This is a genomic window from Geofilum sp. OHC36d9, assembly GCF_052400685.1.
Lineage (GTDB): Bacteria > Bacteroidota > Bacteroidia > Bacteroidales > Marinilabiliaceae > CAZHHH01.
This window is the reverse complement of the sequence record NZ_JBQTGJ010000002.1, coordinates 173,014-536,982: the sequence shown is the minus strand read 5'-3', so window position 1 is coordinate 536,982 and position 363,969 is coordinate 173,014. Positions and strand designations below refer to the sequence as shown.

247 protein-coding genes, 9 tRNA genes, 1 pseudogene and 1 riboswitch (1 of these 258 only partly in view) are annotated in these 363,969 nt (G+C 41.2%); of the genes and pseudogenes, 139 read left to right on the top strand and 118 right to left on the bottom strand.

Annotated features, from left to right (window positions below; translation table 11 throughout):
• The first annotated feature begins 145 nt into the window (after window positions 1–145).
• The 4 genes from ACT3CD_RS04850 to ACT3CD_RS04835 all read left to right on the top strand — a co-directional run bounded on the left by ACT3CD_RS04850 (window position 146) and on the right by ACT3CD_RS04835 (window position 9,582).
• A complete protein-coding gene (locus ACT3CD_RS04850) occupies window positions 146–2,278 on the top strand; it encodes a hypothetical protein (RefSeq protein WP_444643459.1) in 2,133 nt (710 codons plus the stop codon).
• A gap of 160 nt (window positions 2,279–2,438) precedes the next feature.
• Window positions 2,439–6,242, top strand: a complete 3,804-nt coding sequence (locus tag ACT3CD_RS04845; protein WP_444643457.1) for a DUF4450 domain-containing protein — start codon at window positions 2,439–2,441, stop codon at window positions 6,240–6,242.
• 160 nt (window positions 6,243–6,402) lie between these two features.
• Window positions 6,403–7,554, top strand: a complete 1,152-nt coding sequence (locus tag ACT3CD_RS04840; RefSeq protein ID WP_444643455.1) for a glycoside hydrolase family 88/105 protein — start codon at window positions 6,403–6,405, stop codon at window positions 7,552–7,554.
• A gap of 375 nt (window positions 7,555–7,929) precedes the next feature.
• A complete protein-coding gene (locus tag ACT3CD_RS04835; RefSeq protein WP_444643453.1) occupies window positions 7,930–9,582 on the top strand; it encodes a glycoside hydrolase family 28 protein in 1,653 nt (550 codons plus the stop codon).
• A gap of 129 nt (window positions 9,583–9,711) precedes the next feature.
• On the opposite strand, the gene ACT3CD_RS04830 is transcribed toward ACT3CD_RS04835, so the two are convergent.
• The 5 genes from ACT3CD_RS04830 to ACT3CD_RS04810 form a co-directional block, all read right to left on the bottom strand.
• A complete protein-coding gene (locus tag ACT3CD_RS04830) occupies window positions 9,712–11,385 on the bottom strand; it encodes an efflux RND transporter periplasmic adaptor subunit (RefSeq protein ID WP_444643451.1) in 1,674 nt (557 codons plus the stop codon).
• Between the two features lie 46 nt (window positions 11,386–11,431).
• On the bottom strand, window positions 11,432–12,679 hold the full coding sequence (locus ACT3CD_RS04825) for a TolC family protein (RefSeq protein WP_444643449.1): 1,248 nt from the start codon (window positions 12,677–12,679) through the stop codon (window positions 11,432–11,434).
• 105 nt (window positions 12,680–12,784) lie between these two features.
• The gene (locus ACT3CD_RS04820) at window positions 12,785–16,585 is read right to left on the bottom strand and encodes an efflux RND transporter permease subunit (RefSeq protein ID WP_444643448.1); all 3,801 of its coding nucleotides are present in this window, start codon (window positions 16,583–16,585) and stop codon (window positions 12,785–12,787) included.
• Between the two features lie 232 nt (window positions 16,586–16,817).
• Window positions 16,818–17,243, bottom strand: a complete 426-nt coding sequence (locus ACT3CD_RS04815) for an HYC_CC_PP family protein (protein WP_444643446.1) — start codon at window positions 17,241–17,243, stop codon at window positions 16,818–16,820.
• A 217-nt stretch (window positions 17,244–17,460) separates the two neighbouring features.
• Complete coding sequence (locus ACT3CD_RS04810; RefSeq protein WP_444643444.1) at window positions 17,461–18,723, bottom strand: permease; 1,263 nt, start codon at window positions 18,721–18,723, stop codon at window positions 17,461–17,463.
• Window positions 18,724–19,096: 373 nt separating this feature from the next.
• Between ACT3CD_RS04810 and ACT3CD_RS04805 the strand changes: the two genes are divergently transcribed.
• Window positions 19,097–19,234, top strand: a complete 138-nt coding sequence (locus ACT3CD_RS04805; RefSeq protein WP_444643442.1) for a hypothetical protein — start codon at window positions 19,097–19,099, stop codon at window positions 19,232–19,234.
• 294 nt (window positions 19,235–19,528) lie between these two features.
• On the opposite strand, the gene ACT3CD_RS04800 is transcribed toward ACT3CD_RS04805, so the two are convergent.
• Entirely contained in the window at window positions 19,529–20,101 is a 573-nt protein-coding gene (locus tag ACT3CD_RS04800) for an AraC family transcriptional regulator (RefSeq protein WP_444643440.1), read from the bottom strand.
• Between the two features lie 588 nt (window positions 20,102–20,689).
• Here ACT3CD_RS04800 and ACT3CD_RS04795 point away from each other — a divergent pair.
• The 6 genes from ACT3CD_RS04795 to ACT3CD_RS04770 all read left to right on the top strand — a co-directional run bounded on the left by ACT3CD_RS04795 (window position 20,690) and on the right by ACT3CD_RS04770 (window position 30,023).
• On the top strand, window positions 20,690–23,110 hold the full coding sequence (locus tag ACT3CD_RS04795; RefSeq protein WP_444643438.1) for an SLBB domain-containing protein: 2,421 nt from the start codon (window positions 20,690–20,692) through the stop codon (window positions 23,108–23,110).
• 32 nt (window positions 23,111–23,142) lie between these two features.
• Window positions 23,143–24,264, top strand: a complete 1,122-nt coding sequence (locus ACT3CD_RS04790) for a Wzz/FepE/Etk N-terminal domain-containing protein (RefSeq protein ID WP_444643436.1) — start codon at window positions 23,143–23,145, stop codon at window positions 24,262–24,264.
• Between the two features lie 205 nt (window positions 24,265–24,469).
• Complete coding sequence (locus ACT3CD_RS04785; protein ID WP_444643434.1) at window positions 24,470–25,450, top strand: glycosyltransferase family 52; 981 nt, start codon at window positions 24,470–24,472, stop codon at window positions 25,448–25,450.
• Between the two features lie 226 nt (window positions 25,451–25,676).
• Entirely contained in the window at window positions 25,677–26,954 is a 1,278-nt protein-coding gene (locus ACT3CD_RS04780; RefSeq protein WP_444643432.1) for a hypothetical protein, read from the top strand.
• 339 nt (window positions 26,955–27,293) lie between these two features.
• Entirely contained in the window at window positions 27,294–28,103 is an 810-nt protein-coding gene (locus ACT3CD_RS04775) for a WecB/TagA/CpsF family glycosyltransferase (RefSeq protein ID WP_444643430.1), read from the top strand.
• An 828-nt stretch (window positions 28,104–28,931) separates the two neighbouring features.
• Window positions 28,932–30,023, top strand: coding sequence for a glycosyltransferase family 4 protein (locus ACT3CD_RS04770; RefSeq protein ID WP_444643428.1), 1,092 nt, complete (start codon window positions 28,932–28,934; stop codon window positions 30,021–30,023).
• Window positions 30,024–30,088: 65 nt separating this feature from the next.
• On the opposite strand, the gene ACT3CD_RS04765 is transcribed toward ACT3CD_RS04770, so the two are convergent.
• Together ACT3CD_RS04765 and folB are read right to left on the bottom strand one after the other, a co-directional pair.
• A tRNA-Cys gene (locus tag ACT3CD_RS04765) sits at window positions 30,089–30,159 on the bottom strand.
• A gap of 216 nt (window positions 30,160–30,375) precedes the next feature.
• On the bottom strand, window positions 30,376–30,762 hold the full coding sequence (gene folB / locus ACT3CD_RS04760) for a dihydroneopterin aldolase (RefSeq protein WP_444643426.1): 387 nt from the start codon (window positions 30,760–30,762) through the stop codon (window positions 30,376–30,378).
• 391 nt (window positions 30,763–31,153) lie between these two features.
• On the opposite strand from folB, the gene ACT3CD_RS04755 reads away from it, so the two are divergent.
• Window positions 31,154–32,413, top strand: a complete 1,260-nt coding sequence (locus tag ACT3CD_RS04755) for a phosphoglycerate kinase (protein ID WP_444643424.1) — start codon at window positions 31,154–31,156, stop codon at window positions 32,411–32,413.
• A gap of 227 nt (window positions 32,414–32,640) precedes the next feature.
• On the opposite strand, the gene cysQ is transcribed toward ACT3CD_RS04755, so the two are convergent.
• The 5 genes from cysQ to ACT3CD_RS04730 form a co-directional block, all read right to left on the bottom strand.
• Window positions 32,641–33,468 carry a 3'(2'),5'-bisphosphate nucleotidase CysQ gene (gene cysQ / locus ACT3CD_RS04750; protein ID WP_444643422.1) on the bottom strand — a complete coding sequence of 276 codons (828 nt, stop codon included), beginning with the start codon at window positions 33,466–33,468 and terminating at the stop codon, window positions 32,641–32,643.
• A 55-nt stretch (window positions 33,469–33,523) separates the two neighbouring features.
• Window positions 33,524–34,126: a hypothetical protein gene (locus ACT3CD_RS04745; RefSeq protein ID WP_444643420.1), complete on the bottom strand. Its 603-nt coding sequence runs from the start codon at window positions 34,124–34,126 to the stop codon at window positions 33,524–33,526.
• 5 nt (window positions 34,127–34,131) lie between these two features.
• The gene (locus ACT3CD_RS04740; protein ID WP_444643418.1) at window positions 34,132–34,995 is read right to left on the bottom strand and encodes a DUF4296 domain-containing protein; all 864 of its coding nucleotides are present in this window, start codon (window positions 34,993–34,995) and stop codon (window positions 34,132–34,134) included.
• A gap of 7 nt (window positions 34,996–35,002) precedes the next feature.
• Window positions 35,003–36,397 (bottom strand): sugar transferase, encoded by a 1,395-nt coding sequence (locus tag ACT3CD_RS04735; protein ID WP_444643416.1) that lies wholly within the window; start codon window positions 36,395–36,397, stop codon window positions 35,003–35,005.
• Between the two features lie 261 nt (window positions 36,398–36,658).
• Window positions 36,659–38,257: a capsule assembly Wzi family protein gene (locus tag ACT3CD_RS04730; RefSeq protein WP_444643414.1), complete on the bottom strand. Its 1,599-nt coding sequence runs from the start codon at window positions 38,255–38,257 to the stop codon at window positions 36,659–36,661.
• 765 nt (window positions 38,258–39,022) lie between these two features.
• Between ACT3CD_RS04730 and ACT3CD_RS04725 the strand changes: the two genes are divergently transcribed.
• Window positions 39,023–41,581 carry an adenosylcobalamin-dependent ribonucleoside-diphosphate reductase gene (locus tag ACT3CD_RS04725; RefSeq protein WP_444643412.1) on the top strand — a complete coding sequence of 853 codons (2,559 nt, stop codon included), beginning with the start codon at window positions 39,023–39,025 and terminating at the stop codon, window positions 41,579–41,581.
• 233 nt (window positions 41,582–41,814) lie between these two features.
• Complete coding sequence (gene gltX, locus ACT3CD_RS04720) at window positions 41,815–43,347, top strand: glutamate--tRNA ligase (RefSeq protein ID WP_444643410.1); 1,533 nt, start codon at window positions 41,815–41,817, stop codon at window positions 43,345–43,347.
• Window positions 43,348–43,563: 216 nt separating this feature from the next.
• Here the strand turns inward: gltX and ACT3CD_RS04715 are convergent, their stop codons facing one another.
• Window positions 43,564–45,873, bottom strand: coding sequence for a glycoside hydrolase family 3 N-terminal domain-containing protein (locus ACT3CD_RS04715; protein WP_444643408.1), 2,310 nt, complete (start codon window positions 45,871–45,873; stop codon window positions 43,564–43,566).
• A 257-nt stretch (window positions 45,874–46,130) separates the two neighbouring features.
• On the opposite strand from ACT3CD_RS04715, the gene ACT3CD_RS04710 reads away from it, so the two are divergent.
• Complete coding sequence (locus tag ACT3CD_RS04710; RefSeq protein WP_444643406.1) at window positions 46,131–48,980, top strand: bifunctional fucokinase/fucose-1-phosphate guanylyltransferase; 2,850 nt, start codon at window positions 46,131–46,133, stop codon at window positions 48,978–48,980.
• Window positions 48,981–49,333: 353 nt separating this feature from the next.
• On the opposite strand, the gene ACT3CD_RS04705 is transcribed toward ACT3CD_RS04710, so the two are convergent.
• Window positions 49,334–50,569, bottom strand: a complete 1,236-nt coding sequence (locus ACT3CD_RS04705; protein ID WP_444643405.1) for a 3-deoxy-D-manno-octulosonic acid transferase — start codon at window positions 50,567–50,569, stop codon at window positions 49,334–49,336.
• Window positions 50,570–50,949: 380 nt separating this feature from the next.
• On the opposite strand from ACT3CD_RS04705, the gene ACT3CD_RS04700 reads away from it, so the two are divergent.
• Window positions 50,950–52,662 carry a glutamine--tRNA ligase/YqeY domain fusion protein gene (locus tag ACT3CD_RS04700; RefSeq protein WP_444643403.1) on the top strand — a complete coding sequence of 571 codons (1,713 nt, stop codon included), beginning with the start codon at window positions 50,950–50,952 and terminating at the stop codon, window positions 52,660–52,662.
• 107 nt (window positions 52,663–52,769) lie between these two features.
• On the opposite strand, the gene ACT3CD_RS04695 is transcribed toward ACT3CD_RS04700, so the two are convergent.
• Window positions 52,770–55,253 carry a DUF5686 family protein gene (locus ACT3CD_RS04695; protein ID WP_444643401.1) on the bottom strand — a complete coding sequence of 828 codons (2,484 nt, stop codon included), beginning with the start codon at window positions 55,251–55,253 and terminating at the stop codon, window positions 52,770–52,772.
• Between the two features lie 392 nt (window positions 55,254–55,645).
• The gene (locus ACT3CD_RS04690) at window positions 55,646–58,789 is read right to left on the bottom strand and encodes a glycoside hydrolase family 2 TIM barrel-domain containing protein (protein WP_444643399.1); all 3,144 of its coding nucleotides are present in this window, start codon (window positions 58,787–58,789) and stop codon (window positions 55,646–55,648) included.
• 682 nt (window positions 58,790–59,471) lie between these two features.
• Between ACT3CD_RS04690 and ACT3CD_RS04685 the strand changes: the two genes are divergently transcribed.
• Window positions 59,472–61,265 carry a tetratricopeptide repeat protein gene (locus ACT3CD_RS04685; RefSeq protein ID WP_444643397.1) on the top strand — a complete coding sequence of 598 codons (1,794 nt, stop codon included), beginning with the start codon at window positions 59,472–59,474 and terminating at the stop codon, window positions 61,263–61,265.
• Window positions 61,266–61,267: 2 nt separating this feature from the next.
• On the opposite strand, the gene ACT3CD_RS04680 is transcribed toward ACT3CD_RS04685, so the two are convergent.
• The 8 genes from ACT3CD_RS04680 to ACT3CD_RS04645 form a co-directional block, all read right to left on the bottom strand.
• Window positions 61,268–61,885, bottom strand: a complete 618-nt coding sequence (locus tag ACT3CD_RS04680) for a ribonuclease H1 domain-containing protein (RefSeq protein WP_444643395.1) — start codon at window positions 61,883–61,885, stop codon at window positions 61,268–61,270.
• A complete protein-coding gene (locus ACT3CD_RS04675) occupies window positions 61,882–62,484 on the bottom strand; it encodes a MarC family protein (protein WP_444643393.1) in 603 nt (200 codons plus the stop codon). The genes ACT3CD_RS04680 and ACT3CD_RS04675 overlap by 4 nt, the downstream gene beginning before the upstream one ends.
• A 175-nt stretch (window positions 62,485–62,659) precedes the next feature.
• Window positions 62,660–64,810 carry a S46 family peptidase gene (locus ACT3CD_RS04670; protein ID WP_444643391.1) on the bottom strand — a complete coding sequence of 717 codons (2,151 nt, stop codon included), beginning with the start codon at window positions 64,808–64,810 and terminating at the stop codon, window positions 62,660–62,662.
• A 447-nt stretch (window positions 64,811–65,257) separates the two neighbouring features.
• A complete protein-coding gene (locus ACT3CD_RS04665) occupies window positions 65,258–65,950 on the bottom strand; it encodes an NYN domain-containing protein (protein ID WP_444643389.1) in 693 nt (230 codons plus the stop codon).
• 458 nt (window positions 65,951–66,408) lie between these two features.
• A complete protein-coding gene (locus ACT3CD_RS04660; protein ID WP_444643387.1) occupies window positions 66,409–67,275 on the bottom strand; it encodes a mechanosensitive ion channel family protein in 867 nt (288 codons plus the stop codon).
• Between the two features lie 448 nt (window positions 67,276–67,723).
• On the bottom strand, window positions 67,724–68,254 hold the full coding sequence (locus ACT3CD_RS04655; protein WP_444643385.1) for a hypothetical protein: 531 nt from the start codon (window positions 68,252–68,254) through the stop codon (window positions 67,724–67,726).
• Window positions 68,255–68,495: 241 nt separating this feature from the next.
• On the bottom strand, window positions 68,496–68,990 hold the full coding sequence (locus tag ACT3CD_RS04650) for a hypothetical protein (RefSeq protein WP_444643383.1): 495 nt from the start codon (window positions 68,988–68,990) through the stop codon (window positions 68,496–68,498).
• Between the two features lie 59 nt (window positions 68,991–69,049).
• Complete coding sequence (locus ACT3CD_RS04645) at window positions 69,050–69,334, bottom strand: TRL-like family protein (protein ID WP_444643381.1); 285 nt, start codon at window positions 69,332–69,334, stop codon at window positions 69,050–69,052.
• Window positions 69,335–70,600: 1,266 nt separating this feature from the next.
• On the opposite strand from ACT3CD_RS04645, the gene ACT3CD_RS04640 reads away from it, so the two are divergent.
• The gene (locus tag ACT3CD_RS04640) at window positions 70,601–71,848 is read left to right on the top strand and encodes an NAD(P)/FAD-dependent oxidoreductase (RefSeq protein WP_444643379.1); all 1,248 of its coding nucleotides are present in this window, start codon (window positions 70,601–70,603) and stop codon (window positions 71,846–71,848) included.
• Between the two features lie 7 nt (window positions 71,849–71,855).
• On the opposite strand, the gene ACT3CD_RS04635 is transcribed toward ACT3CD_RS04640, so the two are convergent.
• From ACT3CD_RS04635 to cysS, 3 genes are read right to left on the bottom strand one after another with little or no spacing between them, the layout of a single operon-like run.
• On the bottom strand, window positions 71,856–72,467 hold the full coding sequence (locus ACT3CD_RS04635; protein ID WP_444643377.1) for a ribonuclease HII: 612 nt from the start codon (window positions 72,465–72,467) through the stop codon (window positions 71,856–71,858).
• 29 nt (window positions 72,468–72,496) lie between these two features.
• Window positions 72,497–73,492 (bottom strand): M28 family peptidase, encoded by a 996-nt coding sequence (locus ACT3CD_RS04630; protein WP_444643375.1) that lies wholly within the window; start codon window positions 73,490–73,492, stop codon window positions 72,497–72,499.
• Window positions 73,493–73,511: 19 nt separating this feature from the next.
• Window positions 73,512–74,981 (bottom strand): cysteine--tRNA ligase, encoded by a 1,470-nt coding sequence (gene cysS, locus ACT3CD_RS04625; RefSeq protein WP_444643373.1) that lies wholly within the window; start codon window positions 74,979–74,981, stop codon window positions 73,512–73,514.
• Between the two features lie 525 nt (window positions 74,982–75,506).
• On the opposite strand from cysS, the gene rnr reads away from it, so the two are divergent.
• The 3 genes from rnr (at window position 75,507) to metA (ending at window position 79,540) form a co-directional block, all read left to right on the top strand.
• Window positions 75,507–77,678, top strand: a complete 2,172-nt coding sequence (gene rnr / locus ACT3CD_RS04620; protein WP_444643371.1) for a ribonuclease R — start codon at window positions 75,507–75,509, stop codon at window positions 77,676–77,678.
• A 222-nt stretch (window positions 77,679–77,900) separates the two neighbouring features.
• Window positions 77,901–78,512: a TetR/AcrR family transcriptional regulator gene (locus ACT3CD_RS04615; RefSeq protein WP_444643369.1), complete on the top strand. Its 612-nt coding sequence runs from the start codon at window positions 77,901–77,903 to the stop codon at window positions 78,510–78,512.
• Between the two features lie 107 nt (window positions 78,513–78,619).
• The gene (metA, locus tag ACT3CD_RS04610) at window positions 78,620–79,540 is read left to right on the top strand and encodes a homoserine O-acetyltransferase MetA (protein ID WP_444643367.1); all 921 of its coding nucleotides are present in this window, start codon (window positions 78,620–78,622) and stop codon (window positions 79,538–79,540) included.
• Between the two features lie 111 nt (window positions 79,541–79,651).
• Here the strand turns inward: metA and ACT3CD_RS04605 are convergent, their stop codons facing one another.
• Window positions 79,652–80,533: a hypothetical protein gene (locus ACT3CD_RS04605; protein ID WP_444643366.1), complete on the bottom strand. Its 882-nt coding sequence runs from the start codon at window positions 80,531–80,533 to the stop codon at window positions 79,652–79,654.
• A 212-nt stretch (window positions 80,534–80,745) separates the two neighbouring features.
• Here ACT3CD_RS04605 and ACT3CD_RS04600 point away from each other — a divergent pair, with 212 nt between their 5' ends.
• Genes ACT3CD_RS04600 through ACT3CD_RS04590 form a run of 3 tightly spaced genes read left to right on the top strand, consistent with a single transcriptional unit; the run spans window position 80,746 to window position 84,258 of the window.
• A complete protein-coding gene (locus tag ACT3CD_RS04600; protein WP_444643364.1) occupies window positions 80,746–82,578 on the top strand; it encodes an Ig-like domain-containing protein in 1,833 nt (610 codons plus the stop codon).
• Between the two features lie 32 nt (window positions 82,579–82,610).
• On the top strand, window positions 82,611–83,435 hold the full coding sequence (locus tag ACT3CD_RS04595; protein WP_444643362.1) for a DUF3108 domain-containing protein: 825 nt from the start codon (window positions 82,611–82,613) through the stop codon (window positions 83,433–83,435).
• Between the two features lie 46 nt (window positions 83,436–83,481).
• Complete coding sequence (locus tag ACT3CD_RS04590) at window positions 83,482–84,258, top strand: CHAD domain-containing protein (RefSeq protein ID WP_444643360.1); 777 nt, start codon at window positions 83,482–83,484, stop codon at window positions 84,256–84,258.
• Here ACT3CD_RS04590 and ACT3CD_RS04585 read toward each other — a convergent pair.
• From ACT3CD_RS04585 to ACT3CD_RS04570, 4 genes are all read right to left on the bottom strand, one after another.
• Entirely contained in the window at window positions 84,234–84,689 is a 456-nt protein-coding gene (locus ACT3CD_RS04585; protein ID WP_444643358.1) for a hypothetical protein, read from the bottom strand. The genes ACT3CD_RS04590 and ACT3CD_RS04585 overlap by 25 nt on opposite strands.
• A gap of 249 nt (window positions 84,690–84,938) precedes the next feature.
• Window positions 84,939–86,000: a glycosyltransferase gene (locus tag ACT3CD_RS04580; RefSeq protein WP_444643356.1), complete on the bottom strand. Its 1,062-nt coding sequence runs from the start codon at window positions 85,998–86,000 to the stop codon at window positions 84,939–84,941.
• Between the two features lie 15 nt (window positions 86,001–86,015).
• Complete coding sequence (locus ACT3CD_RS04575; protein WP_444643355.1) at window positions 86,016–86,795, bottom strand: radical SAM protein; 780 nt, start codon at window positions 86,793–86,795, stop codon at window positions 86,016–86,018.
• A gap of 39 nt (window positions 86,796–86,834) precedes the next feature.
• Window positions 86,835–88,205 (bottom strand): sensor histidine kinase, encoded by a 1,371-nt coding sequence (locus ACT3CD_RS04570; RefSeq protein ID WP_444643354.1) that lies wholly within the window; start codon window positions 88,203–88,205, stop codon window positions 86,835–86,837.
• 282 nt (window positions 88,206–88,487) lie between these two features.
• On the opposite strand from ACT3CD_RS04570, the gene ACT3CD_RS04565 reads away from it, so the two are divergent.
• The 8 genes from ACT3CD_RS04565 to gcvH all read left to right on the top strand — a co-directional run bounded on the left by ACT3CD_RS04565 (window position 88,488) and on the right by gcvH (window position 101,429).
• On the top strand, window positions 88,488–89,609 hold the full coding sequence (locus ACT3CD_RS04565) for a DNA polymerase III subunit (RefSeq protein ID WP_444643352.1): 1,122 nt from the start codon (window positions 88,488–88,490) through the stop codon (window positions 89,607–89,609).
• Between the two features lie 80 nt (window positions 89,610–89,689).
• Window positions 89,690–90,853 (top strand): PSP1 domain-containing protein, encoded by a 1,164-nt coding sequence (locus ACT3CD_RS04560; protein WP_444643351.1) that lies wholly within the window; start codon window positions 89,690–89,692, stop codon window positions 90,851–90,853.
• Window positions 90,843–91,292 (top strand): gliding motility lipoprotein GldH, encoded by a 450-nt coding sequence (locus tag ACT3CD_RS04555; protein WP_444643349.1) that lies wholly within the window; start codon window positions 90,843–90,845, stop codon window positions 91,290–91,292. The genes ACT3CD_RS04560 and ACT3CD_RS04555 overlap by 11 nt, the downstream gene beginning before the upstream one ends.
• Window positions 91,293–91,467: 175 nt before the next feature.
• The gene (gene trmB, locus ACT3CD_RS04550; RefSeq protein WP_444643348.1) at window positions 91,468–92,229 is read left to right on the top strand and encodes a tRNA (guanosine(46)-N7)-methyltransferase TrmB; all 762 of its coding nucleotides are present in this window, start codon (window positions 91,468–91,470) and stop codon (window positions 92,227–92,229) included.
• Window positions 92,213–92,578, top strand: a complete 366-nt coding sequence (locus ACT3CD_RS04545) for an MGMT family protein (protein WP_444643347.1) — start codon at window positions 92,213–92,215, stop codon at window positions 92,576–92,578. The genes trmB and ACT3CD_RS04545 overlap by 17 nt, the downstream gene beginning before the upstream one ends.
• 41 nt (window positions 92,579–92,619) lie before the next feature.
• Window positions 92,620–93,201 carry a Holliday junction branch migration protein RuvA gene (gene ruvA, locus ACT3CD_RS04540; protein WP_444643346.1) on the top strand — a complete coding sequence of 194 codons (582 nt, stop codon included), beginning with the start codon at window positions 92,620–92,622 and terminating at the stop codon, window positions 93,199–93,201.
• Window positions 93,202–93,280: 79 nt separating this feature from the next.
• Window positions 93,281–100,648 (top strand): T9SS outer membrane translocon Sov/SprA, encoded by a 7,368-nt coding sequence (sov, locus tag ACT3CD_RS04535; RefSeq protein ID WP_444643344.1) that lies wholly within the window; start codon window positions 93,281–93,283, stop codon window positions 100,646–100,648.
• Between the two features lie 403 nt (window positions 100,649–101,051).
• Window positions 101,052–101,429 carry a glycine cleavage system protein GcvH gene (gene gcvH / locus ACT3CD_RS04530; RefSeq protein ID WP_444643342.1) on the top strand — a complete coding sequence of 126 codons (378 nt, stop codon included), beginning with the start codon at window positions 101,052–101,054 and terminating at the stop codon, window positions 101,427–101,429.
• A 45-nt stretch (window positions 101,430–101,474) separates the two neighbouring features.
• Here gcvH and ACT3CD_RS04525 read toward each other — a convergent pair whose 3' ends face one another.
• Window positions 101,475–102,824 (bottom strand): sigma-54-dependent transcriptional regulator, encoded by a 1,350-nt coding sequence (locus ACT3CD_RS04525; protein ID WP_444643341.1) that lies wholly within the window; start codon window positions 102,822–102,824, stop codon window positions 101,475–101,477.
• A 413-nt stretch (window positions 102,825–103,237) separates the two neighbouring features.
• Here ACT3CD_RS04525 and porW point away from each other — a divergent pair, with 413 nt between their 5' ends.
• The 5 genes from porW (at window position 103,238) to ACT3CD_RS04500 (ending at window position 112,815) form a co-directional block, all read left to right on the top strand.
• On the top strand, window positions 103,238–106,498 hold the full coding sequence (gene porW, locus ACT3CD_RS04520) for a type IX secretion system periplasmic lipoprotein PorW/SprE (RefSeq protein ID WP_444643340.1): 3,261 nt from the start codon (window positions 103,238–103,240) through the stop codon (window positions 106,496–106,498).
• A gap of 86 nt (window positions 106,499–106,584) precedes the next feature.
• Window positions 106,585–108,141: a T9SS response regulator signal transducer PorX gene (gene porX / locus ACT3CD_RS04515; RefSeq protein WP_444643338.1), complete on the top strand. Its 1,557-nt coding sequence runs from the start codon at window positions 106,585–106,587 to the stop codon at window positions 108,139–108,141.
• Between the two features lie 279 nt (window positions 108,142–108,420).
• Complete coding sequence (gene tsaE / locus ACT3CD_RS04510; protein ID WP_444643337.1) at window positions 108,421–108,858, top strand: tRNA (adenosine(37)-N6)-threonylcarbamoyltransferase complex ATPase subunit type 1 TsaE; 438 nt, start codon at window positions 108,421–108,423, stop codon at window positions 108,856–108,858.
• A gap of 47 nt (window positions 108,859–108,905) precedes the next feature.
• The gene (locus ACT3CD_RS04505; RefSeq protein ID WP_444643336.1) at window positions 108,906–110,123 is read left to right on the top strand and encodes an alanine dehydrogenase; all 1,218 of its coding nucleotides are present in this window, start codon (window positions 108,906–108,908) and stop codon (window positions 110,121–110,123) included.
• Between the two features lie 259 nt (window positions 110,124–110,382).
• Complete coding sequence (locus ACT3CD_RS04500) at window positions 110,383–112,815, top strand: DUF4982 domain-containing protein (RefSeq protein WP_444643335.1); 2,433 nt, start codon at window positions 110,383–110,385, stop codon at window positions 112,813–112,815.
• 258 nt (window positions 112,816–113,073) lie between these two features.
• Here ACT3CD_RS04500 and ACT3CD_RS04495 read toward each other — a convergent pair whose 3' ends face one another.
• The 3 genes from ACT3CD_RS04495 to thiL form a co-directional block, all read right to left on the bottom strand.
• The gene (locus tag ACT3CD_RS04495; protein WP_444643333.1) at window positions 113,074–113,310 is read right to left on the bottom strand and encodes a NifU family protein; all 237 of its coding nucleotides are present in this window, start codon (window positions 113,308–113,310) and stop codon (window positions 113,074–113,076) included.
• Window positions 113,311–113,335: 25 nt separating this feature from the next.
• Window positions 113,336–114,445, bottom strand: a complete 1,110-nt coding sequence (locus ACT3CD_RS04490) for an Mrp/NBP35 family ATP-binding protein (RefSeq protein ID WP_444643332.1) — start codon at window positions 114,443–114,445, stop codon at window positions 113,336–113,338.
• 234 nt (window positions 114,446–114,679) lie between these two features.
• Window positions 114,680–115,717: a thiamine-phosphate kinase gene (gene thiL / locus ACT3CD_RS04485; protein WP_444643331.1), complete on the bottom strand. Its 1,038-nt coding sequence runs from the start codon at window positions 115,715–115,717 to the stop codon at window positions 114,680–114,682.
• 225 nt (window positions 115,718–115,942) lie between these two features.
• Here thiL and rimP point away from each other — a divergent pair, with 225 nt between their 5' ends.
• The 3 genes from rimP to infB all read left to right on the top strand — a co-directional run bounded on the left by rimP (window position 115,943) and on the right by infB (window position 120,784).
• Entirely contained in the window at window positions 115,943–116,401 is a 459-nt protein-coding gene (gene rimP / locus ACT3CD_RS04480) for a ribosome assembly cofactor RimP (protein ID WP_444643330.1), read from the top strand.
• Window positions 116,402–116,427: 26 nt separating this feature from the next.
• On the top strand, window positions 116,428–117,669 hold the full coding sequence (gene nusA, locus ACT3CD_RS04475) for a transcription termination factor NusA (RefSeq protein WP_444643329.1): 1,242 nt from the start codon (window positions 116,428–116,430) through the stop codon (window positions 117,667–117,669).
• Window positions 117,670–117,739: 70 nt separating this feature from the next.
• Complete coding sequence (gene infB / locus ACT3CD_RS04470; RefSeq protein ID WP_444643328.1) at window positions 117,740–120,784, top strand: translation initiation factor IF-2; 3,045 nt, start codon at window positions 117,740–117,742, stop codon at window positions 120,782–120,784.
• A gap of 520 nt (window positions 120,785–121,304) precedes the next feature.
• Here the strand turns inward: infB and ACT3CD_RS04465 are convergent.
• Both ACT3CD_RS04465 and ACT3CD_RS04460 read right to left on the bottom strand, forming a co-directional pair.
• Window positions 121,305–122,222, bottom strand: coding sequence for a putative 2-dehydropantoate 2-reductase (locus ACT3CD_RS04465; protein ID WP_444643327.1), 918 nt, complete (start codon window positions 122,220–122,222; stop codon window positions 121,305–121,307).
• A 333-nt stretch (window positions 122,223–122,555) separates the two neighbouring features.
• A tRNA-Met gene (locus ACT3CD_RS04460) sits at window positions 122,556–122,628 on the bottom strand.
• Window positions 122,629–122,889: 261 nt separating this feature from the next.
• Between ACT3CD_RS04460 and ACT3CD_RS04455 the strand changes: the two genes are divergently transcribed.
• From ACT3CD_RS04455 to pdxA, 9 genes are all read left to right on the top strand, one after another.
• Window positions 122,890–123,771: a M23 family metallopeptidase gene (locus tag ACT3CD_RS04455; protein ID WP_444643326.1), complete on the top strand. Its 882-nt coding sequence runs from the start codon at window positions 122,890–122,892 to the stop codon at window positions 123,769–123,771.
• Window positions 123,772–123,811: 40 nt separating this feature from the next.
• Entirely contained in the window at window positions 123,812–124,969 is a 1,158-nt protein-coding gene (locus ACT3CD_RS04450) for a 1-deoxy-D-xylulose-5-phosphate reductoisomerase (RefSeq protein WP_444643325.1), read from the top strand.
• A gap of 71 nt (window positions 124,970–125,040) precedes the next feature.
• On the top strand, window positions 125,041–126,360 hold the full coding sequence (rseP, locus tag ACT3CD_RS04445) for an RIP metalloprotease RseP (RefSeq protein ID WP_444643324.1): 1,320 nt from the start codon (window positions 125,041–125,043) through the stop codon (window positions 126,358–126,360).
• Window positions 126,361–126,404: 44 nt separating this feature from the next.
• Window positions 126,405–126,596, top strand: a complete 192-nt coding sequence (gene tatA / locus ACT3CD_RS04440; RefSeq protein WP_444643323.1) for a twin-arginine translocase TatA/TatE family subunit — start codon at window positions 126,405–126,407, stop codon at window positions 126,594–126,596.
• Window positions 126,597–126,689: 93 nt separating this feature from the next.
• Window positions 126,690–127,877, top strand: coding sequence for a transglycosylase SLT domain-containing protein (locus ACT3CD_RS04435; RefSeq protein ID WP_444643322.1), 1,188 nt, complete (start codon window positions 126,690–126,692; stop codon window positions 127,875–127,877).
• Window positions 127,878–127,949: 72 nt separating this feature from the next.
• Window positions 127,950–128,957 (top strand): DUF4837 family protein, encoded by a 1,008-nt coding sequence (locus tag ACT3CD_RS04430; RefSeq protein WP_444643320.1) that lies wholly within the window; start codon window positions 127,950–127,952, stop codon window positions 128,955–128,957.
• Window positions 128,954–129,322, top strand: coding sequence for a hypothetical protein (locus ACT3CD_RS04425; protein WP_444643319.1), 369 nt, complete (start codon window positions 128,954–128,956; stop codon window positions 129,320–129,322). The genes ACT3CD_RS04430 and ACT3CD_RS04425 overlap by 4 nt, the downstream gene beginning before the upstream one ends.
• A gap of 5 nt (window positions 129,323–129,327) precedes the next feature.
• Window positions 129,328–130,767, top strand: a complete 1,440-nt coding sequence (locus ACT3CD_RS04420; RefSeq protein WP_444643318.1) for a leucyl aminopeptidase family protein — start codon at window positions 129,328–129,330, stop codon at window positions 130,765–130,767.
• Between the two features lie 216 nt (window positions 130,768–130,983).
• Window positions 130,984–132,045, top strand: a complete 1,062-nt coding sequence (gene pdxA, locus ACT3CD_RS04415; protein ID WP_444643317.1) for a 4-hydroxythreonine-4-phosphate dehydrogenase PdxA — start codon at window positions 130,984–130,986, stop codon at window positions 132,043–132,045.
• Between the two features lie 112 nt (window positions 132,046–132,157).
• On the opposite strand, the gene lpxA is transcribed toward pdxA, so the two are convergent.
• From lpxA to kdsB, 20 genes are all read right to left on the bottom strand, one after another.
• Window positions 132,158–132,955, bottom strand: coding sequence for an acyl-ACP--UDP-N-acetylglucosamine O-acyltransferase (gene lpxA, locus ACT3CD_RS04410; RefSeq protein WP_444643315.1), 798 nt, complete (start codon window positions 132,953–132,955; stop codon window positions 132,158–132,160).
• Between the two features lie 17 nt (window positions 132,956–132,972).
• Window positions 132,973–134,370: a bifunctional UDP-3-O-[3-hydroxymyristoyl] N-acetylglucosamine deacetylase/3-hydroxyacyl-ACP dehydratase gene (locus ACT3CD_RS04405; protein ID WP_444643313.1), complete on the bottom strand. Its 1,398-nt coding sequence runs from the start codon at window positions 134,368–134,370 to the stop codon at window positions 132,973–132,975.
• Window positions 134,371–134,414: 44 nt separating this feature from the next.
• On the bottom strand, window positions 134,415–135,440 hold the full coding sequence (gene lpxD / locus ACT3CD_RS04400; RefSeq protein WP_444643312.1) for a UDP-3-O-(3-hydroxymyristoyl)glucosamine N-acyltransferase: 1,026 nt from the start codon (window positions 135,438–135,440) through the stop codon (window positions 134,415–134,417).
• A gap of 60 nt (window positions 135,441–135,500) precedes the next feature.
• Complete coding sequence (locus tag ACT3CD_RS04395; RefSeq protein WP_444643311.1) at window positions 135,501–136,739, bottom strand: HD domain-containing protein; 1,239 nt, start codon at window positions 136,737–136,739, stop codon at window positions 135,501–135,503.
• Between the two features lie 147 nt (window positions 136,740–136,886).
• Complete coding sequence (locus tag ACT3CD_RS04390) at window positions 136,887–137,738, bottom strand: ion transporter (protein WP_444643310.1); 852 nt, start codon at window positions 137,736–137,738, stop codon at window positions 136,887–136,889.
• Window positions 137,739–138,188: 450 nt separating this feature from the next.
• Complete coding sequence (glgP, locus tag ACT3CD_RS04385) at window positions 138,189–142,421, bottom strand: alpha-glucan family phosphorylase (RefSeq protein WP_444643309.1); 4,233 nt, start codon at window positions 142,419–142,421, stop codon at window positions 138,189–138,191.
• A gap of 84 nt (window positions 142,422–142,505) precedes the next feature.
• Window positions 142,506–143,849, bottom strand: coding sequence for a glycoside hydrolase family 57 protein (locus ACT3CD_RS04380; protein ID WP_444643308.1), 1,344 nt, complete (start codon window positions 143,847–143,849; stop codon window positions 142,506–142,508).
• Window positions 143,850–143,911: 62 nt separating this feature from the next.
• Entirely contained in the window at window positions 143,912–145,213 is a 1,302-nt protein-coding gene (locus tag ACT3CD_RS04375) for a glycosyltransferase family 4 protein (protein WP_444643306.1), read from the bottom strand.
• Between the two features lie 3 nt (window positions 145,214–145,216).
• Complete coding sequence (locus tag ACT3CD_RS04370; RefSeq protein ID WP_444643304.1) at window positions 145,217–147,151, bottom strand: amylo-alpha-1,6-glucosidase; 1,935 nt, start codon at window positions 147,149–147,151, stop codon at window positions 145,217–145,219.
• A gap of 343 nt (window positions 147,152–147,494) precedes the next feature.
• Window positions 147,495–148,496, bottom strand: a complete 1,002-nt coding sequence (locus tag ACT3CD_RS04365; protein WP_444643302.1) for a GSCFA domain-containing protein — start codon at window positions 148,494–148,496, stop codon at window positions 147,495–147,497.
• Window positions 148,497–148,506: 10 nt separating this feature from the next.
• Window positions 148,507–149,358: a lysophospholipase gene (locus ACT3CD_RS04360; protein ID WP_444643300.1), complete on the bottom strand. Its 852-nt coding sequence runs from the start codon at window positions 149,356–149,358 to the stop codon at window positions 148,507–148,509.
• 290 nt (window positions 149,359–149,648) lie between these two features.
• Window positions 149,649–150,596, bottom strand: a complete 948-nt coding sequence (gene queG / locus ACT3CD_RS04355) for a tRNA epoxyqueuosine(34) reductase QueG (protein ID WP_444643298.1) — start codon at window positions 150,594–150,596, stop codon at window positions 149,649–149,651.
• A 184-nt stretch (window positions 150,597–150,780) separates the two neighbouring features.
• Window positions 150,781–151,098: an SUF system Fe-S cluster assembly protein gene (locus tag ACT3CD_RS04350; protein ID WP_444643296.1), complete on the bottom strand. Its 318-nt coding sequence runs from the start codon at window positions 151,096–151,098 to the stop codon at window positions 150,781–150,783.
• A gap of 96 nt (window positions 151,099–151,194) precedes the next feature.
• Window positions 151,195–151,617 carry a SufE family protein gene (locus ACT3CD_RS04345; protein ID WP_444643294.1) on the bottom strand — a complete coding sequence of 141 codons (423 nt, stop codon included), beginning with the start codon at window positions 151,615–151,617 and terminating at the stop codon, window positions 151,195–151,197.
• Window positions 151,618–151,735: 118 nt separating this feature from the next.
• Window positions 151,736–152,956 carry an aminotransferase class V-fold PLP-dependent enzyme gene (locus tag ACT3CD_RS04340; RefSeq protein ID WP_444643292.1) on the bottom strand — a complete coding sequence of 407 codons (1,221 nt, stop codon included), beginning with the start codon at window positions 152,954–152,956 and terminating at the stop codon, window positions 151,736–151,738.
• Between the two features lie 63 nt (window positions 152,957–153,019).
• The gene (sufD, locus tag ACT3CD_RS04335) at window positions 153,020–154,405 is read right to left on the bottom strand and encodes a Fe-S cluster assembly protein SufD (RefSeq protein WP_444643290.1); all 1,386 of its coding nucleotides are present in this window, start codon (window positions 154,403–154,405) and stop codon (window positions 153,020–153,022) included.
• A gap of 4 nt (window positions 154,406–154,409) precedes the next feature.
• On the bottom strand, window positions 154,410–155,165 hold the full coding sequence (sufC, locus tag ACT3CD_RS04330; protein WP_444643289.1) for a Fe-S cluster assembly ATPase SufC: 756 nt from the start codon (window positions 155,163–155,165) through the stop codon (window positions 154,410–154,412).
• 63 nt (window positions 155,166–155,228) lie between these two features.
• Complete coding sequence (sufB, locus tag ACT3CD_RS04325; RefSeq protein ID WP_444643287.1) at window positions 155,229–156,677, bottom strand: Fe-S cluster assembly protein SufB; 1,449 nt, start codon at window positions 156,675–156,677, stop codon at window positions 155,229–155,231.
• 626 nt (window positions 156,678–157,303) lie between these two features.
• Window positions 157,304–159,313, bottom strand: coding sequence for an alpha-amylase family glycosyl hydrolase (locus ACT3CD_RS04320; RefSeq protein ID WP_444643285.1), 2,010 nt, complete (start codon window positions 159,311–159,313; stop codon window positions 157,304–157,306).
• 306 nt (window positions 159,314–159,619) lie between these two features.
• Window positions 159,620–160,381, bottom strand: coding sequence for a 3-deoxy-manno-octulosonate cytidylyltransferase (gene kdsB, locus ACT3CD_RS04315; protein ID WP_444643283.1), 762 nt, complete (start codon window positions 160,379–160,381; stop codon window positions 159,620–159,622).
• Between the two features lie 542 nt (window positions 160,382–160,923).
• Here kdsB and ACT3CD_RS04310 point away from each other — a divergent pair.
• The 8 genes from ACT3CD_RS04310 to ACT3CD_RS04275 all read left to right on the top strand — a co-directional run bounded on the left by ACT3CD_RS04310 (window position 160,924) and on the right by ACT3CD_RS04275 (window position 168,932).
• Window positions 160,924–162,177, top strand: a complete 1,254-nt coding sequence (locus ACT3CD_RS04310; RefSeq protein WP_444643282.1) for a sigma-54 interaction domain-containing protein — start codon at window positions 160,924–160,926, stop codon at window positions 162,175–162,177.
• Window positions 162,161–162,688 carry an LptE family protein gene (locus tag ACT3CD_RS04305; RefSeq protein ID WP_444643280.1) on the top strand — a complete coding sequence of 176 codons (528 nt, stop codon included), beginning with the start codon at window positions 162,161–162,163 and terminating at the stop codon, window positions 162,686–162,688. Before ACT3CD_RS04310 ends, ACT3CD_RS04305 begins: the two co-directional genes overlap by 17 nt.
• Window positions 162,689–162,691: 3 nt before the next feature.
• Window positions 162,692–163,654: a hypothetical protein gene (locus tag ACT3CD_RS04300; protein ID WP_444643278.1), complete on the top strand. Its 963-nt coding sequence runs from the start codon at window positions 162,692–162,694 to the stop codon at window positions 163,652–163,654.
• Window positions 163,655–163,666: 12 nt separating this feature from the next.
• Window positions 163,667–164,023, top strand: a complete 357-nt coding sequence (gene secG, locus ACT3CD_RS04295; protein ID WP_444643276.1) for a preprotein translocase subunit SecG — start codon at window positions 163,667–163,669, stop codon at window positions 164,021–164,023.
• Window positions 164,024–164,270: 247 nt separating this feature from the next.
• Window positions 164,271–164,549, top strand: coding sequence for a co-chaperone GroES (locus ACT3CD_RS04290; protein ID WP_444643274.1), 279 nt, complete (start codon window positions 164,271–164,273; stop codon window positions 164,547–164,549).
• 31 nt (window positions 164,550–164,580) lie between these two features.
• Window positions 164,581–166,218: a chaperonin GroEL gene (groL, locus tag ACT3CD_RS04285; protein WP_444643272.1), complete on the top strand. Its 1,638-nt coding sequence runs from the start codon at window positions 164,581–164,583 to the stop codon at window positions 166,216–166,218.
• A gap of 441 nt (window positions 166,219–166,659) precedes the next feature.
• Entirely contained in the window at window positions 166,660–167,520 is an 861-nt protein-coding gene (locus ACT3CD_RS04280) for a YitT family protein (protein WP_444643271.1), read from the top strand.
• Between the two features lie 92 nt (window positions 167,521–167,612).
• Entirely contained in the window at window positions 167,613–168,932 is a 1,320-nt protein-coding gene (locus ACT3CD_RS04275; RefSeq protein WP_444643269.1) for a M23 family metallopeptidase, read from the top strand.
• On the opposite strand, the gene purN is transcribed toward ACT3CD_RS04275, so the two are convergent.
• Window positions 168,904–169,473, bottom strand: a complete 570-nt coding sequence (purN, locus tag ACT3CD_RS04270) for a phosphoribosylglycinamide formyltransferase (protein WP_444643267.1) — start codon at window positions 169,471–169,473, stop codon at window positions 168,904–168,906. The genes ACT3CD_RS04275 and purN overlap by 29 nt on opposite strands.
• A gap of 173 nt (window positions 169,474–169,646) precedes the next feature.
• On the opposite strand from purN, the gene ACT3CD_RS04265 reads away from it, so the two are divergent.
• The 6 genes from ACT3CD_RS04265 (at window position 169,647) to ACT3CD_RS04240 (ending at window position 175,864) form a co-directional block, all read left to right on the top strand.
• Window positions 169,647–169,883, top strand: coding sequence for an acyl carrier protein (locus ACT3CD_RS04265; RefSeq protein WP_444643265.1), 237 nt, complete (start codon window positions 169,647–169,649; stop codon window positions 169,881–169,883).
• 32 nt (window positions 169,884–169,915) lie between these two features.
• Window positions 169,916–171,166 (top strand): beta-ketoacyl-ACP synthase II, encoded by a 1,251-nt coding sequence (gene fabF / locus ACT3CD_RS04260; protein ID WP_444643263.1) that lies wholly within the window; start codon window positions 169,916–169,918, stop codon window positions 171,164–171,166.
• A complete protein-coding gene (gene rnc / locus ACT3CD_RS04255) occupies window positions 171,135–171,908 on the top strand; it encodes a ribonuclease III (RefSeq protein WP_444643505.1) in 774 nt (257 codons plus the stop codon). The genes fabF and rnc overlap by 32 nt, the downstream gene beginning before the upstream one ends.
• 450 nt (window positions 171,909–172,358) lie before the next feature.
• Window positions 172,359–173,963 (top strand): sensor histidine kinase, encoded by a 1,605-nt coding sequence (locus tag ACT3CD_RS04250; protein ID WP_444643262.1) that lies wholly within the window; start codon window positions 172,359–172,361, stop codon window positions 173,961–173,963.
• Complete coding sequence (gene rprY, locus ACT3CD_RS04245; protein WP_444643260.1) at window positions 173,936–174,619, top strand: response regulator transcription factor RprY; 684 nt, start codon at window positions 173,936–173,938, stop codon at window positions 174,617–174,619. Before ACT3CD_RS04250 ends, rprY begins: the two co-directional genes overlap by 28 nt.
• 291 nt (window positions 174,620–174,910) lie before the next feature.
• Window positions 174,911–175,864, top strand: a complete 954-nt coding sequence (locus ACT3CD_RS04240; protein ID WP_444643258.1) for a hypothetical protein — start codon at window positions 174,911–174,913, stop codon at window positions 175,862–175,864.
• 142 nt (window positions 175,865–176,006) lie between these two features.
• Here the strand turns inward: ACT3CD_RS04240 and lepA are convergent, their stop codons facing one another.
• The 6 genes from lepA to ACT3CD_RS04210 all read right to left on the bottom strand — a co-directional run bounded on the left by lepA (window position 176,007) and on the right by ACT3CD_RS04210 (window position 183,594).
• The gene (lepA, locus tag ACT3CD_RS04235; protein WP_444643256.1) at window positions 176,007–177,794 is read right to left on the bottom strand and encodes a translation elongation factor 4; all 1,788 of its coding nucleotides are present in this window, start codon (window positions 177,792–177,794) and stop codon (window positions 176,007–176,009) included.
• Window positions 177,795–177,975: 181 nt separating this feature from the next.
• A complete protein-coding gene (locus ACT3CD_RS04230) occupies window positions 177,976–179,160 on the bottom strand; it encodes an ABC transporter permease (protein WP_444643254.1) in 1,185 nt (394 codons plus the stop codon).
• A gap of 12 nt (window positions 179,161–179,172) precedes the next feature.
• Window positions 179,173–180,357: an ABC transporter permease gene (locus tag ACT3CD_RS04225; RefSeq protein ID WP_444643252.1), complete on the bottom strand. Its 1,185-nt coding sequence runs from the start codon at window positions 180,355–180,357 to the stop codon at window positions 179,173–179,175.
• A 34-nt stretch (window positions 180,358–180,391) separates the two neighbouring features.
• Window positions 180,392–181,384 (bottom strand): HlyD family secretion protein, encoded by a 993-nt coding sequence (locus tag ACT3CD_RS04220; RefSeq protein ID WP_444643250.1) that lies wholly within the window; start codon window positions 181,382–181,384, stop codon window positions 180,392–180,394.
• Between the two features lie 4 nt (window positions 181,385–181,388).
• A complete protein-coding gene (locus ACT3CD_RS04215) occupies window positions 181,389–182,900 on the bottom strand; it encodes a TolC family protein (protein WP_444643249.1) in 1,512 nt (503 codons plus the stop codon).
• Window positions 182,901–183,012: 112 nt separating this feature from the next.
• Window positions 183,013–183,594: a TetR/AcrR family transcriptional regulator gene (locus tag ACT3CD_RS04210; protein WP_444643247.1), complete on the bottom strand. Its 582-nt coding sequence runs from the start codon at window positions 183,592–183,594 to the stop codon at window positions 183,013–183,015.
• Window positions 183,595–183,819: 225 nt separating this feature from the next.
• Here ACT3CD_RS04210 and ACT3CD_RS04205 point away from each other — a divergent pair, with 225 nt between their 5' ends.
• Window positions 183,820–186,819 (top strand): PEP/pyruvate-binding domain-containing protein, encoded by a 3,000-nt coding sequence (locus tag ACT3CD_RS04205; RefSeq protein WP_444643245.1) that lies wholly within the window; start codon window positions 183,820–183,822, stop codon window positions 186,817–186,819.
• A 146-nt stretch (window positions 186,820–186,965) separates the two neighbouring features.
• Here ACT3CD_RS04205 and ACT3CD_RS04200 read toward each other — a convergent pair whose 3' ends face one another.
• The 6 genes from ACT3CD_RS04200 to ACT3CD_RS04175 form a co-directional block, all read right to left on the bottom strand.
• Window positions 186,966–189,824 (bottom strand): glycosyl hydrolase 115 family protein, encoded by a 2,859-nt coding sequence (locus ACT3CD_RS04200; RefSeq protein WP_444643243.1) that lies wholly within the window; start codon window positions 189,822–189,824, stop codon window positions 186,966–186,968.
• A 147-nt stretch (window positions 189,825–189,971) separates the two neighbouring features.
• Window positions 189,972–190,592: a porin family protein gene (locus tag ACT3CD_RS04195; protein ID WP_444643241.1), complete on the bottom strand. Its 621-nt coding sequence runs from the start codon at window positions 190,590–190,592 to the stop codon at window positions 189,972–189,974.
• Window positions 190,593–190,885: 293 nt separating this feature from the next.
• On the bottom strand, window positions 190,886–191,509 hold the full coding sequence (gene folE, locus ACT3CD_RS04190) for a GTP cyclohydrolase I FolE (RefSeq protein ID WP_444643239.1): 624 nt from the start codon (window positions 191,507–191,509) through the stop codon (window positions 190,886–190,888).
• A gap of 240 nt (window positions 191,510–191,749) precedes the next feature.
• A complete protein-coding gene (locus ACT3CD_RS04185; protein ID WP_444643237.1) occupies window positions 191,750–192,325 on the bottom strand; it encodes a nitroreductase family protein in 576 nt (191 codons plus the stop codon).
• 594 nt (window positions 192,326–192,919) lie between these two features.
• Window positions 192,920–193,501 carry a superoxide dismutase gene (locus tag ACT3CD_RS04180; protein WP_444643235.1) on the bottom strand — a complete coding sequence of 194 codons (582 nt, stop codon included), beginning with the start codon at window positions 193,499–193,501 and terminating at the stop codon, window positions 192,920–192,922.
• 348 nt (window positions 193,502–193,849) lie between these two features.
• Window positions 193,850–194,446, bottom strand: coding sequence for a superoxide dismutase (locus ACT3CD_RS04175; RefSeq protein WP_444643233.1), 597 nt, complete (start codon window positions 194,444–194,446; stop codon window positions 193,850–193,852).
• Window positions 194,447–194,589: 143 nt separating this feature from the next.
• Between ACT3CD_RS04175 and ACT3CD_RS04170 the strand changes: the two genes are divergently transcribed.
• Window positions 194,590–195,882 carry an MATE family efflux transporter gene (locus tag ACT3CD_RS04170; RefSeq protein WP_444643231.1) on the top strand — a complete coding sequence of 431 codons (1,293 nt, stop codon included), beginning with the start codon at window positions 194,590–194,592 and terminating at the stop codon, window positions 195,880–195,882.
• 67 nt (window positions 195,883–195,949) lie between these two features.
• On the opposite strand, the gene ACT3CD_RS04165 is transcribed toward ACT3CD_RS04170, so the two are convergent.
• Together ACT3CD_RS04165 and ACT3CD_RS04160 are read right to left on the bottom strand one after the other, a co-directional pair.
• Window positions 195,950–196,381 (bottom strand): Hsp20/alpha crystallin family protein, encoded by a 432-nt coding sequence (locus tag ACT3CD_RS04165; protein ID WP_444643229.1) that lies wholly within the window; start codon window positions 196,379–196,381, stop codon window positions 195,950–195,952.
• Between the two features lie 323 nt (window positions 196,382–196,704).
• Complete coding sequence (locus ACT3CD_RS04160; protein ID WP_444643227.1) at window positions 196,705–197,136, bottom strand: Hsp20/alpha crystallin family protein; 432 nt, start codon at window positions 197,134–197,136, stop codon at window positions 196,705–196,707.
• A 150-nt stretch (window positions 197,137–197,286) separates the two neighbouring features.
• Here ACT3CD_RS04160 and ACT3CD_RS04155 point away from each other — a divergent pair, with 150 nt between their 5' ends.
• Window positions 197,287–197,484 carry a hypothetical protein gene (locus tag ACT3CD_RS04155; RefSeq protein WP_444643225.1) on the top strand — a complete coding sequence of 66 codons (198 nt, stop codon included), beginning with the start codon at window positions 197,287–197,289 and terminating at the stop codon, window positions 197,482–197,484.
• 328 nt (window positions 197,485–197,812) lie between these two features.
• On the opposite strand, the gene ACT3CD_RS04150 is transcribed toward ACT3CD_RS04155, so the two are convergent.
• From ACT3CD_RS04150 to aroB, 3 genes are all read right to left on the bottom strand, one after another.
• On the bottom strand, window positions 197,813–199,069 hold the full coding sequence (locus ACT3CD_RS04150) for a DEAD/DEAH box helicase (protein WP_444643223.1): 1,257 nt from the start codon (window positions 199,067–199,069) through the stop codon (window positions 197,813–197,815).
• A 257-nt stretch (window positions 199,070–199,326) separates the two neighbouring features.
• Window positions 199,327–200,550, bottom strand: coding sequence for a 3-phosphoshikimate 1-carboxyvinyltransferase (locus tag ACT3CD_RS04145; RefSeq protein WP_444643221.1), 1,224 nt, complete (start codon window positions 200,548–200,550; stop codon window positions 199,327–199,329).
• A gap of 17 nt (window positions 200,551–200,567) precedes the next feature.
• Complete coding sequence (aroB, locus tag ACT3CD_RS04140; RefSeq protein WP_444643219.1) at window positions 200,568–201,635, bottom strand: 3-dehydroquinate synthase; 1,068 nt, start codon at window positions 201,633–201,635, stop codon at window positions 200,568–200,570.
• Between the two features lie 535 nt (window positions 201,636–202,170).
• Between aroB and ACT3CD_RS04135 the strand changes: the two genes are divergently transcribed.
• Together ACT3CD_RS04135 and dprA are read left to right on the top strand one after the other, a co-directional pair.
• Window positions 202,171–202,620: a hypothetical protein gene (locus ACT3CD_RS04135; protein ID WP_444643217.1), complete on the top strand. Its 450-nt coding sequence runs from the start codon at window positions 202,171–202,173 to the stop codon at window positions 202,618–202,620.
• 23 nt (window positions 202,621–202,643) lie between these two features.
• Complete coding sequence (gene dprA, locus ACT3CD_RS04130; RefSeq protein ID WP_444643215.1) at window positions 202,644–203,759, top strand: DNA-processing protein DprA; 1,116 nt, start codon at window positions 202,644–202,646, stop codon at window positions 203,757–203,759.
• Between the two features lie 44 nt (window positions 203,760–203,803).
• Here dprA and ACT3CD_RS04125 read toward each other — a convergent pair whose 3' ends face one another.
• The gene (locus ACT3CD_RS04125; protein ID WP_444643213.1) at window positions 203,804–206,737 is read right to left on the bottom strand and encodes an FAD-binding and (Fe-S)-binding domain-containing protein; all 2,934 of its coding nucleotides are present in this window, start codon (window positions 206,735–206,737) and stop codon (window positions 203,804–203,806) included.
• Window positions 206,738–207,375: 638 nt separating this feature from the next.
• Window positions 207,376–207,635: riboswitch (cobalamin riboswitch) on the top strand.
• Between the two features lie 193 nt (window positions 207,636–207,828).
• On the opposite strand from ACT3CD_RS04125, the gene ACT3CD_RS04120 reads away from it, so the two are divergent.
• The 3 genes from ACT3CD_RS04120 (at window position 207,829) to ACT3CD_RS04110 (ending at window position 210,555) form a co-directional block, all read left to right on the top strand.
• On the top strand, window positions 207,829–208,650 hold the full coding sequence (locus tag ACT3CD_RS04120; protein WP_444643211.1) for an ABC transporter substrate-binding protein: 822 nt from the start codon (window positions 207,829–207,831) through the stop codon (window positions 208,648–208,650).
• A gap of 65 nt (window positions 208,651–208,715) precedes the next feature.
• Window positions 208,716–209,732 carry a FecCD family ABC transporter permease gene (locus ACT3CD_RS04115; protein WP_444643209.1) on the top strand — a complete coding sequence of 339 codons (1,017 nt, stop codon included), beginning with the start codon at window positions 208,716–208,718 and terminating at the stop codon, window positions 209,730–209,732.
• Complete coding sequence (locus ACT3CD_RS04110; RefSeq protein WP_444643207.1) at window positions 209,722–210,555, top strand: ABC transporter ATP-binding protein; 834 nt, start codon at window positions 209,722–209,724, stop codon at window positions 210,553–210,555. The genes ACT3CD_RS04115 and ACT3CD_RS04110 overlap by 11 nt, the downstream gene beginning before the upstream one ends.
• 213 nt (window positions 210,556–210,768) lie before the next feature.
• On the opposite strand, the gene hemG is transcribed toward ACT3CD_RS04110, so the two are convergent.
• Both hemG and ACT3CD_RS04100 read right to left on the bottom strand, forming a co-directional pair.
• A complete protein-coding gene (hemG, locus tag ACT3CD_RS04105; protein WP_444643205.1) occupies window positions 210,769–211,296 on the bottom strand; it encodes a menaquinone-dependent protoporphyrinogen IX dehydrogenase in 528 nt (175 codons plus the stop codon).
• A 34-nt stretch (window positions 211,297–211,330) separates the two neighbouring features.
• Window positions 211,331–211,996 (bottom strand): hypothetical protein, encoded by a 666-nt coding sequence (locus ACT3CD_RS04100; protein ID WP_444643203.1) that lies wholly within the window; start codon window positions 211,994–211,996, stop codon window positions 211,331–211,333.
• A gap of 477 nt (window positions 211,997–212,473) precedes the next feature.
• Between ACT3CD_RS04100 and ACT3CD_RS04095 the strand changes: the two genes are divergently transcribed.
• The 4 genes from ACT3CD_RS04095 to ACT3CD_RS04080 all read left to right on the top strand — a co-directional run bounded on the left by ACT3CD_RS04095 (window position 212,474) and on the right by ACT3CD_RS04080 (window position 221,072).
• Window positions 212,474–213,001, top strand: a complete 528-nt coding sequence (locus tag ACT3CD_RS04095) for a phage tail protein (RefSeq protein ID WP_444643201.1) — start codon at window positions 212,474–212,476, stop codon at window positions 212,999–213,001.
• 92 nt (window positions 213,002–213,093) lie between these two features.
• The gene (locus tag ACT3CD_RS04090; RefSeq protein WP_444643199.1) at window positions 213,094–213,618 is read left to right on the top strand and encodes a phage tail protein; all 525 of its coding nucleotides are present in this window, start codon (window positions 213,094–213,096) and stop codon (window positions 213,616–213,618) included.
• A 328-nt stretch (window positions 213,619–213,946) separates the two neighbouring features.
• A complete protein-coding gene (locus tag ACT3CD_RS04085; RefSeq protein WP_444643197.1) occupies window positions 213,947–216,838 on the top strand; it encodes a cadherin domain-containing protein in 2,892 nt (963 codons plus the stop codon).
• Window positions 216,839–217,448: 610 nt separating this feature from the next.
• A complete protein-coding gene (locus ACT3CD_RS04080; RefSeq protein ID WP_444643195.1) occupies window positions 217,449–221,072 on the top strand; it encodes a PAS domain S-box protein in 3,624 nt (1,207 codons plus the stop codon).
• A 595-nt stretch (window positions 221,073–221,667) separates the two neighbouring features.
• Here the strand turns inward: ACT3CD_RS04080 and ACT3CD_RS04075 are convergent.
• Window positions 221,668–221,739: transfer RNA gene (locus ACT3CD_RS04075), tRNA-Arg, on the bottom strand.
• A 59-nt stretch (window positions 221,740–221,798) separates the two neighbouring features.
• Window positions 221,799–222,695: a D-hexose-6-phosphate mutarotase gene (locus tag ACT3CD_RS04070; RefSeq protein ID WP_444643194.1), complete on the bottom strand. Its 897-nt coding sequence runs from the start codon at window positions 222,693–222,695 to the stop codon at window positions 221,799–221,801.
• Window positions 222,696–222,892: 197 nt separating this feature from the next.
• Between ACT3CD_RS04070 and leuS the strand changes: the two genes are divergently transcribed.
• Complete coding sequence (leuS, locus tag ACT3CD_RS04065) at window positions 222,893–225,676, top strand: leucine--tRNA ligase (RefSeq protein ID WP_444643192.1); 2,784 nt, start codon at window positions 222,893–222,895, stop codon at window positions 225,674–225,676.
• Window positions 225,677–225,774: 98 nt separating this feature from the next.
• Here leuS and ACT3CD_RS04060 read toward each other — a convergent pair whose 3' ends face one another.
• From ACT3CD_RS04060 to gdhA, 7 genes are all read right to left on the bottom strand, one after another.
• On the bottom strand, window positions 225,775–226,254 hold the full coding sequence (locus ACT3CD_RS04060; protein ID WP_444643190.1) for an ExbD/TolR family protein: 480 nt from the start codon (window positions 226,252–226,254) through the stop codon (window positions 225,775–225,777).
• A 1-nt stretch (window position 226,255) separates the two neighbouring features.
• Window positions 226,256–226,834, bottom strand: coding sequence for a biopolymer transporter ExbD (locus ACT3CD_RS04055; protein WP_444643188.1), 579 nt, complete (start codon window positions 226,832–226,834; stop codon window positions 226,256–226,258).
• A 62-nt stretch (window positions 226,835–226,896) separates the two neighbouring features.
• Entirely contained in the window at window positions 226,897–227,343 is a 447-nt protein-coding gene (locus ACT3CD_RS04050; RefSeq protein WP_444643186.1) for a hypothetical protein, read from the bottom strand.
• A 9-nt stretch (window positions 227,344–227,352) separates the two neighbouring features.
• Complete coding sequence (locus tag ACT3CD_RS04045; protein WP_444643184.1) at window positions 227,353–228,177, bottom strand: MotA/TolQ/ExbB proton channel family protein; 825 nt, start codon at window positions 228,175–228,177, stop codon at window positions 227,353–227,355.
• 360 nt (window positions 228,178–228,537) lie between these two features.
• A complete protein-coding gene (locus ACT3CD_RS04040; protein ID WP_444643182.1) occupies window positions 228,538–229,563 on the bottom strand; it encodes an asparaginase in 1,026 nt (341 codons plus the stop codon).
• 4 nt (window positions 229,564–229,567) lie between these two features.
• Window positions 229,568–230,341, bottom strand: coding sequence for a TatD family hydrolase (locus tag ACT3CD_RS04035; RefSeq protein ID WP_444643181.1), 774 nt, complete (start codon window positions 230,339–230,341; stop codon window positions 229,568–229,570).
• Window positions 230,342–230,737: 396 nt separating this feature from the next.
• Window positions 230,738–232,075: an NADP-specific glutamate dehydrogenase gene (gene gdhA, locus ACT3CD_RS04030; protein ID WP_444643179.1), complete on the bottom strand. Its 1,338-nt coding sequence runs from the start codon at window positions 232,073–232,075 to the stop codon at window positions 230,738–230,740.
• Between the two features lie 891 nt (window positions 232,076–232,966).
• Between gdhA and ACT3CD_RS04025 the strand changes: the two genes are divergently transcribed.
• From ACT3CD_RS04025 to ACT3CD_RS04010, 4 genes are all read left to right on the top strand, one after another.
• Window positions 232,967–251,857, top strand: coding sequence for a PKD domain-containing protein (locus tag ACT3CD_RS04025; RefSeq protein ID WP_444643177.1), 18,891 nt, complete (start codon window positions 232,967–232,969; stop codon window positions 251,855–251,857).
• Between the two features lie 185 nt (window positions 251,858–252,042).
• Window positions 252,043–253,089, top strand: coding sequence for a PorP/SprF family type IX secretion system membrane protein (locus tag ACT3CD_RS04020; RefSeq protein ID WP_444643175.1), 1,047 nt, complete (start codon window positions 252,043–252,045; stop codon window positions 253,087–253,089).
• Window positions 253,090–253,931: 842 nt separating this feature from the next.
• Window positions 253,932–254,534, top strand: a complete 603-nt coding sequence (locus tag ACT3CD_RS04015) for an OmpH family outer membrane protein (protein WP_444643173.1) — start codon at window positions 253,932–253,934, stop codon at window positions 254,532–254,534.
• A gap of 82 nt (window positions 254,535–254,616) precedes the next feature.
• On the top strand, window positions 254,617–255,909 hold the full coding sequence (locus tag ACT3CD_RS04010; RefSeq protein ID WP_444643171.1) for a glycosyltransferase: 1,293 nt from the start codon (window positions 254,617–254,619) through the stop codon (window positions 255,907–255,909).
• 24 nt (window positions 255,910–255,933) lie between these two features.
• Here ACT3CD_RS04010 and ACT3CD_RS04005 read toward each other — a convergent pair whose 3' ends face one another.
• Genes ACT3CD_RS04005 through ACT3CD_RS03995 form a run of 3 tightly spaced genes read right to left on the bottom strand, consistent with a single transcriptional unit; the run spans window position 255,934 to window position 257,921 of the window.
• Window positions 255,934–256,251, bottom strand: a complete 318-nt coding sequence (locus tag ACT3CD_RS04005) for a hypothetical protein (RefSeq protein ID WP_444643169.1) — start codon at window positions 256,249–256,251, stop codon at window positions 255,934–255,936.
• A gap of 46 nt (window positions 256,252–256,297) precedes the next feature.
• Window positions 256,298–256,603, bottom strand: a complete 306-nt coding sequence (locus tag ACT3CD_RS04000) for an FtsB family cell division protein (RefSeq protein ID WP_444643167.1) — start codon at window positions 256,601–256,603, stop codon at window positions 256,298–256,300.
• A gap of 55 nt (window positions 256,604–256,658) precedes the next feature.
• Window positions 256,659–257,921, bottom strand: a complete 1,263-nt coding sequence (locus tag ACT3CD_RS03995; protein WP_444643165.1) for a type IX secretion system plug protein — start codon at window positions 257,919–257,921, stop codon at window positions 256,659–256,661.
• A 185-nt stretch (window positions 257,922–258,106) separates the two neighbouring features.
• Here ACT3CD_RS03995 and ACT3CD_RS03990 point away from each other — a divergent pair, with 185 nt between their 5' ends.
• The 7 genes from ACT3CD_RS03990 (at window position 258,107) to ACT3CD_RS03960 (ending at window position 265,217) form a co-directional block, all read left to right on the top strand.
• The gene (locus ACT3CD_RS03990; protein WP_444643163.1) at window positions 258,107–259,456 is read left to right on the top strand and encodes a Na(+)-translocating NADH-quinone reductase subunit A; all 1,350 of its coding nucleotides are present in this window, start codon (window positions 258,107–258,109) and stop codon (window positions 259,454–259,456) included.
• 65 nt (window positions 259,457–259,521) lie between these two features.
• Window positions 259,522–260,688 (top strand): NADH:ubiquinone reductase (Na(+)-transporting) subunit B, encoded by a 1,167-nt coding sequence (locus ACT3CD_RS03985; protein WP_444643161.1) that lies wholly within the window; start codon window positions 259,522–259,524, stop codon window positions 260,686–260,688.
• 17 nt (window positions 260,689–260,705) lie between these two features.
• Window positions 260,706–261,419, top strand: coding sequence for an NADH:ubiquinone reductase (Na(+)-transporting) subunit C (gene nqrC / locus ACT3CD_RS03980; protein ID WP_444643159.1), 714 nt, complete (start codon window positions 260,706–260,708; stop codon window positions 261,417–261,419).
• Window positions 261,412–262,071: an NADH:ubiquinone reductase (Na(+)-transporting) subunit D gene (locus ACT3CD_RS03975; protein WP_444643157.1), complete on the top strand. Its 660-nt coding sequence runs from the start codon at window positions 261,412–261,414 to the stop codon at window positions 262,069–262,071. The genes nqrC and ACT3CD_RS03975 overlap by 8 nt, the downstream gene beginning before the upstream one ends.
• Before the next feature lie 21 nt (window positions 262,072–262,092).
• Complete coding sequence (nqrE, locus tag ACT3CD_RS03970) at window positions 262,093–262,710, top strand: NADH:ubiquinone reductase (Na(+)-transporting) subunit E (protein WP_444643155.1); 618 nt, start codon at window positions 262,093–262,095, stop codon at window positions 262,708–262,710.
• Window positions 262,711–262,735: 25 nt separating this feature from the next.
• Entirely contained in the window at window positions 262,736–263,998 is a 1,263-nt protein-coding gene (nqrF, locus tag ACT3CD_RS03965; RefSeq protein WP_444643153.1) for an NADH:ubiquinone reductase (Na(+)-transporting) subunit F, read from the top strand.
• A 178-nt stretch (window positions 263,999–264,176) separates the two neighbouring features.
• Window positions 264,177–265,217: an FAD:protein FMN transferase gene (locus tag ACT3CD_RS03960; RefSeq protein WP_444643152.1), complete on the top strand. Its 1,041-nt coding sequence runs from the start codon at window positions 264,177–264,179 to the stop codon at window positions 265,215–265,217.
• A 254-nt stretch (window positions 265,218–265,471) separates the two neighbouring features.
• Here ACT3CD_RS03960 and ACT3CD_RS03955 read toward each other — a convergent pair whose 3' ends face one another.
• Together ACT3CD_RS03955 and ACT3CD_RS03950 are read right to left on the bottom strand one after the other, a co-directional pair.
• Window positions 265,472–265,645 (bottom strand): hypothetical protein, encoded by a 174-nt coding sequence (locus ACT3CD_RS03955; protein WP_444643151.1) that lies wholly within the window; start codon window positions 265,643–265,645, stop codon window positions 265,472–265,474.
• A gap of 207 nt (window positions 265,646–265,852) precedes the next feature.
• Complete coding sequence (locus ACT3CD_RS03950) at window positions 265,853–267,295, bottom strand: sodium:solute symporter (protein ID WP_444643149.1); 1,443 nt, start codon at window positions 267,293–267,295, stop codon at window positions 265,853–265,855.
• Window positions 267,296–267,780: 485 nt separating this feature from the next.
• Between ACT3CD_RS03950 and recR the strand changes: the two genes are divergently transcribed.
• The 6 genes from recR to ACT3CD_RS03920 all read left to right on the top strand — a co-directional run bounded on the left by recR (window position 267,781) and on the right by ACT3CD_RS03920 (window position 271,258).
• Window positions 267,781–268,404 carry a recombination mediator RecR gene (recR, locus tag ACT3CD_RS03945; protein ID WP_444643147.1) on the top strand — a complete coding sequence of 208 codons (624 nt, stop codon included), beginning with the start codon at window positions 267,781–267,783 and terminating at the stop codon, window positions 268,402–268,404.
• Between the two features lie 6 nt (window positions 268,405–268,410).
• A complete protein-coding gene (locus tag ACT3CD_RS03940; protein WP_444643145.1) occupies window positions 268,411–268,881 on the top strand; it encodes a hypothetical protein in 471 nt (156 codons plus the stop codon).
• 20 nt (window positions 268,882–268,901) lie between these two features.
• Window positions 268,902–269,342, top strand: a complete 441-nt coding sequence (locus ACT3CD_RS03935) for a BT0820 family HAD-type phosphatase (protein WP_444643143.1) — start codon at window positions 268,902–268,904, stop codon at window positions 269,340–269,342.
• A 62-nt stretch (window positions 269,343–269,404) separates the two neighbouring features.
• Window positions 269,405–269,983: a LemA family protein gene (locus ACT3CD_RS03930; RefSeq protein WP_444643141.1), complete on the top strand. Its 579-nt coding sequence runs from the start codon at window positions 269,405–269,407 to the stop codon at window positions 269,981–269,983.
• A gap of 11 nt (window positions 269,984–269,994) precedes the next feature.
• Window positions 269,995–270,429 carry a TPM domain-containing protein gene (locus ACT3CD_RS03925; RefSeq protein ID WP_444643139.1) on the top strand — a complete coding sequence of 145 codons (435 nt, stop codon included), beginning with the start codon at window positions 269,995–269,997 and terminating at the stop codon, window positions 270,427–270,429.
• A 7-nt stretch (window positions 270,430–270,436) separates the two neighbouring features.
• Window positions 270,437–271,258 carry a TPM domain-containing protein gene (locus ACT3CD_RS03920; protein WP_444643137.1) on the top strand — a complete coding sequence of 274 codons (822 nt, stop codon included), beginning with the start codon at window positions 270,437–270,439 and terminating at the stop codon, window positions 271,256–271,258.
• An 80-nt stretch (window positions 271,259–271,338) separates the two neighbouring features.
• Here ACT3CD_RS03920 and ACT3CD_RS03915 read toward each other — a convergent pair whose 3' ends face one another.
• The 4 genes from ACT3CD_RS03915 to ACT3CD_RS03900 form a co-directional block, all read right to left on the bottom strand.
• Window positions 271,339–272,091: a zinc ribbon domain-containing protein gene (locus ACT3CD_RS03915; RefSeq protein WP_444643135.1), complete on the bottom strand. Its 753-nt coding sequence runs from the start codon at window positions 272,089–272,091 to the stop codon at window positions 271,339–271,341.
• Window positions 272,092–272,095: 4 nt separating this feature from the next.
• A complete protein-coding gene (locus tag ACT3CD_RS03910; RefSeq protein ID WP_444643133.1) occupies window positions 272,096–273,193 on the bottom strand; it encodes a Nif3-like dinuclear metal center hexameric protein in 1,098 nt (365 codons plus the stop codon).
• Window positions 273,194–273,298: 105 nt separating this feature from the next.
• Window positions 273,299–273,634 carry a MerR family transcriptional regulator gene (locus ACT3CD_RS03905; RefSeq protein ID WP_444643131.1) on the bottom strand — a complete coding sequence of 112 codons (336 nt, stop codon included), beginning with the start codon at window positions 273,632–273,634 and terminating at the stop codon, window positions 273,299–273,301.
• Between the two features lie 110 nt (window positions 273,635–273,744).
• A complete protein-coding gene (locus ACT3CD_RS03900; protein ID WP_444643129.1) occupies window positions 273,745–274,716 on the bottom strand; it encodes a M23 family metallopeptidase in 972 nt (323 codons plus the stop codon).
• 397 nt (window positions 274,717–275,113) lie between these two features.
• Here ACT3CD_RS03900 and alaS point away from each other — a divergent pair, with 397 nt between their 5' ends.
• Window positions 275,114–277,744, top strand: a complete 2,631-nt coding sequence (alaS, locus tag ACT3CD_RS03895) for an alanine--tRNA ligase (RefSeq protein WP_444643127.1) — start codon at window positions 275,114–275,116, stop codon at window positions 277,742–277,744.
• A 104-nt stretch (window positions 277,745–277,848) separates the two neighbouring features.
• Here the strand turns inward: alaS and ACT3CD_RS03890 are convergent, their stop codons facing one another.
• On the bottom strand, window positions 277,849–278,949 hold the full coding sequence (locus ACT3CD_RS03890; RefSeq protein ID WP_444643125.1) for a CapA family protein: 1,101 nt from the start codon (window positions 278,947–278,949) through the stop codon (window positions 277,849–277,851).
• A 483-nt stretch (window positions 278,950–279,432) separates the two neighbouring features.
• Here ACT3CD_RS03890 and ACT3CD_RS03885 point away from each other — a divergent pair, with 483 nt between their 5' ends.
• The gene (locus ACT3CD_RS03885; RefSeq protein WP_444643123.1) at window positions 279,433–281,253 is read left to right on the top strand and encodes an AMP-dependent synthetase/ligase; all 1,821 of its coding nucleotides are present in this window, start codon (window positions 279,433–279,435) and stop codon (window positions 281,251–281,253) included.
• A 145-nt stretch (window positions 281,254–281,398) separates the two neighbouring features.
• Window positions 281,399–281,590 carry a cold-shock protein gene (locus ACT3CD_RS03880; RefSeq protein ID WP_079556320.1) on the top strand — a complete coding sequence of 64 codons (192 nt, stop codon included), beginning with the start codon at window positions 281,399–281,401 and terminating at the stop codon, window positions 281,588–281,590.
• 369 nt (window positions 281,591–281,959) lie between these two features.
• On the opposite strand, the gene ACT3CD_RS03875 is transcribed toward ACT3CD_RS03880, so the two are convergent.
• From ACT3CD_RS03875 to porU, 4 genes are all read right to left on the bottom strand, one after another.
• Window positions 281,960–282,289: a thioredoxin family protein gene (locus ACT3CD_RS03875; RefSeq protein ID WP_444643121.1), complete on the bottom strand. Its 330-nt coding sequence runs from the start codon at window positions 282,287–282,289 to the stop codon at window positions 281,960–281,962.
• Window positions 282,290–282,353: 64 nt separating this feature from the next.
• Entirely contained in the window at window positions 282,354–282,836 is a 483-nt protein-coding gene (gene ispF, locus ACT3CD_RS03870; RefSeq protein WP_444643119.1) for a 2-C-methyl-D-erythritol 2,4-cyclodiphosphate synthase, read from the bottom strand.
• 11 nt (window positions 282,837–282,847) lie between these two features.
• Complete coding sequence (gene porV / locus ACT3CD_RS03865; RefSeq protein ID WP_444643117.1) at window positions 282,848–284,011, bottom strand: type IX secretion system outer membrane channel protein PorV; 1,164 nt, start codon at window positions 284,009–284,011, stop codon at window positions 282,848–282,850.
• A 66-nt stretch (window positions 284,012–284,077) separates the two neighbouring features.
• Window positions 284,078–287,491, bottom strand: coding sequence for a type IX secretion system sortase PorU (gene porU / locus ACT3CD_RS03860; RefSeq protein ID WP_444643115.1), 3,414 nt, complete (start codon window positions 287,489–287,491; stop codon window positions 284,078–284,080).
• Window positions 287,492–288,337: 846 nt separating this feature from the next.
• Here porU and gldJ point away from each other — a divergent pair.
• Both gldJ and ACT3CD_RS03850 read left to right on the top strand, forming a co-directional pair.
• Window positions 288,338–289,831 carry a gliding motility lipoprotein GldJ gene (gene gldJ, locus ACT3CD_RS03855; RefSeq protein ID WP_444643113.1) on the top strand — a complete coding sequence of 498 codons (1,494 nt, stop codon included), beginning with the start codon at window positions 288,338–288,340 and terminating at the stop codon, window positions 289,829–289,831.
• Window positions 289,832–289,914: 83 nt separating this feature from the next.
• Window positions 289,915–291,213: a UDP-N-acetylmuramoyl-tripeptide--D-alanyl-D-alanine ligase gene (locus ACT3CD_RS03850; RefSeq protein ID WP_444643111.1), complete on the top strand. Its 1,299-nt coding sequence runs from the start codon at window positions 289,915–289,917 to the stop codon at window positions 291,211–291,213.
• 6 nt (window positions 291,214–291,219) lie between these two features.
• Here ACT3CD_RS03850 and ACT3CD_RS03845 read toward each other — a convergent pair whose 3' ends face one another.
• The 5 genes from ACT3CD_RS03845 to ACT3CD_RS03825 form a co-directional block, all read right to left on the bottom strand.
• Window positions 291,220–292,248, bottom strand: coding sequence for a glycosyltransferase family 2 protein (locus ACT3CD_RS03845; RefSeq protein ID WP_444643109.1), 1,029 nt, complete (start codon window positions 292,246–292,248; stop codon window positions 291,220–291,222).
• On the bottom strand, window positions 292,245–293,171 hold the full coding sequence (locus ACT3CD_RS03840) for a lysophospholipid acyltransferase family protein (RefSeq protein WP_444643107.1): 927 nt from the start codon (window positions 293,169–293,171) through the stop codon (window positions 292,245–292,247). The genes ACT3CD_RS03845 and ACT3CD_RS03840 overlap by 4 nt, the downstream gene beginning before the upstream one ends.
• Window positions 293,168–293,968 (bottom strand): inositol monophosphatase family protein, encoded by an 801-nt coding sequence (locus tag ACT3CD_RS03835; RefSeq protein ID WP_444643105.1) that lies wholly within the window; start codon window positions 293,966–293,968, stop codon window positions 293,168–293,170. Before ACT3CD_RS03835 ends, ACT3CD_RS03840 begins: the two co-directional genes overlap by 4 nt.
• A gap of 121 nt (window positions 293,969–294,089) precedes the next feature.
• Window positions 294,090–296,150 carry a M16 family metallopeptidase gene (locus ACT3CD_RS03830; RefSeq protein ID WP_444643103.1) on the bottom strand — a complete coding sequence of 687 codons (2,061 nt, stop codon included), beginning with the start codon at window positions 296,148–296,150 and terminating at the stop codon, window positions 294,090–294,092.
• A 35-nt stretch (window positions 296,151–296,185) separates the two neighbouring features.
• Window positions 296,186–297,514: a M16 family metallopeptidase gene (locus ACT3CD_RS03825; protein WP_444643101.1), complete on the bottom strand. Its 1,329-nt coding sequence runs from the start codon at window positions 297,512–297,514 to the stop codon at window positions 296,186–296,188.
• A 317-nt stretch (window positions 297,515–297,831) separates the two neighbouring features.
• Here ACT3CD_RS03825 and ACT3CD_RS03820 point away from each other — a divergent pair, with 317 nt between their 5' ends.
• The 5 genes from ACT3CD_RS03820 (at window position 297,832) to ACT3CD_RS03800 (ending at window position 302,330) form a co-directional block, all read left to right on the top strand.
• Window positions 297,832–298,296, top strand: coding sequence for a DUF6452 family protein (locus tag ACT3CD_RS03820; RefSeq protein ID WP_444643099.1), 465 nt, complete (start codon window positions 297,832–297,834; stop codon window positions 298,294–298,296).
• The gene (locus ACT3CD_RS03815) at window positions 298,274–298,951 is read left to right on the top strand and encodes a DUF6048 family protein (RefSeq protein WP_444643097.1); all 678 of its coding nucleotides are present in this window, start codon (window positions 298,274–298,276) and stop codon (window positions 298,949–298,951) included. Before ACT3CD_RS03820 ends, ACT3CD_RS03815 begins: the two co-directional genes overlap by 23 nt.
• Window positions 298,952–298,955: 4 nt before the next feature.
• Window positions 298,956–300,296 carry a dGTP triphosphohydrolase gene (gene dgt / locus ACT3CD_RS03810; RefSeq protein ID WP_444643095.1) on the top strand — a complete coding sequence of 447 codons (1,341 nt, stop codon included), beginning with the start codon at window positions 298,956–298,958 and terminating at the stop codon, window positions 300,294–300,296.
• On the top strand, window positions 300,293–301,198 hold the full coding sequence (locus tag ACT3CD_RS03805) for an RluA family pseudouridine synthase (protein WP_444643094.1): 906 nt from the start codon (window positions 300,293–300,295) through the stop codon (window positions 301,196–301,198). Before dgt ends, ACT3CD_RS03805 begins: the two co-directional genes overlap by 4 nt.
• Before the next feature lie 430 nt (window positions 301,199–301,628).
• The gene (locus tag ACT3CD_RS03800) at window positions 301,629–302,330 is read left to right on the top strand and encodes a hypothetical protein (RefSeq protein ID WP_444643092.1); all 702 of its coding nucleotides are present in this window, start codon (window positions 301,629–301,631) and stop codon (window positions 302,328–302,330) included.
• 201 nt (window positions 302,331–302,531) lie between these two features.
• On the opposite strand, the gene ACT3CD_RS03795 is transcribed toward ACT3CD_RS03800, so the two are convergent.
• Window positions 302,532–303,872 carry a PhoH family protein gene (locus tag ACT3CD_RS03795; RefSeq protein WP_444643090.1) on the bottom strand — a complete coding sequence of 447 codons (1,341 nt, stop codon included), beginning with the start codon at window positions 303,870–303,872 and terminating at the stop codon, window positions 302,532–302,534.
• Window positions 303,873–304,028: 156 nt separating this feature from the next.
• On the opposite strand from ACT3CD_RS03795, the gene ACT3CD_RS03790 reads away from it, so the two are divergent.
• The 4 genes from ACT3CD_RS03790 (at window position 304,029) to ACT3CD_RS03775 (ending at window position 306,359) form a co-directional block, all read left to right on the top strand.
• Window positions 304,029–305,318, top strand: coding sequence for a bifunctional folylpolyglutamate synthase/dihydrofolate synthase (locus ACT3CD_RS03790; protein WP_444643088.1), 1,290 nt, complete (start codon window positions 304,029–304,031; stop codon window positions 305,316–305,318).
• Window positions 305,319–305,384: 66 nt separating this feature from the next.
• Window positions 305,385–305,459: transfer RNA gene (locus ACT3CD_RS03785), tRNA-Val, on the top strand.
• 26 nt (window positions 305,460–305,485) lie between these two features.
• Window positions 305,486–305,560, top strand: a tRNA-Val gene (locus ACT3CD_RS03780).
• A 139-nt stretch (window positions 305,561–305,699) separates the two neighbouring features.
• Complete coding sequence (locus ACT3CD_RS03775) at window positions 305,700–306,359, top strand: redox-sensing transcriptional repressor Rex (protein WP_444643086.1); 660 nt, start codon at window positions 305,700–305,702, stop codon at window positions 306,357–306,359.
• A gap of 5 nt (window positions 306,360–306,364) precedes the next feature.
• Here the strand turns inward: ACT3CD_RS03775 and ACT3CD_RS03770 are convergent, their stop codons facing one another.
• Both ACT3CD_RS03770 and ACT3CD_RS03765 read right to left on the bottom strand, forming a co-directional pair.
• Entirely contained in the window at window positions 306,365–307,729 is a 1,365-nt protein-coding gene (locus ACT3CD_RS03770) for a sensor histidine kinase (RefSeq protein WP_444643084.1), read from the bottom strand.
• Window positions 307,719–309,095, bottom strand: coding sequence for a sigma-54-dependent transcriptional regulator (locus ACT3CD_RS03765; protein ID WP_444643082.1), 1,377 nt, complete (start codon window positions 309,093–309,095; stop codon window positions 307,719–307,721). The genes ACT3CD_RS03770 and ACT3CD_RS03765 overlap by 11 nt, the downstream gene beginning before the upstream one ends.
• Before the next feature lie 423 nt (window positions 309,096–309,518).
• On the opposite strand from ACT3CD_RS03765, the gene ACT3CD_RS03760 reads away from it, so the two are divergent.
• Both ACT3CD_RS03760 and ACT3CD_RS03755 read left to right on the top strand, forming a co-directional pair.
• Entirely contained in the window at window positions 309,519–310,196 is a 678-nt protein-coding gene (locus ACT3CD_RS03760; RefSeq protein WP_444643080.1) for an ABC transporter ATP-binding protein, read from the top strand.
• Window positions 310,197–310,201: 5 nt separating this feature from the next.
• A complete protein-coding gene (locus ACT3CD_RS03755; protein WP_444643078.1) occupies window positions 310,202–312,622 on the top strand; it encodes an ABC transporter permease in 2,421 nt (806 codons plus the stop codon).
• Between the two features lie 18 nt (window positions 312,623–312,640).
• Here the strand turns inward: ACT3CD_RS03755 and ACT3CD_RS03750 are convergent, their stop codons facing one another.
• Window positions 312,641–312,775 (bottom strand): hypothetical protein, encoded by a 135-nt coding sequence (locus tag ACT3CD_RS03750; RefSeq protein ID WP_444643076.1) that lies wholly within the window; start codon window positions 312,773–312,775, stop codon window positions 312,641–312,643.
• A gap of 150 nt (window positions 312,776–312,925) precedes the next feature.
• Here ACT3CD_RS03750 and secDF point away from each other — a divergent pair, with 150 nt between their 5' ends.
• The 6 genes from secDF (at window position 312,926) to ACT3CD_RS03720 (ending at window position 319,571) form a co-directional block, all read left to right on the top strand.
• Entirely contained in the window at window positions 312,926–315,961 is a 3,036-nt protein-coding gene (gene secDF / locus ACT3CD_RS03745; protein ID WP_444643074.1) for a protein translocase subunit SecDF, read from the top strand.
• Between the two features lie 130 nt (window positions 315,962–316,091).
• Entirely contained in the window at window positions 316,092–316,484 is a 393-nt protein-coding gene (locus tag ACT3CD_RS03740) for a twin-arginine translocase TatA/TatE family subunit (protein ID WP_444643073.1), read from the top strand.
• Window positions 316,484–317,419, top strand: coding sequence for a calcium/sodium antiporter (locus ACT3CD_RS03735; protein ID WP_444643071.1), 936 nt, complete (start codon window positions 316,484–316,486; stop codon window positions 317,417–317,419). The genes ACT3CD_RS03740 and ACT3CD_RS03735 overlap by 1 nt, the downstream gene beginning before the upstream one ends.
• Window positions 317,416–318,075, top strand: a complete 660-nt coding sequence (locus ACT3CD_RS03730; RefSeq protein WP_444643069.1) for an ABC transporter ATP-binding protein — start codon at window positions 317,416–317,418, stop codon at window positions 318,073–318,075. Before ACT3CD_RS03735 ends, ACT3CD_RS03730 begins: the two co-directional genes overlap by 4 nt.
• Window positions 318,076–318,084: 9 nt before the next feature.
• Complete coding sequence (locus tag ACT3CD_RS03725) at window positions 318,085–318,840, top strand: TIGR02757 family protein (RefSeq protein ID WP_444643068.1); 756 nt, start codon at window positions 318,085–318,087, stop codon at window positions 318,838–318,840.
• 11 nt (window positions 318,841–318,851) lie between these two features.
• Window positions 318,852–319,571, top strand: a complete 720-nt coding sequence (locus tag ACT3CD_RS03720; protein WP_444643066.1) for a tRNA1(Val) (adenine(37)-N6)-methyltransferase — start codon at window positions 318,852–318,854, stop codon at window positions 319,569–319,571.
• 78 nt (window positions 319,572–319,649) lie between these two features.
• On the opposite strand, the gene ACT3CD_RS03715 is transcribed toward ACT3CD_RS03720, so the two are convergent.
• The gene (locus tag ACT3CD_RS03715; protein WP_444643064.1) at window positions 319,650–319,820 is read right to left on the bottom strand and encodes a hypothetical protein; all 171 of its coding nucleotides are present in this window, start codon (window positions 319,818–319,820) and stop codon (window positions 319,650–319,652) included.
• A gap of 275 nt (window positions 319,821–320,095) precedes the next feature.
• Between ACT3CD_RS03715 and mutS the strand changes: the two genes are divergently transcribed.
• The 4 genes from mutS to ACT3CD_RS03695 all read left to right on the top strand — a co-directional run bounded on the left by mutS (window position 320,096) and on the right by ACT3CD_RS03695 (window position 323,987).
• Window positions 320,096–322,708, top strand: coding sequence for a DNA mismatch repair protein MutS (gene mutS / locus ACT3CD_RS03710; protein WP_444643062.1), 2,613 nt, complete (start codon window positions 320,096–320,098; stop codon window positions 322,706–322,708).
• A 493-nt stretch (window positions 322,709–323,201) separates the two neighbouring features.
• Window positions 323,202–323,277: transfer RNA gene (locus ACT3CD_RS03705), tRNA-Gly, on the top strand.
• Between the two features lie 56 nt (window positions 323,278–323,333).
• Window positions 323,334–323,418: transfer RNA gene (locus ACT3CD_RS03700), tRNA-Leu, on the top strand.
• Window positions 323,419–323,714: 296 nt separating this feature from the next.
• Window positions 323,715–323,987 carry a hypothetical protein gene (locus ACT3CD_RS03695; protein ID WP_444643060.1) on the top strand — a complete coding sequence of 91 codons (273 nt, stop codon included), beginning with the start codon at window positions 323,715–323,717 and terminating at the stop codon, window positions 323,985–323,987.
• A 92-nt stretch (window positions 323,988–324,079) separates the two neighbouring features.
• Here the strand turns inward: ACT3CD_RS03695 and ACT3CD_RS03690 are convergent, their stop codons facing one another.
• From ACT3CD_RS03690 to ACT3CD_RS03680, 3 genes are read right to left on the bottom strand one after another with little or no spacing between them, the layout of a single operon-like run.
• On the bottom strand, window positions 324,080–324,577 hold the full coding sequence (locus ACT3CD_RS03690) for a flavodoxin (RefSeq protein ID WP_444643058.1): 498 nt from the start codon (window positions 324,575–324,577) through the stop codon (window positions 324,080–324,082).
• A gap of 59 nt (window positions 324,578–324,636) precedes the next feature.
• Window positions 324,637–325,269, bottom strand: a complete 633-nt coding sequence (locus tag ACT3CD_RS03685; RefSeq protein WP_444643056.1) for an O-methyltransferase — start codon at window positions 325,267–325,269, stop codon at window positions 324,637–324,639.
• Window positions 325,270–325,283: 14 nt separating this feature from the next.
• Entirely contained in the window at window positions 325,284–326,510 is a 1,227-nt protein-coding gene (locus ACT3CD_RS03680; RefSeq protein ID WP_444643054.1) for a M16 family metallopeptidase, read from the bottom strand.
• A 227-nt stretch (window positions 326,511–326,737) separates the two neighbouring features.
• On the opposite strand from ACT3CD_RS03680, the gene ACT3CD_RS03675 reads away from it, so the two are divergent.
• From ACT3CD_RS03675 to ACT3CD_RS03610, 14 genes are all read left to right on the top strand, one after another.
• Window positions 326,738–326,813, top strand: a tRNA-Phe gene (locus ACT3CD_RS03675).
• A gap of 140 nt (window positions 326,814–326,953) precedes the next feature.
• A tRNA-Phe gene (locus ACT3CD_RS03670) sits at window positions 326,954–327,026 on the top strand.
• A gap of 241 nt (window positions 327,027–327,267) precedes the next feature.
• A complete protein-coding gene (gpmI, locus tag ACT3CD_RS03665; RefSeq protein WP_444643052.1) occupies window positions 327,268–328,794 on the top strand; it encodes a 2,3-bisphosphoglycerate-independent phosphoglycerate mutase in 1,527 nt (508 codons plus the stop codon).
• Between the two features lie 348 nt (window positions 328,795–329,142).
• Window positions 329,143–330,744, top strand: a complete 1,602-nt coding sequence (locus ACT3CD_RS03660; RefSeq protein ID WP_444643050.1) for a DUF6377 domain-containing protein — start codon at window positions 329,143–329,145, stop codon at window positions 330,742–330,744.
• Window positions 330,745–331,185: 441 nt separating this feature from the next.
• Window positions 331,186–331,707, top strand: coding sequence for a DUF5004 domain-containing protein (locus ACT3CD_RS03655; protein ID WP_444643048.1), 522 nt, complete (start codon window positions 331,186–331,188; stop codon window positions 331,705–331,707).
• A gap of 13 nt (window positions 331,708–331,720) precedes the next feature.
• Window positions 331,721–332,812 (top strand): hypothetical protein, encoded by a 1,092-nt coding sequence (locus ACT3CD_RS03650; RefSeq protein ID WP_444643047.1) that lies wholly within the window; start codon window positions 331,721–331,723, stop codon window positions 332,810–332,812.
• 50 nt (window positions 332,813–332,862) lie between these two features.
• The gene (locus ACT3CD_RS03645; RefSeq protein WP_444643045.1) at window positions 332,863–335,799 is read left to right on the top strand and encodes a SusC/RagA family TonB-linked outer membrane protein; all 2,937 of its coding nucleotides are present in this window, start codon (window positions 332,863–332,865) and stop codon (window positions 335,797–335,799) included.
• A gap of 70 nt (window positions 335,800–335,869) precedes the next feature.
• On the top strand, window positions 335,870–337,372 hold the full coding sequence (locus ACT3CD_RS03640) for a RagB/SusD family nutrient uptake outer membrane protein (RefSeq protein WP_444643043.1): 1,503 nt from the start codon (window positions 335,870–335,872) through the stop codon (window positions 337,370–337,372).
• Between the two features lie 98 nt (window positions 337,373–337,470).
• Window positions 337,471–338,721, top strand: a complete 1,251-nt coding sequence (locus ACT3CD_RS03635) for a glycoside hydrolase family 71/99-like protein (RefSeq protein ID WP_444643041.1) — start codon at window positions 337,471–337,473, stop codon at window positions 338,719–338,721.
• An 89-nt stretch (window positions 338,722–338,810) separates the two neighbouring features.
• Window positions 338,811–340,826 carry a glycoside hydrolase family 97 protein gene (locus ACT3CD_RS03630; protein WP_444643039.1) on the top strand — a complete coding sequence of 672 codons (2,016 nt, stop codon included), beginning with the start codon at window positions 338,811–338,813 and terminating at the stop codon, window positions 340,824–340,826.
• A 1,006-nt stretch (window positions 340,827–341,832) separates the two neighbouring features.
• Entirely contained in the window at window positions 341,833–342,417 is a 585-nt protein-coding gene (locus ACT3CD_RS03625; RefSeq protein ID WP_444643037.1) for a DUF3109 family protein, read from the top strand.
• Between the two features lie 175 nt (window positions 342,418–342,592).
• Window positions 342,593–343,303 (top strand): YebC/PmpR family DNA-binding transcriptional regulator, encoded by a 711-nt coding sequence (locus ACT3CD_RS03620; RefSeq protein WP_444643035.1) that lies wholly within the window; start codon window positions 342,593–342,595, stop codon window positions 343,301–343,303.
• A 374-nt stretch (window positions 343,304–343,677) separates the two neighbouring features.
• On the top strand, window positions 343,678–345,036 hold the full coding sequence (locus ACT3CD_RS03615) for a dipeptidase (RefSeq protein ID WP_444643033.1): 1,359 nt from the start codon (window positions 343,678–343,680) through the stop codon (window positions 345,034–345,036).
• A 250-nt stretch (window positions 345,037–345,286) separates the two neighbouring features.
• The gene (locus ACT3CD_RS03610; protein WP_444643032.1) at window positions 345,287–345,565 is read left to right on the top strand and encodes a hypothetical protein; all 279 of its coding nucleotides are present in this window, start codon (window positions 345,287–345,289) and stop codon (window positions 345,563–345,565) included.
• A gap of 386 nt (window positions 345,566–345,951) precedes the next feature.
• Here the strand turns inward: ACT3CD_RS03610 and asnB are convergent, their stop codons facing one another.
• Window positions 345,952–347,538, bottom strand: a complete 1,587-nt coding sequence (asnB, locus tag ACT3CD_RS03605) for an asparagine synthase B (RefSeq protein WP_444643030.1) — start codon at window positions 347,536–347,538, stop codon at window positions 345,952–345,954.
• Window positions 347,539–347,960: 422 nt separating this feature from the next.
• Between asnB and gltB the strand changes: the two genes are divergently transcribed.
• From gltB to ACT3CD_RS03585, 4 genes are all read left to right on the top strand, one after another.
• The gene (gene gltB / locus ACT3CD_RS03600; protein WP_444643028.1) at window positions 347,961–352,478 is read left to right on the top strand and encodes a glutamate synthase large subunit; all 4,518 of its coding nucleotides are present in this window, start codon (window positions 347,961–347,963) and stop codon (window positions 352,476–352,478) included.
• A 157-nt stretch (window positions 352,479–352,635) separates the two neighbouring features.
• Window positions 352,636–354,051, top strand: coding sequence for a glutamate synthase subunit beta (locus ACT3CD_RS03595; protein ID WP_444643026.1), 1,416 nt, complete (start codon window positions 352,636–352,638; stop codon window positions 354,049–354,051).
• 304 nt (window positions 354,052–354,355) lie between these two features.
• Window positions 354,356–356,548, top strand: a complete 2,193-nt coding sequence (locus tag ACT3CD_RS03590) for a glutamine synthetase III family protein (RefSeq protein WP_444643024.1) — start codon at window positions 354,356–354,358, stop codon at window positions 356,546–356,548.
• Window positions 356,549–357,143: 595 nt separating this feature from the next.
• Window positions 357,144–358,487, top strand: coding sequence for an AraC family transcriptional regulator (locus ACT3CD_RS03585; protein ID WP_444643022.1), 1,344 nt, complete (start codon window positions 357,144–357,146; stop codon window positions 358,485–358,487).
• Window positions 358,488–358,688: 201 nt separating this feature from the next.
• Here ACT3CD_RS03585 and ACT3CD_RS03580 read toward each other — a convergent pair.
• Window positions 358,689–358,841: pseudogene (locus tag ACT3CD_RS03580) on the bottom strand (hypothetical protein); the annotation flags it as partial.
• Between the two features lie 544 nt (window positions 358,842–359,385).
• Here ACT3CD_RS03580 and ACT3CD_RS03575 point away from each other — a divergent pair.
• On the top strand, window positions 359,386–362,580 hold the full coding sequence (locus ACT3CD_RS03575; protein ID WP_444643020.1) for a SusC/RagA family TonB-linked outer membrane protein: 3,195 nt from the start codon (window positions 359,386–359,388) through the stop codon (window positions 362,578–362,580).
• Between the two features lie 18 nt (window positions 362,581–362,598).
• A protein-coding gene (locus ACT3CD_RS03570) for a RagB/SusD family nutrient uptake outer membrane protein (protein WP_444643019.1) crosses the window boundary here: on the top strand, window positions 362,599–363,969 show its 5' portion. The gene runs 273 nt beyond the window's last position; the window shows 1,371 of its 1,644 coding nt (coding positions 1–1,371); the start codon lies at window positions 362,599–362,601; its stop codon lies off the right edge, out of view.

Genomic DNA, 363,969 nt, shown 5'->3' with positions numbered 1-363,969 from the left:
CAAGGCTTGCGCCGCTCGAAAAATGTGAGTTTACTTTTCGTAAATGACCATTTTGAGAGCAAGCATAACGCAGAAGTCGGACTTTATAGACAAACACGATTGTAAATGAAGAACAGAACTAAATATCAACACAAATTCTAATGGTATGAAGAAAAATCTATTTTTGCTCGCAACAATGGGTCTCGCATTGTTTGCATGTAAAACCAAAGCACCTGAAAGAATTGACAGATTTGCTGTAATAGAGAGAAATAGCCCAATGATATCGCAATTTGATTCATTGAGTTCGTTATCTGTCGGAAACGGCAACTTTGCTTTTACGGTGGATGCTTCAGGTTTACAAACATTTCCTGAGGATTATAAAAATGGTGTTCCTCTGGGCACTCAGTCTCAATGGGGCTGGCACAGTTTTGCAAACCCCAATAATTATAAATTTGAGGAGACGCTTAAAACTTATGACTTTAGAGGCCATGATGAGGTTTATGCCGTTCAGTTTAAAGAGAAAGGGAGACCTCACGACGCCGCCAATTGGTATCGGGCCAATCCGCATCGTTTACATTTAGGGTATGTTGGTTTAGAGATTACGAAGAAAGACGGACAGGCTGCTGAACAAAAAGATTTTAAGGATATTCATCAGCAATTAAAATTGTGGGATGGTATTATTGAAAGTAATTATACCATTGAGGGGGACTCCGTTGTTGTGAAGACCGCCTGTGATCCGAAGCTGGATGAGATTAAAGCGGATATATCATCTCATCTTATTAATCAGGAACAATTAAAGATTAGTTTTAAATTTCCCTACCCAACAGGGAAACATACCGATTCTGCGACAGATTGGAATTCACCCGAAAAGCATAAAACGGAAATGGTTGAAAAGGGTGACGGTTATTGTGTGTTAAAGAGAACTCTGGATAAGAGTGTCTATTTTGTGAAGATTCAATGGGCTGGTAAAGCCGTTGTGGAAGAAATGGCACCTCATTATTTTATACTTAAACCAACCTCTGATCACTTTGCGTTTACTTGTGCTTTTACGGAACAAATGCCTCCGGCAAGTAAACCCGCAATGGATGATATTTTTGCTAATGCCTCTGATTATTGGCGCTCTTTTTGGCAGAAAGGGGGCGCAATTGATTTTTCCAAATGTACTGACAGCAGAGCTTTAGAGTTAGAGCGTCGTGTTATTTTATCGCAATATTTAATGGCTATTCAATGTGCGGGTGATATTCCGCCCCAGGAAACCGGCCTGACGTATAATAGTTGGTTTGGGAAATTCCATCTTGAAATGCATTGGTGGCATGCCGTTCAGTTTGCCTTGTGGAATCATATCGATTTGTTAGAGCGTAGTTTGGACTGGTATTCAAAAGCTTATCCTGTTGCAAAATCAATTGCCGAAAGGCAGGGGTTTGATGGTGTGAGATGGATGAAAATGACCGACCCTTCTGCTTTAGAGGCCCCTTCGTCAACAGGTTCTTTTTTAATTTGGCAACAACCTCATTTTATCTATATGGCCGAATTGGTGTATCGCGATCATCCTTCCGAGGAGGTTATTAAAAAATATGGGGCACTGGTTAATGCGACCGCTGAATTTATGGCTTCATTTGCAACCTACGATTTGCAGGATGGCCGATATGTGCTGAAAGGATTAATCCCTGCACAGGAAACATTAAGGGCTGCTGAAACTGTTAATCCGCCATTTGAATTGTCGTATTGGCATTATGCCATGGAAGTGGCACAACAATGGAGAGTCCGGGCCGGCGAAAAAAGAAGTGAACAATGGGACGAATTGATCGCAAAGCTGTCTCCTTTAGCCTCTAAAGATGGGTTATATCTTGCCGCAGAGGATGCTGTGGATACTTACCAGGATATCCGTTTTACCTCTGACCATCCTGCCGTTTTGGGTGCAATGGGTATGCTTCCTAAATGTAAATTGGTGAGAGTCGATTATATGAAAAATACCCTACATTGGGTTTGGGATAACTGGAACTGGGGAAAAACCTGGGGATGGGATTACCCAATGACGGCCATGTGCGCCGCTCGGTTGGGCGAACCGGATAAAGCTGTCGGGGCATTACTAATGGACAAACGAACCAATACCTATCTGGTTAATGGTCATAATTATCAGGATAGTCGCTTAAGGGTATACTTACCTGGTAATGGGGGCTTGCTAACAGCTGTTGCCATGATGTGTGCAGGTTGGGATGGCAATACCGTGGAAACTCCCGGATTTCCTAAAGACGGAACATGGAATGTGATGTGGGAAGATTTAAAAGTAATGCCTTAATTTACCGATTGTCCATAAAGTCGGGAGTTTGCTATAAAGTTCAGATTCAGGGCTTGCGCAGCTCGGGAAATATGTGTTTGCTGCTGTAAATGATTATTTTGAGAACAGGCGTAACGCAGAAGTTGAACTTTATAGACAAACTATAATAAATTGATTCTGGATGAAGATTTTAATATTTGGTGCTTGCAGAAAAACGCCTGTGCCCCACAAGGATGGCTTATTGCGGAGGCTTTTGAAAATTGAGAAACGTGTGTTTGCTGGTGTAAGTGACCATTTACCGGGTAAGCGTAACGCTGAAGTTGGGCTTTTCCTGCAAGCACTATTTATTTTTCTGTTTATTGGTTCTGTCAATGTCGCTGCGCAGCTGACGTCAATTAACAGTGAGCCTGTTGAACGAACATTACGTTACAAACCCGAGAATAACGGTTTTGTAATAATCAACGGAGATAAAAAATTTACCAGGGCTCTTTATGGCACAAATACCGCTTTTAGGCTTGAAACGAGTGATGTGCCTGAGTTTGGATTTTTTATGCCTGATATGGGTGGCAACCTTCAGTTCGGGATTGTGGCTAACCAGAAAAGTATTTGGCTTAACAAGGCTGATTTTATTAAATCAATTTATTATCCGGGAACACGGATTTATGAAATCAAAGATCCGGTTATTGGAGAAGGGACCATAAAACTGAAAGTTCTTGCTCTGGCTAATGCTGATGGAATGGTCATGCAGATTACAACGAGTAATTTGCCCGGGGGCATTGAGCTCTTTTGCATGTACGGGGGCGCCAGCAACAAGCGCTTTTCCCGAAATGGCGATTTAGGTGTCGATAAGCCCGATTGTTTTGATTTGCACACGGAGGCTTGCAAAGGAAATGCTTATACGATTGCGCAGAATCGTTTTGTGTTGAACTATGGTCAGAATACAAAACAGCCAAAAAGTATAGAGGGGATTTTCCCTGCTGGCTCGAAATTGAAAATTAGCTCTCCTTATAAATTAGATTCTCCTTTGCAGGTTTGGGCCTCGGAAGCTTTAAACGACATCCCTGTTTTAACGGCTAAAACAGTACTTAAAAGTAGTGGTGAATTATATCTTGCTTTTCAATTAAAAGGAGACGACGTATTTCATGAAAATAAGCTACAATCCTTATTTGATCGTGCTGAAGAAAAAAGAATTGAAATTGCGAATACGGTTAAAATTGAGACCCCCGATCAATATATTAATCCATTGGGAGGTGTTTTAAGTACGGCGGCTGATGCTATTTGGGATAGTTGTTGGATGCATGGGGCTATTGGCTGGCGGATGCCTTTAAATGGCTGGAGAGCCGCCTATACTGGCGATTGCCTCGGATGGCACGACCGTGCACGAATGCATTTTGATAATTATGCTGCATCACAGGTTACACAGGTTGAGCCTGTCATACCCCATCCTGCTCAGGATACGCTTAGGCATTTTGCCAGAGCAGCTAAAATATGGGGGACGCCAATGTACAGTAACGGGTATATCTGTCGTAACCCCGGACAAAATACAAAAATGCACCACTATGACATGAATCTATGTTATATTGATGAATTGTTATGGCATTTGAATTGGACAGGCGATTGGGATTATGCCAAAAAAATATGGCCGGTCATTGAACTTCATCTTAAATGGGAAAAAAGAAATTTCGATCCCGATGATGATGGATTGTACGATGCCTATGCCAGCATTTGGGCCAGCGATGCCTTGTACTATAATAGCGGTGCCGTGACTCATTCTTCTTCTTATAATTACAGAGCCAATAGGTTAGCCGCTCTTATTGCATCAAAAATTGGTGTGGATCCAAAACCTTATTCAGAGGAAGCTGAAAAAATTATTGCCGCAATCAATAGCAAATTATGGATGCCCGAAAAGGGGTGTTGGGCTGAATATATCGATTTTTTGGCACCCGGAAATATTCATCCCGATGCCGCAATATGGACCGTTTATCATGCGATAGATTCTGATGTCCCGGATATTTTTCAGGCTTATCAGGCCACCCGGTATATCGATACTGAAATTCCTCACATCCCCGTAATAGCGAAGGGGCTGAAGGATGATAATTATGAAACGATTTCTACAACCCATTGGTTCCCATATTCATGGTCTATTAATAATGTGGCTTTTGCCGAAGTGGCTCATACGGCATTGGCATATTGGCAATCCGGCAGATATGAGAAGGCCTTTAAACTTTTTAAAAGTTCGGTATTGGACGGGATGTATTTGGGTAGCAGTCCCGGAAATATTGGCCAAATAAGCTTCTATGATAAAGCAAGAGGCGAATGTTACCGCGATTTTGGCGATCCGGTTGGGATGTATTCACGCGCCATTGTTCAAGGATTATTTGGTATAAAACCCGATTTGTTGAATAATCGGTTAGTGATTCAACCTGGATTTCCTTCTCAATGGGATCATGCAAAGTTTGAAAATGCTGATATTACGTATCGGTTTAAGAGGGATAACGGCTCTTGCGTTTATACTATTATAAACAGACTCAAAGATAATATATCGGTTGACTTAATGATAAAGGCCGGGAAATCACGTGTTAAAGAGGTTCTTGTGAATGGTAAGAAGCATTCGTGGGCTTTGGTCGAAAGTGTTGGTGTGCCAATGATACGCATTACCTGCAATAAGTTGGATAGTGCTGATATTAACATTATTTGGGAAGGCGAACCCTTTTTGAAATCCGATTACGTCAGGCAAGGAGTGCCTGGAAACAGTTGGCAATTAAAATCTGTTGGTAAGATTTTAGAGATATATGATCCCCAAAATATTCTAACTGATGAATCCTTCTCAAATCACTCATTGTCGGGCCGTCTTAAGGGTGACGTTGGGCATCATACATTATTTGTTCAGTTGGAACAAGGTGATATGCGTTGGTGGGAACCAATTAATATTCAGTTAAAAGAACCATTCGAAGTCATTTACCCGGCCGAAGATGATCGGCTTAAATTTAAAATTAAGAATAATCAGAATGTTCCTTTTGTTGGCGCATTCATTCTTAACAAAGGGAGTTACCAATTAAAAAAATCAGTTGAGATACGGGGCAACGAAACAAGTGCATGGTTCGAGGTCCCTCATTCTGTCAGTCTCTTCGGAACCAATTCTTTAGAATTAATTGGTAAAGATGATAGCCTTATTTTCCGGACTAAGTTGATTAACTGGAATGTCATCAATAGGAAAGCCAGCTATACAATGGTTTCTTTAGACGCTTATTTTAATGCGTCGGTTACCGATATTTTTGATCAGGCGTATCTAACGCCCCGATCGCCATATACAACATTGCAAATTCCAACACAGGGAATAGGTGAGTGGTGTCATCCGATGCATACAGCCGTTATTGACGATGCCGGCTTCAGATCGGCGGTTAAAAATGAGGTGTATAATACGCCTTTTAAAATTCCTTTCAGAACAGTCGCCGATAGTACTAAGCCTAACATTGTTTTTACGACTCTTTGGGATAATTATCCGGATAAAGTTGAAATCCCTTTAACCGGAAATGCCGGACACGCCTATTTGTTGCTGGCAGGCAGTACAAATCATATGCAATGTCATATCCCCAATGGTAAAGTGAAAATCACTTATACCGATGGAACTGTTGACGCACTGGATTTGGTAAATCCCGATAATTGGTTGCCTGTAGAGCAGGATTTATATACTGATATGTACGCTTTTCAACTTAAACGACCAAACCCATTTCGGGTCGCGTTTAAAACAGGTAGTATTAGTCGCCATTTGGGCGAAGAACTCGGAATTGACAAAAATGAAGTGTATGGAAGAGAGATTGATGGTGGAGCTGGTATTTTAGTTGATTTACCTTTGAATCAGTTGAAAAATTTAAAATCCTTAAGTATCGAAAGTACAGCTAACGATGTAGTCGTTGGCTTAATGAGTTTAACACTGATGAAACGAGACCTGGAAATTGTTCCACACACACAAGAAGATGATTAATCCTGGCGAGTTCCATATGGCAATTGAGAAACAAATTATAATCATATGAAATTAAGGGAAAACAGAGTTGTATGTCGTGTGTAATTATTTTATGGAGACGGGTTTTTATCCGCTTCCGGAAGAATTGATCCTGAATATTAACAATAAAATCGAATAAGATATGAGAGCTGTATTGTTTGCTATATTATTTATGTTGGCGCCTTTTTTAAAGGCACAATCAACTGGTGTCCGGTTTGCTGATTCTGAAATGAAACGATTCCCGGAAGCCTGGCAATTGGATCATGGCAAAAGACTTTACTTTGGTTATTCACAAGGGTTAGGCTGTTTGGCCATGTTGAAAGTCTGGAAACATACAAATGATAATAAGTATCTCGATTATGTTGTAGAGTGGGCGGATTCATTGATTAATGAGCAGGGTGAAATATATAAGTATCAGGTTGAAGCATATAATATTGACTATATTAATTCGGGGAAGGTACTCTTCGATGTTTACAAGGTAACCGGTGACGAAAAGTATAAATTGGCAATGGATCGGTTAATTGATCAGTTGAAGCATCACCCCAGAACTCACGAAGGCGCTTTTTGGCATAAGTTAAGATATCAGCACCAGGTTTGGCTTGATGGATTGTATATGGGCGCTCCTTTTTATGCTCAATATGCCGTTACATTTAATCACCCTGAAATGTTAGACGATGCCATCAACCAATTTATGGTATGCGCTCGTCATACTTATGATGAAAAAACAGGTTTAAATTATCATGCCTGGGATGAAAGTAAAAATCAAAAATGGGCCAATAAAGTGACCGGTCAGTCCCCTAATTTCTGGGGCAGAAGTATGGGGTGGTGGTTTATGGCATTGGTTGATGTCATGGATTTTGTCCCTGAGAATCATCCTGAAAGAGATTCCTTAATTAGCATTATTAATGGTGTGGCCCGGGGTTTAGCCAAATATCAGGATAACACCGGGTTGTGGTATCAGGTTATTGATCAGGGTGATAGAGAGGGGAATTATCTTGAAGCTTCTGCGTCATCCATGTTCATGTACGCCTACGCAAAGGCTGTAAATAAGGGGTATATTCATAAACGGTATAAAAATGTGGCTCTTAAAGCTTATAAGGGACTGATGGATAACTTAATTGTGAAAAATGATGATGGTACCTTAACCCTTACCAGGTGCTGCGCTGTTGCAGGGTTAGGTGGCTCTCCCTATCGCGACGGCAGTTTTGAATATTATGTAAATGAACGGATTCGTAATAATGATGCGAAGGCTACAGGTCCCTTTATTATGGGATGTCTTGAGTTGGGAAAATAAGTGATGTTGTTTTTTTGAGGTAATTATGAATTTGAATTGAATGCCGAATGGGATATGTGCATTCAATCTAAATAGAGTCTGTCTATAAAGTCCAACTTCTGCGTTACGCTTGCTCTTAAAATGGTCATTTACGGGAGTAAACTCACATTTTTCGAGCTGCGCAAGCCTTGAATTTGAACTTTATAGCTCAAACTTCCGACTTTATGGACAGGCACTAAATAGTGCTTGTAAGAAAAGTACAACTTCGGCGTTATGCGCGGCTCCGAAATGATTTTTTACAGATGTAAATCATATTTTCCGGACTTCGTCAGCCTTGAATTTGAATTTTTCTCATCAGGTACTTGAGTTTTCTTGCTAACACTAAATTGGGCTTTTATGAATCGAGTATTAAAATATATTTGCGGGGGGATATTGCTTTGCGGTTTTGTCAATTGCAGTAATTTGCAAAAGGATGATTATAAATATGCCTATTTGTATGATGATCTTCCTTTTGAAATGGATGAGGTTTATGAACCGGTATTCCCTGATTTAAAATTAGATATTACTGAATTTGGGGGTGTTGGCGATGGTGAATTTAAAAATACGGTTGTATTTAAGGAAGCTATAAACGCCCTCGAACGCCAGGGGGGTGGCACGTTAAATGTTCCGCATGGCATTTGGCTTACAGGGCCCATCGTACTTAAAAGCAATATTAATTTGCATCTTGAAAAAGGCGCCTTGATATTGTTTAGTAGAGACTATGATGACTATCCTTTGGTCGAAACCATTTTTGAAGGATTGGACACGCGTCGGTGTCAGTCGCCTGTTTCTGGTCGGAATTTAAAAAATATTGCCATCACCGGGGAAGGATATATTGATGGATCCGGCGATTTTTGGCGGCCTGTTAAAAGACAAAAGGTGACAGAAAGTCAATGGGAAAAATTTTTAGCGCGAGGTGGTGTCTTCAAAAGGGAGGATTATTGGTTCCCTTCGGCCAAAGCTCTTAAAGGTGATACTATAAGTGATATGAATGTCCCTCGTAATCTTAAAACAGAAGAGGAATGGCTGTCGGTAAAAGATTTTTTACGCCCTGTGATGATCAGCCTTATTGAGTGCGAAAATGTGCTGCTGAGCGGCGTTTGTTTTTCTAATTCGCCGAGTTGGAACCTTCATCCTTTAATGTGTAAAAACCTGATTATTGATAATGTAAAAGTACGGAATCCTGATTTTGCTCAAAATGGAGATGGACTGGATTTAGAGTCTTGTGAAAATGCATTAGTCGTTAACAGTCACTTTGATGTGGGCGATGATGGGATTTGTATTAAATCAGGCAAGGATGAGGACGGTCGAAAAAGAGCGCGCCCTACCAAAAATGTGATCGTTGATAATTGTGTTGTGCATAGTGGTCATGGCGGTTTTGTGGTGGGCAGCGAAATGTCTGGGGGCGTTCAAAATATCAAGGTGAGTAATTGTGGCTTTTTAGGTACAGATGTCGGACTTCGTTTTAAAAGTAAAAGAGGACGTGGGGGAGTGGTTGAAAATATTTATGTATCAAATATTACGATGCAGGCTATTGCTACTGATGCTCTGTCTTTTAATTTATATTATGGCGGTCGTTCTGCTTCCGAAGAACTCCTCTCTGGCGATGGTCAAAATAATGAAGAAAGGGAGGTTGTGTCTGTGACGGATGAAACGCCGTGTTTCAGAAATCTTTTTTTTAAAGATATTGTCTCAAGCCAGTCCCGTAGATCAATGTATTTTAATGGCTTACCTGAAATGAAAATTCAGGGTATTCATCTCGAAAATATCAGTATGACATCAAGATTTGGTGCTGAGTTTTGTGAGTCTGCCAATATCACAATGAAAAAAATGAAGTTGTCTGTTGAGTCAGGGCCTGTGATTAAATTTGATAATGTTTTAGATGTTGAATTGTCGGATATTTCATACCCCGATTCTGTGAAAATAGCATTACAAATATCAGGTGGTGAATTAAGTGAAGTGAAAAATTATGAAGGTAGTTTCCCTAATGACAAAATTGAATTTAAATAGTATTTGTTAGAATTTGGGAAGTCTGAAAGTTACGAAGTCAATAAACACTTATTATCACCCGTCTCAAAAAATTATCTGTTTTTTGAGACGGGTGGTTTTTTAAAAGTTCAGTAAATCATCATATCCCATTTATCTTTCGTATTTGCAACATTCCGGCAGATTGCTGTAAACAGTCTCATCTGCGGTCATTTTATCTGTGTCGTAACCGGCTGCCGCAATTGCTGTGTGTATGTCGTCGATAGTTACTTTGTCGGGGTTGAATGACACTTCTATTTGTTTGGTTTCCATATTCCAATCGGCCGTATTTACGCCATCGAGGTTCGTGGTGGCTGTTTCGATGGTTGACTTGCACATCTCACAATTGCCGGACACCTCAAATGTTGTGTGTTTGAGGTTGGTTTGCATGGTGTGGCTTTCATATTTGGCGGCCGATGATTCTTCAGGATCTGGTTTCCCATGCATGTTCATACCGGCGTGGTCGGCTTGAGGGTCGCCAGTCATAGCGCCGTTAGTGTGGTTATGACTGTGGGGTGCCATGGTTTCTGGTGGATTCATCATACTTGTTTTGCCATGTAACTGCGCGGCCGCATCAATTTTAAACACGCCGTTTACCGCAATTTCCTCCCCTTCGTTCAAACCCTCTTTAACGATGTAAGCGTCGCCTGCTTCCGCTCCGAGGATAATCTCTCTGTATAAAAATGTGACGTCCTCCCGATTGGGGACTTTTACATAGACAACGGATTTTTTGCCCGTCCATAATACCGCCGTTTTTGGAATCAACAGCTCTTTACGGCCATTTGACAATGAAGGTTGAATTTGCCCGTTGACAAACATTTCGGGCTTTAGTTTCAGGTCGCTGTTGTCCACCTCTACCCGAACATTTGCAATTCTTGTTTTTGCATCCAGAAACGGATCGATATGTGAAATTTTACCTGAAAACACCTGACCAGGGATGGCTTCTACGGTAAATGTCACAACATCATTTTTACGAAGCCACGATAAGTCTTTTTCATAAGCTTCAAACATAACCCAAACCTTTTTGAGGTTGATGACCTGGAAAAGGGGCGTGCCTTCGTTTACATAGTCGCCGGTTGATACATGTCGTTGCGTCACCGTTCCTGTGATGGGCGATAACAGCTCAAAGTTGTATCCGGGTTCCCCTTTTGTTTCAATACCATCAATTTGAGACGCCGTTAAATTCCAAAGTTTTAATTTATTTCTGGAAGCCATGTAAAGCTCAGGGTTCGAATTTTTGTATGCCACGGATTCAATCAGTTCTTTTTGTGCTGTGACCAGATCCGGTGAATAAATGCTTGCCAGTTTTTCGCCTTTCGAAACCTCTTGTCCGGTAAAATTCACAAATAATGTTTCGATGCGTCCGCCAAAACGGGCCGATAACTCTGAGATATTTCTCTCGTCGGGTTTTATTTTGCCGAACAGCTGAATCTCTTTGTTGGGATATGCTTTTTGTACCGTTGACGTTTGAATCTGGGCCAGCTTAATGGCCGTTTCGCTCATTTGTATTTCGTTGGTGTTAATCCCGCTGTTGTTGGTTGTATTTGTTTCCAAAGGAATTAAATCCATGCCACAAATGGGACACTGGCCGGGCACTTCGCTTTTGATTTGCGGGTGCATCGAACAGGTCCATATTTCATGTGAGGATGCGTCGTCCTGACCGGCTGGCGTTTCGGTTGAAGGCGCCGACGATGAACCGGTGATCAGATAGCCGGCCAACAGGCCTGTTAAGGCAGCCGCGAAAACGATGATTAGCGTTGGTATTTTTTTATTTCTGATAGTTGTCATTTTCTGTTGGTTTTAAGATTGTTGTGTGCGTTGCTCTTCTGCGTGATTATCTGCCCATCAGATAGGTTATGAGCGCAAGGTTGGTGCCGACGTCGGCTTTGGCCTTTTCCAACGCCAGTTGGTGCGATAAAATCTGACGTTCCATTCGTAACAGTTCCGTAAAGTTTTTTCCTTCTGTAGTATATTCTGACTGTAATAGTCGCAGCGATTTTTCCGCAAGTTCCAATTGTTTGTTGTGCAGATCAATTCGTCGTTGCGAATCTGTATAACCGGCATAAGCTTTCTCGTAGATACTTTCAAGCGTTTTGATTTTACCGGTTTTCTGGTTTTGGGCTGCTTCGTGTAAAAACGAGGATTCCTTAATCATTGCCGTGTATTTTTTACGATAAATCGGGATGCTTATTCCAACCATCGGGAAGAGAATGGCATCTTTGCCTGATTCGCCGGAAGCCGGCATTGCGTTTGATGATTTTCCCACAAAGGTGTAGTCCATTCCAACTGAGAAATTTGGTTTGCCCATTTTTCTGGCCACTGTTTGCTGATATTTGTGAGATACCTGCCGGTAGTTAAGACTCAATATCTGGTGGTTGTTTTGCCTGATACTATCCAGAATTGCTTCTTTGTTAGCGATGAGTTGCAGCGGCTGAAGCTCTTCAGGAAGGTCAATATCCGCCGTTGTATCCACGTTCAACAGGTTGTTAAAGTCAACGATTTGTGTTTGTCGCTTATCAACCAGCTGTTGTAATTGGTTTTCAAGATCAAGTATTTCCATCTCTACAGCCAACTCATCAACGGCCGAAGCTTTTCCTGCTTCCATAACCACCAGCGCTAATTTTTTTAGGGTCTTAAGGAGCCGGATGTTGTTTTGTGTGACAGCAATGGCTTTGTTTGTATAATAAAGACTGTACCAGATTGATTTAACCTCGTAAAAGAGTTTTGATTTAGATTCTTCAAACAGTTCATATTTCGATTGAGCCATTTCAATGGCAACGTTTTCTTTGGCGGTGCGCATCCCAAACCAGGGAAACATCTGGGCGATGCTTACTTTGGCTTGTTGCGCTCCCACACGGGTTTCAACCGGTTGAATGAAATAACCAAATGCAACAGTCGGATCGGGCAAAGCCTTAACTTGTGGAATTTGCTCCAGAGCTGCCAGGTAGGCATTGAACTGTGCTTTTAAATCCGGATTGTTTTTAGCCGCCACCGCCAGGTAGTCGTCAATTTTTTGTTGGGCATGCAGCGCAATGTTTTGCACTGCCAATAGGCCCAATAGTATGATTATATATTTTCTCATCTGTCTGATTTTTAATAGTCTTACGGAACGCACCACCACAGTCATTTTTCTGTGTGAGAAAAGTTTTACCATGGTCGTTTTGTTACCAATTATTTCATGGTTGCTTTACGCCGGGTTTTTCTTTCCCTTTAGCTTATTTTCCTGCCACATGCTGTAAAGTACCGGAACAATAAACATTGTAAGCACTTCAATGGTCATTCCGCCAAATAAGGGAATTGCCATGGGCACCATAATGTCGGAGCCTTTACCGGTTGAAGTGAGAATGGGCAATAGTGCTATGATGGTAGTGGCAGTGGTCATGATTGCCGGTCTGACTCTTTTTGAGCCGGCTTGCAGGATGATGGCTCTCACCCCGGCAACCGAATTTGGCTTTTTCTTATTCATGAGTTGCCTGATGTAGGTACTTATAAGCACCCCATCGTCGGTGGCAACACCAAACAAGGCAATAAATCCCACCCAAACGGCCACACTTAAATGGATGGTTTTTACCTGGAATAGCTGGCGTAATTCAATGCCTCCTATGCTGCCCGACAAAAACCAGGGTTGCCCGTACAGCCAAAGCATCATAAAACCTCCCGAAAGTGCCACAATAATACCCGAAAAGATTAATGCCGTTGAGGTGACAGATTTGAATTGGAAATAGAGAATCAGAAAAATAAGAATTAATGATATTGGGATTACCAACAGCAATCGTTTCGTCGCGCGAATCTGATTTTCATAGTTTCCGGTGAAGACATAACTAACGCCTGCCGGTAGTCGAAGATCCCCGCTTTCAATTTGGGCATCAAGATATTGGATGGCGTTTTCAACCACATCAACCTCTGCAAATCTAGGTAATTTGTCAAAAATGACATAGCCCACTAAAAAGGTGTTTTCACTTTTGATCAATTGAGGGCCGCGAACGTAATTGATGGAGACTAATTCGCCCAACGGGATTTGTTGGCCCGAAGGGGTTGGTATCAGGATCTCTTTTAAAGCATCCGGATTGTCTCTGAATGCCCTGGCGTAACGCACCCTGACGGAATACCGCTCCCGTCCTTCAATGGTTGTTGTCAGCGGCATGCCGCCAACTGCCCCGTTTAATACACGCTGCAGACTGCTGATGCTTATTCCGTAGCGCGATATGGCATCCCTTTTAATATCCATTTCGAGGTAGGGTTTGCCTACTACCCGGTCGGCAAAAACAGAGGATGGTGATACTCCTTTTACATTTTTAAGCAACGCTTCGAGTTGGAGTCCTGTTTTTTCTATGGTCTCTAAATCGGGACCATAGATTTTAAGTCCCATGGGCGCTCGCATCCCTGTTTGTAACATAACCAGGCGTGTTGCTATAGGCTGTAATTTTGGAGCTGAGGTCAACCCCGGAATTTTTGCCTGGTCAATGATTTCCTGCCAGATATCATCCGGCGATGTTATTTCTTTGCGCCATTGCCGAAAATAGTTGCCGTTTCTATCGCTGATGAGGTTGTCTTTACCGATCAACCGGAAGGCTTCCTTTTGGGGGTTATAAGTGGTGCCGTCCTTTAATTCAAAGGCATTGTTGTGGTTAACTTTAAATCGCATCCGATGCCCCTTTTCGTCGAGGATGTATTCCGGCTTATAATTGATGATGTTTTCGAACATGGAGATTGGTGCGGGGTCGAGGGCTGAATTTACGCGTCCCCATTTGCCTACGATACTCTCAACTTCCGGAATGGAATTAATTCTCCTGTCCAGCAGCTGAATCACTTCGGTATTTTCAGCAACGCCTGAATGAGGCATGGTGGTGGGCATAAATAAAAAGGAGCCTTCGTTCAGCGCGGGCATAAACTCTTTCCCTATTCCGGGCATTGCTTTGCTTATGGATTTATAACCGTTGCTGTTTGTTATAAAATCCGGCATATATCCAAAAAGAGTATCGAAACCCTGCCAGACTGTGATGCCAGACAATAGAATTAAAATGGGAGTCAATAAGAATTTCCATTTATTGGCCAATGCCCATGTTAGTATTTTCTCATAAAAAAAGAGGACCAGCGACAAGGCGCCTAATACCGAACCTATGATTGCAATTACGAAAAGGTAATTGGTAAATAAGCTGTTTTGAGCGCCGAGCGGCAGCCATACCTTTGTTAAGAAATAAACAACAACAATTATTGTGATGGCGATATTGATGTAATTCATCCATCTTTTGTGTGGTTCTTTCCATCTGTCGTGGAAAAAGGCATTGGCGCCATAGGCCGTTAATGCCAGGGCAATGTAATAACCACTTGCAATGGCAATAACGATTCCGGCTGCTGCTGTAATGGCTCCTGCAATTTTTTTGTAGGTCTCGGTTTTGAATCTGATGGAGAGCATCAGGTGCGACAGTGTCGGTATTATAACTAGTCCAACCAGCAAAGCTGCAAGCATGGTGAAGGTTTTGGTATATGCCAGCGGTCTGAACAGTTTTCCTTCTTCTGCCTGCATGGCAAAAACCGGCAGGAAGCTTATGATTGTCGTTGCCAGGGCCGTTATTACCGGCGTTGCCACTTCGGTTGTTGCGGTATATACCACCTGTACCAGTTGCTTGCCTTTGGCGCCAATGTTTTCAGGCAATTCGGAATGTCGGATGATGCTTTCGGTAAAAACTATGCCAACATCAACCATCACGCCAATGGCTATTGCGATGCCCGAAAGGGCGACAATATTTGCATCAACCCCAAACTGACGCATCAAAATGAAGGTGATTAGAACTCCGATGGGTAACAGGCTTGAAATTAAAAATGAGGCACGAAGATTAAAGACAAGAACAATTACGACCAGAATGCTGATGAGCAGCTCCAGACTAATGGCTTCTTCCAGGGTGCCCAACGTTTCTTTTATCAGCCCGGTGCGGTCGTAAAACGGAACAATGGTCACTTTTGACACCGACCCGTCGGCCAGGGTTTTGGATGGCAATCCGGCTTCAATTTCCGCAATTTTAGTTTTTAAATTATCGATGGTTTGCAAAGGATTGGCCCCGTATCGCGCTACCACAACGCCACCTACGGCTTCGGAACCGCCTTTGTCAAGGCCACCTCTGCGGCCGGCCGGACCCAAATGTATGTGGGCAACGTCTTTTAATCGAACCGGAACATTATCATGCACGGACACAACACTTTGCCCGAGATCTTCAATGTTTTTGACAGATCCGATGGCTCTGATCAGGTATTCGGCACGGTTATATTCAATGGTTCTCGCACCAATATCGAGATTGCTGTTTTTAACGGCCCACATAATCTGAGCTACATTTACGCCATATGCTTTCATGGCGTTGGGGTCTATGTCAACCTGGTATTCCTTAACAAATCCACCTATCGAGGCAACTTCCGACACGCCTTTGGCAGCCGTCAGGACATATTTCACATAAAAATCCTGGATGGAACGAAGCTCCTGCGGATCCCACCCTCCCGCCGGATTACCGTGTTCATCTCTGCCTTCGAGCGTGTACCAGTATATTTGTCCCAGAGCTGTGGCATCGGGCCCCAAAGAGGGGGTGACGCCATCCGGTAATGTGCCGGAGGGCAGCGAATTTAATTTTTCTAAAATGCGGGTGCGACTCCAGTAAAAATCGATGTCATCTTCAAAAATGATATAGATGCTTGATACGCCAAAAATGGAATGACTGCGTATTGTTTTAACGCCTGCGATGCCCAGAAGCGACGTTGTTAAAGGATAGGTGATCTGGTCGTCGATGTCCTGCGGCGAATGACCGTCCCATTGGGTATATACTATTTGTTGGTTTTCACCAAGGTCGGGAATGGCGTCTACAGGAACCGGGTCGGAAGGCAGGAGCCCTGTTTCCCAGGCGAAAGGTGAATTGATAACGCCCCAGCCTATTAAAACAATTAATACCAATAGGGTGACTAATCGGTTTTCAAGACATAGTTTGATGATTCGATTCAACATATCTTATGGTTTTGACATTTGTTAGTTTCTTAAAATAGCGGTGAAAGAGTGGCCATAGGCTCAAAGTCTGAGGTCTGGACCGGCTAATCAGAGGCCGGCAATAAAGTCGGGAGCCAGAGCCGGAGAGTTCACAATCATGGCTTGCATAGGCCGGAAAACAGGGGTGTACTGCCGTAAATGGCCATATTGAGCGTAAGCATGACACAGACGTTGAGCTTTCTGAGTCAGAATGCTAACAAAGATAGGTCTGTAACAATGAACGGCAGGTCTGTCGTTCGGGCGGCGGAAATTTATAGTAGAAAACTGTCTCAGTCTTATTTTCCGTGGCAGGCCGTTGTGTGCCGATGAAAGAGACGATCGGGAAAAGAACGTTTAATACGGCAATCCGTTGGTTGTTTATTTCAACGGCCATAATATAATCGTCTTTAACCTCAAAATGGCACGTTTTATTTTCGCAACAGCCATCTTTTGTGTCACAACACGATTTTGCTTCCATATTAATGGACGCCGAAATCAATTCTTCGCCACAGTAGTGCTTAGAAATGGTTATCCCGGTGGTTGATGCCATCAGGAGTAACGCTAATATAATATGTAGTGCCTGGCCCAATACGCCGCTGACAGATACGAAAGCTCCGGTTTTGAAACTTTCGTACGTCAAAAATTTGTTTTTTATCGGTCGTATGGAGCTCATAGATCCAATTCTTATTGGTATTTGCGTTTTTTAGTAAGCAGGTTCGTTTCGCAGTTCAAAAAATGAGGGCTCACCTTTGTCCTGTCTGCAAAAAGAATATTTTCATGCTGACTCTGTATCTTGGTTTTCGGTGCATTGCGGGTGTTATAAGTTTACCCCCTTGTTTGAATAAGGGGGTAAATATTTATTTTACCGGTTTATATCCCAGCGACTCAATGGTTTTGAGCGTGGTATCCATATCAATGTTGTCGCCTTCAATTAAAACCGTTTTGTCGTTTAAATTGACCTTCGCGCTTTTAATAAAGCCTAATTTCTCGAGATTCGATTCTACATTTGTTTTGCAATGATTGCAAGTCATGCCTTCTACTTTTATCGTTTGAAATTCCATGTTATTATTGTGTTTAATTTGTGATATCTCTTTTGTGGCGCTTCTTTTTCTTTGAATATAACCATTAATGATCAGCGCCATAAGTAAAATGGCCGACCCTATTTGCCACCAGGTCATTGTTTGTCCGTGGTTATGGGCAAGATGCTCGTTGGCTACCCGGGTAAACCACTCTACCGGCATTGCATAGTCAATCAGTAAACCAAATGCCAATGCGCCAACGATAATCGTGGCCAGATAGGAAAATAAGCTTTTTTTACCCAGCACTTTGCCAATCATAGTAATGGTGGCTACGTTGGTAGCCGGCCCGGCCATTAATAGAACAAACGCAGCGCCGGGGCTGATTCCCTTGAGTAAAAGAATGGCGGCCAGCGGAATGGAGCCTGTTGCACAGATGTATAAAGGAATCGACACCACTAATATCAACAGCATTTGAAGGATGGGCGATAGTTGCAATACATTAAAAAAGTTATCGGGGATGAGGACCGATATGATGGCGGCCAACACCAATCCAATGACCAGCCATTTGGAAATGTCCTGGATAAAGTCCACAAAGCCATATCTGAACACCGCCTTAACACGTTGCATAAAACTTTTTCTATCTGTTTCGTCGTCTTGAAATGGTGTTTCCGTTATTTCCGCACGTGTAATACGACTCGTTATCAGTCCCCCGGTAATACCTGTAATCAATGCGGCCAGAGGACGTATAATTGCGAACGGTAATCCCAACAACGAAAAGGTGGCAAGGATTGAGTCTACACCTGTTTGAGGCGTAGAAATTAAAAATGAGACCGTGCCTCCTTTTGATGCCCCGTTTTTATACAGTGCCGCACCTGTGGGTATCACACCACATGAGCACAGCGGTAAAGGAACGCCAAAGATGGCGGCTAAAACTGACGATTTCAGGGGCTTGCCACTAAAATATTTTTCGATTTTCCGACGGGGCATGAAAGCATATAACATGCCGGCAAAGAAAAATCCCAGTAACAGGAACGGAGCCATTTCACTCAGGATGGTTGCAAAATCACTAAAAAATTTTTGTATATAATCCATGATGTCCATTGCGTTTATTTTTATCATACAAAATAAACCAAAAAGCAGCTTTTACCTGTTACATTATTTTGGATAAGGCTTATATTATTTTTGGATTATCAGAGCGTCTGTCTATAAAGTAAGGCGTTTGAACGATATTGTTCCGATTCAAGACTTAGGTTATTGATTGATTTGATGAATTGTCCGACCTCTTTGAGGTCGTAGGTTTGTAGCCAATGATTGGCAACCTACCTCAGGACTCCGATGGAGTCCAATAATTATGCGCACAGAATATAGAAGACACTCCACCTGGTTTTATTATACGTGTCGGGCATACCTTGTTCATTATTAAACATTCAAGGCCGTTTGGTGCAGTTAGAAGCTTATTCTCAGACTTAGAAGGATGTCTGGCACACTTAGAAGAACATTCTCAGACTTAGAAGCTTATCTGGCACAGTTAGAAGGTTATCTGGCACAGTTAGAAGGTTATCTGGCACAGTTAGAAGGTTATCTGGCACAGTTAGAAGAGTATCTGGCATAGTTAGAAGGAAATCTGGCACACTTAGAAGAACATTCTCAGACTTAGAAGCTTATCTGGCACAGTTAGAAGGATATCTGGCACAGTTAGAAGGATATCTGGCACAGTTAGAAGTGTATCTGGCACAGTTAGAAGTTCATCTGGCATACTTAGAATCTGTCCATAAACTAAGAGTTTGAAATATATAGTTCAAATACAAGGCTTGCGAAGTCATAAAAATCAAGGCGTTTGCTTTTCGTAAATGACTATTTCTATGGCAAGCATAACTAAGTCGCAGACTTTATAGACAAACACGATTTAAACCTGATCCAATGGTTTACGTTTATTGTCTTTTAGTTTTTTAAAGTGGGAAGGAGCTAAGCCCGTAATTTTTTTAAATTGATTTGAAAGATGTTGAACGCTGCTATAGCCGAGTTTGTAGGCAATTTCGCTAAGCGTTAATTCGTTGTAGACTAATAGTTCTTTTGCCTTTTCAATTTTTTGATGAATGATATATTTCTCAATGGTGACCCCTTCTACTGACGAAAACAGGTGGCTTAGGTAAGAATAGTCGTAACCAATTTTTTTTGCAATGTAGTCCGAACTAATGACGCATTCCTGTAAATCTGTTGTGTAATGGATCTTTTCAATAATCAATGTTTTAATTTTTTCAATCAGTTGGCTCTTTTTGTCGTCAATGAGTTCAAAGCCATTTTCTTTCAGCATCTCCCTGATCTGTTCTATTTGTACTTCATCGGGCGCCGAAGAAATGCGCACCTCGCCTAATTCAATTGCTTCAACGTTGAGGTTGAGTTTTGTAAATTCATCTCTTACAACTTTCAGGCAGCGGTTGCAGACCATGTTTTTTATGTGGAGTGTTGTGTTTGTCATTCTGTTATAACAAAAAATTAATTGACAGGTTTATTTATAAAGGTAATTTATTCAAATAGGAGAGTCATCATTGGAAATCAATTTCTGATATGATCGGTCGTCCGTTGTTCATATTTTAGATAAACCGTCTGTTTTGGAATTTAATTGCGACTTTTAAATGATTATCTTTGTCGCCATTATGGCCGTTTTTTGTTTATTTGGCAAATCAGATGGCTATATGTTCGGAATGAGGTGCGTTTTTCTATTTATTGAAATTGAGCCCTCATTTTATTTTAGATGTTAATGTGATGTCATTCAATAAGCTAATCAAGATGGTTTTATTATTCGCTCTAAATGGAACGAAAAATCTTAATTACGTTAACAATTTTTTAGAATTGGGTACGTTTTCATCTTTATAAAACGGATGGAACTGGACTTGAACGCGCAACGTAGGTCGCAAGATCGCATCCGTGGTTTGACGACTGATTTGCGGGTAATACCTGTGGGTGAGGCGGCGAAAGCGTGATTGGAAATGTTGGCGTATCTTGTTTTGTGTTCTGATTTATAGCTTAATAGATGTGGTTTTTTAGGTAAAACAACAAACGATATATGATAAAGAAGATTTTTGTGGCAGTTGTGATCAGTTGCCTTACTTTGGTGAGCATAGCGCAGACTATTAATCCGGCATCGGTGGATGTGTCGGCTTTGAGTGATAGTCAAATTCAACAGATTATCAGTGAAATGCAAAAGCGGGGGATGACCGAAGAGCAGGCATTGGCTTTGGCCCGGGCAAAGGGGGTGAGCGAGGAGCAAATTAGTATGTTGCGCGAACGTCTTTTATCGGTTACGGCCGACGGTTCCATATCGCGTAGTTCTGATACAGGGCTGGATCTCGATAATGGGATGTCATCCGATTTTTTGTTTGGTTCGCAAAACGAGTTTTCTGAGAAGCCATTTTTCATGACAACACCGGAAGAAGAATCTCTTTTTGGTTTTCGCTTGTTTAATAGTGAGAATCTGACATTTGAGCCCAATGCGACAAATGCCATAACTGATGACTATATCATTGGCGTTGGGGATGAGTTTCGTGTCGATATTTATGGCGCCTCACAACAAAGTTATGTTGCTATTGTAGATAAAACAGGGCAGATTTCTATCCCAAATATTGGTCCTATAGCAGTTGGCAGTCGTTCTTTTAGGGATGCAAAAAAAATATTGCGGGAAAAGTTGGCGCTTATCTATCGTGATTTGGTGGCTGCTGTGCCCGAAACGTTTGTTAATATTCATTTAGGGGCCATACAGCCTATCACGGTTAATGTTATTGGGGAAGTTTTTGCTCCTGGTACTTACACATTGCCTGGCAATGCCACGGCTTTTAATGCTTTGTATTTATCAGGCGGGCCCAATATCAGGGGCTCTTTTCGGGATATTCGTATTATCCGCAACAGTAAGATTGTTCACCGTTTAGATGTGTATGATTATTTGATTAATGGCAACGGGGCTGTTAATGTGCCGCTTAATGACGGAGATGTCGTAATGGTTCCAACTTACCATCAACGTGTCAGGGTAGGTGGTGAACTTATCAGAACCGGAATTTTTGAAACAGAAGGAACTGAAACCATTAAGCAGCTTATTGATTTTGCCGGCGGGTTTAATGAAAAGGCGTTTCGCGAGCGTGTGGAGCTGCATCGAAATAACGGACGCCAGCTGGAAGTGAAGGATGTTGCGGCGGATACCTTTGAGATGGTTACGCTACAAAATGGCGATAGCATTTATGTGGGGAAAGTTTTGGATCGGTTTGTCAACCGTGTGCGTATAGAGGGAGCTGTATTCCGTCCGGGAACCTATGAGCTGACCAAGGGCCTGAAGTTGAGTGAGCTGATTGCCCGTGCTGATGGGTTGCGTGAAGATGCCTTTATGGAACGTGGCGTGGTATCCCGTTTGAAGGAAGATTTGAGTCCCGTTTCGGTTGCGTTTAGCGTTACCGATGTGGTGAATGGCAATAGTGATATGCTGCTTTCACGTGAAGATGTGGTAACGATTCGTTCCATTGACGAGATGCGTGAAAAGCGCGTGGTGCATATTCGTGGTGAAGTTCAAACTCCCGGAGTATTTGATTATATGGAGGAAATGAGTCTTGGCGATTTAATCATGATGGCCGGAGGATTTAAAGAGGTCGCTTCAGAGAGCTATATTGAGGTGACCAGGAGATTAAGTTATGAAGAAGCTGAAAAAACAGCAGCTACAGTGGCGCAGTTGTTTCAGTTTTCCATTCCCCGTAATTTGTCCTTAAAGAACAAAGATGCGGCGTTTGAACTTATGCCATTTGATGAAGTCTATGTGCGCATGGCACCAGGTGCAATTAAAGAAGGGTCTATTCGCATCAGTGGAGAGGTAATGCATGCCGGCGAATATGCGCTGGTAAAGAAAAATGAGCGTTTGTCTGATTTGATTAATCGCAGTGGCGGTTTTACAGCCGAAGCTTATTTGCCCGGAGCCATGTTAACTCGCCCCATTGTACTGACAGCCAAAGAACGTCGTTTGCGTGAATTCGCGAAGTCGAAGAATGAAGGATTGGAGACGCCTCAGATGGAATTTGAAGTAGTAGGGGTCGATTTGGCCCGGGCGATCAAACAGCCCGGAGGCCGTGATGATATTTATCTGCGCGATGGCGATGAATTGGTCGTCCCGCGTCGAAGTCAGACCATTCAGGTTGGTGGCGGCGTCTTGAATCCACTTAGTATGCCTTATATTGAGGGGCGTGGGGTGAAGTATTATGTTAAAAGTAGTGGGGGCTTCGCCCTTCGTGCTAAGCGTAATCGTGTGTATGTGGTATATCCAAATGGGAGTGCCGGAGCAACCAGTTCTTTCCTGGGATTACGATCCTATCCCCGTGTGCTGCCGGGTAGCGAAATTGTTGTGCCACAAAAGCCGGAGAAAGATATGCCAGTAAGCGCATGGATTGCCATTGGAAGCGGTATATCAACCATCGCATTGACGTTGGCTACGTTAATAAATTTATTGAATTAGTTTCGTCGTCCTGAAGCAAAAATTGGTAAGTTATGAGTGAGAATACTGACAAAAAAGGAGATTTTCAGCCTTTGATAAAAGGTGATAGGTTGAATCTGATGGTGCTGTTTGATGTTTTGAGAAAAGGGAAGTTGGTGATTCTTTATAGTACCTTGCTGACAGCTCTACTGGCTTTATTTTTGGCGTTGGTAATTCCTGACCGCTATGAAGCGCGTGCTGTAATATTGCCCAATGCTGAATCGGAAAATAGTCTTGATAAGTTAGGCGGGCTGGCATCTCTGGCTGGCGTTAATCTGAATTCAATGATTGGACAAACATCTGGTATTTCGCCTGAAATTTATTCAACAATAATAGGGAGCTCTCCTTTTTTGAAGGAGTTATTGAATACCCCTGTTTCTTTTGAAGACGAGCCATCGAAAATGTCACTGTTTGAGAAAGCCCGAAAAGATACTGTCCCAGGATTTGGTGATAAAATTATTATGTACACGGTGCGATTACCGTGGACTATAATGGATGCATTAAAAAGCGATGACAGAGACCCGTCTGCGTTGACCAATGATACTAATTTGGTTGTTTTGGACAAACGGGTTGAATTGCTTTACGAGAAAGTACGTGCAATGATAAGCGTTGACTATGACCCTGAAACGGGTTTGGTCGATATAGCCGTTGAAGGGAAAGAGGCTTTACAAACATCCGAAATTGCATTGAGAACAACGGAGCTTTTGCAAAGGTATATCATAGCATTTGAGACCAAACAGGTTCGTCAGAATCTGGATTTTATCGAAGCGCAATATTTGAATAAAAAAGAGGAATTCGAGAAAAACAGGGCAGAATTAAATGCCTATAAAGATGCCAATCGAAATGTTGTTGGGGAGCGGGTTGATGTTGGTTATCAGTTGTTGGCTGATAATTATGATTTAACCAGAAATCTGTATATGAGTTTGGCAGAACAAAAGGAACAAGCCCTTGTGGCTGTGAAAAAACAGACGCCTGCTTTTTCAATGATTGAGCCGGTCAGAGTGCCGCTTGAACCGGTCTGGCCTAAAAAATCTTTTTTTATGATTCTGGGCTTGATATTTGGCTTTTTGGCTGGAGTGATTGGGGTGGTTGGTCGTGCCATATTAATCTCAATTCAGAAAAATTGGGCGGCTTAATAGAGCGAATAAACAAGATGCTGATTTTTTTTATGAAGAACGAATTTGTTCGGATGCTTTTTTTGAACGCAAGGCTCTTTAATAAGTCTAAAAACAGAATTTTTGGTTTTCAGTATTGAATTGGGGATACAGTGGTTGAGAGGTGTGTCGACCGTCTATTACTTTATTAAAGTGTTGTCGGGATTGATAAGAAAAGTAAGAGGTTATGAGAAGAGAAAGTGAGCAGCATGGGGTTTTTATAAATAATTCGCCATATTCACTATTGATATATGTGTTGTTAAATAAAAATTGGAGGTTTGACGATTACGTCTTTACAGACAGGATGCCTCTTGTTATACAAAAACGTTTGAAGACTTTAGGTCTTAGAGTTTTTTCTCAAAAAAATGTTGGTGGACGCAAAAACGGTTTTTTGGGAAAGATGTTATATCGGTTGTCAATTTATTTTGAGTTCCCAAGATTTCTTTTTTTTATTGCCGGTCGTAATTATTCTTCTGCTGCTGGTAATGACGAATTGGTTTTCGCCTTGCCATTTTTAAAGAAGGGCATGACTTTAATTGAAGATGGAACGATTAATTATCAAGGTAGAAGTTTCTTTGAACGGCGTAGGAAAAAGGATTTTCTTTATTTCCCTATTCGGGTTTTTTACGGAAAAAATTATTTGCCTTTTGGTTTTTCTCCGTTGATCAAAAAAATTATATTAACAGGATTACAACGAGTTGACCCGGAAATAGAACGTAAGGTGCAGTTAATTGATTTGGCTGTTTTATGGCAGCAGAAATCGGATGAGGAAAAAAAAGAGATTTTATTTTTGTTTGGTATGAAGACCGATTTTTTGTCACAACTTCAAAATTATCCGGTGTTATTAATAACTCAGCATTTGCCTATTCCTGAGAAGGATAAAGTTGCTATATATGATCGTTTGCTCGACGGAGTAGATAATAAAAAGGTCTTGATTAAGACCCATTATGCTGAAAGTACTGATTATCATCAATATTTTCAGGATTCGACAGTGTTTTGTGAACCCATTCCTCTTCAGTTGTTTGATATTTTGGGATATAGACCTCAAAAGGTTGTTACCATTAGTTCTACTGCTGCTTTGCATTATAAAGAGATGGGAGTAGAAGTGGTTTTTGCCGGCAGCAGCATAGATCCCAGGATTGAAAAGGTAGCAGGTAAAATTGGTTAGTGCTTGCTTCAGAACCTCGGGAATAAGTATGCTTTATTCTGGAGAATTTCGATGTTAAACAATGAGGATTGCTTTTGCGAATGAGCGTATTGACGGTTGTAGACACGAAATGGAATGACAGTTTCTTTCTGGTTTTATATTAAAAATGAAGATAAATTTTCAGAATGGTAAATCATAATACTTATTTTTTGGGGTATGGTGTTGATTTTAAATCGGATAGTTTTATATGAGCCTGATATTTAGCAGCCTTAATTTATTTGTAAAAAAGCAAAGGGACATTAATTATTTCTTTTTGTTTTTTTTACTGTTGTTGATTTTTGGCGTTTTTTTTTACGAGGCTATCGGTTTTGATCCGATGGATGAAATGTTTCAAATAATTCTGCTTGGAATATTTTTACTTTTTGTTCTCTGGAATCGGGATTTAGTATATAGGCGGATGGGCATTTATTGGCTTATTTCGTTTATATTTTATTCTGCTTATTCATTCGCGATTCATTCAAATGTTCCTTCTTCCATTTTTTTGGATATTTTGTTACAAGCAAAGCCTTTTTTAGGTTTTTTTTGTGTGTTTTATGCCGGGCAAGTGATGTCGGGTAAGGAAAAAAAGACTTTACGATTAGTTGTTTTGGGGTTGTTTTTTGTGAGTCTGTTGGTTTTGTTGGTTGGAGTGGTTTCAGGAAGTTTTTATCGTGTTTTAAAGTGGTTTTATATGCATCCCTCTCGATATGCAACTGCGATTGTTCTTTTGTCAATGCTTTATTTGTATGCGTCAAAGTTTAACAGGACTAATAAGTTTATTTTTTTAGTTATGCTTTCGTTTGGACTGTTGTCAGCCAAAGGGAAGTTTTATGGTTTTTATGCCTTTGCAGTGTTATTTACTATAATTTATGGTCATCGGTTTTATTTGCGGATGTCATTTCGCAATCTGATTTTTGGTGTACTGGCTTTATCAGCTGTCTTATTCGCGGCTCAAGAGAAGGTTATCTATTATTCTCAAGGGTTTTTGGCTGATAAAGCAGATACCGAAGATTTTTTAGCACGCCCTGTTTTATATTTAACGGCCGGTAAAATTCTTTACGATTATTTTCCTTTTGGAAGTGGGTTTGGCAGTTTTGCAACACATGCTTCACGTACATCGTATTCCGAGATTTATGAAGAGTATGGTATTGATAAGGTCTGGGGACTGAGTAGGGATTATCCTTATTTTATCGCTGACACACATTATCCTTCTTTAGCTCAGTTCGGTGTTGTAGGTATTTTATTGTTTATTTTATTTTGGAGAGCGATAATACAAATGGCGAATCGTTGTAAAGAGATGGACCCTGATAATCCGGCCTATTTTTTTGTAGTTTTGATTATTGTTTTTCTTGTGATAGAGATGGTTGCTGATGCCACATTCACTAATAATCGAGGCTTTATTTCTATGGTTTTTCTAGGCTATTTGTTGAATGAATACAAGCGTTCGGAGATGTCGAATAGACCGGATGTCAGTTTGGAAAGCTAATTATCATTTAAATATATTTGTAGTTGACTTGCCGATGAGAAATGGGCTTTTTCATGTTGCTAATATTTTGTTTTTTGCTAGGTAAAGGAGATATGTGGTTAATTTATTTGGGTCACATTTATCATCATTGTTGACGAGAAGATGTTTCGCTTTTGTCGTTTAAGGAATTGCAGTTACTTCTGATGTATTGAAACCTCCGGGAACTAAAGCACGTAATGTTGATTATAGTAAAACAAAATCTGTTTTAGAGAAAACTAGAGAGTCTTCGTGAAGGACTAGCAATAGAAAATAAAAAGTCACGTTTACTTTTTATGATTATGTTCTTTATATCTTTATTTTATGGAATCATATTTTAATGTCCGACTCGAGTTTAGGCATGCTTTAGTTGATGAGATTATTCTAAATGCAATAGATTCTCAATCTGCTGAATATGTTTGCGCGATAGAGAGTAATAACCTTACAGTTGCCAATACTAATGATGACTTTCTGCGAGTTGTAAATCAGGCGTTGGTAAATATTTGCGATGGATCGGTTTTGGCTACTATGATTGGTAGAATTTATAAACAACAGTTTACGTCATACATTGGGGCTGATTTGTTTATTAAGTATATTCAATTTTGTAAATATAAACAGTACTTTTTGGGTAATACACAACCAGTTCTCGAAGGGTTAAAAGAAAACCTTTCAAAAATTGATCCTGCCATATTGGGAATGCCATTTGTTGAACTGCCCTTTAGGGATGTCGATGGTTTTGATTATGAGTCTATTGCTGCTGATATTAATCGGGCGAAACCTGACATAATTTGGGTTTCTTTAGGAGCACCCAAACAGGAATTATTTATGAGCCGGCTTCTTCCTTATCTTGATAAAGGAATAATGTTTGGTCTGGGTGCTGTTTTTAACTTTTTTAGTGGTGTTGGACGTGTTAAGCGAGCTCCCGCCTTAATGAGAAAGTTGAAATTGGAATGGTTATATAGGGCTTTTGAAGAACCTCACAAGAACGTGCCTCGTTATTGGAATTTTATTAAAATATTGCCCCGCTTGATTTTTGAAGAGCGCAAAAAGTTACGCAAAGGTCGCGTTATTGTAATGGATAAAACACCGGATTATAATTACGTATCTGCAAAAACGGCTGGGCGTCGCGACTAAGTGTTGTTTTTTGTTGAAAGATTGTTTTAGAAATTCTGAGTAATTGTGATTTTTTCACCTAGTAAAATGTGCTTTATTACTAGTTAATTTATTTTTTTCAGTGCCCTTATTTTATCATCCCCTATGTTTAGAAAGTATAGGATCCTTTGATATGACTAATCCGTATCGTTTGGTTTAGAATTCTGTTATTGCTTTTGAAATAAAGGTTTTTAACGAAATTCCGGTATGGATGGCTCATTCTGAAAAACCTATGGTGGAAGTGGTAATAGCTGTTTAGATGATCCTTTTTGAAGTCAATGCGATGCAGTGATAGCTGTAGAGCAAAATTTACTCGTTGCAAATTGAATTTGAATATTTTGGTGATTATTTCTCTGCAATTAATTTGAGATGACATTAATTTTAAAGTATTTTTTGGACTTCACGATGAACTATTTCATATTTAGTCCTAATCATAGTTGTTTCCTTTGATTTATTGGGAGGAAATTTCTTGTCTTTTTCAAGATAGATTCTTTTCGGTTGTATAAATGCGGAAATTATTAAGAATGATGTTTTTATCAAAAGATTAAAAAAGAAGGTAAACGAAGTGAATCCCTGAGCCAAAGGTCGCTTGCTAAAAAAAAGATTTTGTCGTACGACTTATAAAATGGTATTAATCATATTTAAGTTGTTTTTATGCCACTATTTTTTGGTAGTGCTAGCGAGTCTTATCTCCCCGTTTTGTGGTTTCCCGATTTTTGTTTGGTGTTGGTGAATTGTTTTTGGATAATTGGACAAGGTGTGAAATAGAATAAGTATTTACGATAATGACTTTAATTTAAAAGAGTTACTATGCGAGTGTTGATATCATCACCTGACTTGGATGTTGGGAAGAATGTGAGTGGAATATCTTCTGTGGTTCGGGCTATTATGCGGGAAATGCCTGCGTTAGGTGTTGAATTATTGCATTTAAAGGAAGGGCGGTCCGATAGGGATAGGTTTGGGATTGCCGGTTATTTTAATTTACTGAAAAATTTAATCTCTTTTCCTTTTGTTAGATATGGGAAGAGAGTGAGTTTGTTTCATCAAAATGTTCCTTTTACTACTAAGGGGATTATTCGAGAGTTTCTTTTTAGTTGGTTGGCGAAGTGGTGTCATTTGCCTGTTTTGGTTCATGTGCATGGAGGAATATATATTGATGAAGCACCATCGCGTTGGTTGTATAAAATGACTTGTTCCATTTTTGATAACGCTTCGAAAATTATTGTTTTAAATGATTATGAAAAGACTCAGGTGGCTCATTTGTATGGCAAGAAAACGGAGATACTTGAAAATGTCATAGATACAGATTATTATTCATTTAAGGATAGTTTTGGAGGGAAGAAACATCCGGTATTGTTGTTTTTGGGACGGATTCATGAAGAGAAAGGTTTAAATGAGATTCTTGAAGCATTTAGTCAGCTTTATCCTTCTTTTCCATTTACTTTTGTTATGTGTGGATTTGGAACTTTTCAGGCTCGATTCCGGACCCGTTTTGAAGCGGTATTAGGAAGTGATTTTCAATTTAAAGGGGTGGTTTCAGGCGATAGCAAATTGGAGGCAATAAAAAGGGCCGATTATTTTTTGTTGCCATCATATACAGAGGGTTTGCCTATAGCTCTTTTGGAGACGATGAGTTGCGGGGTAATTCCGGTGGTTTCCGATCACGACTCAATGCGTTCTATGATTACTGATTTTGAGAATGGTATTATGGTTAAAAGGAGGTCTGCCACTCATATTGTAGAGCAAATGAAAAAGGCGTTTGCCCTGGATGCGCAACAGAGGCTAAAGATGGCTCAGAATGCACGTCAGACAATCTTGACAAACTATTCCATGGAGACTTATAATAAACGCTTAATGACGAAATATAATGAGGTTTTAGACGGCTATAAGCGAAAAGATTAAAATTAGAGAAATCATTTCAACAAAAAGGGACGAAGCTAAAATTTTAGCTTCGTCCCTTTTTGTTGAGGTCGGTGGCGGATTCGAACCGCCGTACGCGGTTTTGCAGACCGCTGCCTAGCCACTCGGCCAACCGACCGTTTTTGGGTGGTGCAAAAATACAAAATTATTTTACATCACCATGCGTCATAGGTATTTTTTGCTAATATTAGTGGGGGATTTACCTTAACGAATGCTTGCCTGAAAATATCGGTGGCCGCGCAAAACGCTTATTTTAGAGGTTTGTGCAGATTGAACAGGTAAGTTTACTATTGTGCATTTTGAGCACAAGTGTTAAGCAAATGTTGTACTTTATCTACAAACTCATATTACGTTCTCTCTCGAGAGTTATACTGACACATTTCATCTGTCCGCCCATAGGGGGATTCATCTTCGACACTTTTACACGGGCATATAAAAGCTTTGTAAAATTTTCAAACAACCGGTCAATGATTCGGCCTGTTACATGTTCCAGCAAATGTGAGGTCTGTGAAATTTCTTCTTTTGTTATTTTGTAGACATTCACATAGTTAAGAGCATCTTTTATATTGTCACTTTCCATGGGAATTGTTACGTCAGTTTTCAGTGTGATATTTACCTGAAATCGATTGCCTACAATTTGTTCTTCTTTAAAACAGCCGTGATAGGCGTAGAAAACCATTTCTTCGAGATCGATGGTGGCGATAGTACTTTGTTTCGTCATTACACTTTCTTTAGAAGGACAAAGGTAATCTTTTAATGAACCAAAACTTGATCGGTATAAGAGAGAATTATCTTTTTCTGCGATGTATGATAGAAGTATAAGGTTGTTCTGTTGTTCCATCAAGAAAATTCATGAGCTTGTTAAGAAATATTCTTAAGGCTTGTGAAGTCCTAAAGTGTGATTTTTCTATGGCAAATGACCATTTTGAGGACTAGTGTAACGCAGAAGCTGGACTTTATAGACCAGTTTTGATTACAGAAAATTATCTTAATTAACAGTGTTGAATTAAATTATTTGAATGAATTCTCCTGTCATTTTGTATCTTTACGACATTCAAAATCAACAGATCTAATTGTTTGGGTTAACAAAGAACCAATAAAAATTAATGTATATGTCAAAAATCGAAGCTTTTAACTTTGCCGGCAAGAGAGCCATTGTTCGGGTGGATTTCAATGTGCCGTTGAATGAGAAATTTGAAATTACTGACGACACTCGTATTCGTGCGGCAGTGCCTACCATTAAGAAAATTTTAAAAGATGGCGGGTCGGCTATCATTATGTCTCACTTAGGACGTCCAAAAGGAAAGGTGAATCCGGATTTTTCTTTGAAACATATTCAGGCACATTTGGCAAAAACCATAGGTACTGATGTGATTTTCGCAGGTGACTGTGTGGGACCTGAAGTTAAAGCTAAAGCTGAGGCGCTAAAACCCGGACAGGTTTTGTTGCTTGAAAATCTTCGTTTTTATCTTGAAGAAGAAGGTAAGCCTAAATTGGCAGAAGGTATTTCTGATGAGGAAGCCAAAGCTGCTAAGGCTGATATGAAGGAAAAACAAAAAGTGTTTGCTCAAGCTCTTGCCGCTTTAGCCGATGTGTATGTAAATGATGCCTTTGGTACCGCTCACCGTGCTCATGCTTCTACGGCTGTTATTGCCGACTATTTTGCGGCCGATAGCAAGATGTTTGGCTTTTTGATTGAGAGTGAAGTCAGTAGTCTCGATAAAGTCGTGAAATCGCCTAAGCGTCCTTTTACAGCTATTATGGGAGGGGCTAAAGTTTCATCTAAGATTACCATTATCGAAAATATGCTCGATAAAGTGGATAATTTGATTTTAGGTGGTGGAATGACCTTTACTTTTATGAAAGCCAGAGGCGGTAAAATTGGCGATTCTATTTGTGAAGATGAATATCTGGAGTTGGCCCGTGAATTGGAGAAAAAGGCCGCTGCTAAAGGCGTTAAGATTTATATGGCAAGCGATGTTCTTGCAGCCGATGCTTTTGACAACAATGCGAATACTAAGGTGGTTTCAGCTATGGAGATTGCTGATGGCTGGCAGGGTTTAGATGCCGGGCCTGAGTCACTGAAGCTATTTACTGAGGTCATTAAAAATTCTTCAACTATATTGTGGAATGGTCCTGTGGGTGTGTTTGAAATGGATAATTTTGCCAAAGGCTCACGTGCGGTTGGCGAAGCCATTGTTGAAGCGACCAAAAAAGGCGCATTTTCTTTAATTGGAGGTGGTGACTCCGTGGCTTGCGTTAATAAATTTGGACTGGCCGATGGCGTTAGCTATATTTCTACCGCCGGTGGTGCTTTACTCGAATATCTTGAAGGTAAAGAGCTCCCCGGAATAAAGGCTATCAGGGGTTAGATTTAAAATTTATAATATTAAAGGGTTTGGGGTTTTCCTGAACCCTTTATTTTTTTGTGATAGTTGCTGGATTATTTTATTGTTTGTTCGTGCTTGCCAGAAAACGCCAGGAGTAGAATGAAAATTCGCATTTTTGAGGCTTGCGAAATTTGAAAATATGGGTTGCTGGTGTAAATGATCATTTTGAGAGTAAGCGCAACGTAGAAGTTGGACTTTATAAACAGACTCTATTTAAAGAAGAGGGTGTCAGTGCGTCCGGGAGCCAGAGCCAGAAAGGTGGGGAACCGCATGTCATCGCTGTTGTATAGTATCGAATCGCCATCGGGCCATCTTTTTAATAGCCCGCCGGCTGCTTCAATAATGGCATGTCCGGCTGCGACATCCCATTCCATTATGGTATCCATACGTGGGTATAGGTCTGCTTCGCCTGATGCAATATGACAAAACTTCAGGGAACTTCCGGCTCTTACTATTTTTATTTCGCTTATGACTTCTGATATTCGTGCTATAAAAGCGTCTGTGGTATGTGTTTTATGACTTTTACTGCCCACAATACGGTATTCGTTATCCGCTTCCCGTGTCGGTAGTGTGATTGCTTTTTCTTGTAAGTCCTGTTTTGATAAATAATGATTGTCAATGTTTTCCCATTTCCATGCCCCAGCTCCTTTTACACCTGCATATAGCTGTCTTTGTTCGGGGATGTAAATAATGCCCCAAATTGGTTTTTTGTCTTCAATCAGGGCTATGTTAACGGTGAATTCACCGTTCCGATTGATGAATTCACGCGTCCCGTCGAGCGGATCAATCATCCAATAGCGATCGGTTTGGTGTATCTGGTTCCATAGATCAGGATTTCCTTCTTCACTTAAGACGGGGAGTTGCGTCGGAGTCAGTTGCTGGGTTATGATCTGGTGACTTTCGAGATCGGCTTCTGTAACCGGTGATTGATCTTCCTTTAAGGTTACCGTGTAGTTGTGTTTGTTGTATATCTGAGAGATGGCGGCACCTGCTTTTAGCGCAGCCTGTATGGCTAAAATGAATTGTTGATTGAACATATTGGCCTAGTCTAATGTGTGTTAGAAAAATTGTTGTTTTTGTTTCTACTTTTTATTATAAAGATGGCGTATTTAACCATTTTATTTTTGCATAATCTGTGAGTTTCATGTTTATCAGATCGATTCCCTGTAAGACTAATAAGCCTGGTTTAAAGCCCTGAGATAATTGCCCCAGTTGGTTCTTGTATGAAGTTTGGCTTGCGCTTACATAAGTTCCCAAATAGAGCTTTTCAACCAGTGACGTGGTCGTGTTGTTCTTTATTCTTGTTAACATTGGGGGGGCTGAATAGTTCGGTCGTATCATGAAGTCAGCCTGCTTTAATTGGGGCGATAAGGCTTCCGTTGTTATGGGAAATCCATTGGAATGGCAATTATGACAGCCCAGGAGTATTGTTCCTTCGGAAAAGTGGCGATTAAAATTTATTGTTGATGATTGAATATTGATGGATTTTTTTATGAATATATCGGTAAAGGCAGGGAGTAATATGCCAGGATATAATTCAAGTCCGGGTTTTTCCGTAAATGAAAGTCTGGTTTCAACATCCAAAATTTCGCCGTAACTGTTGATTGTTATAACTGGCCATTTGCCCAGATGCCCGTCGGGAAGCAGAATGAAATGAGAGGCAATCTGCCTTATGTTATTTGATGGATGGTGCATCAACCTTAGTTGCTGGTTTTACGAAATTTTATATTTTCAGGTCGTGCCGAAGGGTTTTTCTCTTTGTGACTGGTGGTGTCTTTAATATTTTCTAAAAAGATATTGCTAATTTGAACTGCAACATTAATTGTGGAATCCTGATCAAGTAAAAAACCTTCTATGCGCGAAGGAGATAGTGAGTCTTTAAGCGCCATTTCCAGTTCTACCGCTCTTTCGTTGAAGGAATGAGGGATTAGTTTTCTGATAGAGTCGGCTGTACTGTCAGTATACCATACCGACAGGAACAGTTTAGGCTGACGACTGGCGTCTTCTTTCATAAATTTATAGGTGGCTGATAACCGGAGACGTCCGTGCAATTCAAGGGTGTCGCTATTTATAAGAAAAGGAAGGCGTGAATCAATGCTGTCCTTAGCATTTAACGTAAAGTTAAGCGAGTCTTGCCATAGATTACGCAGCTGTCTTTCCATTTCTTTACGTTTGAGTTCTTTTTGTTCCATTTCTTTTTCTTGTTCCGCCTGAACTTTAGCGTTGGCTTCTTTTTTGCTTAGTTTTATAAGAACCCGATCATAAACCTTTACATATAGTTCTGGATGTTGAACATACCATTTCCTGATGGTGTCAAAGTCAGCTGTTGTATAGCCATATTTTTCAAGTACATATTTATAGTACCCCTGTTGATTGTTGTTTTGGGGGAGTTTTATTCCCGGTAAATGAGATAAAGAACTTTCGGCAATTTGCAGGTCGGCCAGAATATTGCTCATCTCTTCCACATCAGGAAAACCGTTGGGCAGGTTGTAGTGTTTACAACCTGCAAGAAAAATGATGATAACCAGGAGAATGGCAGTTTTTACAAATAGGAATTTCTTCATTTTTTAATTATTTACCGTCGCCTTTTAGCATGGTGCGAATGGTTTTGAGAAACAAAACGAAGTCTAGTTTGAGTGACCAGTTGTCGATGTATTCCAAATCCATTTTCATCCATTCTTCAAAGGGGATATTGTTGCGCCCGGAAACCTGCCAAATGCAAGTTATCCCAGGTTTCATAGAGAGGCGTCGAAGCTGCCATCGTTCATATTCTACTACTTCCTCAGGAAGTGGGGGACGAGGGCCTACAACCGACATCTCGCCCCGTATGACGTTAACAAACTGAGGTAGCTCGTCGAGACTGGTTTTTCGCAGAAATCTTCCAACACGGGTAATGCGGGGGTCGTGCGTGATTTTAAACACCGGTCCGTCCATTTCATTTTGGTCTATGAGTTGCTTTTTTAGTGCTTCCGCATTAGACACCATTGTTCGGAACTTATAAACATCGAAACGACGTCCTCTTAGACCGACTCTTTTTTGTTTGAAAAAGATGCTCCCTGGGGAGTCTATCTTTATGGCTATCGCAATTCCCAAAAGAAGAGGCGACAAGAAGATTAATACCAGACTGGAGAATATAAAATCGAAAATGTCTTTTGTTTTCAGTGCAATGTAGTCCATTGGCGCATTTGCAATGGTCAGAAAGGGCGTGGTGCCAAAAAAATGGAGTTGCGTTCGGTTTGTCAGCATGTTAAAGAATGGCGAATACATTCTGAAAACGACACCAATGTCGGCACAAATATTAATGGTTTGCTCAAGTTCTTTGTTATCGTTGGAGTCACGGCATAACACCACTTCATCAACGGTTTTATCTCTGAGAAGTTGCTCAAGATCCGTGTTCTCGGGAAGCAGCGGGACAAAGGATGAGCACGTTTGTTTCAGGCTTTCCGGGCCTATGATGGCGGTGATGCGATAGCCCCACTCGGGGTGTGAAATGACATTTCTGATGAAAGAGCGCCCGGTATTGTCGGCTATAATTACCATATTCAGATAGTTGTATCCTTTTTTTCGGGCTCTTTTCAAAAAATGATAAATGAACGATTTGCTGGTAAATGTCAGCGCCAAATCGATAACTGCAAAGACGAAAAAATGTCTAAGACCCAAATAAAACAGGTTGAAAGTCCAGGCCGATAAAATCAGTAAGCTGGTTCCTGAGAAAACGAGGCCCAGACAATTAAATAATACCATTGAGTATGGCCTCGAACGGTAGAGAATATTGGATTGAACACCTGAACTGAGTAATGTCCAGATGATAATTACCAACAGTTGTAGTATGACGCTGTCTTTACTGTATAAAAAGGTCAACTGACCAAAGTCAAAATAGAGCGCCAGATTAAAACTTATAAGTGCGAGGGCAATGTCAACCATCGTCATAATGGTGCCGATTGCTTTTGCTTTTTCTTTAAGCATTTCTTTTTCTTTGGAGGATACGAAGATAATTCTTTAGGCTGATATTTTATTCATAATTGATAAAAATCAGGTGTGGCATTTCCAAATAAATTGATTTTTATGACGCAAATACTATGCCTTTTATTATTCTCTGGAATCAGCATTGTTTTTTTTGCCTTTCATTGATTACTATGTTTTATTCATAAAGGTGAGAGATTTTATTTATGCGTCTAATTCATGCAATTTGTGGGTTGAAAAATTTCGAATATAGAATGCGGTTTTTTAAAAATTCAGGTGAAGCCCAATTCGAGCGCCATAGTTATTTAATATTTCGCCATAGTCACATCCGGTGTCTGCTGACAGGGTTAAATATTTAATATTTTTGGGTTGCCATAAAAATCCCAGTTGGGTGTATAACTGATTGACCCCGTTTTTAAAAAAGTAATTTGAAGTTTCTTGCCATGTATAACGTCCGGGATATTGCTGGTAGTAGGAGCCATAGTTATGACTGTAGGTTATCTTAACATGCCAGGCAAAATGACTGTTAAAGATTCCATTGGCACCAGCATGAATGGCTTTGTAACGGTCGTTTATGATGAGCATATCGCCTGCGTTGGTTGTGGTGTTTTTTATGCCGCTTAGCTGATATTGCGTCAAATTGAGGGGCGAGCCCATTATGTAACCTGCGTTGGTCCACCCGGCGGGGTAGGTTCCATTGTTCATATAACCATCACGACCACCGAATTGGTTGCCATGATTAAAATTATTCTGAAGGTATTGGGAGACCATTTCTTTGGTGTAGGTTTCGGGGTTTTCTACACCCAGGTTTGTCATTAGGTTTTCTCTGAATGTCGGATCGTCTAACTGGTAGGCAATTATGGTTTGCGTGACGCCGTTGTTTAGGGTGATTATAGCATCGGGCATACCATTTCCGGACTGATGGGCTGTGTTGACCCATTCTATGGTTAAATTTCTAAGGAAGCGGCTTTTGGCAGGTGTCCAACTGATACCGGCAATTTGATCTTTATTGCGTGCAAATAAGTTCATCCCCGATTTGTCGGCAAAAGGGGGCTGGTAGTATATGTGAAAAGAGCCTGCCTGGTTCTCCATATAAAACCCAAAATCATAGAGTCCCATGTGGGCGCCTGCTGCATTTGTGGCATCGCCGCCTCCAATTTTATCGGAGCTTTTAGCAAAAAACGATTTCCAGTAATCAATGGGGATTTTTGTTCCATCGGTTCGATAGCCGCCGAGTAATGCACTGTGGTTAAGTCCGGCATAGGGTTTAATGCGTCCTGCATTAAAGCGCAGATAAAAATATTTTTCATGTAAAATAACACTTTGGTGTGACCAGCTTTCGAAATGGTCATCAAGTCGTCCGTGACTAATGCCGCCTCTTATTTCAAGGTTGTTTAATCGTCCCGGGAGTGCGGTGTACTGAGGTATCCCAATCGTGATGCGGTTAATAGGTCTGGAGTTATTCCCATAAAGGTAGCTTCCACTGCCATTGTTAGGTTGGTCAAAAATGGGTGCAAAGGTGTGGCGTCCTATACTAATTTTTAGAAATTTATATTGTATGTGAAGAGTGGCACGATGAAGGCGTAAGTTATCAACATTGCGGTTGTAATTTATTTCGCCTGCGGCTGATAATAGCCAGTTGGTGTTTGGTTTATACGAGTATTTTGGACAGAAGGAGACGAGTCTTTGACTGCCGTCTTTTTGATTCCATCGGCCTTCCTCCAGACTTTGCAGCCAAAGAGGGACGCCATCGCCGCCTGAGTTAAGTGCGGCTATTTCAAGAGTGTAGTTTTGAAGAAGCTGGCTGCGCGTATATATGGTGATGAAAAATAACAGGAGGGTGGTTAATGTTCGTATGCTCATTCTGTTGCGTATTTTTGTATTGTTTTTTTTATGGCTCTTTTGCAAATGTATGACATTCGAATTCAATTCGGAAACGTTGTCGAATATACTAAGTAGCCCTTGTCCATAAACATTAAGTGTTTGAAATATATAGTTCAGATACAAGGCTTTCGCTACTCGATAAGTGAGGGTTTATACTTGTATATGGTTATTTTGAGAGAAGTAAGGAATGTTTTTATAGGCAGACACTAATATGCTCCTGTAAATGACCATTTTGAGAGCAAGCGAAACGCAGAAGTTGGACTTTATAGACAGACTCTTAAATAGTGCCTTTTTTTCGAGTTGAAATTTTCATAAATATTTGTTTGTTTAGTTTTTTGTCTCTGTCCATTGATACTTTGTTGGTTATTGTGAAAGTGCTTAATTTTATCAACACATGTTTATAACTTTCCATTATTTGGAAATTTTACTTATTCTTCTTACTCTAATTGTTAATTTTCGTTTATGCAGTCGGCTATTTTCCCCATTTACAGAGAGGTCTATATTTCCAAGAACTGGATGGTATATAATTGTTTAAAAATCATTAATTTTTATTTTTGGAAAACTTTTGAGCTTTTTGATTATTGTTAGTGTGTTGTCCCTTATTGCTTTAGTGTTTTAAAATGGAAAACTTTTCATGTCTGTTGATAAAAAATGTTTGCCATTTTTTAATTCCTTTGTAACTTGCAAACACTAAAAAATCGGAGTTAAAAAATATTAACCTTCAGCTTAACAGTAAATTAAATAATGGAAGTAGATGTAAAGAAACAAGGGGCCGCAAATATCGTTGAAAAGATGTTTACAAATGAAGAGGCTTTCAATGCTGCATTGAATTATTTTAAAGGGGATGAATTGGCAGCTCGGGTTTGGGTCAATAAATATGCGTTAAAAGATTCGGAGGGTAACTTGTATGAGTTGACACCGGATGATATGCATTGGCGATTGGCACGCGAAGTGGCTCGTATCGAAAGCCGTTATCCCAATCCAATGTCTGTTGAAAAAATATATTCACTCTTTAAGGGGTTTAATTATATTGTTCCGCAGGGCGGTCCTATGGCTGGTATTGGAAACGAATATCAGGTTGGGTCGTTATCCAACTGTTTTGTGATTGGTAATCAAGGTGAATCTGACTCCTATGGTGGTATAATGAAGGTTGATCAGGAGCAGGTACAACTGATGAAACGTCGTGGTGGAGTGGGGCATGATTTGTCCCATATTCGTCCTAAAGGTTCTCCTGTTAAGAATTCTGCCTTGACATCTACAGGCGTTGTTCCTTTCATGGAACGTTTTTCTAATTCGACACGTGAAGTGGCCCAGGATGGCCGTCGTGGTGCATTAATGTTGAGTGTTTCCATTAAGCATCCCGATTCAGAAAGATTCATTGATGCGAAGCTGGAGCAGGGGAAAGTGACAGGCGCGAATGTATCGGTTAAAATCGACGATGATTTTATGCATTCAGTTATTGAAGAACGTTCTTATGTGCAGCAATATCCTATCGATTCAAAGAATCCAAAATATAAAAAATCGGTGGAGGCTCAGGAATTATGGCATAAGATTGTTCACAATGCATGGAAGTCAGCAGAACCCGGTATTCTTTTTTGGGATACCATTATCCGAGAATCGGTACCCGATTGCTATGCCGATTTGGGTTACAAAACAGTGAGTACTAATCCTTGTGGTGAAATTCCATTGTGCCCATACGATAGTTGTCGTTTGTTGGCTGTGAATCTTTATTCTTATGTTGAGAATCCTTTTACGCCAAAAGCCCGGTTTAATTTCGAAAAATTTAGCGAACACGTAGGATATGCGCAGCGTATCATGGACGACATTATTGATCTGGAGCTTGAAAAAATCGATGCGATTCTTGATAAAATTAACAAAGATCCGGAAGAGGAAGAGATTAAAAGAGTAGAGAAAAATTTATGGTTGAATATACGGCATAAGGCTGCCGAAGGGCGTCGTACAGGTGTTGGTATAACAGGTGAAGGTGATATGTTGGCAGCCCTTGGGTTACGTTATGGCAGTGATATTGCCACAGAGTTTTCGGTGGAAGTTCATCAGAAACTGGCATTGTCTGCTTATAGTGCATCTGTGCAGATGGCTAAGGAAAGGGGCGCTTTCCCAATCTATAATTCAGAAAGAGAGAAAAATAATCCTTTTATCAATCGTATTAAGGATGCCGACCCGGCACTTTATCAGCGTATGTCTAAATATGGACGGCGTAACATCGCTTTATTGACTATTGCTCCTACCGGAACTACGAGTTTGATGACTCAGACCAGTAGTGGCATTGAACCTGTCTTTTTGCCGGTATACAAACGCAGACGAAAAGTGAATCCCAATGATCCTCAAGTGCGTGTTGATTTTGTGGATGAGGTGGGCGACAGCTGGGAGGAATATACCGTATTTCATCATAAGTTTTTAATATGGATGGATGCCAATGGTTTTGAACGTAGAAATAATTATACCCAGGAAGAGATTGATGATTTGGTGAAGCAATCGCCCTATTATAAGGCGACTTCCAACGATGTGGATTGGCTCAGTAAAGTACGTATGCAGGGGGATGTACAAAAGTGGGTGGATCATTCTATTAGTGTGACTATAAACCTGCCATCAACGGCTACCGAAGATTTGGTTGGGCAGTTGTATGTTGAAGCCTGGAAGAGTGGCTGTAAGGGGGTTACCGTTTATCGGGATGGCAGCCGGTCAGGTGTGCTGATTGCCAATAATGAGAAAAAAACCGATGAAGCCGGCAGATTTTCTAAAAAAAGGCCCCAGATATTAGAAGCTGATGTTGTGCGTTTCCAGAATAACAAAGAGAAGTGGATTGCTTTTGTTGGATTGCTTGATGATCGGCCTTACGAAATATTTACCGGACTGGCTGACGATGATGAAGGAATTCTCCTCCCTAAATCTGTGCTAAAAGGTAGCATCATTAAAAATCGGGATGAGGATGGTACCAGTCGTTACGATTTTCAATATGTGAATAAACGTGGGTATAAAACAACTATTGAAGGTTTATCATTTAAGTTTAATAAGGAGTTTTGGAATTATGCCAAATTGATTTCCGGCGTTTTGCGTCATGGGATGCCTATCGAAGACGTTATAAATTTAGTTGCAGGGCTTCAGTTGGATAATGAGAACATTAACAACTGGAAGAATGGAGTGGAAAGAGCACTTAAAAAATACATTCCCAATGGCACCAAAGCAAAGAAAGGCCATTGCGAAAATTGTAATTCGGACCACCTGGTGTATCAGGAGGGGTGTTTGATTTGTCAAAACTGCGGTTCCTCAAAATGCGGTTGATATTATTGTTAGAATACTGTTGTTAAGATTACTCTTAGGGCGAAAGGGGCGTGTCGAAAGACCGCCCTTTTCTCGTAATTGGTGTCCCTAAAGCCGGGCTTTTCAATTCAAGACATACGCAGTTCCGAAAATGTGGGCCTCCTGTCGTTAATGACCATTTTGAGGACAAGCATAACACCGAAGTTGGACTTTTCTTGCAAGTAGTAATTAACTATCTTTGCAAAAAAAATAAAATGACACAAAGTAACGTTCGGGTGCGTTTTGCTCCCAGTCCCACAGGTCCGCTGCACATCGGTGGCGTTCGTACGGCACTTTTTAATTATCTGTTTGCTAAAAAACAGGGCGGCACATTTATTTTGCGCATTGAAGATACCGATAGCACCCGATTTGTTCCCGGAGCCGAGGCATACATCAATCAATCGCTGAAATGGCTGGGGTTGCAAGTGGACGAGGGCGTTAATGAGGGCGGCGCTTATGGTCCCTATAAACAGTCGGAACGACGAGAAATATATAAAAAGTATGCACAACAGTTGATAGATACCGGTTGGGCTTACTATGCTTTTGATACGCCGACGGAGCTGGATACCCTGCGTTCTCAATATGAAGCTGAAAAGAAGATGTTTGCATATGGTGTTGCTACACGTGGCAGTCTGAATAACTCTCTTTCGCTTTCGGAAGCTGAAACAGATAGTCTGCTTTCATCGGGAGTCGATTATGTTATTAGGTTTAAAATGCCAGATAATGTGGAAGTTAGAACTACAGATCTGGTGCGTGGCGATGTTACATTTAATACCAATACCCTCGACGATAAAGTGCTTTATAAATCAGTTGATGGCTTACCTACTTATCATCTGGCCAATATTGTTGATGATTATCTGATGAAAATTTCGCACGTTATACGTGGTGAAGAGTGGTTGCCTTCTTTGCCTTTGCATGTAATGTTATACAGGGCTTTTGGGTGGGAAGACGTAATGCCTCAGTTTGCTCATTTACCGTTAATTTTAAAACCCAGTGGTAAGGGGAAGTTAAGCAAACGCGATGGAGATAAAGCAGGGTTTCCTGTGTTTCCGCTGGAATATACTTCACCTGCCGGTGATGTCTCGGTTGGCTATCGTGAGTCGGGCTATTTTCCTGAGGCTGTTAATAACCTTTTGGCGTTGCTCGGTTGGAATCCCGGTGTTGAACAGGAGTTGTTTTCATTGAAAGAGTTAACGCAGTTGTTTACTCTTGAGCGCGTGAATAAATCTGGGGCGCGCTTCGATCCAGAGAAGGCAAAATGGTTTAATCATCAGTATTTAATCAGAAAGAGTGATACTGAATTGGCTCAACTCTATCTGCCTGTTCTTAAACAGAAAGGGTTTGCGCCGGCGGTTGATGACGTTGCGGTGATTGTTGGAATGGTGAAGGAACGTGTGCATTTTGTCTCTGAGTTGTGGGAGCAGACATCGTTCTTTTTTGAGGCGCCTCAGAGCTATGATGAAAAAGTGACCAGAAAACGATGGAAAGGCAGTATCCCTTCTTTTATGGTTGACGTGACAACTTTGCTGGGCAACTTGTCTGAATGGAAGGCGGACGCGCTAAAACAGGCCGTGTCAGATTTAATAACTACCAGAGAGGCGAATTTTGGAGCCGTGATGAATGCGATGCGCTTGGCTTTGGTGGGAGGTAGTTTCGGGCCTGACTTGTTCACAATTGTCGAAGTTTTGGGCAAAAAGGAAGTGCTTCAACGACTGAATAAAGCCATAGAGATACTGCCGAAAGAATAAATTTTGAGCGAATTAAATTTAGTGCCGTCCATTTGTTTTTAAGTATTATTTGCTGGCTGGCTTTTGTCTTTGTCGCAACTTGATGAAAGTGCACGGGATTTGTTTGCCCCCATTTGGCAATATTTAAATGGATGAACCATTGCTTTTTGGCATATAATAAAAGGGGAAGAATTTTTTAATCCTTCCCCTTTGTCAATTTAAAAAGTATTTAACTCCTTATTCAACATATGTAAACCTGTCTTTAAGTCCGGCAACTTCGACTTCAAAATCACCAGGTTCGGTTACCCGTTGAAGAGCCTCATTAATAAATGACAAATCTTCTGGTTTGAGATTGAATGAGACGGTTTTGGACTCGCCGGCCTTAAGCCCGATTTTTTTAAATTTTCGCAAGCGGCGAACATCAGGCGTAATGCTGGCGTACAAATCGGATGTATATAACTGAACCACTTCTTTACCCGGTCTGCTACCTGTATTTCTAATGGTTACACCAATTTCTATTGTTCCATCACTATTAAGAGTATTTGAACTTAAGGTCAGATTACTATATTCGAATGTGGTATAGCTTAGACCAAACCCAAAAGGATATTGTATTGCAAAATCGGACTCATAATCGTAAACGCCAACCATTTTGGATTGATGTTCCGAAGGCTTATGATCGTATGTCACCAAAGAGTTGACATACAGAGGATAGGTATATGGCATTTTTCCGCTGGGGTTCACGTCGCCGAATAGTACGTCGGCAACAGCCATGCCGCCATAATTGCCCGGCAAGAAGGCATGAATAATGCCTTTCATCAGAGGCTCAATGGGACGTATGATACGCGGTCGACCTTCGTTAAGGATCAATATTATGGGCTTTCCTGTTTTGGCCAAAGCCTGTGCTAAAGCCACCTGGTTCGCAGACAATGAAAGATCATGCAAATCACCCGGCTTTTCGGTATACGAGTTCTCACCTAAGGCAAGAATAATATAGTCGACGCTGGCTGCTGCTCTAACGGCTTCTTTAATATCAACAGTCTCGTCCATCCAATATTTACCTTCGTTAATGTAACGAACCCCTTCTCGAAAAAGGACATTTTTTTTGCCCACTTTTTCCGTAACGGCATCCAGTATTGTTGAGTAGCCTTTAACAAAGGCATCGTTATTAGTCCCCTGCCAGGTGTAGGTCCATCCTCCGTTTAACGTACGCATGCTATTGGCATTTGGGCCTGCCACCAGTACCCGGGCATTCTTGGGAAGTGGTAGAACGGAATCTTTATTTTTTAATAAGGTCATTGACTCTTGTGCGGTAGCATAAGCATCATGAGCAAATTCATCGCTGCCAAATAACGGATAGTCTTTATAATGTGTCACAGGCGTTTCGAACAGATTTAGTTGCCATTTCACATTTAAGATCCGGCGAACAGCGTCGTCAATTCGTGACATGGGAACTTCTCCCTCGTTGACCAATTCAACAAGGTAATCACAGAAATCAAAATTGTAAGGAATCATCGACATGTCAATGCCAGCATTAATGGCCAGTTTCACTGCTTCTTTCTGGTCTTTGGCAACATGATCACGGTCGTGAATATTTTCAATATCTTTCCAGTCGGTTACGATAAACCCGGTAAAGCCCAATTCCCCCTTTAACAAATCGGTAAGAAGTTTTTTACTACTATGAACCGGGACACCGTTAATTAAGCCGGAATTGGCCATGACGGAACGCACACCTGCATCCACGGCAGCTTTAAATGTGGGCAGATGTCGTTCACGCAATTCGATGTCGGGGATGTAAGCCGGTGTGCGGTCTTTTCCGGACAATGGGACTGAATAACCTAAATAATGTTTAGCACAAGCGGCAATATTATTTGGATTACCTATATCATCACCTTCATAACCTGTTACGAGAGCTACACCTAATTGGCCGGCCAGATACATGTCTTCACCAAATGACTCCCATATTCGGGGAAAACGAGGATCGCGGCCAATATCCAAAACGGGCGAAAAGTCCCATGGAATAGAGGATGCGCGCGTTTCGTATGCCGTAATTTCACCGGCACGATGAACCAATGTTGGGTTCCAGGTTGCTGCCTGCCCTATTTGCTGAGGGAAAAAAGTGGCTCCGGCAGTGTAGGTGGTACCATGTATGGCATCCACACCATAAAGGATGGGGATTCCCAAGCGTGTTTCATTGATAGCCATGTCTTGAATCTGGCTAATAATAGTATGCCATTCATCAAGTGTCCGGGCTTTGTTCCCCGGTGTGTTTAATACTGAACCAATCTTGTAATCTATAAGTGCCTTACGCAGTATGGCAGTATCCAATCGAACCGGCTCGTCGGTGTGAAAGGCGTCGGCGCCTACAGTAAGGACGTCTACCGTTATCTGAGCCATTTGTCCTACTTTCTCTTCCAATGTCATCTGCGATAACAATTTTTCTATTTGAGGAATGCGCTCAACGTTGGCTGATGGGTCAATCCCCGAGGGAGAATTACAACTTAGAAATGCGGCAATTCCCGCGCATCCCAATAATAACGTTTTTTTCATTTGTCGAATATTTAGTGGGTTGATTTAAAACGAATTTAACGATATTTAGTGTAAATAGTACACTTATCTGGTTTTGTAAAGATAATAATCATTTTAAATTTGCACATCATTAGCCCAAAGGCAAAAAAATGTATTTTTTTATTTTATGCTATAAATTTATTCTTAATACTCTGTTGTAGAAAAAATATCACCTCATTTAAACCTCATCCTCCACTCATTTTTTATTCTATATTTGTAAAAAACATTACTATATAAAGATGCAAATATTGTTGTCAGTACCCGAAAATCTCGTCACAGCATTTAATGAATTATTGCCGGCCTCTCATCCTCCCTGTTTTGTAACATCGGATCCTGAGGGAAGCAAAATAGGCTCGGGTGGAGGAACCTCCTGGCTGTTAGCACAACATTTCAAAAATTGTCAGACAACAGATTTTGCCAGCTACCTGCATTCCGACCAACGAATCATTATTCATGCCGGTGGACAGAGCCGACGATTACCTGGCTATGCGCCTTCAGGCAAAGTACTGGCACCCATTCCTATATTCAGGTGGAGTCGAGGTCAGAATTTGCATCAAAATCTGATGGACATACAGATGCCTTTGTATAATCAGCTAATGAAAGCTGCGCCCCCACAAAACAGGACACTTATTGCCAGTGGTGATGTTTTGGTAATTCCAAACCAGTCGTTTCAACAACTTCCCGAAGCTGATATTATTTGCTTAGGTATATGGGTCGATCCTCATCTGGCCTCACATCATGGCGTATTCTTTACGCCTCGTGATAATGCCACCCACCTTAGCTTTATGTTACAAAAACCATCTCACGAAATCATAGAACAATTGACGAATACGCATTTGTTTATGATGGACGTTGGCATCTGGATTCTGAGCAACCGGGCCATTGAAGTGTTGATGAAAAAATGTGGCTGGACCGGCAATGATTTTATTAATAAAACACCTGATTTCTATGATCTTTACAGTACTTTTGGTACAGGTTTGGGCTCTGCTCCCACACAACCCGATCAGGAAATTTCAGCATTAAGCACCGCTATTGTACCATTGGAGCAAGGCGAGTTTTATCATTTTGGAACCAGTCTTGAGCTGATAACCTCAACAGAGGCTATTCAGAATCGGGTAAAAGACCAGCGAGCCATCTGGCACCATAAAGTAAAACCGCATCCCTCGGTATTTGTGTTAAATGCAAATTGTGGCATTCAGTTTAATTCCAACCTTCACCATATTTGGATAGAAAACAGTCATGTACCTGCGACCTGGCAGCTGTCTGATCACCATATTATTACCGGCGTTCCTGACAACAATTGGAATTTAGCTTTAAATTCCGGCATTTGTCTCGACATCGTTCCGATTGATGAGGAAACATTCTGCATACGTCCATACGGCATAAATGACACTTTTAGTGGTATGGCTGAAGACGCCGATTGGATGCATCAAAAATTGTCGCATTGGCTTTCAGTCAGAGATATTGATTTTGCGACAGCTGGCATTGACTCCACTCTCGACATACAAAACACGCCAATTTTTCCAGTGATTTCCCGCAAAAATTTATCACAGTCGTTAATTAGCTGGATGCTTTATGGCGATAATGAGATCATGAAAAATTTGTGGTTGTCAGCACCCAGACTATCAGCAAATGGCATCAGCAATAAAGCAAATCTTAAACGGTTGTTCAAACAGCGATTGGATTTTGCCCTTAATGATTTACCACTGTTAGCGTCCAATTATAAACGCAGCATTTTTTATCAGGCCGATTTAAAACAAATTGCGGCCGATTATGCATTCAACAAGCTATCGCTTCCGTCAGAGCCGGATGAAAATACATCCCCATTGGTTATTGCTTCCGATCAGATGTTTCGTTCCGAAGTTCTAAATCTTTTGGGAAAAGATGGTGAAACGCATGAAAAAAAGGCGTATGCCACTTTACAGGAATTTATAAAGAAAGCAATCCATATCCGCAGTCTGCCGCGGTTAAACGTTTTTCCCGATCAAATTGTGTGGGGCCGAAGTCCGGCGCGTCTCGACCTGGCAGGAGGCTGGTCAGATACACCTCCATACTGTTTTCACAATGGCGGCGCAGTGGTAAATATAGCTGTTGACCTCAACGGACAACCGCCGTTACAGGTTTTTATCCGTTTATCGGACGAATACAAAATTACCCTACGGAGCATCGACAATGGCGTTTCGGAAACCATTGAAACTTATGAAGAAATTGGACACTACGACAATGTCGGTTCAGCATTTTCCATTCCACGTGCCGCCTTGTGTATGGCTGGTTTTCATCCTGATTTTCAGGGACAATCTTTTGGTTCCCTAAAAGAACAATTAAAAAAATTCGGAGGAGGCATTGAAATCTCCTTGCTGGTGGCCATACCCAAAGGGAGTGGACTGGGTACCAGCTCTATTTTGGCAGCCACAATAATGGGGGCTTTGTCAGATTTTTGTGCGCTGGGCTGGGATAATCACGCGATTTGCCTCAACACGCTCATTCTTGAGCAAATGCTAACTACAGGTGGAGGGTGGCAGGATCAATATGGCGGAATTTTTCCAGGTATAAAATTATTTCAATCGCAACCGGGACTCCCCAGTAGTATAAATGTAAGTTGGTTATCCGATCGGCTGTTTAAGACACCCGAGAACAAAGATAAATGGTTACTTTATTACACTGGTATTACCCGGGTTGCTAAAAACATCCTGTCAGAGATTACACGCGGCATGTTCCTTAACGAAGGCGAGCGACTTCGGATTCTTGATGAAATAAAAGCACACGCTTTTCATCTGTTTGAAGCGATTCAAAAATGTGACTATGAAACAACTGCACGTATGATTTCCCACTCATGGCAGTTGAATAAACAATTGGACTCCGGCACAAATACGCCTGAAATTCAGTCAATTATTGATAAAATCAATAATCATGCGCTGGCCTGCAAACTTTTAGGTGCTGGTGGAGGAGGATATCTGCTAATTTGCGCAAAAGACAGTCGTGCAGCCGGGAATATTAAGCAAATTCTGCAGGATAGTCCACCCAACGACAAAGCCCGGTTCGTTGATATGACCATAAGTGATACGGGATTGCAGATATCAAGATCGTAAAGAGTGTCAGCAAGAAAACGCCATGTTTTTTCGTTATGTTTCCTTTCAGGATGATCATTAACAGGAAACCCATATTTTTCGGGCTGTGCAAGCCTTGAATTTGAACTTTATAGCTCAAACTCCCGACTTTATGGACAGCCACTAAAAAGTGTTTGTCTATAAAGTCGACGACTTCGTTATACTTGCCATAAAAACAGTCATTTACAAAAAGCAAACTCCTTAATTTTCAAAAACTTCACCAGACCTGTGTTTAAACTTTATATTTCAAACACTTAGTTTAGGGACAGGTTCTAAATGGAAATAAATAATATCAACGAAAAAAATATCGATGATAAAATTTTTATAGAGAAAAACTAAAGAAACAGATTATTCATAATCAGAGGTGTTGCGCCGCACATACTTTGAACGTAGTCGCCGGCTGCGCGGCCCGAAGCCTCTAATAAACATGTTGCCGGATCATCGTTCCACAATTCAGACATGATTATATTGAAATCATCGCGTGTATTGATATTAAAACCGCCGCCGACAGCAATAAGATCCATGGCTTCTTTAAATTTTTGGTGATTAGGACCAAAAATAACAGGAATGCCATAAGTTGCTGCTTCCAACGTATTATGAATTCCTTTTCCAAATCCGCCTCCAATATATGCGACACTACCATAACGGTAGATGGCCGACAATACGCCTATGGTATCAATAATCAAAACACGCGCTTCGGCCGGAATGGTTTCTTTAAGGTGAGAATAACGACAAACCGGCACTTCAAATTTTTGAATCAGTTCCGATATATGTCCTTCGTGCACTTCATGGGGCGCAATAATAAATTTCACATTAGAAGCAGCGCTGTTTATATAATCAGCCAAAATGGATTCGTCCGGCGGCCAGCTGCTTCCCGCCACCAGAACTCTGGCACCATGCGAAAATTCAGCCACCACGGGTAGCTCATCGGCATGTTTTGCAATGTCGGCCACACGGTCAAAACGAGTGTCGCCCGCCACAACATGGTTGTGAATACCAATCGAATTAAGCAATTTTGAAGAAGTCTCGTCCTGTACGTAAAATTGCGTTACATGGCTAAGGATTCTGCGAAACCAACCACCGTACCATTTAAAAAATATCTGCGAGGGACGAAAAATTGATGAGACGCTGTATAAAGGAATTCCGGCTTCGCTGAGTGTTTTAAAATAATGGAACCAATATTCATATTTGATGAAGAAAACTTTTTCGGGATGAATCAATTGGACAAAACGACGGGCATTACGCCGACTATCTGCAGGTAAATAAACTACCGCATCGGCCTTGTTGTAATTTTTACGCACCTCGTAGCCTGATGGAGAGAAAAACGAAAGTACAATTTTATAATCAGGTTTCGCATCCCGAATTGCTTCAATCAATGGCCGTCCCTGCTCAAACTCCCCCAACGAAGCGCAATGCACCCATATCACGGGTCCCGACAGATCGATGGCTTTCAGTTGTTTCCAGACACTGGAACGTCCTTTCACCAAAAGAGCAGCCCTCTCACTAAATAACGCCCATAGGCGAGCTCCTAAGCCAAAAACAGCAATACCCAAATTATAAAATAATTGCATACAAATTGATTCTACTATTTAATGATCACAATGTCAGCTTATCCCCGACATTTAATACTAACAACAAACTTTTTGCATTGTAACGTTTCTAAAAACAGACATCAACCTGTTTTAGAAATTTATATCGTTTCAATTGATCGTCTTTACACCTAACATCTGGCCTGCAATATCACTATTGAGACCGTTTTGTTTGACAAAGTTAATTTTAAAAAGCCACAAAAACATGCCAAAGGTTTGAAATAACAGAGTGTGACGTAGATTTCGAACATCGTTACAAAAATAGAATATACCTGTTGATGTACGTTACATTTTCGGTGGAAATACACCAAATGCCGTCAAATTCTTTTACTTTTGTAAATTGAATTTCAATCCAGAAAGATATGAATAACGACGCACCTAAACCAGAAAGTGCAGAAGTTAAAAACTTCATTTATCAGGAGATAGATAAAGATTTGGCAGAAGGAAAAAACGGAGGTAAAATACTCACCCGGTTTCCACCCGAGCCCAATGGCTATTTGCACATCGGCCACGCTAAATCAATCTGTCTCAACTTTGGTATTGCTAAACACTATAATGCAGCCTGTAATCTTCGTTTCGACGACACCAATCCCTCCAAGGAGGAAACAGAATATGTGCAGTCGATCCAGGAAGATATTAAATGGCTGGGGTTTAACTGGAAAGATGAGCCCAAATATGCCTCCGATTATTTTGATCAGCTTTACGAATGGGCTGTAAAACTTATAAAAAAGGGGAAAGCTTATGTTTGTGAGCTGACAGCAGAAGAGATCGCTGCCCAAAAAGGAACCCCTACCACGCCCGGACAGGATAGTCCATATCGCAACCGTTCTGTGGAAGAAAATCTTGATTTGTTTGAACGGATGCGTAAGGGAGAATTCAAGGATGGTGAAAAAATTCTTCGTGCCAAAATTGATATGGCTGCCTCCAACATGCAAATGCGCGATCCTATCATGTATCGTATTATGCATAAACCGCATCACCGAACCGGAACTAAGTGGTGCATTTATCCCATGTACGATTTTACGCACGGACAAAGTGATTTTATTGAAGGAATTACCCATTCTATCTGTACATTGGAATTTGAGGTACACAGACCATTGTACAACTGGTTTTTGGATCAGATTCTTGAAGACGAACCAGATGTAAAAGTACGTCCCCGACAAATTGAATTTGCACGTTTGAATCTCAACTATACGGTAATGAGCAAGCGAAAACTGCTCGAACTGGTTCAAAAAGGAATTGTTTCCGGATGGGATGACCCGCGAATGCCTACTGTTTCAGGCTTACGACGAAGAGGTTACACGCCTGAGTCAATCAGAATGTTTGCCGACCGTGTAGGTATTGCCCGGCGCGACAATGTTATCGATTTAGCCCTTTTGGAGTATTGTGTACGCGAAGACCTGAATAAGCGGGCCAAACGCGTTAATGCCGTTCTCGATCCTGTGAAATTGGTTATTACCAACTATCCAGAAGATCAGGAGGAGATGCTGGAGACCATAAATAACCCGGAGGATGAAAGTATGGGTAGCCGTACCATCCCGTTCAGTCGTGAATTATATATTGAACGGAATGATTTTATGGAAGAGCCACCTAAGAAATTTTTCCGTCTGGGACCTGGACGGGAGGTTCGTCTAAAAAGTGCCTACATAATAAAATGTGAGAGTTTTAAAAAAGATGCTGAAGGCAATATCACGGAAATAGTCTGTACATACGACCCTGAAACCCGAAGCGGAATGCCGCAAAGTGACCGAAAAGTTAAAGGAACCTTGCACTGGGTATCTGCCAAACATGCTATTGATGCCGAAGTTCGCCTGTACGATCGGTTGTTTATGGATGAAGAACCCGATGGGCATAAAGGGGTGGATTTTAAAGAATTTCTGAATCCTGACTCGTTGAAAACATTAACCGACTGTAAACTAGAACCTTCATTAGCCGGGGTAAAACCGTTGGATAGTTTTCAGTTTCAACGTATCGGCTATTTCTCGGTCGACAAAGATTCCACTGCTGAAAAAATTGTTTTTAATAAAACGGTGGGATTAAAAGACAATTGGAATAAAAAAGGAAAGAATAAATAGATCCGGGAAGGGTGACACCACTTTAGAAATAAAAAACATCCGACGCCTTAATTGGTGCCGGATGTTTTTTTGTTTTTTTGCGGTTTATGGGCGCGGAACAGGGAATCTTAAATTCTTATTTCCATGCGTCCACGAAGGCCAAAACGGGGCCCCATTTCTGATTGAGACAAACGCCAGACGGCATCGATCCGAAAAAAACGAAGAATATTCTCCACGCCAACGCCAACTTCCGAGTAGGGATCACTATTGTAGGGTGATATGGACACAGGAAAATCGAGTAATTCTTTATGTCTGTCTGAGACTTGGCCCACCATTGCTTTAACGCTTAAAACTTCACGTAATCCCAGATGTTTTATCAAGGGCAAACGTTTAAACACAAATCCATTTAAACGGTATTCAACAAACGTATGCAGATAACGGTCGTGTACAAATTCCAGGTTATTCATCATATTGAAATTATAGCTCTGGAATCCATATGTTTCGTTTGCCCTTGGAATGTCAAGCAATGGGAAGGGCACTGAGCCAACAATCCAGCCACCTTCAAAGGCATAATCCATACGCATCTGCCCCATATAAAAAAAGTGTTTCAAGCTGGCATGGATGCGTCCATAGGGCTGTTCTCCATCTATATTGGCCATTCCCCCGGCCAATGACAAATTGATGATTGGATAAGGCGTTGACATGTACATGCGACGATAACCATAATCCAAAAACTTCTCTTTCCACGACCACCTGAAGTTGAAATTTAATTCAGATACATCAAATGAAGGTACCTCAACACCACTGGTGGTGAAAGGATAAAACTCAGGCGAATACATCGTGGTGTATGAGGCGGTCGATTTGATTGTGAAGCCTGTGCGGATTTCTTTTTCTAAAGTTCCCAGAATACGACGCCTATGCATCAGCTCATCCAGCTTGTCGCGTTTAAATATGGATGAAACCAGATTGCTTTCGGATGTGTGTTGTTTGTTTTCATACAGCATAAGAATCTTTTCATTCTCACCTATCAAAACAATGTCATCCGAGTACTCTAATTTAATCAGGTTCCGTCGGGGTGTCGGTAACATATAGCCGCCTCCCAGACGTCCGAGCCACTGCTCGTTACGGGTACCGTAACCAACACCGCCCCACAGACTAAAATATTCAGAAAGTTCAGAACTGGTGCGCCCACCTATGAAAAGATGTTTTCCTTCCACCTCGTTCAGATTAAACAAATAATCATAAGGTCCTAATTCCCATTGACCCAAATCATAATAGCCACTGATTGTCATCTGGGCCACATTATCCAGTATTTTAATGACCGGCAAATTATTCACCTTTTTTATGGAAGCGCTAAATACAACGTTATCTTCATGTACACCCGCCGGACGGGCCGATAACCAATAGGTTGAATCACGTTTGTTGTACTGACGTTCTTTCACACTTTCATACGTCAATCGCGGATGGCTGAGTACAACCTCCTCTTTCCTATCCACTTCCACATCTGAAAAAATCATGCTATTAACCGCCTGTAACTCCACACGTCGATTGTTTTTCTGTAATTCAACCGGCATATAATCAATAATAGAAGTCACCTCTGATTTTGAAAAAAAAGGAATGGAGTCATTTACTAACCGGTAATCCGAAGATAATTTTAACCCTTTTATAAAATTCAAATGATTATTATTGGTGAGTTCCGCCTCTACATTGACCAAGGAAAAATAGTTGTCTTCGACCGACATTTGACCGGTAAAAGTATTGTCACCGATTCTACGTGGCGTAAACCGAACGGTGAATGTTTTTCCGGCATCGGTAACCACTGAGTCAAGCAGATAATAGTTGTAGAAAAACCAGCCATTGTCGGCCGCCGGGCTTATAAAACTATGTCCCAGTATTTGAATGGTGTTATTATAAAAATTAATACCATTATCGAGACCGGAAGTAAAACCTGCTATTTCAGTATCCTGCAGCATTCCCAGTCCATTGGTAATATCTGCTTCAATGGTCGATTTACGTCGTGGCGGGTTGTTTTGGATTTCATTGTAAACAATTTGCTCGGAGAAATAAACAGGAAGAAACCGCCTTCCGTTCTCATCATATTGAAATGCATCCTGAGCCTTATCGAATAAGCGCCAGGACTGCATTTGGTCGCCTACATTGTTAATCTGATAGTTCCAACGGTTATATCGGCGAAAGGCATAATTTTTAATGTTATCAGGATTGTTCCGGTTTTTGTGAGTCACAAAATTACGCATAAGACTTCGTACCGGACCTTCATCGGGTTTTACCTGTATTTCATTCAGGGCAAAAACAATCGGTTTTAAGGCGATATTAAAACTGTTGACTACCCCATTTTGAAGAGGAAGTGTCTTTGGCTCATATCCTACGGTCGATATTTTAAGAGAATCTATCGGTTGTTTAATTTCTATTCGAAAGCGACCTACAGTATCGGTCATCACGCCAACGGTTGTCTTGTTAAAGGTGACACTTACATAAGGCAAAGCCTCATGCGTTTCCGCATCAAAAACGACGCCGGTAGCCACGGTTGTTTGGGCAAATGATTGCACTGTCAGTAAGAAAGAGCTGAAAAATAACAAAAAGCGGTTATACATTTTTTTTGGGTTATTACCAGCATAATATGGTATTAGGAAAAAGCAAAGGTAACAATGGATGTCAGAAGGTTAAAACTAACAGGATTGTACCTGTAAAAAAACATTCTAAAACGACCAAAATTGATCGTCAAATAACAGACTCTGTTAAAAATTAGAGTCTGTTGAATAACAACAGACTCTATACATTTACAAATATAATCAATAAACAAGTGACATCATATAAAAGATAAGAATTCAGTCATCCTTACAATTAGTACGAGTCTGTCTCTAAAGTTCAACTTCTGTGTTATGCTTGCCATCAAAATGGTCATTTACATAAGTAAGTTCACATTTTTAAGCTTCACAAGCCTCAAAAAAGAGGCTTGTTTATGTGCCACAGGAGTAGGTAGACGCTAGTTCACAGGAGATATAACAAAGCCATAGCTATAGGACTTATCTGTTAAACGGTACTCATTATGTGTCCAGGCGCCCCAACTGTCATCACCGCCCACGCCCATTTGTTTAAAATCGACATCCACAGCTGTTAGATCACGTTTCTTAACATCATTAGTATGGCGCTGTACGGCGCGTTTCTCGCCTGAAGGAATACGGCCGTCAGTACGACGAGGAGATTCAAAATCTTCAATCAGGTTATGATGAGCCGACACTTCCAACAATTGATTTCCTGTGAATTTTAATCCTTTGCCTTCTGAATTGGTTATCGACATCCAACGCACATCGGTTTTATTGCCATTCTCCTGCGGACGAATATATGGCCAGTATTGATCAGCAACAGATCCGGAGTAAAGATCTACAAAAGCACCAGTCTTTCGATCTTGATAAGACTCCTGCGGACCACGTCCGAACCATGTCATTTGGTCAAATTGAGAAGGCATTATCAAAGTCATACCCATACGTGGAATTTCAGGCAGGCCGGGCTGAGTCATCACGAAAGTATTTTCAACCTCAACATTTTTATTCCCTTTAACCAGATATTGACTGGTATAAGAAGCGATCTTTGCGCCATCATTATTCAGCAAGTCAAACGTCAACACCACCTGTATCTCTCCTTCCGACAGTTGGTTGACTCCGGTGGCTGTCACTTTACGGTTCTCGCCGGCCTTGCGCCACATACGTGAACGCACGGGCATGTCATTGCCAAAATCATTATCAGTGGGTGCGCGCCACAAGGAAGGCTCCGGCCCGCTTTGCAACATTTCAATGCCGTCAGCAGCAAAACCCGTCATAACTCCTTTGACCAAATCAAATGTTACAGTAAAATTCTGACCGCTAATAATTAATGTATCACCATTTGTTTGATGCGTTAATGGGGATAATACCTCTGTTTTGGATGAACCGGGAATATCTATTGGAAGTTTAAACTGCTCGGCAGCCAGGACTGTCCCCGCAGCAAGTAGTCCGTCATTTTTCTTTAAAGCCGCCGTTACGGTCAGATAATATTCAACACCTGGTTGAACCTCAAAATTCATATCAACCTTTGCATTGGCTTTTTGATCGGGCGCTAGTGCGATATTATCAAAAGAGCCGGATTGAACCTTCTCGCCATCGCCTTTAATCACCCAACTAAAATCAAACTTATTGGTATTAATAAAACCATACTTATTTTCAATGGTAATAATACCCTTACTAAGATCTACAGGACGAAATTTGATGTACTGATAAACTTTTTTCACCTCCAACAAAGCTGGTTTAACGCCCCTATCGGGGTTCACCAATCCGTTAATACAAAAATTGCCATCAGAGGGAACCGTATCGGGACCAAAATCGCCACCATAAGCCCAATATTTTACGCCGGCAGAATCTTTGGTTAAAAGGCCTTGATCAACCCAATCCCAAATAAAGCCGCCTTGTAAAACCTCATACGATTCAATTACATCCCAATAGTCCTGAAGATTTCCAACACTATTGCCCATGGCATGAGCATATTCACATTGAATGAGCGGCTTTCGGGGATCTTTTTCGGCATATTGTACCAAATAATTAATACGCGCATACATAGGGGCATTAATATCAGTGTTACGCCCTCCGTGTGCCTGCTCATACTGAACCGGCCGACTCAATTCAACCGACTTTAGATAGTCGTAAGTGGCGTCGAAATTAATACCATTACCGGCTTCATTACCTAACGACCAGATGATCACCGAAGGTTGATTTTTATCCCGTGCAAACATATTGCGTGTCCTGAACAAATGCGACGCTTTCCAGGTCGAATCTTTAGCTAACGATTGAGCGCCATAACCCATTCCGTGCGACTCAATATTGGCTTCATCAATTAAATAAAGACCATAACGATTACAAAGCTCATACCAGCGCTCGGGTTGCGGATAGTGAGAAGTGCGTACCGCATTGATATTATGAGCTTTCATCGTTTTAATATCTTTCAGCATCGTGGCCTCATCCACAACATGACCGGTAATATCGTGATGTTCATGTAAATTGACCCCTTTCAAATAAATATATTGTCCATTAACCAAAAGCGTATTTCCTTTGATTTCTATCCTTCGAAAACCTACATCCTGCCTGATAACTTCCAGTACGGTATCATCCGCATTTTTCAAAGCAATAAGTAATTCGTAAAGATTAGGGGTTTCTGCGGTCCAACGCTTCACCTGTTCATACGTAGCAGTAAAGTTAAATTTCCCGTCTTTGATTTGTCCTGAAAATTGATCTAACAAAACGTCCCCATTTTTAAGAGATGCTTCAATGGAACCCTGCGCAGTTCCGGCAACATCAATGGAAAGCTCAAATTTTCCGGTCGTATAATCATCATCCAGACCCGCCTCAACGCGAAAATCACGAATGTGCATTTGCTCGCGGGCCATCAGGAATACGTCACGGGTGATTCCGCCCAAACGCCAGAAATCCTGATCTTCTAAATAACTTCCGTCACTCCATTTATACACCTCAACAGCCAAAGTGTTATTCCCGGGCTTTAAATATTTTGTAATATTAAACTCAGCAGGTGTCTTACTATCTTCACTGTAACCAACCTGAAGCCCATTGACCCACACATACATGGCAGAGCTTACAGCGCCGAAATGAAGATAAATATCTTTTCCTGACCAGTTATCCGGAATCGTAAAACTACGCTTGTACGAACCCACCGGATTATAATTATCCTGAATAGATGGCGGTGTTTTCGCAAAAGGATACTGAGAGTTAGTATAAATAGGATAAGTGTAACCCTCTAATTCGAAATTGGAAGGCACCTTGATGACGGACCACTTACGGGTATCATAATCATCTTTAAAAAAATAGAAAGGTCGTGATGATGGGTTATCGGAATACTTAAATAACCACTCACCATTTAATGACTGAACCAACGACGACGCCCATATATCATTGGCATCCACCTCTTCCTCTGAAGCAAAAGGCACAAACCAGGCTCTTGGGCTCTCTCTGTTTATCTCATTCACAGCCGGATTTTCCCAATCGGCCGGCACTTTTTCGTCAAACGGAACATCGGCATAATCGTTATAATTTGTGCACGAATACAACGCAAGTCCAATGATTAATCCAAATAGTTTTTGCATCATGTGTTAGTTTGAAAGAGTTTTAATATTTAAAAAACTAAGATACAAGATTTTTTTATGATAAAACGTCACCTCGTTTTTTTTATGTCGTGTTTGTCCGGGAACTTTCGCGTTATATAAAAAATCTATTTTTCGAGAATTTCATGTGTTTATAATTTGTTTCTCAGTTACCATATGGAAATTCTCTATTGGTATTTGCTCTATTCGTAAGCAGGTTCGTTTTGAAGCTCGTAAAATGTGAGTTTACTCCCGTAAATGATCATTTTGAAAGCAAGCGTAGCGCAGAAGTTGGACTTTATAGACAGGCTCTATTTAGAGTCTGTCTATAAACGAAGTGTTTAAAATATAAAGTTCAAATTCAAGGCTTGCGAAGTCATAAAAATCAAGGAGTTTACTTTTCGTAAATGACTGTTTTTACGACAAGCATAACGCAGAAATTGACTTTATAGACAAACACTATTTAGATCCGTTTGGTTGATATTCAGAAAAAATTATGGACTATATTGGCAAATAACGTTTGCTAAATTGTAACTTGAAAAAAGTCTCCCTGGTTTTAATTGCATAATATTGACGGGCGATTGTTAATTTTATCTAATTTTACCGTTCCTCGAAATAATAAAAAATGAGTTATAACCGGATTATATTTGTTTTTCTTGGTTTGTTATTGACAAACAAATTGTTTGCTATGAGCGAACAGTCTGATTCGCTTCTTGTAATTCCGAATATTGAAGAACTTGTTGCTTTAAAAGTTAATGCGGATGATCGTAGGGTTCTGGAGTTATTCCTTGATTCCATAAAGGAAGAAGTAACTCCTAGAACCATGGATTTGGTAAATGGGTTGGTGAATTTTTATGTGGCGGAGAAAGCCTACGAAGAATCGCAATGGGCCGAGGCAGACGATTTTTATCGGAAAGCTTTAAACAGTTTTGTTTTGATAAATGATTCTGCTAAACAATCCGTTATTCATAATAACATTGGATTGGTTTGTTATTATCAGGCTTTTTATGATGATGCCCTGAAGGCTTTCTCTAATTCGCTTGAAATAGATCTGTTAAGAGGCAATACATTCGGTGCCGCACAATGTTACCAGAATATGGGGTTGGTGTTGGAAACAAATGGGGAGATTGATAGGGGCATTTCAATGTATTTAAAGGCGTTGGATGTTTATGAGGAGCTACAGTCTTTAAATGAAATGGCTAGCCTTTATAACAATTTGGCGGCATGTTATGCCCGGTCCGATCGATTGGAGAATGCTGAAAAATATTATCTGAAGGCGTTGGACATCGTTCACAATCAGAGTGACGCCAAAACAGAGTCTCGTGTTCTTTATAATGTTGGGTCGTTACTGATTCGATTAAAGCGGTATGATGAAGGGAAGGATTATATCGAGAAAGCGATGGTTCTTTTTAAAAGTAATCATGATAAAGTTGGGGAGATTAATGCCTATTCCTTATTGGGTGATTTATATAAGGACCAGAAGGACTATTATCAGGCGTTGTTTATGTACCAGTTATGCGATAAACAGTCTGACAATTTGAATTATAGGGATATGAAACTCTCTAATCTTTTTTCCATTTATTCGACGTATAAACTATTGGGCGATTGGGATGATGCTTTGATTACATTTGAGAAATATGTGGCATTGAAAGATTCCATGCGTGTTGATAATCATCTTTTCGACAGCGGAATTATGGATCAACAAACGGAGCAGAAGCTTTTAGACAGAGATTTGGCGCTGGCCAAAAATCAACGTCGAACCCGTTTGTTCTCTGGTTTTATTACGGTCTTGTTTTTATTTGGCATTTTGATGTTTATTTGGGCGCTTCAATCCAATAGACGGGTTAAGAAAATAGCGGGGAATTACCGTCTGCAGGAAGGATTGCTCCGCGAAAGACTTGACCCTGATCTTTATCTGCCTTTAGTTATTGGTTATAATGAAGAAGCGTCTGAAGCATCAAAACAACGGGAACAACTGGTAAAACAGATGCTCGATCTTTCGGTGAGGCCTAATATTGTTTTAAAGCAGGAAATGGATTTGGTTCGTGTTTTTTGCGATTTTCGTGGCGCCGCACAAACAGGTTTGAAAATAAATCTGCAGATAAAAACTAATCTTGAAGGACGCTTAGATAGCACGATTGTTCCAGCACTGTTTTGTCTTAAATTTCTGAGTACTGTTTTTAAAAATAACGTTGTTCATTCAGACCAGCAGCTAAATATAAATATTGGTTTTATACAAAGGAATAATGTGATTGAGGTCATTTTTGAGGATACAGGCATGTTGTTTCCGGAGGCTGTGCGGATTGAATTGATGCAATACTACCAGGATGTTGTAAGAGGTAGTTATATTGAAACTTTTGATTTCCGAACCAGACGGGAACGAATGCGGTCCATTGCCGCGACATCGGTTGAAGAGCGAATCTGTGTGGGCGAACGATGCGGAAATCGTATTCGGTTTAAACTACCTTATATTACTGTTTAGGTTTATTTTCGACCGAAATCGGCTGGTATTTCGCCCCATTTTTTTGTATCCCATTTTAAAAGTGGCTGTGAATACTGGTTTTCACGCAGCCATTTTTCGGCTCTTCTAATCACTTCAAATAGAGACGCTGTAGATGTATCTTCAGGCAGTTTGGTGCCGCATTTCTTTTTCTTTACCCACGCTAAGGCGGTGGCTGAATCGGTGTAAACCGGCAGGTTGAGTTTTTTCTTTTTTAATTCGGCCAATCCATGCACAATAGCCAGAAATTCGCCAATATTATTAGTTCCCAAAGGAAATTTTACCAGAAACCATTGTTCCCGGGTGCCAACATGCACGCCACGATATTCCATTACGCCCGGATTACCACTGCATGCCGCATCAACCGATAAGCTATTGGCTATGATGGACGCGGTTTTGCCATTAGCTGTTTTATTATTAGTGCTGTTGTTTAGGATGTGCCAGGGATTTTGTTTAAAGGCCGCTTCGGCTTCTGCTTTGGTGGCAAATCCTTTAAATATCGCTTTCTCGAACCCGAAGACTTGTGACTGGCAGTCGGCCCAGTTGCTATAGATGCCGGGCTGACGTCCCTTCCAGACTACATAAAACTTGGTTTTACTCATATACCTTTGATTTTTGGAATTAAATCAATAAGCAATGTTGACAAATTAGATAAAAACAAGCGAATGGATATGGCGAGCAAAATTATGCCGAAGAATTTCTTCATGACGTAGACGCCACCACTTCCAATAAATCGTTCTATTTTATTGGTGTATTTCAATACAATAAATACGATAATAATATTGAGCAATAAGGAAAGAATAATGTTGATCAGGGCAAATTCGGCTCTTAGTGTAAGCAGTGTCGTGAACGAACCAGCTCCTGCCACCAGCGGAAATGCAATAGGTACAATTGAAGCCCCGGCGGGTGAGTCGTGTTTGAAGAGTTCTATGCCCAATATCATTTCTATGGCCATAATAAACAGGATAAAAGCACCCGCTATGGCGAAGGAAGATATGTCGACCTGGAATAAACCCAGAATGGCCTCTCCCAAAAATAGAAAAACGATAAGAATAACGAATGATATGGCGGCGGCCTGAAAAGCACTTACTTTACCTCCTTTATTACGTATATCGATGATTATGGGTAGTGAGCCAAAAATATCGATCACTGCAAACAGGACAATAAAGCCTGATAATATTTCCAGAAAATTTAAGTGCATATAGTTTTATTTAAAGCGGTTATTTGATGTTTTTTAATTTCGTTATCCGATCTGTCAGTAGCGCAAAAGTAGTAAAAGGCCAGCGTATTACCATCTGTTTTTTGTCATGCTTTTAAAAAATAAAAGGCCATAGGATTGAGTACCCCATGGCCTTTTTATCAGTTGTAAAAAACGATTATTCAACAATGGTCATCTCATCAATCAGACGGGTTGCTCCCGCATATTTATCGATAATGAAAAGGACATACCGAATGTCGACATTGATACATTTTTGTAATTCTGTTTCAAATGCTATATCACCACTCATGGCCTCCCAGTTACCATCGAAGGCCAGACCAAAGAGTTCGCCGTTACCATTGATAACAGGGCTGCCTGAATTACCTCCGGTAATATCATTATTGGTTGTGAAGTTAACATGCAAAAGACCGTCATTGGCAGCATAGCGGCCATAGTCGCCGGCTTTATACAGCGCTTTGAGTTTTGACGGGACGTTAAACTCAAAATTGTCGGGGTCCTCTTTTTCCATGACTCCTTTAAGTGTCGTAAAATAGTTGTAGTTGACGGCATCACGGGGTTCGTAATCGCCAACAGTACCATAGCTTAAACGCATGGTGAAGTTAGCATCGGGGTAGTATACTTTCTCGGGATGCATTTCCATCATACCTGCCATGAATAGTCTGTTTCCTTTGTCGATCAATGGTTTGGTCGAAGACATCTCTTCTCTAATCTTAGAGAAGGCGTCCAATAAAGTGTTGGCTGCGTTTAGAGCCATGTCTTTTTTTAGAATTTTAGACTTAGGGTTTGCCAGAAATGCTTCGAATGTTTCGGGAGAAGCAAAAATGGTCTTTTTGAAAACATCGGCAGCATATTTTTCTGTATTTCCTTTGTATTTACCATTTACCGTGTCGTATAATTTGGGCTGGTATTTTTTTGCGATGTTTTGCTGGTATAGGTTGAGCATGGCAACCATGACTTTTTGGTCGGTTGCTGCATCGTAATTTTTATAGAAGTCTTTTGCTGTTTCGCGAATTTCTTCAATTTGTTTGTCAATTTTTTCCTGATCTCCCGATTCTAATGTCTCGATCAGATCTTTTCCAACCAAAGAAAACAGGTAGATTTCGGTGCCATTAAGAAATGATTCCCGCAAATACATGTAGGCTTTATAAACATCTGCCCGTTGGGTGTAGCCTTTTTCAAGCATCGGTAGAACTTCTCCATAGACGGCTTTGCGACTCTCATTGGCATTCACCCACTGAGCGAATTCGCTTTCCTGTGCTTTCTTTTTGTCCATTACGTTTAGGGCTTCCAGTCCGCGGTTCATACCAATACTGTTTTTCCAGTAATTGGAGCTGCGCGAAAATTTGGAGGCATATTGAAGACGTATTTTATCGCTCTGTGCCATGGCGTCAGCCCAAATATCCTGTTTCACACCGCGAACGGTGATAAGTGTTTGGTTGAAGCTTTTCATCCTTTCTTCGATACCCCATGAAGGCAGATACCGTTCGGTGCTTCCCGGAAAACCAATGGTCATGGCAAAGTCGCCTTTCTCATAGCCTTTTATTGATATGGGCAGGTGATAGGCGGGCTGGTAAGGTACGTTTTCAACCGAGTAGTCGGCCGGTTTACCTTCGGCATCGGCATAAACCCGGAACATTGAGAAGTCGCCTGTATGACGTGGCCACATCCAGTTGTCGGTGTCAAATCCGAATTTCCCGATGGAGGATGGGGGTGCCCCTACAAAGCGGACATCGGTATATGTTTCGTATACAATAAGGAAATACTGGTTCCCTGCAAAGTAATCTTTCACCTGTACTTTGTAGTTATTGTCTTTCGAGGCGGCATCAATCAGTTCTTTTCTTTTGTCCTGAATGGCTTTGCCGCGTTCTTCTTCGGTCATATCGTTGGTTACTGCCGACATTATTTCACCGGTTACGTCTTCCATCTTTTTCAGGAATGTAACGGTCAGTCCCGGTGCCGGTATTTCTTCTTCCATTGATCCTGCCCAGAAGCCATCATCAAGGTAGTTGTGTTCAAGCGTACTAAGTTCTTGTATTTTATCGTAACCACAGTGATGGTTGGTAAGGATGAGTCCCTGATCTGAAATCAGTTCTCCGGTACACCCGCCACCAAAAATAACCACGGCATCCTTTAAACTAGAGTGGTTAACGCTGTAAATTTGTTCAGGCGTGAGCTTAAGACCCATCTCCTGCATGGTTCCGATATTTAGTTTTTGGATCAGTGGCAACAACCACATGCCTTCATCCGCCTTTACCCCGCCTGCGAAACCCATCAACAGGATGAAAGACATTGCTAAAATTTTCTTCATTATTTTAATTTCTAATTATATCAAATGGCAAATATAGCAATTATGCTAATTCTAAAGTTTGATTTTTGTTAGGATGATTCGATTATGTTAGTGTATCGTAGCTGTTTCGATGATTTTTTGGTTCAGAAGATTGGCCGTTTTCAAATTTCTTTGTTCGCATAAAATGGCAGCCCGATGCTTGCCGCCTGTGTAAAACCGCTCAAGCATGGTTATTTGCCATATAGTCTGTAAAGTTAATATAGCTTGACTTTTAAGTCCAATTTATGCGTTTTGATTGTTCTCAAAATAATCATTTGCAAAAGTAAATCACATTTTTTCGATCTGAGTAACCCTTTAATATGAGATGTATTAAACTTGCCACGATATGAACAGGAATTAAATTAAATGTCTGGTTTTAATGGAGCGGGTACGTTGTCCGGATAACACGGTTGTTAAAATTGTTGTATTTTATTCTCGGTTCTTGACGTAGATATGTTTTATATGCGTGTTTTCAACTTCTTTTTCATCAATATCAAAGTGTGTGTTTAGTGATTTTATCAGGGGGGTTAGCTTTGGGAAACCATAATTACGGGAATCAAAATCAGGTTTCTTTTTCATCAGAAGACCGCCAACTTCCGCAAGAAACGCCCAGCCATTATCGTCGGCCAAATCGTCGATGGTGCCTTTTAATAATTTTATCAGCTCTTCATTGACCGGATCTGGTGTTTGCACAGTAATATTCGGTTGGCTGGCTTGATTGTTGGTTGCGATTGTTTCTGTTGGTTTTGATTGAGTGAGTCCAATAATTTCGATATAAATAAATTTGTCGCAGGCAACAATAAAAGGATTTGGGGTCTTTTTTTCTCCTATTCCAACCACAAGCATCCCTGATTCTCTTAATCGTATTGCTAATCTTGTGAAATCGCTGTCGCTTGACACCAGGCAGAAGCCGTCTACTTTTTGGCTATGCAATATATCCATTGCATCAATAATCATTGCTGAATCTGTTGCATTTTTGCCTGTGGTATAACTGTATTGTTGAATAGGTGTTATTGCGTGTTTCAACAGGGCTGGCTTCCAACCCGAAACAGTCGGTTTTGTCCAGTCTCCATAAATTCTTTTTATTGTTGGGATTCCAAGTTTTGCAATTTCATCCAACATCCCTTTTATGTTTGAGTACGGGATATTATCTGCATCAATTAACACGGCCAGTTTTAAATCATCTTTTTGTCGCATACTTTTTTTGTTAGGTGTTTCAGCTGTTACAATTTCCTTTGTAGGTTAAAAACCGATTTAATATTTCCTTTTTTTCGTCTTGTATTAACGACTGAACAAGATATAAAAATTCGGGTAAAAACTGAATAAGTTTTGTTTTAGAAAATGGTTTTTGCATGCCAGCAGGATCCTATCTGGCTTCTGTTCTGAAAGTCGTTATTTTGAGATGAAAAGGTCATGTTCAGGGTTTGCGCAAACGTTTCATGGCAGCTACGATAGCGGCATGAGGCTCAAAAGAGGTGTTTCATCTCTGACTTCTTCTGCTTTAATAAAGTTTGAAATTATTCCTTTATTTGTTCTACAAAAACGGTTGCGTCAAACAGGCTCCTGATGGTCGGTTCGTATTATCTGTTGTTCTTGTATTTGCTTAAAGAGTCAGTCTGATTTGATTTTAAGTGTAAGTCCATTTGCGGGAACGGTATGACGATGTTGTTTTCGTTAAATTTCCTGTTAATGATTCGACGGATATCACTTTTTACTTTATTGATTCTGAATATGTTTTTGCTAAAAAATAAAACCTGAAAATCTAGCGACGAATTACCAAAATTTACCAAACGGGCTTCCGTTAACTCCCTGTCCGATATATCGGGGTGTTCAAACGCACTTTCTTCCAGTATTTGGATTACTAAATCGACATCGCTGCCATAAGCAACCCCAATATCAATTCTAAAGCGGGTCTTTTTTGTCTGATGACTCCAGTTTATTACCTTATTTGTTGTAATTAATGAGTTTGGAATTATTATGGATATATCGTCCGTATTTAAACCTTTGGATGTTCGCAATCCGATACTTTGAATTTTCACAATGTCGTCATCTATTTCTAAGACGTCATCTATTTTAATGGATTTTTCTGAAAGTAAAATGATGCCTGAAATTACGTCGTTAAATGTTTGTTGTAAGCCCAATCCTACGCCAACAAGCAGAGCTGCCGAGCCGGCTATTAATACTGTTACTTTAATGCCGATGGTTTCTAACACAAATCCCATGGCAATGACCCATATTACATATTCAATAATTTTAAATAACGCATAAGCATTTCCTTTGTCAAAGTTGTCAAATTTACCTTTCCGGAAAAGAGCTTTTTTAATTAGCCAGACTATTAACCTGGTGATCAGTAATATTATTAAAATTGAAACGAGTGTATAAACACGTATCTCGTATTTGCCAACGCTAAAGAGCTCAAATTCTAAAAAATTTATGAATGTTTCCATATCGTAATTTTTCCTCGGTAACGATAATTTTTTAAATTTAGTAATTCCCTTTAATTTTGTGCGTTAGCTTTAGTATATAATTTAATATTTCGTTGTTATAAGTTTTTTTAGGGAATGATAGTGAGAACGCATTTGGTAATTAATAAGGAAACTCAGGTGTTTGATATGGAATGTTTAAATTCAAGGCTTTCGAAGTCCTATTAGTAAGGACATACAATGATATATGGTTGTTTTGAGCTCAGGCATAATCAGAACTTGAACCCTTTTTGAAACACGGTTTTAGTTTCTTTGTTGAATTACAATTGTTTGATTATTAGTCTTTCTCTCAGTCATGCGATTTTGAAAGTCCACCAGGAGAATGGTTTGAAAATGAAACTCAAAATAGTTGGTATTGATTTTTTTTAATGGAGGTATATTCACTATAAAGGCGGCTCAACGCGGACGAGCCCTATTGTAGTAAAATAAATATGTAATTGTTAAGGAAGTCGATGGTTTTACCGGCTCTTTTTTTTGAATCGAAATGTTTTATTTGATTTTCGGAAATAATAGTTGCAGTCCATTTGTTGTTCGCGAATAGCTTTTTTAAATCCTCAGCCGGCATTCTGCCAGAGAATCTTGAAGTGAAGTTGTGTTTGTTTCGATCTAAAAACAAAAGGTGGTTGTTACAAATGTAAAGCGTGTCTGTACCATTCGAGATGAAAATTTTTTGCAGCTTATTTATTAATTGGTTTGTCTGTAATGAGTAGTTGATTGTTGCGGAGTCTTTGAGAACGGTGTTCGACGTAAATGTAATATCAATATCGATGCTTTCTTTTTTGTTTTGTAACGTAATGGGTTTTATAAAGTAACGAATACCTTCATCTCCTGCGAAAAAGGTTTTATAGAATTTTGATTGTCGTTTCGAAGTCGAATACAAATTTTGACATGATGTGATAAGCAGACAGAATACGCTTATCAATAAAAAAATATTTTTTCTCATCTGTTTATCATTTATTTCTATTGCCACATTCACGGCGTCAAAAATAATCATTTTTGTGCAGTGGCATGCGTCACTTTGCGACAACTTAATCCTTATTTATAATTACCTGGGAAATTCAGACATTTGGTGAAAAATGTTCAAATTGTAGGCTTGCGAAATCCGGTTAAGTATGAGATTATTGTGGTCAGCGACCATTTTGAAGAGAAGCATAACGCAGAAGGTGATTTTTTTTCTGCAAACTCTATTGCTTTGTGATTTTTTTTCTTAATTGACTGGGCGTAAACAGAGTATCTAGTTTTTCTTCATTTTGAGCGTAAGCACTAAAGTAAACAAACTTTTCTTCATTTATCTTGATAAGTGCTTCTGCCATGAATATGCTGTCATTTTTACTTTTCCGGTAATAGGTCGACTCATCCGAAATGATAGCTTTTGACCCGGCATGATGCGTTTTGAAGTTTGTTAGCTGACTAAACGAGGTTTTATATGGAAGTGCGATGAATAAATTATAATCCTCGTTGTTAAAGTGTTTATATAAGATTATGGTATTATCGGGATTCGGGAAAAGTGTTTTAAAAGTATTTAATGTGTTTTCTTCGATGGGATAGATGAGGTTTTCTTCAACTGGGTGAAAATAAGCGTTGTTTGTTAAAATAATAGAATTGCTTTTTTCCTGTTGGCAGCCAGTTACATTAACTAAAAGCAGACCAATAAGTAGAACCGTAATTTTCTTTAGCATAATAAAAGCATGTAAAACCTATGTGAACTGACGTGACAGTCCACATAGGTAATATTAAGTTATTCTCCGGTAACAGTCGTTTCGTAAGTTACGATGATGCCAAGAAGGCTGGTTTGTTTAAGATCAACAGTTGAAATTTTGCTGATACCTGCATTTTTAGCAGCAGTTTGGATGCTGGCGTCGGCATCAAAGAATAATACACCTAAATAACCAGTAGCTGTGGCTGTACCTACTTTTGAGCCAACAGGGTTAGAAGTTGCGTTTACTGGTAAGGTTAATGAACAGCTGGTTAACATTGCTACAGCTGCAAACAAAGCAAATGCTTTAGTTACTTTTTTTAACATGTTTTTAATCATTAAGTTTAGACCTACTCTTATGGATTTTCGGCTTACTCCCCAATTCCTATTAGATAGTAATCGGATTATGTGAAGCCAAAGATAAGTGTTGTTGTTAAAATATTAAATTTTTAAGTTTTATTATTTGACAAAGGGGGCTGAAATTGTTGGTTAATGAAAGTTTTTGTTTCTGTATTATGTCTTTGTTTTTTTTCTTTTTTGATTAATTGCCTGAGTTGTAATATTTAATGATTTTCGCCTCTCTTTAATTAGATTGTTTATAAATGAGCTTTTTTTATAAAGGGATTTGAAATATATGGGTAGCTGTTTTATGTCTGAAATCAAGTTTGATTTCAATTTTTAAATATTGGGCGGATGATGCCGATTGATTGTTTATGAATTGGCTAATAGCTTAAATGTAAAAGCTAATTTGGACTATTTTATTACAATTATGCCTTCATCTGGTTAATACTTGTTTTTTAATTAGGCTTTTTACCGGATTGAATTGTTCGGTGTTTGTTTTACATTTTTCACATTTTTTTGTGCATCTATTTCTTGTTCTATTTGTTTAGTTAGTATCTGTCCATAAATTCGGGAGTTTGACTATAAAGTTCAAATTCAAGGCTTGCACAGTCTTAAAAATCAAGGCGTTTCCTTTTCGTAAATGACTGTTTTTATGACAAGCGTAACGAAGTAGTTGACTTTATAGACAGACTCTAGTTAAATGATTGAGGCATGTCTTTAACGTGTTTATATTTTGATGTTTTCGGTAATGGCCGAAACGACCAGGCTTGACAAGGATGGTTGACTTCTGGAATATTAAACATTTTTAGACTCAGATTGATAAATCCTCATCTGCTTAAAGAATATTGTTGATAATTTCGGTTTTAGACAATATTTATTAATAGCAGATAATCGGATAATATGAAGAATTGAAACGATAAATCCGTTATGTGACTAATGAATCAGAATAAGAAGAAACCTTATTAGAATTAAACGGATTAAGAAAATGACCAGATATTGGTAAGGAATTGCATCGAAAGTCGAAGGAATACCCGAGCATCGTTAAGGAACGCAAGAGCATCGTTAAGGAACGCATGAGCATTGTTAAGGAACGCATGGGCACCGTTAAGGAATGCATGAGCATCAATAAGGAATGTTAAGGAACGCAAGATTATTGATCGGGAATGTTCAAATTCTGCGTTCCATAGACATTATATAGGTTTTGCGCGTGACATTAACTGTATCGTAATTGTTTTTTTAATAGGGGCAGGTATGAAAAAGAAAATTATTGTTGTAGGTGGAGGTTTTGCAGGTCTTCAGTTTTTATTGAATCTTAAGAAAAACCAATACGACGTGTTGTTGATTGATAAGTTAAATCACCATCAGTTTCAACCTTTGTTTTACCAGGTGGCGACTTCACAGATTGAACCATCGAGTATTTCGTTTCCTTTACGTCGGATATTTAATAAACGAACTGACATACATATCCGGCTGGCAGAGGTTTTGGAAGTTGTGAGCCAACAACATTTGTTACGTACTTCTATTGGTGATTTTTCTTACGACTATTTGGTGATTGCGACCGGGTGTAAGACCAATTTTTTTGGAAATCGGGAGATTGAGAAAAATGTTTTCACTTTGAAGACGACGCATCAGGCCATAAGAATTCGTAACAGCATTCTCGAAAGTTTCGAGAAATTATTATATGTAGACGAGAAAGAGCGAGCGTCTTTGCTTAATATTGTAATTGTAGGAGGCGGACCAACAGGCGTTGAGCTGGCAGGTGCTTTCGTCGAAATTAAACGCGATATTTTACCGGGTGACTATCCCCGTATCGACTTTTCTCATTTAAAAATTTATCTTATTGAAGGCAGTCATCATACATTAAACAGTATGAGCGCTAAGGCTCGTGCGGCGTCAGAGAAATATTTGCGCAATATGGGAGTCGACGTGCGGCTTGATCTGCTTGTTAAATCGTACGATGGTGAGATGTTAACTCTGAGCGATGGCAGTCAGATAATGAGTAAGCAGGTGATCTGGGCTGCCGGGGTAACCGGAAATCTATTGCCCGGACTGGCAAACGATGTGGTTGCAAAAGGAAATCGTATAAAGGTGAATCGGTATAATGAAGTCGTCGGATCTGACGGCATTTTTGCCATTGGAGATATCGCTTATATGGAGACGCCGAAATATCCGAATGGGCACCCGCAGGTGGCAAATGTTGCCATTAATCAGGGACGGAATCTGGCCGCTAACATCGATCGGATTGAAAACGGGGCTACACTGAAGAAATATGAATATAAGGATTTGGGTTCCATGGCAACGGTTGGTCGGAATAAAGCGGTTGTCGATTTGCCGGGCATTCGTTTTAAAGGCTATTTTGCCTGGTTCTTCTGGATGTTTTTACATCTTATGCTGATTCTTCGTGTTCGTAATAAACTAATCATATTTATCAATTGGGCCGGTAATTACATGACTCAAAACAGTTCGTTACGTTTGATATTGAAAGGAGAGAAGGAGTAACGTATTATTATAAATTGAGGGCTAATTGTTCATCAAGCAACCTGAATGTTTTTCGATGCAGTGGGGTGATGCCGTATCGGGCGATGGCCAGGCGGTGTTTTTTTGTGGGATAGCCTTTGTTTTGTTCCCAGTTGTAGCGCGGATAGGTCTGCGCCATTTCTGTCATGTATTCGTCGCGAACCGTCTTTGCCAGAACGCTGGCAGCAGCTATTGACAAGAAGCGCCCATCGCCTTTTATCATGCAATGATGCGGCAGGTCTTTGTATTTGTGAAAACGGTTGCCATCAATGAGCAATGAGGTTGGCTTTATTTTTAATTGGTCGATGGCACGATGCATGGCTGTTATAGATGCGTTGAGTATATTAATTTGATCAATCTCTTCATTATTGACCATGGCTACGGCCCAGGCTATTGCAGCCTCTTCAATAACGGGGCGAAGCTGATTGCGCTGTTTTGGTGATAACTGTTTGGAATCGTTTAAAAATGGATGCGAGAAGTCTTTGGGTAAAATGACCGCGGCGGCAACTACCGGACCGGCCAGACAGCCTCGTCCGGCTTCATCACAACCAGCTTCTGTTTCTTGTTCTGAATAGAATGGAAGGAGTGTATTGTGTTTCATGGTTAATGTCCGAAAAAAATATCTGAATTTTAATCTTCCCGGTATATCACTTCCATCACCGTTTGTCCAACGGCTTTTAGCGTTTCTTTGTCCACATTTTTCATGGTGTCATCGTGGGTGTGCCAGTAAGAACCAAAGCTGGAGTATGATGTTGGGTCGTGTTGAATAATATCAACTGCCGGAATACTCAGATGTTTATACACATAAACGTGGTCATCGGTAATCATACCGCCTTCTTCAAAGTTAAACCACGCTGAATAGCCCAGCTCTCCTGCAATATTCCATATGTAGTCTACCATTTTAGGGGCATATTCCAAACTGTTACGTTCACGATAAAATTGAGCGTTGGGCGCTCCTACCATATCCAGCAGGATGCCGAAACGGGCATAGTAATTTTTTTTATGTGGGTTTTTACCCCAAAACTGACTTCCCAGGCACCAGGTGTCTGGTTTGTAATCTGTTTGAATGTGGTCGGGCGTGCCATAGTCTTCTGCATCAAAAAAGATGATGTCAACACCCGGATAGGTCGGGTGTTGTCCCAGATGTCGCGCTATTTCCATAAGTACGCCAACACCGCTGGCGCCATCGTTGGCACCCAAAATAGGGCTGTTTCGTTTTGCCGGATCCGGGTCGTGATCGGCAAATGGCCTTGTGTCCCAATGGGCAAACAGGAGTACCCGGTCGTTTTTTTCGGGGTTAAACTGACCAATGATATTCCGGATATTCAGACGAGTGCCGTCAAACGCAGTGACCTCTCCTTTCTGCACAATTACATCTGCACCAAACTGGGTCAGCTTTTCCGCAAGATAATCAGCACATGCCAGATGTTCAGGCGTGTTTGGAACGCGTGGCCCAAAATTGACCTGCGATTCGATGTATTGATAGGCTGAATCGGCGTTAAAGGCTGGTGTGGTAAGTTTTGGCCTGATCGTTTTAGCAGTCTGGGCTTTCTGCGATGGCTGCCCACAAGAAGTTATAAGTGTGGTTAGAAATAGCAGCGATGTTTTTACGGTGATACTTATCATGATTTCAGTTGTTGGGTTATTATTTTATTTCCCAGGTCGCACCTTCTTTCCCATCTTTTACAATAATTCCAAGATGACTCAGCTCATCACGTATTTTATCGGATGTGCCCCAGTCTTTGTTGTTTTTTGCCTGTTGGCGGATGTCCAGAATTAATTGCATCAAACCGTCTAGGGTCTCCGGGTTGTTGTTTGCTTTTTTTTCGTCGGTCAGACCCAATATTTCTTCAACAAACAGATGCATCAATGATGAAAATTCGGCAAGATCATCGCTGGTTAAACTCATTTTACCGGCAGCAATCGAGTTAATCGTTTTTACGCCTTCAAATAAGTGGGCTATTAGGATCGGACTATTCAGGTCGTCGTTTAGTGCATCGTAACATTTTTGTTGGAATTCGGAGACGTTAAAATCCGAAGAGTTACCGGCTTTTAGCTTTTCGAGTTGTGACATCCCTTCCATCAGCCGTTGCAACCCTTTTTCAGCTGCCTGTAAGGCTTCATTTGAAAAGTCGACTGTGCTACGATAGTGTGCTTGCAGAATGAAAAAACGAATGGTCATGGGTGAATAGGCCTGCTGTAACGTCTTGTGGTTGCCCGTGAAAAATTCTTCTAACGTAATGAAATTCCCCAATGATTTGCCCATCTTTTGGCCGTTGATGGTAATCATGTTATTGTGCATCCAATAGCGGCAGGGGCCTTGTCCGTTAGCAATGGTGCTTTGTGCTATTTCGCATTCGTGGTGTGGAAACATTAAATCCATGCCGCCGCCGTGAATGTCGAATTGTTCGCCCAGATATTTGGCACTCATGGCTGTGCATTCCATGTGCCATCCGGGGTAACCGTCACTGTATTTTGATGGCCAGCGCATGATGTGCGAAGGACTGGCTTTTTTCCACAGGGCAAAGTCAAAACTGTTCTTTTTTTCCGATTGACCGTCGAGATTTCGGGTGGTGCTGTAAAGGTCTTCCAGAACCCGCCCCGAGAGGATGCCATATTTGTGTTTTTTGTTATAACGTTCCACATTAAAATAGACGGACCCATTACTTTCGTAACCATAGCCTTTTTTTACAATCGCATCAATAACAGCCAATTGCTCAATAATGTGGCCTGAAGCACGGGGTTCAATGGATGGGCTTTTTACGTTTAGCATCCCCATGAAATGATGGTAGCGCTCGGTATAGTATTGCACCACTTCCATGGGTTCCAGTTTATCCAAACGGGCTTTTTTAGCTATTTTGTCTTCACCTTCGTCGCCATCGTTTTCGAGATGTCCTACGTCGGTAATATTACGCACATAACGCACTTTATATCCCAAATGAGAGAGATAACGGAACAGCAAATCGAATGTGATAGCCGGCCGTGCGTGCCCCAAATGAGGATCCCCGTAAACCGTTGGACCACAAACGTAAAGACCTACATGTGGGGCCGCGATGGGTTCAAAAACTTCTTTCTGATGTGAAAGGGTATTGAATATTTTAAGTGATTGTTCCATCTTATTTTGATTTTGAACGCGCTAAGTTACAAAAAAGATATTCAAACACGACTCTATTGAGTGTCTGTCTGTGAAGTCTGGCTTCTGCATTTTGCCTGGCCTAAACAAGGGTGTTTATGGCGATGAATTTTTATTTTTAGAGCTACGCAAGCCTTGAGTTTGGCCATTTCTTCGAGCACCTGACTCTTTATGTTAATATTGGAAACGCAAAGTATTTAAAATAGTACAGGTGGAATGGAGTCGTCAAATTGGTTGTACATTTCTTTTTGTTTGGTTATTTTTGATTTTGATGATTGAAGATTCTATATATTTTTTTTTATTGATAAAGGTATTGGTTCTATAATGAGAGGTAAACAAAAACGGCGGTTTGAGTGTTTATTTGGCGGGGTCTATTTCTACAGTGTAATATCCGTTTGGTTTCACATATTCAAATTATTGACCGGTTCGTTCATCGCATGAAATTATAATTCCTTATATTTGGTTGGGGTTATCAATAGTCTTAAACCCCAACGAAAATATCAATTTATGGAACAGAAGAAAGAGAAGAAAAAGCGCCCGGGGCGTTCGGAAATGAAAGCAATGGTGCAGGAAGTGTTTTTTAACAATCCTCAAAAAACATATAATTATAAGCAAATCGCATCATTGATTGGGGCTACTAAGAAAAGTGCCCGTCAACTGGTCGAAGTGTTATTGTTTGAATTGTCAGAGAGTGGTTTTTTAAGTCAGGTGTCGACGGGACGTTTCAAGTTGCTGTCGAGAGGTTCTCAAATTACTGGAACTGTTGATATGACTGCTTCTGGTGCTGCTTATATTGTACCCGACGACGGAGGCGAGGACATCTTCGTGACTCAGTCAAACCTTAAAACGGCCTTGCATGGCGATCGGGTTAAGATATTACAGTTTGCACGCCGTAAGCGTCACCAGATGGAAGGTGAGGTTGTGGAAGTTATTAAGCGTAAACGGGAATTATTTGTTGGCGTACTCGACGTAAGTCCCAACTTTGCTTTTTTGGTATGTGATAACAAAGTCATTAATAAGGATATTTTTATTCCCAAAGATAAATTGAAAGGCGCTGCCAATGGACAGAAAGTGGTGGCTAAAATTGTAGAATGGCCTGAGAAATCAAAAAACCCGGTTGGTGAGGTCGTTGATATTTTAGGCGATACAGGAAATAACAATGCCGAGATGCACGCCATTTTGGCTGAGTTTAATCTGCCATATTCATATCCCAGTGAAGTGGTGGCGGCGGCTGAGAAAATATCTGAGGCTATTCCGAAAGAAGAGATTGCCAAGCGACGTGATTTTCGTAAAGTGGCTACTTTTACGATTGACCCGGCCGATGCCAAGGATTTTGATGACGCGTTATCCGTTAAAAAGCTCGCAAACGGTTTGTGGGAAGTTGGTATTCATATTGCCGATGTTACGCATTACGTACAACCTGATACGTTGATTGATAATGAAGGGTATGAGCGTGCCACTTCTGTATATCTGGTCGATCGAGTGGTGCCCATGCTGCCCGAACGGTTGAGTAATTATTTGTGTTCCTTGCGTCCCAACGAGGATAAGCTTTGTTTTTCGGTAGTTGTGGAAATGAACGATGCCGCTGAGGTGAAAAAATCATGGGTGGGGCGTACCATTATTAATTCCGATCGAAGGTTTTCATACGAAGAAGCACAGACCGTGATTGAAACAGGAGAAGGCGATTTGTCCGATGAAATTTTGACGCTGGATCGTTTGGCTAAGCAATTACGGGCGGCTCGTTTTAAACAAGGTGCCGTGAGTTTCGATCGCGTGGAGGTTAAATTTAATATTGATGAACAGGGCAAACCATTAGGTGTTTTCTTTAAAGAATCGAAGGATGCCAATAAGCTTATCGAAGAGTTTATGTTGTTGGCCAATAAGCGGGTGGCCGAGCTGATTGGAAAAAGTGAGCTCAGTTCCGGATTTTTGCGTCAGAAGCCCAAAACCTTTGTGTACCGTATTCATGATGTTCCCGATCCCGATAAGTTTGAGACCTTCAGTAAGTTTGTTCGGAAATTTGGTCTGGAAGCTACGCCACAGGGCAAAGAGAGCATTAGCCAGTCGTTAAACCGATTGCTCGATGCCGTTCAGGGTAAAAAGGAACAAAATATTATTGAAACATTGGCTGTGCGAACCATGGCTAAAGCGATTTATTCAACCCATAACATTGGTCACTACGGTTTGGCTTTTAAGTATTATTCTCATTTTACTTCACCCATTCGTCGCTATCCTGATATGATGGTTCACCGTTTGCTGCAGCGTTATATTGATGGTGGACGTTCGGTCTCGGCCGAGCAGTATGAAAAGATGTGCGAGCACTGTTCTGAGATGGAGCAGCGGTCAGCCGATGCCGAAAGAGCTTCCATTAAATACAAGCAGGTCGAGTTTTTGAAAGATAAAGAAGGTGAAGTATTTGAAGGGGTCATTTCGGGGGTTAGCGAATGGGGCTTATTTATCGAAATAGTGGAGAATAAATGTGAAGGTTTGGTTCCTATGCGTGATCTTGACGATGATTTTTACCAGTTTGATGAGGAGAATTATTGTCTGATAGGTCGTCGTAGCCGCCGTAAATTTCAATTGGGCGATCAGGTGAAAATACAGGTGGCCCGCGCTAATCTCGAAAAACGTCAGCTCGATTTTGTCCTGGCTAAAGACGATGACGCATGGATGCGGTAATGAAATTTTTTATATTGTACTTGCCCTAAAACTCCGGTGGCAGATAGGAAAGCTTTATTTTTGAGGCTTGCGAAGTTTGAAGAAAGTGAGTTTGCTGGTTGTAAATGACCATTTTGAAATCGAATGAGACGAAAAAATGGTATTTTATTGATGACACTATGTAATAGTGGATTAAGATCTGAAAATATTGTAAATTTGTTTTAATTCAGACTAAAATAAAAAATGATGACACTGGAAACTACATCTTTAACACCCTCCCAGGACGCTACGCGCAACACAATACTGGAGTCTTCCAGAGAGCTTTTTGCTCGCTTTGGATATAAAAAAACGACCATGGAGGATATAGCCGCTACCATGCGTAAAGGCAAAAGTTCGCTTTATTACTATTTTAAAAATAAGGAAGACATTTTTCAGGCTGTAATTGAGCTGGAGTCTGATTTATATTTTTCGCGACTGAAGGAGGTGGTGCATTCCGATCGCGACCCATCTGTTAAGTTGAAGAATTATGTTTTGACCCGTATGGAGTCGATGGCAGAACTCAAAAATTTTCAACGTGTATTGAAAGAAGGCATTTATGGTGGCTATGAGTTTTTGGGCGGTGTTAACGAAAAAGCGGAGGCTATAGAAGCGGATCTTCTTAAGTCTATTTTAGATGAGGGAGTGATACATGATCTGTTTTCAGTGAAAAACACCAGAATTGCCGCTATAGGCATCGGGACGGCGTTGCGTGGATTAGAAATCCCGATTTTTAGAGGGTTTGAAACACCTGGCATGTTTCAAGAGGAAATTGATAATATTTTATCGATTCTTTTTTACGGCGTCATGAAGCGATAAGCCGGTACTAAGGGTCTGTGCCGGGTAGAAAATGGATTTTTAGCCATTTTTCTACCCGCTTTTTTTTTATGTCGTTTATCTTTGTGAGATTTTTAAATTAATTCATTATGCCGGTTAATATAAATGATGCGCTTCCTGCCAAAGCATTGCTCGAAGCAGAGAATGTATTTGTGATGGGCGAAAGCCGCGCTGTAACACAAGATATCAGACCGCTGAAAATTTTAATTTTGAATTTGATGCCTCTTAAAATTGTGGCAGAGACTCAGCTTTTGCGTGTCTTGTCAAATTCGCCCCTGCAGGTTGAAATCGAGCTGATGATGACCAACTCGCATTTGCATCGTAACACTCCACAAGAGCATTTGCTGACTTTTTATCATACTTTTGAAGAGGTTGAATCGCTTTATTTCGATGGAATGATTATTACCGGAGCGCCAATTGAATTAATTGATTTTACCGAAGTCAATTATTGGGAGGAATTATGCAGTATTATGGAGTGGAGTAAAAAACATGTTACTTCAACATTGCATATTTGTTGGGGCGCTCAGGCTGGTTTGTATTACCATTTTGGGCTGAAGAAGTATGAGCTTCCCAAAAAAATGTTCGGGGTGTTTCGCCATGATGTCTTGTTGCCTAAGGAACCTCTGCTTAGAGGCTTTGACGATAGTTTTTTTGCACCTCATTCACGTTATACTGAAGTTCGCGAAGATGAGGTCATAAAACATCCCGGATTGCTGTTGCTGAGTCGTTCGCCAGAGGCGGGTGCTTATCTGATTATGTCGGAAGACCGCAGACAGGTGTTTGTGACCGGGCATCCTGAGTATGATCCAAATACGTTGGGTGAGGAGTATTGGCGTGACATAAACAAAGGATTGGAGATTGCTGTTCCCGAACATTATTATCCGGATAATGACCCGAAAGCCAATCCATTAGTGACCTGGCGAGGGCATGCTCATTTGTTGTATTCCAACTGGCTTAATTATTACGTTTATCAATCAACACCTTACACTTTGGGTGAGATTGATGGTTGATATGCCATCTGTTTTTAGCATTCTGATATATAAAACAGCTTGCTAAATCGTTTCATTTTGAGAGCGGGCGTAATGTAGTGGCCGCACTTTATAATACTTTATATACGAACACTATTTGAGCTTAAAAGTCATTTGTCCCACCTGAAATCCATCGGTAAAAAGATCTGCTTTGTATTCACCACTGGTTAGTTCGCCGGCATCGACGTCGTAAAAAATGCAGACATCGGTATTTTCTCCCCCATATTCGATGGTGCGTTTGGCTGAATAGTTGATTTCGGCGTCGTCGTAGGTAAACAGATCATCGCGTGAGTGCATGAGAAGTTGTCCGTCGGGGCGTTCGATACGCAGAAAAACGGTTTTCATACCAACAGGAGCCGTCAGGTTTTTTAATAAGGTAAAACAAATTTTCAGTTGAACAGCTCTTGAACTACGTTCTGTTGTCCGACCATTTGATAACAAACCTTCGGCTTTATGATTGGCTGTTTCCAGTTGACTGGCAATTGTAACTTTTTTTTCCAGCTCATCTTTTTTCTCTTCCAGCTTTTGATACGACGATTGGATGCGGGAATAACGCCGGCGTTGTTCCTGATTTTCCAGTGTTAAAGCCTGATTTATTTGGTTGAGTGAATCTATCTGTACAATATATGTGCGTAATACGCCTCGAAGAGTCGTCAATTCTTTTTGATATTCGCGAATTTTGCCCATGTTGGTCGCTTTCACGGTTTTGAGTTCTTCCACCAGATGCGCCACACGTTCGCGTTCCATCGTCAGCATCTCGTTTAGGGTATCATTGTCACTGTGAAGTGAATCGTAATTGGTCATTAAATTCTGGTATTCCTCGGTCAGAATGGTCTTTTCTTCTGTCAGGGAATCAACAATTTCATTCATTTCTTTGGTTTGAAAAATAAAGAGCAAGGACACGCCAAGCAATACCACGCCTGAAACGATTAATAGTATTTGAAGTGATCTGTTTGTGGGCTTTTTGATTTCCATTGTTTCAACTTTAAATTTCATGTTGCACAAAAGTATAATTTTTTATTGAGGCAAATCAAACTATTTGATGGGCAAAATAAAAGAGAAACGGTTTTTTGAAGAAGCATTTCAGTTTTTATCTTTATCGGAAGTTGTTTCTTTACTCATTCAATTTTCGGTTTTATTGGCTTAATTAAGTTATTTTTGTGCACAACGATATAATACTGCATTTTATGAGTAGGTTGAAAAGCTGGAAGATAGTCTCCTTTATTGTGTTTTTTGTAGTCGTATTTTTGGTAGCTCTTACGGGAGGTTGTGCCAGTACCGGATATCCTTCAGGTGGTGCAAAAGATGAAGAACCACCAGTTGTTGTGAAATCTATTCCCGAGCAAAATGCGCTGAATTTTAGAGGAGATGAAATTATTGTAGAGTTTAATGAACTCATAAAGGTGACTGATGTCCTTCAGAAATTGATGGTTTCGCCGCCTGTTAATGAGCAACCAACGGTTACAACCAATGCGCGGCGTTTGGTGGTTAAGTTTAAGGAAGATCTGCAACCTAATACGACTTACACGCTTGATTTTGCCGATGCACTCAGCGATAATAATGAAGGAAATGTGTTGGAAAATTTTAGAGTTTCATTTTCCACCGGTGAGATAATTGATAGCCTTGAGATGTCAGGTTTTTTGTTTGACGCCGAGACGTTGGCTCCTGTGGCGAGTGCCTTGGTTATGGTTTATTCAAATCAGGCTGATTCGGCCTTTAGAACGATGGTGCCTCTCAGGGTGACTAAAACGGATACCAGAGGTCATTTTTCTATAAAGAATCTGGCACCTGGAAAATATCGCGTCTATGGGTTGGAAGATGCTAACCGTAATTACAAATTTGACCAGCCAGGCGAACGTATTGCGTGGTATCCGGAATTGGTCGAACCATACATTGGTACCCGGATGCGGATCGATTCTATCTCTGCCGATTCTACTGTAATGGTCGAAGAAATGGCTTTCTTACCTGATAGTATGAAACTATTTATGTTTCAGGAAAACAACGTTGAACAATATCTTAAAGAACAAAAGAGGACAGAACGAAACAGAGTTGATTTTTTATTTAATAAGGGTTTGCAAGAGCGGTTGAAGGTGAAGGTTTTGAATCGGGATATCACTGATTGGATGGTGTATGAGCAATCTCTTAACCACGACAGTGTTACCCTTTGGATTAAAGATACGGCATTGATTCAAAGTGATTCTCTTTTTTTGGCGGTGCAATACCATATACTTGATTCTTTGAAGCAGGATGTTTTAAAATTAGATACTATTAACGCCTATTTCTTTGATTTAGGACCTTCGGATAACCGGAAAAAGAAGAAGAAAGAAGAAATTGCAGTGATCCCGACACTGAAACCCGGAGGTTTGAAATCGTCGCTGGAAATATTAGAACAATTGGCTCTTGTTTTTCCAACCCCGATTGAGCGCATCGAAGATACAGCACTTCATTTTTACCGAATGGAAGATACCATACCGGTTAAACAGGATTTTCGATTAAAGCAGGACTCAATTCGTATCCGTCGTTTTGTGGTTGATTTTGACAGAGAACCAGGGCTGTCCTATCTGTTTGAAGCTGATTCCGCAGCTTTTACCGATATTTATGGTCTTACGACAGATGCGATAAAACAGACGTTTTCAGTTAAAACCGAAGATAACTACGGGATTTTCTACGTCGGCATTGATCATCCTAAAACAAATTGGCTGCTTGAAGTCTTAAATAAACAAGAACAAATAATCAGAAAAAGCGCCGTGCCGGCTAACGGGAAAATCGGATTTCGTTTTTTGCGGCCCGGCGACTATTTGTTGCGGATTGTTGAAGATGTCGATGGCAACGGGAAATGGACTACTGGTGATTTTGGAAAAGGGATTCAGCCTGAAAAGGTGTTCTATTTTCCGGAGTTAATAAATATCCGGGCCAACTGGGAACGCATGATTCCCTGGCGTGCTGACACATTCGATATTTATGACTTTGCGGAGCGTTTCAGATTAAAAGATTCAACCCCGGATAAAAGCCGGAAATGATTTGATCGTATAACTTTTTAACAGTAACAGAGGTGAAACACCACAGTTTTAAGCTGCTCGCAGGTTTATTGATAATGATATTATCGATGTCCCTGACCTATGGGCAGTGTAGTAAGGATAAGGACGTGGTCTTTCAGCCTGGTGAAAAAATTTATTATCACGCCTTCTACAATTGGGCTTTTATCTGGTTGGATGCTGGATTAGTTTCTTTTGAAGTGGCGGCTGACAGATGGCAGGGGCTCGCGGCTTATCGACTCACAAGTATCGGGGTTACTCAGCATGGATACGACCGCTTGTTTTCGGTGCGCGATACTTTTGAGGTGTTTTTGTCGCCAACGACGCTTATGCCATACGAATTTAAACGTATTACCAACGAAGGCTCCTATTTTTCCAGACATCATTATTTGTTTAATTGGGACAAGAAGACGATTGCTGCAAGTATCTCAAAGGAGGGGGCGCCGGAGGAAAGCAAGGAGCTGAAATGGCCCGACTGCACTTTTGATGTGTTATCGATGATTTACCATGCTCGCAATATTGATTTTTTAAAATATAAGCCGGGCGATAGAATCCCTATTTCTTTATTGGTCGATGGTGAAATTTATTCGCTTTATATTCGTTATCTGGGCGAAGAAGTTGTTGAGGACCGGGAAGGTCAGAAATTTAGTTGCCTTAAGTTTAAGCCATTGCTGGTCGATGGAACTATTTTTCAAGCCGGAGAAGATATGACGGTTTGGGTGACTAATGACCAAAACCGGGTGCCTGTTATTGTTGAAGCAAAAATTTTGATTGGGGCTGTTAAGGCGGTTATGTCCGGTTACGAAGGACTGAAATTTCCGCTGTCGGCCAAGGTGAAATAATTAGTTGTGACGATTAAATCTGTAACAGTGAAATGATGGCTGGGGTATGACAACACAATATTTTATTGATAAAACGAATGAATGTTATTCTGCTTTGTACTCTGGCTTGCTAACAGCGGCACAATCGAGCGATCCTGAAGCGATTCATCGGTTTCGGGTGGATGTGAAAAATTTTGTAGGGTTGATGGTTTTTGTTTTTGAGCTTAAAAGGGATGCTCTTTGGCCTAATACGATGATTTTTCAATTGAAGCCATACTATAAATTATCCGGAAAAATTAGAAATATTAATGTTGTTAAAGATTTGTTGAGTGCTCATTTTGATGAGGTTCCCGATGGTTTTTATAACTATCTGGAGGGACAACTCCTTCGGCGGCAGAATGAATTTGAGGCACTTACTTCTGATATTGATCTTCCCAAAGCGGAGGATGTTAAAAATGAGGTGTCATTGTTGATGGCCGCTTCTACGTTTTCAAAAGAGTTGCTTGAAAGACATCTGTTCGATAATAAGGTCAAAGCATTAAGCCTCATTTCAGATAACAGTCCGGGTGAAGAGTGGCACGCGGCGCGTTCTTTTTTTAAACGTAATTATTTGTTGTCTAAATTGTTATTGGCTGAGGTGATGGATGACGTCAAGCTGAGTGAAAATCGCATACTGGAACAGGAGTTGGGATTTTGGCATGATATTGTTGTTCTTACCAAAACGTATGACAGGTACTTGTTGACAAACGACTGCTCGTCATCTCCATCTTTTAGGAAGCAGTTATGCGAATTAAAACAAAGCCGCGAAAAATTAATTTATCAATCCACACAGGAGGTTGTCTGAAGAGGGGTTGTTTCTTTATGAGTTGTGGCGGTTTCTTTCTCTGCGATTTTTGATGGTTGCTTCGGCAACTTAGGATGACTCTTAAAGGCTTTATAAAATTTCATTTGTTCGTAATAGTCCAGCTTTATTAATGTTGGTTGATTCAGAAACTGACGTACCCAAAAATTATTGCATCCATCTTTACTGAAATTCTGTAAGCCTTTTATCTTAAGAAAGTAGTCGGTTAATTCAAAGTTGGTATAGCGGTGATCTGTTATCTCATCTATTTGATCCAGAAGTCGTTGTTTTTCTTTTGGCCCGTCTTTAAAATATATTTTTTCAAGATGAGCCATGGCTCTATGAGTGACAAAATACTGAAGCATACTTTGTCCTGTCAGAAAAAGTAATGTTGCACATAGTAAAATTAAACCTATTATTATCAGCATATTCATCGTGGGGAATCTTTAAAGCCATCAGGATTAAGTCTGTTTATTGTTCCTGATTGTATCGTTCGTTTTATGAATTAAAATGTTAAAGGTTACATTTTTTTGATTAAAGGTTCATTTTTTTGATAAATCTTTAGCCACGTTATATTGAAAAGATGCGAAACCTTTTTTGTTTCAATAAAAGTAATGGACAATAAATGTGTATGCCATAGTGATTTGACAAGTGCCTTGTTATTGTTGACGAATTGAGCTAAATTAAGGATTACTGGTTGAAAGCAGATTCTCCGGATGAAGGTGGCTCCGCTCCGATAAGTTTTTTATTACGGCCATCAGTTGATTTTTAATTTCTGACTGTTCCAGAATATAAAACTTGTTTTTTAAATGTTTTGACAGATAAACCTGTTCCGGTTGTCCGGGAGTTGGAATTAAAATGGCTGTGCGATTTAGATAGGTTAAATCCATAATGGTTGAATAACCGGAACGGCTGATAATAACCGGCGTCTTGAGTAATATCGTTTTTAGTGCTGAATCAGTTAAGTGAGAAATATACGTTAAGTTGCCAGAGGTGATGTGTTGGTCTGGGATGTCAGGTCTCCCGGTCATAATCCATACGTTAAGCCGGGTTCGTTTGAGCACTTTGACGAGCTTGTTTCGGAGCACTGTTCGTTGCGGTTCGGGTCCTGACAATATGACGAGCACATCGGGGAAGGTGGCAATGTCTGTTGCCTGTTCGCATACCATGAAGCGGGATAGTGGCCCCCTGAACGAAGCGTTGGTTGGCAGTGGATAACGGTGGCTTAATTCGCCGCTTAAGTTTATGCCTTTATCATGATCAGGAATGATGCATTCGTCGAAAGGCTGGATGAGCGAACGAATGATGCAATGCACTGGGTATTCCATAAACGATAGTAACCACGGGAGCTTGATCATTAATTGATGCGTGATGATAATGCTGCGTATACCTTTCACTCTGGCCCCATATCGGTTGTCGGATACGATGCAGTGTGGCTTGTGCTTTTTTGCCAGTTGGCGTATTATCCGGCGCTCTTTCCTGGGCCATCCAATCAAATGTGGCAGCTGAAACAACATCTTAATCCATAAAGGTCCGGTTTTTTGATAACGAATTTTGGGACCGGGGAAGAATGCTGTTGTTATCCCCGGAAAAGTTATCTGAAAGAACGAGGTTACCGGTATTTCCCCCGCAATCACAATTTTAAACCCTTTTTGCTGAAGTTCATGAACAATTGGTACACAGCGGGTAGCGTGTCCCAGGCCCCAGTTTAGCGGGCAAACCAATGCTGTTTTAGTTTCGTTCATCTGTTGAGGATGTTGTCAGGCAGATACTTGTACCGCAATGCCCAATTCCCTTATTTTATCAGCGATAATGTTCAATTCTTTTTCTGAAATTTTTTCAAGTGTATCAACCGGAGTATCCCTGGCTATGGTATATACCATGACTTCACGCGGCGCTATTTTATTAATAAGTTGCAACCAGGCTGTTAATTCTTCCGGCTGGGTGTTGTCAATATTTTGCCCCTTGTAGGAGCCTTTAACAAATAAGGTCTGGATGATTACGTGTCCATTAAATTGTTTTAACTGTTCTACTGTTTTATTAAGGCTGAAATGTCCAACCGGTTGGTCTAGTAGCTGAATGGTTGATGCTAGACCTGAGTCTAGTTTTTGAATGTTATCATCTACTTTTAAAAGAGCATTAAAGACCTTTTGAGAGCCTATTCTTGTGGCGTTAGATAATACGGCGACGCGAGCGTTCGGACATAGTTGATTGCGTAATTCTATGGTGTCGTCAATAATGCCGGCAAATTCCGGATGAAGTGTTGGTTCCCCGTTTCCTGCAAAAGTAATGACGTCGGGGAGGTTTTGATCTGCCCCCATTTTAGTCAACATTTGTTGAAGCGCTTCTTTGACTTGAATTCGGGTCGGTAGTTCTGCTTTAGGTGCTGTTTTGTCAGGGTTAAATCCACATTCGCAGTATATGCAGTCAAAAGAACATAGTTTTCGATATGTCGGTAACAGGTTGATGCCCAGTGAAACGCCCAGTCTGCGGCTTTTTACAGGCCCAAATATGATTTCGTTAAAAAGAAATGTTGACATGAATTTTTTGGTAAAGGTAGCAGTTTTACATTAAAGTTATCAGGTAACGGGCAGCGTGAAGCTAAATTTGGATCCTTTGCCAGGCTCTGTTTCTACCTGTATTGTTCCTCCCAAAAGTTCAATATATCCTTTGGATATGGCCAGGCCCAATCCGGAACCTTTGGCTGCTTTGGAATCTCCCACCTGAATGAAACGTTCAAAAATGGCAGCTTTTTTATCTGTCGAGATGCCGATGCCACTGTCTTCTACGTATATAATTACCTGGTTATTCTGTACGTAGCATCCGGCTTTTATGTAACCACGTTGCGTGAATTTTAATGCATTTTTGATGAGGTTGGTCAGTATAGCATCTACTTTATTGCCATCGGTGTTTATGGTAATGTTGCATTCCTTATGGTTTACATCAAAAATTAAGTTGAGATTTTTGCTTTGTGCTTCCGGTTTAAAAAAGTGTATGATTTCGGTTATTCGCGCTGGAATGTTGATAGGCGTTTTGTTGATTGTTACCTGGTTGGCTTCAATTTTTGAGATATCGATGAGGTCATTGATGATGGCCAGCAGTCGTTCGCCGCTTTTTTCAATTATATCCAGATATTCGTCTTTTTCTGTGGTGTTGAGTTCCGGGTCCCGAAGTAATTGCGTGAATCCGACAACCCCGTTTAGCGGTGTCCTGATTTCGTGACTCATATTGGCCAGGAAGGCGCTTTTCAGACGATCACTTTCTTCGGCTTTTTCGCGTGCGTGCAGGTGTAGAGTCATTTCTTCTTTTAAACGTTGGCTGATTCTTCTGGTTCCTTGAATTTTTTTCTGTAGTGCCTTGGTTAATGAATGATTGGCCATAACCATCACGAGGTTTAGTAATAAATAGTTTAAACCTATAGTGCCTGCTGATGCCGGCTCAATGTCATACAGAGAAGTGTTGTCAAATAAATTAAAAATTGAGCCGATTACCAAGATGATGAAAACCAGTATATTGCCAAAAAAGGTGATAAGCCCGGCTTTTTTATTGATGAGTAACGATGACAGCACTGAAAAGCTTACCAGATAGATGAGTCCTGGCCCCATCCATCCCATATAACCCAAAAGGACCAGCCCCAACGAATAGAGTGTGAAAAGTATGAGTCGTTTTTTGTGACGAAAATGAATGGAATTTGTGAAGGTGATGGCATAAACCATGATAAAAGCAATGGTATCGTACACTGCAACCATGATGAGGCCTGTCTTGACCGACATAATCAGGCTTGGAATATAAACAATAAAAGCCAGTGGCAGGATATAAACCATTAGTTCGGATAAAAACACAGATTGCCATTTTTCAAGCGGCCCTTTCGACGACGAAGGTGCTTTGAATTGCTGCTTGACAAACCTACGGTAGCTTTGCAGTATGGTTAAAAATCGATTTTTTTTCACGCTTTTATTGCTCTATAATTCACTGTTGTAACGATGTGAGTTTACATAAAAATTTTCTGTTTTGCAATGACGAATCAGAGTCCGGTACATAAATAGCTTGTTGAAAGGTATTGATTATATTCATTGTTTTAGATTTATATTTAACCAACAGATGATCGAATTGTTGATAAAATCCTGTGGTAGTGATCTGATAAGCTATTGTTTGGAGGGAAACCCTTTTCGGATGAAAGTGTAGGATTAATTCCATTTTGTTATCTTTGACAGGATAAAATAAAAGTAAGGATGTTTTTCAGAGATATCGTTGGTCAGCAAGCTGTAAAGGAACATTTAATCCGAATGGTTAAAGATGGACGTGTGAGTCACGCTCAGCTTTTTACCGGAGGTGAAGGCGTTGGTACATTGCCTATGGCAATGGCTTTTGCTCAGTATTTGAATTGTTTGAACCCGGGTGAACATGATGCCTGTGGTACCTGTAGCTCATGTGTTAAGGCTGCTAAACTGATTCATCCTGATATCCATTTTGTTTTTCCTGTAATTAAGGATAGCAGTACCACTCCGGTTAGCGATAACTATTTGTCAACCTGGCGTTCTGTTGTTACCGAAGCACCTTACTTTAGTCTTGATCAGTGGTTTGGGCGTCTGTCGGATGCCAAAAAAACCGGGATGATATATTCTGAGGAGAGTGGTAATATCATCCGGAAACTGAGCATGAAAAATTTTGAAGGCCGGTATAAAGTGATGATAATCTGGCTGCCTGAAAGAATGAATGATGCGGGGGCCAATAAATTGTTAAAAGTTTTGGAAGAGCCACCTTCGGATACCGTTTTTATCATGGTTTCTGAGCGGCCGGCATCATTGCTGGCAACTATTTTATCCAGAACCCAGCAATTACATTTTCCCGGTATTGACAACAAGGAGATGGCCGCATCGTTGGTGCAGCGCTACCATGTTTCGTCGGAGCAGGCTGATTTGGCAGCCCGTTTGGCGCGGGGTAATTTCGTGAGTGCTATACGCAACATTGGTGCAGTGGAAGATAGTCAGGGGTTTTTTGATTATTTCGCTGATATGATGCGCGCTTCCTACTCGCGTAAAATTTTTGAGGTGATGAGATGGGTGGATGTCGTTTCTACATGGTCGCGGGATAAGATAAAAGCTTTTTTAGATTATGCAATTAATATGCTGCGAGAGAGCTTTATTTTTAACTTTCAGCAAAGCGAACTTAATTTTCTGACGCCTCAGGAAAATGCTTTTGTTCAGAAATTTGCCCGTTTTATTACCGATCAGAATGTGGGTCGGATGGTTGAAGAACTTGAATTGGCGTATGCGCACATCGATCAAAATGGCCATGCTAAAATGGTATTGTTTGACACATTAATTAAAATTATCCCGCTGTTTAAAGCTTAAACGTGGGATTCATTCTTCCCGTTAACGGGAAATTTCAATATATAACCAGTGCATAAAGGCACTATAAACCTTTGTTACAAATGGATATTAATACGATAGAACAGAAACCTGCCAGCAAATGCAGTACCTGTGGAGACAGGTGTGGGAAGCTGGAGGTTTTTGACTGGCTGGGCGATTTGCCGGATATGCCCAATGGTTCTGATATTGTTGAAGTGCAGTTTAAAAATACCCGAAAGGGGTTTTATCGCAATACCAGCCAAACAAAGCTGATGAAAGGTGATATTGTGGCGGTTGAGGCTTCGCCGGGACACGATATAGGCACCATTACCCTTACTGGTGATTTGGTGCTTTTGCAGATGAAAAAAAATAATCTTTCGCCTTCCAATTATGAGTTTAAAAGGGTATACCGGAAGGCTAAATCTGTGGATCTCGAAAAATGGGAGGAAGCCAAGTCGTTGGAACGTGAAACGATGCTTGAATCGCGAACATTTGCACAGCGCCTGGGGTTGAACATGAAAATTGGTGATGTTGAATATCAGGGCGATCGAACCAAGGCCATTTTTTATTATATAGCGGACGAACGCGTTGATTTTCGGGAATTGATAAAAGTGCTTGCCGACCGTTTTAAGGTGCGTATCGAGATGCGGCAGATAGGTGCCCGTCAGGAAGCTGGACGTATCGGTGGAATTGGACCATGTGGGCGTGAGTTGTGTTGCAGTACCTGGCTCACCAGTTTTAAATCGGTTACCACCAATGCTGCACGTTATCAGGAAATATCTCTCAATCCTCAAAAGCTTGCCGGTCAGTGTGGTAAGCTGAAATGTTGTCTGAATTACGAACTGGATGCCTACCTGGATGCACAACAGGATTTTCCAAGTACTTCTATCCCTCTTGAAACAGAAGACGGTACGTTTTATCATTTTAAGACCGATGTGTTTAAGCGACTGATGTGGTTTTCGTCTGGCCGCGATAGTATTGGCAAAGTGGTGATGCTGTCAGTGGATAAGGTGAAGGAAATTATTGAATTGAACAAGGCTGGTAACCGGGTTAAAAAGATTGAAGATGAAGTGGTAATGCCCGAAGCGGCCCCTGAAATAGGCTATTCAAATGTGGTTGAAGAGGGAAGTTTAACCCGTTTTGATGAAAAAAGTGGCAAGCGGCCCAGCAAGCGGAGAAAGAAACGAAAGCCTTCAAATCGTCGGGCAAATAGTGATAAATCGGAAAAGAAGAAAAATGAAAATTAGTTGGTTATTAGGTTTGGTATTGCTGTTCGCGGCCTGCGGTCCAAAAATAATTTATGAAAAGCAGATTCTTTTTGGACCCGAAGGCTGGAACATGAATCAACCGGCTGTGTTTGAGATGACCTTGAGCGATACAACAGATATTATGGACTTTGGGTTGACCTTTAATCATGGTAACAATTATCCTTACAGTAATTTATGGGTGTTTTTAACCATTCAGGGTCCAAATGGGGTACAGAAAAAAGATACCCTGGAAATGATACTGGCAACCGTTGATGGACAATGGCTGGGAGAAAAATCAGGCGGTGAATATTCACTTTCAGCAGCTTTTCAGCCTCATGTGCGGCTGGCTGAGCCTGGGTTATATCGTTTTGAAGTACAGCAAGGTATGCGTAATGAAATCCTTAACGATTTTAAATCGGTTTCTTTTTGGGTGCGTTAGGTAGTGCGTGTCCGAAAAGTGAGGGGTTGAGCCAGAAAGTTCAACGTCAAGGCTGGCGAAGTCCGAAAAATTGTACTTACTAATGTAACTGATCACTTTGAGGACTAGCATAACGCAGAAGTTGTTTTTTTGTAAGCACTAGTTCGTAATTATTTTAAAATGTAAAATTATTTTCGTGGCAAAAAATAAGTTGCAGAAATTTGCGGAAATGGATGCCTTCTCTCATGTCATTCAGGCCAGTTTTGATGAGGTATTTCGTAATGACTACAAATTAAAAGGTCTTTGGGCTAAAAATTTCTTTAAGAATGATCATCCTATAATATTAGAGTTGGGCTGCGGTAAAGGTGAGTACACCGTTGGATTGGCCGACCGTTTTAAAGAGACTAATTTTATTGGAGTAGATATAAAGGGCGCCCGGATGCACACAGGCGCTTGCCAGGCTGTCGACAAAGAGTTAAATAATGTGGCCTTTATCCGTACTCGTATTGAATTGATCGATTCTTTTTTTTCTGCCGGCGAGGTGTCAGAAATTTGGCTTACATTCCCTGATCCTCAAATGAATAAGGCTAAAAAGCGGTTGTCTGGCACTCGTTTCTTAACCATGTATGCCCATTTATTAAAGCCTGGGGGTAAAATTCATTTGAAAACAGACAGCAATTTTTTGTACAACTACACCCGTGAAATGGCCAAGGTTAATAAGTTGACGGTCTTGAGTGACTATAATGATCTGTATAATAGTGATTTTGTTAACGACATCCTTTCTATTCATACCTATTATGAAGAACGATTTATGTCTCACGGTATTCCCATTAAATATTTTAGTTTTTTGCTCGATAATGTCAATCCTTTAATTGAACCTGAGGTGGATATCCCTTTTGACGAATACCACAATGCAGGCCGCAGCGTGAAATTTTTAAATGATGGCGAAGAAAGGTAGTCGAAAGAACATCGGGTCTGATTTTTTTGAACAGGTTTATTCTGTCACACGTTGCATTCCGCATGGGAGGGTGACATCCTATGGTGCTATTGCCCGTTTCATTGGCGCACCCGGAGCAGCTCGTATGGTAGGGTGGGCGCTCAATAAATCGGGTGGACGTGAACCTTTTATTCCGGCTCACAGAGTGGTTAATCGCAATGGGCTCCTGTCGGGCAAGTCCCACTTTCCCGGTTCCGACACCATGCAGGAAATGCTTGAGTGCGAAGGTGTAAAAGTGGATGATAACTGTGTGGAGAACTTTGAAGCTTTATTTTGGGACCCGTCGAAAGAGCTGAAGCCTTTTAGTTAACTACAAATAATTTTTGTGTAAACGAATTAACAGCCATTTATATGTATGAATATGTCTCCGGTAAAATAGTTGAAAGTAGCCCTGCTCATGTGGTTATTGAAAATAATGGGTTGGGATATTTTTTGAGCATTTCGTTAACAACCTATACAGCTATCAAAGAGCTTAAGGAAACCACTCTTTTTGTTCACGAAAACATTCGGGAGGATGCTTATTTATTATTTGGATTTTATAATCAGGAAGAACGAATGTTATTTCGGCAACTGATATCAGTTTCGGGTATTGGCGCTAACACTGCGCGCATGATGCTTTCATCAATGCCACCCAGTGAGTTAAAAGTCGCTATTATAACTGGTAATGCCAATCAGTTGAAAGGCATTAAGGGAATCGGTTTAAAAACAGCTCAACGAGTGATTGTTGAGCTGAAGGATAAATTGGGAAAAGAGGGGGGTGACGAAAAATTATTTATGACGACAGACAATACTGTGCGCGAAGAAGCGTTATCTGCTTTAGTGATGTTGGGTTTTGCCCGTGCAGCATCGCAAAAGGTGGTCGATAAATTGTTGGTAGCAGAGCCAGGTAGTAAAGTGGAGCAAATTATAAAGCAGGCGCTGAAAATGCTTTAATACCTGACATTGAATTTTCCAGATATTGAGAAAAAAAATAAGACATAATTTTTTAATTGTTGCTTCAATATTTTTGTTTGTGGCAGTTGGCGCTGAACAGCATGTGCCTTCTCTGCAAACCGAACTTGTTTTGCCCGTTTTTTCTGATGTTGATTCGTTGGAAAATGAATACGATGCTTCACGTTATGCTGAACCCATAACGGATGTTCAGCAACCTTATGCAGATAATGATTCACCGGTTTCGTTGGACGACCCTTCGAACGTGGACTACAGCGCAGAGTATGATCCTCAAACAGGATTAGTTACATTGTATCGTAAAATTGGTAATGTGAAGATAATGCTGCCCTATACTATGTCACTTGACGAGTATAACAACAGCGAGATGCGCTCGTCTATGCAACGATATTGGGAAAGTAAAAATATGGATGCCGCAAACGGTGGGCAGGCCGGCCAATTTCGTGTAAATAACGAGGTGTTTGAAAGTGTGTTCGGATCCAATACCATTAATATTCGTCCTCAGGGGACTGCTGAGTTAAGGCTGGGCGTGAACCATACGGTCATTGATAATCCGACACTGCAGGAGAAAATGCGAAAGACAACCACGTTTGATTTTCAGCAGAAAATTCAAATGAATATTCGCGGTAGTATTGGCGAGAAGCTTAAGCTGGGCATTAATTATAACACGGAAGCGACTTTTGATTTTGAGAATCAGATAAAGCTTAATTATGAAGGTGGAGAGGATGATATCATCAAAAAAGTGGAAGCCGGGAACGTTTCTATGCCTTTACCGGGAACATTGATTACCGGTAGTCAAAGTTTGTTTGGGGTAAAAACCGAGATGCAGTTTGGTAAATTGACCATTTCAACCATATTGTCGCAACAGAAAGGCGAAACTTCAGTGATGAATATCCAGGGAGGTGCCCAAACGAGTGAGTTTGATATTCCTGTAAATGAGTACGATGCCAATCGTCATTTTTTCTTGTCACATTTTTTTCGCGATAATTATAACAAGGCACTGAAGAGTTTACCAGTTATAAATTCGCCGTACACCATTACTAAAATTGAAGTATGGGTGACCAATAAGTCCAGTAATTTCGATAATTCCCGTAATATTATTGGTTTTACCGATTTGGCCGAAAATAACGAGAATATTTCAAATTCAAGATGGACGGCTCAATCGGGTGTTAACCCGTATAATACCGCCAACGACCTGTATAAGCAAATGACCACGACGTACAGTGGTATTCGTGATATTAATCAGGTCTCTACATTGTTGTCGGAGTTTAAGATTGCCTCTGATTATGAGAAGATTGAAAATGCCAGATTGCTCTCTGAGTCGGAATATACGCTTAATAGTCGTTTGGGATATATCTCGCTCAATAGTGCATTGAATAATGATGAAATTTTGGCGGTGGCTTATGAGTATACCTACAATGGAAATGTTTATAAGGTGGGTGAGCTGAGTAATGCTGGTTACGATGCGCCTAATACTTTGATTACAAAGTTGATTAAAGGAACGGCACTAACACCTGCCCATCCCACCTGGGATTTGATGATGAAAAATGTTTATTCGACTGGCGCTTACCAGTTGAGCTCTGATGATTTTTCAATGCAGGTAACCTATCTGAACGATTCAACGGGTAGTTATATTAATTATTTTCCCGAAGGAACGACGGCTGAGCAGGGGGGCGTTAAGGGTGAGCTTTTTATCTCAATTCTTGGCCTTGATAATCTTAATAGTAATATGGAATATACGCCTGATGGCGTATTCGATTTTGTGGAGGGTTACACCATTATACCAGCACAAGGGCGCATCATTTTTCCGGTTTTGGAGCCGTTTGGAGAAGATTTAACAACGCACCTCCCAACTCAGGCGCTAAAGGATAAATATGGCTTTTATGAACTCTATAATTCAACACAAACGGTGGCCGGACAAACGGCTGAGAAAAATAAGTTTAGGTTGAAAGGATCCTATAAATCGGAATCAGGATCTGAAATATCACTAAATGCTTTTAATATACCGCAGGGGTCGGTTATTGTTACTGCGGGTGGTATAAAATTGACCGAAAATGTGGATTATTCCGTGAATTATACCGCTGGAACCATACAGATTCTTAATACTGGCTTGTTACAGTCGGGAAGTCCTATTCAGGTGTCACTCGAGAGCCAATCAATGTTTAATTTGCAAACTAAAACACTTATAGGTAGCCATTTTGATTATCGTTTTAGTGATAATTTTAATATAGGTGCTACGATTATGCACCTGAGCGAACGTCCCCTAACACAAAAGGTGGCGTATGGTGACGAGCCGATTTCAAACACGATATGGGGCCTGAATACTTCTTTTTATACCGAATCCAATTGGCTGACTTCGATGATAGATAAGCTGCCATTGCTTGAGACACGAACACCTTCTTCGATTTCTTTCGAAGGGGAATTTGCTCAGTTGATTCCAGGTCATCCCAGTGTTATTGATGAGTCTGGAACTTCTTATATCGATGATTTTGAAGGAACAAAAATTCCCATCGACTTAAAGCAATGGACGTCATGGAAATTGGCCAGTACGCCTCAGGGCCAAGAGGACCTGTTCCCAAATGCCAGTTATTCCAACGATCTTCGTTATGGATTTAATCGGGCTAAACTGGCCTGGTATGTCATCGATCCATTGTTTTTAAGAAATAATTCATTAACGCCTTCACATATCAGGCGTGATGCCGACGCCCAATCCAACCATTATGTGCGTGAGGTTTACGAAAGTGAACTGTTCCCTTTGCGCCAGGCAGCTACAGGCGAACCTACCAATATCTCGGTTTTGAACCTGGCTTATTATCCCAGTGAACGCGGCCCTTATAACTTTGATCCTGATTTGACATCCGATGGTCGTTTGAATTCACCAGAGAAACGATGGGGTGGAATTATGCGTAAGATTGACACGCAGGATTTTGAAGCCTCCAATATTGATCATGTTGAGTTTTGGGTGATGGATCCATTTATTTATGATGAAGGAACACATCAGGGTGGCGACCTTTACATCAATCTTGGTAATATTTCTGAAGATATATTGAAGGATTCTCGGAAGTTTTTTGAGCAAGGGTTACCTGGTCCCGACGAAGCTTTTGATGTTGATTCTACCACCTGGGGCTATGTTCCTAAAACCCAAAGTCTGGTTAATGCCTTCAGTAATGATGCAACCACGCGTTTGATGCAGGATGTTGGTCTTAACGGGATGAATTCTGATAAAGAAAAGGATTTTTATTACGATAGTTATCTTGATGTCATCAAGAGTATTGTTAGTCCACAGGCTTATCTGGAGATTGAGAGTGACCCGGCAGCCGATGATTTCCATTATTTCAGAGGCAGCGATTACGATGCCGATGAAGTGAGTATTCTTGACCGTTATAAAAAGTACAATAATCCCGAAGGAAACTCAAAGCCGTCGGATGCTTCGGGCGAATCATATGCGACGGCCGCAACTACGTTGCCCGATGTTGAAGATATCAACAGTGATAACACTTTAAGTGAATCGGAAAGTTATTTTCAGTATCATATTAATCTTCAACCCTCCGAGATGGAAGTCGGTAAAAATTATATCACCGATATGGTGTCGAGGGATGTGAAATTGGAAAATGGGAATACCGAAACCGTTAAGTGGTATCAGTTTAAGGTGCCTGTTAATTTGCCCAACGATACTATTGGCAATATTGAAGATACCCAGTCCATCCGTTTTATGCGTATGTTTCTCCGTAATTTTAGCGATACCATAATTTTACGTTTTGCTTCGTTGGATTTGGTGCGGGCTGAATGGCGTAAGTATGAGGATGAATTGCCCAGTGCCGATGACAATGCAATTATTAATCCCAATACCGAGTATACGGTGTCGGCTGTTAATATCGAGGAAAATGGTGACCGTGAGCCGGTTAATTATGTTTTACCACCAGGCGTCGACCGTGTTGTTGATCCTTCAAATCCAACCCCTCGTGAATTGAATGAACAGTCGCTTTCGATGACGGTGAATAATTTAGGAAGTAATGATGCCAAGGCTGTCTATAAGTCAATAAATATGGATTTGCGACAATATAAACGTATCAAAATGGATGTTCACGCCGAGGCGTTGTCCGGGAGCCCTTTGGCAGATGGAGAAATGCGTTTGTTTATCCGACTGGGAACCGATTATCAGAATAATTATTATGAATACGATATTCCTTTGGAGTTAACCCCCTACAGCTCTTCGTACAGTAATAGCAGCACGGCTGATCGGTACGCAGTGTGGCCTGAGAACAATGCCATTGACTTGCCATTTGAGTTATTGCAACAAACCAAATTGAAGCGAAACGACCTCATGCGTACGTCAGACGCCTCGGTTAGTTTGAATGATGTTTTCGAATGGGCCGGTGACGAAGACAATCCATCAAGTTTGGTACGAATAAAAGGTAACCCTAATCTGGCCAATGTAAAAACGTTGATGATTGGCGTACGCAATGCCACTATCACCGAGAAATCGGTGGAGGTGTGGGTGAATGAACTTCGCTTGTCCGATTTTAATGAAGATGGTGGCTGGGCTGCCAATGCGCGTCTGAATGTGAAGCTGGCTGATTTGGGTTCGGTGTCGGTAGCAGGAAGTGCTAGTACGGCCGGTTTCGGTAGTATTGATCAGAGTGTGACCGACCGTAGTCAGGAAAATTCTTATCAGTATGATGTTGCCACCAGTCTGGAACTGGGTAAGTTGCTGGGACCAAAAAGCAGACTCTCTGTTCCTTTTTATTTTGGAATAAGTGAACAGGTCTCTACGCCTGAATATTATCCTCTCGATCCCGATATCAAGTTGGATGTTGCCCTTAAAAATGCGGAGAATAAAGATGCCCGTGATAGTATCCGCAATATTTCACAAGATTATACCAAGCGAAAAAGTATTAGTTTTTCTAATGTCAGGATTCAACCTAAAGAAAATGATACAAAATTTTATTCTCCGTCAAATATCAGCGCTACCTATAGTTATAATGAAACTTATAGCCGCAATATTGACACGGAATATCTTACCGATAAAGATTATAGGGGCGTTTTGGCCTATAATTTTGTAAATCGTCCAAAACCCATTGAACCGTTTAAAAAAATTAAAGCTAAGTCGTTGGCCATCATTAGGGATTTTAATTTTTACGTGGCCCCGACTCAGGTGAGTTACCGCTGGGAAGTCACCAGAGGTTACCGCGAAGAGCAGTTACGTAATATCAGTAATCCCGGGTACAATATTCCGGTCTCTGTCGATAAGGATTTTTATTGGAATCGCTATTTCGATTTGTCGTATAATCTGACAAAGGCGCTCAAAATGAATTTTAAGTTAACCAACAATGCCTCGATAGATGAACCGGAAGGAGTGGTTAATAAGAAATTGTATGCCGATGAGTACGATTTATGGAAAGATTCTGTGATGCATAATATCCTTAATTTTGGCCGAACCACAGGCTATCAGCACAATTTGAATGCTAGTTATACTTTGCCGGTAAATAAATTGCCATTACTCGACTGGACTTCCGCCAGCGTTAATTATGGTGCTACCTATAGCTGGCAACAAGGCCCCATTACTACACTCGATTACGATTGGGGTAATACCATACGTAACTCGGCTACCTGGCAAGGCAATGCCCAGCTCAATTTTAATACGCTTTATAATAAGTCGAATTATTTGAAAGGATTGAACAGGGTTTCTTCACGTCGAAATAGCAATCAGCCCGAGACGATTCGGTTTACTCAACACAACCTCTCCATGAAACAAGGTGACGCGTTTCGGGTCAATCATAAGTTGGAAACAACGGATGTTACAATTCGTGTTTTTAACGAATCCGGGCAGCCGGTAAGAGGTCGGCAGACAGTGATCGACGCCAATACATTGACTTTTGTGCCTGAGAAGGATGTGGCCTCTGCACGCGTTATTGTTTCCGGTAAGAAGAGTACCCAACCGCAGTTGTTCGATAAGGTTAAGGAGTTTTCGGCACGACTGGTTACAAGTGTGAAGAGTATTTCGGCCACCTATAATAGAAATGGGGGAACGGTGCTGCCTGGTTATTTGCCGGAAGCCGATTTTTTGGGCAGTCAGTCGTTGGGTCGCTCTACCAGTGCGCCTGGACTTCCTTTTATCTTGGGTTGGCAGGATCGCGATTTTGCCTACAAAGCCGTCGACAATGGTTGGCTTACCACCGACACCACCCTCAATTCGGCTTATATGATGACCAATACCGAGGATTGGACCTTTCGGGCAACCATTGAACCCATCAAAGGGTTGAGGGTTGATCTTACAGGAAATCATCGTACCAATAATAATTTGTCGGAATATTATCTGTTTGACAGCAATGGATTTAAAGGAGCTTATAATACCATTGAAAATGGGAGTTTTTCCATGAGTTTTAATATTATTGGAACGGCTTTTAAAAGTGTTGATAAAACAGGAACCTATCAGTCAGATATTTTTGATCAGTTTTTGAATAATCGACAGGTGATTGCACGACGGTTAGGACAACAGCGAGTCGGGATGGTGCACCCCAGTTCCGGATTATATGCCGACCCCGATTACGCTTTCTCACCTTTGGCAGGTGTGGTTTATAATCCGGATGGTTCAGATCCTAGTTTCCCGGTAGCTAGTGGAACTGATGGTTATAGCCTTACGTCACAGGATGTTATGATTCCTGCTTTTTTAGCAGCTTATTCGGGTAAACGGGCCAGTGATATTTTTCTCGATGTGATGCCTTCTTTAGCTTATATGAGTCCTAACTGGCGGATTACTTACGACGGGTTGTCCAGAATTAAATGGTTCCAGAAATACTTTAAATCGATAGATGTGAGTCATTCTTACCGTTCTGTATATACGGTAGGTAATTACCAGACAAATACCGATTGGGAAGAGTTTCGCGATGGCTTTAGCTTTGTACGGGACGCTCAGGGTAATTTCGTTTCCAAATATCAGATTTCAGGCGTTTCTATATCAGAGCAGTTCTCCCCGCTTATTCAGGTTAATATGACCTGGAAGAATAGTCTGACCACTCGGGCTGAGATTAAGAAAAGCAGAATATTATCACTTAGTTTGAGTAATAATCAGCTGATAGAGAATTATAGCAATGAATGGGTGGTGGGATTAGGTTATCGGTTTGATAAAATGGATTTGATTATTGGCTCTAAAGATAAGGCTAAAAAGATGCCTACTGACCTGAATTTACGTGCTGATATTTCGGTACGTGATACATATTCTATTATTCGACGCATCGAAGAGCAATTGAATCAAATGACCGCAGGGCAGAAAATTGTGACGCTCAAAATGACCGCCGATTATGCCTTGAGTTCGCGTTTTAATATTCAGATGTTTTACGACCGGAATATGAGTTCTCCCTATATTTCGTCCAGTTACCCGGTAACAAATAGCAGCTTTGGAGTTAGTTTCCGGTTTTCCCTCGCGCAGTAAATCTTTTTTCTGGATTAATAATCGGTTTCCCATTGAAGAAACTGGATTATTTGAGTTCACGTTTTCCGGTTGGAAATCAGATAGGGCATAACTATTATAGTTCAATCCCAACGGCCTTGCTATTATTTTTTGGATTAGGATATGTTTCTGTCCTTTTTATAGGTTGCTCTGACTAAACTCCGTTTTTCTGGAAGCGTTACTGTAATAATTGTATACCTCTGTCCGGGTGGTTTAATTGGCTTAAAGCGTGTATTTTATAGGGGTTTATATTTGCCGGACAATCTGTTGTTTCTTCGTTTTGAGGCTTTAAGTTTTTCTTCTGATGTTTTTGTTTTTCCGTTTTACTTTCACGCTGATAAAAAATACTTAAATTTGGTGCATAATCATATTAATATTAAGGACCATGAATTTACCTGAAAATTTAAAGTACTCAAAAGATCACGAATGGGTAAAAACAGATGGCAACATTGCCATTGTCGGAATTACCGAATTTGCCCAGAGTGAATTGGGTGATATCGTATTTGTGGAGATTGAAACAGAAGATGAAGATTTAGCCAAAGAGGAAGTCTTTGGGACTATTGAAGCTGTTAAAACGGTGTCAGATCTTTATATGCCTGTTTCAGGGACTGTTATTGAAGTTAACGAGGAGCTTGATGCGCATCCCGATTTGGTAAACAAGGAACCCTACGATGGGGGCTGGATGATTAAAATTGAGATGAAAGATCCCGCTGAGCTTGATGCTTTGATGACTGTGAACCAATACAAAGAGCACATCAGTTAACAATAATTAAAGCCTCATGTAATAATTTTATTATGTGGGGCTAATCTATTTTTCAAGCTTTTTTTCTTTCTCTTGTTTAAGAAAGTTATATAGGGTTGATTTGCCGATGTCCAGCAACTCTGCTACTTTTATTACACTGCGGTATTTTTTCAGATAAAATCGGAAGATTATTTCGTTGTATTCTTTTAGGGTGTGTTCAACTCCCGATAAAAAGGTTGGCTCTTCCGAATTGGTAAATGTGAGATGCATTTCATCTACTTTGTCTCCGTTGCTTAGTACTGCTGCCAAATCTATTATTGTTTTTAGTTCTCTGATATTGCCCGGATATGAATGCTCAAGTAACTTTTTACGGGCGCGGGCTGTTAGTCCCTTCTGCGGCAGGTTGTTCTCTTTACAAAAGGATTTTAAAAAATGTTCTGCCAGTAAAATAACATCTCTTTTGCGCCTTCGTAGAGCGGGTAAATAGATGGGTAGGCCTGCTAATTGGTAAAATAAACTTTTGTTGAAATGGGTGGATTGTAAGAACCAGCCCGGTTCCATTTGCGATGATGTAATCACCCGAGCCTTAAACAAGTGTGCCTCGTAGCCATTTTTCCGATAAAAACGGTTTTCCTGTAATACCTTAAGGAGTAATAGTTGCACTTCCTGTGTTAGTTTGTCAAAATTTTCAATGTAGAGGGTTCCGTCATCAGCTTCTTCCAACTTACCATGGTGTGTAATGGGAGTTTTTTCCATGCCGTTTTTGTCCACGCCAAATAGCTCCTCCATCTGGTGATCGGGAAGCACTGTGTCGGCACTGAAGACGACAAAGGGTGAAGCTTGTCTGGAGGAGTTGTAGTGAATTGTCTTGGCGATAAATTTTTTTCCGGAGCCGGTTTCGCCATACAAGGAAACGTTAAGGTTGAAGATTTTAATGGCTTTTTCTATCAGTTGTTCAACTTCTTTAATGGCTGAGCTTTCGCCGATAAGAATGTCCTGAAAGTGAAATCGGCTGGTCACCTGATGCCGCAAATCGAAGACTTCTTTTTGTAGTTGGTGTTTTAGTTTTAAATTTTTTAAGCAATTCTGAAGGCGGTTTTGAAGTCCGTGATCTTTGGCTATATACTCGTAGGCCCCTTTTTTCAGAAGGTCTACCGCAAGATTAATGTCATCCTGTCCTGATATTATTACTATGTCAACATCCGGATTAATTGTTCTTATTCTGTCAAAAAGCTCTATTCCTCCAATGTCAGGGAGCCCCAGGTCTAACGTAATGACATCAGGATTTTGATGCAATTGGTTTAGAAGATCTTTGCCCGATGAAAATATATATACCGACAGTGAGGCGTCGAGGGTTAGAATGCGTTCTATAATCGATGAATATAGGGGATCATCTTCTACAATGAATATTTTCATGGATGATTTGTTTGTGCTGTATTTTATGAACGGCTTAAATTATTTATAAAATTTAATTTTTTGGGTGATAATATAAATGTTTTTTTGTGCGGAAGCGATCTTTTTAGTTGATGGGTTAACTTTGGGAGTGAATTAATATTTTGGAGCAGTTTTTTGGATTTTCTGAAACGACGATGGGAAATTATTCTTCTGATGCTTCAACCTCTTGTCGAGTTATTGTATCAGATTTTTTGTGCGCGAAGGCCCACTGAAGTGCTTTATTGTCGATAAAGAGGCTTCTTCATCTGTATAATTACTAAATTTAAACAGTTTATGACTTGTTTAAATGTTTGTCTCTTTTGCCGTTTTTTGTGATTGAATAAAATATTTTTGTCAAAATTCTGTTTTATTACAATACGATATCTATACATTTTATGCGAATAAAAATATTAATTATATTTTTTGCCCTGTTAGGGCTTGGTGCTTGTTCGACACAAAAGAATACGTGGCTGTCGCGTAACTATAACGCAATGACTGCACGTTATAACACGCTATATAACGGTACGCAAAGTTTTAAAAGGGGTGAACAACAATTACAACAAGGCCGGCAGGATAATTATATGGCTATTTTGCCGCTCTTTCCTTATTCAGGCTCTGCACAGGAAGGCATGGTGACAGGCGATATGGAGCGTGCCATAGCAAAAGGCTTAAAAGCTATTCAGAAGAAAGCGATTAAAGTGAGGCCAAAAAAAATGCCGGACAGAAATGATCCTCGTTACGAAGCACTGGTTAACAAGAGAGAGTTCAATCCGGCCATCGACGATGCTTATTTATTAGTTGGTAAAGCGCAGTTATATAATCATAATTTTGTAGAGGCGCAGTCTTTTTTGGATTTTGCTTTTCGCGAATTTCCAGGTGACTGGGCGCAATATGAGATTTTATTATGGCAGGCCCGGATTCGCATGGAGACCGGTGATTGGGATAATGCCAAGGTGTTGCTTGATCGTTATGATGCGATGGGGCAGGCACCACTAAAATACTATGGTGAATATGCTGCTACGTATGCCCAATGGTTTATTGGTATGAAGCAGTATAATTTAGCCATCCCGCTTTTGATGGATGCTGCGGAAATGGCACCTTCGCGTTGGGATAAAATTCGACGTTTTTATGTGCTGGGGCAGTTGTATCAAATTACAGGCCAACAGGATGCTGCAATGGTGGCTTTCCGGCAGGTGATTCGTTTGAATCCGCCATACGAAACGGCTTTAAATGCCGGTATTGCTCATGCAACAGCCATGGCTGTTGCAACACATGATTTCGCAGCTGCGCGCAGCGAATTGGAAAAAATGGTAGGGCAGGTCAAAAATGAAGATTTTCGCGATCGGCTATATTTTGCTATTGCAGAGACTTATATGAGTGAACAAGACACGGCTAACGTTGTGCTGAATTTAAAACTGGCAGCTGGATATAATAATGGTAACGAAAATGTGTTGCGTGAAACTTATTTGTTCTTGGGTGATCTGTTTTTTAGCCAGCAGCGCTATATTTCTTCTTTTGGCTATTACGACAGTACTCTCGTTATGATGCCGGTTGACGATGAGCGTTATAAGGATGTTAATTTTCGCCATCGTGGCTTGAAAGATTTAACGACACATCTGTTGGTTGTTCAGCATGAAGACAGTTTGTTGCGTCTGGCAGCATTATCTCCGGAACAACAAGTGACTTTTGTGGAAGCCATTATTGAGCGGGAGCGATTGAAACGGATTGAAAAAGAGCTTAATATGGAAAGTTCTGATTTCGGCTCGGATCAGTTTTTTAATAATTCAACAACAGGTCTTTCTAATAATACCGCAAACCAAAGTGATGGGAAATGGTATTTTTATAATACTACGACGGCGAGTATGGGAAAGATGGAGTTTGAGCGCAAATGGGGTCGGCGCTCTTTACGCGACAATTGGCGGCGATCTGATTTGGGCGCTGCTGAACCTCAGGTGCAAACAGCCGATGTTCCTGAACAACGCGAAGAAAGGGATATGGCGGGAATGCCGGAAATGCCTGGTATGGAGGAGGCTGATAGTCCTGGACAATCAGGTGGATCAGCTTTGCCCGACAAGAAAAGGTTGTTGGATGGGATTCCTTCTACACCTGAGCAGATTGGTGCTTCCAAAGAAAAAATGGCCCAGGCTTTGTTTCAAGTCGGTATGATTTTTTACGATTATTTTGAAGCCTATGATGAAGCCGGGAATTCTTTTAATCGTTTTTTGGATGAAAATAAAAGTCATGAATTGACAGAGGAGGTGCTTTTTTGGAATTATATGGCTTGCGCTAAAACGAAGAATGAAGCTTGTATGAATCAAATGCGTCAGCAATTGACGGCTTTATATCCGGAAGGGAAATATGCGGCCTATGTCAATGATCCTGAATTTGGCGACCGTCAGTTGGCTTTAATGAAAGAGATGAATGAAACATATAAGCAGGCATTTGAAGCCTATAGTAATCTGGATTTTACGACTACCCGACTGCTGACGTCGAAAGTGGCTGAGGAGGCTGAAGATCTCGCTCTTGTTCGAAAAGCTCTTCTTCTGCGGGCTATGGTAGAAGGTAAATCAGGTAACTCGCCCGGCTTTGAAAGGGAACTGATGGTTTTATCCACAGATTATTCTGAAACGGAGGAAGGTCTTTTAGCTCAGCGTTGGCTTGATATGATGCGGGAAGGACGTCAACCTGTGAAACAAACGTTTAATAAGGAAACTGATGATTCTTCGATAAATGCGAATCTATCAGATGATGAGGCAACGGATGACAATCTGTTTAAGTATGAGCCTCAAAAATTACATTTTGTTTGGTTTATGGTTGAACCGATGGCAGACATTAATCGTTTGTTGTTTAATGTGGCTGACTATAATTTTAGCCGATTCCTGGTTTCCAGTTACGATATTTCAATTGATAAAATACCATCAGGCCAGCGTGCCATTGTTATTGGGCCGTTTAACAACCGTGGGGAAGCAATGGATTACTATTTTGCTTTGAGGTCACGTACCGAAGTTTTTAAAGTTGATAGTGCCCGCCATATTTTGTTGTTGAGTGGTTCCGAAAATAATCGCAATACGTTTATGTCATCGGGCGATGTTGCAGGCTATAGTCGGTTTTTCTCTTCTTATTATCTGGAAGGTGGAAAAGGCATGAATATTGATTTAACATTTGTTGGAACGACGGTTGTAGCCGAAGATTCCATTGCTAATACGCCACTCGCTGCACCGATTTCTATATCGCCTGAGACGGCAATAATAGATGAGGCCGTTACGGATACTGAAGCTCTTCAGACATCGCCTCCTTCCTCAGATACTCGTTATAAGTCTGAAGGAATGGGTACTTTGTTGGTCCAGGTTCCACAACGTACCGACTTGCGACGTGTTGCCGGTTTTATTACCGGACAAGCCTATAATAATTTTAATATCCGTGTGTCGGTGAAGCAGTTGACTCTTTCGGGCGGCGAAACGTTTGTTTTAGTGGAGCCTTTTCCCAATGAGGAAATGCTGAGTAAGTTCGCAGACTTGTTGCGTGGAAACACTTTTTGGCAATCGCAATTGAAAGCCGCAAGTTGGCCAATGGTTCCGGTTAATGCGTTTAATCTGGATGTGATTAAGAATGAAGGTTCGATTAATAATTATTTGGATTGGATTGAGGCCCGTTAATGGTCCGGTTTTTGAACCTTATCTTTCGATTTTGCGGGGTGAGCTTCTTTTATGATCACATTTAGTAATCTGTAAAATTTTGGTTGATGGACAATAATCAGGAATACCATCTGTTGTGGGTGGATGATGAAATTGAGCATTTAAAATCACATATTTTCTTTCTTCAGGAGAAGGGGTATAAAGTAGATACCGCAACCAATGGTCGTGATGCTCTCGACATGCTCGTCGAATCTGATTATAGCCTTGTGTTTTTGGATGAGAACATGCCTGGGTTAAGTGGCTTGGAGACGCTGATGCGCATCAAAGAGAAGCTCCCGGGCTTACCTGTTGTTATGGTGACCAAAAGTGAGGAGGAGGAAATCATGGATCAGGCCATTGGCAGTAAAATTGCCGATTATCTGATTAAACCCGTCTTGCCTAATCAGGTGCTGTTAACCATCAAAAAGAATTTACGTCGGCAATCTCTTATTAATAAGAAAACAACGACCGATTATCAGTCGGTATTCTCTAAAATTGGCTTACGGCTTAACGATCGGTTGAATGTTGATGACTGGTATCAGGTATATCGTCAGCTGGTGTTTTGGGAACTGGAACTTCATCAGGCTGACAGCTCTATGAATGACGTGCTCCTGATGCAAAAGACGGAGGCCAATCTTCAATTTTCTAAATTTATTAAGGAAAACTATATCAATTGGTTGAAAAATGATGAGGGGCCACTTATGTCTCACCGTCTGATGCGTGACCGTATTGTTCCTTTACTTGATAATGGTGAGAAGGTTTTGTTTGTCGTAATTGATAATTTCAGATACGATCAGTGGGAGGTTATTCGTCATGAGTTAATCCCATTGTTTAATGTGAAACGTGATGAGTTGTATTTTAGTATCTTACCCACCGCTACGCAGTATGCCCGTAATGCCATTTTTTCGGGTCTTATGCCATTGAATATTCAAAAGATCAGACCCGATTTATGGGCGAACGATGACGATGAAGGAAGTAAAAATCAGTTTGAAGAGGCTCTTATTAACGATTATTTTGTTCGTAATAGAAAAAAGGTCAATGTTTGGTATCAAAAAATTAATGACAATGAAGGCGGCCGCAGGTTGCTGGATAATTATACGCGAATCAGGGAGCATGACTTATCGGTGGTTGTGGTAAATTTTGTGGATATGCTGTCGCATGCCCGTACCGAGATGAAAATGATAAAGGAATTGGTCGCTGATGAGGCAGCTTATAGGTCTTTAACCCGTTCATGGTTTTTGCACTCGCCATTCTATGAATTGTTGAAAAAAGTATCCGGTGAAAAGATTACACTTGTTATTACTACCGACCATGGCACTATACGAGTGCAGAATCCGCTGAAGGTAGTGGGGGATCGTAACACCAATACTAATTTGAGATTTAAACAAGGTAAAAATTTGGCTTATTCCGATAAAAGTATTTTTGAAATTCGCAAACCGGAAGAGGTTTATCTCCCACGTCCCAACGTCTCGACTTCTTATATTTTTGCGACAGGAACTGATTTTTTTGCGTATCCTAATAATTATAATTATTACGCCAGTTACTATAAAGATACTTTTCAACATGGAGGTGTTTCTATGGAGGAAATAATGGTCCCATTTGTTATTTTGAGTCCGCGCGCTTAACTTTGAATTTCTTTATCAGTCTAAGTATTTAGAGTGAAATAGTGTGTTTGACATGTTGTTCACGACTTGTGCAGCATTAAAAATGTGGATCTTTTTTTATGACCATTTTAAAAGCGGGAGTAAAGATGGAATTGCTGTTTTTGGCTGATACTGGTGAGGCATTTTATTGAAGCAATATAGAAAAATCAGGGTGAAACAGCTTTTTTTGCCTGCTGCAGTTAAGCATCACGATTGCATAAAGGCGTTTTATCTGCGAAAGAAACGACAAATTATTTATGGATGAAAGAATTTATAGCCCGTTCGCCTGATGAGTTGGAAGAAGCGGCTCAAAGTTTGGCCGAAATGTTAAACCAAATGCCGGTTGCCATTTTTTATGGCGATATGGGGGTGGGTAAGACGACTTTTATAAAAGTACTTTGTCGGAAATTGGGAATCACTGAAACAGTTAGCAGTCCCAGTTTTGCCATTATTAATGAATATTCACGTGCCGATGGGGAACCGGTTTATCATTTTGATTTATACAGGCTTAAGCAACCCGAAGAATTGTTGGAAATTGGGGGGGATGATTATTTTTACAGTGGTGATATCTGTTTGATTGAATGGCCTGATAAAGCTGGAGAGTATTTGCCTTTGGAGGCGGTTAAGATTGTTATGAACGAATTACCTGATGGCAGTCGGCAAATTCGAATGGCGCCATTTAGCCGTAATCTGAATTAATTTTGTAATTTGGTTGACTCAATTTCTGAAGAAAAATTATTTTACCAATGGACAGACATGCTTCATTTTTTGCCATGCGGCAAACAAGGTTAATGCCACAGGAGGAAATGCTTGAAACCGGTCGTCAACGCCACCATTTAACCATTGGGGTGCCTTCAGAAAATGTGAAGATGGAAAATCGGGTCCCTTTAACGCCTCAAGGTGTAGAGATTCTTGTGCAGAATGGGCATCAGGTTATTATTGAAAAAGGGGCTGGCGATGCCGCTAATTATTTTGATAATGATTTTTCTGCCGCGGGTGGTATCATCGCGCTGTCCCGTCAGGAAGTTTATAAAAACAGTGAAGTAATATTGAAAATATCACCACCTTCCGATGAGGAGATGGAGCTGATGTCGCCTAACCAGTTGATCTTTTCATTTATTTATCTGCTCGGCCAAAACAGAGAATCTTTTATTAGGTTGATGAGTCGACGTATTAATGCCGTTGGCTATGAGTTTTTAAAAGATGAAACTGGCTGCTATCCTGTTATTCGCACTATGAGTGAGATTGAAGGTTATACAGCAATACAGGTGGCTGCCGAATATCTAAGTAAAGCGCATGGTGGGAAAGGGGTTTTGTTGGGTGGAATAACTGGTGTTTCGCCATCCGAAGTGGTCATAATCGGAGCCGGGACTGCCGGGGAGTTTGCCACAAAGGCCGCTTTGGGATTGGGTTGTCAGGTAAAGGTGTTTGATAATTCGTATCAGAACCTTCGGGAGCTCGAACGGAATGTAGGACAGCGATTGTTTACCTCCATTCTTCATCCTCAGGTGTTAACCAAGGCGCTTCAATCTGCCGACGCGATTGTAGCCAGTCTTCGTTATTTTGAGGCCGATAATGGTTTTTTTATTACGAAAGAGCAAATTGGGAAAATGAAACCGGGGTCTGTCATTGTTGATTTAAGTGTTGGTAGTGGTAGTTGTTTTGAAGCGGCTGAAGCTTGCCATTCAAATCATCCCTATATTAATGAACGCGGCATTATTCATTATTCGTTGCCTAATTTGGCCTCTCGGGTCTCGCGAACGGCTTCTATTGCATTGAGTAATATTTTTACACCCATTTTGTTGAAGTTGGCCGATGCCGGTGACATCCATCGGCTGATAAAGGAAGATTCTAGTATCTGTAATGGTACTTATATTTACAAAGGCATTCTTACCAATAATCATATCGGGCAGCAGTATGCCATTCCTTCTAAAGATATTGGTTTGTTGCTAGCTGCATTTTAAATGCCTGAAAATATAATGGAAGAGCAAGATTTGCGGATTGTTTAAGGCTTAAATTTTTTTATTTTGAACGAATTATGTGTGAGTGCAGTTCGTTACATGTGTTCCCCGGAAAATTCCAATAACACATCTGAAAGCTTTATTTTAGAGGTTTTCACAAGTAAATAATTTGTTTTACAGGTGGGATGGAGTTTAGTAAGACGAATTTTTATTGGTTTTATGCGTTTGTTATTATTTTTAAATACATAAAAATAGATAGTTAATGAGATTGAGTAAATTATTTTTCCCGTTGTTGTTTATTTATAGTTTAACTTCTTTTGCGCAAACAGAAGTTAAAGAACTTGATTTGTGGAAATTTTATAAGGGGGATGAAGCAAAGGCTTCACAAATTGATTTTGATGATTCGTCTTGGGAATCCGTTTCGATACCTCATGATTGGGCCATTTATGGTCCTTTTGATAAAGGGATTGATAAACAAGTTGTAAAAATACAACAGAATAACGAGAAAGAAGCCACTGAAAAAACAGGACGAACAGGTGCTTTACCTTTTATTGGGACTGGTTGGTATCGAACCTCTCTTGATTTGCCCGACTTCAGAGACAACAAGCAAGTGCTGCTTGCTTTTGATGGTGCTATGAGTAATGCCGAGGTGTTTGTAAATGGAATAAAAGTGGGTTCCCGACCCTATGGTTACAGCTACTTTAATCTGGATATTTCAGATTATGTCCAGTCAGAAGGACCTAACGTTATTGCTGTGCGCCTCGAAAATTTGCCTTTTTCCTCCCGATGGTATCCGGGTGCCGGATTATATCGTAAAGTGAGAGTTGTTGTAAAAAATAAAGTTAGTTTCAAATATTGGGGTCATTTTGTTACGACGCCATTTATTTCCGAAAATCTGGCTAAAATAAATATTCGTTCGCAGGTACAAGGCGAAAATGTCATTATTGTTACTCAGATTAAGGATGCTGATGGAAATATCGTTGCCCGGAATACTGCATCTGAAAGATATGACGACGAGATAGAACAAAATATTGCCGTTAAAAATCCAAAATTGTGGGATACTGAACGCCCTTATTTATATACAGCTGAGTTGAAACTTTATCAGGACGATGTATTAAAAGATACGGAGGTGGTACGTTTTGGTATTCGTGAAATAAAATACACGCCAAATAAAGGTTTCGAACTCAATGGTAAAGTAACAAAATTTAAAGGGGTTTGTTTGCATCATGATTTGGGGCCCATAGGTACAGCCGTTAACCGGGCAGCTCTGAAACGACAATTAACCATTTTGAAAGATTTGGGTTGTAATGCAATTCGTTCTTCGCACAATATGCCCTCTTTTGAACAATTAGAATTGTGTGATGAAATGGGTTTCTTGTTTTTAGCTGAAAGCTTTGACGAATGGAAAAGGCCTAAAGTTAAAAATGGCTATAATCTGTATTTTGATGAATGGGCGGAAAAAGATGTAGTGAATTTGGTTCATGCTACACGAAACCATCCCTGTATTGTAATGTGGAGTGCTGGAAATGAAGTCCCTGACCAAGTGGGTAGCGATGGCGTGAAAAGGTTACGGTTTCTTCAGGATGTTTTTCACCGCGAAGATCCAACAAGGCCAGTTACCGTTGGGATGGATCGGGTAAAAAACGTGATGGAGAGTGGTTTTGGAGCTATTTTAGATATTCCCGGATTGAATTATCGTGTACACTTGTACGACGAAGCGTATAAGAAATTTCCTCAAGGGCTCCTTTTAGGTTCGGAGACAGCTTCAACTGTTAGCTCACGAGGAGTTTATAAATTTCCAGTTGTGAAAGTAGCAGGGAAAACTTATTCTGATTTACAGTGCTCTTCCTACGATTTAGAGTATTGTAGTTGGTCAAATATTCCTGAAGTGGATTTTGTTATGCAAGATGATAAACCTTGGGTGATTGGTGAATTTGTTTGGACAGGTTTTGATTATTTAGGAGAACCGACTCCTTATGATAACTTCTGGCCTTCGCGTAGTTCATACTTTGGCTTATGTGATCTTGCCGGGTTACCTAAAGATCGGTATTATTTGTATCGTAGTCGTTGGAATACGAAAGATGAAACCCTGCACATACTCCCGCATTGGAATTGGGAAGGCCGTGAAGGTGAAACAACCCCTGTTTTTGTTTATACTAATTATAATAGTGCAGAGGTATTTATTAACGGGAAAAGCCAAGGTATTCAGCGTAAAAACAATGATTCAAAGTTAAATCGGTATCGTTTGATGTGGATGGATGTAAAATATGAACCGGGAACATTAAAAGTGGTTGCATATGATGATCAGGGAAAAGCTGTTGCCGAAAAAGTTGTTGTTACGGCTGGTAAACCACATCATATTGAACTTGAGGTCGATAGAGAGACGGTTGTAGCCAATGGTGAAGATTTGTGTTATGTAACAGCAACCATTGTTGATAAAAATGGGAATCCTTGTCCTAAAGCTTCCAACAGATTATATTTTGAAGTGAAAGGGAATGGCAAATATCGGGCGGCTTGTAATGGCGATGCCACTTCGCTTGAGTTATTTCATAAACCTACAATGAAAGCGTTTAATGGTAAATTAGTCGTTTTGGTTCAGTCATCAACCCAGGCTGGAGATATTGAACTAACCGTTTCAGGGGACGAACTTAAGAAAGAAAGAATTAAAATATCATCAAAAGAATCTATTGAATAGAGACTCTTTTGATGAATTAAAAATTTTCAATAATAGAAAAGCCTGGTTGAGACGATCATTTGGGCTTTCTATACAAAATGTTCTTTTTTGATACGAAACTTGTCGTTGTTTTACGGATGAGTGAGTGGGTATCTAAAATAAAAAAGCCATAGGCAAATGTTGATGCCTATGGCTTTTTTATTTTTGGTTACCGTATGGTAAAAATTGACTCAGGTGACAGGTTTTGGATAACCTGGAATGTTTTTGAGGTCGTAAAATTTATACTGAAATTACTTCTTTAATGATAGGGACCTTTGTTTTAACAACCATCTCCACACCATTTTTTAGTGTTTGCATACTCATGGGGCAGCCTTCACAGGCGCCATTCATTTTAACTTTGACGATATAGTCATCGGTTAGTTCAATGATTGAGATATCACCACCGTCGGCATTTAAATAGGGGCGGATGGCTTCCAGTGCTTCCTGCACCTGCTTCATTATTTCATTTTTATCCATACCTTGTAGCTCTATGAGGTGAAATTTATTTCCGGGTGACTTCAACAACTTTTGTTGCCGGCATTTCTTGATTACGTTTGTTAACCGCTTCAACAACGGCTTTCCCAAGATTATTAAAAGCAATTCCGGTTACTGTCTCGGTGTTTAAAGCCGAAGGCTTTCCTTCGTCCCCGCCTTCCCGAATGCTTTGCACAATTGGTATTTGGCCCAAAAGTGGCACGTTCATTGATTCCGCTAATTTTTTACAGCCATCTTTACCAAAAATGTAATATTTATTATCGGGAAGTTCAGCCGGTGTGAACCATGCCATATTTTCTACCAAACCCAATACCGGAACATTAATTTTTTCACCCTGAAACATCGATATTCCTTTACGGGCATCGGCTAATGCTACATCCTGAGGTGTACTTACAACGACGGCTCCCGTTATTGAAAGTGTTTGTACCAGTGTTAAATGGATATCGCTGGTGCCGGGAGGTAAATCGAGTAATAAAAAGTCAAGATCGTTCCATTGTCCGTCAGTAATTAGTTGTTTGAGAGCGTTTGTGGCCATTGCACCCCGCCATACCAAAGCGTCATCGGGGTTTACAAAGTAGCCAATGCTGAGTAGTTTAACACCATATTTTTCTATGGGTATAATTTTATCCCGACCGTCAACTTTTTCGAGCATGGGTCGTGCATCTTCCGTGGCAAACATTTTCGGCACGGAGGGCCCGTAAATATCGGCGTCGAGTAAACCCACTTTATAACCCATATTTGCCAGTGCTACCGCCAAATTAGTGGTGACTGTTGATTTGCCTACGCCTCCTTTGCCTGAGGCTACAGCGATGATGTTTGAAACACCCGATAATAGTTCGTCCTGAGCTTTTACCTTTCGTTGTTTTACCTTTACATAAATGTTCCCTTCAATCTGAGCTTCTTCACCTACGTGTGTTTTTATGGCTTGAACACAGGCGCGTTTGATGGGTTTAATCATCGGATCATTGGCTCTGTCAAACAAAAGCGAAAAACTGATTCTGGTTCCTTCAATGCGAATGTCATCCTCAACCATCTCCAGTGAAACAATGTCTTTGCCTTTTTCCGGATGGACGACGTGACGCAAGGCCTCTAAAATTAATTTGGGGTAATAACTCATGTCTAATTTTATTTAAACTTCTTAAAGATAAGCGCAAAAATAATTAAAAACTAAAGAATAAGCAAAAACGGTAATGAACAAATGTTTATTTTGATGTCTTTGTTTTTTCCCTTTGACGCCTTGGCGCCTGCTTATAAAGTCGTGCGTTTGAACTTGAAAAATGTGAATTTACTGGAGTAAATATTCATTTTGGAAACTGGCATAGCGCAGAGATTGGACTTTATTGCTTAAGCTCTATTTATTTTTTTTACCCCAGCCTTGTGCTTTCAGGTCTATTTCCTGGTCAGCCATAGTGATTAAACGGCAGGCTTTGTTTGTTTCAGTTATATAGCCTATGACGGAGCCCACTGATTTTAGAGCTTCTTGTTTTTTCTCATATTCCTGTAGTGAAACAGTAAAAAGTAATTCATAATCTTCGCCACCGTTGAGAGCCGCTACCAAAGGGTTAAAGTCTATTTCGCCGGCTGCCTTGAGTGTCTTCTGATCCAGAGGGATTTTGTTTTCATAGATGCGGCACCCTGTTTTTGACGACTGACAAAGCAGGATTGAAGCTGCTGCCAATCCCTCCTTGATAGCGATCATGGAAGTGGGTTTTATAGCTAATTCTTCAAGTTGTTTCACCGTCTGTATTCTGGCTTGCGGTTTTAGTTGTCGACGCAGGATGTATTCGTTATCGCCGAATTCTGGCTGGTTGTAATTGTTGTCTTTTAACACGCGTTTTTCTCTTTCAAGAAGGTGAAGCCCTAAGAGTGCAGCACCCAGATCACCAGTGGCATACATAATATCGGTGGGCTTTGCTCCCGAACGGTATACAACAGAATTCTCAGTTGCTGTTCCAATTACTGCAATATCGATGGTCAGACCGGTTAGCGAAGATGTTGGCCTGAATCCGGTCAGATCCAATTGGTATTCCTCGCAGGCCGCCAAAATGCCGGACATAAGCAAGTCGGTCCGCTCCAGTGTCATTTTGTTGCTTAAACCAAGTGTGACCGATATTTGCGTGGCCCGTCCGTTCATGGCTATAACGTCGGTGATGGCATTTACCACAGCTTTAAAACCCAGATGTTGAAGCGGGGTATATATTAGATCAAAATGAATGCCTTCAAGCATCAGACTATTGCTTAGAAGTTGAAGATCTGAGTGATTCAATACCGAACAATCGTCACTATTTCCCATAATAGTGGTCGGTTGCACCGTCTTAATCATTTGGTTGACGTGTTCTGTTAATCCGTATATTCCCAGATCAGACAAGGAAGTTTCGTTCTGACTCATTGTGCTATCAGTTTTAGTGTGCGACAAAGGTATAAAAATGACTGTTCACAGCTCAATGATCCAACACTTTAAAGTTCTTTTTTTGTGTGACAATTATCATTATCAATATATTTGGGTGTTTAAATGTTTGGAAAATACGCGATTCATCATTACCTTTGCAGCGGTTTAAGGCCTGGGGTGGATTAGGGGACTATGTGTCCCCTATTTTATTAAATGTTTGTGAACATGATTACAAAAGATCAAATTGTTACGTTAATTGCTGATAAAGTGACTTCTGAAGGTTATTTTATAGTGGACGTAGCCGTTAAGCCTTCCAACCGAATAATGGTGCTTATTGATGGCGATAATGGAGTGCCCATTGGTTTTTGCGTGTCGGTTTCCCGGCTGATTGAACAGAGCTTCGATCGTGAAACCGAAGATTTTGAACTTGAAGTTTCTTCCCCCGGGATAGGTCAGCCTTTTAAAGTTTACCGTCAGTATCTTAAGAATATAGGACGAGAGGTGGAGGTGTTGACATCCGAAGGTTTGAAAACCAAGGGTGAGCTAGCCACTGTTTCTGAGACCGGATTTGTTGTTAAGGAAACAATAAAAGTTAAACCGGAAGGGAAAAAGAAAAAAGAGTTGCAGGTTATTGAGCACTCTTTTAAATTTGAGGAAGTGAAGTCAGTAAAAGAGATTATATAATTTTAAAACCCGACACAATCAGAGCGATGGAACATATTAACTTGATTGATACATTTTCGGAGTTCAAGGAACTGAAAAGCATTGACAGGGTTACATTAATTCGGGTGCTGGAAGATTCGTTCCGCAGTGTTTTGGTGAAACTGTTTGGCACCGACGAAAATTTTGATGTTATCATAAATACCGATAAAGGTGATTTTGAAATCTGGCGCAACCGTGAAGTGGTTGCCAATGACGAAGTTACCGACGAAAATTTGCAGATTGGTCTGTCGGAGGCAAAAAAAATTGATGCTGATTATGAGATTGGTGAAGAGGTGACGGATGAAGTCAAGTTCATTGATTTTGGCCGTCGGGCTATCTTAACTTTGCGTCAGAATTTGTCAACCCGTATCATGGAATTGCAAAAAGATGCCATCTATGGGAAGTACAAAGAAAAAATCGGTGAAATAGTCACTGGTGAGGTGTATCAAATATGGAAAAAGGAGTTGTTGGTTTTGGACGACGAAGGCAATGAATTAATTCTCCCCAAAACAGAGCAGATACCTTCTGACTTTTTTCGTAAAGGTGACAGTATCAGGGCAGTCGTTGTCAAAGTAGAGATTCGCAACAATAATCCTTTAATTATTATTTCACGTACAGCACCCGTTTTTCTTGAACGTTTGTTTGAGTTAGAGGTGCCTGAAATTAATGATGGCCTTATTACCATTAAGAAAATAGTTCGTCAACCTGGTGAGCGTGCTAAAGTGGCCGTTGAGTCGTACGACGATCGCATTGACCCTGTTGGGGCTTGTGTGGGTATGAAAGGGTCGCGGATTCATGGCATTGTGCGTGAATTGCGTAACGAAAATATTGATGTTATAAATTTTACCACCAATACGCAGCTGTTTATTCAAAGAGCGCTTAATCCTGCAAAAGTAAGTAGCATTAAGCTTTTGGAAGACACCGGCAGAGCACAGGTTTATCTCAAGCCTGAAGAAGTATCTCTGGCCATTGGTAAAGGTGGATTAAATATTCGGTTAGCCAGCCAGTTAACCGGGTATGAATTGGACGTATATAGGGAAACCGAAGGCGAAGTTGATGAAGAAGATGTTTCTTTGGACGAGTTCTCTGATGAAATTGAAGGGTGGATTCTCGAAGCTCTGAAGGCAATTGGTTGTGACACCGCAAAATCAGTACTTGATTTACCGGTTGACGACCTTGTAAAACGCACTGATCTGGAAGAAGAGACCATTACGGATGTGATTTCAATATTGAAATCTGAATTTGAATAATTCCTTTATCTTTGTCAGATAAAGAATTTTATCAAACGCGATCACCTGAATTAAATTGAAAGTTCCTTTTATGGCAGTTGGACAAAGACTTAGTAAAGTAGCAAGAGAATTAAACGTTGGTATTTCTACCATCACTGAATTCCTAAACAAAAAGGGAGTTGAGATGGATGCAAATCCCAATACAAAGGTGTCTGATGATATTGTCGGACTTCTTAAAAATGAGTTCCGTCAGGATCTTAATGTCAAAAAGGCTTCTGAAGAACTAATCGACCGTAAGGCGAAAGAGAAAAAAGAGGCTGTTACCATTGAGGATATTCAGGAAGAGCATGAAGAAGTGTCTGACGTGGAATTGACGACACGTGTACCGAAAAATGTAGATGTTAAAGTTGTTGGGAAAATTGATCTTAACAAACCGGCTCCTGGCAAGCCTGAGCCTAAGAAAGAAGCCCCTAAAACAGAGCCTGTGAAGGAAAAAATGCCTGAACCGGCTCCGGTTAAAGCTGAGAAGCCCAGGGAGGCGCCTAAGGCTGTGGAGGCTGAAAAGGTGGAAAAGGCTGAGAAGGTGGAAGAGAAAAAGGCTATTAAGCACAAGCCTAAAGTAGAACATATACCCGTACGCGTGGATAAGCCCGCGGAAGCACCTAAAGTTGTAGGTAAAATTGACTTGGATGCGGGTAAAAAAGATAAGGATAAGGAAATTAAGAAAGAAAATAAAACTGTAGCAGGCGAGAAACGTCAGGAAAAACCGGTTGCACCAAAAGTTGAGGTGCCCAAAAAAATGACTGAGACAACTGCTGAATCAAAACATCAGGAGGTGAAGGCTTCTCAACCCGAAAAAACAGCTGAACAACCTAAGGTCGTTGAAGCTAGGCAGTCAAAATCATCGGATAGCACCGACAATTTTATGCCCACCAAAGTTAAAAAATTGTCCGGTCCTACAGTGGTAGGCAAGATTGAATTGCCTGCAGATCGTATTGGTGACGATCGTAAAAATAAAAAGAAGAAACGTAAGCGGATTAAGAAAGATAAGGAGCGCGTTAATATTAATGCTGCTGCTAATAAGTCTACTCAAAACACCGGTACTGGTAATACCCCAAATAAAGCCGGTCAGCATAATGGCGATCGTTCGCAGAATCATAATAAACCCGCGCAACAGCAGCCAAATAGAAAAAGAGCACCGCTTAAGGTTAAAAAACGTCCTGTAAGAGCAGAGGTGAGTGAGGAAGATGTAGCCAAGCAGATTAAGGATACGTTGGCGCGGTTAACTTCAAAAGGTAAATCCAAAGCTTCTCGTCACCGTCGCGATAAGCGTGACTTGGCGTCGATTCGTCACCAGGAGGAACTGGACAGACAGGATGAGGAGAAGAAAATATTGCGGGTAACAGAGTTTGTTACGGCAAATGAAATGGCCAACCTGATGGAGGTTCAGGTTAACCAGATTATTGCATCATGTATGAGTCTGGGGTTGTTCGTATCTATCAATCAACGACTTGATGCAGAGACAATTACGCTGGTAGGTGAAGAGTTTGGCTACAAAGTTGAATTTATAAGTGTGGGTGTCGCTGAAGCGATCAACGAAGAGGTTGATGCGCCTGAAGATTTACTGGAAAGGCCACCTATTGTTACCGTTATGGGACACGTTGACCATGGTAAAACTTCGTTGCTTGACTACATTCGGAAATCGGATGTAACAGCAGGAGAGGCCGGTGGTATCACTCAGCACATTGGTGCTTATGGCGTGAAACTGGACAATGGTCGTCAGATTACTTTTTTAGATACTCCCGGACACGAGGCCTTTACGGCTATGAGGGCCAGAGGAGCTCAAGTTACAGATATTGCTATCATTATTATAGCGGCTAACGATAATGTGATGCCGCAAACTATTGAAGCCATTAATCACGCTTCGGCAGCAGGGGTTCCCATCGTTTTTGCCATTAGTAAAATTGATGTTCCCGGCGCTAATCCTGATAGGGTGCGTGAGTCGTTGGCAAATATGAATTATTTGGTAGAAGATTGGGGTGGAAAATATCAGTGTCAGGAAATATCGGCTAAGCATGGTACTAATGTGAAGCAACTTCTCGAAAAAGTTTTGTTGGAGGCCGACATGCTTGAATTGAAAGCCAATCCAAATAAACCTGCAATAGGTAACGTTATTGAATCTACGCTTGATAAAGGACGTGGTTATGTGGCTACTTTGTTAGTGCAGGCCGGAACTTTGAAAGTGGGGGATCTGGTATTGTCTGGTAGTCATTTTGGTCACGTTAAGGCCATGTTTAATGAAAGAAATCAACGTGTTGATTCTGTTGGTCCTTCGGAACCTGTACTGGTTCTTGGTTTGAATGGCGCACCGCAGGCCGGTGAGAAGTTCAATGTGATGGAGAATGAGCGCGAAACGAAGGATATTGCTACTAAGCGTCAGCAAATACAGCGGGAACAGGGGATGCGTGCTCAGAAACACATTACGCTGGACGAGATTGGACGACGTATTGCGATTGGAAACTTCCAGGAGTTGAATTTGATTGTTAAGGGTGATGTTGATGGTTCTATTGAAGCGTTATCAGATTCAGTAATCAAACTTTCAACGGAAGAAATTCAGGTCAATGTGATTCACAAAGCTGTGGGAGGTATTTCTGAGTCCGATATCATGCTGGCTGCAGCATCCAATGCGATTGTCATTGGATTCCAGGTTCGACCTTCAATTTCTGCCCGTCGATTAGCCGAAAGAGAAGAAATTGATATTCGTTTGTATTCTATTATTTATGATGCCATTGAAGAGATAAAGGCCGCAATGGAAGGTATGTTATCGCCTGAAATTAAAGAGCAAATTGTTTCTACTGTGGAAGTTCGTGAAACCTTTAAGATTACCAAGGTTGGTACTATTGCCGGTTGTATGGTGAAGGAAGGTAAGATTAAGCGAAGTTCAAAAGTTCGTGTGATTCGCGATGGCATTGTGATCTATTCCGGAGATCTCGGGTCTTTAAAGCGTTTTAAAGATGATGTTAAAGAAGTTGCTTCGGGATTTGAATGTGGTTTGAACATTAATAATTTTAATGACATCAAAGTGGGCGATTTAGTTGAAGCTTACGAAGAAATTGAAGTGTCCAGAAAATTATAGACTTTTATATTTCAAAAAAAAAGAGCGGTCTCCGATATGGGGCCGCTTTTTTTATTTTTAGGTTGGTTGAGTTGAAATTATTGGAGGACTGCCTTCATTATGTTTACGTAAATATTACATGTGGTGCAGACAGATGAATTGTCAAGTATAGGCAGGTTTTATTCGAGTAAACCGTTTTGGAGTGATTCTATTTGTAGTGTGTAATTTTGCCATTAATACTGGATTTTGACTTAAGATATGCGAAGGTTATATGTTTTAGTTTGTTTAATATGTGTTCGCCAGGAATAAGCCGTGCGCTATGAGAAAAATTTGCTGATTGAGAGGCATCGTGCAGAAGAGGGTATTATAAATTGTTGCCTTTTGGAAGGTTTTAATTTTGGTGTAAATGCCTCGACAAAATAGGAATCTCAAGATTGCTCCCTGAAATCAGATGAATTGCCCGGGGGGGGAATAATATTGGCTGTCGATAATTGTTTAAACAGCCAATATTATTAAAATGCTTTTTAGTTGTATCGGTCGTTTATTGGCGGGAGCGTTGTAAAAATTGTAGTTGCTGTTCTAGCATGGTCACCTTTTTCATATGATAGCCGTTTGTTAATGCTGTCTGGACTGGACGTGAATAAATAAATTCAATTTCCAGTGTGCGATGATAGTCCCAATCGAGTTTCATACTGGGTGCATAAGGACGCATGTTATCGGTGAGTTTCATCATTTGTATTGCGTAACTTTCATCAATTTCGGTTCCACAATGATTGGCGGCATTAATCACTTCGAGCATGATGTCATAAATAAGCGTTCGGAGACTTTTGTCTTTCATCATACTGTCTGTTGTTGTATTTAACACCACCGACAGTCCGTTGTAGGGGATATTCCAGACTAATTTTTGCCAGCGGGGAAGCAGCAGATCCTGAAAAAGATGAGTTTCAATGCCTGCATCGTTAAAATCCTGACAGACCTGGTTTAAAATATCGGGTTGTGGATGGTTGTATGGCCCAATATTCAGTTTACCATAATCCAAATGCCTGATATGGCCAGGTTTTGTTTTTTGGGAACAGATGAACGCTAGTCCGCCAGCTATGGATAATTGAGGGAATCGTCGTGCTAAGTCTTCCTCCATGCCCAATCCGTTTTGAATTAGAATGACGGTACTTTTTGAATGGGTAACTTGTGGAAGTATCGCATCTAAAATGCCATTGTTGGTGGTCTTTAAGCCAACTAAAACAACATCGCATTGTGGCATGGCGCCAGCTTCTTGGTAAATGTTAAGATTCGTATGGTGAAAATTACCATCGACCGACTCGACGGTGAATCCATTGTTTTTTACAAATTCATAATCGCTGTGTAGTAGAAAATGAATATTATCAGACTTTAAGGCTAATTTGCCGCCATAAAATCCGCCTATCGCTCCTGTGCCGATGACGGCATAACTCAATGACATAGTATCGTTAAATTGTTTAGTTTGTGAAGCCCAAAATTAACAAATTCGGAGTGAAATATTCAGGAATGACTACTAATGAGTTATCGAATAATTGAATTATGCAGTTGGACAGGCCTTTGTGCTGCTATGTTTGGTATAGCATCGAACAGTGTAGTGTCTGTTTCTAAAGTCGGGAGTTGCTTGAACCGGGAAGTTCAAAGTCAAGATTTTATAAGTACGGAAAGGTGAATTTACTATGGTAGATAATAATGTTGAGGAGAAGCATAACGCAGAAGGAGTATTTTCTTACAAGTATTAAATAATAAAAGCCCCGATTTTATCGGGGCTTTCTAGTAGCGGGGGCCAGACTCGAACTGACGGCCTTTGGGTTATGAGCCCAACGAGCTACCAACTGCTCCACCCCGCAATATATTTTTAAGACTATCTTTATCGTTTTGCGGTTGCAAATATAGGGTGTTAATTCTTCAAATGCAAATTGTTTCGCCTTTTTTTGTGGCTGTTTGTGGTTGTTTCCTCGTATTAGACTGTTTGATAATTGATAGAGACTTGATTTTTTTTAGCAAAAATCTGTTACATGCCTCTTTTGGGCTTTCCTTTATATATCTCGGCTTTTTAGCGGCTATACATTATATTTTTATAAATTTGTGACTTCCAATAGAAAAAGTATATGAGTAGTACAGAAAAGAATCAGTCTTTTTTTAAAAAGCTTCGTGATCCCTATCGTTTTGCCATTTTTAATGAGCAGACTTATGAGGAGTTGTTTGTGATACGCCTGTCCAAACTTAATGTGGTGACTTTAGTCGGAGTCTTAAGTATCGGACTTATTGTTTTCGTCTCTTTTTTGATCGCTTTCACTTCTCTAAAAGAATACATTCCGGGGTATCCTGATGCCAACCAGCGACTTTTAATTGTTCGCAATGCGCAGCGGGTTGATTCTTTGTTGGTAGAAATAAATAAGCGCGATCGGTTTATTAATTCTTTTCAGGCCATTGTGCGTGGCGACATTCCTGATTCAGCAAGTCAGGCAAAATCCGGTCCGACAGGCCATCAGGTTGTGCGTAATGATGTTGTTGATTTTGCGAAGTCTGAAGAAGATTCTTTATTTCGGCTGGAAATCGAAAATGAAGAGCGGTTTAATTTGTCGGTCAGACAACCTTCTTCTAAAATAGTCGCTCTGGAGAATACTTTTTTCTTCAGTCCTATTAAGGGGATGGTGGTTAATGGGTTTGGTGAGGTTAAAGGTCATTACGGCGTCGATATTGTAGCAGCGCGGGGAAGTCGTGTGTCAGCAGTGCTCGACGGCGTAGTCGTTTTTTCCGGATGGACGGTCGAAACCGGTTATGTTATAGAGATTCAGCATGCCAATAATTTGATTTCGATGTACAAACACAATCAGAATTTGTTAAAAGAGGTAGGGGAGGTCGTTAAGGCTGGAGAAGCAATTGCCAGTGTGGGCAACTCTGGAGAACTAACCACCGGGCCGCATCTCCATTTTGAGTTGTGGTACAATGGAACTCCTCTTAATCCGGTTGAATATATCTCTTTTTAGTGTGTAACATCTACTAATAATATAATATTTAGGAATTTTAATGCAAAAGCGTATAGCTATCCTGGGTTCCACAGGTTCCATAGGTACACAGGCTTTGGAGGTGGTGGACCATCATTCCGGTTTATTTACGGTTGAAGTGTTAACCGCTAATAATAGTGTTGATTTGTTGATTGAGCAGGCTCGTAAATATGAGCCCAATGTTGTTGTTATAGGCAATAAGGAAAAGTACCCTCAGTTGCAGGATGCATTGTCGGATTTACCCATAAAAATTTATGCAGGTGAAGATGCCATTGTTCAGGTGGCGGGCATGTCAACTATCGACATGGTGCTGGTTGCAATGGTTGGCTTTTCTGGATTACGACCGTCAATACAGGCACTTGAAGCTGGCATTCCTTTGGCGTTGGCCAATAAGGAAACGCTGGTTGTTGCAGGTGATTTGGTTATGAATCTGGCGGCCCAAAAAAGAGTGCCTTTGATCCCTGTCGATTCGGAACATTCTGCTATTTTTCAATGTTTACAGGGTGAACCGAATAATCCCATCGAAAAAATTCTGTTGACAGCTTCAGGTGGCCCTTTTCGTGGTAAAAGTGTCGATTTTTTACGTAAGGTTACCCGCTGTCAGGCACTCAATCATCCCAATTGGAAAATGGGTGATAAAATTACCATCGACTCAGCTTCGTTAATGAATAAAGGTCTCGAAGCAATCGAAGCCAGATGGCTGTTTAATGTGCAGCCGCATCAAATTGAAGTTGTCGTACATCCGCAATCCATCGTTCATAGTATGGTGCAGTTTGCTGATGGAGCTATAAAAGGCCAGATGGGAATGCCCGATATGCGATTGCCAATTCAATACGCACTTGGATATCCAAAACGTTTACCCAATTCTTTTCCGCGATTTAGTTTTGCCGATTATCCTCAGTTGACTTTCGAAAAAGCAGATGTTTCTGTTTTTAGAAATCTGACGATGGCCTTTGAGGCGATGAAAAGAGGAGGGAATGCGGCTTGTATTTTAAATGCAGCCAACGAAATTGCGGTTGATGCTTTTTTGAAGGGACGCTGCGGGTTTGTCGAAATGTCTTCAATTATTGAAAAGACGCTTGAAAAGAGTAGCTTTGTGGCGCAACCTTCGTTTGCCGATTATGTTGCATCCGACAAAGAAGCACGTCAAATTACAACTTCTTTGATAAATGCACGTTAGTAAATGAACCCCCTGTTCTTTGGGCTGTTATTGTGTATGTATTTATAGTAAAAACGAAATAAAGTAATTAAATGGTATTTTTGATAAAAGCATTGCAGCTTATCCTGAGTCTGTCGATTTTAGTGATTCTTCATGAGTTTGGGCATTTCTTTTTTGCCCGGTTGTTTAAGACGCGTGTCGAGAAGTTTTATTTGTTTTTCGATCCTTGGTTTTCCCTCTTTAAATACAAAAAAGGGGACACCGAATATGGTATTGGCTGGCTGCCTTTTGGCGGTTATGTTAAAATTGCCGGTATGATTGATGAATCGATGGACAAGGAACAGATGAAACAACCGGTTCAACCCTGGGAGTTTCGGGCTAAACCCGCATGGCAGCGTTTGCTGATTATGGTGGGGGGCGTTGTGGTCAATTTTCTGCTGGCTTTTTTTATCTTTTGGTTGATATTATTTAAATGGGGTGAGTCGTATATCCCTGCTGAGAATGCACAATATGGGCTGTATTTTCATCCCGTTGCACACGAAATAGGTTTACAGGATGGCGATAAGGTCTTGAAGGTTGATACGTTTAAGGTTGAAACATTAGGTGATATCTCATATCATATTCTGCTTGAAGATGTATCATCGTTACAGGTGCAACGTGGCGACTCGGTTCTGTCACTGAAGATTCCTGAAGGGTACAAAAACCGTATAATGGCGCAGGGCGTTAGGCATTTTGCGGATTTCCGTTTACCAAATATTATTGATACGATTATTGACGGGTCTAATGCTCAGGCAGGTGGACTGATGAAAAATGATAGTGTGGTAGCTGTGGACAATCAGCCAACGATTTTCTTTGATGAGTTGGTTGCTGAATTGGGAAATCATGCCAGAGATACCGTGACTGTGAGTTTGTACAGAGCCGGCGATTTGCGTCATCTGAAGGTTTTGGTTGACGAAAATGGAAAGTTGGGATTTGGACCTAAAAGTGCGGCTCAGGTATTGGGATATGAAACGCTTCGTTATGGCTTTTTTGAAGCCATGCCTGCGGGCGTCAGTAAGGGCGTGAAATTGCTAGTGGATTATGTGAAGCAGATGAAACTGGTGTTTACCAAAGAAGGGGCTAAACAGGTTGGAGGATTTGGCGCCATTGGAAATTTATTTCCGCCTGTATGGGATTGGCAGAGTTTCTGGTATACTACCGCTTTCTTGTCTATTATTTTGGCATTTATGAATATTTTGCCCATCCCCGGATTGGATGGTGGTCATGTTCTCTTTTTGCTTTACGAAATTATTGCCCGTCGTAAACCCAGCGACAAATTTATGGAATATGCAGTTACCGTTGGAATGTTGCTTTTGTTGGCGCTGCTTATTTTTGCCAATGGAAATGATTTATATCGGTTGTTGTTCAAATAATTCAATCTCTTTCTTAAATTTGTTTGTATAAAAAATATAATGTCATGACACATTCCTTTTTCTTTTTGGGCATTCCTGGTGGGTGGGAATGGATTGTTATCATCCTTGTCGTTGTTCTTCTTTTTGGTGGCCGTAAAATACCCGAATTAATGAAGGGCCTGGGTCAGGGAATGAAAGAGTTCAGAAAAGCACGCAATGAAGAGCCCACAAAAGATGATATAGACGAGAAAAAATAGGATCTTCCCTGAACAAACTATTTTGTTTTTGATTGATGCGTTTTTTTGGAAATAATAAAAAGCCCGCTGAGAAGATCACTGGGCTTTTATTTTATGATGATATTTAGAATGCGGCTACACAAATTTTATATCGGCTGGTGTGTGATGACGACGATGTTTTTGTCGGCACAATTGGCTGTGGTGTCGCAACCCCTTAATCGTCAACAAGTGGCTGATGCCATTGAGATGCTTGATCGAAAAACACCGGTTTCGTTGGTTTATAATGATCGCGTTCAGTCCTATATTGACGTTTATACCATTCAACGAAAAGATCATTTGGCCGAAATTATTGGTCGTGCCGAATTATATTTTCCACTGTTTGAAGAATATCTCGATAAGTATGGTTTGCCGCAAGAGTTAAAATATATGGCTGTTGTGGAGTCCGCTTTAGACCCAACGGCGCAGTCTTCCTCCGGGGCCAGAGGGTTGTGGCAGTTTCTTTACCAGGCTTCGCGGTTGTTTAATTTGCGTGTGGATTCGTATGTGGATGAGCGTTGCGATCCTGTTAAATCAACCGATGCCGCCTGTCGTTATTTGAAGTACTTGTACGATAATTTTCAGGATTGGAATTTGGTAATGGCAGCGTACAATGGCGGAATTGCCGTTGTTAATGACGCCATTGAACGAGCAGGGGGTGTCCATGATTTTTGGGCCATCCGGTCGTTTCTGCCAGCGGAGACACAAGGTTATATACCAGCTTTTATTGCGGTGAATTTTGCCATGAATTTTTATATGCATTATGATATTATACCAATAAAACAATCCTTTAATTATGATGATTTGGGTTTCGTTTTTTTGGAGAAGAGTGTGTCTATGCAGCAGTTGTCATCGTTAATAGGTGTGCCGGTTGAAACATTGACGGCTTTAAATCCCTTGTATACCAAACGTTTTATTCCTGTGGTTAAGGAACCAGTTCAGATTGTGATTCCGCGTGATAAGGTCATGCTTTTTCTACGTCATAGAACACTACTTGAGCAGGAAAACCACCCGCCGGTGGCAGTCAAACCCATTGGTTTTACTGGTAATCGTGAAAAAATTATGCACAAGGTTAGGCCTGGAGAGTTTTTTCATAAGGTCGCCATGGAGTACCATGTTAGAGTGGAAGATGTCCAGAAATGGAATAATCTGACAACGCGGCATCTGGAGGCCGGACAATTATTGGTCATCTATCGGGAAAAACAGGGCGTTGAGACTTTTTTGGCAAACGACTGGATTGGGAAAGTGAACCAACAGACAAATTAAGACTTTGTCTTTATTGCTATAAAATACATAAATTTGTATTTCTTCAGTTTCTAATTTAATACCATCAAGCTCATGAAAAAAAATGTATTAATAATCGCTTTGTTCTTGTCTTTGCTGGCAGGAGGATGTAAGGATAAATCCGTGTTGAAACCCAATATCTCTGGTGCTATGGGTGAGGTTTTAATGGTTATGGATGACAAATGGCGTAACAGCCCTGCCGGTGATTCTATCAAAGCTGTTTTGATGCAACCGATGGAAGGGTTACCGCAGATTGAGCCTATTTTTAAACTTTCAATAACCCCGCACCGTGCATTTACCGATAATATTCGTACGTTTCGTAATATCGTTATCACAAATGTGGGCGAGGATGTTCAGGAAGAAGGCGTTCGTTACCGTCAGGGTGATACTTACGCCAAAGGACAGGCCATGGTGCAGATAAATGCTAAAACAGCGGAGCGGTTTATTGAGCTGGTTGACGAAAATCAATATAAAATACTGGCATTTTTGCTAAAAGCTGAACGGCAACGGTCTATTAATTACTACGATAGGTATGAAGATGCCCAGTTGGCCGATAAAGTGGGCAAGCAATGGGGCCTGGATATGATTATTCCGAATATTTTGAAAATTAGAAAGATGACTGATACTTTCACCTGGCTGTCAAATGAAACACCTACTATGAGTCAGGGATTGATGGTTTATTCATTCGACTATCATGGCGAGAATGTGTTGACGAAGGAATATCTTCTTAATAAACGCGATTCGGTGTTACATGTCAATGTTCCCGGTCCCAGTGATGGTTCTTATATGAGCACCGAATATCAGGTGCCCGTAACTTATAAAGTGCTTGAAGTAAATGGCCATTATACAGTTGAAATGCGTGGTTTGTGGAAAGTGGTGGGAGATCTGATGGGAGGCCCGTTTGTGCTGTTTGCCCATCTCGACTATGAAAATTCTAAAGTTATCGTAACTGATTCTTATGTTTATCTGCCCGACGAACCTAAAAAGCGTAATTTTGTTTGGCAAATGGAATCGTTACTCTATACCGTTAAGTTTCCAGGCGATGAAAAGCCCAAGTCATGAGTATTCCTGTTTTTACCCGCGAAGAATTGGCTCAGGCTACACGTCGTGATGAGCTGATACGAGCCACTGCTGCACAAATTATTAAGGATTTCAATAGTTTTAACATAGAGTTGTCTTTTTCAGGAAATGCAGACAGATTTTATGATGAGTTGGTTGTTCAGATGGAACAGCAGGTGGATCGGTTATTGCAGCAAAATAATGCCCTGTTTATGGGGTTATTGTATCGAATTGATATTTCAGAAAGAGATATTTTGCTCTACGAAAGTGAGATGAAGGATTGTTCCTTTGCTCGAGTGATAACGGAACTTATTATACACCGTGAAATAAAAAAGGTGCTGTATCGTGAATATATTAAAAAACAATAGGTGATATGTCGTTTTATATAGATAAAATATCAGATGTTTCGGATGATAAGAGTCTCGTTTTTTTGGTCAATGATTTGACGCAACTAAAGTCTTCTGATTTGTCGGAGGCTGAGGTGGTTTATATTCGCAGGAAAGAGTCCGCCGATAAAAAGAACGGACGTTTTTTTATTAATCGTCTGAATCGGTTGGTGGCTGTTTTAATGCCCGATCAGTCATTGTCTTTAAATGATCGCATCGAATGGCTGCGACGCGAAGGGGCCGCTTTCTGGAATAAATTGAAGGAGGAGGGGCTTAAACAGGTTCAGGTAGTTAATCTCACCGGCCTGCCTCAGTCCGGATTGGCGTTAGCCGAGGGGTTGGTGTTAGGGGCTTATTCGTTTGAAAAATATAAAACGACGACTAAAGAAACGTTGTTTCCTGAGGTTGGGTTATTGGATGAAGCAATATTACCTTCGCAAATTGAGGAGCTTATCAGGGTGTGTGAGGCGGTTTATCTGACCCGTGATTTGGTGAATGAACCGGTGGGAACGCTTAATGCCGTTAAGTTAGGTAGTGAGGTGATGTCGTTGGCCAATCAATATGGTTTCAAAGCGGAGGTTTTTAATAAAGCAAAAATTGAAGCCATGAAAATGGGCGGTTTGATGGCGGTGAATCAGGGTAGCATTGATCCGCCAACTTTTTCAGTATTGGAGTGGCATCCTGATAATGCAGTCAATACAGAGCCTTACGTTTTGGTTGGTAAAGGTGTTGTTTTTGATACAGGTGGCATTAATCTTAAAACACCACCCGGAAGTCTTGATACCATGAAGTGCGACATGGGGGGAGCTGCGGCTGTCATTGGTGCTTTTGTGGCTATTGCTGCCAATAAGCTACCGGTACATGTAGTTGGACTCATCCCGGCGACCGATAACCGTCCCGGCGGAAATGCCATTGTGCCTGGTGATGTGATTAAAATGCACAATGGTACTACAGTAGAAGTGATGAATACAGATGCGGAAGGACGTTTGATATTGGGCGATGCCTTGAGTTTTTCGGCCAACTATAAACCACGTCTGGTGATTGATCTCGCAACTTTAACAGGTAATGCTGCCATTGCTCTGGGTGAGCATGGCACTGTTGGGATGGGAACTGCCGATGATATTACTATGAGAAAGTTGGCAGATGTTGGTAACGAAGTTTGTGAGCGTGTGGTATGGTTTCCTTTTTGGAGCGATTTTGACGATTTAATTAAATCGGAAGTGGCTGATATAAAGAACATAGGCGGGCGTGAAGGGGGTGCTATTACAGCAGGAAAATTCTTGTCGCATTTTGTGGATGCCCCCTGGTTGCATCTCGATATTGCAGGTCCGGCTTTTGTTTTGAATAAAGCCAATTATCGTGGTATTGGTGGTACTGGTGTTGGGGTTCGGTTATTGTATCATTTTTTGAAATCTCAATCGAAATAACAGCTTATTTTTTCTTTTTGTTCGATTGTAGAGTGTGTGTCGTATCTATAGGGCAAAATATCCTAATGGTATAGAATTTTTATGTCTGACGGATTTTCTTGGCGCTGGTAAATTAGAAGCCTCATTTTTTTTAAGAGGGCATTTTAATGTAAATTTGTAAGGAAATTTGAAACAGGAATCTTAAATTCCTGTTTTTTCTGCCTAAAATAGCTGATTATGAGTAATGAAAAAATAAAAGTAGCCATAACGCATGGCGATGTTAACGGCATTGGTTATGAGGTGATTTTTAAGGCCTTTGCCGATCCTCGAATGCTGGAGGTCTGTACTCCTGTGATTTATGGCTCTTCAAAGGTCGCTGCTTATCATCGTAAAGCCCTTAATTTGCCGGCCATTAATCTGAACAGTATTAAATCGGGGGTGGAAGCGCATCCGCGACGCATCAATATTGTAAATTGTGTTGACGATAATGTGCGTGTTGAATTGGGGCGGGCTTCCGAAGGAAGCGGACTGGCAGCTTTTCAGGCATTGGAACGAGCGGTGGAAGAGTTGAAAAATGGCGGGGTGGATGTGTTGGTTACTGCGCCTATCAATAAGAAGGCGATTCAATCGTCCTCCTTTAATTTCCCCGGTCACACGGAATATTTGGCCAGCTCGTTTAGCGGGACACCACTGATGCTTATGGTGAGTGACTGGCTGCGTATTGGAGTGGTGACAGGTCATGTGCCGGTTAAAGAGATCAGTCAAAATATTAGTCAGGATTTGATTCTTGAAAAGTTACGCATCTTAAATGATACTTTGAAGAATGATTTTGTGATTAGACGACCACGCATTGCTGTGCTGGGGCTTAATCCACATGCCGGCGATGATGGTTTATTGGGCATGGAAGAAAAAGAGGTGATTCAGCCGGCATTGACGGCGGCAAAAGACGAAGGCATCATGGCTTTTGGTCCCTTTCCGGCCGACGGTTTTTTCGCAACTGATGGGGTGCGTAAATTTGATGCCATTCTGGCCATGTACCACGACCAGGGGTTAGTGCCTTTTAAAACGTTGGCTTTTTCTTCCGGGGTGAATTTTACAGCCGGATTACCCATTGTGCGGACTTCGCCTGATCATGGCACGGCATACGAAATTGCCGGGCAGAATAAAGCCGATGAGCAGTCGTTCCTGTCTGCTGTTTATATGGCAATTGATGTGTTTAAGAATCGAAAAATGAACGAGGAGCTTAAGGCGAATCCTATGAATAAGGTCGATTCGGGAGTTCAGGATAGTGATGAGTAAAATTTGGTTTAAATTAGGCTTCTGTTTGAAGTCTCATTTTTTAATGTGACAGCAATCAATTAAAAAGAAAGGGAGTCTTGTAAGACTCCCTTTCTTTTTCTATATAATCGGATTATTCTTCTTCTTTACTTTCGGGATGATACCCTTTTATAATTCCTCGTTGTGAGCTTTTTACAAATAAGATGATTTCATCCCTGTCGTTTGACGCGGGTAACTCAGCTTCTATGCGTTCAATGGCCTTGGAATTATTCATCTTCGACTGGAACAGCATACGATAGCAATTTTGAATATCGCGGATTTGTTCGTTGGTAAAATTACGACGTCGCAGACCGATGGAGTTCACTCCGGCATATGATAATGGATTGCGTCCTGCCTTAATAAAGGGAGGAACATCTTTACTTACCAGCGAACCTCCTGAAATCATGACGTGAGCTCCTACATGTACAAACTGATGTACGGCCGAGGTGCCACCTACAATGGCCCAGTCATCAATGATAACTTCTCCGGCTACCTGTACACTGTTTACCAGTATTACATGATTGCCGATCACACAATCGTGCGCGACGTGCACATAGGCCATCAGCAAACAGTCATTGCCCACTATGGTTTTTCCTTTGGCTTTTGTACCCCTGTTGATGGTTGCAAATTCACGAATGGTGGTGTTGTTTCCTATCTCAACGGTGGTTTCTTCTCCGGCAAATTTTAAGTCTTGCGGAATGGCACCTATTACAGCACCGGGAAATATATTGCAATTTTTACCAATTCGAGTTCCTTCTAATATGGTTGCGTTGGAGCCGATGCGGGTACCTTCTTCAATAACAACGTTTTTGTCGATGGTTACAAATGGTTCAATAACAACATTTGGGGCAATTTTGGCTTCCGGGTGAATGTAAGCTAATGGTTGCTTCATTATTTCTGTGTTAGTCTTTAGTCTTTGTTTTTTGCAATTTGTGCCATGAATTCGCCTTCTACAACAATGGTGTCGCCAACAAATCCCATACCCCTCATATTTGCCACGCCGCGACGTATTTCGGTCATCATTTCAAGTTTGAAAATGACGGTGTCGCCGGGTACCACTTTTTTTCTGAATTTAATATTATCCTGTTTCAGAAAGTAAGTGCTGTAGGTGTGCGGGTCTTCAATTTGACTTAATACAAGTATTCCACCAATCTGAGCCATTGCTTCTACCAACAGAACGCCTGGCATTACGGGCTCTTCAGGGAAATGGCCCACAAAAAAAGGTTCGTTGATGGTTACGTTTTTTACGCCAACAATAGATTTTTCTTTGAGATGGATGATTTTATCTACTAAAAGAAATGGCGGCCGGTGGGGCAGCATGGCGCGAATATCGTTGATATTAAATACAGGTTCTTTATTGGGGTCGTATACGGGTGCGTCAATTTTGAGCTGTCGCTTACGAAGTTCTTTACGAAGCAGTTTGGCAAATTCTGAATTGATTTTATGTCCTGGCTTGTTGGCTATGATGCGCCCTTTTATGGGGCTGCCACAAAGCGTCAGATCGCCTATAACATCAAGTAATTTATGACGGGCCGGTTCATTATTAAAGTGTAATTCCAGATTATTAAGTATTCCTGAAGGCTTCACTTCTACCGACGGTTTGTTAAATAATTTTGACAGCCGGTCGAGTTCGCTTTGTTCCATGGGACGATCTATTATGATGATCGCATTGTCCAGATCACCTCCTTTAATCAGATTGTTTTTTAAGAGAGGTTCCAACTCATGAAGGAAGACAAATGTTCGGCAGGGTGCTATCTCTTTTGCAAATGAATCCAGTGACTCGATAGTCGCAAACTGGTTGGCAAGTTGTAACGAGCGATCGAAGGAAATCATTATTTGGGCGGAGAAACTGTTGTCGGGCAGTGCTATGATGTAACTGCCGGTTTCAGGATCTTCAACCATCATTTTTTCCCGGATCTCGAAATATTCGCGTTCGGCTTTCTGTTCAACAATACCTGCTTTATTGATTGCTTCAATGTAAGGTGCAGCACTGCCATCAAGGATGGGCGCTTCGGGGCCGTCTACGTCAACCAGGCAGTTGTCGATACCCATGCCTGACAGGGCGGCCAGGAGGTGCTCTACGGTGCTTATTTTGGCGTCACCTTCCTGTAGTACAGTTCCTCGTTGGGTAAATACCACATTGTCGGCCAACGCTTTTATAATAGGCTGTCCCTCCAGATCTGTTCTTCTAAATTTGAAACCGTGGTTCTCTTCAGCCGGTTGGAGAGTCATTGTGACATTGACGCCGGTATGCAATCCTGGTCCTTGCAGGGTAAAGGGTTGTGCAATAGTCCTTTGCTTTGTCATATTTTTTTAGTTGAGGCGAAACGGAGACCGTTTCTAAAACTTAGTTATTTTTTTAGTTCTTTTTCGATGTCTGAAATGCGATTACGAAGATCAGGTAAATTGCGGAATACAACATAGGCTTTATTGTAATGCATGGCATCGAACGATGGTGAGCCCATTTGTACGGACCCTTCTTTCGTGATATTTTTTGAAACGCCTGATTGTGCCGCCAGTTTGACGCCGTCGGCAATTTTTAGGTGTCCGGCGATACCAACCTGTCCGCCAAACATAACATGGTTGCCTATTTTGGTGCTTCCGGCGATGCCTGTTTGTGCCGCAAAGACACAGTTCTCGCCTATCTCGACGTTGTGTGCAATCTGTATGAGGTTGTCAAGTTTGGTGCCTTTGTGGATGATGGTAGATCCCATAGTGGCTCTGTCGATGGTGGTGTTGGAACCAATTTCTACATAGTCTTCAAGAATGACATTTCCTATTTGGGGGATTTTTTCATAACGGCCATCGGCGCCAGGCGCAAAACCAAAGCCATCGGCCCCAACAACAACACCAGCATGAACAACACAATTTGAACCAATTTTACAACCCTGATAGATTTTTGCTCCGGCGTAAATTGTGGTGTTGTCGCCAATTGTTACACCGTCACCGATATAGGCCTGCGGATAAATCTGTACATTGTTTCCAATGGTTACTTTTTCGCCGATATAGGCAAAGGCTCCTACATATACAAAATCGCCCAATGAAGCCGATTTGTCGATGAATGAAGGCTGTTCAATTCCAGTTTTCTTTGGTAATGACGCCTGATACATCTGTAATAGTTTTGCCAGCGCGCCATAGGCATCCTCTACACGTATAAGTGTGGCTGAAACCGGATGTTCCGCTTCAAATGTTTGGTTAACTATTACCACTGAGGCCTCAGTGGTATAAATGAAAGGTGTGTATTTGGGGTTGGCCAGAAATGTAAGTGTTTCCGGACGACCATCTTCTATTTTTGACACATCTCTGACTATCGCTTTGGGATTGCCTTCAATAGTACCATGAATGAGTTCGGAAATCTGCTCTGCGGTAAATTCCATTCTGAAAAATTTTGGTGCAAAACTACTAAAATATCTAACTAAAAAAAAGATAAGCGCCTGTTAGCGGATGCTTTTGGGAAAACAGAGAAAATATTTACTCACAGTTTTGCCTAATACCGACAAGTTCAGCATATCTGAAGCTTCCGAAATATCTTTTACCTTGTTGTTTCGGTAAAGGATGTTGATTTTATCGTCGTGCACGCTGTATGCATTATTTGAAATGGTGTCAGCGAATACAAAATAGTTAACCGGTTCATCGTCCGAAAGGTTCAACAGTATTTTGGTTTTAGCCGACATTTTTTCTATTTTCTCATGCGTAAATGAATGATCTTTTATTTGGATGGCTAACAGTTGCCGGTTAATGAGTCCGCTGCATAAGGTTTTAAGAATTTTATCGGGGTGCATGGACCAGGTCTTGAGCGCGCTCATAACGTCGTTATCATCCAGAAGGGCAAAATGGTTGAGAACGGCTTCGTTTTGATGAAAATCATCAATTGTAAATTTTTGCGTTAAGAAAAAGTCCAGATGTGGTGATGTGGCAGGTAATTGATTTTGTCCGGCCATATAGCGCGCCCGCCTGAAAATATTGATGAGCATCCGTTCGGCTACCAGGGCTGTTTTATGAAGATATACCTGCCAGTACATCAGTCGGCGTGCGATGAGAAATTTTTCGATGGAGTAGATGCCTTTGGCTTCAACCGCCAGTTGGTCGTTGTGAATGTTTAGCATTTTGATGATGCGGTCGGAGCTGATGACGCCTTCCGAAACCCCGGTGTAGAAACTGTCGCGCCGTAAATAATCGAGGCGATCCATGTCCAATTGGCTCGAGACCAGTTGGTGCAGGAAGTGTTTGTGGTAGCGGTTGGTAAATATGTCGATTGCCATGGTCAACGCGCCTTTAAATTGTTGGTTCAGGCGTTCCATAAATAGCAGAGATATATCCTCGTGGTGCACGCCCTGAACCAGTGCCGATTCCAAAACATGCGAAAAAGGACCGTGCCCTAAATCGTGCATCAAAATAGCGGCATGAACAGCTTGCGATTCTTCGTCGGTTATGTCATGTCCTTTTTGGCGCAAAGTGTCAACGGCCGCACTCATCAGGTGCATGCAACCTATGGTATGCTGAAAACGGGTATGTGTAGCACCTGGGTAAACTAATGGCGTCATTCCAAGTTGTTTGATCCATCTTAACCGTTGCAGAAAAGGGTGCTCAATGAGGTCAAACAACAGCTCATCGGGGATGGTGATAAACCCATGCACCGGGTCGTTGATGATTTTCTTTTTATTGGTTGTTTTCAATGGTTCGTTAAATTTTTGGGGTTCAGCAAAAGTGGCTGAATCTTATGATAGTAGTGCAAATGTATGATTTTTTGGCGGGAAAGGAGAATTGCGCGTTTCGGTCTTGTTTTTTTGCAATACCTGTTTGTGATTGGTTAAGCAAATGTTTTATTTTTTATTGAGTCGGGCGCCGCAAATGCGGCAAAAATTGGAACCCGGGGCATGATTTGATTCGCCGCATCTGGGACATTTTTGTGGTTCCTCGGGAGGTTGGTTGAAGGTGTGCGACATTTCCACCGAAACAATGCCGGTTGGTATGGCTATGATGCTGTATCCCAATAGCATGATAAATGTTGAAATGAATTTTCCCAAAGCGGTAACCGGAACAATATCGCCATAGCCAACGGTTGTCAGGGTAATAACGGCCCAGTATATGCTCAGCGGGATGCTGTAAAAACCGTTTTCGCCGCCTTCTATAACATACATTATGCTGCCCAGCAGGATAACGAGTATGACAACAAACATCATAAAGATGAGTATTTTGCGGGCACTGCGTTGAAGTGACAGGATGAGCAGACGCCCGGCGCGAAGAAAGTGGTAAAGCCTGAGGATACGGTATATCCGTAACAGCCGGATAGCACGAATCACAGCCAGGGCCTGTGCATCGGGAACGATTAGGCCCAGATAGGTCGGAATGACGGCCAAAAAATCAATGATCCCCAAAAAACTGAAGAGGTATTTTAATGGTTTGGGAGAGCTCACAATTCGAAGGATATATTCTATTGTAAACAGGATGGTAATAATCCATTCGCCCTGACGTAGTGGTTCCCCGTACAACGATTGGTACGATGGAACACTTTCAATCATCACCAGTACAATACTTATCAGAATGACAGATAGAAGGATAATGTCAAATCGTTTGCCCCATGGCGTATCTGCTTTGAAGATAATTTCATAGGTTTTTAGCTTCCAACGATTAAGATTTTTATTGGTCTTTGAATTCATTGTTGCTTCATTCATTTAGTCAAAGATAATAAATGGATATGAGTATCTGTTTGTTTTGGCTAATTGTGGTGTGGCAACTGGTTTTTTGGCAACTGAGAAGTATAGAGCAGAGTCATTAACGGATCTGATTTTGGCGCATAAAAAAAGTACGAACAAAGACATGGTAATATAATGTGGTAAGAATATTAGAACCTAAATAAAGGCAGTATAGTCAGTACATTATGCAAAAGGCGTATACCGAAGCAGGGATAACTTCTTAAAGCCATCACATTTTAAAAATAACAATCAGTTTGTTTTTAAAACCATTGCGATGTTTGTATTTCGTTCAAGTAAAAGTGGGTTAAATCCGTCCAACTAATTTAGGACATTACGCCCTTTTTAATGAAGGAAATAAATTCTGAAAGGGGAAAAAAACATCCCGCAAATCAGTCTGATTTGCGGGATGTTCAGGTTATTACTGTTGCATTAAAGCCATCTTATCAGGTTGAAGTCTTGCCTGTGTGGCAGTAAGTCATTTTTGGGGAACAAACGAATACCAAATTTGAAGACTCCGGGTAGATTTAATTTATAATCGAGTTTGTAAGAGACGATGGAGCCTTCTTTTTTCACTATTTTAAACGGTTCGATGTGAACAATGGGCGGAAATTCATCGTCGTTGGCTTCAGCGATAACAATTTCGAGTCCGAGATCGATACCGGTTAGACGTTTTTGATCGAGTGTGATGTCGATGTAGTAATCTTCCCCAATCCCCAGCTCTTTGACACCAATGTCGGGTATTGAGAGCGACACCACTTCGACGGAATCCCATCCGGCAAGAACCCTTCTTTTCCATGCGGCTATGTCCCGCACCTGGCGGTAGTCGTTGTCGATGAGTCCCTGCAATCGTTCATACATGGGGTCATAAAAGCGCTTCACATAATCATTGATCATTCTGCGGGTTGTGAATTCCGGCGCAATATGTGCGATGGAGTTTTTGATATACCGCACCCAACCGGAGGAAACGCCCGTGTCATTTTTATCGAAATAGAGTGGAATTATTTCATTTTCGAGGATACTGTAAATCGTTGTTGCATCTAAATCATCCTGAAAATCCTGATTTTCGAATGTTCGTTTATCGGTAAGGGCCCAGCCGGCTTCTTCTTTGTAGCCTTCGTACCACCAGCCATCAAGTACGCTGAAATTCAGGACACCATTCATTTCGGCTTTTTCGCCACTGGTACCCGATGCTTCCAAGGGGCGGGTTGGGGTGTTGAGCCATACGTCGACTCCACTGACCAGGCGTTTGGCCAAATCCATGTCATAGTTTTCGAGGAACACAATTTTACCTACAAATTCAGGGCGTCTCGAAATTTCTACAATGTGTTTGATGAGGTCCTGACCTGCGCCGTCGGCCGGATGTGCTTTCCCGGCAAAAATGAATTGAACCGGGTGTTCGGGGTCGTTTACTATTGCATTCAGTCGTTCAAGGTCTTTGAAGAGCAGGTGAGCGCGTTTATAGGTGGCAAACCGTCTGGCAAAACCAATGGTGAGTGCATCTTCGCGTATGGTATCAAGTACTTCCACGATGTGCGAGGGGTCTTCATGGCGTTCAACCATGCCGGTGCCCATACGTTGACGAATGTAGTCTATCAGTTTTCGCTTCAGTTCTTTACGTACATTCCATATTTGATCGTCGGAGACATCGTATATTTTTTCCCATTTCGTGGTGTCAGAAACATCTTGTAAAAAGTTATCCCCGAAAGTGCTTTCATACAATTTACGGAATTCGGATACCGTCCAGGTGCCATAATGCACCCCGTTGGTTACGTATTTAATGAATAGTTCTTCGGGGAAGTAGCCTTTGTAGAGGTGACGGAACATTTTTTTTGTGACTTCGCCATGTAACCAACTAACACCATTTATTTCCTGTGATGTTTTGGCAGCCAGCACACTCATGGAGAATTTTTCGTCAGGCTGTGATTTTTCCCGGCCCAAATCCATGAAATCATTCCATGAAATGTTGAGTCGGTCGGGAAGGTGCCGCATGTAAACTCTGAACAAATCTTCTTCGAATTTGTCGTGACCGGCAGGTACCGGCGTGTGCGTGGTGAACAACGATGAGGCTCTAACCAGCTCCAGGGCTTCGGCGTAGCTATAGCGGGCTTCTACAAAATTTGCCAATCGTTCCACATTGATTAAAGCAGCATGGCCTTCGTTACAGTGGTACAAATCAGGTTTTATATTTAGCTGTGAAAGCAGTCGGACCCCGCCTATGCCGAGTAATATTTCTTGTTTTAAACGGTTTTCCCAGTTGCCTCCATACAGCATATGTGTTATTTCTCTGTCCTGCGGCATGTTATCGGGAATGTCAGTATCCAATAAATACAATGGGATACGTCCAACCTGAGCTTTCCATACAGCAGCCTTCACGTCCCGGCCGGGTAAGTCGAGATGGATTAATAGTTGCATACCGTTTTGGTCTCTGACTTGCTCAAGGGGTAATTTTGAGAATTCCTGTACGTCATAACGCGCGGTCTGTTCGCCGTTTACGGTAAGTGTTTGCCTGAAGTAACCATAGCGGTACATCAAGCCAATGGCAACAATGTTAACCCCTTTATCGCTGGCTTCTTTAAGATAATCGCCGGCCAGAATTCCCAACCCGCCACTAAATATTTTTAGCACATCGCTCAGGCCATATTCCATGCTGAAATAAGCGATAGATGGGCCTTCCAGAAAAGGCGTTTCCATATACCGGGTAAATGTTTCGTTTACCTGTTGCAGTTGTTCCAGAAAAACGTTGTCGTTTTCGAGATCAGAAAGACGTTTATATGATACTTTTTCAAGAAGTTGAACCGGATTTTTGTGAACTTCTCGCCAGATATCCTCATCAATGTATTCAAACAGCTCTACCGCCTGATAATTCCATGCCCACCATAAGTTGCGGGTTAATTTACTCAGCGGTTGCAATTTTTTGGGGAGTTTTGATTTAACCACCAGTTTTTTCCAGGCAGGTGATAAGTCAAAAGCGGGAGTTATTTTGATTTTTTGTTCTTGTTGAATGGCGCTAAAGGTATCGCGTCGTTTATTTACGTCGTTCAATGCAATGTCGTATGAATGATAATAGTTTTGAATAAGATTGTCCCATTCCAGTTTGTCGGCCAGATCGGACGCTTTTTGATGGGCTGTGCTTAGTTTGTCGTCAGGAAGTGCTGCGAAAGATTCAATTATTTTTGCAATGTTTTCGGATACTTCCATGTAATTGCTGTCGTTACGCTGCACCACGGCTACTCCGTCTAAAATGGAAGAGCTATATTGCATGGCCCAGATTCCGAAACCTGCCAGATTGGTTGTAATGGTTGGAATTCCAAAGGCAATACTTTCAAGTGGAGTATATCCCCATGGTTCGTAATAGGATGGAAATACCGTTATGTCCATACCGATGAGTAAATCGTAATATGGAATATTAAAGATGCCGTCGTTTCCATTCAAATAACTGGGCACAAAAATTAATTTGACTTTATCGTTGGCAGAGTTGTTAAGATGGATTTCCTGAAGTTTATTGATAATCGGGTCGTAACCAATGTCGTTTAAACCATGGGTAAGCCATGGGTTGGTCATTTCACCGTCGTATTTGCCTTCTTTAAGCCGGTCGATGAGATCTTTACGTGGCCCATAACTGTTGGCGGGGATCAGTAAAAAACAGATAATTTCACGGTCGTTTTTTTCCTGTTCGTTCACTTGTTTCAGGGCATCCAGCAGTACGTCGATGCCTTTATTGTGATATTCGTACCGGCCACTGTTGCCTACCAGGAGGCTGTTGTTGGGCACCGTATAGCCCAATAAAGCCGATGCAACATTAAGCAGGGCGCTGCGTGCTTTTTCTTTTTTTTCAGGATATTTCTTTTCGTCGGGGACAAAATCATTTTCGAACCCATTGGGGGTTATCACATCTACTTTTCTTTTTAGAAAGTGGGCGCATTCGTTAGCCGTTATATCTGAAACGGTTGTGAAGCAATCGACATTAGCAACGGCCATTCTTTCCAGTGAATGTTTGGCAACAACACCCAGTTCCCGAGCTTTTAGATCGCCATCGTAGTTGGTCATCTGATCGTAAATGGGGAACCCGTTGCCGGCCAGTGATCGGCCAATTGTTGTGGCATGCGTGGTAAATATGGTTCCGATGGGAGGCATTTTATCTTTTAGGTACAAGGCGCCGCTCCCGGTCATCCATTCGTTGAAATGGGCCACTACTTTATCGGATAAATTAAGATAGAATTTGTAAAAGTTTTCGATGACTTTGGCTGAGGCGTAGCCAAATAAAACCGATTCGACATAGTCCCACTGGCCCGAAATACTATCTACTTTAAAAGTTTCCCATAAATAGGATAAAATCTCATTTTTTTGAGGAATAAAAGTGGTAAAGTCAACCAGGATAACTATGGGTTTCCCGGGAATATTCCACCGTCCGGTTTTAATGCGAATGCCTTCATATGAAAGGACGGCTTGCCAGTCGGCAAAAAGTTTGTCGTCCGGTATGAATTCGGGGTTTTTGTGGGGCCCACGCCATACATCGGGGCCGATAAATATCATTTTATCCTTAAACTGTTGGGTCAGGGTATTTGCCTTGCTGGCCAAAACGGTATGAATACCACCCATTTTGTTACAGACCTCCCAACTTACTTCAAAAAGGTAGTCGGGTGTTAAGTAGTTATCATCCATTGTATTAAAATCAAAATAGTTATAAATAGAAACAATTTATTGAGGGTTGAATCAGGCGCATCGTTTTAACGATAAATTAAGTGATTATTTGCGAGATTTAGATTTCGCAGGTATTGTTTGTTTTGCTGAAGTACGTCTTTTCCTGAGTTTTTTTATTTCGTCTTCCAGCTTCTTTATTTTTAAGTCTTTATCCGATAATAGCTCGGTCAGGTTAGCCAATTCGTGATCGAGATCGGTTTTGGGTACTGCTGCATTAAGACGGATTGAAAAGTCGTTGAGTATGTTCATATAGTTAATGAAAGCCTCATAGGGCGTTTCATAGGGATTAAAATACGCATGAACATCGCCATCGGAGAAGTATTTGGTGCTCATGTAATAGAAGTGATCGCTACATTGCAGATAATTCCAGTCTTTTAGTATTTTGGCGTCATTACAAACCGCTATTTTAGGTAGAAGAGAATAAAGTTTACCGAAGGCATCCTGTTGCATTTCATTCCCGAGCCATGCGGTCAGGTCACGTTCTTCGTCGGCCCACGAAATGGGATGAGGAACGTCGATGGCGGCAACGGGTTGGAGAACATCCGCAACTTCTGAAGGCGTTGAAAAACTGAGCTTTTTGGTTTTTAAGGCCTCCTTGGGAATGGCTTCCAGAAATTCAAAAATTCCGGTGTTTTTATCCTGGTGTTCACCAAAAGTTTCATAGTCCATAAACAGGTTGACAACTTCTTCTCGATTATCGGTATTTTTAATCCAGTCAATAAATTTGGTGGCGGTTAGCGGCCATTCACACCAGTCGTGATTTCCAAACCGGAAGGCGATATCATCGCTGAGTTTGTAATTTTTAAGAAGGACTTTTAAACGTGGGTTGATAACATTGCAATAGAGGAAATTTGGGCTTTTCCATCCCAATATGTGTTTTGCGCCTTCGGTGAGAATTGCTTTAAAGCCCATGTCGGCCACCATCTGTCCGATGCGATCGGAATAGATTAATTCGGTGTTACGAAAGACTTTTGGACGTTGCCCAAAATGTTTCTCGATTAAATCGGAATGAGCTTGTACCTGCGATAAAAAGGCAACATTATCTTCGAGAGAGACCAAAGAGTGGGAGTAGGTCTCTGACAAAAATTCAACCATCCCTGTTTTGGCTAAATCCTGAAAGCTTTTTAAAACCTCAGGCGCATACATCAGAAATTGTTCAATAGCCAGTCCTGATATGGAGAATGCAACTTTAAACTGACCTTTATGTTGTTTGAGCATTTTAAGTAACAGGCGATTGGTAGGGAGGTAACAGCGCTCGGCTACTTTTGCCATCACTCGTTCGTTGGTATAGTCATCGTAGTAGTAATGGTCGTTACCGATATCAAAAAAACGGTAACGACGAAGCCGGAATGGTTGGTGTACCTGAAAATAGAAACATATAGTCTTCATAATGCGGATGTTTTGTCGGTTTTACTGGCTTTGTCCCAGTTAATATTAATGGTGCCTGTTGGCTAATGAATGGCCATTTTTTGTAATGCCTGATCGTAAATTTTTTTGACATGGAGTGCTGAATTTTCCCATTTAAGATTTTCCACTTCTGTTTTTCCATGGTTGACGAACATACGTGCCATGCCCGGGTAGTTAAGTATCCCGTAAATAGCGTCAGCCATGGCATCCACATCCCAAAAGTTGGTTTTTATGGCATAGGTTAATATTTCAGCTACGCCTGATTGATGCGAAATGAGAACAGGTACATTGCTTTGCATGGCTTCAAGCGGACTGATGCCAAAGGGTTCCGATACCGATGGCATGACGTATAAGTCGCTCATGGCCAGCATTTCGAATACTTCTTCGCCACGTAAAAAACCGGTAAAATGAAATTTGTGTGTAATTTTGAGTTGTGCGGCCCGTCGAATCATCTTTTCCATCATATCGCCGCTACCTGCCATCACGAAACGAACATTGTCCATTTTTTGAATAACGCGATGTGCTGCTTCAATAAAATATTCAGGGCCTTTTTGCATGGTAATGCGTCCCAGAAAGGTGACGATTTTTTCGTTGACCCCTTTTTTTAATTTTTGTTTGTTTATTTCGTCCAAAGGTTCAACGGCGTTATAAACCGTGACAACTTTGTCGGGCGAAATACCATATTTTTCAATAACAATGTTGCGGGTTAAATTACTGACGGTAATGACCCTGTCGGCTGCTTCCAGTCCGCGTTTTTCAATTTCATAGACGGCTGGATTGACGCTTCCGCCACTGCGGTCGAAATCGGTGGCATGTACATGAACTATCAGTGGTTTGCCGGAGGCTTCTTTGGCTGCAATGCCGGCAGGATAGGTTAGCCAGTCGTGGGCATGTATTATGTCGAAGTCGTTATCCTGTGCAATGAGGTTGGCCACTATCGCATAGTCGCGTATTTCCTGCATGAGGTTGGCTCCGTATTTTCCGGAGAAATTAACTTTCCCGTTTTCATTTACATTAAGTAATTCCGTTTGATTTTGTGAGGAGGTACGGGTGTGCTTCCAAAATTCTTCCTGGTCAAGATAGGGAATAAGTCTTGAGTGAACTTCAATATAGTTGAGTGTTTTTTGAAAATGTCGGTATCTGAGGGTTCTTTTTTTAATTTTGATATTGTTGGCTCCTACCAGATTCATTTTCGACAGGTCTTCGTCGCCGTAGGCTTTGGGCACAACAAATGTAACCTCCAAACCAGGGATGTGTGATAACCCTCTGGTGAGTCCGTAGCAGGCTGTTCCTAAGCCTCCTGATATATGAGGTGGAAATTCCCACCCGAACATTAGCACCCTCATAGCTTAACTGTATTTATCGATGATTTTTATTATACGAATGACTGCGGCCACATTCCAGGCCATACTTACGGCGCCTTTTCCCTGGTGAGGCGGGTTTCCGTTGAAGTATTCAGATATGGTGCTGAGACAGTGATTGCCCATTTCCTGTTCAAAACCGTCGAGCATTCTTTTGATTAATGTCACGCCATTTTCTTTATAAATCGACAAGTAGCCTTCGGCAAAGAAGGCGGCCAGCCAGGGGTAAACCGAACCCTGATGCAGTGCCTTGTCGCGTTGGTTTTGAGGGCCTTCCACCAGTCCCTGATAAAATGGGGAAGATGGCGAAAGTGTTCGCAGGCCCCTGGGGGTCAGTAATTCTTTTTTTATGACATCGATAATTCTTTTCCGTTGTTCAATGTCAAGCGGTGAATTGGGTAGTGCAACTGCCAATATCTGGTTGGGCCGGATACTGGCGTCTTTATAATCGCCATCAACATAGTCAAAAAGGTAGCTGCCCTGTTCATTCCAGAATTTTTCGACGAAAGCCGTCTTTATTTTTTCAATGAGAGCGGATAGCTTTAAGGAATCCTTTTGTTGTTGTTCACAATGCTCTTTATAAAATACCAGAGCGTTATACCAGAGTGCGTTGATTTCAACCACATACCCGGGCCGCTGGGTTACCGGCTGTCCGTCTACAATGGCGTCCATCCAGGTCATGGGGATTCCGTCCATTTTGGTCCATAACAGACCCGAATCGTCAATGGATATAGGGCCGTTTTTTAGCCTGAGTATATATTCAATGATTTCTTCCATGGCGTCGCCGTATCGTGCACAAATATTCATGGAAGGAAACATTGTTTTTACTTCCTGAAGGGTGTAAAACAGCCATAGTGGTACATCAATATTTTTGATGCAAGGACGAAGTCCGGCTTCACTTTCGGCCAGGTAAATATGGCGTATGTCTTTAACAGCCTGATCGAGGATGTTTAGATATGGCTCCTTGTCTTCCTGATAGGTCATGAGGCCAGGAAGTGCCACCAACGTATCACGTAAGCGTTCGTTGTACCAATGAAAGCCGGCTGTTAGGCGATAGCTTTTGCCGTGTTTCTGGATGAATTGTTGAGCTGAATTCAATAAATTGTGCAACAATGTGTCACGTGGAATTCTTTTATTGTGTTCGCGGGTAAATTTGGCTTTTAAACCAGCGGGTTTTGCCTCAGTTGTGGAAGCCGAAAAAATGATGGATTCCCCTTTTTTAATTGCCATTTCAAAATAGCCGGGAACAAACAGGTCTTCTTTGTAAGGATAGCCTCTGTGTTGTTCCTTGATGTATTCAATATTGCGATACCAATCGGGCACATGAACAAATTCATTTTCTTTGTTAATCTGCATGTGCAAATAGGGAAAGCCCTGGTACATTTTTATTTTGACGCCATTGGGCAGCGCCTCACAGCGAGTGTTGGCCATCATATTTTGGCGTGTCAGATCGTGTACATTCCGAAAAGCCAGAAATGGTTTAAAACGTATTTGAGTGTCGGAGTGTGCTTCCTCAAGTGTCACTCGCAGGAGGACTTGTTCCTGTGTCTCAGACATGAGTAATTCCGTTGATAACACCATTCCGCCTACACGGTAAACTCTTTTGGGAGTGGTGTCCATGTCGATTTCTGTGAGATACTTATGCCCTTTGGGTTCATAATGATTACCCTGGAATTTGTGGATGCCCAGATTGAATATTTGTTGATGTTGTACCAGCGAGATGTCCAGAGATGAGAGCAATACAAAGTGTCCGCCATCGAAATGCTCAATGGGACAGACTAACATGCCGTGATATTTTCGGGTGTTGCAACCCGTGACCGTGGTGCTGGAGTATGAGCCAGCTCTGTTGGTCCTCAACATTTCGCGGTAAAGCGAATATTCCAGATTGACAAGTTGAGATTTGTTGAGGTTTAAATATGCCATAATCAGAATTTATGAAAATAGTCAGGCTTCGACGATCCTAAACCGGTTAAATTGATGGTGTCATTTCATTGGCGACGACTTGTCCCTAATTTATCCATTTTATTGCAGCCGGTTTTGATTTTTCGTCAATGATTTTAATGGTTTAAATTAGGCATATCTGGCACAAAAGACAAGCAAATGCCGTAAAATAATCTTATTTATGAAAAATATAAAGTCCTAAAAAACTTAAGGACTGTTAAATTTAGAGAACAAACAAGTGAATGCCTCTAAATTAAAGGCATTCAGGCTTTTGTAAAATTTGTTAAGGGCTGTAATAAAAGTAGTAATAACTTTAATAACTGCATTACGACAGAAGATTGAGCTGGGTTTGGAACCACTCTTTATCATTTTCGAGTAAAGCTTCCGGGTAGCGTTGAGAGAGAGAGTTGGTGGCCTCAAGGGCCTTAAAAAGGAAATCGCGGTAAGCCGGTGTGTTGACATTCGAGGGCCGATGATGACGTGCTTTGGCAATTTTTTCCGCTTCCAGAGCAAACGACCGGGCGTCGTTTGTCAGGTACGTCTCGGAGAAGCGTTTCCAGATGTATTTTATCGCCGTGTCAGATGGATGGGTCATTCCTGCATCATAAAACCGGTAGTCGCGTAATTCGTCCATCATGATTTCGTAAGCCGGGAAGTACGATACATTTTCAAACAGAGCGGTGAGTCTGTCAACAGCCAGTAGCAATGTGGATTTACTTAATTGGTTGCCATTGGCACCATCTTTAAGATGCCGGATAGGACTTACCGATAAAATAATGTTGATTTTTGGATTGAGCCATCTGAGGCTAATTATTGATTCTTTTAATTCGGTTGTTATTTCATCGATGTTAAGTCGATAGCGGTTAAATGTTTGTGACGGAAATTTGTGGCAATTAGCGACGATTCGGCCTATTTCTTTGTGTTCATAAACCATGGCTGTGCCTAGGGTAATGACAATGAAGCGGCATTTTTGTATAAATTGATGAGCCCGGTTAGTGGCTTCATTAATCAGTCGCCCCGTTTCTGCAGCTTCAGGTTGGCTGAAACGGCCGTGATGCATGAAGCTGTGCCACAAATCGTTTAAAAAGAACAGTTCATTTTCGTTGATGGGGGTATTGGCAAGTATTTGTTTGAGTGATGTGGCTATAGAAAAGGGATTGTACAAAACACCATGCGGGTTTATAAGCACAGGGAATCGGTTTGCGGCCATGATGTTGCCAATGTTTTCGGCAAAACAGGATCCCATAAATAAGACGCCGGAATTGACAGAAATTGAGGCATCCGCTTTTTTTATTGTTACGGAGGTGCGAAAATCATCGGTGGCCATGCGTTAAGTATTAGGCTTGTTTTTGGTTTTTTATTTGCTCAATGAATTTAACTATTTCATTAAAGACCGATTCGGCAACCGGTTCGTGGTGTAATTCGTGCAGGGCACCCTGATACCCAACAAATCGGGCCAAAGGCGCATTAAACTCGGCGAATTGCTGCGTGGCCTCTGGTGAGGTGATTGGGTCGGCCAGTCCGTGAAGTAGTAACAGTGGTATTTCTGTTTTTTGTTTGAAAGCCATTAATTTTTGTGAGCTGTTTATTAATTCGTTAAACAGACGTACTGATATTCGGCTGTGCATTAAGGGGTCAATGTCTGTTTCTTTCTGTATATCTGAACTGTGGGTCATTTGAGAGGAACGGATGCCGGTTGAGAACGTTATTGATGGGCTGATATGATTGAGCCATCTTGCTATTTTTCGGACTAACGGTGATGGTGGTTTTACCAGTTCCAGCCAGGGTGATGTGATTATGGCACCGTCAAAATCATGTCGTCGTTTTATCAGATAACTTAGAACCAGATTTCCGCCCATGCTGTGGCCATAGATAAAATTGGGAATTTCGGACCAATTGCGTTTGCAACGGCGTACCAAAGTGTTGATGTCATCGTGCAATTCATTGAGACTGTTAACCACGCCGCGTGCACCTTCGGATTCTCCATGTCCACGATAATCGAGCGCGTAAACCATAATTCCCTGCGCGCAAAATTTGCGTGCCCAACTGTCATATCTGTCTGAGTGTTCGCCTACGCCATGAACCAGACAAACGGTAGCAGTGGGAAACCCGTTGGCTTTCCAGAATTTACCTTTTAAAACGGTTCCGTCTGCTGAAACCAGATTAAATATTTGATGGTTTACACCCATTTTAGTTACTAGTAATTTTATTTTAATATAGTGCTTGTAGGAATAGTTCAATTTTTGCGTTATGCATGCCCTTAAAATGGTCATTAACCATAGTAACCTAATTTTTCCGGACTTCCCAGGGCCTGAATTTCAAGCCTTGAATTTGCCCATTTTTCATCAAGCACTTAATTTTTTTTGTTAATACTATATACAAAGATATTGTTTTGTCCGGAAAAGAAAAGAAAATGTTGGTTTAAGTGAAGTGTCTTGCTGTCAGTTGAATAGTTGTTTGGAGTCTCTTTTTTTACTTTTTATTTGTTTCTGTTTAAAACAAAAGCGAGGTTTCGTTGCAGACCGCTGAGTTTGGCTCTTTTTACAGGGGAGCCTTTAAAAATTTTTGAAAATTTTTCCTGAGTGAGGGTTTGCCAGTCAGATGCTTGCATGGCCTTTAATTGGGGTGATGGTGCGAAGGCTTTTTCTGTGTTTGGTTGTGCTTTCCTATTCCATGGGCACACATCCTGACAGATGTCGCAGCCAAAGGCCCACCCATCCATTTTTTCGCGGAATTCCTCCGGTATTATAGCGTCTTTATTTTCGATGGTGAGATAGGATATGCAGCGGTTAGCATCGACAGTGCGACCGGGTAATATGGCTTGCGTCGGGCAGGCATCAATACATCTGGAGCAGCCTCCACAGGCATCATTCATACGATGAGAGGCGTATGGTAATTCCAGGTTTGTTACCACCTCGCCGATGAAGACGAAAGAACCAAGTTTGCGGTTAATCAGCAGGCTGTGTTTGCCAATCCAGCCCAGACCGGCCCTGACAGCCAGCGAACGCTCCAAAAGTGGTGCTGAATCAACAAAAAACCGGCCTTGTAATTCCGGGTCTATTTCTTCTTGTATATAATTAAAGAGACTTGATAATTTGGCGCGTATTACTTCATGATAATCCTGACCATAGGCATATTTGGCTAATTTTGGGGGCTGGTGGGAGAGTGTTGTGTGGTCTGGATAGTAATTTTTTAGTACGGTGATGACCGATTTAGCGCCCTCAACCAATTTTGATGGATTTACACGTTTGTCAAAATGGTTACTCATATATTGCATGCCAGCATGATAGCCGTTATCGAGCCATTGTTGAAGATGTGCTTTTTCCTCGCTTAACTCTTCAGCCGGTGAAAAACCAATATCATCAAAGCCCAGACGCAGTGCTTCGTCTTTTATTAGTCGGGCAATATGTTCTTTAACCAGTTGCATGATTGATTAATTGTTGGGGAACCGTATTTTCAGAGGACTGTTCTTTGCGATCCTGCAAGGAAATACCATTTTTTTTGTTGCTCTCGCTTTCAAATAAGAAAGCTTCAAAAATGAAGTTTTCTTATTTTTTACAAGCTTTTTCGGGTAAGTACTAAGTCTTGATTTTTTTTGGTGTGCTCGTTTTTTACAGTAATCCCAGTTCAAGCAAGGCCTCGTCTGAAAGCATATCGCGATCCCATGGCGGGTCGAAGGTCATATTTACCTCAACATTTGTAATGCCGGGTAAGTCAGATACAGTGTCGTGAACTTCCTGTGGTAATGATTCAGCCACCGGGCAGTTGGGTGACGTTAGTGTCATCAGTATCCGTACCCGTCCGTCTTCTTCTACATCTACTTCGTAAATGAGACCCAAGTCGTATATATTTACTGGTATTTCGGGGTCATAAACGGTTTTAAGTGCGTTTATAACATCCATTTCCATATTAAGAATGTTGTTGTCCATTTTTATGAAAGATATTTTAGATGTTAGACTAAAAGGAACTGTTTTTTAGGGCTGTGTAATGATCTCGACGCCTTTGTCTAAAAGTCTGTCATTTGTTTATCCCAATTTACTTTTAAAGGCAACAGCGTAAATACGAATTTGTTTCATCATGGCTACCAGTCCGTTGGATCGGGTAGGAGACAGATGTTCTTTCAGCCCAATTTTTTCGACGAAGTAAAGTTCGTTATTCAGAATTTCATCCGGCGTACGATTATCAACCACCCGTAACAGAAGTGAAACAATGCCTTTTACAATGATGGCATCGCTGTCGGCAATGAACCGGATTTTGTCGCCTTCCAGCCAGGCGTAAATCCATACTTTTGACTGGCATCCTTCTATGAGATTCTGTTCCTTTCGGTGTTCTTCCGTAAAATTGTTTAATTCGTTGCCAGCTTCAATTAGCAGCGAATATTTATCCATCCAATCTTCAATAAATGAAAATTCTTCAATGATTTCGTCTTGTACTTGATTAATGGTCATTTTTAATGATTTGATTTTGTCTCCGATAACGGTCGGGTTTGCTTTTTTTATCGTTGAACTTATGAGTGTTTGAAGTTTGTTTGTAATGAAAGTGTTACTGTTTTTCAATTTCGAGGGCTTAGCCAAAGAGCTGTTTTACTTTAAGCAGACCTGCATGAAGTGCGTCAATTTCCTCTCGCGTGTTGTACATTGCAAATGAAGCTCTCACTGTTCCAGGTATTTGAAAATGATCCATGAGCGGTTCTGCACAGTGATGTCCTGTGCGAACTGCGATACCCATTTTGTCGAGCAAGGTGCCGGTATCAAACGGGTGAATTCCTTTTAGTAAAAATGAGATGAGGCTGGTGTGATGCGTTGCTGTACCATAAAATATCAGATCTTCAATGGATGCTAATTTTTCTTTGGCATAGTTAAAAACATCTTCCTCGTGGGCTTGAATTTGTTGATTCCCAATTTTTTGTATATAATCAATGGCCGCTCCTAATCCTATGGCAGCAACGTAGTTTGGCGTGCCAGGCTCAAATTTATAGGGTAAGTCATTGTACGTTGTTTTTTCGAATGTTACTTTTTTAATCATTTCGCCACCACCATGAATTGGTTGCATCTTGTTCAGCCATTTGCTTTTTCCGTATAGTACTCCAATCCCGGTGGGGCCATATATTTTATGTCCTGAGAAGACATAAAAATCACAGTCCAGTTGTTGAACATCAATTGTCAGGTGCTGAATAGCCTGAGCCCCGTCGACCATCACAGGTATGTCTTTTTGATGGGCGGCTGCAATGATGCTTTCCACAGGATTGATCGTCCCTAATACGTTACTAATGTGGGTGATGGCTATCAGTTTTACTTTTGGGGTGAGCAACTTCCTAAATTCGCTCATGTTGAGTGACCCGTCATCCAAAATGGGAATGACTTTGAGGACTATCTGGTGTCTGTCTTGAAGGATTTGCCAGGGCACAATATTGGAATGATGCTCCATCCCCGATACCAGTATTTCATCCCCTGCGTTCAGGAAAGTAGCCCCAAACGACTCAGCAATGATGTTGACCGAGTCAGTGGATCCATGGGTGAAAATTATCTCTTCTGTTTTTTCGGCATGGATAAACGAAGCCACTTTTGTTCGTGCGTTCTCAAACGCTTCGGTACAAATGTTACTAAGAGTGTGTACACCCCTATGTATATTGCTGTTGTAATTATAATAGACATCATTCATGGCTTCCACTACCTGTGTTGGAGTTTGGGTGGTAGCAGCATTGTCTAAATAAACCAAAGGCCGCCCGTTAACCGAGCGGCTTAATATTGGAAAATCTTTACGTATTGTTTCTATGGGGTAGCTCATTTGCTGTAAAATTTTTCAGCCGATGAGGGTGATTTCTATCGACTGCAGACACGCTTCGGGTTTTTAGTTGGCCAACAAAAAACTCTTGGATCCTTTGTTTTCGCATATGATACACGAGTCGCATTTGTCTAGTTCATGGCGGAAACGTTTTTCAACCAGATCGGTGATGCGCTTTTTTAACTCCGGAATTGATATTTTTTCTATCACTTCGTAAGCAAAAGCATACATCAACAATATATAGGCCTCCTCTTTGCCAATACCTCTTGCGCGTAAATAAAACAGAGCTTCCTCGTCGAGTTGACCAACAGTGGCGCCATGGCTGCATTTTACATCATCGGCGTATATTTCCAGCTGTGGACGGGTATTTATGCGGGCATCTTCGGTCAATAAAAGATTGTTGTTTGACTGATAGGCATTGGTTTTTTGAGCATCCGGACGTACCATAATACGGCCGGTAAATGAGCCTGTGCTCATGTCGTCCATCACGCCTTTAAACAATTCATTGCTTTCGCAGTTTGGAACGGCGTGATCAATGAATGAGAAGTTATCGACATGTTGATTTTTGTCGAGAAGATAAAGTCCGGAGACATGACATTCAGCTCTTTCGCCGCCCAGACGAACATTTATATTATTGCGGGCCACGCCTGCATTTAGGGTGAAATAATTGGCAAACAATATTGATTTTTCTTCCTGATTGAAGAAGTAACCACCTACCTGAACCACGCCGTTGTGGTGATTTTCCAGGTTGGTGACAATGAGATGGCCGGCTGCATCAACCTGTGCTTCGGTAACGGTATTTACCAGAAAACGTTTAGGGGTTAAAGCATGGTCACAAAGAAGTACCCGGGCCTGCGCATTTTCTTCTATCATTATAAAGTTACGTTGGTTAACCATCCTGTCGTCATCTCCCATCAGTATGTTTACCACTTGAAAGGGTTTTTCAACAATGGCGTTTTTCGGCACATAGACAAAAACCCCATCCTGGGCCAACATGGTGTTGAGGGCCACCAATGCATCATTTTCGACCGGTGCTATTTTGGCGTAATATTTTTTCATCAACTCCGGATATTTCAACGAAAGTTGCGAAAAGCTTCCAACGACGACCCCTTCGGGCAAGTCTCCTGCCGCTTTGAAAGAGACATATTTCCCATTAACCAGCGAAATGGTATGAGCTGTTAGCGTGTCGAGATTGCAGGTAAAGATATCTTCAACTTTACCGGTGAAACCCGACCCTTCGAAACTCATGGTGTATTTGCGGTTGAAAAAGGGCTGGAGGTTGGTATATTTATAGGCTTCCACTTTGGATGACGGGATGCCTGTTTTTTCGAATGTTTCCTGTGCTTTAACCCGTGCCGCATTGACTACAGGAGAGGCGCCCTCTTCAATAACAGCCCTGTTTTTAACAAACAGGTCATTGTAAGAGATGGTATCTTGTTGTAATAATTTCATAGTGTTACTCTCCAAACTCTTTTTTTATCCAGTCGTATCCCTTTTCTTCCAGTTCTTTGGCTAGTTCCTTGCCGGCCGATTTAACGATGCGTCCCTTGTAAAGTACATGAACGTGATCGGGAACGATGTAATCTAACAAACGCTGGTAATGGGTGATGACTATTGTTGCGTTGTCTTTGTTTTTTAATTTATTAACGCCATTGGCAACTACGCGCAGGGCATCAATGTCCAACCCTGAGTCGGTTTCGTCGAGGATCGAAAGTTTAGGTTCCAGCATGGCCATCTGGAAGATTTCATTTTTCTTTTTCTCACCACCTGAAAAGCCTTCGTTTACGGCACGGTTGGTTAAATCGGAATCAATCTCAACCAATTTCTTTTTATCCCGCATTAATTTCAGGAATTCGCTGGCCGACATTGGGTCTTGTTTCCGGTATTTCCGTATTTCGTTGAGTGAGGTACGCAGAAAGTTGGTCATGCTAACACCGGGGATTTCTACCGGATATTGAAAACTCAGAAATAATCCTTCACGCGCCCTGTCTTCGGGAGTCATATCTAACAGGTCTTTGTCGTTAAATATGGCGGTGCCTTCGCTTACATTAAATGTTTCGTTACCGGTAAGTACGGCGGCCAAAGTACTTTTTCCGGAGCCATTTGGGCCCATAATAGCGTGAATTTCACCTGGTTTAACATCCAGGTTGATACCTCTTAGTATCTCCTTGTCATCTATTTTAGCGTGTAAATTTCGAATCTTTAACATCATTGTGCTATTGTATTGCACGCTTCTACAACGAAGCGTTATGTTGTAAAATGTTTAATTATTGAGCTATCCCACACTGCCTTCGAGGCTGATGGCCAGTAGTTTCTGGGCTTCAACGGCAAATTCCATCGGTAGTTTGTTAATGACTTCTTTAACGTAGCCATTTACTATTAAGCCCACGGCATCTTCGGTGGATATGCCACGTTGATTGCAATAAAAAATCTGGTCTTCGCCAATTTTCGAGGTCGTGGCTTCATGTTCTACTTTGGCCGTGCTGTTGTTTATTTCGAGATAAGGGAACGTATGTGCACCACATTTATCGCCTAAAAGCAGCGAATCGCACTGTGAGAAATTACGTGCATTTTGGGCGCGTTTCCCTACTTTGACCAAACCGCGATAGCTGTTTTGGCTTTTCCCGGCCGATATCCCTTTGGATACAATGAGGCTACGGGTGTTTTTACCCAGATGAATCATCTTTGAACCGGTATCGGCTTGCTGGTAATTGTTGGTCAGTGCTACCGAATAAAATTCTCCCACCGAATGGTCACCCATGAGCACGCAACTCGGGTATTTCCAGGTGATGGCAGATCCTGTTTCAACCTGTGTCCACGATATTTTAGAATAGTCGCCTTTGCAAATTCCCCGTTTGGTTACGAAATTGAAAATTCCACCCTTTCCATTTTTATCCCCCGGATACCAATTCTGAACGGTTGAGTATTTTACTTCGGCGCGCTGTAGTGTAACAATCTCAACAACTGCAGCATGCAATTGGTTTTCATCACGCATGGGAGCTGTACATCCTTCCAGATAACTTACGTAGCTGTCTTCTTCGGCAACAATCAGGGTCCTTTCAAATTGACCTGTGTTTTGGGCATTGATGCGAAAGTAAGACGACAATTCCATGGGACACCTAACACCTTTTGGAATATATACGAATGAGCCGTCGCTGAATACGGCAGAATTAAGTGCCGCAAAATAATTGTCGGCAGGCGGAACCACCGAACCCAGATGTTCTTTTATCAGATCGGGGTATTTTTGAATGGCTTCGGAAATACTGCAAAATATAATGCCCCTTTCAGCCAGTGTCTCACGGAAGGTGGTCTTTACAGATACACTGTCGATGATGGCATCAACAGCTACGCCCGATAAAATTTTTTGTTCGTCCAACGGGATGCCTAATTTATCGAAGGTGGCTCTTAATTCCGGGTCTACCTCGTCCATACTGTTTAATTGCGGCTTCTTTTTTGGCGCAGCATAAAAGATGATATCCTGAAAATCAATGGGAGGAATATTTAGATGTCCCCATTCGGGTTTTTTCATCGTGAGCCAATTACGATAAGCTTCTAAACGAAACTTAAGCATAAATTCAGGTTCTTTTTTTGTCTCAGAAATAAATCGGATAACATCCTCGTTGAGGCCTTTCGGTAACATGTCCATCTCGATATCACTTGAAAACCCATACTGATATTCGCGACCTGTTACTTCTTCCAATAATTTATCTTGTTCTGTTGCCATAATAGATCTCTCTGTTTTAGTCATAAAGACAAATGCTCTGTGACTTATCCATTCACGTTAACTGTCATTTAAACAATGCTTTTTATAAAGGGTTCACCCAGTTTTTATTACATTTTTGGTGGCCATATAGTTTTTGGTTATAAAGGCTGTTTTTTATTAAGGGTAGGCTTGTGCTTTTGAACACATTAGGGTGAACAGCCTATGAAAATTTTGGGGGATAAAATTACAAAACTATTTAGATTAATTAAACTTAGAGAGAAGTTCTTTGCGGTGTTGAACTAATAAAAGATTTTTTAATCCTTTTTAAATAAACGAAAGCGGGTTTTACCGATGACATCGGTTTAAAGAGTCGGAAAGTTGTTTTGTGAGTTCGTTTTCAGCAGGTTGCTTATTCGGGTTTGTCTGTTAAGCTTAATTTTTGCATTAGGTGTGCTTGCAAAATGGTTATTTGTATTGGTTAAGTCGCATTTTTTGAACCAGACAATCACGAAGAAATTGGGCATGCGAATTTTTTACGTAAAATCAGGGTCAGTAAGAAAATCCCCGGGTTTGATAAGAAAGCCTCAGAATTGAAGCCTTCCATCTGCCATTAAAGATTTCAGACAAGCCCTAAATACTTGAAATGATCAGACGTCGTGCACGCGTTTAATTTTTTGTCTTTCGAAAACGAGAGCCGTGCGTGCCGGAATATAAAGCATTATTTGATGTTGATTGGGTTGAAGAGGTATGGCTTGCGAATAGTAGCAAATGTTTGTGTCAATGCGGTTAAATCCGCCAAAAAGCGGGTCGTCGGTGGACAGACGTAGTTTGAATTTTCCGGCAGCCACCGGGATGCCGTACCCTGTAAACGATTGGGTGGCGTTAAAGTTAAAGACGAATAACAAGTCATCTCTTTCAAATGCTAACACCTGGTCGTTTTGATTGTCCCATTTAAGATATATTTCAGGAATTGAAAGTAACCGATGGCTTTTAGCCAGTTCAATCATGCTTTGGTCAAAATCGCCCAGCCATTTAAATTTTAGTCGGGTGTCATCTACAAGACTCCATTGGCGTCGGGCGTGTTGGTATGACCAATTGTTGCCTTGTCGGGGAAAATCAATCCATTCGGGATGACCGAATTCATTACCCATGAAATTAAGGTAGCCGCCATAGGCGCCTGACAGAGTTAGCAGTCTTATCATTTTATGCAACGCAATGGCGCGATCGATAATAAGACTGGGTTGACTTTTGCTCATGAAATCGTAGATCTCTTTGTCGGCCAGTCGAAAGAAAATGGTTTTATCGCCTACCAGTGCCTGATCATGCGATTCGGCATAGGCAATTACTTTTTCTTCGGGCCGGTGTTGGGTTATTTCATGATACAGCTGTCCAACATTCCATTTTTCGTCACTGTACTCTTTAATCAGTTTTATCCAGTAGTCTGGTACGCCCATCGATAAACGGTAGTCGAAACCCAGACCTTGTTCTTCGGGTTTAGCCGTCAGTCCCGGGTAACCACTCATTTCTTCGGCGATGGATAATGCATTTGGTTTTATCTGGTGGATGAGCTGGTTGGCCAGGGTGAGGTAGGTGATAGCATCTAAATCTTCTTGTCCGTCAAAGTAGTCGTTGTAACCGGTGAAATCTTTTTCCAGACCGTGATGCAAGTATAACATGCTGGTGACGCCATCGAATCGGAAGCCATCGAAATGAAATTCTTCCAGCCAGTAGCGGCAGTTGGATAGCAGGAACCGGACGACTTCCTCTTTGCCATAGTCGAAACAACGTGAGTCCCATGCCGGATGATTACCCCGGCTGCCTTGATGAAAATATTGATGATAGGAGCCGTCGAAACGACTGAGGCCTTCTTCCTCATTTTTGACGGCGTGTGAATGTACCAGATCCATGATAACGGCCAGTCCCATTTGATGAGCTGTATTAACAAGGTGTTTTAGTTCTTCCGGGGTGCCAAAACGAGCCGAAGGGGCAAAGAAATTGCTAACGTGATAGCCAAAACTTCCATAGTAAGGGTGCTCCTGTATGGCCATTAGCTGAACTGTGTTATAGCCGGCATCTTTTATGCGGTGCAATAGTTGATCAGTAAATTCACGATAAGTGCCTACTTTGGGCGTTTCGAGAGCCATTCCAACGTGGGCCTCGTAAATAAGGGGTGGCTCGTGACCGATGGAAAAGGATTGGTCGGTCCACTGGAAGGGCTTTGTTTCTTGCACGCGGGCACTGAATAATAATGTATCAGGGTCCTGAGATACACTCTGAGTGTATGCCGGAATTCGCATGGCGCCTCCACCATTCCATTCAACCCATAGTTTGTAAAAATCACCATGTTTAAAAATGGTTTTGGGAAGTCTTATTTCCCAGATATCGTGGTCTTGTCTGTTGAGACGGAAGTCCGTTTTTGGTTGCCATCCCGAGAATTCGCCCACAAGGTATATTTGTGTCGCGTTAGGCGCCCACTCTCTGAAAACCCAACCTTCGGATTCCGGATGTAGTCCAAAATACTGATGGGCTGTACTGTATTTTTTAAGTGACCCCCACCGGGATTCTATTTCATTAAGCCGACTTTGAAACAGTGCATGTCGGCGTTCTATTTGAAGTGTAAAGGGTGCCAGCCAGCTATCGTAATCGGTTAATTTCATATGATTAAATTTATCTTTCAATGGTCATATGGAACTCTCGATGAATTTTAATCATTCTACTGTGTGTATTTTAGAATGCTAAAATTCATGTTCGTTTCATATGATTATAATTTGTTTTTCAGTTGTCATATGGAACTCGCCGGAATTAATCATCCCTCTGTGTGAGAGTTCCCTATCATGGCTCGTTTCATATGTTTATAATTTGTCTCTCAGTTGCCATGTGGAACTCGTCAGGATAATCATACTTCTGTGTGTGAATCAATACTCATGGCTAGTTTCATAATATGGTGAGTTTCGGTAGTTGTGTTAATAGGGCAAACCTTTTTTTAGCATTCGCGCCAAATCTTCAGGTGTGTCAATCCCGCTGCTGTTATGGGTTGCCAAACGTACGGCTATTTTGTACCCATTTTCGAGCCACCTGAGTTGTTCCAACGATTCGGCCATTTCAAGGGTCGAGGGTTTTAAGTTGGTTATTTCTCTGAGTATATCGCTGCGGTATGCATACAGCCCAATGTGCAGGTAGTAACGATATCTGGCGGTCCATTCTTCTTTTGGGTATTGACGCAGATAAGGAATAGGACTTCGCGAGAAGTAGAGCGCTTCGTACGAGGGGTTAAAAATAACTTTGGGCTTGTTGGCATCCCAAAGATCGTCAGGCTCTGTAAGTGGCTTCACCAGTGTCGCGATTTCGGTAACTGAGCTTCTAAAGCAGCCTGCCAACGTTTCGAGTAATGCGGGATCGATAAAAGGCTCGTCGCCCTGAATATTTATGACGATATCAAAAGTTTTGTTTTCTTTTTTTTCGATTATTGAAAGCGCCTCATTGCAGCGATCGGTTCCACTCTGATGTTGGGGAGAAGTCATGACTGCCTTGCCGCCAAATTGAGTTACTGCATTATAAATACGGTCGTCATCGGTGGCGACGTAAACATTTTTCAGAACTTTTTGGGCTTGTTCACAGACTCTTTGAATCATTGATTTTCCGCCAATATCAACCAGCGGTTTTCCTGGAAAACGGGTGGAGGCATATCGGGCGGGTATGATACCCAGAATTGTAGTATGGTTCATGATTGCTCTTAATTGTAGTTATTACTTCAAAGATAGAGCAATTAAAATAAACTAGGGTGATGTTTTCTGTTTCATTTTTAAGTTTAGGCCACTCTTTTGTAGTCTGCATTTGCGGGTTGTTGCAATTTATTTTGGCAGGATTTAAACTTTAATTTTAAGTACAAAGTGACTCGTTGAGGTTCCTAAAAGATTTTGTCGGTTTGTTTTACAATACTTTGTGTTGCTTTAGATATCGGACTGTTTTAAGTGCCATTTTATCCCTTCGTAAATTCTAGGTATAATTCAATCTAAATTGTAACTTTGTCAGTTGAGCCTGTAATTTTAGCAGTAAAGAAAGATTTATTGAGGCTTTGCGCTGTTTGTAACAGGCATTTGGTTATAATTAGTATTAGCAAGAAAGCTAAAGCGCTTGATAAGAAATGTTCAAATTTGAGGCTTGCAAAGTCCGAAAAATGGGAGTTTATTATGGAAAATGGCCATTTTGAGGAGAAGCATAACGAAGAAGGTGGCCTTTTCTGGTAAGCTTTAATTAATAATGCGTTATGAAAGACGTTCAACAAATAAAACAACGATTTGGAATTATTGGTAACTCCTACAGCCTGAATCGAGCCATTGATGTGGCGGTGCAGGTTGCACCTACCGATTTGTCGGTGCTTATTACCGGAGAAAGTGGAACAGGAAAAGAGGTGTTCCCGCAAATTATTCATCAGCATAGTGCCCGTAAACATGGACCTTATATCGCAGTTAACTGTGGTGCCATACCTGAAGGGACTATCGATTCTGAATTATTTGGTCACGAAAAAGGTTCTTTTACCGGTGCTTTGTCCGATCGTAAAGGTTATTTTGAAGAGGCCAATGGAGGTACCATTTTTTTGGATGAAATAGGGGAACTGCCACTTTCAACGCAGGTTCGTTTGTTGCGGGTATTGGAGACAGGCGAATTTATCCGTGTTGGATCCTCCAAATCCATAAAAACAGATGTCCGTGTTGTTGGAGCAACCAATGTAAATCTGGACAAAGCCATTGGAAACGGTGATTTTCGTGAGGATCTATATTATCGACTCAATAGCATCCCGATCACGATTCCCCCATTGCGAGAAAGGGTTGAAGATATTTATTTATTGTTTCGTAAGTTTGCGTCTGATTTTGCTGATCGGTATCGTATGCCACCTGTGAAGCTGGAAGAAGATGCTCGTCTATTACTTGAAAAATACCGGTGGCCGGGTAATATCCGGCAGCTGAAGAATATTACGGAACAAATATCTATAATAGAGAGCCAGCGTATTCTGGGGGCCGATAATCTTCGAAATTATTTGCCGCAACATGCGGGCGAAAATTTACCGGCATTGATGAGTGGTGGCGGGCAGCAGAGTAAAGGTGCCGATTTTAGCAACGAGCGCGAAATATTGTACAAAGTGCTGTTCGATATGAAACGTGATGTGAACGATTTGAAAAAGCTGGTTTTTGAAATGATGCAACACGGCGAGAATTTTGACCTGAAGGGTGAAAATGCGCAGATTATTCAGAATCTTTATCATAGCGATGGCGAGATTTTGAAACCAAGGCCGCAGTCTTCAACGCCAGCGCCATCTTATCCTTCAATTCGTCACAGTCATGGTATTGAAGATACCGAGGAGTTTGTTGAGGAATCGTTGTCGCTCGAAGACAAAGAAATTGAATTGATTGAGAAAGCTTTGGGAAAACATAGCGGGAAACGTAAAAATGCGGCGCAGGAATTGGGGATATCAGAAAGAACACTTTATCGCAAAATAAAAGAATATGGGATTAAAAGTTGAAAGCAGGCGGGGTAAAATTATCTTCGTGATGATGATTTTTGGCGCATTGGTGGCTGGCTGTTCCGTCAGAATGACCATGAATGGCTCCTCGGTACCCGAGAATGTTAAAACGGCATCGGTTCAGTATTTTCAAAACAGAGCAATGGTCATTAATCCGATACTCAGCCAGACTTTTACGGAAGGTTTGAAAGACAGGATTACCTCGGAGTCACGACTTATTCTGCAAGATGACATGGGTGATGTCGATTTTTCCGGTGAAATAACAGGTTACGAAATTCGTCCTATGGCTATTCAGGCCGATGCGCTTTCGGCCGAAACTCGTCTTACGATAACCGTAAAAGTTCGTTATCGCAATTTTAAAGATCCACGTGCCAATTGGGAGTCCACATTTTCGGCGTATTCCGATTTTGCAAGCGACCAAAGCATTTCATCCGTTGAGTCGGAATTGGTGACGGATATTGTAGATCAATTAACCGAGAATATTTTTAATAAAGCGTTTTCTGACTGGTAGCAGATGAATCGACAACAGATTATAGACCTGGTAAATAAACCCCATCATCTTAATGAGAATAGTCTTGATGAGATACGGGATATTTTGGATGCGTACCCTTTTTTTCAGGCAGGCCGTATGCTGTGGATTAAGAATCTGTATATGCTGGGACACATCAGGTATAATAATGAATTAAAATTGGCAGCAGCTCATGTACCAGATAGGGCGCGGTTGTATGAGTTGATTCACGCGAGTGTTATTTCGGATGATGCTGTAGATGAAAATATGGTTCCGGAAACGACAGCCACCTCTCAGGAATCAGAAGTGTCTGTCCCTGATTCTGATATTTTGGAGCAACCTGTAGGGGTGAACGGGCCTGATTATTTCGACGTAAATGATGTGTTTACGACACCATCCGGTACTACGTTTAATTATTCTTCAGATCGTTATAATACTGATGATAATCAGCGCCAGATTATTGAATCCAGTTTGCCGGAGGATGAAGAAAATATTGTACTTCCCAGCGGCGATTTGTTGGGATACGAATTGGGTCTGCCATCGTCCTATCATTTAACAGCTTCGGAGTCCTCTATTACCGCAAATGATGCACGTTCTTTTTCTGAATGGCTTAGCGTATTAAGATACCAGCCGGCTCCCGAAGTCATAAAACAAGAAACAAAACAAAAATCAGCGCCGGACGGCAAAAAAATGGATTTGATAGACAGTTTTTTAAAAAAGAACACTTCGCATCGTATTCGTTCAGTGGCTGGCGATAAAGAACCTCCAGTAAATGTTGACATATCGGTTAATAGTGTTCAGGAACACGACGATTTATTGACCGAAACACTGGCTAATATTTATATTCGGCAGAAGCATTTTTTGAAAGCAATAGATATATTCAATCGTCTGCGTTTGAAATATCCCGAAAAAAACATTTACTTTGCACGTCGAATCAAAGAGTTGGAAGAACTAATTAATAATCAGTAATAAGAATATAATATGTACGCATTTGTATCAGTTTTGGTGATTTTGGCCAGTATCCTTTTGGTATTGATCGTTTTGGTGCAAAACTCCAAAGGCGGTGGCCTGGCATCTAATTTTGCGTCATCCAACCAGGTGATGGGTGTTCGTAAAACAACCGATTTTCTTGAGAAAGCCACATGGACGTTGGCTGTCGTTATTTTCGTTTTATCATTGGTGGCTGTATTGGCTTTACCAAAAGAGCAGATGGGGAACCATTCTGTTATTGACGAACAAATTGAGAATATGTTACCAGCGCCTTCTGAAATGCCTGGTTTTGACGTGCCTGCTGTTGACGCTGGAGCACCTGTTTCAAATGAAGATTCTGTAGAATAAATTTATTTTTTTATAAAGTGTCAGAGTGTCAGGCTTGCCTGACACTCTTTTTTTGTTTTAAAATCAGGGGTTACGGTGTATTATGAGAAGGCGCTGTTCGGATGTGACGTTTGTGGTGTATTAAAAACAGGAAAAAATGTCATTCAATTGTCGGAAAATTGGTCATTCGTGACTTTGGCACGTTTTCTGAAATACGGAGACATGTAATTTATCGATTAAATGTTTAACAATTAAATAATAGATTGAAATGTCAACTTTAAAAGGAAAGATTCTTGCCGGTAAGGTTTTGGTGAAACCTCAGGCTGCCGAAGAAAAAACTTCTAGCGGAATTATAATTCCGGATTCGGCTAAGGAAAAACCATTGAAAGGCGAAGTTGTTTTGGTGGGAGCTGCAAAAAAAGATGAAGCAATGGAAGTTAAGAGTGGCGACACTGTGCTTTATGGAAAATATGCAGGCACCGAGCTAAATGTTGATGGAGAAGATTATCTTCTTATTTCGCAGAGTGACATTTTGTATATTGCATAATTAATTAACTGGTTTTAAATCGAATTAAGAAATGGCTAAAGAAATTAAATTTAATATTGAAGCCCGCGATCTGCTTAAGAAAGGTGTTGATGAGCTGGCTGATGCTGTAAAAGTAACACTGGGACCTAAAGGTCGGAATGTTGTCATTGACAAAAAATTCGGAGCACCTCATATTACCAAAGACGGTGTGACAGTTGCTAAAGAAATTGAATTGAGTGATCCTTTTGCTAACATGGGTGCTCAGATGGTTAAAGAAGTGGCTTCAAAAACCGGCGATGATGCTGGTGATGGTACCACTACAGCTACTGTTTTAGCACAGTCTATTATAAATGTAGGGTTGAAAAATGTTACAGCCGGAGCCAATCCTATGGAATTAAAGGCTGGAATCGATAAGGCCGTGGCTAAAGTGGTTGCCAATCTTAAAGCTCAGGCAAATGAAATTGGCGACGACAACCAAAAAATTGAACAAATTGCCCGTATTTCTGCCAATAACGACGAAGAGATTGGTCGTTTGATTGCTGAAGCAATGGAGAAAGTAGGACGCGAAGGCGTTATTACAGTTGAAGAAGCCAAAGGTATTGAAACTACTGTAGAAGTGGTTGAAGGAATGCAGTTTGACCGTGGATATATTTCTCCCTATTTCGTGACCAATACCGAAAAGATGGAAGCTGAGCTGGAGAATCCTTACATTCTTATCCACGACAAAAAGGTCAGCACCATGAAAGATTTGCTGCCGGTGCTTGAACAAACGGCACAATCTGGTCGTCCGCTGCTTATAATCGCAGAAGATGTTGATGGTGAAGCTTTGGCTACTTTGGTGGTTAACCGGTTACGTGGTTCATTAAAAGTTGCTGCGGTTAAGGCCCCAGGATTCGGCGATCGTCGTAAGGAAATGCTTCAGGATATTGCTGTTTTAACTGGTGGTACTGTTATCTCTGAAGAAACAGGTCTTAAGTTGGAAAATGCGACTCTGGAAATGTTGGGCACTGCCGAAAAGGTTTCCATTGATAAAGAAAACACGACCATTGTTAATGGTTCCGGCGACAAAGAAGCTATTGCTGCCCGTGCTGCTCAAATCAAAGCTCAGATTGCCAATACGACTTCCGATTACGATCGCGAAAAATTACAGGAACGTTTGGCTAAATTAGCCGGCGGTGTGGCTGTGCTTTATGTGGGTGCTGCTTCTGAAGTTGAAATGAAAGAGAAAAAAGATCGTGTTGACGATGCTTTGAGTGCTACTCGTGCTGCTGTTGAAGAAGGTATCGTTCCTGGTGGTGGAGTTGCTTACATCAGGGCCATCGAAGTACTTGAGAATTTGAAAGGTGATACTGAAGATGAAACAACAGGTATTGAGATTGTAAAACGTGCCATCGAAGAGCCATTGCGTCAGATTGTTTTTAACGCTGGCAAAGAAGGTGCTGTAGTGGTTCAGAAAGTACGTGAAGGTAAAGACGATTTCGGTTACAATGCACGTACCGATGAATATCAAAACTTCTATGCTGCCGGTGTAATTGATCCAGCTAAAGTAGCCCGTGTGGCTTTGGAAAATGCCGCTTCTATTGCAGGTATGTTCCTTACTACAGAATGTGTTTTAGTTGAGAAGAAGGAAGAAAATCCTGCTCCGGCAATGCCTGCTGGTATGGGTGGCGGTATGCCCGGAATGATGTAATAGTATATGTCTTAGGGTTAAAAATTTATGCCAAAGAGCCTTTCGTTTATGCGAAAGGCTCTTTTTAATTGGTGCTGTAGTAAGAAGACTTCATTCTTTTGTTACGCTCGTGTTTCAGATGGCCTTTTACAACAATAATCTCATGTTTTTGGAGCTGCCACTTTTCACTTTATGGATGAGATGATAGGCGCTAACTAATTTGGAATTACTTTATTTGGGTGGTTTATTCGGTCGATAAATTTTGTAACGAGAAACTACCTTTTTATGGTTTTTGACATGAGGCTTGCATGTCTGATCCCCGGTGCAATATTATATACGTGAAAAGCGGCTTTTCCCATTATGACTTACGTATTGTCAGATATTTAGTTAAAAAGTGAGAACCTGTTTTTTATCATCATTTGGCATGGTTTTATTCATTTAATTCGCGAAAATTTTATACTAATGAATCTGAACAGTTATTTAAAGGGAACTCAATCATGGATTTTTTTGACCATAGGACTTGCTATTAGTGCCGTCGGCTGGGCGGGTTTTATTATTCCTGCGCGGATTATTGGTGGTGGCGTGGCTGGTATTGCAACGGTTCTTCACTACTCTATGGGGCTGGATATTGGTTTGATGGTTTTAGTCATGAATGCGGTTCTGATACTGATAGCAATAAAAGTGGTTGGTGCATCATTTGGCGTTCGGACGCTGTATGGGGTCGCCGTATTTTCGGCATTTCTTTCGTTTATAGGGCATTTTGTGACGGAGCCCATGCTTACCGAGAAGTTTATGTCAACCCTTACAGGCAGTATCCTGGCTGGGACAGGTGCTGGCATTGTGTTTATTAATGGGGGAAGTACAGGTGGAACAGATATTATTGCCATGATAATACGGAAATATAAAAATATCACTTTAGGCCGGTTGCTTCTGTACGTTGATACTGTTATTATCAGCTCTTCATTTTTTTTATTTCATTCGGTGGAAAACATGGTGTACGGGCTGGTCACCATGGCTATTTTTGCCTATACGGTGGATGTGGTGATTAGTGGAACCAAACAGACGGTACAGGTTTTTATTTTTTCAAAAAAGTATAAAGAGCTATCGCACCATATTATTCATGATGCCAGGCGTGGGGTTACGCTTTTACAGGGACAAGGGGGATATTCAGGCGAGGAGGTCAATGTACTCATGGTTATTGCCCGTAAAAACGAGTCGCACATGTTGCTTCGATTAATAAAGACGGTTGATCCGGATGCATTTATAACGATGGGCAGTGTTATGGGGGTTTATGGTCAGGGGTTCGATACCATACGTGGATAATTTTATTGCATGAGATTACGTTCCAATATCTTTTTCTTTATCTTTACGTCTTGAGCCTGCATTTATGTGTAAAATGTTTCAAGATGTTATTCATGAGAAAAATTTCGATAGTAGCTGCCATTGTTCTTTTTATTTTAATAGTCGCATCGTCTGTTTATGTAGTTCGTTGGCGCACACAGAATGATTTGTCGCAGGCTCAGCAGGATTCCCTTTTATTGGCGGATATTCCGCCGCCAATTCCGCCGGCAATGCTCTACGGTTTTATTGAGGATTCTTTTCAAATAAAGACGTTCAAGGTAGCCAGAAATCAAAATTTGGCTGAAATGCTTTTGCGGCAGAATGTCGATTATCAGATTATAAACACCTTAGCCGAAAAGAGCCGGGAAGTGTTTGATGTGCGACATATCAGGGTTGGAAATCCATATTCTGTTTTTTACAGTCGTGATACGCTTATGACCCCTTTGTGGCTTGTTTATGAAATTGACAATATCGATTATCTGGTAATGCAGCTAACCGACTCGCTTAATGTTTTTAGGGATCAGAAAGTGGTTAGTTATGAGCGTAGACGTGGGATGGGAGTTATTGAATCGTCTTTGTGGAATACCATTACTGAAAATAACCTAAACCCGATGTTGGCGATTGAATTATCGGAGATTTATGCCTGGACGGTTGATTTTTTTGGCATTGAAAAGGGCGATTATTTTAAGGTTGTTTACGATGAGTCTTTTGTGGATAGTGTATCAGTGGGGATAGAGTCTATTCATGCGGCCTATTTTATGCACAAAGGACGGCCTTATTACGCGTTTCGGTACCAGCAGGATAGTCTCTGGAGCTTTTTTGACGAGGCCGGGAATAGCCTGCGTAAGGCTTTTTTAAAGGCACCTTTGAAATTTTCTCGAATAAGCTCACGTTTTAGCAACAGTCGTTTTCATCCGGTATTGAAAATTTATAGAGCACATCATGGCGTTGATTATGCGGCGCCGTCGGGGACACCGGTGTATGCCCTTGGAGATGGTACCATCACCCGGCGTGGATGGGATCCCAAAGGAGGGGGTAATTATATTAAAATTCGTCACAATAGTGTTTATACAACCGAGTATATGCACTTATCGGGGTTTGCAAAGGGTTTGCACCAGGGCGATTTTGTTCGCCAGAGTGACTTGATAGGTTATGTTGGGAAAACAGGGCTTGCTACCGGTCCACATCTCGATTTTCGTGTTTTCAAAAATGGAAAGGCTATTGACCCATTAAAGATGGAGGCGCCGCCAGTTAAACCAATTGACTCAGTAGCTATGGCATCTTATATTGAGTTTATCAGACCCTTGAAAGAAGAGCTGGATGCCATAGTCGATACTGAAGATGATTTAGAAGCAGTTGATGATTCTATTGCTGTTCAAGTAATGCAAGAATAACTCTCGGAAAATGTTGGTATTCGAGGGCGTGAACTTTTTGCGCCACGGAATCTGCATCATCTGATGGTAGTATCTTACAGGACGCCTGGAATATGATGTCGCCGCTGTCGTATTTTTCGTTGACGTAATGGATTGTAATACCCGACTCAGACTCTTTGTTTTCGATAACGGCCTGGTGAACTTTGGCACCATACATACCTTTACCGCCATGTTTCGGTAATAAGGCAGGATGAATGTTAATAATACGTTGTGGAAATGCTTTGACAATATCAGTTGGAACCAACCAGAGAAAACCTGCCAGAACAATTAAATCGGGTTGCTCCTTTTTTAAGAACTTTAGGACCTCCCCTGACTCGTTAAACTCAGTTTTATTGAATACTTTTGTTTTGATATTCAAGTTTTTAGCTCGCAAAAGGACGGGCGCATTAACGTTGTTTGACAGTATGTGCGACACTTTGACATTGGAGGTGTCAGCCAAAAATTTCACAATGTTTTCGGCATTACTTCCTGACCCCGACGCAAGTATTATTATGTTCTTCATTGTTAGAGGTTTGTGATGTTGAAAATGATCTAAAAAGATGGGTCAAAAGTAGAAAAAAGAACCCTGAAAACTAATTTCGTTGAAGGAATATTTGATTTATTTTAGGTAAATCTTTTTCTTTGCACAGTTATTTTTAAAAATAAAATTGAATTATTAACTTAAAATTTAAAGCTATGTCAGACATTGCATCAAGAGTTAAAGCAATTATTGTAGACAAGTTGGGGGTTGACGAATCAGAGGTTGCTCCAGAGGCTAGCTTCACCAACGACCTAGGTGCTGACTCTCTTGACACTGTTGAGCTGATTATGGAGTTCGAAAAAGAATTTAACATCGCAATTCCTGATGATCAGGCCGAAAACATCGGTACAGTAGGTGATGCGATTGCATACATCGAAGAAAACGCCAAGTAAGACAGTAAATTAGTATTCCTGAAAATTTATTTATGGAGTTAAAAAGAGTAGTTGTAACGGGGCTTGGAGCTATAACCCCTATCGGTAATTCCGTTGATGAATTATGGAATAACCTGATTAATGGAGTAAGCGGTGCAGGTCCTATTACTCGATTTGACACCACCAATTTCAAGACTAAATTTGCTTGCGAGGTTAAGAATTTTAATTCTGCTGATTATTTTGAGCGGAAAGAAGTCAGAAAACTTGATTTGTTTGCTCAGTATGCGCTTGTTGCGGCTGAGCAGGCAATTAAGGATTCTGGTTTAAACCTTGAAACACTCGACAAAGACATGGCGGGTGTGATCTGGGGCGCCGGTATTGGTGGTATTATTACATTTCTTGATGAAGCACGAAATTATGCAGAGGGAAACGGTATACCACGTTTCAGCCCATATTTTATTCCTAAGATGATTTCCGACATAGCAGCCGGCCACATCTCAATTAAATATGGATTTATGGGCCCTAATTTTGGTACTGTTTCTGCTTGTGCATCTTCCTCTCATGCCATAGCCAATGCCTTTAACTTAATACGTTTGGGTACGGCTGATGTGTTTATTACAGGTGGCTCGGAGGCTGCTATTAATGAAGCCGGTGTTGGTGGATTTAATTCTATGCAGGCAATTTCAACCCGTAACGATGATCCGGCATCGGCGTCAAGACCTTTTGACAAAGATCGGGACGGTTTTGTTATGGGAGAAGGTGGTGGAGCCTTAATTTTAGAAGAATATGAACATGCGGTTAACCGGGGTGCAACCATTTATTGTGAAGTGGTTGGTTCAGGTATGACTGCTGACGCGTATCACATTACGGCGCCTCATCCCGAAGGGCATGGAGCTGTTAAAGTGATGCAGAATACACTCAAAGACGCACATATTGCGCCTGAAGAAGTTGACTATGTCAATGTGCATGGTACTTCAACCCCGTTGGGGGATATCTCTGAAACAAAAGCTATTAAAAAAGTTTTTGGTGAACATGCTTATAAGCTCAATATTAGTTCAACAAAATCAATGACCGGGCACTTACTTGGTGCTGCCGGTGGGGTTGAGGCTATTGCTTCTATATTGGCCATACGGCATGGTATTGTACCACCAACCATTAATTTGGTAAATTTGGATCCTGAAATTGACAGCAAATTGAACCTGACTCCTAACAAGGCTCAGAAGAGGACGGTTCGGGTTGCCATATCCAATACCTTTGGTTTCGGTGGTCATAATGCTTCTGTTGCATTTAAAGTTTTTGAATAAGATTGTGTTAAAACAGATTTTTACATCTATAAAACTTCTTTCCTGCAAGGGGAAGAAGTTTTATCATTTAATACATCAGCTTACGGGTTATTATCCGAGCGATGCACACCTTTATAGGTTGGCTTTTATGCACAAGTCTCTTATGTATAAAGGTCATAACGGAAGCGAAATTAACAACGAGCGCCTTGAATATTTGGGTGATGCCATCTTAGGGGCCATTGTTGCCCATGAGTTATTTGTTCGTTACCCAGATAAAAATGAGGGTGAATTGACAAAAATACGATCCCGTATTGTTAATCGTATCAATATGAACCAACAGGCCTTGCGAATGGGTTTGGGTGAGCTGGTTCAGACTCAGCCTCAAACCGATGTGGCGCAGACACATATCCCCGGTGATGCCTTGGAGGCTCTGATTGGAGCTGTTTATCTTGATAAAGGGTATAAGGCTGTTACCCGGTTTATTGTTGATCGGTTAATGAATAATTTGGATGATTCGGAGTCTCCGATTCAAAATGATACCAACTATAAATCTGTTTTAATCGAATGGGGACAGAAAAACAGGTGTGAGGTGCATTTTGTGACAGAAGAATATCCTAATAAACCGGAAGGCCAGAATAGCTTTATCGCAATGGTTTATGTTAATAACGAATTGGCAGGAAAGGGTTTTGGTGGATCCAAAAAGGAAGCCCAGCAAAACGGGGCTTGCGAGGCTTTAAGTATGTTAGTAGGTGTTGAAGTTTAAGTTGGATATTTTTTAGACTTTTTTTTCTGCACTGAGTTGTTTTTTATTGTTTATCCCTCCTTTTTATTTGTTTTTTTTTATCTATATCATTAATTTCCGCTGTTATTTTTTTAACGATACCGATGAAAGTACAAAGGCGGAATTTTAATGCATATTGTTTTGCCTGATAATTTTGATAATAGAAATTGTTTGCCTTTTTATCTGTTCTTTAAGTATTATAGCAGGCTAATTTAGCCAGATCAGATTATTGCATAAGAAGAATTCATAGTTTTGATCATTTTATGAATTTGAGTTTTGTTTTGAAGATGGTTGGTTTGTTACTAGTCTGTTTGATGCCGAGCCTGAGAGAGGCTTTATCATAATAATTGAAACTTATTGGGTTTCAGATGAATGTCGTTAATTATTGTTAAGCCGGGTGTTAAATCATTTTATTGGACTTAATTTTGCCGCATGAGCAGAAGATTTATTCAGATTTTAATTATCGTAATATCGATAACTTTAATTGGGCTTATATACGTCCAGCTGTTATGGATCAAAAATGCGACACAAATTAAAGAGGATCATTTTGATCAGCTTGTAAGACAGTCAATGGATCAGGTGGTGAACCGACTGGAAATGAATGAGACCTCAGAGCTAGGGGCTCAGTTGGATTTGGGTAGTTCCATTGCTGTACCTTCTAATTTGAGCAAAGGGAAGCAGTATTTTCCTGGTCAAAATCAGAAATTGCTTGACGATGATTTGTTCAAATACGATATTTCTCTTGATTTTTCCATCCAGGGAAACCAGTTGAGTACACGTCTATACACTTATGATGAGAAGGACTCATTGGTCTATTCGCATCAGGATAAAAAACCGATTGGCTATAATTTTAATGATAAAACGGATCCTATAACGCAGGTGCTTCAGAATATTCAGGCACAGATACAATCTAAGTTTGATGAACAGCAGGCCCGTTTGATGCGCGATTTCATTAGTAGTGAACGACCCATTCAGGAGCGTATTACGCGTGAAAAAATGGACGTTTCATTGGTTCAGGTGTTCGAAGAACGTGGTATTCGTTTGCCATTTGAGTTTGGAATTTATGACTCGCGGGGCGTATTGGTTATTTCAACTTCAAGTTTTAACCGCGAACAAGCTGATTTAACTTATCAAAAACAGTTATTTCCCAATGATTTACACCCAAAAGCCAATTATGTTTTGGTATATTTCCCGAAACGTCCTAACTTTATAATGGAATCGATGGGAATGGTGGTTCCCTCAGTTTTTTTTACATTGGTAATGATGTTGTTGTCGATACTTACAATGGTAATTATTGTACGGCAGAAAAATCTTGATGAAATTAAAAATGATTTTATCAATAATATGACGCATGAGTTCAAAACACCAATATCTACCATTTCGTTGGCTTCACAAATGTTAAAGGACGGAGGTGTTTCTAAATCTGCGTCCACATTGCAGCATATTTCGGGTGTTGTACAGGATGAAAGTAAACGTTTGAGCTTTTTAGTTGAAAAAGTCCTCCAAATGGCTATCTTTGACAAAGAAAAGGCCGGCCTTAAAACTAAGAATCTCAACGTTAATGAGCTGGTGCATGGTGTTGTGAATTCGTTTAGGATAAAGGTTGATTCACAAAAAGGCAAGATTATTGAACGATTAGATGCCAAACAGCCTTTTGCCGAAGTGGATGAGATGCATTTTACCAATGTTGTTTTTAATTTGTTGGATAATGCCTTTAAATATAGAAAAGGGACGCCGATTATTTATGTGAAGACCTGGAACAGACCAACTGGTTTGGTCATTATGGTTAAAGATAACGGGTTGGGCATTTCAAAAGATAACCTGAAACGCATTTTTGAAAAGTTTTACCGCGTGCCAACAGGTAACGTTCATAATGTGAAAGGGTTTGGTTTGGGATTGGCCTATGTGAAGAAGATAGTGGAAGACCATGGCGCCCAAATTAAGGTTGAAAGTGAAGTTAATGTAGGAACAAAATTCGAAATATTTATACCCCTTAAAAGCAAAAAGGAATGGAAAAAGAATATAAAATTCTCCTGACCGAAGACGATGAAAACCTGGGTATGTTACTCAGAGAATATTTGGTAGCTAAGGGTTACGATACCGACCTGATGCCTGATGGCGAGGCTGGTTACGAAGCCTTTATGAGTAACAAGTACGACGTCTGTATATTTGACGTTATGATGCCTAAAAAGGACGGATTCACTTTGGCCAAAGAGATTAGAATGGTAAACACCGAGGTGCCCATTATCTTTTTGACAGCCAAATCGATGAAAGATGACATCTTTCAGGGCTTTAAAATTGGTGCCGACGATTATTTGACTAAACCGTTTAGTATGGAAGAGTTACTTTTCCGTATTGAAGCTATTTTGCGCCGAACCAAAGGAACTTTAGCCAGTCAGGATGTTTTCCAAATTGGGAAGTTTAAGTTTGACACACAAAAGCAACAACTGATCGACGGTGAGTCAGTGGTTAAATTGACTACCAAAGAGTCAGAGTTACTCAAGCTTTTGTGTAATAATGCCAATCGGGTTTTGGAACGTAATTTTGCCCTTAAAACCATTTGGGTTGACGATAATTATTTTAATGCCCGTAGCATGGATGTTTATATTACCAAGTTGCGCAAGCATTTGAAAGAAGAGCCTGCTGTTGAAATTCTTAATGTTCACGGTAAAGGTTATAAATTGGTGATGTAATTCCTTTTTTGGGGATTTAAAGCATTGAACCGTACCTGCGATATTTTTCGTGGGTCGGTTTTTTATTGTTTGGATATTAATGAATGATATGTATTTTGAGTTGAGGCGATCGGTTGTAAATTAGCGTTTTCATTATTTTTATCTGTTTACACTATGGTGTTATGAATCGTTCTTTTGCAGACGGCTATCTGTTTGAATTTATTTGCTTATTGAGAGAAGTTTGTTTTATCTTTATAAACTGGTTTCGGTTTGGTTTTAAAAGTTTTAGGTTGCTGATTTTATTTCCCCGGTATGAACAATCCTGCACTTGATATTGCCATTGGCTTAATATTTATATATGCCATATTTAGCCTGTTGGTTACGGCGCTAACTGAGATTGTTACTGTGCTTCTAAAGTTGCGTGGTAAGAATTTACAGGAAGCGATTCATCGTATGCTTGATAACTCGATGCAAAGCGGGATTGCAGACAGCGAAGCGGGTGATGTTAACAAGCAATTGCCGGAGAATCTTAGTGGCTTGTTTTTTAATCAGCCAGAAATTCGTTTTTTGGGGAATATCTCAAAGAGAGGAAAGGAGATTTTTCCGACCTATATCAAACCAAAAACTTTTGCGAATAGTTTATTGCATGCAATTGGTTATGTCTATTCAGATGACACCAATTTGTCTTCTTTGAAGGCTAATTTGGATGAGAAAAATCCAACTCATCTTCAGATTATAAATATGATTGATGAGGCTGGAAGCGATTTGGAGAAGTTTAAGGAATTGTCAGCGGATTGGTTTAATGATACAATGGATCGGGCCTCTGAATGGTATCAGCGCAAAACACGTTTGATAACTTTTTTGGCCGGCATGGTAGTAGCGTTTGCGCTTAATGTGAATACCATTGAGATAACCCGTCAGTTGGGGACTAATGATGAAGCGCGATTGGAGATGGTAAATGCAGCGGCTGGTTATGTGCAAAGTTATCAGGATGCCGGACGTTTAACAAAGAATGAACGAGCACAAATTGATAGTCTGAATGTTGAGGTACATCATTTATTGAAGGAGTCGCAACACATTGGTAGTATTGTTGATTTTAAGTTCAATTTGCAAACTTATGGTGATTGGCTGCTCTATATTTTTGGTTGTTTGTTAACAGCCATTGCTCTGTCGTTGGGTTCTCCATTTTGGTTTGATTTGCTTAACAGGTTATTTAGGTTGCGTAATATTGGTGGAGCAGGTGTGAAAGGAGAGCGGCAGGCGTAAAAAGCCAAAGAGTGATTGCGGTTGACTGGTTTTTGAGGATCGCTGATTTGGAATCAACGGTTGACTTTTTTAGAAATGAGTAATGCGTTCAGGCCGTCGCTGTCATTTTAGGACCGCCCGACGCTTGGTTTATGTTGCCCAATTAATCTAATTTGAGCACTGCAAGGAAAGCTTTTTGAGGTACCTCTACGTTACCTACCTGTTTCATTCGCTTCTTCCCTTTCTTTTGTTTTTCCAGAAGTTTGCGTTTACGCGAAATGTCTCCTCCATAACATTTAGCCGTTACATCTTTCCGAACTGCCTTGACTGTTTCGCGTGATATTATTTTGGCACCAATGGCAGCCTGTATGGCAACGTCGAACTGTTGACGGGGAATAAGTTCCTTGAGCTTCTCGCACATCCGTTTTCCTATGCTGTAGGCGTTGTCCACGTGGGTAAGAGCTGATAGTGCATCTACGTTTTCTCCATTAAGAAGAATATCCAGTTTGACGAGTTTTGATAAACGGTAACCGGTGGTATGATAGTCGAAAGAAGCATAGCCTTTCGAAATGCTTTTAAGTTTGTCGTAAAAATCAAATACTATTTCAGCCAATGGCATGTTGAATTCCAATTCAACCCGGTCGGTTGTCAGGTAGTGTTGTTTTACCAGCTCGCCACGTTTCCCCAGACACAGCGTCATTAAATTACCTATATAATCAACATGGGTAATGATTTGTGCACTAATGTAAGGTTCCTCCACATAATCGAGTATTCCCATGTCGGGCAACGCGGAGGGGTTATGGACTTCAATCTTTTCGCCTTTTTTTGTGTAAGCCAAATAGGGGACGTTTGGCACAGTTGTGATAACGTCCATATTAAATTCACGGTCGAGACGTTCCTGTACTATCTCCATGTGCAGCAGACCCAAAAATCCGCAGCGAAAGCCGAAACCCAGCGCTGCCGATGATTCGGGGAAGAAGGTGAGTGATGCATCGTTTAACTGAAGCTTTTCAATGGAAGCCCTGAGGTCCTCATAGTCTTCTGTATCGATGGGGAAGACCCCCGCAAATACCATCGGTTTAACCTCTTCAAAACCTGCAATAGCTTTGGTACATGGGCGTTTTACATGCGTGATCGTATCACCTACTTTTACCTCCTTGCTGGTTTTGATGCCGGAGATGATATAGCCTACATCGCCCGTTTTAAGTGTGTCCCGGGGAATTAGGTTGAGCCCGAGAATGCCAACTTCGTCGGCATAATATTCTTTACCGGTGTTTACAAATTTTACAAAGTCGCCTTTGTGTATTTCGCCATTAGTGACCTTGAAATAGGCAATAATGCCCCGGAAGGAATTGAATACTGAGTCGAAAATAAGACCTTGAAGCGGCGCTTCAGGATCACCTATCGGCGGCTGAACTCTTTCAACAATTGCTTCAAGAATTTCAGCGACTCCTTGTCCGGTTTTTCCCGAAGCATGTATTATTTCACTGCGTTCGCATCCGATAAGATCCACAATCTGGTCCTCTACTTCTTCGGGCATGGCATTGGGCATGTCCATTTTATTAAGAACCGGTATAATGGTCAAATCGTGCTCTACCGCCTGGTATAGATTACTGATGGTTTGAGCCTGTATGCCCTGCGTGGCATCTACTATGAGCAGCGCCCCTTCGCAGGCGGCAATGGATCGTGATACCTCATAGGCGAAGTCCACGTGTCCCGGGGTGTCAATAAGGTTGAGCGTGAACCATTCGTGGTTATGCTCATACTGCATTTGTATGGCTTTACTTTTGATGGTGATTCCACGTTCACGCTCCAGGTCCATGCTGTCCAGCACCTGATCCTGCGACTCTTTTTCGGTAACCGTTTTGGTCAGCTCTAGCAATCGGTCGGCCAATGTACTTTTCCCATGGTCGATATGGGCAATGATGCAAAAGTTACGGATGTTCTTCATTCAAAATCGGTTTCAGCCTCTTAACTACCTGTTGGTAAATATTAACTTCGACAAAAACGTTGTTTTGCCAGCGCAAATATATTGAATTCCCATCACATTTTCTTTAATTATTGTTAGTTAGATGTTCGTGTTTCCAATACAGGCAATATTAAGCTTCTGACTGATGGCCTTTTTCTCTTTTTTATTGTCTTTTTTTAGCTGCCCTGTAAAATAGAGCCAGAGCCATGATGAAATATACGGTTGCCTGGATCATTAAGAAACCCACTTCGTGAGCTACCTGATAAATATTTGCGCCAAGTAATTGAACCCTTATCATGCCAGGAACTGCTACGGTTGAAGGGAATAGATGTGAAGCCAAATAGAGCCATTGTGGTATCGCTTCGGCGGGCCATGATAAACCTGACAGAAATAAGATGATGGGGGATAGAAATACCATGAAAAGGATTGAATGTTCCCGTCGTTTAAATAGTGTGGAAAGTCCGACTCCTAAGAAGGTGACAGCCATTAAAAAAGGTAGCATGATAGCCGTGGCTGGCAGTAATGTCCCTTTAACGGGTAAGTTAAACCAATGAAAGACCCATATTTGTGTCAGTATTGTATTTACGAGGTAAAGCGTGAGATAGGCGCCTGATTTTCCAACTACGACAGGAATAACTCCGCCTTTTTTTAGATTTGTTGGTACGGCAAACCGGCGTCGTTTCTGTTCGGTGCGGGTACCACCCAGTAATCCGGTTCCTATGAGTAATGTTTGTTGTAATATAATGATGAGCAATCCCGGCAAAATAAATGAGTTATATCCGCCAGCCGGATTGTATAGCAGGTGGCTGTGAAGTGGTATGGGGTCGCGTAGTTGAAGGGCCTGTTCCCAACCGGCACCTTTGGCCATGTAACGTTTTATTTCAACGCCGGCTGCAAATGTTGAAGTGGCTTTTAACGTGCCAGATAGGGTTTGTTTGTAAATTAACAGATAGCCGGCATCGCAATATACGCTGACAACGCCCTGTTGACCTTTAAACATTTTCTCCTCAAATTTTTGAGGTATCGCAATTATTCCATTGATTTGCCCCTTTTGAAACAGCATTTCGGCTTCGTCAAGACTGCTAACGTGATAGGTCACATTCATCTGCTCTGTTGCATCAATCATCCTTACCAGTTGCCGGCTGGTAGTGGTTTTATCCAGATCAATGACCGCAACAGGGATATCTCTGAGTACTTCATTTCTGTATGCAATACCATAGATAATGGGGTAAATGAATAGTGCGAACAAGAGAATGAGGAGTGCTCCACGGTCTTTCAGTATAGCTGTCAGCTCATCTATGTAAAAACGGGATATCAGTTCGTTGCCTTTTTTGATTGCTTTAAACATCTTGGTACCGTGTTATATTTTTTGTTGATAAAATTTGTTGGTCATGATGCTTTTGAGTCTCGGGGTGAGTAAAAAGCCGATGAGTATAAAAAGCAGCATAGCAATGATCGGAATGGCTGTTTGGTATACCGGAGCGGCTCGTAACCCCTGGCTCATAAATATTTGCATCCAGTAGTAGAATGGAAACAGATGGGCGAAAATTCGTGCTAATAGAGGCATCCCGAAAACAGGAAAGGTCAGTCCTGAAAAAGTCAGGGCCATCATGGAATAGGCACTGCCCAACGATAGAGCAAGGCGGGTATTACCTGATAAGCTCAGCAGTATGATTGCTGCGGCCTGATAGGCGATTAGCATTAGCGTTTGACCAATCATCATTGTCAGCCAGTTTCCTTTTAACGCAAAGCCGAGGTGATGCGCCAGTATGTAATTCATAACCCCGGTGTTAACCAACATCAAAAACAGATAAGGCAAAAATTTTCCGGCAAGTGCGATGACCATATTTTGATTGGCCGCTTTAAGCCAGTTTTTTGCTGTACCCTGACGTATTTCCATTCCCATTGTATAGATGGTACCAAGTAGAGTAAACACTACTAATAACAGCGGCATTAAGGCCGTCACCAGAAAATAGCTGTAGTTGGTAAATGGGTTGAACAGAATGTGTTGGTCCAGCCGTAATGGATATACCTGTTCCATTGCCTGCGTCTGGGGAATTCCTTGTTTCATGGCTACCTGCAGCTTTACGCCTGTTGACATGGTGGCTGCTGTTTTGTAGATGGCGCTTTGAATCAAGCTGCCTTTCAATACATTTGAGTTGTTAATGAATAATTCGATGGGTTGACTTTTTCCGGTTTGTATTTGTTTTTCAAAATCGGAGGGGATGTATAATACTGCGTTTACATGTCCCTTCATCATTTGGTCGCGGGCTGATTCCAGGGTTGGCAGGGCGGCGGAAATTTTAACCGTTCGGGTGGCATCAACCATTCGGCCCAATTGACGTGACAAGGCCGTGTTATCGTTATCGACAAGTGCAACAGGCACATCGGAAGGAACCCCTGCTACAAAAATATTCATAACAATTATGAAGGAGAACAACGGTCCCAACAAGGTGATGAAAAGATAGATCCAATTACCAGTGATGCGATCAATTTCTCTTTTCAGAACATTTGCGAAAGGGCTGTTTATAAATTGTTTGTACATAATATCTTAATTGAATGGTTGAGCCCTGTTATTTTTATTTGTGTATTTTTCTCCAGTCCACCAATGCACTCATGCCGGGACGCAAATCTTTGATTTTACTTGTTGGCCGGGCTTGTACCTCAAAGGTTTTCATATCGAAATCGCCTGATGTTTTAGTGGCATTCCAGGTGGCAAATTCTCCTAACGGTGCGATGTAACTTACTTGCAGTTCCACTTCCTGCATGGACAGAGCAGGTATTTTGGCGGTAATGATGCTGCCTTTTCGAATATCAGCCAGCAAGTCTTCCCGTAGGTTGAAGACGAACCAGATGTCGTTCAGATCTACCAATGTTATGACGGGGAAGCCGGCGGGTGTTAGTTCTCCGCGTTCGGCCAGTAAATTGGCTACTTCGCCTGCAAATGGAGCTTCCACACGGGTTTCGACGAGGTATGAATGTACTTCGGCGATCACAGCATCTGCTTTTTTGACCATGGCTTCGGCTGCTGCTTTATCTTCAATACGAGCGCCACCTTTGGCTTTTTCCCAGATGGCTTTGGCAGCAGCAGCTGTTTCTTTGGCTACTTTAAGTTGCATCTCCATTTCATCGCGTTTTTGTGCCGGAACGACGCCTTCGTTAAACAAATTTTGAATACGTTGGTTGCTTTTTTCGGCATATTCAAGTGCTGCAGACGCTTTTAAATAGACGTTGTAGGCGGCCTGAATGTCTTCTTTTTGTGCGCCGGCTTCGGCTTTTAGATGCATTGCTTCGGCGGCCAAACGTGCGGCTTCCGCCTGGTTTAGTTTGGCTTCGACCTCTGGACTTTCGATGGTGAATAGCAAATCGCCTTTTTTAACTTCTGAGCCTCTTTTTACGGCTAACGAATCAATTCGGCCGGTTACTTTGGATGATATTTTCATTTGTGTGGCTTCAACTTGCCCCTGTATTTCCAGATGGGTGGGCCGGCTGAGAAGCCAGGTGGTGTATATAAGAAAAATGACACCTGCCGCAATAATGGCTCCGGTAATGAGATGTTTATTGTTATTCATGGTATTATTGATTTAAAACGATGGTTTGGCTATTATTTCTATATTCGTTGAATTGTTCGGTGGCGCCTGCCAGTTCCAGAAGTCTGGCCAATGCGATTTCATATTGATAGGCTGCTTGTAACTGTTCAATGTGTACTTTGGTTGTGGCAAGCGAAGCGTCTACCACATCAGAACTGGTGGCCATCCCTTCTGCAAAAGCTTGTTTCTGAACTCTGTAGTATTCGCTGGCAAATTGATCGGCCGATTCGAGTTCTTCCAGTTGTTCGAGCGTCATCATCAGTTCGTGGTGGTATTTTTCTATGCCTGTCTCAATATCGCGAATGGCCTTTTGATGCACCTGGTCGACCTGGTCTTCCACCAATAATGCTGCTTTGTATTGATGTCGTGACGCGCCACCGCCAAATAGTTTCCAGCTAAGGGTTACGCCACCCATATAAGTTGGAATGTTTGGTGACAGCTGGTAATCGGCCAAATTGTAAGTTCCAATGGCAGCTATCGTTGGCATGAAGTCGGACCGTTGGGCTTTTACGCCTTCGCCGGCCATGGCTTTTTTCGACTCAACCTGAAGTAGCTGAGGGTTGTTGAAGCGCGCCATCTGTTTGAAGAAATCGGCTGATTCAATTTCTTTTAAATAAAATAGTGCGGTAATCGGGGTAATGCTAACGACTTCGTTTTCAGCAAGGGTGTTTCTGAGTGCTTCGTTAACAACTTCACAATCGCGTTGTGCTTTTTTGTATTCGCGATCGGCCTGCGCATGAAACACCTGGGCATGCAGTAGTTCAGCCTTTGAGATTATGCCTTCGCGGTTTAGTTTTTCGGCATCAGAGAGGTGGAGTTGCATGGCTTCTAGAACTTCTTTCCGAACGGCAGTTACCCGCCATGCCAATGCGAGCCCGAAATATCTTTCCGTGAGTTCGCGATAGATAGCAGCCGTTTTTTGATGGTTGATCAGTTCCGATTCATTAATTTTAAGTTGTGCTACTTTGTTGGCGGCGTTAATTTTTCCCCCGGTGAAAAGTGGCCACATAACATTGGTACTAACCAATCCAAAGTTTTTTTGTTGGATTGTTTTATCCCATTCACCATTTTGAACCTCCACGAGTCCATCGGCCAGTTGCTGACGAACGGCCGCGGTGGAGATTTCATCTGTCAATATCGGCATAACGCCCGACGTGGCAGGATCGGGATTTGGGACGCCTGAGAATGTCCCGTATTGCGACAAGGCACTGTAGATAGGGGTGATAGCATCCCGTACACCCGTCATATCTATGGTGATGTCTTCCGACATCATAACATAATTGGCACTTAGCGATACTTGTGGCATTCGTAGTCCACGTGCTGCCTTGGCTTCCTGTTCTGCTTCGAGATGATGCAGGGCCGATTGTTGCAGCGTTTCATTTTGAAGCAGCGCTTTCTGAAGGGCTTCTTCAAAACTGAGAGCCATTACCGGTGGGTTATCCTGTGCCACCAGTGAAAGACTTACCATCAAGCTGAAAGTAATCAGTATCTCTTTCATATGTTTATAATTTGTTATAAGGAACTTGCCACAATAATCATCTTCTTTTGTTTGTTTTAATTTTTATGGCTCGTTTCATTTGTTTTTGATTTATTCGATTGTATTTAGTATTCTATTTTAAAGCGTTGACACATAATTGATGCACGCGGTTTTTGTCGCTTTCGGCAAGCGATTGGGAGGTTATGAACCCTTTAAAACGAAGGTTGATATATTCGATTGGGTAAATAACCAACATCAAAAAAAGTTCTTCCTCCCGGAATTTTTCGTTGATTTCTCCCGACGAATGACCAGTATTCATAATTTGTCGGCATAGGGTGAGAATCATATTTCGTTCGTTGTTGCCGATGGTAAATTTGTATTCGGCAATAAGGATGTATAGAAACCTTATGTGAAATGGAAATTCGGCCGCCTGCTGAAAGAAATAGTCTATCAAGCGACGGCTAACCTGGGCAACCGTTGTATGTGCCAGATACATTTTTTCTATTTCGTCGGCTATGTCATGTACCTTATTATTTAGCAGATCGCTGACTAGTTCATATTTCCCCGGATAAAAGCGATATAAATAGCCTGTGGCGACATCAGCCCGGCTTGCTATGGCCGATATAGATGCGCCGCCGTAACCGTTTTTAACAATTAACTCAATGGCAGCTTCTTTTATCCGTTTTAGTTTTTCTTCATCGATAGCTTTTGCCATACTAATATTTTTAATGAATGAATAGTCATTCATTTATCACAGTGCAAAAATAGAAACAGATTTGATAAGTTGGTCATCTTTAACTTTATTTAATATTGAACTGGCTGATTGGGGGCATGAAGTCCATCAAAAGGAGTTTGAAGTGTTGTTGTAGGGCTTATTATGCTTGCTAAAACTTGGGTTTTGAAAGTAATAGTGTATTTTTATTTTTTTAAACAAGGTGTGATGATAAATTTGGAACAAGTGTACCATAACGCTCAAAATAAATTTGAGGAGACTGCTTTTGATCAGTTAATGCAGCGTCGTATTCATAGAGTTTTATTGATTTGTAGTAGTTATGATGCGTTTATGCTGGAAGAAGATGGTCGTATTGATGAGCAGATATTTAATGAGTATGTATCGTTAAACCTACGTCAGGCGCCACAATTTGTGCAGGTAGCATCAGCTGAGGCTGCGTTTGAGGTTTTGCAATCATCTCAAATTGATCTTGTTATTACGATGTTAAGCGTGGGTGGAATGGATCCGTTTTCTTTGTCAAAAAAGATTAAGGACACCTATGTTCATATCCCGATTGTTGTTTTGACGCCCTTTTCGCGTGAGGTGTCGTTAAAACTTAGCAAGGAAGATACCAGCGCGGTTGATTATGTCTTTTGTTGGTTGGGCAATACCGATTTGCTGCTGGCTATAATTAAGTTGATTGAGGATGGCATGAATGCGCCTTACGATGTAAATGAAGTAGGGGTACAATGTATTTTGTTGGTTGAAGATTCTGTTCGGTTTTATTCCAGTTATTTACCGCTTATTTATAAAATTCTTTTCAAGCAGTCACGTAAGTTTATGACTGAAGGGCTGAATGAGCACCAGCAAATGATGCGTATGCGTGGTCGGGCTAAAATTCTTTTGGCTCGAACGTACGAAGAAGCCGTAACCCTGTATCAGGCGTATCAGAAAAATATTTTGGGTATTATTTCAGATGTGTCGTTTAACCGTAAAGGGAAAAAAGACAGGCAGGCCGGACTCAGTTTGGCCCGACAGGTTAAAAGAGATAATCCTTATATGCCGTTTTTGTTGCAGTCGTCTGATAAGAGAAATCAATATCTGGCAAAGGATCTTAGGGTTGGTTTTATTTACAAGCAATCCAAATTATTACTTCAGGAGTTGCGTGATTTTTTGAATAATTATCTGGCTTTTGGCGATTTTATCTTTGTCAATCCCAAATCGGGTGAGGAGGTTGCCCGTGTCAGTAACCTGAAGGAATTACAGGATAACTTACTGACCATCCCAAATGAATCGTTGTTGTATCATTTTAAACGTCACCATGTGTCGAAATGGTTGAGGGCCCGGGCGCTTTTTTCAATTGCGGCTGTCGTTAAAGAATTAGTGGTACATGATGATTCGGATATTGAAAAGGCCAAACATGAATTGTTTCATATTATTGCGCATTTTCGCATGTATAAAGGGCGTGGTATTATTGCGACGTTTGATAGTGAGCGATACGACGATTATGTCACTTTTTCGCGAATGGGAGAGGGATCGCTGGGAGGAAAAGCACGTGGGCTGGCATTTTTAAGCACTTTGATTAAGAAATACCCGGTTTTTAAGTCTTTTGAAGATGTTGTTATTACCATACCCCGGACGGTGGTTTTGGGGGTTGATGTTTTTGAAGCATTTATGGAGAACAATAATTTGTATCCGTTGGGACTATCCGATGCCAGTGACACTGAAATTTTGGACCAATTTGTAAAAGCCAGTTTACCACGCGATATTTTGAATAATCTTGAGATGCTGGCGAAAGTCCTGAAACGCCCTGTAGCGGTCCGGTCGTCCAGTATGCTGGAGGATAGCGATTATCAGCCTTTTGCGGGTATATATTCTACTTACATGGTGGCCCATCATTCTGATAGTAAGCTGATGGCCCGTCAAATGGCGGAAGCAATTAAGTGTGTATATGCGTCGGTCTATTTTAAATCGAGTAAAGCCTATATGACCAGCACCATGAATCTGATTGATGAAGAGCGTATGGGAATTGTTTTGCAGGAAGCGGTAGGGCAGCCACATGATAATCGTTTTTATCCAACGTTTTCAGGGGTGGGCCGCTCGGTTAATTTTTACCCCATAGCACCCGAACGTTCGGATGAAGGGATTGTAAATGTGGCATTGGGATTGGGTAAATATATTGTGGAGGGGGGAACTTCATTACGATTTTCGCCGGAATACCCCCAAAAAGTGATTCAACTATCGTCTCCAGAAATGGTCATGCGCGAAACGCAGAAAATGTTTTACGCTTTGGATCTCGATAGTGGGCATTTTAAACCATCGACCGATGATGGCATGAACCTGTTGAAGTGCAACCTGCAGCAGGCTTTACAGGATGGATCTCTGCGATGGATTGGCTCTGTTTTTGATTTGCAGAACCACATGATTAAAGACGGCACCATGGGAGAGGGATTTCCGTTGGTTACTTTTGCCAACATTTTGAAATATGATGCTTTCCCGTTGGCAAATATTATGAAGGAAGTTTTGGCCATTGGCCAGAAGGAAATGAACCAACCGGTGGAAATAGAGTTCGCCGTTGATTTACAAACGCCTTCAGATGCTTCGTCGGTTTTTTATCTGTTGCAAATCAGACCTATAGTGGATAGCCGTAGTTCTTTAGGCACAGCCATAGGTGTGCAGGATTCATCTGATGCCTTTTTGTATAGCGAATCTGCTTTGGGAGATGGTACCATAGATGAAATTATGGATGTGGTTTATGTCAAGCCAGAGGTGTATAACCCTTCTCAAAATACTACAATAGCTCAGGAAATTGAGCTTTTTAACGACCGACTACAGAAAGAAAACAGACCTTATCTGTTGGTTGGTCCTGGCAGGTGGGGGTCGCAGGATCCCTGGCTGGGAGTGCCTGTAAAATGGGGCCAGATTTGTGGCGCACGCGCTATCGTGGAGATGGGACTCGAAAATTATCATGTCGAGCCCAGTCAGGGTACTCACTTTTTTCAGAATTTGACTTCATTACGAGTCGCCTATATTTATGTTAATACTTTTAGCGGTCAAGGACGGTTTGACGTTGAATGGTTGAATCAACAATCGGTAATTAGTGAAACCGATCTGGTGCGACATGTGCGTTGCAAGTATCCAATGGAGTTGAATCTGGATGGCCGTGAAGGGAAAGCGGTAATGCTTTATCCGAAAAAGAAATACGGTACCGTAGCCGATAAAAACTGATATCTTTTAAAATAGCCTTTATCGTAATGAAAATCTGATGTCCTATTTGACAGACATTGATGGTATTGTTAGAGCCAACAAAACACTTATGAAAGTTTTGTTGGCTCTATTTGATTAATGTGTTTTATGTGTACGATGCTTTAGCGTCAATTATTATTTGCAGGCACAGCACCAAGATAAGATTTTTTTAATCCGCCAAAATCAATCATAATTTTTTGAATAATCATACCCGGATCAATGGAATAAATACGAAGGGTATGTTTTCCGGGTTTGTCAAGAAATATTTTTGTTTTGTTTATGGCGCTGTTTCGGATGACATTGGCCGCCCATTGATGGGAATACTCTTTTACGTCATTTTTTTGTGTTGTTATCTCCATGTCGTCAACCTGTATGCCATAGCGCGTACTGTGAAATGTGTCTTTTGCAAATAGCGGTAGCATGTAGGTGTAAATGGTTGTTTCTCCGCTTTTTGATGCATAAAAGTCATATTCAACAAACGATTCCATGCCTGAGTTGTATTTGGCATTGCCCAATTGAAGGGAAGAATTGGTATATCCTAAACCTTCTATTTTTTGGAATTTAATGTTACCATTTTCTTTTTTGCGCTGGAAATCAACAGGGCTGATACTGATAACGCCATCGTTAGGTACAAATAAATTGTCTAAATCCTTTTCAAACGAACTGGCTTTAACCTGAATTCGTGTGGAAGTTGTTCCATCTGATACCAGGATATATCCTTCTGCTTTTTGAGTTGGAATTATATCCCAGTCGATTGATACCAGAATTCGCTCCTGTGTTGTTGTTTCTCCTTCTGAAATGTTAATTTTTATCCATTTTTCAGAAGTAGAAGCTTGCCATTTTAAAGGGGTTGTACTGTTATTGTATACCTCAACGAAATGAGTTTCGTTAAATCGGTTGTTGAATTCGGGAAGAGTTAGTTGGTCTGAGTCATTTTTTTGCCCTTCAACAAATATTCCCATTTCTGAAGTTTGCGGTAATTCAATGGTTCGAGTGGGCGATAGTTGTATTTTAGGCAAGAATCCCGGCGCAGTCATCATCCCGTTCCATTTTCCGTTGAGTAAACTATTGTATTCGTCAGTAAGTATTGCCAAACTGTCGTGATATTGTTTAACTTTCTCGGACAGGATGTTGGTGGTCGATCTGTTCTGCTTAGCATACCAGCGATTTTTCTGTCCGATCAGCATTTCGTGATTATATAACGAAGCTCCTTTAACGGGATAATACACCAGTTCGAAAAATGCAGCTTTTTTTTCTTGTGGTAATTGGTTTAAAATAGTTTCGGCTTGGTTTGCAATTGCTTTATATTCATTCAACCGACTTTCTGCTTCGTTATAATTAATGAATGAGAATTCTGTGTCTTTTACATTTTCAGTATGAAACAAACTGTTCCATCGCCAATCCCATGTCATAAACTCAGGTTTGCGTGTGAAACCGTGAAAATAGTATCTGTCCAGAATGTGTTTAAAGTCTTTTTTATACTCTTCCCCAAAAATGGAGGAAAGGAAATTGACCTGATAATCATTAATATTTTCAAAATTAAATTGGTCCATATCCCAAGCCATATCAAGAAAGAGCTGCATTCCCATTTCACCTGGTTTTATGTCGCCAACGTTTAGTAGCCAGTATTTTTGTGCTCCCAACTCGTATGCTTTTTGCATTTCTGCATACATAAGAGCAGGTGGGGTTGTATTTAGCCACAAATAGTCGTTTGGCCAACCAAGGTATGAAATGTGATAATAGACTCCTGCACCGCCTTTTCGTTTTTGTTCATCTTTGTTGCTGAGTCTTTTAATGTATCCATAATTATCGTCAGGCCATACTATTGTGATTTCTTCAGGCAGTTTTAAGCCCATCTCATAAATGCTGAGGACTTCCTTGTATGGAACAAAAATTTGTGGTATTTCTGTGAGAGGCTTATTAATATATTTTGAGAGCAGTGACCGTTGATCTTTTATGGCTTCGGATAACGTTTGAAGTTTTTCCTCTTCTGAACCTGCTTCCATTTTACTATCGTGCATCCCACGTAAGGCAATGGTATAAATGTTATCGTTTTTATAAGCTTGTTTTACACGGCTATCAAGCGCTTTTACGATTTCATTTTTATTGGTCACATAGTTCCAGTTTCCTTGTTTTTTTTTGTCCCATTCGCTGGCATTATTGTACAACAGAGGTTCGCAATGGCTGGTGGTTATCATTATACCGTATTTATTGGCCATTTCCATATTTCCAGGTACGGTATAAAAAGCTTTGGTACACTCGTGCATGGCCGGGGCCATTATGTTTCCTTTTAAACGAAGTAGGAGCTCAAATATTTTTTCATAGGTGTTGGGTCCAATATCAGCAATGTCCTTATCCATATTTTTCCCAGCCCATGGATGTAATCCCCAGTCTTCATCATTTATAAATATGCCACGGTATTTTACCGAGGGTTGTTTTGAGATAACTGTATTGTTGCTAACGTATAGTTCTTTACTTTTTTTAGCGGGTACATCAGCCCACCAATACCAGGGTGATACGCCAATTTTTTCTGAAACAGTAAAAACACCATAGGCCGTACCCCGTTTGTCACTTCCGGCTATGACGAGTGCTTTTTTAACCCCTTTAAATGGTTTATCAAAGGTTTGGATGGTATAACGTTCCCATTGGCCTTTAATGTCAGCAACGTCAAGTTTTTTTTCTGCAATAAGCTGGTCGATAAGTTTGTTTTTACCGATTGTTCCAATGATAATTATATTGTTTTTTAATTTGCTGTCTGTCGATACAATAGTTGGCAATTTTTCTGAGATGAGCTCAATATCTGAAGAAAATAATTCCGATGTTTTTTTTACAACACTATAGTCGTTTGTGTCGTAAACAATCGTTGCCACTGTTTTCGAATTGACTATCGGAAAGTAGTCTTTATTTTTTAGTTCATTATGAGAAACCTGTAACTGTGCAAATAATAATTGTGGTATCAATAACAGATTAATAAATATGTACTTCATATGATTTAGCTTTTACATCATAATGATAAAGGAGATTGTTTTGTCTCCCTGGATCGTAATGTTTATTTTGGAGATAAATGACGTTTAAAAAACAAGGCGTTTATTTATCATAATAGACGATTGTTAGTATTGTTTTCTTTTTTTGTGCTAAAACAGACGATACCCAAGCGACAGTAGTAATGCTTTGCTTTTACGATCCATCCCTGCATCCGACACATCATTAAGGCCCCACTCGTAACGAATGTCGAATGTGAGTTTGCTGATTTGCAGACCGCCGCCTAGTTGCATATTCCAGTTCATCTTTTTTAAGTCCTCACCTGTATAGTTGTTGGTGTTGGTGATAGGAAAAGAGGATTTATCGTCTGTTTTGAAGGAGGCTACCGGACCTCCTATACCATAAATTTTTAGAATTTTAAGATCGATGATTTCCAGGTGAGCCAAGATGGGAACATCCCAACTATAATAGGTCACTTTTTCTTTGGTGAGGTCACCTGTAATGTTGGAGAAATTGGTGCTGCCAGTTTTTTTTGAATAATAAATTTCAGGTTGCAATGAAAGGTTGCCAAGAAGACCAATCCGACTGTAAGCACCGAATAGATAGCCATTTTTGAAATCGTCACTGGCACCTGAGAATTCGAAATCCTTATAGTTTGAGGTGTTGAACGATGTTGAATTGTAGCCCACTTTTACGCCTAATTGAAATTTCTGAGCCTGCACTGGTAATATCATTACAGATAATAGCGTTAAAACGAAAACAGATATTTTCATGTGTCTATTATTTAATTTTTAAGGTCCTATGGAACTCGCCGACATAATTCATCTTCCTTTGTGAGAATCAAAGATCAGCGAAGCCAAATTTTACTCATGGCACGTTTCATGTTTTTTGTGTTAGTTAATGTGCGACCAAATACGATGCTTGATATTTATAACTCCCAAAGTTTGAAAAATGAAAGTAACGAAAATGACAGTGTTCCCTTTTTTTGTAAAATAAAGAGAAAAACATCAATCATTATTTTGTTTTTTTTGGGGGTACACTTCGTTGGTTCTATAGGCAAAAATTACTAGTGAAGATTAGACCCTATTATATTTAAAAATTCTTGACGTGTTGCCATATTTTTCAAAAAGGCACCGGTAAAATCAGATGTTGTAGTTACCGAGTGTTGTTTTTGCACACCGCGCATTTGCATGCACATGTGTTGTGCTTCAATAACAACTGCTACCCCCAGTGGATTTAAGGTGTTTTGAATACAATCCTTTATTTGTGTGGTTAATCGTTCCTGCACCTGCATTCGACGGGCAAAAGCCTCAACAACGCGTGCAATTTTACTCAGCCCGGTGATATGATGGCGTGGAATATAGGCCACATGTGCTTTCCCAAAGAACGGTAACAAATGGTGTTCGCACATGGAATAAAGTTCAATATCTTTTACGACAACCATTTGTTGATAATCTTCTTTAAATATGGCTGAACGGATGATTTCATCAGGGTTCATATTGTAGCCCTGAGTAAGAAACTGCATAGCCTTAGCTACTCTTAATGGTGTTTTTTGAAGGCCTTCACGTGTGGGGTCTTCGCCTAATAGTTTGATTGACTCCAAATAGACTTCAGATAATTTCAGGGTCGTTTCGTCGTCATATGTTTCTGTTTTCACGTAGCCGTGATTGCCGTGTAAGGAAAAATCCATTTTTTATATTTTTAATAACACCCCTTCCGGGCGACTGAAATCATGACGATTGCCAGCAATTGACAAATCGTTTATTTATAACAATAAATTACATGAGATGGTTGATGATTCAGACAAAAATAGAGTTTTATGGTAATTTATCTGGTTTTTTCTCAATAAATATTGGTTGATCAGTTGGGTTTCTGGACTTTTTGTCGATAAACAGAACGGGCCTTACTGTTTTTGTAAGGCCCGTTTTGTTTACAGGGATAAGATAATTTCATTTAATGGTCGTTTGGGGACGTGGTGATTTCCTTTTTCATCCCTGTAATATTTTATTTTACCATTTACGGTTTCTTCAATTATAACCGTTTCTTTTGGTTTTCCGATGGCTATGACCTGTATGATTTTAAAGTATGGAGGAATGTTGAGGGCTTTTTGAAGCGCCATTCTTTCCACCGACCCTATGATGCAACCTCCAAGGCCTATTTCGGTGGCTCCCAGCAGGATGCTTTGGGCTGCGATACCTTCATCACAGAAATAGTTGTCGGAAATTCGGGTGTCGTTAACCATTATGAGGTAGGCTGATGGCCGTTCTCCTTTTTCCGGACCCTGCCAGTCGTGCAAGTAGCCTGCCCACGCAAGGTGCTGAAATATTAAATAATTTCGTTCAGGCGTGTTGGAAATGATGTATTTGATTGTTTGTGCGTTACGGGCCGATGGTGATAAACGTGCCAGATCAATCAGTTCTTTGAGTGTTGCACTGCTGACTGGCTCGTTTTCGTAAAAACGACGATAGCTTCGACTTTTTTTTATAAGATCTTTTAGTGTGCTCATAGATAATTTATGATTTAGAGTAAGATTGATTGGGCTGTGAAGTACTGCTTCAGGTTGATATATGAAACGAGCATGAGAGTAATCTCTCACACAGGTGAATGATTATTCCGGCGAGTTCCATATGGCCTTTCAAAATTTAATTTAATCATATGAAACGAGCCATGGGAATGGATTCACACACAGAAGCATGATTATCCCGGCGAGTTCCATATGGCAACTGAAAAACAAATTATAAACATATGAAACGAACATGAATTTTAGCATTCTAAAATACACACAGTAGAATGATTAAAATTCATCGAGAGTTCCATATGACCATTGAAAGATAAATTTAATCATATGAAACGAGCCATGGGAATTGATTCACACACAGAAGTATGATTATCCTGGCGAGTTCCATATGACCTTAAAAAACAAAATATAATCATATGAAATTTTATTTTTTACTGAATGGCGTAATGGAATGTTGGTGGTAGAATCATATTGCAAAGACGTTATCTCTATTTGATTTAACGTCTTTGCTAAAGCTTGTTTTATATGATTCGTTTTTATGTTAGCCGGATGATTGTGCCGGCGCGGATGTTGTTTTTAAGCTTATTTTGAGTAACGGCTGCCTACGATATCCCAATCAACGACATTCCAAAAGTTTTGAAGATAGTCTGGTCGTCGGTTTTGGCAGTCCAGATAATAAGCATGTTCCCAAACATCACAGGTCAGAATGGGGGTTAATCCATTGCGTATTGGATTTCCGGCATTGCTTTCTTTTACGATTTCAAGCGAGCCATCGGTTTTTTTGACGAGCCAGGCCCATCCGGAACCGAATAGCGTTGCTGCTGCCTGAGTAAAATCGGCTTTAAATTTTTCAAATGATCCAAAGGTTTTATCAATAGCTTTTGCCAGTTCTCCCTTAGCCGTGCCTCCTCCTTTGGGTGAGAACGCGTGAAAATAGAAGGTGTGATTCCATACTTGTGCGCCATTATTAAAAATACCGCCATCTGCTTTTTTTATAATCGTTTCCAGATCCGCATTCTCAAACTCGGTTCCGGGAACCAGATTGTTCAGATTATTGACATAAGCCTGATGGTGTTTGCCGTAATGAAATTCCAGTGTTTTTTTTGAAATGTTGGGCTCTAATGCATCTAATGCATAGGGTAGTTCCGGTAATTTAAATGTCATGGCTGTATAATTTTTAATTAAACGAATGTTTCTAACAAATTTAACCAAAAATAGCGGGTTTAATCAAGTGTGATATGAGTTATTTTTTAGCGTGGAGATCGCTTAATTGGCGTTTGATGAGAATAAAAAAACGCCTCTGCTGAAACAGAGGCGTTTAAACTCAAACAATCAAAAAAATCAAACTATTTGGACGTTACATTTAATTTTTAGCAGTGAAAAGTTAAGTGCTTGATAAAAAATGTTCAAATTCAGAGCTTGCGAAGTCCGAATAATGTGAGTTTACTCCCGTAAATGATCATTTTTCGGACAAGCGTGACGCAGAATTTGTATTATTCTTTCAGGCACTAATTAAAATTTGTCGGCTACTGCCTGCCAGTTTACAACATTCCAGAATGCCTGAATGTATTCAGGCCGCCTGTTTTGATATTTTAAATAGTAGGCATGTTCCCATACGTCGAGACCCAAAATAGGGGTTCCTTTTACTTCTGCGGTATCCATTAACGGATTGTCCTGGTTGGGGGTTGATGTTACCACTAATTTCCCGTCGGGTAACTTTACCAGCCAGGCCCAGCCAGATCCGAATCGGGTGGCAGCAGCTTTCGCAAATTGTTCTTTGAAGGCTTCAAAAGAGCCAAAGTCTTTGACTATGGCATTCAGTAATTTACCGCTGGGGGTACCGGTCCCGTTTGGGCCAATTACTTTCCAGAATAGACTGTGGTTATAAAAACCACCGCCGTTATTCCTTACAGCCATGCTGTATTTTGAGATGTTGGCTAAAATGTTTTCAATGGTTTCATTGGCGCCTGAAGTGCCTTCAAGTGCTGCATTCAGATTGTTGGTGTACGCAGCATGGTGTTTGGTGTGATGAATTTCCATTGTTGCCGCATCAATGTTCGGCTCCAACGCATTGTATGCGTAATCGAGTTTTGGTAGTTCGAAAGCCATAATATTACTTGTTTTAAAATTTTTAAATGAATTTGTTAATCATAAATCAATCTCTTGTTATTTAGACTGATTTAATATAGTGAAAACAGTTGCTAGTGAATAATGTTCAAACTGATTTGATAAAAACCACTATTTTTACGGACATGAACAGACAAATAATTCGGTTGGCTTTGCCAAATATTCTTACCAATCTGACGGTGCCATTGTTGGGAATGGTTGATATGTATCTGATGGGGCATCAGGACTCGGTGCATTATATGGGGGCAGTAGCTTTGGGGGCTGTGATTTTTAATTTTGTGTATTGGGGCTTTGCTTTTTTACGAATGAGCATCAGTGGATTGGCTGCGCAATCGTATGGCAGTAATAATAAGAGTGAAATGGCTTTGGTGCTGCAGCGAGGACTATTACTGGCAGCCGTGGGCGGGGGATTGTTATTGCTGATTCAAATTCCTTTGGCTGACTTTAGCTTTTGGTTGCTCGAAGGGAGCAGTGACGTGAAAGTGATTGCCCGTGAATATTATTTTGTCAGAATATGGGCTGCGCCGGCGGCCATTTTGTTGATGGTTTTTTATGGCTGGTTTTTGGGAATGCAAAATGCCATTTATCCGATGATAATTGCGATTACAGTTAATGTGGTTAACGTTATTTTCAGTTTTATTTTAGTCGATTATATTGGAATGCAGGCACGTGGCGTGGCCTTAGGATCTGTAATTGGTCAATATACAGGGCTGTTTCTGGCTGTTATCTTGTTTTTTAACCGGTATCGAGGTATGGTTCCTTTATTTACGAGCCATATTCAGCCTTTAATGGCACAGATGAATCGTTTTCTTAATGTTAGTGGTGATATTTTTATCCGCACGATGTCGATTATCGCAGTGTTTACATTTTTTACATCTAAATCGGCCGGTATTGGCGATGTGACATTGGCAGTCAACAGTGCCTTGTTGCAGTATTTATTTTTGTTTTCATATTTTTTGGATGGTTTTGCTTATTCCGGGGAGGCTTTGGTGGGCCGCTTTTTTGGTGGTGACAATTGGAAAGGATTGGCGATGGTGGTTCGCCGGTTGATGTTATGGGGACTGTCTTTTGCGTTGCTGTTTACGTTGGTTTATGCTTTGATGGGTAGCCGTTTGTTAAAGGTGTTTACCGATCAGCCCGAAGTTGTTGAAAAAGGACGTGAGTATTTGATATGGGTGACGCTAATTCCGTTGGTGAGTTTTGCATCTTATATTTGGGATGGCGTATTTATTGGTATCACAGCTTCAAAAGCGATGCGAAATTCGGTGGTGATTGCTGCTTTGTTTTTTTTCTTCTTTCCCTATTATGGTTTGTATCCGTATGTAGGAAATCATGCTATTTGGATCGGGATGTTGCTTTTTATGGCTGCCCGGGGTTTATCGCTTACCATTTTGTACGCACGTATAAACAAAGTATAGAAAGGGTAAAACAAAGGCTGCACGTGGCAGCCTCTGTTTATTTGGTTTTAGCGTTTCCGGTTAAACGTTATTTAATTTCAATCATTCTGGCCGGTTTTGGTTTTACTTCTTCACGTTTGTGAAGAATTATTTTCAGGATTCCATCTTTGTAAGAAGCGTCAATTTTTGAATCGTCCACCTCGTTACGTGGAATAGCAAATGACCTTTTAAAATTGGAATAACAGAACTCCTGACGGGTATAGCCGTCTTCTTTGTCTTCGCGTTTGGCCTCTTTTTCGTATGAGATGTTAAGAACATTGTTGTGTACTTCTACTTTGAAGTCGTCCTTGTTTAAACCTGGTGCAGCTACCTCAATGTTGTATTCGTCTTCTGTCTCTTTTACATTAACAGATGGTACGGAGCTTTTGCCGTTAAAGATAGGTGCTGAGAAAATGTCTCCACCAAAAAAGTCATCAAATACGTTGCTGATAGTCGGCAATTGATTGTTGAAATGTCTCATAAGTGCCATAATTTTATCCTCCTATATTTAGTTAAACTTTATTTATTGTTTTTGGATAGGAGTATTGCAAAGGGTGTACCAGTCTCAGGAAGAGGACATTATGGCATGATTTAAGTTTGTATAATGACATTATGGCGTAAGGAAAGTTTTTGTAACTGACAAAAATGCAGTAGAGGTGTTTGTTTTGTGTTGTTGTTTTAGTTGGGGGTGAATGGAAGTGTTTAGAGGCGGTGGTTTCCTGGTCATGCGCAACGAAAGGGCACAAAAAAAGGCTGCATATGGCAGCCTTCCTTTATGTTCAGAAAAATGTTTCCGGTTAAACGTTATTTAATTTCAATCATTTTTGCCGGTTTCGGTTTTACTTCATCACGTTTGTGAAGGATTATTTTCAGGATTCCATCTTTGTAGGAAGCGTCAATTTTTGAATCGTCCACCTCGTTATGTGGGATCGCAAATGACCTTTTAAAATTGGAATAACAGAATTCCTGACGGGTGTAGCCGTTTTCTTTTTCTTCGTGTTTGTCCTCTTTTTCGTAAGAGATGTTAAGCACGTTGTTGTTTACTTCTATTTTGAAGTCGTTTTTGTTTAATCCCGGTGCGGCCATTTCAATGTTGTACTCGTCCTGCGTTTCTTTTACATTGACAGATGGTACGGAACTTTTGACGTTAAAGATAGGTGCTGAGAAAATGTCACCACCAAAAAAGTCGTCAAATACGTTGCTGATGGTTGGCAATTGGTTGTTGAAATGTCTCATAAGTGCCATAATTTTATCCTCCTATATTTAGTTAAACTTTATTTATTGTTTTCGGATAGGAGTATTGCAAAGGGTGTACCACTCTAAAAAAGAAGACATTATGGCGCAAGTGTAATTTTACTGGTGACACAATGGCGTAAAATGGTTTTTTTGGCTGACAAAATTGCAGTTGTGGGGTTTAAGTCGGGGTTTTTAATTTGCACACAGGAATTGGTTGAAAAAGAACCGGCTTTAAATTATGCGGTAAAACGAATGGGTATTATAAGAGCAAGTGGTAAAAAGGGGCTGTTTATTCCTGGACAAAGCGATTGGGCAGCCTCTGGTTTCCTTTGTTCATTTTTTTTGTAAATGGTGCTTGTAAAAAACAAACTGTTGAGTTGTGGTTGTCCTCAAAAAAATTTTTTAATAGGAGACTCTTGTTTTTTGAGCTGCGTAAGTTTTGAATTTGTTGAATCAAGCTCCTGGCTTTATGGACAAGCACAAATAGATTTGGACTATTGCAATTTATTCAAAAATAATAATTCCCGATGCAGGATTCATTTAAAGTAGACGTAACATACTGATAACATCGAAGAGGAAAGTAAACAGGATATTTGTGTTCGGGATTATTCATTTCCTCCCGACAGTTCCTGTGTGTAAAGCGCCGTTCCAAAAGAGGAACGGCGCTTTTATTTGGTTATCTTTTTTTGAATGAGGAGGTGTTGGCGCTTCGGCTTCTGTTAGGTTTTGCTTTTGTTTGTCCGTTGGTAAATTTACGCGATGGGCGTTGTTGTTTTACCGGCGGTTCGGGGTTGAGATCAATGAGTGGGTAGGGGTGCCCATCGACTACCTCTATTTTTTTGTGAATCAGTTTTTCAATGTCCTTCAAAAAAGGTTTTTCTGTTGCATCGCAAAACGAAAAAGCGGTACCGTTGGCGCCTGCTCTCCCGGTTCGGCCGATCCGGTGAACGTAGGTTTCAGGTATGTTAGGGATTTCATAATTAATGACGTATTCCAGGTCGTCCACATCAATACCGCGAGCGGCAATATCGGTGGCTACCAAAACGCGGGTGGTTTGTTGTTTAAAATTGTTGAGTGCATTTTGTCGCGCATTCTGCGATTTGTTGCCATGGATGGCCTCTGCCTTAATTTTGTTTTTGTTGAGTACCCTTACAACTTTATCTGCCCCATGTTTGGTTCGGGTGAAGACCAATGCTGTTTTTATGGATTTATCCTTTAGAACTTCTAGCAGAAGGCCTGTTTTGTTGCCTTTGTCAACAAAGTAAACCGATTGTTGAATAATATCCACCGTCGATGAGACGGGGGTTACACTTACTTTCTCTGGATGTTTGAGGATATTGTCGGCCAGCTTTACTATTTCAGGCGGCATGGTGGCTGAGAAAAAGAGTGACTGCCGGTTTTTGGGTAACACGGCTAAGAGTTTCCGCACGTCGTGGATAAAACCCATATCTAACATGCGATCGGCTTCGTCAAGAACAAAGTATTTAATATCCCGAAGGGTGATAAAACCCTGATTCATCAGGTCTAAAAGTCGCCCGGGAGTGGCAACCAGAATGTCAACACCGGCTTGTAAGGTTCGTACTTGCGGATTTTGATTCACGCCGCCAAAAATTACCGTGCTTTTTAATCCGGTATGTCGGCCATAAGCTTTAAAGCTGTCGTCGATCTGAATAGCCAGTTCTCGTGTAGGTGTTACTATGAGACTTCTGATTTTTCGTTTGCGACCATATTCTTTATTCTCGTATAGTTGTTGTAGGATGGGGATGGCGAATGCAGCTGTTTTTCCGGTCCCGGTTTGAGCACATCCCAATAGGTCAAAGCCTTTTAGTAAAAGAGGTATTGATTCGGATTGGATAGGGGTTGGGGTTGTATAACCTTCTTCTTGAACGGCCTTTAATATAGGGTCAATGAGTTGTAATGAGTCAAATGTCATAAATAGATGTTTGTTTTAACGGTGATTTACCGCTTTCCCGAAAGGGAGATATAATTTTTTGTGAATTGCAATGTATGCCATGGTAATACACCCAATGATCAATCGTTATCATTCGGTTTGTAAAATCCAGAAGCTTTTTTGCGTGAGGATGTGTTGATTTCCCCTTAAGGGACAGGTGTTTGGTAGTATTGAAAATAATATTGTGTTTTCTGATAAATGGCTCAGAAAGATTTATAATAAGCCGCAAGTTACGCTTTTTATTTGATTTGGATACCGCTTTTTTGTAAATCTTCCCAAAATGAAGGATATGATTTGGTTACTACCATGTGGTCGGCAATGCTGAACGTCGGTGTTTTTAAGATGACCGGGGCAAAAGACATGGCCATGCGGTGGTCTTTGTAGGTTGAAACAACAATGTTAGTGTCAGCCGCATGTCGCACCCCGGTCCATTCCAAATTGTCTTTGTGGTTGGTTTCTATTTCGAATCCAAATTTCTGAAGCTCTGTTAACAGGGCTTTGATGCGGTCTGTTTCCTTAATTTTTAGGGTGTGCAGACCGTTTAATTTAAATGGGATACCCAGAAATGCCGCAGACACCGCAAATGTTTGGGCCAAATCGGGTTCATTGCTGAAATCGTGCTTGAACAGTCTGGTGGTTTCACCGGTATTGATAAGTTGTAACCCTTTTTGTGAAAACTTACTTTGAACGCCCAGTTCTTTAAACAGTTCGGCAGTAGCTGCATCGCCCTGCCAGCTGTAACGGTCCAAACCTTTCAGAAGAACCGAAAATCCTTTGGGAGCAAATGCTACGAATTCAAACCAGTAGGATGCCGCACTCCAGTCGGCCTCAACTTTTGTCTCAACCGGCTGATAGTTGGCTACCGGAACTTTTATGGTATTATTTTGCCAGTCGCATTTAACACCATATTTCTCCATCAATTTGAGGGTTAGATGCAGATATGGGCGTGATGTGATTTCGCCCGTTAAGTTTAAAGTGAGCCCTTTTTCCATGTAGGGGCCGATCATTAACAGGGCTGAAATGTATTGACTACTGACGTCGCCGGGTATGTTAAGCTCGCCACCGGTCAGCGAACTGCCGAAGATGCGTAGGGGCGGGAAGCCCTCTTTCTCCATATATTCAATTTTTCCTCCCAGCTGATTGATGGCATCAACCAGTACATGAATTGGCCGTTGTTGCATGCGTTCGCTGCCCGTGATGGTCCATTCGCCTACTATTTTTGATAGGTATGCCGTCAAAAACCGCATGGTGGTTCCCGCTGCGCCAATGTCAAAATGGTTGTTGTTGCTGCTAAATACCTGTAACATGGCTTTTGTGTCGTCGCTGTCCGACAGGTTTTTTATGGCGTAGGGGCTGTAGCTGAGAGCGTTGAGTATGAGGAGGCGATTGCTGATGCTTTTGGAAGCGGGAAGCTCTATTTCAACACTGTTTAATTTCTCCGGCTTTGTTAGTTGAATGGACATGTCTGTACGGTTGTTTTTCAGGCTTGTAAATAGTAATCAAGGGCTTCAATCACTTCGGCTTTTTCGCAATGGGTATTGATGGTAACTTCTCCGGTATTTTTCAACAATGTGAAGTTGATTCGGCCGCCCTGGTTTTTTTTGTCGTGTGTCATAGTGGTGTACAACCAATCAAAATCAGCCGTTGTGAATTCAAATTTGCCATAGATACGGTCAATATACTGTGTCAGTTTTTCCACCAACTGAATTGGAAAGCCCAGTTTTTTATGGGCCAGATAGAGCTCCGGTATAAGTCCGAATGCAACGGCATAGCCATGAAGTATCGGCCGTTTTTGCTGCAATGCGAAACTTTCGAAAGCATGTCCCACTGTATGCCCCAGGTTTAATGCTTTACGGATGTTTTCTTCGTGCGGGTCGCTGGTTACGTAGTCGTCTTTTATTTTAATGGATTCGGCGACCAGCGATTTCAGCTCCGGCATGTTGGGTTGAAGGATGTTGAAATTAAGGGTGCGTTTGAGCATTGCGTCACTCTTTAGTAGCGCATGTTTAATCATTTCGGCAAATCCGGAGGCTAAATTGTTGTTGTCGAGAGTCTTTAACAGGTCGATGTCTATTAACACCTGTTTGGCTTGCATAAATGAGCCAATTTCGTTTTTATAGCCATTAAAATTGATGCCGGTTTTTCCGCCCACCGACGCATCGACTTGTGCCAACAAGGTGGTTGGAATATTGATGAAATCGATTCCTCGTTTGAACGTTGCTGCTGCAAAGCCACCCAGATCGCAGGGCATACCACCACCTAAATTTATTAGCAGAGAATGACGTGTGGCCCCGCCTTCAACCAAAAATGTCCACACTTTAATGAGGGTATCGGTATTTTTATGGGCATCACCGGTGCCAATAACCATACACCGGCTGTCTGTGATGCCGGGGATGCCGGCAATAGCTGGAAAACAGAGTCGGTGAGTCTCTTCATCGGTGAGCACGAATACTTTTTCGTTTTTGTAAGGTTCAATCATCTTAGCCACATCAGTGACCAGATCATCACTCGTAAAAACGTTGGTTTCCTGCGTATGTAGTGATTGCATATAGCTTCTGTTTTTGTTTGTTGCTGAGATGTGAATCCATTTCGCACAAAAATAAGATTTTTAACTCAAAAGATGTTCTTTTTAAAGACGCTTGCAGTAAATTCAAGACTTTCAGTGGCGATTATTTTTCTTTTTGTGCTTATCACAAAATTTCTTTTACAGACTAAGAATGCTTCCTCTTTGAGGTTTGTTAAGTCCGAAAAAATGGGAGTCTACTGGTGTAAATGATCGTTTGACGAAGCGGCATAACGCTGAAGTTGGTTTCAGATAACTTCTATTTGACGACGTTGCAGCGTTTGTGGATTTGATGAGTCGATCATAAACCATCAGGAATATGAGTTATATGGAAATTTTATATATTTTTAAAGATGATTTTTAAATTGGTTGAATCGTGGCATAATCTGTAATTGTCGTGTTTGCATTTTATGGACCGGGACAGTTTCATAATGTTGGAGTTAAAATAGAATATGTTCCCGTTATAAATTTTTATAGGGACAATGTTTTTTAGTGTAATACATCTAATTTTTATTTTGTAATGGATAATAAAAGTACATCAGATAAAATAATTCGAAAATTTGCTTTTTCATGGGTCTTATTGTTGGCCCTTTTTGTGACATCGCTTCTTTTTAAGCCGGAGTTGCCATTGGTTGTAAAGATTGTTATGGGCGTTTTGACCTTCGGGTTGGCCATTATTTTTGGAATAGGAGGGTATTATTATATTGAGTTGAAAATTGAGAATAACAGCAGTCTGCTGGTACGTTATTACAATCTCTCTCCCATAGGCAGGCAGTTTAAGGCGTTTAAAATTCAACTGGCCCGTTTGCAGCGATACGAAATAAAGAAAAAGGGGCCGTTTACTTTCATCTGTTTTTTTGAGCAAACCAACAGAGGGATCGCGCGGTATCCATTAATAGGCTTCATGGCTTTAACAAAAGAGGAACGGGAGATGTATCAGGATTTTTTAAATAAGCTAATAAATCGTTAAGTGTTTGACTAAACCCTTTGCCCTTGACTGATTTTTTGAAATATCGAATAGCTCTTAGCTTAATTAAAGGTGTTGGCCCACGGCTGGCGCGTAATCTTATTGCCTATTTGGGAAGTGTTGAAGCCATCTTTCTTGAAAAACAGGATTATTCGCGGGTGCCTGGAATAGGGCGCGTCATTGCCGAAAAACTGCAACGGGCAGGGTTGGCCGAGGCATTGAAAAGAGCCGATCGTGAAATCGAATTTATACATAAAAATAATCTCAAGACTCTTTTTTTTACCGATGAAGGTTATCCTCTTAGATTGGCCCAATGTGACGATGCTCCTTTGATGCTTTATCTTAAAGGCGACGTTGATTTGGATGCGGGTAAAATTGTTAGTGTTGTTGGCACCCGACGACCGACCGACGATGGGCTGGCGTTGTGCGAGAAGCTGATTGCCGACATCGCTGTTAGATATCCCGGAACGCTCATCATAAGTGGGTTGGCCTATGGTGTGGATATTTGTGCCCACCGGGCTGCTTTGCGACACCAATTGCCCACGGTTGCTGTTTTGGCCCATGGGCTCGATCGTGTTTATCCGCCGTCACATCATCATACCGCACGCGATATTGTGGAACGAGGGGCTTTGGTCTCTGAGTTTTTGTCAGGAACCATGCCCGACCGACCTAATTTTGTGCGTCGCAACCGTATTGTGGCTGGTTTATGTGATGCGGTGGTGGTGGTGGAATCGGCGGTCAAAGGCGGAGCGCTTATCACGGCCGATATTGCTTCCACATATAGTCGCGATGTGCTGGCGTTTCCAGGGCGGGTTACCGATGAGAGCTCAAAAGGGTGTAATAAGCTGATTAAAACCAATATTGCGGCCATGATTGAATCCATCGACGACCTGGAGTATGTTTTGGGTTGGGAAAGTTCTACAACTGACGGTCAGCCGGCACAAGGTAGTTTATTTGCCGTTGCGCAAACATCTGAAGAGAAAGCCGTGATGGATATTTTGCGGGTGGAAAAAGAGATAAACCTGAATATATTGGTAGTAAAAACAGGTATCCCTGTCGGAAAATTATCGGCTACATTGCTCGATTTGGAATTTAAAGGGTTGGTTAAGAGCCGCCCGGGCGGAGTCTTTAAGTTGATGTGATCTGCGTTATGTTTGTTTTTCGAAAGAAGTTTTCTAACTGTCATTTATAACAGTGCATCAAATAATACTTCAACAGGATGGAGGGCGGTTCTTCCGGTGCCGTCTTTTATCTGATGGCGGCATGAGTGCCCCGCTGAAACCAGGATGGTCGATTCCGGTGTCTTTCTGACTTCAGGAAACAGCGACAGCTCGCCTATCTTCATCGATAAACTGTAATGATTGTCTTCGTAACCAAAGCCACCCGCCATGCCGCAGCAGCCGGATTGTATTTCTTCAGCCATGTAATTCTCCGGAAATGAAAGTATTTGTTTTGTGAATGAAGTGTCCGAAAGAGCCTTTTGATAACAGTGGCCATGAAACCGGATGGTTTTGGCTTCGGAGGTAAATGATGAGGTCCGGATGTTGCCATTTTTCATTTCCGTGGCTAAAAATTCTTCAATGGTGAAGGTGTTTTTGGCTATTTCGCGGGCTGTTTGGCGTAGCGATTGTGGTGCCAAATCAGGATATTCATCTCTGAAAGTCAGTATGGTAGATGGCTCAATGCCCACCAATGGCTGGTTGTTCGATATTTTTCCTTTCAGTTGAAGCAGGTTGTGTTTAACTACGGCCGATGCTTTACGCAGTAACCCTTTGGATATTTGCGTGCGACCGCTTTCTTTAACCGGTGCCAGTTGTACGTAATAACCCAGTCGACGTAATAAGAGCACTGTTTTGATTCCAATGTTTCCGTCGTAAAAATTGGTGAATTCATCGGCCAGCAGAATGATGGTTTTTAGTTTGGTTTTATTTTTTCTTTGCGGATGACGAAAAACCCAATGGTCAAGACGTTTGGAACTAAACGCTGGCAACGTCCGTTCTTTGGTGATGCCGGCAAAACGCCACATCATCTGTTTGACGGGTTGCGTGCGGATAAGCAGATTGTAGATACGGAAAAATGGTGCGATGATGCGGTTGATGCGAGGTAGTTGCCCCATTATTCTGGCCGTGAATGGCGTTCCTTCCTGATCGTACATGTATTGCAGAAATTCGGCTTTGAGACGGGCCATATCAACACTTGAAGGACACTCATTTTTGCAGGCTTTACAACTCAGACACAAGTCGAGTACCTGGGCCAGATCATTGGTCGTGAGGGCGGCGCCGCTGTTTTGGCCCTGCAAAAAGGCGCGTAGTATGTTGGCGCGTCCACGTGTTGAGTGGCGTTCGTCACGTGTGCCCCGGTAGCTGGGACACATCACGCCGCCTGCCAGGCTGTTTTTGAGACAGTCGGCCGATCCATTACACCGTTCTACTGCATGCATCAGGCCGTCGTCGTCCGACCAATTAAAAACCGTTTTAGTAATGGGCATTTCTTTTTGTTCGGTGTAACGAAAAGAACTGTCCATGGGTGGTGTGTCGATTATTTTACCCGGATTGAACAGACCGTCGGGGTCAAATATGGTTTTTACTTTTTTCATCAGCTCATAGTTGTCTGTTCCAACCATAAGTGGAATAAATTCACCACGCAAACGCCCGTCGCCATGTTCACCACTCAGCGATCCGCGAAACGATTTAACAATTCGGGCCGTTTCTTCACCAATTTGTCTGAAAAGTTTAATGTCATCCGGATGGCGTAGATTTAGTACCGGACGTATGTGTAACTCACCGGAACCGACGTGGGCATGGTACACGCAATTTTTGTGATATTTTGCCAGCATCTGGTCTATGGCCTCAACATAGGCGGGCAAGTCTTTAACCCGCACGGCGGTGTCTTCTATGAGCGAGACCGGTCGGGCATCTCCTTTCATATTCGACAGGACGCCCAGACCTGCTTTTCGCAGATTCCAGACGCGGTTGATATCCGGCCCGCTAACAAGCGGATAGCTGTAGCCGTAGTTGTTTTTCTTGAAGGCACTAATCAGCGCTCCCGATTTGTGGATGACTTCGTCGTCTGACGCACCCGAGAATTCGATGAGGAGCAGCGCTGCCGGTTCTCCTTCAATGAAAAAACGGTTGGACCGTTGCAGTGAATTACCTTTGGTCAGCTCAAGTATGTTGTGATCCATCAGCTCCACGGCGTCGGGATGGTGTTCTACCGCTAAAATGTTAGCCTCCAGGGCTTCCCTGAGCGAAGTGAAATGAACACATAACAGTCCTTTGTTTGGCAATGGCGGTGGAACCAGAGCCACTTTGACGGAAGTGATAAACAAAAGAGAGCCTTCGGAACCGGCTATTAGTTTCGATAAATTAAAGAGTGGCGCATCGCTATCGGGTTTAAACGGGGCGGTATCCAATAACTCATCCAGTGCGTAGCCGGAATTTCGCCGATGTATGTCGGGGTGTGGAAATTCTTTACGTATTTGTTTACGTATTTGCCGATCGGTGTATACTTCTCTGAAAAAGCGGTAAATATCACCTTCCAGCGTCTCGTCACGGCATTTTTTGTCGAACTCCCACTTTTGCAATGGTCTGAATGTGACTTCTTCGCCATTTGATAAACAGCCCGAAATTTCAATGATATGATCGCGGGTACTGCCATAAACCATTGAGTGAGATCCGCATGAGTTGTTGGCAACCATGCCTGCCAGCGTGCATCGGTTGGCGGTTGACGTCTCCGGCCCGAAAAAGAGACCATGGGTGGCGGCTTCACGGTTTAGGTCGTCAAGCACCACGCCGGGTTGCACTTCGGCCCATTTTTCTTTGGCGTCGATATGTAGAATCCGGTTCATGTGGTGTGAAAGATCTACCACAAGTCCATGACCAACCACCTGTCCGGCCAATGAAGTACCAGCTCCACGTGGAATCAAAGGTATTTTATGTCGGGCAGCAAAACCAACAATCAGGGCGATATCGGTAGCGTCGCGTGGCATGACTACGGCCATTGGTAATTCTCGATACACCGAGGCGTCGGTTGCATATAATGTGCGGGAGACCGTGTCGGTCAGCACTTCTCCTTTCAAAAGATTATCGAGTTCCCCAAAGGGGGGATACGGGTCATCCATGGAAACAGAACGTATTGGTTTGAGATGCTAAATTAGTAAAATATGTCTTATTCGTAACGAAATTGTTAATTAGTGCTCGAAAGAAAAATTCAGCTTCGGCGTTATGCTTCGCCTCAAAATGCTCGCCTATGCCGGTAAACCCCTGCTTTTCGAGATGTGCAGGCCTTGAATTATACAGTCAAACGCTTGTCATATATGGGTCAAATAAAAATATTACAATACGTCTAGGTCTCCTTTCTGAGACTTTCCACCGAAAAGTTTTATTCTTCTTTACACTTCAACAATTTTTTATAGGCAACAAAATGGATTTTGTCGGCATCGTATTTTTTTTAAAGCATGAAAATGATTTTGACGCTTGTTGGATGTCATTTATGAAGATTAATAAAGACGTAATTGAGATTGTCTCTTCCATGTAGCTCTCGATCTTGTAAACTTTGAATTTTTATTCCAAACGCCGGCTTTACGGAAAGATATTAATTTGGCGTATAGCAGGGGACTTCTGTGGCTGATAAATCTGTTTTGTTTTTAAGGTTGTTGTACGCAAAGAATTAATTTCCAATTGCCGCATGGAACTTCCATAAAATATCCATCCGCATGTGCGGGAATTATTTTATCATGGTCGTTTCATATAAAAGTTTAAATTTGCAATTGTATTTGGTGACTGTTTCGTTGTCGTGAAACGGCCTAATAGGGAATCCGGTGTAAAACCGGAGCTGTACCCGCAGCTGTAAGTCCAGAACAATGGTTTTTAATACCTCTTTGCCACTGCTGTCTGTTAGTGAGATGTTAACGGTGCCGTAATTTATTTGCCGGTAAATGTTAGTTGATTGTTTGCAACAGCGGGAAGGCTTTAAAAACCCGGATGAGCCAGAAGACCTGCCAAATTGATTCAATGAGTAACCAAACTTCGGGGAAAAAGTTGGGGGCTATGAACTACTCATTTTTTCGGGAAACCGGCTTTTCAACGATGAGTCCTGTTACGTGTTTTCACTGATGTAAAGTAGAAGCCCATGATTATGGTCCGTGAAGAGTGATTGGTTCTAAGCATTTAGTAGTTTTTTCGTGGATTCAAAAAATAACAACCATTGAGCATGAAAACCATTTTTCTTACTGTTGTAGCTATTTTACTGATGTCCACGCTTTGGGCTCAGACGCCTCAGCGCATTGTCTCGCTGGCGCCATCGTTGACCAAAGGTGTCTATTATCTGGGGGCAGATGAGGCGTTGGTTGGCCACACTTCTTATTGTTATATTGCCAAAGACGATGGCAAGGAGGTGGTGGCTTCTGCCATTAAAGTTAACGTTGAAAAGGTGTTGATGTTGAATCCCGACCTGGTGCTGGTACATGCTATTACCAAACCTCAAACTATTAATATGCTGCGAAAGGCCGGCTTGAAGGTGGAAGTCTTTGAAACGCCTCGTTCTTTTGATGAAATATGTACTCAGTTTTTGCGTCTGGGGCAGTTGATAGGAAAGGAAGATACAGCCCGCAAAATGGTGGCTTCTATAACTAAGGATGTTAACCTTATACGGGAAAAACAGGCCCTTGCGCAACCGCAAAAGTTCTTTTTTCAGATTGGAGCCGATCCGTTGTTTACCGTTCTTGATGATACTTATATGGCTGATTTTATCTCTTTTTCAGGCGGGACAAATATTTCTTCCGGATTAAAAATAGGTACTGTATCGCGCGAATTTGTTCTCACTAAAAATCCTGATGTCATCATTATTGTGAATATGGGAATTGTGGGTGACGAAGAGATGAAAATATGGCAAAGTTATCCCGATTTAAAGGCGGTGAAAAGCGGTAAGCTGTTTTTTATTGAATCGGATATGGCAAGCACCCCTAATCCGGTTGACTTTTTACAAACGATGCAGGTGATTGAGCGTAAATTAAATGATTGCAAAAGCGAGTAGGGTAAGCTCTGACGTCATCGTTTTAACAATGGCCGCTGGATACTGTTTCTTATAAAAATGTGACAATGAGCGCAAAATATGTCAAATGGGTTTTGTTTACATTGCTGTTACTCTTGTTGGTAGTTGGCGCATCGATTTTGTCGTTGACCATGGGTGAAGCCTCTATTTCGGTCGGTGATATTATTCCCTTGCTGAAAAAAAAGGAGGGAATGGATTATTTTATTCTGACGGGAATGCGTTTGCCTCGTGTTATACTGGCTTTGGGGGCTGGTGGTGCTTTGAGTCTGTCGGGCGCCATTTTACAGGGTGTTTTTCGTAATCCGTTGGTGGAACCCTATACGCTTGGTATTTCGGGCGGTGCTGCTCTGGGGGTTGCTTTGGTAATTGTTTTGGGATTACATCTTACGGTAGGCTCTTTTATGTTACCACTGGCCGGGTTTGGTGGTGCCATATTAACAGTGGTTATTGTTGGTCTGTTGGGCTTTCTGCATGGTGGTGCCGATGTTAATAAGATGTTGCTCATAGGTGTGATGATTAGTTTTGTGGCTTCTTCGGTTATGATGTTGCTGATGTCGGTGGCCACGGCCGACGATTTACATGGTATTATGTTTTGGATGATGGGCTCGCTGGATGAACCGGATACATTCCTGATTAAAATAGTATTGTATGCTTCGGTGGTGGGCCTGTTTGTCAGTTATTTGCTGGCACGGCCGCTGAATGCTTTGCTATTGGGAGAGGCCAAAGCCCGTTATCTGGGTATTAACAGTAAAACGACCATTCGTATTTTGTTTTTGGTGGCTTCATTGCTCACGGGTATTTGTGTATCGGTGACCGGGGTGATTGGTTTTGTGGGGTTGGTTATACCGCATTTTATACGTTTGCTGGCCGGTTCTGATTATCGGTTTTTGTTGATAGGTTCGTTTTTAGGAGGTGGCTTGTTTTTAATTATCAGTGATGTGCTGGCGCGGACGATTATTTCTCCCAACGAGTTGCCCATTGGCGTGATTACAGGTATGGCCGGCGGCATTTTGTTTATTGTGGTGTTAAATCAGTTTAAGAAAAGAGGACGTCATGCCCGATAGTTATTTGAAAATAGTCAATCTGGATTGTGGCTATGGCGATGGGTTTCGCCTGAAAAATATCTCATTGTCGCTTCCCAAAGGCGCGCTTGCCGGAATCATTGGTCCCAACGGTTCCGGTAAAACCACCTTGTTTAAGGGGATCTCCGGTAATCTGGCAGTCCGAACGGGCGAGATATGGCTCCACCATGAGAATTTAAACACCTTAAAACTGAATGCCAAAGCCCGTAAGGTGGCTGTTGTTAATCAGTTTCCTGATGCCATAGATGTGACGGTTGAGGATTATGTGCTGATGGGACGGTTGCCTTATCGTGAAGCATTTCAGTTTTTTGAGCCACGGCACGATGTGGTTATCGCTCGCAAATACATGCGTTTGACCGGTATTTTTAATCATCGTAAGAAATTAATGTCGCAGCTGAGCGGTGGTGAACAGCAATTGGCGGCTATTGCACAGGCGTTGACGCAGGAACCGGAGCTGTTGTTGATGGATGAGCCAACATCGCATCTCGATATTACGCATCAGGTGCAGGTGCTTAATCTTATTCAACGATTGAATGGCGAGATGAATTTAACGGTTTTAATGATCATTCACGATTTGAATCTGGCTGCCGAATATTGTAATTATTTGATTATGATGAAGGATGGTGCGATTCACATGAAAGGAAGTCCGCAGGAAGTGCTCACTTACGATAATATTGAGCAGGTTTATAACACCGTTGTGGTTACCGAGATCAACCCGCTGTCGGGTAAACCGGCTGTCTTTTTGGTGTCAGAGAGAATATTGAAGCACATTAAGGATAAATATGGTAGTCTGAACAGAGACTGAGAAACCGGGAGTCTGCTTTAGTGCTGGTTTATCATCTTGTTAATGAGTTGCTGCTGAGAAAGATAGGGTTAGTAGATTGTCTGTGGTTTAAGTGTTTGAATTATAAAGTTAAAAAACAAGGCTTGCAAAGTCATAAAAATTAAGGCGTTTACTTTTCGTAAATGACTGTTTTTATGACAAGCGTAACGCATAAGTTGACTTTGTAGACAAACATTAGTTAAGACTTATTTTAGCGGAAAAGTTTTTAACCTTTTCCCAGTCTGTATATTCAATCGGTTTTTCAGATTTTGTCGGGCCTTTTGTGATTTTCATAATCAATTTAATCATTAACCTATCTATTAAGGAATATGCATCATAGTCCAAGCGTCCAGCAAAAACATCTATTATTTTAGGACTCCAATTCAGTCGCTTAAAATATTTTGAAATATAAGGATTGCTCTCAGGTGTATTTTTGTTACTTTTTCTTGCCACTAAATTCACCGAAAAGAAAGCTGTATCAATTTGTTCTAATTCGGTTTTGTGTCTTTGAATAAACCGTGTTACTTTTTTACTGTGTTTCCCGTATCTGATACTCGCTCCAATAATCAATTTTGAATATTCAGATATTGCATCAGTAAACAACGAAATCTCAATTATGTCTGTCTTAAATCCTGAGTCTTCAAGATGTTCAGCAATTCGTTGACAAATTTTTAATGTCTGTCCGTCGGTAGTAGAATATACTATTCCTATTTTTTTGTCCATTTTAATCAATCAGTAATGTTTGTTGTTAAACGGTTTATTTATTTTGATGTTCACCCAACCAGTTATCGTAATTTTGAAGGACCGATTTAATGGCTTTGAAATTGGTGTTCGCGGGTATTAATTGAATGTACTGATTGTCAATACCTGCTTTTTGTAACAGGTCATGCATGTTTTTAACTTCCTCTTTAGTCCTCACCGGGATCACGTCTCCTGTTGGGCTGATTAGATACCATTCGTTGTTTTTTTCTGGCTTCTCATTCAGCGGGTGCATTGTCTTGTTGGGCGATAGAAACGAAAATTTGTAAAGGCAAACAGCGCCTTTGTATTCTAGTTTCAGAAATCGTTCGCGACCTTTGTCGGTTTCTACAATGCTTTTTAATGACAGTTTAAATGAGGTAAACGTAATGGTCTCATTTTTATATGAAAATTCAAATTGTTTGATTTGCTTCGGACCATATGTTTGCCATTGCTCTTTTTTCCCGTTTTTGAAATGTACCTCCTGATGAAGCATCTCTGAGTCAAATCCCGAGAGGTAATAGGCATTGGTAGAAAAGTCGTGTGTTGGCAAATTAATCCAGCCTTTTATGGTGTCGTTTTGGTTGTTGATGATGAATCCTTTGGCTTTTCGCGCAAGCACATTCGGACATGCTATTAGCAGGGAGGTCAGCAACAAAAAACTAATTCGTGCACTTGTTGTCATGTCTTCTGATTTTTATTTTATTTCGATTTAAAGATAAACCTATTTAAGCGAATTATTGATCAGCTGCAAAAATCATGTTTTTTTTGTCGTATTCCGCAATGACTTTTATGGTAAAGAAATTTCTACATGTCAATTGAAGGGAAAAGGCTGATTTTGAATTGAACTATTTTTAGAAATACTCCCCACTCATTAATGTTGATTCTTCACTCAATATTTGTGTCTGTTCGCGCAATTGGTTTGTCATGCCTTTAGGTTTATTGTTCCTTTATAATACTACAGAATGTGATTCTTGGAGTTTCAATGGCTTTATTGGTTAATTATCGCCTGCCCATAAAGTCGGGAGTTTGGCTTTAAAGTTCAAATTTAAGGTCTGCGCAGTACGTAAAATGTAAGTCTACTGGTTCCGGTTATTATTTTGAGAGCAAGCGTACTGTGAAGGTGGAATTTTTATAGACAGGTTCATTTTAATTTTCAGTTATGGATGAAGCTTTTATTGGTTCCGTGTTCCTTTTTTCGGGAACGTATGCGCCGCGGGGATGGGCTTTTTGTAATGGACAGCAAATGGCCATTAATAATAATCAGGCGCTTTATTCTATTATAGGAACCACTTATGGTGGCGATGGTATTAATTATTTTACTTTGCCTGATTTGCGTGGTCGTGTTGCAGTGCATGCGGGACAAGCCCCGGCCTTGCAACCAGTTGCTTTAGGTCAGAAACTGGGAACCAACACCAATTCGTTGACGGCCTCTCAAATGTCGTCGCACAGCCATACGTTATATGCCAATGCTACTTTGTCGGGTAGAAATGTGAAATTGTTACCAACCAATAATTTTGTTTGTCAAAATCAGGATGGAACAGGCAATTTTGCCCCAACTGCTGATGTTGAAATGAACACTGCTTCGGTGGGCATATCAGGCCAAAATCAGCCTGTTAATAATATGCAACCTTCGCTTGGGCTCAATTATATTATCTGTCTTGAAGGTATTTATCCACCCCGAAGTTAGTTCGTGATCATAAGAAAATTTAAGTGTTTGATAAGTGATGTTCAGAATCAAGACTTACACAGCGCGAAAAAATTAATATAAATAATAGAGTTATGGAAGCATTTTTAGGTACCATAATACTTTTTGCCGGCAATTTTGCCCCTCAGGGATGGGCTTTTTGTAACGGACAACTACTCCCGGTGGCACAGTATTCTGCGCTGTTTTCTTTGCTGGGGGAAGTCTACGGCGGCGATGGCAGGGTCACTTTCGGATTACCGGATTTACGGGGGCGGGTGCCCGTTCATGTCGGGCAGGGAGCGGGGTTACAGACGGTCTATCTGGGGCAACAGATTGGACTTAATACCAATACGCTGACTACCTCACAAATGCCGGCTCATAATCATAGTTTAAATGCCAATGCCACTTTGGCGGGTAGAAATGTGCAATTGTTGCCATCCAATAATTTTGTTTGTCAAAATCAGGATGGAACAGGCAATTTTGCCCCTTCTGCTGATGCTGAGATGAACACTGCTTCGGTGGGCATATCAGGCCAAAATCAACCGGTTAATAATATGCAGCCTTCGCTTGGGGTGAATTATATTATCTGTCTTGAGGGCGTTTATCCGCCCAGAAGTTAGTACGTATCAGCAATAAAATTCAAGAGCTTGATACGAAATGACCGGATTTGCAGCTTGTGAAGTTATGAAAGAAGGGGGTTGCTTTTCTAAATGACTGTTTTTATGGCAAGCGTAACGTAGATGTCGGACTTTATAGGCGGACTCTGTTTAGTTGGCCTTTTTGTAGACAAAGGGGCCGTCTGTTCTCTTACCATTACCATGCTGATGATGTGAAGAGACCTTTTAATTAATGATTAACATGTGAAACGAGCATGAGAGTGGTCCCTCACAAAGGTGAATGATTATCCCTGTGAGTTTCATGTGACCTTAACAAATTAATTATTAACACATGAAAAAAAAATTTACAATATTAAAGAAAGTGTCAGAGAAGCCTCCGTTTGGAGGTATTTCTGAATGTGCCGTTAATGAAGAAAACGAAGAGGTAATATCCCATTTAAAGAAATCATTGTTTCCTGGAATTCTTTTTGTTTTGTTTTTTTTACCGGCCGCCTTGGTTACGGCGCAGTCAACGGTGACTGTCACAGGTGCAGCTACAACAGGAGTGGGTGCCAATGGAACCTATTCGTATGTCGGCACTACCAATGTGGACGGTAATGACCGAAGGTATTTTGATCATAATGATGCCGGCAGTACCTACCGGATTGAATACCGTTATAATGATGCGGAATCTGTGTATGAATGGGATATTTGGGAATCTACAGGTCGGGGAGGTTCTGGAACTGTGAGATATTATAATTCCAGTCCAGACATAACTATTCCAGATGGTGCATGGGAGACTGATATGGCAAGTGGTGTAGTTACTGTTTCTTATAATATGAATAATGTGCCAACCGATATTTCGTTATCTAGTTTCGCTATAGATGAGAATGTATCTGCCAATTCATCTGTTGGGACATTTAGTACCACCGATGCGGATGCCGGCGATTCACATACCTACTCTTTGGTTTCAGGAAGCGGAGATACCGACAATGGTTCTTTTTATATTAGTGGCAGTGATTTACATATTATTCCCAGCCCCGATTACGAAACTAAAAATAGTTATTCCTTTAGGATTCAGACGTCGGATGGAACCGATTCTTATTCAGAAGCATTCACGGTGTATATCAATAATTTGGATGAAACGCCAGTAATCACAGCTTTGCAATCATTCAGTGTTGATGAAGATGCTGCAAATGCAAGTTCGGTAGGAACTGTTCTTGCAACCGATGCTGATGCCGGTACTTCTTTTAGTGCCTGGACAATTACAGCCGGTAATGAAGCTGCTGTTTTTGCATTCAATGCCTCAACCGGAGAGATAACTGTTGACGATAATACCAACTTAGATTACGAAACTACCACGTCCTATACGTTAACCCTCACAGTCAGTGATGGGGTCAATACTTCGGCTGCTGAAACAGTATCTATTAATGTTACAGATATAAACGAGGCAACGCCAGTAATCACAGCTTTGCAATCATTCAGTGTTGATGAAGATGCTGCAAATGGAGGTTCAGTAGGAACTGTTCTTGCAACCGATGCTGATGCCGGTACTTCTTTTAGTGCCTGGACAATTACAGCCGGTAATGAAGCTGCTGTTTTTGCAATCAATGCCTCAACCGGAGAGATAACTGTTGCCGATAATACCAACTTAGATTACGAAACTACCACGTCCTATACGTTAACCCTCACAGTAAGTGATGGGGTCAATACTTCGGCTGCTGAAACAGTATCTATTAATATCACAGATATAAACGAGGCAACGCCAGTAATCACAGCTTCGCAATCATTCAGTGTTGATGAAGATGCTGCAAATGGAAGTTCAGTAGGAACTGTTCTTGCAACCGATGCTGATGCCGGTACTTCTTTTAGTGCCTGGACAATTACAGCCGGTAATGAAGCTGCTGTTTTTGCAATCAATGCATCAACCGGAGAGATAGTTGTTGATGACAATACCAATTTAGATTACGAAACTACCACGTCCTATGTGTTAACCCTCACAGTAAGTGATGGGGTCAATACTTCGGCTGCTGAAACAGTATCTATTAATGTTACCGATATAAACGAGGCAACGCCAGTAATCACAGCTTCCCAATCATTCAGTGTTGATGAAGATGCTGCAAATGCAAGTTCGGTAGGAACTGTTCTTGCAACCGATGCTGATGCCGGTACTTCTTTTAGTGACTGGATAATTACGGCCGGTAATGAAGCTGCTGTTTTTGCAATCAATGCATCAACCGGAGAGATAGTTGTTGATGACAATACCAATTTAGATTACGAAACTACCACGTCCTATGTGTTAACCCTCACAGTAAGTGATGGCGTAAATATTTCGGCTGCTGAAACAGTATCTATTAATGTTACAGATATAAACGAGGCAACGCCAGTAATCACAGCTTCGCAATCATTCAGTGTTGATGAAGATGCTGCAAATGCAAGTTCGGTAGGAACTGTTCTTGCAACCGATGCTGATGCCGGTACTTCTTTTAGTGCCTGGACAATTACTGCCGGTAATGAAGCTGCTGTTTTTGCAATCAATGCATCAACCGGAGAGATAACTGTTGCCGATAATACCAACTTAGATTACGAAACTACCACGTCCTATACGTTAACCCTCACAGTCAGTGATGGGGTCAATACTTCGGCTGCTGAAACAGTATCTGTTAATGTTACAGATATAAACGATACGCCCCCTGTGATTGCCGGAAATCAACAGTTCAATATTTTGGAAACGGCTGTCCAAGGTGCTGAAGTGGGGAGTGTCCTGGCTACTGACGCTGATGGTAGCACAATGGTTTTTAGTATTATCTCCGGGAATATTGCTGAGGCATTTACCATAGATAATGATGGTTTGTTAATGGTTAATAGCACTCTGAACTACGATGTTTTATCGCAATACGTGCTTGCAATATCGGTTTCCGATGGCGTTAACAGCAGTAACGAGGAAGTGGTTGTGAATGTGATGGAAGATACTGGAACCGGGGTGTTGATTTCTGAATCTTCAGATTCGAATTTCACTGTTTATCCTAATCCTGCCAGCGATTTGCTTTATACCAGTCTTGATGGAGAGTTGTTAAAAGAAGGGACTCTGGATATTTTCTCTGTCGATGGAATCAGGGTTTGGCATAGGGCTAATTATCTGGTCGGTCAACCGGTGGCTGTAGGATACCTTAGAGCTGGTGTTTACTGCGTTATTTTTACGTTGCAAGGTCAGTTGCATGTGCAAAAGGTTGTGATTAAATAGTCACTGCGCATAAAGCTGGGCATTTGTTTATTGAGTTCAAATTTAAGGTTTGTGGCGTCATTAAAATAAAGGCGTTCTTTTTCGTAAAATACTGTTTTTATGGCACGCCTAATGAAGTCGTTGACTTTATAGACAAATATTAAATAACCCTTTTGTCGGGTACAGTTTAGGGGAATCCCTTTCCGTTATAGGTTGGAAAGGGATTTTTTGTGCCGCCCTTTAAGCAAAACAATTTGCTCTTAATTTCCTTGTATAGAAGAAGTGATTGGTCGAAGTGTTATGTTTGAAAATTATGGATAATTTAGGAGTGAATATACAATGTCAAAAAGCATTTTTTGGGCTTTGTCAAAAATGTAAATGAATTTTTGTATGTTCGAACTGTCGTTTATGGTGCTCATGTTTTTTTAGTACTAAAATTAGTGATGGCCCATAGAGTCAGAGGTTGGCTGGGGGTTTCAAATTCACGGCTTTTGTCGCACAAAAAATGTGAGTATTGTAAAGATGAAGTTTTATTGTCGATAATTTGTTGCACTTCGCTTTAGCTTCTTCCCGTTTTATTTCTCATGTTTTTATTGGAGTTAATGTGCAATTTTTGAAAGGATTAGAGGGTATGGAAAATAAGAGAGAGTTGGGTTTTCTTCAGAAGTCGCAAAAAATAGTGGCCGGCATTAAGAAACGTGTTCTTAATGTATTTCCCAAAAACAGAAGTCAGCGTTTTATTGAACCTGATTTGTTGAGGGTTTCCGGTTTACTTAATGAAATGGGCGTTGGTATTTTTTATCTGTCCGAATTTGAAATTGTAAAGTACAATGCCGTTGGTGAGTCTTTTTTAGGGATGGCACGTGATTCTTCCGACTTACTTGATTTTTGGGATCTTCCGTGGCGCTATTTCGATGAAAATAATAAAAGAATCAGACAGGATAAGCACCCCGTTTGGTTGTCGCGTGAAGACGAGATTAATATGGAGCAGACGCTACGTATGGTTAATGTGAATGACCAAAGCGTACGTTGGGTTAGGTTCTATTGTGTGCGAGGACTCAATATTGACAAGCCCGCCTTAGGTTATGATATGATGGTGGTGATGAAGGATGTCTCTCCGCAGATGGGTAAAATGGAGGAATTGGATTCAAGTCTTCAGCTTAATCGAATTGCGGTGGATATCTCAAATCGACTCCTGAGCTTCTCAATCGATGGGTTAGATGATAGCTTTTCTTATGCACTCGGGCAATTGGGCCGTTTTACACAGGTTGATTACTGTTCTTTGTTTCGTTATAATGCCGATGAGGCGTCTTTTTCATCTATTCACGAATGGTATGCTGAGGGAGTCAAGTCATTGATGCAGGAACGCCAGATGGCACCTTTTTCAGTATCCCCGGAATGGGTGCGCAAAATTAATATTGGTGACGTCATTTTTGATACAAGCATAAGTGCAACAGCGAATTCGTTGCCGAAGGAGTCAGGAGGGCAGTCTGCACAGTCAAGGCTAATAATACCTGTTTCTAAGGGCGATAAAGTCGTTGGCTTTTTAAGTTTTAATACGTTGGAACAGGTCAAAGTTTGGTCCGATTCTCAAATTGGAATACTTAAGCTTGTGGCGGTAGCTTTTGGTAGTGCTTTCAGACATTTTAATGCCTATAGTTCGCTTCGGAAAAAGGAGGAAGTACAGCGCAGCATCCTCGAAAGTACCAATGCAGTGGTGGTGATTTTGGATGGTGATGGCATTTATCATTACGGTAACAATGTAGCATATGAGCAGCTTGGTTTGTCGGCTGGTGAGCTGACCGGAAAATCAATTTATGAGATGCTGCCCGAAGAGTCTGCCTATAATATAATGATGAATATCAGGCAGGTCATTGTGGCCGGAAGGGCAACGTCGTTCGATTGGCAAATGGTGTTGCTTGAGCAGAAGCGTTGGTATCATGCACGAGTGCAACCGTTACTGGGAGATGAACGCAATATTTCGAAAGTTTTAATTTATGCCAATGATATCCATGAGCAGAAGATGGATGAGTTGAGACTCGTGCAAACTGTTAATCATGTTAAGGGGATTCATGCCATGGGGCGGCTCATTCTAGAGCGGTTTAACAATTCAGATGAATTGTTTCGGGGTGTTATTCTTGAACTTAACAGGATCATTTCTTCTCGGTATGTTTTGTTGTTCGAAATCGATCCTGTTAAACGGTTAAATGTTTGTAAACTGTTTGTTTCTGATGGAGTTGTAAAACAGAATTATCCGTCATTTAGCTTTAACGACGGAGATTTGATCTCTATTTTGAATGACGAAATTGTTATTCGTGAACTCCGTCCTGACGATCTTAAAAACGAAGCAGAAAAATATGCTTTTGAGAGGGGGATTCGCAGTGCTTTAATGGTACCCGTGAAACAAACTGATCTCCCTGATCTCACGATTACTTTATTGTCTGAAAAAGATCATTATTTTACGAATGACCATAAGCGAGTGGTTGCCGATGTGGCCCAATTGATCCAGATTGCTGTGCGCCAAAAGGAAATGAGTGATAGGCTGTCCCGCTATAATAATGATTTGGAGCAGGAAGTAGCCCGACATACCAGGGAAAAGGATGAGCTGGCCCAGTTATATCGTGCTGTAATTGAAGCATCTGGTGTTATGGTTATTACCATGAATCAGGATGGGTTAATTACTTCTTTTAATCCAAAAGCTGAAGAATTGTTGGGATACAATATGGCTGAGGTAGTTGGTAAATACCATATCACCGATTTGCATCAACCCGATGCGTTGAAGAGGGCTCTTGATGAGGCTCAAATGATTGCGGGAAAACAATTCTCCAATGAATTTGAAGCTTTGGTTTATCTTGGGGATGCTAAATCAAAAAATGATATTGAGTATGCTTATCGTTCCAAAGACGGACGTGTCATTCCTGTGATGATGACGGTTGGATATCTTCCCGGTCCCGGAAAAGCATTCTATTTTGCCATAGCGATGGATTTAACCGGACACAAAGAGGCTGAGTATGAGCAGAAAGCTCAACTTACGGCATTCAATACGTTCTTTTATCCAATGGTTTTGACTGATATGAAAGGCGATATTGTGTGGGCCAATCGTCAATACATGGATTTGTCGGGCTATTCTTTTAATGAAATGAAAGGTCATAAAGTTGGCGAATTGCAAGGTTCGGGGGAACAAACGCCGGCTTTTTATGAAGAGATGTGGAACACCTTACGACAAGGAGAAGTATGGAGAGGAGAATTGATTAATAAACGCAAAGATGGAACGCGGTATTTTGAAGAGTTAACCATTTCGCCCGTTAAAGACGATGATGGAACGATTCATAATTTTCTTGCCATTAAGGTGGATATCTCCGAAAAGAAAAATCTTATTGAGAGTTTGGCCAAGTCAAACCGGTTGTTTAATGCGTTGGTCGACAGTTTGCAATGGGGCTTGTGGCTGGAAGATAGTTCTCACAATGTTTTGGTGTTTAATAAGCGGGTATTGGAGCTCTTTAATCTTGATGTTTCAAACAAAAATTTAAATGACGATACTATTAAAACTGTAAGAGAAGAAATTTCTGCACAGTTGGTTAATCCTGATGGTTACAAGAGTCGCATTGAACGTTTGTATACCAAGGACGTTGAGGCGTATAATGATGTTTTGCAGTTTGTTGATGGTCGTATTTATGAACGCGATTTCATCCCTGTCAGGATGAATGATAAAGTCATTGCCTATTTGTGGCAGTTTCGCGATATCACCCAACGGCGAAGGGATGATATGTTGGGTTTGATACATCGTCAATTTGGGCTTAATGCAGCTGCTTTGCTTGATTTGGATGAGGTGATTATGCTTTTTCTGAACACCATGAGAAAACTGGATGATGTTACGGGCGGGGCATTCTATTTACCTGATCCGGAACAGCCTGACACTTTTACCATGAGGCAAAGCCTGGGGCTTACATCTGATTTTATGTCGCAGATAAGGGATCTTAGAAGTCTGAATTATAATGATGATTTCCTGAAAAGTGGAGAGATCATTTACCGTAAGTATAAACCGGGTGAGCAGACCGGCGTATTGCTGGGAACTCCGTTTCATAAGTCAGCCGCTCATCCGGTTATTCACAATGGCGTGTGTCGTGGTGTGGTCATTCTGTTTTCCATTGAGCCTATCGAGTGGACGCACAGCAGGCACACCGGTGTCTCTGCTATGGTGGCGCACCTGGGTGCGGTATTAACACGGGTATTACATGATTCCAATAAATTGTAACCATTACTTAGAGTCTGTCCATAAACTAAGGGTTTAAAATATAAAGTTCAAATTCAAGGCTTGCGAAGTCATGAAAATCAAGGCGTTTACTTTTCGTAAATGACTGTTTTTATGACAAGCGCAACGCAGAAGTTGACTTTATAGACAAACACTACTTAGGGCCGGTTTTATTTTTAGTGTCCGGGTTTTAAATCAGGAACAAGGAAAGCCGCGTTTCGTTTTCGTTCTGTAACCGGAAGCAACCCCATTGTAAGTTGAAGCAACGCAAATGTAAGTTGAAGCAATGCAACTGTAGCTCGAAGTGCTTGAAGTTTTAATTTTTATAGTAGCTTGATTCAAAATTCCGAACCCGATTCTTTCGAACTATAGAATGTAGCACCAGGGGAGGAAGATAAATAACCGGAAATTGCATCCTTCATGTTTGAATTTGGCTGCAACTTTGTGTATGGACCTTTAAAGCAAGTCCGTTTAGTTTACGATTAAAACAGAGCCGAAGAGGTCGGCACTTCGGCGCCTTTTTTGTTTCGTTGTCCGTATTTTGAATGGTGAGGAATGAAAAAAGGATTCTATCATTTCTGATAAAATCCTTTTTTTGTGATCCCGACGGGATTCGAACCCATATCATCAGAACCGGAATCTGACATTCTATCCATTGAACTACGGGACCGGTTATTTCAGACTGCGAAAATAGTCAAATTTCTTAAATTGCTCCAATGTTTTCTCATATTATTGGGCGGTAATACGCAAACTCATGACGAACAATGAGGCTGGCTCAAGCGTGATGGCGTTGTGCAGAACATTGGCTGTCTCAACACAAATGAAATGCAGATAATCCTGATTTCCCAAATCCGGCATGCCAGCGGCCACTTCCGACCAGGGATTCCAGACTACGGTGCTGCGGCTGCCGTTTTTGTTAATTGATATCTGGCGTTGCAACGTTTCGTCAATAATGGTACAACTGGCTTCCGTGTCACTGTATATGCGATCTACTTCACGTTCAATTGTTATGGCGTGCAGCTCGCCTGCAAATGGCTCTTCTGATCTTATTTCTTCCAGATACGGGACGTTTTCTAATCCGGTTACCTTTATTTTATTGATGTCGCCGATGTTAAAATAGGAGTGAAGCGCACTGGTGAAGGTGAATGGTTTATTATCATTGTTTTGAATGTGCCATTTCACCGTTAGTTCCTTTCCAATAATAAATTCAATTTCAGTGCCGAAGGCATAGGGCCACCATTGACGCGATTGTGCATTATCGGTTAGAGAAAGAACCAACCTGCTGGCGCCGTCAACCAGTTGTTCTGCCGACTTAACGGTCCAGTTCATCAACCTGGCTAATCCATGTTTTGGGTGGGAAGGGGCATCTTGTTGTGTTCCGAACCACGGGAAACACAGCGGAATACCCCCACGGATAGCTTTCCCTTCTTCAAAATCGGACAGGCTGCTCACAAATAAAACTTCTTTTTTATCGTGAGGTTTAAATGAGAGTATTTGTCCGCCATACAACGAGATGATGGCAGTGGCGTAATGGTTGGCTATCGCGGCTACTTTTAGTCCGTTTTCTTCCTCAAACACGATTGTCTCTGATATTGAAAACTGATTGTTAAGTTCTTGCAAAGTCATTATTTCTTTGTTTTGGTTTAAAGCAGCCACTTGTCGTGGCATTGCCCGTGTTGATTGAAAAACTTTTTTTAAATTTGCAGGTTCACAGCAACGTTGAAATATTTGAAAATCTCCGACTTAATTCTTTTTTTTAATCTGAATTGTTGTGAATATTCCGTTTGTTAATAATTGAATAAAAATAGACAATATAACCGGTTATGGAATACAATTTTAAGGAAATAGAACAGAAGTGGCAACAGTACTGGATTGATCACAATACCTATAAGGTAGAGGTTGATTCGTCCCGCCCTAAATTTTATGTGTTGGATATGTTTCCATATCCTTCTGGTGCCGGATTACATGTAGGCCATCCGCTGGGATATATTGCGTCTGATATTTATAGTCGTTACAAACGGTTGAATGGTTTTAATGTATTGCACCCCATGGGATACGATGCTTATGGCCTGCCGGCCGAGCAATATGCCATCCAAACGGGGCAGCATCCGGCTGTGACAACCGAAAAAAATATAGCGCGTTACCGTGAACAACTCGATAAAATAGGTTTTTCATACGATTGGAGCCGTCAGGTTAAGACGTGCGATCCCGAATATTATAAATGGACGCAGTGGGTCTTTATTCAGTTATTTGAGCATTATTATGACAACGATGCCGATAAGGCACTTCCAATATCGAGTCTGGTTGAGCGGTTTGAAAAAAATGGCACATCGGGGATTAATGCTGCACAGACTGAGATGTTGTCGTTTACCGCCGATGACTGGAACAATAAAACGGAACGGCAGCAGCAGGAAGTTTTGTTGAACTATCGGTTGGCCTATCTGGCCGATACAATGGTAAATTGGTGCCCGGCATTGGGAACGGTGCTGGCCAACGATGAGGTTAAGGATGGTTTCAGCGAGCGGGGCGGATATCCCGTTGAGCAGAAGCGCATGCGTCAGTGGTTACTGCGTGTTTCGGCCTATGCCGAAAGGTTATTACGCGGCCTGGACGCCATTGATTGGAGTGATTCTTTAAAAGAGATTCAACGCAACTGGATCGGACGGTCTGAAGGGGCAGAAATGATCTTCAAGGTTAAAGATTCCTCCGTTGAGATGAAAATTTTTACGACGCGGGCCGATACGGTTTTTGGCGTTACTTTTATGGTGTTGGCGCCCGAAAGTGAGTTGGTTCCGCTGATCACCGTTCCTGAACAGAAAGCGGAGGTTGATGCTTATCTTGAACAAACCAAAAAACGTACCGAGCGGGAGCGACAGGCTGAGGTGAAAAAAGTGACCGGCGTTTTTACCGGTGCCTATGCCATCAACCCTCTGACCAACGAAGAAATTCCTGTATGGATTAGTGATTACGTGCTTGCAGGATACGGAACGGGTGCAATAATGGCGGTGCCGGCACACGACAGCCGTGACTTTGCCTTTGCGCGCACCTTTAATCTGCCTGTTCCGCAAGTGGTTGTGCCGGAGGGAGAGGAACCTGCTGACACCTCTGGCTGGAACGATTCCATTGATTCCAAAGAAGGAACTCTGATTAATTCCGGTTTTTTAAACGGTCTTTCTGTTGCGGAGGCCATTGCCAAAACCAAAAAGTATATCGAAGAAAAGGGAATCGGGTGCGTTAAGGTTAATTATCGATTGCGTGATGCTATTTTTAGCCGTCAGCGTTATTGGGGTGAGCCATTCCCGGTTTATTATAAAGATGGGATGCCTTACATGCTGAGCGTTGACGATCTGCCGCTTCAGCTTCCTGAGGTTGATAAATATCTCCCGACTGAAAAAGGGGAGCCGCCATTGGCGCGTGCCAATAACTGGCAAACAAAAGATGGTTATCCCATTGAGGTCAATACAATGCCGGGTTTTGCAGGCTCATCTGCTTACTATTTGCGGTATATGGACCCGCATAACAATGAAATGCTGGTTAGTCCCGAGGCGAATAATTATTGGCAGGATGTCGATTTGTATATAGGAGGAACCGAACATGCTACCGGGCACCTTGTTTATTCCCGCTTCTGGAATAAGTTTTTGTTTGACATGGGACTGGTTTGTAAAGATGAGCCTTTTAAGAAACTGGTTAACCAGGGTATGATACAGGGACGTTCCAATTATGTTTATCGCATTAAAGCGTCAAATAAATTCGTTTCGCTTAACTTAAAGGACCAATACGATACCATTGAGGTGCACGTGGATGTCAATATTGTGCACAACGATATTCTGGATCTGGAAGCTTTCAGAAACTGGAATCCGGAGTATAAGAATGCGGAATTTATTCTTGAAGATGGCAAATATATTTGTGGCTGGGCCGTTGAGAAGATGTCGAAATCAATGTACAACGTGGTGAATCCTGATACCATTGTGGCCGATTATGGCGCCGATACATTGCGTCTGTACGAAATGTTCCTCGGCCCGCTGGAGCAATCCAAACCATGGGATACCAATGGAATTGACGGTGTCCATAAATTTTTGCGTAAGGTATGGCGCCTGTTTTTTGACCGTGAGGGAGGCTTGATCATAACCGACGAGAAACCAACTGCTGACGAGTTAAAAGTGTTGCATCGCACCATTCAGAAAACCGCCAACGATGTGGAGCGTTTTTCGTTTAACACAGCCGTTAGTTCATTTATGATTTGTGTGAATGAACTGAATGATTTAAAATGCCATAAGCGGGCCATTCTGGAACCTTTGGTGATTCTTTTAACACCTTTTGCACCTCATATTGCCGAAGAACTTTGGCACAAACTGGGAAATGACACCTCTGTTTGTGATGCTGAATGGCCTGAGTTTAAGGCCGATTATTTGGTGGAAAACTCGGTGTTGTATCCTGTTTCTTTTAATGGTAAGATGCGGTTTAAACTGGAATTGCCGGCTGAAATGAAAGCCCCGGATATCCAGAAAGCTGTACTTGAAAACGAGCAGGCTCAGAAATGGATCGATGGTAAATCGGTGAAGAAGGTGATTGTTGTTCAGGGTAAAATTATAAATATTGTACTTTAGTAATACGTGGTAATTGCCTGAAAGGGCATTACCACGTGAGCACAAAAAAAGCTGTTTCGATTTTCGAAACAGCTTTTTTTATGCTCAGTCCTTTATTATTAATTAAAGGCCAGTTTGTCAGTTGCCCGGGATGAGTAATTGATTTTTAAAGCTTGTGCACGTCTTAGTGCTTGCTTAATATCGGTGATTACACCCATCGGACAGTCATAGTCTGCTTTAATAGAGACCTGCATTAATGGGCGATCATTTTCTTTCATCAACTCTCTTTCCTGTACAATGTAACTTTGGATATCGCTCACAGTTGCGAATTGGTCGTTTAGCTGTATGCGCGGTTCAGAACCAAATTTGCTTTGGTATTGACGCATTGGAACACCCACATAGATGTATGTAACCAATGATTTTTTCTCCAGTTTAGCCACTTCTGTTGCTTCCGGGGATTTAATCATCACTTTCATCTCCACCTCTTTCATGGTTGTAGTTGTCATAAAGAAGAACAGCAACATGAAGACGATATCGGGCAGTGAGGCTGTGTTAAGAGCCGGTAAACTGTTTCCTTTTTTCTTTCTGAATTTTGCCATTCTAGTTTCCTCCTACGTTACGTGGTTCTGCTTCAGATATTTTTTGTGGATAAATATCTCTGATCGCATCCTGTTGTTCCTCATCCAACTCACTGAATGTTTTGTTGAACTTCTTTTTAGCCAATTCGTCACGTAATTCGTTATAGGCTGCCTGAAGTTCATTTTGAACAGCAAGATAAGTCTGGTATTGAGTTCCCCGGTCGTTTTGCAGTGAAATAACTGCATTTTTGGTGACCGGAATGACACCAAAGAAAGGAACCTCAATTTCTTCCTTTTCAGGAAGCGTTGCAAGGTTTGCTGGATTTTCAATGAATTCCTTTGCCGCTTCTCTTAAGTCTTGTAATGCCATCGGTTGCTTTTCAACAAGCAACTGGTTGTTGGCATTAATCAGAACCTCGAATACGTTACGTTCCCGAATTGGAGGAGGTGTATCCTCTGTATCCGGGAGTGGCGGTGGCAACATACGTGCCAGACCTGTATCTGTATCCATGGTCGTGGTCATCAAAAAGAAGATCAGCAATAGAAACGCGATGTCGGCCATTGACCCTGCATTGATTTCCGGTATTGCTCTTTTAGACATAGATTACTTTTGTTTTATAAGTGTTACAGGGGCAGTCCTGTATACTGTCCGTTTTTCTCTTTTTAGCGGAAAATTCTTGACACTTCAGAGTAAAGAATCGCTACAATGAGGATTCCAACTAGAAAGTAGGTAGAATAAAGGAACATGTCAGATAACAAAAGCATGGAAGCTACGTTGTCTGTTCCTTCGTATCCGGGTAATACAAGCGGAGTAGGATCGCCTATGCTGTATGATATGAAAACAATAACAGCGAGTACGGCAATACTTATTAACGACCGCATTGCATTTTTGGGTTGAAGAACAAGACTTATTATTTCAAACAAAATGGTTATGCCTGCTGTCAAAAAAACCAAAACAATACCCCAGTTCAGGAAAAGATCGGTGTAAACAGGTGTTTCATAAGCTGCACCTTCAACATCTCCACCAAAAAAGAACATTCCTGCAAAAACAAGAGTAACGCCCAGCAGGGCTATTAACACTATGTTCAATATCTTTGATAATTTGTTCATAATGTGTGCTTATTTTTTCAGGTTATATTTTACCAAAATGTCCAGTAGAGAGATTGATGCATCTTCCATAGTGTTTACCAACCCATCAATTTTTGATACGATGTAGTTGTAGAATACCTGAAGAATGATGGCTACAATCAAACCGGCAACGGTTGTAATCAAAGCAACTTTAATACCTCCGGCTACTGCAGTGGCCGAAATTTCACCCATTGCCTGGATGTTATCGAAAGCACCGATCATACCAATTACAGTACCCATGAAACCAAGCATAGGGGCTACGGCGATGAATAATGAGATCCAGGTTAACCCTTTTTCCAAAAGGCCCATTTGTACAGAACCATAGGAAACAACTGATTTTTCCGCAACGTCAATGCCTTCTTCAAAGCGATCGAGCCCTTGATAGAAAATGGCTGCAACAGGCCCGCGGGTGTTACGGCAAATTTCTTTTGCTGCTTCTACGCCGCCATCCTGAAGTGCGTTTTCAATGTTTTGCAGTAATTTTTTGGTGTTCGTTGAAGCCAAATGAAGGTAAATTATCCTTTCAATACATAAGGCTAAACCAAAAATTAATGCCAACAATACGAAGCTCATAAACATGGCTCCACCTTCGATGAATTTTGCTTTGATTTGTTTATGGATACCTACTTCTTCTGCTGCGGCAACTTCTTCGTCAGCCACCCCTTCAACAACGGCAGCAGTAGCTGCTTCTTCAACAACCGGCTCTTGGCTTTCTTCTGACTGATTTACAGCAGCAGCTTCTTCCTGAGCAAAAATGGCTGATGCACCAAAATTCAGCATCCCAAATACTGCCAATAACGCAAATAGCTTTTTCATAATGTGTTCTTAGTTTGAATTTGTATTGGTTTGTTAATACTCAATAATAAATTTTATCTCTGTTTGTTAACGAATATTGAAAGCAAAAATAAAAGTATCCTTAACGAAAAACAAATATTTCATTTTGCATTTTACGTTAATTGATGTTCTTACATATCTTTGCGGTTCTGCTGGTTACATGTTAAGATGTTGTTGTGTAGATCTTTAAATTAGATAATGCATGGTATTACTTCTTTTGTCTGTATACATAATTTATAAACCTTTAACGATAGAGTGAAATGTTAAGTTTTGTAACAGACTGAATAAAAGTAAATTTTTCATGACGGAAAATTACTAAAAATTTATATTGAAGTAACAATTTTATAATGTAATTTCTCCTTTCAGCGATTTGCTCATTTTTTGTCGTACATCGTCGGTGGTGTCGCAGTTGGCTAATAGGTACATTAATTTGGTGACTGCGGCTTCGGTGGTGATGTCGTGACCGCTGATAACGCCCAGTCCCGACAGATGAACGCCGGTTTCGTAACGCCACATTTCGACACTCCCGGCCAGACATTGCGTAACGTTAACAATGATTAGACCTTTTCGTGCAGCATTTTTTAGTGCGTCGAGAAACCACTTATGAGTAGGTGCATTACCCGAGCCATACGTTTCCAGAACAACCGCCTTGATGCCTTCTGCCTGCAGCAGACCGTTGAGAACCCACGGCGTGATGCCAGGAAATATTTTTATGAGTGCGATGGCTGTATCCATTTTTTTTGAGGCATAGAAATGGCCCTCTTCGGTGGCATAACGTATGTAGGGGTAGTTGTATTTAATGTGTATGCCTACTTCTGCCAACGCCGGATAGTTATCCGACCGGAAAGGATGAAAATGCTCTGCATTGTATTTGGTGGTACGGTTGCCACGGAATAGCTTGTCCTGAAAGTAGATGCAGACTTCCGGAACCAACGCACGATCATTTTTTTGAGCCGCAGCTATTTCAAGGGCAGTGAGCATGTTTTCCTTGCCGTCGGTACGGACGGTTCCCATGGGTAACTGGCTGCCGGTGAGAATGACTGGCTTATTGAGATTGTGAAGCAGGTAGCTTAACGCACTTGCAGTATAAGCCATGGTATCGGTGCCATGCAGAATAACGAAACCTTCGTACTTTTCATAGTTGTCTTCGATGAGGGTGGCCAGTTTAACCCATATTTCAGGATTCATCATCGACGAATCGACCGGTGGCTCAAATGAAATGCTGCGAACCGTAAAGTCGAATTTTTGTAATTCGGGTACGCGATGATAAATGTTGTCGAAGTCAAAAGGCACCAGCGAATTGGTGTCCGGATTGTTGACCATGCCGATGGTTCCGCCTGTATATATTATGAGTAGCTTTCTTTCCAATGTTTTAGTGTATGGTGTTGTTAAATATGGTTTGCGCGTTGCGACTGGTGCTTTTGATGATTTCGTCCGGTGACACGTCAAAGGTTTTAGCCAGTGTGTCACAAATATTTTTCAGATATGAGGGTTCATTTCGTTTGCCCCGAAAAGGGACGGGAGCCAGATATGGCGCGTCCGTTTCAAGAACCAGCCTGTCGTAGCCCAATGGTATTAATGCTTCGCGTAGCGTTGTGTTTTTAAAGGTGACAACGCCGTTAATGCCTAAACAGAAACCAGGCATATCTAAAATACGCCGGCCTTCGTCGGCCGTTCCGGTGAAGCTGTGGAATATACCTCTTAATTTTGTGGTGTCGTGTTGTTCTATGATCTCCATCGTTTCAGCAAAGGCTTCGCGCATGTGAATCACAACCGGAAGGTCTTTTTCTATGGCCCATTTTATTTGGGTGGCGAAAACTTCTTTTTGTTGTGTCAGAAAAGTTTTATCCCAATACAAATCCATGCCTATTTCGCCAATGGCTGCAAATGAACGTTTGGAGAGCCATTCTTCTACAACGGCCAATTCATCCTTGTAATGGCTGTTTACGGATGTGGGATGCAGTCCCATCATGGCATGACACAGTTGCGGCCACCCGGCTTCTGTTTGCAACATCCGGTCGATGCTTTGGCTGTCGATGTTAGGCAGCATAATTTTTTTGATTCCTATGCTCAGGGCTCTGTCAATCATCTCCGGACGATCGGTGTCAAATTCTTCTGAATATATGTGTGAATGGGTGTCAATCATTTTTTAGTTTCAATTTTCAGAGTGTATTTGGTTTTGTATTGTCTATTGACGTCCTAAAGTTAACTAGTATCAGTAAGAAAACTTAAGTGCTTGATTAAAAATGTTCAAATTTGAGGCTTGCAAAGTCTTAAAGAGTGAATTTACTGGTGTAAATGACCACTTTGAGCACAAGTCTAACCCACGGGTGGATTCGATAGAATAAATAAGTAACCACGGGTTTAACCCGTGGTTAGAAAGAATTTATCATCAATTTTATGTAACAGACTTAGGCTGCATTTTATTTCTGATAAATTGTTTTACGCTTGTTCTTAGACTTGTTTTTGCTGCTGTTATCCGTCTCCTGCCGTGATGTTAAGTCACCTCGGTTCGGATAAATCTGGTAATTACGTCTGTTTGTTAAACAATACCTTGCGCCATCATGGCTTCGGCAACTTTTACAAAGCCGCCAATGTTGGCGCCTTTCATATAATTTATTTTTCCATCAGGTGTTTTTCCGTATTTAACACAGGTGTTATGAATATTGATCATAATGTGCTTTAATTTCTCATCCACTTCTTCGCGCGTCCACGATAACCGCATGCTGTTTTGGCTCATTTCAAGTCCTGAAACGGCAACCCCGCCTGCATTAACAGCCTTGCCCGGCGCAAATGTTATTTTTTCGGTGGCCAGTATTGCCGCATCGGCGGTACAACCCATATTAGAAGCTTCTGCTATAAGCTGACAACCGTTTTTAATAAGTGTTTTGACATCTGTTTCGTTCAGTTCGTTTTGTATGGCACATGGAATTGCAATATCCACCTTTTGTTCCCACGGTTTTTTCCCGGCAAAGAAGGAGACGCCAAACTGTTCGGCATAGGGTTGAACCACGTCGTTGTTGCTGTTACGAAGCATGAGCATATAATCAATTTTTTCGCCGCTGATGCCATTGGGGTCGTAGATGTAGCCATCTGGACCTGAAATGGTTACAACTTTGGCTCCGAGTTCAACGGCTTTACTCACAGCGCCCCATGCTACATTTCCGAAGCCTGACACAGCGATGGTTTTACCGGCTAATGACTCTCCTTTTAGCGCCAGCATTTCACGAACAAAGTAGATGGCGCCATAACCGGTGGCTTCGGGACGAATGACGCTGCCACCAAATTCGCGCCCTTTACCGGTGAATACGCCGGTGAATTGGTTGCGTAGTTTTTTGTACATGCCGAACATGTAGCCAATCTCTCTGGCACCCACGCCAATGTCACCTGCCGGAACGTCGGTGTCAGGTCCTATATGCCGGAACAGCTCACTTATAAAGGCCTGGCAGAACCGCATTACTTCACCGTCGGATTTGCCACGCGGGTTGAAGTCGGAGCCGCCTTTGCCGCCACCCATGGGCAAGGAAGTCAGACTGTTTTTGAATGTTTGTTCGAAACCCAAAAATTTCAGGCTGCTGAGCGATACGCTTGAGTGAAACCGAATGCCGCCTTTGTATGGCCCTATGGCGGAGTTGAATTCTACTCTGAAGCCTCTGTTTACCTGTACTTCGCCTTTGTCATCAACCCAGGGTACACGAAACATGATTACTCTTTCGGGTTCAACCATGCGTTCCAGTATTTTTGCTTTTTGATAGCGTGGATTCTCCCGGTAGAAATCCCATACTGTCTCAACAACTTCCTGAACCGCCTGTAAAAATTCTTCTTCGCCCGGGTTTTTCCTTTGTACTTCATTAATGAAGACCTGCATCTTGCTATCCATGGTATTATTCAGTTTTAAAGGTTTTGTTATTTCAAAAGTATAAAACTTTTAAAGATCACTCTGATAAATTGTAAGTTTTTTACGATGTATTTGTACGTGTGTAATTTTTTGTTTGTTAATTACTTGGTGTATATTTGATCTAGTTTTATGATTAAAATCATGTATTAAATGGTGTGTTCTTTGAAAATTGAAAGTCTGTTTGCTTGTTTGGAGCGGAAATTATTGAGTAATCCTTTGTATAACTACTTTTTCTGGAGTAACCAATTTGTTAATGACGCTCGTTTTGCGGCTTATGTTTCCGATTGTTTTTGATAGCCAAACGACCCGGGATTTGCAGCCAAATTTTAATTACACCTTTGTCCATCTTTATAAATTAGAAGCAAACGAGCATCGCAATTATTTTTATGCTTACGAAACAAATCCTTTGCTTATGAAATTTAATTCTATGCTTACAAAAATATTGTTGATGCGTAAAGAAGGGTAATAAATGGTTTTGAACCGGGGCATTCAACTTCAAGGTTTGGGTAGCACCAAATATTTGAGATTACTGATGTAAATGAACATTTTGAGCGTAAGCATACGGCTGAAACAGGTTTTTACAAGTAAACATAAGTTAAGAATTAGAAGGTGTCTCTGTTGTTTGTTTTCCCAACGCAATATTAAAAGCTGGAATGATGAGTTTTTCTTATCATAACAATAATTATTTACCTTGGTGTATGTGCTGGATAATACGGTGTCTTATAATATTTTATGCTTTTTAATGTGGCTAAAATTGGAGCTCGGTAAGGGGCTTGTTTTTTGTGAGTATAAATAATGGAAAGAGGTTTTATGTTTAAGGTATATTCACAAACATTTTAGGAATTTTAGCGTAAACACAAATCTCAAAATGGCATGTCGTTGAAATTGACTTGGGATGATACTGCTGAGGATGTTAATTTTCATTCATTTATTATGAAAAAACAATTACGCTTTTTAAAGGGGGTTATGTTGGTGGCTATGTGGGTTGTAGCTATGTCTCATGTGTATGGGAAGTCGGATGATATTCATAATTATGTATGTAAAGGAGGAACAAGAACTATTACTGCATCACCAAGTGCCTCTCAGTATCGATGGCATATAATCAATGTTACCACAAGCGCAGAGACGGTTGTTACCAACACCGACAAGGAGTACAATTTTACCATGCCGGATGCCAACGATGCCTATCGGGTATATTTTGAAAGTCCTATTGGTTCTGGTTGGAGTACGTCCAATAGTGTTTATATGTATCCGTATGATTTTCCGGATGCCTTTATCAATCCTGCCGGTACTTTTGAATTTACTTCATCAGCAACATTAAATGGTGATATCAGTAGCAGTCTGCCGGCATCGGGAGGTATAGATGCCTTGGATCTGGAATATGAATGGTTATACGAGGGCGTTTCGGTAGAGATTGGAAATGGCTCAACAGATTCCTATACCACCTCTGACGGCGGACAATATATTTATCGCGTTCAGGATAAAAACAGCAGGGTGACAGGTTGTATATCTGCTTCTCCAACGACTTTACTTGTTGAGAATGTTTCGTTTACGCTAGATGTTTGTGAAGACGGTTTTACCACTGGTGAGACGCTCCTTGATATGGCTTCCATTGCTGCCGCCGACCGGGCTTCCGGTTCGTGGACTGAAACAGCCGGACTTGATTTTTCTGATTACGGTACCAATCCTATGATTACTGGTTTTGTTTCCGGCAACGCTTATTCTGTTAAATGGAGCAGGGATGCTTCTAAAATATATACTTTTATTTTGAACACGGGCGCGGGTATGCCCTACGAGTTACAAAATGAATCGGGAACGACCTCTGACGTCATTCTTTGTTTGACGTCTCATACTTTCACCGTTTCGCCGGCCGGAGCTGCTTATTCTTTTATGGTGGATAACGTTACGGCAGGAACAACCACACAACTAACCTCTGAATCGGGCAGTAACGTTTATGCCTTTACCCCGGCCGATGCCAATGCTATTTACGAGATTTACGCGGTGGTGAAAGATGGGAATTGTCGTTTCAAAACCAATGCTATTTCCATTTCTTCGGACGAGGAGGTGGAGATTCGTGTGGTTGGTGATGAGTCTGTTTGCGATGGAGATTTTGACAAAACACTGGAAGCTGTTCCTTTTGATTCGAACTATGCATATAGCTGGGAAAAGGATGGCACGGCAATAGGTGGTGAAACCGGGCAAACAATGAATACGTCTTCATATGGAGCCGGCAGTTATACTGTCAGTGTAGTGGGATGTGGCGGAAGTACTTATACTTCTGATCCGGTAGTTGTTGCCTCCTATACCTTGCCTGACGCAAAGATTGATCCGGAGGGAGCTGTGCAGCTTTGCCACAATGAGACAGAAAATGTAAGGGGATATATTTCGACAACACATTCTGAACCTTTGAGTTATACGTGGCTTAAAGATGGTGCGGAAGGGCTGGCGGCCGGTGTTTTATTGTCTGATGAGAGTCTTCTGGCCATTGACGAAGCCGGAACTTACGAGTTTAAGATTTATGAAACAGCCAATCCTCTTTGTTATTCGGTGTCGCCTACGTTAACATTGTCGGAAACAAATATTGAAATACAATCGTTTATCGCTAATGGATCCACTACTTTTTGTGGCTCCCAAAATGCATCTGTGGCACTCATGGGTCTTTTAGAAGGCGCGACGGGTCCAATTACAGTTACCATTCAAAATGTTGAAGATGGAACGGAGTACACCGTGTTGCTGAATAGCGGGGTGTTGCAAAATGTCTCTTTGGGTACCATCTCTTCCACAAAAACTTATAAAATAAAAAGTGTTTCCGCTGCCGGATGTTCTTTAAGCGCGGCTGAGATAGCTGCTCTTCCAACGATTAAATATGTGAAGGAGGCCGACCCGGCTGTCTATGATGTGACAGGTGGTCCTTATTGTAAAGAAGGGGCGATTGGTTTGAGTGGTTCTGAGGCCGGTATTTATTATTATTTGTTACGGGATGGCATTTTTGTGTCAGGTGTACAGGTGGCAGGAGATGGGAATCCCATCACTTTTGGTACGCAGAACGATGCGGGTGTTTACACCGTTATGGCCGAGCAGTCCGGTTGTGAAGAGTATTTCGACATGAATGGCACGGCAGTTATTTATGCTGAACCCGATGTGTCTCTCGATGTTGTTCTTACAGGTACGGGATGCGCCGGATCAACTCATTCTGTTACCGTTCAGAACACCGAATCGGATGTGTATTATACTTTGTATCGCGAAAATGAAGGTGTTAGTACAGCAGCCAGTGCGGCACGGAAGGGAAATGGAGGCGATCTTGTTTTTACAGGTATTGTTCAGTCCGGGACGTATAGTCTAATGGCCAAACGGGGTACTTGTGAGTACGAGCTTACTCAGACGGTTTTTATTGCGCCACGCCCGGCTTTACAGACATTGACTGAAACTGTTGGTTGCGAAGGTATCGATTTTTATGTGGAACTTCAGGATTCCGAGACTGGTGTTGAGTATGCTTTAAGTAGTAACTCTACCGGGGTAGTCATTGAAACAATCGTTGGTACCGATGGTACGTCTATTACATTTACAAGTCCGATTACTACAGCAGGAGAGTATACCGTTACGGCCGAAAATGGCTATGGCTGTAAACGGGAAATTGGAACGGTTGAGCTGCTGCCGCAGCCTATTGATACTTATGTTCTTATTACTACCGGAACGCCGGTTTGTTCGGGAACGCCACACACCATTTCATTATCGGGTTCCGAATTGGGATTAACTTATCGGTTGTATCGTAACAATACCACCGGTGGTGCGCTAAGTACTGTGTATTCAACAACAGGCGGAAGCATCAGTTTCGGAACTTATTCTGATGCCGGAACATATATTGTAACTGCCGATAATGGCGGTTGTGAGATTCAGCTTTCGACGGAACTAATAATGTATCAGCAGCCGGTGGTTTATAATGTGGTTGATGCCGACTATTGTGAAAATGACGATGTGACCATTGAGCTTAGCAATTTTCAGATCGGAGTAACTTATACCTTATTACGTGGTGGAACCGATTATGGAATGTCACAAGCTGGATCGACGACTAGCTCTTCGATTACTTTTGGTCCTGAAAAATTTCCTCCCGGAACCTATTCCATAAGAGGTTCAGCCGGAGGTTGTCTGGCTACCATGAGCGGGGATGTTACTGTCAATTCCAATCCAACGATTAGTATCTCAGGATTGTCAGATTCTTATTGCGCCGATGCCGGTGACGTAACAGTTCATGGGAGCCCTGCCAGTAACTCAAATGGTTCATGGTCTGTTGTTGGCTATTCGCCGCTGCCAAATCATTTTGGTGATGATGGTGCCGGAGGGTTAACTTTTAATGTTACCGATGTGGTAAGCGATTATGGGTCACGTCCTTTTGAGCTGACTTATTCGTATGTCGATCCCAATGGTTGTGAGGCTTCTTTGCAACGCAGTACCGAGTTCTTTGCCGATTTGGGTGACATTATCCGGTTCAGGAATCTGCCCGCTCTTACTTGTCAGTCGGCAGGAACCACTTTTACTTTGCAGGCCTATTTTGATGAGACGGTCGATGTAGATATTACGACCGGTGACGGGCTGTTTTTCGGACCCGGTATTACCGATAATGGGGATGGTACCGCAACGTTCGATCCTCTGGTGGCCGGGAATGGCCTGCATACCATAACTTATAATTATACCGACCCTGTTACCACCTGTTCGGGGAGTTATTCCGCACAGGTTCAGGTGGGAACTTCATTGTCCATTAATGGGGTTAATCCTGTTTTTTGTGTGGATGACGGACCTCAGGATTTTTGGGGTGAACCGGCTACAGGCAGTCCTGTTTCCGGCATGCTTTCTATTTATTCGTGGGATGGAACCGACGAAACGACTAAATCATTGGTAACGCAGAAATTGGGAACAACAGCTGCCGATCCTTTGGTATTTAATCCTACCACCGAAGGTTTTTATTTTGTGGAGTATAGCTTTACCGATGGCAGTGGATGTGTTAATTCAGATACCGAAGAGTTTGAAGTGTCCGAAGAAATTGATGCTTCATTTATTGCGTATGTTTCAGATCCGGCTAAAGCAACGTTGCAATTTTGTGTGGATGCCGGTTTGGTTACGCTGGCGCCAGCCACTGGTGCTTCTCCTAATGGAAATTATTATTGTTCAGCGACTCCTTCTGTCATAAAAGGAGGTAACAAATTTGACCCCAAAGAAGCTGGCGTTGGTACGCACCGTATTTATCGTGATGTTTCAACATTAAATTGCCATGATATTCAATATATTGATATCGAGGTATACGAAACTTTGGTGGAGGTGGTCCTTCCCAGGTATGAATATTGTATTAACGATGCCACAGGCCCTTTTGTAGTGGAAACCAGCAATTTATCGTTTGACGGGACCGCTTATCAGGGGGTTGCAGGGGCCGAATATACTTTTAGTGCGTTGTCACCATCACCGCTTTATACTGTTGATGGCAGTGGTAACCGTACGTATCATTCGAGCCATACGGTGAAAGACGGCGATGAGCCGCTTTATTTTGACCCGGCTAAAATCAGACCCGATGCCAAAGCTGATTTTACCACTACTATTAATCTTTTATACGACAATACGGCTACCGAAGGAGGTTGTTTTATTGATATTGAAAGTCAGGATATTACCATAAAAATTGCACCTGATGTTACCTTTGGAACCTCGGATCCGATGTTGTTCTGCCAGGATGATGCTGCCCGGGAATTGGTGGGTGCTTTTGAAAGTGGTGGTTTTACAGGCGATGGTAATTTTACAGGCTCGGGAATTATTGATGCTACGCTCAACGACGGGCTGGCCTCTTTTGATCCTTCACTGGTAGCACCCGGATCGCACCTTATTACATATACTTTTACCAATAGTAATGGTTGTGTTTCTGAACGAACTAAAACTTTTGAAGTTAATGAGTCGCCCGTTGTTTATAATGTGACACCCAAATCTTCAGTGCCCAATGCCGGAAGGTACTGTTATGGTGAAGCGGGAGTTGTAATAGGTTTGGAATATTCTCAGAATGGAGTTGATTACCATTTGATTAAGGATGGAGATGTTGCCCATCCGATTGAAACGGTTGCCGGTAAGACGGACGGTACTTCTATTTCTTTTAGTCCGGTAAAGGTCGAAGGAACTTACACCATCGAGGCCGAATTAACTGCCTCATCGGGTTGTACTTCTATGATGAACGGATCGGTTGAGGTTCAGATTAATAAAGTTGTTGCATCGGTTGATGTTACCAATGTTTCTTGTTTTTCGGGCAATGATGGAGTGGTGGCTGTTACAGCCTCAGGAGGAAGTCTTAATTATGTTTATAAGATTTCTTCCGATGGAGGAACTACTTTTACCGAAAGTGCCTCTAATCTTTTTCCCGGATTGAAAGCAGGCACTTATCATGTTCAGGTAGAGGATGCTGTGGGGTGTGAATTACCTGCGGCAGTTGAAGTGGTCGTGGATCAATCTGATGAAGCATTGACGTTAACAACTTCTTCGGTTCCTGCCGGTGGTTGTGTTGGTTGTACCGAAGGTGTTGACTGCGAGGGGGCTGCCTCTGTAGTTGTTAAAGGAGGAACGCCTTTTGACACTGCTGTTGAACCTACGGGTTACAAGATCGTATGGGAAGATGGTGCCGGGAATGTATTGGTTGCGGTAAACAATGGATTGGGCATTACCAAAATGCCGGCTGGCGATTACACGGTTACAGTAACCGATGCCAATGGTTGTGTTGAGTACGAAACAGTAACTATTGGCACCGTTACGGATATTACTCTTACTGAGGATTTAACGAAGCATAAAAATGTTGATTGTTACGGTGCTTCAACCGGCCAATTTGTGGTTACCGCTGCCGACGGAGATGCCGCTGCCGTTTATCAGTTTTCGTTGGATGGCGTCAACTGGCTGGGGGCCGATGATCCTGCTACATCACCCGATACCAAAACTTTTATCGGTAGACCTGCCGGAAGTTATATGGTTTATGTGCGTGATGCCAATTATCCCCGTTGCACCTATCAGATGGCTTCCTCTGTGGTTATAACCCAGCCAACTGAATTGTCGGTTGCTGAAGTCATTTCATCGCATAAAGATGTTTCATGTTATGGTGGTGCTGACGCTTCATTTGAAGTAAAGGCAACGGGTGGTGCTACAACTGCCTCTATTGGTTATACTTATGATGTTAATGGTTCAGGGTATCTTGTGGATGCAATTCATTCGGGGCTTACTGCCGGGATTTATAATGTTCAGGCCAAGGATGCCAATGGTTGTATTGCTTCCGGGTTAATCGTTGAAATTAAGGAGAATACAAAACTTTCGCTGGTGTTGGATGATAAGCAGAATGTTTTCTGTCATTCGGACGACAATGGAAGTATCACTGTTTTAGCCGCCGGAGGCGACGGTAATTATGTTTACTCGTTAAATGATGGTTCTGTTTCTACGGCCTACCAATCATCTGAGATTTTCGAAAATTTAATTGCCGGGACTTACTCGGTTAAGGTTAAGGATGGTAATGAGTGTGAAAGCACATTAACCAATATTACGATTACTGAACCGAAAGTGTTAACTGTTTCGGAGGTATCTGCCAAGCATAAAAATGTGTCGTGTTTTGGCGATAGTGATGGTTCCATCACGGTCACTGCCACGGGCGGCTCGGGTGATTATGACTTTTCAAAAGATAATGTTATCTGGGAAACGCCGGGTACCGATAGCTATACTTTCAGCAATTTAAATCCGGGTAGTTATACGATATGGGTTCGTGATGCCAATGAAACGGGGTGCTACGAATCTTCCACCTCAATAGAAATCACCCAGCCTGATGATGCGCTGACGGTTGCGTTGGATAAGGTTACTGATGTAACCTGTGCCGGTGGAACCGATGGATCTATTGAAATCTCAGCAGATGGAGGAACAAAGGCCTACGATTATCGCTGGTTCGAAGTATTGTCGAGCGGGGTTGAAGTGCCCACCACCCATATAACCGATAATCCTACCGGTTTGGCGGCCGGCAATTATAAGGTTCAGGTGACCGATGATCATTTGTGTGTTGCTACTGCTACTTATGTTGTTGATGAACCTGCTGATAAGCCGGTGATTAGCGTGGATAATATTGTCAACGTTACAGAGCCTGACGGGAATGATGGCCGTATTGAGATTTCTGTATCCGGTGGTACAACGCCATACGCAAAATTAGAGTGGAGTGGTACGGAGATGGATGGGACTGCGGTTACAACTTTGACCGATGATGTTTACAGTCAGGCTAATCTGGAGGCAGGGAAATATAGTGTGAAGGTTACAGATGCAACCGGTTGCTCGGTTACTTATGATAATATTGTGGTTTCTGAACCCAATACAAATCTTAATATCAGCGTCTCCAAAAAAAATCCGGGACCATGTTATGGCGCTACCAACGGAAGCATCGGCCTTTCGGCTTATGGTGGAAATCAACCCTATAAATCTATTACCCTGACGCGTAGCGGAACTGAGATCGCTAAATTAACCTCCGGAAATAGTTTTGCCAATTATGACAATCTGGTCGCTGGAACTTATGTGGCAAAGGTGGTTGATAATACGGATGTGGAGTACTCCACAACCATTGTTTTGACACAGCCCGATGAATTGGTTCTTTCTTTTTCCAAGCTGAGCGATGTCACCTGCAACGGGGCTGATGATGGTCGCATTCAGTTTAGAGCTGAAGGTGGTACGCCTTTTCCCGGCGATGCCATGGATCCTTTGTTGCCTGATAATGATTATTATATTGTTTCTCTTATTCCTGCAACAGGCAGTGCCCGTACTGTTTATATTGAAGAAGGGGCGACTGCTGACGAGGAGGTCACTGATTTGTTTGCCGATAGCGGATGGGAAATATTTGTTCAGGATGCCAATGGTTGTGATGACTCGGAATTGTTTGAGATCACGGAACCTGATCCAATTGTAGTTACAGGAGCAGTCACCAATAATATATCCTGTAATGGTGCTGACGACGGGAAAATTGTGTTTACGGTTACAGGTGGCCGAAATGCTGTTACGCCCTATACCTATGATTGGTATTATGAAGATGGGACCTTGCTCGCAGCAGATGCCGGGGCTTCCGGAAGTGGCCTGGCACCGGGTGGGTATTACGTTGAGGTTAAAGAATTTGCCGCTCCCAATTGTCCAGCTGTTTCTACTATTTATGATATTATTGAGCCATCGGCATTGACTGTTTCAGTCGACGCTTTTGATGTAAACACTTGTAAGGGTGATAATTCAGGTCGTATTGAAGTCGTTGTTAATGGCGGTGTCTCACCTTATCGCGTTGATTACGGAACGGGAGTGGTGTCGGGTAACGGCCCTGTATTTGAAATCCCGGATCTTTTGGCCGGTGCCTACAATATTACTGTGACCGACGATGACGGTGCCGGATGTATTGAAAGTGGTACTGCAACCATTAACGAACCGGTAGCCACTTTAACGCTTACTGATTTGGTGACAAGTATTGATTGCGAGACGGTTAATACGGGTAAAGTTTCTTTTAAACTTGAGGGTGGCGTTCCCAATAGTGGAGGAGAGTTTGCTTATCGCGCGGTTTTGCTTAATACCACCAACTCTTCATCATGGGCCAAAGAGAGTCTCTCCTCTTCTCAACCGGTTGCGCTTGATTTTGATGGATATCCATTACCTGCCGGCGATTATAAACTGACAATTACCGACCGTAATGCATCGGCTTCGGCCAGTTGTGCAGCAATTGTTGAGACATTTTCTTTATCGCACATCAATGTCACATCTACAGTTGCAGATGCTACGTGTGCCGGCGTTAATACCGGTGAAATAAAAGATATTACCATTACCGGTGGCAGTGGAGATTATTCCTGGACCTGGTCAACCACCGATGGTCTCGGTTATAATAACAGTGTCTTGAACCAGACCGGGTTATCGGCCGGTACTTACAATTTGGCATTAACGGATAACACGCGTAGTTGCACTGTAAACACAAGTTATGATGTTGATTACAGCTACGACCTTCAAATTAGTGCTTCTGTTAAAGCTGTATCGTGCGCTGATGCAGCGGATGGCAGAATCAACAATGTTGTGGTAACCGGGATTTCGGATCCAACTTCTGTCATCTATCACTGGCAGGGTCCGGATGTTGATAAAACAATGGCTGGTTCTGATGTGGATTTGGATCCCAACCTTAGCAATTTGGAAGGTGGTACTTATATGCTTACGGTAACCGATGGCAGCGGATGCTCAGTAATTGAATCGTTTACGGTTAATGTGCCACAGCCTATTACCTATGATCTGTCAACAGATTTAGATAACTGTAATTACTCGCGTAGTATTACTTTAGATAATGTGGCTGGTGGCACGGGAACTCGTGTATATGTTTGGAACGGACCCGACGGTTTCACCCAGGCGGCGCAGAGTATTACAGGTATTACAGTTCCAGGTATTTATTCCGTTACCGCAATTGATGATAACAATTGTCAGGCAACGCAGTCTATTACTGTTCCCGGTGAAATGACTCTTTCGGCCACCACTAACCACGTGAAGTGTTATGGTGATAATACGGGATCTATTGTACTTGATGTTGAAGGTGGAACTGGGAATTATAAATATGCATGGACACAAACCGATGGCGGATCCGGTGTTGCGGCCAGCGATCGAAATCAAAACGATCTCACGGCTGGAACTTATACCGTTGAGGTAACAGACGAAGGTCAATCGTGTGGAGCCGGTAGTTATCATACAGAGACTTTAAAGGTGGTGATAACCCAGCCCGAAGAATTGAGTGTGACAGGTGAAGTTACCGATGTGTTATGCGCCGGTGATGAGGATGGTAAAATAATACTGTCGCCTGTTGGTGGCAGCGGAAGTTATTACTACAGCTGGTCTTCGGCAAATGGCACCGGCCTGATCGCCGGTCAACGGAATCAGACCGGTTTGTCGGGTGGCGAATACAGTGTGGTGCTTACCGATGCGGTTAATAAATGTAATGCCGTGGCTAATTTTACAGTGGAGGAACCCGAAGCTTTGGATTTTGATCTGACGGTGGTCGATACTGACTGTGCCGATCAGAACAGCATCACTATAAATAATCCTTCCGGTGGCTCAGAGGCTGTCGCTAACTACAAGTATAGCTGGGCCGGACCGGGTATTGCCGTTGCTGATGCCAGCAGTCAGACAGACTTGCCCGGCGGAGTTTACACCATCCGGATGAGCGATACCGGTATTAGTGAGTTGTGTTATGTAGAAAAGGAAGTAACGCTTACCAAAACATTGGAAGCTTCGGCTGTGACGACCCCAGAAACGTGTCCCGGTTCGCAGGATGGAACCATTGTCCTCACGGTAAATGAAGGTGTTGCACCTTATTTTTACCAGTGGACCGATGCCGATGGTAATGCGTTGCCTAACGCGTCCAATCGTAATCAGTCGTCATTGGGCGCCGGTACTTATAAGGTAACAATTACCGACTCCCGTTCGGGGGCTTGTACTTTTGATCTGGAAGTGGTAGTGGGGCTTGCTCACGACATTGAATTGCATGGCTCTGTTACCGACGTGAAGTGTTATGGTGATGACTCCGGTGCTATCGACCTTACGGTGCTGAATGGCTCGGGTGATTATGATTTTGAATGGACAAGTGTCGGATTTAAAGAGACGACCGAAGATATTTCGGGTCTTTCAGCCGGTAGCTATAATGTGGAGGTAAATGATAATGTATATGGTTGTAGTGTTAACACTGTTTATACTATTAAACAACCCACTTCGGCTATCGGTTTAACATCGGCTGTTACGGATGTGAAATGTAAGGGCTCAGCAACAGGAGCTATTGATATTTCTGTAACCGGCGGTACAGGGACTCCGGATAAATTTACTTTTCAGTGGAGCTCTGCTTCAGGCGGGAATCCGGTCTCTTCTGTAATGGATCAAAAAGGGTTGCTGGCTGCTGATTACAGCGTTCGTGTTATAGATAGCGTGGGGTGTGTGGCCGATTTTGGACCTTTCACTGTTTCCGAACCGGCAAAGGCGTTGCAGGTTAGTCTGGTTGAAGTGATACACGTGACTGTGAATGGCGGAACGAATGGTGCCATTGAGGTAGACGCAACGGGTGGTTTTGGTAACTATAGCTATGATTGGGTTTTAGTAACAACAGATGGTTTAGGAAATGAAGTAACAACTGCGGTAGCGGGTTCAACCAATCGTCAGGAAGGTTTGGAAGCCGGAGTATATCGTGTTACTGTTACCGATGATAATGGATGTACTGAATCATTGCAACAGATTGTTAATGAACCTGGTGGAATATTAACGATTCATACTACTACCAAAAATATTCGTCCTTGTAGCGATAATGCAAATGGTGAGTTGCTGGTACAGGTAACGGGTGGTACGCCCGATATGACCAATGGTACGCCGGAGTATGATATTTTGGTTACGCGCGGTGGTACAGTTATAGCAGATGAACATGATGTGAGTGTGAATCTTACCGGGTTGGCGGCTGGAACTTATCACATCGCGGTAGTGGATGCCAATAGTGTACTGGTGGATAAAGATTTGGATATAACTGCATTCGATCCTTTAGTGGTTGATGTCGATATTGATAATCATGTAACCTGTTATCAGGGGAATGATGCTTCAATTACGTTGATGGTATCAGGAGGTGAACCTAATACGGCTAATAAATATAGGGTGTATTTGTTGGGTGCTGATGTTGATGATAGCCGTGAAACAACCGGTACTGAAACTTTTTCGGGTTTATCGGCCGGAACCTATATTATTCGTGTTTGGGACGATGCCGATGGTGATGGTTCTTTCGCTAATGCCGATCCTGTAGAGGACGATTGTTTTTATACGGAAACATTGACTATTGAGCAACCGGAAGCGGTGGCTTCCCTGAGTTTGGTGGCCGGCAGTGAGGATCTTTGTATTGGCAGTAAACCGCAACTACAGATTATTGTAACTGACTGGGATGTGGTTTCTGATCCGTTGACCGTGACGCTTAACGATAATACTGTTCTTACGGTTGATGAATCGCCTATTATTTTTGAACCGGATGATGCGCCACCTATCGGTGTCTTTGAATATGAGATTACAAGTGTGGAAATAAGTTCATGTGCTAAAGGCTACGGTCAGGGAACTGCCGGGGTGATTGTTCATTCCTTACCTACGGCTCACATGATGGGTGATAACCGGATATGCCTGGCTGATTCAGCTCTTGTTTCGGTTGATTTAACCGGAACGGCACCCTGGAGTATTACTTATTCAGATGGAACGCAAACCACTACGGTGGATGATATTTTGACTTCGCCTTACCAGTTTAAGGTGGCGCCGGATGCAACAACCAAATACGAGTTGCCCTGGGTTAGTGACGCTTATTGTTTCAATACCGGAACCGGCAGTGCTGAGATTGAAGTAGACGATGTGACAGAAATAGCATTGGTGGCTGATGATTCGCCGGAAATATGTAACGGTGATAGTTTTGACCTTTTCTTTGAATTCTCGCCCAATACCGATGGCCCTTGGTTTGTGGTCTGGACCGAAAAAACATCTTCCGGAACACAAACGTTTAGTCGTTTGATTTCTGCGACTGATTTACTCCCGGCACCTGATGATAACAGGTACAAATTAACCGTTTTACCCAAAGTTACAACCACCTATGCCATTGCTGATATTCAGGTGAGAAATGGGGGTGATAATTATTGCGACGGCAATGTGGTCGATCAGGAAGTGACCGTGACGGTGAATCAACTGCCGCAACAACCGGCTTCTATTAGTGGTAAGACCGTTATTTGTCAGGGTACAGAAGCTGAATATTCTATATCTTCAGTTTCAGACGCCACCAGTTATGAGTGGCAGCTACCCAAAAATGTTACTTTGTTGAGTGGCGGCGGAACCAATAAAATTAGTGTTTTGTTTACCGAGACAGCCGAATCGGGTTATCTTCGGGTTCGTGGGTTGAACATCTGTGGTGAAGGTGCATTCCGTCAGGTGTATATTAGCGTGAATGAATACCCGGAAACCATTGGTGAGATAACGGGCCCAACTGCAGTGTGTCAGGGCACTCCCGAAATTTCTTTTAGCGTCGATCCGGTTGATGATGCCACTCAATATTTCTGGACGGTGCCTGACGGATGGTCGTTTACCGGTCAGAATAGTACCGGCATCTGGGTTACCATAGATCCGAATATCGATAATTTTACAGGACAGGTAACTGTTACTCCGGTTAATGATTGCGGCAATTCGTTGGTGACTAAATCACACGAGTTTACTATTTATCCGTTGCCTACTGCTGATGCGGGACTTGATGGCGATGTGTGTGGAACGTCCTATACGCTTACAGCGCAGGATCCGGATGCCGGTTCTAGTGGTGTATGGTCGCTGGTTGAGGATAAGGGTTATGGTGAGATTACCGACCCTACAAATCCCAAGACAGAGGTAACGAACCTTAGTCGTGGTGATGTGACGTTCCGCTGGACGGTTACCAATTCCAATATTGGGGGAACCTGTGAGGTTTATGATACTGTGACCATCCGTAATAATCAACTGGCGGTGTATGCCGTACCGGGTGCCAGCAGTATTTGCGATGGCGTGGTTGATGTAACCGGAACGCCTGTTCCGGCCCTGTCCGGAACAGTAGGAGTGTGGAGTGTTGTTGCTCCTGCCGGTTCAAAGGCGGTGATTGATGATGCGTCGTTAAATAGTACGACTATCAGTAATCTTGAACCGGGTGAAAACCGGTTCCGATGGAGTATTATTCAGAATGGGTGCGAAAGTTATGCCGAGGTGACGGTGATGAATAATGAACCCGACGAAGCTGTTATAGATGGCGATGAGGTGATCGATATTTGTGTTGATGAGATCGATCTTACGGCTAATACGCCTTTAGAAGGTACAGGTGAGTGGAGTGTTGTTAAGGGGTATGGTCATATATCCGATGTTTCTGCCTCCGACATTTCTGTGACTGACTTGTCGCGCGGCGATAATATTTTCCGTTACACCATTACAAAAGGTAGTTGTTATACTTACGATGAGGTTATGGTGCGCAACAATCAGTTGGATGTGGATGCCGGAAAGGATCAGACGGTGTGCGATGCATCTGCAATGTTAGAGGGCAGCACGCTGCCTGTCGATACGGAGGGAGCCTGGGAAGTTGCTAAAGGTGTTGGCCATTTTACCAATGGCACTTTGCCTGACGCATCTGTCGATGGATTAGCTGTGGATGAAAATAAACTGGTATGGAAAGTCCTTAAAAGAGGTTGCGTTAGTACTGATACAGTTGTTATAGTTAATAATCAACCTACCGTGGCAACGGTTGGAAGCGTTCAAACCAAGTGTGGCTTTGAAACGTTGCTTACTGGTAATAAAGCTATTGAAGGTAACGGACGCTGGAGTATCGTGACCGGAAGTGGGGATTTTGAAGATATAACAGATCCGACAACCAAAGTGACCAACCTAGGGTTGGGTAAGAATAGTTTTCGCTGGACCATTCGCAAAGGTGCTTGTTCTACTTCTGCCGATTTGGTGGTTTATAACAATAGAGTTGAGGTGGATGCCGGCAAAGATTTTTCTTCCTGTTCACGACTGGTTACCATGAGTGGTAGTGCGGTTCCGCTATATGGAATGGGACAGTGGAATGTGCTCGCGGGTGTCGGTGGTGGTACTATCACCTCTTCCGAACGGACGAAACCCAATGCGCAGATTAGTGGACTTGATTATGGTGTCAATGGTTTTATATGGACCATCGATAATGGCGGCTGTATTAGTTCCGACACGGTTTATGTCAATAATAGTACGCCTTATCCTGTCGAGGCGGGTATGGATCAAACGATTAATGGCACTGCTGCAACTCTGGATGCAGAGTTTGTTACATATGGTGAAGGAACGTGGAGTTTGGTTTCAGGAGGTGGTACCATAGCGACATCTGATATTCATAATCCACAGGCAACGATTACCGATTTGAGGCGGGGGGAAAATGTTTTCCGTTGGACGGTTTCAAATGGTGATTGCTTTGATTACGATGATGTTATGATTACAAATGGTGAAGTAACCGAGGCCGATGCCGGACCCGATCAAAAAGTTTGTGATGCTACTGCCCGACTCGAAGGTAATGATCCTGATGTAGCTTTGGGACAATGGTCTGTCGTATTAGGGGCTGCAACTTTTGAGAATATTAATGACCCTGAAACCCGGGTCTATAATTTGGCGGCTGGGGAGAATACCCTGAGATGGACCATTTCATATTCATCCAGTTCCAGTTTTGATGATGTTATCATTACCAATAATCAGCCCGATCAGGCCAGAGCCGGGTACGACGATGCCATTTGTGCCGATAATGTGCAGTTGAAGGGTAATAAGCCCGGGTTTAATTTGGGTACAGGGGTCTGGGAGTTATTGTCAGGTGGTGGAACTATTGAAGATGTGAGTTTGCCCAATCCAAAGGTAACCGATCTTATGCATGGTGAAAATTTGTTTGTGTATACCATTTCCAAGGACGATTGTGCTTCGTCGGATACAGTATCTATTATTAATGGTTTGCCAACAACGGCTAATGCTGGTGATGATGGTGTGACCTGTGATGGCACGATGCGTCTTTTACCCAATAGTCCGACTTATGGATCAGCCTCATGGCGCACAGGTGGCGAAGGTTCTGCCCGTTTTGAAGGCAATTGGGTTTATGATCTGGCGCAGGGTGACAATGAATTGATCTATGTCATTGAAACCGATTATTGTACTTCTACTGATACGCTGGTGGTTACTAATAATAAGCCTACAGGTTCCAACGCTGGTCGTTTGCAGGATATTTGTGAGGATGAGGTGACCATGACTGCTTCGCAGGTTTATTATGGCGTGGGCACATGGGAACAATTGACCGGTTCGGGAGTGATTGCTGATATTCATGACCCGTCAACTTTGATTACCGGCTTAGCCAAGGGCGAAAATCGTTTTAAATGGTTGGTCGATAATAATGGCTGTACTTCTTCTTCGGAAGTGATCATCAATAATAATTTTGTGGAAGCGTTGGCCGGCGATATGCAAATAAATTGTGCGGATACTGCCATGTTACAAGCTAATAATCCTTCACCCGGGATAGGTAGCTGGGGGGTTCAGGGTGGTTCCGGATCGGCTAACTTTGAGGATGCGACAGATCCGTATACTTTGGTTTCGAATCTGGATCAGGGATCCAATATCCTGACATGGACCGTTGAGTATAAAGGTTGTGTCGATGTTTCCACGGTGGAGGTCATTAATAACAACCCCACGGTGGCCGATGCAGGGTATGATATTCCTTCTTGCGATCCGGATGTTATACTGACGGCCAACACGCCGACGGTGGGCGATGGAACGTGGACTATCGTGGATGGCGGTGGCGATTTTACATCGCCCAATGGTTTTGCAGATGCCATAAATGATCCGGGAGCACGTATCGAAAATCTTAAGTTTGGACGTAATATTCTTCGTTGGACTATACGTAACAAATCATGCGTGTCGTCGGATGACGTCGTGGTTGAATACAATACAATTCAGGCCAGTGCTGGTGACGATCGCGTTGTTTGTGCTGATGAAGTGATTTTGCAGGGAAATAATCCTTTTCCGGGTTCTGGTAATTGGTCAATCCCTGGCGGGGAGGGAACGGCGGTATTCACTGAGCCTTCACAACCTGGTACGACGGTTAACAATTTACAGAAAGGTTCTAACACTCTGCGTTGGACTATCGGCTATAAAGGTTGTGTGACGTCCGACGATGTGGTGATTACCAATGACCTTCCCAGCACTGCGTATGCCGGTAACAAACAAACGTTGTGCGATGATGCAACGATTTTGGATGCAACGAAACCTGCTGTGGGTACCGGACGCTGGACGGTAGTAACCGGGGCCGCTGTTTTTGCCGACGAAACATTGAATAATACGTCTGTTTCGGCCTTGGCTAAAGGTGATAATATATTCGTATGGACCACGAAAAATAACAAGTGTACACTCGAAGACCAGGTCGTTATAGTTAATAATAAACCTTCGGAGCCATATGCCGGTGCCAGTTATGAAGAAGTTTGTTCTTCTGATTTTACATTGAAAGCGGCAACGCCTGATTTTGGAACGGGTACATGGAGTATTATTTTAGGCGGAGGTACTTTGGAAGAACCAACTAATCCCCGGTCAGATATTACAAATCTTGATTATGGAACTAATACCTTGAGATGGACGGTGTCGCAAGGTAATTGTTCGCTTTATTCAGAAGTAACAATCGAAAATAATACACCTACCACCGCCAATGCCGGACCCGACATTCAGGATTGTAAGGATATACATGTTTTGGATGCCAATATTCCCGTTGAAGGAAATGGGACATGGAGCAGGATTAGCGGATATGGTGACTTTAATGATGCGTCAAATGCGAAAGCGACAGTTAGTAATCTGGCGTTTGGAGAGAATGTATTTGAGTGGACTATCACCAAAGGCAATTGTTTTTCTTCTGATCAGGTGGTAATTTTCAATAAAATTCCTGACAAGGCGTTTGCCGGTACTGACCAGACCGGTTTGTGTGATACTTATACGGTTTTGAATGCCAACGATCCGGTTTCGGGTGAAGGACGTTGGTCGGTGATTAAAGGACAGGGTACATTTGACAACGAAACCAGTTTTAATTCAAAGGTGAGTGAAATTGGTTTTGGCGAGAATATTTATCGTTGGGAAGTAGCTTACGGCGAATGTTCAACCACCGACGAAGTGGTGGTGATTAGCAATAAGGCTGAGGCTTATGCCGGTGAAGATCAGGTTGTTTATGAGCCATCTGCCACTTTGAATGCCAATAATGCGGGTGAACTGGATGCCCTTTGGACGATTGTCGGAACCAGTACTGCTCAGTTGGCTGATGCAAGTTTCTTTAATACCTCGGTTAGCACTTTGAGTGAAGGTATTAATACTTTTAAATGGCGTATTGATGTCAATGGTTGTGTTACAAGTGATTTGGTTAGTGTGGATTATCGTCCTATCCCGGATGCCGGGTTTATTACGGATGTTGAGTCGGGTTGTTATCCTTTGGCGGTTCAGTTTACCAATTATTCGGTGGGCGGATCTGTTTATAATTGGGATTTTGGCGATGGTAATACTTCGGGTGACCGTAACCCCAAACATACATTTAATGAACCGGGTGTGTTTAATGTGAAGCTCGTTGCGCCTGGCCCCGATGGAAATGATGGCGTTTTCACGAAGTCTATTGAGGTGTATGACCATCCCATTGCCGATTTTACAGTAAATCCCCAGTTGGTTTATGTGCCGGGCGATAAGGCCAGGTTTTACGACCTTTCGTCGGATGCCGTTTCATGGAACTGGCGTTTTGGAGACGGAGAGGTTTCTGAAGAACGAAATCCATCCTACGAATATCAGGAAGAAGGGGTTTATTCCGTTCAGTTAGTGGTTTCCAATCAATATGGTTGTTTGGACACCCTGTTGATGACCGATATTATTACGGCGGAACCACAGGGTTTTGTGGAATTTCCAAATGCATTTAAACCACGCCCCGGAGGCTCTTCCGAAAGTGTCGATCCATCTTCTGAGTATGTGGTGGTTTTCAAGCCTGCGTTTCGGGATATTGATACTTTTACGATGGAAATTTTTAATAGGTGGGGGCAGAAGGTCTTTCAAACCAATGATATGGAAAATGGTTGGGACGGAATGTACGAGGGGCAGCTTGCGCCGCAGGGAGTGTATGTTTATAAAGTCAGCGGCCGGTATTTGAATGGTCGTGAGTACCGGAAAACCGGAAGTGTGCTGCTCGTGAGATAATGGTATGGCTTATGATTTAATGTACACTGTCGTTATTTTGAACGACAGTGTACATTGATTCGTACCATTAATAATCTTTTAATGGTGTGTTTTATGTTTAATGATTGGTATGAATTTTTCATTTTACTCGTGTAACTTCTTTATAAAATATTCGTTTACTCACTCACAAACTAAAACAAAGGGCTGTGAAGTTATTAAATAATATAATTATTTTGTTGATAGCAGGGTTGGCCGTAACTGGAACTTCTTCAGCTCAGGATGTCTCTTTTTCGCAGGTTTATTCGGCGCCTCTTTATTTGAGTCCCTCTTTCGCAGGATTTACTAACGGGGGGCGTGTGGCGCTGAATTATAGGGATCAGTGGCCGGGGATTTCAAATACCTTTCGTACTTATGCGTTATCGTACGACCAATATTTGGCAGGTTTTAACAGTGGAATTGGCTTGTTGGTAGTCCGGGACGATCAGGGGGGGGGGCAGTTGGTTACGCAGGATGTTGGTGTGGTTTATGCTTATGAATTAGGAATAACACGTGATATCTTTGTTCGACCAGGCCTTCAGTTTAAATATTCAGAGCGCAAAATTGACCCTTCTCGTTTGTCGCAGGTAGGCCCCGATGGCAATATATTCCCCTGGATTAATGCCGAGTTTCCTGTTGAGAATTATCGTAAAATTGATGCGACCGCCTCTTTGATGGTATATTCTGATTTTTTATGGTTGGGCTTTACAATGGATCATTTGGTGAAAAATGATATTGGTTTTACAGATATAGAGACTTCTGTTCCTATTAAAACGGTTGTTTATGGTGGTTGGAAGTATGTTTACCAGGAGGCTTCACGCGGTCGAGATGAGCAAAGTGCATCGTTGGCTTTTATGTATCGTAATCAGGCCGGCTTCAATCAACTCGATGCGGGTGTTTACTGGTATACTAATCCAATTGAAGTGGGCTTGTGGTATCGTGGATTGCCCGGCATCAGCAGTGAATCTCTGACAACTAATGATGCTTTAATTTTTAGTCTGGGAATTAATGTCGGGACCATCCATCTGGCTTATAGTTATGATTTAACGCTTTCCGGATTGGCGGGTCATAGCGGTGGTGCCAATGAATTTTCTCTTATTTACAGGTTTGCCAATAAGTCGGTAAAATCGAAGCCAAGAGGACCAATTCCTTGTAGTGATACTTCTGCTGATCCAGGTAGATCTAATTCCCGGTCACGTCCTCGTAAGCTTTTTTGATCAGAGACTTTTTATTTGACTGGCTTTTGTTTTGGCATCAACTCTCTTTTTTTGCTTTTCGAATTGTTCAATTTGTAAATTGAAATATTTTTTTATTTGGGTTATTGTGAGGCTATAATGTAAGGTATCCTTACAGAGTTTTTTTTGTAAGATAATGTTCTGTTATTATTTTGTTATGTCTTAGAATAAAAGCTCAAATGCTCGATTAGTATAGTTTGAATTTTAGGTTTCAGAAGTCTGGAAGACGCGTTTTTACTATGGTAAATGGCCATTTTGAAATCAATTGTTTTGCAAAGTTTCAATTTTATAGATCGACACTAATTAGAACCTGTCCATAAACTAAGTGTTTGAGATATAAAGCTCAAATTCATGGCTTGTACAGACATGAAAAATCAGTGAGTTTATTTTTCGTAAATGCCTGTTTTTATGACAACCGTAATGTAGATGTTGACTTTATAGGCAAAGACTAATTATTCTTCAGGTTTCTTGAACTCTTAATTTGTTGTTCGTATTATCAGTATAGACTATGTAAAATATTAAAATTAGTTTGTTAACTGTTTTTTAATATTAGTTATAAACTTATATTTGTTGTCGGTAAAATTATACCTGTTTCGAAGGTCTTTTAGTGATTTTTAGATGCAGTCGTGTGAAATAACCGTAGCGCTTTTATTGGTTTAGTTATGCTGAAGTTTGAGCATGTCAAAGGCTTTGCTGATGCATTATTAAATTGTTCTATTTTTTTACAAATTGTGATAGCATAAAACGACCGTAATGTATTTCATCCATAAGAGATTCATTATCCGGCGCGTTTTGTGTGCCCTTAATAAGCAAATTTTAAACACATGAAAAATCTTTCTTTAATTGTTAATGTTGTTTTGGTAATAGCTGTTACAGCTTTGTTTATCATTGTTTTTTCGGATGGCCGGGCTGATGACAATGGGCAGGTTAATGTCGATAGCGCAGAAGACGCCTCGGCTCAGTTGGTGTTTATCAACACCGATTCATTGTTGTTGAAATATGAATATGCACGGGTTTTAAGCGAAAAATTAATAAGCAAGGAAGAAGCTTCAAGAACAGATTTGAATGAGCGTGTGAAGATTTTTCAACAGGATATGAATGAGTTTCAACGTAAGTTGCAAAATAATGGCTTTTTGTCGTTGGAACGGGCTCAAAGTGAGGAGAGCCGCCTGAGGAAGAAGGAGCAGGAACTTCAGGAATTAAACAGCCGTTTTTCAAATGAATTGATGGTTGAACAAGATAAGATGAATCGGGAGTTACGCGATACTATTACTTCATTTCTTAGTACGTATTGCCAGGAACGTTCGTATCAAATGGTGTTGAGTAATACAATGGGCGATAATCTTCTTTACGCTGATGAATCGCTTGATGTGACTAATGAAGTGGCAGAAAAATTGAATGCACGTTATAAAGTGGTTGATAAGTAGTGCTTACGCATTTTTAAAATAAATTGGGCCGGAAATTGTATTTCCGGCTTTTTTGGTATTATCTGTTTTTTAGAAAGAGTTCATGAAGTCAGCTGATCTGTTAATAACCAGATATCTGGAAAAACATCCGGTGCTCGCGGGGCCTTTTAGAGCGGCGAAGCGAGATTTGGCATGGATCGTTGTGGTGCCTGTTTATCGTGAGGAAGCGTATTTGTTTGACATGCTGGATTCCGTCCTGAAATGTAATGCACCTGTTTTACCGGGTGAAGTTATTTTAGTCTTTAATACCTCTTCGGTTGATGAGGCAACTATTGTGGACGAGCAGCGAGCCTGCGCGCGTAAAGTTAGAAGCAGGTATGGTGACCAACCGGCGCCCTGGTTAACCCTGCTGGTGGCTGAGGCCTATGATCTTCCTAGGAAGCATTTTGGGGCCGGCTGGGCTCGTAAGATCGGCATGGACATAGCTTGCGCCCGATTGCTTTCAATTGACAACCCTATGGGGGTAATATTAACTTTGGATGCGGATGTGGCGCTGTCGCCCAATTATTTTACAGAAGTAACAAAATGGTTCGCGGCAGGTGAAGACCGGCAAGGTGCTGCTGTTTATTTTGAGCATCCGATAGATGGCAATGATTTTGAGGGTGAGGTGTATAAAGCCATCACGTTGTACGAGCTGCATTTAAGATATTATCTACAGGCGCTTCGTTATGTTGGTTTCCCGTATGCTTTTCATACAATGGGATCGGCGATGGCGGTACGGGCCGTTGCTTATGCTCGTATAGGGGGGATGCCCCGAAAGCAGGCCGGCGAAGATTTTTATTTTTTACAGAAATTAATTCCGTTGGGTGTTTTTGGGGAGATTAATACCACTGTTGTTTACCCTTCTCCGCGGCCGTCTGATCGTGTTATTTTTGGTACGGGCGCAGCAATATCCAATCATCTGAAAGGGGCTGATTCGGCTACAACAACCTATCATATAAAGGCTTTTGATGATTTAAAAGTGTTTTTCGATTCTTATCACGAATTATACGAGGTGGCTTCAGCGCAGTATGAAAGCTGGACTTATAAGCTGTCGGGACCGGTTCGTAGCTTTTTGCTAAATAGTGGTTTTTTTGAGGACCTTGATCGTTTAAAAGCGGTATGTGGGCAACAGTCCGTATTTAATAAACGTTTCTTTGAGCTTTTCAATTCCTTTAAGGTGGTTAAATATCTTAATTATGTTGAAGCGCATTTTTATGATCGGATGCCGGTTTTTGATGCGGCTATGCAATTGCTTGAAAACATGAAGTACGAGTCAGATGATTTATTGACCGATGAAGAAATGCTGCAATTTTACCGGCGGCTGGAACGAAACCACCCCAAAATTATTGGGTAGCCTTTTGTTAATTTCAGACAGATTTTATTTAGCTCTGAAACTATAGTAAAAGTCCAGTAATGCCGAAAGTGCTACAAATATGATCCAGTAGCTGCGGTTAAAGTAAATAGCTGTTACTGCGGCAGCCAGTGCCAAACCGCTGAATACATATACGAAGCTTCTGCGACGGTCTTCAGGAGCCGTCATTATCCAGTTGTATATTCTTATTGCCAAAACAGGAATTAACCCTGTTATCAAAACTGGTACGGCAAAGTTTATTTCGGTGATGTGAAGAATTATGCCGCCCAAAATCAGCAGCATGGCAAAATAGTATATTGTGGTTAATGTCTTGTTTATTTGCATTTATAATGTTTTGATGATGAATGTGAAAATGTATAAACCTGGATATCTATTCTTCTATTACAATGAATAACTCTTCATTGGGCTTTTTCATCAGGTATTGTTCGCGGGCGTATTTTTCGAGATGTTCAGGATCGCTGTGAAGTTCTTCCATCTTTAGGCGGTTGCTTTCTATTTCCAGTTGATAGTGTTTTTTTTGTTCCTGTAACTCGCTGTTACGCCGTGCCAGCGATATACGATCTACAATACTGTTTTGATCGAATAATATAAGCCAGGTAAAAAACAACAACCCGGTTAGGATAAATTTGTTTTTGATTATCCTAAAGGTGGTTTTTATTTTTTGGTTGCCTGTCATTCTGATCTTTATTTGGCACAAATTTACGTTTTTTCCGATACAAACCAATAGCTTGCTATTGCGCGTTTTCTCTGCGAAGAGTGTTTATCGATTGGGTGCCTATCAGTCGGTCACAACGATCGTTCATAGATTTATAGTAAATCAAAATCAGGTAGTCATTCTCCGTTTCCTGGAAACTGTTTTCAATCGGAAATAATTCTCCTTTGCTATTATCATCTTCTTGCACGAGGTACTGGTAATTATAATAGCCTTGTTTTAAGACCAACGTTTTTTCGTAGACGTTTTGTTGTGCATTATAGGTCATTAAAGAGTTTTCGTTCAGTTGCCAGTTGGTTAATGCCCCGTTGAGATAAATTTTTTGGGCGGGTTGAGGCCGTGCGATTTTCAGACTGAAGTGCACAAATGCATAGTCGGCCTGCAATTCATCATCGTCGTATTCAGTCACTTCAATCAGGTATTTTCCGTTAATATCCTGCTGGTAATGATAGCTGTCAGGTTGACGTGGCAGGTCGGTAAATAATGTGAAGTGATAAAACGGATCTACAAAGTCTATAGATGCTACCTGATCAGTCACAAAACGTGTACTTCGCAGGTCTGCATATCTGAATTCGTTGCCGCCTTCCATAATTACTTCGCGGTTGTAATTGAAGTCCAGTTCTTCCTTTCTTACAAATAATGGTTTTAAGCCATGGATTATATTGTCGGTGCGCCCGTTTTGAATAATGGTGGCTGAAATCTCATCCATTGGATTATTGATGTTAAAACCTTTGTGTTCTACTTTGAAATCAATTTCCTGATAGGCTTTTCTGATCGACGATTGGGCTGTGTTTAATGTCGATGAAAGGACAGTGACCACGGTTTCGGTCACCATAAATCGTTTTATTAGGACAGGTGTTGCTTCATGACCATTTTCGTAAACCGTAAGCAGATAGTTTCCCGATCGTGTTACATTGATGTTACTATTGGGGATGGTTAGCCTATAATGAATATAATCGAAGGTGGTATTAAATGAAAAATCATAATCGGTAATCGGATTTGACGGAATACCTGTGATATATTCAGTTGTCATAAGAGCAGATGCTTGCCAGTCGGCATCGCACAAAGTAATTTTATAATAGTAGTTTTTGATGCCACTGCCGGGTTCGTCAAAGGAGAGCGTTAGGGTTTGGTCGCTGTTAAGTTTGAAAATGGGGTAGGATAATACCCAGTCGTTACGATGAAATTGTACCGTTTTTAGTGCGGGGGAAATATACTCTGGAATTTGAGCTTTAATATTAGCCTGATTGATAAAAGCAATGTTAAATATTGTGAAAATCAACAAAGTGGATTTTAAGTTGTTTAAAGATAAATTTCTGTAATTGTTTAGACAGAAGAGATTAAGATTAATTCGGAGTAATTGGTATTGTTTTTTTGCTCTCATAATGAAATGGTTTCTGTTCTGCAATATAATGGAAAACTTATATTTTTATTTAATTTTGCCACAAATTAAAACACAATTCAAGTATGTCTGAGGTGATTAAAATAAAGAAAGGGCTTGATATCCCTCTTAAGGGAAAAGCCGAGAGAGTATTCGGACAAACCCAATTGCCTGGTCTATTTGCGGTTAAGCCAACTGATTTTCACGGGCTGACACCTAAGATGGCTGTAAGAGAGGGCGATCCGGTCAAGATTGGTTCTGTGCTTTTCTTCGACAAGTATCATCCTGAGATCAAGTTTGTTTCGCCTGTAAGTGGAACACTTAAAAGTGTTAACCGTGGTGAGCGTCGTATGATTCTGGAGGTGATTGTTGAGAATGACGGAAAAGATACATTTGTTGATTTTGGAAAAGCCAACCCGGCCTCCATGCAACGCGACGCTGTAATTGAGCGTCTTTTGGAAAGTGGCGCATGGCCCTATTTCCGCCAACGGCCTTATGATGTTATTGCGAATCCGCAGGATACACCTAAGGCTGTTTTTATTTCCGGCTTTGACACGGCGCCACTGGCTGTTGATACCGAATTTGCGTTGACGGGAGAGGAGGATGCTTTTAAGGCCGGACTTGAAGTGCTTAAAAAATTAGCGTCTGAAGTGCACCTCAGCTTACCTGCTAATTCCGAATCGAAGGTGTTTTCTGGTCTTGATGGTGTGGATGTGCACTTTTTTGATGGGCCGCATCCTGCCGGTAACGTTGGGGTTCAGATTCATCATATCAGCCCGATTAATAAAGGTGAAAAAGTGTGGGTTATCCTTCCTCAGGATGTGGTTTCTTTGGGTCATCTGTTCCAATCCGGTCATCACAATTTTTCAAGAGTCATTGCCGTAGCTGGTTCCGAGGTTAAGAAGCCTGCCTATTTTCGCTATCGCTTGGGAGCATCTGTCAAGGATTTGTTGAAAGGAAATGTGAATGAGGGATCGCTTCGTGTGATCAGTGGAAATGTGCTGACCGGAGAGAAAATTGCCGAGGACGGCTATCTGGGCTTTTATAATAATCTGGTGACAGTAATTCCCGAGGGCGACGACTACGAGTTATTGGGTTGGGCTATGCCCGGCTTCGGAAAGTTTAGTATGTCGCGAACTTTCTTTAGCTGGTTGTTTCGAAATAAAGAGTACCGGCTAAATGCAAATCTGCATGGCGGTTTACGTGCCATTGTTATGTCGGGACAGTATGACAAAGTGCTACCAATGGACATCCTTCCTGAGTTTCTGATTAAAGCTATTTTGACAGAAGATATTGACGAAATGGAACAATTGGGTATTTATGAAGTGGTGGAAGAAGATATTGCATTATGCGAATTTGTTGACACCTCAAAACTTGAGTTGCAATCGATTCTTCGTACGGGTATTAATGTAATGATTAAAGAGTTAGGCGCATAAATACATGAACGAAGTCCCGTTAAAGGGCTTATTGTTGAGAAACATATCAATCAAAATAATTTCTGATGAAGGCATTAAGAAAATTTCTGGATAATATAAAACCTCACGTATCAAAAGGTGGGCGTTTTGAAATGTTCCATTCGACCTTCGACGCATTTGAGTCTTTTTTGTTTGTACCTAATCATACCAGCAAAAGTGGCGTTCATGTGCGCGATTATATCGATTTGAAACGAACCATGAGTGTTGTTGTTCTGGCCCTTGTACCGGCATTGTTGTTTGGTATCTGGAACACCGGTTATCAACATTTTTTGGCGATGGGCGTAACGGCCGATTTCTGGCAGATTGTCGGTCATGGTCTTGTTAAAGTTTTACCTATCGTTATTGTATCCTATGTCACTGGACTGGGCATTGAGTTTATTTCTGCTCAGATACGTGGTCATGAGGTTAATGAAGGATTTTTAGTTTCCGGGATGCTTATTCCGTTGATACTGCCGGTTGATATCCCGTTATGGATGGTGGTTGTGGCTACGGCCTTTGCTGTTATTCTGGGGAAAGAGGTTTTTGGTGGTACGGGAATGAATATTTGGAACCCGGCTCTGTTGGCACGTGCCTTTTTGTTTTTTGCTTATCCTGCAAAAATGTCGGGTGACCTGGTTTGGATTTCCGGGCTGTCTGACATGACTAACGTTGTTGATGGCTTTTCCGGAGCCACAGCGTTGGGGGCTGCGGTGGTTGGTAATACCACCAAATTCTCATTAATGGATAGCTTTATGGGTTTTATACCCGGTTCAATTGGTGAAACCTCAACTTTGGCCATTTTGATTGGCGCGCTGATACTTATTTATACCGGTATTGGAAGTTGGAAGGTGATGGTTTCGGTGTTTGCTGGTGGTTGCCTCATGGGGTTACTGTTTAATGTACTGGGTGCCGACAGTTCAAATGGTCTGATGCATATCAGTGCTTTGCAGCACTTAACGCTGGGCGGATTTGCTTTTGGTGCTGTATTTATGGCCACCGACCCGGTATCGGCATCGAGGACAGAAACAGGCAAGTGGATTTATGGATTTTTGATTGGCGTATTTGCGATTCTTATACGTGTATTCAACCCGGCTTATCCCGAAGGTATGATGTTAGCTATTTTGTTGATGAATACCTTTGCACCGCTTATTGATTATTTTGTGGTGGGAGCCAATATCAAACGGAGACTAAAACGAGCAGTTGTTAAAGCATAAGTAAAAAGTTGACCAAAATGAACAAACAAGGAAACGCTTATACGTTCATCTATGCTTCGGTATTGGTGGTGGTGGTTGCAGCCCTTCTGGCTTTTGTGTCACAGGGACTAAAAGACCGACAACTACACAACGAAGAGGTGGCAAAAATGGTAGACATTCTGAGGTCTATCAATGTTGAGGCTTCCAGTGCAGATGCAGTGGATAAATATCAGAAGATCGTTGGAGAATCCAGCTATATCGTGAATTTTAAGGGCGAGAAAGTTGATGGGGTTGCTTTTGATGTCGATTTGGCCGAAGAAGTACGTAAACCTATCGAAGATCGTAATTACCCGGTTTACGAAGCGCATCTTGAAAACGGAGGTGTAAAATACATCCTGCAGTTAAGAGGAACAGGATTGTGGGGGCCTATTTGGGGGTACATTTCGGTGAATGACGACGGTAACACTGTTTACGGTGCTACTTTCGGACACAAAGGTGAGACCCCAGGTTTAGGTGCTGAAATTGCAAAACCGGCCTTTCAGGCTGAGTTTCCTGGGAAGCAAATCTTTGAAGATGGCAAGCTGGTTAGTATTGCCGTTGTTAAAGGGGGCGCTGCCAAAGATGCCAAACATGAAGTGGATGCTATTTCGGGTGGTACCATTACCAGTAAAGGGCTTCAAAGTATGCTTGGTGATTTTTTTAAAGGTTATGAGTCATTCTTAAAAAATATAGAAAGGGAGAGTCATGAGTAGTGAAAAAGAACCTTTGTTTTCTGCGAAGAACCTGAAATTAGTGACAGGTCCGCTGGGTTCTCAGAACCCTATAACGACACAAGTGCTGGGTATTTGTTCGGCCCTGGCGGTAACCGCCAAACTGGAGCCGGCTATAGTGATGTCTGTCTCCGTTATTTTTGTGCTGGTTTTTTCTAACATGATTGTGTCACTAATTCGGAATACCATTCCTTCGCGTATCCGGATTATTGTTCAGTTGGTTATTGTGGCCGCATTGGTTATTGTGGTTGACCAGATTCTGAAAGCTTTTGCTTACGAAGTGAGTAAGCAATTGTCGGTGTTTGTTGGCCTTATCATCACTAACTGTATCCTTATGGGACGTCTCGAGGCTTTTGCTTTAGGCAATAAACCCTGGCCTGCAGTCCTGGATGCCATAGGTAATGGTGCCGGTTACGGATTAATCCTTGTAATAGTGGCCATTGTTCGTGAGATATTTGGCGCCGGAACGCTTACCTTGCCTGGTATCGGAACTTTGCAGGTTATTCCTCAGTTCTTGTACGATCTTGGTTATGTGAATAATGGCTTGATGATTCTTCCGCCAATGGCATTGATTGTCTTGGGAATTATTATCTGGGTGCAACGTTCACGTAATAAAGAACTTATTGAATCATAAGTAATTATTAAGCTTTTCGAAATGGAAAATTTATTAAATATATTCGTTAGGTCCATTTTTATTGATAACATGATTTTTGCATACTTTCTGGGGATGTGTTCCTACCTGGCAGTATCAAAAACAGTTAAAACATCATTTGGACTGGGTATTGCAGTCGTTTTTGTATTGGGAATAACGGTCCCCGCCAACTATCTTCTCGAGAATTATGTGTTATCAGCCGGTGCTTTGTCATGGTTGGGCGAAGGATTTGCTGACATTGATCTTAGTTTTTTGAGCTTTATAATGTTTATCGCGGTGATCGCTTCTATGGTTCAGTTGGTTGAAATGATTGTTGAGAAGTTTGCTCCGGCACTTTATACTTCTCTTGGTATCTTTTTGCCTCTGATAGCTGTTAATTGTGCAATTCTTGGTGGATCCCTTTTTATGCAGGAAAGAGCATACGCAAATATTGGCGAGGCGACGGTTTTTGGACTTGGGTCAGGGATTGGCTGGTTATTGGCCATTGTCGGTATTGCTGCTATCCGTGAAAAAATTCATTATTCCAATGTGCCAGCTCCTTTGCGGGGATTAGGTATTACGTTTATTGTTACAGGAATGATGGCTATTGCTTTTATGAGCTTTATGGGTATTCAACTCTAATCAGAATCTGAAAAATCAAATAATAATGAATTTATTTCTTGCTATTCAAAGTTCAGTCATCATCGCCGCAGTGGTCGTATTCCTGCTGGTTGTGTTGGTGTTGGTGGCTGTGTTGCTATATGCCAAAAACAAACTTACGCCATCGGGGATTGTCACCATCGATATTAATGACGGTGAACGTCAGCTGGAAGTAGAGCCGGGACAGTCTCTTCTTTCTGCCTTGGGAAGCCACAAAATATTTTTACCGTCGGCTTGTGGTGGAGGGGGTACTTGTGGAATGTGCCGCTGCCAGGTGCCCGATGGAGCTGGTTCAATTCTGCCTACTGAAACAGGTTTTTTTACCCGTAAGGAGCAGGCTGCTGATTGGCGTCTGGCGTGTCAGGTTAAAGTACGTGAAGATATTCACATGCAGATACCTAAGGCTATTTTAGGTATTAAGAAGTGGGAGTGTACGGTTAAATCCAATCACAATGTGGCTACTTTTATTAAAGAATTTGTGGTCAAATTGCCAGAGGGCGAACACCTTGACTTCCGTTCCGGTGGTTATATTCAAATTGATGTGCCTAAGATTGATGTGGATTTTAAAGACATGGATATCGATGAGAAATTCCGTGGCGACTGGGAGAAATTCCACATGTTTGATCTGAAAATGGAAAATCCGGAGCCTACTTTCCGCGCTTATTCAATGGCAAACCACCCTGCCGAAGGTGATATCGTTATGTTGAACATACGTATTGCAACGCCACCTTTCGATCGTGTTAACGGCGGCTTTATGAAGATGAACCCCGGTATCTGTTCTTCTTATATTTTCTCACGTAAACCTGGCGATAAGGTGACCATATCCGGCCCTTATGGTGAGTTTTTCCTGAAAGAAACGGATCGTGAGATGATGTTTATTGGTGGTGGTGCCGGTATGGCTCCTATGCGTTCGCATATTTTCCATTTGTTTCAGACTCTGAAAACGGGCCGTAAGGTTACTTTTTGGTATGGCGCGCGTTCAAGAAAGGAAATTTTTTATGAAGAACATTTCCGTGCCATCGAAAAGGAATTTCCAAACTTTAAGTTCACCATTGGTTTGTCGGAACCGCAGAAGGAAGATAATTGGGACGGACCTGTTGGATTTATCCATCAGGTGATTTTTGATAATTATCTTAAAACACACGAAGAACCTGAAGAAATAGAGTATTACCTTTGCGGACCGCCGATGATGAACTCGGCTGTTAACAAAATGCTTTATGATTTGGGTGTGCCCGATGAAATGATCGCATATGACGATTTTGGTTCCTAATTAATTTCATATATTTTTAAAAGGCGCAGATGTATTTCCAATGGAAGTTTCTGCGCCTTTTTCAATATTTTTTGTTTGTATTATGAAGTTTATATTTAGTGTCAGCAAGAAAATTCAAGCCCTTGATAAGCACTGCTCAAATTCAAGGCTTGCGAAGTCCAAAACAAATGAGTTTACCATGGTAAATGACTATTCAGGGGACAAGCCTAAAGCAGAAGTTGGATTTTTTTTGCAGGGTCTGCTTAAATTATCGGTTCTCGTTTTGATCGTTGTCACTTCGGGTTGTCAACAAACTAAATATCAATATAACGAAGGCTGGGTGTTTGGAACCTCATATCATATTGTTTATAATTCTAAAGTGGATTTAGAGCCTCGAATAAGGGTTCTGATGGACTCTTTCTCGCATTCCTTATCCACCTTCGACACCTCGTCTGTTATTTCAAAAATCAATAGGAATACTTCGTTTCAGACCGATTCATTTTTTAGGACGGTCTTTAATCGTGCCCAACAAATCTCAATTGAAACAGGAGGTGCTTTTGATATGACGGTGGCTCCTTTGGTTAATGCATGGGGGTTTGGGTTTTCAAAGCAGCATGAAGTGGATACCCTTTTGATCGATTCTTTGCTTCGAAATGTGGGGATGGCGAAAGTCTCGATGGTCAATGGCATTATTCAGAAGAAGGATGTTGGTGTAATGCTTGATGCCAGTGCTATTGCAAAAGGATATGCGGTGGATGTTGTGGCGTCTTTTTTAGCAGGTGCAGGTGTTGAAAATTATATGGTGGAAATTGGTGGTGAAATTGTCACAGCAGGTGTCAACCCTAAAGGTCTCGTATGGCAGTTGGGTATTGATAAACCCATCGACGATCCTGCGGTTTCGGAAAGAGAGATGGAGATGATTATAGGTTTGTCGGGTAAGGCATTGGCAACCAGTGGTAATTATCGCAATTTTTATATTAAGGATGGTAAAAAATATGCGCACACCATTAATCCTAAAAATGGACGGCCTGTTCAGCACAATTTGCTGAGTGCTTCAATTCTTGCCAACGATTGCCTGACGGCCGATGCTTTTGCAACTGCATGTATGGTAATGGGACTTGATAGCAGTTTGACGCTGATTGAATCGCATCCCGGGTTGGAGGCCTGTTTTATTTATCACACCGATTCAGGTGATCAGGTCACCATGACTGATGGGTTTAAAAAGATTGTCCGTAAATAACAAATCAGAGGCTTCTTGATTGTTTTTTGTTTGAGGCGGTCTTTTCTTGCAATCACTGGTTATTGTACGGCCATAAAGTCGGGCGTTTGAGCTGTAGAGATTGCATGCAATGCCTGCGCCCAGTGAGCAAAATGTGAGATTGCTTCTGTAAATGACTGTTTTTTATTGTAAGTATGAGACACAACGTAGCACTTTACAGATAAGCTTAATTAAGGCTCAGAGAGACTAATTAAGCCATGATTAGTAGTGCCTGACTATTTCTCCTCAACACTACATGACGATTGTGAGATGCATCCACAGCCACTATTTCCACTGCTACAGGTGGTCAGCTGTGCGTCTTTTTTGAAGAAAGTTTTTATGGCTAACCCGATAAAAGCCAATAAAATGAAAAATACGGATAATCCCAGTATTATCAGGAATTGTGTCATAATAGTTGTTTTTTATGTCTTACAAATTTAATGGTTTTCTATTTAGGATGCAAATGTCTTAAATAGAATCAACCCAGAAATTTTTCCTTTATTACTCTTACTTTCAAAATGGTCTATTACTGCGGTAAACCCATTTTTTCAAGCTTTGAATGGATTAAAAATAAAATTTAATTTTGTCACAACAATTATTGGGCAGTACAAAAAATATTAAGCTCTTTTTTTTATTAACAATAGCATTGTAAATGTTATTAAGCCATTAAGTATTAGTTTTTCATAGCCAAACGAAAACCCAAACCAGTTTTGTGCATTGTAGTCGAGAACGCCGGTTATGAGGGGTGGTATAATGACAACCAGAGGTACCCATTTGTCCTTAATCTGAAATTTGGTAAAAAGACCAAAGGCAAATAGTCCGAGCAATGGTCCGTAGGTGTATCCAGCCAGAATATATATGGTGTCGATGATGGAATCTCGGTTAAGCATCCGGAATACGATGATAATGATGCCTATTAAAAGTGAAAAACCAATATGAACTTTGTATCTGGTTCTGCGGGCTTGTTTCTCAGTCATTTTGGCGACTTTCAAAATGTCCAGCGAAAAGGAGGTGGTAAGCGAGGTCAAGGCAGAATCGGCACTGGAATAGGCTGCAGCGACCAGCCCGAGAATAAAAAAGACGCTGACACTGGCCGGTAGGTAGCCATTTAGTGCTAGTGTCGGATATAGATCATCGGCCCGTGCCGGCATTTCCATTCCTATGTGTGCCGCATAAATAAACAACAAAGCACCCAGGCTTAGAAATAACAAATTGACCGGCAAAAAAGCGAAGCCATACCAATACATGTTTTTTTTCGCTTCTTTGAGGTTTTTACAGGTTAGGTTTTTTTGCATCATATCCTGGTCTAACCCTGTCATCACAATGGTTGTGAACATCCCTGCAAAAAATTGTTTCAGAAAGTGATTGGGGGCTGCCCAGTCATCCCAGATCCATATTTTGGAGTAGCCGCTTTCTGAAATGGTTGATACCAGCTCTTTGAAATTTAGATTTAGTTCCCCGGCAATATAAAAAATGGTAACAACAACTGCGGTTATTAGTAATACTGTTTGTAAAGTGTCGGTCCAGATAATGGTTTTTATTCCGCTGCGAAATGTGTATAACCAAATTAAGATGATGGTGGCAAATACGGTTACAACAAATGGAATATTAAACGCATCTGCGACTGCGAGTTGCAGAACGCTGGCCATTAGATAAAGTCGGGCTGAAGCGCCAATTGTGCGCGATACGATGAATAACAGCGAGCCGGATTGGTAGGTCCATTCCCCAAAACGATTTTCAAGATAGGTATATATCGATGTAAGATTTAACCGGTAGTATAAAGGAAGCAGTAGGTTTGCAATCACAAAATATCCAAGAGCAAAGCCCAGAACCATTTGCAGATAGGTGAATTGTGAGGCGTTCACCCATCCGGGAACTGAGATGAAGGTGACGCCGGATAATGATGCCCCTATCATGCCAATTGATACCACATACCAGGGCGATTTACGGTTACCGGTAAAGAACGTCTCATTGTCTGATTTCCGACCTGTTAGCAGTGAAATGATAATTAGAATTAAAAAGTACCCGGTGATAAGGAGGCCTATATCGGTTGCATTCATCTTTTTTTTACAAATAAACAAAAAACAGTCATGGGTTCAAAAAGGTATTTTATGGGCTGAGCGTCTAATTTTGTTACCTTTGTGTGTCGTTATTATCGTAATAATAAGCGGTTTAGTGAGTCGAATGATTTGAGCATTAGTCTGATGCAACGGTGAGCTGTGGGTTTTGAATTTAGTATTTGTCAGAAAACGTTTGTGGCAGATAAGAAATCATCATTTTTGAAGACTGCGAAGTTCGGGAGATGTGATTTCTCGGGGAGGAGCTAATTTTAAAGCAAGCGTCAGAAAAAAAATGAATTTTTTTGCTGACACTATTTCTGAGCTCTTTTTTCAATTTAGTTAAGTGTTGGACTAGGTTTTGTTGTAATAATTTCGGCTTCTGAAGATGAGTCCTGTAAGGCGTCTCATATTTTCAGATTGCTTACAGTAGCAACAGACCGTCGATGTTAATTTAATGGGGTATTATTAAAACAATCTTTGTCAGGATGAACAATAATTCAAAATATCCATCCTTATTGCTCGAGAATGCAGTGAATGAGTTGTCATGGCTGCCGGGCGTCGGTCGGAAAACAGCGCTTCGGCTGGCGTTGTTTCTGTTGAAACAGGAAAAGGATGATGTAAGGCGTTTCGCTGAAACTATTCGTGCTTTACGTGATGAAATTCGTTATTGTAGTGTTTGTTATAATATATCAGATGAGGCGGTGTGTGAGATATGTTCCAATCCCCGGCGTGATCATTCCGTTGTTTGTGTGGTTGAAAGTATACGCGATGTGATGGCCATAGAAAATACGCAGCAGTATTCAGGGATCTATCATGTGCTGGGCGGAATTATTTCACCCATGGATGGGGTTGGTCCCGATGATTTAACCATAATGCCGTTGGTTGATAAAGTACGACGTGGAGAAGTCAAAGAGGTTATTTTTGCGTTGAGTGCAACCATGGAAGGCGATACGACTAATTTTTATATTTTTAGGAAAATAAAGGAATACGATGTGTCGGTAACAACGATTGCCCGTGGGGTAGCTGTGGGGGATGAGTTGGAGTATGCCGATGAAGTGACGTTGGGCCGTTCGCTGGTAAACCGGCTTCCATTTGAAAAAACACTTTGATAAGATATGGAACATAAAATTTTTAAACAGATACAACTTTTCTTTTGGTTGGTTTTTGCGGCATTGATTAGTTTTTCGGTTGTAACTTTTGCGGTGGCTCCAATGGTCAGCCAGTTTTTTAACTGGACCGCTCAGGAGGTTATTAATTTTAAATCGATTATAATTTTGCTATCGCTGGCCGGTATTCCTGCTGCTTTTGTGCTTCATAGCAAGCGGGTGAAACGCATATCGGCATCATTGCCGCTGCACGATCGTTTGCGACAATATCGGGCAGGGTTTTATATTAAAATTATAACTTTCGAAGCCTTAGCGGTGTTGTCTTTATTGGGATATTTGGTTACCTTTCAACAAACATTTCTGATTATGTCGGGTTTGTTGGGTATTGCTTTTTTAATTAATATTCCCGTGAAGGGACGGATACTTGAGGAGCTTGAGCCTGAAGCGTCCGACGAGCGGGAGGCAGATAAAGATGATTAAAAAAATTTAGCCTCATTTATATGATTATTGCGGTTGATTTTGACGGAACCATTGTTGAACATAAATACCCTGCTATTGGGAAAGAACGTTACTTTGCGTTCGAAACACTGAAGATGTTAGAGCGTGACGGGCATCAGTTGATTTTGTGGACCTATCGTGAAGGTGATTTGTTACGCGATGCAGTGGATTTTTGTAAGGCTCATGGCGTGACATTTTATGCCATAAACAGTAGTTATCCCGGCGAAGAATTGACCAATGGTGAAAGTCGTAAAATACATGCTGATATTTTTATCGATGATCGGAATATTGGCGGTATTCCTGGCTGGGGCGAAATTTATCAGATGATAAACCCGGGTGCTTCAGCGGGTGCTCATTTCGATTATCTGGACAGATATGAAAAGGGCAGAACAAGTTTTATTTGTCGTTGGGTTAGACGTTTATTTTGTAATGAATCGTTGTAATTTTGTATTAAAAATATTGTAATTTTTTTTTTGAGTAAGTAGATTTTTAAATGAGGATAACTATGAAATTAATAAGATTTTTTTTGCTGGCCGTAGTATTTATGCCATTTTTAAGCAGCTGTAGCTACAATACAATCATCGAAAAGCAGGAATCGGTGAATGCCCAGTGGGCTCAGGTTGAGAATGTGTACCAGCGACGGGCCGATTTGATTCCCAACCTGGTGAATACCGTTAAGGGATATGCTGCTCACGAACAGGAAACGCTTGAAGGGGTTATTGAGGCACGCAGCAAAGCTACCAGTGTAAATGTGAATCCCGGAGAGATGAGTGCTTCCGGTTTACAACAATTTCAGAAAGCCCAGGAAGGGTTGTCTTCTGCATTGTCGCGATTAATGGTGGTGGTAGAGCGTTATCCGGATTTAAAGGCCAATGAAAATTTCCGTGATTTGCAGGCGCAGCTTGAAGGTACTGAAAACCGAATATCGGTGGAGCGAATGAAGTTTAATGAAGCAACGCGTGATTATAACACCTATATTGCTAAGTTTCCGCGTAATATTATTGCATCAGTATTCTCATTCGAGAAAAAACCTTATTTTGAAGCTGCTGCCGGAGCTGCCGAAGCGCCTAAAGTAGAATTCTAAACTTTATAGTAATGTCTAAAACTGTTTTTTCCAAAGAAGATCGTAAGCGGCTGGTCGAAGCTATTCGTAAGGCCGAAAAAAATACATCAGGTGAAATCCGCGTCCATTTAGATAATAAATGTCCTGAAGAGTTGATGGATCGGGCCGCATTCATTTTTGAGGAATTGAAAATGCATAAAACAAAGCTTCGTAACGGGGTCTTGTTTTATCTCGCCATAGAAGATCGTTTGTTTGCTATTTTAGGTGATGCGGGTATTAACCAAAAGGTTCCGGAAGGATTCTGGGATGAGATAAAGAGTGAAATGTTGGTTTTATTGAAAAGTAATGATCCGGTGGGAGCACTCGAAAAGGGTATTTTAATGGCCGGTGAGCAGTTAAAAGCGCATTTTCCTTATCAAAGCGATGATGTGAATGAATTATCAGATGAAATTTCAATAGGTAAATAGTTGTTTTATGAAATTGGCACTCAGTTCAGAAATAAGAAAATTTTTGGTGGTCGTGATTGCTGTTATGGCGTCAACTCTTTTAGCCCAGGGCAATGATTTGCCTCAGCGTCCATCGCCTCCACATTTAGTGAATGATATGGCCGGGGTGTTTACCGCCAGTGATGTCAATGATCTGGAGCGAGCTTTGGTAGACTTTAATAACACAACGTCCACTCAAATTGCCGTTGTGACGATTGCCGATTTGAAGGGGTATGATGCGGGTGATTTTGCTTTCAGACTGGCCGAAGAGTGGGGAGTTGGACAAAAGGGCCGCAACAATGGGATTTTGATTCTTATAAAACCTAAAACGGCCGATTCGCAGGGGCAGGCTTATATTGCCACCGGGTATGGCTTGGAAGGGATTGTGCCCGACGCAGTGGCGCGGCGAATTGTCGATAACGAAATGATACCTAATTTTAAGTCCGGTCAATACTTCTCTGGTGTTGTAGCAGGTGTCAAAGTTTTGATGGAACTGACCCGTGGCGAATACACGGCCGATGCTTATGTTGAGCGCACATCCAACAGAGTTAGCAATATGGCAGCTATCTTAGTATTGATAATTGTTATTATTTTGTTATCATTATCAAGGCGAGCCGACAAGATTCGTTCGTCATCGGTTGGTAGCAGCTTGCCATTTTGGGTAATGTTGTCCATGATGGGATCAGGCGCCGGACGACACGGTGGTCACTATGGTAATTTTACCTCCGGAGGGGGTGGTTTTGGTGGTGGCGGCTTTGGTGGTTTTGGAGGCGGTAGCTTTGGTGGTGGCGGTGCCGGCGGTAGCTGGTAATCGATTCAATATATGTTATACAAAAAAGCCGTAAATCATAAATAATGATTTACGGCTTTCTTATATCGTGCAATTGTTTGTTACATTTGGTTGTCCACAAGGATACGACCGCAGTATTCACAAACAATAATTTTTTTCCGAAGCTGAATATCCAATTGACGTTGTGGTGGAATTTTGTTGAAACAACCACCGCAGGCATCACGTTCTACAGTTACAACAGCCAGCCCGTTTCGTGCATTTTTACGAATACGTTTAAATGCAGTTAGTAAGCGGTCGTTAATTCTGGTTTCAATTTCTTTGGCTTTGCTTTTCAATCGTTCTTCCTCGGTTTGCGTCTCAGAAACAATTTCGTTGAGCTCTGACTTTTTGCTGTCCAAATCGGCCTTTCGTTCTTCCAGAAGTTTCTTAGAATCTTCAATAACCACTTTCTTGGTTTTTTCTTCTTCTGTGAATTCCTTTATACGCTTGTTGCATAATTCGATTTCCAAACGCTGAAATTCAATTTCTTTGGTCAACGAATCATACTCGCGATTATTACGAACATTGGATTGCTGAGCTTCATACTTTTTAATCAGCAATTCGGCATCATTAATCTCATTCTTTTTGGCCAGAATATTGTCACTAATGCCCTTGATCTCGGTTTCGAGGTTGGTCAGACGGGTCTCTAATCCTTCAATTTCGTCTTCCAGATCCTGTACTTCCAAAGGCAACTCGCCTCTAAGGGTTTTTATTTTGTCTATTTCAGAAACGACCTTCTGTAAATCGTATAGTGCATGAAGTCTGTCTTCAACAGACGTTTCGTTTGCACTTGCTTTTGAATCCAATGTTGCCATTCTGCTAATAATATTTAATAGGATTGCTATTTACTTTCGATAAACGGATTGCAAAATTAGGGAATTTTTTTGTAAGTAGCTCTAAAAAAAGTCCTTTTATAAATTGTTCGCTTTCATAATGTCCGATATCGGCTATCATAATTTTTTCTTGTGCGTCGAAGAACTGATGATATTTGAAATCTCCGGTAATATATATTTGTGCTCCGGAAGCGATGGCCTGACTGGTTAAAGAGCTTCCGCTTCCGCCACAAAGGGCTACTATTTTTATTGCTTTTTCAAGGTGTTTGGTATGTCTGATGCATTCTGTTTGAGTTGTTTTTTTTAGGTGGTTGAGGAAAATGTCAGGCTGCATAGCTGATGGGAGTTCACCCACAATTCCCAGACCTGTGTTATCCCATTCGTTGTTGAGCGGATAGAGGTCGTATGCTGGTTCTTCGTATGGATGATTGATGATGAGTGTTTTGACGACCTGCTGTTGAATGAATGCAGGAAGTATTGTTTCAATACGCACTTCTGGTTCGGTATGTAATTCTCCCGGTTGACCGACAAATGGTTTTGTCGTTTTATCGCCTCTGAATGTTCCCGTTCCATTCAGATTATAGCTGCAACAATCATAGTTGCCAATATGACCTGCCCCGGCATCAAAAATAGCCTGACGTACATGTTCGGCTTGTGCCTGAGGAACAAATGTGACCAGCTTTACCAATTGCTGTTTCATGGGCGACAGAACGCGTTGGTTGATGAGCCCTATTTTGTTGGCTAATACACCACTTACACCATTCTTTACACTGTCAATGTTGGTATGTGCCGAATAGATTGATAAATCGTTTTTTATGGCTCGTATGATGATTTGTTCTGCCAGGGTGTTTCCAGTAAATTTTTTGAGCCCCGATAATGTCAGCGGATGATGTGCAATAATCAGGTTGCAATTATTTTTCAGGGCTTCGTCGAGCACTTCAGGGTTGACGTCGAGGGTGATTATTACACCGGTTACTTCATTGTTCTTATTTCCGGTTTGCAGGCCACAATTGTCATAGCTTTCCTGCAGAGACAGTGGGGCGAAAGCTTCGATAACCGATATGAATTCCTTAACCGTTGGCATAATTTGTGGCAATATTGTTTAAACAGGAAATTAATTTTCTGTTTTTTATGAAATTAGGAAGAGGTGTTAAGTAGCTGGTTGTAACCAGTAGTATTTTGAACCAGCTTAAATGTTTTCTTTTATTTCAACCAGTGTTTCTCTTATTTCTTTCAGTCGTTTCACAACCTCAAAGTTATTGATGGTATCTTCCTTGTTTTCTTTCATTTTTTTTTCAGCCCCTTTTAGGGTTAGTCCTTTTTCTTTGACCAGATGGTAGATAAGATGAAAGTTTTCGATATCTTCAGGTGTGAATAACCGATTCCCTTTTTTGTTTTTGTGGGGTTTAATAATTTCAAATTCTTTTTCCCAAAAACGGATTAATGAGGTGTTGACATTAAACATTCGGGCTACCTCACCAATTGTGTAGTAGAGTTTTTCAATTTTTGGTTCTTTATAAGGCATGGCTTCAGCAATTGAATCAAGACAATATTTTTTGGAATAATAGTTTGTTCCAAAGGACCGTGTGCAATTTTATATTTTTCCTGAAAGAGACAAATGCGATGCCGCTTTCATTAATCGAAAGTGCGATTGCTGTTTGATGAAATATGAATCATTTCTTCGTACTGCTCGGTGGTTAAATCCTGAAAGAAATAGTGTGTTGGGTTAACCGGTTTATTTTTGATACGCACTTCATAATGAAGATGTGGCCCGGTTGATTTGCCGGTATTTCCAACATAACCAATCACGTCGCCGCGTTTCACTTTTTGACCTTGCTTCACATTAAATTTACTCATGTGGGCGTAAACGGTCATGTATCCAAATCCGTGGTCAATTCTGAGATATTTGCCATAACCAATTGTTGAAGCCCTCATCATTGTTACCACACCATCGCCGGTCGCATATATTTCAGTTCCCTCCGGAGCCGAAAAGTCTAACCCTTCGTGGAATCGTTGTGTTTTATAGATGGGATCGGTGCGCCAGCCAAAACCGGAGGCGGTGCGTCGAAGATCTTTATTTGAAATGGGTTGTATGGCCGGAATGCAACTAAGCATTTCTTCTTTTCGTTTGGTTAAATCAATTATTTCGTCAAACGATTTGGATTGAACATAAAGTCGTTTCATCACCCCGTCCAGTTTTTTGGCGGTTTTAATAACCAACTCAGCATTGTCCATATCTTCCAGGTATTTGTATCGGTTCACACCGCCAAACCCGGCCTGCCTCACTGCGTTAGGAATCGAATCTGCATTAAAAATCACGCGGTATACATTTTCGTCGCGCATTTGTATGTCATCTAACACCGTTTGAACCTGATCTAATTTCGACGCCATAATTTCATAGTGCGAAAGCAGTCGTGAATTTTCTCTTTCAAGTTTTATTTCCCGCGGACTGTCAATTAAATAGACGTAGGCAAAAAAGTACCCAAAGCCTAAAACCGCACTAAATAATGAGTAAGTAAATATTTTGGATAAATAATACCTGAACCCTGTCTCTATACGATCGTAACTTAGCGTCTCAGGATTGTATCTGTATTTAACTTTCGACATGCTTTTTGAAATTTGTTGCTAAAATAGAAAAAAATGACATTAAAGTACATTAATCTGCTGATTAATCTATTTTTGCTGGCTAAAAAGGAAAACAGCGGTTATCATTATCGTTTAATGCGCCTTTTTTTGCATTTTTGCTATTTCTTTTTATTTAGTGCTTGCCTGAAATCGCCAGTCACATATAAGAAAGCTTCATTTTAGAGGCTTTCGGAGCTTGAAAAATGTGATTTTACCCTTGTAAATGAACATTTTGAAAGCGAGTGTGACGAAAAAAATGGCGTTTACTTGCTGACACTATTTAGAATTATGATATTTGAATTGTCCTGACTCAACCATTGCAGGAATGGCTTATACGTAGATGGATTATAAAAGGTTTAAAAATTTGATTATTAATTATATGACTGCGACCGAAATTAGAAAAAGTTTTTTAGAATTTTTTGAGTCTAAAGGACATAAAATTGTGTCTTCTGCCCCTATGGTGGTTAAGGACGACCCGACGCTTATGTTTACCAATGCCGGGATGAATCAGTTTAAGGATATTTTTTTGGGTAATGCGGAGCGTCAGTACCCAAGGGTGGCAAACTCACAAAAATGCTTGCGCGTCTCGGGAAAGCATAATGACCTCGAAGAGGTGGGGCACGACACCTATCATCACACCATGTTCGAAATGTTGGGTAACTGGTCGTTTGGCGATTATTTTAAAAAGGAAGCCATCGATTGGGCCTGGGAATTTTTGACTGAGGTACTTAAACTGGATAAGGACTGTTTGTATGCTTCGGTATTTGAAGGTGATAAAAAAGATAAGGTTGATTTGGATACAGAGGCTTTAGAAGGTTGGGAAAAGCATCTGCCTCGGCATCATATTGTTAATGGCAATAAAAAAGATAATTTTTGGGAAATGGGTGATACGGGTCCGTGCGGCCCTTGTTCTGAAATTCATATTGACTTGCGTGATGCCGACGAAAGAGCAAAGATACCCGGCGAAACGTTAATTAATAAGGATCATCCTGAAGTTATTGAGATTTGGAATCTGGTATTTATCCAGTACAATCGTATGGCTGATAGTTCGTTGAAGCATTTGCCCCAAAAGCACATTGACACCGGTATGGGCTTTGAACGTTTGTGTCGTGCGGTGCAGGGTAAGAAATCGAATTATGATACCGACGTTTTTCAGCCTATCATTAAGCGGGTTTCTGAGTTGTCGGGCATTGCCTATGGACAGTCGCCCGAATCGGATGTCGCCATGCGTGTGGTGGCCGATCATTTGCGAACCATCGCATTTGCCATTACTGATGGCCAGTTACCTTCAAACAATAAAGCGGGTTATGTGATTCGTCGTATTTTGCGACGTGCCGTTCGGTATGCCTACACGTTCCTGAAGGTGAAAGAGCCTTTTATGTATAAGGTTTTGCCGGCACTTTATGAGTCGATGGCTGATGCTTATCCTGAATTAAGCAAACATAGAGATTTGATCGGAAAGGTTATTCACGAGGAAGAGGAGTCTTTTCTTCGTACGCTTTCAACAGGCATCAATCTTCTCGATAAAATAATTTCTGAAACCAAAGCCGGAAATTATAAAGTGGTAAACGGGAAGGCTGCTTTTGAACTTTACGACACATTTGGTTTTCCGCTCGACCTTACAGAGCTTATCCTTAAGGAAAATGATTTGGTGGTCAACAGACGGGAGTTTGAAATTGAAATGACGGCTCAAAAGAACAGAGCGCGTAATGACTCTGCAATTGAAGCCGGAGACTGGGTGCAGCTCGAGAACGACGATCATGAGGAATTTATTGGGTACGATTATCTGGAGGCCGATGTAAAGATTGTGAAGTATCGCAAGATTTCGGCCAAGAATAAAACATTTTTTCAATTGGTGTTTAATATAACGCCTTTTTATGCTGAAGGCGGCGGACAGGTTGGTGATTATGGTTATATTGAGGCCGATGGGGAGCGATTTCCTGTTATAGATACAAAAAGAGAGAATAATCTGATTATTCACATTGTGTCGAAGTTGCCATCGAATCCGGGGGCTGTGTTTCATGCCGTTGTGGATGCTGAGCGCAGACGGATGACAGCCAATCATCATACCGCAACACATTTGTTGCACCGTGCATTGCGGCAGGTATTGGGAACTCATGTTGAACAGAAGGGGTCGTTGGTACATCCCGATTACTTGCGCTTTGATTTTTCTCATTTTCAAAAGGTTTCAGATGAGGAGATCCGTAAAGTGGAGCATTTGGTTAACAAGGCGATTCGCGCTAACTCGGCACTCGAAGAGCATCGTGAGTTGCCAATGGCTAAGGCAAAAGAGATGGGTGCAATGGCCTTGTTTGGCGAGAAATATGGCGATGTGGTACGGGCTATTCGTTTTGGAGAGTCAACGGAATTGTGCGGTGGCACTCACGTGAAGGCTACCGGCGAAATTGGCTTTTTTAAGATTCTGAGTGAGTCATCGGTAGCTGCCGGTGTGCGTCGTATTGAGGCTGTGGTCGCCGACAGGGCTGAAGAGCTCATTAATGGACAATCTGATCTGCTCAGGGAGCTTAGTCAGATGTTTAAAAATCAGTCCAATGTCCGAAAAAGTGTGGAACAAATAGTTAATGAAAATACGGTTTTGTCCAAACAACTGGAGAGCATAAAACAGAGTATGATACAGATTGAGAAGCGTGCGTTGGTTGACGGCGCTGCATCTTATAATGATGTTACACTGATTAATGCTGTATTAAAACCCATTTTGGTGGGAAATATGAAGGATTTGGCGTTTCAACTGCGAACCGACACGGCCGATGATTTGGTGGCCGTTTTGGGAGGCGAGAACGATGGCAAGGTTCAGTTGGCTGTTGTTTTGACTGATAGTTTGGTTTCCAAAGGCTTAAATGCAGTAGAAATTATACGTGCTGTAGCCGCTGAAATTCAAGGTGGTGGTGGTGGACAACCTTTTTTGGCCACCGCAGGGGGCAAGAAACCCGAAGGTCTTGAAAAAGCTATGCAGAAAGCTATTGCTTTGATTAAAGAGAAGTTATCGTAATGGCAGTTGTAATAGGGTGAATTAATTGACACCTTTTTACCATGAACTGAGATTTTTATCAAAAAAAGAGGTGTGTTTGCTGTTGCAAATGTGCCTCTTTTTTATTATTCCAGAGGCCACCAATCGGTGGCTTCTGGTACGTTGATATTGGCACGGAAAACAGCTCTGGCTAGTTTGGTGTATTTAAATAGGCCTTCATATCCTTTGGGGATGTATGATGGTATTGACTGGGTTTCGTAAACTGAGGCCGGCAGAACCAGGTACTGTTTGCGTCCATTGACAACAGGGATGTGTACCCACGTCAACTGATACTCGGCTTTGGTAATGGTTACAGTATTATTATCTTTTGTTAGCTCTACGCGGAGCATCGCACCTCCATCGGTGTAAGGATAACGTTGGTTGGAGACGAAATTTCCCAAAGAATAGGCAGTCAGGATGTTTTCACCGAATTGATTTTTTGTGAGATAAAAGGGTTGTATCACATGTGGGTGCGAACCTACAATCATATCAACCCCTTTGTTATGCAGAAAGTCGGCTAATTTTTTTTGTGTTTGATTGGGCGTGGTTTCATATTCGTTACCCCAATGAATAATAACAATAATTTTATCGGGCTGAAGGCTTTTAGCATAGTCCAGATGGTCAGCCATTTGGGTGGTGTCAATCAGGTTAACAATGTTTGGTTGCGTTACTGGTATGCCGTTGGTACCATAGGTATAGTTAAGCAAGGCTAGTCGTATGCCTTTAATTTCAACCAGTTTAACCAGGTTAACATCAAAATCAAGACTGTCCTTAAATGTTCCGGTTCTTAGGAAATTTAAACTGTCTAAAATATCGATGGTTCTTTCAATTCCTTTTTTACGTCTGTCGCATGAGTGATTATTAGCCGTTACCAACATGTTAACACCAGCGTCTTTTAGGGCTGTTACCAGAGCGTCGGGTGAGCCAAATTGGGGATAGCCAGAATAGGCAACGCCAGGCAATGTGGTCTCAAGGTTTCCAACCACTAAATGGGCCGAACGGAAAACGGGCTCAATCCAATGAAAACATTCGGTGTAATCGTAATAAGAACCATTGTTACGCGAGGCACTGGTAATTTGGCCCCCATGCCCCATAATATCTCCAAAAAATAATAATGAGACGGGTTCCTGACCAACAAACGGAAGTGTTAGAAGGAAGAACGAAAAGGCTATGACTGTTTTTTTCATTTTTTGATATTTTGAACACCAGATTATAAACTGTATTTAGTGCCTGTCCCTAAACTTAAGTGTTTAAAATATAAAGTTCAAATTCAAGGCCTGTGAAGTCATAAAAATCAAGGCGTTTACTTTTCGTAAATGACTGTTTTTATGACAAGCATAACGCAGAAGTTGACTTTATAGACAAACGCTATTTAGTGTCTGTCCTTAACGACGATAGTTTATAGACCGACGATTATTTGACAAGATAGTCAAATTTGTTATTTAGTATTAACCAGAAAATTCAGGTTTTGGATGAAAAATGTACAGATTTAAGGCTTGAATAGTTCGAAGAATGTGTGGTTCTTTTTGTAAATGAATGTTTTAAGTGCAAGAGTGACGAAAAAAAACAGCCTTTTCTTACTGACGCTATTTATGACTACCATTAATCTTCTTATTTTTTTACCTTTACGGCCCTTGTTTTTGTATCATTTATTGTTTAATTATTTGAATATGAATATTGAACGGACATTTGACCTGCTGTATAATTTAAGGGTTAATCATGCCCAGCGCAATGTTTTGGCAGCCAAACGTGAAGGGCAATGGGTGACTTTTACGGCTGAGGATTACAGCCGGACAGCCAAACGATTTGGTTATGGATTGATGGCGAAAGGTTTTCAAAAAGGCGATAAAATTGCAACTGTATCCAATAATCGCCCCGAATGGAATATGGTTGATATGGGGATGGCTATGGCAGGTATCATTCACGTTCCTATTTATCCGACCATCGGCGAAGATGAATTCAGGTATATTTTAAGTCACTCCGATGCCCGGATATTGATTGTTTCCGACATTAATTTTTATCGGAAACTGAAACCTTTGGTCGATGAAATTGAACATATTGAGGCTATTTACACCTTTAACTATTACGAAGACATCCCTCATTGGAGTGAGATTACCAAATTGGGTGAAGAATCGCGTGTAATTTATAAAGATCAGCTGGCTGCAGTACGGGACGCAATTTTGCCCGAGGATGTTGTGTCAATTATTTATACTTCGGGAACAACCGGGAATCCAAAGGGGGTTATGCTATCGCATCGTAATTTTATAAGTAATGTGGAAGGGTGTTCGTCTATGTTTCCTTTAATGACTGGTGACCGGGTATTAAGTTTTTTACCATTGTGCCATGTTTTTGAACGAATGGTGAATTATTTATTTCAATACCTTGGTTGCACGATCTATTATGCTGAAAATCTGGGAACTATATCTCAAAATTTATTGGAGATACAGGCCAACGCTTTTGTGACGGTTCCTCGTGTTATCGAGAAGATTTATGATCGTATTGTATCTAAAGGGGAGGCTCTTTCAGGTATTCAGAAGTTTGCTTTTTATCAGTCGCTAAAATTGGGTTCAAAATTTCGTTATAACGGGAAACATCATTTTTGGTATGGATTACGCTTGTGGCTGGCACGTAAAATGGTCTTTTCGAAGTGGCAAAAGGCGTTTGGCGGAGAACTGAGATTTGTAGTCTCAGGGGGTGCTGCCTTACAGCCGCGTTTGAGTCGGCTGTTTTTTGCTGCCGGAATACCATTGCTCGAAGGCTATGGATTGACCGAAACGTCTCCGGTTATTGCGGTGAATCATTTGAGTAAAGATAATTGCTTACGTATCGGAACCGTAGGTCCTGTACTCGAAAATATAAAAGTTAACATTGATGACGATGGTGAAATATTGGTCAAGGGCGATAGCGTGATGAAGGGCTATTATAAAGATGCTAAAAATACAGCTGAGGCCATCGATCAGGATAATTGGTTTCATACCGGTGATATCGGAACTTTAGTTGAAGGTCGTTTTTTGAAAATTACCGATCGTAAAAAAGAGATGTTTAAAACCTCCAGTGGTAAATATATAGCACCGCAGGCTATCGAGAATCTTCTTAAAGAGAGCTTTTTTATTGAACAGGCGATGGTGGTTGGCGAAAACGAAAAGTTTGCCAGCGCATTGTTATTGCCCAATTTTGAATATCTGCACATGTGGGCCAATAATCATCGGTTGCCTTTTCGTGATAACCAGGAGCTCATCTCTCATCCAAAAGTGTTTAAATTGTATCAAAAGGAAGTGAATGAAGTGAATAAAAGTCTGGGATCGCATGAGCAACTGAAACGCTTTAAACTGGTATGGGAAGACTGGAATGCCATTACCGGCGAGTTATCGCCCACTTTAAAATTGCGACGTAGAGTTTTGTATCATAAATATGCTTCGCAGTTACGCGAAATTTATTCCTATGGTGCTAATGAGGAAAACAGGGGTACCCATAAGTTTTATAACGAATAAGTTGGGACTGTTTTTTCTTTGCGGATTTTGGTGTGACGAGGGAAAATATTAAGCGGTAGTAATTTTTTTTAGTTTTATTTAAAAAAAAGTTTGGGTTATAGATAATTATCCTACCTTTGGACTATTAAATTTTTATATTATTATCATGAACAAAGGAATTGTTAAGTTTTTTAATGACACCAAAGGATTCGGTTTTATTAAAGATGAAGAATCAGGAGAAGAGTACTTCGTACACGTTACAGGTCTTGTAGACAAGATCCGTGAAAACGATGAAGTGACCTATGACCTTCAAGAAGGTAGAAAAGGTCTTAACGCTGTGAATGTTAAGCTGGCTTAGTTATAAATCTATTATAACTTCCGAGAACTTAGGCGGTTGTCTCTTTTAGAGACAACCGCTTTTCATTTTATCCCGATGGTCGGATCTGTATTGGAATGCGTTTGATAAACGTTGGTTTGCTTTTGATGACTCAGAAAATATGATTCAGAGAATTGTTTTTTTTAGTTATGGGGTATTTTCAGAAAGATGGTTCCTACTTTTAAATAGTGCCTGTCCATAAAGTCGGGAGTTTGAGCTATAAAGTTCAAATTCAAGGCTTGCACAGCTCGAAAAATGTGAGTTTACTCCCGTAAATGACCATTTTGAGAGCAAGCGTAACGCAGAAGTTTGGACTTTATAGACAGACTCTAAATAATCTTGATTCGCCATTTAGTCAAAGAGCAAGGCGTAGGGTCTTTGTAAGGCAGCTTCCAATTCTTGAAGACCTATGTTACGACTAAACCGATAGGTTTCATGTCCTTCAAACCAAATAATAATGGTTGGAACGGTAAAAACCGACAAAGAGGCGGCTACATCGGGGGTAAGTCGGATGTCACAATAAATAGGTTTTATTAGTGGAAATTTTTTTGAAAGTAAGTTTTCTACTTTGGGCTTTAAAACTTTACATACGTTACACGTGTCATGCGAAAAGTACGTTAATACTGCTGCTTCGGTATTTATAGTGCGCTCAAATGATTCTAATGTTTGAATGGTATTCATTATTGTTTAATATTGTTGTATTATTTCACTCAAACAAATTAAGTATGGTTATGTTTTAAAGTTCTCAGTTTTTTTTGTAAAGCATTACTACCGCATATGCTGAAATGCCCTCGCCTGTACCAACAAACCCCATTTTTTCGGTTGTGGTAGCTTTTATTGATAAGTCTTTACTACTAATTCCCATCACTTTTGACAAAGTCGCTTGCATTTCGGGTATAAACGGATTTATTTTGGGTTGTTGCAGACAAATTGTACTGTCGATATTCCCCACTTCATAACCGGATTTATGGATTATATCCATTGTTTTTGAAAGCAGTATTTTGCTGTCAATACCTTTTAAAGATGGATCGTTATCCGGGAAATGATAGCCAATGTCGCGTTGATTAGCTGCTCCTAATAAGGCATCGCAGATAGCATGTATTAATACGTCACCATCAGAATGCCCTACCGAGCCTTTTTCAAAAGGGATTTCGATACCACCGAGGCAAAGCTGGTAATCAACAGCGAGTCGGTGAACATCGTACCCCATTCCAATTCGCCAGTTCATTTAAGTTTTTATTAGTTTATATTGAATTGATCCAGATCTACAGATAGGGAAAAACGAATGGTGTTAGCCAGAGGACTGGATTGTACTACGGGGATGATGTATGAAGCATCTATTGTTAACATGTTAAATTTGAGGCCCACACCAGCAGTGAATAGCTTGCGATTACCTTTCGTTTCGTGTTCGTGAAAATAACCGGCACGTACGGCAAATTGTTTGGCATACCAATATTCAGCACCGATCGCATAAGATATTTCGTGTAGTTCTTCCTTTAATCCGCCTGGAGCATCTGAAAACGACAGAAGCATAGCCTTTGGCACCGAAGTGTCGCGGTATTTTTCTTCATAGCTTTCATTTTCATCTGTATTTAAAGGTGGGGTAGGAACCAACAGTTTATTAGCATCTATGGTAAATGTAAAACTATTGTATTCGTCAATATCTGTTGAGTAGCCTACTCCCAAACGAAGGTTGGTTGGAATAAATTGTTTTTGTGTGCCATCGTAGGTTATTTTTTGTCCGATGTTCGAAATGTCAATACCAGCTGTTAACTCCGAATCGTCATTTAGCAGGTCTGTTTTTGTTCTATAGAAAAATGAGAGATCAGCGGCAAATGAAGTTCCGGCTTCCAATTCTCCATTTTGTGAATAGCCTTGATATAAATCAGAGTAGATGAAGCGAAATGCGACCGACCCTGATAAGTGCTCCGATAACATTCTGCTGTAGGCAAGGTCTAATGCAAATTCATTGGGTTTTACTTTGTAGCCATAATCGTATTCGTTTTCCTTAAAGGTGATATCTCCTAATGTGAAATATCTTAATGAGGCACTTATGACCTGCGTTTTATCGAGTCGGTAAAAGCCTGTCAGATAATATAAGTTTATGTCATTTACCAATTTGCGTAACCATGGGGTGTACGAGATTCCTACGCCATAGTTTTTGTCAATAAAGGCAAATTTTGATGGGTTCCAGTGTTGTGAATTGATGTCGGGTGAAAGAGCCACGCCGGCATTTCCCATACCTCCTGAACGAGAGTCTGGTCCTATGTTTAGAAATGGGACAGCGGTGCTGATGATGTTTACCTGACCGCTCAAAGAAATATCGTTTTGCGCATGGCTATTTGGGGTCGTAAACAAAACTATTGCAGCTATCAGTGCGACTGATTTAATATTAACTTTCATATTTCGTTTGTTGGAGTTTATCACTTTTTTATGTTATTACTTTAAAACCGTTTTTTCCATAAATTATTATGGAATAACAATTATTTTTTTTGCTATTTGATTCGATTTCCCGGTAGATGTTTCAATATCAAATTGCACAATGTACCATCCTTGTTGTTTTATTCCGAGCGTCGACAAATGTAATACAATTGGCCCAATAAGGTTGTTTTCGGCGATGGATTGATATTTTTCAGAGCCTGTTTTTCGCCCGGCCTGATTATATCCGGTAGCTGTTATGGTAATTAAAGTATTACCTTCTTCTGTTTCAAAATTCAGGTAGGCAGGCGACGATAGTTGCACCGGATTTGGATAGTAATTGAAGTTTCGGATTGTTAATGCATTGTTATCTGTTACCTTGAAATGCGTGGAAACAGAGGTTGAGTTGTTGAAATTATCCCAGGCTTTAATGGTCAGTTCATGGTCGCCCGTTTCGAGGGTTGAGAGTTGGTAAATAAGCTGTCCACTTTGATAACTGTTCTCATCGGCCTGGAAGTAATCATTGAGGCTGATGGGGTTATTGTGGTCACCGTCGATTATCAGCAATAGATCATGGCCAATTCCCGAGCCAGTCGTGTTAATCCCTGACGCGTCATTGAGTTCGAGATATAGAATAGGCTGAGTGCCTGTTTTATCCCCATCTTTGAAGTCCGCATTGTTAATGTAAAAGGTTATTTCAGGGCCTTCATTGTCCTCTTCGGCATCGGGGTTGAAACCGCCTACAATAAAACCGGTGTAAGCCCCCATGGCCTCCTGTGATTGATCTTCGGAGACGGCATAATAGCTAATGCGTCCGTAATCGAAATTGTAGCGGATATCATAGGGCACCATAAATTGAACTGTAAAATGTCCTTGTTCGACTTTTGCTTTCCCCTTAAAGAGTAAATTACTGTATTCAGTATACTCAAAAGGCGTTTCTCCGTCGTTCCCTTTTGTTTTGATTGAAAGAGCTTTGTCAAAAACTGATATTTCAACGGTCCCGTTAAAATCAGAAAGTAAATTGTTGTCAATGTCTGTTATTTCGCCTTCTATTTCAGCAATGGACAATGCTTTTAATGTGTCGGGAGTAGAGGTCACCGCCATGTTGTTTATTTTAACGGTGTTGATTTCGTTGTCAGGATATTTTAGCCTTAGAGCCGGATCCCCTAAAAGAGTGAAATTTAATTTGTTGATTGTATTACCGATGTTGTTTTTAGTGTCTTTTATAATATCGCCAAAAGCGCCATGCGTATTACCATCCTGCATTTTGAAAACCTGATCGAAGAAGGCCTCGTTAAGCTGATGGTTCAGACTTGAGTATACCAGGCGCGTGGTGCTAAGGAGTGCGATTGCTCCTCCGTTGGCATTTAAGAAAACCAGTTCTCCGGCGGAGACTTTATCCGGATCGTCAAAGCGACTGAATTCGCAGGTGGCTGTTACAAATAACGGCAAACGGTTGAGGTTGGTCCAGTTTTGTATGGAGGCACTGGTAATAACCTGTTCGCCCGAGAGGCCATCGGTTCCGCCGTGTCCCACATAATTAAAAATAAGTGTCCCTTCAGCTATTGCGCGATCAATAGCTTCCTGGGCCTCAGGGTACTTGTCTCCCATTGTCGCTGATGTTTGAGTATAGCTGTCCAGGTAAATTTTTTGAACGTCGAAATTGGGATATTCAGCATTAATTTTTTCGGCTAAATCATCGGCATCAGTCACGTGTATATTGCTATCCTCATCGTCGGCCACAAATGTTATTTTTTTGCGCCATTGGCCGGTTGTTTGATTTTCAAGATAGGTTTTTACCTTATCAACCGCTATGCGGGCATCACTCTTTGTTCGTACCGGGAAACGGCCTATTCCGATTCTTAATTTGTCGGAGGCATCACTGGCACCAGCTGTAGGATCCAAAAAGCCATAGTAATCATCGGTGACGTACGATTGTGATAGGTGTACCGAATTTTCCGATTCATAAGTTGGGATCCAGGTGTTGGTTGCTGGGTTGTCGGTGGTTTGGTTTGTGTAATAGCCATTGCCAAACAGAAGTAGGTATTTGGGCTGTTCTGAGCTGTTTTCACCGGCTTTTTCGTATAGCATCCGCATGAATGAACGTATTGCTGTCGGGTCGGTATGTCCCCACGAAAATTCGTTGTAAATTTGTTGTGGTGTTACAATGATCGGATCCAGGGAACTGTATGTTCGATGCAGGCTGGCCAGCTCTTCTGCATAATCCGAGAATTCTTCAGGGGCAACAATTACATAGTCAATTCCACTTAGTTTATGTAAGTCTTGGTTGGCTACGTTTTCTTCTTTTACAGGAGACGGGAATGTGCCGTCGGGGTTAAAAGCAATGTATGTGTGAAGATCCTCTTCAGAAGCTAAAAACGTTAGCTGGTTACCGTTTAATGTGGTTGTTACTTTTGACGGTGTTGTAATGTCTGTTATATTCCATACAAGAGTTGAACTATTGGCATTTTTGAGATTGAAACGAGTTAGCCCGGAACTGGTCAAGGCTGTGGCATCTCTGAACATTAATTCATCGTTGGCAAGAGTTAATTCTGCACGGGCATTAATTGTGATGTAATCTAGCCAGGCACTTGAGGTGGTGGATGCGTCGGAGTAGGTAACAGTCAGATCAATCGTCTCGGAGGTTGAATATAGTTGGCTCAGCGCCTGATTCTCTCTTGCATAGTAACTTTCGTAATCACCTATTGATATTTTGATAAATGAGAGCGTTAAGAAAGGAACTAAATCATCGTTGTAAAAGTTTAGGTAGCTGGTTTGCGATGAGCGGGCAGCAGCAGCAGCCTCTATTTTAATCGCCTTTGCCAATAATAGATGGTTAATTGTAAAACTAAACTGACGTGATAAGGTTCCTGTGGAGGAGAATATTTCGCCAAATTTTTTTCTTCCTGATTTTTTACCTGAAGGCATCGGATTCAATGATTCTTTTTCGTGAAAGTCCAAATAATCATATGAGTTCGTTTCATAGGTAACGGTACCTGTAGGGCTGTCCTTTTCAATGATGGGTTTTGTGTCGTCGGTTTCTGACAAAAAGTAGTAGGCTTTTTCTGAATACAAGTGTTGCTGATGCCTGAAAAATTGATCATTTTCATCCCAGATCCAATTCACTGGGCCATGGCCATAAAAATAGATTGCTTCGTTATAATGCCAAACGCCTACAATTGGCAAATCGTCAGGTCGGTAACTGCTGTTTAATGCTGGCACCAGTTGTCCCCCGTAACCAAAAATACTTACTTTTTCGGGATTGGAGAACCCCCATTCTTTTAGCGTACTATAGCTTATCTTATGTATGCCGCTTTGCGTAATACTTATTTTTAACCATAGCCCTTCAGCCAGACGTGAATGGGTGGCATAGTTGGCACTATTTACTGGCGACGCCGGCATGCTTGAAATGTTATTTAGCCCGCTAAATATCAGAAATATGAATATGCGAAATTTGTGATGCATGTGCAAAATTTATAATTATAACATTATCCAGGTCAGGAGGTTTATCTGCAAAAGTAGATTTATTTTTATTTGAAACGATTAGAGGCAATTAAATGTTGTGTTTTTTGTGAAAAGAAAGGATTTTTATTTTGAATTTAATGAGGAGTTTAGTCTTCTTTCATAAAAGTATAACTTCATTGAATGAAAATATCCGGGTGAACAATAGGAATATGAAGAAATAATTTATTTACGTATGAACGCAAAAAAAAATGAAGCTTTATTAATTTGGTGCAAGTGTTTTAGGTCAGCTCTACATTCAGTTTAAATATTTAAATAACGGAATTTGTTTTTTGTCTAAAAGAGGCGAAAAAGAGGTGAGATGCGATTAAATTAATGTCCAAAAACGGGAGGCAGTGAGTGAAAATATTTATCTGAAGAAAATTTTATCACAGATGTTTTTATGATACCATAAATTTCATTTTATATGTTATCTTAAATAGTTTCCGTCCATAAAGTCGGGAGTTTGAGCTATAATGTTTAAATTCAAGGCTTGCGTAGCTCCAAAAAGGTGTGTTTACTGGTGTAAATGACCATTTTTATGACAAGCGTAACGAAGTAGTTGACTTTTATAGACAAACACTAAATATTTAATTTTATTGTTGTTTAATTTGTTATTACAGGCAATAAATATTGAAAGATTTCGTTAACGTTGCAGTTGAATTAATTTTTGCGTGAAAAAAGTGAATTGTATTCAAATTGATATAACCTTTTTCTATTTTTGTAGTATAAAGCGAAAGAAAATTGGTTTTAATTCAGATTATAAATGCATTGTTTTTCATTGCAATCAAGTACTCAAGAAGATAAGCTATGAGATGTAAATTCAGTTTGTTATTTGCTGCTGTTGCCGGTATGGCATTGGTTTCGTGTGGCGGCGGTGCTAGTAAAAGCGCCTCAACCACTACGGGATGGGAATATAATTCTTCAGATAATGGAGGATTTGAATATAATGCCAACTTTGAGCAGGACATGGGACCAGGTCTTGTTTTTGTTGAAGGAGGTACTTTTATTATGGGTCAGGTCGATGAAGACGTTATGCGTGAGTGGAATAATAAACCACGTCGGGTTACAGTGCCCTCTTTTTATATGGATGAAACAGAGGTTCGCAACGTCGATTATCGTGAATACTTATACTGGATTAACCGTGTATTTGTGAGTTATCCTGAAGTTTATCGTAAAGCTTTGCCCGATACTTTGGTTTGGCGTAGGGCTTTGGCTTATAACGAACCTTTGGTTGAGAATTATCTTCGTCACCCAGCTTATAGTGAGTATCCCGTTGTGGGTGTTAATTGGTTACAGGCCAGTGATTTTTGTGCCTGGAGAACAGACCGTGTCAATGAAAAAATTCTTGTAGATCAAGGTATTCTTGAATTGGATGTGAATCAGCAGGATGAAAATAATTTCAATTCAGAAGCTTATTTATATGGCAAATATATGGGGACTGATGGTAAACGACCAATGAGAGATTTGCGTTCACCGGATAAGGGGACTCGTCGTGTACGTGCCGATGATGGACTTTTATTGCCTCGTTATCGTCTCCCGACCGAAGCAGAGTGGGAGTATGCTGCAATGGGTTTGGTTGGAAATTCTTTCTCTGAGCGATTGACTGATCGTAGAATTTATCCTTGGAATGGTCACATTGTTCGTAATGCTGATAAAAAGGAAAGAGGCAAGATGATGGCGAATTTTGTTCGTGGTAATGGTGACTATATGGGGATGGCCGGAGATTTGAATGATGGTGGCGATATAACTGTTCCTGTTAAATCTTATTATCCAAACGATTTTGGTCTTTATTGTATGGCTGGAAATGTAAATGAATGGGTCGCAGATATTTATCGTCCTCTTACTTTCGATGATATGGATGAGTTAAGTCCTTACCGGGGTAATGTTTTCCAGACAAAAGTACTTGATGAAGAAGGTATGGTTGTGGATCCCGATCAATATGGACGTATCCGTTATCGTGAAGAAACAGATGAAGATATTCAGAACAGATACAACTATCGTACTGCTGATAATCGCAATAACCTTGATGGTGACCCAGGCACTAATATCGTCACAGGCACTGATTGGCGGGAATCTACCGGAGAAACATCTACAATGTATGCTGGAAGTACCGGTGCTTTAAACAGTATGATTTCTGATCGTACCAGAGTTTATAAAGGTGGTGGTTGGAGAGATCGAGTTTATTGGCTTAGCCCTGGCACCCGACGTTTTCTTGATGAACGCGAGGCACGTGACGATATCGGTTTCCGGTGCGCAATGACTCGGGTTGGTACGCCAGTCTCTGCCAGCAAGAAAAAATAGCAAATTGATTGATTTAATATAAAAGCCGGATTTTTCCGGCTTTTTTTATGCAAATTTGTTACATAAACAAAATGTGTTGTGTGATGATGGAACAGCTATACGATGCTTATTTAAAGCACCGGAGTGTGACAACCGACAGCCGGAATTGCCCGGTCGGTTCTATTTATTTTGCTTTGAGGGGCGATCGGTTTAATGGGAATGATTTTGCTTTGTCGGCATTGAAGGCTGGATGCGCTCTGGCTGTTGTTGATGACATTCGGATAAGAAATGAGCCGGGCTGCTTATTTGTTCAGGATTCTTTGAAGGCGTTGCAGGATTTGGCGCTGATTCATCGACAAAAGGCTGGTGCCCTAATTATTGGTATTACCGGAACCAATGGGAAAACGACCACTAAGGAGTTGTTAGCTGCCGTGCTCTCCAAAAAATACAAGACATGGTTTACGCAGGGTAATTTTAATAATCACATTGGGGTCCCATTAACGATTTTATCCATGCCTGTTGATACAGAAGTTGCCGTTATTGAAATGGGAGCTAATCACCCTCATGAAATTGATTTTTTGTGCCGTATTGCGCAGCCCGATATGGGCCTGATTACCAATGTTGGGAAGGCTCATCTTCAAGGGTTTGGATCTTTTGAGGGTGTGATGAAAACGAAAGCTGAATTGTATGAGTTTTTGAAGCGTAATCCTGGAATTGTATTTCTTAATACGGATAACGATTATTTAAAGGCAATGTTAGGAGAGATTGACTCGGAAGTCATCCGTTATGGCACCGGAAGCGAATGTTATGTGAAAGGTAGCAATGCCTCAGCAAATCCTTTTTTGTCATTTGATTGGGAGGCGGGTAATGTAAAAAGGCAACAGGTCTCCATGCGTCTTTCGGGTTCGTATAATTTTGAAAATGCACTAGCAGCCATTGCTGTGGGGGTTTATTTAAAGGTCCCAACGGATGATATTAATGCTGCTTTAGGTCATTATAGGCCAGTGAATCATCGTTCGCAGATATTGACAACAGATGCTAATACTATTATTTTGGATGCCTATAATGCCAATCCTACAAGTATGGCGGCTGCTTTAGATGGATTTGAAAAAATGCTTCATAAAAAGAAAGTGTTGATACTCGGGGGAATGCGCGAATTGGGCAATGAGAGTGAATCCGAACACCGTTTATTGGTCAATCGGCTCTTGACCATGAAATTTGAAAAATGCTGGCTGGTGGGGGAAGAGTTTTCCGCCTTGGTGCCTCTTGACGCCCGGTTTTCGTTTGCTGAAAATGGTGATGAACTTTGTGAAATTTTGAAAGTTAAGCCTTTTAGTAATTCCCTGGTGTTGGTGAAGGGGTCACGAGCGCATAAGTTGGAACGGGTTACTACGTATTTGTAATTTAGCTTACCAGCTTAAATCGGTAAAGTGTTTTTTTCCTCTGAGGTAGTAGTCCAGAACGATGGAGCCGGCGTATGTTTCGGCATGATTTTTACAGCGGACGAGGGTTTTTAGTTGTATGCGTTTCTGATAAAATTTTCTGAAATGAACAATGAAATGAACATGTGCTTTGTGAATTGCATATGCCTGTTGCCCTTCCTTTTTTGCAAGGAAATTTAACAGGGCTAAAAAATCCATTGTCATTCGTATTATCAACATCGGGTAAACCCATTTGCCCGGCTGGTTTTTTAGCAGTAGGAACAAATTGTTTCGGAAGTTGAGATAGGTCTTACGGCTGTTCATATAGTTAAGAGTGCCACCGCCGGCATGATAAACATTGCTCTTTGGAACAAACCTAATGGTATACCCTTGATTTTTAATTCTCCAACACCAATCAATTTCTTCCATGTGAGCAAAGAAATCCGGGTCGAGCCCCTCACTGGCTACAAAAATATCCCGACGTACCATTAATGCAGCTCCGCTGCCCCAAAAGAGGGTGCTTTCGTTTTGATATTGTCCTAAATCTTTCTCAACCGTATCAAACAGTCTGCCGCGGCAAAACGGGTAGCCCCAGCGGTCAATGAAGCCACCGGCAGCTCCGGCGTATTCGTAATAATCCGGTCGTTGTTCATCCTTTATGGCAGGGACACAGGCGGCCGCTTCAGGATGTTGTTCCATGCATTCAATTAATGGTTGCAACCAGTTTTCTCCCGGGGCGGCATCCGAATTAAGCAGTACCGCGTAATCGTCGTCTAGCTGCTGTAGCGCGCGGTTGTATCCTTCTGCAAACCCATAGTTATGTTCTAATTCAATAATTTCTACCCCGGGGTAGTTGTTGCGGGTCCATGCCACTGAATCATCCTCTGATCCATTGTCGGCAACAACGATCTTAACACCTTTTATTTGAGAGTTGGCAATAACACGTGGTAAAAATTTTTCAAGTAAGGCACGGGTATTCCAGTTTAGGATGACTATGGCTGTGGTTGATTGATTCATGAGGAATGCTTTGTGTGTATGCCTGGTTTATAAAGGTGCTGATATTTCCATCGTTTGTGCGACCAGAGCCAATATTGAGGTTGTTGTCGAATCTGTTTTTCCAGCAAGCGAACGTGCCATTCAGTAGCCTCATACTCTGAGGCTGTTTGAATATTTCCCGGAAAAGGAATGAATGTGATTCGGTACCTTCCCCTGCTTGTCTTTTCCATTTTCCAGTAATAGAGATCGGCTTTGGTGAGTTTTGCCATCTTTTCAGGACCTAATATAACGGAGGTGTTTTGGTTTAAGAAATCGGTCCAATAATGGAGTTCTGATTTGCTGGGACTTTGATCGGCAATGAGTCCAAGGGCAAATCGTTGATTTTTCTTTTTTAATTTTACTATTTCGCGTGTAGTTGAATTGAGTGGTATGTTTTGTGTATTAAAGCACGACCTGATATTGAGCATGAACTTATCGAACCATTTGTTTTTAAGAGGTCGGTAAACGGAGGCTCCCAGGACATTATTAAATTGCAGCATGGCGGCCGGTACCCATTCCCAGTTTCCGTAATGTCCTAAAACCGCAATGACATCTTTCCCTTTATCGAAGCTTTGTTGTAGCGTTTCGGAATTAACTGTTTCAACTCGTTTTAATATTCTTTGAGGTGAAAAATGCTGCAGGGCCAGTGTTTCTACAAATAAGTCGCAAAAATGACGATAAAATAAAAATCGTATTTTTCTTATTTCAAATTGGCTCTTTTCGGGAAAGGCATTGGTCAGATTCTGCGTGATCACTTTTCTGCGATAGCCTACTATGCCAACTACAATACCGAAGAGGTCGGAAATTAGAAAAAGTAACGGGAATGGTAATAATCCTATCAACCACAAAAGGGGATAAAATAGTTTGTAAGTGATACCCTGGATGTTCTGTTTTTTTTTGTTCATAACTCAAGAAAGTTTCTCACTTTCGTGGAAAATTCGTCGAATAGGTTTGAGTTGCCGGCTATCATTTCACGCCCGAATAGGTAGTTATTGCCGCCCTTGAAGTCGCAAATTTTTCCGCCTGCCTGTTGAACGATGAAGGCTCCGGCTGCCACATCCCATGGCTTAAGATCGTATTCGTAAAAAGCATCAAAACGTCCACAGGCTACGTAGGCTAAGTCGGCTGCAGCAGAACCCAGACGACGCATACCATGACTGTTTTGCATGAAATAGTGCAACGAACGGATAAAAGGCTCCATTAAAGAGAAGTTTGAATATGGAAATCCTGTTGCGATTAGACTGTCGGCCACCTTGTCGCACTCTGTTACATTTATGTTGGTGCCATTGCATTGTGCCGGGCCACCTTTCCATGCCGTGAAACACTCTTCTAATCCGGCTTCGTATATTACACCCGAAACAATTTCATTGTTTTCCATCAGAGCAATGCTGATGCAATACGGGAAAAGACCGTGTATAAAATTGGTGGTGCCGTCAATGGGATCAATAATCCAGGTAAAGCGTACACCTTGTTTTTGTGACGTATTTTCTTCAGCGATGAAACCTGCTTCCGGCAAAAGCAGTTCCAAGGCTTTGACAATGCGAGCTTCGGATTCTTTATCAAACTGGGTCACAAAATCATTTTTCCCTTTGGATTCAGTTTTGATGGAAGCCTCATTTCTGCTCTTTTTTATAAAGAGGCCGGTTTCTTTTGCGAGGGCGGCAACCTGACTGGTTATATGCTCGTAGTTAATAGTACTCATGGATCCTTGAATTTGTACAAATATATCAAAAAAGGAGTCGCCGCAGAATGAATAAACCTGTTAATTGGTTTAATGATTTGCGGCGACTAATAATATAACTAAGAACTAACGATATGAACAGTTATTGATTTACAAATAATTCATCCGAGGGGTCGGTGTTAAATTCAACATCGGTAATTGTAATGTTGAAGCTTTGAGGCCCAACTATTTGTTCTATTTCTGAAGGAATTTTAATGTCATTTACCGTTTGATATTCTTTTATGTTGGTGCTGACAATGCCTTGTGCTGTATTGCTTACCTCGCGTATTTTTAATCCTGTCGTCGTATCAAAAAAGAGTGTTGTTTGCTTTCCGGAAGTGGATGTCCTGATGATTTTATAAGCTTCGGCTCCGTCGATATTTTCAATACCAGACATTTCCATTGTGAAACCGTTTTTTTCATAGTCCAGTTCGGGGAAGAGTATTGCATTGTCTTTCAATTCAATCAGATCATTCCCGGAAAGCTTTTGATTACCACGAGGCGATATAATCCATCCGTTTTCACCATCGAACAATTGTTTAGACATTGTGTTTCCACCCATTTTTGATTCCACCAAAAGTTTTGCAGGGGCTTTCTGTACGGTTTTTATCTCTATGGTCATACCTTGAATGGTAAAGGTGGCTTTGGTGGTAATGTCTGTTACCTTTTTCAGCGCTTCGCGTCCGCCTTCTGCCTCAACAAATTTGTTAATTATATCGGTAGCAGTCATGTCAGTCACTTCGCGAGCCGGGAGAACTTCGTTGCCGTAGAAATCGTATTCTTTAGCGTCGCCTGTGGGCGAAAATACTTTCATTTTTTCTCTTATTTCATTGGCGTTGCCAACCGCAATAATCACCGATTTCTCGGGTTTCAGATATTTTTTAGCCATTGCCAAAACGTCCTCTTTGGTTACTGCAGCAACTTTTTCGAGATAGGTTTCATAATAGTCCTTGGGTAAATTGTATTTTTCGATATTTAGCGCGAAGCGTGCAATGGTTTGAGGGTCTTCAAGAGAACGTGAAAAGCTCCCCATCATCATATTTTTTACTAATTCGAGATCGGCGTCGGATACCAGATCTTTTTGAAGTCGCTTCATTTCATAAAGTATCTCGGTTAGTGCACTATCGGTAACTGATGTTCTCACCTGTGCCGAAGCCGAGAATGTACCGATACGTTTATCGGATCGAAGGCTTGAATAAGCGCCATAAGTATAAGCTTTATCTTCACGTAAGTTTTGAAATAAACGCGCATTGAAAGAGCCGCCTCCTAAAACCTGATTCATTACCGAGGCCTTTATTTCGTCCGGATGTCCGGGGGTTATTGGCACAAGGTGTGTTACTATAATGGTGGACTGATTAGCACCATCGCGGTTGGAAATAGCAACACGTGGAACGTCAGTATTTTCAGGCATTACATATTTGTGGATCGGAACAGTTTGTGAGGCCCATTTACCAAAATACTGTTTAACCTGTTTTTTGGCTTCTTTTAAAGTGATATCACCAACTATAACCAGATAACTGATGTTTGGGCGTAGATAGGTGTCGTGATATTGTTTGAGCAATTCAGGCGTGATATGCTTCAGGCTCTCTTCGGTCATTAGTTCTCCGTATGGGTCGTCTTTTCCAAATTTTAAAACTCTGGATAGGTTGCCTGCAATAGCGGAAGGTTCATTTTTCTCAGCCTGTAAATTTGTTTCTGATTGTCGGATACTTTTTTCTACTTCCGATTCGGGAAAGGACGGATTTAGTAAAACATCAGACATGACTTGTAATAATTTGGCGCTGTGTTTTTTAAGCGAATGTCCGTAAATGCCTGAAGCGTAAGTCTCAAGAGTCCCTCCGATGAAGTCAATTTGTTCATCAATTTCATCTTTCGAAAGAGATGTCGTTCCTGAGCGCATTAGTGAACCGGCCAGTTCAATATATCCGGCCGCATCGCCTTCCGTTATTGGGCTTAAGTCGTAGGTTAAACTATAAGTAACCATTGGAAGTTTGTGGTTCTCAACAACAAAAACTTTAAGGCCATTGGAAAGTTCAAATTTTTGATATTTGCCAATATTAATTTTAGGGGCAGGCCCGGCTGCTGGTGGGGTACTTCGGTCTAACTGAGCCATTAAACCAACTGTAATGAAGCTGAGCAACAAGGTGGATATGATATGTTTCATTATTATAGCATTTATATTTAAAACGTTTGTTTGGGTTAGTCTTGTTTGGGCATATAGTAAAGAACTACACGACTGTCTGGGGTGAAATATTGTCTGGCAACTCGTTGAATGTCTTCGCGGGTTACTGCCATATATTTTTCAATTTCTTTATTAATGAGACTGGCATCACCAAAATAAGTGTAGTATGTGGCTAGATTATGCGCCCTTTCGGCAATTTTCTCGTTGCCGCCAATAATCTGATTCTCAAACTGATTCTGAAGTTTCTGGAATTCTTTTTCAGGAATAAGTTTCTCTTGTACTTTTTTGATTTCATCATTAATGGCTTCTTCCAGTTGCTTTGGATCTACCCCCATGTTTGTAAAGGCATAGGTGAGATTAACAGAGGGTTCGTTGTAGGGAAGTGGAAATGACCCCACCGAAATGGCTAATTGTTGGTTGTCTACCAGTTCTTTGTACAAACGGGAACTCTGGCCACCTGAAAGCAAAGTCCCCAGCATATCCAAAGCGTAATAGTCGGGGGTATTCATGGCAGGCGTGCGGTATGCCTGCAAAACCAATGGCACCTGGATGTTGTCATAAATGGTGTCACGAACCTCTCCATTTAATGGCGGTTCAACAATATGTGGACGGTATATTTCATTTTGTCCGGCAGGAATGTCTTTAAAGTACTTTTCAATGAGATTTTTGGTTTTTTCGGGGTTGATATCACCGGCAATGACCAATACCGCATTATTGGGCACGTAAAAAGTATTGTAAAAAGTTTGGAACTCTTCGTCTTTGGCGGCCCTGATGTGATCCGGATCGCCTATGGTTGTCCATCGGTAGGGGTGCTCCCTGAAGGCTCTTTTCATTGTCTCAATTAAAATTGAGCCGTAAGGGCGGTTATCGTATGATTGTTTCTTTTCTTCAATAACGACTTTTTTTTGTGTCTGAATGCCCAGCGAATCAACTTTGGCATGAAACATTCTTTCAGATTCGAGCCATAAGCCTAATTCCAACTGATTAGAAGGTAGTATTTCGTAAAAATAGGTGCGGTCAGCTGACGTATTGGCGTTTAAGGTTCCGCCGGCCCGTTCAACAAATTTGGCATATTCTCCTCTTGGGATATTTTCGGTTCCCTCAAACATGAGGTGTTCAAAAAAGTGGGCGAAACCTGTGCGATTGGGTTGCTCATTTTTAGAGCCAACTTTATACATCACAGCTACAGTTACAATTGGAGTGCTGTTATCCTGGTGGAGAATTACATGTAACCCGTTGTTGAGGTTGAATTCGGAGTATTCGACTTTGCCCGATTGGGCAAATAAAGATGTGCCAGACACTAGTAGGGTCAAGACGAGGTTGGGGATCGTTTTTAATAGTTTCATTCGCGGATAGTTAATTTTTAGTTTCTCTATAAGAATGGATAAGTCTACTGTTTTGTTCTGAATAGACATCAGGTTTATTTACCAATATGCAGGCCGTTTTTTGTAAATTAATGTTTGTTAGTGTGTTGTGTAAAGGCGGGGCCTCGCGTAATGTTGTTGTTTGTTACAGTATCGTACATCAGGTGTTCATAAATGGACATCTGTTTGGGTTGTTTATTAGTAATTATGGATTTAAGCTGGATGCCTCTGTTTTTATTTTTACTTTTGTACATTGACATAGAAATTGAAGCGTTTTTTAACTATAAATATTATAGTTCATGAAATATTTTGTAGGCATCGTAATGATGTTTTTGTTAGGACTGACTGCTATTCGTTGCGATCAGGCCTCTATTTGTTTATCGAATCAGCATGCCGCTCAGGTATCTTTGTACTCGGCAAGGTCAGCGACAGATAAAGATACTTCTTTGACAAGTGCGTCTGTAATTGGTGTTGAAATGACCGATTCAGTTTATAAAAATACAACGATTCAGGAGCTTTTTTTACCGCTCTCATTTACGTCTGATACCACTGCATTTGTTATTCACAATAATACGTTGAGAGATACAGTGTGGTTTAAACATACAAAGGAGCTTTACTACATTTCGCGTGAATGTGGTTTTTCATTCAACTTTAAGTTGGATTCAGTTTGGACGACTCAAACCTTTATCGATTCTGTGGCCATTAATTACGATGAGATTAATTATAATGAAAGTGCCGAAAATGTTAAGATATATATTTTTTAGTATTGCTTTATTTTGCTCTGTGATGATATCGGGGCAGGCAAAAGAAGAGGTCAGGAAAGTGACGGAGAATTTGCCCAAAGGACCTCAGGGCATTACCATCGGTGTAAATTTAGCCGGGCCTTTTAATAGCCTGATGGATGGTGATCGAAATGGCTTTAGTTTCGTTTCCAGATTTAATATGGCCGAAGATTATTTTTTTATTGCGGAAGCCGGCTTTGAACAGATTTCGTTTGAAAAGAAAGAGTATGACTATGAGTCGAATGGTACTTTTTTGAAAGCAGGAATTGAAAAGGATATGCTTAACAATAAGCGGTCGGTGATTGATAACCTGTTTATTGGCTTTCAATATGGTTTTGCTTTGCAGAGCCAATCCGCATCCCGTTTTTTGGCTAACAACGGTTATTGGGATGATTATGCAGGTAGCATAAGTTCTGAAACTCTAACCTCTCATTGGTTTGAGTTGTCGACTGGGCCTCGAACTGAAATTTTTAAAAATTTTTATATCGGCTGGAAAATACATCTCAGGGTTTCTCTTATAACTACCGGACAGGATGTTTTGAAACCTTATCTTGTCCCTGGTTTTGGGAATGGCGATAACAGAGTCAATGCTGCTTTTTCATATACCTTGGAATATATGATACCATGGAAAAAGTAAAACAATGAATTGGGAACAACTTTTATCAACGCAACGCACCGGGCAAGACGCATTGCCTGAACTTCATCACGACAGGACACAGTTTCAGCGTGATTATGATCGGCTGATATTTTCTTCACCTTTTAGGAGGATGCAGGATAAAACGCAGGTTTTTCCGTTGCCAGGTAGTGTGTTTGTGCATAATCGTTTGACTCACAGTCTTGAGGTGGCAAGTGTGGGACGTTCGTTGGGGAGCAATATCAGTCGTTTCTTAAAGGATGAGGTGATGGTTAAGTCGCCGCTGGTTGATGAGTTGGGGGCCGTAACAGCTGCCGCTTGTCTGGCCCATGATATGGGAAATCCTCCATTTGGCCATAGTGGTGAAACGGCTATTTCTCATTTTTTTAAGTCGGGCGATGGCGAAAAATATCATCATTTGATTAACGATGAAGCCGTCTGGTGTGACTTTATTAATTTTGAAGGCAATGCCAATGCATTCAGGTTGCTGACACATCAATTTGGGGGGCGTCGTCGTGGCGGTTTCAGAATGACATACACAATGGTAGCTTCAATAGTGAAATATCCATATCCATCGGGAATGAGTGACCGGAAGAAATATGGTTTTTTTCAGACAGAAAAAACCGCTTATGTTGACATTGCCAAATCACTGGGTATTATTGAAGAAAAATCTGGATCCGGGGTGTTTGTGCGTCATCCCTTGGTCTATCTGGTTGAGGCAGCCGATGATATCTGTTACCAGGTGATGGATATTGAGGACGCACATAAATTGGGAATTCTTGATTTTAATGCCACTCGTGATTTGCTGTTTGCTTTTTTTGCTGATGACGATGCTTCAGCTCGTCGTTTGAAGGAGGTCTGTACTTCGGTTACCGATAGAAATGAACAGATTGCTTTTTTACGAGCCAGTGTCATCGGTCGGTTGGTTGAATTATGTACGCAGATTTTCATCATTAATCACGATGTTATTCTTGCAGGACAATTTGAAGGATCCTTGATAAAGCACTTAGAAGGCAGTGCAGCCGAAGCAATGCGAAAATGTGAGACGACAGGTTTTAGATTGATATATAAACATCCATCCGTGGTTGAGATTGAAATTGCAGGGTACAAAATTTTGGGCTCTTTGTTGAAGGAATTTATGGACGCTGTAATGAATCCTGAGGATAGTTATTCAGGTCTGTTGTTGCCCTTCATTCCCGAGCAGTATCGTGTTTCTTTTGAGGCGCCTCTTGAGCTGAGAATACGTTCTGTACTCGATTTTGTATCCGGCATGACCGATGTCTATGCTCTCGATTTATTTCGTAAAATTAATGGTATTGGTTTGGCAGACAAACGGTTTAAACGATGAATGAGGAAGAAATTATTCTAACTCATATTGTTCCGGCTGATTTTTCTGACGCTGTTCGTTTGAGCGATTATTGTGCCGGTAAATTTGATGGGTTATTGACGCGGTCTTCAGTTCGTAAGGCGTTGGCCAGAGAGGAAATACTGGTGGACGGTGCGATTGGAACAACGGGGCGTTGGGTTCAGGCGGGATGGGTGATTCAATGGCGCCGTAAGTTGGTGGCCCCGCGTCGAATTTTTAAGGCCGATGTTAAGGTTTTATTTGAAGATGATTTTATGGCTGTTGTTTTAAAGCCTGCTGGTATTGTCGTTAGTGGAAACAGGTTTCGCACCCTTGAAAATGCTTTGCCTGGCGTGTTGAATAAATCATTGGAAAAAGATGCATTACTCTTGCCTTTGGCTGTGCATAGGCTGGATAGTGATACGGCCGGGTTGGTAATTGTGGCTAAAACGGCAACATCGCATCTTCTGTTGAGTCAGCAAATGGCAAATGGCTCCGTTTCTAAGATATATCATGCCCTGGTTGCAGGGACTCCTGAAAATGAAGGCGTTTTTGATGCGTCTATCGATGGCAAGCCGGCAGTTACATTGTACCGGCTGTTGAAAACGTATGGCTCACTTATTACCGGATCCATGTCTTTGGTGGAGATAAAACTTCTTACCGGTCGAACGCACCAAATCAGAAAGCATTTTTCTGAAGCTGGATTTCCTGTTTTGGGGGATAAGTTATACAGCCCGTCAGGCTTGTTGTTGAAACATCGGGGGCTGTTCCTCTTTGCTTCTGAAATTGCTTTTAATCATCCGGTTACGCGTGTAAAGACGGCTGTTAAATCAACCCTGCCTAATAAATTCTTTAAATTCCCGAGAGTTCAACAGGAGTTGTTTCTAAAATACCATGAGAGTTGATTTGTTTGTTATGATTTTATTAATCAGGAGAAAAAGGAATGGAAACTACAACTTTTTTTACTCCTATTCGTATTAATCCAAATTATAGTGAGTTTCCTTGTTTGTGGGGGTGAAATGATCATATTGGGATGATACAAATTTGCAAGGTGTTTTTCTGTTAAATTAGTTAGTGCTTGCCCGAAAATTTCGGAGCTGGATATGAAAGCTTTATTTTTGCGGCTTTCGAAGTTTGAGAAATATGAGTTTACTAATGTCAATGACTATTTTGAAAGCGTGAGTAACGAAAAAATGGCGTTTTCTTGTTGACACTAATTTATATGCAGATCAAATTTTTGTTTGCAATTGGAAACTGGTTTTGTTATTTTCATCACGATTACGGAACGTCTGATTTAATAAATTCTATGAACTTAATCTAATCTCATTACTAATTATGCCATATCGCCGTTTACCTAATACTGATCAGGCGCGTCTCAGAGCGTTGGGTACTGCTCTAGAAAAGGGTAATGATCTGGGGCCCGCTAACTTGGCTTTTTCACAAAAGTTATTGTTGGAGTTAAAAGCTTTTTATCCCCATTTTGAGCAAGTTATCAAGCAGTATCAGGATAGCCGTGATCGTCAGGCTTCTATTGGCAAGCAGTTGGCAGAACATTTTCGGCAGGCCAGGCTTTATGTGTCTCATTTTTTGCAGGTTGTTAATTTGGCTATCCTTCGAGGCGAATTGAAACCTTCTGTCAGAAAGTCGTACGGTTTGTCAGAGGACGATCGTAGTGTGCCTGAGATAGGGACGGAACAGCAGCTTATTGATTGGGGTAAGGCTTTGATAAAAGGAGAGGAGGCGCGAATGGCCACAGGCGCAACTCGTATTTATAATCCTTCTTTGGCAATGGTGCGTATTAAATTTGAAAATTTTTTGGAATATTATAATCTTCATAAGGATTTACTTGGAACTTCTCAAAAATTGATGGATAAAGTAATTGATTATAGAGTTCAGGCTGATTTTTTAATTGCCGCGGTTTGGAATGAAGTAGAAGCTTTTCATGATGATTTGACGCCTGAGTTAAAGCGGGAGAAAAGTAGTAAGTATGGCATTGTGTATGTTTTAAGGCCTTCGGAAAAAGTGATGGAGAATTAATTTGCGGTATTAAAGTTCTTGCGTATTGAATTGAAATATTTAGCCGGAGAACAATCTGTTTCTTTGGCAATTTCTTTTGAATATTGGTAAAAATAAACACCGTCAACCTTTTTAGAGTGTTGGCGGTGTTTTTTTGTTTTAGTGGTTTGTTCTTTCATATTTCCGGCCTCCCTACACTAAAATAACCCGAAAGGTGTTTTTTTATAGGAGGTCTGATGCCAGTTCGGCCAGAAAACTTCGTTCCCCTTTTACTAGGTTTACATGGGCAAAAATCGATTGTCCATTCATTTTATCGGTCAGATAGGCTAATCCGTTTGACTGCATATCCAGATATGGCGAATCGATTTGGTGTATGTCGCCTGTAAAAATCATTTTGGTGCCTTCTCCAGCTCGTGTAATAATGGTTTTGACTTCGTGTGGCGTTAGGTTTTGAGCCTCATCAATAATAAAAAATACTTCAGAAAGACTTCGCCCTCGAATGTAAGCCAGAGGGGTAATAATCAGTTCTTCGCGTTTTTGCATTTCTTCAATTATGGTTTGCTCGCGACTTTGTGCGGCAAACCGGTTTTTTATTACCGATAGGTTATCGTACAGAGGCATCATATACGGTCCTATTTTCTCTTTTACGTCGCCGGGCAAAAAGCCGATATCTCTGTTTGAAAGCGGAACGATGGGGCGAGCCAGCAAAATTTGTTTGTACATTTTATTTTGTTGTAGAGCTGCGGCTAGTGCGAGCAGGGTTTTCCCGGTACCTGCTTTTCCGGTTAACGATACCAGTTTTATATCGGGATTTAATAGCGCATTTAATGAGAATGTTTGTTCGGCATTTCGGGGTTCAATGCCAAAAGCGTGGTTTTTTTCTACTCTCCTTACCATATTATTGGTCGAATCGTACCATACCAGCACGCTTTGGCTGTTGCTTTTTAGTATAAAATATTGGTTGGCAGGTAATTCTGACTCATCAACGGGGAAGTCATTTCTTGCCACTGAGCCGGTTTTATACAGCTGCTCTATAATAGCGGCATCAAAGTTCTCTCTGGTCTCAACACCTTTGTGCAGGACTTCGATGTTTTTAACTTTATCATTTTCATAATCTTCGGACTTTAAGCCCAACGACTTGGCTTTCATTCGCAAATTAATATCTTTCGATATGAGAATAACGGTTCGGTCGCTGAAGAGGTCTTTTACATGAAGTGCAATGGCTAAAATCCGGTGGTCGGGCGTCTTCTCCGAGAATGAATCTTCCATAACTTTTGGAAATGGTTTCCCGGTGGCAATGAATAAGCGACCTTTGTCTTTTCCCAGGGGAACGCCTTCTCCAAAAAGCTTTTCACCAGCAATCTGATCCATTTGACGCACAAATTCGCGGGCTTGAAAATTTATCTGATCGTTCCCTTTTTTAAATTTGTCTAGCTCCTCCAGAACAACGATAGGAAGTATAACATCGTTATCCTGAAAATTGTAAAGACATTTGTGATCGTGTAATAACACGTTGGTGTCCAAAATGAAAATTTTGGATGTTTCTTTCTTTTTTACAGACATATTAGAGGTGTTATTTGGGTTAATATAACTGAATCTATGCCGTTGATTAATTTGGGATAAAATTTTTTGTCAAAATTTTTGTTCTTTAAATATACCAAAATAGCAGGTTAATTCTCACTTTTGCAACACAAATAATTTAAAGCAGGAGCTAAAGACGTGAAAAATTATGATGAGGCCATCGACTTTCTTTATGATCAGTTGCCGGTGTTTCAACGGTCGGGGGTTGTGGCGTATAAAAATAATCTGGATAACACTTTAGAATTAGATGATTATTTTGCACACCCTCACCGACATTTCAAAAGCATCCATGTGGCAGGAACCAATGGCAAAGGGTCTGTGTCGCATATTCTGTCTTCAATTCTTCAAGAAGCTGGTTATAAGACTGGATTATACACTTCGCCTCATTTGCGTGATTTTAGGGAGCGTATCAGGGTTAATGGATGCATGATCTCTAAGGTTGAAGTAACCAATTTTGTGAATTGTCACGAAGTAATTATTCGTGAAGTGGAACCTTCATTTTTTGAGATGACAGTGGCCATGGCTTTTGATTTTTTTTCGCGTTCAGAGATTGATGTTGCCGTTGTGGAAGTTGGGCTGGGTGGCCGGTTGGATTCAACCAATATAATAAATCCACTGGTGAGTGTGATTACAAATATTGGATTTGACCATACCGCTTTGCTTGGTAATACACTGACGGCTATTGCGGGTGAAAAGGCCGGGATTATAAAGCCGGCAGTGCCGGTTGTTGTAGGACGAAGACAGAAGGAGACTGAGCCTGTTTTTATTGGTAAGGCTATTCAGAATGATTCGTCGATTGTATTTGCTGCGGATCATTTTTCAGTCGCAATGGGATCTTTAAATGATGGTTTTCGGGTAATCGATATATATCATGATAATAATCTGTTTTTATCGGGAGTCCGGTTGCCTTTGGCCGGTATTTATCAGTCCGAAAATGTGGCTTGTGTTATGGCTGCTGTAATGGAACTAAGAGCGGCAGGGTTTGTCGTTAGTAAAACACATATAAAGAAGGGACTGGAGAATGTCATTGTAAACACCGGTTTAATGGGACGTTGGCAGGTGTTGGAGCACCATCCACAGGTAGTCTGCGACACGGGGCATAACGAGGATGGCATTAGGCAGGTGGTGGCACAGCTAAAGGAATGTACTTATGAGCAATTGCATGTGGTGATTGGCATGGCTGGCGATAAGGAAGTGGATGAGGTGATGGCGTTGATGCCCAAAGATGCTGTTTATTATTTTACACGAGCCGATATACCACGAAGTATGCCTGCCGATAAATTAATGCAGATTGGCCATAGGCACGGATTGCGAGGTGATATGTTTCATTCGGTGAAGGAGGCGGTGGCTGCTGCAAAAAAAAATGCGTCGGTTAATGATTTGATTTTCATTGGGGGCAGTAATTTTGTCGTAGCCGAAGTGGTATAATTTGCAATAAAAGTTTGGCTGTTGTCGAAAACTCTTCTATATTTGCATCGCTTAAAAAATAACAGAGGGCGCTTAGCTCAGTTGGTTCAGAGCATCTGGTTTACACCCAGAGGGTCAGCGGTTCGAATCCGTTAGCGCCCACCTCTTTTTAAGTAATGGTATTTTTAGGGCGCTTAGCTCAGTTGGTTCAGAGCATCTGGTTTACACCCAGAGGGTCAGCGGTTCGAATCCGTTAGCGCCCACAAACAGAAGACTACCTATGGTGGTCTTTTTTTGTTTGGATACAAGTCTGTTATTGTAATCTGATTGTGATTACGGAATGACATCTTTAATCAAAAACTTGTTTATTTTTGTAACCGAAAACAAAAATCAGAATTTATTATGGATGTAGGGAGCAGTAAGAAAAAGAGTTATCCGGTCCCGGAACCCGCGCTTCGCCGCATGCCCTGCTATTTGGCTTATCTGAAGTTGGCGCACCGCAGAGGAAATCAGTACGTTTCATCTACTCTCATTGCCCGCGATAATGGGGTTGACCCCACGCAGGTGACAAAAGATTTGTCGTACACCGGTATTTCAGGTAAAACCCGGGTTGGCTATGAAGTTGAACCTTTGATTGATGCTCTTGAAGATTTTTTGGGTTTCAGGGTGATGGATCAGGCCTATCTGTTTGGAGCCGGCAGTTTGGGTACTGCTTTGTTGCACGATCATGGTTTGGTGCAATACGGTCTTAAAATTGTTGAAGCTTTTGACGTAAATCCGATTGTTGTGGGGACTCAAATAAAAGATGTGAGTATTCACCATGTGGATGAGTTTAAGCACCGTGATAACCAGAATGTGAAAATCGGCATTCTTACGGTTCCTGCTGAAAATGCCCAGGACGTCGCATTAATGATGATTGATAACGGTATCCGTGCTATCTGGAATTTTACCCCTGTACGTATTGCTGTGCCGGATAATGTTATTGTTCAGAATACTTCGTTGTATGCACATCTGGCGGTGATGTTTAACCGGCTGAATGTTATTACTTCAAACGCTGAATGAGCAGATTAAAACGTTAGGGTAAATTTGGAGCCTTTGTCGGGTTCTGAATATACATTTAAAGTTCCCGAATGCAAGCGCATAATTTGCCTCGACAGGCTCAAGCCAATGCCGGATCCTTGTTGTTTGGTGGTGAAGAATGGAATGAAGATTTTGTCGATGACTTCCGGCAAAATGCCGCTGCCTGTATCCGATATCTGAATGGTTATTTTTCCTCTTTTATTTAAAAATGCTTTTAATTCAATGTTTTTGATGGTTGCGTTATTTAGCGCTTGAATGGCATTTAGTAACAGGTTTATCAGAACTTGTTCAATTAATCGTTCATCCGCTGACAGCTCTAGTGATACAGGGAGAACTGAAATGGTGCATTTAATACCTTTTTGCTCCATTTCATTGCGGTGTAAGTTGTAGATATTTTGCAGTAGTTTTTGAACCGGGAAAATGGAAAAGTGCGGAGTTGGTATTCGTGTTAGGTTACGGTATGTATCCACAAAATGAATAAGACCTTCGGTCCTTTTTTGTATGGTGCTTATGGCGCTTTGAATTTCTTGCAGGTCTTCAGTTTCCTCGGCACAGCCCTTGTCTTTTTCCTTCAGCGAATCGATGATGTGATTCATCATCATATTTACCGTTGACGATAGTGAGGAGATGGGCGTTATCGAGTTCATTATTTCGTGGGTAAGAACACGTATTAGTTTTTGCCATGAATCCATCTCTTTTTCATCCAGCTCGTTTTGAATATCTTTGATCGAAACAACCATTATAGTGCGGTTGTGAATCCTGAATTCGGTGGCATAAACCGATAACTGCAGAAGGCCATCCTTTTCGCGGATGGTCACCAGCGTGTTTTCACCATGTTGTATGGTCAGAAGTTTTTGAACCAGTTCGCGGCTCGTTTCCTGCAAGTTTTGAATGTTGTTAAGCGTGCGGATTTGAAAGAGCTTTTTTGTGGCGTTGTTTATGAGTTCTACTTTGCCGTCCGATTGAAAGGCTATAAGTGCAATTCCAATGTGCTGAATGATGGTTTGAAGATAGTGGTAGCTCTCTTCTTTTTCGGCCCGTACCGTTTGAAAGTCATTAATTACTTCGTTAAATGTTCTTTTTAATTGATTGAGCGACGAGTCATCATTTTCAACCTGAAAAGTACGGGTGAAGTCTGAATACCGGATACTCATCAAAAATTGATTTAATAAGCGATTGGTTTTTTCGGTATAATAAATAAGTGCAATCACCTGAGCCACAATAATCAGTGCCAATAGAATGATGGTAAAGGTTAATTGTGTGTTGATGAGTAAATATATAAATCCAAAAATGGAAGCTGATAGTAGTAATATTCTTACTATCAGCTGTATCCGGAATTGATTAAAGCCCATATTTTTCGAGTCTTCGGTATAGCGATGTGCGCGTCAGCCCTAATTCGGAAGCAGCCTTGGAAACATTGCCATGATGTTCTTTTAAAACTTTTTGTATCACCCTCTTCTCCACTTCATCGAGGTTGTACGATTCCAGTTCCATAGAATCGCTGTTTGGATTTTTGCTCTGAAGCTGAAAATCGTGTTCGGTTAGTTGGGGGCTGTCACTTAAAATGACGGCTCTCTCAATGACGTGTTGAAATTCTCTGACGTTACCGGGCCAATGGTATTGAGTCAGCTTTTTTAGAGCTGAGCTGCTTAACGGGTTCATCTTTTTTTTATGTTTTTTTGAGTAGATGTTAAGAAAATGATTTCCCAGGATTGGAAAGTCTTCCTGTCGTTCACGAAGCGGGGGAAGGTCTATTTCAACGGTATTGATCCGATATAAAAGATCCTGTCTGAATTCATTTACTTCAGCCAATTCTTTTATTTTGGTATTAGTGGCTGTGATAAGTCTGATGTCGATAGGTTTTGGCTTGTTGGCCCCAACGCGTGTTACTTCGCGGCGTTCAAGGACTGTTAGTAATTTGGATTGAAGTGGTAGCGACAGGTTTCCAATCTCATCCAAGAAAATGGTGCCACCCGAGGCCAGCTCAAAACGCCCGGGGCGGTCTGTTTTGGCATCGGTAAAGGCGCCTTTAACGTGGCCGAAGAGTTCGCTCTCGAAGAGTGTTTCGCTGATTGCGCCCAGATCAACACTTATAAAGGACTCGTTTTTGCGTAACGATTGTCGGTGTAAGGATCGGGCAACTAACTCTTTTCCGGTTCCGTTTTCGCCTAAGATCAGAATATTGGCGTCGGTAGCTGCTACTTTTTTTATGGTGGAAAAAACTTTTTTCATGCTTGGCGAAATGCCAATGAAGTCTGCAAAAGGCTGGTCGCTAATCGAATCTAAAGCCTTTTTGTGTTCCTTTAGATGGTTTACTTCTTTACGTGAATTTTTAAGTTTCAGGGCCGAAGAGATGGTGGCCAGTAATTTTTCGTTTTGCCAGGGCTTTATTACAAAATCAGTGGCCCCCGCTTTGATGGCTTTGACGGATTTTTCCACATCGCCATAGGCTGTGATGAATAAAACAACGGCTGAAGGATCTATTTCCAGTATCTTTTTTAACCAAATGAAGCCTTCGGTTCCGCTAATAGCATCTTTGTTAAAGTTCATATCCAGCAGAATGACGTCGAAATCTTCGCGGCTCATTAGTTGCGGAATCTTTTCCGGATTTGTTTCAACTGTAATACTTTCAACTATTGGCTTAAGTAACATCTTTAACGCAAAAAGAATGTCTGCATTATCGTCTACTGCCAAAATTCGTCCATTTTTTTCAGCCATAATCTTTTTTTCAGGGATGAATAACTTAAAGGTAAAACGTCGCTAATTTGACGTTGAAAGCCTTTTGGGGTTTGCGGTTTTTAGTTTTTTAAAGATGATTTTCAAATTTACAAAAAAAATGTTGCATTTACAGTCGTCGCGTTTATAGAAGGGTGCTAGTGGTTGCTTTTCGTCTTAATCAATGGTCGTTTATTGATAAGTGGCTTTAAGTCAGTATTGTATTTGAGGTGGCATAATTTGTGAACTTGTTTAGTCATAAATCAGACCGTTTTTTTATCTTGGAATATCGCTTCTGGGATTTTGATGTTAATTGATTGTATTTTAGTTTTTTGAATTTTATTTTGAATTTGTTTGAATTATTAGTTTTTAAAATTAATTGTTCAGAAACGAACGGGTGGTGTTCGAAAACGTACAGATGAATTTATGCTACATACAAGAGATTTGAGCAAAGTTTTTCGTCATGGTGACTCCTTCACCCAGGCACTTATCAATGTAAATATTGATATTGGAAAGGGAGAATTTGTGTCGGTTGTAGGACCTTCGGGTTGTGGTAAAACCACATTGATGAGTATCCTGGGATTGCTGGAAGCGCCCGATAACGGTGAAGTCTTTTTTTTGGGGCAGGAAGTCGGTTCCTTATCCGATAAGGAGCGACTTATGATTCGTCGTGGAAAAATTGGCTATTTGTTTAGTGATTTTGAGTTAATTGAAGATTTATCGGTAGTCAATAATATTGAAATGCCTCTGATTTATAGTGGAATAAGTCGTAAGGAACGTAAGTTGCGCATTGATGAGGTTATAGCGCGTTATCGTTTGAATCATTTGAGGCGAGAAAGAGTCAGTGAATTGCCCGGATTACAGCAGCAAATCGTTTCCTTGGCACGTTCCGTTATTTATAAGCCGGCTGTTCTTCTGGCCGATGAACCAAACAGTCGTTTAAATTCAATTGGTAGTGCTGATATTTTTGATATGTTATCGGAGGTTAATGAGTCTGGTATGACCGTGGTTTTATTCACGAACTCGACTCAGGATGCTCAGAGGGCACAGCGGGTGGTTCAGCTTTTTGATGGACATGTGGTAAATGTTACATCGCAACACTAACAATTATGCAATCAGGTAGTAATTTGAAGTCTGTTATTAGTAAAACTATTTTTCATCGTGGATTTTCTTTAATATCTATCCTTGGATTATCGGTTGGGATTGCTGTGGGTTTTTTGGTGCTTTCTTATGTGCATTATGAAACTTCTTATGATACTTTTTCTCCCGATTCCGAAAATGTTTACCGGATTGTAAGCGTTGGTAAAGTTGGAAATGATACAATTCGTACTGCGTTGACTTCTTACCCGTTGCGTAATGAGTTGTCCAGGCAGGCAGGCGTGGCAGCTGCGACTCATTTGATTGAGGGGGTTAGGAAAGAGGTGAGCTTTGATTCCGTAAAGATTTCAGCGCCTCATTTTTATTATACCGACACCTCATTTTTTGAGGTTTTCAGGTATCCTTTAATACAAGGTAATCCCGATTCGGTGTTTGCAAAACCGGCATCGCTTGTTATCAGTGAATCAGTCGCTCAACAGTTGTTTGGTCACGAACCGGCCGTTGGGAAAATTGTATATAGCGGGAATCCACAAATAGGACTTGAAATTACAGGTGTTATGAAGGATGTGCCGGCTAATACGCATCTGCCAATTAATTATTTGGTTAATAGCGAGGTTCTTAAGATGTCGCAACCAGAGTCGGCCGATGATCGGTTTGATGCTATGTCTACAAATTGGTTTTATCTGGGCAGTTTTACCTACGTCAGATTGGTTTCGGAGAGCAATAAAGTGGTTCGAAGGAAATCACTTGACAATTATTTAAAAGAGCGACTTGGCATTGAAGCGAGACGGATTTTTGCAGACCAGCCAGATCAATTAAGATACATTAGGTTGGAACATCAGATGCAGCCCATACACGATATTCATTTGTTTTCCAGTTTTGAAAATGAGATTGAACCGGGGTCCGATTCTTTGTATGTATGGGTTTTTATGTTGATAGCCATTTTTATTTTAATAATGACGGCCCTGAATTTTGTGAGCCTGTCGATGGCGAATGCCGAAAAGAGGTACAAAGATGTGGCTCTTCGCAAAATATTTGGAGCCGCAAAGCGAGATGTCGCTTTCCTGATACTAATAGAATCGGTAATTTATAGTCTCATTGCTTTGTTGTTGGCATTGGTTATTGTGGAGTTGGCTTTCCCGTATTTTAACCAGCTTTTTGAAATAGAGATGGCACCCTCTAATTTGTTTTACAGGTTCGGATTTACAGGTGTTTTTATTATAACACTTTTGGTTGGCATTATGGCTGGTAGTTATCCCGCCTTTTATTTTGGCCGATTGAAAGAGATTACGGTTTTGCGGGATGATGTGCGATTTCAAAAGAGCGGTGTGGTCATGAGAGGCCTCTTGTTGGCTTTACAGCTGGCCATCACCATGTTTTTAATCACGTTTGCTGTGAGTCTGTATTTACGTAACAATACATTGTTAAAGTCGGAGTGGGGTTTTGAGCGTGAAAATCTTTTTGTACTTAGTACCGGCAATGTAAAACCGGAGCTTCAGAAGCAAATCAAGGAACAATTGAAATTGTTGCCCTACGTTGAGTCGGTTGGCGAAGCAATGTTCGTTCCGGGCGATGATTATAAGATTATGTCGTTTAAGAATCCTGTCGACTCGTCCAAGGTGGTTATGTTAGGTGTAAACGAAGTGGATTCGTCTTTTTTTGAGGCCATGGATCTGACTTTTGTTTATTCAGAGAGGTCTGGTCATCAGTGGAAGGGGCCTGAAATAGTGTTAAACCAATCGGCTGCAAAAATGTTGGCGTTTGGTACCTGGCCTGATAATATGCTTAGAGTTATTAGTAGCGCAAACGATAGTGTTAATTATGCGTTTGAAGTTGTAGGAGTGGTTGAGAATGTCTCATTTCAAAGTTCCAGCCGTGGAGTTCAGCCAATGGTTTTTATGCCACAAACAAATCAAAGTGTTTCAGGACGAATATTGGTTAAAATACAGCCAGGCAGGCAGTCGGATGTTTCAGCATCAATTGATCAACTATGGCATCACTTTTTCCCTGAGTTAAATTACGAAATGAATACATACGCCGCTTTGATTCGGGATTTTTATGAAAATGAACAGCGGTTGGCGGGGATTACTATTATGTTTTCTCTTGTTGCTGTATTTCTATATATTTTAGGTTCTATTGCAATGGTGACTTTTTTGGGCCGTTATTCTCATAAAACCCGCGTTATCCGATATCGGTTTTCGGCGCCCTTTTTATCTTTATTTTGGGAAGCATTCCATCCCTTTCTTTTTTATTTTTTGGTGGGCTTATTGCTATCGTTATCCGTTATTTTACCCGTAATCAGAATTTGGTTTCCGGCATATACAATAAGTCATTGGTGGGCTTGTTACATTTTTTCGGTTGTTGTGGTGGTAATAATTTCAGCGATGACGATCTGGATCATAGGGAGGCGTGAGTTAAATGTCCGTCGTTAGCTGGCAGATATTGATGGATTAATATTCGGTAGCCGCATAATAGAGTCTGTCCTGATAGTCGCTTTTTGCCTTATGTTTGTTCTCAAAATGAGCATTTATACCAGCAATCTTAAATTTGCCGAGCTCCGGAAGTCTTGTATTTATCTTTTCCATTCCGAGCTTTTGACTGTCTTGATAAGCTCTAAATAATTGTGGCTTTTTTTTATTATTCCCATGCCACAGGCTTTTAGAAAAAAATGAATATATTTGCGGGATTATGAAAAGTGTGAAAAAATGTTTTTGAATAGATAAAAGATTAATCAAATGCAAAACAAAGGAGCGATCAGACTATTTGCCATCTTGTTGGCTATAGTGAGTTTATACCAGCTAACATTCACCTATTATACCAGAAAGGTTGAAAATGATGCCGTAGAATTTGCTAAAAGGCAAGCTGGCCCCGATGCTGAAGATCAGGCTGTAAGGAAATACGAGTTGGCTTATCTGGATTCTATTGCTCATGAGCCGGTGTATAATTTCCTGTTTGCACGGAAGTACACTTATATGGAGTGTAAAAATCGGGAAATTAATTTCGGGTTGGACCTTAAAGGCGGGATGAACCTTATTCTGGAAGTAAAAGTGTCCGATATTATTGAGGCACTTTCAAATTACAGTCAGGATGAGAATTTTCAAAAGGCAATTGCCCTGGCTGAAGAACGTGAAAAAAATTCAACACGTGATTTTGTTACACTTTTTGGAGATGCATTTGAGGAAGTGGCTCCAAATGGAAGTTTGGCTGCTATTTTTAATACCATTGACTTAAGAGAAAAGGTTAAATACGACTCTTCCAATGATGAAGTCTTGCAAGTGTTGCGCGAGGAGTCGCATAGTGCTATTAGTAATGCTTTTAATATTATTCGTACTCGTATCGACCGTTTTGGAGTTGTGCAACCAAACGTGCAACGACTTCAGAAAGATGGTCAGGTATTAATTGAGTTGCCTGGTATTACAGAACCAGAACGGGTTCGTAGCCTTTTAAGAGGTTCTGCAAATTTAGAGTTTTGGGAGACCTACGATAACCAGGATATTTATAATTATCTGGTTCAGGCTAACAGCATGACTGCACGTCTTGAGCAGAGTAAGATAAAACCGGATTCGGTTGCTGAAGCCGTGGTTGAAGAAGAAGCTCCGGCAGCGACAGATGAGGATCTTGGACTGTTGGGAGAGATTGAAGCTGATTCAACGGCCGCTGCAGTGGCTAAGGATGAAACAGTTCGTTCTTTGTTCACATTGTTGCAACCCAGTGGCCGTGCTACAGGACCTGTTGTTGGGGTGGCCGCGGAGCGTAATATGAATCAAATTAACGAATGGTTGCAGGATGAAACTGTTCGTGGTGTATTGCCGCGCGATCTTAAGCTATTGTGGTCGGTGAAGCCTATTCCTGCTAAAGATTTACAATACTGGGTAACAAATCCGGTTAACACCCGTGAAAGTTATTTTCAGCTTGTAGCTATCAGATCAAGTAGTCTTGATGGACGTGCACCGCTCGAAGGCGATGCTATTTCAAATGCTTCTGACCGTGTGAGTAACTCCGGAGGGTTCGAGATAGAGATGTCAATGAATAGTGAAGGAGCAAAAACATGGGCGCGTTTGACCAAAGCCAATGTTGGTAAATCTATCGCCATTGTTTTGGATAACTATGTTTATAGTTTTCCTACGGTTCAAAATGAAATTAAAGGCGGACAAAGTTCTATTACTGGGAACTTTAGTGCCGAAGAGGCAAAAGACCTCGCTAATATTCTGAATTCAGGTAAACTTCCGGCTCCTGCCCGTATTGTTGAGGATACCGTGGTTGGCCCTTCTTTGGGTCAGGAGGCTGTTAACGCTGGTTTGTCTTCATTTATCTGGGCATTCTTGGTTGTTCTCGTATATATGGTATTATACTATGGTTTTAAGGCTGGGGTGGTTGCCGATTTAGCTCTGATTGCCAACATGTTTTTTATCATGGGTGTTCTCGCTTCTTTTGGCGCTGTTCTGACTCTTCCTGGTATTGCAGGTATCGTTCTTACCATTGGTATGTCTGTGGATGCAAACGTACTTATCTATGAGCGTATTCGTGAAGAATTGAGAGCCGGAAAAGGCTTGCGACTAGCGGTGGCCGATGGTTATAAAAATGCTTTTTCTGCCATTATTGACTCCAATGTAACGACCTTCCTTACCGGTTTAATTTTATTCTTGTTTGGAACAGGCCCAATTAAAGGCTTTGCAACAACGTTAATGATCGGTATTGCAACTTCATTCTTTTCAGCTATTTTTATTACTCATTTGATCTATGATCGTTTGCTGAAATCTGAAATTGATATTCGCTTTAGCACTAAATTTACTGAGAATCTTTTTGCAAAGGCGAAAATTCCTTTTGTTGGAAAGCGTAAGCTATTTCTTACCATTTCACTTGCGTTGATTGTGATTTCTATTGGATCGTTGGCAGTACGGGGGCTTAAACAAGGTATTGATTTTACCGGTGGTCGTACTTATGTGGTTCGTTTTGCAGGTCAACAAGCCGTGGATGCTGCTGCTGTTTATTCTTCCGTATCTGAGGCATTTGAAAGTGCCAATACCGAAGTCAAAACGTTTGGTGCAGCCAATCAGATTCGTATTGCAACCAACTTTCAGGTTGATAATACTGAAAATGAAGCGGATGGGATTGTTCAAACAGCCTTGTATAATGGCTTGAAGCCTTTCATTGGTGATGGGGTTACCAAAGAAGCTTTTTTGAGTGATTATTTACAAAGTTCTCAAAAGGTGGGACCAACCATTGCTACTGATATGCGTAACAAGGCTGGTTTGGCTGTTACATTCTCGCTTTTGGTCATTTTCCTTTATATTTTGATTCGATTTAGTAAATGGCAATATGGGGTTGGAGCGATTGCTTCGTTGGCTCACGATGTTATTTTGGTATTTGGTCTCTTTTCATTGTTGTATTCAATCATGCCTTTTGCCATGGAAATGGACCAGACGTTTATAGCTGCAATTTTGACGGTTGTAGGTTATTCTATTAACGATACAGTGGTTGTTTTCGACCGTATTCGGGAGTATCGCAACCTTTATCCTAAGCGTCCTTTAGGTGAGGTGTTTGACCTTGCTATGAATTCAACAATTAGCCGTACTGTGAATACTTCAATGACCACATTCATTGTGTTGCTGGTAATTTTCCTTTTCGGAAGTGAAGTGATTCAGGGATTTGTTTTTGCTTTGATGGCTGGTGTTGTTGTCGGTACTTATTCTTCATTATTTATTGCTTCTCCAATAGCTTATAACTTGATGAAGGAAAAAGAAGATAAGGTGGCTAAAGCCGTTAAATAATTAGATGTGATATTTGTTTTTTGATATTCATATAATGAAAAGTCTTTCTGTAGTTCAGAAAGGCTTTTTATTTTTACGGTTGCTGGTAACAGATTTCCTTTTCTTACCTTTGTAGTAAATATAGATGTGTATGACTTTATTTTTGTTTGGCATATCAATGGGAGAGGTCGTTCTTGTATTTCTGGTGGTTTTGATGCTATTCGGCTCCAGAAAAATCCCAGAACTGGCTAGAGCATTGGGTAAAGGAATGAATGAGTTCAGAAAGGCAGCGGATGATATTAAGCGTGAGTTTGAAACCGCTGCGGATGATTTAAAAGAGGATCTTTCCGAAATAGGGCAGGGCGTCCGTCAGGAGGCATCCGAATTACACAAGGATGCTCAGACTCTTGTTTCCGACATAAAAGAGGATAGAGATGCCTTTGAAGCTCGAGTGTATGGTCTGGATGCGCCGGAGGATATTAAACAAAAAGTGACTGGCATGCAGTCGGATTTGCCGGGCGAGAAACAAAATCATAAAGACTAATGGCATATTTAAGTTTGATTGGAGGGCTTATTTTATTATTCGTTAGTGGTGATACGTTGGTAAAAGGAAGTGTTCAGCTTTCGAGATATTTTAAGTTAAGCACTCTTGTTATTGGCCTGACTGTTGTCGCTTTTGGAACTTCTGCTCCTGAGTTGTTTGTTAGTGTTAAAGCTGCTTTTGATGGCGTTTCTGATTTGGCCATTGGTAATGTGATCGGATCAAACATTGCCAATATTGGTCTTATTATAGGGTTGGTATCTGTATTTATGCCGATGGTAGTGGCTAATAAGAGCATTGTTAAAGATTGGGGCGTTATGAACCTGGCAACTTTGATGTTGTTGTTTTCTGTGTGGAGTGGTTTCATAACGTTTTGGGAAGGTGTTTCTTTCGTTTCGGCATTGGCCATTTATCTGGTCTGGAGCATTGTTAGGGCTCGAAAAAGCAAAAATATAACAGCTAAGATTTTAGCGCCAACCATGACGGGCCCAAAGGCTTTGGGTTATGTGGTTATAGCCATTGTAGGACTTTATTTTGGAGCCGGATTATTGGTGGATGGTGCACGCGAAATAGCTTTATCCTGGGGGGTTAGCGATCGTGTAATCGGTGTGTCAATTGTTGCTTTTGGAACGAGTGTTCCTGAGTTGGCTACTTCAATGATTGCCTTGTATCGGAAAGAAAATGATATTTCAGTGGGTAATATTATAGGATCTAATATCTTTAATATTTGGGCCGTTCTGGGGCTGACATCGTTGGTGACTCCATTGCCGGTGTATGATTGGCTGGAGGTGTTATCCGATGTCTTAATTAGTGCTTTCTTCGCCGTTTTGTTATTTTTGTTTATTCTGCCTTTGGGCAGAGGCATTATTACACGGCTGAAAGGTGGCATATTATTATCCTTGTATTTCATTTATATTTTTATTATTTACAGCTTATGATTGTTGAAGGTCGAAATATACATAAGTCATTTGGTGATCTGGAGGTACTTAAAGGTATTGATGTATCTATTGGTGCGGGTGAAATAGTCTCGATACTGGGTGCCAGTGGTACCGGCAAAACGACCTTGCTTCAGATATTGGGTTCGTTGGATCATCCGACCAAAGGCGAAATATTTATCGATGGCACTTCTATTCATGAATTGCCAGAGCGTCAATTGGCCCAGTTTAGAAATAAAAATATTGGTTTTGTATTTCAATTTCATCAGCTTTTACCGGAGTTTACGGCCGTTGAAAATTGTATGCTTCCCGCATTAATAGGTGGTGTTCAGAAGCAGAATGCCAGGCTCAGGGCCGAGGAACTTTTAGGCTTTTTAGGTCTTTCGCATCGGTTGGAACATAAGCCATCCGAAATGAGTGGTGGTGAGAAACAGCGGGTGGCGGTGGCACGTGCACTCATTAACGATCCCTTGGTTATTTTTGCAGATGAGCCATCGGGTAATCTGGATTCCAAAAATCAGGACGATTTGATGGATCTATTTGTTTCTTTAAGGGATCAATTTCGGCAAACTTTCGTTATTGTTACACACGATGAGCATTTGGCTCATAAATCGGATCGAACCATTATGATGAGAGATGGTTTGATAATAAACGATTAATTGTGTTGGATGGATATAAAGCGATTTCTGGAAGCAAAAACGGAACAGTATAACAAGAAATGGTTTGTCCTTAACGATCCGGTGTCGGTACCCCATCGTTTTCAACGAAAGGAAGACATTGAAATTAGTGGCTTTTTAACCGCTACGATAGCCTGGGGACAGCGTCCTGCTATTCTTAAAAAGGCCAACCAACTGATGGATCTGATGGATGGAGCCCCTTACGATTTTATCACTCAGCAGTCTGATTTGGAGTTTGTGCGTTTCTCTTCGTTTGTTTACCGTACTTTTAATGGCGTCGATTGTCAATATTTCATGAGCGCGTTGCGACAGATTTATTTGTCGGAAGGTGGCCTTGAAAAGGTTTTTACAGATGGATTTCTTCGGGATGGTTCGGTTTATGCTGCATTGGCTTATTTTCGAAAAGTGTTTACTTCATATCAGCCCATGGCGCGTACAGAGAAACATATACCCAATGTTGAAAAAGGTTCAGCCGCAAAGCGTTTGAATATGTTTTTGAGATGGATTGTTCGTGACGATGGAATTGTGGATTTTGGATTGTGGAAGGGCATTACGAGTTCTTCGCTTATGATACCATTGGATGTTCATGTAGGACGAGTTGCCAGGAAAATGGGACTTCTAAAGCGGCGTCAAAATGATTGGAAAGCGGTTGAAGAGTTGACGCAAAATTTACGCTGTTTTAACCCTAATGATCCGGTTCGTTTTGATTATGCCTTATTTGGCATGGGGGTTAATGGCGATTGGTAACTGAAGTTATTATGGCAAACAATTGGTTTCAGTTTAAAGAGTTTAAAATTGTGCAATCCAACACGGCTATGAAGGTTGGAACGGATGGTGTTCTACTGGGCGCGTGGACACCTTTGAAGACGCCCCTGAGGATACTCGATGTGGGAACAGGTACCGGATTGATTGCGATTATGCTGGCACAACGGAATTCGAATGTTCATATCGACGCCATTGATATTGACAATGGTGCCGTGGCCGATGCGCATACAAATGTGATGTCCTCACCATGGTCCGATCGCATTAATGTTTTAAGGGCTGATTTTAATACTTATGTGGACTCGTGTGATGAGAAATATGATTTGATTGTTTCAAATCCGCCATTTTTTGAAAATGGGAATCAGGCGCCCGATAAAAGTCGTGCTTTGGCGCGGCACAGTATAGGCCTTAGTCCTGAACAGCTATTAGTAAACGCATGTCGTTTGTTGCATAAAGAAGGTTGCCTGGCGCTTGTTTTGCCGCCGGACGTGCATGATAAATATTTGGAATTGGCCAATAGAAGTGGCTTGTATCAGCAGTCTACGATGACTATTTACCCGACACCGCAGAAGCCGGCGGTTCGGATATTGTCACTTTGGGGATGGCGTTTTATTAAGCAACCGAAAGCCCAATCATTGGTGATTGAATCCGGAGGAAGGCACGTGTATTCTGAAGATTACAAGATATTAACGAAGGATTTTTATCTGAATTTTTAAAATATAAAACAGGCTTCGCCAAATCCGGAGGGAGAATTTAGATTGGATGGCAGAAGCCTGTAGGAGGGATTATTGTTGTTATTCAAATGTTTGATTTGTTATAATGTGAACAATAATTCCGGCTATGAGCAGAATGCCACTTAGAGCCAGAAGCCCGTTGCTGATTAAATTATTAGTCATGTAGTAGACCAGTAATAAAACAGCAACTACTAATAGTAAAATTCCAGATGACTTAATTAAATCTTTCATAATTCTAAAATTTTAGTTAGCACCAATTTACGAATTCAATTTGTTTTTTCAAAGTCGAATTGTTGTTTCTGTTTTGCATTTTGTAGTGAAGCTTTGTGGAGGCTGGTTTTTATAACCAGTCTTGTTTTTCGGGGTTGTTTTTTCATTGAAAGGACGCCTTCTAAAATGGGTTTTTATCCTTGGGAAAGATTTTCTATTCGATCAATTGCTTTTATATTTGTGCATTCTTTGTTACAATTAGAAATTTTAATATCTGTCACTTAAATATTAGTTTAATGTCTGAAAAGAAAGTTGTTCTTACCCCTTTGATGAAGCAGTATTATGGTATCAAAAATAAATATCCGGATGCTATATTGTTATTCAGGGTGGGCGATTTTTATGAAACATTTTCGGATGATGCTGTTAAGGTGTCGGGTATTTTAGGCATAACATTAACCAAACGTGCCAATGGCTCAGCGCAGTATGTTGAGCTGGCCGGGTTTCCTCATCACGCTTTGGATACCTATCTGCCAAAATTGGTTCGGGCAGGTCAGCGGGTAGCTGTCTGTGACCAGCTGGAGGATCCAAAAAGTACTAAAAATATTGTTAAGCGTGGAGTTACTGAATTGGTAACCCCTGGTGTTACAATTAACGATACAATTCTTGATAATCGGGAGAATAATTTTTTAGCGGCTGTTCATATTGATGGAAAAAATGGCGGGTTGGCTTTTTTGGACCACTCCACCGGTGAGTTTTTAACGGCCGAGGGACCTTTGGAACATATTGAAAAGCTGCTGTCCGGTTTTAAGCCCAAGGAAGTTTTGTTTGAAAAGAACCAAAAACAATTGTTTACGGAAATTTTTGGTACGCGTTATTTTACCTATGCCCTTGAAGATTGGATGTTTTCCACTGAATCGGCAACGGATCGCTTGTTGAAACATTTTCAAACGAAATCGTTAAAAGGCTTTGGGGTGCAAAATTTAAAATTAGGGGTTATTGCAGCCGGAGCCATTCTGCATTATATGGATCTTACCCAGCACCTGCATCTTAGTCATATTACTACGCTTTCGCGTATTGAAGAAGAGCGTTATGTGTGGCTTGACAAATTTACCATTCGTAATCTGGAATTATTTCAAGCAGGTGGCGAAGGTGGACGTGCTTTGATTGATGTGATCGATTTTACGTTGACCCCCATGGGGAGTCGTATGCTTAAGCGATGGTTGTCATTGCCTCTAAAAGATGTACAGCCCATAAAGGATCGGCAGTCGGTGGTCGAATACTTTTTTAAAGATCCTGAACTGAAAGAGAATCTGGAACAGCATTTAAGGGCTGTTGGTGATCTGGAACGTTTGGTCTCGAAAGTGGCCGCAGGCAGACTCTCGCCACGCGAAATGGTGCAGCTTAAAACGGCGTTGTATAATATTGCCCCAATGAAGGCGTATTGTATGAATGTTGACAATGAAGTGCTAAAACACCTTGGTGAACAATTAAATGCCTGTACTTCGGTATACGAGCGTATTGAAAAAGAAATAGAGCCTGATCCGCCTGCGTTAATCAGCAAAGGTGGTGTGATTCGTGAAGGCGTGTCGGCTGAGTTGGATGAACTGCGTCATATCGCTTTTTCAGGAAAGGATTATTTGGCCGAGCTTCAACACCGGGAAAGCGAACGAACCGGAATCCCCAGTTTGAAAGTTAATTTTAATAACGTTTTTGGCTATTATATTGAAGTCCGTAATACGCACAAGGATAAAGTGCCGGATGATTGGATTCGGAAGCAAACATTGGTCAATGCCGAGCGATATATTACAGGCGAGTTGAAGGAATATGAATCAAAAATATTAGGGGCGGAAGAAAAAATATTGAGCCTGGAGACGGAGTTGTATAACCAGTTGTTATCATCGGTGGCCGGGTTTATTCCGGCAATTCAGTTGAATGCGGCATTGGTGTCGCAGATTGATTGTTTATTGGGATTTGCAACACTGGCGGCCCGTCATAAATATGTCAGGCCGGTGATTGATGACAGTAATTGTATTGATATAAAGTCCGGACGTCATCCGGTGATTGAGGTTCAATTACCGCCGGGAGAATCATATGTCCCCAACGATGTGTTTCTGGATAATGAGAGTCAGCAGATTATTATTATTACCGGCCCGAATATGGCTGGTAAATCGGCGCTTTTGCGGCAGACCGCTTTGATTGTTTTATTGGGTCAGATAGGTAGTTTTGTGCCTGCCGATTCGGCGACCATTGGTGTTGTTGATAAAGTGTTTACCCGGGTGGGAGCATCTGATAATATTTCGCAGGGCGAATCAACCTTTATGGTTGAGATGAATGAAGCCGCCAGCATTCTTAATAATATCTCTGATCGTAGTTTGGTTTTGTTTGATGAATTAGGGCGTGGCACCAGTACTTATGATGGTATTTCCATCGCGTGGAGTATCGTGGAGTATATACATGAAAACAAACGAGCAAGGGCCAAAACGTTATTTGCCACGCATTATCACGAGTTAAATGAAATGGCTTCTTCTTATAAGCGGTGCAAGAATTTTAATGTGTCGGTAAAAGAAGTGGATAATAAAGTGCTGTTTCTTCGAAAATTGGTGGCCGGAGGTAGTAACCATAGTTTTGGTATTCATGTGGCGCGCATGGCCGGAATGCCCCGAAGCGTGGTTAAAAGGGCCGATGAGATTTTGAAGGAACTGGAGAGTGCCAACCGAAAAGGGCAATTGGGTAAGCCGGTTGGCGATTTGGCCCAACACAGAGAAGGGTTTCAGCTTAGCTTTTTTCAGTTGGATGACCCGGTTTTGAAACAAATACGTGATCGTATTGCAAGCCTTGATATTAATAATCTGACCCCTATGGATGCCCTTAATCAGCTAAATGAAATTAAGAAAATTGCCGGATTGTAGCTGTTGTATTTTTTGAATTCGGTTTTGTTTTATGAGGCTCGGTTTCATTTCGTGTTAGGACTCTCCGGAGTTGCCCATTTCAGGTTTTCTGAAAATAAAGTTCTGGTTTGAAGTGCCTGAAATCATGATAATGTGAATTTGTTTTTGGTAAATGACCATTTTTAGCACAAGCATAACGCCGAAGCTGTATTTTTTTCACAAGCACTGATTACTTTTTGTCATCGGTTTAAAGGTTTGTTTTGCATTGACCGGAAGGGTGGTAGATCGGAAGAGTCTTGTTGGATATAATCAGGTCAATATTGGGATTCATGATTCAACTGACTTTTTTAGGCTGAAATTTTTTCGTTAGCCCTTTGGGGAAAAGAAAAAAGCATTATATTTGCACCTGCAATCGCGGAAATAGCTCAGTTGGCCGGATTCCACAAAATGAGGTTTGACAAGAGGATGGATGTGAGGCGAGACATTTAATGAAATGTTTCAAGACAAAAATAATGCGGAAATAGCTCAGTTGGTAGAGCACGACCTTGCCAAGGTCGGGGTCGCGAGTTCGAGTCTCGTTTTCCGCTCCACTTAAACGAGGATGTTGTTAATCAGCTATTCTCGTTTTATGCCAAAAGCATGGTCTGCCCGGATGGTGGAATTGGTAGACACGCAGGACTTAAAATCCTGTGGCCATTGCGGCCGTGCGGGTTCAATTCCCGCTCCGGGTACAGAAGCGCTTCTTAATTTTTTATTAAGGAGCGCTTTTTTGTATGACATGATGTCTATTAGGGCAATTAGTTGGCATGGCAGCAAGGAAATGCCATTTACTTGGGTCACGATTGCTGTCAAAATGGTCAATCACACCAATAAATTCTCATCTTTCAAGCTTCGTAAGCGTTAAAAACAAAATTTTCTTATTGGTCGGTAAGGTTTTCCTGTATGCCCCGATTAAAGATTCCTGTTGAAAACTTATTTTCCTGTTTAACTTATTTGTTTAATTTTGTGGCCTTAAAACAAATACTTCATGGCGAAGAAGGGAAAATCTGTTGCAAAATTACCACCTCACTATTCCGAAGCGGCTTTTAAAAGACGTCATCGTTTGACAATACAACTGAATGACAAAGAAATGGAGGCAATAGAACTTTATTGTAAAAAGTACAAAGTGAAAAATAAATCCGGATTTGTCCGGGAGTCGGTGCTGAAGTCGGTGATGGTCAAGTTTTTGGAGGATTATCCCACGCTGTTTGAAAAACAGGAACTGGATCGGCTTGTGGTTCCTGGGTCATTGACTGAATAAAAAGGCAGAGCAAGCTTATGACGCGTTTGCGTTTTGTTGGTTGTTGCTTTTATTGTTTGTGTTGTATTTTATCGCCCCTAATGATGTTTTGTTTAAAGTTTGGGCATTATCAGTTCTACCCATTTGTCCAGGCGGTAGTCGGTTAAATCAGGCTCGTTATCTTCGTCCAGAGCCAGACCGGTCAAAGAATCTCCTTCCAGTCCCTTTGATGATGTGAAGTCGTATTCTTCGGCTGGCCATTGACCAATAAACTGGGCCCCTGTATGCAGTAACATTTCGTGTAATTTGCCCAGCCCGTCGCAAAAAGTATCCGGGTAATTTTGCTGATCGCCTAACCCAAACATGGCAATGGTTTTGCCCGAAAGGTCCTTCTGGGCTAATAATTCTACAAATGTTTCAAAATCTTCCTGTAAAAGACCAACGCCCCACGTAGATGAGCCTAGTATTAAATTGGTATAGTTGTCGATTTGTTCAGAAGTAATGACGCCCGCTGCGAAGAGATCGGCATTGGACAGTCGTTCATGAAGTTTTTCGGCGACAAAACGAGTGTTCCCCAGTGAGGAGCCGTATATGATGGCTGTTGGTTGCATAGCTGTTTCAAACTTTAAAATACCAAACAATCTAAAGTTAAAAGAGTTTTTTAGGTTGGTTATATTTTTCGAATTAGTGTCAACCCGTCGCGAATTGGCAATATTACTTTTTCCACGCGGCTATCGCGAGCCACTATGTCATTAAAATCCATAATGCCTTTGGTGTAAGCATCGTCGGGCATATTGGGCCTGGCTACTTTTCCGGCCCACAAAATATTGTCGGCCATTATAATGCCGCCTTTTTTTATTTTTGGTAAAACGGCTTCATAATATTGTGAGTATTCGCGTTTGTCGCCATCTATAAAAACGAAGTCGAAATTGTTGGTCAGGGTCGGAATTATATCTAATGCTTTACCTATATGCAGTGTTACCTGATTTTCGATGGCTGCCTTAGCAAAAAAAAATCGAATGGTAGATTCTAATTCGTCGTTGGCTTCAATGGTGTGCAGATGTCCTGTTATTGGCATGCCCCTTAACAGGCTGATGGCCGAATAGCCTGTGAATGTTCCTATTTCCAGAACCTGTTCGGGTTGAATGATTTTACACAGCATCTTTAACAGTTGTCCTTGCAGATGCCCCGATATCATTCGTGGACGAAGAATGTGTGTATTGGTGTAGCGATCCAGTTCATGCAGAATTGGCTCTTCAGGGTCGATGTGAGAGAGGATGTATTGCTCCAGTTCAATAGTCATGACAGATGTTTATTTTAGCTTTGGCGGTATATCAGATAGGATAGTTGATCCGGATTCAGTATTTCGTTGGCAATTTCCATCAGGCACTCAGAAGTTACCGCATCTATCTGGGCGTATATTTGCGGAAGGGTGTCTACTTTGTTGTATAATAAATAGCTTTTACCAATAGCTAACATCAGGTTTTCCTTGTTTTCGTTGGCGACGGTGATTTGTCCTTTAAGCTGTCTCTGAGCGTTGTGCAACTGTAACTTGCCCAGTTTTGAATCGCGAAGTCTTTTCATCTCGCGTTGCACAATTTTGAGGCTGCGGTTGAGGTTTTCTTCATCGGTTCCAAAATAGATACAAAAGACCCCGGTGCCAAAATAGGGTGAGTAGATCGATTCGATGTTATAGGCGATGCCGTTCTTTTCACGTAACGACATGTTCAGACGACTGTTCATGCCGGGACCACCTAGTAGGTTGCTTAGCAACAACAGGCCAGGTCGGCGTGGATGACTTAGATCGTATGCGATATTGCCAATAACGGTGTGCGTCTGAAAAGTGTCCATCACTTTGTCTTTGTGCTGTGGCTGGTAAGTTAGCGTGGCCGGTCGTGATGTCTGGCGTAAGTTGGCCTCAACGTCACCAAAGTATCGACTGATGATTTTAATGATTTTTTCAGGTGTAATTTTCCCAACCGTACAAACTACCATCTGGTCTGTGTGGTAATTGTTTTTGATAAAATGGTGGATGTCGTCTCTGCCAAAACGGCTGATGGTTTCGGCGGTTCCCAAAATGTTGCGCCCCATGGGGTCGTCTTTAAAAATCAACTCTTCGAAATCGTCAATGATCAGTTCTGAAGGATTGTCTTTGTAAGAGTTGATTTCGTCAATAATGACTTCTTTTTCTTTCTCCAGCTCTTTTTCGGGAAAGATAGAGTTGAATGAAATATCGTGCAGTAATTCTACAGCGCGTTCAAAATCCTGACGCAGAAAGGTGGCGTAAATGCAGGTTTCCTCTTTTGTGGTGTATGCGTTTAACTCCCCGCCAACATCATCAATACGACTGAGTATGTGATACGTTTTACGCTTCTGGGTCCCTTTGAAAATGACATGCTCTATAAAGTGAGCCATTCCATGTTGGTTTTCCTTTTCGTCGCGCGAGCCGGTATTTATGAGCAGACCGCAATGGCCTACCGGTGAGTCTATGGGGTGGTGAATAATGCGTATGCCGTTGGGTAACGTATGTGTAAATAATTCCATTCAATTTTATATAAATTGGCACAAAAGTACAAAAACATAACGGATTTGTTTCTGATGGCGGGTTTTTAAGTGGTAAAATTGCTGCAAATTTGAGGCTGATTAATATTTTGATTGTGTGTGAAGTAGATGATGGTCGCAGCAGGTAAGTGCTGAAATATGGTAATAAATTTTTAGCTTGAATTTTGAAGAAAGAAATCTTTCCGTATATTTGCACCGCGTTAAAAAACGGTACCATAGCTCAGTCGGTAGAGCAACGGACTGAAAATCCGTGTGTCCCTGGTTCGATTCCAGGTGGTACCACCAGTCAGCCGTTTTTGAAGGTTTCGGCATATTTGACTGATTTCATGGTAATATTTGAAGGGTTATTGCCTGAAGGATTTTAAGGGTTAATTGAATGTGGGTTTTTGTTGTTTTTACACCTTATTAGTAAAAATAATGCCCATGGTACCATAGCTCAGTCGGTAGAGCAACGGACTGAAAATCCGTGTGTCCCTGGTTCGATTCCAGGTGGTACCACAAAAAAAAGGTCGGTTTTTACCGGCCTTTTTTTTGTGTTTATTAAGATTGTATCTGATCATACTTTGCTGCCCGATTTATATTGTATTAACATTTTTGGTGGGGTGATTTGCTCAATTTTCGGTATTTTTGACCTGTTGGCCTTTGATTTTCTTCTTCCTGCCGGTTTTTATTGGTAGCGATGGGAAAACTAAATCTGCCATTTCTTGTTTAAGCAATAAATAAATAATTATAATACATAATGGACAAAAAAACCATACTCGTAATTCTTGATGGCTGGGGCTACGGTGATAAGTCTAAATCGGATGTTATCGCTCAAACGGCTACACCTTATTTTGACAGTTTGTTGGCTAATTATCCCAACGCTAAGTTGCAGGCTTCGGGCGAAAACGTGGGCTTACCCGATGGTCAGATGGGCAACTCTGAAGTTGGACACCTTAATATCGGCGCAGGTCGTATTGTTTTTCAGGATTTGGTCAAAATAAATTTGGCTATCAGGGATAATTCGATTGCTAAAAATCCCGCTTTGGTTGAAGCTTTCGATTATGCCAAAAAAAATAATAAGCAGGTCCATTTTTTGGGACTCGTATCCAAAGGTGGTGTGCACAGTCAACAGGACCATCTTTATAAATTAACCGATTTGGCCACTGAAGCAGGACTGGAAAACGTGTTTATTCATGCTTTTATGGATGGCCGCGATACCGACCCGAAAAGTGGAAAAGGCTACATGTCCGAATTGCTTAATCATATCAGCAAAAATAATGCTAAAGTTGCCTCGGTTGTTGGACGTTACTATGCCATGGACCGCGATAAACGTTGGGAACGTGTGAAACTGGCTTATGATGTGATGGTGAATGGCGCAGGGGATAAAACCAGAGATGTTGTTGCTGCCATTCAGAATTCCTATGACAATGATATCACCGACGAATTTATCAAACCAATTGTAAATGTAGATGATAATGGCAAGCCTGTGGGACTTATCAGCGAAGGCGATGTTGTTATTTTCTTTAACTTCCGTAACGATCGTGCCCGTGAAATCACGGTGGCGTTGACGCAGCAGGATATGCCGGAACACGGCATGAAGACCATTCCTTTGCATTATTGTACCATGACGCCTTACGATGCCACCTTTAAAGGAATGCACATCTTGTTCGATAAAGACAATGTGAATAATACCATTGGTGAAGTGGTGGCTGCTAACGGGCTGGCTCAGTTGCGTATTGCCGAAACTGAAAAATATGCTCATGTTACCTTTTTCTTTTCCGGTGGGCGTGAAGCTGTTTTTGAAAAAGAGGAGCGTATTCTGGTTAATTCGCCCAAAGTGGCAACGTACGACTTGCAGCCCGAAATGAGTGCTTACAAGGTCAAAGATGCTATAGTTGCCGAGTTGAATAAAAAGAAATTTGATTTCGTGGCGTTGAATTTTGCCAATGGCGATATGGTGGGGCATACTGGTGTTTATGAAGCCATTCAGAAGGCGGTAAAGGCTGTTGATGAATGTCTTAAAGAGGTTGTTGAAACGGCTAAGGCAAATGGTTATGAAGCGATTATTATTGCCGACCATGGAAATGCTGATTTTGCTGTGAATGCGGACGGCTCTCCGAATACGGCTCACTCTCTTAATCCCGTGCCTTTTATATGGATTACTGAGCGTAAAGGTGAAGTGAAAGATGGTATTCTTGCCGATGTGGCGCCTTCAATACTTAAAATTATGGGCGTGCCCCAGCCGGCTGAGATGACTGGCGTGTCTTTGATTGGCATTAAATAAATATTAAATACTATTTATAAAAAACGGCAGTTTCGTTAGTAAACTGCCGTTTTTTTACACTTTTATCGTAAGTATTCTGTGACTCAAAATAATCTGCTCTAATAAGTTTTTTTTACAGATATTTATTTGATTTTTTTAAGGAAATTGATTTTTCATTGTAGAGAATAAATTGTTAAAATAATGTCAATAGACGTTAATAACGCTGAAACATTTCTATATTTAGCCATCATTAGAATTTCTCTTTTTTTGAGGGTTTATTTCATATCAATTATGAATTTAAAAGCGATGCTGTTTTTCGTTTATTTTACTCGGTTGATGAATATGCAATTGCGATAATTATAGTGTTTTATGCGTTCCTTATTTGTATTCTTTTTTTTTATTCAAGTACTGATTGTTGAGGGGGCAACTCTTGATTCCCAGCTTGAGGAGTTGGAGAATGCAATTGGGAAGAGAGAGTTATACACGCAAGAGAAAATGAATCGTATCGATTCTTTAAAAGAAAAACTTCATCTTTATTCAAAAGACTCTAAAAAGCAGCAGGAATATCAATCTTTTCTAGAGCTATCTTACGAATATCAATCGTTTGTCTATGATTCTGCTTTTTTTTACATTGAAATGGCGAATCAAAAGGCCATTCAAATACAGAATACTGATCTGCTTATATATTCAAAAATAAAACAAGGTTTTGTTTTATTATCGTCTGGTTTGTTTAAAGAGGCGATAGATACTTTATCAAGCCTTTCTGCTAAATCAATGCCCGACTCTGTTAAGTGGGAGTTTTATTCGGTGATAGGCCGTTCTTATTACGATTTGGCAGATTATAATCAGGATCCAATTTTTTCGAATATTTATATTTCAATTGGGAATGCTTATTTGGACAGCGCCTTGGTTTTTGTTCCAGAGAATACGAATGATTTTTGGGCAATTGAAAGTCTTCGTCGCATGAAACTTGCTGATTGGAGTGGAGCTAAATATGCTTTTGAATTTTGGATGAAAAATTTTGATTTGCCTCGTCATCATTACGCCATAGCCACCTCAAGTCTTGGTTATATTTATTCTGTGACCAACTATCCTGACAGCGCCATAGAGTTTATGATCAAGGCTGCTATTGCTGATATTAAAACAGCTACGAAGGAAACTGTTGCTTTACGGAATCTTGCAAATTTATTATTTCAAAAAGGGGACAAAAAAAGGGCTTACCGTTATATTGTGCTTGCACTTGAAGATGCGACTTTTTATAATGCGCGTCAGCGTAAAATTGAGATAGCAACCATTCTCCCAATTATTGAAGGAGAGCGTCTGGTTGTTGTGGAGGCTCAAAAACAAAAGCTTATAGTTTTTATTGTAGCACTAACAATACTTTCGTTGTTGGTTATTACCTTTTCGGTTATTATTTACAGACAATTGGGCAGAATCAATAAAGTTAAAAAGATATTGCAGAGTACTAACGATCATCTTAATAACATCAATACCAATCTCGTTGAGGCTAATCAGATAAAAGAAGAATATATTGGTTATTTTTTTAATACCAATTCAGAGTATATTGAAAAGATTGATGCCTTTCAGAAGAGTATTTATCGAAAAATAGTCTCCAGGCAATATGACGAATTATTGCCTATTCTCAAAAATACCAATCTGAAAAAAGAGAGGGAGTTGCTTTTTCGAACTTTTGATCAGATTTTTCTCAAGCTCTTTCCAAATTTTATTAAGGAATTTAATTTGCTGTTTCCGGAAAAGGATCGAATTGTTTTGAAGAAGGACGATCTTCTGAATTCTGAATTACGAATCTTTGCTTTGATACGGTTAGGAATTCATGATAGTGAGAAAATTGCAAAATTTCTTAATTTCTCGGTCACTACTATTTATACCTACAAAACTAAAGTTAAAAGTAAATCGTTATATCGCGATCAGTTCGAGGATAAAATTATGGAAATAAAAACTATCCTTTAATACCTTCATCTTAATTTTTTCAAGCATTTTCTGTGTACCACGGTTAACTCGATTGGGCTGTATTAAAACATACTGTTATACTCTCTATACGTTTTCTTTTGTTATTCGTTTGCTGAATATATGGGTTTATAAAATTGGTTGACCACAGTCAATCGTAATTTATAAAAACATGTGGAGCTTGGCTGTTGTGAAAAAAATGATGTTTCTATATGTTAAAAAGTAAGTGTATCGATTAAAAAGTGTTCGTTATGTCTATAAAGGATCTTGATTTGTAGATAATTGTTAATTTTTGAGTGCTCTGATATATAGTTTTTTACGTTGTTTTTTCGTTTTTGGAAATCTAGATTTTAGCTGTATAACTTCTTTTCTCTTAGTTGGTGGTATAGCTTTGCTTGTGTGTATTTCATTGATAATCTCTATAAACGAAATCCAAAAATGATTATGAAAAAAACAAGTATTTATGTCCTGTTTTGTTTTGTTCTGCTTCAACTTGAAGGATGCTCCAAAACAGAGGATGGTAGTTACGTAGCTCCAATTACTATTTACGAAAAGATTAATGGAATGTGGAGCCTTGACAAATTAACCTATGTGGATGAAATTGCCAAAGCGAATGATTTATCGCTTATTGAGGAAGATCTTTCCAGCTGGTTTAACTACAGTGATTTTTTACTACAACTGAATGTAGATGATGAAAATCAACCAACCACATATGAGGTAACCGGCGATGTGCCGCCATTGTTTTCACCGACGGGTTATTGGAGTCTGACCTCCGATTTTGTCAATTCCGATTTAACGGCTGTCCGCATAAACCTTTTTGATGATGCCAGCAAACAAGAAATGACCGATCAACTTAGGATTATTGCTGTTCCGGGATCATCGCAAGAAATGCAAATTCAATTAGTTAGAACTTCTAATGATGTTGCATTTGCATCCTACCTGTTTAAGTTGTCTAAGGCAAACTAAAATTCTACATTTTATGAAAACATTTATTTATAGTTTTATTGTACTTATATTTTTGCCATCTGTTTTGTATGCCCAAACAGAGGAGGCTGGGGAAATTGCGAAGATATGGAGCTATCCTGCTGTATATCAATATACCGAACAGGTGTCCTGGTATTTCGATCTGGCGGGGACGACTTTCGCAGAAGATGAAGATGTATACCTTTGGATATGGTCTCCATCGGAGCCGGATGCTGGTAATTGGGAGAACTCTTCCGATTATGCAAAGCTTTCTTATGAAGGTAATTCTATTTGGCGTTTTGATTTAATCCCAACAGAGTATTTTGGCGTATCGGCAGAAGACATAGCTGCCAGTGCCGGTTTCTGGCTCCGTTTAAAAAATAAAGATGGCTCTAAGCAGTCAGGGGTCGCTAGCGTCAGCTATACGCCATTTTCTGATTTTTACACGGCCGAAGAGCTTATACAATCATTTCCCGAGAAGCCATACATTGATTCTCCCTTGAGTATCCTGTTTAATTCCAATCTTATTGCTGATTGGGATCAGTCATCAACAGTTCACATTCATAGTGGATTGAATGACTGGGAAATCCTTCAGGAATTTCAGGCTTGGATACCTGAGGTGGTTGAAAAAACAAAATTGAAAGACTTGGGTAATGGCTTTTATAAAATGGATATGATTCCTAAGACATATTTCAATGCGCCCGAGGATTATGTGATGGAAAACATGACTTTTCTGTTTGTGAATTTTGTAAATGGCGACTGGGGTAAAACTTCCGGAGATCAGAAGCTATTTGCCGCTAATGTAGTGCCCCCTCCATCCCCAGTCTTTAATTTATTTCCCCTCAAAATTAGTCAGAAAGATATATTAGGTATTATCCGTGTGCATAACGAACGGGGCGTTACCAGTTTGGCATACACAATTACAGCAGGATCCAAAGAAATTGCAGGTGAATTTAGGGGCGGAGTGGATGAAATAAAGGGATTTATTGATTTAGCAACCGAGTTAAAGGAAATATCTAATCTCTCTAAAATTCACGTATTGGTAAAAGATAATAATGATCGTACCATTAGTGATACTGACATTACGTTGGTGAATGTCGACAAGTAAGTACTGGTCTAAAAACAACGTGTAATGGTAAATTTAAAAAATAAGATTTTATGAATATTCCATATAATTTAAAATCCCAATCCCTTCTAAAGGTTATAGTCCTTATTTGCGGGTTTTGTTTGTTTAGTTTGGGAGGGTTTGCCCAGCAAGCCTCAATTTCTGTTTCTGGTATTGTTAGTGATGAAACAGGTGAGCCATTACCTGGCGCTTCTGTTATTGTTGAAGGAACAACCACTGGTATTATTACCGGAAGGGATGGTTCGTTTAGCCTTGAAGTTCCAACTGGCAGTTCCATTGGTGTTTCGTTTATTAGTTACGAATCTCAATCAATTATGATTGATGATAGTAGTGCATTTCCGCTGGTTATTAGAATGATTCCCAGTGTTGTAGCATTGGACGAAGCTGTAGTTGTGGCCATTGGTTATGGCACCATGCGTAAATCAGATTTAACAGGAGCTATTTCATCTGTTTCGTCCGATAAATTACGAACTGGCGTTATTTCTTCCACTGAACAGGTGCTGCAAGGCAGAGTCGCTGGTTTATCCGTGGTACAAGGTTCCGGGGATCCTGCCTCGGGCTCAACCGTTCGTTTGCGGGGAGGAACCTCCATTGCTGCCGGGAACAATCCTTTAATAGTAGTAGATGGAATACCAGGCGTAGACATTAATACTGTTCAGCCTTCTGAGATACTATCTATTGATGTACTTAAAGACGCTTCTGCCTCAGCCATATATGGTTCCAGAGGTGCAAATGGTGTTATTATTGTTACCACCAATCGCGAAAATAGTGGAAAAACTATTGAATATTCGGGATATGTCGCTGTTGGGTCTATCTCTAATCGTTTAGACTTACTGTCGGCCAATCAATGGCGTCAATATGTACGCGAAAATGAAGATTGGGATGCGATTGATTACGGAGGTGATACTGATTGGCAAAAGGAATTAGAACAAACAAGTGTTTCTCAATCTCATACCCTCAGTTTCTATAATGGTAGTGAAGAGAGTGGTTTGCGGGCATCCGTCACTTATTTTGAAAATGAAGGAGTAATAAAATCATCTTCTTTAAATCGGCTGAGTTCCAATTTGTCTGCTTATCAATATGGTTTGAAAGACAAGTTAAAAGTGGAGGTCGGTTTAAACGCCAGTCAGGATGAGTGGTCGCCGTTGGATTACCGGATTTTTGAAAGAGCGTATAATTTAAGTCCGGTGATTTCAGTGCGCGATGCCAGCGGTAATTTTACCGAAGTGGGGGGGAATACTTATGAAAACCCTGTTGAGATCAACTCCAATCGAACAGCGAAAGATCAGCGCAATAGGTTGATGGGATACTTAAAAGCTGAGCTCGAACTTTTACCAGGGTTCAAATCGACTACCAATCTATCTTATGAATATAATTCTCATAAGGGAAATTTGTACAAACCTTCCTATGCTGTTTTAGAAGGGCGATCTGAAAAAGGGTATGCTCAAAAAACGTTGGGTGAGTATGTTAACAATCAGGTAGAAACGTACCTGACTTACAATAAAACTTTTGATGAGCATAAGTTTAATGTAATGGGAGGGTATTCCTATTTGAATAATGTGTATAGTGGATTTGGTGCGCAACGCAGAGGATTCGATACCGACCTTTTTTTGTATAACAATTTAGCCGCCGGTCAGGATTTTAGGGCTGATGATACATACTCTTATAAAGGAGAAGCTACGCTTATATCGTTCTTTGGTCGTGCCAACTATACTTTCGCTGATAAATACATGGCAACAGGGACTATCCGTCGTGATGGCTCAAGTCGGTTTGGGAATAATAATAAATGGGGTGTGTTTCCGTCAGCTTCGATAGGTTGGCGTATATCTGAAGAGCGTTTTATGGATGGCACGTCAGGATGGTTGAATAATTTAAAGTTACGCGTTGGTTATGGCATCACGGGTAATCAGGATGGTATTGGGGAGTACAAATCATTAGAAATTGTGGGTGCTGTGTCATCTGATCGTTATTATAACGGGGAAACTGATAGCTGGAAATCGGGGTATGGAACTGTTCAAAATCCCAATCCTAATCTTAAATGGGAAGAAACAGCGCAGTTTAACATTGGCCTTGATTTTACCTTAATGAATCGTTTTACAGGGACATTGGAGGTATATCAGAAAAATACCAGTGATCTTTTGTATGAATATCCGGTGCCTGCTAATGAATACCCTTTCCCATTAATGCTTGCTAATGTGGGTGATATGACCAATAAGGGGATTGAATTATCGCTAAATGGCAACATCTTGGTAAATGGCGATTTCTCAATGGATGCGAATCTTACATTGGCCAGTAACAAACAAACAATTGACAAATTATCGAACGATAAATTTGTCTCAGAAGATGGAGGCGCTTTTTATACTGGTTCCCTGCACGGTTTGCCAGGAATGTCGGGTTTGTATTCTCAAGTAATTGCTGAAGGTTATGCGGTAGGAACTTTTTGGGGACCCCAAAATCATGGCCTAAATGCGGATGGCTCTTTTAATAATGATGAAACATCTTCAGATTTGGGAAATATTCAACCAAAGTTAAATCTTGGTTTTGGAATGAATTTCCGATACAAGAGTTTTGATGCGGCTTTTTCTACATATGGAATGTTCGGTCAAAAAGTATTGAATGCAACAGCCATGGTAATGAACGATCCTTCACGTTTACCGTCGAAGAATGTACCTGATGATTTTCTGACGAGTGGTATTACCAGTACGCCTGTTTATTCTGGTTATTGGATTGAGGATGCTTCCTTTTTCCGCTTGCAAACCGTTACATTGGCTTATACTATTCCGGTGCGCGAAATTGGATTATCCAAAGCACGAGTTTATTTAACAGGAGAAAATTTGTTTGTGCTAACGGGATACACAGGGGTTGATCCGGAAGTTAGTATTGATGGACTATCCGCTCCGGGAATTGATATGTTTAACTATTATCCAAAGCCACGCACCTTTTCATTGGGTTTAAACATATCGTTTTAATGTTAGCCAATGGTTAATGCTTCGCCGTTGATCATATGGTTTTTTGCAGTATCAATTTAAAAATATAATTATGAAGCTAAATATTGTTTTTCTTATTTTGGCAGTTGTGCTTTCCGCCATTTCTTGCACCAACCTGGATGAAACATTGTACAGTCAGGTGGAATCTAAAGATTATGGTATGTCTGCTGGAGAAGTAGAGACTTTAGTTGGAGGTGCTTATGCTACGCTAAGAGGGTTTAAAGATGATGTATCCAACTCTTATCCTACCTGCGAATATGTTTTTTTTCTCAATGAGTGTAGCTCTGATGAAGCCTGTATTCCAACGAGGGGTACCGACTGGTATGATGGGGGGCGTTACCAGCAAGCTCAGTTTCATACCTGGGAACCCAATAATGTGATGCTTTTAAGTGCCTGGCGTTACTGTTATCAAGGCATTAATAAAATTAATGAAAAAATTAGTATTGTTAATAAGGCTGAGCTTTCTGATGATGCTAAAATGGCTATTCAGGCCGAATTAAAGAGTATTAGAGCCTATTATTACCTTCAGTTGTTAGATATGTTCGGTAATGTCCCTTTAAACGTAGATTTTGGGGCTACTGATCCTGTATCTACTTCTCCGCGTTCTGATGTGTACAGTTTTGTTGAAACAGAATTTACGGAGGCTCTTCCTTATCTTTCTAAAACGCCTATTTATGGTCGTTTTTCCCAAAGTGTAGTGCATGGTCTGTTGGCTCGTTTATATATTAATTCAGAAGTCTATATTGGACAGGCTCGTTGGTCAGATTGCATTGAGCAATGTGAAAAAGTGACAGGATACATTATTGAACCTGACTACTTTACTAATTTCCTGACAGAGAATCAAGTGTCGAAAGAAAATATGTTGGTAATTCCTTACGACGGAAAAGAGGGAACGGTGGGCAACTATTTAAATTCAATGTCGGTACACTATGACCACAAATGGACGATTTCAGCAACAGGCGACTATCAGTGGAGTGCCAACGGAATATCTGCTCAGCCCGGTGTTTACTCAATGTTTGCCGAGAATGATATTCGAAGAAATGCTTTAATTGAAGGTGAACAAATAGATAAGCGCACTGGTTCGGTACTTATTTTGGATACAGGTGATCCTTTGATTTATACCGAAGATATTGTAAAGTTTACAAATGCAGAGAAGTACGAAGGTGTACGTTTGGGTAAATACGAAATGAAAGCAGGCGAACAATGGGAACGTGATCACGATTGGGTGTTGATGCGCTATGCCGAGATACAAATGATGCAAGCAGAGTGTTATGTGCGTCTGGGTAATCCTGAGAAAGCCGGAAATTTCCTTTCTGAGATTATTGGAAGAGCAACAACAGAAATGCCCGAAACAATCGACCTGAATTTTTTGAATGATGAATTATTGCGTGAGTTTGTTTTTGAAGGGAATCGTCGCAGCGTCAATATTCGCTTTGGTACCTATTTCTTACCTTGGTGGGAAAAGGGGGTTTCGGAAAATTTTAAAGGGATTTATCCGATCCCACAAACTGAGTTAGATAAAAACTCTGCGTTACAGCAAAATCCGGGTTATTAAATAGGCCATATTGTCAATCCGGGATTACTTCCCGGATTGATTTATTGGTTTTATGTAAAGGATGTTTAAGCTTTTATTTAACCTTAGAATTTAAAGCTATGAGATTGATTATTTGCCTGTGCACTGCATGTTTTTTCTTGGATGGATTGCTGGGGTGTAGCAAAGAAAAAAGAACACTTCCTCAAAATGATGAAGTGATTGTATATGATCCGGTGACCCTTCCAAAAAGTAATAATACAGAGATTTTTGTGCATTACATGACGTGGTTCGAAACGAAAGAAAGCAGCGCAAACAATACCTGGGGTATGCATTGGACAATGTCCAATATGAATCCCGATATCATCGATGGTGATGGGAAACGGGAGATTGCTTCTTATTTTTATCCTCAGATTGGACCCTATCATTCGGGCGATAAGGATGTGATTGAATATCATCTTCTTTTGATGAAATATGCCGGACTTGATGGCGTTTTGTTTGATTGGTATGGGACCTATGACGTTAATGATTACCAGATTATTAATGATAACACACAAGCTGTGATTGACCTTATTGATAAAGTGGGGCTGAAGTTTTCTATTGTCTATGAAGACCGAACTCTGTCTGAGGTTGTAAGCTGCGGAATGGCGGCTTCTAACGAAAGCGCAGCTAAAACAGATATGCGGTTTTTACAATCAAATTTTTTTAATTCACCTTCCTACGTTTACATCGATAATCACCCTTTACTAATGGTATTTGGGCCCATTACTTTGCAAACGCCTCAGGCATGGACTAATGTATTTAACATTTTGGATTCAAAGCCAATGTTCCTTACTCTTTGGAATGAGTCTGCCGACGCAGGTGATAATGCCCACGGCGAATATGCCTGGGTGTACATGAACAATTCCTATTTGGATAATTTTTATAATGATAGGGCCACGGGGTTAGGAGTGGTGATGGGAAGTGCCTATCCCGGATTTATTGATTTCTATCAGGAAGGTGGTTGGGGTGATGGAATAGGATGGACCATTGATCATAATAATGGGGCCACGCTGGATGCAACTCTTCAGAAGGCTGGTGTGGCCGATGTAGATTATCTGCAATTGGTTACCTGGAATGATTTCGGAGAAGGAACCATTATTGAACCAACACAGCAATTTGGATATACCTATCTGGATAAAATTAAACAATTCGCAGGCGTCACAAGTAATGAATCGGTGTTTGAGCAGATTCATCATTTGTTTCTTTTGCGTAAAGAGTTTAAATCAGATTTAAATGCCCAAAAGCATTTGGACCAGATATTCTACTATTTTGTGTCTTTACAGGTGGATAAGGCTGTTGAGGAACTTCAGAGTTTTGAACCAGTCTTGTAATTAAAAGACATTTATTTTAAGAGAAAAAGCCTGTGTCTAAAAAGTAGCAAATAATCTAGTGTTTAGAACTTTATTTAAAATAATTTCACGTGATACATTTTTTTAGGATCATACTTCTTCTGTTTTTGACAGAAGCATGTTTTACAAGTTGCCGAAAGGACGATTTGACAATTAGTTCACCTGACGGAAATCTTCAATTGGTTTTTTCCTTGAAACAAGGAGAGGCGTTTTATGCTCTTTCAAGGAATGATAAAGATATTGTGACTCCATCCAAAATGGGATTTGCATTTTTGAATATGGAAGATATGGATAGCCATTTTAAAGTGATTGGTGTATCAAAACAAACAATCTCAAATCAGTGGGAACAACCCTGGGGGGAGAGTCGGTTTGTAGATGATAACCATACCGAAATGGTTGTCAGTCTTCAGGAGGATGGTGGACAATCTCGTTTACTTGATTTGACTTTCAGGTTGTTTAACGATGGCCTGGGGTTTAGGTATTTTTTCCCTAAACAGCCCAATATAGATAGTCTCGTTATAAAAGATGAAAAAACGTCTTTCACTTTTGCTGATGAACACAATGTTTGGTGGATTCCGGTACATTCGGAAAACAGCTATTACGAAAGTTTATTCAGACGCACTTCTATGGGAGAAACAGATACCATTAATACACCCGCCGTGTTCGAAACTGCTGATGGGTTATTTTTTGCTCTGCACGAGGCCAATCTTACTGATTATGCTTCTATGACTCTCAGAAGAACTTCAAACAATCAATACATCAGCGAACTGGTCCCCTGGTCCAATGGTGTTAAGGTTTATGCAAAAGCGCCTTTTGCAACACCCTGGCGAACTTTAATTGTCGTAGAATCAGTTGGTGAGTTGGCAACATCAAAGCTAATGCTGAATTTAAATGACCCCTGTGCTGTTCAGGATGTTTCATGGATTAAACCTTCAAAATATATTGGTATCTGGTGGGGGATGCATCTTAAGAAATACACCTGGGGACAGGGACCCAAACACGGCGCTACAACTGAAAATACAATGAAGTATATAGACTTTGCTTCGGCAAATGGATTTGATGGGGTTCTGGTTGAAGGGTGGAATGTTGGTTGGGATGGTGATTGGTCTTTTGATGGGAACGCATTTAGCTTTACACAACCTTACCCGGATTTTGATATCGAAAAAGTTTGTCAATATGCAGCTTCTAAGAATGTGCGGTTAATTGGGCATCATGAAACTGGTGGGGCTATATCGAATTATGAAAGGCAAATGGAGGACGGATTCAAGCTTTACCAAAAAAATGGGGTGAATACGGTTAAAACTGGTTATGTAAATAAATTTTTGGATGGAAAAGAATGGCATGATGGGCAATATGGCGTGCGTCATTATCGGAAAGTGATTGAAATGGCCGCTAAATATCATATTATGATTGATAATCATGAGCCTGTAAAGGGAACCGGCCTGCAAAGAACCTATCCCAACCTAATGACGCAGGAGGGAGGACGAGGTCAGGAATACGATGCATGGTCTGATGATGGTGGCAATCCTCCTGACTATACAACTATTTTACCTTTCACCCGAATGTTATCAGGACCATTTGATTTTACACCCGGCACTTTTAATTTCGATTATCAAACTGTTGCGGGAACAAGGGTTCAAACAACCTTGGCCAAACAACTAGCTCTTTTTGTGGTTTTGTATAGTCCGCTGCAGATGGCTTCCGATTTGCCCGAGAATTATTTGGGCCAGCCGGCGTTTCAGTTTTTGAAAGATGTTCCTTGTAACTGGTTTACAACAAAAGTGTTGAATGCAGAAATTGGAAAGTACACAACAATTGCTCGAAAGGATTGGGACAGTGAGGATTGGTATTTGGGGGCTATCACCAACAAAGATGCGCGAAAACTTAATATCCCATTGTCTTTTTTAGATGCCGGTAAAAAGTACAAAGCAGAAATATATTCTGATGGGAAAGGTGCTGATTACAAATCAAATCCTTATCCGGTGCTCATTTCCTCAAAAGAGGTGAATAATTCAGGATCTCTTGATTTTGTCCTGGCACCCGGCGGCGGTGCAGCTGTCAAGCTATCGCCCATCAAAGAGGAATAATGTTTTTTTACAAATTGATTCAAAAACGTATCAGGAGATTTCCCTTGATGCGTTTTTTTTGTGCTTATGGCAAGAAAAATGTGTTGGATGCAAGTGTAAAAAAAAACGAAATTCAACACATTAATACGCAATAATAGATTAAGACAAATACAAAAAACGGAATTATTGATTTAATTAGCTCTTCGTTGAGAGTGAGATGCAGTTTGAAATTGAGATTCAAAAAAAATATTAACTTAAAAAATGACTGTGACACAGAATTATGAACATACCCGAAGGTGGGGTAGGGTAAATGCAATTGTAATCTGGAAAAATGCAATTGCAATGAAGAAAAATAGAGATGCAACAACGAAAAATGCAATTGCAGCGGGGAAAAATTGAAAAGCAACGGTGAAAAATGCAAATGTAAGTGCGAAAAACCAAAATGTAACCCGGGAAATCCGAATCGTAACAACGAAAAACTAATTTGTATTTACGAATGACTCAAAAAAATCAATTTCTATGACATCATAAACAAAATGAACAGACGTTGAACCCATCAATGTGTGTGGAGCAGCTAGCTGTTATGAAACGAGCCATGGGAATTGTTTCTCACACAGAAGTATGATTATCCGGGCGAGTTCCATATGGCAACTGAAAAACAAAATATAATCATATGAAACGAGCCATGAGAATTGATTCACACACAGAAGTATGATTATTCCGGCGAGTTCCATATGACCACTGAGAGACAAATTATAAACATATGAAAGTTTAGATGTTGTTGTATCTGAGTTTTTAATGGGGCTGATAGTTTTATTGTTAGTTTTTTATTTTGATAACTTTATGATGCCAGTCTCCTTATAATAAATGACCCATTACGATCGGGTTTAATATTCTTCTATCTTTGCACAGATAATATGAAACGAGCATGAGGGTAATTTCTCACACAGGTGGATGATTATCCTGGCGAGTTCCATATGGCAACTGAAAAACAAATTATAAACATATGAAATTTATTTAATTTTTTATGGTTCAAATAGACGACAAACTTATTAGCCTAGACATTTTTGAACGCCATTTTATATGCGATGTGCCCAAATGTAAAGGAGCTTGCTGCGTTGAAGGTGATTCCGGGGCCCCGCTCGAAGACAATGAAACTGAAATTTTGGAATCTGTTTTCCCGGTAATAAAGGATCGACTTTCCAGTCAAGCCCTTCAGGTTATCGATGAAAAGGGGGTGTGGGAAATCGATTCGGACGGTGATAAGGTAACTCCCATCATTAATGGCCGCGAGTGTGTCTACACCACTTTTACAGACGATGGCGTGTGTAAGTGTGTTATTGAGGAGGCTTATAATGAGGGGCTTATTGATTTTAAAAAACCTATAAGCTGTCATCTGTATCCTATACGGGTAACCCGATACGTCGATTTTGAAGCCCTTAATTATCACCAATGGCCAATCTGTGGTGCCGCACGTGCGTTGGGGGCGCAGGTCGGAATGCCTGTATTTCGGTTTTTAAAAGATGCCTTGATACGAAAATATGGACAGGCATTTTATGATGAGATGGAGGAAGCCGATAAATTGTTGAAAAATCCCGATTCTCAGAAGTAAACATCGGGGGTATAAAATATTTTTCTGCAAATTTTCTGTATAAAATAAAATCTACATTAAATTTGCAGACTTTGAAAAATGTAATTGAATAATTGCTTAGAGATATTAAAGCTTCGAATGCAGAAGTTTTAATATTTTGCTATCTGATTGTATCATTTTATTTTAAATTAAATACATGGGACGCGCGTTTGAATACCGAAAAGCAAGAAAATTGAAACGGTGGGGTAATATGGCCAAAACATTCACCAAAATAGGCCGTGAAATTGCGATAGCTGTTAAGAGCGGAGGGCCTGAACCAGTCGGTAATCCTCGCTTGCGTGTTTTAATTCAGAATGCAAAGGCGGCCAATATGCCCAAGGAAAATGTGGAGCGGGCCATAAAAAAAGCAACCAATAAAGATCAGGCCGATTATAAAGAAGTGGTTTATGAAGGATACGGTCCTTATGGTATTGCCATTTTAGTTGAAACGGCTACCGACAATCCTACGCGAACGGTTGCCAATGTTCGCAGCTATTTCAATAAAAATAATGGTTCGCTTGGAACTTCAGGTAGTGTTGATTATATGTTCGAGCATAAATGCAGCTTTAAAGTGAAAGCTAAAGAAGGGGTAGACCCCGAAGAGTTAGAGCTTGAGCTGATTGATTTTGGCGTTCAGGAAGTGTTCATTGAAGATGACATGATAATGATCTATGGTGAGTTCGAAGCCTTTGGTCCTATTCAAAAGTATCTGGAAGAGAACGATTTCGAAATTGAGAATGCCGAATTTGAGCGTATTCCACACGACACAAAAGAACTTAACGAGGAACAAGTGGCCGACATAGAAAAGCTTTTGGCTAAATTTGAAGAGGACGATGACGTTACCAACGTTTTTCACAATATGGCTTAAACGTCTGTTTTACGGGTTTTACAAAAAATGCTTTCCTTTCAGGAAGGCATTTTTTTTGCGTGTGCCATAACTGGTCAGAATAATGACGCTTTCTTCCTGAAACTTAAATTGGAATGATGCCTTGGTGTGGGTTTTAGCCGGTGCTTGAAACATGGAATAATCCCGTTTCTATTACCCGATGAACATTTTATTGAATGGTCATGTTTTCTTTAAACAGATTTTTAGGAGATGAATATTATCATTGGTTTTCATTGTGAAGAAGACTACATTTAATCTTACTTTTTTGCGTCTCATATATTATCTGGTTTTTCATGGAAGTGAAGGCCGGATTTGAATTTTATCGATTTCAGTATAACAATATAAATCTTAATAATATGGATCAATTACAGCAATATATAGCTGATAATAAAGATCGGTTTCTGCAGGAGCTGTTTGGCTTAATCCGCATTCCGTCAGTCAGCTCTCAATTATCGCACAAAGACGACATGGGTCGGGTGGCGCACTACTGGAAGCAGATTTTGTTGTCGGCTGGCGCCGATAAGGCTGAGGTTATGCCCACTAAAGGCAATCCTGTGGTATTTGCCGAAAAGATAATCGACCCCTTATTACCAACTGTTTTGGTTTATGGACATGCCGACGTAATGCCTGTTGAACCTTTGGATTTGTGGCATTCTGAACCTTTTGAACCCGAGATTCGTGATGGTCGGATTTATGCACGTGGTGCCGATGACGATAAAGGTCAGTCATTTATGCACGCCAAAGCGTTTGAGTACCTGGTGAAACACGATTTGTTGAAGGTTAATGTGAAATTTTTAATAGAGGGGGAAGAGGAAGTTGGATCGGCTAGTTTACCGGCTTTTTGCGAAGCCAATAAGGAATTGCTGAAGGCTGATTTTATCCTGGTTTCCGACACCTCAATTATCGGTCCGGCCATTCCTTCTATTACCACCGGACTTAGGGGTATTGCTTACTGGGAGGTGGAAGTGACTGGTCCCAGCCGTGATTTGCATTCGGGTTTGTATGGGGGCGCTGTGGCTAATCCAATTAACGTATTGGCTGCTATGATTGCTAAAACCACCGATGATAACGGACATATTACGATTCCCGGTTTTTATGATGATGTGATCGATGTGTCTGACGAAGAGCGTGCTTTGATGGCTCAGGCACCATATGATGAAGCAGCCTACAAGGCATCTATCGGCGTTGACGAATTGTGTGGCGAGACAGGCTATTCTACCAATGAGCGAACAGGTATTCGTCCGTCGTTCGATGTATGCGGTATTTGGGGTGGTTACACCGGAGAGGGAGCCAAGACGGTTTTACCATCTAAAGCTTTTGCTAAAATATCAACTCGTTTGGTGCCAAATCAGAACCATGAGAAAATTGCCCGGTTGTTTAAAACGTACTTTGAAGCAATCGCACCAAAGTCGGTGAAAGTAAATGTGACACCATTGCATGGCGGACAGGGTTACGTTTGTCCCATTGACATGCCGGCATATCAGGCAGCTGAAAAAGCCTATGAAGAAGTGTTTGGAACAATGCCGGTCCCCGTTCGTAGTGGTGGGTCTATCCCAATTATATCGGTGTTTGAGGAGGTGCTTGGTTTAAAATCGTTGTTAATGGGTTTTGGGTTGGAGTCGGATGCCATTCACAGTCCCAATGAAAATTTTCCATTGGATCAGTTTTTTAAAGGAATTGAAACGATTGTGAGGTTTTACGGTTACCTGAAATAGCCATTCGGTTTTATTATTTAGTGCCTGTCTTTAAAGTAGAGCGGTAAATCCGGAAAGTTCAAATTCAAGGCTTACGCAGTCTGAAAAATGTGACTTTACTTTGGTAAATGATTATTTTGAAGACAAGCGTAACGCAGAAGTTGGACTTTGCCTCGAAGCGTTATTTATAAGTTTAATCAACAAAACTCAGGTGCTTGATAAGAAAAGTTCAAATTCAAGGCTTGCGTAGTCTGAAAAATGTGACTTTACTTTGGTAAATGATTATTTTGAAGACAAGCGTAACGCAGAAGTTGGACTTTGCCTCGAAGCGTTATTTATAAGTTTAATCAACAAAACTCAGGTGCTTGATAAGAAAGGTTCAAATTCAAGGCTTGCGCAGTCTGAAAAATGTGAGTTTACTTTGGTAAATGATCATTTTGAAGACAAGGGTAACGCAGAAGCTGGACTTTGCCTCGAAGCGTTATTTATAAGTTTAATCAACAAAACTCAGGTGCTTGATAAGAAAAGTTCAAATTCAAGGCTTGCGTAGTCTGAAAAATGTGAGTTTACTTTGGTAAATGATCATTTTGAAGACAAGGGTAACGCAGAAGTTGGACTTTGCCTCGAAGCGTTATTTATAAGTTTAATCAACAAAACTCAGGTGCTTGATAAGAAAAGTTCAAATTCAAGGCTTGCGTAGTCTGAAAAATGTGAGTTTACTTTGGTAAATGATCATTTTGAAGACAAGCGTAACGCAGAAGTTGGACTTTTCTTGCAAGTACTGTTTAAAGCTAAACCCGAAGCATCACCACCAGGTAAAGAGTGACACTTCGGGTTTTCTCCGGTTTAGGAACGGAGCAGTTTAGGTCGGTTAAATACTGTATTTGAAAGGGCCATTAACAAGCATCTTGCTTAATGCCGTCTTTCAATATTTGTTTATTCACCACTTTTCCCATAGTTTGGGAGAACTCTGGCCGATGGATCGTCTACGTTGCAGTTTTCCCACTCTTTGTTTGGCATCCAAAAATCTTTTATAACGGCTGCTCTGCCGGGAAAGTGTTGCTCAAAAATATCACGGTACATCAACGATTCTTTTGAGAATGGGGTTGCGTAGGGATATTTTGTTTTTGCAGCCTGCAATTCTTCATCTGTATATAGATCTTCAGCGTATGCTTTTAAGTAATCGACGACGCTATGTCCCACTGCATCTGAAAAGGCTGCTTTTTCACGATACAGAATATCATGCGGCAGGTAGTCGTTTTCGAATGCTTTGCGTAAAAGGTATTTACCTACGCCGGTATAGTTCATTTTTTTATCCGGCTGAATAGCCATGACATATTTTACAAATTTGAGATCGCCAAAGGGTACCCGGGCTTCCAGTCCGTGGGCCGAAATACAACGGTCGGCCCGTAATACATCATACATATAAAGTTCACGAAGGCGTTTTTCTGCTTCCTTTTGAAATGCGTCAGGGCCCGGAGCAAAATCGGTGTATTTGTAACCGAAAATTTCGTCGCTGATTTCGCCGGTTAAGAGAACTTTGACATCGGTGTTTTTGGCAATATATTCGCACAGCAGGTACATCCCCATCGAAGCACGGATGGTTGTAATATCCCATGTTTCGGTTTTATAGATAAGTGTACTCAGTGAATCGAAAATTTGTTGCCGGGTAAATAGCACTTCTGTGTGATCGGTCTTGAGATAATCTGCTACTATGCGGGCGTATTTGGTGTCAATGGGACCGTCTTCAATACCAACCGCAAATGTTTTAATGGGCTTGTCAGTCAGACGGGCTGCAATGGCGCAAACCAAACTGGAATCAAGGCCGCCACTGCATAAAAAACCCACAGGCGCGTCCGCGTCCATCCTTTTTTCTACAGCTTTGGTAAACAGGTTGTTGATGTTTTTAAAAATGGCCTCCTGGTCGTCGTTATGAAAGGCTTCTACTTTTGCAATATCGGTGTATTGCACCATCTTTTCGCCATCGTAACAATAGCCGGGCGGGAAGGGAAATACTTCCTTACAAATGGGATGAAGACTTTTCATCTCACTGGCAAAACAAATTTCGCCGTATGCTGTATAGCCATAAAATAATGGCCTGATGCCAATTGGATCGCGGGCGGCAAAATATTTTTTCTGGGTGTCGTCGTAAATTACGCACACAAATTCGGCATCCAGTGTTTGTGCCATTCCTACAATTCCCTTTTCCAGAAATAATGGAACTAAAACTTCGCAATCGCTTTCTGATTTAAAGTCAAAACGATTTTCATAATGTTTGCGTAGATCGCGGAAGTTGTAAACTTCACCATTACAAACCAGGTGGATGTTTTTATAATTAAACGGCTGGTTGCCGTCGTCCGACAAGTCCATGATTTTCAACCGGTGAAAGCCCATCCAACCTTCCTGACCAAAATCTTTTATGATGCTGTTGTCAGGCCCTCTGTATTGAATTTTTTCAAAATCGTACGCTATGTCAAGCTTGAGCTTTTTATCGCTGCCTGTATAAACTGCAAATCCACACATGGTTCTTATTTTTAGATGTCAAATGTTGAATCGAATAAAATTCAGGTACAAAAATATCGAATTGAAATTAAACCACCAAGAATATTTATAAAATAAAACATATTTGTGGTATATTATATCATTTTTTAGTTTTTGGTGCTTTGTTTAATTCTATGGTTTTTATTTTTTGTAACTTAGGTCTTGTTTATTAATGTTTTGCGATTTGTTAGCGAAAAAGTGATTTGAGTCTTTTTGTAATATTTAAACTTTAATTTTTTATTTTATATTACAAAAGTGTCGTTTCTACTTTTATTTTGTAATTAAATCATATAATTTTGTGATGTTTTAATATCTGCCATTATTTGTGATATTTGTCATGTTTCAAAGAGGTGGGTGTTTGGAATGAAAATATAAGTTAGTGATATATAAAACCAGGATTGAATATGCGACAACGTTTTCCTAAAGTGCAGGGGTTGTATGACCCGGCCAATGAGCATGAGAATTGCGGTATCGGGTTTGTGGCCAATATTAAGGGGGTTAAGTCCAATGAAATTGTTCGACGGGGACTCGAAGTTCTTGTAAATATGACGCATCGCGGCGCTGAAGGTTCCGATAATAAATCGGGCGATGGTGCTGGTATTTTGATGCAACTTCCTCATGATTTTTTTAAATCGTTTGGTTTTAATTTGCCGGCTCCAGGTAAATATGGCTCGGGTCTTGTGTTTTTACCACGAAACGAAAAGGAAAGCATGGCCTGCGTGGAAGAACTTAATAGTCAACTGGCAGCCGAAGGGTTGGAATTGATTGGTTACCGCGACGTTCCTGTTGATAGTAAAGTAATTGGTGATATAGCGCGCAGCAATGAGCCGGTGATTCGTCAGATATTTGTGCAGGGGCAGTACGAGCAGGATGTTCTCGAACGAAAATTGTATATCGCCCGTAAGGTGACAGAAAATGCTATTCGCCAGTCTTCGTTAAGTCAAAAAGAACATTTTTATATTGTAAGTCTCAGTAGTAAGGTTTTTATATATAAAGGAATGCTTACGCCTGTTCAGCTGGGCGAATACTACCTTGATCTTCAGCAGCCTGGAGTTACAAGTGCAATAGCTTTGGTGCATTCACGGTTTAGTACCAATACTTTTCCCACCTGGGATTTGGCACAGCCATTCCGTATGATGGCTCATAATGGTGAAATTAATACCATTAAAGGAAATCGTTTGTGGATGCAGGCACGCGAGGGGTTGTTAGAGTCTGATCTTTACGGTGAGGATCTTAAGAAATTGTTCCCGGTGATTGAACCCAATAAGAGTGATTCTGCTTCGCTTGATAATGTATTGGAGTTTTTGTTTATGACAGGACGTGAGTTGCCACAGGCGCTTACCATGCTAATTCCGGAGTCGTGGAATGATAAGAATCCTATTCCTCCCAGTTTGAAAGCTTATTACGAGTATCATAGTACTATTATGGAGCCCTGGGATGGACCGGCTTCAATTGTTTTTTCTGATGGTCGTTATATTGGGGGTACACTCGACCGTAACGGACTACGTCCGTCCCGGTATGTAATCACCAAAAACGATATGATCGTAATGGGGTCCGAAGTGGGAGTGCAAACATTCCCGGCCGAGGAGATCGTTCAAAAGGGGCGTCTGCGTCCCGGTAAGTTGCTTTTGGTTGATACCGAATTGGGTATTATTATACCCGATGAAGAGACGAAATCACGTTTGGCTCGTCGCCATCCGTATGAAAACTGGCTCAATGAAAATCGGATCAGTCTCAAAGAGATTGAGGTGAAACAGCGGGCTTCATCATCGCTGGGCGATAAGTTTAATACCTATCTTAAAGCGTTTGGTTATAACAAGGAAGATCTTGAGTTAATTATTTTCCCAATGGCTACAACGGGCAATGAGCCTATTGGGTCGATGGGGAATGATACGGCTATGGCTGCATTGTCTTCAAAGCCGCAACGCCTGTTTTCCTATTTCCGTCAGTTGTTTGCTCAGGTTACGAATCCGCCTATCGATCCCATTCGTGAGGGGTTGGTGATGGCTTTGACCAGTTACATTGGTTCGGTTTCTAAGAATATGTTAACGGAAACGCCAGCTCAGTGTCGCTCCATTAAGTTTGCCTCACCAGTGGTGACAAATACCGATTTAGGAAAGATAAAGGATTATCGTCGCGAAGAGTTTACGCACCTTACCATTCCCATGGTTTTTAAAGTGGCTGAAGGTGGTGAAGGATTAAAAGCAGCCTTGGAAGATATTTGTCTGGCAGCCGAAAAGGCCGTCGATGATGGTAATAATTATGTTATTCTGAGTGATAAAAATATTTCTTCTGATGAAGCGCCGATCCCATCCTTACTGGCTACTTCGGCTGTCCATCACCACTTGGTGAAGACGCGCAAACGGATGCAGATAGGATTAATTGTTGAGACCGGAGAGGCCCGCGAAGTTATGCACTTTGCTTTGCTCATTGGTTATGGCGCCAGTGTGGTTAACCCCTATGTTTGTTTTGCTACTATTGATGAGATGGTGAAACAAGGGAAGATTAAGCTTGATTACGATGAGGCTCGTGAAAATTATATCAAATCGGTGAATAAGGGTTTGATGAAGGTGTTGTCGAAAATGGGGATTTCTACACTGCGGAGTTATCATGGCGCTCAGATTTTTGAGGCTGTTGGTATTGGCAGTGAGGTGATCAATAAATATTTTACCGGAACGCCATCGCGAATCGGTGGTATTGGGTTTGAAGAGATAGCCCGTGAGGCAGCTATGTTTCACAAGGCTGCTTATGATGAAATGCAGGAAGAAGGTCCCTTTGACAGCTTTGGCGCATATGCTTTTCGTAAGTATGGAGAGAAGCACGGCTGGAACCCTGAAACAATAGGATTATTGCAGTGGTCAACATCTGAAGGCGATTATAGTAAGTTTAAAGAATATACAAAGCAGGTCGATAAGGATAATAAAACGCCTTTGTTTTTGCGTGGATTTTTAAGGCTAAAAACCACAAAATCCATCGATATTAATGAGGTTGAGCCGGTAGAAGCTATTATGAAGCGATTTGTGACCGGAGCAATGTCTTATGGTTCTATTTCCAAAGAGGCGCACGAAGCGTTGGCTATGGCAATGAATAAAATTGGTGGTCGTAGTAATACGGGTGAAGGTGGTGAAGATGCGGCCCGGTTTAAATCAAAAGCGCGAAGCGCCATTAAACAGGTTGCCAGCGGTCGTTTTGGGGTTACCAACAATTATTTGGTTAATGCGGATGAAATTCAGATAAAAATGGCACAGGGGGCAAAACCCGGTGAGGGTGGACAGTTGCCCGGTTATAAGGTGGATAAGGTGATAGCCAAATTGCGTAGCTCCACACCTGGTATCACATTGATTTCCCCACCGCCGCATCATGATATTTATTCCATTGAGGATTTGGCCCAACTAATTTTTGATTTGAAATGCACCAATCCCAATGCGCGTATCAGTGTGAAGCTGGTTTCTGAAAATGGTGTTGGAACGGTGGCTGCCGGTGTTGCTAAAGCACATGCCGACCTGATTGTAATTAGTGGAACGGAAGGTGGTACTGGTGCAAGCCCCATGAGTTCAATCAAACATGCCGGGCTGCCAGTCGAACTTGGATTGACCGAGGTTCAGCAGACGCTGGTCTTAAATAATTTACGCGGCCGGATAAAGCTTCAAACAGATGGTCAGTTAAAGACCGGTTTAGATGTGGTTAAGATGGCTTTAATGGGAGCTGAGGAGTTTGGTTTTGCCACTTCCAGTCTGGTTGTTCTGGGTTGTGTTTTGATGCGTAAGTGTCATCTCAATACCTGTCCTGCCGGTATTGCAACACAAGATGAGGCGCTGCGAAAACGTTTTATCGGGAAATATAAAAATCTGATTAATTTTTTCACCTTCATTGCGACTGAAGTGCGTGAGTATCTGGCTCTGATGGGTGTTAAATCGCTTGAAGAGATTATTGGTCATGCCGATTTGTTAGAGCAAAATCCGGAAGTGGGACATTGGAAAACCGGCGGTTTGGATTTGTCACGATTGACTTATTTTCCCAAAGAGGGATTAAAGTATCCCATCCGTAATACGACGCTTCAAAAGCACGGCGTTGATCAGGTTCTGGATCATGAGTTGATTAGGCAGGCGCGTCCGGCTATTCAAAATAAAACCAAGGTCTGGATGGCTCATCCTATTGCCAATACCGATCGTGCAGTGGGGGCTATGCTCTCGGGTGAAATATCAAAGGTGTATGGCGAAGAAGGCTTGCCAAAAGATACCGTTAATTGTACTTTTATGGGATCGGCCGGACAAAGTTTTGGTGCTTTTCTTGTACAGGGGGTGACGCTGCGTCTGGAAGGAGATGCCAATGATTATTTGGGTAAGGGACTGTCAGGTGGTAAAATTGTGGTTGTGCCTCCGGCCGGATCTACTTTTAAACCGGAAGAAAATATTATCATCGGTAATACGGTTTTATACGGTGCTACCAAAGGATTTTTATACGTACATGGCGTTGCCGGGGAGCGTTTCGCCGTTCGTAACTCGGGTGCTTATGCCGTAGTTGAAGGCGTGGGCGATCACTGTTGTGAATATATGACCGGCGGCCGTGTTGCCGTTATTGGTCCTACCGGGCGTAACTTTGCTGCGGGGATGAGTGGCGGTATTGCCTATGTGTTGGATGAGAGTGGCCAGTTTGATTATTTCTGTAATAAGGGACTGGTAGATCTGAATCCGGTTCACGATTACGATGATGTGATTGAACTTCAGCAGATGCTTCACAAACATTTGTTGCACACTAATAGCGTGAAGGCGCGTGAGATTCTGGTGAACTGGGATTATTACCTGCCCAAATTCATTAAAGTGATTCCTTTTGAGTATAAAAAAGTACTTCAACAGGAAAAATTGATGGAGCTTGAACAAAAACTTGCTGAGACTGAAGATGCTCCGTATCTTCGTGAGTAATCGGGTTTTAAGAATGATCGGCGGGCGGTGGAAGTCGGTTTGGTAAAGTTGCTTGTATGAGATTGACAGAGGTTAAATTTGTGTTGCAACGTTATTCGGAAATCGTTTCTTATTTGCCTGATTTTAATAATATAGTGAAATTATAAAAATACAAAATATGGGTAATCCAAAAGGTTTTATAGAGGTGGCCCGCAAGGAGAGCGGCTACCGCCCAGTTGAAGAACGTGTGGATGATTACGGCGAAGTAGAACAAACGCTGAACGATAAAGACAGGCAGCTACAAGCCTCCCGTTGTATGGATTGCGGTATTCCATTTTGCCATTGGGCCTGCCCCGTAAGCAGTAAGATTCCTGAGTGGCAGGATGCGGTATATAAAGGGGATTATGCTTTGGCTAGTAAAATCCTGCATTCTACAAATAGCTTCCCTGAATTTACCGGGCATGTATGTCCTGCACCTTGTGAAAAATCATGCGTACTCGCTATTCACGAGGAGGCAGTAACCATTCGTGAAAATGAATCGTCGGTAGTCGAGAAAGCTTTTGAACTGGGTTTGATTCAACCTCGAATTCCCAAACGTCGTACCGGCAAGAAGGTGGCCGTGATTGGTTCTGGCCCGTCTGGCTTATCAGCTGCTGACAGACTCAATCAAACCGGACATTCGGTGACGGTGTTTGAACGCGATGATGCTGTTGGGGGACTTTTACGGTATGGAATACCTGATTTTAAGCTGAACAAGAAAACCATCGATCGACGAATTAAAATTTTTGAGGCTGAAGGTATCGAATTCCGTACCAATATGTCAGTGGGTGAGACGGTGAAAGGTAAAGATATTCTTAAAGAATTCGATTCTGTGGTGTTGGCTATTGGCGCTATGCAGGCGCGTGATTTGACCATTGAGGGGCGCGATTTGGAAGGCGTTCATTTTGCCATGGAGTTTCTGAAGCAGCAGAATAAAGTAAATCGTGGTGTCGATTTAGATGAACCGCGAATTAGTGCAAAAGGAAAAAAGGTGTTAGTTATAGGTGGAGGAGATACAGGTAGCGATTGTGTTGGAACTTCTAACCGTCAGAAAGCAGTGTCTGTAACACAGATCGAAATTTTACCCAAACCACCAAAAAAACGGGGCCCCGGTAATCCCTGGCCTTATTGGCCCAATCAGCTTAAGGTGTCGTCTTCGCACGAAGAGGGGTGTGAACGCAAATGGTGTCTGTCAACCCGGCGTTTTATTGGTAAAGATGGCGTTGTAACCGGCGTTGAAGTGGCCGAGGTGGAATGGACCAATGTGGATGGGAAATGGCAAATGGCCGAGAAGCCTGAGACGGTGCATGTCATTGAGGCCGATCTGGTATTGCTTTCAATGGGCTTTGTACATCCTGTTCATGAGGGGGTGATTAAAGAATTTGGTCTGGAATTGGACGCTGGTGGAAATGTGAAGGTCAACGACCAAATGGCAACCAGTAAAAAAGGCGTGTTTGCTGTTGGTGATGCTGCCAGTGGGGCCAGTCTGGTCGTTCGGGCAATTGCCAGTGGGCAGTCGGTTGTCAATGGCGTCAATGATTTTTTGGCATCATAATTCGACTACTTCTTATCTTAAAGCGAAAATGAAAAATTGGTTTATCTCGTTATAACCAGCTTTTGTTTGAAGGGTGAGGGCTTTTAAGTAGTTCCTTGCCCTTTTATGTTTTATTAATTGGTGTGTTTTTGTAACGGTGCCAATAGAAGATAAAAGTATTTTTTATAAATTGAATCATCACCCCTGTTTGTTTAGGGGGTTGAATGTTATATATGATGTGATTTTATATTTTTTAACACGAAAAACCAAGGGTTGTTTTAAAAAATATGCATATTTGTAAAGTCTAACTCGTAAAACTATTTGTATGGCAACATTAAGATTTCTCGCACTGAAAGAGCTCCTGAACAGGAAGCCAATGTACATTGATGAATTAGGCCGTTTGACCTCTGATTACTTCGGTAAAAATGTGTTCGACAAAGCCAAAATGAAAAAGTATCTCTCCAAAGAGGCTTATAACCACGTTATGGAGGCGAACGATAAAGGGACCAGAATTGACCGGAAAATGGCTGAGCAAATTGCTTCAGGCATGAAATCCTGGGCAATTGCTAATGGGGCGACTCATTATACGCACTGGTTTCATCCGTTAACCGATGGCACCGCCGAAAAACACGATGCTTTTATTGATATTGATAAAGATGGTGGAGTAGTTGAAGCTTTCAGTGGAAAGTTGCTCGTACAACAGGAACCTGATGCCTCTAGTTTTCCTTCCGGAGGTATTCGTAATACTTTTGAAGCTCGCGGATATACTGCCTGGGATGTTTCATCACCTGCTTTTATTGTTGGAACAACGTTGTGTTTACCCACTGTGTTTGTATCATATACCGGTGAGGCACTCGATTATAAAATGCCGTTATTGAAAGCATTGTCTGCGGTGGATAAAGCTGCCGTTGATGTTTGTCAGTATTTTGATAAAAGTGTAACAAAGGTAAATAGTAACCTGGGTTGGGAACAGGAATATTTCCTTGTGGATGAGGCTTTATTTATGGCACGTCCCGACCTTATGCTCACAGACCGGACCTTGATGGGTCATTCCTCTTCCAAAGATCAGCAGTTGGAAGATCATTATTTTAGCTCTATACCCGAACGGGTGATTGCCTATATGGAAGATTTTGAGCACGAAGCTTATATCTTGGGTATTCCCGTGAAAACAAGACATAATGAGGTGGCTCCCAATCAGTTTGAGGTGGCTCCTATTTTTGAAGAGGCCAATCTTGCCAACGATCATAATCAGCTGATTATGGATGTGATGAAGCGGATTGCCCGTAAACATAATTTCCGTATCCTGTTTCATGAAAAGCCATTTAAAGGTATCAATGGTTCCGGTAAACATAATAACTGGTCATTAAGTACCGATACCGGTGTTAATTTGCTTTCACCCGGTAAGAATCCCCGCACAAATATGCAGTTTCTTACCTTCCTGTTGAATGTGATGAAAGCGGTTTATGAAAATCAGGATTTGTTGTTGGCAAGTATCCTTTCTGCCAGTAATATGCACCGTTTGGGCGCCAATGAAGCACCGCCATCCATTATCTCTATTTTCCTTGGGAACGAACTTAGCCGGGTTTTAAATGAGCTGGAAGAGACTGTCCCTGATAAGAAAATGACGCCGGATCAGAAGACTTCCATTAAATTGAATATTGGCAAAATCCCTGAAATTTTGCTCGATAATACCGACCGTAACCGTACGTCTCCATTCGCCTTCACCGGTAACCGTTTTGAATATAGGGCTGTTGGATCTACTGCCAATTGTGCTTCCGCTCTTATCGTTTTAAACACGGTTGTGGCTGCGCAGTTGAAAAAGTTTAAAGTTGAAGTGGATAGCCTGATTGAAAAAGGGGTCAAGAAAGACGAAGCCATTCTTCAAACTTTAAAACGGTATATTAAAGAGACCAAGAATATTCGTTTCGATGGCAACGGTTACAGTCCTGAATGGGTGGAAGAAGCTGCCCGCAGAGGTTTGTATAATGTTTCTAATGTGCCTGATGCCGTTAAAGCTTACCTTAAGGAAAAATCGATAAAAGTTTTTAAAGATAACGGTATTTTTAACGAAAAGGAACTAGAAGCGCGTGTTGAGGTTGAATTGGAAAAATTTACCAAAAAAATTCAGATTGAATCACGTGTACTGGGTGATCTTGCCATTAATCATATTGTGCCTACCGCAGTACGGTATATGAATACTTTGATTTTGAATGTGCAGGGTTTGAAGGATGTCTTTAAAGATGAGGCTGATTATAATGAATTAGTGGCTGACAGGCTTGACTTGATCCGTCAGACTTCATTTCATATCCAAAATATTAAAAACAAAGTTCATGATATGATCGAAGCACGTAAAGTGGCCAATAAAGTGGATGATATGCCTGAAAAAGCACATCTCTACGATACCACCGTCAGACCTTATTTGGATGATATACGTTCTCATGTTGACAAACTGGAACTGATTGTTGATGATGAGATGTGGCCATTACCTAAATACCGCGAATTATTATTCGCCAGATAGTAGGTGAAATTTTTTATACAAAAGAGGGTGTTGGCTGTTTGGTCAACACCCTCTTTTTATATGTCGGCATGGTAATAATCCGGCAGGATGAAAGTTCCTGCATGTGCCGTGTTCATTGGAAACATTAGCGATTGGCAAGGGTGTCCAAAGCTATTTGGAATCTGAAAGAAGCCATTGGCAAACTTGACGTATTGAAGTACAGAAATCTAATATAAGGCTGAATTGAGATGGGTAACCGAGGTCCGGATTGACAACGTTCAAATATCAACCGTAGTCTTATAGAGTAAATTAGGCGATACGCAAGGAAAGTTTATAGTTCTATTCAGAGATGTTTCACCACCTGTTGCAGAGGTGACAAACCAAGCGGCAACAATCGGCGAAAGATCCCAAAAGATAAGAGAGAGAAGTCAGCAGAGGTCATAGTCGCCGGGTTCGTGAAATTCAAGGCGAAGCACCGGATTGGTTAATATACGTTTTTTACAAACGCTCCAATGATACTAATAACGATCACTCATAAATAATTTTATTAGTATAATCAGTTATTCAATAGTGATTTATTTTCTTTAATTTTATCGTTCGAAATTTAAAGGTTTATATGGACTTGGAAATAACTAAAGATCTAATTGAATATATTATAGCACCGTTGGTGTCAGCGCAGTTATTTTTAATAATTCTCGTATACTTTATTGTTGTAAGGAAGAGAATCTCTGCCTATTACAAGTTGTATATAACATTCATAGTAACCTATATTCTGTTCTTAATCGGACGTCTTGGATGGGTCCTTAATAATGAAATCCCGGCCAATCTGATTTTGTTTGTGCGAATCGGATTATTAATGGGACTTGGAAATCCTTCGCTTTTAGTAGCTGCTGCAAAACAATCAGGAGTCCGGAATATTAAATCAATATCTATAGTATCATATGCATTTGGCATTGTACTTTCTTTTGCCTATATCTTATTTTTTGATGCAGATACTTCTAATTTGTTCTCCTTACACGAATGGTTCGTTGGAATAAATATTGAAAATCCGATGATTTGGGCTCACAATACTCAATTTGCCGGAGCACTTATACAATTGGTCCTTCCTTTTGGTTGGCTTATATTAAGGGGGATTCGCAATAAAAAAGAATCAAAGTATCTTGCATTTTTTGGGGGAACGCTTCTTTTTGGTATCGCCTTTTTGTTAGGGATATGTTTCGAACCACAGAATTTTGGGTTGTCTTATATTGGTTCAATTCCAACAGGCATTATCTGGGTTTGGGCCGTATTTAAAGATATCCGCGATATGAAGGGAAAGGTTTCACTCTTAAAAGAAGAGTTGCAAATGATCGTTCGCTCAGGGATTGGTACAAAAACAGAAGACTTCAACAATTTGCTTAGAAACCTTGAAGAAATATCATATGAAAATTCAGATGTGTATAAAATGAGGATTCGGGAAATTTTGAATATGCTAACCGATACAACCATTGAAGCAGGTGGAGATACACAAACTTTGATTAAAAGAAATACTGAACGTGCTAATGCTATAGAAACAAGCTCTGACAATAATGAAATGAGGGCTATTTTATACAATGAAGCCATTGAGCTCTCCAATATTATAAAGCAAATTCCTTCGCAAAATGAGATTGTAGTGCGTAAAGTCATAGAATACCTTAAAACTCATTTTACAGAAGATCTGAGTGTTGATGATATTTCGAATATAGCCGGACTGAGTAAAGCCCATTTAATGCGGGTATTTAAACAGGTTACAGGTCAAACATTAAATCAGTTCCAAACATCTTTACGGATAGAAGAATCTAAAAAACTGCTTCTTAATAAAACGGTTGCAGAAACAGCCTACAGTATTGGCTACAACAATCCGAATTATTTTAGTACTGTTTTTAAAAAGCAAACCGGATTAAGCCCAATTGCATATCAGGAATCGTTTAAAAAGAATTAACGGGAGTGTCATCTGAATTTTGTCCGGTAGTTTCTGTTACGTTTTCAACGTAAGTTATTTTTTCCCTTTGAACCATTTTCTCAAACCTTATTCAGATAGCACTCAGATTCTGTCGGGGGACGGAGGTACGAAGCCGTTTATATACCCTCGACGTTCACTGAGAGCAACATTTTTTTTCTTTTAGTCATTGGTGCTTTCAATTCAAGATTGATATCTTATCCCGGTTTTCTTGTCTGTCAATTTGGTTTGCCGCTTTTTTACAAGCGCCGGTTCGAAACCGTCATGACAATCATATGGTGGCTCAATGGTGACATCGCCAGTGTTGGTTTTGAGTGTTTTTGTGTCTTTGCCATTGCGCCTGTTCTTTAGTGAACGCTCTTCTTAATTCCAATGAACATCCCCATTCCGGCCCCTTCAGGATACTTTCTATACATCCTTTTACGATCAGCTCAAATAGGCCGCCCTTGCCGTCATCGATTTGACACTTTTTTATTGTTCCAATGCTCTGGTGATTTATTTTTTCTTGACATAATTAGCAAATTTTAAACTTTAGAACATTATGGACAGAGTGAAAAGTACAGTCTTTAATTAATAATTTCCCATTAATTGTTCTTTGTAATATGCTGATATTCAGTTGGAGCATTATTTTATAGATGCATTAAGCATATTATTAAAGATGTCCTTTTTTTGCTTTATCTAGTTTTGAGTTGTAAAGGAAATAAACAGTTATTTAGTTTTATTACCACTATTTGACTTTGACTTTAATTAATGGAGAGAAACGAATGGGGATTTGCTCCTTTTTAGCTTGGGGGTAAACGATAGAATTAAGGAAAAGGACAGCGTTGTATTAATCGAGGTATAGTTTACATTTTAACAATTTTTAATCGAATACATAATTATGACTAAAAATCGAAATTCTTTGTTGAATCATTCGAGTTTTTCCCGATCAAAACTCTTATTGATTTTTTTTCTTGCGTTTCAATTATCTGTTTTCGGGCAAGGGAAGCAGATTTCTGGAACCGTATCAGATGATACAGGAGCACCAATTCCGGGTGTAAACGTAACTGAAAAAGGGACAACCAATGGTACCATTACTAATGTTGACGGTTCATTTATAATTACGGTTAATGGTGATGATGCCAGCTTAGTTTTCTCATTTATTGGTTTTCTTAATCAAACGGTTGAGATATCAGATCAATCTTATCTCAACATAACGCTTCATGAAGATATTCTTCAGTTAGAGGAAGTTGTTGCTATTGGTTATGGGGTTCAAAAGAAAAAATTAGGGACAGGATCTTCCGTTAATATCGGAGGGGAAGACATTCAAAAATTAAATACGACCAGTGCTATTGATGCATTGAAAGGCGTAAGTGCTGGTGTAACTATTACTCAAAGCAATGGACAACCGGGTGCCAGCGCTGAGGTTTATATTAGAGGTATTGGTACTACGGGAAATTCAGCTCCTTTATATATTGTTGATGGCGTTTCAACCGATAACATTAATCACCTTGCACCTTCCGACATTGAAAGTGTTGATGTTTTAAAAGATGCTGCTTCGGCTGCCATTTATGGATCGCGTGCTGCTAACGGAGTCATTCTGGTTACAACAAAACAGGGAAAAAAGAGTCAGAAAGCGACTGTCTCTTATGATTTCTATCATGGATGGCACAGCATGGTAAATGCTCCTAAGATGCTCAATGCACAACAATACATTGAAATCATGGACGAAGCCAATGCAAATGATTATATCGCAAGGGGTAAAGAGGTTGTCCCCATTTCATGGGAAAGTTTAGTTCCAAATTATGATAAGATTGTTAGCGGTGAATGGCAAGGAACAGATTGGATTGATGAAATGGTAGATGATGAAGCATATGTTGAAAATCATAGCGTTAACATTACCGGAGGAAGTGATAAATCTGTTTATTCTTTAGGCTTTGGTTACCACAAAGAAAAAGGTATTATTGGTAAAGGTACTAATAACACATATAAGCGAATTAATGTCCGTTTAAATAGTGACCATTCACTAATTACTCATAACAAAAGGGATGTTTTTAAAGTTGGCCAAACACTTACCTATACCAACAGTTCAAGTCCAACAGTTCGTACCGGCAATATATACTGGAACGACTTTCACAACGCGCTAATTGCAACGCCTGTGTTGCCAATGTATGCTGAAGACGAAAGCGACCCGGCTTATCCATATCATTATGCTACCGATTGGAATTCAAAAGAAAGTAATCCAATTGCAAGTATGATATATAACGGTGCTAACAATGAGAATAATAGCAACCGAATTGTAGGAAGTGCATATGTTTCAATAGAACCAATACGTAATTTGGTTTTCCGTTCTTCTTATGGTGTAAATGCATGGTTTGGATCGTCCAGAAGTTATATGGTACCTTATGATTTAAGTCAAACGGCTATTTCTACGATTGATAATACGACCCAACAAATGAATCAGGGCTATACGTGGACTTTTACCAATACTCTTTCGTATAAATACAGTGTTGGAAGTCATAATATTTCAGCTCTTGCTGGTACTGAGGCAACCAGGAATGCACAAAATCTTTCTATGCAAACCTCTAATGAAGGAAATATCTTTGGCGATTTTGAACATGCTTACATTGATAATTCTCCTACAATAACAACAAATACAGCAATTTCTGGAAGCGACTCTTATGGCTGGGCAATGATGTCTTACTTTGGTCGTTTATCATATGATTTCAATGAAACCTATTTATTAACAGGAGTTTTAAGGTATGATGGCTCTTCAAAGTTTTCCGAAGATAACCGCTGGGGAATATTCCCATCTGTTTCGGCTGGTTGGGTAGCTACTAACGAAACCTTTATGAAAGATGTACCTGTCTTAAATTTCCTGAAGTTAAGAGCTAGCTGGGGGCAAAATGGTAATCAGGATATCTCAGATTTCCAATACCTTTCAACTCTTTCGTATGAAAGTGCTTATTATTTCTTTGGTAACGACAAAACGAGTTATACTGTAGGTGCATATCCTGCAAGAGTTCCCAACGAAGATATATCCTGGGAAACATCAGAGCAGGTTGACCTTGGTTTCGACGCTCACTTTTTTGACAGTGCACTTCAATTTAATTTCGACTGGTATCGTAAAGATACTCGCGACTGGTTGGTATCTCCTCCATCTTTAGCTTCATGGGGAAGCGCTTCTGCTGCCATTAATGGTGGATCAGTAAGAAATCAGGGAATAGAATTGGTTACAAGCTGGAATCAAAGACGTGGTGATTTCTCTTACAATGTAAATGTTTCGTTGGCACATAACAAAAATGAAGTTCTTGATATTGCTAATGAAGAGAAAATTATTCATGGACCAGATTATGTTTTAAGTCAGGGAGCTCCTGAATTATATCGTGCAGAAGTCGGCTATCCTATTGGTTACTTCCTGGGCTATAAAACAGATGGAATTTTGCAAAATGAAGAAGAAGTTGCTGAATATGTAGGCCCCGATGGTGACCCTTTAATGGCATCCGCAAAACCCGGTGATGTGCGTTTTGTTGATGTGAGTGGACCGGAAGGTGAGCCTGATGGGGAAATTGATGACTATGACAAGGTAATGCTAGGTAATCCAAATCCTGATTATATCCTGGGATTCCAATTTAATGCCGACTATAAAGGTTTTTATTTACAACTTACTGCAAATGGCATGTTTGGACATCAAATAGCAAAATCATACCGTTCATTTGGCGATATCCCTCAGCAAAATTATGATGTCAGTGTTTACGATCGTTGGCATGGTGAAGGTACTTCAAATAAATGGCCATTACTTTCTTTGAAAACACATAGTAACTTACTTAACGTCTCTGATTTATTCATTGAGGATGCTGACTTTTTACGATTGAGTAACCTTACTGTGGGGTACGATCTGAAAATGCTATTCAATAAATTACCATTGAGTGAAGCCAGACTTTATGTTTCAGCTAAAAATCTTTATACGATAACGAACTATTCAGGTTCAGATCCTGAAGTTGGTTATGCTCCCAGTTCATGGGCTTCTGGTGTAGATCTGGGTTTGTATCCTTCAGCCAGAACTTATTTAGTAGGTGTAAGCCTTAAATTCTAATATATAAAACGATTGACAATGAATAAAATAATATATATTATAATGACAATTGCAACCGTATTATTGACTGGTTGCGACAACGATTTCCTGGTTAAAGAAAATCTTTACGAGGTATCTAATGCTGATTATTATTCTACGCCTGAGGAGATCGAAGCTGCATTAGCTGCAACGTATGCAGCATTGCCAAGTAGTGGTAATTCTGATAATGCTCTTTTTCTGGCCAATTTAAGGTCAGATGATTGCTTTGCCGGCGCCAGTACAGGTGATCCTGCGTGGCATGCTATAGCCGATTTTGAGTTTTATACTGAAAGCCAACACGAAGGTTTTTGGACCAGTAACTATAAAGGAATATTACGGGCAAATATGATTATTAAAAACTTTGATAACGCCGAATATTCCAATGAAGATGACCGTAATCAGGCACTGGGCGAAGCTTATTTTTTAAGGGCTTTATTTTACCTTCGTTTGGCACAAGCCTTTGGTAATGTGCCGCTTATTACAAATCCTGAGCCGGCCAATATCCCTAAAGCTTCAGCAGATGAACTCTTTGGCCAGATTATATATGATTTTAAAACTGCAATTGAACTGATGCCGGCGATAAAATCAACCGAGATTTCTCCAGATCGTTTAGGGCATGCTACAAAATGGGCTGCCCAGGGTTTGATTGCCAGAGCATTCCTGTTTTATACCGGAAAATACGAAAAAGCTGACGTAAGTTTGCCCGATGGTTCAACGGTTACCAAAAATGATGTCATTGCATGGGTTGATGATTGTATTAACAACAGTGGACATAAACTTATTCAGGATTTTCGTAATATATGGCCTTATTCTTATGCAAATTCAACCTATAAATATGCTATTGACAATGGTTTAAATTGGGTTGGCGATGATGAGGGAAATACTGAAACGATCTTCTCAATAAAATTTTCTGTTTACGGTGGTTGGTCTTCTCCTAATAAAAAGAGCTATTGTAACTCACAACCATTGGCTTGTTCTATGAGAGGTAGTTATAAACGTCAGGATTTTGGTCAAGGATGGGGAGCCGGAACTGTTAATCCACAACTTTACGAAAGTTTTGAAGATGGCGACCCTCGAAAAGCAGGCTCAATTTTATATGTAAAGGATCCAAATGAAGGTGAGATTTATGAAAGCTATAAAGTGCAAAAAGATCAGATGCATGAAACTTTTATGTGGATGAAGAAAATTGCGTCTATTAAAGTTGAAGGTACTGGTATGTACGATTATATGCTTGGAGCCGGCACACAAAGCAATTACCAGTTTTGGAATATGCAGGATGATATAATCCTTCGTTTAGCTGACGTCCTGCTTATGGGGGCTGAACTTGGAAGTGCAAATGCGCAGGATTATTTCGATCAGGTTAGGCTTAGA

Bases quoted from the DNA above. Each gene is read 5' to 3' on its own strand.
- ACT3CD_RS04850 (WP_444643459.1), top strand. From the start codon at position 146: ATGAAGAAAAATCTATTTTTGCTCGCAACAATGGGTCTCGCATTGTTT.
- ACT3CD_RS04845 (WP_444643457.1), top strand. From the start codon at position 2,439: ATGAAGATTTTAATATTTGGTGCTTGCAGAAAAACGCCTGTGCCCCAC.
- ACT3CD_RS04840 (WP_444643455.1), top strand. From the start codon at position 6,403: ATGAGAGCTGTATTGTTTGCTATATTATTTATGTTGGCGCCTTTTTTA.
- ACT3CD_RS04835 (WP_444643453.1), top strand. From the start codon at position 7,930: ATGAATCGAGTATTAAAATATATTTGCGGGGGGATATTGCTTTGCGGT.
- ACT3CD_RS04830 (WP_444643451.1), bottom strand. From the start codon at position 11,385: ATGACAACTATCAGAAATAAAAAAATACCAACGCTAATCATCGTTTTC.
- ACT3CD_RS04825 (WP_444643449.1), bottom strand. From the start codon at position 12,679: ATGAGAAAATATATAATCATACTATTGGGCCTATTGGCAGTGCAAAAC.
- ACT3CD_RS04820 (WP_444643448.1), bottom strand. From the start codon at position 16,585: ATGTTGAATCGAATCATCAAACTATGTCTTGAAAACCGATTAGTCACC.
- ACT3CD_RS04810 (WP_444643444.1), bottom strand. From the start codon at position 18,723: ATGGACATCATGGATTATATACAAAAATTTTTTAGTGATTTTGCAACC.
- ACT3CD_RS04805 (WP_444643442.1), top strand. From the start codon at position 19,097: ATGTCTGGCACACTTAGAAGAACATTCTCAGACTTAGAAGCTTATCTG.
- ACT3CD_RS04800 (WP_444643440.1), bottom strand. From the start codon at position 20,101: ATGACAAACACAACACTCCACATAAAAAACATGGTCTGCAACCGCTGC.
- ACT3CD_RS04795 (WP_444643438.1), top strand. From the start codon at position 20,690: ATGATAAAGAAGATTTTTGTGGCAGTTGTGATCAGTTGCCTTACTTTG.
- ACT3CD_RS04790 (WP_444643436.1), top strand. From the start codon at position 23,143: ATGAGTGAGAATACTGACAAAAAAGGAGATTTTCAGCCTTTGATAAAA.
- ACT3CD_RS04785 (WP_444643434.1), top strand. From the start codon at position 24,470: ATGAGAAGAGAAAGTGAGCAGCATGGGGTTTTTATAAATAATTCGCCA.
- ACT3CD_RS04780 (WP_444643432.1), top strand. From the start codon at position 25,677: ATGAGCCTGATATTTAGCAGCCTTAATTTATTTGTAAAAAAGCAAAGG.
- ACT3CD_RS04775 (WP_444643430.1), top strand. From the start codon at position 27,294: ATGGAATCATATTTTAATGTCCGACTCGAGTTTAGGCATGCTTTAGTT.
- ACT3CD_RS04770 (WP_444643428.1), top strand. From the start codon at position 28,932: ATGCGAGTGTTGATATCATCACCTGACTTGGATGTTGGGAAGAATGTG.
- folB (WP_444643426.1), bottom strand. From the start codon at position 30,762: ATGACGAAACAAAGTACTATCGCCACCATCGATCTCGAAGAAATGGTT.
- ACT3CD_RS04755 (WP_444643424.1), top strand. From the start codon at position 31,154: ATGTCAAAAATCGAAGCTTTTAACTTTGCCGGCAAGAGAGCCATTGTT.
- cysQ (WP_444643422.1), bottom strand. From the start codon at position 33,468: ATGTTCAATCAACAATTCATTTTAGCCATACAGGCTGCGCTAAAAGCA.
- ACT3CD_RS04745 (WP_444643420.1), bottom strand. From the start codon at position 34,126: ATGCACCATCCATCAAATAACATAAGGCAGATTGCCTCTCATTTCATT.
- ACT3CD_RS04740 (WP_444643418.1), bottom strand. From the start codon at position 34,995: ATGAAGAAATTCCTATTTGTAAAAACTGCCATTCTCCTGGTTATCATC.
- ACT3CD_RS04735 (WP_444643416.1), bottom strand. From the start codon at position 36,397: ATGCTTAAAGAAAAAGCAAAAGCAATCGGCACCATTATGACGATGGTT.
- ACT3CD_RS04730 (WP_444643414.1), bottom strand. From the start codon at position 38,257: ATGAGCATACGAACATTAACCACCCTCCTGTTATTTTTCATCACCATA.
- ACT3CD_RS04725 (WP_444643412.1), top strand. From the start codon at position 39,023: ATGGAAGTAGATGTAAAGAAACAAGGGGCCGCAAATATCGTTGAAAAG.
- gltX (WP_444643410.1), top strand. From the start codon at position 41,815: ATGACACAAAGTAACGTTCGGGTGCGTTTTGCTCCCAGTCCCACAGGT.
- ACT3CD_RS04715 (WP_444643408.1), bottom strand. From the start codon at position 45,873: ATGAAAAAAACGTTATTATTGGGATGCGCGGGAATTGCCGCATTTCTA.
- ACT3CD_RS04710 (WP_444643406.1), top strand. From the start codon at position 46,131: ATGCAAATATTGTTGTCAGTACCCGAAAATCTCGTCACAGCATTTAAT.
- ACT3CD_RS04705 (WP_444643405.1), bottom strand. From the start codon at position 50,569: ATGCAATTATTTTATAATTTGGGTATTGCTGTTTTTGGCTTAGGAGCT.
- ACT3CD_RS04700 (WP_444643403.1), top strand. From the start codon at position 50,950: ATGAATAACGACGCACCTAAACCAGAAAGTGCAGAAGTTAAAAACTTC.
- ACT3CD_RS04695 (WP_444643401.1), bottom strand. From the start codon at position 55,253: ATGTATAACCGCTTTTTGTTATTTTTCAGCTCTTTCTTACTGACAGTG.
- ACT3CD_RS04690 (WP_444643399.1), bottom strand. From the start codon at position 58,789: ATGATGCAAAAACTATTTGGATTAATCATTGGACTTGCGTTGTATTCG.
- ACT3CD_RS04685 (WP_444643397.1), top strand. From the start codon at position 59,472: ATGAGCGAACAGTCTGATTCGCTTCTTGTAATTCCGAATATTGAAGAA.
- ACT3CD_RS04680 (WP_444643395.1), bottom strand. From the start codon at position 61,885: ATGAGTAAAACCAAGTTTTATGTAGTCTGGAAGGGACGTCAGCCCGGC.
- ACT3CD_RS04675 (WP_444643393.1), bottom strand. From the start codon at position 62,484: ATGCACTTAAATTTTCTGGAAATATTATCAGGCTTTATTGTCCTGTTT.
- ACT3CD_RS04670 (WP_444643391.1), bottom strand. From the start codon at position 64,810: ATGAAGAAAATTTTAGCAATGTCTTTCATCCTGTTGATGGGTTTCGCA.
- ACT3CD_RS04665 (WP_444643389.1), bottom strand. From the start codon at position 65,950: ATGTTGGATGAAATTGCAAAACTTGGAATCCCAACAATAAAAAGAATT.
- ACT3CD_RS04660 (WP_444643387.1), bottom strand. From the start codon at position 67,275: ATGGAAACATTCATAAATTTTTTAGAATTTGAGCTCTTTAGCGTTGGC.
- ACT3CD_RS04655 (WP_444643385.1), bottom strand. From the start codon at position 68,254: ATGAGAAAAAATATTTTTTTATTGATAAGCGTATTCTGTCTGCTTATC.
- ACT3CD_RS04650 (WP_444643383.1), bottom strand. From the start codon at position 68,990: ATGCTAAAGAAAATTACGGTTCTACTTATTGGTCTGCTTTTAGTTAAT.
- ACT3CD_RS04645 (WP_444643381.1), bottom strand. From the start codon at position 69,334: ATGTTAAAAAAAGTAACTAAAGCATTTGCTTTGTTTGCAGCTGTAGCA.
- ACT3CD_RS04640 (WP_444643379.1), top strand. From the start codon at position 70,601: ATGAAAAAGAAAATTATTGTTGTAGGTGGAGGTTTTGCAGGTCTTCAG.
- ACT3CD_RS04635 (WP_444643377.1), bottom strand. From the start codon at position 72,467: ATGAAACACAATACACTCCTTCCATTCTATTCAGAACAAGAAACAGAA.
- ACT3CD_RS04630 (WP_444643375.1), bottom strand. From the start codon at position 73,492: ATGATAAGTATCACCGTAAAAACATCGCTGCTATTTCTAACCACACTT.
- cysS (WP_444643373.1), bottom strand. From the start codon at position 74,981: ATGGAACAATCACTTAAAATATTCAATACCCTTTCACATCAGAAAGAA.
- rnr (WP_444643371.1), top strand. From the start codon at position 75,507: ATGGAACAGAAGAAAGAGAAGAAAAAGCGCCCGGGGCGTTCGGAAATG.
- ACT3CD_RS04615 (WP_444643369.1), top strand. From the start codon at position 77,901: ATGATGACACTGGAAACTACATCTTTAACACCCTCCCAGGACGCTACG.
- metA (WP_444643367.1), top strand. From the start codon at position 78,620: ATGCCGGTTAATATAAATGATGCGCTTCCTGCCAAAGCATTGCTCGAA.
- ACT3CD_RS04605 (WP_444643366.1), bottom strand. From the start codon at position 80,533: ATGGAAATCAAAAAGCCCACAAACAGATCACTTCAAATACTATTAATC.
- ACT3CD_RS04600 (WP_444643364.1), top strand. From the start codon at position 80,746: ATGAGTAGGTTGAAAAGCTGGAAGATAGTCTCCTTTATTGTGTTTTTT.
- ACT3CD_RS04590 (WP_444643360.1), top strand. From the start codon at position 83,482: ATGACAACACAATATTTTATTGATAAAACGAATGAATGTTATTCTGCT.
- ACT3CD_RS04585 (WP_444643358.1), bottom strand. From the start codon at position 84,689: ATGAATATGCTGATAATAATAGGTTTAATTTTACTATGTGCAACATTA.
- ACT3CD_RS04580 (WP_444643356.1), bottom strand. From the start codon at position 86,000: ATGAACGAAACTAAAACAGCATTGGTTTGCCCGCTAAACTGGGGCCTG.
- ACT3CD_RS04575 (WP_444643355.1), bottom strand. From the start codon at position 86,795: ATGTCAACATTTCTTTTTAACGAAATCATATTTGGGCCTGTAAAAAGC.
- ACT3CD_RS04565 (WP_444643352.1), top strand. From the start codon at position 88,488: ATGTTTTTCAGAGATATCGTTGGTCAGCAAGCTGTAAAGGAACATTTA.
- ACT3CD_RS04560 (WP_444643351.1), top strand. From the start codon at position 89,690: ATGGATATTAATACGATAGAACAGAAACCTGCCAGCAAATGCAGTACC.
- ACT3CD_RS04555 (WP_444643349.1), top strand. From the start codon at position 90,843: ATGAAAATTAGTTGGTTATTAGGTTTGGTATTGCTGTTCGCGGCCTGC.
- ACT3CD_RS04545 (WP_444643347.1), top strand. From the start codon at position 92,213: ATGGCGAAGAAAGGTAGTCGAAAGAACATCGGGTCTGATTTTTTTGAA.
- ruvA (WP_444643346.1), top strand. From the start codon at position 92,620: ATGTATGAATATGTCTCCGGTAAAATAGTTGAAAGTAGCCCTGCTCAT.
- gcvH (WP_444643342.1), top strand. From the start codon at position 101,052: ATGAATTTACCTGAAAATTTAAAGTACTCAAAAGATCACGAATGGGTA.
- ACT3CD_RS04525 (WP_444643341.1), bottom strand. From the start codon at position 102,824: ATGAAAATATTCATTGTAGAAGATGATCCCCTATATTCATCGATTATA.
- porW (WP_444643340.1), top strand. From the start codon at position 103,238: ATGCGAATAAAAATATTAATTATATTTTTTGCCCTGTTAGGGCTTGGT.
- porX (WP_444643338.1), top strand. From the start codon at position 106,585: ATGGACAATAATCAGGAATACCATCTGTTGTGGGTGGATGATGAAATT.
- tsaE (WP_444643337.1), top strand. From the start codon at position 108,421: ATGAAAGAATTTATAGCCCGTTCGCCTGATGAGTTGGAAGAAGCGGCT.
- ACT3CD_RS04505 (WP_444643336.1), top strand. From the start codon at position 108,906: ATGGACAGACATGCTTCATTTTTTGCCATGCGGCAAACAAGGTTAATG.
- ACT3CD_RS04500 (WP_444643335.1), top strand. From the start codon at position 110,383: ATGAGATTGAGTAAATTATTTTTCCCGTTGTTGTTTATTTATAGTTTA.
- ACT3CD_RS04495 (WP_444643333.1), bottom strand. From the start codon at position 113,310: ATGGATAAAAATGAAATAATGAAGCAGGTGCAGGAAGCACTGGAAGCC.
- ACT3CD_RS04490 (WP_444643332.1), bottom strand. From the start codon at position 114,445: ATGAGTTATTACCCCAAATTAATTTTAGAGGCCTTGCGTCACGTCGTC.
- thiL (WP_444643331.1), bottom strand. From the start codon at position 115,717: ATGAGTCAGAACGAAACTTCCTTGTCTGATCTGGGAATATACGGATTA.
- rimP (WP_444643330.1), top strand. From the start codon at position 115,943: ATGATTACAAAAGATCAAATTGTTACGTTAATTGCTGATAAAGTGACT.
- nusA (WP_444643329.1), top strand. From the start codon at position 116,428: ATGGAACATATTAACTTGATTGATACATTTTCGGAGTTCAAGGAACTG.
- infB (WP_444643328.1), top strand. From the start codon at position 117,740: ATGGCAGTTGGACAAAGACTTAGTAAAGTAGCAAGAGAATTAAACGTT.
- ACT3CD_RS04465 (WP_444643327.1), bottom strand. From the start codon at position 122,222: ATGTCATTGAGTTATGCCGTCATCGGCACAGGAGCGATAGGCGGATTT.
- ACT3CD_RS04455 (WP_444643326.1), top strand. From the start codon at position 122,890: ATGAGTAGTACAGAAAAGAATCAGTCTTTTTTTAAAAAGCTTCGTGAT.
- ACT3CD_RS04450 (WP_444643325.1), top strand. From the start codon at position 123,812: ATGCAAAAGCGTATAGCTATCCTGGGTTCCACAGGTTCCATAGGTACA.
- rseP (WP_444643324.1), top strand. From the start codon at position 125,041: ATGGTATTTTTGATAAAAGCATTGCAGCTTATCCTGAGTCTGTCGATT.
- tatA (WP_444643323.1), top strand. From the start codon at position 126,405: ATGACACATTCCTTTTTCTTTTTGGGCATTCCTGGTGGGTGGGAATGG.
- ACT3CD_RS04435 (WP_444643322.1), top strand. From the start codon at position 126,690: ATGATGATATTTAGAATGCGGCTACACAAATTTTATATCGGCTGGTGT.
- ACT3CD_RS04430 (WP_444643320.1), top strand. From the start codon at position 127,950: ATGAAAAAAAATGTATTAATAATCGCTTTGTTCTTGTCTTTGCTGGCA.
- ACT3CD_RS04425 (WP_444643319.1), top strand. From the start codon at position 128,954: ATGAGTATTCCTGTTTTTACCCGCGAAGAATTGGCTCAGGCTACACGT.
- ACT3CD_RS04420 (WP_444643318.1), top strand. From the start codon at position 129,328: ATGTCGTTTTATATAGATAAAATATCAGATGTTTCGGATGATAAGAGT.
- pdxA (WP_444643317.1), top strand. From the start codon at position 130,984: ATGAGTAATGAAAAAATAAAAGTAGCCATAACGCATGGCGATGTTAAC.
- lpxA (WP_444643315.1), bottom strand. From the start codon at position 132,955: ATGAAGCAACCATTAGCTTACATTCACCCGGAAGCCAAAATTGCCCCA.
- ACT3CD_RS04405 (WP_444643313.1), bottom strand. From the start codon at position 134,370: ATGACAAAGCAAAGGACTATTGCACAACCCTTTACCCTGCAAGGACCA.
- lpxD (WP_444643312.1), bottom strand. From the start codon at position 135,440: ATGGAATTTACCGCAGAGCAGATTTCCGAACTCATTCATGGTACTATT.
- ACT3CD_RS04390 (WP_444643310.1), bottom strand. From the start codon at position 137,738: ATGAATGAAGCAACAATGAATTCAAAGACCAATAAAAATCTTAATCGT.
- glgP (WP_444643309.1), bottom strand. From the start codon at position 142,421: ATGGATGATAACTACTTAACACCCGACTACCTTTTTGAAGTAAGTTGG.
- ACT3CD_RS04380 (WP_444643308.1), bottom strand. From the start codon at position 143,849: ATGAAGACTATATGTTTCTATTTTCAGGTACACCAACCATTCCGGCTT.
- ACT3CD_RS04375 (WP_444643306.1), bottom strand. From the start codon at position 145,213: ATGAGGGTGCTAATGTTCGGGTGGGAATTTCCACCTCATATATCAGGA.
- ACT3CD_RS04370 (WP_444643304.1), bottom strand. From the start codon at position 147,151: ATGGCATATTTAAACCTCAACAAATCTCAACTTGTCAATCTGGAATAT.
- ACT3CD_RS04365 (WP_444643302.1), bottom strand. From the start codon at position 148,496: ATGGCCACCGATGATTTTCGCACCTCCGTAACAATAAAAAAAGCGGAT.
- ACT3CD_RS04360 (WP_444643300.1), bottom strand. From the start codon at position 149,358: ATGGGTGTAAACCATCAAATATTTAATCTGGTTTCAGCAGACGGAACC.
- queG (WP_444643298.1), bottom strand. From the start codon at position 150,596: ATGCAACTGGTTAAAGAACATATTGCCCGACTAATAAAAGACGAAGCA.
- ACT3CD_RS04350 (WP_444643296.1), bottom strand. From the start codon at position 151,098: ATGGACAACAACATTCTTAATATGGAAATGGATGTTATAAACGCACTT.
- ACT3CD_RS04345 (WP_444643294.1), bottom strand. From the start codon at position 151,617: ATGACCATTAATCAAGTACAAGACGAAATCATTGAAGAATTTTCATTT.
- ACT3CD_RS04340 (WP_444643292.1), bottom strand. From the start codon at position 152,956: ATGAGCTACCCCATAGAAACAATACGTAAAGATTTTCCAATATTAAGC.
- sufD (WP_444643290.1), bottom strand. From the start codon at position 154,405: ATGAAATTATTACAACAAGATACCATCTCTTACAATGACCTGTTTGTT.
- sufC (WP_444643289.1), bottom strand. From the start codon at position 155,165: ATGATGTTAAAGATTCGAAATTTACACGCTAAAATAGATGACAAGGAG.
- sufB (WP_444643287.1), bottom strand. From the start codon at position 156,677: ATGGCAACAGAACAAGATAAATTATTGGAAGAAGTAACAGGTCGCGAA.
- ACT3CD_RS04320 (WP_444643285.1), bottom strand. From the start codon at position 159,313: ATGAAATTAACCGATTACGATAGCTGGCTGGCACCCTTTACACTTCAA.
- kdsB (WP_444643283.1), bottom strand. From the start codon at position 160,381: ATGAACCATACTACAATTCTGGGTATCATACCCGCCCGATATGCCTCC.
- ACT3CD_RS04310 (WP_444643282.1), top strand. From the start codon at position 160,924: ATGAAAGACGTTCAACAAATAAAACAACGATTTGGAATTATTGGTAAC.
- ACT3CD_RS04305 (WP_444643280.1), top strand. From the start codon at position 162,161: ATGGGATTAAAAGTTGAAAGCAGGCGGGGTAAAATTATCTTCGTGATG.
- ACT3CD_RS04300 (WP_444643278.1), top strand. From the start codon at position 162,692: ATGAATCGACAACAGATTATAGACCTGGTAAATAAACCCCATCATCTT.
- secG (WP_444643276.1), top strand. From the start codon at position 163,667: ATGTACGCATTTGTATCAGTTTTGGTGATTTTGGCCAGTATCCTTTTG.
- ACT3CD_RS04290 (WP_444643274.1), top strand. From the start codon at position 164,271: ATGTCAACTTTAAAAGGAAAGATTCTTGCCGGTAAGGTTTTGGTGAAA.
- groL (WP_444643272.1), top strand. From the start codon at position 164,581: ATGGCTAAAGAAATTAAATTTAATATTGAAGCCCGCGATCTGCTTAAG.
- ACT3CD_RS04280 (WP_444643271.1), top strand. From the start codon at position 166,660: ATGAATCTGAACAGTTATTTAAAGGGAACTCAATCATGGATTTTTTTG.
- ACT3CD_RS04275 (WP_444643269.1), top strand. From the start codon at position 167,613: ATGAGAAAAATTTCGATAGTAGCTGCCATTGTTCTTTTTATTTTAATA.
- purN (WP_444643267.1), bottom strand. From the start codon at position 169,473: ATGAAGAACATAATAATACTTGCGTCGGGGTCAGGAAGTAATGCCGAA.
- ACT3CD_RS04265 (WP_444643265.1), top strand. From the start codon at position 169,647: ATGTCAGACATTGCATCAAGAGTTAAAGCAATTATTGTAGACAAGTTG.
- fabF (WP_444643263.1), top strand. From the start codon at position 169,916: ATGGAGTTAAAAAGAGTAGTTGTAACGGGGCTTGGAGCTATAACCCCT.
- rnc (WP_444643505.1), top strand. From the start codon at position 171,135: ATGCTTCTGTTGCATTTAAAGTTTTTGAATAAGATTGTGTTAAAACAG.
- ACT3CD_RS04250 (WP_444643262.1), top strand. From the start codon at position 172,359: ATGAGCAGAAGATTTATTCAGATTTTAATTATCGTAATATCGATAACT.
- rprY (WP_444643260.1), top strand. From the start codon at position 173,936: ATGGAAAAAGAATATAAAATTCTCCTGACCGAAGACGATGAAAACCTG.
- ACT3CD_RS04240 (WP_444643258.1), top strand. From the start codon at position 174,911: ATGAACAATCCTGCACTTGATATTGCCATTGGCTTAATATTTATATAT.
- lepA (WP_444643256.1), bottom strand. From the start codon at position 177,794: ATGAAGAACATCCGTAACTTTTGCATCATTGCCCATATCGACCATGGG.
- ACT3CD_RS04230 (WP_444643254.1), bottom strand. From the start codon at position 179,160: ATGTTTAAAGCAATCAAAAAAGGCAACGAACTGATATCCCGTTTTTAC.
- ACT3CD_RS04225 (WP_444643252.1), bottom strand. From the start codon at position 180,357: ATGTACAAACAATTTATAAACAGCCCTTTCGCAAATGTTCTGAAAAGA.
- ACT3CD_RS04220 (WP_444643250.1), bottom strand. From the start codon at position 181,384: ATGAATAACAATAAACATCTCATTACCGGAGCCATTATTGCGGCAGGT.
- ACT3CD_RS04215 (WP_444643249.1), bottom strand. From the start codon at position 182,900: ATGAAAGAGATACTGATTACTTTCAGCTTGATGGTAAGTCTTTCACTG.
- ACT3CD_RS04210 (WP_444643247.1), bottom strand. From the start codon at position 183,594: ATGGCAAAAGCTATCGATGAAGAAAAACTAAAACGGATAAAAGAAGCT.
- ACT3CD_RS04205 (WP_444643245.1), top strand. From the start codon at position 183,820: ATGATAAATTTGGAACAAGTGTACCATAACGCTCAAAATAAATTTGAG.
- ACT3CD_RS04200 (WP_444643243.1), bottom strand. From the start codon at position 189,824: ATGAAGTACATATTTATTAATCTGTTATTGATACCACAATTATTATTT.
- ACT3CD_RS04195 (WP_444643241.1), bottom strand. From the start codon at position 190,592: ATGAAAATATCTGTTTTCGTTTTAACGCTATTATCTGTAATGATATTA.
- folE (WP_444643239.1), bottom strand. From the start codon at position 191,509: ATGGATTTTTCCTTACACGGCAATCACGGCTACGTGAAAACAGAAACA.
- ACT3CD_RS04185 (WP_444643237.1), bottom strand. From the start codon at position 192,325: ATGAGCACACTAAAAGATCTTATAAAAAAAAGTCGAAGCTATCGTCGT.
- ACT3CD_RS04180 (WP_444643235.1), bottom strand. From the start codon at position 193,501: ATGACATTTAAATTACCGGAACTACCCTATGCATTAGATGCATTAGAG.
- ACT3CD_RS04175 (WP_444643233.1), bottom strand. From the start codon at position 194,446: ATGGCTTTCGAACTACCAAAACTCGATTACGCATACAATGCGTTGGAG.
- ACT3CD_RS04170 (WP_444643231.1), top strand. From the start codon at position 194,590: ATGAACAGACAAATAATTCGGTTGGCTTTGCCAAATATTCTTACCAAT.
- ACT3CD_RS04165 (WP_444643229.1), bottom strand. From the start codon at position 196,381: ATGAGACATTTCAACAATCAATTGCCGACTATCAGCAACGTATTTGAT.
- ACT3CD_RS04160 (WP_444643227.1), bottom strand. From the start codon at position 197,136: ATGAGACATTTCAACAACCAATTGCCAACCATCAGCAACGTATTTGAC.
- ACT3CD_RS04150 (WP_444643223.1), bottom strand. From the start codon at position 199,069: ATGACATTTGACTCATTACAACTCATTGACCCTATATTAAAGGCCGTT.
- ACT3CD_RS04145 (WP_444643221.1), bottom strand. From the start codon at position 200,550: ATGTCCATTCAACTAACAAAGCCGGAGAAATTAAACAGTGTTGAAATA.
- aroB (WP_444643219.1), bottom strand. From the start codon at position 201,635: ATGCAATCACTACATACGCAGGAAACCAACGTTTTTACGAGTGATGAT.
- ACT3CD_RS04135 (WP_444643217.1), top strand. From the start codon at position 202,171: ATGGATAATAAAAGTACATCAGATAAAATAATTCGAAAATTTGCTTTT.
- ACT3CD_RS04125 (WP_444643213.1), bottom strand. From the start codon at position 206,737: ATGGATGACCCGTATCCCCCCTTTGGGGAACTCGATAATCTTTTGAAA.
- ACT3CD_RS04120 (WP_444643211.1), top strand. From the start codon at position 207,829: ATGAAAACCATTTTTCTTACTGTTGTAGCTATTTTACTGATGTCCACG.
- ACT3CD_RS04115 (WP_444643209.1), top strand. From the start codon at position 208,716: ATGAGCGCAAAATATGTCAAATGGGTTTTGTTTACATTGCTGTTACTC.
- ACT3CD_RS04110 (WP_444643207.1), top strand. From the start codon at position 209,722: ATGCCCGATAGTTATTTGAAAATAGTCAATCTGGATTGTGGCTATGGC.
- hemG (WP_444643205.1), bottom strand. From the start codon at position 211,296: ATGGACAAAAAAATAGGAATAGTATATTCTACTACCGACGGACAGACA.
- ACT3CD_RS04100 (WP_444643203.1), bottom strand. From the start codon at position 211,996: ATGACAACAAGTGCACGAATTAGTTTTTTGTTGCTGACCTCCCTGCTA.
- ACT3CD_RS04095 (WP_444643201.1), top strand. From the start codon at position 212,474: ATGGATGAAGCTTTTATTGGTTCCGTGTTCCTTTTTTCGGGAACGTAT.
- ACT3CD_RS04090 (WP_444643199.1), top strand. From the start codon at position 213,094: ATGGAAGCATTTTTAGGTACCATAATACTTTTTGCCGGCAATTTTGCC.
- ACT3CD_RS04085 (WP_444643197.1), top strand. From the start codon at position 213,947: ATGAAAAAAAAATTTACAATATTAAAGAAAGTGTCAGAGAAGCCTCCG.
- ACT3CD_RS04080 (WP_444643195.1), top strand. From the start codon at position 217,449: ATGGAAAATAAGAGAGAGTTGGGTTTTCTTCAGAAGTCGCAAAAAATA.
- ACT3CD_RS04070 (WP_444643194.1), bottom strand. From the start codon at position 222,695: ATGACTTTGCAAGAACTTAACAATCAGTTTTCAATATCAGAGACAATC.
- leuS (WP_444643192.1), top strand. From the start codon at position 222,893: ATGGAATACAATTTTAAGGAAATAGAACAGAAGTGGCAACAGTACTGG.
- ACT3CD_RS04060 (WP_444643190.1), bottom strand. From the start codon at position 226,254: ATGGCAAAATTCAGAAAGAAAAAAGGAAACAGTTTACCGGCTCTTAAC.
- ACT3CD_RS04055 (WP_444643188.1), bottom strand. From the start codon at position 226,834: ATGTCTAAAAGAGCAATACCGGAAATCAATGCAGGGTCAATGGCCGAC.
- ACT3CD_RS04050 (WP_444643186.1), bottom strand. From the start codon at position 227,343: ATGAACAAATTATCAAAGATATTGAACATAGTGTTAATAGCCCTGCTG.
- ACT3CD_RS04045 (WP_444643184.1), bottom strand. From the start codon at position 228,177: ATGAAAAAGCTATTTGCGTTATTGGCAGTATTTGGGATGCTGAATTTT.
- ACT3CD_RS04035 (WP_444643181.1), bottom strand. From the start codon at position 230,341: ATGATTGACACCCATTCACACATATATTCAGAAGAATTTGACACCGAT.
- gdhA (WP_444643179.1), bottom strand. From the start codon at position 232,075: ATGGATAGCAAGATGCAGGTCTTCATTAATGAAGTACAAAGGAAAAAC.
- ACT3CD_RS04025 (WP_444643177.1), top strand. From the start codon at position 232,967: ATGTCGTTGAAATTGACTTGGGATGATACTGCTGAGGATGTTAATTTT.
- ACT3CD_RS04015 (WP_444643173.1), top strand. From the start codon at position 253,932: ATGAAAAATCTTTCTTTAATTGTTAATGTTGTTTTGGTAATAGCTGTT.
- ACT3CD_RS04010 (WP_444643171.1), top strand. From the start codon at position 254,617: ATGAAGTCAGCTGATCTGTTAATAACCAGATATCTGGAAAAACATCCG.
- ACT3CD_RS04005 (WP_444643169.1), bottom strand. From the start codon at position 256,251: ATGCAAATAAACAAGACATTAACCACAATATACTATTTTGCCATGCTG.
- ACT3CD_RS04000 (WP_444643167.1), bottom strand. From the start codon at position 256,603: ATGACAGGCAACCAAAAAATAAAAACCACCTTTAGGATAATCAAAAAC.
- ACT3CD_RS03990 (WP_444643163.1), top strand. From the start codon at position 258,107: ATGTCTGAGGTGATTAAAATAAAGAAAGGGCTTGATATCCCTCTTAAG.
- ACT3CD_RS03985 (WP_444643161.1), top strand. From the start codon at position 259,522: ATGAAGGCATTAAGAAAATTTCTGGATAATATAAAACCTCACGTATCA.
- nqrC (WP_444643159.1), top strand. From the start codon at position 260,706: ATGAACAAACAAGGAAACGCTTATACGTTCATCTATGCTTCGGTATTG.
- ACT3CD_RS03975 (WP_444643157.1), top strand. From the start codon at position 261,412: ATGAGTAGTGAAAAAGAACCTTTGTTTTCTGCGAAGAACCTGAAATTA.
- nqrE (WP_444643155.1), top strand. From the start codon at position 262,093: ATGGAAAATTTATTAAATATATTCGTTAGGTCCATTTTTATTGATAAC.
- nqrF (WP_444643153.1), top strand. From the start codon at position 262,736: ATGAATTTATTTCTTGCTATTCAAAGTTCAGTCATCATCGCCGCAGTG.
- ACT3CD_RS03960 (WP_444643152.1), top strand. From the start codon at position 264,177: ATGGTAAATGACTATTCAGGGGACAAGCCTAAAGCAGAAGTTGGATTT.
- ACT3CD_RS03955 (WP_444643151.1), bottom strand. From the start codon at position 265,645: ATGACACAATTCCTGATAATACTGGGATTATCCGTATTTTTCATTTTA.
- ACT3CD_RS03950 (WP_444643149.1), bottom strand. From the start codon at position 267,295: ATGAATGCAACCGATATAGGCCTCCTTATCACCGGGTACTTTTTAATT.
- recR (WP_444643147.1), top strand. From the start codon at position 267,781: ATGAACAATAATTCAAAATATCCATCCTTATTGCTCGAGAATGCAGTG.
- ACT3CD_RS03940 (WP_444643145.1), top strand. From the start codon at position 268,411: ATGGAACATAAAATTTTTAAACAGATACAACTTTTCTTTTGGTTGGTT.
- ACT3CD_RS03935 (WP_444643143.1), top strand. From the start codon at position 268,902: ATGATTATTGCGGTTGATTTTGACGGAACCATTGTTGAACATAAATAC.
- ACT3CD_RS03930 (WP_444643141.1), top strand. From the start codon at position 269,405: ATGAAATTAATAAGATTTTTTTTGCTGGCCGTAGTATTTATGCCATTT.
- ACT3CD_RS03925 (WP_444643139.1), top strand. From the start codon at position 269,995: ATGTCTAAAACTGTTTTTTCCAAAGAAGATCGTAAGCGGCTGGTCGAA.
- ACT3CD_RS03920 (WP_444643137.1), top strand. From the start codon at position 270,437: ATGAAATTGGCACTCAGTTCAGAAATAAGAAAATTTTTGGTGGTCGTG.
- ACT3CD_RS03915 (WP_444643135.1), bottom strand. From the start codon at position 272,091: ATGGCAACATTGGATTCAAAAGCAAGTGCAAACGAAACGTCTGTTGAA.
- ACT3CD_RS03910 (WP_444643133.1), bottom strand. From the start codon at position 273,193: ATGCCAACGGTTAAGGAATTCATATCGGTTATCGAAGCTTTCGCCCCA.
- ACT3CD_RS03905 (WP_444643131.1), bottom strand. From the start codon at position 273,634: ATGCCTTATAAAGAACCAAAAATTGAAAAACTCTACTACACAATTGGT.
- ACT3CD_RS03900 (WP_444643129.1), bottom strand. From the start codon at position 274,716: ATGTCGAAAGTTAAATACAGATACAATCCTGAGACGCTAAGTTACGAT.
- alaS (WP_444643127.1), top strand. From the start codon at position 275,114: ATGACTGCGACCGAAATTAGAAAAAGTTTTTTAGAATTTTTTGAGTCT.
- ACT3CD_RS03890 (WP_444643125.1), bottom strand. From the start codon at position 278,949: ATGAAAAAAACAGTCATAGCCTTTTCGTTCTTCCTTCTAACACTTCCG.
- ACT3CD_RS03885 (WP_444643123.1), top strand. From the start codon at position 279,433: ATGAATATTGAACGGACATTTGACCTGCTGTATAATTTAAGGGTTAAT.
- ACT3CD_RS03880 (WP_079556320.1), top strand. From the start codon at position 281,399: ATGAACAAAGGAATTGTTAAGTTTTTTAATGACACCAAAGGATTCGGT.
- ACT3CD_RS03875 (WP_444643121.1), bottom strand. From the start codon at position 282,289: ATGAATACCATTCAAACATTAGAATCATTTGAGCGCACTATAAATACC.
- ispF (WP_444643119.1), bottom strand. From the start codon at position 282,836: ATGAACTGGCGAATTGGAATGGGGTACGATGTTCACCGACTCGCTGTT.
- porV (WP_444643117.1), bottom strand. From the start codon at position 284,011: ATGAAAGTTAATATTAAATCAGTCGCACTGATAGCTGCAATAGTTTTG.
- porU (WP_444643115.1), bottom strand. From the start codon at position 287,491: ATGCATCACAAATTTCGCATATTCATATTTCTGATATTTAGCGGGCTA.
- gldJ (WP_444643113.1), top strand. From the start codon at position 288,338: ATGAGATGTAAATTCAGTTTGTTATTTGCTGCTGTTGCCGGTATGGCA.
- ACT3CD_RS03850 (WP_444643111.1), top strand. From the start codon at position 289,915: ATGATGGAACAGCTATACGATGCTTATTTAAAGCACCGGAGTGTGACA.
- ACT3CD_RS03845 (WP_444643109.1), bottom strand. From the start codon at position 292,248: ATGAATCAATCAACCACAGCCATAGTCATCCTAAACTGGAATACCCGT.
- ACT3CD_RS03840 (WP_444643107.1), bottom strand. From the start codon at position 293,171: ATGAACAAAAAAAAACAGAACATCCAGGGTATCACTTACAAACTATTT.
- ACT3CD_RS03835 (WP_444643105.1), bottom strand. From the start codon at position 293,968: ATGAGTACTATTAACTACGAGCATATAACCAGTCAGGTTGCCGCCCTC.
- ACT3CD_RS03830 (WP_444643103.1), bottom strand. From the start codon at position 296,150: ATGAAACATATCATATCCACCTTGTTGCTCAGCTTCATTACAGTTGGT.
- ACT3CD_RS03825 (WP_444643101.1), bottom strand. From the start codon at position 297,514: ATGAAACTATTAAAAACGATCCCCAACCTCGTCTTGACCCTACTAGTG.
- ACT3CD_RS03820 (WP_444643099.1), top strand. From the start codon at position 297,832: ATGAAATATTTTGTAGGCATCGTAATGATGTTTTTGTTAGGACTGACT.
- ACT3CD_RS03815 (WP_444643097.1), top strand. From the start codon at position 298,274: ATGTTAAGATATATATTTTTTAGTATTGCTTTATTTTGCTCTGTGATG.
- dgt (WP_444643095.1), top strand. From the start codon at position 298,956: ATGAATTGGGAACAACTTTTATCAACGCAACGCACCGGGCAAGACGCA.
- ACT3CD_RS03805 (WP_444643094.1), top strand. From the start codon at position 300,293: ATGAATGAGGAAGAAATTATTCTAACTCATATTGTTCCGGCTGATTTT.
- ACT3CD_RS03800 (WP_444643092.1), top strand. From the start codon at position 301,629: ATGCCATATCGCCGTTTACCTAATACTGATCAGGCGCGTCTCAGAGCG.
- ACT3CD_RS03795 (WP_444643090.1), bottom strand. From the start codon at position 303,872: ATGTCTGTAAAAAAGAAAGAAACATCCAAAATTTTCATTTTGGACACC.
- ACT3CD_RS03775 (WP_444643086.1), top strand. From the start codon at position 305,700: ATGGATGTAGGGAGCAGTAAGAAAAAGAGTTATCCGGTCCCGGAACCC.
- ACT3CD_RS03770 (WP_444643084.1), bottom strand. From the start codon at position 307,729: ATGGGCTTTAATCAATTCCGGATACAGCTGATAGTAAGAATATTACTA.
- ACT3CD_RS03765 (WP_444643082.1), bottom strand. From the start codon at position 309,095: ATGGCTGAAAAAAATGGACGAATTTTGGCAGTAGACGATAATGCAGAC.
- ACT3CD_RS03760 (WP_444643080.1), top strand. From the start codon at position 309,519: ATGCTACATACAAGAGATTTGAGCAAAGTTTTTCGTCATGGTGACTCC.
- ACT3CD_RS03755 (WP_444643078.1), top strand. From the start codon at position 310,202: ATGCAATCAGGTAGTAATTTGAAGTCTGTTATTAGTAAAACTATTTTT.
- ACT3CD_RS03750 (WP_444643076.1), bottom strand. From the start codon at position 312,775: ATGGAAAAGATAAATACAAGACTTCCGGAGCTCGGCAAATTTAAGATT.
- secDF (WP_444643074.1), top strand. From the start codon at position 312,926: ATGCAAAACAAAGGAGCGATCAGACTATTTGCCATCTTGTTGGCTATA.
- ACT3CD_RS03740 (WP_444643073.1), top strand. From the start codon at position 316,092: ATGACTTTATTTTTGTTTGGCATATCAATGGGAGAGGTCGTTCTTGTA.
- ACT3CD_RS03735 (WP_444643071.1), top strand. From the start codon at position 316,484: ATGGCATATTTAAGTTTGATTGGAGGGCTTATTTTATTATTCGTTAGT.
- ACT3CD_RS03730 (WP_444643069.1), top strand. From the start codon at position 317,416: ATGATTGTTGAAGGTCGAAATATACATAAGTCATTTGGTGATCTGGAG.
- ACT3CD_RS03725 (WP_444643068.1), top strand. From the start codon at position 318,085: ATGGATATAAAGCGATTTCTGGAAGCAAAAACGGAACAGTATAACAAG.
- ACT3CD_RS03720 (WP_444643066.1), top strand. From the start codon at position 318,852: ATGGCAAACAATTGGTTTCAGTTTAAAGAGTTTAAAATTGTGCAATCC.
- ACT3CD_RS03715 (WP_444643064.1), bottom strand. From the start codon at position 319,820: ATGAAAGATTTAATTAAGTCATCTGGAATTTTACTATTAGTAGTTGCT.
- mutS (WP_444643062.1), top strand. From the start codon at position 320,096: ATGTCTGAAAAGAAAGTTGTTCTTACCCCTTTGATGAAGCAGTATTAT.
- ACT3CD_RS03695 (WP_444643060.1), top strand. From the start codon at position 323,715: ATGGCGAAGAAGGGAAAATCTGTTGCAAAATTACCACCTCACTATTCC.
- ACT3CD_RS03690 (WP_444643058.1), bottom strand. From the start codon at position 324,577: ATGCAACCAACAGCCATCATATACGGCTCCTCACTGGGGAACACTCGT.
- ACT3CD_RS03685 (WP_444643056.1), bottom strand. From the start codon at position 325,269: ATGACTATTGAACTGGAGCAATACATCCTCTCTCACATCGACCCTGAA.
- ACT3CD_RS03680 (WP_444643054.1), bottom strand. From the start codon at position 326,510: ATGGAATTATTTACACATACGTTACCCAACGGCATACGCATTATTCAC.
- gpmI (WP_444643052.1), top strand. From the start codon at position 327,268: ATGGACAAAAAAACCATACTCGTAATTCTTGATGGCTGGGGCTACGGT.
- ACT3CD_RS03660 (WP_444643050.1), top strand. From the start codon at position 329,143: ATGCGTTCCTTATTTGTATTCTTTTTTTTTATTCAAGTACTGATTGTT.
- ACT3CD_RS03655 (WP_444643048.1), top strand. From the start codon at position 331,186: ATGAAAAAAACAAGTATTTATGTCCTGTTTTGTTTTGTTCTGCTTCAA.
- ACT3CD_RS03650 (WP_444643047.1), top strand. From the start codon at position 331,721: ATGAAAACATTTATTTATAGTTTTATTGTACTTATATTTTTGCCATCT.
- ACT3CD_RS03645 (WP_444643045.1), top strand. From the start codon at position 332,863: ATGAATATTCCATATAATTTAAAATCCCAATCCCTTCTAAAGGTTATA.
- ACT3CD_RS03640 (WP_444643043.1), top strand. From the start codon at position 335,870: ATGAAGCTAAATATTGTTTTTCTTATTTTGGCAGTTGTGCTTTCCGCC.
- ACT3CD_RS03635 (WP_444643041.1), top strand. From the start codon at position 337,471: ATGAGATTGATTATTTGCCTGTGCACTGCATGTTTTTTCTTGGATGGA.
- ACT3CD_RS03625 (WP_444643037.1), top strand. From the start codon at position 341,833: ATGGTTCAAATAGACGACAAACTTATTAGCCTAGACATTTTTGAACGC.
- ACT3CD_RS03620 (WP_444643035.1), top strand. From the start codon at position 342,593: ATGGGACGCGCGTTTGAATACCGAAAAGCAAGAAAATTGAAACGGTGG.
- ACT3CD_RS03615 (WP_444643033.1), top strand. From the start codon at position 343,678: ATGGATCAATTACAGCAATATATAGCTGATAATAAAGATCGGTTTCTG.
- asnB (WP_444643030.1), bottom strand. From the start codon at position 347,538: ATGTGTGGATTTGCAGTTTATACAGGCAGCGATAAAAAGCTCAAGCTT.
- gltB (WP_444643028.1), top strand. From the start codon at position 347,961: ATGCGACAACGTTTTCCTAAAGTGCAGGGGTTGTATGACCCGGCCAAT.
- ACT3CD_RS03595 (WP_444643026.1), top strand. From the start codon at position 352,636: ATGGGTAATCCAAAAGGTTTTATAGAGGTGGCCCGCAAGGAGAGCGGC.
- ACT3CD_RS03590 (WP_444643024.1), top strand. From the start codon at position 354,356: ATGGCAACATTAAGATTTCTCGCACTGAAAGAGCTCCTGAACAGGAAG.
- ACT3CD_RS03585 (WP_444643022.1), top strand. From the start codon at position 357,144: ATGGACTTGGAAATAACTAAAGATCTAATTGAATATATTATAGCACCG.
- ACT3CD_RS03575 (WP_444643020.1), top strand. From the start codon at position 359,386: ATGACTAAAAATCGAAATTCTTTGTTGAATCATTCGAGTTTTTCCCGA.